The organism is Bradyrhizobium sp. McL0615, from assembly GCF_049993905.1.
Lineage (GTDB): Bacteria > Pseudomonadota > Alphaproteobacteria > Rhizobiales > Xanthobacteraceae > Bradyrhizobium.
Map to the genome: position 1 here is coordinate 8,070,001 of NZ_CP188254.1, position 448,163 is coordinate 8,518,163.

Genomic DNA, 448,163 nt, shown 5'->3' on the forward strand with positions numbered 1-448,163 from the left:
ACGGCTACCTTGTTACGACTTCACCCCAGTCGCTGACCCTACCGTGGCCGGCTGCCCCCTTTCGGTTAGCGCACCGTCTTCAGGTAAAACCAACTCCCATGGTGTGACGGGCGGTGTGTACAAGGCCCGGGAACGTATTCACCGTGGCGTGCTGATCCACGATTACTAGCGATTCCAACTTCATGGGCTCGAGTTGCAGAGCCCAATCCGAACTGAGACGGCTTTTTGAGATTTGCGAAGGGTCGCCCCTTAGCATCCCATTGTCACCGCCATTGTAGCACGTGTGTAGCCCAGCCCGTAAGGGCCATGAGGACTTGACGTCATCCCCACCTTCCTCGCGGCTTATCACCGGCAGTCTCCTTAGAGTGCTCAACTAAATGGTAGCAACTAAGGACGGGGGTTGCGCTCGTTGCGGGACTTAACCCAACATCTCACGACACGAGCTGACGACAGCCATGCAGCACCTGTCTCCGGTCCAGCCGAACTGAAGAACTCCATCTCTGGAGTCCGCGACCGGGATGTCAAGGGCTGGTAAGGTTCTGCGCGTTGCGTCGAATTAAACCACATGCTCCACCGCTTGTGCGGGCCCCCGTCAATTCCTTTGAGTTTTAATCTTGCGACCGTACTCCCCAGGCGGAATGCTTAAAGCGTTAGCTGCGCCACTAGTGAGTAAACCCACTAACGGCTGGCATTCATCGTTTACGGCGTGGACTACCAGGGTATCTAATCCTGTTTGCTCCCCACGCTTTCGTGCCTCAGCGTCAGTATCGGGCCAGTGAGCCGCCTTCGCCACTGGTGTTCTTGCGAATATCTACGAATTTCACCTCTACACTCGCAGTTCCACTCACCTCTCCCGAACTCAAGATCTTCAGTATCAAAGGCAGTTCTGGAGTTGAGCTCCAGGATTTCACCCCTGACTTAAAGACCCGCCTACGCACCCTTTACGCCCAGTGATTCCGAGCAACGCTAGCCCCCTTCGTATTACCGCGGCTGCTGGCACGAAGTTAGCCGGGGCTTATTCTTGCGGTACCGTCATTATCTTCCCGCACAAAAGAGCTTTACAACCCTAGGGCCTTCATCACTCACGCGGCATGGCTGGATCAGGCTTGCGCCCATTGTCCAATATTCCCCACTGCTGCCTCCCGTAGGAGTTTGGGCCGTGTCTCAGTCCCAATGTGGCTGATCATCCTCTCAGACCAGCTACTGATCGTCGCCTTGGTGAGCCGTTACCTCACCAACTAGCTAATCAGACGCGGGCCAATCTTTCGGCGATAAATCTTTCCCCGTAAGGGCTTATCCGGTATTAGCACAAGTTTCCCTGTGTTGTTCCGAACCAAAAGGTATGTTCCCACGCGTTACTCACCCGTCTGCCGCTGACGTATTGCTACGCCCGCTCGACTTGCATGTGTTAAGCCTGCCGCCAGCGTTCGCTCTGAGCCAGGATCAAACTCTCAAGTTGGACTTGAAACTTTAAACCGGCTGATCACAACGTTTGACGAGGTCCCACCATATTTATCGCCCGCGATTCACATCGCTGACGACGATGGTGTAACCTATGTAAACGTGTACCGCCGAAGTCTTTCGTCCAGCCTCGAAAGATGAAAACCGAGGTTTTCAAATATTCGAGACTACGCAAGGACTCCGCCGTCCACGTTTCTCTTTCTTCATCTTCACTTGTCAAACAGCCCGGGATCACTGGGACCCCATCCTTCCACTGCTGGAAGGTTCCCGCACACCTCATCCGACGACAAATAACAACCGACTGTTATCGGCTGTTGAGTCACTCATCGTAATGAGGAGCTTACGGGGCGCGAAAAGATGCGTTGGCCTCGGGGGCCAATGCATCGCCGCGCTCAGTGGCCGGGTTATAGGCCCGCCCGATCGGGGTTGTCAACGCCCATCGTCAAGAAATTGTCGCATCACGTCGAAGAAATTTGCGACGCAGAGAAGTCCCTATATTTGGGGGCTTTGGCCGCACTAGAGCCACAATCCTGCGACGTTCTGGCTATTAGGTATGCATTGAATCATCGGATGCCAGTGGGGGCTGCCGGTGGACAACTACCCGGGACAGGCAATCTCAATGAACCCGTTGCCTTTCCCATGCGGCCGAGCAACTTCGAGAGATCTGCACACCATTGACGTTCGAGACTCCGGCCGATCTTCTTCTGGCCTCTGATTCACGAATCAATATGCGTGCGGCACGCCATGCTCCGGACTAGCGCCCTTTAAAGGGCGGAAACGTGGGATCGGATCGGGCGAGGGGTTTTATCGGATGTTGTTGGAATTCGGGGGGACACAGGGTTGAGCCAGAAGGCGCCACGCGGGAGCGGCTATGGACGCGAGACCGGGATCATTGATCTCGGTCACGAGCCGCCACTTTCCGTTGATGGTTCCGAGGCTGCGGTGATCGATCGCCGCCGTGTCTCCGTACAATGGTTTAGCGGCACTATCCTGACCGGTCTGTGCGGCGCGGCTCTCATCGGCGGCGCCGTTTTTGCGTCGCTCGACGGCGAAATGACCTTTGCCAAGGTGCCGGAGCGGGTCGAAGGCGCCTTGCGCGGGGCGTTCGGCGCCAACGATCGCACCGCCACCCTGCACAAGAGCGACCGCCTGCCGCCACCCGGCGAATCCACCGCCTCGCGCAACGTGATGCAGGTATCGACCGTCACCCGCGTCGGCAACCGCGACGTCATGCGGGTGCGCCCCTTCGTCCGCATCTCCGGCAATCTGTCGATGACGACGAGCGATCTCAGCTCAAAAATCCCGCCGTTCAATGCCCAGCGCATGCTGACCGATGTCGGCACCACGACCCAGGCGGCGTCCGAGGACCCGAACAACCCCGAAGCCGTCGAACCCGACGCCGAGGTTTCTTTCGTTACCAAGGATTTGGCGACGGTGCTGCCGAAGGCAAAACTGGCCGCTGTGGTCGCGCTCGACGAAGTTTTGATGCGGGTCCGCGATGCCGCGAACTGGCGCGGCTCGGGCGGCGTCCGCTACACCTCGCTAGCCAATGCCGCCGCCGACGCCAGCGGCGCCCAGTCCGATCTCAAGCTCGCCTATGCCACCGAAGGCAACGTTTCCGACCCCTATGCCGGCTTCGAGACCCGCGTGGTGCCGGAAAACGTCACCTTGCTGCCGAAGACCAAGGACCAGATCACCGGCGGCAATCCGTCCGGCGAACGCGTTCACACTGTGAAAAAGGGCGACAGTATCGCCTCGATCCTGCGCGACCAGGGCGCTACGCCCGATGAGGCCAGGGCGGTTGCGCTGACCCTTGGCCCCCGTGGCCGCGACGGCGGCCTGAAGGAGGGCCAGAAGGTCCGCATCCTGATGGCGCCCTCGGGGCTCGGCCCCACCGCCCGCCTGCAGCCCTATCGCGTGATCGTCGCCAACGACACCACTGTCGAAGCCGTGGCCGCGCTGTCGGACGTCGGCAAATACGTCGCCGTCGACGTGCAAAGCATGAATACCGTCGCCGAGGCCGCTACCGGCAAGGACGACGACGACGATGATGATGACGGCAGCGGCGTCCGGCTCTACCAGAGCATCTACGAGACCGCCCTGCGCAACAAGGTGCCGGCCGCCGTGATCGAGGACATGGTCCGCATCTACTCCTACGACGTCGACTTCCAGCGCAAGGTGCAGCCCGGCGACTCCTTCGACGTGTTCTTCGCCGGCGAGGGTGAAGGCACTGCCAACAACGAAAAGACCGAGGTGCTGTTCGCTTCCCTCACCGTCGGCGGCGAGACCAAGAAATATTATCGCTTCGTGACCCCCGACGATTCCGTCGTCGACTTTTACGACGAGACCGGCAAGAGCGCGAAGAAGTTCCTGGTGCGCAAGCCCGTCAACAACGCGATCATGCGCTCGGGCTTCGGCGGCCGCCGCCATCCGATCCTGGGCTATACCAAGATGCACACCGGCGTGGACTGGGCGACCCCCTACGGCACGCCGATTTTCGCCTCCGGTAACGGCGTGGTCGAGAAGGTCGGCTGGGAAGGCGGCTACGGCAAATATGTCCGCCTGAAACACAATAACGGCTACGAGACCGCCTACGGCCATATGTCGGCGTTTGCCAAGGGCATGGAGCCGGGCAAGCGCGTGCGCCAGGGCCAGGTGATCGGCTTCGTCGGATCGACGGGCATGTCGACCGGCGCCCACGTCCACTATGAAATCCTGGTCAATGGCCGCTTCGTCGATCCGATGCGCGTCAAGCTGCCGCGCGGCCGCTCGCTCGAAGGCGCCGTCATGGCGGGCTTCGAAAAAGAGCGTGACCGCCTCGATGTCCAGATGAACAACCGCGGCAGCGCAGCCCGTGTTTCCGAAGCCACCGGCGCCGGGCCACAGACGCGCCAAGTGAGCCGCTGAATCTGAGCCGCTGAACCTTCGATAAAATCTCGAGCCTCGGACACGGCGTCTCGCGCCGCGCGTGTCGGATTTATGGCGGCGACCACGCCGGTGCCCGACAGTTTCGTTTGCCAAACCGCCCGCCGCGACAAATACTGCCCCCATAAAAATTCGTGGGAGGAAGCGTCATGACGAGCAGGCTTGCACTCGCAACGACGGTTGCGGCGATCGTTCTTGGAAACACGGCCGCCGCATCGGCGCAGACCTACGAGGTCACCAAGCTGGTTCCGGGCTCGGCGTTCCATGGCGTGCACGGGCTCGGGATCGACAAGTCCGGCCGCCTGTTCGCCGGCAGCGTCGCCGGCGCCGCGCTCTACGAGGTCGATCGTGCGAACGGAACGGCAAAGATCGCGATCCCCTCCCCCGAAGGCATGGCCGACGACATCGCGTTTGCGCCCGACGGCACGATGGCGTGGACAGGCTTCCTCACCGGCGATCTCTACGCGCGCAAGGGCGACGGCCCGGTGAAGAAACTCGCCTCCGGCCTGCCCGGCATCAACTCGCTCGCCTTCCGCAAGGATGGCCGGCTGTACGCGACCCAGGTGTTTTTGGGCGACGCGCTCTATGAGATCGACGTCGAGGGCGTAAAACCGCCGCGCAAGATCATGGAGAAGATGGGCGGCCTCAACGGCTTCGAATTCGGACCCGACGACATGCTGTATGGCCCGTTGTGGTTCAAGGGCCAGGTCGCCAAAGTCGACGTCGACAAGGCCGAGCTTTCCGTGGTCGCCGACGGCTTCAAGATTCCGGCCGCGGTCAATTTCGATTCCAGGGGCAATCTCTTTGTAGTCGATACCGCGCTCGGCCAGTTGGTGCGGGTCGATCCGAAGACCGGCGCGAAGAAGATGGTCGCCCAGCTCAAGCCCTCGCTCGACAATCTCGCGATCGACGACAAGGACCGCATCTTCGTCTCCAACATGGCCGACAACGGCATCCAGGAGGTCGATCCGGAGACCGGCACTGCCAAGCAGGTCATCATCGGCAAGCTGTCGCTGCCCGGCGGCATCGGCGTGGTCTCCGATGGGGGCAAAGACACCATCTATATCGCCGATGTCTTCGCCTACCGCACCGTGGATGGCGCAACCGGCGAGGTCTCCGAGCCGGCCCGCATGCATGCCGATGGCGTGACGCTGGAATATCCGATGAGCGCCACCGCCAGCGGCGACGATGTGCTGCTGTCGAGCTGGTTCACCGGCACGGTGCAACTGATCGACCGCAAGACCGGCAAGACCAAGGAGATGCTGCACGACTTCAAGGCGCCGCACGACGCGGTCAAGCTCGGCGACGGCAGCATTCTGGTCAACGAACTCGGCAGCAAATCGCTGGTCCGTGCCTCAGGAGAGCACGGCAAGGACCGCACCGTCGTGCTGGGCGGCCTCGAGGGGCCGGTCGGGCTCGTCGCCGGATCGGGCGGCACGGTCTATCTGACGGAAGCCTTCGCCGGCCAGGTGTCGAAGGTCGAAGCCAACGGCGAAAAGACGGTGGTGGCGAAGGATCTCAAGGGCCCCGAGGGCATCGCGCTGGCGCCCGACGGCAAGCTGATCGTGGCCGAGGTCGGCGCCAAGCGGATCATCCAGATCGACCCGGCGAATGGCACCATCACCGAGATCGCCTCCAACCTGCCGATCGGACTACCGGCTGCACCCGGCGGACTGCCGAGCAACATCCCGACGGGCGTCGGCGTGGGGGCGACGGGGGTGATCTACTTCTCGTCGGATGTGGAGAATGCGATTTACAAGGTGGTGAGGAAGTAGCGGGCGTAAGGAGCGGCGAAGCAGGGCGCGAGAAGGACCTTACTCTGACTCCCGCGCAGTCTTCCAACCAACAAGCGCCGTCGGTCGCTTTCACGCGTGCCGTGAACTGGCCTCAAGGCAAGTCCGGTTCACGGCTCCCCGCGTATCACCAACGTCGCATCCGGAATCCTGACATTGTTCGAACTGGGGAATTTCGCGCCGAGATGCAATTTCATGTTCTGGATAAGTCCGATAACGCGCGATCGACTGTCGAAAAACTCGAGATCGTCCTTACCGAGCTTTAGTGCCTTGCCGGTCAGATTGATGCACCCGATGCTCATGAGAAATCCGGCGGCACAATGAATGAGGATACCGCTTCGCGAGCCAGTGCCTCCTACCCGGATCGAAGGCCAAGCTCTGGATTTCAATCCGCCCGGGTTCGCAAATCCAAATGTCCGATATCGATTTCGATCTCCCGCATGCGTGAATAGCGGGTAGGTCCCCTCTTCTAGACGCGCATGTCTCGAAACCCCGGTATTCGAATTGTCGCCGGGGCCCTGCCGCTCGACGGCGTTGCCATTTATCCCCTCGATTGGCTGCCGATCGAAAAATGCCTGATATTCACTGACGGTTCTCTTGAACCTTTGGCCGACTCGGCCCTGGACCCGCCTGCGCTCGATGCAAATGACATAGCCGCCGATATCGGGTGCCTTAATCGCCGCGTCACCAGCAGGTGGCGGAGGCGGCGGCGGCGGATTGTCCGGGTCGGCGACCGCGCGTTGGTAGGTGACGATCAGCGTAATGAGATCATTCTCTTCCGGAACTTCAACCACCTCCGCGCCGCTGTCGCGATAGTCCGCCGCCTGAGCAAGCGCCTCCGGCCTAGTCAGCCCGTTAACCGCGAAATCCTCCCTTGCGTCATCATCAGGATCGATTGCCGCCGGCGGGTCGATAACATCATTTGCATTGAGCTTTTGTCCCTGCCGCAACTGCGCCAGCACAAAGCAGGCGTCGCCGAACCATGCGGCAGCGCGATTGAGATGATCTAGGGTAGTCACAAGCCCCCAGGGATTATTTGGATTGATTGCGCCACGTTGCAAACTGCCGCGATTGTATCTCGCCGCAACCAGAATCGGGTCCAGCCCGGTCTTGTCTCTGTGGCGATTGATATCGTCGACACCCAACATGATATTGGTGTCGCCGTCATAGAGCGGGTTGTTGGAAGGCGCTATGTTGGGCTTGCTGTTAAAATGCGGCGGAATGTCCTGCGGCTCGAAAACCAGGTGGAGCGTCGAAATCACGTCTCGCGCGGTAGTCTCCAGAATCTGCATCGGTCCTGCGCTGTAGGACATTACCCCCTGCTCCCAGCGGAAGGTTTTCGGACCCGTAAAATTCACATTGCGAAACATCGCCGTCTCAACCCCGATCGTCATCACGATCAATTCGGGCGGAATCTGACGCGTCAGCGATGCGCTGAAGATTTCGGTACCGTAGATGGCGAGGATCGCCTCGACGGTGACGGGATTGCCGTCCGTCCGAAGCGGCTGCGGATTATTTTTTAGAAATACGCCGGTCGCGTCGTATCGCCAAGCCTGTCCGCCTTGGTCGTGAAAATCCGCACTGTCCATGCTCGGGGCGACGGCCCAATTCAGGGGCGCGCCCTGATTTCCCGAGAGACTATCGACCATAATGTCATTCTCCGAGTATCAGTTGGCTGGAACCAGGCGCCCGGTGCTCCTTGCATCATTCAGGACGGTCGAAAGCTTCCTGCGTATTGTGGCGTCGAGGCTATTCCTGCTGATGATGATGACCTCGGGACTCGCCGCCATAGCTATGGCTCTTGCTGCCAGTTTGTCCCTCATCGCCTGCGGACCAAGCTCCGCATCCGACTTCAGCGCGTCCACGAGCACCGCGTTCAAACCAACGAGTTGATCCTTTCGCGATTTGCGAAGCAAATTGGCCGGGCACAGGAAATCGACAAGCGTCTCGGCCGAATCGTCGACCACGGGCATGCAAGTTTTCGCTACGGGTGCGTCGTCCCGGCCGCCGGAAGCAGGAGGTGGCGTGACCGCGACGCCGCGTCTGCCGCCTCCGCCGACGCGGGCCGGCTCCGCTGGTATCGTTGCATCACGGATGATCGCGGCACGCACCGCGGGCGGCGCCTGCGTGACCTCCTGTTTCAGTTCCCTAGTGTTAGTTTCCTTGATGCCGACGGTGGTCGAAGCGTCGGTCACGCCAGTCGTCAGCGTTCCTGCGCTATAATAATCCTCCACGTCGGACAGGGCGGCGGAAAGCGGGTAGTCGGACACGCTCTTGATCAATTTCGCGGAAATATCCGCGGCAATCAGATTCCGGCTTGCCCGCATCTGCTTCTGGATCGTCCTGATGGACTGGGCCAAAAGGATGTCATTGTTGTAATGGCCGTTCGCCGCGAGGGTCGCGGTGGAGAGACCGCTCAGAACCGACTTGGTCACGACCGGCGTAAACAATGTAGAGGCCGTGCCCAGCGTGCCTGCCGCCACCAGCGTCCCGAAATTGACCTCCTGCCCTTCCCGCGTCAGCGCATTCTCATACTGCGTGTACTGAACATCGACCGCGTACATCCGCTGCGCGATTATTTCGTTCCTGATCAGGCGTGCCTGGGCTGGGGCCGAGAAAACATTGATACCGTACAGTCGGACCAGTTCTTCCTGCGTAGTTCTCACCACCTCCATTTCGGTGGCGACGGGATAAAGTCGCACAGGCGTTCCGGTCGACGGGAGACAGCCCGACAGCGCGAACGCCGCCGCAACAGCGGCGGCCAGCTTCGAGTAAAGGAAAAAACCGTGCTTTTGAGCGGTCTTCATGTCCGGTCCGATCAGGCCGCAGGGGGCAACAGCTTTAGTGCTATTGCGAGGCGCTTGGTCGTTTCCCCCTCTTTATCGCCGGGCTGCTCAATCTTGTGGACAAAGATCGATACGGCCGTTGAGAGCGAGTCAGACGCCTTGAACGCCGACACCTTGTTCGCCTCCTGAATGATAAGCGCAATATTTGTCGCCGGATCCTTCAATGCTTCGACCGACTTGCCATCACCCACGCCGCCGCCCAGCCTATTCAATTGAAACAGACCGACACTGTCCTCTTTGGGCGGATTGTTATTTCGCGAATTGGGGTTCAGCCCCGACTCGGCGATGGCATTCGCCAAAGCCGCCGCTTGCTGAAACGTATTGTAATCAGCCGCCTTGAATGCGGTGATGATTTGAAGCGCTATCGGTTTCTTGGCCGCGCTAATCGAGTCGAGCTTGATATCGCCAGCAAGGACACCGAGATCCAGGCCGTCAAGAATGGCGTCCTCAGCCGGTTCAATCAAGTCTTTCGTATTGTCGAGTGCGCCCTGGAGCGTCTTGCCGGCAGGTGGGGTATCTTTCGGCCAAAGCGCATAGAGTTCGTCCGGACTGGGAAACCGGCCCCTGTGCGTCTTCAAGAATTGGGCTTGGGCGCGAAACGTCTGCAGCGCAGCGAAAGTGCATTGCATTCTCGTGCTGTTGATGTCGTCCGGCTGCAACGCAATCAAAAACTGCGGTTCTGTTCCATTCTGATTCCAGTCGGCCTGGGTTCGCCGGAAGCACCCGACGCGATCGCCGTCCTTGTCGTCCGAGATTCCCGAAAGCAGATCTGCAACCGCAACCAAATAGTGCGGATTGACGCCGACCATCAAGGCTTGCTCCACGCACATTTGGGCAAAATTATCGCGAACAATCGCCATCTGTAACCTCGCTGCAGTCGCGCAAAAACTACGAACAGTCTCGTACCTTATTGTCGTTTTCGTCCTGCATAATGTTGACGTCCCGCCTGGAAAGCATATTGGCCGGGACTGAAGGGTCTTTTCTGTTTATCTTGTTGAGATGATTGATTACCCGTGTGCGAAACTGAGCTGAGAATTTTCCATCTTCGTCGAGGCAGACGACGCGTTGCAACTGCTTGATCACGCTCGGCAAGAGGCGCTGCTCGACGAAGCCGGTGCCCTGCGGAACGATCACTGGCAGTTGAGGAGGCGGAGATATGGGGGTTGTCACATCGCGCAGAACTTCAGCGCGCTGACTGAGCGGCGCTTGGTTGACCGCTCGCTTTACGAATTTGGAATCGTCTTCCTTGATGCCAACAGTTGTTGACGTATCGATAACGCCGGTCGTCAGCGTCCCCGCGTTGTAATAGTCCTCGACATCCGACAGGGCAGCCGAGAGCGGATATTCGGTCACGCTCTGGATCAGTTTCGCGGAAATATTGGAAGCGATCAGATTGCGGCTGGCCCGCATCTGCTTTTGAATTGTCCTAATGGTTTGGGCCATCAGTATTTCGCTGTCGTAATGCCCCTTTCCCGCAAGAGTGACCGTCGACAAGCCGCTCAGAACGGACTTGGTGACCACGGGCGTAAACAGCGTGGATGCTGTGCCGAGCGCCCCGGCCGCGGTAAGCGTTCCAAAGTTGACCTCCTGACCTTCCCTGGTCAGAGCATTTTCATACTCGGTATATTGAACGTCGACCGCGTACATACGCTGCGCGATGATCTCGTTTCTGATCAGCCGCGCTTGAGAAGGCACGGAAAAAACCGACATATTATATCGATTGACCAGGTCTTCCTGCGTCGCTCGAACGACGTCCATTTCCGCAACGACGGGGTAAAGCCGCTCAGGCGTCCTCGTCGATGGAAGGCAGCCGGCCATCGCTAGCGATACCGCAAGCACCGAAAAAAGCTTTGCACAAAGCAAAACGCCACGCGGCGGCAAAAGCAAAAAAGCCGCCGTGTGCACGATCGCAGCCGGCCCATCGCGGCGAGCACGAGCGAAGTCGCGGCCCCGCGAAGCTTTCGCTCGCGGCGGTTGGCTTTTGTTAGTTGGGTGGGCTCCACGCACGCGATATCTCTCAATGCTCAGGTTTTGATGGTTCAATGTCCAAACGCTCCGGCCGGTCATGCTCGCCGGCTGCTGCATCCAAATTGGAGGCGACAATCGCGAAGGCGCGCTGCACATCGTCGACCACGTCGCGCCGGCTGGTGTTGATGTTGCGAACCAGGACCCGCCAACGCGCCTGTTCCCTGGCATCGGCGCTTTCACGCCAAAAGCGCAGAATGAAAACCTGATCGAGCAATGGTCGTTGTGAATCCATGCGGCGACGGTCGCATGGCCCGAACTCGGGACCATCCTGCGATCGTTCGGGAATTGTCGTCGTTCGCTCACGGCCGGTCCACGATCCGCTGCCCGGCGGATCGGCTGCGGATCACGGCGAAGTCACGGTGCGCCCAGGGAAAGCCACGGGCTTCGCCCTGGCGGGGTTTTGTCGAGGGTGTGAGTGTGGAGTTGCCGGGTGACGCTGCCGTCCGAGGCCGGGACGGCCAGACCAGCGCTCAAACTGCAAAAATCTGCTTCTCGTCGCGGCCGATCAGACGCGCGCGCAGATGCTGGGCGTTTTCGGCATTATGCAGGTCCCTGATCTCTTCGATGATCGCGCGTGTCGCCGGAAGCGGCGAAATGCCGAGTTCTTTCCGGATCAGGCCGATCCAATGATCGTAGTACCTGATGGCATCGATTCGTCTTTCATCGAGCGCGAGCAGGGTCAGGAGGTGCCGAACCAGCTCTTCGCGGTAAGGATCGAAGCGCAGCGCATGACGGGCGAGCCGGATCGCATCGTGGTAGTAGTTGCAAAGCCCGAGATGACGAACCATGATCAGGGCCGACTGGATGAAAAGGGAGTGAAGCCGCTCGCGTTCTTCCAAAATCCATTCGGCATCCTCGCCGTCCAGAAACGGCCCCTCGTACCGATACAGAACCGCGAGAATCTCCTTCATTCTCGATGGCTCCGGATGGGCCTCGGAGCCACCGAGCGTGGTCCGCGCGGCGTGAAGCAAGGCCCAGGTGTCAACGTCCAGCCACGGCGTCTTCTCAAGAATGGTCTCCGGGCCAACAGTCCTCAAACTGTGGCCTTCCTGGTATTCGGGAGATGATGCAAGCAACTTCCGCAGCCGCCAGACCGCGGAGTTCATGGCTCGGCGACCCTTCTCGGTATCAAGCTCCGGCCAAAACAAGTCGATAAGCCGCTCACGGCGATGCGGGCGATCCGGAAACGTGAACAGGAAGCCAGCCAATCGCCGCCCCGCTGGGCCGAGATCCGACCAAATCTGTTCGTTACTACTGGTAACTCGACTGGCGCCGAACAAACTAACGGTCAACACGGCCGCCCCCTTCCGCGCGAACACAACTAAAGAGCACCACCTAAAAATGTCGTTCTGGCTTTCAGCCAGCTCAGCTCAAATTGCAGCCTCAACTTAAAATTGTCGATCTTAAAGAAAGCGCGCGAAGTCAGGTTTCCCCAACAGTCCAAACCAACGCCGGCTCCGACGATACCCGCACGCATCGCACGCTGCCCGCAAGGCCTTCGGGATTGTGGCGACGAGGTGCGAAGTTGTTCAAGAAGAATCTTACACTCAAGGCGAGATGACGCGATGCGTGCGGCTTTTCCACAACACCCTTTTCCCGTGCGGCAACCTCACACACAGCGGGATTGCGGTATCGGGGGATGCCCTGTCCGAGCATCAACGCATCGCGTTTTCCATTCCCACCGCCTCCAACTTTCACGAGCGGCGGCGGAACGGAATGGGGGTGGACTGTTTGAAGTGATTGGCAAGCCCTCGATGGAGGAGTGTCATGGCAAGCCTGTCAGGATCTCTGCGCATTACCCGCGACGACGTCATCAAGGCGATCGGTGCTGTCGACGATGTGACCATCGCCCAGATCATCGCTACCGGTGCGACCGCTGAGGAGTTGGCCGAGGCCCGGGCCTGGATGACCAATGATGAGCCGATGGTGAATTCAGGCAGGCCGCTGGCGACGGGGCGGGCTCGCGAGCTCGTCGATATTCTCGCCGAACTCGAGCCGGATGATGACGATGACCACGAGGCCGGGTTTTCCACAGGGCCTTCCATCATCCAAGGGTAAGATGCTCCGGCGCGGCGCGCGCCGGAGCGAATCATTTAGGTCAGTTCAGCTTACGCTTCGGCACCGGCGTTTCGAACTGCGCGATCTCGGCGGTCTGCGGCGCTTGGCCGTTGAAGGTCAGCACGTTGCCTTCGCTCGAGATCACGACATGATCGCCGTCGGCGATTTCGCCGGCGAGGATCATCTCGGCCATCGGATCCTGCAGATGGCGCTGGATCACCCGCTTCAAAGGCCTCGCGCCATAGGCGGGGTCCCAGCCCTTTGCGGCGAGCCAGTCACGCGCCGCGGCATCCAGCGTCAGCGTGATCTTGCGATCCTCCAGCAGCTTCTGCAGGCGCGTGAACTGGATCTCGACGATCCGGCCCATCTCGCTCTTCTGCAGGCGGTGGAACAGGATGATCTCGTCGACGCGGTTGAGGAATTCGGGCCGGAAATGCGCCCGCACCATCCCCATCACCTGCTCGCGCACCGCTGAGGTATCCTCGCCCTCCGGCTGGTTCACCAAGAATTCCGAACCGAGGTTCGAAGTCATGATGATCAGCGTGTTGCGGAAGTCGACGGTACGGCCCTGGCCGTCGGTCAGGCGGCCGTCGTCGAGCACCTGCAGCAGTACGTTGAAGACGTCGGGATGCGCCTTTTCGATCTCGTCGAACAGCACGACCTGATAGGGCCTGCGCCGCACCGCTTCGGTGAGCGCCCCGCCCTCGTCATAGCCGACATAGCCGGGAGGCGCGCCGATCAGCCGCGACACCGAATGCTTCTCCATGTATTCGGACATGTCGAGGCGGACCATCGCGGTCTCGTCGTTGAACAGATACTCCGCCAGCGCTTTTGTCAGCTCAGTCTTTCCGACGCCGGTCGGACCCAAGAACATGAACGAGCCCATCGGGCGGTTCGGGTCCTGCAGGCCGGCGCGCGAACGGCGCACGGCGGTCGCCACGGCACGCACGGCTTCGGCCTGGCCGACCACGCGCCGGCCGAGCTGGTCCTCCATCTTCAGCAACTTGTCCTTTTCGCCTTCCAGCATCTTGTCGACGGGAACGCCGGTCCAGCGCGACACCACCTGCGCGATGTGGTTGGCGGTCACCGCCTCCTCCATCATCTCGCCGGGGTTTTCGTTGGCCTCGATGGATTCGAGCTTCTTCTCCAGTTCCGGAATCTTGCCATAGGCGAGTTCGCCCGCGCGCTGGAATTCACCGCGGCGTTGCGCGTTCGCCAGCTCGATGCGCAAGGCATCAAGCTCGCTTTTCAACTTCTGCGCATCGGAGAGCTTGTTCTTCTCCGCGCTCCAGCGCGCCGTCAGCGCCGCCGACTTCTCCTCGAGGTCGGCCAGTTCCTTTTCCAGCGCCTGCAGGCGGCTTTTGGAGCCGATATCGGTTTCCTTCTTCAGCGCCTCCTGCTCGATCTTCAGCCGGATGATTTCCCGATCCATCAAATCGAGCTCTTCGGGCTTGGAATCGACCTGCATCTTCAGCCGCGCCGAAGCCTCGTCCATCAGGTCGATCGCCTTGTCGGGCAGGAAACGGTCGGTGATGTAGCGGTTCGACAGCGTGGTCGCGGCCACCAGCGCGGAATCGGTGATCCGAACGCCGTGATGCTGCTCGTATTTATCCTTCAGGCCGCGCAGGATCGAGATCGTGTCCTCGACCGTCGGCTCGGAGACGAACACCGGCTGGAAGCGCCGCGCCAGCGCGGCGTCCTTTTCGACATGCTTGCGGTATTCGTCGAGCGTGGTGGCGCCGATGCAATGCAGTTCGCCCCGGGCCAATGCGGGCTTCAGCAGGTTGGACGCGTCCATCGCGCCGTCGGCCTTGCCGGCGCCGACCAGCGTGTGCATCTCGTCGATGAACAGGATGATCGAGCCTTCGGCGGTGGTGACTTCCTGCAGCACGGCCTTCAGCCGCTCCTCGAACTCGCCGCGGTATTTGGCGCCCGCAATCAGGGCGCCCATGTCGAGCGAGAGGAGCTTCTTGTCTTTCAGGCTTTCCGGCACGTCGCCATTGAGGATGCGCAGCGCCAGGCCCTCGACGATGGCGGTCTTGCCGACGCCGGGCTCGCCGATCAGCACGGGGTTGTTCTTGGTGCGGCGGGAGAGCACCTGGATGGTGCGGCGGATTTCCTCGTCGCGGCCGATCACGGGGTCGAGCTTGCCGTCGCGCGCGGCCTGCGTCAGGTCGCGGGCATATTTCTTCAGCGCGTCATAGGCATTTTCGGCCGTCGCGTTATCGGCGGTCCGGCCCTTGCGCAGCGCTTCGATCGCCGAATTGAGGTTTTGCGGCGTGACGCCACCCTTAGCCAGAATGCTGCCGGCCTCATTGCCCTTCTCGAGCGTCAGCCCAAGCAGCAATCGCTCAACCGTGACAAAGCTGTCGCCGGCCTTCTCGGCTGCCTTTTCCGCGGCATCGAAGGCGCGCGCCATATCGGGGGCGAGATAGATCTGCCCGGCGCCGCTTCCCGAGACCTTTGGCAACTTCTTGAGCGCGTCCTCGGTCGCCTTGAGAATGGCGCGGGAATTACCGCCGGCGCGGTCGATCAGGCCGCCGGCCAGCCCCTCGCTGTCATCCAGCAGAACTTTAAGCATATGCAGCGACGAAAACTGCTGATGTCCGTCGCGCACGGCAAGCGATTGCCCAGACTGGATGAAGCCGCGCGCCCGCTCGGTGTATTTTTCAATATTCATATCGTTTGCTTTCCCTCGGCCTGCCGTCCCCACCCCTGAGGCATGATTACGGCATCTTCATTGGGGTATCCGCGGACCCATTGATATTTCTCAATCGGCCGCGGGTCGTCGCCCTGTTTGCAGGCTTGACGCAAATGTGGGCATCGCCGCGCAAAACGGAAGAGGTGCGGTCACAAATTCGCGAGCAGTGGCGTGGCTCGCCGGAATCCCTTACTAAGCCGCATGCCTGACACAGCCCCGCCTGCCCGAATTACCGGAATCTATCGCTACCCCGTCAAGGGCCTGACCCCGGAGCAGCTCAGCCGCGCCGAACTCAGGCCCGGCCAGACGCTCCTCGCCGACCGCCGCTACGCGATCGAAAACGGCCCGTCGGGCTTAGACCCGGCGGAACCAAAATGGCTGCCGAAACCGCACTTCCTGATGCTGATGCGGGACGAATGGCTGGCCGGCCTGCGCAGCCAATTCAACGATGCGACCAGCGTTCTCTCGATTAACCACAACGGCCAGATCGTGGCCCAGGGCAATCTCGCAACGCCCGAGGGCCGGCGGACAATTGAGACCTTCTTCGCCTCGACGTTTCCCGACTTGATCAAGGGACCGCCGAAGGTGCTCGAAAGCCCCGGCCACAGTTTTTCGGATGTCGCCCGCAAGGTCGTCTCCATCATCAATCTCGCCAGCGTCCGCGCCATCGAGAACATGGTGGGAGCGCCGGTCCATCCGCTTCGCTTCCGCGCCAACCTCTATGTCGAGGGCTGGCCGGCCTGGCACGAATTCGACCTCCTCGACCAGACGCTTTCGATCGGCGATATCAGGCTGAAGGTGGTGAAACGCATCGTCCGCTGCGCCGCCGTCAATGTCGATCCGGATACCGCCCAGCGCGACCTCGCGATTCCCCAGGCGCTGCAGCGCCGGCTCGGGCATGGCGATTGCGGGATCTATGCCGAGGTGATCGAGGGCGGCACGATCAGCGCCGGCGACACGATCGCGGCGGAGCAGCCGGACTTGTTGTAGTTCGACTCGGGGGCCTTTCCCCGTCATTGCGAGCGAAGCGAAGCAATCCATTTTCCCGCTTGCTGAGACATGGGTTGCTTCGCTTCGCTCGCAATAACGGTGAAATACAGTAGCCACAACGACCGTCATGCCCCGCGAAGGCGGGGCATCCAGTACGCTGCGGCCTATCGGTTCAATCATTGAGGTCTCTGGGATACTGGGTCACCCGCCCCAGTGCGCAAGCGCGCACAAGGCGGGTGACGACAACTGAGTATGCGTCTGCGTTCTCGCGACGCATTGCGCCCGAGGCTTGCTGAAATTCCTTATCCCTCAAACGAGAGGGAGCAGGGAATGCCGGGTGCTTGCTGCACCCGCGGTCTCGCGCAAAAATCGATTAACTTATTGAATTTATTGTGATTTCAGGCAATTGTCTGCAGCTTGACCTTACCGCAGACCTATACTTTTTCATTTGCTGGGGCGAGAGATACTTTTGGAGGCGGTGGCTACGACAACCTCAGAGCTTCCTATTCGATTTTGTGTGAGACCTTTACGCTGCCGCCAACGAGAATTTCCCTGATGCCTGTAGGTGCGTCGGTCCAGTATGATTTCGCGGTAGCGACGTTTGTGTCGATCGACGCACCTTGTGAGCCGTCAGTCAGTGCGTCGTAGTTGCCGGTGTGCATGCTCACGGCATCCTCGACCTCCACTTGGTAGATGCTTCCGCTGTTTGCAAACCGATCGCGAAACGTCTTCGCGCTTGCAATGTCCTCGGTGCAGAAAACGCACTCCATTCGGCTTGGTGCATCAGGAGCGGTCAACTGTCTCGTTGCTTCGAGCGCGATTTCCCAACCTATGTTTACGGCGTCGCTGACATTGCCATAGCCGCGAAAACCTACCCCTTTGCCGAATTCCCGGGTTCGCTTTCCCCAATTCCCGGGCACGATGCTGTCGCCAGGTTTTCAGTCACCGTTGCTGACGTGATACAACTTTCTCATTCCTGCCCCTTCGTTCGTGCGCCATCCAACTGCGGCGGCACGAACGACCGTTTACGATGCGGGCGGTCGCAGAGATATCCTTTGGCAGACGACGTGACGACCTATCCTCAGAAAATCACTTTCGGCGAAATGCGCCTCCGGCGTCCGCGACGTGCTGGATCATCGATGCAGCCACCACGTCGAGATCAACGCGGACCAATGGGTGGACGATGTGCGGCTGTCCGACATCGAACCAGGGTTCACCTGCGAGGCGTGCGGAAAGCGCGGCGAGGAGGTGCGGCTGAACTTCAAGCCGGCGCGGATGGGGGCCGGCTAGCGGGCCGCGCGCCTAGGAGAGACCCAGCCCTTGGGAGTCGCAAGACCGCGTGCCACAAGCGAGTGTCAGGTGAAATCACCAGACACTCCTGCCATAATTCAAGCCAATGGCACTCCTGATTTCAGGAGTGACTTTGCCAGTCACGGCTGCCTCGCTAAGCGCGACCGATTTTCAACGGAGTTTAATGTTGGTAACTTCACATCCCGCCTTGTCGAAAAGGTATCGTGCGCGGTCGAATGCTACCCGGTCAATAGGAGACGAATCCGGGAAAGCGAGTGCAAGCGAAGCCTTTAGGCAGATTTCGTCGCGCTTGCTGCTATCGCTCAAGATATCGAGCATCAACCAAATGCTCACGAGCGCGGCGAGGATCGGCACCCAAAACCAAAAGCGTTGTTGCCGCAGGCTTACTCGTGGCTCCCCCTTCTTCCAAGCGTTTTTGCCCATTTCTTCGATGCGTGGCCAATATTCCAATCCAAGCTGCCGTAAGAAGTCGAGTCGTTGGACAAAATTGTTACCAACCCCTTTCAATCCTAGAGCGGTGCCAACTGAGAGCACAATGTGAAGCGCAAGGATGCTGAGCAGCGTAGTGGTGCTGGCCCCAATTGTATTGGACGAGACCACGGCCCAGGCGCCCCCAGTAATCGTGACATAGACAACCACGGTTTGCGTGATCTGCGTCAAAAAGGCAGTTACCTGCGCAAAAACCGGAGCATGCGCGGCGTATTTGGTTAGTTCGGTCCCGTCGACGCCAACTCTCAGCGCCCAAGAGCCATCGGGGCGCTCAATCCATGTCCTCTCCTCTGCGTTCTTGACACCGATAAGCTCGGGGCGCGTTGTCGCCGACGGCGGCCCATTAAAGATGATGTCGATTTGTTGTGGCATGGACCTACTCCTGACCAAGAAAACCAAGGCCGCCACGGTCAGCGAAGAACTTGCAAGAAGGCCAGTCGCGCTTCCGATTTGGCGGCTTATTGGCGCTCGCCGCACCGGCATTCGAATGCCGATCGGTGCCGGAGTAGTCTAACATAAGATGCGTCGCGGAATGGCATCCACCTATAGCGCTGACTGCTTAGGTCTCTACTGCCTTGTGTATTTGCGCTCATCGGGGGTGCCCCTGACGCTTCACAAGTGCATCCTTCACCCGATCCATGGCGGGATGCGCCCGGTTCTTCACCTTGATCCAGCGATCGAAGCGGCCGGCGCGATAGCGGCTGTCGCGATTGAATCCGAATCTGGCGGGAGAGGAAAATGCTTCGAGGCTGGCCGTCCTGTGAATATCCGGGACAAGCATCCCGATCCTCGTATTGCTACCCTGCATTGTGCCATCGTGTAGGCTCCCGATTCGCAAGAAGAGGGAGGGCCACCATGGGGGAAGACCTTGAAACTTAGCAATTTTTCCGTTGAGAACTTTCGGTCGGTTGCATCAAGCGGAAACATTCCGGTCGAAGAGCTTACAGCTCTCGTTGGCCGAAACGAGAGCGGCAAATCAAACCTGTTGCTCGCACTTGAGACCGTCAATCCCATTGGTGGGCAAAAAGACCTCGATCCGGTCAAGAATTTCCCCCGCGGGCGACATCTTAATGAGTGCCTTCCAGAAACCGTCGTCGTCAACACAATCTGGCAGCTTGACGCGGCGCAGACACAAGAACTTTCTAAGGTTCTTCCGGATCATAGCCCTGTCAAACAGGTCCACATCATCCGCAAGTACAACGCGAAACAAAGCTCGGTGGATTTAGTAGGCGTCAAACCGCCAATGCTTGACCCGAAGAAAGTAGCGAGCCTTGTTCGCCGTGTAACGCCTGTCATCGATGGGGTCGTCTCGAATATTCCAGAGCCTCATCTTGGGCCAGCTAAGGCCGCTATCAACGCGGTCACCGACGCCGTCAACAAACAAGACGATACGCGTGCGTGGGGTCAAGCGGTTGTGCAGGCGTGCAATGCCCTTCGCGGCGCGATTGGCATTGGCGGGGTCACTCTTGACGAAGCACCCGATGCATTGCTCGCTGAACTCGAAGAGCTGGCAACGAAGCTCTCCACATTCGAAGAGGCGCAAGGAAAAGCAAAGGCGCTTGTTCTTGGGTGGGTCCCAACCTTCATCTACATAGCAGATTTTCCCGAGCTATCGGGGCACCAGAACCTTGCTGAGTATGTGAAGCGACGCGACGACAACCAGCCAATGACCGAAGCGGAGAAAAATTTTGCGAGGCTCGCAAAGGTGGCGGGATTTGACGCAAAAGAGATCAACTCTCTTCAGAATGACCACGAGAAGCGCCAGACACTTCTGAGCAGGGCCAGCGCGCTCATCACACAAGAAATGCGTAGGTTATGGAAAGACCGAAAACTTACCGTCCGTTTTTCCGCTGACGGACCGCACCTCGATACGTTGGTTTACGATGAAAATGCCGACTACCCCGTTGAGGTAAATCTCGATGAGCGCAGTCGTGGATTCCGGTGGTTCTTTTCCTTCTATGTCACTTTCTCGGCCGATACTCAGGGAGGCGCAGCGAGCAACGCGGTCCTACTGCTCGATGAGCCTGGTCTTTATCTTCACGCGCGTTCGCAGGAGGATTTGCTCAGCCACTTCCGTTCTGACTACAAGAATCAGATCATCTACACGACGCACTCGCCGTTCATGATCCCTCCGGACACGATTGAAATCGTCCGCACTGTCAACATTTCGGACAAAGGCACCGAAGTCACTAAAGACCCAAGCGGCGACGCACGTACCCTTTTCCCGCTCCAGGCGGCGTTGGGTTACAACCTCTCGCAGACACTATTCGTCGGTACGGCTAATTTGGTCGTCGAAGGCGTCACGGACTTTTGGATTCTCTCTTCTGTCAATGATTACCTTCGCGAATCCGGAAAGGCTCCTTTAGTTGAGCAGATGGTACTGACGCCTGCCGGAGGTGCTGGCAAGGTGAGCTACATGACATCTCTGTTGGCCTCGCAAGAGTTAGACGTGATCGTTCTCTTAGATGATGACAAGGCAGGGCACGATCAACGGGATGAACTCGTAAAATCTAAGATCTTGCGCGGGACCTCGGTGTTGTTTACCTCCGCCGCGTTCGCTACCCCTCCCGCTGAAGCCGATATTGAGGATATAATCGCGCCGACGGTCTACGCGGAGCTGGTCAAGAGAACATTTGCAGAAGAGCTAAAAGGAAAGACCCTCAACCTAAACGTCAAGATTCCGCGCATCGTGAAGCGATATGAGGAAGCATTTTCGACAGTGGGAATTAATTTCTTCAAATCCCGCCCGGCACGTGAGTTCATGGTTCAGATGGGAAAAGACCCATCTAAGGTTTTGACTGCGCCGAGCATTGAGCGGTTCGAGCGACTCATCAAGGAGGTGAATTCCCGCTATGAGAAACACAAAGCAGCGGGCCGCAAACCATTCCAGTAGAAGCTGGCGCAGGAGCCTGCCGCCAGCGACCGTGATACGCCTCGTCGCAGTCGAGCGCTCGCCGTCTTTCGGTGTGTCGGTAGCGCATGTGCGCACACCTGACTATCCACACCCACAATCTACCGTACTTCGCGCATCGGCCGACTACCAGCCATTGAGCGATTTGCGCCAGGCCCGGCGACCGGCTTTGATAGGCGATGGGCACCAAGTCGCGGGAAAGCATTTACGGCGCGTCGATCCGGGCGGCTGCGGCGCGCGCGGCGGAAGCCCGCAAGGAAGCCGACCGTCTGGCCGTCGAAGCATGGAACAAGCGCATGCTCGGCTTTCAGGGGCCGGCGCAGCCATCTCCGGCGCTGGGCGATGCGATCAACGCCGGCTATGGCTATCTCGAAGTGAAATGCCTTGGCTGCAACACGCACCAGACTGTCGCGCTCGACATCGTGCGGCGACGGAAGGCGACGCCAATTCATGAACTGGAGCGTTACATGCGGTGCAAGGATTGCTCCCGGCTTCAAGGACGGCCCTTCAAGCGTAGCCATTTGACAGCGCTACGACGGGCGAGGATTGCAGCCGATGATCCTCCATCAACGTGGTGGCCTGGACGTGACTGAAAGTCCGAGAAGACTCGTGACATGCAATGACGGCGTCACTGATCACCCTAGGGCGCGCCTTACGGTCGGGCTTCGTCGAACGCCGGCCTTCTGTCGGGCCAGTTTCACGAGATCGGCGACCTCTTTCAAATACTCAAGCGCATCACCATGCGTCCTGAGTGACTTGACCCTCTCGCGGATGGCTGGATGTTCAGACGGAGGCGTCACTTCGATATGCTGGACAAGGCCTGACTGAACAACCTCATCAATCATTCCTGTTGGATCGTCCTCCAAGGGAGCATTGGGTTTGTCGGCTACCGTATCCGCAACAGTCAGCTTGATGCTTCTTGTCATCATTCCGGCCATCGGGTCGGGCAACGTCAAGGGAGCGTCGTCGCGCGGGACACTCAGACTTACCAAATGCCTAAAATTCGAACTCGACGAGGTCCTCGGAGTCAGAGGCTCGAGATTGAAGAGGTTGATCAGGGTGGCAATTACGGATGAGTGTTCGTAAACGCGATGGTCGATCAGGTTCTTGGGGATCAGCGGAGAGACGATCACCGCTGGAACCCGCGGGCCGAGTTGATCGAACATGAACCCGCTGGCGCGACCCTTCGATCCGGTTGCACGCGCGGGAGGCGGAGCGACGTGATCGTAGAACCCGCCATGTTCGTCATACGTAACTACGAGCATGCTACTCGCCCAGATCGGCGACTTCCTGAGTGCCTCGTAGGTGCGCATTATAAGCAGTTCACCTGCCTTTGCACTTGCAAGCGGGTGCTGCGAATTGCCACCCTTGTACTTCCGGAAGACATCATAACTGGGTTCGATGAATGTATATGCCGCATCGTAGGATGCTGACGCTACATCCTCCGCGAAGTCATCAAAATCGTCGATATCGAACGTCCGGCTTACGCCGTCAAGTAACGCAACATTCGGGAATTCATCGCATGCATAGATGCGATATTTGACCCCCGCCTTTTTTAGATGGCTGAAGATTGACCCGTTCTCGAATTCAACCCCTCCCCACGGAAGCGCCATGCCATCAGCGTATTCCCGTTTTGAAAGGTTGTCGTCACGGTTCCCCGCCGTCCCGGCGTGAACGAACCAACGATTCGGCTCCGTTGGGCCGGGCATTGAGCAGAACCAGCGGTCGCACACGACAAACTCCCGCGCGAGGGCGGTGATGACAGGAACCTGCTCAGGGGTGAAGCATTTCATTGCCTCGTCTGGAGTATCTGGGTGCTGCCGAGCGTAGTCGAATACAAATCCTGAGTTGTTGATGGCGGGATATGTGTTGCCGCTCTCATAGCGGGCGCCCTCTCCACAGAGTTGTATAAGCACAGATGTGAATCCATGCCCCGGATCATGTAACGCCACGTCAGGAGCGCCTCGGGAGACTGTGAAAGTTCTTCCGTTGTAAGAGTTGGACTCCGTCCCACTAAGGCCATCGATCGCGGTTTGCGCTCCCGTTTGCGCATCCGGACCCGTGATACCTGAGAGTCCGAGCATGTGGTCAAAGGACCGGTTCTCCAGCATCAGGACGAAGAGGTGCTCAACGGTCCCGGTGACCGAGACGCCTCCTCCTCCACCTCCTCCGCCTGTGTGAACTCGAATTTCAATTGAGTCGGTGTGCGACTCAAGCACGGTAGGAGGCGGGAGTGAGGGCCCAACAACGGCGACAGCGCCGACCGCAGGTACAAGCGATCCATCGGCGCGCTTTCTTTCCCAATGCCCGGCAACGTAGGTCCCGCTGCTCATGCTGCCGCGCACATACACAAAGCTGCCTTGCCGTTCGGTCCGGAAGACCCGAATGTACGAAACCATCTTGTCAAAGCCGTAAACCGTAAGGTCCGGGCAATCTTCAAGCAGGTCCACTGACAACCCATAGCCCCCGAATTCATTTGCATGCTCATAGAGTACGGCAGCATAGCCAGGCGCTACACGAACCGATGAGGCACGATCATTGAACTGGGGAGCGGTGGGGAAACGGGTGCTACCTTCGCCAATGCCTACAGGCTGTCCGGCGAAGTTAACGCCTTCATACAGCGTCACAGGTTCCATGTGGCACTCCCCAAGCAAGCATGAGGAATGAAAGTACCATATACCCTGAATTGAGGATGAGCAACCTACCAACCGAAAGTACCGCGCGACAGACTAGTAGCCCGTTCGTCGCCGCCTTGTGAGAACATCGCGACCCATGTGCAACTTGTATTCAATCACCACCAACCAAGCCGCCATCGCCGCCCTGTTCCGCGTCGTCAACCGCTATGTCGGCAACCTCGCGCCGATGCCGGGCGTGTTTCCGGACTACCCAGCGCCGATCGTGCGCAACGGCGCCGAAGGCCGCGAACTCGCCACCGCGCGATGGGGCATGCCGTCCTCCCAGCACGCGTTGATGGACGCGACCAAGAGGCGTGCGACGAAACTCGAGGCCAAAGGCAAATCCATCGATTTCAAGCAACTCCTGCGGATGGAACCGGACGGCGGCACGACCAATATCCGCAACGTGAAGAGTAAGCACTGGACGAGATGGCTCGGTCCAGAGCATCGCTGCGTGGTGCCATTCAACTCGTTCAGCGAGTTCAACAAGGCCGAGGGTGGCGACATCTGGTTCGCGCTGGACGAAACCCGCCCCCTCGCGTGCTTCGCCGGCATCTGGACCAACTGGACCTCGGTCCGGAAGGTCAAGGAGGGTGAGACCACCAACGACATCTTTGCGTTCCTCACGACGGAGCCGAACTCCGAGGTCGGCGCCGTCCATCCGAAGGCAATGCCGGTGATCCTGACGACCCCGGAAGAGGTCGAGGCCTGGATGACGGCACCTCCGGACGAGGCCCTCAAGCTGCAGCGACCCCTCCCGGACGGTTCGCTCCGGATCGTCGCTCGCGGCGTGAAGGAAGATCCGGCCGGACCGGCGGCGTGACCAGCGACGACAACGACCAGGCGGCCGACCCACCCCGCCAGCGGAAGATCATCCACGTCGACATGGATGCCTTCTACGCCTCCGTCGAGCAGCGCGACAATCCGCAGCTCCGCGGCAAGCCTGTCGCCGTCGGCGGATCCCGCGAACGCGGCGTCGTGGCGGCCGCGAGCTACGAAGCTCGCAAGTTCGGCGTGCGATCTGCGATGCCGTCGGTGACAGCAAGGCGACAGTGTCCGAATCTGATATTCGTGAAGCCGCGCTTCGAGGTCTACAGGGCGGTTTCGCAGCAGATCCGTGAGATCTTCGCCGAGCACACGCCAATCATCGAACCGCTGTCGCTGGACGAGGCCTATCTCGACGTGACCGAAAACCTGCAGAACATCCCCTTCGCGCGCGACGTCGCGCTCGCGATCCGCGCCAAGATCAAGGAGGTGACCGGTCTCAACGCCTCAGCCGGCATCTCCTATAACAAGTTTCTGGCGAAGCTCGCCTCCGACCACCGCAAGCCGAACGGACAGTACGTCATAACGCCCGAGATGGGACCGGCGTTCGTTGAAGCGCTGCCTGTCGGAAAATTCCATGGCATTGGACCGGCGACCAGCGCGAAGATGAACTCGCTCGGAATCCGCACCGGCCTCGACATGCGCAACCAGGCGCTCGAGTTCATGCAGGCGAACTTCGGCAAAGCGGGCGGGTACTACTATTGGATATCGAGAGGCGTCGATAACCGCGAGGTTCGCGCCAACCGCGTCCGAAAATCCATCGGTGCCGAAAACACGTTCTCCAGCGATCTGACCGAGTTCGACGCGATGGCCGCCGAATTGCAGCCTCTGATCGACAAAGTCTGGCGGAATTGTGAGGACAAGGAGTCTCGCGGCCGGACCGTGACGCTGAAGATCAAGTTTGCCGACTTCGAACTGATCTCGCGCAGCAGAACCGTCGCCGGCGCCGTCGGCAGCCGTGGCGAACTCGAGACGGCTTCGGTCGAACTGCTGAAGGCCCTCTTCCCAATCGAGAAGGCGGTGAGGCTGTTGGGCGTATCGATTTCCGGCTTCGGTACCGAGGCGTTCGACCCTCCGGTGCAAATAGCGCTGGAGCTATAGGGTCTCGAGGTTATTTGGTCCGGAGCGGGAGCCGGACGCGCTGGCGCCGAGAGATCGCGGTTAGGCTCCTGTGCGTATCGATTTCAAGCTTCCGCAGCTCAGTTTCGCCCCTCCATCCAAGTGCTGTCACTCACCTTAACGCCACTTACTTGGAGAGCACTCTCCAAACCATGTATTTCGAATAACGACTGTCCTGCCTCGATAGCCTTGACCGCTGCGGCTTCTTCTTTTGCGCGAGCTTCGGCTGCAAAAATTGTCGCCTCCAAAAGGCGTTGCGGAATGACAAGAACCCCATCGCCGTCAGCGCATACCAGGTCGCCTGGCTGTACCCGAACGCCGCCGCATTGCACCGGTACGTTTACCGTGCCAGGCCCCTTTTTTGTGGGATGGGAGGGCGAGATTTCCTTGAACCATACCGGGGAGCGGCAGGCAACGAGTTCGTCGGCGTCGCGTATGCAGCCGTCGATCACCACACCGGCGAGTTCCTTTTTATTCGCGTACACCGCAGCCAAATACCCCCATTGCGCGCCTGACGGTTCCCCACCATCGACGACCAAAACATCTCCTCGTTGTGCGAGTAGCAGCGCTTTATGCATCATCAAATTATCATTTGGCGCGCATCGCGCGGTGACCGCCGGACCTGCGATACGGATTCCCGGCAGCAATGGACGTATCCGTGAATTCATGACAGCCCCGTCGCGCTCGTCCGCGGGCAGCGCTTCGTAGAGATCGGAGACGGCTATCCGGGAGACCCGCGCAACCATATCCGGGTGCGGTCTCGAAAGCTTGAGATACACAGCGTCATCCATGGTGACCTCCGGAAATAGAGTGGTCTTTCAGTTCAAATGGATATCTGCGGCCTTGATGACCTTCGCCCAGTTCGCCACATCCCTCTTGAGCATCTCCGAAAATTGTTCTGGCGAGGTGATCAGCGGCTCCGCTCCTTGTGCCGCAAGGAAGCTTTTCATCGAATCAGAGCTGAGAAGATCGTTTACATCCGCATTGATCTTCTTCGCGATCGCGGGGTCGATCTCGGAGGGAGCGAGAATGCCCCACCAAGGGTTCACGTCAAATCCGGAATACCCGCTCTCCGCGATAGCAGGTATTTCGGGCGCGACGTTGACACGGGTGGCACTGCTTACGGCAAGGGCTCGCACCTGCCCTTCCTTGATCAGCCCGAGCACGGAAGGAGTGCTGCTGAATGCCGTGTCGACGTGCCCTGCAATCACGTCGGTCAGTGCCGGCGCAACTCCTCGATAGGGTACGTGGAGAATATCGATGCCGGCTTCCAGCTTGAGCATTTCCCCCAGCAACTGATTGATGGAGCCGTTGCCCGAAGACGCAAAGGTCAGCGCCCCAGGCTTTTGCCGGGCAAGCGCGACGAAGTCCTGCAATGTTTTGACCGGCAGCTTCGCGTTTGCGATGAAGATGAAAGGCGTGCTGGCAATGGTCGCTACGGTTTGAAAATCCTTGACGGAGTCGAATGTGAGGTTTGGATACAAGCTCGGATTCACCGCTTGGGAGCCTGCATAGGTCACTAGCAACGTGTAGCCGTCCGGCGCCGCTCTCGCCACGGCTTCCGTCCCAACGACGCCGGCAGCACCTGCTCGATTTTCAACGATGATAGGTTGGCCCCATCGCTCGCTCAGGAGTTGGGCCATCTTGCGTGCGAACACGTCCGTGGCGCCTCCCGGCGCCTGGGGCACAAGAAATTTGACAAGCCGGGATGGATACACGTCGGCCGCGCCTGCGGAGGCGCAGCATCCAATGAGCAGCGCGCTAGATAGGAAGAGACCCGCGATCGATTTCATATTTTGTCCCCTGGATCTTGTGCCTTCAAAACTGAATGATGGGATCGGGGCTCCGCGCAATTATCCTACCGCGCGTGCCTGCCCAACCCAAAAAGTCGAGCGGATCTCCCGCTTCAAGATTTTTCCATTTGGGCTGCGAGGGAGTTCCGGCCAGAATTCAACAGATTTCGGCGCATGCACGCCACCCAGCCTTTCCCTGACCACCTCGATGATCTCTTTTTCGATTTCGTCTCGGGGAGCATTTTGGAGGTCCTTCAGTTCTACAACAGCCTTGATAGCCTCACCCCATTTCGGGTCCGGGACGCCAACAACGGCACAATCCCGAACGGCGTGATGCGACAGGACCACTTGTTCAACTTCGGCGCTGTAGACGTTGAAGCCGCCGGTTATGATCATGTCCTTCTTGCGATCGACGATGTAGAAAAATCCGTCGTCGTCGCGATAGCCGACGTCGCCGGTGTGCAGCCACCCTTCCTTCAGCGTTTCCTCAGTTTGCCGAAGATTGTTGTAATAGCCGGCAAACAGCAGCCCACCTCGGACGACGATTTCGCCTCGTTGTCCTTCGGACAGTATGCGGCCATCATCGTCCATTACCTCCACACGAACACCAAGGGTTGCGCGACCGCAGCTGCTCAAACGATTCGAGTGACCGTCCGGATCGGCGGACTGGACTTCCTTGGGGGAGAGAAAGGTGCATAGCTGCGGTGCTTCGGTCTGCCCAAAGGACTGACACATTGCCGGACCAAACACACGCAACGCCTCGCGAAGTTTTTGCGGCGCGACAGGGGCAGCGGCAAGACTGAAATATCTGAGTGATGAGTAGTCGAATTTCTCGACGTCCGGGTGCGCGAGCATCATGTAGAGCACCGTCGGCGGAAGGTACATGTGAGTGACGCGGTGCGTTTCGATCGCCCGGATGATCGACAGCGGATCGGCCTTGCGCAGCACCACCGTGGTCGCCCCGCCGCCGAGCATCATGAGGGCGAGTGCGCCGGCTCCATGACTGAGCGGCGCGGCAGCCAGGTGGATGATGGGGTCCTCAGTTCCCATGGTTGTCCAGAACGCGAATGTCGCATGCTCCCAGGTGCGCTGTGTGTGCTGCACTCCTTTGGGAACCCCCGTCGTCCCGCCCGTCGACACGATCGTGACGATTCGATCGGGATCGTCCGGCACTTCCGGCTCATTACCCGTCCCCCGACCGAGAAATTCGGTTAGGGATAGCCGACCGCCGCGTCCCTCCGCATCGATGCACACGAACACCCTCAATGAGGGAACGGCCGCCGCCAGCCCCTCAACCTCATCCTCAAGAGAGCTATGATAGAAGAGGCAATCGCACTCTATGAAGGCCAAGAAGGCCGAGTTGACATCAAAGCCATTGCGAACATTCAGGGGAGCCCAGGTTGCTCCTGCTCGGACAATTCCGAGCAGTGAAACGAACGCGAGCGGATCATTCGGGGTAAACACCGCAGCCTTGTGTCCATCACCGATCCCAGACGCCGCCAATGCCACCGCAATACCCGAAGACAGGTCGTCTACCTGTCGGTGGGTATAGCTCCGCTCCTCTCCGATCAGCATGAGTCGGTCCGGACCGCGCATCAGACCTTTACGGAAGTAGTCGACGAACCTCATTGCACGATCCTCCCTCGGCCACCTGACATGGCCTCGATTCAGATGAAAAGCATTCCGGAATCGATGACGATTGACTGTCCCGTCATGCCGTCGGATTCTGACGAAGCGAGATAAACGGCAAGCGCCGCGATCTCAGACGGGTCGAGTATCCGTTTCATCGCGGTACGCGCAAGAATCGGAGCCAAAATCTCGTCCAGCGATTTATCATTCGCGGCGGCTAACTGTCCGAATGCGTTTGTGAGCATTTCGGTTTGAACAAGGCCTGGGCAGATTGCGTTGACGTTGATGCGGAAGGGTGCCGCTTCGAGCGCGATACAGCGCGTTAGTCCAACAAGCGCATGTTTGGAGGCGTTGTAGGCCGACTGGTTGGGGGACGCCCACTTTCCGGCCGTCGAGGCGATATTGACGATCTTGCCGCTCTGCCGCCGCTGCATATGGGGCAGCACCGCTTGCATCAAATGTATCGGGCCGTAGACGTTCACATCGAAGACGGCACGGAAGTCTGCCTCCGCATAATCCACGAAACTTGAAGTTCGCGCTATCCCAGCCGCATTCACAAGGATGTCGAGGCCGCCAAGCTCGCTTCTAACCTTCTCAACGGCGTTGAAACAGTCCGAGCGCATGGTAACATCAAGATTTTGCACGCTCGCCTTGACGCCTATTTGCCTGGCAAGTTCGGCAACCTCCTCCAGAGGAGTTACGGAAGTTGCCGCAACGGCAACATGGCAGCCCTCTTCAGCAAACCGAAGGGCAATCGCGCGCCCAATCCCCCGGCTTGCTCCTGTGATCAAGGCTGTTTTTCCTGCCAGCCGACCCTGCGGCTTCGAGCTGACCGAGCTAGTTGACAGCATGAGATGAATCCCTCTCAAGAAAGGTGCCGAAATGTTAGGACGAGGTTCGATCAGGAACGTTCGTAAACGATCACGGCAGCCAGCGCTTCTTCGAGCCCGATGACCCCACCCCCGTTTTCCTGTACAGCAATGCGCGCATCCTCAACCTGGCGTTGCCCAGCTTCTCCACGCAGTTGCCTCGTTAACTCGAAGCACATCGAGAGGCCGGTGGCGCCGATCGGATGACCTTTCGAGACCAAGCCGCCGGAGGTATTGATCGGCACTGTCCCGCCGAGCCTTGTCGCGCCGCTCGCCACAAATTCTCCGCCCTCGCCGTCGGCGCATAACCGCAACATCTCGCATTGGTAGATCTCGCAGAACGAGGTCGCATCGTGTACTTCAGCCACGTCGATTTCGGAGGGCCCGATGCCCGCCATCCGATAGGCACGCTCTGCGGCGGTCCGCGTGAGGCTAGGCTCGTCGTAGGCGCGATACTTGCCGCCAGTGACCGCAATTCCGCGGATCAATACTGCCCGACGTTGCACTTCCGCGGGCTGACGCCGCAAATAGTCTTCTGAGCAAAGCAGGACCGCAGCCGCGCCATCTCCGATGGGCGCGCACATGGATCGCGTCAGTGGGTCGGAAATCGTCCTGTCCGCGAGTACCTGCGCAGGCGTCATTTCAAAACGATATTGCGCGTTCTCGTTAAGTGCTCCATTGCAGTGATTCTTCGCAGCACCAAACGCGATCTGCTCGACGGTCGTGCCATAACGCTTCATGTGGAGACGAGCCTGCATGGCGTAGGTGTCCATCGGAACCGTGCGGTCCGGGGATTGAACAAACGGTTTGTTGACCTCGCGACCTACTTCGCTGTAGTGCTCGATCCATTCGTGCGGGTCGAACATGTCCATCCCACGAACGAATTCCGCGAGCATCGCCGGTTGATTGTGCGGGTCGAACAGCTTTTCGACACCCAGCGCCAGCGTCAATTCCGCATCGCCTGCCTTGATCTCCTTATAGGCGCCGGCGAGTGCCAGGCTCCCAGTCGCGCAACCGCCTTCGACGTTGATGATCGGCGCGCGTTCAGGAAAAAGCCCTTCGCGCACCAGCGGGATGAAGCAAATGTTTCCGCGTGCGCCGGCCTGACCCCAATAGTGCATGAGGCAGTTGCCGAACCAGGCAGCGTCGATTTCGTTCCCCGACGCCATGCCGGCATCCTTCAGCGCGCCAAGAAAAGCTTCGCGCGTCAGTTCCTTGAAGGATTTATCGGGCCACCGCCTAAATTGTGTAGTGAAGGCACCGACGACGTAAACGTTACGGGCCATCCAGATCTCCTCCCGAAAAATTATTTCAACATTTTATTATAGTACAACATACTTGCACTATTTTGGCAGTCAATGGTAGCTTCTGGCGATGAAGAAGCCGAACAAGATGCCCAAACCCCTGCCCTTGGTCAGTCTCCGGGCGGAGGCGATTGAAGGTTTCTTGCTGCACTTCTTCGCGAACGTGAACCTAGCAGCTGATGCGCTCGAAGCGATGGAGCCGCATGGACTCGCCAAAACTCACAATCGCATCCTGAGCTTCGTCGCTTTTTCTCCCGGCGTGACGGTCGGAGAAATGGTCAGCGCACTGCGGGTATCGCATCAAAACCTCAATGGTCCGATGCGGCTACTTCAGAAATCGGGTCTCCTGATCGCCAAGATCGGCAACGAGGATCGAAGGCAAAGGCAGCTTTTTGTTTCTGCGAAAGGACGCCGGCTGGTTGAGCAGGCACTGGCGAGGCAAATGACTCGGGTGGAAGCAGCGTACAGAGAATGCGGACCGGATGCGGTTGCCGGCTTCCTCAAGGTGCAACGCCATCTGGTGGAGCAGCAAGATCGAGACTGGGTCGAAAGACTAAAGCTGGACCCGGCGGAGGTCACGCGAGCCTAAGCGACGATGGCGTCGGTGTAGCGCTGTAGCCACGCCTTATAAAAGTGGGTAGACGTGACGTCAGACAGCGGCACGCCCGGAAGGCGCGCGATGTCTGACGTACGCCTTTCATCAGGGGCAGTTTGCGGCGAGCCGTTTGTCGCTCACTTTCTCCTGAGCTCCCAACTTGCTGGCAGGTCCTCAGCGAGATGAGTAAGTAGGCGCGGCCTTGTCGCGCGCCAGGCGCGCTGTCAAGAGAGCCCCGACGATCTCTGTAGTGCGCTGGATGTGCCCGCGCGACAAATCAACTGCAAGGTCAGCGTCGCGCGCCAATACAGCGTCGCGGATTGCCTTGTGCTCAGCCGCTGCATCCCGTGGCCAACGCGACGTCGCGCCAATGCCGAGATACATATAGCGGTCGAAGCGGTCGAAAACGGTGGCGAAGAAATCATTGATGCGGCGCAGCCCGCTCGCGGCGATCAGGCTCATGTGAAATTCACGATGCCGACGCTCCCATTCCGGGTCCACACCGGTTTCCTCCGCAGGATTGTCGAGCCGTTGCAGGCGGTGCGCCGCCAGAACGACTGCTTCCTCCCATGCCTCGTCGCCCTGCGCAATCGACTGGCGGAGCGCCACGTCGACGGCCCAGGCTAGGCTGTTACCGATGTCGATGAGATCGGAGTTGCTCACCGGCGCGACGCGAAATCCTCGTTTGCCTTCACGCAAAACCAGTTCTTCGGCGGAGAGCCGGTTGAGCGCCTCGCGCAAAGGCGTAAGCCCGACGTCGTAACGCTCCCCAAGCGTGTCGAGCGGCAGGCGCTCTCCGGGTTCGAAAAGGCCTGTGAGGATGTCGCGCCTCAGCCGGCCATAGATCGACATGGCGAGGGTGCCTGCGCCTTGGATCGCTGTCTCATCAGATTTTTCCATCAAGGCACCATATAGGACTGAGCATGTGCGGAATGATAATATATTTTGGTTCTAGACGCATCTTATAAAATATGATCTGATTTTAGCTAACCAACAAAAAGGCGATCGACCAAGCCTCCACGAGGGGCTGGAGGTCACCAGGGAGCGAAGCATGACGGAGACGCTGCTCACGCGCGCCGATCGGCTGAACATTCGCGATGTCGAACTTGAGGTCGTGCAGCGCGGCACCGGCCGAACACTCCTTTTCCTTCACGGGTTCCACCCGCTCGGGACGGACGCCCGGTTCCTTGAACTTCTGTCGCGGAGGTTCAATGTTCTGGCACCATCCCATCCGGGTTTTGGCGCCTCGTCGCGGCCGCCGGATTTCGAGAACATCTACGACCTCATTCACCTATACCGCGAGCTCATCGATGGTCTTCCCGACGAGAAGATCACACTCGTCGGCACCTCGTTTGGCGCCTGGCTCGCGGCCGAGATCGCGATCAACTGCCAGCATCGGCTCGACCGTCTCGTTCTTGTCGACGCGCTGGGGCTCAAGCTCGGCGACCGCGAGACCCAGGATATTCTCGACATCTTCAACACCCATCCTGACGTCGTCCGCCAACGCAGCTGGCACGATGCGAGCCGAGCCCCGGATTTCAACGAAATGTCGGACGAGGCGCTCACACGGCACGCGCGCGACTGGGACGCGCTCAGTCTCTACGGCTGGGAGCCCTATATGTACAACCCACGTCTCAAGCGCTGGCTCGGACGAATTGCGGTGCCGACCCTGGTGCTGTGGGGCACATCGGACGGCCTCGTGACACCGGACTATGGCCGTCGCTACGCGGCACTGATCCCCGGTGCGCGCTTCGCCCTCGTCGAAGGCGCTGGCCATCATCCGGACCTTGAGCAGCCGGAAGCCCTTGCCGGCCAAATCCTCGAATTCCTCAGACACTAACTCTTGGGAGATCCCGCCATGGACCTTTGGTGGATGTGCGAAGTGCCTTACCCCAATGTGCCGAAAGCGGTGCTGGACGAGGCGGATTCAGTGCGCGCGAGCCTGCCAAACCGGTGGTGCGATCCGCGAGTTGCCGCGAATCTCTTCGAGGAAGTCATCGACGAGTATCTGCTCTGTGACGATGTGGGTCTCAATATCGCCGCGACCGAACACCACGCCGGCATCAATTCCCTCATTGGCTCAAATCCGATGCTTGTCAGCATCCTCGCGCGGCAGACGCGGAAGGTGCGTATCCTGAGCCTAGGGACGCTCATCTCGCTGCGCCGGGAACCAGTGCGCATCGCAGAGGAATATGCAACAGCTGACGTGATCTCGCGCGGCCGGCTCGAACTCGGCTTTGTCAAGTCCGGCGGCAGCGAAATGGCATCCGCCAACGCCAACCCGGTCAACAACATCGAGCGCTACTGGGAGTCCATCGCCTGGTTGCCGCAGAAAATTGGCCGAAAGCGGGTCGGCGAAATCCAGGGTTATGTCGGGGCGGCCGGGCTTGTGGTAGCCGGCCTGTGCTACCCGCTGAGCATCGGCGGATTTCCCGTGTTCATCCTGGCTCTCATCGCGACCGTCATCGTCATCGAGGGTGGCGCCGCAAACCTCGCGCCCTACGTCGTAGAGGTCTACGGCGTGCGGCTGGGCGCGCGAGCGGCTGGGCTCTCGCAAGCAGCCAATGGCGTTGGCAAGATCCTTGGACCGCTGTGTCTCGCGTTGATCGCCGGCGCCGACAATCCGCTCTCGCCACAAGCAACCGCCGATGCCGTCCTGCCCGCCTTTGTGTTCCTCGGAGCCTGCTCGCTGGCGATTGGGCTCGCCGTCACTTTTCTGGGGCCCGAGACGCACGGCCGGCCGATCGGCCAGAGCTTTGACGAACGGGACGTGCCTTCGGGCGCGCTCAAGCCGGCAGAAGGCCATTCCTGACGGCAGATGCCTGAAGCGGTGCCGGTGCGGCTTCGCGCTGTCCGGCACCGCAACAAGACCGATTGGACGCGCGAAAAATAAGGTACTTCCAATGACCTCAATCGCTGTTTTTTCAGGAAGCCCGTCGCTCACATCGAAGACAGCCATCCTTGGAGATTTTGTCGTCTCGTCGTTGAGGCAGCGTGGCCTCTCGGCGAATCATGTGAAGGTGCGGGAGCTACCTGGCGAAGCTCTATTAGCGGGTAATGCGGACCATCCGGCGATTGCTCGCGAGGTCGGTCGTATTGCCGATGCGGACGGCGCAGTGTTTGTAACTCCAATATACAAGGCGTCTTTTTCTGGGCTGACAAAATTGTTTATCGACTTGCTTCCACAGTTCGCGCTTCGCGGAAAAGTGGTGATGCCACTCGCAACGGGAGGCTCGCTGGCACATGTCCTTGCGCTGGACTACGGACTGCGCCCGGTCCTGCAATCACTCGGAGCACGACATATTGTACAGAGCTACTTTGTGCTCCAGTCGGAGATCGAATCGGAAGTCAGCAAAGCGATCTCGACCGCTCCGCTATTTCGCCAAACTATCGACGAGTTCTGTGAGTCTGTGACGTTCGATCGGTCGTACACGGCGCAAAGTAGGGTCGCCGCATGCTAGAGCAGGCCAGTTCATGTCCACCGGTCCGGAGATAGCGAGAGGGAAGCCACCAATGTCCTTGGATCACATTCAACACGTCCTGGTGCAATCAAACGACATCGAAGCCACGAAGGATTGGGAGGTCAAGCGAAAAAGGCAAACATGGATCGCCGATTGCTCCATGCTTGCCTTTGACGCAACCTGGCGCTAATCAAGCGTGCGGCGGAAGCGGGATACCGCGATCACCATGACGACGATCATCAGGCCGGTCAGAGCCAGCGCATCGTATTTCAGTTCGAGCAGCGTCGAGCCCTTCAGCATGATTGCACGCACGATCCGGAGATAATGGGTGAGCGGCAGGCATTCGCCGACCCACTGCGCCCAGGCCGGCATTCCGGCGAATGGAAACATGAAGCCGGACAGCAGCATGCTCGGCATCAGAAAGGTCATCGCCATCTGCATGGCCTGCAGTTGCGTCTGCGCGATCGTCGAGAACGTGTAACCGACCGCAAGATTGGTCGCAATGAACAACGTGCTCAGCAGCGCCAGCAGCCACAGGCTGCCTAAAATAGGCACGCCGAACAGAAGCGTACCGGTGCCAATGACGAGCGTGGCCTGGATGAAACCAACGATGACATAGGGTGCAATCTTGCCCAGCATCACCTCGATCGGGGTGATCGGCATCGACAGCAGATTTTCCATGGTGCCGCGCTCGATCTCCTTGGTGACGGACAGTGCCGTGAAGATCAGCATGGTCATGGTGAGGATGATGCCGACCAGCCCCGGCACGATATTGAGCGCGGTGTTCGCCGCCGGATTGTAGCGCGCATGGGTACGGAATTCGAACAGCGGCGTTCCGCTCTCGGGCAGGCCTCTCTCATGTACCAGCGCGTTTTGCACCAACCCGCCGAGCGCGCCGAGGGCCGCGCCCGAAGCGACAGGATCGGTGGCGTCCGCTGCGACGAGGATCGCCGGCTTGTCACCACGTCGCAGCGCACGCTCGAAATCGCGCGGGATTTCGATGGCGAACAGCACCTGTCCCGAAGCCAGCACCCGGTCGAATTCGTCGTCATCATGCAGGATGCGCGTAACCTTGAAATACCGGGTATTCTCCAGCGCCTTGAGGATCCGTCGCCCGATGTCGCTGTTCTCCTGAAGCAGCACGGCCGTCGGCAAATCGCGGGGTGTGGTGTTGATGGCGTACCCGAACAGCAGGAGCTGCATCAGCGGCATCAGCACGATCATGCCAAACGTGCCGCGGTCTCGCGTGAGCTGAATGAACTCCTTGATGACCATCGCCAAGATACGGCGCCAACTGATGCCTGCGCCCGGCCGCGCGCTCATTGGTAGTTGTCCTTGGCACGACCCACCAGGTCGATGAACACATCCTCGAGCGACGGCGTGGAGGGCGACCACTGGTGGGAGCCATCCCGATAGGGCGCGATCGCCGCCTCCAGTGCAGCAGCATCGCGGCCCGAAACATGGAGGCTCTCGCCGAACGGTGCGATCGAGTCGACGCCCGGCTTTCCCGTCAGATCGTTCGAAAGCCGCAGCAGATCTCCGCCTCTCACGGTGAAGGTCGTCAACCCCGAATGGCTGACGACTTCGTCCACCGTGCCATGGGTCAGCAGCGTCCCGTACGCGATGTAGGCAATCTCGTGGCAGCGCTCGGCTTCGTCCATGTAATGGGTCGAGACCAGCACCGTGAGCCCTTCCGCCGCGAGCGCGTGGATCTCGTTCCAGAAGTCACGCCGCGCCTTCGGATCGACGCCTGCGGTCGGCTCGTCCAGCAGCAGCAGGTCCGGGCCCGGCAGGGTGCAGGCGCCGAGCGCCAGGCGCTGCTTCCAGCCGCCGGAAAGTTCGCCGGCGAGCTGTTCCTCGCGGCCGGTGAGGCCGAGCCGCGAGATCATCTCGCGCGCGGCCCGCTGCGGATCCGCAACCTCATAGAGCCGGGCGACGAACTCCAAGTTCTCCCGGACCGACAGGTCCTGATACAGCGAGAATCGCTGGGTCATGTAACCGACCCGGCGCTTGATCTTGTCGGCTTCGGTGCGGATGTCGTAGCCGAGGCAGGTGCCGGTGCCGCCGTCCGGCGTCAACAGCCCGCACAGCATGCGGATGGTCGTCGTCTTGCCGCTGCCATTGGGGCCGAGAAAGCCGTAGATGGCGCCGCGCTTGACCTGCATCGACAGGTCACGGACGACGGTGCGTTGGCCGAATTTCTTGGTCAGGCCGTTCACGTCGATGACGATCTCGGAGGCGCCATTCATCTCAGCCGCTCCGGAAACCGCACGTCGACAGGCTGACCGACCCGCAGCTCGCCTGGCTCTCCGGTGCGGGCCTCGACCAGGTAGACCAGCTTCGAACGCTCCTCGAGGCTGTAGATCACAGGTGGCGTGAATTCCGACGTGCGCGAGATATACGTCACGCGGGCCGGCACATTCGCCTTGCAGCCATCGCAGTGGATTTCCACCGGTTGGCCCAGCGAGACCTTCGGCAGCAGGGTCTCCGGCACGAAGAAGCGGATCTTGATGTTGTTCGGCGGCAGCAGGGAGAGCACCGGGCGGCCGGCGGAGACGTATTCACCAGGCCTGAAATAGATTTCCTGGACCGAGCCGTTGACGGTGCTGACCAGCTTCCTGCGGTTCAGGCGGGTTTCGGCGGCACTGACCTTAGCCATATCGGTGCGGATGACCGCTTCCGCGTCGTCGACGGCCTTCTGGGTGCCCGACGAGCTCTTCAGCAAGGACGTGGCTCGATCATACGTGACCTTGGCGTTCGTCAAGGAGGCCTGCGCCATGTCGACGTCGGCTTGCTGCATCTCCGGATCGACCGCAAACAGGGGCGCTCCCGTCTCGACCTTATCGCCCTCGCGCACCTTGAGCCACTCCAGGCGGCCGGCTTCATCCGGACCGACAAAAATCAGATCCGCTTCGACCCATCCTTGAAAGCCGGGATCATCCTTCTTTGCACAGGCGGCGAGAAGCATTCCGGCCGTCAGAACAACAACGTGAATTAGCCTCATACTTTGCCCCCGAAGCCCAAGCACATGGAGACGTGTCTAGGGCTATCGCTGTTTGATCTTGATCAAGAGGTCGGCTGATGAGCGAGCCCCTTGGCGAAGTAGCTTACGCGGTCACCGACCCGACAATGTCGGCACATGCCTCAAGCGCGCCCTCCAAACAGGGCGGTCCTGACGGTTCTCAAGAAATCCATGTACTTCATGCCGCTCCCTCTGATGACGATCTGCTGCGCGATGGCCAGGCCGAACAGCATGTAGAGGAACGCGAACAGCCATGAGACTGGCGACAGCAGGTTCTCGCGGATCACGTAGACGAAGGCATAGAGCGAGATGGGGAAGAGCACGAGCACGGCGGTAACGAGGCCGGGCGAGTAGTATCTCAGCCTGAACATTCTGATCATCGCGGTGTGCATGATGGCCTCCATGATGCCCAGCATCATCGCGGACATGGTCAGGAACGGCACGCGCGGAAAGAACAGCGGCACGAAGGCCAGGATCAGCACGTAGGCGGCCGTGACAATCTCGCCGAACTCTCGGCTGCTGGCCGTGAAGTGCAAATGTTCGGTGATCATCTCGACGAAGCCGCCGGGAAAACGACCTTCCTCCCACAGGTGCATCACCAGGCCGATGAAGAAAAGGCAGCCCAGGCGCTGAAGAACGGGCATCGATGCCCAATTCAGGGCGAGAAAGATCGCCACGGCGACGCCGAGGGCGGCCATCACATAGAGGTTGTGCTTGACGATGGATCTGATCATGGCGTTCTCTTTCGTTTCGCCGGCGACATCAACAAGCCGTGCAGGACGGTCTCCGCATGCTGAGCGGCGAGACGGTCGATATCCGGCAGTTCGGCGGATGTCCCGCCCAAAACTTCGGCGAACAGCACCGCGCTGACCATGGGGCCTAGGATCGAAAACGCGTACAGCTTGGGATCGCCCGACTTGACCTCGCCGCGCGCCTGCGCCTTCGCGATCAGGTCGGCGACTAGCCCGAGCATCCGCGAGACCAATTGGTCGTGCCAGATCACCGCCAGATCCGGAAAGGTCCGGCTCTCCGCAATTACCATCCGCGCTATCGCCGGGAAGCGACGGTCGCCCATTCTGTTCGCCGCCCGCTTGAGCAGCATGTGAACCAGATCGGAGATCGAGCCTTGCAAGGCCGCCGCGCCCGTTTCGGTCTCTTCCAAACTGGCGGCAATGGCCTGCTGGACCACGGCCCGAAACATGTCGTCCTTGGTCTCGAAATAGCGATAGAGCGTGCCCTTCGCGATGCCAGCCCGCTTGGCAACATCGTCGAGCTTGGCGGCGGCGAAGCCTTTTTCCGCGAAGATGTCGATCGCGGCGCTGATGATCTCGGCGGGGCGGTCGTCTTTCCGCCGCCGCCACTTCGGTACGGTCTGGCTCATTTTTGCCACGAAATGAGTAAATGACTCATAGGTCATTTATGTCAAGAAGGGCCGGTCGGTCAAGCCGGCGCCTCTGCTCCAAACCAAAAGGGAGAACCTCATGACTGCTCCGCCGTTCGTCATTCCAGATCCCACACCGTTCGATCGCCTGCTTTCGCTCAAGGGCCGCTGCGCCATCGTGACCGGCGGCACCCGTGGCATCGGCGAGGCCGTGGTGCTGCGGCTGGCCCAGGCCGGTGCATCCGTCATCATGACGGCGCGTGGTCAGGAAGGTCTCACCAGGGTCGAAGCCGCGGTCGCTGCCCAAGGCGGCCAGGCGGCCGGAATTCAGGCGGACGCCGCCAAGATCGAGGATGCGCAACGCGTCATCGCGTTCGCGGTCGAGCGGTTCGGAAGCGTGGACATCCTGGTCAACAACGCCGCCGTGTTTCCCCCGCGGCTGTCGATCGAGATGACCGAAGCGATCTGGGACCAGACCGTCGATACCGACCTCAAGGGGCCGTTCTTCCTCTCGAAGCTGGCCGCTCTCGAAATGATCAAGACCGGGCGCAGCGGCCGCATCGTCAACGTGCTGTCCACCGAGATCATCCGGCCGACCGGCATGCTCGCCCCCTACGGCGCCGCGAAGGCTGGTTTGATGGCCGTCACGCATTCATTGGCCGTGGAATTGGGCCAATACGGCATCGTCGTCAACGCGGTGATCCCCGGCGCCACGATGACCGCAGAACGCATCGCGATGATGCAGGCGAGCGCGGCGAAGGCTCCGTTCGAATCGGCTCCCACCGACGCACCCCTCACGCTCGCCAAGCAACGCGAGATGCTTCAGAAGGGCAGCTTGGCCGAACATCTCGGCAACATGCCCTTGGGGCGAACCGGCTACCCAGACGATCTCGCCAAGGCCGTCTTGTTCATGGCTTCCGACATGGCCAGCTATGTGAGCGGAACTGCCCTGCTCGTCGACGGTGCCCAATCATTGCGGTGAGATCAGCGCTGCTACGCACCGCAGCGCTCACAATGAGGCTTTAGCAGGTCGCACTGATCACCAACGGTCGCGGTGGCATGAGCGGCACGACCGCCCGACTGGTTGCGAAAGGGAGCCCTACCGAGGCTGGGTCCAAGGAGGAGCGCGGCCAGGCCTCGGCCACGGCTGAGGGTTAAGCTTACTTCGTGGTGTCGCGAAGCAGGATCAGTCGGTCGCGGCTGTAGTCCACGCTAAAGAGCCAGCAGAAGCGCTGCTAAATCGATGAGCGCTCGACAAAATCTCGATCCTCTTCGCTCAACATGCTCTCCATGACCTTCAGAAACCCTTTGACGGCAGTAGCACCCGCTAGATCGAATGCTTCTTCGAGGCGGCCATGCTGGCGGCTGGATAGTCGAGCGACGAGCGCCTCCCCTTTCGGCGTGATGAACAGACGCCGTTTCCGCCGATCGACACTCGAGTATCGTTGTTCGACATAACCTTTATCGTTCAATTGTCTCATGGGTGACTGCACTGCCTGCGGTGTCAGGCGGAGCGTGTTGATGAGGTCACCCACGCTTGCGCCAGGGTGTCCCGCCACAAGATACAAAATCCTGTGATGGGTTCGATGAAACCCGAGCGAAGCCAGCTCCGCCTCGGCGTCGGCCGCGAGATTGAGGTGGGCAAAAAGAAACAGCTCCAGCGCCCTTTGGACTTCTTGGATGTCGCCGGTCTTCAATGTTGTTCTTTTGAGACGCTTTGGCTCGATGTTGCCTTTCCGCGTGTTGACCATGCGGAGTTTGCGATCGGCGACTTCAGATCCCATTGTAATTCCTAACCTACGCCGCTAGTCACATCTGCGGCCAGAATTCATCCAGCGCGCGGTGTTGTCGAAGTTGCAACATCGGGTATGATCTCGACCTGCAGTTTCCCCAGACCCTGAATCTCAGCCTCGATCCTGTCTCCTGTACGCAGGTACGTGTCAGAAGCCAGGCCAACGCCTGCGGGCGTGCCCGTGAGCAGGATATCTCCCGGCTCCAGCGTGACGTGTTCGGAGAGAAGAGAAACCAACTCCGTTACCGACCAGATCATATCCCCGGTATTGCAATGCTGCTTTATCACGCCGTTGACCGATAGTTGAAGTTCCAGGTTAGTAGGATCGACGAATCGCGCCGGAACGAGCTTAGGTCCCAACGGACAGCTATCGTCGAATCCTTTCCCGGTGAAGAGATCGAACTTCCAGGGATGTTTTGGGTTCATTTGCCAGTCTCGCGCTGAAAGGTCGATGCCTGTTGCATACCCGGCGATCGCATCGGATGCCTGCTGTTCCGACCCTCGTCGAAGCCTCGTTCCAATAACCACCGCCAGTTCGATTTCCCAGTCGAACTTACTCGACTGAACCGGGTAGCGAACGGTTTTTCCGCAGCCAACCAAACTTGTCGTTGGCGGTTTAAGAAAGAACACTGGCGTGCCGTCTTCCTTGTTGAAGTTCGGTATCTTGGCTTCCTTGATCATATGCTCGTAGTAATTTGCGCCTCCGAGGATCAGCTTGGAAGGAAACTGCAGCGGAGTCATAAAATCGTCTGTACCCGGCTGCGGCGACAGCAGACCTGCATCGGATTTGGCGATCTGATCGGACAATTCAGCGAGACGCCCCTCGGCACGTTTCCAGTCGTCGAACAGCCCCATCAATCCGGGTCGGCTGGCATGTTCGAGCAGATCGGGCGCAACCTGCTTCAGGGAGTAGTGCCTGTTCGCGATTTCGATGGCCGGCGTCGGCTCGCCTTGATGTCGGATGGTCGCCAAGGAGTATTGCATGTGATCGTTCCGGTTTGCGGTGATGGTCGGTTCAGCTGGGGTGACGTCTGGGGCTAACGCCTCAGCGATTTCAGCATCATGCTGTCGTAGCCATATTCCGCAACCTGCCACCACTGATAGGCATTTGCGGTAAAGTCTCGGTAGTGCGTGTAGATCTTCTTGAAGTCCTCGCTCCTGGCTGAAAGTTCATCATACAATGCCAGTGCTTCTATTCTCGCCGCGTCCGTTATGTCGCTCGGCACCTGCCTGAGCTGAGTGCCGTTCGCGAGCAGCCGGCGGAGCGGTTCGGTTTGCTCGCCGTCATATCCGGCAAGCGCTTCGTCGGCTGCGAAGCTGCAGGCCGCCCTTATGGCGCTCTGATATTGCTTTGGCAGACCGTTCCACTTGCTCAGCGAAATGAAGAAGCCGAGTTCGACATTTCCCTCGCTGAAGCTCGGATAGTAGTAGAACGGTGCCACCTTCTGAAATCCGAAGCGCTCGTCGTCGAACGGACCCGTGACTTCCACGGCGTCGATCGTTCCCCGTTCCAGCGCCGCGTAGGTGTCGCCGGTGGGGAGCTGCTGCGGGACGACGCCCAGGCGGGAAAGAATAGTGCCTCCCAGGCCCCCGACGCGCATCTTCAGTCCCTGCAGGCTTTCCTTGCTTTTCAGTTCCTTGCGAAACCAGCCGAACATCTGGGCGCCGGTATTGCCGCCCGGAAACATGATCGTGTCCTGCTTCCTGTAGAATTCGTTGAGAAGATCGAGGCCGCCGGCCCTGAACCAGGCGTGCTGCAAGCGCGCGTTGGGACCGAAGGGGAGCGAGCTGCCCAAAGCGAACGTAGGATCTCTGCCGATCGAGAAGTACGAAGCCGTATATCCCATCTCGATGGTCTGGTTCTGGACCGCGTCGAAGATCGCGAGCGCAGGGACGATTTCACCGGGCCCGAAGACCTGAATCTTGAATTTGCCGTCGGTAAGGTCTGCGACCATTTTCGAGAAGGTCACGCAAGCGTTGTAAAAAAGGGCCTGAGTTTTCGGCGCCACGGATGTGATGCGCCAGTTGATCTCAGGCTGTTGCTGCGCGATGGCCGGCGCACTCAGCATCCCCGCCGCAGCGGCCGTTCCGATCCCCGTGATGAGTTCGCGACGCTTCATGTGGTTCCTCCCTGCTTCGGACGTTTTTTTGAGTTCCCCAAAACTATACCAAGCGGCTTGCTATAATCAATCAGATTGGCATATATGGGCCCCGCCCCGAACAAGAGCCAAGCAAAGAATGATGGGGCTTAGCGGGAGGAAATTATGTTGTGGCAGCGCATCATTTCAGTCGCGGTCCTGGCTGCGTCGATCGTCATTCCGGGTGCGGTCGAGGCGGACCCAGCCGGCAAGCCGGTGAAAATCGGTGTTTTGAACGACCAGTCGGGCCCCTATGCCGACATCACCGGGCAGGGATCGGTTGTTGCAGCGCAAATGGCGATCGACGACTTCGGCGGCAAAGTTCTTGGTCAGCCGATCCAGCTCATATTCGCCGACCATCAGAACAAGCCGGACGTTGGGGTCGCAATCGCAGGCCGCTGGCTGGACAACGAAGGTGTCGACGCCATTGTTGATCTTCCGAATTCCGGCGTGATGCTGGCGGTTCAGGAACTGGTCAAGAACAAGGCCGGCATCGTACTGGCCGCAGGCGGGGCGGCGGCAAAATTCAATCAATCTTCCTGCACCCCCTACAGCTTCCAATGGGTGTACGACACCTATGCGCTCGCCAACGGGACCGCGACGGCGCTAACGAAGTCGGGTGGCAAGACCTGGTACTTCGTGCAGGTGGACAACGCGTTCGGTAGCGCCATGGCTGCCGACATGAAGAGCTTCATCGAAGGGGCGGGCGGCAGCGTCGTAGGATCGGTGAAACATCCGCTCAACACGTCGGACTTCAGCAGCTTCATCCTGCAGGGACAGGCCTCCAAGTCCGACGTGCTTCTCATGATCAACGCCGGCGCCGACACGATCAATTCCCTGAAGCAGGGCGCCGACTTTAATGTCGTCGGCGGCGGACAGAAACTCGCGACGTCGCTGTTCTATCTGATGGATGCGAAATCGCTGGGATTGGCGGCAGGTCAGGGCCTCACCGTGACGGACGGCTATTACTGGGCGCTGAACGATGCCACCCGTGCCTTCGGGGACCGGTTTGCGAAGCTCCATCAGGGACGCAAGCCCACATCTGTCCAGATCGGCGTCTACTCCGCGGTCACGCATTACCTGAAAGCGGTCGCCGCCGCCGGCAGCCACGACCGGACGGCGATCGCGGACAAGATGCGGGAACTGCCGGTCAACGATGTCTTCGTGAAAGACGGCAAGGCGCGTAAGGACGGCGTGATGCAGCATGACATCTACCTGCTGCAACTCAAGAAGCCGAGCGAGGCGACGGGGGATTCCTGGGACATGTTCAACGTGCTGCGCACGATCCCGGCCGAAACCGCCTTTCGTCCCATCGAAAAAAGCGAATGCCCTTTGCTGAAGCAATAGAAGGACGCGTCGTGAGGTTGATCGACTATTTCGACAACAGTGCTGCGGGCCATCCGTCGAAGGTTGCCTTCGTTCAGCCTGACGGGTCTTCCCTGACCTATGCGCAGGCGCAGCAGCAGTCGCTGCGCATCGCGTCCGCGATCGAGGGGGCCGGCATTTCCAGGGAGGGAAAGATCGCCGTCTACAGCCCGAACGACGCCCGGGCGTTCATTGCGATGCTCGGCATCTTCCGTTCCGGACGCATCTGGGTGCCGCTGAACGCCCGCAACACGGTCGAGGATAACTCGGCCTTCATGAACTACACCGATGTGGAGTGCATCTTCTACCACAGCAGTTTCGAAGCAGAAGTCCGGCAACTCAAGGCCAGTGCACCGCAATTGAAGCTAATGATCGGCCTGGACGACCGCAGCGGGCCAGGACCGTCATTGTCCGAGTTCTGCGAAAGCGCGACGGCGGCTATTCCTGACCTTCCCGATGATCCACTGCGACCCTGCAACATCCTTGCGACGGGCGGCACAACCGGCCGCTCCAAAGGCGCGGTGTGGACCGACCAGACTTGGGAGACGCTGATCGCGAACTTCTGGACGTGCAACGACGCGACCGGGCCTGCTCCCGTGCATCTGTGCGTCGCGCCGATGACACACGGCGCCGGCGTGCTGGCGCTGATGCTGATGCCCAAGGCACCCACCAATGTGATCCTCGACAAGGTCGATCCCGCGGTGATCCTCGGCGCGATCGACACGCATGGCGTCACGCACCTCTATCTGCCGCCGACCGTTCTCTACGCCCTGCTGTCGAGTCCGGAACTGCGGACGAAGAACCTGTCGTCGCTGCGGTTCTTCCTGATCTCGGCCGCTCCGGTGGCGCCCGAAAGGCTACGCTCCGCGGTGGAAGTCTTTGGTCCTGTGATGGCTCAAGCCTTCGGTCAGGCGGAAGCGCCATTCTTCCTGACGTTTCTGTCGCCCGATGACCACAAGCGGGGCCTCGCCGCCGGTTCCGACCTACTGCGAAGCTGCGGGCGACCGACCATGTTCAGCCGCGTCGAGATCATGGACGAACATGGAAGTCTGCTCCCGCCGCGCTCCGTCGGCGAGATCGTCGCCCGGGGCTGCCTGGTGATGAAGGAATACTACAAGGATCCCGAGGCGACGCGAGCAGTTTCCGGTTTTGGCTGGCACCACACCGGTGATATCGGATTCAAGGATGAGGACGGCTACGTCTTCATCGTCGACCGCAAGCGCGACATGATCATCTCCGGCGGTTTCAACGTGTTTTCGACCGAGGTCGAAGCGCGGCTGCTGGCGCATCAATCCGTGCAGGACTGCGCAGTCATCGGCATACCCGACGAGAAATGGGGCGAGGCGGTCACCGCGGTCGTCGAACTCAAGGCCGGCGCGAACGCCACGGCGGATGAACTGATCGCGTTCTGCCGGTCGACACTTGGTGGCGTCAAGACGCCGAAGGCGATCGAGATCTGGCCGACCTTGCCCCGCAGTCCGGTCGGCAAGGTGCTCAAGCGCGCAATTCGTGATCGCTATTGGGAAGGCCGCTCGCGCGCCGTCTAGAATTGACCGAGGTAAGTCATGGGTGACGTATTCATCATCGGCTCGTTCTCGACCGAGTTTGGCCGATGGATCAGCAAGGACCATCGGGCACTCGCCCGGGAAGCCATTCACGGCGTCCTCGGCGACGCCGGCCTTGGCGACGGGCTGGCCATAGGGCAGGCCTATTTCGGCAACTGCCTGCTGCACGTCTCTGGCCAGACCATGATCCGCGGCCAGGCCTGCCTCTCGCCGCTGATGGATGAAGGTGTCCTGCCGGAGCGGTTGCCGATCGCCAATGTCGAGGGCGCCTGCGCTACCGGTTCGCTGGCGCTGCATCTGGCATGGAAGGACGTTTTATCCGGCCAGACCGACATCGCGCTCGCGATCGGCGTCGAGAAGCTCTACGACCCCTCGGCTCCCGGCCAGATGCTCAAGGAGATTGGCGGCGGCTTCGACCGGTTCGATCAGGAGCGGTGGCTGAACGAGTACCGAGATCTCGCTGAGCGTTCGGGGGCGGTCTGGGCGCCGTCATCCGAGCGGTCGATTGCGATGGATACTTATGGTGTCCAGGCCAGCTATCACATGCATCGCTATGGCACGACCCGCAAGCAGATCGCGATCGCTGCCGCGAAGAATCATGTTCACGGCTCGCTTAATCCGAAGGCCCAGTATCGCTTCCGGATGACCGCGGACGAGGTTTTGGCCGATCGGCCGGTCAGCGGCCCCCTGACGCGCGCAATGTGCGCTCCGATCGGCGACGGAGCTGCGGCAACTATCGTCTGTTCGGAGGAACGGCTCAGGACATTGCCCTCGGAGGTCGCGGCCCGCGCAGTCCGGATCAGGGCGAGCGCCATCTCCGGTGGAAAGCATCGCGCACCGGACGAGCCAAGTCTGAGCCGAATTGCCGGCGATCGCGCATACGACATGGCAGGGGTTGGTCCCGAAGACATCGACCTCGCCGAGGTGCACGACGCAACGTCATTTTGCGAGGTCTACCAGATGGAAATGCTTCGCTTCTGCGCCGAGGGCGAAGGCGGGCGTTTCGTCGAATCCGGCGCGACGACGCTGGGCGGCAGGCTTCCGGTCAACGCGTCCGGCGGTCTGGTCTCAAAGGGGCATCCCATCGCCGCCACGGGGCTGTCGATGGTGTCGGAAATCGTTGGACAGCTTCGCCGGGAGGCGGGAACCCGCCAGGTCGAGGATGCGAACATCGGCCTGATCGAGAACGGCGGCGGCGTGATTGGCCTGGAAGAGGCGGTTTGCGCCGTGACGATTCTGGAAGGTCCCGCATCCAGGCATGCGAGCAGGTAAAAATCATGAGCGCCACCGGGAATGAGACGACTGGGACGTTTCCGCTTGTCGATGCCGACACGGCCGACCCGCGCTTGAAACCCATTTTTGATCGCATGAGAGCTGGCGGTGCCGGGCCGCTGCACATCCATCGCACCATTGCCCACGCGCCGCAGGTGTATGAGGGTTTTGCGGCGCTCGCGACGGCGTTGCGGCAGCCGGGCGCCACCAGCCGAGGCGACCGCGAACTGGCGATCTTGCGAACGGTATATGCGAGGCAGGCACGCTACGAATACACCGAGCACCGGCGGATTGCCTTGGGTTGCGGCCTGACCCAGGCGCAGGTCGATGGCGTTGAAGACTGGCGGGGCCAATCCTGCTTCAGCCCCCGTCAACGCCTGATCCTGCAATTCACCGAAGAGACGCTGGACAACGGCAACGTCGACGATGCGACGTGGCGGATCGTTCGCGATCAATTCTCGTCGCAGGAGATCATCGAGCTTGCGATGGTGACCGCGTTTTACACCGCCGTCTCGCAGTTCACGCACACCGTAAGAGTCCAACCGGAGATCGCTGCCAGCAACTACGGCGTCGGTGACGGCTAGTTTGGGCGAAGTTTGCAATCACACGAACCCAAATCGAGGAGACGTTCGAATGAGGCGGTTTGCCTTTTTGCTGTTTGCGGGTGCGGCCTTGCTAGCGTCTCCGGCGCACGCCACCTGGCCGGAGCGGACCGTGACATTCATTGTCCCTGCCTCGGCAGGCACCGCTCTTGATGCGGCAGCGCGGATCGTCGCGGAAAGGCTTACGAGGATCTGGGGGCAACCTGTGATCATCGAAAACAAGGTTGGCGCCGGCGGGACCCTTGGCACCGAATACACGCGACGACTGCCGCCGGATGGTTACAGTCTGCTTTTTGCGGCGCCGACGCATTACATCAGCAAGTATTTGTACGCGAGCGCTACGTTCGATCCGGTGGCGGATTTCGAGCCTGTCGCGCGAACAGGCGTCGCGCACATGGTGTTACTCGTCAAGGCAGACTCCAAGTATCGATCGCTGGGAGACATCATTGATGCTGCAAAGGCCCATCCGGACCAGTTGACCTATTCTTCCGCGGGCGTTGGCACGTTTTCGCATCTGGCCGCTGTCATGCTCGAGAACCTGGCGGGCATCAAGCTGCGGCATATTCCATACAAGGATGCAGGCCTCGCTGTTACCGACGTCCTCGGGGGCCGGATTGATCTCACTTTCACGGCGGTTACAACCGCTGCCGGACAAGTTGGCCCTGATATGGCTCGCCCGATTGCGACGAGCGGCGAAAAGCGATCCAGGACCATGCCGGATGTCCCGACATTAGCCGAAAGCGGTATCCCGAAGTATGCCATCCTTTCCTGGAATGAGATCGTTGCAGCGAAAGGCGTTCCGGACACGATCCTCGAAAAGGTATCCAAGGACGTCGGCGAGGTATTGTCGAACGATGATACGATTACGCGTCTGGAGAAGGCCGGCGTCGAAGTCAATTACATTCCCTGGCAAGAACTCAGGAAGTCTGCACCTGCCGAAAACGAGAAGTGGCATCAGCTCGTCATCGATAGCGGGGCGCAGCAGCAGTAGCGCATAACAGGAAGCAACAATGAATCGGCTGGAAGCGAAGACCGCTGTTGTGACCGGTGCCGGGACACAGGGGGCGGGGATAGGCAACGGCAAGGCCTGCGCGATCGTCTATGCGAGAGAAGGCGCAAAGGTACTGGCCGTCGATATCGATTTCGAAGCCGCGCAGGAAACTGCCCGTCTCATTCGTTCGGAGGGCGGCGTTTGCGAGGCGTTCGCGGCTGATGTTTCGAAGTCAGCCGACTGCCAGAACGCCATCGAGGCCTGCGTCGAAAAGTTTGGCCGTGTCGACGTGCTTCACAACAACGTCGGCATCACCAATTCGGGCAACCCAGTCGAATACGGCGAAGATGATTGGGACCGGATGATGAATATCAATGTGAAGAGCATGTTTCTGACCGCAAAGCATGCCCTGCCTTACATGGAGCGACAGGGCTCCGGGTCCATCGTCAACATCGGCTCGATCAACGGGGTGCGGGCCATTCCGTTCCCGAAGACGGCCTATGCGGCATCCAAGGCCGCAGTGATCGGCCTGTCGCGCGAGATCGCGATTCAGTATGCGGCGAAGGGCATTCGCTGCAACGTCGTCCTGGTCGGGCTCGTCAGGACCCCGATCGTCGAAAACAACAATGTGAAGCTGTATGGCGGCAACATTGAGGAAATGTGGAGGATGCGCGACAGGATGTCGCCGACCGGGAAGCAGGGCGAGGCTTGGGACGTCGCGCATGCCTGCCTTTTTCTAGCTTCAGATGACTCCAAATACGTCAATGGAGTGGTGCTGCCCGTTGATGGCGGTTTAATCAACATGGTCAAGCTGTGACGCCGCTGTTACAGGTGTGGACCGGCTTCGAGTACGGCCAACTTTGCGGACCGCGCTTTCGCGAATAAGCATGCTTTCCGACGAATTTTTCCCTCCCCCGGTGGGGTTAGACCGAAATTCGTGGGCGGCCACGATCACCATCATCACTGCGGCAAACGCTCCAGTACGCGCGCGACCTGCGTCGCGCTCCAGACACCAGCGTCGCGGGCTGTCGGGATACCCTGCTCGTTCAATGCGGCTGCGATGGCCCTCAGGCTCGTTGCGCCAGCCGCTTGGATGCTGGCGATGGTTGGTGCCAGGTCAGCAGCCCTCGCCGCCGCGCGCGCCTCAATGGCCGCTACGGCCTTGGCGCGCGTCCTCGCCGTCGGGATGGTGCCGCGCCAGCCACCGAGTTTCACCTTTCTGCGCTTCGCCGCCGCCAGCGCGTCCTTGGTGCGCCTTGAGATCATCCCGGCCTCGAGTTCGGCGACCGCAACCATCTGCTGCAACAGGAAACGGCCCGTCGCGCCCTCGATTTGCGATGCACACCAGGGCATCGCGCGAGGTTCAAAGCAGAAAATTTTGGCGAGGGACTATGCGTCCGCTGGCACCCGCACGATTGGGGGGTACCAGGGGGCGACTCAGGACTAGCGGGTTCTCCGGATGTCGAGCCGACGATCCCAAGATCTGCCCAGGCGCACTTCGGCTCTTCTGAAGAAGCACGGCTACGGGCAGTGAACGGCCCTCGCAGTAGACAGGCACACGATCCATCGCAAGTTTCAAAACCTCTACGTTCTGAAATATTTCGATTGCCCTTGTGCCATCTCAGCTTTTAGATTCCAAAACTCAAGCTTTCATAATCGGGGCACGCAATGAAATTCGGATACGCCAGGGTCAGTTCGAACAGCCAGGACCACGCGGCCCAAGTCGAGGCACTACATGCCGCCGGATGCGACCGGATCTTCAGCGAGAAGGCCTCGGGCAAATCAACCAGCGGAAGGCCCGAGTTCGCCAAGCTGATGAAGGCGCTCAATCACGGTGATGTGGTGGCCGTCGTTAAATTGGACCGCCTGGCGCGCTCCAGCCGCGATCTGCAGAACATCCTGCATGACCTGCAGGAGATCGGCTGCGGCTTTGTCTCGCTCGGCGAGACCTGGTGCGATACCACGACCGACGTCGGCCGACTGGTCATGACCATCATGGGCGGCATTGCAGAGTTCGAACGCAGCCTGATTCGCAGGCGGTGTGAAGAAGGTATCCAGCGGGCAAAGCGGAAGGGCACCAAGTTCGGCCGCCCCAACGCGCTCGATCACAGTCAGCGCAGGCGAGTGGCTGAGCGGTACGCTGCCGGCGAGTCCATGGTCGAGCTGGCGCGCGATTACGAGTGCGGCGAGACCACGATTTGGCGGGCACTCCAATAGGACCTTTGGGGACGGTAGCTTCTGCGAGCCCCTGCGGCGGTCATGGAGCGGCCTGCTTTCTCAGCGCTCCGGGGGGAGACTCGGAGCCACCAAGAACGCCTCAGTGAGCCGCGTAGAGTCATCGCGACCCATTTCACCGGTAATCAGTCCATGATGCCGGCGGTTTGCGAAACTGTTTTGCGCGCTATTTACGCCGCGCTGGCTGAACAAGAGCGGCGGATGATTTCGGAACGTACCCGCCAGGCGCTCGCAGCGGCTCGTGAGCGCGGTGTTGTATTGGGGAACGCCAAGAGGCCTTGGTAAATAAAAACGAGTCAGTAGTCCGCGCTGAGTCATTGCGCCCCCTTCTCGAAGGCATGCCCGGCCTTTCCGCCCGTGCGATCGCCACCGAATTGACTTTGCGGTGCGTTCCTGCCGCCCGGGGCGCGGCATGGTCAGCCAAGACAGTGCTTAGAGTCTTGGGTCGGCTGCGGATGGGCACCCGGTAGCCCGTCCAGGGACTGATCGATCTTAGTCTACGATTCCCGCAGCGATCAGCCGCCGGTAAAGCTCGTTGCGGGCCTCGAATTGATCGCGGGATGATAGCTGATCGTCTGACATCACCTGCAGAACTTGCTTCACGAACCTACGGGTCATGAAAGCTTCACCAGGACGGACCTCGTCGAGCCAGCGCTGGACGGCCGCCCACGAGATGCCGGTCGCCTCCAGCACGGCGATGCCCTGACGATCCAGCGCATTCAACCACTCCGTCGTCGCAAGCCTCGCCTTCCGTTGTTTCCGAGCGAGCGCGATGCGGTCTGTCCGGTCACGGCTCCGCGTCACCGAAGCCGCCTGCCAAAGCTTCGGCCGCACCACCGGTACAAAGCGCCCACGTTCATCCCGGGTGATCGAATGCATAGCTCGCCTCCCTGATCCGGATACGCAATCGCGCAATCTTAGCGGTCAATTCGTCGTCGCTCATCAGACCGCGCGACGTCCGCACCCAAATCCACCGGCACGCATCGGAGATCGCCGGAAGTTCGCGGTCGAGGAGATCGAGCTGGAAGCCTCGCCGGGCTGCCCAGCCCCGACAAGTTGCCTCGTCGCTGGCGACCAGCATGATCGTCCTGCCAGGCTCGCGCGGATCGCGCCGCCAGAGAGCGCGCAGCCGGTTGCGTTCTGATCGGATCTCGGCGCGCTGGATGCGATCCATGTCTCCGGAAAGGTGTGCAGCCGCCAGCCGCGCCCGTTTAGCTACAGCGCTACCGCTGTGGCGGAAGCAGGTCGATCTGCCGCGCATCCTCGCCGCCTTGCAGGGCTCGCCCAATCGATTGAGAGCTATACAGCGCGGCATCTCGCGGTTCGGCCCATTGCAGAACCGAGCCCGACCGATCATGAAGTTGTGGCGCTGCGTTTCGGACTGAAATCCGAAGACGCGACCGGTTCGTGGATCTCGCAAACTCAAACTCATTACGCGCAACCTTTTTGCAGCGGTTAGTGAGCCAATTGTATCATGAGACGGCAGAACTGCAGGCGGCGCGGTGACCATTGTGGCTTTCCATATTTCCTGCCGCGAGGTGGCCTGCCCTCCCCGTCACTGAATAAAGCTGAACGACTGCGCAATCACTCTCGACGGACTCGCGCTCCTCGCAAGCGCAACACGATTCTTGTTACCTCACATGCTGTGACCTATTGAAGCCGATGCCGATATCGCCTGTGGCAACTATTCCCGGTGGCGCGACGCTCCGATGATCCAGCTCGGGGACGCGTGCCCAGTAGCAAGTCTAGTTCCCATCACATCGCCGCCAAGGGGCCTTACAATGGCCTGCACCCAATGCAGGAAGTTGCATTCGTCGAGATCGCTGAGAGTACGCGCGTTGACCCAGACCGCTGGTCCATTATCGTCTATCCAGTCGTCAAGATATTCCACGTCGAAATCGCGTTCCATGAGTTCGGCGGTCCCGCGGTTCAAATCGTTCGGGTCAATAAAAATCACTTGGGCGAGCATTTGTCTGAGCATGTTCTTGGCATCCTCGCCCGCGAGTCCGGCGGTTTCGATCGGCGCGTCGAGCGCCAGCCCAGCTCGTTCGACATGATTCCTCTAGTTTGCGGGGTTGCCCCGCTTTCAATCATCATTCTTCGGGTGGTCGTCGGCGCATCGGACCTAGAGGATGCCGGCGAGGACGACCTGGCTGCGCGCGTCGACAAACAGGGTGTGGGGAGGCGGCGGCTCATGCGGCCTGCTTCAGCGGTCATGGCCGTTCCCCTCTGCCAAATCGCCGGGCCGGGCCGGTGAGGGTGTCACCGTTGTCGCGGTCGCGCTTGGCGCGCGGCAGACGGTCATGGTTGCCCATCTGAATCCGGGCGTGGCGCTCGACCGTCTCGATTGGCACTAGCTTCCAGTAAAACCACATGAAGCCAGATGGCGGTGCCGGTGGCGACGGCGGAAGGCGGCGGCCCATGCTCAGCGCTCCCCCGCCACGAAGCCTCTCCAGAAACGCTCGCATGTCTCGTGGAGCCAGACGGTATGACCGCTGACCGAGACCATGCGCTCGGTGCCGTCGATCTCGCCCCCGCACTGGGCGCAGGTTCGATCGGCGGGAATGTCGTCGGGCTGGTCGTCCAAAGGGGCTTCGGCGGAATTGGGCTGCTGTTTTGCTCCGGCCCCCGAAAACCTCTCTTCAAACCCGGCACAGTCGGCACAACCAATGTTTTCAATGGGTTGGCTCGATTTTGAACCCGGCACAGACGGGTCTTGTGCCGGGTTGGATTCCAGCGAAAATTCTTTTGTTTTCAACGTTGTGCCGGGTGTGCCGGGTTCAGAAGCCGGATTCCGGGCTCCGGAAATATCGGACACGGTCTCGCTCTCGCTCGCGAGTGGGAGATAGCGCGTGAAGGCGTCCTCGAACCAAGATCGCAAGTAGCCCTTGCAGGTCTTTTCGGCCTCTTTCGGAATCCGGGCGTTCCCCGACCTGATGCCGTAGGGCTTGAGCAGCCGGGTCACCTGCGCGGCGGTGATCGGCTTGTCGTTGCGTCCGTAGGTGCCCCAATGGCTGTCCGGGATGTCGATCAGTTCCTTCACCAGTTGAGCGGTGGTGATCCGGTCCTTGTCGACCTGGGCGAGAACCAGCCGGCCATCCCTCATCTCGTCGAAGATGAAGCGGATCGCCGTGAGGAGCTGGATCCCGGTCGACGGATCGGCGGCGATCTGCTTCCGCTCGATCTCGGTCGCGGCGTCCCAGCCGGCCTGCTTCATGTCCATCGCTTCCGCGATCGCCAGCAGCGGCCGCCAGTTGGCCCGGCGGCGATTGTGGAAGTCCTGCGGCATCTCGGGCTGCCGCACCGTCAGACCCTCGGCGTTGTCCATCACCCAGCGCAAGACTTGCCGCCGCAGGCGCTTGAATGTCTCATGGTCGAGATGGTCGAAGTCCGCGATCCATTCGCCGGCGAGCTTCGGCTTCATATCGATCGCAAGCGAGCGGCTCAGCGTCGTGTCGGGCAGCTTGTCGCCCTTCATCCCAAGCACCTTGGGAGCGAAGGTCGAGAACGATTCCGGCTCGTGGGTGTCGTGATGGCAACGAATGACCGTCTGGCCGCGCGTCCATCCCGAATTGACGACGCTGCGCAGATCGGCGTTGTCAGTCAGGACGTCGTCACCCTCGTCGATCACGAACGTCGGCGCCCATTTGGCGATCGAACGGAACAGCGCGGCTCCTGAGATCTCCACGCTGTTGAGCGCCCGGCGGACCAGGAAGGTGATGATGCCGAGCAGCGTTGTCTTGCCGGAATCCTTTTCGGCCGAGCGCGCCAGCAGGATCGGGCTATGGGTGGCGAACCGCTCGTACTCGTGCAGCCACGAATAGACCACCCACAACGTCACGCAGGTCACCTGCGACTCGCTCAGGATCACATAACGGCGGATGCATTCGGACAGCGCGCGAAACAGGGTCTTGCCGTCAACAGCCTCGTCCCACGGCAGCACCTGCCAATGGTCATGAAGCATCTCCATCTCGTCGACCTTCTTTTCGGCGCGCGCGTCTTTGACGAAGCGGTCGAGGTCGCCCGTGCTGATGCCGAGCCTCACGGCCGCGCGCTTGCGGCGCTTGGCGTAGTCGAGTGCTGACAGGCCTGCGAGCTCGACCAGCAGCGCCTCGTCCTCGGGCGTCGCGGCTGCGATCGGCTTGTCATCGTCCGGCTGCCATTCCGGCGCGGCCTTGATGGCCTCGAACAATTTGGCCCCGACGACGTCGTGCTTCAGCCAGTTGGTGACGTCGTATCCGTCGCCGCGGCCTGGGTATAAATCGACGATCTTTATCGATGCCGCCACGCCATAAAGCGCCTTCGCGACCTTGCGGCCATGCTTGCGGCCAACCTCGTCGGCATCAGGCAGGACGACGACATGCCGGCCCTTGAAGTAATCGGTCAGCTCTGGCGGCCACTTGGCGCCGGCACCTTCGCTCGCGGTAGTCGCCACCACGGCACATTGCTTGACGAGATTATCGACGTCCTGCTCGCCCTCGCAAAAATACACCCTGGCCGTTGCTGGCGATGCGAGCAGCTCCGGCAGCCGGTACGGGATCTTCGGCCCGGCCGGCTTGCCCAATATCCACTGGCCGCCCTCCAGGTGAAGTTGCGGAAACTGCTTCTTGCCGGCGCCGTCGAGATGTTTCCTGACAAGCAAATACGGCTCGCTATTCGCGTCGCGGTAGAGGTATTCGGCGAGCGGCGGCGACCATTTGCCATTTGCATTGCAGTTGGCCTTTTTCTTCTTCGCCTCGAACGGCGGCAGCCCCAGCCTGTCGCGGACATAGTCCCGACACGCGATCGCGTCGTCGCCGGCGAAGCTGTTGACCACGAAACCATGCGGCGCGTTCGCATCGAGCAGCACGCTCAGAGACCGGTCGGTGACGCCATGGTGTGGTCCCGGCGCACAAACCTGGTTGCCGCGAACCTCGCCGCCGAGCAATTCGGCGATCCTGGCGATGGAGGGCAAACCGGTGGTGGTCGTGGTCATCGGCGATCCTGATTAAAAGACGAATAGGATCTTGAGGGCGTCGGGAGCACGAAGCCCCCGCGCCGCTGTCTTGCAGAAAGTTAGAACGCGGCGGCATCGTCGTTCATGTCATTCTTTGGCGGCGGCGGCTTCGGCACCGGCGTGCGCGCCGCGAGCGGCTTTGGCGGGCTGATCGGCTTCACCACGACGCTTTCGATCTGATCGCCGTCGTACTTGGTGGGGCCGATTGAAAGCTCGATGCTGCAGCCGACCCAGTCCCGGCTGTCCTCCCCGTAGGCCTTGATGAGCGTGCGAACGTTTGTCTTGTTGAGCGTAAGTTGATCGCCGCTTTTGAAGGTCGCGACCGGTTTGTCGTACTTGCCGGGCGCCACCGAAACGACGACTTCCTCTCGCGGTCCGGCGCGCAGGCTTTCGACGGTGATGAACGAAGATCCTGCAAACTCTCTCATATCCATTTGTCTTCTCCTTGATCTTGTCGGCACGTTTCGATTGAGATCCCGCGCGCCCGGTGCCGACGAGCACGCGGGATCTGGTTGCGTTTAAAGTGCGGGCTCGATCGCAGCCTCGAACAGCTCGGTCGGGCCGATTGCGCGGGCGAACGCGATGCGATCGTCCGGCGTGGCGCTCTTGAAGGCCTCGACGAGCTTGACGTGGCCGCGGACCTTGTCGGCGGCACGCGACAGTGACTCCCGGCCCTGCAGCACATCGGCCGCCAGGTTCTCATCGCCGTTCTGCAGGAGGATCAGCGCGGCGCGGACTGCGTCGCGGGAGGTGCCGGTCGCGGCGGCCGCCTTGACGGCCGTGTCGATGCCGAGCACGCCCTCAAGCAGGAGGTACGCGGCGACGAAGACCTGCAAGGAGGGGTTACGTTTGGGGGACCGCCCGCAATGGAGATGGACGCGGTCATTGACATAGGTCGATATCGTATTCATCTTTCTTTCGCTTTCTGCCCTTGGCCGGGCGGTTAGGTTCGTCTTGCTGAGACAAAGAAAAACGGCGCGGCCATTGGCTGCGCCGTTTTCCTTTAGGCGGCCGTTGGGGGCTCCGTGGCGCGCTGGGCCGCCAAAGTCAGCACGCTGGTTCTGGTGATGCGGGCGGTTTTGGTGCCGAGCTTGACCTTCTCGAGAAGGTTCTGGTCGACGAGGTTGTAGATCTGGCGCTCGCAAACGCCGAGTTCACGAGCGGCTTCGCGGTATCGAAGCAGGGTCGGAAGGGGTTCGTTGCTGCTGTGCACGACGCTCTCCTGTGTTCTTTCACGAACACGGATGCATGGCACAGCAAGGAAGTCGACCATCCAATCGTTACACTAAGGCCTGACTTTTGAATTCGTGCCACCCGCTTCGAGTGCAACGAATTACCCCGAGCCGGCTCGGGAAAAAGTCAAAAACGTCCTGCAGCAGAGCGACAATTGAATTCGTGACACCCGCGATGGTCGCAGCGAATGGATGTCACGAACAGATGTCACAAATTATTTTTTTGATTTCTTCGCACCGGGCTTTGCGCGCTTTGTCAGGCCCGCCAACTGGCGCGCGGCAGGCCATACACGGAACTGATAGCTGCGCCCGCTGATTCCGAATCGGGAGATAAATTCACCTTTGCAGTCGTCGCGCTTCATTGTCGTCAGGTCCGGCATTTCCGCGAGCGATGTAGTCGCCAGGGCTTCGCTAATCGCCATGGCTTCGCCAGTCTCCAGGGCTTCGTAATCCGCAATGCGTGCCACCAGCCAGTCGCCTAGGGGCATGTTGCGGTTGGATTCCCAAGCGTCGCTCAGGGCGCGAAGTAAAAACGGCTTTGAGGTGTACGATAATAGGGTCATTGTCGGCACCCCTTACGTGTCGATGATGATCAGGCTCCGCCCGGGTGATGACCGGGCGGAGCCATCCTGCTTTCAAGCGGCGGATTTTATCACTTCAGCGCCGTGCACGATAGTGCGACCACCGCAGAAGTCGGCCCAGGCAGCCATCAGGCGCCGGCGCTTGTCGAGATAGGACCCCCGGTGGTAGGCCGCGTCCTGTTCGTCCTGCGCGTGAGCCAGGCATGAATCGATAATTTTTTCTTCGTAGTCGGTGGTTTCCAACGCCCATGTATTGAAAGTGGCGCGCATGCCATGCGTCGTTGCGATCCCGGCATAGCCCATGTTCTGCAACAGATATCGAAGTGTTGAGGCGTTGATCACGGTGCCGCGCTTGGAGCCGGGGAAAACGAAATCCGTTTTCGGGTCGCGGAAGCGCCGCATTTCTGCGAGCAGCAGCACGGCCGGATCGGAGAGAGGAACAACATGCGGCTTACCCATCTTAGTGTCCGGGATGGTCCAAAACTGGCCGCACATATCAACGTGCGACCATTGCATCGGCACCGAGTGGTCCTTGCCGCCGCCGCAGATGTCGGCAATTCGCACGGCCGTCAGCATCACGAACTCGAGCGCCTTGGCATTGACGCCGTTCTCGGTGCGCAAGGTTGTGAGGAAGTCGGGAGCCTGGTCGTACGGCAATGAGGGATAGTGTTTGACGTCGCGTTTTTTGAAAGACAGCGAGAATTTCAGCCGTTTGACTTCAGCCGGATTGTTTTCGTCTCTACGCACCCCCTCGGCGATGGACCAGTTGATCGTGTCCTCAAGATGCTTACGAATACGGTTCGCGGTCGGCCGCATGCCCGTCCAGATCGGAACGAGGACTTGCTTGATCTCGGCAAGTCCGATGTCGGCGATCGGCAGATTGCCGATGATTGGCTCGACGTAGGTTTTGAGCCGCGCCCTGATCTGCTTGCCGTACCTTTTGGTTTTGAATTCTTTCTCCTGCACGGCGACGCAGGCTTCGGCTGCTTCCATCACCGTCAACGATGAAGCTGCGATCTGCCGCATCGAGCCCCGCGCGATGATCGGGTCGATGTTGTTGTCCCGGAGTTTGCGCGCGTCGTCGCGCTTGATGCGGGCTTCCTTGAGGCTCACCTTCGGATAAGAGCCGAGCCCCATGGTGCGGAGCTTGCCGCGAATGCGGAAGCGATACTCCCACGATTTATATCCGAGCTTCGTGATGTGCAGGTATAGACCACCGCTGTCGCTATAGCGGCCGCGTTTCCTTTTGGCCTTGATCGCCTTGTCGCTCAGTCTGTCCTTTCCTCGCATCACTGTTGCTCCATCGGGCGAGGCAGGATGAGACCTTACCTGTCGTTTTACCCACCAAAATACGATTGCTGGGAGATACATCGCCCTTGGGTGTGTTTCAAGACCATGCAGAACAACAGTCTGACGTATCAGCATTTTTCTCGCTTGATTGCAGCGTCTTTCCGAACCCTGCATCATTCGCGCGCGTTACCCGCGGTCTCGTGTGCAAGATAGTGATAGATGCGCACACGAGCATACAGGTACAGCCGGAGCACGCCGGCATTCCCTGCGCAATGGTTTGACGGCTTATGCCGAGCTCTCCCTGGAGACGAATTCCTTTTGCCTCCATCACTGCCGGCTTGATGGCGGATCGATCCGGTCGGATCCGATTCGCCACCGACAGCTTGACATCAGCCACGGATGCCAGAACCACACGGTTTTGCCGTACGCTTCAGCGCCGGTCATCTTGCGCGCCGTGTTCGCTCACGGATAACCGCCCTGCGAACACGCTTCGCGCCTGACGCTGCCTGCGTCCACTGCATCCCGTCCCGCGTTCGTGACGACGCGCGATCCGCCCCTCTTGTCGAGACGGGACGGCACGGCACGGCACGGCACGGCACGGCACGGAAATAACCGCTGATTTGGGTCGGTTGGAAAGTGGAATATTTTTGCGCGAGGGGCTGGACAGGTTTTAGGTGATTTGCCCGTCAGGTTGATTTGTCGCAGGCTGCCGCCTGAGATTGTGCTTGCGCGAGCAGCAAATCAGTTCGCAGAGAACCAAATCGTAGCCCGCATGAGCGCGAGCGATATGCGGGTCTTCTCTCAATACTGAACGGCGATCAGGCCTGCCGAGGCCAGCAATCATTCTTAGTTTCCCGAAACCAGCTTTAATCCGATCACGCCTGCCAAGATGAGACCAATGCAGAGCATCCTCATCGGCGCGGCAGAGTCGCCCAGCACCACAATTCCCAGAATCGCGGTGCCCGCCGCGCCGATACCCGTCCAGACGGCGTAGCCCGTCCCTACTGGCAGTGTGCGCAGTGAGAGTGAGAGAAGGAAGACACTCGATAGGCCACTGACGAATGTAAACAGTCCGGGTATCAAGCGTGTGAAGCCTTCAGACCACTTCATGCAGAAGGCGAATGCGATTTCGAGAATGCCGGCGATGCCGAGTAGTGCCCATGCCATGTGACAGATCCATTCGTTGGCCAAGCCTGACGGCCGGGCGAGGTTTGTTGGTAGCTCTATTGTCGGGCAGAAGAACCGCGTCGGAGACGATCCGCTCACGAACGTGCAGGCCGGAAAAGCTTGAAAGCCGGCCACGCTTCAAAGCGAGCGCTCACAATGGAAATTTCCATGCGCGAAGCGCTCGCTTATGGGTATTTCAAGCTTTGGCCGCAGCAGCGGGTGTCGAACGGAACGTGATTCCAAATCGATTGAAGGCGTTCATCAAGCCGATCGCATAGGTGAGATCGGTGAGTTCCTTATCGGAGAACTCGGCAGCAGCGGCTTCATAGTCGGCATCGGGAACGCCGGTTTCAGCAACGCGCGTTACGGTTTCGGCCCAAGCGAGCGCGATGCCTTCGCGGGCACTGAATACTTCACCCGCTTCGCGCCACACCGGTACCAGTACGAGCTTGTCGACCGCAACGCCGAGCTTGAGCAGATCGCGGGAATGCATGTCGATGCAGTATGCGCAGCCGTTTATTTGCGAAACCCGCAAATACACCAGATAGATCAGTTCTTTTGAAAGGCCGGATTTCAGGAGATAGACGTACACTCCTCCGAAAGCCTTGTAACCTTCAGGCGAAATCTTGGCGTAGTCGATGCGATGGCTCATGACGAATCCTTATGTTTGCTGGTTGACGGATTCCATCGTGCTGCATCTTGGCCTATCCTAGAAGGTCCATGGTTGGTCTTGCGTACTAGACCATGATCTTTCCTTTTCCGCTAAAAGTGCGCGCCGCCCAACGAGGTGTCGCGACGACGGTCATATCAGCCTCAAGATACGCCTTCCGAGATTCTCGGCGGTGCGCTGGGAGCTAACATTCGTGAAACTGAGAAGCAGGGCCGGTGCCCCATCAGTGCCCTTCGTCCAATCCGTCAATGCTTCCGCGTACAGGCCCTCTTGTCGCATGCGCGCAACAAGCCGACGATCGGACCGTCGGCCTTGCAGCCGCAAGATCAGGTGCATTCCGCCCGGCTGTGAATCAATTCGCAGCTGTTTCCCCAGCACGGCTTCCAGGCCTGCCGCTGTCGCTTCCCGACGCTCGGCGTAGAGCTTCCGCATCCGCTGGATATGCCGTGCGAAGTGCCCTTCGGTAATGAAGGCCGTGACGATGGCTTGCGTAAGCTCGGGACTGCCGCCCGCAAGCGCTTGAGTGACCTCCTCAAACCGCTCGACCTGCGATTCCGGCACGACAAGATATGCAAGCCGAAGGCTCGGAAACAGTACCTTGCTGAAGGTGCCGGCGTAGAGCACCCGCCCGTCACGATCCAGACTCTTCAACGCAGGCAAGGGGCGGCTGACATAACGGTACTCGCCGTCGTAATCATCCTCAACAATCCAGGCATTATTTCGCGCAGCCCAGTCCAGCAGCGCCAGACGGCGGGGCAATGAAAGGGACACGCACAGCGGACTCTGATGCGCGGGCGTGACTACAGCCGCGCGCGCCCGCGGCGCCAGCCCGACTCCGTCAGAAACGACCATACCCTCCCGGTCCACCGGCACCGAGACGGCTGTAATCTTCATATGCTCCCACACTTCTCGCGTCGGCGGATAGCCGGGGTTTTCGAGCCAAACGCGGTCTCCTGCCTTCAACAAGGCATGACCAATCAACTCGATGGTGTGGCGATATCCCGAGGTCACGAATATCTGGGATGAGGAGCAGTCAATCCCACGCGAAACCTGCAGATAAGCGGCGATCTCGGCACGCAATGCCGGCAAGCCATATACAGAGGGATGAATCATGTCCGACGGCTGCATGGCCCGCACGCACCGCGCGCCCAGGCGTGCCCAGATCTTTCGGGGAAACATATCCAGGGCAGGCAACCCCATCTGGAACGGCAAAATCGAGTCCGGGCGAAAACTGGGCACAGCAATGCTGCTGTTGGACTTCGGCACCGGGATCGCAACCGGCATTCGCGGCTCGAGGTCCGGCGTCACGACGGTCCCGGCCTGACCGCGGGCTTGAATGTATCCCTCAGCAGACAACAAGGAATAGGCCGCTTCGATCGTGCCCCTCGCCAAACCTAATTCCTTGGTCAGCGCACGCGCCGAGGGAATGCGGTCACCTGGCTTCAATAATCCGCTGGCAATGGCGCCGCGAAACCGACGGTAGATCTGGCGATAGAAAGGTTCGGCCGCAGTTGGATCCAACGGCGAAATCTTGCTGGCCTTTGTCGTGACGGTCATGGACTAGCCAACTCTGCAGGGGAACGGGAAATGATTATACCATAACGCCCCACAGCGGCGCCTGCATGAAAATCATGGACCAGTTTGAATTTCCAATCATGGATCTTGGGTGCAGGTCATGAGGCTTCTAGATGATTGCTTGTCGTGACGTTCAGACTTCGGGCGTCGGGAGCAGCATTTTGGAACGGACCTGAAAATGAGTGGGATGATGAAAATTCTGCATGTTGCCTGCAGCCCTCGCGGGCAAGCCTCCGAGAGTGACAGGCTCTCTCAAAAAATCCTCGGCCTTTTGCTGAAGCGCGAACCGGCGGCAGTATTGGTAAATCGGGTGATTGGCGGAAGCGCGCTATCGCATATCGATGAAAGCTACGCGACCGCCCTTGGAGCGACACAACAGTCGCTCGCGGAAATATTTCCGGAGGGCTCCATGTCCCGATCCGAAGAGCTCATTGAGGAGCTGGAGAGTTCGGATTTCGTCGTCATTGGAACTCCGATGCATAACTTCACCGTGCCCTCTGCGCTGAAGGCGTGGATAGATCATGTCGTTCGAGTCCGCCGAACGTTCAATGTGACCGCCGACGGAAAAGTAGGCGCATTGCGCGATCGTCCAGTCTTTGTCGCCGTGTCTTCGGGCGGAAGATATTCCGGAAAGCACGCGCGTCAGCCGGATTTTCTTACTCCGTATCTAAAAGCCATCCTGGGTACCATCGGATTGCATGATCTGACTTTCTTCTCCGTTGAAGGATCAGCCCTTGGTCAGGATGCATTGGCTGAAGCCAGAGCCAAAACAGATCGAGCGCTGCAGGAGCATTTTTCCGCGTTTCGCCCCTCATCCCGGAGTGCTGATGAATGGGCCTGCGCGTGAAGCGCCAACGGCGTCACCGTGTCGATCCAAAGGAGAATATCATGACTATCGTCAAAGCGGCAGCAGTACAGATTAGTCCCGTGCTCTACAGCCGGGAAGGAACGGTGCGGAAAGTCGTCCAGAAAATCCTGGAGCTCGGCAAGTTGGGAGTCCAATTCGCGACCTTCCCGGAGACGGTGGTGCCGTACTATCCATATTTTTCCTTCGTGCAGACCCCTTTTGAGATCCGAACCGGCAAGGAGCACCTCAGGTTGCTCGATCAAGCCGTAACCGTACCCTCGCCTGCCACACAAGCCATCGGCGAAGCCGCGAGGCAGGCAAAAATGGTGGTGTCCATCGGCGTCAACGAGCGCGACGGCAGCACACTCTATAACACGCAATTGTTGTTCGACGCAGATGGCGCCTTGATCCAGCGTCGCCGCAAGATCAGCCCGACTTTTCACGAGCGTATGATCTGGGGCCAGGGCGACGCCTCCGGGCTGCGAGCGGTCGACAGCGCGGTCGGCCGCATCGGCCAGCTGGCATGCTGGGAACACTACAATCCGCTGGCCCGCTACGCGCTGATGGCCGACGGCGAACAGATCCATTCGGCGATGTATCCCGGCTCGTTTGCAGGTGACCGTTTCGCCGAGCAAACGCAGGTCAATATTCGCCAGCACGCCCTTGAGGCCGGCTGCTTCGTCGTCAACGCGACGGCATGGCTGGATGCTGAACAGCAAGCTCAGATCATGAAAGACACCGGGTGCAGCATTGGACCGATCTCCGGCGGTTGCTTCACCGCAATCGTCTCTCCCGAAGGTGAATTGATCGGCGAGCCGATTCGTTTCGGCGAAGGCACAGTGATCGCCGATCTCGATTTCGCAGCGATCGACCGGCGCAAGCAATTGATGGATTCGCGGGGCCACTACAGCCGGCCGGAACTGCTCAGCCTGGCCATCGACCGCAGGCCGGCGGCCCATCTCCACGAGCGGGCTGCGCATATCTTGCCGACGATCGCCGAACCCGTCAGCGAAGACAGCTCGTCTGGCATTGCAGCGTATCGAGCGAATGCTCGCACTTCGACGCAACGCGGCGCCGGTAGACGATGATGTCTTGGCATCGTCTTCCATCAGCGATCTAAAGAACAAAACGCTTGACGAACTTCCCGTCATTCAGAGATTTTCGCAAGATCACTGAAGCGGTACGAACAGGCTCTGCGCACGGCAACGCCCGCGCTCAGTGAACAGAAGCAATGATCCATCCAGATGTCATCACCAGGTCCGGACAGTTGCGCTCTCCCGGCGCATAAGTCTGAGCTTTGAGCGAGCGGCTCACGATGCTGCTTTTGTGGGCAGAACGGGCGGTCCGTTGAGCCACCGACATCAGCTTTGCGCCATCACGGAACCTCGATACGGATGTGACCAAGTTCACATGGAACGCTCGAGTTCTGGCGCAGTGTAATGGCGTTTTGGATGTCCGTTGAGGTCCGGATGCACTGCACGAATTGCGCAGCCGAAGTCCCGGAGCAAAGGAAATTCTGTGGGCAATGCGGAGCGGCGGTCGTGCGGCTCTGTGTGGCCTGCGGCTCGGCAAACCCTGCTCTGAACAGATTTTGCGGCGACTGTGGAATCAAATTGCGCGTTGATTTTCCCGCGGTGGCGCCGGCGGCACCGGACACGCGCCCGATCGAGCGCCGGCAGCTTACGGTGCTGTTTTGCGACCTGGTCGGATCGACGGCGCTTTCCGCGCGGCTCGATCCCGAAGACTTCAGCGCAATCATCGCCGGCTACCGGCGCTGCATAACTGAAACCGTCGCCGGCTTCGACGGCTTTGTCGCACGGCATCATGGCGACGGCGCGGTGATCTATTTTGGCTATCCTCACGCGCACGAAGACGACGCGGAGCGCGCCGTTCAAGCCAGCCTCGCATTGGTGCAGGCGGTCGCCGCCCTGCCCACGAAAGAAAAATTGAGCGCGCGTGTCGGTGTTGCGACGGGCGTAGCACTTGTCGGCGACATGTCGGACAGCGCGATTTCCGAGGAGCACGGCATCCTCGGCGATACCCCGAATCTTGCCGCCCGGCTGCAATCGCTCGCACAGCCCGGCGGCGTCATCATCTCGGGTCGCACAAAGGCGATCGCGGGACCGCAATTCGAGTATCTCGATCTCGGTAAAGTCGAGATCAACGGATTCGCAAAACCGGTCGCCGCCTGGCAAGTCGCAGGCAAGACAGCCGTGAGCAGCCGATCGCACGCTCTCCAAAGCAGCGATTTGCTGCCGCTGATCGGTCGTGACCAGGAAATGGAGTTGCTGCTGCGCCAATGGGAGCGGGCCAGGAGCGGCGAAGGTCAGGTCGTGCTGCTTTCCGGTGAAGCGGGAATCGGCAAATCACGACTCACCGTCGCGCTGCTGGAACAGCTTGCGCGTGAGCCGCACATACGCCTGCGTTGCTTCTGCTCGCCACAGCATACCGACAGCATGCTCTATCCGGTCATCGGCGAAATGCTGCGCGCCGCCCGCTTTGCTCACAATGACAGCCAGCAAGTGAAAATGGACAAGCTTGACGCGCTGCTGGCGCAAAGCTTGACGCCGCCCCAGGACGCGGCGCTGTTTGCCGAAATGCTGTCGCTGCCAAACGACGGACGCTACCCTCCGGTTGAAGTCGAGCCGCAACTCCGTCGTCAGAAAACCCTGAAAGCGCTTGGTTCGCAAATCGAGGCGCTGGCGCGGATCAATCCCGTGCTGGTGATTTTCGAAGATGCGCATTGGGCCGATCCGACCAGCCTCGAATTGTTCGCCCAGACGGTGGACCTGGCCGCGAGCCACCGGCTCTTGATACTGGTTACTTTCAGGCCGGAATTCAGCCCGCCCTCGATTGGACGGCCGCATGTGACGGAGCTGCCCCTGCATCGGCTGGCGCCGTGCGACGTCGATTTCCTGATCGAGCGGGTCGTCGGCAACCGGTCGTTGCCGGCGGGCATCCGCCAGGACATCATCGAGCGCACCGACGGCATTCCGCTGTTCGCCGAGGAGATGACCAAGGCGGTGCTGGACGCGGAGGGGGAGAGTGACGCGCAGCGCGTCTGCGCAGGGGCGCCGATGCCCGCCGTGGCGGTTCCGGCAAGCCTGCAGGCTTCGCTGATGTCGCGGCTCGATCGGCTCGGGCCGGCAAAGAACGTGGCGCAGATCGGCGCGGCGATCGGCCGGCAATTTCCTCACATGTTGCTGGCAGCCCTCGTGCGAAAGCCGAAGGAAGAGTTGAACGCCGACCTCGACCGGCTCATCGCGGCGGGCTTGCTGTTTCGACACGGTACTCCACCGCATACGAACTACCTGTTCAAGCATGCACTGGTGCAGGACGTAGCCTACAGTACGCTGCTGCGCGAGCCCAGGCGCGCACTGCATGCGCGCATCGCCAAAACCCTCGAAAGCCAGTTCCCGGAAATCGCCGAGAGCCAGCCCGAGCTGCTGGCGCGTCACTACACAAAGGCCGACCTGATCGAGAAGTCGGCGCGCCTGTGGGGAAAGGCAGGGCAGCGTTCACAGGAGCGTTCGGCGCTGGCCGAAGCCGCGGAACAACTCAGCCAGGCCCTGGCGCAAATCGCAACCTTGCCCTCGACCGCCGACCTGCGGCGCGAGCAGATCATTTTGCACGTCGCGCTCCTGAACACGCTGATGCATGTCAAAGGATACGGCGCGCCCGAAACCAAGGCCGCCGTCGCTCAGGTGAGAGCCTTGATCGAGCAGGCGGAACGGCTCGGAGAAACTCCGGATGACCCTTCGTTGCTGCTGTCGGCTCTTTTTGGCCAGTGGATCGTCAATTTCATAAACTTCAATGGCGACGTTGCGCGAGAGCTCGCAGCGCGATTTCTGGCGCTTGGCGAAAAGGGGGGAGCGGCGGTACCGCTCATGATTGGACACCGCACCATGGCGAGTACGCTCGCGTTTACCGGGGACCTCGTCGACGCCAAGGCGCACTACAATGAAGCCCTCGCCCTTTACCGCCCGGCCGAGCACCGGCGATTGATGACGCGATTTGGCCAGGACCTCCGGGTAACGTGCCTGGCCTTTCGTTCGATGGCCTCGTGGCTGCTCGGTTATCCTGACGCCGCGCTCAACGACGCCGAGTGCGCACTGACGGAAGCGCGCCAGATCGACCATGCTGCGACGTTGATGTTTACGCTGAATTTCCCGATTCTCATCAATACCTATTGCGGGAATTACCACGCGGCCAGCGAGCGCATCAAAGAGCTGGTCGTGCTGGCCGAGGAGAAGGGTGCCCCGTTCCGAAAAGCGGAAGGCGTGTTACGGCGAGGCTATATCCTGACCCTCACCGGAGCCGCGAACGCCGTTGAGATCGTCACGGCGGGTATCGATTTATGGCGGTCCGCCGGATCGACGATATTTACACCGGAGCACGCGTTCATGCTGGCCACCGCCCATGCAGATTCGGGCCAGTTCGAGGCTGCCTGGCGCTGCATCGGCGAGGCAATGACGGTGATGCAAGCAACCAGGGAAAGGTGGTGCGAAGCCGAGGCCCATCGCGTTGCCGGAGAAATCGCGCTGCAGTCGCCGCAGCGGGACGAGGCGAAAGCGCAGGCGCATTTCCAGCACTCCCTGACCATTGCGCGAGCACAGCAGGCAAAGTCGTGGGAATTGCGCGCGGCCATGAGCCTGGCGCGGCTGTTCAGCGATCAGGGCAAACGGCAAGCCGCACGGGACCTTCTCGCCCCGGTCTACGATTGGTTCACCGAAGGTTTTGACACCAGCGATCTTCGAAAGGCCAAGGCGTTGCTCGGCGAGCTTCGTTGACAATGCCATCCGACGACGGGGTTCCGGTCCTCGGCGGAGAGCGGAGGCGCGGACGTAAGAAACGGGCTTTCCGAACTCCGCTCATGATTCTGAACGGACAACGCGGGTGCTTATGCTGTATGGTTCGGCATTCACATCAGCGGGATGTCTGCCTTGAAGGTTGAGGTCATGCACAAGACTGGATCGTTATTCCGATCATTACTCCTCCCGGCTATCGCTGCCGTTCTTTTCATTTCGCAGGTACGGGCGCAACCGGTTGCGGCCGAAACGCCGCAGACCATTTTGTCGGCTCAGATTCGCACGCAGGGGTTCACCTGTGACAAGGCGCTCAGTGCCAGCAGGGACAACAAGCGCTCCCGGCCGGACCGCCCTGTCTGGGTCCTCAAATGCAGCAACGCGACATACCGCGTTAGTCGCATTCCCGACATGGCGGCGAAGGTCGAACCGCTGCCGTGAGCGAATGACCTTCGCGCCAAGCAGGCGTCGTCGGATATCCGCCGCTTGCGGCCACCTCTGCCCGCAAGCGGCGCAGGGTAGGCAAAGCGCAGCGTGCCTCAACACCGCGCCGCCGGTTTAGATTTGATTCATCGTAATTGTTAGAATTCGATTCAAATTTTCCGTTCATGGTTGCCGCGCAGCGGCACGTTTGATCGGAAATCATTGGCATGGCGATCCCGGGTGGAGCGCTTCGTTTTCAGGAATGCGAACAAGCTGGCGGGCGGCCGCATGCCGCCGGCCTGAAATCGTTCGGCCCGAAACTTCTGACCGTCTGCGTCATTTTGTGTTCGCTGTCATTTGCCGGATGCGCGCGCGATCCGGCGCAACGTGAAGTCAGTCCGGCGCTGCACGAGGGCAAGGCACCTCCGACCCGGGCTCGCGTGCGCGCCCGTCGATACAGCGAACCAGTTCGATATGCCGAACCCAAAATCCGGCGGCCGGACCTGGCGCTGCTATCGCCGCAACCCGTTCCCGATTGCGAGTTCAAACGATCCGACCTCAAGACCGTCGATCCGGATGAATGGGCCCGCCTGAAGGTCGAGTACGAACGACAGTGCTACCTGGATGCGGAGAAAATCGCACGCGATCGCCTCGCTTTGCTGCAGGCATCCAGCACATGCGAAATCGAGCCGGTTCGGCAACGAAAGCCGGCCCGTTAGCATTCTAGGCCATCGCCGCAAGCCAAAGTATTCTCGGGGGCACGTGCCGGTGGCACGCCTATTCGCCCACGACTTCGGCGCGCATTTCGGGAACTTTGTGTAATACTGGTTGATAGACACCCACCAAGACTTGTGTTTTCTTGATGGAACCGGCCGGGAAACCCCCTCGATTTAGTCGTTGTTTTGCCATTCTGCCGGTATCCTATTCCTTTCAAGCTTTTTTCAGGTGGCGTTTTAACGCGACAGCGTGTGTTTTGACCGCTGATTAATTTCCCAAGAAGTACCAGTGCGGGGGGACTGGTGGGAAATATCGGTATTTGAGTGGGCTGCCATGAAAACTCTCTACGATTTGCTCGAGGCACTCCCGGACGATGACGCCGATGGCCTGCGGGCTGCGTTCCGCAAGGCAGCCAAGGCGAACCATCCCGATTTCAATCCCGGCAACCCGGAAGCTTCGGAAAGATTCAGGCGTATTGTTCGCGCCAACGCCATCCTGAGCGATGAGCAGCAGCGCGCGGCCTATGACCGGCTGCTCGAAATCGCCAAGCGGCAGCAAGGCCCGCAGCCCAAGCGCGGCTCCCCCAGCATAATCCGCCGTTTGGCTGCTGACGCCATCGCAAGCGCCGCTGTCTCCGTCGTGCTCGTCGGGGGTTATTTCGCATACATATCTGCCGACAGGCTGCCGCTCGCTTCGGCGCAGGTCCTTGAAATAGCCAAGGGCGAACCAGCGCAGGCTATCGCCGCCAAACCGGCCGAAATCTCCGACACACACAGTCATGCCGGGCAAAGCGTCAGGCCTGAAAGTATCGAAGCGAGCAATGCACAGTCCGACGTCAACCCGAGGGCCGAGCCGGCAAAGCCGGACAATATTGCTGCTGCGGTGACCACAGGCGTCGCCCCTGCGAGCACATATGCTCCCCCGGCCGGCGACTACGGGACCAGGGACGTCAAGTTCTATCGCGAACGTGGCATGCAGGCGTATCGCAACGGCGATCTCTACCTCGCGCTCGCGAACTTCGACCTGGCGATCGACCTCGATCCCGGTTTGCCGGAATCCTACATCGATCGCGGCATTGTCTTCCGTCGCCTGGGCGACCTGAAGCGCGCCTTTTCCGACGTTGCGGAAGCCAAGCGAATTGAAGCCGTGAATCGAAACAAGACCCCTTCGATTGCAAGCGCGCCCTGACGCTGTACCGAGCGGCGTAGGGTGGGCAAAGCCACCGGGTCGCGCGAACGCGCGCCCGATGACAGGCTCCGCGTGCCCACCACCACGACCTCCGTGTAAATGGTGGGCTCGCTTGCGCTTTGCCCACCCTACAGGTTCTGTCGATCAGCTCGTCGGCATGACGTAGGCGTAGATCCGGCCGCGCGAGACCGGGGCTTCGCGGACGCGGTTGCCGTTATTGCCGGAGATCATGATCGGATTTCCGGATGCATCGATGCCGGTGATGATGCCGACATGACCGCCGCGGCGGCCGCGCGACATCACCGCAATGGCGCCGACCTGCGGGCCGGAAACGCGCTGGCCGTATTTCGCGAACGAACTCGCCATGTCCGAGCCGGTGCCGCGATAGCCGGAGTGCTGCAGAACCATGTTCGCAAAGCGCGCGCACCACAGGCTGCCGCGTCCCGTCGGGTTGCCGCCGAGATATTTGCGCGCTTCGGCGACGACGTTCGATGAGGTGAAGCCGGAGCCCATCGTGCCGCCAGCCGGCGTCACGCCTGCATTCGGCCCGACGCTGGCATTGGCGTCGGCAAGACCGCGCGCCTGCATCTGCGCGACACCACGTTCCCAGCGTGAGGTCTGGTCGATCTGTCGGAGCCGGGCACGATGGCCGCGGCCGGCGCGCGCCTCTGTGGCGACGTTGGACGAGCCGCCACCGGACGCACCCATCTGGGGGCTGCTTTCCATGAAGCTCGGATTGGTCTCGGCAAAGCTGCCGGCCTGCATCTGCGCGGCGCCGCGTTCCGAGCGCGACATCCGACCTGCATGGCGATGGTGGCGATAGGCGTAATGATGCTTAGCATGATGGCCGGCGTGATAGGCGCGAGCGTGCCTCCCTGCGCCGTGGTGAGGCCGTGCCGAAGCCGGAGAGACGAATGCCACGATGGACACCGAACACAATGCCAGCGCGATGAAACGAAACGACCGGCGAAACGCAAACAACTGACGCATACTTGATCCTCTGTTGCACCCCCGCACCCCAAGCTTCCCCTGTGCGTTCGCGTACGAACGAACGCGGACGGCCGTTTTGCGTCCGGCTGTGGCCGGAGCAAGATTTCATGTGGCGGCAGGGAAACGATTCCGGGGCGATTCCGCGTGCATTCGATGGCGAAAATGAAGCCAGACTGCCGTATTGCAGCCGCGAGAATTAACTGCAATTTTGTTGCCCGGCCGCGCAAGGATGTTGCGTGAAAACAAGAATATGGAGAAGAATCCAAAATGCCCCATGCTGTCGCCAAGGATGGCGTTCGTCTGCATTATGAAGAGGCGGGAAGCGGGACGCCGATCATCTTCCTGCACGAGTTCGCGGCCGACCACACCAACTGGGAGCCGCAGATGCGCTACTTCTCGCGCGGCCACCGCTGCATCGCCTATTCGGCGCGCGGCTATACGCCATCCGACGTGCCGCCCGACGCCGTCTACACCTATAAGCATTTCTATACCGACGCGCTCGCCGTGCTCGATCATCTCGGCATCGCGCAGGCGCATTTCGTCGGCCTGTCGATGGGCTCCTACTCCTCGCTGCAGGTTGGCCTCAACGCACCGGAGCGCGCGCTGTCGATGACGCTGGCCGCCGTCGGCTCCGGCTCTGCCATCGAGAATCTCGACGCCTTCCGCGCGCAGTGCCGGGCCAATGCCGAACAGTATGAAGCGATCGGCTCGGTCGAAGTTGCAAAAGTGACGCGCGAGGCGCCGAGCCGGATTCCATTCCTGCTGAAGGACCCGCGCGGCCATGCCGATTTCTACGCCGCGCTGGCGCGGCATGACGCGAAGGGATCGGCCAACACCATGCGCAGCTTTCAGGGCGGACGCCCCTCGATCTACACCATGACGGACGCGATCCGGAAGGTGCCGACGCCGGCGCTGATCCTGTGCGGCGACGAGGACGACAATTGCGTCGGGCCGAGCCTGTTCCTGAAGCAGCATCTGCCGGCGGCGGGGCTCTCGTTCTTTCCCAAGTCGGGCCACGTACTCAATCTGGAAGAGCCGGCGCTGTTCAACGAAATGGTGGAGCGGTTTATCGCGCTGGTGGAAGCCGGGAGATGGCCGGTGCGGGATGCGCGGTCGCTGGTGGCGGTGCCGGTCTAAGCACCTAGTTGGCCGGCGCGCGGAAGGCAGCCCGGTAATGCGCCGGGCTGGTGCCGAGCCGCAGCCTGAAATGATGCCGCATGGCATCGGCGGAGCCAAAACCGGTCTCTGTCGCGACGCCTTCGATCGGGATCTGTGTGGCTTCCAGCAACTCGCGTGCCTTTGCGACGCGCGTTTGCACCACCCATTCACCGGGCGACATCCCGGTTGCGTCCTCAAAGCGGCGGATGAAGGTGCGCCGGCTCATCCGTGCCTTGGCGGCAAGGCTCGAGATCGTCAGTTCGCGATCGAGATGGCGCTGCGCCCAGGCAAATACGGCGGCGAGCGCATCGCCTTCGATCGGAGGAACCGGTTGCCGAATATATTGCGCCTGACCACCTTCGCGATGCGGCGCGATGATCAGGCGCCGCGCCACATGGTTGGCGATCTCCGTGCCGTGGTCGCTCCGCACGATGTGCAGGCAGAGGTCGAGCCCCGCCGCGCGGCCGGCCGAGGTCATGATATCGCCGTCGTCGACATAGAGCACGTTCGCATCGACCTGCACCCACGGATAGCGGCGTGAAAGCTCCTCGGTTTGCGCCCAGTGTGCGGTGGCGCGCCGGCCGTCGAGCAGGCCGGCGGCAGCGAGGATGAAGGCGCCAGTACAGATCGAGGCCACGCGCGCGCCGCGCCGATGTGCACGCCGCAGCGCGTCGAGCATCGCGACCGACGGCGACTCCACGATATCACGCGATCCCGGCACGATGATCGTGTCGGCGCGGGCCAACGCGCCCATTCCGGCGTCGGCTATGATCTTGAGGCCGTTATTGGCGGCGAGCGGCTGTCCCGGCCGTTCTGAGCACACGACGACGCGATACCAGTCCGGGCCCATGTTCGAAAGACCGAACACCTCCAACGTCAGGCCGAGCTCGAAAGCGCTGACCCCATCATAGGCCAGCACCGCAAGGATGCGTTGCGTGCCTTCACGGCGGGATTTCCTGCAATTTGGCCGGATCGGCAGATTTGGCATGATATTCACGCTATACGGCATTCGTGCCACTGGCAAGATGGCGTCGCGCGGTTCACGTTCGCTCACCAAGGAGGCGAGCATGACTTTTCTGATTGCGACCTGCGAATTCCCCGACCGGGCCGACCTCGCCGCCGGGATGTGGCAGCGGCTTGCCGGCGAGTTCGACAAAAGGCCGGTCGATTTGCTTGTCCTTCCCGAGCTCGCCGGCGTCGACAGTTTTTGGAGCAGCCCCACGTTCGATGAAGCGGTCTGGCGTCAGGCCGCGGCGACGCATGACACGCTCGAAGAGCACCTGCGACCGATCGCTGCGAGGCGCATCGTGGGGACGCGCGCCGTCGCGGACGGCGCAAAGCGATGGAACGAGACCTTTCTGTGGACGCCGGAGCGCGGCATGGTTCGCGGCCGCGCCAAGGCGCTGCTGCCGCAGCAAGAGGGCGGTTGGGAAGAAACCTGGTTCGACCGCGGGTCGCGGTACGCCGAAGCCGTGCGGGACGGCGAGCTCTGCTTCAGCGAACTGGTATGCACCGAACTCATGGTGAGCACGGCCGCGCGCGGTCTGGGGCAATCGGGGGTTCAGGTGATCGCCGCACCGCGCGCAACCGGTGGCCACCCGCGCTGGGAAGTGGCCGCGCGAATGACGGCGATCGCCGCGGGCGCCTTCGTGGCGACGGCCAACCGCCGTGGCGCGAGGCTTGCGGGCGGCAGCTGGATCGTGGCGCCCGACGGCGACATCCTCGCGCGAACCAACGTGAGTGCCCCGATCGTCAGTCACGAAATCGATCTTGCGCTGGTCGACAGCGCGAGGCTGACCTATCCGCGCAATGTCAGGGATTGAGCGGCCTCAGATTTCGAGGCCGCCCGCGCGGGAATAATTTCATTGCGAATAATCTTTATTGAGAGGCCAGGATGATGAAACTGCAGCTATTGCGCAACGCTACGCTGAAGCTGGAGATCCAGGACCGGATAGTCCTGATCGATCCATTCTTTGCTCCGAAGGGATCGCGCCCGTCCTTTACCGGCCGCGCACCCAATCCGTTGGCCGAACTGCCGGCAAGCCCGGAAGAAATCCTCGAGGGCGTCGAACTCGTCATCGTCTCGCATCTGCATGCCGACCATTTCGATCCGGTGGCGCAATCCCTGGTGCCAAAACATCTTCCGCTGATCTGCCGGCCGGGGGACGAGGACAAGATCCTGTCGCATGGGTTCAGCGACGTCATGCCGCTTGCCAAGATCATCGACTGGAACGGCATCCGCCTGCAGCGCCGCGAGGGCAGTCATGGCCTCGGACCGGTCGTGAAGAAGATGGGATCGGTGATGGGTTTCAGCATCACGGCCAGGAACGAACCGGCGGTCTACTGGGCCGGCGACACCGTGCTCTATCCGGCCGTCGAAACCATCATCGCGGACACGAAGCCCGAGATCATCATCATCCACGCTTGCGGGGCGCGATGGGACGGCGATCTCATCACAATGGATGCCGCAGAAGCCGTCGCGACCTGCCGGCTGGCGCCTGACGCCGTGGTGATCGCCACCCACATGGATTCGCTCGACCACGCCACCGTCTCACGCGACGAACTGAGGCGGCATTCGACCGAGCATGGCATCTCGCCGCAGCAACTGCTGATACCGCTGGATGGAGAGACCCTGCAGCTGAAGTCGCGACAGGCATGAGCCGCGCACGTTGCTCGCCGTGGCCGGGGAAAGCGTTACTTCCCCGCCCCGCCGCGGCTGAGCAAAAACACGCCCTGCTCGCCGAACATGTTCCAGACCCACCACGGCAGGGTCAGCGGCACCGGGCGGCCGTAGAGATCGAGGGCGACCGCGCGCTCCATCTTGACGTTGATTTCGTCGCAGAGCTGCACGAAATCCTTGATGGTGCAAAAGTGGATGTTCGGCGTGTCGTACCAGGTGGCGGGGAGATTTTCGGTACGCGGCATGTGGCCGCCGACCAATAGCTGCAGCCGCATCTTCCAGAAGCCGAAATTTGGGAACGACACGATGGCGCGCCGGCCGATCCGCAGCAGGTTTTCCAGCACGACCTTCGGCTGCCGCGTCGCCTGCAGCGTCTGCGACAGGATTACGTAGTCGAATGCATCATCGGGATAATTGACGAGGTCGGTGTCGGCATCGCCCTGCACCACGGCGAGCCCCTTGGCGACGCAGCGGTTGACGCCCTCGCGCGACAGCTCGATGCCGCGGCCGTCGATGCCGCGGCTCTCCAATAGCTGCAGCAACTCGCCATCGCCGCAGCCGACGTCGAGCACTTTTGAGCCGTGTGGAATCATTTCGGCAACGAGCAGATGATCGGTACGATATTTCCCGGTGCGATCGGGCGCGACACCGCCGAGCGGCAAAGTCTGTTCCTGCACCGCCATGTCAACCACCGGTATTGTTGCCGAGCCCGCGCGCCTTGCCTGCCGATTGCAGGAAGGCGCGCGCGATGTCGAAGAACTCGGGCACGTCGAGCAGGAAGGCATCATGGCCGCGATCGGTTTCGATTTCGGCGAACGACACCCGCGCGCTGGACGCGTTCAGCGCATGCACCAGCGCGCGCGATTCCGAGGTCGGGAACAGCCAGTCCGAAGTGAAAGACACCACGCAGAACCGGGTCTTGATGCCGCGAAACGCCTGCGCCAGCACGCCGTCGTGATCGGCGGCGATATCGAAATAGTCCATCGCCCGCGTCAGATAGAGATAGCTGTTGGCATCAAAACGCTCGACAAAGGACGAGCCTTGATAGCGCAGATAGCTTTCGACCTGGAAATCCGCGTCGAACGAGAAGGTCGGCAGTTCCCGATCCTGCATCCGGCGCCCGAACTTGCGATGCAGCGCGGCGTCGGAGAGATAGGTGATGTGTCCGGCCATCCGCGCCACGGCCAGCCCGCGATGCGGATGGGTGTTGAGTTCGAAATAGCGCCCGTGATGCCAGTCGGGATCGGCCATCACGGCCTGTCGGCCGAGTTCATGAAACGCAATGTTTTGCGCTGAATGGCGTGTCGAGCAGGCGACCGGCAGCGCCGAGAACACGCGCTGCGGATAGGCGGCGGTCCATTGCAGCACCTGCATGCCGCCCATCGATCCGCCGATCACGCAAAACAGGGTTTCGATCCCGAGCCGGTCGAGCAGCATGGCCTGCGCACGGACCATGTCGGGGATGGTGATCACGGGAAAATCCAGCCCCCAGGCCTTGCCGGTGGCCGGATTGGTCGAGGCCGGACCGGTTGATCCCATGCAGCCGCCGATCACATTCGCACAGATGATGAAATACCTGTCGGTATCGAGCGGACGGCCGGGACCGACCATGATTTCCCACCAGCCGGCCTTGCCGGTCAGGGGATGCAGATTGGCGACGTGCTGATCGAGGGTCAGCGCGTGGCAGATCAGAATCGCATTGGAGCGATCGGCGTTCAGTTCGCCATAGGTCTGATAGGCGATCTGGAACGGCGCGAGATCGATGCCGCAATCAAGCTTCAGCGGCTGGTCCATGCCGAACTTCGCCACCGTCGAGGTCGGATGATCGGCCTCGTGGGCGCGATCCTCACTGTGAATCGACGGACTGGATATCGACTGCACGTTTGTCATTTCGGCGACCTTCCTCCTTGCGGAGGCTCTACAGACAGAAATCAGGCCATAAAAAAACCCGGCCTGAACTAAAGGTTCGGCCGGGATCACTTCTGTCCCCGGCCTGTTTAGCGAGTTGTTTAACGTGGCTGCAAGCCGGCCGGCTCAAATGACCACGGAATGGAACAAAGCTAGTCCCGCCCAGGCATTTCGTCAAGGCAGGCCGGGGCCCAGATGCCATGGTTAACCCGATCGTGCAGGGCTCCCCCGCGACGTTTCTCTTTGCTTTCAGCGCCCGTCTTTCCTAATCAATGCGACTGTCTGCCGGCTGCATCGGGCTGTTCCGGCACCAAGGTTTTTTCGGATGTCCAAGGCACCCCCGGCCCCGCCCTCGCTGCAGGAACTGCGCAAGGAGATCGATGCGATCGACGAGCAGGTTCATCGCCTGCTGATGGCGCGCGGCGACATCATCGACCGGCTGATCCAGGTGAAGCAGACCCAGGAAGTCGGCTCGGCGTTCCGCCCGGCGCGCGAGGCCAGCATGATGCGCGAACTGGTCCGGCGCCATCGCGGCATCCTGCCGCTCGACACCATCGAGAGCATCTGGCGCGTCATCATCTCGACCTTCACCTATGTCCAGGCGCCGTTCTCGGTGCATGCGGACGTCTCGGTTGGCGAACCCGCGATGCGGGATTCGGCGCGGTTTCATTTCGGCTTCGTGGTGCCGTATGTGGGCCATTTCAGCGCGCAGGCCGCGGTGGAAGCGGTGGCGAAATCAAAGGGCGACCTGGCGCTGGTCTCGGCGATCTCGAGCCGCACGCCGTGGTGGCTCGCGCTGGAGGCGGACGGCGCACCGAAGATCATTGCCCGGCTGCCGTTCCTCGAACGCGCCGATCATCCGGCCGCGCTCCCGGTGTTCGTGATCTCGCGCGTCGCCGACGACGCCATGGCGACGGAAGTCGAGATGTGGAGCGTGCGCGTCGCCGGCTGGAATGCCGATATCGCGCGCGCCGTGGCGCCGCTTGCCGATATCGTCGCCGTGCCCGATACCGCCTTCGACGGCGCAGCGCTTTTGGTATCGGATGCCGGCACCGGCTTCGAAAAGATCAAAAAAGCCCTGATCCAGGCCGGCGCCTCGGTGCGCTCGTCGGCCCTCGTCGGCAGCCACGCAACGCGCTATACGGTGCCCCCGAACGGGGCAGCCAAGTCTTAGGCTGCCAAGTCTTAAGCTGCCAAGTCTTAAAGCCGCCCTGAATATCCGGAGCCAGAAGATGAACCGCCCCGTGCCGAATCCCGGCATTCTCGATATTGCGCCCTACACGCCCGGCAAGACCCCGGTGCCGGAGCCGGGCCGCAAGGTGTACAAGCTGTCGGCCAACGAGACCCCGTTCGGGCCGTCGCCGAAGGCCAGGGAAGTCTACCAGCAGGCGGCTTCGCATCTCGAAGACTATCCAGAAGGCACCTCGCGGGTACTGCGCGAGGCGATCGGCCGCGCCTACGGGCTCGATCCCAACCGCATCATCTGCGGCGCCGGCTCGGACGAAATTCTCAACTTGCTGGCGCACACCTATCTCTGCCAGGGCGACGAGGCGATCTCCACAGCGCACGGTTTTCTGGTGTACCCGATCGCTACGATGGCGAACGGCGCCAAGAACGTCGTCGCGCCCGAGACCAACTTCACCGCCGACGTCGATGCGATCCTGGTGCGCGTGACGCCGAAGACCAAGCTGGTATGGCTCGCCAACCCGAACAACCCGACCGGGACCTATGTGCCGTTCGACGAGGTCAAGCGGCTGCGCGCAGGTCTGCCGCCGCACGTGCTGCTGGTGCTGGATGCCGCCTATGCCGACTATGTGTCGCGCAACGACTATGAGCTCGGCCTCGAACTGGTGGCGACCACCGAAAATACCGTGATGACGCACACCTTCTCCAAGATTCACGGGCTGGCGGCTCTGCGGATCGGCTGGATGTTCGGCCCTGCCAACATCATCGACGCCGTCAACCGGATCCGCGGACCGTTCAACGTCTCGACGCCGGCGATGCTGGCAGCGGTCGCAGCCATCGAGGACACCGCGCATATCCAGATGTCGAAGGCGTTCACTGAGACGTGGCGCAACTGGCTGACCGAGGAGATCGGCAAGCTCGGGCTCAAGGTGACGCCGAGCGTGGCAAATTTTGTGCTGATCCACTTCCCGGAGAAGGGCAAGACCTCGGCTGAGGCGGATGCGTTCCTGACCAGACGCGGCCTGGTGCTGCGCGCGCTGAACAACTACGGCCTCCCCCATTCGCTACGCATGACCATCGGCACCGAGGAGGCCAATCGCCTCGTCGTCGACGGCCTGCGCGACTTCATGGCCGCCAAATGAACGGGACGCCGATCTTCCGACGCGTCGCGCTGATCGGCTTCGGCCTGATCGGCGGCTCGATCGCGCGCGCCGCGCGTGCGCAAGGGCTCGCGAGCGAAATCGTCACCACCGCGCGCTCGGAAAAAACCCGCGCGCGGGTGCTGGAGCTCGGCATCGTCGACCACGTGCTGGAGACCAACGCGGAAGCCGTCAAAGACGCCGACCTCGTGATCCTCTGCATCCCGGTCGGCGCCTGCGGGCCGGTGGCGCAGGAAATCGCGCCGTTCCTCAAGCCGGGCGCGATCGTCTCCGACGTCGGCTCGGTCAAGGGCGCCATCGTCCGCGAGATGGCGCCGCATCTGCCGGCGAATGTTCATTTCGTTCCGGCCCATCCGGTCGCGGGCACCGAGCATTCCGGTCCCGATTCCGGCTTCGCCGAGCTCTTCATCAACCGCTGGTGCATCCTCACGCCACCCGACAGCACCGACCCCATGGCGGTCGAAACCCTGCGTGCGTTCTGGGCCGGCATGGGCGCCAAGGTCGAGATCATGACGCCCGATCATCACGATCTGGTACTGGCGATCACCAGCCATCTGCCGCATCTGATTGCCTACACCATCGTCGGCACGGCCGATGAGCTGGCGCAGGTGACGTCGTCGGAAGTGATAAAATTCTCCGCCGGCGGCTTTCGCGATTTCACCCGCATCGCAGCGTCCGACCCCACGATGTGGCGCGACGTGTTTTTGAACAACAAGGAAGCCGTGCTGGAAATGCTCGGCACCTTCAACGAGGACCTGTCAAAACTCACCCGCGCGATCCGCCGCAACGACGGCGAAGCGCTGTTCGAGCATTTCACCCGCACCCGCGCCATCCGCCGCGGCATCGTCGAGATCGGCCAGGATTCGGCGGCGCCGGATTTCGGAAGGCCGCATCCGTCGCTGGCGAAGAAGGCGGAGTGAGGCACGGCTCTCGCCGCTTAGGCTCCGCTCGGCACGCCGTCATTGCGAGCGCAGCGAAGCAATCCATCTCGCGGCATAACGGATGGATGGATTGCTTCGTCGCTTCGCTCCCTTGCGCAAACGCTTCACGTTTGTCGTAGGTGGTGACGTGAAGAGTTTCGGGTTTCGCAACAGCGTGTAGGATGGGCGGTTTGATACCGAACGACAGGGTTGAGCAGGCATCATGGCTCTGGAAATCTTCACATTGCGGGAGCGACCCGATCTTCGGCCATTGATCTTCTGTTCTGAGCTGCAATCGGTCTGGCCGGAATTCATGCAACATGACGCGACGGCGCAGCTCTACTTTGCGCCATCGATGTTCGACCGGTACCTCGACTATGCGTTCGCCGGCGTCGCCGGGGGCACGGTTGTCGCCCGGGCATTCAGCGTGCCGTTCGCTTTCAACATCGACGGCCGCACCGAGCTCCCCGATGGCGGCTGGGACGAGGTGATCCGTTGGGCCCACGATGATCAGTTGACAGGGCGCGCTCCGAATGCGCTGAGCGCGCTGGAAATCAGCCTGCTTCCCGAAGCGCGAGGGGGCGGCAATGCGCTGGCGTTTCTGGACGCCATGAAAGCCAGCGCGAAAGCCCATGGGCTTGCAGAAATGTTCGCGCCAGTGCGGCCGAACCAGAAGCATCTTCAGCCGTTCGTGCCGATGCGCGATTACGTCGCCACGGTGGGTGCCGACGGCTTCCCGACCGACTCCTGGCTGCGTACCCACCTTCGGGCCGGGGCAAGACTGGTGAAGATTGCGCCTTACTCGATGACGGTTGTTGGCAGCATCGCCGACTGGTCACGCTGGACCGGAATGTCGTTCGATCGATCGGGCGAAGTTTCGATCGCGGGCGCGCTCGCGCCGGTCACGATTTCACTTGAACAGGATTATGCGGTTTACGTCGAACCCAACGTATGGGTTCGGCATGCATTGTGACGACCGTCCTTCGTCGTTGTTTCGCGCGGTGTAGCCACCAACGGCGATTGATGGGTTTCGCTACGCGCATTCGCGTGACCCGGCGGCGGACGATGACGGCCGGACTTGCGTCACCGCCCGCGCCGATGCTGCAAGAAGCTATTTCCGTGATTTCACAGGCCGCGCGAGGATCGGGTGTCGCATCACAAGCCGCGGCGCCATCGCCTGAGCATCGATCGGCGATCGCGCCGATCCGATGCCGAGATCGCCATTGGGATGGTAGAACGCATACATCCCCGGCTCGTCGATCATGTGCTGCGCCGAGGCCGGCGATCCGATCAGCACGGACAGTAACGTAGCAGCGCCGAAAAATCGGGTCTTGGTCATCTTGCTTCTCCTCATCATCGACCCACCAACATGGGCCGTCGGAGAGCAGGACCGGCATTTCGGCGACAACATTCCCGGCAAGGATCAGAGCGCCGATCACGGTTCGGCGATCCCGATGGAGGCGAGTACACGGACGCTTGATCGGAATGGCGACGGCGGTGCACCGCAGGCCCAGACACAAAATATCGAAAACAACCCCATGCAAAGTAACCCGCAGGACGAGTGGGGCGCAGCGCGTAGGATGGGTGGAGCGCAGCGATACTCATCACGGCCGGGGATGCGGTGATGGTTTCGCTGCCCTCTACCCATCCTACGGTCTCAAAACAGCGGCGACACCAGCCCCACTTTCAGCGGGCCGAGAAACACCGCGCCGTCGACGAAGCGGGAAAGCGACATGGCCCCGCGCCCTGAGTTTTCCTGAAGCGTTCCCGGGAAACGAAGCGTCGGACTTCGCTCTGGATCAGAGAGGCTGAGCGTAGGGCACAGCATCCATCAACAGCACACCAAATAGAAGGACCAGATAGAGCATGGAAAACACGAACAGGCGACGCGCTGGCTGCCTTTCCTTGTCATTGCTCCGACGTACTTGCCACGAGAGAAAAATCATGATGGCTCCAAGCATTGCCGCAGCGACGCCATAGATCGCCCCCGCGAACCCCAATGCCCACGGCAGCAGCGAGACAAGAGCCAGAAGAACGCTATAGAGAAGTATCTGGCGCGTTGTTTCGGCCCGGCCGGCTACGACCGGCAACATCGGCACCCCGGCGCGAGCATATTCTCCGGCAAGATTGAGCGACAGCGCCCAGAAATGAGGTGGCGTCCAAAGAAAAATTATCAGGAACAGGGTGAACGGTTCGAGCCCGACATCTCCGGCGGCCGCGGCCCAGCCGATGACAGGAGGGAGTGCGCCAGCCGCACCGCCAATGACGATATTCTGCGGTGTTCGGCGCTTGAGCCACATCGTGTAGACGACGACATAGAAGAAAATCGTGAAAGCAAGCAGCGCCGCCGCGGCCATGTTCAGGAAGGTGCCGAGGGTTAGAACGGCGCACGTGCCTAGCATCAGTCCGAAAATCAACGCTTCCGCGCGCGATACACGGCCGCTCGGAATGGGACGCATGGCGGTGCGCGCCATCAACGCATCGATGTCGGCGTCGTACCACATATTGAGCGCACCTGCGGCGCCAGCTCCGGCAGCTATGCAAAGAAGAGCAACGACACCGGCGAAGGGATCGATGCCGCCAGGTGCGACCATGAAACCGACGAGTGCGGTAAAGACGACCAGCGACATAACGCGCGGTTTCGTCAGCGCGACATAGTCACCGATGCTGGCATAGCTCGAGCGAACGAGAATTGAACGATTGATTTGCATGAGATCAACGCCTCCTCTTGCCCGCGACGGGCGGCATCTACTGGACCTTTGCGAGCTTGCTTCTGGATCCCTGGTCGGTCCAATTTGCGAGCATGACGTACATGGTCATGACCTCCTCCTTCGGATGCGAGGCGGCAGTATCTAGGTCGGCGCCGCGAAGAACAGGACCCGGACGAGGTGCGTGTACTCGGATTCGAACACCATGATGGCGACGAAGATCAACACCGCCACAGGAGGCAGCAGGATGGCATAGGCCAGAGCCAGCCGCTCCCAGGCCATGTGCATGAAGACGGCGACGATCAAGCCGGCCTTCAGCACCATGAACAGCAGGATCAGCGACCATCTGAGGTAGCCGTGCAAGCCGAAGTAGTCCACGAGATAGGAGCAGGTGCTGAGGACGAACAACCATCCCCAGACCACGAGATATAGCTTGATGGGGTGCTGCTGCCCCTTTGCGTGCGCGGTTCCAACCGCGACTGTGTCATGCGCATGCGTGCGTAGCGAAGGTTGTTGTCCGTCTATCACTGCTGTGCTTGTCATGCGCCGACCTCACCAAAGATAAAAGAAGGCAAAGATGAACACCCACACGAGATCGACGAAGTGCCAGTACAGGCCCATGATTTCGACGACCTCGTAATTCCCCTTCCGGCTCGTGAAAAAGCCACGTCTTTCGACGTCGAAGTCGCCCCGCCAGACCTTTCGCGCGATTACGATCAGGAAAATCACGCCGATCGTCACGTGGGTGCCGTGGAAGCCGGTGATCATGAAGAAGCTGGAGCCGAACTGCGCCGCGCCCCACGGATTTTCCCAGGGCCGCACGCCCTCCCTGATCAGCTTGGTCCATTCGAAGGCCTGCATCCCGACGAACGTTGCGCCAAGCGCCGCTGTGATCAGCATCAGTATCGCGGTCTTGGTGCGATCACGGCGGTAGCCGAAATTGACGGCCATCGCCATGGTCCCGCTGCTGCTGATCAGGATGAAGGTCATGATGGCGATCAGGATGAGGGGGATATGGTGCCCCGCAATCTCGAGAGCGAACACCTGACTCGGATTCGGCCACGGCACGGTCGTGGACATTCGCGCGGTCATGTAGGACAGCAGAAAACAGCTGAAGATAAAGGTGTCGCTCAGGAGGAAGATCCACATCATGGCCTTCCCCCAGGAAACATTCTTGAAGGCGCGCTGATCCGAGGACCAATCGTCAGCAATGCCTTGCCAGCCGGCAGCCCGCGCAGGCGATTCTCCAGGGTTGGTCAGCGCAGTCTCTGCCATCTGGTCTCTCCTAGAGCGTTTTCCGGCGAAGTGGACACCGGTTCGCGCGAAGAAAACGCGTCAATTCAAAAATCTAGAGCCCCGTTCCGATTCCATCGGAACGGAAAAGGCTCTAGGTGAGCAACCGCCGACAGATGTCGACGAAATCGTCCGTCCAGCCCGTCAACAGACCAAGCAAGACCAGCCAGACCAACAGCAGGAAGTGCCAGTAGATCGTGCAGAGCTCCACACTCAGGCGTACCTGGGCCATCTCGGCGCCACGCCACACCTTGGCAGTCGTTCTGCCCAGGGCCACCATACCGCCAATCAGATGCAACCCGTGCGCCGCGGTGATCATGTAGAAGAAGGAATTGGCTGGATTGGACGTCACGAAATAGCCCGCGGCCCTCAGCTGTTGCCACGCCAGCAGTTGCCCCACCAGGAATGTAATGGCGGAGGCTCCCCCTGCGCACAGGCCGACGATTACACCGTCCATATTGTTCCGGTGCGCTGCCACGTATGCCCATTGCAGCGCGACACTGCTCAGGACCAGGACGCCGGTGTTGAGCCACAGCAGCCCCGGCACGGGCAGCGTCCGCCAGTCCACCATGTTCATGCGCATGGAGTAGGCGCTGATGAAGAGTGCGAACAACGAGGTGGCGACGGCGAGAAACACTCCCAGTCCGATCTTCGCTGCCGGCAGGGTCATTGCTCCCGTGCCCGGGAAGTCATCGATCGAACCTTCTTCCAGCCAGGGTTTGGCTGTCAGCCGCTGATGCGAGAGCCACCATCCGACGATGACCGCTATCACAGCCATGAACAGAACGATGGCGCTCACGGCGCAGCTCCCTGAACGGCCCGCGTCGCCGGTGGCTGGTTCTGCGGAATGAAGTCCTGGGCGGCACCTGGCACGCTGTAGTCATACGCCCATCGATAGACCACCGGGAGCTCCTTGCCCCAGTTGCCGTGCCCCGGCGGGGTCTCCGGCGTCTGCCACTCCAGTGTTGTCGCCCGCCATGGATTGCCACCCGAAGGTCTGCCCTTGAACAGGCTCCAGACAAGATTGAACAGGAACACCATCTGGGCGAAACCCACGGTCAAAGCCACCACGGTGATAAAGGCATTGAGCGTATGGGCCGATGGCGGGATGAACGCCACTTCGCCGATGTCGTGATACCGGCGCGGAATTCCGAGCAACCCGAGATAATGCATGGGGAAGAAGATCAGATAGGCACCGAGGAACGTAACCCAGAAATGAAACTTGCCCAGCACGTCGTTGAGCATCCGTCCCGTTACCTTGGGGTACCAATGATAGATCGCGCCCAGCACAACCATGATTGGCGCCACGCCCATCACCATATGGAAATGCGCGACCACGAACATGGTATCCGAGAGGGGTACGTCCACGACGACGTTGCCGAGGAAGAGGCCGGTGAGCCCGCCGTTCACGAATGTGATGATAAAGCCGAGGGCGAACAGCATCGGGACCGTGAGATGAATGTCGCCGCGCCACAGGGTTAGCACCCAGTTGTAGACCTTGATGGCGGTCGGGATGGCAATGATGAGCGTCGTCGTGGCGAAGAAGAACCCGAAATGCGGGTGCATGCCGCTCACATACATGTGGTGCGCCCATACGACGAAACTGAGCGCGCCGATTCCCACGATAGCCCAGACCATCATGCGATAGCCGAAGATGTTCTTTCGCGCATGCGTGCTGATCAGATCGGAAACGATGCCGAAGGCCGGAAGTGCGACGATATAGACCTCAGGATGGCCGAAGAACCAGAACAGGTGCTGGAACAGGATCGGGCTGCCGCCGCCATACTTCATCTGCTGGCCCATCTCGACGAGTGCGGGCATGAAGAAGCTGGTTCCCAGCAAGCGGTCGAACAGCATCATGACGGAGGCGACGAACAGCGCCGGGAAAGCCAGCAGCGCCATCACGGTAGCGGTGAAAATGCCCCACACCGTCAAGGGCAAACGCATCAACGTCATGCCGCGCGTGCGCGCCTGCAGCACGGTCACGACGTAGTTCAGCCCGCCCATGGTGAAGCCGATGATGAACAGGATCAGCGACGCCAGCATCAGAACGATGCCCCAATCCTGCCCGGGGGTGCCGGAGAGAATCGCCTGCGGCGGGTACAGCGTCCAGCCGGCGCCGGTTGGTCCGCCAGGCACCAGGAAGGTCGACGCCAGCACCACGACTGCGAGCAGGTAGATCCAGTAGCTCAGCATGTTCACATAAGGAAAGACCATGTCCCGAGCGCCGACCATCAGCGGAATAAGGTAGTTGCCGAAGCCTCCCAGAAACAATGCCGTGAGCAGGTAGATCACCATGATCATGCCGTGCATGGTGATGAACTGGAGATATTGATTTGCATCGATAAAGGAGAACGTGCCGGGAAATCCCAATTGCAGCCGCATCAGCCACGACAGCACCAGCGCGACCAGCCCGATTGCCGACGCCGTCAGCGAGTACTGGATGGCAATGACTTTGGCGTCCTGCGAAAAGACGTACTGCGTCCACCAGCTCCTGGGGTGATAGAGATCAACCTCCGGCACTTCTGCAGGCGGAGCGTCCGTGATTGCGTCATACGGGACATCGACCATCGACTTACCTCCCGGTTGCGTCTTCCATCAGGGCGCGATGAGAGGGTCTTGCGCGCCCAACCTGTCTTCGCAGCAGCATTTCTTACTTGCCGCCGGATTCGTACGTCGCCCTCGTAACGGCGCTTCGGCCTGACAATTCCGCAAACGTCTTCTGCTTCTCCAGCCAGGCCCGATAGTCGCTCTCTTCGTCGACGAAAACCTTGGCGCGCATCTGCGCATGCGCAGCGCCGCACAACTCGGCGCAGAGAACATCAAACGTTCCGGTTCGGATCGGGGTTATCCAGAAATAGGTGACCATGCCCGGGACCATGTCCATCTTGGCGCGGAACTCGGGCACATAGAAATCGTGCAAGACATCGAGGGAGCGGAGCAAAACCTTGACCGGCTTCCCGACGGGGAGGTGCAAGTCGTCGCTTGCGATGACAACGTCGTCTTGCCCGTGCTGATCGTTGGGATTCAAGCCCATGGGGTTGTCGGAGCTGACGAAGCGAACATCGGTTGTGCCCATCCGGCCGTCCTTGCCGGGGAGGCGGAAGCTCCATTGCCACTGCTGGCCCATGACCTCGATCTCGGTCGCGTCCGCCGGAACCGTGACGAATTGGTGCCAGACGAACAGGCCAGGCGCCAACATGGCTCCCACGCCGATCGCGGTCCCTATGGTGAGCCACCATTCGAGCTTTTTGTTTTCGGGATTGTAGGCTGCCTGCCTTCCCTCCTTGTGATGGAAGCGGAAGACGCAATAGGCCATGAACGCAATGACCGCGAAGAAAACCGCCCCGGTGATCCAGAACGTGATGCTGATGGTGTGGTCAATGTAGCTCCAGTTGGTGGCGATCGGCGTCCACCACCACGGGCTGTAGATGTGAAACAGCACCGAGCCGACTGCGACCAAAAGCAGGATGAGTGCGACAACCATCCTTCATCCCTCCCTGCCACTCAAGGCAACGGAGACGAACTAAAGGGCGGAGCTCGCATCTGTCTCGATGGCCGACTTCACATGCGCCATCGCAGTGCGTCTTGCCTCGCCCACTTTGACCGGTCGCGAAATCCAAACGTGGCACCGGGCACACGTTACGACCGCTTCCATCGGATCTTGGGCGTCAGGAACGAGGATGGTACGCGTCGGCGCTGGCGTCAATAGATCACTTGAGCGTCGGGATGCTGCGCCGATGCCGCAAGCTGGCGAGCGTCAGCCAGCACAATCGTTTGACGATGACGCAACGCACCAAATGACCATGAACGTGCACGGTTCACCGAACCGTGAGCGCTGTCTGGGTCCCATAGCGCTAAGCTTGTGCGGCAGGTCGCGACAAGTTTCGTCCGGCTAAGCTCCTTTTCGATGAACTTGGGTTTGCCGTACCCGGCTCGACCGCGACTCTCGCACATCAATGCGGAGACACGCGGATTGCGGCGCGTCGTTTTGACCGCCGCTACTGCGAGCACGGGAGGATGCGTCCATGGCCACCACGTATTCTGACAGCATCGCAAAGTTTGGACGGCACATTTTCGGCGAGGCCTCCACATATTCCATTCGCAAAATCGAACTGTCCGACCTGGGCGAGGCGCTGCGCCTGGGCTGGGAAGATTTCAAGGCCATGCCAAGTCACGCGGTAGTCGTGTGCGTGATTTATCCCGTTCTCGGTATTGCGCTGTTCAGGATGGTGCTTGGCTATTCGGTGCTGCCGCTGCTGTTTCCGTTGGCGGCCGGGTTTGCCTTGCTTGGACCTTTTGCCGCGATTGGGCTCTATGAGCTCAGCCGCCGCCGCGAGCGCGGCGAGGAAGTCGACGTATCGAAAGCACTTCAGGTGCTGCGCGCTCCGGCTTTCGGCGCCATGGTCGAGCTCGGCGTGTTCCTGCTCGTTCTGTTCGGAGTCTGGATCGGCGTAGCGAACGCTATCTACGTTGAAATCTTTGGCCACGCTCCGGCCGCGAGTATACCTGACTTCGCAACGCGCGTGCTGACGACGCCGGAGGGATGGTCGCTCATCATCGTCGGTTGCGGCGTTGGTTTTCTGTTCGCGGTCGTGGCGCTGTGCGTCAGTGTCGTGTCGTTTCCGTTGATGCTCGACCGGCATGCGACTGCGATCGACGCTATCCGGACGTCGCTGCGGGCTGTGATGAAGAATCCGGTTGCCATGGCCGGGTGGGGGCTGATTGTCGCGGCGCTGCTGGTGATCGGTTCGATACCGCTCTTCGTCGGTCTCGCCGTCGTTCTGCCGGTGCTCGGTCATGCGACCTGGCATCTGTACCGGAAGGTAGTGGAGCCGGATCCCAACCCTCCACAGGAAGAACCCCGCCTGCGGAAAGGACACCGCTACGCGGCGGATTTCCCGGCCAATCTCTTCCCGTGGAGCCGCGAGCGCTAGCTCGTAATGATTGAACGGATTCCGGAGTCGCGCCGCCGATTCGTATCTACCCGTCTACCCGGCAATCGGTGGACCCAGTTACGTGCTCGTGGCCCCAGCAACTGGGACGGCGCAGTGCGGCTTGACATGTGCGAGGCGTCCGTCACTGATCCGGCAGCGTCCGCCGATGCCCTCTCGGACTGTCTGCTGCCGTCTGCACCATCGGCCCTTATCGAATGCCGCCGCCTGACGAATTGCATATAGCTTGGCTGGTCGAGGCTAGAAACCGCCCCCCGATACCAACAGAACTGCACCGAGCGCCATAAGAAAAAGGCCCGGCCAATTCGTTCCGAGCCCCAAGAATCGCAAGCTGCGCCGTGGCGGCTCCAAAGTATCGCGAGCGGGCCGGGAGGAATCCCGGCCACTAAGCGGTCCCCGCCAAATAGCGGTGCCTGCCATGTACAGGATTCCGCCGATAACGAGGAGCGCGCCAAGTCCCATCAGGAACATTCTCGCCTCTCTATTTGTCGCTGCCCCGCACAATACAACCGGCTTCAAGCATCCAGGCTCGAAAACGTTCCGGCCAAGCGCTGTAATTCAGCAGGTCGCTGTCCGACTTGAGTCCGGAATGCAAACGAAAGCGGACGTCCATCGACCACTCTGAATTGGGCTGACGTCCTAGAACAGCGGCGGCACCTGACCGACTTTCAACGGGCCGAGAAACACCGCGCCGTCGACGAAGCGCAGCGGGAAGGCGCGGGCCTTCTTGCCTTCCAGCTCCGCCTCCTTGCCGAGCGCATTGATGCCCGCGGCGACGCCGGTATTGGCGTTCTGCTTGACGACCTTGCCCAGCCCCGGAATCGCCCGGTCGAGCGCGCCGAACAGATTGTTGAGGTCCTGCGTCTTGACGCCGGGCGCGACGCGATCGAGCGTTGCCTGCGGCACGCCCTCCTCCAGCATCTTCTCGATGCCCAGCGCCGGAATCACTTTCTCGATGCCCGCCACCGTCATCTGCAATTCGCCGTCAATCCGACCCTGGGCGTTGAGGCTCAACGTGCCTGCGGCCACCGAGACCAGATCGCCCTGCTGAACCCGCGACCGCACGATCTCGACATGGCCGCCGGCCGCCTGCAACTCCCTGAACCGTTCGGGCCACGGCTTGGGCGAAAAATCCTTCAGGCCGGTCAGCTTGGTCTCGATGTCGGCGTCGAACGGCTGAGCGAGCAGCGGGTGCACCTCCTGCACGTTGCCGCCGGCTATCCGCAGCACGGTTTGGATCACCGGATTGTCCTGTGCCGAGCCTTCGGCAATGCGGCCGTGCAGTTCGACATGGCTGGCCTTCGCGAGCGGCGTCGCGACCGGTCCGTTGACGCGGTCGATGGAGGGATTGTTGAACTCGATCGAAGCGCGCTGCGGAACATCAGGCAGCCCATACACGCTGCTCTGGCCCAAGCTCCAGTTCACCTTCAGCGACGGCGGCTGGCCGCGATCGGAAAGCGTGGCCGGCGCCTTGAATTCGGCGATCAGGAGTTTCGGCTGGTAGATCTGCGCGATCACCATGATTTCACTGAGTCGCGCGGTGAACGGCGCTTTCGCGTCCGCCGTCTGCGAGAACAGCGACACACTGGCGTCGTTGCAGCTGACTTCGAAGCGGAACGGGAAACCCGCAACCTCGCGCTTGCCGCAGGCATAGACCCGGCCGGCTTTCGCCTCCTGCGTCGCCCAGGCGTCGGCGCGAACGCCGACCTCGGACGCGGCATAGAACCAGAACGCGCTCCATGCCGCGGCGGCGACGACGACGAGGGCGGGCATGATGAAAAGGCGCCACAGCGGGCGCCGGCGCGGCGCGGGGGTCATGTCAGGCATGCGGCGTCCTTTGGCTTGCGATTTTGTCGAATATAAGCATCTGCCTCCGCAACAAAAGACATTGATTTCACTTCGCTTTCTGGTAGCGGTGCAAGGGCATGTCCGCCACTACGCTGAACGAAACGGAATTCCCGACAGGCGACCTCTGGGTGTTCGGCTACGGCTCCCTGATGTGGCGCCCCGGCTTCGAATTCATCGAACGGGTTCCGGCGCGGTTGATCGGCGAACACCGCGCGCTCTGCGTCTATTCCTTCGTTCATCGCGGCACGCCGGAAAAGCCGGGCCTGGTGCTCGGGCTCGACCGCGGCGGCGCCTGCCGCGGCGTCGCGTTCCGGGTCGCGGAGAAGAACAGCACAGCTACCATCGCCTATTTGCGCGAGCGCGAGCAGGTCACGTCGGTCTATCGCGAGGTAAAACGATCGGTGTGGCTCGAGAACGAGGCGCGCCAGCGCGTCAGCGCCCTGGTCTACGTAGTCGACCGCGGTCATGTGCAATATGCCGGACGGCTGTCGCCGGCAGAACAGTTGCGCCACGTGCTGCAAGGGCACGGCCAGTCCGGTGTCAACCGCGATTATGTGCTCGCCACCGTGAAAGCGATCGAGGCGGAAGGTTTTCGCGATCAGCAATTGCACCGGCTTGCAATGATGCTGCACGATGCGCATCATCCGGTTCATCCCGTAGAGAACAGCGACCGTTGAGTTGGGGACAGCGCGGGAGTGGTGGCGATGAAACCGCGCATTCGCATTGGAGGAGAGAAGCAATGGACCTGAAGGGCGCGGTTGCACTCGTGACGGGCGGTAATGGCGGACTCGGGCAGCGCATATGCCACGCGCTCGCGCAGGAGGGCGCAGACGTCGCTGTGGTGTACGCTCGCAGCCGCGAACAGGCGGAAAGCGTCGCGAGCGAACTAACGTCGCGTTATCAAATCAAGGCTCAAGCTTTCGCCTGTGACATATCCGACGACACGGCTGTGGATCGGCTGGTAGCGGACGTCACCCGGGCCTTCGGCCGCCTGGATGTTCTGATCAATGACGCCGCTTACAACGTCTCGATCCCGTTCGGCGATCTCGACAATCTGACGGTGGAGGTATGGGACAAGATCATGGCCGTCAACCTGACGGGGCCGATGCGCCTGACCAAGGCGGTGGCCCCTGTTATGAAGGCGCAGGGGCGTGGCCGCATCGTCAACATTGCTTCGGTGGCAGGGCTCAGCCCAACCGGCTCTTCCATCGCCTATGCCGTGTCGAAGGCGGGGCTCATCCATCTGACGCGTTGCATGGCGGTGGCGCTGGCGCCCGAGACGCTGGTCAACTGCGTGGCACCGGGCCTGCTGGAGGGCACTCGCGCGACAGCCAATCTCCGGTCCGAGCAGATCGAGCGCTCCGCTTCGGGCTCGCTCCTGAAGAAGGCCGCCGACAAGGACGATTGTGCCGACATGGTGGTCGCCATGTGCCGCACCGAGACCATGACCGGCCAGACCGTCGTCATCGACTCTGGACGCATCTTCCATTGACGCCCGGGTAGTGTCTCAGTTTGAAATCTCTGAAACCAAATCGATCTGCCTAAGCGCCACATCCACTGGAGTAATGCGGCCATAGACCTGAACGTCCACTTTGACGGTCTGTTCGCCTACTTCCTTCACCTCGCCCCTAAAACCGGTAAACGGGCCATCGATGACTTGTACGATGCGGCCTTCGAGTCCCGCCAACAAAAAAGAGTTCATCTGAATGCCTCCCTCAACTTGCGAAGCTTACCATTAAGCCTAGCTTTTTTCCATCGGGCAGAAGCGGCAGCCCTAGCTATCTCTGATCGCTCTTGGGGAGATAATACCTTGCGCGGGCTTTCCACCCCTCCTACCGCCTTTGGCACGGTTTGGGGCTTTTCCTGTAGGCTCTTATGCGTTGAGGTTTGATCGATGGTTGTTTGGTCTCCACTCAGGTTCAACTGCGGACGAGAGATCGCAAATCGGTTTGCGATTGCTCCGCTGACCACCGATTCTTCCCATGAAGACGGGACGGCTCCCGGCAACGAACTCGAGTTTGTCCGGCGGCGTGCTGCCAGCGGCTTCGGAGCCACCATTTCTTCCGCCGCTTACGTCGAACAGGACGGACGCTCCTGGCAGGGAATAGGTGCGGCGCATGATGGGCACTTGCCCAGTCTCAATCGGCTCGCCGAAGCCATGCGTGCGGCGGGAGGTCTCGCGATCCTTCAGATCTATGACGGTGGCCGCATCGCAAAGCCCGAGTTGATCGGCGAGCAACGCCTGCGTGCGCCTTCTGCCGTTACATCGTTGCGCCCTGGAGCGAAGACGCCAAGGGCAATGACGGCCGACGAGGTTGAAAGCCTGGTTGCAAGCTTTCGGGAAGCTGCTTCGCTGGCCCGAAAAGCCGGTTTTGACGGCGTTGAGGTTCACGGAGCCAACCACTACGCGGTTCATCAGTTTTTTTCACCTCGGGCCAATCATCGCGTCGACAAGTGGGGAGGTACGCTTTCAAAACGCATGAACTTTCCTCTCGCTGTCGCGCAGGCCGTTCGCGACGCAATCGGTCCAAAGCTGATCGCAGGGTTTCGCATTACACCGTTTGAGGCCGAGTTGGACGGTTACACGCTCGAAGACGCCAAACTGCTTTGCGGTGAGCTTGCGAAGTTGAATCTCGACTACATCTCCGTTTCGCTCGATGATTATCGGAAGAGCCGACCTGTGGGAGAGACCCGTGTTTACAATGGTCCGGTCGCGAAGATTGATACCCCGGCAGAGAACCCCATCACGGCATTCGCCCGCGTCATAGCGGGCCGCAGCGCGGTCATGGCCAGCGGCGGGATAAAAACGTGCGACGATGCCGAGGGCGCGATCAAAATGGGAGCCGATCTCGTTGCGGTAGGACGCGCCGTGGTGGTTGACCCAGAATGGCTTTCCAAAGTCCGAAGTAAGAGTGAAGCATCGATCCTTGCGGGACTGCCGAAGGATGAACGCGAGATCGCGGGAGCTTTGAGCATTCCGCCGCGAATGGTCGAGTACCTGTTGAGCCGTCCAGGTTGGATCCCTCGTCTATAGTCCTCGGCCTTCTCGGGCGGCCCTTTGATTGACACGGCCAGTCTGGCGTCAACCGCGACTACGTTCTCGCTACCGTGAAAGCGATTGAGGCGGAAGATTTTCGGGATACGCAACTGCATCAATTGGGGATGAAGCTGCACGACCAGCAATCGCTTCATCCACCCGAGCAGGGTACGCAAGACGCATCCTAGGCCGATCAGCATGACGGTCGATCGAGGGGTTTGAGGCGAAGTATTCGATTTCGCCGCGCGTAATGCCGATATCCCGAAGCTCCAGGTCGCTCAAGTCGTAGAGTTCGGTTCGTAACCTGGCACGCTTGCGCCGTTCCTGAAATGCTGCCCAACATGCCTTGAAGAAGCGAAAAACGTGCGATGTCAGCGCTACGGCGTGCTGCAACTCGATCGTGCTCATTGCTGCGCCTCCTCAGCCGTTGTTTTCAGCTCGAAGAGACTGCCAAGGTAAAGGCTGATGCGCTTGACGACCGGCTTACATTTTCCTAACCGCGGGCTTATTCTTTGCATTTCCATCGACACTAGAGCGCCTTTCGACGATCGGGACGGCTGCTCAGGGAATGGCAGATTGCGCTATCTCTTCGAGGATTTTGCATTCGATACGGACCGGCGCGAGCTACATCGCGGAACGGAAATGGTCTCTATCGCACCCCAGGTGTTCGATCTGCTCGATTACCTGATCCGGAACAGGGAGCGCGTCGTCAGCAAGGACGACCTCATCAGCGCCGTTTGGAACGGACGCGTGGTCTCGGATGCCGCGTTGACAACCCGCCTGAATGCCGCTCGCAGCGCAATCGGCGACACGGGCGAGAAGCAGCGCCTGATCAAGACGCTGCCGCGCAAAGGTTTCCGCTTCGTCGGTACGGTGGAAGAAGCGGAGAGGTCCACAGTCGAGCCGGCTGGCTCGGCTGCGCATAGCGGCGACACGAAGCACGTTCCAGCTTCAGCACCACGGCTTTCGATCGTTGTGTTGCCTTTCGCGAATCTTGGCGGTGATATCGAACAGGATTATTTTGTCGATGGCGTGACGGAGAACCTCACGACGGACCTGTCCCGCATCGGTGGCTCGTTCGTGATCGGACGGCACACCGCATTTACCTACAAAAACAAAGCGGTTGATCTCAAACAGATCGGCCGCGAGCTGAACGTTCGCTACGTACTCGAAGGCTCGGTGCAGCGCGGCAGTAATCAGCTTCGAGTAAATGTGCAGCTGATCGATGCTGAAACCGGGTCGCTTCTATGGGCCGAACGCTTCGAAAAGCCGGTTGCCGACCTGTTCGATATGCAGGACGAAATCGTATCGCGGCTCGCCAGCACATTAAATGCCCAGCTTATCGCGGCCGAGGCGCGCCGAGCCGAGCGTTCCCTGCATCCAGATGCGATGGATTTGTATTTTCAGGGAATGGCTCGTTGGAACAAGCGCTGGACCCCCGAACACATGGCGCAAGCGCGGAGCTTCTTCGACCGTGCCTTGGCTCTCGATTCAGAAAATGTTGAGGCGCTGGTTGGCATCGCGGCTGTCGATGCGGCAAGCGCCACTCTCCTCCTCGTAGATGACCCGCGCGTGCGCCTTCTGGCGGCCGAAAAGGCTTTGACCAAGGCGCTATCCTTGGCTCCGCAACACGCCTTGGCTCACATGTTCTTGGGTGTCGTCCAATTTGCAACGAACCGTGCAGCGCAAGGTATTGCTGAATGTGAGCACGCCTTGGCTTTGAACCGAAATTTAGCCGATGCGCATGGTTCCCTTGGTGCCGCCAAGATATTCGCGGGTCGCGCCGCGGAAACCGAGGCCTGTATTCTGGAGGCCTTGCGGTTGTCTCCTCGCGACGAAGGTGTTCATCGGTGGCTGAGCTATGTCGGTGGTGCCAAGTTTCAGCTCGGCGCCGACACCGAAGCGGTTGTGTGGCTACGCCGAAGTCTGAAGGCCAACCCAAATTATCCAGTCGCGCATTTTCAGCTGGCTGCTGGGCTAGCGCTTCTCGGTGAACTGGACGAGGCGCGAGCGGCAGTGAAGGCGGGACTTGCGCTTGATCCAACTTTTACTATTCGTCGCACGAGAGGCATTTCATGGAGCGACAATCCGACGTTCCGAGCCGGAGCCAAGCGCGTGAGCAAAGGAATGCGCATGGCTGGAGTGCCTGAGGGGTAATCTCTACTTCGCCGATCAGTTCGCCTGCGCCGTCGCCGGCCGGCGCGGCGCCGGCACGAGCTGATCGGAGGTTTCGGGCATCACTTCGATGCCGATGTCGGCCAGCCGCACGCGCACTTCGACGGCGACATATTTCGCGTATTCCGACAGCAGCAGACGCAACGTCGCACCGCTGGTCCACCACGGCTCGTCGCGCCATCGGTCACCGACCACCGCGAACGGAATCAGCGTGACGTCAGGCATCGCATGCGACAGCTCCACGATCGCCCGCGGCATGTGGTAGTTCGACGTCACCACGATCAGCGATTTGAAGCCGCGCTCGCGGGCCCAGCGCCGCGTCTCCGCAGCATTGCTGCGCGTGTTGACGGCGGAACGGTCGAGATCGACGCAACAGCGCAACAGCAGCGACTGGTTGTCGGGCAGCGAGCGTGAAATGTCGCTCGCGGCGCTGGTCGGATGCACACCCGAAATCAACAGCCGCTTGCCGTAGCCACCGGCCAGCAATTCCATCGCGTCCGACACCCGCGATGAGCCGCCGGTCAACACCACGATCCCGTCGGCGTTGCGCGCCGGCTTGATTTCGACCCCGCGCAATTGCGAAAGAAAGGCGACGAAGCCCACCGCCGCGCCGACGAACAGGATCGCCATGCCGCCGACGACGGCCGCGCGCAGGCGTCCACGCGACCGCGCGGCCGGCGCCCTTGGCGTGCTGTCGTCGTGCTGCAAACCCATGTGGTCCGGCGATCCTCGTCCTGCGCAATTCTAGAACGTTTTGACGCGAAGTGGAGTCAGGTCCGTGATTTGCTTCACTGCAAAACGCCGTCGGCCCCCTCAATCGATGTCGTCCAGCGTGGCGAACAGCGTTCTCCGCGACGCCCAGGCGGTAATGGCGGCGATCGCCACAGCCTGCACCGCGAGCGCCAGATAGCCGGAGGGCGGCAGCGAAAACGTCCCCAGCAGTGCGGCGAACTGATCGCCGACGGGGGTGCCCGAGAACCAGGCCGCGATCGATTCGGAGAAGCCGAAACCCAGCATGGCGGCGCCGCCGCCGATCAACCCGCCCTCCAGGCCGAGCCTGAGAAAATGCCGCAGAAAATGGTTGGCGATATAGCGATCGCCGGCGCCGACGAAGTGCAGCACCTCGACGATCGGGCGGTTCGCCGCCATCGCGCCGCGGGTCGCGAACGATACCGAAATGATCGTCGCCGCGATCACCAGCACGAGAATGCCGATGCCGGCGAATACGGTCGCCCCGGTCATCGAGCGCATGCGCTCGATCCAGGCGCGGTGATCGTCGACGCTCGCCGACGGCGCCACCTGCGTCACCGCCTTGCGCAGGCCTGCAAGGTCGAGCGTGGTGCCGGGCTGCACGCGCGCAACGACGACGCGCGGCACCGGCAACTGGTCGATCGACAACCCGGTGCCAAGCCACGGCTCCAGCAGCCTCGCCGATTCGTCCTTGCTGAACGGCTTGACCTGCACGATGCCGGGCTGCGTCCGCATCGCCTCCGCGGCCGCGGTCACGTCGCGATCGAGATCACGCCCCGCCTGCGGACGCACCTGCATGGTGATTTCGCTGGCGACTTCCGACTGCCATTCCGCGGCCGATGCGCTGACCAGCAGCACGGTGCCGGTGGTGATGGAAGCGAGGAACGTCATGATGGCGACGACGGCGACCAGCGCGCGGCCGGAGATCGACGCCCGCGGCACGATCGGCGACATGTTGCGCGCGCGTGCCGGAACCTGCGGGCGCTCCGTCCCGAGGTCCACCAGCGGCCCGTGCTCGTCACCCATCCTACTCATAGATATGCAACCGTCCCTGGTGCAGCACCATTCGCCGCGCCTCGTACTGGTCCATCAGCGTGATGTCGTGGGTCGCGATGATGACCGCGGTGCCCAGCCGGTTCAATTCGATGAACAGCCGCAGCAGGCGCCGGCCGAGCGTCGGGTCGACGCTGCCGGTCGGCTCGTCCGCCAGCAGCAATTGCGGCCGCGAGATCACCGCGCGCGCGATCGCCGCGCGCTGCTTCTCGCCGCCCGACAGGATCGGCGGCAGCGCATCCATGCGCTCGCCGAGGCCGACCCATTTCAAGAGGTCGATCACCTCGCGGCGATAGCTGGATTCCTCCCGGCCCATCACGCGGAACGGCAGCGCCACGTTCTCATAGGTCGTCATGTGGTCGAGCAGGCGAAAATCCTGCAGCACGATGCCGATCTTCTGGCGCATGTTCGCGACCTGATCCTTGCCGAGCAGCGAGACGTCCTGGCCGAACAGGTTGACGAGGCCGCGCGTCGGCCGGATCGACAGAAACAGCAGCCGCAGCAGCGAGGTCTTGCCGGCGCCCGAGGGGCCGGTGAGAAACTGGAAGGAATGCGCCGGAATCAGGAAAGTAAGGTCGCGCAGAATCTCCGGGCCGAGCCCGTACCGCAAACCGACATTTTCGAACCGAACCAAGCTCAGCTCCGCTCGACATGAGCCGTGGCCAAAAACCCCGGACTAGAACCTAGATCTGGACCCGAACCCGGACTTTGGGCGTGCGGCCCGCTGGTTTGGGAACCAACCGGACAAAACGGTTTTGCGACCGTTATGGTTTCCGATTCGTTAACGGTCGCTATGTAGCATCCCGGCAAGGACACGGTAGAGACGGGCTCCATGCACATCATTTGCCCTCATTGTACAACATCTTACGCCATCAATCCGGCCACCCTGGGGGCCGCCGGACGCACCGTCCGCTGCTCGCGCTGCAAGGAGACCTGGCTGGCGCGGCCCGAAGACGCGATCGAAATGGCGGACGCCATGCCGGCCACCATGGCAAATTCGGCGCAACCGGCCCCGCCGGCCGAAAACGATCCCGCCTCCGAATGGGAGGCGATGGCGCGCGAGGAAGAGGGGCAGGACGCCCCGGTGGTCGACAGTCCCTCGATTTCGGCCGGCTGGCCGGCCGAGGGCGAAGGTTCGCGACCAGGCGGCGACACCGACTGGCCGTCGGCCGCCCGGCAGGATGCGGACGACCATGCGGAGCCGGTTACCACGCACGGCCAGCGGCTGGCCCGCCTTTTCCGGCTGCCCTCCCCGCCCCGCATCCCCTTCATGCCCTCCGTCGGCCTGCCGACCGCCTGCGCCGCGATGGGCGCGCTGATCCTGGCGCTGATGATCTGGCGCGCCGACGTCGTGCGGCTGTTGCCGCAAACCGCGACGTTTTACAAGATGGTCGGGCTGGAAGTGAACCTGCGCGGGCTGGCGTTCAAGGACATCAAGGTCTCCAACGAGACGGTGGACGGCAAGCCGGTCCTGGTCATCGAAGGCACGATCATCGGCGAGAGCAGGAAACCGGTCGAATTGCCGCGGCTGCGCTTTTCCGTCCGCGACGCGCAAGGCGCGGAGATCTACGCCTGGAACGCGGTGCTCGAGCATCCGGTGCTCAATCCCGGCGAGCGGGCCTATTTCAAGTCGCGGCTGGCTTCGCCGCCGCCCGAAGGTCGCAATATTGACGTACGCTTTTTCAACAAGCGGGATCTGGCCGGCCGCGCCTGAATCGGCCGCCGATTCCGTCGGGGTGAGAGAGACGACTTCATGCCACGCGTGCTGATTGCCGATGACGAGGATTCCATGCGCTCGCTGGTGGCGCGCGCCATCGCCATGGACGGCCACGAGACCGTCACCGCCGAGGACGGCGCCGAAGCGCTCGATATCCTGACCCGCGAACACGGCACGTTCGATCTGCTGCTGACCGACATCCAGATGCCCGTGATGGACGGCATCGCCTTGGCGCTGGCGGCGGCGCGCGATTTTCCCAAGCTGAAAATCCTGCTGATGACCGGATTTGCCGCCCAGCGCGAACGCGCCTCCGGCCTCAACGCCATCGTGCACGACGTGGTGACGAAGCCGTTTTCGGTGCACGACATCCGCACGGCTGTGGCCGATGCGCTGGCGGCGGGGAAGAAGGGGTAAACCACGTCGACGGCCGTCGTCCCCGCGAAGGCGGGGACCCAGTACGCCGCGGCTTCTCGATTCGATTGCTGACGTCTCTGGAATACTGGGTCACCCGCCTGCGCGGGTGACGACAGCGGTATGGATGATGACAGTTCGCGCGTGTGGACAGCAGCGCGCTCCGCAAAGACCTCAATAATCCTTCAGCAGCCGCTCGATGTAATCGAGTTCGATCTGCGGACGGGACGGATCGGCGAGACGGCGGCGCAGTTCTTCGAGGATCCGGCGCACCCGCTGCACGTCGATCTCGCCGGGGATCTTCACGGTATAATCGTCGGTGAATTCGTTGTGGCGCATCGGCCGTCCGAGCGGATCGGTCGAGTTCTGCGCACCCTGCTGGCGGCCTCTCGGATTGCCGGGGCCATCGCCCGGCTGGTCGCCGTCGCCCTGCTGCATGGCTTCGGCCAGGCTCTGGGCGCCCTTGCGCAGCGCGTCCAGCGCGCGGCCTTGCGAATCCACCGCGCCGTCGGCGTTGCCCTCGCCGAGCCGGCCGGTGGCATCGCCCATCGCCGAATCGGCCTGATCGAGCCCGTCCTCGCCGTCGCCCTGATCGCCGCCTTGACCCTGCTGGCCTTGACCCTGTTCGCCGCGCTGGCCCTGCTGCCCCTGTTGGCCACGCTGGCCCGGCCCCATGCCGCGCTTGGCGAGTTCTTCCTGCAATTTCTTCAGCCGGTCGCGCAGGCCCTGCTGGTCCTGCTGCAGGTCGCCCATGCTCTGGTCGCCCTGCTTGCCGCGCTGCTGGCGGTCGCGCCTGGAATCCTGGCCCTGCTTGTAGGTCTTGTCGCGCAATTGCTGCTGCTTGCGGATCATGTCGCCGAGCTCATTCAGCGCCTGCTCCATGTCGTCGCCGCCCTGGCCGGGCTGCGCCATCTGCAGGTTTTCCAGCATCTGCTGCAGCTGTTCGAGCAACTGCTTGGCGGCTTCCTTGTCGCCGGAACGCGACATCCGCTCCAGCCGGTCGAGCATGCTCTTAAGATCCTGCTGGCTCAGCATCTTGGTGTTGGGATCGAGCGGACGCGCCAGTTGCTGTGGATTGTTGCGGAACTGCTCGGCGAGCTGGCGCAGGAAATTATCCAGCGCGGCGCGCAGATTGTCGGTGAGCTTCTTGATCTCCTCGTCGGTGGCGCCGCGTTCCAGTGCCTGCTTGAGCGCCTCCTGCGCCGCGCGCAGCGCCTTGTCGACATCTGAGATATTGCCGTCCTCGATGGTGACGGCCAACGCCCACAGGCTGGCGACGACCTCGCGCAGCGCATCGTCGGTGCGCGCCGCCTCCAGCTGCCGCGACACGCTGAAGAGGCCGAGATAGTGGCCGGTCTCCGGCGTGAACAATTCCGGCGCGATCATCAGCGCATCGAGCGCAGTAAAGACCTGCGCATTCTGGTTGGCGTCGAGCGCGAGCACACGGCGCTGCTCGATCAGGGCACGCGCCAGCGGTTTGGTGAACAGCCGCTCCGGCAGCCGCATGTTGAAGGGTTCGCTCTTGCCCTCGTTGCCGGCCTCGTCCTTGGCCGTGAGCGTCAACGTCACGTCGGCACCGGCATACGGATCTTCGCTGAGGTCCTTGACGGTCTGGCCGACGCCGTTGCGGGTGCGGGCGTTCGGCAGCACCAGCGGAAACTGCGGCGGCTCGAACAGCGGCCGCGGCTCGGCCTTGTCGGCCTCCTTGCTCTTGCCGTCCTTGCTGGTGTCCTTGCTGGTGTCCTTGCTGGTTTCCTTACTGCTTTCCTTGGCTGCATCCGCATTGCGGGCGGCGAATTGCGCGCGCGCTTCGGTGACGCCGTAATCGTCCTCCAGCTTGTAGGACATCTGCAGCGAACCGCGGGCCTGGCGCTCCGGATCCTTGGCAAGGGAAATGCTCGGCGCGCGGTCGGGCGTGGCGGCAAACTTCCACAGCGGCTGGCCGGCCGGCGCGCGGACATGCGCGGTGCCGTCGCCCGCGATCTTGAAATGCCGCTCGTTGGTGCCCTTTGGCGCCTGTTCGCTCGGCGCAACCTCGGTCACGCCGCCGCCGACCACGACATCGATGGCGCCGCCGCTGGAGCGCACCAGCAGCGTGCTGCCCGACGGCACCGGCAACGGTGCTCCGCTATCGGGCGAAGCCGCATCCCTGTTGGCGGCGGACAAAATCACCGGCGGCTTGCCGGTGTAGACCGGCGGGGTCACCCAGGCATCGACCCGGACATTGGCCGGCGCCAGCACGCCGTTCCAGTCGAACGCCGCCGCAATCCGCAGCATGCGCTCGTCGCCGGCCGCGAAATAGGCAGCCACCAGCATCACCATGACCAGCGCGCGCAGCGCCCAGGGATCGTGGATCGGAAGCCGCGGCGACGGCAGCCCGGCGCGAATCCGCTTGATCGAGGCCAGCGTGCGCTCGCGCTGCTCCCGCCACAGCGCCTGCGCGATCGGATCCTTGTTCGAGAGTGTATCGGTCAGCGCTGTCGCTGGGCGATGGCGAATGCCGGTGCCGCGGTCGAGCCGGCTCAACGCCTCTTCGCGGGTCGGCCAGCGAAACCGCACAAGCGGGACCAATGCCGCCAGCGCCGCGAGGACGAACAGGCCGATGCCGATCGCGCGTGCAAGGAACGGCAGCGCCAGCCACAATCCGGCCCAGGACGCCACCAGAAACAGCCCGACGACGCTCAAAATCCGGGCCAGGACGGGCCAGCCGCGCTCCCACGCGATCGCATATTGCGCCCGTTGCAGGGCCTGCGTCAGCTGAAGCCGCGCGACAGCATCCGGCTCGCGCGCGGGCTGTGAGGGGTCGGGTGAGGCGCCGCTCAATAAACTCTCCGGGTTGCCGACAAATCAGCCTAGCACAGCGGCGGCATTGAGGCACCCCGCTACAAGCGGGTTCCCACACCTGGAATTACGCATAACACGAAGGCGTGACTGCGGGGCTCCCACCCCCTAACGTCCGCGCCGAACCGTAAAACTACGAGGAATGTGATGGACCAAAAGACATACGACAAGGGACTGGAAGTGCGCAAAGCCGTGCTCGGCGACGCCTACGTCACCAACGCCTTGAAGAACGTCGACGATTTCAACAGGCCGTTTCAGGAGCTGCTCACCGAATACTGCTGGGGCGCGGTGTGGGGCCGCGACGAACTGCCGCGCAAGACGCGCAGCATGCTGAACCTCGCGATGATTTCGATTCTGAATCGACCACACGAGCTGCGAACGCACATCAAGGGCGCGCTGACCAACGGCGTAACCAGGGACGAGATTCGCGAAATCTTCATGCAGGTCGCCATCTATGCTGGCGCACCGGCGGGCGTCGACAGTTTCCGAATCGCGCGCGAAGTGTTCGCGGAACTGGACAAGGGTTGAAGTCAGCCGAAGCTCTATCCGTCATTGCGAGCGAAGCGAAGCAATCCACCTCGCCGCGCAAAGAAAGAATGGATTGCTTCGCTTCGCTCGCAATGACGAAGTAAAGGGAATAACACCATGGAAATCGGATTCATCGGCCTCGGGAAGATGGGCTTCCCGATGGCGCGCCGCCTGATCGAGGCCAAGCACCAGCTCACTGTATTCGATACGCGGAAGGAAGCGGTCGACCAATTGCTTGCGCTCGGCGCCCAAGCGGCATCGTCGCCGAAAGACATCGCCGACCGTTGCGAGACCGTGCTGGCGAGCCTGCCGTCGCTGCAGGCCTCGCTCGACGTCGCGACCGGCGCTGGCGGCGTGATCGAGGGCAAGCGGGTCAAACGCTTCGTCGATCTTTCCACCGTCGGCTCGCAGATGGCGACCAAAATTCACGGCCTGCTGGCGAAGAACAACATCGTGCAGATCGACAGCCCCGTCAGCGGCGGCGTCGGCGGCGCCGAGAAGGGAACGCTGGCCGTGATGGTCTCCGGCCCGCGCGCCGACTGCGAGACGGTAAAGCCCGCGCTGGACGTGATCGGAAAAGTGTTCCTGATCGGCGAAAAACCGGGCGCGGCGCAGACGATGAAACTTGCCAACAATTTCCTGTCGGCGACCGCGATGGTGGCGACGTCGGAAGCGGTGGTGATGGGCGTCAAGGCAGGGCTCGATCCGGCCGTGATGATCGACGTCATCAACTCCGGTTCCGGCCTTAACACGGCCAGCCGCGACAAGTTTCCGCGCGCGGTGCTGCCGCGCAGCTTCGATTTCGGCTTTGCCACCGGCTTGATGGTGAAGGACGTGCGGCTGGCGCTGGAGGAGATGAAGTCGCTGGGGCTGTCGATGGAAGTCGCTGAAGCGGTCGGGCGGTTGTGGGAAGTCATCATCCGCGACCAGGGCGCGGAATCGGATTTCACCGCGGCCATCAAGCCGATCGAAAAGGCGGCGGGTGTGGTGGTCGGCGGCGCGAAGGGCGGCCACGCAGCGAAGTAGCGCTGGCGGTCGGTTTGCGCTGACGCGTGGCGGACAATGGGGCGGCGCACGCGGATCCATGCGTGTTTGCGTAGTTCCAGGTTGGCAAGTCCGGCCGAATGGCGTTACGTTCCGAATGTACGTGAGTACAGGCTGGCGTTGACTCGATCGAGTTGGGACGTGCATGACGTCTCGTTGCGTAAATCCGGAATACAGGCAGAGGCGGCCGCGTCCCGCCTGTCTTGCCGTTGCGGCTCTCACCGCGTTGATCGCGGCGGGAGGCGATGCGCACGCGAGAGGCGGCCGGAGCGAACGCCCGATCGAGTCCATTCAGTCGCGCAGCGCCGGCGAACCCACCATGGCCATCGTTTCGCTCCGCAGCCAGCGGATCACCGTCTACGACGCCAACGGGTGGATCCTGCGGGCGCCGGTGTCCAGCGGCACCAAGGGACGCGAGACACCCGCCGGCATCTTCAGTGTCATCCAGAAAGTCGAGGAACACTACTCGAACCTGTATGACGACGCCTTCATGCCGCACATGCAGCGCATCACATGGTCAGGCATCGCGCTCCATGGCGGTGTCCTGCCGGGGCGTCCGGCGTCCCATGGCTGTATCCGCCTGCCCTTCGACTTCGCCGCACAACTGTTCGACGCGACCACGATGGGCATCCGGGTGATCGTGGCGCCCGGCGATGCGGCGCCCGTTGAGTTCGCTCATCCGCTGCTGTTCCAACCGAAGCCCGGCGTCGCCGCCCTGGCCGCCGCGCGCGCGACGGAAGCGCAACAGGCGACGAAGAAAGCAGCCGAGGCGCGGCTGGCCGCCGGGACGGCGTTGCGGGAGGCCACGCAGGCCAAGGTGCCGGTTCGCGCGGCGGATAACCTGAAACGCAGAGCCGAGGCCCAATTGGCAGCCGTCGAGACCAAGCTTGGCTCCGGCATCTCGGCAGAGGCAAAGGAGCAGGCGGAGGACACCAAGGTACAGGCCGTCGCCAAAATTGCCGAGTTGCAGCTGCAATGGGACGTCGCCAACGTGGATTTGCAATTGAGGCTCGATGCCGCCACATCTGCGCGTGAAGCCGCCGCCGCCGCGGAGACTGCGCGCGTCGCGGCAGCCGAGGCGGCCCGCCAGGTCGCGAGCGAACTTCAGCCGGCATCGGTGTTGATCAGCCGCAAGACCCAGCGGCTTTATGTCCGTCAGGCATTCAAGCCCGTCCTTGAAAGTCCAGTGGCGATCGCAGATCCCGATCGTCCCATTGGCACGCATGTCTTCACCGCCGTCGAGCGCACGACCGACGACGCCAAGTTGCGATGGAACGTCGTCTCGTTGGGCGGCGGGCGTGCGCCGAGTGGCACGGTTGAGCCAAAAGACCGGGCGCACGGCAGTAGCGGTCGTGACGTTGAACCGGCGCCGACGGTCCCGGAAAGTGCAAAGGCCGCGCTCGACCGCATCACCATTCCGCCGGACGTATTGGATCGCATCGCCGGAATTACGCCGCGATCCTCCCTGATCGTCACCGACGAGGGGGTAAGTTCGGAAACCGGCAAGGGAACGGAATTCGTGGTGCTGTTGAGCGGCGAGCCGCAAGGCGGCATCAAGCGGCGGCGGCACAGTCCGGGCAGCGAATTCCGCTACGCGCACCGCCGCAGCCAGCCTTTTTGGCGCTCGCCTTTCGGGAGTCCCTTCACCTGGTGAGCCCGTTCTTCGCGCGGCCAATGACCTGAAACCGACGTCACCGCCCCCTTCCGGTATCGCGACCTGAAATGCTATAGTGGCCTTCGGGAGGGCAGGCATGAAGCGACGCGAATTCATTTGTGTTCTCGGCAGTATTGCTTCGGGATATTGGCCCCGCCGCCGCACCATCATCGTCGCCATGGCCGCAATGGTGCTCCTGCCGATCGAAGTCAGCGACGCCGGCTGGCTGTCGGATGTCTTCAAAAGCTCATCAAAACAAGGCAAATCGTCAAAACAGGCCAAGCCGCTAAAACGCGTCACGTCACCCAAGCCAGCCGCTCTTGCTAAACGTGCTGTCTCGCCAAAGCGCCACAACGTAAAACTCGCCGCGCTGGGTCCGGTGCACGTGAACCCTGCTGCCTTGAAGCCGGTCGCCACCCGATGCGATCCCGCAAAATTCCGGATCGTGCTGGATGTCGGACATACCGCCGAATCGGAAGGCGCGATCAGCGCCCGCAACGTTTCCGAGTTTGTCTTCAATCTGCGCCTTGCGAAGCGGATCGAGCAGAAGCTGAAGGCCGAAGGCTTTGCCGAGACCAGATTGCTGCTGACCGAGGGCAAGGCCAGGCGCAGCCTCGTCAAACGCGTCGCCGCCGCCAACAATCTGCCCGCGGATCTCCTGCTGTCGATCCACCATGACTCCGTGCCCAACAAATTCCTCGAGGACTGGGAGTTCGAGGGAAAGAAAAGCCGTTTCAGCGACCGCTTCAGCGGCTATTCCGTGTTCGTCTCCCGCAACAATCCGGACTTCAAGACCAGCCTCTCGTTTGCCGAACTGATCGGCAAGGAGATGAAGGCCCAGGGCCTTGATTATGCGCAGCAGTATTCCCAACCCATCATGGGCCGATATCAGCGTCCGTTGCTGAACAAGGAAACCGGCGTCTACCGCTACGATGAGCTGATCGTGCTGAGAAAGACCCGGATGGCTGCCGTGCTACTGGAGGCGGGCTCGATCATCAACCGGGACGAAGAACTCAAGATGAGTTCGCCGGAGCGCCGCGATATCATCAGCAGCGGGGTTGCGACGGCCGTGAAGGAATTCTGCGAGCCGCGATGGGCCATGCTCGGCCCGCTATGATGGCGGGGTAACCTCGCATCCGAACCCGGCCCGCCGGCTTCACCCTTTTGACGGCTTCTTGATCTCGTCGAACCTGGAAAGCGCGCGTTCAAACTTTTCGTTGAACAGCCACATCGCATCGAGAATTTCGCGGAAGGTCGCGGACGTCTTGGCCCTGTCGGCCTGTCCGAAGGTGAACATGCTATTGTTGCGCAGATAGAACATGATCTTCGGGTCGGAGATCCGGTAACCTGTGAGGTCGCGCGAGGCCATCGCCGACCGGGTCGGGCTCGGGATGATCTGGATCAGTTCGAACAGCTTCATCTGGTCGATCGGATCGGGCAGCGTTTTCACGATGGCCGGCACCTGCGGGAAAATATCCGCATGCGCGTTCATGAGGCCGTCCCGCACGGCGGTCCAGTGATTGTAGCGGCGATCGATATTGCCGGCTCGCGCCTCTTCCCGGTCGTCGCGGGCGATCAGCGCGGGATCGAAGGCTGCGATGGACTTCCTAATCGCGGCCCACTTCCTCCGCCCGTTCTGGTCCTCGGGCACGCCGGTCTGCAAACTGCCCTTGTATTTGTTCGAGCGCGCATTGCCGATGTTCTGATTGCCATTGGTCTCGGCAAAGAACAGCCCGAGGCTGATGCGGCCGGCTGCCTCGGCACTGGCGGCATCGAGGCCCTTTGCGCGCGCGATGGCCGTGCCGAGATCGACGACGTCCTTGAACGGCGTCTCCGAGTTTTGCGCGTCGGCGGGCGGCGCTTGCATCTGGTCGAAAAGCTGCCGGTATTGATCGAGCAGCAGTTCATTGGCGACGCTGAAATAGGCAGGAGGGATGCCGTATTTGTTGGGGCCGCCTATTCTGGACGGAAGCGCGTCGGTGAGATCCTTGTACGCGCTCATCATGTTGTTGCGGGCAAGGTAAAGTGCTTGTCCCGGAAGGTTAGGTAACCCCTGTTTCGAATCGATCTGCGCCCGTCGCTGCCCCAGTACCTGCTCGAAATGTCTTCGTGAGTTGTTGTAGGCGTCGAGCGCGTCAAATTGGCTTTTCGTCAGCGGCTCGGCCATGGCCGGCGATATGACGCCGAAATTACCGATCGGAGCCGCGACGAACGGCGCGCACAGGAGCCCGAGGATAAGGGCTGCCGTGGGTGCAGCAATACGACCGACAGTGCCCATGGCGATTTTCCAAAGCTTCATCAAATTCGGCTCGGTCACCGTAGACGACGAACGCGCGTCTTGGCGAGACGAAAGCTCCGGTTTCGACGCCTATCATGCCCGCCGCTTCGGTTCGCAACCATGCAGAAACAACGTCACGCATTTCCGCACGCGCGTTTTGACCTGCGCGCGCGAGGGCAGCGGGACGCCGCCAAAGAGCGCCGCGCGTTGCGGTGCGCCTGCGACCATCCCGATCAGGATGCCGGCGGCCTCCTCGACATTGTCGAGCTCGATGAGCCCACGCTTGACCTGAAGGCGCAACCAGTTCGACAGCGCCGCGGCGGTGCGGACAATGCCGTTCCTGTAGAACGCCGCCGCCAGATCGGGGAATTGGCCGGCCTCCTGCAGGATGATGCGCTGAAGCGCGACGACGTCAGGATCGAGCGTAAGGTCGGCGCACGCCATCAGCGCGGCGTTCATCCCGGTTTCGATGTTGGCATCCTCGGCGACGTGCAGGCTGAAGTCGGACAGGAATCGATCGAGCCGGTCGGAGACCATGCCCTCGAACAGCGCCGCCTTGTTCGGCACCAGGCGATACAGCGTCTTGGTCGAGACGCCGGCGCGGCGCGCCACGGTTTCGGTGCTGGTCGCAGCGTATCCGGCGGCGGCAAATTCGTGCCGCGCGGCCTCGTAGATGATTTGACGCGTCTCATCGTCGGGCCGGAGTTGCGGACGCCCGCGATCGCGGCGATCGGCGGAAGATTCTGCTCGAGCCATGCTGCTACATGATGCCTGTCATTCCATTGACAGTTTCAATAATGGTCCTATTTTGGAAATTGTCAAGTTTCCTAATTCTTCCCGAGCGGAGAACCGCCATGACCGTCCACTCGACCACCTTCCCGACCAATCAGCCGGTCCTTCCGGCCGGCGCCGCCGAGGCGTTCCTGCCCGCGGCCGCCGCAGCGGCACCACAGGTGCTCGCTGCAAAAAAATTCAATCTGCGCAAGCTGTTGCTCACCGGAGCCGCGCTTGCCGCGCTGGCGGGCGCGGCCTGGTATGGCTGGGATTACTGGACCGTCGGCCGATACCTGGTGTCGACCGACGACGCCTATGTGAGGGCCGACAGCACCACGATCGCGCCGAAGGTCACCGGTTACCTGCAACAGGTGCTGGTGAAGGACAACGAGCGCGTCACCACCGGCCAGGTGCTGGCGCGCATCGACGACCGTGACTTCAAGGTCGCGCTCGATCAGGCCAAAGCCGATGTCGCCGCGGCGCACGCCACGATCACCAGCAAGCAGGCCCAGATCGAAGTGCAGCGGGCGGTCGTCAACGCGGCCGAGGCAACCATCAACGTCGACCAGGCGGCGCTGACCTTCGCGGCCCAGGAAAACAAACGCTATTCCGATCTTGCCACCACCGGATATGGCAGCGTGCAGAATGCGCAGCAGGCGCAATCGCGTAACGGCGGCGCGCAAGCGGCCCTGGCGCGCGATACGGCCAATCTGACGTCGGCGCAAAAACAGGTCGATTTGCTCAACGCCGAGATCGTTCAAGCCACCGCTGCGCTGGCGCGCGCCAACGCGATCCAGAACCAGGCCGAACTCAATCTCGGCTACACCACCATTACAGCTCCGATCGACGGTGTCGTCGGCAACCGCACGCTGCGCGTCGGCCAGTATGTGCAGGTCGGGACGCAATTGATGTCGGTGGTGCCGGTCGATGGCGCCTATGTGGTGGCGAACTACAAGGAAACGCAGCTCACCGACGTGCATGAAGGCCAGGCGGTCGATATCGAGGTGGACATGTTCCCGGGCCAAATCGTGCACGGCCATGTCGACAGCATCGCCCCCGCCAGCGGCCAGGAATTCGCGCTGCTGCCGCCGGACAACGCCACCGGCAATTTCACCAAGGTCGTGCAGCGCATCCCGGTACGGATCGCGCTCGATAGCGGCAAGAACCCGCGCATCGCGCTGCGGCCCGGCATGTCGGTGATTCCCACCATCGAGACGCGTTCGTCGAACACGAACCGCGCGGCGGCTGCCGCCGCCAACATCCACAAGACGGTTTCTGGAGCGTCGTGCCATGTCAAAGCAGAGCCCTTCCGCCTCGATATCCGCGCTGCCGATCTCGCGCGCAGCATCTAGTCTGACTGCCGATCCGAACCGCGCCAGCGTCACGACCTGGATTGCTGTCCTCGCCGCCATGATCGGCTCGTTCATGGCGATCCTGAACATCCAGATCACCAATGCTTCGCTGCTCAACATCGAGGGCGGCATCGGCACCGGCGTCGACAACGGCTCCTGGATCTCGACCTCCTATCTGATCGGCGAGATCGTGGTGATCCCGCTGACCGACTTTCTCAGCCGCGTGTTCTCGTTCCGCCGCTACATGATCGCGAGCGCCGCGCTGTTCGCACTATTCTCGGTCGCCTGTGCCTTCACCCACGACCTGCCTTCGATGATCGCGATGCGCGGAGTGCAGGGCTTTGCCGGCGGCGTGCTGATCCCGATGGCGTTCACGCTGGTTCTGACCAAGCTGCCCAAGTCGCAGCAGCCGGTCGGGCTTGCGATCTTCGCGCTGTCCGTCACCTTCGCGCCGGCGATCGGGCCGACCATCGGCGGCTATCTCACCGAGAATTACGGCTGGCGTACCATCTTCTTCGTCAACGTGATCCCGACGGCCGTGATGGTGAGCGCGCTTTATTTGACGCTGGAGCGGCAGCCGATGCAGTTGAAGCTTCTGAAAGAGGGCGACTGGGCCGGCATATTGACGATGGCGATCGGCCTGTCGGCGCTGCAGACCGTGCTCGAGGAAGGCAACAAGGATGACTGGTTCGCCTCCCCCTTCATCCAGCGTCTGGCCGTGATCGCATTCGTCAGCCTCGCGCTGTTCGTCTGGATCGAGCTGACGACAGAGAAGCCGCTGATCCGGCTGCGGCTGCTCAAGCGACGCAATTTCGGCTTCGGCACCGTTGCGCTGACGCTGGTCGGCTTCGCGCTGTTCGGATCGGTCTACATCCTGCCGGCCTATCTTGGGCAGGCGCAGGGCTACAATGCCCAGCAGATCGGCGAGGTGCTGGCCTGGACAGGCTTGCCGCAGCTCCTCCTGATCCCACTGGTGCCGATCATGATGCGGCGTTTCGATGCGCGCTACGTCGCCTTCACCGGCCTGATGATCTTCGCCTATAGCTGCTTCATGAACATTGCGATGTCGCCGGACTATGCCGGCGACCAGCTCTTCATTCCCAACATCGTGCGCGCCATCGGCCAGGCCATGGTGCTGACGCCACTGACCTCAGTGTCGACGGCCGACACTGCGCCCCAGGACGTCGCCGCCGCCTCGGGCATCAGCAACATGCTGCGCAATCTCGGCGGCGCGATCGGCACAGCGGTGCTGGCGACCGTGATCACCAAGCGCGAGCAGTTCCACTCCAACATCATCGGCCAGTCGGTCAACCTCGGCCGCGAGGAGGTGCGCAACCGGATCGCCCAGACCTCAGATTATTTCCTGGCCCACGGCGTCTCGGACCCCGCCACCGCGCACCAGCAGGCGATCGTAGCCCTCGGCAAGGCCGTGAAGCATCAGGCCCTGGTGATGGGATTCAGCGATACCTTTGCGGTAATCGGCATCGTGCTGGTGCTGGCCGCGCTGGCGGTTCTGCTGACGCGCAAGGTGAAGGGCGCGGCGGCCGGTGGCGCGCATTGAAGGATGGGTCTGGGGCAGCGCACGACGACAGATCGCCTGTCGATCACAGCCAGGGCGCTGGCTTGTCCATCGCGATCAGTTCCTCGACCTCGATGCGCGGGCGCACCACGGCGTACTGGTCGTCCTTGACGAGAACTTCCGGCACCAGCGCGCGGGTATTGTAGAAGCCGGACTGCACCGCGCCGTAGGCGCCGGCGGTCATGATCGCGATGAGATCGCCGGCCTTGGGCTCAGGCAAATTGCGATCGAGCGCGAGATAGTCGCCGGTCTCGCAGACCGGACCGACGACGTCGGCGGTGATGGTTCGCGCGCCCCTGGCCGCCTCGCGCACGGGGAGGATGTCGTGGTGGGCTTCGTACAGCGTCGGGCGGATCAAGTCGTTCATCGCGGCGTCGATGATGACGAAATTCTTGGCCTCGCCGGGCTTCACATAGATGACGCGGGACACGAGGATGCCGGCATTGCCGACGATCATCCGCCCGGGCTCGAACATCAGCGTGCAGCCGAGATTATGCGTCACCCGCTTGACCATCGCGGCATAGGCCGACGGCAGCGGCGGCGCTTCGCGGTCGGCGTGATAGGGGATGCCGAGCCCGCCGCCGAAATCGATATGCTCGATGTTGTGGCCGTCGGCGCGCAGTGTCTGCACGAAATCGGAAAGGATCCGGAACGCGGTCTCCATCTTGGAGAGATCGGTGATCTGGCTGCCGATATGCATGTCGGTGCCGGTCACCTCGATGCCCGGCAGTTTCGCCGCGCGGGCATAGACCTCGCGTGCGCGCGCAATCGGAACGCCGAACTTGTTCTCGGACTTGCCGGTGGCGATCTTGGCATGCGTCCCGGCATCGACGTCGGGATTGACCCGCACCGAGATCCGCGCGGTCTTGCCGGCCTCGACCGCGAGTTTCGACAGCAATTCGAGTTCGGGCTCGGATTCGACGTTGATGCAGAGAATGTCCGCCGCCAGCGCTGCGCGCAGTTCAGCCTCTGTCTTGCCGACGCCGGAAAACAGAATCTTGCTGGGCGGAATCCCCGCCGCCAGTGCGCGCTTGAGTTCGCCGCCGGAGACGACATCGGCACCGGCGCCGAGCTTGGCGAGCGTGCGCAGCACCGACTGGTTTGAATTGGCCTTCATGGCGTAGCAGACCAGCGTCTTCTCGCCGGCAAAGGCCTCGGTGAAGACGCGGTAGTGGCGCTCCAGCGTCGCCGTCGAATAGCAATAGAACGGCGTGCCCACGGCATCCGCGAGTTCGGACAGGTTGACGGCTTCGGCGTGCAGCACGCCGTTGCGGTAGTCGAAATGATTCATGGCGCGCGCCTATAGCGTTTTCAAGCGAAGTGGGCACCGGTTCGCGTCAGGAAAACGCGTCAAGACAAAGTCTCAGTCGAGCAGCGGATCGAGAACGAATTTCTTCTTGCCGCCCTTGGGGGCGGTGGGGCCTGCCTCGGATCCGTAGGTCGAGTTGAAGACGCCGGGCTGGGCCGCGCGCTCGGCGTCGGTGTCCGTGGACGTGGCCTGCGGCACCGACGCGGTCGGCGGCAAATCGAGCCCGGCCTTGCGTCCGCAGCCGCCTAGCGCGAGCGCGGTCACGCTCAGCAGGATGATGGCCCATCCCGACGATGACGGGCGGTAGTTACTGATCACGACGAAATCCCCAATGCGCGGCGCACCATACAAAGATTGCCTTGGTCTGGCGAGTGCCGATAGGCCACGGACAACCATGAAATTGCAGCGAAATTTTTCTCTTCGCGGCTATTTTTGGTCTTTTTCCAACCGTTTCAGCCAGGCTTTGGCCTGCGACAGCACGTTCTTCGGCGCGGTGCCGCCATAGCTGGTCCGGCTCTTGACGGAGGCGTCCACCGACAGCACACGCAACGCCTCGGCCGTAATCTTCGGCTCGACCTCCTGCATCGCCTTGAGCGGCAGTTCGTGCAGCGCCACGCCCTGCTTTGACGCCAGACCGACGATTCGCCCGGTGACGTGGTGGGCATCGCGGAACGGCATTTTCAGCGTCCGCACCAGCCAGTCGGCCAGATCGGTGGCGGTGGCGTAGCCCTCGCCGGCCGCGGCCTTCATCCTGTTCTCGTCGGGGACGAGATCCAGGACCATGCCGGTCATCGCCCGAATCGCGAGCGACAGCGCGGAAAATGCCTCCATCGCGCCCTGCTTGTCCTCCTGCATGTCCTTTTGATAGGCGAGCGGCAGGCCCTTCATCACGATCAGGAGACCGTTGAGCGCGCCGATCACCCGGCCGGTCTTGGCGCGCACCAGTTCGGCCGCGTCCGGGTTGCGCTTCTGCGGCATGATCGAGGAGCCGCTGGTGAACTTGTCGGAAAGCCGCACCAGGCCCACCAGCGGCGAGGTCCAGATCACGATTTCCTCGGCAAAGCGCGACATGTGCACGGCCGCGATCGAGGCCGCCGACAGCGTCTCCAGCACAAAATCGCGATCCGATACCGCATCCAGCGAATTGGCCATCGGCCGGTCGAAGCCGAGCGCCTTGGCGGTGGCATGGCGGTCGATCGGAAACGAGGTTCCGGCCAGCGCGGCGGCGCCCAGCGGCGATTCGTTCAGCCGCTTGCGCGCATCGGCAAAGCGGCCCCGGTCACGCGCGGCCATCTCGACATAGGCGAGCAGATGATGCCCGAACGTCACCGGCTGCGCGGTCTGCAGATGGGTAAATCCCGGCATCACGGTCGCGGCATGTTCCAGCGCGCGGCTGGCCAGCGCATGCTGGAACGCGGCGAGCGCCGCGTCGGTGTCGTCGATGGTGTCGCGGACATAGAGCCGGAAATCGGTCGCGACCTGGTCGTTGCGGGAGCGCGCGGTGTGCAACCGCCCGGCGGCCGGCCCGATCAGTTCGGAAAGCCGGCTCTCGACATTCATATGGATGTCTTCGAGCGCGCGCTTGAAATCAAACGCGCCGCTGCCGATTTCTGACAAAATCGTGTCTAGACCCTTGCCGATATTTTTCGCATCAGTCGCGGTGATAATGCCTTGCGCGGCCAGCATTGCCGCGTGGGCCTTGGACGCAGCGATGTCCTGGGCATAGAGGTGACGGTCAACGTCGATGGAGACGTTGATTTCCTCCATGATCGCATCGGGACGCTCGGTGAACCGGCCGCCCCACATCTTGTTGCTCATGACTTCTCTAGCCCTGCCATCTATATCGTCGAAGGTGCGCGAAACGCCGTGCCGGGTTTGGCCGTAACTCGACCGTAATCTTCGGCCCTGCATAGCCGTATCTGATACAGGATGACAAACGATATGCCCGAAATGCCCCCCTCCCGCCCGGCCGCGACGCGCCGGATCCCGATCGCCATCGGTGCCGTGGTGGCCGTCGGCGTGATCGGATTGGGCGCGGTCTACGGGCTCGGCGGCTTCAGGCGCGGCTCAGGGGGGGATCCCTCCTGCACGGGCGCGGTCGAATTGGCCCGCAGGATCGCCCCGCTGGCCAATGGCGAGGTGGCGGCGCTGACCATGGCGACGAGCCCGCTGCGGCTCCCCGACCTTGCCTTCGAGGACGCCGACGGCAAACCCCGAAAGCTGTCGGAATGGCGCGGCAAGACCGTGCTGGTGAACCTGTGGGCCACCTGGTGCGTGCCCTGCCGCAAGGAAATGCCGGCGCTCGACAATTTGCAGGCCAAGCTCGGGGGCAAGGATTTCGAGGTGGTCGCCGTCAACATCGACACCCGCGACCCCGAGAAGCCCCGAAACTTCCTGAAAGAAGCCAATCTGACCAGGCTCGGCTATTTCACCGACCCAAAAGCCAAGGTTTTTCAGGACCTTAAGAGCATAGGTAAGGCCTTGGGCATGCCGACCTCGATACTCGTGGATGGCAAGGGCTGCGAGATCGCCAACCTGGCCGGGCCCGCCGAATGGGCCAGCGACGACGCCATCAAGCTGATCAAGGCCGCGATGGAGCCGGCAAAGGCGGGGTTTTAGCCGGGAAGGCTCGGTTGGACCGCACTGGCGTGTCCAATCTCAGGTGGTCGACCTCATCCAGAGGAGCCGCGCAGCGGCGTCTCGAAGGATGAAAGCCCGGCTGCCGCACCAGCCGGGCCACATGGTTCGAGACGGCGCTTCGCGCCTCCTCACCATGAGGGTCGGGCAGTATCTGCGGGCTTTCTGTCAGGCCGCGATATTGAGATTGCCGCCAACGCCGGGTGCGAGATTGGCCGTGCCCAGCAGGGTCTGAACGGCGGTCTTCTCGGCGTCCATGTTCTGTTTGATGATCGAAGTCTGGATCTGCTGCTGCGTGCCGGCCGACTGCATCGCCAGCATGCTCGAAACCATTGCCATCATGTCCATACGCAGCACTCCTTAGAACGTGCGGGCACCCTACCTCGGCGCTGGTTAACGAATTCTGGAGATGGCGAAAAAGTAGGGTGGGTTAGTGCCCGCTGCGATGGTGCGGTGGGTACGCTGCGCCAACCCACCGTACGGCATCGAGATTGGAGGCCTACCGCGTCGGAACCGGCTTGTCGCCGCGGTAGTCGTAGAAACCGCGCTGCGTCTTGCGGCCGAGCCAGCCGGCCTCGACGTATTTCACCAAAAGCGGGCACGGCCGGTACTTCGAATCCGCCAGCCCCTCGTGCAGCACCTGCATGATCGACAGACAGGTATCGAGACCGATGAAATCGGCGAGTTCCAACGGCCCCATCGGGTGATGCGCGCCGAGCTTCATGGCGGCGTCGATCGCCTCGACGTTCCCGACGCCCTCATAGAGCGTGTAGATCGCCTCGTTGATCATCGGCAGCAGGATGCGGTTGACGATGAAGGCCGGGAAATCTTCCGAAACCGCGATCTGCTTGCCGAGTTTGCCGACAAATTCCTTCGAAGTTTCGAAGGTGGAATCGTCGGTGGCGATGCCGCGGATCAGCTCGACCAGTTCCATCGCCGGCACCGGATTCATGAAATGAATGCCGATGAAGCGCTCGGGACGATCGGTCGAAGCGGCGAGCCGTGTGATAGAAATCGAGGATGAGTTGGTCGCGACGATCGCTTCCGGTCTCAGCGCCGCGCAGAGTTCGTGAAAGATCTTGCGCTTGACTTCTTCCTTTTCGACCGCGGTCTCGATCACGAGATCGCAGTCCGCCAGGCCGTCCAGCGTCTCGGTGGTGGTGATCCGAGCGAGCGCCTTTTTGCGGGCGTCCTCGGTGATGGCCTGCTTGGCAACCTGACGCGACAGATGGCCATTGATGGTCGCCATCGCCGATTTCAGCCGTTCATCGGAGACGTCGTTGAGCACGACGTCGAAACCGGCGAGCGCCGCCACATGCGCGATGCCGTTGCCCATCTGGCCCGAGCCGATCACGCCGACCTTCTTGATTGTCACCGCCATCTTGTCATCCACCGGAACGGCGCGCACATCGCGCCTGTTCATCTCTAAACCTCGGTTTGAGGTTTCAGCCCCATCTTTGGCACGTTTTCTTCACGCAAGGCTGGAAACCTCGCTTGAAACCGCTTTTAAAGTAAACATCGGCCGGACGTTGGGCGTCCGGCCGGCGTACAATTTTTACTTTCCGAGCTTGCCTAGCGCTTCGGTCAGTTCAGGAACCGCCTGATAGAGGTCCGCCACCAGGCCGTAATCGGCAACCTGGAAGATCGGCGCGTCTTCATCCTTGTTGATCGCAACGATCACCTTGGAATCCTTCATGCCGGCGAGATGCTGGATCGCGCCGGAGATACCGATCGCGACATATAGTTCGGGAGCGACCACCTTGCCGGTCTGGCCGACCTGCCAGTCGTTGGGCGCATAGCCGGCATCGACCGCGGCGCGCGACGCGCCGACGCCGGCGCCGAGCTTGTCGGCGAGCGGCTCGATATATTTGGCAAAGTTCTCTCGGCTCTGCATGGCGCGGCCGCCGGAGACGATGATTTTTGCCGACGTCAATTCCGGACGGTCGCTCTTGGCAACTTCCTCGCCGACGAAGCTGGAGAGGCCAGGATCGGCCGCCGCAGCGGCGTTCTCGACCGACGCGCTGCCGCCCTCGCCGGCTGCGGCGAAGGTCGAGGTCCGCACCGTGATGACCTTCTTGGCGTCCTTTGATTTCACCGTCTGGATGGCGTTGCCGGCATAGATCGGCCGTTCGAAGGTGTCAGGCGAAACCACCTTGATGATTTCGGATACCTGCATCACGTCGAGCAGAGCAGCGACGCGCGGCATCACGTTCTTGAAACGCGAGGTCGCGGGCGCGACGAAGGCGTCATAGGAAGGCGCCAGCGACACGATCAGCGCGGCCAGCGGCTCGGCGAGATCGTGGGCGTAGGCGGCGTTGTCGGCGAGCAGCACCTTGGTGACGCCGGCAAGCTTAGCCGCGGCATCGGCCGCCGCCTTGGCGTTTTCACCGGCGACCAGAACGTGCACGTCGGCGCCGAGCGCGGCTGCCGCGGTCAGCGCCTTGTTGGTGGCGTCCTTGGTCGAGGCGTTGTCGTGTTCGGCAATCAGCAGCGTCGTCATCAGAGAACCCCGGCTTCGGTCTTGAGTTTCGCGATCAGTTCGGCGACGTCCTTGACCTTGACGCCTCCCTTGCGGCCGGGCGGCTCAGTGGTCTTGAGCACTTCGAGATGCGGCGTGAGATCGACGCCGTAGTCTGCCGCACTCTTGTCGTCGATCGGCTTCTTCTTCGCCTTCATGATGTTGGGCAGCGAGGCATAGCGCGGCTCGTTGAGACGCAAGTCAGTCGTGACGATCGCCGGTCCCTTCAGCTTCACGGTCTGCAGGCCGCCATCGACCTCGCGCGTGACCTTGAAGTCGCTTCCGTCGACTTCGAGCTTGGAGGCAAAGGTCGCCTGCGACCATCCGAGCAGGGCGGCCAGCATCTGGCCGGTCTGGTTCGAATCGTCGTCAATCGCCTGCTTGCCGAGAATGATCAGGCCGGGCTTCTCCGCATCGGCAATCGCCTTGAGAATCTTGGCGACCGCCAGCGGCTCCACATTGCCTTCTGCCTTGACGAGGATGCCGCGGTCGGCGCCCATGGCGAGACCGGTCCGGATCGTCTCCGAGGCCTGCGCCGGGCCGATCGACACCACCACCACTTCGGTCGCCTTGCCGGCTTCCTTCAGGCGCAGTGCTTCCTCGACGGCGATTTCGTCGAACGGATTCATCGACATCTTCACGTTGGCCAGTTCGACGCCCGTTCCGTCGCTCTTGACGCGGACCTTGACGTTGTAATCGACCACCCGCTTTACCGGCACAAGAACCTTCATCGATCCTCTTTCGCTTGAATTCTGGGGTTTAATTGGCTGTTATCAGCTTGGGCGCGGAACCTAAAGGTCCCTCTATCAGCGGTCAACGCGCGAAAGCCAAAAATCAGCCCCGACAAGGCTACCTTAGCGGTTCTGCCCGGGTACCCACAACACGTCTCCGGCCCCATTATCGTTCAGGTGGCGGCTGGCGACGAACAGGAAATCCGACAGGCGGTTCATATACTGAATGGCGGCCTCGCTGACCGGCTCCTCAGGGTTGGCGGCGAGTTCCACCATGATCCTTTCCGCCCTGCGGCATATGGTGCGGGCCAGATGCAGGTATGCCGCGGCCGGGGTACCGCCGGGCAGGACGAACGAGGTCAGGGGCGCCAGCCGCTCGTTCAGCCCATCGATGTCGCGCTCGAGCCGTTCGACCTGGCTCGCCAGCATCCTTAAGCGTTCGGCCTTGCCGTCGCGCTGGGGCACCGCGAGATCGGCGCCGAGATCGAACAAATCGTTCTGGATCCGGCCCAGCATCGCATCGAGTTCGCGGGCCTCGCCGAGATGCAGCCGCACCACGCCGAGCGCGGCGTTGGTCTCGTCGACGGTGCCGTAGGCCGCGATGCGCAGATCGTATTTCGGGCGACGTTCGCCACTGCCGAGCGCCGTGGTGCCGTCATCGCCGGTCCTGGTATAGATGCGGTTGAGTACGACCATTGGCGCGTCCCTTTGTCTTGCCGTTATTTGCCCATCGCCCAGACTACGACCATGGTGATGACGATGGCGATGAATTGCAGCAGCACCCGAAGCCGCATCAGGTTCTGCGAGCGGCTCGGCGAGCCACCCCGCATCATGTTGACGAGGCCGAGCAGCAGCACGATGGCCACGGCCGCAACCGCGATCGGGAGGACGATCGAACTTAAAATGGATGTCATCGGCGCTACATAACACCGGCAAGCGCCGACTTCCACACGTTCACAATTCCTCGCACAATCCCTCGTACAACCCCTTGCGCAACCAATCGACGATCTGGCCTTTAATCCAGTAATATCAGATTCTGGCCCAATTTCGGGACCGGATCGCCGCACCCTGATCGAGGTGAGATGTGAGGCTCATTCGCTACGTCTACCTCGTCGTGATGGAGGCGTTCTATACGTTCCTCGCCGATGACGGCTGGGCGATTGCGAGCCATATCGCGCTGTCGACATTGATGGCGCTGTTCCCGTTCCTGATCGTGCTGACGTCGCTGGCCGGCTTTTTCGGCTCCAAGGAACTCGCCGACGGGGCCGTGGGGCTGTTGCTGCAGGTCTGGCCGCAACAGGTCGCCGATGCGCTGTCAGGCGAAATCCACGATGTGCTGACCACGACGCGCGGCGGCATCCTCACGGTCGGCGCGGTGCTGGCGGTTTATTTCGCCTCCAACGGCGTCGAGGCGCTCCGGGTCGCGCTGAACCGCGCCTATTCGGTGGTCGAGCCGCGGGCCTGGTACTGGCTGCGGCTGGAATCGATCGGCTATACGCTGATGGCTGCCTTCACCTCGCTCGCGATGGCGTTCCTGATCGTGCTCGGCCCGCTGATCCTGGAAACGGCCCGCCGCCATATTCCGTTCTTCATCGAGAACAACGAAAGCTTCCTGTTTTTCGCCCGCTACGGCATCACGATCACCGCGATGACGGTGGCACTGTTCGTCCTGCATGCCTTGCTGCCCTGCGGCCGGCGAAGCTTTCTGCAGATCCTTCCCGGCATCGTTTTTACGATGGTGGCATCCCTGATCTCGGGCATCGTTTTCGGCCAGTATCTGGCGCGCTTCGCCAGCAATTACGTGACGATGTATGCGGGGCTGGCCTCGGTCATCATCGCGCTGGTGTTTCTGTATTTCATTGCCGCGATCTTCGTTTACGGCGGCGAACTGAACGCGGCCATCATGAAGTCGCATTTGCCGAAGGGGATGTCGCTTCATGCAGCGCAGTCGCGAGCGCGCGCGGGGACACAGGCTTGACCAGAAAGATATCGGCGCCGGCGGCGCGCGAGGCCGCCTCGTCCTCGCTGCGGCCGGATATGCCTATGATCGGAATGCGCCCGAGCGGCGCGGAAAGCGCGCGAATGCGCGTGATCGCCTCGATGCCGTTGATCCCCGGCAGCACCATGTCCATCAGAACCGCATCGAATGTGCCGAGCGCGAGCCGCTCGGGCGCCGCCTCGCCCTGGCCGATGAACTCGGCCTGATGACCGAGTTCGGTCAGGATCGCGTTGAGGACGACGCGGCCGAACGGATTGTCCTCCACGCTGAGCAGGCGCAACGGCCGCAGCGAACCGATCGATATCTCGCCATCGACGCCGGACGCCGCCGTCACCGCATCCGTTGCCGGTGACATCACGACATTGAAGGTAAAGGTGGTGCCGCCGCCACGGCGTTGCGTCACGGTGACATCGCCGCCCATGGCGCGCGCCAGCTGCTTGACCGACGACAATCCGAGCCCGGCGCCGCCGAAGCGCGATGCAATGGTGACATTGGCCTGCGAAAACGGCCGGAACAGGCGTTTGACCTCGGCAAGCGTGAGGCCGATCCCGCTGTCGGAGACCTCGAATGCAACGGCGACCTTGCCTTTCGAGCTGCGCAGGGACGCGACCTCAAGGGCGACACTGCCCTGTTCGGTGAATTTCACAGCATTGTCGATCAGGTTTTCGACCGCGGCGCGCAGGCGGACGGGATCGCCGATCGCAAATGCCGGCAGCTTTTCAGAAATGACGACGGACGATTGCAGGCCCTTGGCCAGCGCGCGGCCGGTCAGCGAATCCCCGGCATTGCGGACCAGCGTGCGCAGGTCGAAGAAGTCCTGCCGCACCTCGAGCCCGGGACCGCCGCTGCGCGCCGCATCGACGAACAGGGTCGCAAGGCTCGCCAAATGTTCGGCGCCCGCCTTGATGGTGTCGACCCAGCGCCGTTCGCGCTCGTCGAGATCGGAGGTCGCGAGCAGATTGCTGATCGCCAGAATGCCTGTGAGCGGCGTACGGACCTCGTGCGCAAAGGCCGCCAGCGCAGTCTCGACCATGCCAGAGCCGGTGACAGCGGATTTGCGGGCATCGCGCGCGTTTGCCGCGGCGCTGGATACACGCTTTTTCGCTGGCCGCTTCTTTGCTGGCCGTGTGATGCGCCGTGAGCGCCGCTTCGCCGCCATGATCCCCCTTCCTCTGCCGCGACCAGCATGACACGCGATGGCAGCCGATGTCACGGAGACGTTTTCAGCAACCCCCAGTAGTACTACGGGCGTCCTCGGGCAGGCCGACGAGGCTGCGAATCTCCGCGGGCGTGACACCTTGCCCGCGCAATTCGCGCAAGGCGGTCGCTTGCGTCGATTTCGAAAGCTTATGACCCGATGAATCCTCGATGAGCCGGTGATGCCGATAGGCGGGCTGTGGGATACCAAGCAATTGCTGCAGCAGCAGATGCACGCTGGTCGACCAGAACAGGTCCCTGCCCCGCACCACGTCGGTGACGCCCTGCAGGGCGTCGTCGATCACAACGGACAAATGATAGCTCGTGGGCGTCTCCTTGCGCGCCAGGATGACGTCGCCCCAGGCCTCAGGTCGTGCGGTGACGACGCCGCTTTCGCCGCCCGGGCCCTCGCCAAATTCTTTCCAGCTCAGTCCCCCGGCACGTGCGCGGGCCGCCGCCATGTCGAGCCGCAGCGCGTAAGGGATACCTTGCGCGATCAACTTCCGGCGCCGGTCCGGCGACAGCGATTTCGCGGCGCCCGGATAAAGCGGCGCCCCGTCAGGATCGCGCGGCCAGGGCGCGCCGGCTTCGCGCTGCGCGACCAGACGGGCGATTTCCGCGCGGCTCTCGAAGCTCGGATAGATCAGGCCTTGGCCTGCCAGTCCTTCGACCGCCTCCCGATAGCGCGCAAAATGCTCCGATTGCCGCCGCACCGGCGTTTCCCAGGATATCCCGAGCCACGTGAGGTCTTCATAGATCGCCGCCTCGAATTCCGGCCGGCATCTGGTGGCGTCGATGTCCTCGATCCGCAGCAGGAATCTGCCCCCGGTGTGGCGCGCGAGGTCGAAATTCAGCAGCGCCGAATAGGCATGGCCGAGATGGAGGTAGCCGTTCGGGCTGGGAGCAAATCGGAAAACGGGTGGCATGATCCTCCAAACAACAGTCATTGCCGCTCGACCAGGCAATCCATCGTGCAAGAGCCTTTTACGATATAAGATCGGTGCGTGGGTCAACCCCGCGCATGATGATCCCGCGAGTCGATAGCATTCCGTAATGACCATCCACCTCAGCAGCCAGTCCGACCTCGAAGACGCCGTCCACGCCCTGGTCAAGCAGGACGTGCGGCTAAAGCCGATTTTTGAGCTGACGGGCATGCCGGCGCTGCGGCAGCGCGAGCCGGGCTTTGCCGGCCTTGCCGCGATCGTCACCGGCCAGCAGCTCTCCACCGCGAGCGCCTCAGCGATCTGGGGACGCCTCACGGCCGCGTTCGATCCGTTCGACCCCGAGCCGATCCGCAAAGCGCGGGCCCAGCGCCTCGGACGGCTCGGCCTTTCGGCCGCCAAGATCAAGACGCTGAAAAACATCGCGCGCGAACTGGCCGCCGAGCGGTTGAACCTCGAGGTGCTGGCGGAAGAGGACGCCGATGCCGCGCACCATACGCTGACGGCGTTGCATGGCATCGGCCCGTGGACCGCCGACGTCTATCTGCTGTTCTGCCTCGGCCATGGCGACGCCTGGCCGGCCGGCGATATCGCGATACAGGAAGCGGTCAAGGTTGGCCTTGGCCTGCAGGCGCGCCCGACCGTCAAGCAGATGGCGCCACTGGCGGAGCCGTGGCGTCCGTTGCGCGGCGCGGCGGCGCATCTGTGGTGGAGTTATTATCGTGTGCTGAAGAAGCGCGAGGGCGTGCTGGCCGACAAGGTCACCCCCGCAGCCGCACCCGGTCCTCGCGCGCGGAAGCCGTGACGAAATCGATCACGGCGCGCACCGCGGGGAGTTCGACCAGATCGGGGTGCGCGAGCAGCCAGAGGTCGGCCACGCTGGCGAGCTTCTGCGGCGCAACGCGGATGAGATCCGGATAGGCGGCCGCGACAAAGCAGGACAGCGTTGAAATGCCGAGGCCCGCACGCGCCGCGGCGAGCATGTCGCCCTGCGAGGAACACCGCATCACCATCGAGCCCTGCCGCGTGATCGCATCGCTCCAGCGCGCCAGACGCTCGTTCGACAACCGGTCGGCAAAGCCGATCACGCTGTGGTCTTTCCACTCGTCGCGCCGTTCGGGGAGCCGCCGCCGCGCGGCGTAATCCCGCGAGGCATAGAAGCCGGTGCCGAGCCGGCCGACCTTGCGGCCGATCAAATTCTCTTCGCCGCTGTCTACCGGCCGCAGCACGACATCGGCCTCGCGGCGGCGCACGCTGGCCGGATAGGGATGGGTAATGATCTCGAGCTGGATATGGTCATGCGCGCGCAGGAACGCACCGAGCTTCGGCATCAGCCAGTGCGAAGCGAGCGTCGAGCCGATCGACAGCTTGACGACGCCGCGCGCCTGCGCCCCGGTCGCCGAGACCGCTGCTTCCGCACGCAGCGCCGCCGCCGCCATTGCCTCGACATGCTCGCGAAACTTGCGGCCCTGCGCGGTCAGCGAAAGGCCGTCATTGGAGCGCGCGAACAGGGGAATGCCGAGTTGGCCTTCCAGTTCGGCGATCTTGCGGCCGACCGTCGGATGGCTGGAGCGCAACCGCCGCGCGGCCGCGGCAAAGCTGCCAGTCTCGGCCACCGCGACAAACGTCTTGCACAGGTCCCAGTCCATTGATCCTCGCGGCCGCCCTGTTCATTCCTGATTGATTACCTGTTCAATATTGAACGGATGGAGTGTGCCGTCCAGCCCTATAATGGACGGCAACAAGCGCGAGGCCAGCGGCTCCACCCCGGCCTGATGCGCTCAAATCAACATCAATGGATGCGCGCCTGGCCTGGCCGGCCTTACGCAACAAAGGAGGAACCGAATGTCGCTGCCCGCTTCGCTTGCCAATTCACTCGAACTGCCCGTGGTCGGCTCGCCGCTGTTCATCGTATCCGGGCCCGAGCTCGTGATCGCGCAGTGCAAGGCCGGCATCGTCGGCTCCTTTCCGGCGTTGAACGCCCGCCCCGTCGAGAAGCTCGACGAGTGGCTGAGCCGGGTCGAGAACGAACTCGGCGAATACAAGGCGCTGCATCCGGAGAAGAAGGTCGCGCCCTACGCGGTCAACCAGATCTGCCACGCCTCCAACGACCGGCTGATGAAAGACATGGAGACCTGCGTAAAGCACAAGGTTCCGATCATCATCACGTCGCTGCGCCCGCCGATCGAAATCGTCGAGGCCGCGCATTCCTATGGCGGCGTGGTGTTCCATGATGTGATCAACGTCAAGCACGCGCGCAAAGCCGCCGACCACGGCGTCGACGGCCTGATTCTGGTCTGCGCCGGCGCCGGTGGCCATGCCGGCACGCTGTCGCCGTTTGCGCTGCTGCGCGAGGTCAAGCAGTGGTTCAAGGGCACCGTCCTGTTGTCGGGCGCGATCTCCGATGGCTGGGGCATCGCGTCGGCGCTCGCGCTCGGCGCCGACATGGCCTACATGGGCACGCGCTTCATCGCCACCGCGGAAGCCAACGCCGATCCGGCCTACAAGGCGGCGCTGGTCGAGCACGCCGCGCACGACATCGTCTATTCCAACCTGTTCACCGGCGTGCACGGCAACTATCTCGGGCCCTCGATCGTGGCCGCGGGCCTCGATCCCGACAACCTGCCGCAAAGCGATAAGACGAAGATGAATTTCGGCTCCGGCGGCAACACCAAGGCCAAGGCGTGGCGCGACATCTGGGGTTCGGGCCAGGGCATCGGCCAGATCGCGGATGCGCCGCCGGTGGCCGAACTGGTGGAACGGTTGAAGGCCGAATTCGCCGACGCCAGCAGCGACTTTCTCAACCGAGCGCGCGCCTAAGACGCACCGGTTTTCAAAGCGGCCAATCAAACAAAACAGAGGGACGGAAACCATGAGAGTCTCGCGACGATTATTGACTATTGGATTCGCGTTGTTGGGAACTACGGCCGCTCTCGCCGACGACGCCAGGGACGAGATCCGCATCGGACAGACGCTGCCCTATAGCGGCCCGGCTTCCGGCTTCGGCATCATCGGCCGGGCGCAGGAGGCCTATTTCGAGAAGATCAACGCGGAAGGCGGCATCAACGGCCGCAAGATCAAGTTCATCAGCCTCGACGATGCGTACTCGCCGCCCAAGACGGTCGAACAGACGCGAAAACTCGTCGAACAGGAGGAAGTGCTGCTGATGTTCGGCTCGCTCGGGACCGCCACCAACAACGCGGTGCATCGCTATCTCAACGGCAAGAAGGTGCCGCAACTGTTCGTGCTGAGCGGCGCGACCAAATGGGCCGACCCGAAGAATTTCCGCTGGACGATGCCGGGAATGGCGGCCTACCAGTCCGAAGGCATCGTCTATGCCAAGCATATCCTGCGGACCAAGCCTGACGCCAAAATCGCCATCCTTGCGCAGAACGACGATTTCGGCCGCGATTACGTCGCCGGCTTCAAGCGCGGCCTTGGAGACAAGGCCGCGACCATGATCATCTCGGAAGCAACCTACGAGACATCAGCGCCGACCATCAGCTCGCAGATTGCGACGCTGAAGGCCTCCGGGGCCAACGTGATATTCGGCGTCGTGCTCGGCAAATTCACCTCGCAGATGATCAAGGGCGTCGCCGAGATCAACTGGAAGCCGGACCTGTTCTTCGTGCCGACCTCGGCGTCATCGATCTCGTTCCTCGAACCAGCCGGCCTGGACAACGCCGTCGGCCTGATCTCATCCAGCAACGTAAAGGACACGCTGGACGCGCAGTGGGCCAATGACCCCGGCGTGAAGGAATATTTCGCCTTCATGAAGCAGTATCTGCCGAATGCGGATTTGACCAATTCGAACTATGCTGCCGGCTATCATTACGCCAGCCTCATGGTGAAGGTGCTACAGGCCTGCAAGGACGATCTCAGCCGCGAGAACATCATGAAACAGGCGGCCTCGCTGCGCGAGGTGCCGCTGCCGCTGCTACTGCCGGGCATCGCGGTATCGACCGATGCCGACGACTATCTGCCGTTCCAGCAATTGCGGCTGCGCCGCTTCGACGGCAAAAGCTGGATCGGCTTCGACGACATTCTGGATGACGGCTAGAGCGTGATCCGGAAAAGTGGACGCCGGTTTTCCGAAGAGATCATGCTCAAATAAAAAGAGTGGGCTTGCGGGCCCGGCCGGCCAAGGAGGACAATTTGACATCGATCATCAGCGGCGAACGCCAGATCAACTATCCCGAGATCCATGCCCGCATCGCGCGGGCGGCGGCGGGTTTCAGGGCGTTCGGCCTCAGTGGCGGCGTGCCTGTCGGCATGATGCTGCGCAACGATTTTGCGTTCTTCGAAGTCTCGGCCGCGGCGGCGGCGCTGGGCAGCCCGGTGGTGCCGATCAACTGGCATCTGAAGGCCGAGGAAGTCGCCTATATCCTGGCCGACAGCGGCGCGAAAATCCTGGTCTGCCATGCTGATTTGCTGCCGCAGATCGAAGACGGCCTGCCCGGCGATATCAAACTGCTGGTGGTCAGCACGCCGCCGGAAATCGCTGCCGCGTTCAATGTAGCACCCGCGCTGACGCAGGTCCCCGACGGCATGACGGATTGGGACCGCTGGCGCGACACGCATGCGGCGTCGCAGGACGCGCCGATCGGCAGCGCGCCGATGTTCTATACGTCGGGCACCACCGGCCTGCCCAAGGGCGTGCGCCGCAAACCGATGACGCCGGAACAGGCCACGGCCTCGGCGCGGGTCGGCGGCATCGCCTATGGCGTCAAGCCGAACGAGAATCAGGTTATCCTGATGAACGGCCCGATGTACCATTCGGCGCCGAACTCCTATGGCATGCTGGCGTTCCGCAGCGGCTGCACTATCGTGCTCGAACCGCGCTTCGATCCGGAAGACATGCTGCAACTGATCGAACGCCACCGCATCACACACCAGCACATGGTGCCGACGATGTTCGTGCGCCTGCTGCGGCTGCCGGATGAAATCAAGCGCCGCTACGATCTGTCGTCGCTGCGCTTCATCGTGCATGGGGCCGCGCCCTGCCCGCCGCAGGTCAAGCGCGCCATGATCGCGTGGTGGGGCCCGGTCATCAACGAATATTTTGGCTCCACCGAAACCGGCATTCCGGTGTGGCATTCCGCCGAAGAGGCGCTGGCAAAACCCGGCACAGTCGGCCGCGCCATCGTTGGCGGTATCGTCAAAATTTTCCGCCCGGACGGTTCGCTGTGCGACGTCGACGAGCCCGGTGAAATCTTCATGCGGCAGATGTCGGTGCCGGATTTCGACTACCACGGCAAGGCCGAGGCGCGCGCCGAGGCCGGCCGCGACGGCCTCGTCAGCGTCGGCGACGTCGGCTATCTCGACGAAGACGGCTATCTCTTCCTGTGCGACCGCAAGCGCGACATGGTGATCTCCGGCGGCGTCAACATCTATCCGGCGGAGATCGAGAACGCGCTGATCGGCATGGACGGCGTGCGCGACTGCGCGGTATTCGGCGTGCCCGACGACGAATTCGGCGAACGGCTGTTCGCCTGCATCGAGCAGGAAGCGGATGCGGCGCTTTCTCCGGCCGCCGTGCAGGAATTCCTGCGCGGACGCCTCGCCAATTTCAAGGTGCCAAAGGACATCCAGTTCATGGACGCGATGCCGCGCGAAGCGACGGGAAAGATTTTTAAGCGCAAGCTGCGCGATCTGTATACCGAAGGACGACTGCGCGCGTTGGCGTGAGCCGTTGCCCTCTCCGCGTCATTGCGAGGAGCGAAGCGACGTAGCAATCCATCTATCCCCGCGCAGAGAGGTGGATTGCTTCGCTTCGCTCGCAATGACGGAGAGGCAGTTCGAAACATCCAATACAATCCGAACACCGTTTTAAACATCATTGCTGTTGCAAAACGGTCATCGGACGGCGCAAAGATTGCTGCATGTGATCAGCAGGGGATCGAAGCCATGCCATCCACCGAATTCGTCGTCGCCCGCAACGATCTGCAGCAATGCAAGGTGATCGAGACGCAACTGCCTGACGCGGCTGCGCTACCCGATGACGCGTTGCTGGTGAAGGTCACGCGCTTCGCCTTCACCGCCAACAACATTACCTACGCCGTGCTCGGCGATCGCCTGAAGTATTGGCAACTGTTTCCGGCGCCCGAGGGTTTCGGCAACGTTCCGGTATGGGGGCTTGGCGAGGTGATTGCCTCGAAGCATCCAGCCATCGCCGCAGGCGAAACGCTGTTTGGTTATTTCCCGATGGCGACGCATCTCGTCATCGAAGCCGCCGACGTCAGCAAACGCGGGCTGCGCGATGCCGCCGCGCACCGGCAGGGTGTGGCGCCGGTTTATAATGCCTATACGCGGGTCAGCGGCGATCCGGCGTTTGCCGGGAAGCAGGGCGACTATCAGGCGCTGCTGCGGCCGCTGTTCATGCTGTCGTTCCTGGTCGATGACTTTCTCGCCGAGAACGAATTTTATGACGTGAAAAGCGTGATGCTCTCCTCGGCTTCCAGCAAGACCGCCTACGGGCTGGCGCATCTCCTGCATGCGAGAGGCAACGGCATCAAGGTGATCGGCTTGACCTCGGCGGGCAACACGTCCTTCGTCAAATCGCTCGGCTGCTACGACGAGGTCGTGACCTATGACAACGTCACCTCGCTGCCGGCGAATTCCGCGGTCGCCTATGTCGATATGGCCGGCAACAGCCCATTGCGCGCAACGTTGCACGGGCACTTCGGCGAGCAAATGAAATACAGTGGAATCATCGGGCTCACGCATCGAAAATCGTCGCCCGATGAACAGGCGCAGGTACTGCCGGGCGCCAAGCCACAATTTTTCTTCGCGCCGGACCAGATCCGCAAGCGCACCAAGGAATGGGGACCGGCCGGCTTCGGCGAGCGGTTTGGCGCCGCGTGGGCCGGCTTCGCGCCAAACCTCGATCAATGGATGAAGGTGAGCGAGCATCGCGGGCCTGCGGCCGTGCAACGCGCCTATCTCGACACCCTCAACGGCCGCGTGCCGCCGGATCAGGGGCTTATCCTGTCGCTATCGGAATAGGCGGCATCTCGTCACGCCCTTTCTGCGCCGTCCCGAATGGGTATAGGCTTCGCAGACAGGGAAACGCCGCAACAGACGGCACGTGAATGAGAAACGCCCATGCTCGACAGGACGGACGACAGTTCGGTAGCCGCCGACAACTGGCTTGCGCAATTCGAGGAAGCGCTCGGAAAGCCCGATGAAGCGCTGCTGTATCAGCTGTTCCATCCCGACAGCTACTGGCGCGACGTGCTGGCGCTGAGCTGGAATATCCAGACGCTGAACGGCAGAGACGCGATCCTGGAGGCGCTGCCGCCGCTGGCCCGCAACATGGCGCCGGGCGGCTTTGCGATCGCCCCCGATCGCGCCGCGCCGCGCAAGGTGATGCGCGCGGGCACCAACGCGATCGAGGCGATCTTCAAGTTCGAGACCCGGGTGGGACGCGGCAGCGGCATCATCCGCCTGATCCCGGACGAGCACGACGGCAACCGCCTCAAGGCCTGGACGCTGCTGACCGAGCTCGGCGAGCTCAAGGGTTTTGAGGAACAACTCGGCGTCAATCGGCCGCGTGGCAATGCCTACTCGCGCGATTTTCGCGGCCCCAACTGGCTCGACCTGCGCAAAGCCTCGGTTGCATACGCCGACCGCGACCCGACCGTCCTTGTCATCGGCGGCGGACAATCCGGGCTTTCCATCGCCGCGCGGCTGAAACAGTTGAACGTCGATACGCTGATCGTCGACCGCGAAAAGCGCATCGGCGACAACTGGCGCAAACGCTATCATGCACTGACGCTGCATAATCAGGTGCAGGTCAATCACCTGCCCTATTTGCATTTCCCGCCGAACTGGCCGACCTACATTCCAAAGGACAAGCTCGCCAACTGGTTCGAGGCCTATGTCGAGGCCCTGGAGCTGAATTTCTGGACCGAGACCGAGTTCGAGGGCGGCAGCTATGACGAGAAGGCTGGCCGCTGGACTGTGACGCTGCGCCGCGCCGACGGTGCCAGGCGCACCATGCATCCGCGCCATGTCGTGCTGGCGACCGGCGTCAGCGGCATTCCGAGCGTGCCTGAGATCGCCGGCCTGAAGGACTTTGCCGGCGAGGTGATGCATTCCAGCCAGTATGACGACGGTGAGAACTGGAAGGGCAAGCGCGCCATCGTGATCGGTACCGGCAACAGCGGCCACGACATCGCGCAGGATTTGCATTCGAGTGGCACCAACGTCACGCTGTTTCAGCGCTCTTCCACGCTGGTGGTCAGTATCGAGCCCTCGGCGCAACTGGTCTATGCGCCTTACAACGAAGGCACGCTGGAGGATAACGACCTGATCGCGACCTCGATGCCGCTCAAGCTGGCGCGCAAGAGCCACGCGTTGACGGCGGAAAAATCCAAAGTGCTCGACCAGGAATTGCTCGATGGCCTGGAGCGCGCCGGCTTCAAGATCGATTTCGGCGAAGACAATACCGGCTGGCAGTTCAAATACCTCACCCGCGGCGGCGGCTATTATTTCAACGTCGGCTGCTCCGACCTGATCGTAAAGGGCGATATCGCGCTCCGGCAGTTCGCCGATCTCGACGCGTTCACGGCCGCCGGTGCCAGGATGAAGAGCGGCGAGACTATTCCCACCGACCTCATCGTGCTCGCGACCGGCTACAAGCGGCAGGAGGAGCTGGTGCGAAAACTGTTCGGCGAAGCCGTCGAAAAGCGCGTCGGCACGATCTGGGGCTTCGGCGAGGAGCAGGAACTGCGCAACATGTACACCCGCACCGGCCAGCCCGGCCTCTGGCTGATCGCCGGCGGGCTGGCGCAATGCCGCATCGGCTCAAAACACCTCGCGTTGCAGATCAAGGCGATCGAGGAAGGCCTGCTGCCGCGCTGACGCCTGCGCTGCCGCTCACCATTCGCCGTGATCGAGGATTTGCCCGGCAAGGAAGGATTCCGCCCGGCGCCAGGCCGCGTCGTTGTCGCCGCGGAAGCTGATATAGCGATCGAACACGACTTTCCGCGCTTTCACGTCGATGACGTCGAATTTCGCCTGCTGTATCAGCGTGCTCATCTTGTGAAAGCGACCAATCAACAGATGGGTGGCGCCGGCCTCCTTCGCCTTGCCCAGCAGTTGACTGTCATGGATGTCACCCACCGAGCAGGCGTTTGGCGGACATTCAAGCGCTGCATTCGCTATCTTTCCGCTCGCTACCAGATCGCTGCGCAAGGCGGCTTCGAATTCACGCAGCCGCCGGCGGTGGTCGGCGCTTTGATCGATCGCCTCACCCGAGGTGTCGACATAGTGGATTTCAGCGACGGCGAGCACGAGCGTCGGCGCCTCCGCCCGGCCTGGCCGGACAGAACAGGTGCAAACAACAGCGGCGGCGGTCAAAGCGAGGCTCAACATCCGTAACTTCATCAGATTTTCCATCGCAAACGGTTCCTTTTCATTGCGTAGCGTGCGTTTCGTTCCGGCAACTATTTCGCCTGCTCCAGCAGACGGTTCTGGATCAGCCAACGCGCCCCGCGGCTCCAGGCCACATTGGCGCCCATACGCAGATCCGTCTGCTCGACCGCGACGATCGTCCCGGATCGGGCGTCGCGAATCCTGTAGGTGACCGCGTATTCAGTTCGGGAGACGCGCGTGACGATCCCGATCATCGACTGATCTGCGTCAAGGCCGGCGGCGATCCTGGCTTCGCAGCCGTCGCAATCCCGCAACTTGCCTGCTTTCGCCGCCTGGTCGTTCACGGCGCTGACGTCGACCAGTTGGTAGCGCCCGGATCCGGCGATCAGCCGCCGGGCTTCTTCCGCCGAAAGCCGCAATTGCTCGCGGTCGATGTCATCAGGGGGGACGTAGCCGGCCGCGCCGCTGAAATCCTCCAGTTCGAACGGAAAGACCGCAATTTTGATCGGAGATGGCGCGACCGTCGCGGCAGCCCCAGCCGTCACGAGCGACGCAAGCATGATTGCCGGAGCAAGGATAAGGGCGATGTCGCGCATGGGTCACCTCGAACTGCCTCGGAACTGCTTGCTCGTCGCGACATCGCCCGATCTGCCGGCTTTCCGAAACGGCAGCTTTCCCTGGATCGACCGGGTGAAATACCCGATCTTGTCCTGCCGCTCTTGCCCCGCTTTCTTCCCGGCGTAATTTGCCTCACTATTCGAAGCCATTGCGAGGAATCTCGGCGAGGAACCCTGGCGAGAAATCCTGGCGAGAAATCCTGGGGAGGAAGCTTGCGACAGGCATCCAACTCCGTGGCGAACCGGCCGCCCGCCATCGATCTGAAGCTGCGGCTGGCGTTACGCGTCGCGGCGCTTGCGGCCGTCTGCTTTGTCGCCGTCGCGGCCTACACCTTGTTTGACAGCGACCGTGTCGCCAGGGCCAAAGCGAGCCGTATCGCCGAGATTGTGGCGAGGGATCTCTCGTTGCAGCAATCGCAGGCGCAGTGGCTCTCCGTGTCCATCAACGCAACGCCGGATTTGCAGGGGATCGCCGCTTTGATGGAGCCGGGGCTCTGCATCGCTTACCGCGACAACGCCGGCGCGTTTCGCCAGGGCGTCTGCAGCGGGGCGCCCGCCGAGGAAACGGCCGCGCCCGAAATCTTCGCCTCGCTCTACCGCGCCATCTTTCGCCCGGGTGAACCGGTCTCGATGCCGGTCCTCGTGGCCGGCAGTGCCCGCGGCATGGCCGTCGCCACCTTCGATCCCGCCACGCAGATCGGCCAGAGCTGGCGCGAGGCGAGCCGGCTGCTCTCCATCATGGCGTTCGCGCTGTTGGGGCTGTGTGTTGCGGTCTATGCCACGCTGGCGCGCGCGCTGCGGCCGACCCAGGCCATTGGCGCCGGGCTCCGGCAACTGGCGGCGAACGATCTTTCCGCGCGCCTCCCCCGTTTCGATCTCGCCGAATTGTCTGTCATCTCCGGCGTCTTCAACACCCTTGCGGAACGGCTGCAGACCACGCTTGCCGAACGCAATGCCTTGACGCGAAAGCTGATCGAAGTGCAGGACGAGGAGCGACGCCATCTTGCACGCGAGTTGCACGACGAATTCGGCCAGTCGCTTTCCGCCATCGCGGCACAGGCCGCCGCCGCCACCCACACCGCGGAGCGCGAATGTCCGCCGCTCTACGAGGAATGCCGGGGCATCTCGCGCACGACGGCGCATATGATGGAAACCCTGCGCGGCGCGTTGGTGCGCCTGCGTCCGCCCGATGTCGAAGAACTCGGCCTCACAATCAGCCTCGAAAGCCTGGTGGCGAGCTGGAACGGTTTTGAGAAGGGCCGCACCCGGTTTGAGATTGCCGTCATTGGCGCGGCCGACGATTTGCCGCCCGGTGTCAGCGCCAGCCTTTATCGTATCGCGCAGGAGGCGATCACCAATGCGGCAAAGCACGCGCACGCCAGGCGCGTGCAGCTGCGTCTCGAGGCCGGAGATGCCGAAATCGCCCTGACCGTCGAGGACGACGGCGAGGCGAATGGCGCTAATGCTGCGCCGAAGGCCGGCATGGGACTGCTTGGCATGCAGGAGCGCGTGGTCTCGCTCGGCGGGACCTTGCAATTCGAGCGGCGCGAGGCCGGCGGCGCCCGGCTTGTCGCGCGCATTCCCACCATGCGGGCGGAGTTTTAGACATGGCAGCCGTAGGGATGGCTGACGCCGCAGGCCGCACGCGCGTAATGCTGGCGGACGACCATGCCATCGTGCGCGAGGGCTATCGCTCGTTGTTGCAGAAGCAGGATCGCCTTGAGGTCGTCGCCGAAGCCGACAACGGCGCCGACGCCTATCGCGTCTACAAGGAAGCCAGGCCGGATCTCGTCATCATGGACCTGTCGATGCCGGGAATTGGCGGGGTCGAGGCCATCAGGCGCATCCGGCAATGGGACAAGTCCGCGCGCATCCTCGTCTTTACGATGCACCAGAGCGCCGCCTATGCGGTGCAGGCGATCAAGGCGGGTGCACGTGGCTTCGTCACAAAAAGCAATCCGCCCGAGGCGCTGCTGCGCGCCATCGCCGAGGTGATGGCCGGACGCATCGCACTCAGCCCCGACATCGACCACGAACTCGCCATCAGCAGCCTTGCTGACGAGCCCTCGGCGATCGACGCGCTGAGCCCGCGGGAATTCGAAATCCTGCGCATGCTGCTGGCGGAGAAATCCGTGGATGAGATCGCAAACACGCTGCATATCAGCGTCAAGACCGCAGCCAACACCCGCTATCAGATCCGCGCCAAGCTCGGCGTCGCCTCCGACATCGAATTGGTGCGCCTGGCGCTGCGCCAGCGGATCATCGCGGCGGAGGATATGGGAAGCTAGCCTAGCGTGTACTCATAAAATCGGGACAGTCAAAATCGGGACAGTCGGCTTAAACACCGTTGATGTCCGCTTGTCCCTCAGAAGCGACGCAAATGCAGACAAGCCGCGACGCTCGCGAAGGGCCAACAGGCGATTCGCCGGTTGGAACCGAGATCGGTCCTGTGCGCAGCCCCAGAGCCGAAAGGAACGGCTCGCGGCTTCGTACTCAAGCCTTCGAAATTCCCATTTCGACCCGACCGATACCGGAAAATTCCGCAAAGGCCACGTCACCGGGTGTGAGTGGGAACTGGCGGACAAACGATCCGGTCATGACGATGTCATTTCGGCGGAGACAACGACCGTACTCGCCGAGCTTCCGGGCAAGCCACAAGACCGAGTTAAGGGGATTGTCGAGTACGGCACTTCCCAATCCGCTCGCCATTTCTTGCCCGTTGATATTGATATACGCTGAAACCTTATCAAGCGCCAACTCCGGCGTTAGGCGCACCGGCGCTCCAGCAACAACAGAGCGTGCCTGCCCGTTGTCCGCCATCAGCAGCATCACCTGACGTGGATCGCCACGCGTCTCGATAATCTCGAACGATGGCTGGACTACATCAATCGCCTCGCGCACCTGCGCCATAGAAACGGTACCATCGAGCCCATGGGTAAGGCGGACGCAGAGTTCAGTTTCGATGCCGGGATTAATCAATTCGGTGCTTCCGAACACGTGCCCGGACGGCTGTGTTTCCAATAGGCAGGCGAATATTGGTTCGTGAAACCCAAACTGCTCTTGAATGGCCTTGGCAGTGAGACCGACCTTCCAACCTATTTGACGCTCTCCGGCGGCGACACGTCGGTCGATCAAGGCAAGTTGGATACGATAGGCATCATCCAATGTAAGCTTGTCATAGTAGGCGCGAGGGAAGAATTCGCCGCGTTTGCGCGCGATCCAAAAATCTTCAATGGCAGCGGCCAAGTCAATTGCCATGCGCATCTCCCTTACTCATTCGCAATCGCCGAGAACGGGATGGTCACAATCAGGCCAGCAAGACGCTAAATCCGCTAAAGCCAGTAGAACACATTTGGCGGAAGACAGCTAGGTTTGCGGGAGACAAACTATGTGCACGAGGTCCGATCAGGGTCATCAGGCGACATCGCAAAGAATGTGGCCGCCAGCTCGGGTCTTACTTTTTGTGAAGCCGAGATTTGCACCAGGCTCCGTGGTACGGTGATGGCGTATGGAGCAACTGAGGCGACCTTACTTACTCATGCGATCGCATGAATGACCACCGCTGGCAGGCCGCGCGGTCCGACCGAGCGTCTGCTTTGGGTTAAAATCCGAAGAACTCACCTTGAGCACAACTGGTCTGCTGCGCTCCCCGACGCGGAGGTCTCGTCTGGCCGTCTGTGAGTACACGCCCTAGTCTAGTCTGGCGGAAATGTGCCATGCGCAAATCCCCCTCGTGCTTCGGGCAGTTCTCTGAAACACTCACCGGCCAAACAAATAACAGATGGGGAGAAACGCATGCCGGCTATTCTCGGCTCGGGCGAGCACCGTTACCGCGTGGTGGAAAACTGGGCGAAGTTGCCGGACGGCTGGAGCCTGACCGACGCGGCGTCCGTCGCGGTCGACAGCAAGGACCGCATCTATGTGTTTAACCGCGGCGACCATCCGATGGTGGTGCTGGACCGCGAGGGGAATTTCCTCAGGAGCTGGGGCGAAGGCCTGTTCAATCGCGCCCACGGCCTGCACATCGATGCCGACGACAACCTCTATTGCACCGACGACGGCGACCACACCGTGCGCAAGTGCACGACCGACGGCAAGGTGCTGCTGACCATCGGCATCCCGAACAAGCCGGCGCCGTTCATGAGCGGCGAGCCGTTTCACCGCTGCACCCATACCGCGCTGTCGCCGAAGGGCGAGATCTATGTCTCCGACGGCTATGGCAATGCCTGCGTCCACAAATATTCGCCCGACGGAAAGCTGCTGAAAACCTGGGGCGAACCGGGCACCGATCCCGGCCAGTTCAACATCGTCCACAACATCGCGACCGACGCCGACGGCTGGGTCTATGTCGCCGATCGCGAGAACCACCGCGTCCAGGTGTTCGACGGCAACGGCAAATACGAGACGCAGTGGAACAATCTGCACCGGCCCTGCGCGCTGTGCCGCTGCGGCGGCAAGCAGGCGAATTTCATTATCGGCGAACTCGGTCCCGGCCTGGCGGTCAATCGCAAGGTGCCCAATCTCGGCCCAAGGCTCTCGATCGTCGACGCCAAGGGTAACCGCATCGCCCGGCTCGGCGGCGAGAACGGCCCCGGGCTGGAGGCCGGCAAATTCCTCGCGCCCCACGGCATCGCGATGGATTCCAGGGGCGACATCTATGTCGGCGAAGTCGGCGTTACCGACTGGAAGACCAGCTTTCCGGAAACGCCGATGCCGCCGGAGGTTCGGGTGAGCCGCTGCCTGCAGAAGCTGGAGAAGATCTAGGCTGCGGCACCGGCCAATTGCCGGCGCGCCAGCCGCGCCGCCGCCTGCGGATCATGGGTCGGCAGATAGACGGTCGGACGTGACTGGACGAAATGACGGATCGCGTCGAGCGTGGCGGTGGTGACCCGCTCGTCGGCGCTGACACCGTCGAGCTTGCCCGCCAGCATCAGTTTCTCGTCGTAGGAAGCGTCGCCCGCGAGAAAATAGGTGATATCGCCATCGTCGGCCACGATCGATAGATGATCGGCCGTGTGGCCGGGCGTGGCGACAGCGACAACGTCTCCTGCCTCCGTCAATCGCCGGCTTTGCGCAAAGGGTCCGAACGACTTGGCTTCAAGCTGCAATGGCGCCGGATCGAACCAGGACGGCCAGCGCTGCGGAAGGTAACCGCGCATCCGGCCCGCAAATCCGCTGGCGATTTTCAGTTCACCCGGCGACACCAGAATTTCGCTGTTCGGGAAATGCACCAGCCCGCCGTCGTGATCCATGTGCAGATGCGTGAGAACGACCCGTTTGACATCGCGCGGGCCCACGCCAAGGGCACGCAGTTGCGGACCGATCTCCTGCTCCGGCTCGATCCGGAACGCAACTTCCCAACGGACATAGGGATGCAACGACTTGCCGGATTGGAGCAGATGCGCGCCCTGCCCGCTATCGACCACGATCACGCCTTCGCTGCAGTCGATGGCCCATGCGTAGGTCGGGAGCCAATCGGTCCAGCTGGCGTCGGCAAAAATAGCGAGCCGCCGCGACAATCCATGTCCGCGTCCCTCGACCTGCGCGGTCTTGATCCGGACAAAGCCGGTCTGAATCGCGTGAACTTTCATGGCAACCTCTGCGATGACTGGGCACCCGAGGTTAAGCGCCCTGATGATCGGCGGCCAGCGCGCCAGGGTACGAAGGACCCGCGCGATCACGATGGATTGACCGGCGGACGCCTTAACTTTGCCATCCAGGAACCGCGCCGGCCCTGTCGAGGCCAGCGCCACCAAGCCGTGGACGCCGGCGCTCAAACCTCGCCGATCGCCTCCCGCCTGCGTTTGTCGGATTCTTCCGCGTAGCGCCGCATGGCATGGGCTTCGGTGAGAATTCCGACCGGCCGGTGCTCGCCATCGGCTTCGACGACCGCCAGCGATTCCGCTTCGGCGGCGTCAAAGACTGCGATGGCTTCCTGAATATTCATGGCCGGATGCAGCACGACGTCGCGATGATGCAGCATGCCGATGAGGCCGCGCGCCGCATCGATGTCAGGTGCGTGCGCTTCGGCCACCACCGCGAGCCCGACATAGCACCCCGTGGCATCGACCGCGACGACCTGTGTCTTCGACCCCAGCGGAAATTTCACCCGGAACTCCTCGATTCCGATACCGGCATCGACCGTGGCGACATCCGGCCGCATCAGGCGGCGGACTGTGAGATCGCGGATCCAGCCGACATCGGCGGCGCTGCGGATGGTTTCGCCGCGCAGATGCAGGCGCCAGGTCGCAAACGAGTAGCCGAACAATTCGCGCGTGATCTGGGTGGAGATCATGACCGCGACCAGCACCACCGTGGTGAGCCAGAGATTGCCGGTCGATTCCAGCGCGATGAACGACATCGTCAGCGGGCCGCCGATCACCGACGCCGACAGCGCGCTCATCCCGATCACCGCATAGACATTGGGATCCAGCGCAAGGCCTGGCCAGACCAGATCGACGCCGGCGGCGTACAGGCGGCCGCCAAGCGCGCCCATGAACAGCGTGGCGAAGAACAATCCGCCGCGAAAGCCGGAGCCGAGCGAGACGATCGAGGCCAACGCCTTCAGAACGAAGACGCCAGCGATGATCTGCAACGGCATCGAGACGAGACCGGAAAAATGCAGTGCGCCATGCCCCGACGACATCACCTGTGGTGTCAGCAGCGCGAGCAGACCGACCCCGAGGCCGCCGAGCGCCGGGCGAAGCGGCGGCCAGAGAGGGGTCTTCGCAAGCCCCATCTCGCACAACGCCACGCCGCGCATGATGAGGATGCCGAACAGCGCCGCCAGAACTCCGAGCAGCGCGGCAACCGCAAGATCGCGGCCGACCACGTCGCCGACCGGGCCAACGCTGATCCCGAGCGACAGCTCCGCAAATCCGTGGGTGATAAAATAGCCCGCCACGGCGGCGACGCCGACCGGCGTCAGGCTGGCCGACGTATAGCCTCCGATCACCAGCTCAAACGCATAGAAGGCGCCGGCGAGCGGGGCGCCGAACGCGCCCGAGATCGCAGCCGCCGCTCCGCAGCCGACCATGATGCGCTGATCGGCGCGGCGGAGGTGAAATCCACGGCCGAGCGAAGCGGCAAGCCCGCTCGCAAGCTGGGTATATCCCGCTTCAAGGCCGACCGACGCGCCGACCCCGCTGGACCAGGTGGTCTGCAGCGCCACGATGACGCTGCCGCGGAACGACATCCGGCCGCCATGCAGGGCGTTGGCCTCGATCGGGTCGATCTCGCGCGCAGGCCGCCAGCGCAGCAACAGCAGCAGGGCTACCCCCAGCAGCAAGCCGCCGAGGCTTGGAACCAGCACGGCCCGTAGTGTCTCGATACTCGGCTGGCTGGAAAGCCGCTCCGTAATGCTGATGTTGAACAGCAGCGCGTGCAGGGCCGCCACCGCCACACTCATCGCCAGCACCACCAGGCCGCCAATGGTTCCGATCATCGCCGCCAGGACCACCAGGCTGGTTTCATGGGCGCGAACGAACGCCCGTAACCGGCGCGGTGCCTCAAGATAACGTGAAGGGGTGCCCATTTTCGAGGTCCGCCAGCGGCTGAACGACGCCTGTTCGTCCGATTTAGCGGTCTTGGCGGCCACGATGCAAATCCGGGGGAACGGCGGCATCAGCGGGATAAGCCCCGGAACGCTCTTCACAATCCCGTCACGCTGCCTGTAGTATGCAAGGCGCATGCTGCTTCGCAGCTAACATGGGGGTCAGGAGCGTTACTTGAACGCACATGTCTCGCAAGGCGGTTGGCCGGTACTGGTGCTGAACGCGGATTTCCGGCCGCTGAGTTACTACCCGCTGTCTCTCTGGTCGTGGCAGGACGCGATCAAGGCGGTGTTTCTCGATCGCGTCAACATCGTCGAGCACTACGACCGCGCGGTGCACAGCCCGAGCTTTGAGATCCAGCTTCCGAGCGTGGTGTCGCTGAAGTCGTTCGTCAAGCCGACCACGCACCCCGCCTTCACCCGGTTCAACGTCTTCCTGCGCGACCGCTTCGTCTGCCAATACTGTCACGCGCATGACGACCTGACCTTCGATCACATCATCCCGCGCAGCAAGGGCGGCCAGACCACCTGGGAAAATGTCGTCGCGGCCTGCTCGCCGTGCAATCTGCGCAAGGGCAATCTGACGCCGCAGCAGGCGCGGATGTTTCCGAGGCAACATCCGTTCGCGCCGACGGTGCATCAACTGCATCGCAACGGGCGATTGTTTCCGCCGAACTATCTGCACGATAGCTGGCTGGATTATTTATACTGGGATACGGAGCTCGATCCGTAAGGCGCGGCTCGGTCCGCACGATCCACGTCGACCGTTGCCATCCACTGTTAATGACTTCTTAAACGCAGCCGGCAAGTATGCACGCCAAGGTGGTGTCATGCCTGCGGGGCCCGGAATGATGTTTCTGTTCGCTTATATCGGCTCCCTCGGCTCGCCCACCGGCTGGCCGATCCGGCTGATGCATCTGACGGAGGCAGCATTCGTCGCTACGGCTTTTGTCTGCTTCGTGCTGGCCGTTAACTGGAAAGGCACCCGATCGCAACTCAAGCGCGATACGGTAGCCGCCATCGGTGGTATCGCCACGGGTTTCGGCATCATCATGCCGCTTGAACTCGCACCGTTTTTCTTCGGCACGCGCGGCGAAATCATGCTGGCAACGATTGGGCTGATCCTGGTCTATCCGCTCGCGGCGGCTCTGTTCATATTCTTGTTCCTGAGATTGATGAGCGCCAAACCGCCGCCATTGCCGGAGTCAACGCGAACAAACGCTCGACGATCAAGCGCACGACCGGATAGCCTTCGCATTCGGGATGATTGGCGGTGACGGAATGCGCGATGTTCCGCTGCAGCGATAGGCAGCCAAAGCGAAGCGTGCGGAGCATTTTTTGAACTCGGAATGCAGATTGAATGGTGGGCACGGCGCAAGTGCGCCTTTGCCCACCCTGCGCACCGGGCTGCTTCAACGCCGACCGTAAAGCATGCCATCAAGCCCATGCGAGGCCGTAAGCCACCGCGGGTTCGTCGTCGTTGCCGGTTCGGCTGGCAGCCTTCTTTTGACGCCTCGCGCCACCTTCACGGCGGTGGCGGAAATCCAGCCGCTGCAAGCCCGCAAACAGGTTGCTCGCGAGTCCAGCAATAACCGCTGCGGCCTGTTTCAGGGCGAATAGGACAGTTGTGACGCGGCTCATGAGGCCGACCAGCAGGATTGCCGAATAGATATCGATGTAGGCCAGCACGTCGCCAACCAGCATCAATTCGGGAGGAATCGGGATGCTGTGAGAGTAAGCCAGAACAAGAATGACGACAGGAATGAACGCAATGACCTGTCTCAGCGTCAGCCGGTCCAGGAATGCGGCCAGTTGGACAACAAAGACTTCCCACAGCAAATCGCCGAAAGCCGCAGGCTTATCGAGGGTCCATTTCTTCCAGAGCTGTTTCCACATAGGTGTCCCTGCGTCCTCTTTGGGAGCCTGCTTTATACCACAGTGCGGAGGACGGGAGGCAAGCTGCGCCCTTCACCCAGCAATCTAATTCTGTCACCATACTTCTGAGGCGCCCGCCTCGTCCGAAACACAAGAGCGGCATCAACGCCCCAACGGAAACGCCCCATGCTCATTCCCATCGCCGACGTGCCACGCTGGTTTGCCGAACGGAAGCCAAAGGACACCATCGCGGTCAGTCACGGCGCCGATGCCATCACCTGGGAGCAGCTCGAGCGCAACGCCAACGCCCGTGCCCGCGCCTTTGCCGCCAAGGGCGTCAAGCCCGGCGATTTCGTCGCCATCGGGCTGCCCAACAGCAATGTGTTTTTCGAGACCACTTTTGCGGTGTGGAAATGCGGTGCGACGCCGACATCGCTGACCTGGCGGCTGCCGCGCGGCGAGGCCGCCGCCGTGCTCGATATCCTCAAGCCGTCGCTGGTGGTCGGCGGCCAGCCGGACTGGAATGCGCCGAATTCGCTGCCGGCCGATTTCGTGCCTGAGGGCGTGTCAGACGAACCCGTCAACAATCCCGTGGCGCGCTACTGGAAGGCCATGACCAGCGGCGGCTCGACCGGTCGGCCGAAAGTGATCCTTGATCACCGGCCGGCGGTAGCGGATACGACAGCCCCATCCGGGCTCGGCATTCCGCAGAACGGCTCGCTGCTCAATCCCGGGCCGCTCTATCACAACGCACCCTTCATCGTATCGCATAGCGCGCTATTCAACGGCGGGCGCGTCACCGGCCTTGTCAAATTCGACGCCGAGGAATGCTTGCGGCTGATCGAGGCCAGCCGGGTACAGTGGGTCAATTTCGTGCCCACCATGATGCACCGGATCTGGGCGCTGCCCGATGCGGTGCGCAACCGCTACGACCTGTCGAGCCTGCAGATCGTGTTTCATATGGCAGCTCCCATGCCGCCATGGCTGAAGGAAAAATGGATCGAGTGGCTGGGGCCCGAGCGCATCTACGAACTCTATGGCGGCACTGAAGCCCAGGGCGCCACGATCATCTCGGGCGTTGAGTGGCTCGAACACCGCGGCTCGGTCGGCAAGATCGGCGAGACCGCACGCCTGCGCATCATCGGCGAAGACGGCAACGACGTCCCAACCGGCGAGACCGGCGAAATCTATTTCCTGCCCAATGACGGCGCCGGCTGTACCTATCACTATCTCGGCGCCGAGCCGAAGCGCCGCGCGGATGGCTGGGAGTCGCTCGGCGACATCGGAAGGCTGGATGCCGAAGGCTATCTTTATCTTGGCGACCGCCTCGCCGACATGATCTTGCGCGGTGGCGCCAACATCTATCCGGCGGAGGTCGAGGCCGCGGTGACGGAACATCCCGACGTGCGCTCCTGTGTCGTCGTAGGCCTGCCCGATCCGGAATTCGGGCAGCGCGTGCACGCCATCCTCGAACTCGACGGCAGCACGGATACGCAGGCCGTTACCGACGGTATGGCCGCTTTCCTGGCCGACCGGCTCAGCCGCTACAAGCACCCGGAAAGTTTTGAGGCCGTTACCGTCGGCCTGCGCGACGATTCCGGCAAGGTTCGCCGGACGCTATTGCGCGACGAACGCGCGGGATGGCTGAAGGAAAACCGCGACTTCCGGATCATGCCGAGCCGGCCACGCGTGAAGGTGGAATGATCCTAAAATCCTGCGGAACATTTGTGAATCTGTCCTCTTATTGGTCGCGTGGCGGCCCATTTTGAGGGACACTTTCAAGACGGCCGTTTGCAGCATAGATTGTCATCAATTTCCCGCGCTTTCGCCTTGCCGAAACGTGCGCCGGTTCGTCAGGAGACCATCCATGCCTTCTTTGACCGAATGGAGAGTGCCGCCCGCAAACCAGCCGCGCGCGGGCGATTATGCTTTCGACCTCGACAAGGCCCTGTCGTCGGTGGTCGGGCTGCATTCGATCATTCCATCCGATGCCCATAGCGCGGAAACGCTCGGTACCGAACGCGCCGGCAATGGCGTCGTGATCGATCATGGGCTGGTGCTGACCATCGGCTATCTCATCACCGAGGCTGATACGGTCTGGCTGCATCGCGGCGATGGCAGCGTGGTCGAGGGCCATGCGCTCGGCTTCGATTTCGAGTCCGGCTTCGGCCTGGTGCAGGCGCTCGGCGACCTCGATCTCGAACCACTGCCGCTCGGCTCGTCCGCGGCTGCGCAAATCGGCGACCGCGTGGTGGTCGGCGGTGCCGGCGGGCGCACGCGTTCGGTCGCAAGCCAGATCGCGGCCAAGCAGGAATTTGCCGGCTATTGGGAATATCTGCTGGATGAGGCGATCTTCACCCATCCCGCCCATCCGAATTGGGGCGGCACCGGGCTGATCTCGAACCGCGGCGAACTGATCGGCATCGGCTCGCTGCAGCTCGACCGCGAGCGCGAGGGCAAGGCCGAGCACGTCAACATGATCGTGCCGATCGATCTGTTGAAGCCGGTGCTCGACGACATCAGGAAATTCGGCCGCGTCAACAAGCCGTCGCGGCCGTGGCTCGGCATGCACACCACCGAAATCGACAACCGCGTCGTGGTGGTCGGCATCGCCAGCAAGGGACCGGCGGCCCGCGCCGAACTCAAGACCGGCGACGTCATCCTCGCGGTCGACGGCGACAAGATCACCAGCCAGACCGGCTTCTACCGAAAACTCTGGTCGCTGGGCACAGCAGGCGTCGATGTGCCGCTCACCGTCTACCACGAGGGCGTCACCTTCGACATGGTGCTGAGCTCGACCGATCGCGCCAAGCTGTTGAAGGCGCCAAGGCTGCATTAAGTCAGGGCTACGTTAGCCAAGGTTGAAGGCTTCACCGAACCAGGCCCTCCATTGAAAGCAGAGTACGCCCGATGAGTGAGGCTGTGGTGGACGACATCGTGGCGGTGCTGCCGCCGCTGCTGCAGTCGCTCGAAGCGCTCAGCTTCATCGCGCGCTACCTGAATCCGCCGGATTTCGACCGCGTGATGGCAGCGGCAGGCGAGCCGGACGCAGCCTTGCGCGCGGTTCGGCCGCGGCTGGAGCAATGGCCGGCGGATTTCGCTCACATCAGGACGCCGCTCGGAGCGGCAAGCGATGCGGCACTCGCGGCGTTCGAAGCCTTGCGCGTCGTACAAAACGGCCATGGCGATTTCGTCAGCCTGTTTCGTGCGCTGCGTTACGTCCCGCGCGCGCAGGAAGCGCTCTATGCGCTGTCGGCAAGACTGCCGCCGGTGAACCAGTTTTTTATCGATCCTGCGCTGCACGGCGACACCGATCTCGCGGCGCGGCTGGCGGCGCCGGCCAACGAAAACACCGGCATCTTCCACAATCATAACGAGCCCGGCAGCCGCGGCGGCTTCTCGCTCTACGTACCGGAATATTACATGCCCGACCGCGCTCTTCCGCTGGTGATGGCGCTGCACGGCGGCAGCGGTAATGGCCGCGGCTTCCTCTGGAACTGGCTGCGCGACGCCCGCAGCCGCGGCGCGATCCTGGTCGCACCGACCGCCACCGGTAACACCTGGGCATTGATGGGCGACGACACCGACACGCCGAACCTGATGCGCATCCTGGAATCGGTGCGGGCGCGCTGGAATGTCGATGCAGAGCGGATGCTGCTGACCGGAATGAGCGACGGCGGCACGTTCTGCTACGTGACGGGTTTTGACGGCGCTTCGCCTTTCACGCACCTCGCACCGGTGTCGGCGACGTTTCATCCGCTGATGGCGGAAATGGCCGATGCCGACCGGCTGCGCGGCCTGCCCGTTCATATCGTGCACGGCCGGCTCGACTGGATGTTTCCGGTGCAGGTGGCGCGGCAGACCAGCCAGGCGCTGTCGGCCGCGGGTGCCAAGGTCACCTATCGCGAGCTCGACGATCTCAGCCACACCTATCCGCGCGAAATGAACGGGGAAATCCTGCAATGGCTGACAGCCGATAGATCATGATGCGATTTGACAAAATCGCATCATGATCCCGACTCTATGTTTGAGCATGATCTTTTCGGAAAACCGGCTTCCACTTTTCCGGATCATGCTCGCGGCCCGGGAACCATCCTCCGGGCACGGCGTTATCAGCCGCAACGGAGGGATTGACTGCCATGCAGACGTTTGTCGGAATGATTTTGGGTGCGCTGCTGCTGGTTTGCGGCGTCTATGTCTACGATTCCATGCAGACGTCGAGCGTCGCAAACGGCCAGGTCGCGCAGGCCAATCGCACCATCGTCAACTGGGACGTGGCAGCCGCCGACTGGGCCAAGCTGAAGACCCGCGCGCATGACGACTGGGTCAAGATTTCGTCGAAGTAATTTCGGCGGTAGCAGCTTAAGGATTCTCGCCGTCGTGATTCACGACGGCGTTTTTCTGATTCTAGAGCCCCGGTTCTGATTGAATCAGAACCGGGGCTTTAGCTTGCTATTTTGACGCGTTTTCTTGACGCGACCCGGTATCCACTTCGCTCGAAAACGCTCTAGTTGGTTTTCTTCGCCTTTCGCGCGTCGGCGATCACCATCTCGAATTCCGCCATGGTCAGGATTCCCGGCACGCGGAACTTGCCGACGATGAAGGACGGCGTTCCCTTGAATCCGAACGCCATCGCCTGATCGTGGTTGCGGGCGAGGATGCCGTCGATCGCCTTGGCGTTGGTGGTAGCGTCGCGGGTGAGGCGATCCATATCGATGCCGGCGCCGGCCAGTAATTCGCGGACGCGCGGTTCGGTCAGTTTCGAACTGACGCCGATCATCGCCTCATGCGCGGCCATGTACTTGCCCTGATACTGCGCCGCCAGCGCCATCCGTGCCCCGAATTTCGAAACCTCGCCCAGGATCGGCCAGTCCTTCAGCACCAGGCGAACCTTGCCGTCGTCCTGCACCACCTGCTGAATCTCCGGCGCGATCTTGCGGCAATACGGGCAATTGTAGTCAAACCATTCGACGATGTTGATGTCGCCGTCGGGATTGCCGGTGGACGGCACCTCAGGGTCGCGCAGCACCAGCGCTTCAGTCAGCACGTCGTCGCTGCCTTGTGCGAATGCCGATCGCGACGCAGCGCCGAGCAGCGCGACACCGCCGCCCAGCAAGCCAAGCGCTTCGCGCCGTGTGCGTCCCGGGTTGGTCCCGGCGGAATTATTCGATCGCTTCATCTGGGTCTCGCGAAGGGCTGCATCCCCTGTCTACGACGGAGACAGGGATATGTTACGCGCCAGCATATAGAGCGCCACCGCAATAATGACCACGGCGAACACGATATTGAGCGCACCGCGGCGCTCGGCCAGGTGCCGCGCCGAACGGGTTCCGGCCAATCCGCCGGCGATACCGCCCGCCACGAACAGTCCCGCCAATGCCCACGACACCAGCCCGGACCAGGCATAGCTGGCGGCGGTGGTCAGGCCGAACGCGGTCACCGCGACCAGCGAAGAGGAGACCGCGTTCATGATCGGCATGCCGGTCGCCAGCATCAAGGCCGGCACGATCAGGAAGCCGCCGCCGATGCCGAAGAATCCCGAAATCGTCCCGGTGGCGAGGCCAAGGCCGGCGATCGCCGGCATGTTCGACATCGAGACCTTGACGTCAGGCAGGCCGATCCGCGAACGCGTCTTCAGCATCAATAGCGCGATCACGATCATCACCAGCGCAAACAGCGCCAGCAGTTTTTGGCCGTCGACCATCTTGCCGAGGATCGAGCCGCCGAAGGCACCAGCGATGCCGGCGGCAGCGAAGATCAGCGCGCAGGACCAGATCACGGTGCCGCCGCGCGCATGGTTGGACAGGTTGATGGCGGCGTTCGCAGCCACCGCGATCGCGCTGGTGCCGATCGCGACATGCGGCTCCGCCACGCCGACCACATAGACCATCAGCGGCACCGCCAGGATCGAGCCGCCGCCGCCGACCAGGCCGAGCGAAAACCCGACCAGCGCCCCCGACGCCAGCCCCAGCACGCCTTGCGCGGCCGATATGATCAAGTTGGAAGACTCAGTTGCACGGCGGGACCATAGAAGGATTTTTCACGTCCTGCTATGCCGACAGCATAAGTATGCACTGCAGCAGGGTCAGGCCGGTGCGTGCGTGCTGTCCTTCGCGACACCCTCGCGGGCCGCCAGGGCCATCAGCGTGCCGCTCATGGTCGCGATCAGGGTCTCGCCCCCCTCATGCGTTGCGTAGGCGCGGGCCTCGCACACCGTCAGCGTGCGGCCGGGTTTTATCACCGTGGCGCGGAACGCAAAACGCTCGCCGCGCGCGGGTGCCAGCAGGTTGGTCTTGAATTCCACGGTCAGAATTCCGGTTGCCGCCGGCATCAGCGTGAACGCGGCGATGCCGCATGCACTGTCGAGACCTGCGGTGATGATCCCGGCATGGACAAAGCCGTGCTGCTGGGTGAGATCAGGCGAGTAATCCATCGTGAGATCGACCTCGCCCGGCTCCAGCCGCGCGATCGAAATGCCGAGCGTCTTCATCGCCCGCTGCTGCTCGAACGTGCGAATCGCGATTACGCGGTAATCCGGGTTCTTTGGCTCGAAGCGCGGCATCGCTCACGCCATCGCCGGTTCGAGATGCTTTTCAGCCGCGTCACGGATCGCGGGCGCGAACGGCACAGATTTTCGCGCCTGCCGGTCCAGGTGCACGCCGACGAATTCGCAGGTCGCGGCGATCTCACCGGTTTCGCCGTTACGCATCTCGTGCAGGAAGCGGATCGACTTGTCGCGGATTTCCAGGAGCCGGCTCCGGACCTCGACGATGTCCCCGGCCAGCAGCTCGCGCTTGTAGGTGACGGTCTGCTGCACGGCGGCCATGCCCCGGCCGGATTCGCGCAAATAGGACGGCGTCAGGCCGAGCCTTGCGAACAGATTCCAGTTCGCCTCGTCGAACTTACCGACATACCACATGATGTTCATGTGTCCGACATGGTCGCATTGCCAGGGATAGACCGTGCCGCGATAGGTCGCGTCCGTCTCCATTGTTCGCTCCCGCCTCGTTCTGATACGGTAGCGTATCAGGCCGCATTTGGGTTAGCAATACGGTACCGTATCAATACTCGGTGAGGCCGGACCATGAGCGATCCCAAAAGCGACGCCAAGGCAGACGCGCGGACCGGCGAGGAGAGCTGGATCGAGGCCGGGCTCGAGGAAATCGCCCGCACCGGCGTCGAGGGGGTGCGGGTGGAGGTTTTGGCCAAGAACCTCGGCGTCACCAAGGGCGGCTTCTACCGTCGCTTCCGCGACCGCGCGGCCCTGCTCGAGGCCATGCTGCAGCACTGGAGCGCGAACCGGATCGCCACGATCGAAAAGCACACCAGCCTCGACGGCACCACCGCGCGCGAGCGGTTGAAGGCGCTGATTCCGCAGTATGCCGCGCGCGTGAATACCGAAGGCATGGCGGTCGAACTGGCTATCCGGCAATGGGCCCGATCCGATGAGCTTGCTGCCGGCGCGGCAACCCATGTCGATGCGGCGCGGTTGAAGAATGTCGCGAATCTGTTTCGCGCAACCGGCCTGCCGGCGGAGGAAGCCGACGCACAGGCGTTCCTGTTCTACTGCTTCATATTCGGCCAGGGCCTCATGTTTCTCGAACAGAGCCCGCGCAAGCGCGCGCAACTGGTGGCGAAATCAGCCGAAACCTTGCTCCGCCACCTTTAGGCGCGGCCGAAACGTCTGGCCGCGCCCAATTCAGTGTCACGCCGCGCCCTTCAGCTTCTTGGTGCATTCGCTGTAATAGCCGCCGCCCTTCTGGATCCACTTCAGCCCGCCATTGGCGTTGGTGGCCTTGTTGGCATTGTACTGGTCCACGCAAGTGTGCATGCGCGCGCTGCCGTCTTTCTCCTTGGAATATTTGGGATCGACGGCGCTCGGATAGACCGCGGGGCCTGACGGAGCAGCCGGCGCCGCGGCTTCCTTCGCAGTTTCCTTGGCCTCCTTCTTGGATTCTTTCTTGGCGGCTTCCTTTGGCGCGGCGGCCGGAGCCGCAGCGGCGGGAGCGGCAGCGGGTGCAGCCGCCGGAGCGGCGGCAGCGTCGGCGCCGCACTGGGCTTTCCGGAAGTCGTTCCATTTCTGGGTACCGAGCGTGCCGGCGGTTTTCGCAGCCTGGTATTTGGCGCTGCATTCCTGCGGCGTCAGGGCGTTGGCCTGCGATGTCATGGCAAACGCAGCCAAACCCGACATCGCAATCGCGCCCAGTATTTTTGCTTGAATAGTCATCCCTGGTCTCCTTGGGGCAGTCGTCTGCACCTGCCATCCTAGCGCAACTACAGCTTGCGACAACGCGCGGGGCGGTCGTCCCATCAAAATATTGTGGCGGCCCGTTCAGCTTCATTCACCTGCGGTTCAGCATCGCAGCGCGACGGTTGCGCCCTTGTTTTCAATCCGAGGTGCCCCATGACCAAGATCTCCGCCCTTGCCACCGCGACCGCCGTGGCTTCCCTTCTGCTGATGGGCGCCGCGTCGGCACAGACCACGGCTCCGGCCAAGACCGAGGCGACCAAGACCGAAACCAAGGCGCCGGCGGAAAAGAAGGCCGAGAAACCACGCACCGCCGCCTCGCTCGAATGTTCGAAGGAAGCCGACGCCAAGGGACTTCACGGCAAGGAACGCAAGAAATTCCGCTCCGAGTGCAGGAAGACCGCCGCCGACAAGGCGAAGTAAGCACTTAACCCTCCTGCGCGAGGGTCCTATCGGGACCTTCCGAATTTTATGACGCCGGCGGGAAAGCGCCGGCGTCACCCCGCATTGCTGCAATCGCGTGGCGCATTTGTGCAGCGCATGCGGATTTGCCATAAGGCGGCGTGAGCCTGATCCCCGCCTCGATGTCCTCCGCTATTGCCGACCGCGCCAAAATTCTGGGCACGCTCGAGACGCTCGTCATCGGCGCCGCCGGTGGCCTGCTGTTTCTGTGGCTTAACCTGCCGGGCGGGCTGATTTCCGGCGCGATGGTCACCGTCGGCATCGCCGCGCTGGCCGGGCGCCCGGTCGCCATGCCGCCGATCCTGACGCAGAGCGTGCTGGTGCTGCTCGGCATCACGCTGGGCTCGCTGGTGTCGCGGCAACTGATCCAGCATGTCAGTGCCTATCCGTTGACCATCGGGCTGCTGGCGCTCGCCACTTTCTTCTCGACGTTCGGCTCCAGTTTCTATCTGCAGCGCTTCCACGGCTGGGATCAGACCTCGGCACTGCTCGCCGGCAGCCCCGGCGCGCTGTCGCAAATTGTCGTCCTTGCCGCCGAGAAGGGCGCAGACGTCGCGGGCATTGCCGTGGTGCAGACCGTCCGCGTGATCATTCTCACGGCCGCACTGCCGCTGCTGCTGGCGTTGACCGGAATAGCGCCCTCAGCGTCGCCGACCTTCACGACGGCGATCGCCTCGCCGGCCGGACTGGCCGGGCTGATCGCAGCGTCGGTCGCCGTCGCGCTGGCGCTGCGGCTGGTGAGTTTTCCGGCGGGCTGGATGTTCGGCGCGATGATCGCTTCCAGCGTGCTGCATGGCACCGGAATGATCGAGGGCGGCCTGCCGCCGTGGATGCGCGGCGTGGCGCTGGTCGGCATCGGCGCCCTGATCGGCACGCGGTTCGCGCGGGTGAAGAAGTCGACGCTGCTCAGCCACATCAATGCGTCGCTGGGCTCGTTCGCCGTTGCCATCATCATTTCCGCCATCTTTGTCGCGGTGATCGTGCTGACCACCCATGTGCGCTTTGCCGACGTCGTGGTGGCGTTCGCGCCGGGCGCGATGGACGCCATGCTGGCGCTGGCGCTCACGCTGCATATCGATCCGATTTTCGTCGGCGCCCATCATCTGTCACGCTTCGTGTTCGTCTCGATCACGACGCCGGGGATCGTGCATTTGTTCGGCCGGCCGCAGGAAGACGTGGACGATTAGACTTCCATCATTGCGGGTTCGCAGGGTGGGCAAAGCGCAGCGTGCCCACCCTTCAGCAGCGATCGGTGATAGATGGTGGGCACGTCGCTAACGCTCCTTTGCCCACCCTACGAAGCTACGCCCGCTTCGCCGCCACGATGCCCCACACGGCCATCACCGCCATCAACAGCGAGATCAGCACGTTGTAGCCGGCGAGCGAGAGGCCGAGGAAGCGCCACTGCACCTCGTCGCAGCGGATCACCTTGACGCTGTCGAGCCGCTGCAACAGCGTGCCGGCGCTGCCGAGATCGACCACCGGCCCGGAGCAATCGGTCGGACCCTCCCAGAACTTCCATTCGACGCCGGCGTGATAACCGCCGAGCCAGGCATTGGCGAGGGCTGCGAGCAGCAGCACCGCAAAGCCGGCCAGCACGACCTGCCGCGGCGCCCCGCGCGCGGCGGCAAATGCCACCACCAGCGCGAGCGGCACGGCCAGATAATAGGCGTAGCGCTGTTCGAGGCAGAGCGGACAGGGCCGGATATCCAGCACCAGCTGAAAAAACCAGGCCCCCGCCAGCGTCGCGGCGGCCACGGCCGCAATCGCCAGCGCCGCAACGGCCGCCGGATCGGCGGCAAGGCGCGACGGCGGGGAATGGGCGGCGGTCGATGTCACGGGCATTCTCCGGAGCACAATTCATGCTCAAACAGGCCATAGCGTCCTATCCCGCCGCCACGGCACTGTCGAGACACGCCACAATCACATCCGCGCGGGTTGACCCGGAAGCGCTGCCCGCTATATTCCGCCCGCTTCGCCGCACCGGCCCTTCAGGCCCGCGACCGAAGGCCCCTGTGGCGGAACTGGTAGACGCGCTCGACTCAAAATCGAGTTCCGCAAGGAGTGCTGGTTCGATTCCGGCCAGGGGCACCATCTACGATGCTTCGCAGCTTCGGCCGGCAAATCAACCCCGACCTATTCGGACGAAGCAGCCGTGGCTGTCGGGCACAGTTTCAGCGACGCCAGGCAATGCAGAACCAGCCTTCGCCACTCGTTGACGGCCTTGCTGATCTCGACGCGCTTTCTTTGCCTCATCAAGAAACCTTTGCGCCGCTCGTCTGTTGGTGTGCAGCGGTGGAACCGAAAATCGGCAGCCGTTTGTGAAGCCGCGCGGAGTCATGCCCGAGCGGCTTTTTTTATTCAAGTCGCCCAGCATCCTTATTGGCATTGGAAAGTCTGGGACGACCCGGCTCACGGAAAGCAGATGATGCCTCTATTAAGGCAGCCATTCAAAGCACGCTCCACCGACGAACTTATGGCGCTCCTTAGCGCAGTTGCGACTGCGATTCTGGCTGTCATCATTATCTCGATGCTCTATTTCGGTCGGGATATCTTCGTGCCTATCGCATTGGCTATTCTTCTCAGCTTCGTGCTGGCACCGCTGGTCGAAATATTGCAGCGCGTTCGTATTCCCCGCGGATTAGCCGTCGTGAGCGTGGTCATACTTGCCTTTTCGATGATCTTCGCGATGGGAAGTCTTCTCGCCACGCAATTGACGCAACTCGCCGGAGACCTCCCCCGTTACCAATCGACGATAAGTGAAAAGATCCAGTCCTTTCGGGACACAAAAGCCGGCAGGGGCACGCTGGAGCGCGCGTCCGACATGCTGAAGGACCTCAGCAAAGAACTGGATAAGCCAAAAGACGTCGCTTCTCCGCGCACGCCAAACTCGATCGTTGGTCCCAACGCTTCGGGACCGCCGACGCCGGTTCCGGTGGAAGTACGCCAACCCGATCCTGGCGCGCTGGAAAGCCTGCGGACCTTGATCTCCCCGCTGATTCACCCTCTCGCGACCACCGGCATCATCATTATTTTCGTCATCTTCATTCTGCTTCAACGCGAAGATCTCCGTAACCGCCTCATTCGACTGGCAGGCTCATACGATCTGCAACGCACCACAGCGGCGCTCGACGACGCGGCGGGACGCCTTAGCCGGCTGTTCCTGACGCAGCTCATTGTGAACGGCGCGTTTGGCGCGGTCATTGGGATAGGCCTGTGGCTTATAGGGATTCCAAGTGCGATCCTTTGGGGCATCCTGGCGGCAGCTCTCCGCTTCGTTCCCTACATAGGCGCGGTCATCGCGGCCGCGTTCCCCCTTGCCTTGGCCGTGGCCATCGATCCTGGCTGGTCGATGCTGCTGTGGACGCTCGCGGTGTTTCTTGTTGTGGAGCCAGTCGTGGGCCACGTCATCGAGCCGATGGTCTACGGTCGCAGTACAGGGCTTTCGCCGGTTGCTGTAGTTGCGTCGGCGACGTTCTGGACTGCGCTATGGGGGCCTATTGGGCTCGTACTTGCCACACCACTGACGGTTTGCCTTGTGGTACTCGGGCGTCATGTCGAGCGTTTGGAATTCCTTGACGTCATGTTTGGAGACCGGCCCGCTCTTTCTCCTCCGGAAATCTTCTACCAGCGAATGCTGGCTGGTGATCCGACGGAAGCAGCCGAGAAGGCCGAAGAATTTCTGAAAGAACGTTCTCTGGCTTCGTACTATGACGAGGTTGCTTTAAAGGGCTTGCAGTTGGCGCAAGCCGATGCTGAACGCGGTGCACTTGATCAGGAACGTCTCACAAAGATTCGAGATGCCGTCAGCGAATTTGTAAGCGACGTTTCCGATCAGGATGACCGACCGCCAGCGAAAGGCAATTCAACTACCGATGTAGAAGCATTCTCTGCGGTAGAAAGCGTTGCTGAAAATGCAGCGAATGAACATTTGCCCGTTCTCGATAAAGAAGCGCTGCCGCCGGAATGGCAGGGTGAACACCCCATCCTCTGCGTGGCCGGACGTAATCTGATCGACGAGGCGGCTGCGATCATGATGGCTCAACTCTCGACGGCGCACGGTCTAGCCGCGCGCGCCGAAGGGGCAGAAGCACTCTCGACGGCGAACGTCTTTCGTCTTGACACCACCGGCGTTGCGATCGTCTGCCTGGTCTATCTCGATGGGAGCGGACCGGCGCACATGCGATACTCCGTTCGGCGCCTAAGGCGGAAGTTGCCCAAGGCGACGATTATCCTGGGCTGCTGGGTCAAGGAAATCGGGCCGGATGCGTTGGAATCGTTGCGGGAAGGCGCCAAGGCCGACCTGGTCGCCGCGACCCTCGGAGAGGCGGTCAAGCTGTGTATCGACGCTGCGAAGAGCCAGTCTCAAGCCATCTCCGGGCCGGAAAAGTCTACAATCGTTGCAGCGTGAGATCCTTCGATAAACCCGGCCGGGATCTGATCGGATACTGCAGGGGCAATTCTCAATACTCGAATGCGGTTGCCTTTCCCGTCCCTCACCCCTCCCGATACCAGCTCCCGAGCTGCCACAGATCGTTGTCCCAGCCCGAGATGTGCGCGGTCAGCTTGCCGCCGAGGGCTGCGACCCGGGTGCGGGAGATGATGGGCTGGATGTAATTGTCCGACACCACGAGGTCGTTGAGCTTGATGAACAGCGCCGCGCGCTTCACTGCGTCGAGCTCCTGTTCGACCTGCTTGTAGATCTCGTCGTATTCCTTGCTTTGCCAGCGCGAGACATTGCGCCCCTGCCACTTGTTGTCCTTGTTCGCCACCTGCGACGACACATACTGGTTCATGAAGAACTGTGGATCGGCCTGTGGCATGGTGGTGTTGTACATCTGCGCGTCGCAATAGAAATGCGGGTAGGTGTCGGGATTGGCGGTGTCGGAGGAGAAGAACACCGATCCCACCACCGACTTCAGTTCGACGTCGATGCCCGCCTTCTGGCACGCCTGCTTGACGATGGCTTGCGTCTTCTGCCGGGGCGCATTGATCGAGGTCTGGAATATGAACTTCAGCGGCTTGCCGTCCTTGGCACGAATGCCGTCGCCGCCCTTTTTCCACCCCGCAGCCTCGAGGATCTGGTTGGCCTTGTCGATGTTGAATTCGAATTTGGTGTTCTTCGAGCGGAAGCGCGGCGGATTGTTGAGGAAGTTCGCGGTGGCCAGCGCCGTGCGGCCATAGATGAATTTCTCGATCGAGGTGCGATCGATCAGCAGATTGATGGCCTGGCGTACGGCCGGATCGCTGAACAGCGGATGTTTGGTCTTGATGCTGGCGCGCTCGCCGTCGACCTCGACGGTGGGATCGGTCGAATTGAGCGACATGAATTCGACATTGCCCGACGGCGTGATGTTGATCCTTCCCTTTCCGAGGGCCTCCATCTTCAGCAGGATCTCGTCTTCGACCTGCATGTTCCAGGCATAATCATATTCGCCGCTTTGCAGCACCGCGCGCGCCGCCGACACCGCGTCGCCGCCGCCCTTGACCTCCACCTCGTCGAAATGCGGCCGGTTGGCGATATGGTAGTTGGGATTGATTTTGGCGCGAAGCATGTCGCCCGGCTTGAAATCCACGAACATATAGGGCCCGGTGCCGACCGGCTTCAGATTGTTCGGCGCCTCGCGCGATTTGGCGCCGACGTAATCCTTGAACAGGTGCTTTGGAATGATCATGCCGTAGGCGCTGACAAAGGCATCGGCCCAGAATGGCGTCGGCTTGGCAAAAGCGAGGCGGACGGTGAAGTCGTCGATCTTCTCGACCGTGATGTCCTTGTAGCTGCCGATCGAGACCGCCGCGGTTTCCGGAGTTCTGGCATATTCCCAGTTGAAGACGACATCGTTTGCCGTGAACGGCATGCCGTCATGCCATTTGACGCCGCGTTTCAGCTTCCAGATCACCGAACGGCCGTCCTCAGCCAGCCCGTCATTCTCCTTGCTCGGAATTTCGGCCGCGAGGACCGGCACCAGATTGCCGTCATTGTCCCATCCCGCCAGCGGCTCGTAAAAGATCCGGGAGCCTTCCTGGTCCTTGGTGCCGACGGCGAAATGCGGATTGAGCAGGGTCACGGCCTGCCAATACATCAGTTTCAAGACGCCGCCGCCGCCGGCCTTGGTCGGCTTGTAGGGAAACGCGGTCGCAGCCATCGCGACCCCGGACTGGCTCAGCATCATCCCGGCGATCGGCGCCGAAAGGCCTATCGCGATCATTCGCTGGACAAAGGCCCGCCGCGACAGGTGGCCGGTCTTGACGTCTGCAATCAGGTTTCGAAGTTCCCGTTCTTCCATGGGGCCTGCTCCTCAACTGGTGCTGAATGCCTCGTCGCGCTTGATCAAGGAAATGGATCAGGTCAGCGCAAACCTGTCAAAGCAGGATCCGGGCCATCCGGTCATACCAGGGCCAACCGAGACAAGGTGACGCGGTGTCAGCCAGTGATGGGAATGACGGTGGTAGTGCACCTGATTTACACGTGGCGCCTTCGCGAGCATCGTTTGCGGACATGCGGTGGCGTGGCGCCCTACGCCCAGCTCAGCCTGTTGGGGCGACGATCCTCTCGCCGCCAATCGCGCGGTCCAAAGCGTCGATCAGGATCTGAATCTCGATGAACTTGTTGCGGGCCCGTTCGGCCTTGTCGCGGTCAAAGGGCGCGGCCAGCACCTTCGCATGCATGTCCCTGTCCTCGAGCATGCGCGCACGGGCCTTGTTCAGCGTTTCAAGTCGCTCGCTCATTTTGGGCTTCTTTCAATGGAGGGATCGGCGCCACGCTGTCGGCGCGAGCGTCATGCGTACACCGATCCTGCTACTGGCGCCATCGATCAATGGCGCGCCTCCATTGCCAGAGTAAACAAAAAGCCCGCATCGCTGCGGGCTTCTCGCTTTCGTTCAACCTCTGTTACCAGCCGCGATAGCCGCCGCTGCCGAAGCTGAAGGTAACGCCGGGGCCGCCGCCGTAGTAACGGGGACCGCCGTAATAGCCGTGCGAACGCGGCGCGTAGTAGCCATAGCTGTTGTGGTACGGCCGGTAATGACGGTGGCCCCAGTGGCGATGGTGGTGATGATGGCCGCGCCAATGACCATGGCGGTGGCGCGAACTGATGTCGGTCGAGGATTGCGTGGCAGTCCGCGATTGCGTCGCATCAGTCGAAGATCTCGCCTTCGCCGAAGTGTCAGCGGCGTTGGCGACGGAACTACCCATCAGCGCCGCTGCACCGACCGCCAGGATGATTGCTAGCTTCTTCATTATCGAACTCCAGTTTACGTGTAGACGCTAATCGCTGGACTGGCGTCACGTTCCGGAGTGCGACATTAAGCGCCGCCTGCGCCTAAACGAACGTTCACGAACATGAACGGCGTTCGCCGTAGGCCGGCAAAAACAAAATATCGAAAACAACCCCATGCAAAGTAGAACGGCCTCGGACTGTGTGCGTCCGGGGCACGAGATGGCTCGCCGCCACGGCCCCAATCCCATCCTGCCTATTGCACTGAACCGATCGTAACCGTGATCGTATCCCCCGCCACGCCACTCACTTGCAGCACAACCGGGCTTGCATCGAGATCGAGGCGCACGCTTTTGCGTACGCCCGGACAATCGCCGCGGCCGGTGCTGCCGACCGAGCGGGCGTAGCGGCCGTTCTGGATCACGTCGATCCAGGCCTCGTCGGACAGCGTGATCTGGTAGATGCCGGGCTTTCCCAGCGCGGGCAGTCGCACCATGCCGCCGTGCCACTGCTCGGTTCGCGGCTTGCGCTCCGGCGGCATTTCGAAGGCGGCCTGCGCCGCCGGCTGCAGGCGGATGACCAGCGCGCCCGCCGGCAGCGCCGGCAGCGTCTCGCCTGCTGCAACCGTCGTCTTGTCCGGCGCGCCAAATGCCGCGCGGTCGCGCGCGAGCGACCATGCAAATTTTTCGCAGCCGTCGTCGGCGCCCGCCGGCCCGAGCGAGGTGATCAAGGCTGCGACGAGGAGGCTCAGACGAAGCATCGCAAAACTCCTATTGCGGCAGACCCGGCGCGGCAAAACCGCTTTTTGCGAGCGTGCGCTGGCCTTCCGCCGAGAGAATGAACATTGCGAATCTGTACGCCGGCGCCGAAGCGCCGTTCATCACGGTCAGACCGTAATCGGCGCCGACGGCAAGCGTGTCAGGCAGCGGCACGATCCGTTGCACCGGATTCTCCCGCTGCGCGGCGAGCGCATTGGTGCAATAGGTCAGGAAGATATCGGCGGCGCCTTGCGCGAGGAGCTCGCCATAGATCGAGCGGCCCTGCGGGGCGGGCGGGCTCGTGGGCCCGCCGGTGAGCTGCAGCGTTTTCTTCTCAAGCGCGGCTGAGGCGCCCGGCTTGAGCTTCTCGGCTTTCTGAAACACTTCCCAGGCGTAATCGCCCGACGGATCGGCCTTCGGCGTCGAGGTGCCGAGCTTCAGTTGCGGGTCGAGCATACGGTCCAGCAACGAGGCCGGCGTGAGCTCGAGGCCGGGCCGCGCCAGCGCGCATAGCCGGTTGCGCGCGAACAGCACCACAGGGCCGCTGCGCTTCTCTGCGGCCAGCGCCTGCGGGTGCTCCATGTTAGCGGAGGCAAACACCTCCGCCTTCGCACCGGCGACGATCTCATCCTTCAACAGGCCGGATGCGCCGAACTTCGCCTGCACCTTGCCGAAACTTGCGGCTTCGAACGCTTTTGCCACTTCGGTCAGCGCGGCGCGCAGGCTGCCGGCGGCGTGGAGCAGGACGGTTTCCTCTGCCATCGCGGGCGCCGTCATGATCGCGAGAACCGCCAGCGTTACGGAAATCCGTGTGGCCATCACGCGCCGGAATCGTTGGCGTTGGGATAGAACAGCTGCTCGCCGTTGATCTTGTAGTCGGCGATGGCCTTCTGGCCCTCCGACGACACCAGCCAATCAATGAGTTGCTGGCCGAGATCCTTCTTCACGCTCGGATGTTTTTCCGGGTTCACCAGCATGACGCCATACTGGTTGAACAGCCGCTTGTCGCCTTCGACGGCAATGACGAGGTCGCCGCGGTTCTTGAACGACAGCCAGGTGCCGCGATCGGCGAGCACATAGGCATTCGAAGCCGAGGCGGTGTTGAGCGCCGCGCCCATGCCCTGCCCGATCTCCTTGTACCAGGCGCCCTTGTCCTTGCCGATGTCGACGCCGGCAACCTTCCAGAGGTTGAGCTCAGCCTGATGCGTACCGGACTTGTCGCCGCGCGAAATGAAGTCGGCGCCCTTGGCCTTGATGGCGCCGAGCGCTGCAACGATGTCCTTTGAGCCCTTGATGCCGGCCGGATCGGCCTTCGGGCCGATCAGGACGAAGTCGTTGTACATCACCGGGTAGCGCTTGACGCCAAAGCCTTCGGACAGGAATTTTTCTTCCGCAGGCTTGGCGTGGACGAACACGACGTCGGCATCGCCCCGGCGTGCGGTATCGAGCGCCTGTCCGGTGCCTTGCGCTACCACCTTCACGTCGATGCCGGTCTTGGCCTTGAACATCGGCAGGATGTGGCCGAACAGGCCGGAATCCTGCGTCGAGGTGGTCGAGGCCACCACGATCGATTTGTCTTGCGCGGAGGCGTGGCCTGCGAATACCGCACTGGCAGCGATCGCAATCAGCATACGGCGGGATAGCATCTTCATTGGTTGTCCCTTTCAATCAAACCAGTAATTCGCCCGCGAGGAATGTCCTGGCCTCGGCGGTTTGCGGCCTGTCGAAGAACGACGCGGCAGCGGCGGTCTCCACGATGCGGCCGCGGTGAAGCATGACGACGTCGCCGGCGAGCCGGCGCGCCTCGCCGAGATCATGGGTCGCCATCACGACCTTGATATTGCGTTCGCTCACAGTGCGGATGATGTCTTCCACCGCCTTGGTGGCGGTGGGATCGAGGCTGGCGGTCGGCTCGTCCAGGAACAGGACGGCCGGATCGCGCGCCAGCGCCCGCGCCAGCGCCAGCCGCTGCTGCTCGCCACCGGACAATTTTCGCGCGGGACGGTCGGCGAGATGGCCGAGACCGACCAGTTCGAGCAGATCATCGATGCGGCGCGCGTGTTCCGCGCGCGCAATGCCGGCGGCGCGCAGCGCAAAGCGGATATTGGCGGCGGCGCTGCGGCGGAGCATCGCCGGGCGCTGAAACACGATCGCGCGTTTGAGCGGCGGGACATTTTCGAGACCGCCCCAGGTGATCCGCCCGCGCGAAGGCGCCAGCAGCCCCATCGCCACGCGCAGCAGCGTGGATTTGCCCGAGCCGTTGGGGCCGATCAGCACCGTGGGCGCGCCCGGCAGCAGGCTGAGCGCGATATCGTCGAGGATCGTGACGGGGCCTGCCGTCACCGTGACGCCATCGAATTCAATCGGCAGTTCGCTCGACGGCGCGCGCATGGTCATCCCGCCAGTCGTTCGCCGGCGCGGCGGGCGGTCCAGGCCAGCGCGTTGACGGCGATCACGATCGCGATCAGCACGAGGCCGAGGCCGACCGCGAGCGGCAGGTCACCCTTGGAAGTCTCCAGCGCAATCGCCGTCGTCATCGTGCGGGTAAAGCCTTCAATATTGCCACCGACAATGATGATGGCGCCGACCTCCGCCGCCGCGCGGCCAAAGCCGGCGAGCAGCGCGGTGACCAGGCTGAAGCGCGCATCCCAGATCAGCGCCGTGACGCGGCTGACGGGCCCGAGATTCATCGCGGTGAGTTCGTCGCGGTATTCGATCCAGAGATCCTCGATGGTCTGCCGCGCGAGCGCGGCGATGATCGGCGCGACCAGCACGGTCTGCGCGACGATCATGGCGCCCGGCGTGAACAGCAGGCCGAACGCGCCGAGCGGCCCGGAGCGCGACAGCATCAGATAGACCGCGAGGCCGACGACGACCGGCGGCAGGCCCATCAGGGCGTTGAGCAGGACGATGACGCCTTGGCGGCCCGGGAATTTCGTCAGCGCGATGAAGGCACCCAGCGGGATCCCGATCAGCGCGGCCAGAACCACCGCGGACAGGCTCACATAGAGCGACAGCCGCACGATGGCGAACAGCGCGGGATCGCCGCTGAGGACCAATTGGAGGGCTGTTGCATCGGTTGGCATGGGAAATTCCGTTCGCCAGATATCTTGCGCAGACGGTACTAGCATGGTCAATTTGCGGAAATGCTGCATCCAGGTGCATATTAATGCCTATGCGTGAACTCCTTACGACGGACGAGGCTGCCGACTATCTGCGGCTTTCGGAACGCAAGCTTTACGAGCTGGTAGCGGACCGCGCCGTCCCCTGCAGCAAGGTGACCGGACGCTGGCTGTTTTCGCGCGCTGCGCTCGACCGCTGGGTTTCCGCCGGACTGATCGCGCCCGCCGGCCTGGCGCAGGTGCCGGCGCCGCCGATCGTCGGCGGTAGTCACGATCCGCTGCTGGAGTGGGCGTTGCGCGAAAGCAATTCCGGCCTCGCCAGCCTGCCCGAAGGCAGTGAGGAAGGCCTTCGGCGGCTGACCCGAGGCGAGGTGATGGTCGCGGCCATCCATCTGCATCGATTGGACGGCGATGATGAAACCGCCAATCTCGAAACCGTTGCCAACGCGGCGGGATTGCACGATGCCGTCGTCATTACATTTGCGCGGCGCGAGCAAGGCATTCTGGTCGCGCCCAACAATCCGCTCAGCCTGAGCGACATGGCCTCGATCGCGGCATCGCGCGCCCGCATGGCACAACGCCCGGCCGGGGCCGGCGCGCAATTGCTGCTGCTCGCGCTACTGGCGCGCGCCGGCATCGCGCTCGACGATTTGAAACTGGCAAAGCCCGCCTTTCCGACCGGCCCCGACATCGCCCAGGCGATCCGCGCCGGCCGCATCGATTGCGGGATCGCGACGCGGTCGGTCGCGCGGTCGGCCGGGCTCGATTTCCTGCCGCTCTCCTGGGAGCGCTTCGACCTCGTGATGCGGCAGCGCGACTATTTCATGAAGGGGCCGCAGGCGCTGTTCGACTTTATGCGCCAGCAGGTATTGCGTGACCGCGCGGTCGAACTCGGCGGCTATGATGCAAGCGATGCCGGCGTCGTGCGGCTCGTGAATTAGGGATACCGATCGCCAGCGATCGCCCGATTTTCCTGCCGGTCCAACCCAAAATGAATAGTGGCAACAGTCAAAGTTAAATCGGGGTAATCGGGAACCTCGGAGCCTGCCCTGGATCGCCACCGCCGCGCCACCAAATCGCCTAACGACTCACCGACGCCTATTGCAGCGGGCTGGGCACCAAGGGAGGAACCGATGGACACCCCAACGTCTGCCCCACTTGACGATAAAATCCCTTCGTCCGAGCAGGCTGTGGCGACACAACCCAGCAAGGAGAAATCGGGTCCCTCTGGCCCGCTGGAGATCAGCGCCGAACGATTCAACTCGTCCGTCGCCCGGTTGACCACAAATTCGATAGACGAACTTCACAAGTTGGCTTTTGAACTTCAAAAGATGCAAGAATTCCTGAAGACCGAGGTCGAAAGCGTGCAGCGCCAAATCGACAGCGCGGTGGCCGGAATAAATATTATCGTCGAAACTATTGGCCCGTGGAAAAGCATGGCGGGCTCACAAACAACTCCATCAGGCACTCGCAGCGCCCGCGCGGGGGGACCGGCGGCGAACATTGAGCAACGCATTCGCGTCGGGTCGTAACGACCGAAACGCCGCTCGGCGATATTTGCTGGCTGCGGTGGACCCTGGATGCATTCACAATGCAGGCGCTGATGGCGCCGCTTGCGAAGCATCGGCAGGTGAATGGAACTCGTCGTTGATAGTTTGTTCAAAGTCTGCACCTGCGTCGCGGTTGATGGCACCAAGTGGCCGGGCCGAGCAGCGGGAAAATGTTCGCTGTCGATGTGAACGCGGACATCGTTCAAAGGCGCATCGACATCCGCTGATGACCCAGAGCGGACTTCGCTGACGAGTTCGGAATAGTGCTCCGATACAGCTTTTTGTTCGCTATCTCCTTAAGGTTGAGGCAATCAATCCACGCTATTTTCTGGCCTGTGTCCTTCAAGATGGTAACGGTCGGTACCAAGGGTAATGTCTGGTTACATCCTCACTGCCTGTCTGTTCGTGGTAGCCTTGGGTTACGAGGTGTCGTTTCGCCGATCCTGGAATCTATCACGGAACTCTGATCTGCTTGGCCCGGCCCAGCGGCTCGCGGTTCGGCGGCGTGCGTTTTGGCCGGCAGGCTGCGGGCTAATCTGCATGCTGCTGGGGTGGATGGTCTTTCATTTTGTTCAAGACAAGCTTGTTCTCTCCGTGACGGCCAGTCTAATGATGCTTAGTGCTTCTTTTTTCACCGGATCGTTTATTGGCGCTATGGCCGGGACATTGAATCGGGTTTGAAGCGCCGCAATCAACGCATAGCGAAAAAGTGCATCAGGCTATGGCCGCCGACAAGCTGCATGACTCTGGCATCGTCCTGATGATGTCCGGCATTGGCCCCATTGCGGAAATCACTGAGGTTTGGTTCTGCGTCGGGATGATGAACGGCTGAACCTCTGCTTCGGTCCGCGCGAACAATGCGAGGGCGTGCTGACCGGAGCGCCAGTCCGTGCCTGCGATAGTCTCAACCCCGGGATCACGGCACCCGCGCCTTTGCAGCGCCCAAGAATCCGGACGTCCTGAGCAAATAAGCCATCGTCGAGAGCTTGCCGCTAACGTCCCTCGTAAACGGGCGGACGCTTTTCTGCCTCGGCATCGCGGCCTTCCCGGAAATCCCGGGTCGCGTACAGCGCACGATATTGGTCGTCGAGCTTGCCCAGCGCCGTTTCGGAGCCGTCGAGCGCCATATGCGAGGAGGCCAGCGACGTCTTGATGCCGAGAGGGCCGCATGCGGCGATCTTGCTGGCGATCTCGACAGCCTTCGCGAGAGCCGCATCCCGGTCCGGGGCCACTTCCTGAACCATTCCCATCCGGAGAGCTTCCTTCGCTCCCCAATGATCGCCTGTTAGAATGAAGCGCATCGCATTGCCCCATCCGGCCTCTCTGGGGAAACGTACCGTTGAACCGCCGCCGGGAAAACGGCCGTGCGTGTTCTCGTCCTGACCGAACTCCGTGTCTTCCGACGCCACGCGTATGTCGGCGACAAGAAAAAGCTCGTGCGCCATATTCCAGGTGTCGCCATGCACCGCGACAACCAGGGGCTTCGTGAGCGCCGGCTTGGTGCGCCCGAGAGGGTCGATAAAGCCGGGTCCATCCATCATCTTTTTTCCGGACTGAGCGAAGGCCTTGTAGGCATCGACATCGATACCTCTGGAGAAGCGATCGCCATAGCCGAACAGAACAGCGGCACGGAGGGCGGGATCGCGGTCGTAATTGTAGTAGGCTCGCGCCAGGCTCTCTGTCGCGTCCGGGTCCAGCCGGTTGTCGATGTAGGGCCGGTTGATGCCAATCAACACGGTCTGGCCTTTGCGCTCGATGGTGATCTTGGCCCGCTGATCGTACGGAATATTCGCCATGCGCGTGGACTGCGCGGTCTCGTCGGCCTGTGATGTCATCGACGTGTCTCCCGGTTTTTGGGCCTGCAACGCGATCGCCTTCCGGATACGGAGATGGGCAAACAAGGAGGACCCGCAAGAGGGCGTCGATCACGATGCAGGAAATCGGATCAGGAATGACGCGGGCAATCGTGCGAATTTAAAATGCTGTCGCCGCTAACGGGCCGACATTCGAAATAATCTGCCCCCTTCGGCAGTTCCGTTAATGATAGCTCGACTATTGCACGGCCCTCCATGGGCCAGCGTATTCGCGATCTTTGAGACTGACAGTCTGCTCGTGTGCAGGCCGCTGGCCCTGGTGGTCCAAAAGTATTCTGAAGCCTCAAGTTGGCCGTACGGCACGAACAATCCAAATTAGTGAGACCCGCCAATGAAGCCGGAAATCAGGTAGCGGACCCATCCATCCAAGTTGATACCGAGGCGCTCAAGAATGCACTGGCAATCCCTGCGCCGGCAATGCCGAGTACAATGTGCATATTCAGCCCGGGAAATGACCATGGCTACGGAAAAAGATGGTCGCGAGCGACTTCCGGTGTTGGCACTTTTCGGACGTGCTGCGGCAGTCTTCCGATGTCCGCTGTTGGGGGTTGAACAGACCTAAATCAGCCGCGCCCGAAGGTCGCCTTTTGACCCAACTGAGACATTAGTTCGCCGCCAGAACTGACATCGGCCCCTTCAAGTATGTTAGTCTGAGCCAGTACGATGCGCGGTATTCAGTCGTGTGGATCCATCTATCAAAAGGGTCACGTCATGAGCAAACGCGAAAATGAAGCAAGCAAGTTCCGTCCATCAGATAGGCCCCTGAACGATTACGAGCAGGAGCAAAAAGCTATGCACAAAAACCTAGAACGGCTGAAGGCTGAACGACTGGCGAGAGAGGTTGCCAAGTCGAAGGACGGTTAGAAATCGGAACTCCGTAGCGGCGGGCCCGGCGGCCTCGGTAATTCCCCTATCCCCGGTCGGGGCCGCTTTCGGTTTCTTGCCTTTAAAGTCGCATTTTCGTTCCCACATCATTTGATAGGGCATTGGAGGTCGAGATGAAATCAGAGTTCTTCAGCATGTTCGGAATACCACCAACCGAATGCGAAATCGAAGCCCGCAAAGATGAATTGGGTGTGCCGCGACTGTGGTTTCGATCAACGGGAAATCCGCTGGTCGGCTTGGATTTAACTGGTGCTACCCAGCTTCAGCATTTGTTGACTGATGCCGGCGAAGCCAATCAGGCGAACGAAATTGGTCAACACATCGCCAAAGCGCAGCACCTTCGATAATTGTTTTTCAGGGGTGATCCTGCAGATAGCAGTCAGCCCGAGGGGGCGAATTGCCTTTAGGGCCTCGGGGCATTACGCAACTTCTCCTGGGCCGCCTTATATTCGTCTTCGAGGGGCAGTTTGTCGAAATCGGGCTTGTAGCCGTTCTTCTCGTATGTCGACCTAGGTATCGGGATGGAAATGCCGTCGTAGTCAACCTGAACCGACTGATCTGGTGTTTTAAATAATCCGGTGGGCATGATGCCAGCCCTCCTTGCTTTGGCTTTAAGCATATCACGAGGACCTTGATCGCCCCGGCTCACCCAAACAAAAAGACCGCCGGTCCGGCGGTCCTTTCGTTTACAGTTGGGGTTGATGCGCTCGACTTTGCTCTAGCCTTAGACAGTGGCCGCTATGGGTCTCTTATGTCTCTTGTTGGTGCTAGCCGGTGCGAGAACCTATCGATCAAACCTAACCTTTCTTAAAGCTGGGCGCGGCTCAAGGAAGATCAAGTGAGGGATGCTGACCTAGCCCCTTGCCGTCCGCGCGGCCAAACACCTATGTCTGCCTTGGCTGATCTGCGCGGTTTTACCCCCAATCGTCGCGCAGCGCCGGACTTTGAGCCCAATCTGGAGCGTCTGAAGTCGACGCGAGACGCCACCGGGCCGCTGGGGTTGATGCTGTCCCGGCCGAAGCACGCGGACTGGACGCACTTGAACAAGCGTTCGCGACGATGATAGGGGATCGTGCGCAAGCACTCATCGTTCTAAGTGATTGTGTGCTGTTCAACTGTCTTCTCACTCGGGCCGATGAAGTGATCGAATAGTGCCGTTGTTTGCTGCGGTGCATGAGTCCGCTGTTGGCAGATATTGTTGCAAAAGTCGAAAATCGAGCGACCCGGAAAATCTCGCGAAAGTTGATCTTTGGACTTCTCCGCAGCTGCGTCGCTTTTCAACGCCACTGCGGAGGTTCGTGATCGATTTTGGATGAAACAATATGGTCCCTCACGTTGCCGCGCATAAAGCGCATCAGCGGCTCTAAGAATTTTCGTTCGCCACCCCAAAAAGACTTTCGCAACAAAATCGGCACTTAGCGGACGTCACAACCGCACACAGGAATGTCAGTTGTTGGGAGGAGAGCGGAAGTCGCGATTGCGTCGCCTTACTTCTGAGTCTGACCCAATACGGAAGTCCTAGCGGTCGTCGTTAGGAACCCGCAGTGGCCACAGCGGACACGGAGCCGACGAATAATTCAATAAGCGGGTGCGCGGACTCATCGTTCGCGCCCAGGCTGGCTTGCTTTCGGTGGCACGACGATGGCGCCAGCGTTGGGGTGATGATCGTCGCTGACCGCTCCCCGCCGGACGCCATCACCTGGCATTCGTCCATCAAATAGGAACGGCCGTGCTCCATTCGCGCGGGCAACAGCCGGAGTATCCGATTGGCCAGACTTATCTTGCGCGTTGGCTCCGGTCGCGGCCAGTGCCACAACAAACGCGATTGCTAGTCTCGACATGACAGACTTCTCCTCTTGCGGGCGGGACCATGCGAGGAACTCAGCAAGCGCCCGCATTTTATCGGAATTGCGGACGAGCCGATACCCAGTGGCCCGGAATGTCGCATGTTGGCACGTTTGAGACATGTGACCGCCGCCGAAAACGACCGTTTGTCGAGGCAGACCGGAAGTGACTGGCACACGTCCAAAGCGGTGCTTTTGACCCATTGCGGACATCGATAGCTCCTTCGAGTATGCTAGTTTGAGCCGGAACGATGGGATGAGCCCTACACCCAAGGGATAGATCATCATGCGGGATGGACAACTTAGTCAGACCGCCCGAGGAGCGGCCGCCTATCGCGCCATTCACCAAGATCTAGAAGGCGGAGTGATCTTCAAAGATCCGTTTGCGTCGAGGATCTTAGACCAAGATACAGCCGCCGCCTTAGATGAACTGGCCGCTAACGACTCGCTACGGCCGTGGCGTTTATTCATCGCAGCGCGCAGCCGATTTTCCGAGGACACGATGGCGGGTTGCATCGCGCGCGGCGGGCGCCAGGTCGTCGTGCTGGGTGCGGGCCTCGACACCTTCTCGCTGAGAAACCCTTATGCTGATCTCGGCGTTCGCACATTCGAGGTCGACTACCCACCGACACAAATATGGAAACGTGAGCGGATAAGAGCCGCAGGTCTCGCCGAACCGCCGTCGCTTGTTTTCGCGCCGGTAGATTTTGAACGGGAAAGCCTTGCAGAAGGGTTGATAAGAGCGGGGTTCAAACTGAATGAGCCGGCGTTTTTCCAATGGCTTGGCGTGGTGCCTTATCTGACAAAGGATGCAGTCTACTCCACATTGAGATTTATCTCCGAGGTGCCGCAAGCCGCCGTCGTTTTCGACTATGCCGAACCATTCCAGAACTATCCCGCTGAGCGGCGCGTCAGCGTCACGGCAACGGCCGAAAGGGCGGCGTCGCGGGGTGAGCCCTGGCTCAGCTTTTTCGACCCCATCGAGTTGCTGCAGCTGTTGCGAGGCATGGGCTTTAATGTGATTGAAGATTTGGGGCTTCCTGAAATAGCGCAGCGGTTCTACGGTGCGCTGAACCGAGATATCGTGCTCGGACCTGGTCCTCACATCGTGCGGGCACATCAATAGCCCGTTGCCAATACCAAGCTGGAAGATCGTTCGAACCAATTTCGACTTCCGGTTCTGGCCCTTGGCGGACTACCCGATGCCCGCCGGAAGGTCGGTTTTTGACCCGAAGCCGACACTGCGCAGCCGCGTCGACGGCCACGCGCGCGCGATGAAGGATTCAGTCCTGCAGGCGCAGGGCCGCTTCGGCGCTCTGCATCATCCGCTGCCATCGCTCGCTTGTCGGCCCGCCCATAAGCAGGAAGTAGCGGACGATCGCGATCGGCAGCCAGGTTTCCATCGCTTGCTTCAGCGCCGTTACCGGCATGCCGGACAGCCGCGCGTATTCGGATTGCGCGGCCGCATGGACCGCAAGCGGCCGCTGCGGATTGTCGGTGACGTCGAGGGCGAGTTCGGTCAGGTTGATGTGAAAGTGCCCATGATCGAAGGCCGCAGGCGCGCGGATCGAAAAGGTCCAGTCGATCAGCCGCGGACCATCCGCCGTCATGATCACGTTTTCAGGATGGAGATCGCCATGGCACAGCCCGTCCCCCGGCTGCTGCAGCCGGTCAATCAGCGCGAGGATGCCGGAGGCGACGTGCTTCGGCACGATGTCGCCCGAGAGCCTGAAGGCGGTGTCCATCCAGCCGCGCAGATAGAAGGCCCCCGGCGGCGGCGACATCCTGTGAACGGACAGGCTGAGGGACGCCAGTATCGCGCCCGCCTGGGCGAACGTCACGCCGCCGCTGCGCGTGAGTTGCAGCAGTGTCGGTCCGTCGAGGCGGCCGAGCACGATGCCGAAGCGTCCATCGAGCGTCACCTCGCCGAACACCTCCGGCGCCGGCGCGCCGGCGGCGAAGACCGCCCGGGTCATCCGCGCCTCTTGCTGGCCGAGCTGCGCCGGGAAACCTTCCTTGAACAGTTTTACGACCTGACCTGGCGCCCAGGCGTGGATGTCCGCCGTGCCGCCCTGGTTGATCTTCTCCCCGAGGGATCCCCGCATCGCCCGTCCTCCCGCCGGTCGCGACCAAACACCGACGGCGGGCAAAAGAGAACGCTCCCGCGATCTTGGCTGCCAGCCATGATCGTGGCTTGTCCCCCGCCGCAGCATTTGGCAGAATCGCGAAGCGACGCGCGGTTTGAGACAAGTACGGTTCTGGCCCGCGGACCCGAGTCGATGCCCTCCGGAAGATCGGCTTTTTGACCCTGGGCGGACGCGGCAATTGATGAGGTCGGCTTAGCGCCGGTCATCTGATTGGGACCGGGCAATCGACCCCAAACCTCTCCGCGCGGAGAGCTGGATCCGCAATCCGTGCGATGCGCCCGCACGCTTTCGTCGCGATCGCGTAAGTCTCCGGCGGCGCGTTTCGCTGCGGCAGCTTGTTGAGCTCGTAGCTCCAGATCCGTGTCATGTATTCCTTGAGATGCTGGTCGCGCACCAGGTCGAATTTCGCCCCCAGCTTTGCGCCTGCGCTGCTCGGCCGGAAGTTGCTTCCGCGCAGGAATGCGATGGCCTTGTCGGAATAGGCCGGCGTGTCGTCGATCAAAATCAGCTGGAGGACGGCTCCCTGGATGTAGTTGCCGATCGCCGGATAGGCTTGAGGCCCAAGGCTCGTAATGAACCTGAGGTTCCCCTCGTATTGCCATGTCGCGAGATCGTGGCGCTCCACGAAGGTCCGGATCACACGCTCATGGACCGAATCGGCATTCGACAGCCGCTCCCTGAGCTTCCAGTCCGACAAGGAGGGATAGGCGAGAGAACTACTTACGACGCAGTGTTCGCAGATATTTGGCGTCTCCAGCCGCGTCAGCACCTTTTCGACCAGCAACTCAGTCTGGGCGTTGGTGAGTTTCTTCACAAAGTCCGTGACCGCAGCCCAGCCCCCGCGGTCATGTCCGATCAGTGACGCCGCGACGTCGAGCGAGCGCTCGTCGACGATCCCGTTGTCGCGCGCCGCGATAAGTAAGGCCGCGACGCTTTTCGGGCTGACATTTGGCTGCTTGGCGAATGTCTCCGCCTGATCCAGCGTTTCCGTCAGACTCGGCACCGGGCGTGGCAGAGGCGCGCCAGTGTCCGGTTGGTAAGCGGGCGTCACGCCGTAAATTGCGCTGATCATCGTTATCGGGTCGACGTCGTCGAGCCCGTAGCGCACGGGATGGGAGAGCCCGGAGCCGGCTTCCCAAAGGCGGGTCGAAGGAACAAGGAAGCCGAAGACCGGGAAATAGGACAGGACATAGGCCTGCCCCTGGTACCACGAGAACAGTAGCCGCTCTTTGCCGCCGCTCCGCATTCTGGCTTGCGTCTCGTTGCAACAGCCTGCGCCGCCGTTAGCAATGCCGATCCGGAAGAGCTGCTCGACCACGAGACCGTCAGGAATCTCGGCAAGGCTGCGCCACTTGAAGCAGGCGTCGGAACGTCCGGCATTCTGCAATTGCGGCGAAGCCCTTCTGTCTTCGGCCGAGCACGCTTCGCCCCTGGCGAGCGAAATCTCCTCGATGCCGGAGATTCTCTGGTTTGAATCGTCGAGCTGGAGCTTGATCAAGCGATCGACATGACCATCGGCGACGATTTTACGGTCGATGCTGCCAAACGCCTGCACGATCAGCGTGCGCTGCGCGCTCGCTTCCGGGCTCGTCGGTCGATCCCATACTTTCGGGTCGATGCTCTCCTGCAGCCGCCACTGGCTCACGACAGCCACGCAGGCCCAAACGACAAGGAAAAGCACCGGGGCGAGCGCCAGTCCCGGTTTCGACCATCTCAGCCCGCAGATCACCAGTCCGATGATGACCGCGAACCACACGAGATTGAGCGCGCCGGAGATCGGTGGCGCGATAAAGGCCAGCATCAGGACCGGGAACTTCAATAGGCCGATCAAGCCGAACGTGACGGCCAGAATGACGATGCCAACGACGGTTTGCGTCAGGATGCGCACGTAAGGCAAAAGTCCGGAAACGACCGGGGGCTTGAGCATGAGGTTGTGATCCCGTTACATCTCTACCTCTAGCGTGAGACGGTTCGCGGTCCGTGTCCGGACACTCCGAACAACGACTTGGCGTAAATAAAGGGTTAAACACGCGGCTTCAGTTCAACCGCCAAATCGCAAGATTGGAAGCGCGAGCGGGCGCGGTGCCGGGGGGAAACATGCCCACGTTCCGGACTCTCATCATCGCGGCTTTCACCATTCTGCTCCCAGCAACCACCTCTCCCGCCCGCGCCGAGGAACGCCGCCTCATGCATGCCGCACCGTATGGATGGGAAGATATCCCGCACGAGTACGGCCGGAAAATGCAAACTCACTTCGATTGATGCCTATGGGCTAGCCCGGCGAACGCGCGACGGCGTGCTGTCTACAGCGATCGGCCGAGGCCCACGTTCGATGTCAGCTCGTGGGCCTTTTCGGACCCAACACGCGGCGCTGACGACGTCGGCTCATCGAGGCGAGGTGAAGCGGACATTCCGATTATTCGCTCTCAATTTCGAAAATGACCCAAAGCAGATCCGGTAGATATGCCCAAGGCCGACCCCTCATTTGGTCGAAATTTGCGCTCAACGTTTCGGTTTGTGCCCGCGGATGTTGTCAAAGCTTTGCTTGATTGCGGCGAAGCGCGCTTCGATCATCGGCTCAAATTCGAGGTCGGTGAAGATATATGGCCAGTCCTTTTCGACGCCTTCACGGACGAGTTCACCGGCATAGATGGGATCTATGCCCTGAGAGATGCGTTCCCGGATCATATTGATCTGCTCGGCGCGTGGACCCGACGTCGGCAAGGCACCGACCTCCCCCTCGAAGCGCATGGGGAGATTGCGTCTTGAGTTCATGATTTGAGTGCGGATGTACCCTGGGCACAGCACCGATACGCCAATCCCGCGGGGCGCGAGTTCACGCCGCAGGCCCTCTGACAGCGCGACAACGCCATACTTGGAAACGTTGTATGCATTGCTCTGCCCTGAAATGAGGCCAGCGATCGAGGCTGTGGAGACGATGTGCCCACCCTCGCCGTGCTGCTCGATCAACGGCCCGAAAATCTCGATCCCCCAAATGGTCGCCATCAGGTTGACGCCCATGGTCCAGTCCCACGACGCCTCGGTCCAGGTGCCATAAGGCCCACCGCCGCCGACGCCCGCGTTGTTGACGAGGATATGCACCTTGCCGTAGCGGGCAGTCGTGGCTTCGGCGGCCGCCACGAGTTCGGCTTTGAGCGAAACGTCTGCTTTCACGCCGTCGACATCGACGTTGGTGAGCCTCAGCTGCTTGAGCGCTGCGGACAGAGCCGCTTCTTCGATGTCGCAAAGCATGACTTTCGCCCCCGCTTGGGCGAAGGCGGTCGCGATCCCCAGTCCAATGCCTGACGCTGCGCCGGTCACGAACGCGGTCTTTCCAGCGAGTTCCTTCACGCGCATTCTCCCCCGTGCAAGTGGACACCCTCGCCCCGGAACGCCAAGTGTCCCCGGACGCATATGATCGCACTTTCGAGCGATTTGGAAGCGTGCCGCATGTCCGCTGTCGGCACTTGGCGAACATTGAGGAGCGATCGGCTAATATCTGCTTCTGGCTCCCTAGCTGACGTGGCGCGAGCCATAGGCAAGAGTCGCCTTTTGACCCTTATCGAAAGTCGGTAGGCCCAATCTCGCCGTCTACCGTTGGCAGGTATCGGAGCCATTCGCCGGATCGGATGCCTCGCGGGTCAATACCTCGGTGCGAAGCGACGTAGTCGATCTCTCCGCGCGTGGTGCCGATGTCCATCAGCTCCGCGTCGCTTAACTTGGACAGGGTGGCGCACAATTTTTGGCGTTCGCGGCGCTCCCGAAAGGCATCCCAATATTTCCAGATGAAGCTGGAGACGTACCGGGTCGATACGGATGTCCGTTCCAGCCACGTTGTGCCGTGCGTTGTGCTCATTGCAAAGTCCCCCTGGGACGGTGTTTTCTTCCACGACCTTAGCGTTCCCCTGTTGCCACCATGGTGTCAGGAGCCGTCACAGCCGGCGCGAAGGTACCGCGAGAGCGGCGGCCATGCTTGACCGGCATCTTACATTTTCCTCACCTGCAGCTTATTGTTGCGACTTACAGTCAGGCCAAAGCGATACCCGGTTATCGGGGGCTCTCATCCAAGGGGATTCGCGTCTTGCGCTATCTCTTCGAGGACTACGCATTCGACCCTGACCGGCGCGAGCTGCATCGCGGCGCGGACGTCGTCTCCATCGCACCACAGGTGTTCGATCTGCTTGATTACCTGATCCGCAACAGGGAGCGCGTCGTCAGTAAAGACGACCTCATCAATGCCGTTTGGAATGGGCGTAGCGTTTCGGATGCGGCACTGACGACCCGCCTGAACGCCGCCCGTTGCGCCATCGGCGATTCCGGCGCAGAGCAACGCCTGATCAAAACGTCACCGCGCAAGGGATTCCGTTTCGTCGGACAGGTGCGGGAGACTCGAGAAGTTGCGGGCCCAAATCCGGGCGATGCGCCCGAGAGCGCTCCTGCAGTTCCCGACAAGCCCTCCATCGCCGTACTGCCGTTCGCGAACATGTCTGGCGATCCCGAGCAGGAGTACTTCGCGGACGGGATGGTTGAGGAGATCACTACCGCGCTTTCGCGGTTCAAATCGTTGTTCGTGATCGCTCGAAATTCGAGCTTTACCTTCAAAGGCAAAGCGATCGAGATCAAGGAAGTCGGGCACAGGCTTGGCGTACGCTATGTCCTTCAGGGGGCGGTGCGCAAGGCGTCGGGGAAAGTTCGCATCACGGGCCAGTTGATTGAAGCGGCTACGGGCTCGCACATTTGGGCGGACAAGTTCGAGCGTGACATGACAGATATTTTCGCGTTGCAGGATGAAGTCACGCTCGCCGTTGTCTCAGCTATTCAGCCAAAGTTGTTTCAAGCACGAATTGCACTGGCGACGCGGCGGCGACCGGAAGACCTCACCGCGTATGATCTTTTTCTCCGGGCTTTACAGCAAGCCATCCGATCGACCCGCGAAAGTTTGGCCGAGGCACTCCGACTGGTCCAGCGCGCCTTGGAGCTTGACCCTGGGTTTGCTGCTGCGGCAGCTTTGGCATGTGACTGTCATATGGAAAACGTGCTTAGGAGCTATGCGATCGACCCACAATTCGAACGCAAGGAAGCCGCTCGGCTTATGCGCCTGGCATTGAGCCTCGACGATCATGATCCAGACACGTTAGCGACCGCTGCATTAAACTCGGCCTTGTTGATCGGCGATTGTGAGGCTGAGATTGCGATGGCCGATCGGGCGGTCGCGCTCAACCCAAATTCATTTCACACATGGAACCGCAGAGGCTGGGTCTATGAGATTGCGGGGCAGCCGGAGGAAGCGATCCGGAGCTTTGAACGTGCCATGCGCATGAGTCCGGTAGACCCGCAACTATATTCAACGTTTCTCGGGATGGGATTTGCCTTTATTGAGCTTCGTCGCTTTGACGAGGCCATCGTTGCAGGGAAGAAATCCCTGCGTCAGAACCCTTCCATTCCAGGACCATACCGCTGCCTCGCGTCTGCTTTCGCCCATCTCGGACGGCACACTCAAGCCCGTGAGGCGGCGGCTCGCATGTTTGAGATCGATCCCGATTTCACGATATCGGCGTGGATCGCCCGGAGCCAGGTATCAAAAACTGCGAAGCTGATGATTGAGGGTTTTCGGAAAGCGGGATTGCCCGAATGAGCCGTGTTCGTCGGCATCGACAGGCTGATCCATAGGGCGCGATTTGCCGCGGCGCATGCATGAAGCATCAGGCTCCGGAATCCGTCTTCCGCTATGGCCGCCAACCCGGCCCTCGCATCAATCGCGCAACAGCACGGCCTCCCGAAGGGTCGGGCTCGAACCCAAGACGGAAACGAACCCCAGCGCCATCAGCAGCACGCCAAGCAAGGTTGCCATCCAGCCCCGCCCGTCATCGGCTGCCTCGGCGACAGGAAGGGCAACGGGCGCCGAAGGCACGGAGGCGGCAACCGCGTCGCTGGGGGCCGGTGCGGCCGACAGAAGCGTCTCCACGTCGCCTTGGCGCGGCGTGGCGTGGTCGGGCGCGAGCTGATCGGTCGCGAGCTTTTCGACGGGGACCAGTGGCACGAAGGCCGCGGACCCCGTCGTCAGGACGGAAGCGGCATCGACCACCTTGAACTCGGGTGCGAGCTGTGTCGGCTGAGACGCTTCCGCCGGTGTGGAGCGCGGCAGCTCCGCACGCGCATCCACGACCACCTTCTGCTTGCGCGGTGCAGCCTCGTTCTCCTCAGGAACGGCGACAAGGGGTCTGGCGGCGCTATGACGAACCTGTTTCTTCACCGTCGCGATCCCCTGAGCGGTTTGGAACCAGCATTTGCGGTGGCCGTCAAAACGATAGACCCAGCGCTGGCCGGCCGCCGTCGACTGGCTAGGCCGCGGCAAGCACTCCCCTTCAGCAGCAGCGGGCGCAGTGGCTTGCGCGGGAGCGGGAGCCGCGTTGAAGACGTCGGAAAAAGGATTCGAAGACGCAGGTGAAGTCGGGAAAGCCGCGAGAAGGAAAAAAGCGGCGAAGCAAAATCGCAAATGACCGGACATGAAAACCCCCGGTGTTGCGCCCCCTGCGGAACGACCTTTAGCCGCGAAGTGGGTCATAATGCGGCTCAAATTCGGCAAGGCAGTGGATTCATTCGGGCCCGGAAACGAGATCGGGGCCCGGTGCTTCACGAGGAGGGAATCCAATACTGCGACCGCGCTCTGCGTTCATCATCGAGCCGGTGCCGACCAAAATCTCCGAACATCGAGTAGCGGAAGATTCTGAGTATGCCGATCAACACGAAAAGAGCAGCTCAGCAGCAGGCGTTCGCCGGTCACCGTGATATGCAGCGGGTTTGCGCCCAGCACGTCGCCTTGACGCCGGTTTCCTTTATGCGAAGCAGTATCTGCTGCGCTCGAAAACGCTTCGTTACCGCCGCCCCGGCAACCACGCCGTAAACCCCGCCTCGCCGAGCCGCTTCATCACGTCCTCCAGATGCGCGCGATCCCGCGTTTCGATCACGACTTCGAGCAGCGTGCCCTTGGCGGGCAGGTCGGAGAAGGTGCGCTGGTGCGAGACCTCGATGATGTTGGCGCCGGCTTCGGCGAGTAGCGCCGAGACCGCGGCCAGTTGCCCCGGCCTGTCAACGATGTCGATCGCGATCTGCGTCAGCCGGCCCTCGCGCGCGAGCTCGCGGGTCAGCACCGAGGCAATCAGCCGCGTATCGATGTTGCCGCCGGTCAGCACGAGGCCGACATTGCGGCCGGCAAAACGCTCCGGCGCTGCCAGCACCGCGGCAAGACCCGCCGCGCCGGCGCCTTCGACCACGGTTTTTTCGATCGCGATCAGCATCGCCACCGCACGCTCGATCTGGTCTTCGGTGACGAGAACGATGTCGTCGACGAGACGGCGGATGATGTCGGTGGTGATCCGGGCCGGCGCCTTGACGGCGATGCCTTCGGCCAGCGTGTCGCCGCGCATCGGCAGGCTCTCGCCCTTGATGGCGTTGTACATCGAGGGATAGAGCTGCGCCTGCACGCCAATGATCTGCAACGCCGGCTTCAACGATTTGGCCGCGACCGCAATGCCGGAGATCAGCCCACCGCCGCCGATCGGAACCACCAGCGTATCGAGCTGCGGCACCGAAGCGAGCATTTCGAGCGCGATGGTGCCCTGCCCTGCGATGATCAAGGGATCATCGTAAGGATGGATCATGGTGAGATTCTCTGCCTTGCCATGCGCGCGCGCGAATTCGGCGGCCTCCTCCAGCGTCTTGCCGGAAATGATCGTCTCGGCACCGTGACGCCTGGTATTCTCGATCTTCACCATCGGCGTGCCCACCGGCATCACGATGCTGGCGGGAATGCCGAGCCGGTTGGCATGATAGGCCACGCCCTGCGCATGATTGCCGGCCGACATCGCGATCACGCCGCGCTGTCGCTCGTCCGGCGACAGCGCCAGCAACCGGTTGAGCGCGCCGCGCTCCTTGAAGGTCGAGGTGAACTGCAGGTTCTCGAATTTGAGCCAGAGGTTGCAGCCGCAGATCTCGCTCAGCGTCCGGCTCTGGTCGCATTCGGTGACGATGACCGAACTGGAAATCGCAGCGGCCGCGGCTTTGACATCATCGGGCGTGACGGCAAGGCGGCCTGCTACGGAAGCGTGCTGGTCCGGCGGGGCGTTCTTGGGGGCTTTCGGCATTTCGGGGGCCTCGTTGGGAGGCCATCGTATAAGCCTTTTCTATTCGATCCGCCTCCTCCGAATCTCGTAAAAACCCCGCCCCATGAACATGGGTGTCGCAAAAGGCCGTTGTGGCGTTACACTTGGGCCAGGTTCGCGGGGGACAGCGGCCGGAGTTTTTCAGATGAATTCATTGAACGATGAGCCGAAGGTGGAGGCCATCACGGTCGTGCTGGTCGAAGACGACGCGCCGACGCTTTGGCGGCTGCAGGACGCGCTGACCAAGGCCGGATATCAGGTCAGGGCGGCCGGCACGCTCGCCGAGGCCCGCGCCTGCCTGGCGCAGGGCGCGCCAAAAGTGCTGCTGACCGACCTTCAGCTGCCCGATGGCCATGGCGTCGATCTGATCCGCGAAACACGGCAGCGCTTTCCCGATACCGAGATCATGGTGATCTCGATCCTCGGCGATGAGGAGAGCGTAATCTCGGCGATTACCGTCGGCGCCACCGGCTATCTGCTCAAGGACGCCTTCCCGACCGACATCGCCGCCACCGTGCGCGATCTCGTCGCCGGGCACTCGCCGATCTCGGCCTCGATCGCGCGCTTCATCGTGCGGCGGACCCAGAACACGCCCGAGCCGCCGCCGGGCCCCGCGCTCAACACCGCCAAACTGACGCCACGCGAGATCGACATCCTCTGGGGGATCGCCAAGGGTTTCAGCTATGCCGAGATCGCCAGCCATCTCAGCTTGTCGCGCCAGACCGTGCCCGGCCATATCAAGAACATCTATCGCAAGCTCGAGGTTCATACCCGGGGCGAAGCGGTGTTCGAGGCGGTCCAGCAAGGCTTGATCAAGTTGTGAACGACCACGACGAGGATGCGACGGCGGAACAACTGCCCGCCCGGGAACGGCGGCGGCTGCAGACGTCCCGCCTGATCCAATACCTGTTGCTGCAAGCGCTGATCGTGGCCGCATGCATCTTCGCGCTGCGCCAATCGCTACCGGAGCCTCCCGCCGAATATCAAGTCACGGCGTTCAGGCTCACGGAAAGCGGCACTGAGCGCGCGGTGACGCTGCCGTATTTCTCACCGCTGCGCCAAGCGATGGATGACCCGCCATGCTTCGCCGGACAGTTCATACGGCCGGCCAGTGAGGCCACGCGGGCCTGGTCGGTGTTTCTGCCGCGGTTCACCAACGGCGTCGAAGTCACCGTCAACGGCGTCGTGATCCTCGACAGCCGGCGCGACCCTGCCGCCAACCGTCCCGACCGCAACACGCCGGCGATTGCGGTGATCCCGGCGTCGGTGCTGCGCGATGGCGACAACGCGATTGCGATCCGGCTGTTCATCTGGGGCCCGATCACAGGCTTCCTCGATCGCATCTGGGTCGGCCCGGACGAATTGCTGCGCCCGACCTATGATCTGAGAACGCTGGTCTTCGTCACCCTGCCGGTAGTGTTCTCGTCCTGGCAAGCGATCCTCGCGGTCATTCTCGGCATCATGTGGGTGATGCGCCGCCATGAACCGGCCTACGGGGTTCTGGCGGCGGCGATGGCGGTCGGCGTCGCGCAGGCCTTTCTGCAAACGCCGATGGGCGAGACGCCGCTCTCACGCCTCAACGTGGTTCTGATTTCCTCCGCGCCGCTGGAAAGCGCGCTGGTGCTGACATTCGCGCTGCTGTTCTCGGGGTGGAAATGGCAGCGCTATGGCTGGATCCTTTTCATTCCGGGCATCGCGCTGGCGCTCGGCGGCCTGTTCGGCAATCAGGCGCTGTCCCGCACGCTGTTCCTCGTTCTTGCGGTGCCGATGGTTGGCATCTCGCTGGTCATCATGGCTGCTGTCACCGCCCGCTCGGCGCTGAAACGGCCGAACGTCGCAGGCTTGCTGCTCGGCTGCGCCGTCACGATCATGCTGACCTGCTGGATCGCCGACCTGCTTTCGGTGTTCCAGATGACGCCGAACCGCATCTTCACCGCGCGGCTATCCTATTCGGTGATGCTGGTGGCAATCGGCGCGGGGCTGACCTGGCGGTTCGCCCGCGCGCTGAACCAGGTCGACGGCTTTGCCGGCCGCCTCGTCACCCAGGTGCGCGAAGCGGAGGAGAAGCTGAAGGCCAGCTTCGCCCGCGAGGATGAGCGCGCCCGCGCCGCGGCGCTGGCGCGGGAGCGCACGCGGCTGATGCGCGACCTGCATGACGGGCTCGGCGGCCAGCTCGTCAGCATCGTGGCCTTGAGCGAACGTGGCAATGGCAGCGCGGGAATCGGCGATGCGGCGCGCGCGGCGCTGAAGGATCTGCGCCTCGTCATCGACTCCATGGACGACATCGGCGGCGATCTGATGCTGGCGCTGGGCTCTTGGCGCGAACGCGCCATGGCGCAGCTGCGTCCGCACGATATCGCGCTCGACTGGCGCGCGGGCACGGCGCAGGGCGTGCCGGTGCATCCCGAACTGCGGCCGTGGCATGTGATCCAGATCGTGCGGCTGCTGGATGAGGCCGTGACCAATGCGGTCAAGCATGCCAATGCGCGGCGTATCACGGTGAGGATCGAGACGCTCGCCGGCGCCGACGGCCTCGACCGTGGCTGCATCACCGTCGAGGACGACGGCCAGGGTTTTGAGATCACGTCGGACGGTGCGGCGGCAGGCGCGATAAAAGCGGCGCGCGGCTTGCGCAACATGCGAAGCCGTGCTGCGCGCTGTGGCGCGGAGCTGGAACTGAGCTCCTGCGCCCAAGGCACTGATCGAGAGAGCCATCAAGGCACGCGCGTGAGACTGACATTACCTCACCGCTTTCCCGACAGCGACGGCGCTGCCGGTTAGCTTTTACCTTGTCTCTTCGCCTTCACGCGTCTTCCTGACGCGAACCGGAATCCGCTCGAAAACGCCTTGGCTCAGCGACGGCCAACGCGATTGACCGGACCGCCGCGGTTCATCGGCGTGCCGGGACGAACACCGACGCCGCGGGCACCGACACCGACGCGAACGACGCCGACACGGGCAACACCGACGGCCGGTGTAGCGACCACCGCTGCCGCCACTGGCGTAGGCCGCACCACGCAACCCTGCGGTACGCCGGCCGTCTTGCAGTAAACCACCGCGGCCTGCGCCGAACCCACGCTGCCCAGCGCAAACGACGCCACAGCGGAAAACGCCGCCAAGGTCAGACCCGCGCTCAGCCATCCTGCTTTCTTCAACATGTCATCTCTCCGATTTGGCGTGCAGCCTTGCGATGTGCCGATCGGTCACCGCAGCCGACGTGAGACGTACATGGTGCAGAGGGGCGCACGACAACATCCCATGAAGATGGCGTGACGACGCCGCGCGACGCTTGCAGGCAATTTTCCGACGCCATGAACATGGCATGGACCCCTGACGCGACCTCGACGAGTTTCCGCGCGCTTTCACCCCTCCTACTCCCGTCGAAAGGTGATCCATGAAAAACTCAGTGAAAAAATCAATCCACGTGCCTGCCGCTGCGTCCGCCGCGCTGATCCTGACGCTCACCGCCGGCTCGCTGGCGCACGCGCAATCCGGTCCCACCTCGCAGGAGCAGATGACCTGCCGTTCGGATGCCGGAAAATTCTGCTCCGAACACATCGGCAAGCCGCCGCAGATGAATGCCTGCCTGCGCGCGAACAAGGAGAAGCTGTCGGAGGGCTGCCGCAAGGTGGTGGAATCGCACGGCGGGTGAGCGCCTCATCCGGGAAATGATCTTTCCCGACTTTCTTGCGGGACACCGCGAGACATTGTTCGAAGATTAGGCTCAATAAAAGCTGGAGCGCGATGACGTTTCAAAGTCATCACGCTCCAAGACGTAGCGGCGATCGCACGAAAAGGAATCAGTTGTCCTGATCGAACAGCCTGATGCGGGGCGTTTCATTTCTCGCCGGCTCCGCGAACATCTCCCTCGGCTCGCCTTCCTGTCGGATCCTGATCCGGCGCGGCTCGGTCACTTCCCGGACGCTCTCTTCAACCGCCTCGAGCTCCTGCTCGCGCGGCTGCTGGACACGGCGCTTGTCGGCCCAGCGCTGGCGCCGCTCGGTCCGGCGCTTTTCCGCGTCCGCGCGTTTGACGTCGGCGTCACGGGCTCTCGCGAAGGCATCCCGAGGCGCAGCGATCTTTTCTTCGGCCTGCTCGGCGGATTTTACCGGTTGCAACGGCTGCACGGGCCGCGTTGCCGCGACATTAGTGGCGGTCTTGTCTTCAGACGCGGCCCTCTCTTCGGCTCGGACATTAAGGGTGGACGGAGCAGCATTGGTGGACGACGCTGCCGCCTCCGTTTGCGGCTGCGGTTGCTGCTGTGGCTGAGGTTGCTCCTGTGCCGGCGCGGAGGCAGGGCTCGTCACAGCCACATGCCGCACCCGCTCCGCTGGTGCCGCCGAGACGGTTATCGGTTCCGCCGACATCCTGCGTTCCAGCTTGGAGACCGCTTGCGTAGGCGGGTTGCTGATGTTCGCGGCCAGATAGCCACCGCCAAGACCAGCGCCCACCGCGGCGATCACGGTTCCCACGCCTGCAAAATAAGCCATCGATGTCCGCATGGTTCGGCTCCCTTATCCACGCGGGCAACGCGTGGCATGGGGCGATGTTCCGGCACGGTTTGGTGAGGAAACTGGAACCGGCAGCGCTGCAAACACAGCGCGCGATCATGATGCGATTTTATGAAATCGCATCATGATCTAATTTACTTGTTTGAGCATGATCTTTTCGGAAAACCGGCTTCCACTTTTCCGGATCATGCTCTCAGATCATCGAGGCGACTTTTTCCAGGCCGATGATGCGGGCGAGCGAACGGACTTCGTTCTTCTGGTCTTCCCGCAACTGGAACAGCAGCGGCATCGCTGCCGATTTCAACTGCTGGACTTCCTCGGATTCGGGATCGATCGGCACGCCCGAAGCCGTCGGGTTGGCCTGCCGGCCCGCATGAATCTTGCGGGCGACGGCGCGCAGCGCGGTCTCCACCGGCGGCCAGTAGGACTCCTGCGACGCCGACAGTTTCAGGCGGTCCCTGATTCCGGCGATCTGGACGTCGCTGAGCAACGCGTAGTTCTTCTGCGGCTGCGGCTTGGCAACGGCCTTGGGCTTCGGCGGCGAGGCCGGCGCGACCACGACCGGCGCAAGTTCCTTCGGCAGCCCGATATCGGCGGGCGCGGTCGAGGCATAGGCCTGGCGCAACGGCTCGCTCAGTGCGGCGGTGGTTTGCGGCGGCTCGTAGGCGGCCAGCGCGTAGCTCACGACGGCCAGCCGGTCCTTCTTGTTTTCCTTGTTCGATACCGGCGTCTGCACGGCAGAAGCGGCAGCCAGCTGGGGCGACGCCGCGGGCACGCTGTCGCGGCCGAGAATGGCAGTGGTGGCAGCGCCGACCACGAGAAAGCAGATCAGCACAACGATGGTCATCGTTTTGGTCAAAAAGGTCTCCATTTCCGCCGACGTCTGGCCCTTTTGTCGAAAACTGGACGACAATTGAGGCGTTACGATGCCGGTCGGCGCCGTAACGCGATCAAAAAGCTGGGGAAATCGTCCCGAAACAGCCCGGAATCAGGCCGCTACGGCCAGTTCGTAGGCTTCCTGGATGTCGGCCACGATATCGGATGCCTCCCACAGGGCGTCGGGCTCGATCGACTGCAGGGTGACGGTCCAGTTGTTCTTGCGGTTACGGGGCATGCGGACGACGTCGAATTCGATGCCGCGGCACAGCGGATGCCGATCGAGCGCAAACATCACCCGCCGCCGGATCTCCTCGAGGGTCGCTGAGGTTTTGCCAAAATACCGGTCCAGATCCATTTCATGCCCCCTCGGTCTGCAGCCCGGCCGGCCGTGGCGGCCGACCATCCTCTGGGGCTATTGTTGGGGCTGATATGGTTAACGGCGCGTTAAGCCTCGTCATGGCACGGGCCGGAACCTGACAGCGGAGCGGAACAGCCCGGCATGGCTGAAGCGGTACCCCAGACGACAACGGCCGCGACCGGGCCGTCAGTTCGCGTTCCGCTGGCGGCGGCCACCCTGGTTTCGGCGGTCACGCTGTCGGTCGCGACCTTTGAACTGGCGATGGCGGACTGGCCTTCCGGCTTCGTCCTGCTCGCGATCGTGCCGCTGATGGCGCTCGTGTTCTGCGGCTGCGCCCTGTGGTCCGCGACGCTGCTGCTGCGTATCCGGAACGGCGGCGCGAAGTTTGCGCTTCCATTGCTGATTTACGCGCTGACGCTCGCCATTCTCATTTATGCGCCGCTGCAGCAAATCGCCCTGCAGCAGAATTTCGACTGGCACCACAAGACCCGCGAGCGGATCGTGGCGCGGATAGAAGCCGGCGAACTGAAACCCAACGTCGCCTCCAACAAGAACCTGATCGCGCTTGGCGACCGCGAGCCGAACGTTTCCGCCGGCGGCAATGATATTGTCGTCGACGAGACCGATGAAGGCACCTACGTGCTGTTTCTGACCTCGCGCGGCCTGAAACACTATTTCACCGGCTTCCTGCGCGTGCCGCCGGGCGGCGATCCCAAAAAGTTCTTCGAGTTCGAGGACAAGTCGCCGAGCCAACTCGTCCGCTACGACAAGGACTGGTATTTCGTGGCGAATTAAGTCGATGGCTTGACGCGTTTTCTTTACGCGAACCTGCATTCACTTCGGATCAAGTCCGAGGGCATGCTCCGCTCGAAAACGCTATGCGCCTCTCAAACCAGCTCCATGCGCAGATGGCGCCCAACTGCCTGCGCTGCGCGCGCCAGCGTCCCAAGCGTTACCGACTCGTTTTCGGGATCGAGCAAGCGATCGAGTTGAGCGCGGCTTGTCTTCATGCGGATGGCGAGCTGGGTCTTGGTAATTTCCTCACGCTGCATCAATTCGTCGAGTTGCCGCACCAGCACACGCTTGATCGCCCGTGCAGTTACGCCCTCGTAGATTCCATCCTCCTTCAGAAAATCATCGAAAGAGGATCCAATTCTGCCCTTTTTGCCATGCGCCTTTTTCATGCGATCTCCTTCCTTCTCTTGATCGCCAATTCCAGATCACCTGCAGGTGTCTTCTGCGTCTTCTTGATAAAGGCGTGCAGCAAAATCATTCTGCCTTCATGTTCACAGAACAGCACGCGGGCGATACGCCCTTGTGTCAATGTGCTGCGAACCTCCCACAACCCCCGACCCAGGGAGCGGCAGAGCGGCATGCCAATCGGCCATGCGAACTCGACATCCTTGATGTCCTCGCCGACGATCTTGCGATCATCGGCCGACAACGCCTTCAGCCATTCCCGAACCGGCTCCCGACCGGAGGAAAGGGCGTAGAAGAAAGCGGGCAGTTGTTTCATCGGCCACAAGACTTGTACCAATTATGGTACGTTTCTGCAAGTGGAATCTATCCGGCTTATCCCTTCGCCTGGGCTACGCGCTGCGGCCATCCGCCCGCGACGGTGCCGAGCGCGATGCCGCCGATGATCAATGTCATCGCCAGAAACAGCGATGGCTCGATCGGCTCGTTCAGCATCACGGTTGCGCTGATGATCCCGAGCAGCGGCGTGGCCAGCAGGCACAGCGACGTGGTGACGGCGGGCAGGCTCCGGTTCACCATCGTCATCGCCCAGTTGGCGAACGCCGTGCAGACGATCCCGCTATAGAGCATCAGGGCGCCGAGACGCGCGGTCCACACGATGCGCGGCGCGCCTTCCGTGATCCAGGCAATGGTCGAGAGCAGCGCGGCTGCCAGCAACACCTGCCAGAACACCAGTTGAAAGGGTGTCGATATCCATTTATGCGCCCGGACATAAACGATGTTGCCGGCCCAGCAGAAGGCCGCGAGCAGAATCATTCCGCTGCCGTATAGCGCGTTGCGGTCGCCCCAGTTCAGCGTCTGCGGATTGAAGATGACCGCGAGGCCCGCCAGGCCGCAGCCGACACCGATCGCCCGCCGCCGCGTGATGGGCTCCGACAGGAACATCGCGGCGCCGATCGCGACCCATAGCGGCGTGGTGTAGCCAAGCACGATCGCCCTGCCCGCCGGCACGAATTGCAGCCCGGCCGCGACCAGCGCCGAAAACGCCACCAGATGCAGGATCGAGGTGCAGAACACGACGGGCAGGTCGCCGCGCTTCGGGACGATGAATTGCCCCTGCACCCACAACATCGGCGCCAGCATCGCGGCGGCGATCATGCAGCGCAGCGCCGTCGCCCACAGCGGCGGCACGTCCTGCACGATCATCTTCGTCACCGGCCAGTTGGTCCCCCACGCCAGCACGACGCCGGCGAGCAGCACCGCCGCGCTGCGGCTTGAAAGTCCACTGGCCATGCCGAATGCGCCCCATCCTGATGCGTTTCCACATTGCCTAGCCCCTGAACTGGCCCTAATGAAAGGACCAGTCTCAGCGATTTGTTGGATCCAGTTATGGATGACCTGCTGCCCGGCATGCTGCATCTGGTGCGCGACGGCGGTGAGACGCTGACGCGCCAGCTCACCGATCAGTTGCGAGGCCTCATCACCAAGGGCCGCCTCGCACCCGGCCAACGCCTGCCGTCGAGCCGCGAGCTTGCGCAATCGCTCGGCCTGTCGCGCAACACCGCCTCGTTTGCGATCGAGCAATTGGCCGCGGAAGGCTATGTCACCCTTTCCGCCGGCCGTCGTCCGGTCGTGGCCGAAGGCCTGTCGCTCGATCGCAGCAAGAGCCCACCGCGAAGCGGTCGTGGCGGAGGCGCGCGGATACGCGTGTCGGCCTGGGCGAGCAGCCTCCAACGGTCGGTCTGGCCGCCGATTCATAAGGAGCGGCCCCGGCCGTTTCAGCCGGGGCTAGCGGATGAGCGCGAGTTTCCGCACGATGAGTGGAGCCGTTGCCTGCGACGCGCAGCGCGGAATGCTCCGTTACGCCGCGACCGCCCCATCAACCATCCGCCGCTGCAGGAAGCCTTGCTCAGGCATCTCGTGGTTCATCGCGGGATCAAGGCGGTGGCCAACCAGATCCTGTTCGTGCCCACAGCGCAAGCCGGCCTGGCTCTGGTCGCCAATGCGCTGCTCGAACCGGGTGATCACGCCTGGGTCGAAAGCCCGGGCTATGCCGGCGCCAACGTCGCATTTGAGGCCGCCGGCGCCATCGTCTCCGCCGTCCCGCTCGACTCACAGGGCATGGTCATTTCCTCGCACAAGGAAACGCCGCGGCTGATCTTCGTGACCCCGTCGCACCAGTATCCGACCGGACGGTTGATGCCGATCGGCCGCCGCCTCGAACTTCTTCGCTTTGCCGAAGCCACGGGCGCTTGCATCATTGAAGACGACTATGACGGTGAATTCCATTATGAGGCACGCCCGGTGGCCGCGCTGCAGGGGCTCGCACCGTCACCGCGCGTATTCTATCTCGGCACCTTCTCGAAGGCGACTTACGCCGACATTCGCATTGGCTATGTCGTCGTGCCGGAAGCTCTGATCGACCTCTTTGAACTCGCGCAACGTCACATGGGAATACTGACCTCGATCACGATTCAGGATGCGCTCGCCGAATTCATCAGTGCGGGCGCCTATCTCGGTCACGTCAGGAGGATGACGCGTCTCTACAGAGGCCGGCGTGATCGTATGCTGCAGGCCCTTGCCACCGAGGCCGGCAACCGGCTCGCGGTCGAAACTCCAGCCGGAGGCATGCAATTGCTGGCAAGGTGCCGTCCCCGAACCAATGACCAGCAACTATCGGCGCGGCTGCTCGAGGCGGGTGTCGTCAGCCGGGCGCTGACGAGAATGCTGTACCACAAGACCGAAGAGCGAGGCTTGTTTCTCGGCTTCGCCGCCTGGAACGACAAGGAGATCGACCAAGCGGCGCGCATCCTGGGACGGATCGTGCGCTAGCCAAGCCTGATGCGCCCGATGGCCTCGCGATATTCCGCAAGCGTGTGCGCGACCATTTCGTCGACCGACAACACCTCCGTGACACCCGAGACGGAGTGTCCCGCGCTCCAGATATCCTTCCAGCGTTTTGGGCGGTTCTCGCGCGCGCCGATGTCGATGTCCTTGCCGATGTCGATCGCGCCGCGCTGCGGCAGATCGTCGGGATCGAGGCCGGCAGCCTCGATCGAGGGCCGCAGCATGTTGGTCTGCAATCCCGTGAACGCCGTGGTCAGCAGGACATCGTCGGCCGTGCTGGCAACCAGCAACTCCTTGTATCTGATATCCGCCATGCTCTCGCGCGTGGCGATGAATTTTGTGCCCATATAGGCGAGATCGCAGCCGAGCGCCTCGGCCGCCCGCAAGGCGTGGCCGTCGGCAATGCCGCCCGCCAGCACCAAAGGTCCATCGAAGAACGCCCGCACGGCGCGCACGAACACGAAGGGATTGAGCCAGCCGGTCTGCCCGCCTGCCCCTGCCGTCAGCAGCACGAGCCCATCGGCGCCGGCGGCGACCGCACGCTCGGCATGGCGGATCGAGGCGACATCGGCCAACACCAGCGCGCCGGCGTCATGCAGCGGCTCGATCACCGGCGCCGGAGATCCGACCGAGGTGATCACCATCTCCGGCCCGCGTCGCAGCAACACCTGCAGATCCTGCTCCAGCCGCGCGTTGGAGCGATGCACGATCAGGTTGGCGCAGACCGGCGCTGACGGTTTGCCGCTTGCATCCGCATGCGCCTTCAACCGGATATCGATATCAGTCAGCCATTGCTCAAGCTGTTCGGGACTGCGGCAGTTCACCGTTGGGAAAGAGCCGATCACACCATTGCGGCACGCGGCTACCACCAGTTCGACGCCTGAGACGAGAAACATCGGTGCTGCGATCAGCGGCAGGCTGAGGCGGTCGCGAAAGCGCGCGAGAAGGTCGATTGTGGGCAAGGTGCTTGTTCCCGGCTTGAGTGGACTTCTCGTTGTGCTAGCGTTCACCGAACATTGGCACGGGCGAAGGCCAATTACAAAACAGGCGGGAGAGAAGAATGGGCAATCCGCTCTACGCGTTTCCGGCGGTATGCGAACAGACGTTGCGGGCGCTGGCGCGCTACCCGGAGCGGACGGCGTTCAGCTGGCCGGGCGGATCGATCACCTACCGTGGCGCGACCGACATGATCGGCCGCATCCAAAGCATTTTCATGCAGCTGGGCTTCGCGCCCGGCACCCGCGTCGCGTTTCTCACCGCCAACCGCGCCGACACCTGGTGCGCCGGCTGCGCCGCGCAATTGTCGCGGTTTGCCATCACCTGGCTGCATCCGCTGGGTTCGCTCGACGATCAATTGTTTCAACTGGAAGATTCCGAAGCGCAGATGCTCGTCGTCGACGGCGTCACCTTCCGCGATCGCGGGCGCGAACTCGCGGCCAAGGCCACGAACCTGAAAACCGTCTTCACGCTCGGGCCGGCCGATTACGGCGCCGATCTGCTGCAGGCAATCGAGGCGGCCGGCAGCGCCACGGCGCGCAGCTTTGCCGGCCCCGACGATATCGCCACGCTCAACTACACCGGCGGCACGACGGGCAAATCCAAGGGCGCACTGCGCCACCACCGCGAATATGGCGGCTTTGCCAATGCGATCCTCGCCGATTTCGAAATTCCCGACACGCCGCGTTACCTGACGGTGGCGCCGATCAGCCACGTCGCGGGCACCAAAGTGCTGCCGACGCTGATGCGCGGCGGCACCGTGCACATGTTGAAGGGCTTTGACCCGGAAGCCGTGTTCAAGACCATCGAACGCGAGAAGATCAATTTTACCCTGTTCGTGCCGACGATGATCTACGTGATGCTGGATCATCCGTCTCTCGACAAGACCGATCTCTCCTCGCTCGAACTGCTGCTGTATGGCGCGTCCGCGATGTCGCCGAGCCGGCTGGTCGAAGGCATCAAGCGGATCGGGCCGGTGTTCTCGCAGCTTTACGGCCAGACCGAATGCTATCCGGTGTCGGTGTTGCGCAAGGCCGACCACGATCCCAAGACGCCGGAGCTGTTCTTGTCCTGCGGATTCCCGATCGCCGCCTGTCAGGTCAAGATTCTCGACAATGACGACCAGGAAGTTGCCACCGGCGAGGCCGGCGAGATCTGCGTTCGCGCCAGCCATGTGATGGCCGAGTACTGGAAGCGGCCGGACACCACCGCAGAGACGCTCAAGAACGGCTGGCTGCACACCGGCGACATCGCGCGATCGGACGAGCGCGGTTACATGTTCATCCTCGACCGCAAGAAGGACATGATCGTCTCCGGCGGCTTCAACATTTTTCCGCGCGAGGTCGAGGATGTGTTGTCGCAGCATGCCGACGTCGCGATGGTCGCCGTGGTCGGCGTGCCCGACGACAAATGGGGCGAGGCCGTCACCGCCGTGATCGTCGCCCGCGAAGGCGCCCGGCCGAACGCAGATGAGCTGATCAACCTGGTGAAGGCGAAGAAGGGCTCGGCGCATGCGCCAAAACACATCAAGTTCGTCACCGAGCTGCCGATGACCGGCGTCGGCAAGGTCGACAAGAAGGTGCTGAAAGCCGGCTTCTGGACCGGCCGCGACCGGATGGTGGGATAGAGCCTTTTGACGTGACGCGTTTTCTTGACGCGAACCGGTCCCCCCACTTCGCTGGAAAACGCTCCGATGCGTCTCACGCCAGCAATTGGTCGAGCTGATCGCGCAACTGGTCCTGATGATAGGGCTTTGCCAGACGCGGCAGGTCGAGCTGCGTCCCTTCCGGCAATTCAGCGTAGCCGGTCGCCAGCAGGACCGGCAGCGACGGGCGCACCTCGCGCGACGCCGCGGCCAGTTCCAGTCCGGTCATCCCGGGCATCATGTGATCCGTCACCATCAGGTCGAGCGGCTGATCGCTCTTGAGAATGTCCAGCGCACGCTGGCCGGAATTGGCGCCGATCACCCGGTGGCCGAGATCTTCCAGCATTTCCACGGTCGACATCGCGATCAGCGGGTCGTCGTCGACAAACAGGATAACCGCCTTGCGCTTGATCTTTTCCGCTGGCGGCGCCGGACTTTCCGTTTCCGGCGCGACGGTCGCGACCGGCAGCACCAGTGTCGCGCAGGTTCCTTTCCCGACGGTGCTCGTCAGTTGCAGCGTGCCGCCCAGCTGAACCGCAAGCCCATGCACCATGGACAATCCCAGTCCGGTACCCTTCCCGACCTGCTTTGTCGAAAAGAACGGTTCGATCGCGCGCTTCAGTATTTCCGGCGGCATTCCGCTCCCGGTATCGGCGACCGAGAGCTTGAGATACCGGCCCGGAACCAGCACCGCATCGCCCTTCGCCTGATACTCCGCCACCCCGATATAGATCCTGCCCCCGTCGGGCATCGCGTCACGCGCGTTAATCGCCAGATTGAGGATCGCAAGCTCGAGCTGGTTGGCATCGATCCGCGCCGGCGGCAGGCCCTGGGGAAGATCGAGCCGCAGCTCCACACGGGGTCCGAGGGATCTTGCGAGCAGATCGACCATCCCCTCGATCAGGACGCGCAGGTCGACCGACACCGCGCGCAAATCCTGCTGGCGGGCGAATGCGAGCAAACGCTGCGTCAGCGAGGCGCCGCGTTCCGCGCCTTGCATGGCGCCTTCGACCAGCCGCTGCAGGCGCGGATCGTCCGGCAGGCGCTTGCGCAGCAGATCGAGATTGCCCATCACGGCCATCAGCAGATTGTTGAAGTCATGCGCGACGCCGCCGGTCAGCTGGCCGATGGTTTCCATCTTCTGGGCCTGGCGCAGTTGCTCCTGTGCTTTCTCCCGGGCCGCCACCGCTTTCATCAGATCGGACGAACGCTCTTCGACGCGCTGCTCGAGGGTTTCGGTCAGTTCCGCCAGCGCCGTGCGCTCGGCCGCCAATTGGGCAACCAGTGTTTCGCGCTCGATTTCAGCCGTCTTGCGTGCGGTGATGTCGGAGCAAACACCGACAAGCGACTTGATGCCGCCGTCGGGGCGATATACCGGCCGGCCGCGCACGTCGATCCAGTGCAGTGAGCCGTCGGGCCAGACATTGCGGAACTCGATGCTATAATCGTGCCCCTGCTCGAGCGTGCGCGTGACGCTTTCATCGCGGCGCGCGCGATCGTCGGGATGGACCGCACGCTCAAGGTCCTGATACGTGAATGGTCTATCCACATCGCGTCCAAACGCCGATTTGCAGGTTGCCGAGACTTCAAAGAGGAGGTCGGGCAGATGCAGCTCCCACGTGCCGAGTTGCCCGGCCGTGAGCGCGGTTTGCAGCAGGTCCCCGCTTTCGGTCAGATCGGCAAGGATCGCGCGCGCCTCGTATTGCCGGCGCCTTCCGCGCACCGCGGAGCCGACGATGCTGACGAGCGTGGTCGGATGAAACGGCCGCTCGAGAAACGTCACGTTACCCAGCGCCTGCCCGATCCGCGCCGCGTCGGGATTACGCTCTGGACCGCCGCCCTGATGCGTCAGCAATATGATCGGAAAATCCGACCATGCAGGTTGATCGTTGAGCCAGTTTTCGAGGCTGCGAAGATCCGCGGTCTTGATCGCCTCGTCGGCGATCACGGCAAGACCAGCGCCTTCCTCGATTTCGCTCAGCAGTGCGGACAGATCACCGCAGGCTTGCGCGTGGTAGCCCGCCTCGCGGATCAAGGCGGCGGCCACCGCTGCGTCGCGGCCATTCGGCGCGAGAATGACGGCCCGCTCGGACGACGAACCGGCCGTCACGAGAACGGATCCTCCAGCAGAGGCCTATCCTCCAGCAGAGGCTTACCCTCGCCGACGTAGACCGGAACGCCTCGCAGCACGCCCTGGAATCCAACAAGCGGCCCACCAACGGTAAGACCGCGATTGTCGATGCGATATTCGCGGATCGTTGCTTCGTGCGCGCCGGTACGCTTTTTGATGATTGACATCGCCCGGCGCACGCTGCCGATCGCCTCGAAATAGCGCAGCAGGATCACGGTATCCGCAAGATACGTCACGTCGACCGGCGCTTTCATGTCGCCGACCAATCCGTGCTGCGCGACCGTCATGAACGTCGCCGCCCCCTGGCGATTGAGATATTGCAGCAATTCATGCATGTGCAGAATCAGCGAATTCTCCTCGGGCATCGCTGCCTGATAACCGTTGAGGCTGTCGATCAGCACGGTCTTGACGCTATTCTCGTCAACCCGCTTGCGGACGCGATGAGCGAATTCGCCGGGCGACAGCTCGGCGGCATCGACCTGCTCGATGAAGAGATTGCCGGTGCGCTGCATGGCTTCGAGGTCGATGCCGAGGCCTTTCATGCGGTCATGTAAAAGCCCCAGCTCTTCATCGAAAACGAAGAAAGCCGCCCTCTCCCCACGCGCGACCGCCGCAGCGATGAAAATAATGGCGAGGAGAGATTTGCCTGTACCCGCCGGCCCCAGGATCAATGTGCTCGATCCGGTCTCGATGCCATTGCCGAGGAGCTTGTCCAGTTCTGCAATGCCGCTGGAGAGCGTGCGTCTGGCGTAATTCGTTCGATGTTCCGACGCCACCAGCCGCGGAAATACGTTCAGCCCGCCGGTGGCGATGGTGACGTCATGGTAGCCGCCGCGAAATTTTATGCCGCGATATTTGATGACGCGCGCGCGGCGCCGCTCGGCGCCATATGCCGGCGCAAGCTCTTCCAGCCGCAGCACGCCGTGCGCCACGCTGTGGATGGTTTTGTCGGCGAGATCAGACGACATATCATCGAGCAGCAGCACGGTGGCGCCGAAATTTGCGAAATAGTGCTTGATTGCCAAAATCTGCCGCCGGTACCGCAGCGAACTCTGCGCCAGCAACCTGATTTCGGAAAGGCTGTCGAGAATCACCCGCTTCGGCTGCGCACGATCGACGGCGGCGAAAATCTGCTTGGTGGTCTCGCCCAGTTCGAGGTCGGAGGAATAAAGCAGGCTCTGCTGTTGCTCGGAATCGAGGAGGCTTTCCGGCGGCAACAGTTCGAACACTTCGATCAGTTCGTCGAGCTTCCAGCCGTGAGAGGCGGCGCCTTGCCGCAATTCACGCTCGGTTTCAGACAGCGTGATGTAGAGGCACTTCTCGCCGGCCCGCGCGCCTTCCATCAGAAATTCGAGCGCGATCGTGGTCTTCCCGGTCCCGGGCGCCCCCTCGATCAGAAACATGTGCTCTCGTGTGAACCCGCCAGCCAGGATGTCGTCGAGGCCCCAAATTCCACTCTTCGCTTTTTCCGTAATCAACTCGACCAAAATAACCTCCCAAACCAACGGTAATGCCCCATACCTTCAGACGGTTCCTTCGTCCTGGAACAATTTTCCAGAGTGAATGACTTTAGCCATTTTGCGCCGTCAGGCCGATTGGATGGTGGGTTGAGAGCCGCCGCTAGTTTGCCGAATCCGCCCAGCGGGCGCGCCATACCGGCAGCAGGCTTCCCCAGCCGTTCGGCTGGGTTTCGAAACACTGCGCGCCGGGTGCTGGCTGTACCCACGGCTGCGCACTGCGCGCGAAGAAATGCGCGACCGGAGCCAGCCATGAGGTGTCATCGAGCGTACCGGCACGAAGGCTGATGGTTTCCGGCCGCCCGTCGCGTTCGCCATAGAGCCGCGTGCCGCAATTGCCGCAGAACCGCGAGATCACCAGCGTGCCGTTGGGCGAGGTGTGATGCCAGCCCTTCGGCTCACCGGGCAGGACACGAAGATCCGCAAACCTCACCGGCATGTTCAGCGCGAACGCACTGCCGGTCTGGCGCTGACAATCGGTGCAGTTGCAGGTGTAGAGCAGCAACGGAAACGACGTGATCTCGTAACGGATCGCGCCGCACTGGCAGCCACCGGTCATCGGGAGCGAAGGTCGCGGCGATTTCATGATCGGGCTCGGACGAAATTGCCCTCGCATCCTACCCGCAGCAAATCGATTGACTATCGATGCGCCGTGTCAGCCGGCCATGCGCCGCTCGCCGGCAGCCTTCTTGTCGAAATTATTGGGCACTTCGATATCGACCTCCAGCGTCGACACGGTCTTGCCGCGCTCCAGCTTGACCATCACCTTGTCGGGGTCGAGCTGTATGTGTTTCGACACCACCGCGAGGATTTCCTCCCGCAGCGTGACGAGCAGGTCGGACTGGCCGAGCAGCCCGCGCTCGTGCTGCAGCAGAATCTGCAGCCGCTCCCGCGCAACCGGGGCAGTCGCTTCGCGGCCGCCGAACAGCCGCAGCAGCCTCATGCTCATGCAGCCCTCCGACCCAGTAGCCGATCCATGAAGCCCTTGCGCTCGGCCGGCACGACCATGGCGACTTCCTCACCCATCAGGCGGCGCGCGGCGTCGATATAGGCGCGCGCCGGCGCGCTCTCGGCATTGTTGAGCGTCACAGGAGTGCCGACGTTGGACGCCTTAAGCACTTCCTGGCTCTCGGGGATGATACCGAGCAGCGGAGTGGCGAGGATTTCGAGAATGTCGTCGATCGTGAGCATCTCGCCGCGCGCAGCGCGCGCCGGATCGTAACGGCTGATCAGCACGTGCTTTTCCACGCGCTCGCCGCGCTCCGCCTTCACCGTCTTGGAATCCAGCATGCCGATGATGCGATCGGAATCGCGCACCGAGGAAACCTCGGGATTGGTGACGATGACGGCTTCGTCGCAATAGCGCATGGCTAGCGTAGCACCGCGTTCGATGCCGGCGGGGCTGTCGCACAGGATCCAGTCGAACCGGCTCCTGAGTTCGGTGATGACGCGGCCAACGCCCTCGTCAGTCAGCGCATCCTTGTCCCTCGTTTGCGAAGCCGGCAGCAGCCAGAGATTTTCCAGCCGCTTGTCGCGGATCAAGGCCTGCGGCAGCTTGGCGACGCCCTGCACCACGTTGATGAGGTCGAACACCACGCGGCGTTCAGCTCCCATCACCAGGTCCAGGTTGCGCAAGCCGACGTCGAAATCGACCACCACGACGTTTTGCCCACTCTGGGCAAGCGCCGCGCCGAGCGCAGCCGTAGAGGTGGTCTTTCCAACGCCTCCCTTGCCTGAGGTAACGACCAGGACCTTGGCCATACGTAATCTCCTTAGCCGGTTAATTCAGCGGGGTAATTTTCATGGTGTCGCCTTCCAGCCGGGCCTGCGCCGGACGGTTGCGAAGCGAGACGTCGATTTCTTCTGCAGTCTGGTAGTAGCCGTCGATCGCGAGCAGCTCCGCCTCGATTCTCTGGCAGTAGATCCGCGCATTGGAATTGCCGTTGACGCCCGCCATCGCGCGGCCGCGCAGCGTGCCGTAGATGTGGATCGATCCGCCGGCGACGATCTCGGCGCCCGACCCAACAGAGCCGAGCACGGTGACATCACCTTCCATGAAGACGATCGACTGCCCCGAACGCACCGGGCTATCGAGCAACAGCGAGGTCGGCTTCGGCTTGGCTTCGGGCTCCGGCTTCTGCACCGGCTCGTTGCGCGTGATCACGCAGGCGCGGCCGCCGGTCAGCAGGGGCGGCATGTTCGCCGCAAGGCGCTCTTCCTCCACGCCCTCGATGCCGAGGACGCGAATGCTGCGCTCGTTGAGGCTGCCGACGAGATGAGCGATGGCGGAGCTGGAGAGGTCGACGGATGCGAGGTCGAGCACGATCGGCTTGCCGACGAAATAGCCCGGCGAGCGCGCCAGCGTGGCGTCAATCTCGGCGAGCCATTCCACGATCGGAACGACGGGGCTGAATACGAACGCGACGTAGGAACGGCCGCGCAGCCGGACCAATTGACGCGTGGGATCAGCTCGGACGTCCATGATGTTTCGACTCGTCTTTCTTATTGATTGGTTAACCATCGGCCAACTTGGTTAACGAGTAATTAATGCGACAACGCGCGCTACGCGCAGAAAACGGCGCAACTGACAGCGAATCCGGCGTATTTGTGGCCAATTCTTGCTGCTGGCCGGAGCGCGCCCGTCAAAGCCTTTGCAAACAAGGATCTCGTGAGTTGTAGTTAACAGGACCTCAACTTACTTTTGTCACGTTTCCGACCTAAATTTGTCCTCGCGCGGCTCCAACAAACTTATGTGTGCTGGCGGGCTCCAGGGGGCCGGGCAGCTCATTCCGTCGGGCAGACGGAACATTTGCCGGCAGGGGACGAGGGCAGTGGAAGCCGTGGGGAAGGTGAGGTCGCGAGACATGATCTCGCGGACAGGTGGCGTCGGACGAGGAGACGGCGCCCCACACTTTGATGCAAATCTTCCGGTTGAACCTAGCAGCGCCTGGGGAGCGGACGTGGATTCTTCCGCGCGCCTCCTCCATGAACTGGAAATTCTGTCCGATGCGCCCGCAGCCGTTTCGCAGCCAACCAATCCACCGGATCGTCCGCCAGGTGCTGATCCGGCCAGTGCTAATCCGCCAAGCGTCATGAGGAGTGCGCGTATGAGTAGTATGAGTGAGCAGGATCATCTCAACCCCCGCGATCCCCTGTACTACGCGCCGCGCTCGCTGCGTGAGCGGTCGGCGACGCGCGGAGCAGGCACTGAGACCCAGTTCTCTCCTGTGTCATTCGACTCCCAGCTCGAGAGCGCGGTATCCGATGCGCTGCGCCATCCGCTCGATCCCGAGCTCATGCACGAACCCGACCAGGAGTCGAAGAAGGCGTTGTGGACCATCGCGGCGCGCTTCGCCGCCGCCGTCGGCGTCGCGGCTCTCGTGGCGCTGTTCTTTGTCGTCGCGGTGCCCGGATCGCGGCAGAGCGATGGTGAACAGTCGTCGACGTTCTCCAACGTCGCACAGTCGATCAAGAGCGCACTGTCTCCATCCGGAGAGGCTTCGCAAAAGCCTGCGATCAACGAATTCCAGGGCCTTCTTGCCGCCACGCCGGCGAGCGCTCCGCCGGCGTCCGAGCAGGACAGCCAATTGCTCAAGCAGTTCATGCAGTGGCGCGAGAAGCCGGATCCGGCCGCACCACAACGCACCAACCCATAATCCAGACGGAGGGCCGACAATGCCCGAGAACCGACTTTCGGTGGACCTGTTCTCAAGGAGTTTGCCATGACATCATTCCGGATCACTGCGCTGGTCGGGGCCATGCTGTTCGGCATCGTGGGCGGCGCCCAAGCCGCCGGCGACATTACGATCGTTCGCGACTTGGCCAGCCGCGTCGGCCCCGTGATCGGCTCGGCACAGGCTTGCCGCGACATTGGGCGTCCCCGCATCCAGACCATTGTCGACAAGTTTTCACAGGTGATCCGGGAGGCCGCGTCGAACGAGGCGGAGCGTTCCGATCTCACCCAGACGTTCGATCGCACCGTGGCCGAAGGACGCGCTGCCGTGAGCTCGGGCAGGATGGATTGCATCCGGGCCGACCGTCAGCTTGCCGATCTCGAACGCTCGATCTCCGGACCGAGCCTCTCCAGCGTGATCGGCCCGTCGCCTGCTGCCGCTGCGACCGCCGCGAATGCGGCAACCGCGCCGACCGCCCCGGTTCCGACCGGGCCGTTGCCGCGCGGCATGGGAGAGAAGGAAATCCGCTTCGGCATCGCAGCGCCCTTCTCCGGCTCGGCCCGCGAACTGGGCCGCCAGATGAAACTCGGAATCGAAACCGCCTTCAACCGGATCAACGATGCCGGCGGCGTGGACGGACGGATGCTCAAACTGTTCGCCGCCGACGATGGCTACGAGCCTGGACGCACGCTCGACGCCATGAAGCAGCTGTATGAAAAGGACCAGGTGTTCGGCGTCATCGGCAATGTCGGCACCCCGACCTCGGCAGTGGCGATCCCCTATGCGCTCGAACGCAGGATGCTGTTCTTCGGGGCCTTCACCGGATCCAACATCCTGCGCAACGACCCGCCGGATCGCTACGTCTTCAACTATCGCGCCAGCTATGTTCAGGAAACCGACGCGGTCGTTCGTTACCTCGTCAAGATACGCCGGCTGCAGCCGCGCCAGATCGCGGTCTTTGCGCAGCAGGATTCGTACGGGGATTCCGGATTTGCAGGGGTCGCCAAGGCGTTCCGCACCATGGGCGTGAACGACAGCGCGATCCTTCGGCTGAACTATGCGCGAAACACCGTCGACGTGGACGACGCGGTCAATCAGTTGAAGCTCGCGAAGCCGCCGGTCAAGGCGATTGTCATGGTCGCGACCTACCGGGCCGCGGCAAGGTTCATCGAGAAGACGCGCGACCTCTATCCCGGGATGATCTACTCCAACGTTTCGTTCGTCGGCTCCACCGCGCTTGCCGAAGAACTGAAGCTGTTGGGACCGCGCTACACCAACGGCGTGATCGTGACGCAGGTGGTGCCGGCAGTGTCGGGCTATTCATCGGCCGTGCTCGAATACAAGAACGCGCTTGCCAAATATTTCCCAGGCGAAGCGGCCGACTACGTTTCGTTCGAGGGCTATGTCGCCGCCAACGTGCTGATCTCGGGCATCAAGCGGACCGGCCCACAGCTCGATACCGAGAAGCTGATCGACACGTTGGAGACGATGCGCAATCTCGACCTCGGTCTGGGGACCCAACTGAGCTTCGGCCGCTCCGAGCACCAGGCCTCGAACAAGGTGTGGGGCACGGCGCTCGATGAGAGCGGCCGCTATCAGCCGCTCGAGCTCGAATGATCAAAATGCTACCGGTGCAGCCGCGTCGTCAGGGCAATTTTTGCGCCCTCGATGCGGCTCGCCGGAATTCCAAGAAATTTGCCGAGAAATTCTCCAAGAAACTTTTCAAGAAACGTCAAACCATAGAGTTGTGTAGTGCGTATTTTAGTGAACCTGCGTTGGACTCCGTTTTTACTTAGTGCCTTTTTCATAGCAGCCGCGGAAGCGGCCCCCGGCGACAAAATAGAGCTCGTACGCGACCTTGCAGGCCGCGTCGGGCCGGTGATCGGTTCGGCGCTGGCCTGCCCCGACATCACGCGGCCTCGAATTCAGTTGGTGATCGAGAAATTTGCGGCGGTGATCCGGGATGCCGCCTCCAACGAGGCCCAGCGCTCCGACCTCGCGCAACTGTTCGACCGCAGCGTTGCGGATGGCCGCAGCGCGGTGGCGTCGGGAAGGACGGATTGCAGGCTGGCGGACCGACGGCTGGCAGATCTGGAGCAGTCACTGACACCATCCGCGCCGGCTCCGGCCGCCGCGGCCCCCGCCCCCGCCGCACCGGCTTTCGCCGCGGCGCCGGCGCCCGCGGTCAGCTTCGGAAATCCGGTCAGTGCGGTCCGCGGCATATCCAACGACGAAATCCGGTTCGGCATCACGGCGGCCTTCACCGGCCCGGTGAGAGAGCGTGGACGCCAGATGAAGCTCGGCATCGAAACCGCCTTCAACCAGGTCAATGATGCCGGCGGCGTCGCGGGACGCAAGCTGCGGATCATCGCCGCCGATGACGGCAACGAGCCGGCGCGCACGCTCCAGGCCGTGCGGCAGCTCTACGAGAAGGACCAGATCTTCGGCCTCGTCGGCAGCATCGGCACCGCGACCGCGGCGGTCGCGGTTCCCTACGCGCTGGAGCGGCGCATGCTGTTCTTCGGGGCTTACACCGGCGGCAACGTCGTGCGCCGTGATCCTCCCGACCGCTATGTCTTCAACTACCGTCCGAGCTATGCCGAGGAAGCCGACGCCGCGGTGCGCTATCTGGTGAAGATGCGCCGCATCCCGGTCCGGCAGATCGCGGTGTTCGCCCAGCAGGACGACCTCGGCGATGCCGGCTTCGCCGGCGTCGCCAAGGCGTATCGCGCACTCGGTATCAACGACAGCGCCATCCTGCGGCTCAACTACCCACGCAATACCATCGAGGTCGACGAAGCCGTCAACCTGCTGCGCGTGCAGAAGTTACCGGTCAGGGCAATCATCATGTCCGCCTCCTATCGGGCCGCCGCCAAATTCATCGAAAAGACGCGCAACCTCTATCCCGAGATGATCTTCACCAGCATTTCGGGCGTCGGCGGCTCGTCGCTTGCCGAAGAGCTGAAGCTCTTGGGGCCGCGCTACACGGCGGGCGTCCTCGTGACGCAGGTCGTGCCGGCGGTTTCCGGCTATTCGAGCGCGGTGCTCGAATACAAGAACGCGCTGGCGAAGTATTTCCCCGGCGAGGCGCCCGACTACGCGTCGCTGGAAGGGTTTGTCGCGGCGAACATCCTCATCGATGCGCTGAAGCGCACCGGCGCGCAGCTCGATACGGAAAAGCTGGTCGATGCGCTGGAGAGCACGCGCAGTCTCGATCTGGGTCTCGGCGTGCCGCTCAATTTCGGCCGTTCCGATCACACCGCCTCGCACAAGATCTGGGGCACGGCGCTCGACGAGAGCGGCCGTTTCCAGCCGGTCGACCTGGAATAGAAGGCGAGCCGGTCAGCGCCTTTCGATGACCAGGCTCTGCACGGCGCGGCCGAAATAGCCACGCTCATCGGCGAGCCGCGCCATGGCGAGCCCCGCGCCATCAGGCCCGATCCAGGATTCGGCATCGAGCAAAATCCAGTCGCCGGAAGGTTCTCGCGAAAAATTCACGGTAAGATCGGCGTTGAGAAACGTCCATTCGCGAAAATCCAACACCGGCGAAGTGCCGTTGCAGAAATCCGCCGCCGCCATCGTCCGCATCGCCTGCGAGACCGGCGCGCCTTCAACGATCGGCCGGTCGACGCGATACCAGATCGCGCCGGGACCGGGCGAGCCGAAGCGGCCACGGGCGGCGCGCAGCGACATGCCGGTGACGAATGGGCTGGACGAAAAATCCACGGGCTCAACCCGCGACTGATTGGGGCCCGGAAGCTCGATCGGCAGGATCGCAGCTTCGGGCGGCAGTTCATTGGCCTGCACCTTGATCTTCAGCACGGTCGCCTCGACCACGACGACGCCGTCGGCGATCAACCAGACCGCACATAGCTGGATCTTGCGCCCATCGCGCAAGACCTCGCTCTCGATTGTCAGCGGCGCCACCGGCACAGGGCGCATCAGGTCGACGGTCACGCGGGCAATCCGCATAGGAACGGGGGTTGGAATGCGCTCCGCCGCCCACACCACCAACGCCGCCGGTGGCGAGCCGTGCTGCATGCTCGGGTGCCACGGCCCCGCCGCATAGGGACTGGTGACGACGTGGCTGCCGTCAACGCGAAAAATGGCTTCCATTAGTGAGGGATCCTGTCGATCAAATGAACGCCATGCCGCCGTTGAGGATGATGGTTTGACCGGTCATGTACTCGTTACCGAGCACCATCGCGACGGCCTGCGCCACTTCCTCCGGCTGGCCCATGCGACCGAGCGGGATGTTGCGGGCAAGGTCAGTGCGGCCCTTCATCATGTCGGTCTCGATCAGCGACGGCGCCACGTTGTTGACGGTGATGCCCTCTTTGACCAGCCGGGCGGCATAGCCTCGGGTAAGCCCCTCCATACCGGCCTTGGAGGCGTTGTAATGCTGGCCGATGGCGCCGGCGCCGCGCGCGGCACCCGACGTGATGTTGACGATGCGGCCCCATTTGCGCACTCGCATCCCTGGCAACACAGCTTGCGTGCAGAGGAATGCCGATTTCAGGTTGACCAACAAGGTTCGATCGAAATCGCTTTCGCTGAGCTCATCGACGCCGCGCACGATCGCGATGCCGGCATTATTGACGAGGATGTCGATCGGGCCGAGTTCGCGTGCGATACGCTCCACCATTCCGGCCACGGCTGCCGACTGCGAAACGTCGGCGGCGACCGCGATGGCGCGGCCGCCTTTGGCCTTGATCCTGGCGACGACGGCGTCGGCATCATCCGCCCGCGCGCGGTAATTGACCGAGACCGCGGCGCCCAGTTCCGCGAGCATCAGCGCCACCGCCGCGCCGATGCCGCGGGATGCGCCCGTCACCAGCGCGACATGCGCGCTCAGATCCTGTCCGGCCATCATCGATCCTCCGTCGCATTCACGACGGCGCGCGCCCCGCCAAACGCCTTACAATGCGGGGTCGACCGCCTCGTCATATTCCTTCTTGAACCGCGCGATCAGTTCAGCGGCCGGCAAGACCTTGGCGACGCTGCCGACACCCTGGCCGGAGCCCCAGATTTCCTTCCAGGCCTTTGGCTTGGCGCGCTCCCCCGACGCGTCGGTACCGAAGCTCATTTTCGATGGATCGGAGGTCGGGAGATTGTCGGGATCCATGCCGGCCGCAACGATCGACGGCTTGAGATAGTTGCCGTGCACGCCAGTGAACAAATTCGAATAGACGATGTCTTCCGCACCCGAGGCCGTGATCATCTGCTTGTAGCCCTCGACCGCATTGGCTTCCGTGGTGGCGATGAAGGCGGAGCCGATATAGGCAAAATCGGCGCCCAATATCCGCGCGGCGCGGATGGCGCGGCCGTTTGCGATCGCGCCCGACAGTGCGATCGGACCGTCGAACCAGGCCCGCGTCTCGGCCACGAAGGCCAGCGGCGAGATCTCGCCGGCATGGCCGCCGGCGCCGGCCGAGACCAGAATCAAACCGTCGGCGCCCTTTTCGACCGCCTTGTGCGCAAACTTCTGGTTGATCACGTCGTGGAAGACGATGCAGCCCCAGCCATGCGCGGCCTGATTGAGTTCCTCGCGAGCGCCGAGCGAGGTGATCATCATCGGCACCTTGTGCTTTTCGCAAAGCGCCAGATCCTGATCGAGCCGGTTGTTCGACTTGTGCACGATCTGGTTCACCGCGAACGGCGCCGACGGCCGCGCGGGATTCGCCTTGTCGTACGCCGCGAGTTCTTCCTTGATCCGCGCCAGCCATTCGTCGAGCAGCGCCGGTGGGCGCGCATTCAGCGCCGGGAACGAGCCGACCACACCCGCCTTGCATTGCGCGATCACCAGATCCGGCACGGAGATGATGAAGAGCGGCGCACCGATCACGGGTAGCGACAGGCGGCCCTTGAACAAGGCAGGCATGGACATTCGAAACGATCCTTCGGTTATGCAGGCGAGCGAGGCGGCTCTAGCGATGCCGGACGTCATACCAACAAGGCAATCTTTCCAGTGTCAAGTATTGCGTTTTGACGCTGGCGACGATGCGTTTGAGCATGACCTTTTCCGGCGTTGGAGATGCGCTATTGGCACAACGCCCGTGTCACGTAATTTTCGGTCTTGCAGTCGCCCGGCTGGCGCTTGTAGCCCGGCAGGTACACTTTCGGCGAGCATTTCTCGGCCGCATCGGTGTCGAGGCTCTTGCCTTCCTTGTAGCCCTTGCCCTGACACAGCCGGTCGGCGCCCGCTTTGCAATCCGGCGCGCCGTTGGCCGCCACCAGACACGCCGCACGCCCGCTCACCATGGTCGAGGGTTTTGCGATGTTCGACAGGCTCTGGCCGGCGTCCTTGGTGCGCGCGTTGAAATCGTCGATGGTCTCGCTCGGGCTCTTCAGCGGCGGCAGCAGCGATTTGGATTTCTCGAACAACTTGCCGATCTCGTTGATCAGGCCTGGATTCTCGTCGCGCGGCAGCGGCGAAGGCTCGATCTGCTGCGGCGCCGGCTGTGCCGGCACCGGTTGCTGGGCCGGCGACTGCAGGCCGAGCGTGGGTGGCGGCGTGGCCTGCGGCCAGCCGGCTTCGGGAGCGCTCATCAGCATGGATGCAACGACGCCCGCGGTCGCAAGTTGCGTGCCGAACGGTTTGAACATGACGCGAACCTAGCCTGAAGCCGGGATGCCGGCAAAGCGCCACATCGGCTTGAACGCGATATGGATCAGCTGGTAAGCGATCTAGATCAGCTTGTAAGCGATCTAGATCAGCTTGAACGCGATGACGAACCCAAGCACCAGCACGACGGCGCCGATCGCGACCCACAGGCCGAGCCGCTTTTCCAGTTCGCTCCGGATCAGGTCGCCGTAGCGGTTGAGCAGGACAGCGACAATGAAGAAGCGCCCGCCGCGCGCCACGATGGAGCACAGGACAAACAGCCAGATGTTGTAGCCCGCGAAGCCCGAGGTGATGGTCACGAGCTTGTAGGGGATCGGCGTCAGCCCCTTCAACAGGATGATCACCGCGCCCCATTCGGCATAGGAAGTCCGGAAGGTCTCGACCTTGTCACTGAGACCGTAAAGGGTGATGAGCCATTGCCCGATCGAATCGTAGAGCAGCGCGCCGATCGCGTATCCGAGCACGCCGCCGGCGACGGAAGCGATCGTGCACACGGTCGCGAACCACCATGCCTTCTTCGGCCGCGCCAGCGACATCGGCAGCAGCATGATATCGGGGGGGATCGGGAAGAACGAGCTTTCCGCGAACGAGACCGCCGCCAGGATCCAGAGCGCGTACGGCTTGTCAGCGGCGTCGATGCACCAGTCGTAGGTCCGTTTCAGCATGGCCGCATGAACCATCATGCGGCGGTTTTGTCCATGCCGGAAAAGGGCTGAATTCGGGAGGAATTAGTGCCGTTTACGCAACGAGCGGCCTTCCAGCGCGACAATTCGCCGCCTGACCGCAGGGGACGCCGTCGCTTTGGGCAACGCCTTGTCGGCTACCGCCCTGCTTGCCAGGATCTTACTTTCAAGCGCCTTGGGCATCTTGACCACCGACTTCGGCAGCTTCTCGGCGATGCCAAGCATTTCCTCACGGCGCTCCATTTCGCGCCAGACGTCTTCCGGCGTCACACCGGCCGACGCCCACAGGACGGTCAGGTTGTAGAGCAGGTCGGCGCTCTCGCGGATCACCGCATCGGTCTTGCCGTTGACGGCGTCGATGACGACTTCGATGGCTTCCTCGGCGAGCTTCTTGGCCATCTTGGAGGGGCCGCGCTGAAACAGCCGGGCCGTTCGCGACGTGGCCGGATCGAGATCCTTGGCCGCGATGACAGCCTGATAAAGCCGTTCGAGCGAATCACTCATCTTCCGAATCTACTCCAAAGCCGCGGCAGGCGTGTTAACGGCCGCCCCGGAAGCCATAAAAAAATCCACCGGCCGGACGGCCGGTGGATTCATCTTTAATGGTTGCGATTTTAACGATCGCGTTTACCAGCTGCGATAGTAGGGCCCGCCGCCATAATAACCGCGGGGCCCGTAATACGGAGCCGGGTCGCCGTAATAGGCCTGTCCGCCATAATACCCATCGTCATAGTAGTGACGGCGGTTCTGGGTGGCTGCGATCGCAATCCCGGTACCGACAATACCGGCAAAAGCCGCCGCTGCCGCGGCTCCGCCACCACCACCGCGATAGTATCTGCGGCGCGCGCTAATATCGGTCGCATCGCTGGTCCCGGCGGACGCCGTGACGCCCTTGCCTGAAGTCGCGGAGCCGGCGAAGGCCATCGACGGCTGGACGGCCGTCAGCGCCACCGCCACAACCGTTGCCACTGCACCGGCGCGGCCAATCGATGAAAACAAACCCTTTCGCGCAAACATACTCGACATCCTCCGTGGGAGCTGGCCTGACGACAGGCCTCGGATAGCTAACCACTGAGAGAATATTAGGTTCCCCAATCCGAACGGCAGATGAACGATCCCTTGGCAAAATCGTGGCAGTCATCGGCCGTTCAGGTTAGATGCTGGAGAATGGCTCGCCCAAGGCTCTTCTGAGGGCGTTTCATGCCGTTGCCGATGTCACGAAACAGTCATCGCCGGCGCGGCAACTTGTCTCACCTCGTGCTGATGTAACCTCGATGCGTGCTGTCAGGACCAACGCTATCCGCTCTCGCCTCAGCGCTCTCTTGAGGGTTCTCTTGGCTTCCCTTGCCGGGTTGTGTGCGATTGCCGGCTTGATGGCGAGCAATGTCCTGGCCGCGGACGAGCCCCGGGCCCCGCTCCAGATCCAGTTTTCGCTCGATCGTCCAATCGATGCCGCAGCCGCCCCGTTCGTGATGGCCGCCGCCGGGGGCCTGTTCGGCGCCGAGGCGCTGGCGGTCACGACCAACATCGCCAGCGGATCGGCGGACGCGATTGCGCGCGTCGCAGCCGGCACCAGCGATTTTGCGCTGGTCGATATCAATGCGCTGATGCGGTTTCGCGATAAGGACAAGCAGGGCGGCCCAAAGATCAAGGCGGTGTTCGTGCTGTTCAACAAGGCGCCCTATGCCATCATCGCCCGCAAGAGCCGCGGCATCCACGCGCTGACCGATCTCGAGGGCAAGACGCTCGGCGTCGCCGAAGGCGACCTGTCGATCCGGCTGTGGCCGGCGGTGGCAAGCCTGAACGGCATCAAGCTCAAGACCGTGAAGCAGAGCAGCATCAGCGCCGCGGTGCGCGAGCCGATGCTGTCGGCGGGCCAGATCGATGCCGTGACCGGATTCTCCTATCTGTCGGCGATCAATCTGAAAGACCGGGGCGTACCGGCCGACGATCTGGCGGTGCTGAAATTCGCCGACTATGGCTGCGAGGCCTATGGTTTCGCTGTGATCGTCAATCCGCAGCTTTCGGCCGCCAAGCCCGAGGCGGTGAAGGCGTTCGTGCGGGCCGCGATCGGTGGCCTGAATCTGACGATCAAAGACCCGGCGACCGCGGCGACCGAAGTCGCCAATCGCATGGACGGCGGTTCAAAGGACCTCGAACTCGAACGCCTGCAAAGCATCCTGCGCGACAACATCCTGACCAGCGAAGTGAAACGCAACGGTATCGGCGCGATCGATCCGGCACGACTCGAACGCTCGATCGATCAGGTCGGGGAGGACTTCAAGTTTCAGAAGCGGCCGCAGGCCTCCGACATCTTCGACGACCAGTTTTTGCCGCCGCTCCATGGGCGACTGATCAATTGAGGAAAAGCCGGTCCTCATGGTGAGGAGGCGCAAAGCGCCGTCTCGAACCATAAAGCCCCAGTGACGCCCGTGGCCCATCCTTCGAGACGGCGCTTCGCGCCTCCTCCAGCGACAACGGCAAAGCCGTTGCGCAGGGATGAGGTCGGTGGGCATATCCACCGCTATCGGAACAAAATTCATCCCGCTCTGGCTCTCCACCGCGATCCCTGATTAGTATAGTGCCGCTGATCGCTTCCTTCCGAGTCCTTATCCGAATGTCCATGCTGCGCCTTTACTCCCGCGTCCTCCAGCTGCTCGGCAAGGAGGCGCGGCTTGGTTGGATTCTCGCCTTCGCCAATCTGCTGCTGGCCGGCGCCCAATTCGCCGAGCCGGTGCTGTTCGGCAAGATCGTCGACGTGCTCTCCGGCAAGCCGCAGACCGGCCCGCTGGCTTCGAACTCGGCCTGGCCGCTGCTGGGGGCCTGGGTGGCGTTCGGCCTGTTCACCATCGCCTGCAGCGCGCTGGTCGCGCTCCATGCCGACAGGCTGGCGCACCGCCAGCGCCAGGCGGTGCTGACCGATTATTTCGAGCACATCATGCAACTGCCGCTGACCTTCCACACCGGCACCCATTCCGGGCGGCTGATGAAGGTGATGCTGAACGGCACCGACGCGCTGTGGCGGCTCTGGCTCGGATTCTTCCGCGAGCATTTTGCAGCGATCCTGTCGCTGGTGGTGCTGCTGCCGCTGGCGTTCTACATCAACTGGCGGCTGGCGGTGCTGTTGTTCGTGCTGTGCGTGGTGTTCACCGTGCTGACCACGTTGGTGGTGCGCAAGACCTACGGCATGCAGAGCGAGGTCGAGGCGCATTACAGCGATCTCTCGGCGCGCGCCTCCGACGCGCTCGGCAACGTCGCGCTGGTGCAGAGTTTCGTGCAGATCGATGCCGAAGTGCAGGGCCTGCGCTTCGTCGCCGACAAGCTGCTCGCGGTGCAGATGCCGGTATTGGGCTGGTGGGCGCTGGTCACCGTCATCACCCGCGCCTCCACCACCATCACCGTGCTCGCGATCTTCACCGTCGGCATCTACCTGCACGGCCGGGGAGAGACCACGGTCGGCGAGATCGTGATGTTCGTGAGTTTTGCGACCATGCTGATCCAGAAGCTCGAACAGGTGGTGAGCTTCATCAACAACGTGTTCATGGAAGCGCCGCGCCTGCAGGAATTCTTCGACGTACTGGACGCGGTGCCCGCGGTGCGCGACCGGCCCAACGCCATGGACACCGGCAGGCTTTCCGGTCTGGTCGAATTCAACGACGTCTCGTTTTCCTATGACGGCAAGCGGCCCGCGGTCGAGGACGTTTCGTTTACCGCTTTGCCCGGCCAGACCATTGCCCTGGTCGGCCCAACCGGCGCCGGCAAATCCACCGCGATCGCGCTGCTGCACCGCGCCTTCGACCCGCAATCCGGCATCATCAAGATCGACGGCATGGATATCCGCGGCCTGAAGCTGACCGCGCTGCGGCGGAACATCGGCGTGGTGTTCCAGGAAGCGCTGCTGTTCAACCGCTCGCTCGCCGACAATCTGCGCGTCGGCAAGCCGGACGCCACCGACGAGGAAATGCGCATCGCGGCCGGCCGCGCACAGGCGCTGGAATTCATCGAGCGCAGCGACAAGAAATTCGAGACCCATGCCGGCGAGCGCGGCCGCATGCTGTCCGGCGGCGAGCGGCAACGCCTGTCGATCGCGCGCGCGCTGTTGAAAGACCCGCCGATCCTGATCCTCGACGAGGCGACCAGCGCGCTCGACGCCGTCACCGAAGCCAAGGTCAACGCCGCCCTCGACGAGGTGATGAAGGGCCGCACCACCTTCGTGATCGCGCACCGGCTTTCGACCATTCGCAACGCCACCCGTATCCTGGTGTTCGACAATGGGCGCGTGATCGAAAGCGGAACTTTCGAAGAACTGGTGGCCAAGGGCGGACGCTTTGCGGAACTCGCGAAGGCCCAGTTCATGGTGCAGGAGAACGCGCGAGCTGGGATCGAAGCCAACTAGGGCTGCGTGAGCGCGATCACGGTTTGGATATCGCTGATTTTGCGGCGATTTCGTCCACGATTTAATCGCCCGGCCTCTGTTCTGGCCCGCCAAGCCGGTATAGGTTTGCGCCTGCCGCAACGCGACGGCGCCGGACACGCTTGAAACCCGAACGTTAGATCGAGAGGACCTCCTTTTTTCAAGGCGGGTCTCAAAGGACCGGAACGGAAAAGTGCACCTTCTTCGCCTGCTGCCTCGCCATTCGTTGAACTGGATTTTCCTGGTGGCGTCGCTTGCCGTCGTGACGCCGGGCGCCGTGCATGCCGAAGCGCTGCTGGTCGTCGAGGCCGATACCGGCAAGGTGCTGCAGGCCGACAACGCCACCATGCCCTGGTATCCCGCCTCGGTGACCAAGATCATGACGGCCTACGTCACGCTGAAGGCCGTGAAGGATGGGCGGCTCACACTCGACACGGTGCTGACGGTGTCGCCGGTCGCCGCCTCGCAGTCGCCGTCCAAGATGGGTTTTCGTCCGGGCATTCAGGTCACCGTCGACAACGCGCTCAAGATGATGATGGTGAAGTCGGCCAACGACATGGCCGTGGTGCTCGCCGAAGGCGTCGGCGGATCGATCGACGGCTTCTCGGCGATGATGAACCAGACCGCCCAAAAGCTCGGCATGACGCAGACGAGCTATGTCAATCCGAACGGCCTGCCGGCGGACGGACAGATCACTTCCGCGCGTGATCTCGCGATCCTGGCGCGCGCGGTCATTCGCGACCTGCCGGAATACGAATACTTCATGCACATCCCATCGATCCGCTACGGGCGCAGGGTGACGCAGAATTTCAACAAGCTGATCGGGCGCTATCCCGGCGCCGACGGTTTCAAGACCGGCTTCATCTGCGCTTCCGGCTACAATCTGGTCGCCTCCGCCACGCGTAACGGCAAGCGGCTGATCGCCGTCGTTCTCGGCTCATCGTCGGGACAGGCGCGCGCGGTTCGCGCGGCGCAATTGCTGGAGCGCGGCTTCGGCGGCAACGGGCTGGGCTGGCTGAAGCCCGCGCTCGGCACCGTCGACAATCTGGTTCCGATCGATGCGACGCCGCCGAACCTGCGCGACGAGATGTGCGGCGGCAAGCGCAAGCGGCCGGCCACCGACGAGGACGCCGATATCGTCGCCGCCAACGGCAGCGCGTCGACCGGTGAGAGCCCGGTGACGTTCTTCACCGCCGGGCTGCAGCCGCCGATGGGCAAGCCGTCGGAAATGATTGCTGCCGCGGCGGAACCGTCCGAGCCCATTCCCGTATATACCGGCCCGACCAAGACCGGCCCTGCCTTGATCGCAGCCGTTGCCGCGGACGTCGAGCAGCAGACGCCGGCAAAGCGCAGCAAGAAATCGAAGGTTGCAGCGAAGAAGCCCGCCGCTGTGGCCGAAGCCGGCGCAAAGGCAGCCAAGCCTGCTGCGGTCCGGCATGCGAGCGCCAGACCCGAGACCGCCGCCAAGCCGGCCGCCTCGGCCGAAAAGAAGCCAGCCGCCAAGCCCGCCGCCGCGGACAAGACCGTGCCAAAGCCGGCCAAGCCGAAGGCTGCCGCTAAACCCAAGGGCGAAAACAAGCCGGCTGGTTAACGGGCCGCGAAGCCGCGTAATTAGGCGATTTTCCTGCCGTTCGGCCAAATTATTCCAGATCGCCGCAATGCGTCGATAGCACGCAGCCGCTTGCCATCGGCGGCGGCATTCACAATACTGCCCCAAAACAAGGCGTGCCCGGCCTGAAAACAGGACCATAGCGTTTTCGCGAAGTGGGTACCGGTTCGCATAGCAATCAAGCTCGCGCAGATTGCGTAGACTTATCTGCGCAGAAAACGCGTCAAAACAAAAATGAGAGCACGGATCTGATGCAATCAGAGCCGGGCTCGGGAACCAGAGGGGAAATACCATGGAGCGGATCTGGCTCAAGCAATATCCGGCCGGCGTGCCAGCCGATATCGACGTCACCCAGTACTCATCGCTGGTCGAGCTACTGGAAGAAAGCTTTGCGAAGTTCGCCGACCGCAAGGCGTTCATCTGCATGGACAAGTCGATCAGCTACCGCGACCTCGACGAAATGTCGGCCGCCCTCGGCGCCTATCTGCAGAGCAAGGGCTTGCAAAAGGGCGCGCGCGTCGCGCTGATGATGCCGAATGTGCTGCAATACCCGGTCTCGACCGCCGCCGTGCTGCGCGCCGGCTATGCGGTAGTAAACGTCAACCCGCTCTACACCCCGCGCGAACTCGAGCATCAGCTCAAGGATTCCGGCGCGGAAGCGGTCGTCGTTCTGGAGAATTTCGCCACCACGGTGCAGCAGGTGATTGCGAGGACCGCGGTCAAGCATGTGATCGTCGGCAGCATGGGCGACCTGCTCGGCTTCAAGGGCGTGATCGTCAATCTGGTGATCCGCAAGGTGAAGAAGATGGTGCCGGCCTGGTCGATCCCGGGCGCGATCTCATTCAACGATGCGCTCGCCGCCGGCCGCGGCCTGAAGCTCAACAAGCCGAAGCTTACGCTCGATGACGTCGCCTTCCTGCAATATACCGGCGGCACCACCGGCGTCTCCAAGGGCGCGACGCTGCTGCACAAGAACATTCTCGCCAACGTGCTGCAAAACGACGCCTGGCTGCAACCGGCGCTGAAGAAGGCGCCGCATGTCGATCAGCTCTTCATCGTCTGCGCACTGCCGCTCTATCACATCTTCGCACTGACCGCGTGCTTCCTGCTGGCGATGCGGGCCGGCGGCGTCAACTTGCTGATCCCGAATCCGCGCGACATGGCGGGCTTCATCAAGGAATTGATGAAATACCAGGTCAACAGTTTCCCGGCGGTCAACACGCTCTACAACGGCCTGTTGAATTCGCCTGGCTTCGACAAGGTCGACTTCTCCAAGCTGAAGACCTCGTTCGGCGGCGGCATGGCGACGCAGAAGCCCGTTGCCGAGAAGTGGCTGAAGGTGACCGGTTGCGCGCTGTCGGAAGGCTACGGCCTGTCCGAGACCTCACCGACGCTGACCTGCAACCCGGCCGATACCGACCAGTTCTCCGGCTCGATCGGCATTCCCGTGCCGTCGACCTATCTCTCGATCCGCGACGACGACGGCAAGGAAGTGCCGCTCGGCGAAGCCGGCGAGATCTGCGCCAAGGGCCCGCAGGTGATGGCCGGCTACTGGAACCGGCCGGAAGAGACCGCGAACGTGATGACCGCGGACGGCTTCTTCCGCACCGGCGACATCGGCGTGATGGACGCGCGCGGCTACACCAAAATCGTCGACCGCAAGAAGGACATGATCCTGGTCTCGGGCTTCAACGTCTATCCCAACGAGATCGAGGAAGTGATCGCGAGCCATGCCGGCGTGCTGGAATGCGCCGTGATCGGCGTGCAGGATTCCAAGTCCGGCGAGGCGGTGAAAGCCTTTATCGTCAAGAAGGATCCGAACCTCACGGCAGAGGAAGTCATCAAGTACTGCGGCACGCAACTGACCGCCTACAAGGTCCCCAAGCAGATCGAGTTCAGGACCGACCTGCCGAAGACCAATGTCGGCAAGATCCTGCGCCGCGAATTGCGCGACGAGAAGAAGGCCGCGGCGTAAAGCGCGTACGGGCGCCCTCAGCGATGGTTGAAGCTCCCGTCACGCCGGCCGCAATTCTGGCGTTCTGGCGTGACGCCGGCCCCGACCGCTGGTACCGGCGCGACGACGTCTTCGACGTCGAGGTGTGCCGGCGCTTTCTCGGCCTGTGGCAGTGCGCGGCAGCCGGCGAATTGGCCTCGTGGGAAACGAGCGATGACGGCGCGCTGGCGCTCGTCATCGTGCTCGACCAGTTTCCCCGCAACCTGTTCCGCGACGACATCAGGACCTACGCCAGCGACGCCCTCGCGCGCGAGGTGGCGCAGCGCGCTGTCGAAAACGGCGTGGACGCACGGATCGATCCCGTTTTACGCGAATTCCTCTATCTGCCGTTCATGCACTCGGAGCATCTGGCCGACCAGTTGCGCTGCATCGAGCTGTCGCGGGAGGCAGGCCTGGCCGAAAGTGCCAAGTGGGCCGAGCACCACGCCGATATTATCCGGCGGTTCGGACGCTTTCCTCACCGCAACCGCCTTTTGGGCCGCGCGACCACGCCGGAGGAGCAGGCCTTCCTGGACGAAGGCGGCTTTTCCCCCTGATGACGGAAGCGTGAATGGCAGCTATCGTTGCCGTTTCAACCCCCGCTAATATTGTGCCGATCACCCACCCGGGCTAGAGCATTCGCTCTAGCTTCTTGTTCGACGCGTTTTCTTCACGCGAACCGGTACCCACTTCGCTCGAAAACGCTATAAGAAACCATCCGCTCATTGAGGGAGAATTGACGATGACGATCCAAGTTGGCGACAAGCTGCCGGAAGCCAAGTTTCGCGTGATGACGGCGGAAGGTCCGCAAGTCAAAACCACCGACGATATTTTCAAGGGCAAGAAGGTGGCGCTGTTTGCGGTGCCCGGCGCCTATACCGGCACCTGCCACAAGATGCATCTGCCGAGCATCTTCCTCAACGCCTACGCCATCAAGGACAAGGGCGTGAACACCATCGCCATCGTCTCCGTCAACGACGCCTTCGTCATGAACGCCTGGAAGCGCGACACCGACCAGCGCGACGAGGCGGTGTTCCTCGCCGACGGCAATGCCGACTTCACCAAGGCGATCGGCATGGAGCTCGATGCCTCCGGCAACGGGCTCGGCATCCGCTCCAAGCGCTACTCGATGCTGATCGAAGACGGCGTCGTGAAGAAGCTCAACCTCGAGCCGGCACCCGGCAAGGTCGAGGTTTCCGGCGGCGATACGCTGCTGGGACAGCTGTAAGGGCAGCCCGTCATTGCGAGAAGCGAAGCGACGAAGCAATCCAGCTTTCTTCGTTGCCGCACGATGGATTGCTTCGCTTCGCTCGCAATGACGATGGTTGGCGACCCGGCCAACCGCAACTGTCGTCGCCCGGCTTGACCGGGCGATCCAGTACGCCGCGCTCTCTCATTTTACCGCGAACGTCTCTGGGATAGTGGATCACCCGCCTTCGCGGGTGATGACGGCCGTGATTACGTCTTCAACCGCGCCATCGCCACGCCTTCGCGCGCCAGCTGATCGGCGCGCTCGTTTTCGGCGTGGCCGGCGTGGCCCTTGATCCAGTGCCAACTCACCTGATGCGGTTTCAGCGCGGCATCGAGCCGCTGCCATAGTTCGACATTCTTGACCGGCTTCTTGTCGGCAGTGCGCCAGCCGTTTTTCTTCCAGCCATGGATCCAGCCGGTGATGCCCTGGCGGACGTACTGGCTGTCGGTGGTGAGGTCGACCACGCACGGCTTCTTCAGCGCTTCCAGCGCCGAGATCGCCGCCATCAGCTCCATGCGGTTGTTGGTGGTGTGCGCCTCGCCGCCCTTCAGTTCTTTCTCCTTGTCGCCGAACCGCAGGATCGCGCCCCAGCCGCCGGGGCCCGGATTGCCCGAGCAGGCGCCGTCGGTAAAAACCGTCACGTGAGGGATTTCGCTCAAGCGACGCATCCTGGCTGGTTCAGGCCGTAATCGCGCACGCTCGCGACGTTCTGGTGGAAGCGCAGCTTGCGGACATATTCGAGCGGGTCCTTCGGCTTCACCAGCGCGCCCGGCGGCACGTTGAGGAAATCGACCAGCCGCGTCAGCAGGAAACGCAGCGCGGAGCCGCGCGCCAACAGCGGCAGCGCCTGCGCTTCGGCCTCCGATAATGGCCGCTCGCGGCCATAGGCATTGAGCAGCGCGCGGGCCTTGGTGACGTTGAAGGAATGATCCGCCTCGAAACACCACGCGTTCAGGCAGATCGCAACGTCGTAGGCCAGCATGTCGTTGCAGGAAAACGGGAAGTCGATCAGCCCCGACAATTTATCGCCGAGGAAGAACACGTTGTCGGGAAACAGGTCCGCATGGATGACGCCGGGCGGCAGATCCTTCGGCCAGCACGCTTCGAGGTGATCGAGCTCGCGCGCGATGAAATCATGCAGGCCGGGCGCGACGCTATCGGCACGCGGCGCCGCGAGGTCGAACAGCGGCCGCCAGCCCTCGACCGACAGCGGGTTCTTGCGGAACATCGGGAAGTCGCGCCCCGCCAGATGCATTTTGGCGAGCGCTTCGCCCACGCCGGTGCAATGCGCCGCGTTGGGCCGCCGCGGCCATACGCCTTCGAGGAAGTTGATGATCGCCGCAGGACGCCCGGCCAGTTCGCTATAGACCTCGCCCTTGCGATTCCGCGCGGGCTGCGGGCAACGCACGCCACGCTCGGCCAGATGCGCCATCAGCGACAGGAAATAGGGCAGATCATCCACCGCCACGCGCTTTTCATAGAGCGTGAGGATGAACGCGCCCTTGCTGGTATGCAGCAGGAAGTTGGAATTTTCGACGCCCTCGGCGATGCCCTTGTAGGAGAGCAACTCGCCGATGTCGTAGCCTTTGAGGAATTCCGCGAGGTCTTCGGCGGCGACGTCGGTGTAAACCGCCATGAGAAACCTCAGGCGGCGTCGGGTCGCAGCGAACGCGGCAGCGGGAAGAACTCGTTCTCTTCCGCGGCCGAGACCGTCTCCACATGCAATTCGAACCGCTCGGCGAAGGCGCCCATGATTTCCTCGACGATCACTTCCGGCGCCGAGGCGCCAGCCGTGATGCCGAGGCTCTTGATGCCTTCGAAGCGTGACCAGTCGAGATCCGAGGCGCGCTGTGCCAGCACCGAGACCGGGCAGCCCTCGCGCTCGGCGACTTCGCGCAGCCGCTGCGAATTGGACGAGTTCGGCGCGCCGACCACGATCAGGGCATCGACCACCGGCGCCACCTTCTTGACCGCGAGCTGGCGGTTGGTGGTGGCGTAGCAGATGTCTTCCTTGTGCGGCCCGTTGATGTTCGGGAAGCGCGCCTTGAGCAATGCGACGATCTCGGCGGTGTCGTCGATCGACAGCGTCGTCTGGGTCACGAAAGCGAGGTTGTCCGGATCCTTCGGCGCGAACGTCTTGGCGTCTTCCGCGGTCTCGATCAGCGTCACCGCGCCGACCGGCAACTGGCCGAGCGTACCGACCACCTCGGGATGGTGGGAGTGCCCGATCAGCAGGATTTCACGGCCGCGCTTGAAATGAATCGCGGCCTCGCGGTGCACTTTCGTGACCAGCGGGCAGGTCGCGTCCAGCGAGAAGAAATTGCGCGCGCGGGCATCCGCCGGAACCGACTTGGGAACCCCATGGGCGGAGAACACCACCGGGGCGTTGGTATTGTCGGGAATTTCGGCGAGTTCCTCGACGAAAATCGCGCCCTTGGTCTTCAGGCTGTCGACCACGTAGCGGTTGTGCACGATCTCGTGACGGACATAGACGGGGGCGCCATAGATGGCGAGCGCCCGTTCGACGGTATCGATGGCCCGCACCACCCCGGCGCAGAAGCCGCGGGGAGAACAAAGCACGATTCTGAGGTCTGGTTTCGCTGGCATCGGGCTATCTCGGGGACCGAATCACCCCTAGCCGGCGGGCTGGGAACGGCCAATTCGGATAAGGACTTGGGACTGCTTTCGGGCTCTGTCAAGGCACTTTAGCAGACCATTGCGCCAATACCCCGGGAAGGCGTATATAGCGCCCTAATTCCCGTCATCACCGATGACCACAGGCTTCGCCCTCCAAAAAGGGGTGGGCGAGGCACAAAGGAGATTTGCCATGAGCAATGCACCGCTGATGCCAAAAGCGACTGCCGTGTGGCTGGTTGACAATACCGCGCTGACCTTCGACCAGGTGGCCGATTTCACCAAAATGCACCCCCTTGAGGTCCGTGCCATCGCCGACGGCGACGCCGCTCAGGGCATCAAGGGCATGGACCCGATTTCGACCGGCCAATTGACCCGCGACGAGATCGAAAGGGGCGAAAAGGACTCGAATTACCGCCTCAAGCTCGGCGAGAGCAAGGTTGTGCTGCCGCCGGCCGCCAAGAAGAAGGGCCCGCGCTACACCCCGGTGTCGCGCCGCCACGAGCGGCCGAGCGCGATCCTGTGGCTGGTTCGCAACCACCCCGAATTGAAGGACGCGCAGATCATGCGCTTGGTCGGCACCACCAAGACCACCATCGCGAGCGTCCGCGACCGCACCCACTGGAATGCTTCGACGCTGACCCCGATGGACCCGGTGACGCTCGGCCTGTGCTCGCAGATCGAGCTCGATTTCGAGGTGCAGCGCGCCGCCAAGGAAAAGCCGGTGCCCGCAGCCTACGGCGGCGCGACGCTGCTGCCGGCCTCCGAGACCACCAAAAAGGAGCCGGAATTCGAGACGAGCGAGAAGACCGAAGACGACCTCAACGTCGACGCCGTGTTCGCCAAGCTGAAGACGATCGGCGGCAAGAAGCAGGACGACGAGGAAGAGTAGGAATTTCCCGGCGGCTTCGACGGCGGGAGCGCTTTCGAACGCGGCGGGGCAACCCGCCGCGTTCTTGTTTGCGGACTGCGCTTCAACCGTACTTCAGCTTCATCGAGAGGATCCCGCCGGCCAGGACGATCGTAATCGCATTCGCAACGATCAGCGGCGCATCTCCGGAAAGCAGGCCGTACACCAGCCAAAGCAGAATGCCGAGCACCATGACGAGGAACATTCCAAGCGAAATGTCTTCGGTGGAGCGGGTTCGCCAGACTTTCACGAACTGCGGTGCATAAGCGAGGGTCGTGCACGTGGCGGCGGCAAACCCCAGCAGCTTGATAGCAAGTTGTTCCATGCCGCTCTTATAGCATCGATTCGAGGATGGATTTGCGAAGGACGACGGTCAAACCCATCACTCTCACGCCTTCTTCAAGAACTCCGTGCGCAGCACCAGGCCCTTGACCTTGTCGGTACGGCCTTCGATCTCGTCGGGATCGTCGGTGAGGTGGATGTTCTTGATGACGGTACCGCGCTTGAGCACGGTGGATGAGCCCTTCAGCTTCAGATCCTTGATCAGCGTGACGCTGTCGCCATCGGAAAGCTGCGCGCCGTTGGAATCCCTGACCTTCACGTCCATGTGATGCTTTCATTTAGAATGATCGCGAGGCCCTCGCTTCTTCCTTCTCCCCTTGTGGGAGAAGGTGCCTTGCCGAAGGCAAGGCGGATGAGGGGTTCTCTCCGCGAAGCATAATGCAAGAGATTCACTCGTGGAGAGGACCCCTCACCCCGTCTCGAATGAGCTGACGCTCATTCGATCCAACCTCTCACACAAGAGGAGAGGGGAAGAGATCGCGCCTAGCCTAGTTCGATCTCGTCAGTGATCTCGTGCGAGAGGCTGACACCGCCGATCGTCAGCACCATTTTCGCCGGCAGCTTCTCATTGCCCTTGAGCTTGCCGGACGCGACGGCGTCGCGCACGGCCTTTTCGATTTCGCGCTGCGAGGTGATGCCGACCTTCTTGAGGAATCCGCGCAGGCTGGCATTGAAGACGTCTTCGTTCATGAGGGCCTCCTGGTTAGGGCCTGACCGGATTGTTCAGCATCTGCTCGGCCATATTGCGTTGGGCACGGTCGGCGCGGGCATTGGAATTGCCGCGCTGCACGTCGCGGTTCTTGCGGCAGTTGACATAATCGTTCGAGCCTACCGCGACATTGTTGGCGCGGCAGAACGCGTCATCGTCGGCGCTGGTGTCGACCATGGTCGGCTGGCCGCGTTCGAGGCAACCGGTGAGCAATGGGGCTGCCAGCAGCAGCGCGATGAAGTGCTTTGCGGGTCCAAATTTCATTGGAGGCCTTCCGTTCTTTCCATCTCGTCATTGCCGGGCGCCTGCCCCCGGCCTGGTCGGGGATGATCCTGCAATCCATCGAAAGGATGGCAGCCTGCTTTGAAGCCGATGGATGCCCGGGTCAAGCCCGCGATGGTCCGGATTAGTCGGCGTTTTGTTCCGGGCTCAATCGAAATAGGTGACGGTATCGGCCACGCTCGCCCGCGAGGTGCGGTAGCTGTTCACCTTGTGGGCGTGGTCGGCATAGCCGAACGAAATCCCGCAAACCACACGGCGATCGTCGGCCAGTTTGAAGTGGCTGCGGATCAGCCCGGAATGCCGCGCCAGAGCAGCCTGCGGAATGGTGCCGAGGCCGAGCGCCTGCGCTGCCAGCATGAAATTGCCGACATAGGCGCCGCAATCGACCGCGCCGTAGATGCCGAGCGGCTCGTCGGTGTGAATGATGGCGACATGCGGGGCGCCGAAGAAATTGTAGTTCTCCAGTGCCTGTTTCGCATAGGCCGTCTTGTCGCCGCGCGCGATGCCGAGCGTGTTGTAGAGCTGAAAGCCGCTCTCGCGGCGGCGGTCGAGATAGACGCCGAGATATTCGCGCGGTGGCGTAAAGTCGTGATTATCCTTGGCGCCGGACGCAGCCTCGGCATAGATCGCCTTGCGAAAGGTTTCCTTGGCCTCGCCGCTTGCGATCAATACCTGCCAGGGCTGGCTGTTGCACCACGACGCCGTGCGTTGAGACACGCTCAGAACGTGCTCGATGGTCTCGCGCGGCACCTCCTGCGGCAGGAACGCGCGCACGGAATAGCGCTCGTTCAGCAGCTCTTCGAGCACGCCGATGCGATCTTCCGACGCGTAACGCGCCTTTGCCGCAACATCCATGATCAGCGCCCCTTGGTCGGGATCTTGTTGAACGGCACGTCCTTGTCGACGCGGATATCGCCGGGCAGGCCGAGCACGCGCTCGGCGATGATGTTGCGCAGGATTTCATCGGTGCCGCCGGCGATGCGCATCGAGGGCGACGACAGCAGCATCTGCTGGAACTGGCCGCGCGCCACTTCCTCATCCGCGCCGGTCAGCGCGCCGGCCGCCCCCTCCAGATCCATCGCGTAGCTCGCGATGTCCTGCAGCATGGTGCCGGAGACCAGCTTGCCGATGGAATTTTCCGGGCCCGGCCGCTCGCCCTTGGAAAGCGACGAGATCGCGCGGTAGCTGGTGTATTTCAGCCCGCTCGCCTTCACCGCCCAGCTCGCAAGTTTTGAGCGCGTCGCGGGATCGTCGATCGCAAGACCGTCATCGGTCATCAGGTTCGAGCAGAACTCGAACATTTCGGGAAAACCGGTGGCGAGCCGCGAGCCGATCGACATGCGCTCGTTCATCAGCGTGGTCAGCGACACGTTCCAGCCGTCGCCGACGGCGCCAAGGCGCTGATGATCGGGGATCACCACGTCGGTGAAATAGACCTCGTTGAATTCCTGCATGCCGTTGGCCTGCTTGATCGGCCGCACCTCGACACCCTTGCTCTTCATGTCGAGGAAGAACATCGTCAGGCCCTTGTGCTTGGGCACATTGGGATCGGTGCGCGTGATCAGAAGGCCGTAATCAGAATAGTGCGCGCCCGAGGTCCAGATCTTCTGGCCGTTGATGATCCAGTCGTCGCCCTTCTTTTCCGCGCGGGTGCGCAGGCCCGCCACGTCTGAACCGCCGGCCGGCTCGGAGAAGAGCTGGCACCAGATGTGTTCGCCAGAGGCAAGCTTCGGCAGATAATGCCGCTTGTGCTCCTCGCTGCCGAACGCCATCACCGTCGGGCCGCACATGCCTTCGCCGATCTGGAACGGCTGCGTCAGCTTGCCGTACACGCCCTCTTCCTGCTGCCAGATCACCTTCTCGATCGGGGTGGCGCCGCGGCCGCCATATTCCTTCGGCCAGTGCAGGCAGGCCCAGCCGCCTTCGGCCTTCTTCTTCTGCCAGGCCTTGCCGACATCGACGATCTCTTCTTTCTCCAGCCGGATGCGGCCGAGCGAGGATTTTGACAGCTCCGCCTCATATTGCTTCGGCGCGTTGGCGGCCACCCATTTGCGGGCGGTGGCGCGGAATTCGGCTTCCTGCGGGGTGTCGTCGAAGTTCATGGCGGACCTCTTTTTTTTCTGCGTAGGGTGAGCTAAGCGAAGCGAGCCCACCTCTGAGTGTGACGCGGTGGGCAACGCTTGCGCGTTGCCCACCCTACGAATCTTTACGCTCTTCCCTTGGTCGGGATCTTGTTGAACGGCACGTCCTTGTCGACCCTGATATCGCCGGGCAAACCAAGCACGCGCTCGGCGATGATGTTGCGCATGATCTCGTCGGTGCCGCCTTCGACGCGGGTGCCCGGCGCCCGCAGCAGCATCGCCTGGAATTTTCCGGCGACTTCGGCATCCTCCGGACCGCTCAACACGCCGGCGGCGCCCTGCAGATCGAGCGCGTACATCGCGACCTCCTGAACCATGGATCCCGCCACCAGCTTGCCGATCGAATTTTCCGGCCCTGGGCGCTCGCCCTTCGACAGTGCCGAGATCGCACGCATGCTGGTGTATCGCAGGCCACTGGCCTTCACCGCATAGTTCGCAAGCCTTGAGCGAACGCTGCGGTCCTCGATCGCCGGACCATCTTCCAGCATCAGGCTGTTGCAGAAGTCGAACAGTTCGGGGAAGCCGGTTGAAACACCTGCGCCAATCGACATGCGCTCATTCATCAGCGTAGTCAGCGACACGTTCCAGCCGTCATTGACCGAGCCGAGCCGCTGCGAGTCCGGGATCTTCACGTCGGTAAAGTAGACCTCGTTGAAGTCGGACTGGCCACTAGCCTGCTTGATCGGCCGCACCTCGACGCCCGGGCTCTTCATGTCCAGGAAGAACATGGTGAGGCCCTTGTGCTTGGCGACGTTCGGATCGGTGCGCGTCAGCAGGATGCCGTAATCCGAATAGTGCGCGCCCGAGGTCCAGATCTTTTGGCCGTTGATGATCCAGTCGTCGCCCTGCTTCTCGGCGCGGGTGCGCAGGCCCGCGACGTCGGAGCCGCCGGCGGGTTCGGAGAACAACTGGCACCAGACTTTTTCGCCCGAGGCCAGCGGCGGCAGATATTGCCGCTTCTGCTCCTCGCCTGCGAACGCCATCATGGTCGGCCCGCACATGCCGTGGCCGATGATGAACATGCCGCTGAGCTTGCCGAACGGGCCCTCTTCCTGCTGCCAGATCACGCGCTCGATCGGCGATGAGCCGCGGCCGCCATATTCTTTCGGCCAGTGCAGGCAGGCCCAGCCGGCGTCAGCCTTCTTCTTCTGCCAGGCTTTTGCGACCTCGAGCATGTTGGCGTTCTTTAGCCCGGTGCGGCCGAGCGAGGTCTCGCGCAGTTCTTCCTCGTACTGCTTCGGCGCGTTGGCTGAAATCCACACCTTGGCCTCGGCGCGAAACGCGGCTTCCTGCGGGGTGTCGTCGAAATTCATGGCGCTTGGTCCTTCAAATTCTACTGGTCGTCCCTGCGAACGCAGGGACCCATAACCACCGGCCTATAAAACTTAACCCGGGCTCTTGCATCGTCATCCAATCGAAACTTCCCGGCGTATGGGTCCCCGCGTTCGCGGGGACGACAAGGATGGTGATGCCTCACGCCGCGTTCTTCTTGCGCATGCGATCGATCAACTGATCTTCCCAGTAGGACAGGCTGCCGAGCGTCAGCGCAGTGGTGTTGGCGCGGCGATAGTACATGTGGCAGTCGAACTCCCAGGTGAAACCCATGCCGCCATGAACCTGGATGTTGTTCTTGGAACAGTGCTGGAATGCCTGCGTCGCGCTGATGCGCGCAGCAGCGGCGGCTTCCGGCAATTCCGAGGCGTTGGTCGAGAGCGCCCAGGCGCCGTAATAGCAATTCGAGCGCGCCAGCGTCGCCGAGACATACATGTCGGCGAGTATGTGCTTCACCGCCTGGAAAGAACCGATCGGGCGGCCGAAGGCGATGCGATCCAGCGCATAGTCGCGGCCCATTTCGAGCGCGCGATCGGAACCGCCGACCTGTTCGAACGCCAGCAAGACGGCGGCGCGATCGAGTACCTGGGTCAAAATGCTCCAGCCGTCACCGGCGGCACCGAGCGGCTCGGCCCTGGCGTTCTTGAACGTGAGTTCCGCCTGCCCCCGGGTCGGATCGACATTGGTCAGCGATTTGGCTTCGACGCCGCCGGCCTTCAGGTCGACCAGAAACAACGAGATATCGGAATCGCGACCGGTGGAGCCGGTGCGCGCGGCGACGACGGCAAAATCGGCAATCGCTCCATCCGGCACCGGTTTCTTGACGCCTGATAGCGTCCCGCCGGAGGCCTGCAGCTTGATCGCCTTCGGCGACGGATTGCCCTTGCCTTCGAACAGCGCCAGCGTGCCGATCGCCTCGCCGCTCGCGATCTTCGGCAGCCACTTTTGCTTCTGCGCATCGGAGCCAGCCAGCAGCAGCGCTTCGGCGGCGAGATAGACGGTGGACGAGAACGGCACCGGCGCATTCGCGCGGCCCATTTCTTCCGCGATCACGCAGAGCTCGAGATGGCCGGCGCCTGCGCCGCCGAACGCCTCGGGAATTGCGACGCCGAGGAAGCCCATTTCCGCAAGCCCCTGCCACAACGCCTTGTCATACGGCGCCTTGCCGTCGAGCACCTCGCGCACGGCCTTCGGCGGGCATTTTTCGGCGAGAAACTTCCTCGCTTCGTCGCGCATTTGTTTTTGTTCGTCGGAGAAATCGAAGTTCATGGCGGGTTACTCGCGTTGGTGCTAGCGTTTTCAGTTCAGGATGATGACGTCTTCGCCGGGTTTGTCGGCGTATAGCTTCTCCACCAGCGCGGCGCGGCGCTCTAGGCCGGCGCGCTGGTTGATGTAGCCCTTGTCGGTGAGTTCGTTGCCGTCGATCGAGGGCGGCTCGGCCATCAGCATGGCGCGCGCAATCCGCATGCTGCTGCCGGTGGCGGACGCGTTGTGCGCTTCCAGCCCGCGCTCGAGGCAGGCGATCACTTCGGGATGCCTGACGACATCTTCGAACGTCGCATCGGGATTGCCGACCATCTGCCGGCAGGCGTGCAGATTGGGCCAGGCCAATAGCCCAATGAATTCCCGGTCCTGCCCAGCCACCAGTGCGTCGTGCACGACCGGCGTCGCGGCCGCGATCGCATCGGTGCGCAGCGAGCCGACATGGACGAAGGTGCCGGTTGTCAGCTTGAAATCCTCGACCACGCGGCCGGCGAAGATGATGCCCTGCAGCGGATCGTTTTCATCGACGTACACGCCGGCATCGCCGATGCAATAAAAGCCTTCATCGTCGAACATCTTCTTGGTCAGATCAGGCTGGCCGAAATAGCCCGGGGTGACGTTGACGCCGCGCAGGCGCAGTTCGTATTTCGAGCCGCACGGCACCAGCTTCAGTTCGACGCCGGGGAACGGCAGGCCGATCAGGCCGACGCGCTCGGTGTCCCAATAGGTGCCGGTCGAGGTCGGCGCGGTCTCGGTCGAACCCCAGCCGGTGTAGAACACGATGCGCTCCCCGGTGGTCCTCACCGCGAGCGCCTGCATGCGGTCGTAGAGATCGTCAGGCAGCCGCGCGCCGCCATAGGCCATGATGCTCAGATTCCTGAAGAAGCTGCGGCACAACGCGTCATCCTTCTCCATCGCAGCCGCCAGCGCCGCGTAACCGGCGGGCACATTGGCATAATAGGTCGGCGACACCTCGCGCAGGTTACGGATGGTCTCTTCGAGCTGACCAGGCATCGGCCGGCCGTCGTCGATATACAGCGTGCCGCCATCGACCAGGATCGGATGGAAGGCGGCATTGCCGCCCATGGTGTGATTCCACGGCATCCAGTCCAGCATGGTCGCGATCGGTCCGTTCGGATCGCGCGGCCGCACCTGCATCATCATCGCCGCATTAGCGCACATCATCTCCTGCGTGTTGATGACGGCCTTGGGCATCCCGGTCGAGCCCGATGTGAACAGCAGCTTGCCGACGGTATCGGGCGTGATCTTCGCAATCGACTCCTCGACCGCTTTCGTCACCGGCGTTGCGGCGAGATCGGCAAAAGATACGCTCTTGATGCCCTCACATGGTCGCGCAACGTGGACGACGGTGACGCCGGTTAGGTCGATCGCCCTGAGTGCCTTCTCGAAGGTCGGCCCGTCCTGCACCATCAGGACCGCAGGCTTGATCAGCTCGAAGAGGTATTTGAGCTTGAGATGATCCTGGCTCATCAGCGAATAGGCCGGCGACACCGGCGCCGCCGGCAGGCGTGCCTGCATCGCCGCCTGCGTCATCAGCGCATGCTCGATCGAATTGCCTGACAGGATCGCAACGGGACGACCCTCAGTGAGGCCGAGATTGAGCAGCCCCTGCGTCAGCCCGTCGACGAGGTGCTTGGCTTCGCGGTAAGAGACTCTCCGCCATTGCCTATCGGCGCCGCCGCGTTGCGCCAGCCAGATGCGTTCAGGCGCCTGCTTCGCCCATTTCGAAAGCGATGCCGGAATATGCTTCTCGTAAGGCTGCAGCGGAATGCGCGACTTCAGAACGACCACGCCATCCGGACGACGCTCGACCGCGATGTCGCGCGCCAGCCATTCGATCTTCCGAAAGGCCGGTTTGGTCAGCACTGCGGCTGCACTCCCACTCATATTGCGTCTCCCGGAATTCAGTCCTTTGCGGATCTTGTCGTCATCGCTTGATATAGACAGGCTTTCGCTTTTCGAGAAAGGCCCTGATGCCTTCGTTGAATTCTTCCGAGCGGCTGCACAGAACTTGATTACGGTCTTCCATCGCGATCACGGCTTCGATCGAGCCGGCGTCGACGCTCATGTTGAGGCATTCCTTGGAGAGCCTTAAGCCCACCGGCGAAGCCGTCATCATCGCATCGACGTAAGGCTCGGCTGCCGCGTCGAGCCCGCCTTCCTCGACGACTTCGGAAACGAGGCCGACCGCGAGCGCGCGTTCGGCGCCGATGAAGCGGCCGGTGAGGATCAGTTCCGAGGCCACAGACACGCCGACAAGGCGCGGCAGGAAATAGGACGTGCCGATATCGCAGCCGCCGAGGCCGAGCTTGATGAAGGCGCAGTTCATCCGCGCAGATTTCGTCGCGATGCGGATGTCGGCGGCGAGCGCCAGCGCAAATCCGCCGCCGGCTGCCGCGCCCTGAACCAGCGCAATGATCGGCTGCGGACAGCGTCGCATCAGCATCACGATGTCGGCAATGCGGCGTTGCGAGTCCAGCGACTCGGTCACGCCGGGCGGCTCCTGCTGGCCGGCGCGGCGCTTCATTGCCTGTTTGAGATCGAGCCCGGCGCAGAACGAGGCGCCGGCGCCCTTCAGCACCACGACGCGGGTGGAACGGTTGCGCTGCAGGCCTTCAAAATAGGTGTTCAGCGCGTCGATCAGCGAGGGATCGAGCGCGTTGAGGGCGTCCGGGCGATTGAGCGTCACCCGGTCGACGCCATCATTGTGTTCGATCAGCAGCGGTTGAGTCACGAAGCGCTCCCTGCATCCGCGGATTGCGGCACTCATTGCTGCGCCCTCTCCCCTTGTGGGAGAGGGCATCACCGGCATTGGCCGCGCATTCGATGCGGTGAGGAGTTGCTAGCCGAGAGAACCCCTCATCCGTCTTCGCTTCGCGAAGCCACCTTCTCCCACAAGGGGAGAAGGGAAGAAGAAGCGTCGCTTTACCGCGGCGCCATGCGGATGGCGCCGTCGAGGCGGATGGTTTCGCCGTTCAGCATCGGGTTCTCGACGATGTGAACCGCGAGGTTGCCGTACTCGCTGGCATCGCCGAGGCGGGCCGGATGCGGCACCTGGGCGCCGAGGCTCTTGCGGGCCTCTTCGTTCAGGCCCATCAGCAGCGGCGTCAGGAACAGGCCGGGCGCGATGGTGTTGACGCGGATCTTGAGGCTGGCGAGATCGCGCGCGGCAGGCAGCGTCATGCCGACGATCCCGCCCTTCGACGCCGAATAGGCGATCTGGCCAATCTGGCCTTCGTAAGCCGCAACCGACGCGGTGTTGATGGCGACGCCGCGCTCCTCGCCGATCGGCGGCGCAGTGGCAAGGCGCTCGGCAAACAGCCGCAGCACGTTGAAGCTGCCGATCAGGTTGACGTTGATGATGCGAACGAACTTTGCCAGCGGATAGACGCCGTCCTTGCCGACGGTGCGCTGCGAACCGCCGATGCCAGCGCAGTTCATCAGCACGCGCGCGATGCCGTGCGCGGCTTCGGCTTTCGCAATCGCCGCCTTGATCGCCTCTTCGTCGGTGACGTCGGCGTGGAGGGCAACGCCCTTCACTTCCGCGGCGACTTTCTCGGCGTTTTCCTTGTTCTGGTCGATGACGCCGATTTTCGCGCCCTTGGCAGCCATGGCGCGGGCGGTGGCGGCGCCGAGGCCGGAGCCACCGCCGGTGATGAGAACGGCTACGTCTTGCAACTGCATGGTAACAACCTTTCCTTGGGAGTTTCTTCTCTGGATTCGTAGACTACTGAGTGTCGCGATCTTTATCCGCCGGCGGCACCTTTTCCGTTCAACATTCCGCCGCAGATCAGCGCTTCCATATGCTTGATGTATTCGCGGCAGACCTCGTCGGTGACGGGGCCGACGCCGGTGGCCCGCGACATCGCGTGTCGGCCGAAGAACAGGTGATCGCAGGCGCCGACCAGGCTGGTGTAGAACATCACAGGATCGATGTTGCGGAACTCGCCCGCCTTGATGCCTTCGGCAAGCAAGCGCCGCTGGAACTCCAAAAGCGGCGCCACGAAAAACTTCGACACCTCGTCGGCCGCTTCCGTGCTGCTTTCATGCAGCAAATAATGGATCAGCCGGTTCATATAGGGGAACTGATAATAGGCACGGATGATGCCGCCGATATGCAGCTTGAGTTTTGCCGTCGGCGAGATCTGCTGGCTGATCAGATATTCAAGCTGTGACATCTCGGTGGCGGCGTCGCGCGCCAGCAGCGCCAGCAACAGCCCGTCCTTGTTACCGAAATGGTATTTTACCAGCGCCGCGTTGACTCCCGACTTCTGCGCGATGTCGGACAGCGACACCTCGATCGAGGCGCGCTCGATCATCAGCTCGCTCGCCGCGACAAGCAGCTTCTCGGCGGTGCTGTTCTTACCGCCCGGAGGCCTGGTCGGTACGCTGGTATTCAACTGCGATGCCATTCCCTCACCTGCCGGAAATCCGGGCCGCACATAAGCGCATGCCGCGCCTGCACTCAAGAGTTAATTGATTGATTGACTAAATCCCGGAGGGCCTCTTAAATCCGGCCAACTTTCCAACACCCACCAACAAACAATCAGGGAGAATAAACATGGCCGAGGCCTATATCGTCGCCGCTGCACGCACCGCGGGCGGCCGCAAGGGGGGACGTCTCGCAGGCTGGCATCCGGCCGACCTCGCCGCTTCCGTGCTGAATTCGCTGGTCGACCGCTCGGGCGTCGATCCCGCCCAGATCGAAGACGTCATCATGGGCTGCGTGATGCAGGCCGGCGAACAGTCCAACAACATCGCCCGCAACGCGGTGATGGCCTCGAAACTTCCCGAAAGCGTGCCCGCCACGTCGGTTGATCGCCAGTGCGGTTCCTCGCAGCAGGCGCTGCACTTCGCGGCGCAGGCCGTGATGGCCGGCTCAATGGACATTGTGATCGCCGCCGGTGTGGAATCGATGACGCGGGTGCCGATGGGCCTTGCCTCGCAGCTCCCCGCCAAGAACGGTTTTGGCCATTACAAGAGCCCGGGCCTCGAGCAGAAATATCCGAACATCGTGTTCAGCCAGTTCACCGGCGCGGAAATGATGGCCGAGAAATACGGGCTCTCCAAGGAACAGCTCGACACCTATTCCTATGAAAGCCACCAGCGCGCGATTGCCGCGACGCAAGCCGGCAAGTTCAAGGACGAGATCGTTTCGCTGCAGATCACCCGCGCCGACAACTCGACCGACACCCATCACATCGACGAGGGCATCCGCTTCGACGCCAGCCTCGATGGCATCAAGGGCGTCAAGCTGATCGCCGAGAACGGCAAGCATACCGCTGCCAGCGCCAGCCAGATCTGCGACGGCGCTTCCGGCGTCATGGTGGTCAATGAACGCGGCCTGAAGTCGCTCGGCGTCAAGCCGCTGGCGCGCATCCATCACATGACCATGATGGGCGGCGATCCCGTCATCATGCTGGATGCGCCGCTGCACGCCACCAAGCGGGCGCTGGAAAAGGCCGGCATGTCGATCAACGACATCGACCTGTTCGAGGTCAACGAGGCCTTTGCAGCCGTGCCGGTGGGTTGGCTGAAGACGACCGGTGCCGATCCGGCGCGGCTCAACGTCAATGGCGGCGCGATCGCGCTCGGCCATCCGCTCGGCGGCTCCGGCACCAAGCTGATGACCACGCTGGTCAACGCGCTGAAGCAGAACAACAAGCGTTACGGCCTGCAGACCATGTGCGAAGGCGGCGGCATGGCCAACGTGACCATCGTCGAACGTCTCTAAAAACAAGAAAAACGAATGACGACTGGCGAGCAGGGAGTGCGCTTCCTGCTCGCCATTTTCATATTGAGGAAACACCCATGACCCATCCGTCCATCCACGCCCGCACCTACCCCAACAAGATCGCCTATCAGATGGCCGGCACCGGCAAGGCGATCACCTATCGCGAGCTCGACGAGCTTTCGAACCAGGGCGCGCAGCTGTTCCGTTCGCTCGGCCTCAAGGCCGGCGACCACATCGCGCTCCTGATGGAAAACCGTCTCGCCTTCATGGAAATCTGCTGGGCGGCGCAGCGCGCAGGCCTCTATTACACCGCGATCAGCCGCTATCTGACGCAGGACGAGATCGCCTACATCGTGAAAGACTGCGGCGCCAAAGTCTTCATCACCACGCCGAAATGCGCCGAACAGGTCAGGGGCCTGGTCGGCCAGATCGGCGGACCGCTGCTCTACATGATGGACGAGCCCGAGCCGGGTTTCCGTTCCTTTGACAAGGAGGCCGCCGAGCAGTCGGCCATGCCGATCCCGGATGAGGTGGCGGGCTACGACATGCTGTATTCGTCCGGTACCACCGGGCGGCCCAAGGGCATCAAGAAGGATTTCGAGGGCAAGGCGATCGACGAGCCGAATGCGTTCCTGAAGATCCTGTGCGCCGACATGTGCGGCATGTCGTCCGACAGCATCTATCTGTCGCCGGCGCCGCTCTATCACGCCGCTCCCCTGCGCTTCAACATGATGGCGATCACGCTCGGCGGCACTTCGATCATCATGGAGCATTTCGACGCCGAGGAATTTCTGAAACTGGTCGAGAAATACAAGGCCACGCAGTCGCAGCTGGTGCCGACCATGTTCGTGCGCATGCTGAAGCTGCCCGATGAAGTGCGCACTCGCTACAACGTCTCGACACTGAAGGGCGCGATCCACGCCGCCGCACCCTGCCCGGTCGACGTGAAGGCAAAAATGATCGAGTGGTGGGGACCGATCCTGATCGAGTATTACGCCGGTTCCGAAGGCAACGGCGTCACGGTCTCGACCTCGCAGCAATGGCTGACCCATCGCGGCACCGTCGGCCGCGCCGTGGTCGGCAAGGTGAAGATCCTGGACGAGAACGACGAGGAGCGTCCCGTCGGAGAGATCGGCACGGTCTATTTCGCCGATGCGCCGGTTTTCACCTATCACAACGATCCCGAGAAGACGAAGAAGGCCTACAACGAAAAAGGCTGGTCGACGCTCGGTGACGTCGGCTATCTCGACGCCGAGGGTTTTCTCTATCTCACCGACCGCAAGAGCTACATGATCATCTCGGGCGGCGTGAACATCTACCCGCAGGAGACCGAGGATGTGCTGATCACCCATCCCGCCGTCTCCGATGTTGCCGTGTTCGGCGTGCCGAACGAGGAAATGGGCGAAGAGGTCAAGGCCGTGGTGCAGCCGCACGACATGTCAAAAGCCGGCAAGGCGCTGGAAGCCGAACTGATCGTGTTCTGCAGAAAACATTTGTCGCCGATCAAGTGCCCGAAGAGCATCGACTTCGAAGCGGAGCTGCCGCGCACACCGACCGGGAAACTGGTGAAGCGGCATTTGCGGGACAAGTACTGGCCGAAGCCGCCGGTGAAGGCGTAGCGCGCGAATCGTAGGGTGGGCAAAGGCGTACTTGCGCCGTGCCCACCAATTCGAATGCACCGCGCGAATGGTGGGCACGCTGCGCTTTGCCCACCCTACGAAATGCTGCAATTGATTTCGTCATGCCCGGGCTTGTCCCGGGCATCCACGTCTTTACAGTCTCGTTTCACAAAAAGACGTGGATGGCCGGGTAGTGTGGTGAGGACGCGCTTCGCGCTTTTGCCCGGCCATGAAAAGGAAAATCTCATGACCACCCTCCCCGAGATCCCGCTCCCGACGTCCATCCGCTCCCGGTATGTCGACAACATCAACGGCCTGCGCATGCACGTGCTCGAAGCCGGCTTCGAGACCAAAGGCCGGCCCTGCGTGCTGCTGCTGCATGGCTTTCCCGAACTCGCCTATTCCTGGCGCAAGGTGATGCCGGTTCTCGCCGCCGCCGGCTATCACGTGATCGCGCCAGACCAGCGCGGTTATGGCCGCACCACCGGATGGGATCCGAGTTACGAAGGCGGCCTCGGCGCGTTCCGGCTCCCCAATCTCGTGCGCGACGCGATCGGACTGGTGGCGGCGTTCGGCTACCGCAGCGTCGATGCCGTGATCGGGCATGATTTCGGCTCGTCCGTTGCCGCCTGGTGTGCGCTGATCCGGCCGGACGTGTTTCAATCGGTCGTCTTGATGAGCGCTCCGTTCGGCGGTCCACCGGCGCTGCCGTTGGATACTGTGGACGCCCCGGTCAGGCCGGCTGCCCCGGACCCTATTCATCGCGAGTTGGCGGCGCTGCCGCGGCCGCGCAAGCATTACCAATGGTATTACTCGACGCGCGAGGCGAACAATGACATGCACCGCGCACCGCAGGGCGTGCATGATTTCCTGCGCGCCTACTACCATCACAAGAGCGCGGACTGGAAAGACAACAAGCCCTATCCGCTGAAGTCATGGACCGCCGACGAAATCGCCAAACTGCCGACCTATTATGTGATGGACCTCGCCAAGAACATGGCAGCGACCGTCGCGGAGGAAATGCCTTCAGCCGCCGAGATCGCCGCCAACCAATGGCTGCCCGACAGCGAGCTTGCGTTCTATAGCGCCGAATATGCCCGCACCGGATTCCAGGGCGGGCTGCAATGGTATCGCTGCGGCACCTCCGGCGCGTTCACGCCGGAATTGCAGACGTGGTCGGGCCGCACCATCGACGTGCCCTCCGCCTTCATCTCCGGCAAACAGGACTGGGGCACCTATCAGCGCCCCGGTGTCTATGAGGCGATGCAGACCAAGGCCTGCACCAACATGATCGGCTGTCACCTCGTCGACAGCGCCGGTCACTGGGTGCAGCAGGAGCAGCCGGTCGAAGTGAGCCGGCTTCTGGTGCAATTCCTGCAAGAGGCGAGGACGAAGACGTAGGCGAACCACGATTGACCACGGCGGCAGCCAACATTAGAATGATTCTAAATTAAGAAAAGGCGCTGTCCCGTGAAGAATTTCGCCGATCTGACCGAGCGCGAAGTGCTGGCTGTAGCGATCTCTTCCGAGGAGGAGGACAGCCGCATCTACATGACCTTCGCCGAAGACCTCGCCGAGCGATATCCGGATTCGGCCAAGGTGTTCGAGGAGATGGCCGAGGAGGAGCGCGGCCATCGGCACCGGCTGCTCGAACTCTATGAAAAACGCTTCGGGGCGCATCTGCCGCCGATCCGCCGCGAGGACGTCAAAGGCTTCCTGAAACGCCGGCCGATCTGGCTGACCAAGAACCTGCCGCTCGACACCATCCGGAAGGAAGTCGAGACCATGGAGCTCGAGGCCGAGCGCTTCTATGCCAAGGCCAGCGAACAGGCCGAGGACGTCGGCGTCCGGCGATTGCTCGGCGATCTCGCCGAGGAGGAAAAGGGCCACGAGCGATTGGCGGTGAAGCTGACGGACGAGATCCTCAGCCCCGATGTTCGCGCCGAAGAGGACAAGACGCGGCGGCGCATGTTCGTGCTGCAATATGTGCAGCCGGGCCTCGCCGGACTGATGGACGGCTCGGTCTCGACGCTGGCGCCGTTGTTCGCCGCCGCCTTTGCCACGCATCAGAACTGGCAGACGTTTCTGGTGGGGCTCGCCGCCTCGATCGGCGCCGGCATCAGCATGGGTTTTGCCGAAGCCTTGTCCGACGACGGCTCGCTGACCGGGCGCGGTTCGCCCTGGCTGCGCGGCGCCGCCAGCGGCGTGATGACCGCGCTCGGCGGCCTCGGCCACACGCTTCCCTATCTGGTGCCGGATTCCTGGGCGAACGCCTTCTGGATCGCGACAGGGATCGCGGGCATCGTCGTGTTCTTCGAACTCTGGGCGATCGCCTATATTCGCGCGCGATACATGGACACGCCGTTCCTGCAGGCGGCGTTCCAGATCGTGCTCGGCGGCGGCATCGTGCTCGCGGTCGGGATATTGATCGGCGGGGCTTAGGGGGTCGCGATCCTCAACTGCCGTTGAGCCCATCGATCTCCGGGAAGAACAAGTCTTTCCACGAGGCGGGCTCGCGCTTGATGGTGCCGACCCGGCGCATGAATTTGGCGAATTTCATCGTGGCCGCCGGCGTCATGGTCCATTCGACTCCGGGGCCGGTCACGACCTTGGTCACCATCTCGAGCGGCAGCTTTGAGCCGGAATCATTGATCCAGCTTTGCGCGGTCCCACTCGGATCGGCATCGATGATCGAAGTCGCTTCCTTTACGGCGTCGAGGAATGCGGCGTAGAGCTCGGGATTGTCCTTGCGAAACCGCGCCGACGTCCATGCCACCGTGAACGTGTGCGGCCCGAGCACGTCGAATGACGACAGCACGGTGCGGATATTCTTCTGCTCCAGTTGCTGGAACTGGAATGGCGGCACGCTGAAGGCCGAACTGACGCCGCCCGCACCGCTCAGAAGCGCAATCGTCGCATCCGGCGGCGACATCGACACCGTCAGCGGATCGAGCCTGGCGTAGTTCTCTTCGCCATAGGCGGCCGCTGCCGCCATCTGCAGCAGCACCGCCTGCACCGATACCTTGATCGAGGGCACCGCGATGCGATCGCGCTCGGTGAAATCCTTGATGGATTTGATATCGGGATTGGCGGTGTTGAGCAGGAACGGCTGCGAGCTCAGCGCGCAGACTCCCTTGACCTCGAACGACGTGCCCTGCGTCTTGTCCCACAGCGTAATCAGGCCGGGCACGCCGCCGCTGACGATGTCGGTCGAATTCGACAGCAGCGCTTCATTCATCGCCACCGGACCGTTGAAGCGCTGCCAGGAAACCTTGAAATCCTTCAGGCCGCGTTGCGTGGCATATTTCTCGATCAGCCTGTCGCGCTTCATGACGTTGAACTGCAGGTAGCCCATCGAGAACTGTTCGGCCAACCTGATTTCCGCGGCATCCGCCACAGCCGTCGCGCTACCGATTGCGACTGATATCACCGCGCCTGCAATCCACGCCGATCTCATCGGAGCCTCCCGCGCCGTTTTCGTTTTTTGTTGGTCGGGAGACTAGCGCGTGACCGGTCGTTTCGCCAAGCGCGTAGCAACGCGGCCGGGCCGCCACTGTACAGCCATTGCTCTTGCGGTGCTGCCGCAAACTGAGCATCATCCGCGGCCAGCATCGAACAACCAGACCGGGAGTACGCCTTGGCCAAGTCGCAATGGAGCTTCAAGACCGCCGTTGAATTGTTAGCAGCCCTCGCTGCCAGAAAAGTATCTGCCGTCGAACTGGCAGAGGACGCGATCGCCCGGATCGAGCGGCACGATGCCAAGATCAATGCAATCTGCGTACGCGATTTCGAGCGTGGACTTGCGGCCGCCCGCGCCGCCGACGCCGAACTTGCGCGCGGCGTGAAGAAGCCGCTGCTCGGCCTGCCCGTGACGGTCAAGGAATCCTATAACGTCGCAGGCCTGCCGACGACCTGGGGCATTCCGGCTCAGAAGGATTTTATCCCCGCCGAAGACGCGCTGGCGATCACCCGCGTCAAGGACGCCGGCGGCGTCATCCTCGGCAAGACCAACGTCCCGCTCGGCCTCGGCGACTGGCAGAGCCATAACGCCATCTACGGCACGACCAATAACCCGTTCGATCTCGGCCGCACGCCGGGCGGCTCGTCCGGCGGATCGTCGGCGGCGCTCGCGGCGGGGTATGGCCCGCTGTCGCTCGGGTCCGACATCGGCGGCTCCTTGCGCGTGCCGGCATTTCATTGCGGCGTCTATGCGCACAAACCGACTTTCGCGCTGGTGCCCGGGCGCGGCCATACGCCGCCGCCGTTCCAGCCGCTGCCGCTCGACCGCGACCTTGCCGTGGTCGGCCCGATGGCGCGCAGCGCCGCCGACCTCTCTTTGCTGCTCGATACGATCGCAGGTCCCGATCCGCTGGAGGCCGGCAAAGGCTATCAGCTTGCGCTGCCGCCGCCGCGTCACGCGGCGCTAAAGGGCTTTCGCGTGCTGGTGGTCGATACCGATCCGCTGATGCCGACCGACAAGGTGGTGCGCGGCACGATTGACACGCTCGCTGCCAATCTCGACAAGGCGGGCGTCACCGTCGAGCGCAACAGCCCGCTGCTGCCGAACTTTGCGGAGACGTCCCGGCTTTATATGCGGATGCTGATGTCGTTCCTGGCCGCGTCCTTTCCGCCGGAAACCTATGCTGGCGCGCAGGCTGCGGCTGCCGCATTGCCGGCAAGCGCAACAGGCCTTGCGGCCGAACGCCTGCGGGGCATGGCGCAGAGCCACCGCGACTGGCTGATGGATGATGGGGCGCGCGGGAGGCTGCGCGCGCAATGGCGCGAACTGTTCAAGACCTATGACGCCGTGATCTGCCCGATCATGCCGACGCCGGCCTATCCGCACGATCATTCCGAGGACCAGGAGAAGCGCCGCATCAAGATCGACGGCAAGGATTACGTCTATCCCGACCAGCTGTCCTGGCCCGGCATCGCCACCCTGCCCGGCCTGCCCTCCACCGCGATCCCGACCGGCTTTTCGCCGGACGGACTGCCGGTCGGCGTGCAGATCGTCGGCCCCTGGCTGGAGGATCGCACGCCCTTGAGGCTGGCTGAGCTCATCGAGCGCGAATTCGGCGGCTTCAAGCCGCCGCCGATGTTTGACGATTGAGGAAGCCGCCTTGGTGCCACGGCGTCATTGCGAGGAGCGAAGCGACGAAGCAATCCATCCTTCCGTTTTGCCGGGCCATGGATTGCTTCGCTTCGCTCGCAATGACGGCAGATAGAGCGGAGTGAAATATCATGAGCAACGACATCGAACAACTCACCGCCCTCAACCGCGACTATGTGGCCTCGGTGCAGAATTGCGACGTCAAACGCTTCACCGAGATTCTGGCGCAGGATTTCTACTGCTCCAATCCCGACAAATCGCTGGTCGACCGCGCGGCGTTTCTGAAGCAAACCGCAGTGCCGGTGACGATCAAGAATCTAACGGCACATGACGTCAAAATTCGCATACTCGGCGACTTCGCCATCATCCACGCCGCCACCAGCTATACGACCGCCGACGGCCAGCAGGCCCATGGGCGATATACCGACTGCTGGGCGAAGCAGAACGGGAAGTGGCTCGCGGTGTCCGCACACGTGTCGCGGTGAGCCACAGGTTCCACGTCGTCCCTGCGAAAGCAGGGACCCATAAACACCGACAGGTGTTGTGAGGAAGGCCGTCTCCGCTTGTGCCCATTACGCGGGCCGTGGCGTATGGGTCCCGGCGTTCGCCGGGACGACAGAGATGGGTAGGTTGGTGCTGTGCCTCAATTATCAAACATGATGACGCTGCGCAGCGTCTTGCCGGCCTTCATGTTCGCAAAACCCTCGTTGATCTCGGAGAGTTTCAGCTTGGCCGAGATCCAGTCCTCCAGGTGCAGCTTGCCGCGCATGTAGAATTCAACGAGGCGGGGCATGTCGACGCGGAAATGGTTGGAGCCCATCGACGAGCCCTGGATCCGGCGCTCGCGCAGGAAGTCGAAACCGTGCAGTTCGATCTTCTGACCGAACGGAATCATGCCGACGATGGTTGCGGTGCCGCCCGGGGCCAGCATTGCAAAGGACTGCTCGGCGGTTTCCTTGCGTCCGAGCACCTCGAACGAGTAGTGCACGCCGCCACCCGTGAGTTCACGCACCTGCTGCACCACGTCGCCCCTGGCGGGATCGACGATGTCGGTGGCCCCTAGCTTGGTGGCGAGTTGCAGTTTCACCGGGTTGGTGTCGATCGCGATGATGCGGCCGGCGCCGGCGATCGCCGCCCCATTGATCGCGGCCATGCCGACGCCGCCGCAGCCGATGACAGCCACGGTTTCGCCGGCCCGAACTTTTGCGGTGTTCACGACAGCGCCATAGCCGGTGATAACGCCGCAGCCGATCAGCGCCGCCAGCTCCAGCGGCATGTCCTTGCGGATTTTGACGATGGCGTTTTCGTGCACCAGCATCTGCTCGGCGAACGACGACAGGTTAAGGAACTGATTGAGCTTCTCCGACCGCGCCCAGGACAGACGGTTGGACGCGCCGGGCAGCATCTTCACGGTGGTATCCGTGCACAGCACGGTGCGGCCAGTGGTGCAATTGTCGCAGGTGCCGCAGAACACCGACAGGCAGGTCACGACGTGATCGCCGGGTTTCACATAGTTGACGTCGGAGCCGACCTTTTCGACCACGCCGGCCGATTCGTGCCCGAGCACGGCGGGCAGCGGGTGCGGATAGAGCCCTTCCATGAAGTGCAGGTCGGAATGACAGAGGCCGGCGACGCGGGTGCGGATCAGGACTTCGCGCGGGCCGGGATTCGGCACGCTGACATCCTCGATCACCAGCGGCTGATTGACTTCATGCAGAACGGCGGCCTTCATCGGTGCTTCCCCTCTTTGTTTTTCGTTATAGTTTTTATCGTTGTAGTACGGCCCCAAATGCGCTCGGGCGATATCCGAGCCTAGGCCACCTTCAGCAGTTCGCCAACCTCGGCCATCCCTACGCTATGTTCGCCAAGCAAATGGTCCGTGATCTTGCGTTGAGTGGCTGTTTCCGCCAGCCGGAACGGGTCGCCCGCCGCGACGCGGTGATCGATCACCATCCGCGACAGCAACACCCGCCTGGCGTCGCCGCGCATCTCGTGGATGCGTCCGCCCTCCCAGGCCAGCGCAACGGCGCTGGCGACATGATAGAGCAGGCTGGTGGCGCGCCGCGCGTCGCCCTCATTGTCGCTCCGGTTGGCGACCTCGCGGGCGAAACCGACGGCGCGGTCGGCCAGTTCGCGCAAACGGTTGCGCCAGGCCTGCGGCACATTGGCGCTGTCGTCGAGGCGGGCGTGCAGGTCGGCGGCGAGCGCGGCATCGGCGCCGTGACGGCCGACCGCGCGCGTTAGCGCATCAATCGCGACGATATTGCCGGTGCCTTCCCAGATCGAGCCGAGATGGGCATCGCGCAACAGCCGCGCGGTCGCGAATTCCTCGATGTAACCGATGCCGCCGCGCATCTCCAACGCATCGCCGCAGACCTTGCGCGCATCGCGCGTCGCGCGGAATTTCAGCGTCGGCGTCAAAATCCGCAGCAACGCCGCGGCGTCCTGGCTGCCGGCTTCCGCACGATCAAGCGCGTCCGCGGTGAGAAAACTCATCGACAGCGCCTGTTCGGTCGGCAGCATGATCTTCATCAATTGCCGACGCGCCAGCGGCAGGTCGATGATGCGGCGGCCGAACACGACACGGTTTCGCGCCACCGTCATCGCATCGTGGTGCGCGCGCCGCATCAGCGCGGTCGACTTGACGCCGTTGGAGAGCCGCGACGAATTGACCATCTCGGCCATCTGTACGAAGCCGCGATCGAGCTTGCCGACCGCATAGGCAATCGCGCCCTCCAGCTTGATTTCGCCCGAGGCCATCGAGCGGGTGCCGAGCTTGTCCTTCAGGCGGACGATCCGGTAGTGGTTCTGCGAGCCGTCGTCGAGATACCGTGGCATCAGGAAGAGGCCAACGCCGCGCGTGCCGGGTCCGGCTCCCTCGGGGCGCGCCAGCAACATCACCACCTTGGCATCGGCATTGGAGCAAAACCATTTTTCGCCATAGAGCCGCCAGTGGTCGCCTTCCTGAACCGCCGTCGTCGTCAGCGTGCCGACGTCGGAGCCGCCCTCCTTCTCGGTCATGAACTGCCCGCCCTGGGTCAGCTTGCTCATGTCGGTCTGGGTCAGGCCGTCGAGATATTTCGCCTTCAACGCCTCGCTGCCGAAATTGTTGAGCAGCTTGGCGCAACCGTCGGTGACGTTGATCGGACAGCCCATGCCGAATTCGGTCTGATTGAACAGGAACGTGAAGGCGTGCTTGGCGACGACAGGGTATTTGTCCGGCCAGCCCATGATGCCCTTGCGGATCGACAGCGCGTGAATGCCGAATTCGCCGAATGCGGCTTTTTCCAGTTCGCGATAGGCCGGATGATATTCGATGTATTGCGTGTCGCGGCCGAACTTGTCGCGCTGGTGCAGCACCGGCGTGTGGCGGTCGGCGAGCCTCGCGCATTCGTCGAGATAGCCGCCGGCCAGCTCGCCGAGGCGATCGAGGTGCGGCTCGATATGGCGGAACAGCGCCTCGGGGAGATGCAGCCGCAGCAGATCGGTCAACGCCGGATCGGCCCGGTAGAAATTCATTCCCGTCGTATCAGGCGCGAGCAATCCCGGCTGATTGGCCGAAGCTGTCGCACGTTCATGCATGTGTGGCTGCATTTTTTAGGCCTTGTTCGTTCCGCCCGATCTTGATCATCTACCGATAACGCAGGCGGTTGCGCCGTCAACAGCCATAATTGGAGGACCACCCTATCGTGGGCGGATATCGTATCATCGGCGACGGCCTATCCCCGCTCCACGCAGGTTGCCTGGTGGGATTGCGTGCCTAGATATCAAGTCCCGGTCTTCTCTGGAGAGCGCTCATGGAAATTCCAAAATACAAGATTGCCCTGATCGTCGGCGCAGGTGAAGGTTTGAGCGCATCGCTGGCGCGGCTGTTCGCGCGCGAAGGCATCAAGGTCGCCCTCGCCGCCCGCAAGATCGAAAAGCTCGGCGCGCTCTGCACCGAGACCGGCGCCCGTGCCTTTGCCTGCAATGCGACCGAGCCCGAGGAAGTTGAGCGTCTGTTCGGCATGGTCGAGCGTGAGATCGGCACGCCCGACATCGTCGTCTACAATGCCAGCGGACGGGCGCGCGGCGCCTTCACCGACCTGGTTCCGGCGGATGTCGCACAGGCGATTGCCGTTTCGGCGTTCGGCGGATTTCTGGTGGCGCAGCAGGCGGCCACGCGGATGTTACCCAGCAAGCAAGGCGCGATCCTGTTCACCGGCGCCTCCGCCAGCGTCAAGGGCTATGCGCAATCCGCCCCGTTCGCGATGGGCAAGTTCGCGCTGCGCGGGCTCGCCCAGAGCATGGCGCGCGAATTGTCGCCACAGGGTATTCATGTCGCGCATTTCGTCATCGACGGCGGCATCCGCAGCGCGGCTCGTGCCGAACCCGCCGACCGGCCGGATTCGATGCTCGATCCGGACGCAATTGCGTTGAGCTACTGGAGTGTGTTGCAACAGCCGCGCAGCGCCTGGACCTGGGAGGTCGAATTGCGGCCGTGGGTGGAGAAGTTTTGACAGAGCCGTAGGGTGGGCAAAGGAGCGAAGCGACGTGCCCACCATCCATCCGCGAGCAAGCCATGAGATGGTGGGCACGCTTCGCTTTGCCCACCCTACGATTCCTCGCAATGACTGAAGAACAACAACAGGGGGAACTATGACCACCGAAACCAAGATCGACACCGGCACCGACGAACTGCTCTGCGTGATCCGCGACCGCGTCGCCATCATCACGCTGAACCGGCCCGAGGCCCGCAACGCGATGTCGGATAATCTGACGCCGGCCTTGCGCAACATGATCAAGGCCTGCGGCGAGAATCCGGGTGTCGGCGCGCTGCTGCTTACCGGCGCGGGCAAGGCGTTCTGCGCCGGCGGCAACGTCAAGGGCATGGGGGCTAATCGCGACAAGACAAAGCTCGCCATGTCGCATGACGAGCGGGTCGCCGACCTGCAGGAGCGACAGCGTCTCCTGACCGGCGCGCTGGTCTCGGTGCGCAAGCCGACCATTGCCGCCCTGCCCGGCCCCGCGGTCGGCGCCGGATTAGCTCTGGCGATGGCCTGCGACATGCGCATATCAGCGCAATCGGCATTCCTTTCCACCGGCTACCTCAAGGTGGGCCTGAGCGGCGATTATGGCATCGCCTGGCTCCTGACACGGCTGGTCGGCACGTCGCGGGCGCGGGAATTGATGTTCACGTGTGAGCGGGTCGATGCCGACAGATGCGAGGCGATCGGTCTGGTGAATCGCGTGGTCCCCGACGACCGGCTACAGGCGGAAGCCTTCGCGCTCGCTAAATCGATCGCCGAAGGACCGACGGTCGCGATCCGCTACATGAAGGACAACCTGGACGAAGCCTTGATGTTCGACTTCGCCACAGCGCGCGACCATGAGGCCGAGCGCATGATCCGAACCCAGGTGACGGCCGATCACAAGGAGGCCGTGCAGGCGTTTATTGAAAAGCGCACGGCGGTCTTCAGGGGCAATTGAGAAAATAGCCCGGTTCTGGTGCGGCCAGAACCGGGCTTAGTTTGTCAAACCGCAAGCGAGGATATTGCGCTGGGAGAGACGGCGGCAAGCCGCCAACTGGCGCATGGGATTTCCTGCGGTTCGACAGGGATCTCTTTCTGGAAGCGCGTCAGCTTCCAGTCATCGGGCGTATTGGTGAAGGCATAACCGGCCTTGCGGGCCAGCGCGATCATCGCGTCGTTGGAGCGCAGCGTATCGCCGAACAGACGCGTGGCACCGAATGAAGCCGCGCGGCATTCGAGGTTTTTCATCAGCGCCTTGCCGATGCCGTGGCCCTGCCAGCGGTCGTCGATCGACAGGCCGAATTCGATGCTCGTCGTCTCGCTGTGAAAGGCATAGCGCGCTTCGCCGACGATGGTCTCGAAGCCCTCGACCAGCTTGGTCGCGACCACGCTGAAGCGGTCGGCTTCGCCAATATGGATGAAATCCTCAAGCAGCGACGGCGGCAATTCGCGGGTCGCGCCCAGGAAACGGTTGTAGCGGGACCGCGTGGTCAGCGAGCGGAAATAGTTCTGCAGCGCCTCGGCGTCGCGCGGCTCGACGAAGCGCACGGTCACCACCTTGCCGTTCCGCGTACGCAGCACATCGGAATATTGCCTGAGATCGTCGAGACGCATCGTGGTCATGGGTCGCTCCCGTGGAGCAAAAAAAGCGGCCGGCGTCCCCGAGATCGGGCGACGCCGGCCTGGCTGCCATTCAAGCCCGCCAGAATGGTTTTTCGGCCTCGTAGGCGACATCACTCCAGGAAATGCCGACGTCATGGAGCTCCCGGTCCGACCACTGAGCCAATTCGCGGCGCGACCGGTAACGCTGGCGCCAGACGTGGAGAGTTTCGCCGATCTGGCGCAAAATCCCCGGCTCATGATGATTTATCATCGATTCATGGGTGTAAGTGGACATTTTCGGCTCCTGTAGTACTCTGCTAAAGGGAATATCTGCTCTATTAGAGCCTTCCACAAACGACACTTTGTACCGCTTCGGATGATATAAACTCATGTATTTGAGGATTCCGGGATGACCGCCAGGCTGCCGTCGCTGAATGGATTGCGCGCCTTCGAGGCCGCGGCCCGGCATCTGAGCTTCACCCAGGCCGCCTCCGAACTGAACGTCACGCAGACCGCGATCAGCCACCAGATCAAGCGGCTGGAGGAAGAGCTCGGCGTTCGCCTGTTCATCCGCCAGAATCGCTCGCTGGCCCTGACGGCGGAAGCGCAGGACTACCTCCCAGGCATCCGCGCCGCCTTCAACGACCTGCGCCTCGCCACCGATCGCCTGCTGCGCAAGGATGACGACCATGTCTTGACGGTATCAACGATTGCCTCGCTGGCGGCCAAGTGGCTGTTGCCGCGGCTCACCTCGTTCCAGGAGGCCAATCCCGGCGTCGACGTGCGCATCACCACCTCGACCAGTCTCGTCGACTTCCAACGCGACAAGGTCGATGCCGCCATCCGCTACGGCCGCGGCCAGTGGGCGGGCGTCCGCGCCGACTGGATGATGGCGGACGAACTCTTCCCGGTGTGCAGCCCGGAACTCCTCAACGGCAACAAGCCGCTGAAGTGTCCCGAAGACCTCAAGGACCACGTGCTCCTTCACACCGGCAGCGGATACGACGATGACTGGCGGCTATGGCTGACGGCTTCGGGACTGCCGGCGAATTTCTCTATGCTGCCCGGCCTGAGCTTCGACCTGATCTTCATGACCGTGCAGGCCGCGATCGACGGGATGGGTGTCGCCATGGGCCGTACCGCCTATGTCGAACAGGACATCGCCAAGGGACGCCTGGTCGTTCCCTTCAAGATGACTTTCCCTGTCGATGCCGGTTTCTACCTTGTCTCGCCCGCGGGCCGGGCGGATTCGCCGAAGCTCGCAGCGTTCCGGAAATGGCTGCTCGCTTCCGTACAGAGTCATCCTGCAGCCCCCGGATATTCCGCAGCGTGACACGATGCGACATCGTCGCATGCAGACCAGCGAATGACGTATGCGGGAGTAGGAGTAGGAGAAGGCGTGACGCGGCCGCTGCATCAGGCTAGAAAATCGTGGAAGCGGATGGATTTGCCTGCCGAGCGCCGGTTTGATTTCCAGGCCAACAACGATAACAAGAGCGCATGGCCGACCTGACCAAGAAATTCGATGTGCTGGTGATCGGCGGCGGCAACGCCGCTTTGTGCGCCGCGATCAGCGCCCGGCGCGCGGGCGCTTCCGTGCTGGTGCTGGAAGGCGCGCCAAAATTCTATCGCGGCGGCAACACCCGCCACACCCGCAACATGCGTTGCGCCCACGATGCCGCGACCGAGATTCTCACCGGCCCCTACACCGAGGAAGAGTTTTGGGACGATCTGTGGCGCCTGACCGGCGGGCAGACCGACGAAGAACTGGCAAAATTCATGATCAGGGAATCCAAGGACATCCTGAACTGGATCGTCGAACAGGGCGTGCGCTGGCAGCCCTCGCTCGGCGGCACGCTGAGCCTTGGCCGCACCAATTCGTTCTTCCTCGGCGGCGGACGGGCGATGCTGAACGCGCTCTATCTCACCGCCGAAAAACTTGGCGTCGAGGTCGCCTACGACGCCGAGGTGACTGACCTCGAGATCGAGGACGGCATGTTTCTCTCCGCCAAGCTGAAGCTGCCAATCGATGGGGCAAGCGAAATCCGCGCCTCGACGCTGGTGGCGGCGGCCGGCGGATTTGAAGCCAACATCGAATGGCTGAAGGAATATTGGGGCGATGCGGCGGATAATTTCCTGATCCGCGGCACGCCGTATAACCGCGGATCGATTCTCAAGCTGTTGCTCGACAAGGGCGTGCAGGACATCGGCGATCCCACTCAATGCCACGCAGTCGCGATCGACGCCCGTGCGCCGAAATTCGACGGCGGCATCATCACCCGTCACGACTCGGTGGTGTTCGGCATCGTCGTCAACAAGCATGCCCAGCGTTTCTATGACGAGGGCGAGGACATCTGGCCGAAGCGCTACGCGATCTGGGGCCGGCTGGTGGCGGCGCAGCCGGACCAGATCGCCTACATCATCTTCGATTCGAGTGTCGTCACCAGCTTCATGCCGACGCTGTTCCCGCCGATCGGCGCGCCGACGATCGCGGAACTCGCGGTCAAGCTCGAACTCGACCCTGCCGCGCTGGAAAAGACCGTCACCGATTTCAACGCCGCGGTGCAGCCCGGCACCTTCGACCACACCATCCTGGATGATTGCCGCACCGAAGGCATCGCACCGGCCAAGACGCACTGGGCGCGGAAGATCGAGCATGCGCCCTATCTTGCGTATCCGGTTCGGCCCGGCATTACCTTCACTTATCTCGGCACCCGCGTGAACAGGCAGTCGCGCATGGTGATGAAAGGCGGCAAGCCGTCCGCCAACATGTTCGCGGCCGGCGAGATCATGGCCGGCAACGTGCTCGGCAAGGGCTATGCGGCCGGCATCGGCATGACCATCGGCAGCGTGTTCGGACGGGTGGCAGGACGGGAAGCGGCCAGAAATGCGAAGAACTAACGGCCGCAAGAATTCATGGGAGATTTTATGTCGCGATTTGCAATTGCTTCTGCTGCGGCCGTTCTGATGAACGCAACGCTGGCTGACGCTGCTGAGCCGATCGAGGTTCGCGACATGGGCTCGTTCCATGTCGACGAGGTCGCGATTGACGGCAATGCGGACAAGCAGAGGACTATCATTGGCTACCAGCGACTTCGGGTCGACCCCAACGGAAGCTACGAGGTCGAGCCAATCTATGCTCTGCCCCAAGCCGAACGCGGCGCTCGCAGCAACATCGTCGGAGTGACGGCCAGCGGCCGAGTAATATTCTGCTTTTGCGGCGAAGCATCCTTTTGAAAAGGCCCTGAGCAGTGCGTACGGAAGACAAATCCTCGAAGAGGCCAGCCGCCTGATAGCGGTCTGCGCAACGACCGGAAACAGAATGAAACAGAATGAGGGAGGAGCCATGTCACGCCTTGCTGCCGCTTCCATCGCGGCGACGCTGATGAGCGCCACGCTGGCCTACGCCGCCGAGCCGATCGCGCTGCGCGATATGGGCTCGTTTCATGTCGGCGGGCGGCTGGTCGAGATTTCCGGCAAGCCGGTCAAGGAAGTGACGTTCACGCCCGGCGGCGTACCCGCAAAGGTCGATCCGAACGGCACCTATCAGGTCGAGCAGATGTATGTGCAGTATTTTCTGCCCGCCAACGAGAAGGGCGCGTATCCGCTGCTGATGTGGCACGGCGGCGGGCTGACCGGCGTGACGTACGAGACGACGCCGGACGGACGCGAGGGCTGGCTGAACTATTTCCTGCGCAAGGGCTGGGCCGTCTATAATTCGGATGCGGTCGAGCGCGGCCGCGCCGGCTGGGCGCAATATCCCGATATCTTCAAGGGCGAGCCGGTGTTCCTCACCACCGCCAATCCGTTCGAACGGTTTCGCATTGGCGATGGCGCGGGCTCCTACGATCCCGATCCGGCCAAGCGGAAGCTGATGCCGGGCAGCCAGTTTCCGAACGAGGGATATGAGGACTTCGTCAAGCAGAACGTGCCGCGCTGGACCACCACCGATGACGCGATCATCGCCGCCTATATCGCCGAGATCGATCGCGTCGGCCCCTCCATCATCCTGTTCCACAGCCAGGCCGGCAGTTTTGGCTTCAAGGTGGCGCAGGCCCGGCCCGACAAGGTGAAGGCGCTGATCGCGATCGAGCCGGCCGGGCTCGGCGATCCCGCCAAGACGGATGCGCTGAAGAACATCCCGACGCTGATCGTCTACGGCGATTACATCGAGAAGGATTCGCGCTGGCCGAAAATCCGCGCCAACGGCATTGCCTTTGCGGACGCCATCAAGGCCGCCGGCGGCAGCGTCGACGTCGTCGACCTGCCGCAGGCCGGCATCAAGGGCAATTCGCACATGGTGATGATGGACAAGAACAATGCCGAGGTCGCCGCCCTGATCCAGAAATGGCTCGAGGGCAAGGGTCTGACGAAGTAAGCGGGTCCGCTCAAGGGCAGGAAGCAACGGATGCACGGAACGCAAATCCTGGAAGAGGCCGACCGGCTGATGACGGTCTGCAATTCCTGCCGCTATTGCGAGGGGCTGTGCGCGGTGTTTCCGGCGATGGAAATGCGCCGTGCGTTTTCCGACGGCGACCTCAACTATCTCGCCAATCTCTGCCACGCCTGCGGCGCCTGCTATACCGACTGCCAGTTCTCGCCGCCGCATGAATTCAACGTCAATGTGCCGCAGACGCTCGCGGTGGCGCGGGCCGAGTCCTACGCGGCCTATGTCTGGCCCCGCGCCTTCGCCGGCGCGTTCGCACGCAACGGGCTCGTCATCAGCCTCGTTGCTGCCCTCAGCGTTGCCGCATTCATCTTCGGCTTCGCGGCGCTGAATGACCGGCAGGTGCTGTTCGGCATCCACACCGGGCCCGGCGCGTTCTACAAATTGATGCCGCATAACGCGATGGCCGCGTTGTTCGGCGCGGCGTTTCTCTATGCGATCGTCGCCCTGATCATGGGCGTGCGCGCATTCTGGCGCGATATCGGCGAGCCGGTCGGCATGAAGATCGATGCAGGTGCCGTGTTTCAGGCGATCCGCGATGCCGGCAAACTGCGCTACCTCGACGGCGGCGGCGTCGGCTGCTTCAACGAGGACGACCGCCCGACCGACCGCCGCAAGCTCTATCACCATCTCACGTTCTACGGCTTTGCGCTGTGCTTCGCCTCGACCTGCGTGGCGACGCTGTATCACTATCTGCTGGCGCGCGAGGCGCCGTATGCGTGGTGGGATCTGCCCGTGGTGCTGGGCGCACTCGGCGGCATCGGGCTGCTGATCGGGCCGATCGGCTTGCTCACCGAGCGATGGAAGCGCGATCCGGTATTGGTCGACGAAGCCCGCTACGGCATGGATATCGCGTTCATCGTGATGCTGTTTCTCACCAGCCTGACCGGCATGGCGCTGTTGATCCTGCGCGAGACGGCGGCGATGGGCCCGCTGCTGGCGCTGCATCTCGGCGTGGTGTTCTCGCTGTTCGTCACCATGCCCTATGGCAAGTTCGTGCACGGCATCTACCGTTTCGTCGCGCTGGTTCGTTATGCGATGGAGCGGAAGGCGATGCATGGGGCGGCGGAATAAGGTGCGCGGTCTCTCCCCGGGCGAAGTCCCGTAGGGTGGGTAGAGCGCAGCGAAACCCATCTACACGGGAGCAGAAGGTGATGGGTTTCGCTGCGCTCTACCCATCCTGCGCTACGCCCCTGAATAGCGATGCCCGCCCCGCTGTCATCCCCGCGCAGGCGGGGATCCAGTACGCCGCGGCCCATTGGTTCAATCACTGCTGTCTCTGGAATGCTGAATCACCCGCCTTTGCTGGTGATCAGGAAAGATGCTTCCGCTCCGGCTTATGAAAAAAGGCCCCACCGGAATGGGGCCTTTCCGTTACCAACGATATCTGGGACTTAGTTGTAGTCCGAATATTTGAACTGCGGCAGCGCCTTGAGCTGGTCCTTGTTGCCGCTCATCACGGCATGATCGGGAGTCCAGTCATTCGCCGTGCTGGTGCGTGCCGTCGTGGTCGCGGTGGAGTTGGCCGGCGCCGTGGCGGTGCCGGTCGTGGTTTCGCGCGTCGTGGTCGTGGTGGAGCTGGTACGGACGGGCTCCTCGACGAATTTCAGCTTGTCCATGGTGACGGCGATGTCGTGCTCGCCCATCCCCAGGAAGCCGCCGACGCCGATAACCACGGCGCTTACCTTTCCGTCCTTGTCCAGGATCAGTTCATTGACGTCGCCGAGCTTTTCATTGGCCTCGTTGTAGACGTTGAGGCCCATGAGTTTGGACGCGCGCCATTTGCCCTTGAGCATCATCTTGTCGGAACTTGCAGCCGGGCTGGTGGTCGCGACTGGTGCCGCGCGATCGGCAGGCTGGGTAGTCTGCGCATAAGCCGCGCCGCTGACGATCGCGGTGCTGAGAAGGGCGACGGCAACGAAATTCTTCATGTTGATCCTCCAGAAAAAGTGAATGTGTTTTCGGAGAACGGGTCAGAATGGTGAATGTTCCACGAGATCGACGCTTTCGTCATTTCGCCCGTCCCGCTCCTGCGGAGCCAATACTTCAGCGGGAAAGCCAGGAAACAAACGCCTGCCCGCGCGTTGAAGCAACAGCTCACGCCGGGTGACAACCGGCCATAACGGAGAACGATGGACGCGGCAATTTTGCCGGCTTCTTGTTGCGACATCAACGCATCGGTACGCGCTGACATCTAACCCGTTCCCGGCGTGAGCGCCGCTCCGCCGAGCGATAATGGCTCCGCGGCATCCCGCGCCGTTCGGCTTTCGCTCGTCAGGCTCCCAGTTCCTTGCGAACGGCAGCGGCCGAGTTTCCGACCTTCTCTACAGCTCTCTGCAGTTGGTCCTTTGAAACGCCGAGTGCCTTCAGCCAATACTTGACCTCGAAATCCTCGCTCATGTTGATCTTGCTGCGATCGGGCTGATCTCGCTTCGTGAGGTTGTCCATCTTGCTGTCTCTCCCTGGCCGAGAGGGAAACGTGATCATGATCGCCCGGTTCCTACGAAGCGCCTGTTCTCACGGCATCAATGTCGGCGCAGAACCTCGGCGGGTCCGGAATGTCGTCCTTCACCATGGCGAGCGCCGGCATGGAAAAACTCGGGAAAAAATGGCATAGAGGGCGCCTTCATAGAGGGCGCCTTTAGGGAAAATGCGGTTTGCCATGAACGATGATTTTTACAAGCAGCGGGCCCGGGAAGTTCGGGATATCGCGGCCAAGGCCGACCCATTCATCAAGAAGCGGCTTCTGGACCTGGCCGACCGCTACGATGGCAAGCGCAAAACAAGTGTCACGCCCTTACACCGGCGCCAGCCACCAATCAGAACCCGCCCGGCGAACACGACAGCAATTCCAGCTAGGAGGCCGGCCCAATCGCTCGCCGCCATTTCGCGTCGCAGCAACGCGTTCGGCAACGGCCCGGTTTTCGCGGTTGCAACCGGAACAGACTGAAAATCAGCCGGTTAGCCCTGAGCGTCTCTGGTCTCAGAGGGCCAAACAGAAGTCCGTTAGCATTGAGGGCGGCCATGGCTAATGCAAAATACGAACGCGCCCTTGCGCGCGCGCGACTGGCGTTGATTGCGCCGGCGGTTGACGACGTCACCGCTGCCTATTTCGACCGGCATGTTGAAAAGGTTTTGCTGGAGGCCAAGCAGCAGGAGGAAAAGTCAGACCAGGAATTGATAGCGACGCTGTTTGATGCCGTCGCCAGAAAATACTTCTCGCTGAGCGTGCGTGACCGCGATCCCGAGCAAAGCCCGAATGACCGTCCGGCGGATCCCATCCCGACGAAGTCGTGAAGCTTGCAGCCTGGCCGACTTCAGTCAGGCTACATCTATTCTTCCGCCGTTGATTCGGGTCACCGGAACGTGACTGCTTCGCGCATCGCGCGGTGCAAATTGATGCAGGAATGCGCGCTATTTGATCTGGCATTGGCGCCCACCAATACCTATTTCACGATCAGGTAGGAAATTCGCCCCAAGGACAACTCCGAAAAGGAGCCATCTATGGCGAACGTACTAACCACTGGAGCCTTGCTTTCTGCTCCGACCAAAAAACCCTCATTCTTCGCACGATTATTGCGCGCATACGCTGAGTCCAATCAGCGGCGGGCGGACCGCGTTGCCGAGGAGTACATCAATACCCACGGACTGCAAAAGCTGTCTGATGATGCGGAGCGTCACATCAGTCACTTGCTGGTCAAGGCGGGGCGATAGCCATGGTCACACTCGTCATCATCCACATAGCAACCAAGCTCGCTCGTTTTGGCAATGAGGTTCGCGAGACGTGGCGCGAAACGCAGCGCCTTCGTCGAACCCTTACCGGCCCGATGGACGAGTAGCAAATGCAGGGTGGGCAAAGCTACTTGTCCGCCGTAGCTCAACGCGCGAAGGCGAAAGCGTGCCCACCATCCCGAGTGATGCGCAAAATGGTGGGCACGGCGCAGATGCGCCTTTGCCCACCCTGCGGCGATCCGTAACCGCTCGCGTTCGCTTCAGTATCGTTCCACGATTTGATCGAGCTTCCTGCTGAGCAGCCAGGACAGGCCGAGGAACGCGACCAGCATCACGATGCCCAGGCCCGAGGAGGCATTGTTGATGGACGTCTCCGAGAATTGACCGAAAGCATAGCCGGCCGAGACGATGGCGCCGGACCAAAGACCTGCCGCAACGAAGTTGAGCGCGAGGAACGTGGACCAGGGCAGCCGCGATATCCCGTAGGCAAATCCCGCGAGCCCGCGGACGCCGTGCGGGAAGCGATGAAGCAGAATCATCCAGACATAGTGGCGGTCCGTCAGGCGGACGACGGTCTGCACCGGGCGCTCGAACCGCGGGAAACGATCGAGCAGGCGGGCGCCATAGCTCCGCCCGATCCAGAAGCGAATGACGTCGCCTGTGAAACTGCCGAACCAGCAGACCACGATGAGCGTGCCAAGATTAAGCGCGCCCGAATGGCCGCGTAGCCCGCGAACAACGCCAGCAGCAGGCTATGCGAGGCCGCATAGGCAAACATGAAGCTGTAAGCCGCATCGCCGTGCTGGCGGATGAGGTCGAGGAACGAGGTCAGGTCCGTCGGAAACAGCAATGTCAGCCCACCCACTCATGGAATGTTCCCCCAGATGAGTGGGTTCGGCATCGACGCTAGCACTGCGCGGAATGCCACGGAAGCCAACACGCAGGCCCACGGCTGCCCGCTTCGCACGCGGAGCCTGTCTGCAGGTGAGGCGAGCCGTACAACGCGCAAGAACACCTACTCATTCATCGAGCTTGATCGGCGCGATTTGATCGATTGCCGCCATGTGCCGATAGCGAGCAGTGGGCCTGCCCTCTTAGGACCGAACCTGCGGTGAGCGCATAAGGGCATTGCACCTATCGTCGATCACATTTGGATCGCGCGAAATCGCGGGAAGTTCATTCCGGTCGCCCGCGTCGATTGGACGCAGGTCGTGTTAATGGGTGATCCGGCAATGACGCCGGATAGCAAAACAAAAAAGGGACGAACAATGCTCAGGAAGTTGCTAGGTGCAGCCGCGATGGCTGCAAGTGCGTTCGCGTTTATGCCCGCACATGCCGCTCACGTCCATCACGCCATGCGCGTCGGTGTCGGATGTAGCGGCGACAATTTCGCCAAAGCGGAAGGCGGGGTCGAGACCATGGCCGACGGCCCCGCCAAGTTCATGGCGGAACGGGAAATTGCTCAGGCGCAAGACGCGATGCTCAGTGGCAAGATGGGTGGATGCGCGATGCATCTAAGCCAGGCGTTGCGCGATGAAAGCATGACGCAAACCCCTTATCCGCAGATGGCCCCGGCGCCGTTTGCAAATACGGCCGAAACCACGCAGGGAGCGCCGCAGCAGCCGCAGTTTAACTGGACTCCCATGAAAGGCGCGTATTGAGTCTCGGCAGAAGCGGTTGAACCATCTTCCGGAGCGGCGCTTTTCGCTGCAAGCTAGCAAGCGTCGCGCGCCGCTCCTTCGCCAGATCGTAACATCGTAGGGTCGGCAAAGCGAAGCGTGCCCACCATTGAGATGGGTGCTCGGTGATGGATGGTGGGCACGTCGCTAGCGCTCCTTTGCCCACCCTACAAATCTACGAATTTCGCCCGACTACAAATCCACCACTACGTAGTCGCTTTCGACCGACACGGCGAGCGTCTCGGCAACGTACGGCCCCTTCACCACGGCCGATCCAGGCTCGACATTGACCGGATAGGCACGGGCGCGAAAGCGCTTGGGGTCGCAATAGGACTGGCCGGTGCGGATGTCGAATTCCCAGCCGTGCCAGGGGCAGCGGATGATCTCGCCGAGTCTTGTATATTCGATCTCGCCGGGATCGGAGGATTGCGCGAGCCCGATCAGGGGGCCCTCGCACAACGCCGCCCCCTGATGCGGGCAGCGGTTCAACAGGCCGAAGAACTCGCCCTTGATGTTGAAGATCGCGATCGGCCGCTCATCGATGGTGAGGAATTTTCGCGTGCCCGGCGGAAGTTCTTCCACCGGGGCAATGACGTGCCGAGTCATATTAAGTCCGCATGATCTTTTTCTAAAAACCGGTTCCCACCCATCGGGTCGTGGCCCGAGGGCATGCTTTTTCGGATCATGCTAAGCAATCCTGTACAGCTTCTTCGCGTTGCCGAGATAGAATGCCTCGCGGTTGGCGTCGCTGACGCCGGCGGGCAGCACGCGCGACGGTTCGTCGAAATCCCAATGCGGGTAGTCGGTTGCGAACAGCAGCTTGTCCCACCCGATCCACTCGATCACCTGGAACAGATGATCGCGGCGCTCCGGATCTTCCATCGGCTGGGTGGTCCACCAGATGTGGTCGCGGATATATTCCGACGGCTTGCGCTTGAGATACGGCACCTCGCTGTGCAGCCGATCGAAATTCTTGTCGAGCCGCCAGCCGAGCGACGGCGCCCAGCCGAAACCGGCCTCGATCATGACCATCTTCAGTTTCGGATAGCGCTCGAACACGCCTTCGAGCACCAGGCTCGCCAGCACGGTCTGCTGGCACTGTGCGTGCCCGACCATCTCCTCGATGTAGAAGCTCGGCCACCCCGACGGGGTGAGCGGATTGCCACCGAAGCCGAAGGCGTGGATGCCGATCGGCAGGCCGATCTCCTGCGCCGCCTCATAGACCGGCCAGTAGCGGCGCTGGCCGAGCGGCTCGACGGTACGGCTGAGCAACAGCACCTGAACGAAGTTCGGATCGCCGGCGCGCTTGCGGATTTCGGCGGCGGCCGAAGGGCCGTCTTCATTGGCGACGACGATCGAGCCCTTCAGGCGGGAATCCTTAGCTGTCCATTTCTCGATCTGCCAGGCGTTGATCGCCGAACAGATCGCGCCGGCCAGATCCTGGTTGCGCAGCCCCTGTCCGCTGTTGAGCGGATTGAGCACGCCGAGCGCCACGTTGTAGGGATCGAGCAGTTGCTTCTGCATGAAGGACAGCGAGGACCCCTGCGGGCCGCCTTCCGGCGGCCAGGCGTCGCGACGCGAGGCGTTCGGCTGCGCCTTCGGATAGGGCGGGCCCTCCATCATGCCGTGATAGGCCTGCTTGCCATAGACCTCGAGGTGCTCATGCCAGCGCTTGGCCATAAATGGAAAAAGTTCGGCGTTGGTGGCGCGCGCCGGATGGATGTCGCAATCGGCGATCGCGGTCTTGACGCTGACGGACGCTGACGGCTCGGGACGGAACTGCACATTCATGGCGTCGTCTCCTTTATTTCTTTCCGGATCATGCCCCGGTTAGTACCGCTTCCTTGATTCGGCCGTAGGTCGCGAGCGGATTTTCGATCATAATCTTGCGCACCAATTCGGGCGACAGCCCCGGCGGCAGCACGTCGTCGCCGTCGAATTGCCAATGCGGATAGTCGGTGGAGAATAGAAGCAATTCGTCCGACTGCATATGGTCAAACAAGCGGTTCAGGGTTGCCGGATCGGGCGGCGCATCGACAGGTTGCAGCGAGAAACGGATGTTGCTGCGCACAATCTCGAGCGGCGCGCGATCGACCCACGGGGTTTCCATCCGTATGCCGCGCCAGAATTTGTGCAGCCGCCACAGATAGGCCGGCAGCCAGGTGAAGCCAGATTCCAGCATCACCATCTTGAGATTCGGGTGGCGGGCGAACACGCCCTCCACGATCAGGCTGGTCAACTGGGTCTGGAACGCGGTGGCCTGCGCCACATAGTCCTCGATGTGGTAGGAGCCCCAGCCGACCGCGGTCGGCGGGTTGTGATAGGCGCTGCCGGCGTGGACGCCGATGGCGAGGCCCAGCCGTTCGGCCGTCGCATAGATCGGCCAGTAGGCGCGTTTGCCGAGCGGCATGTCGCCCATGACAAGCATCAGCACCTGGACGAAACGCTTGTCGGCGGCGCAGCGCTCGATCTCGGCGACGGATTTTTCGACGCTTTGGATGGGGATCACGATCGAGCCGCGCAGCCGCGCATCCTTGTCGAGCCATTCTTTGGCCAGCCAATCGTTCAGCGCGCGGCAGAACGCGTCCTGCATGTCCTCGGAGAACACCATCTGCACGCCGTACAGGGGATTGCAGATGCCGTAGGCCGTGCCGAAGCGGTCGAGCGCCTGCTTCTGCATGTCGGCGAGGTCCGAGCCCGGCTTGCCTTGCCCCGGCCGCCAATCGGGGCGCGAGGAGATCGGCGAATTGGTCGGATAGGATTGCGAGACCAGATCGGTCATGCCGCGCGTCGTCACCTGGTCACGCCAGTAGTCGTTCATGTAGGGCAGCAGGCTGGTCAGATGAGGAACGGCGGGATGCAGATCGCAATCCACGCCGCCGGGAAGCGGCGACGTCATGATGTTTCCTTGCTCGCGAGCGCGGCCTCACGGCATCTTGTAGGCTGCGCCGCTTGGCTCTTCAGACGCATTCAAGCAGGCTGCTCTGCAGCCCGCAACTCGGCAAACGCTGGTCCCCTGTGCTAGGAAAACATGGGTAGGGGCTTTGGGGAGATTTTCGATGAATAGGACTGGACGTACGGCGGTTGTCTTAACTTTGTTGCTGGCCGGCAGCGCTTTCGCGCAGCAACAGCCCCCTGCCCCTGCAGCAGCACCCCCGCCGGTCGATTTCTCCAAGGTCGAGATCAAGACCACCGACCTCGGCGACAACGTCTACATGCTCGAGGGCCAGGGCGGGAACATCACCGTGGCGGTGGGGAAGGCCGGCATTATCATGGTCGACGGCCAGTTCGCGCCGCTGCACGACAAGATCAAGGCCGCGATCTCGACCATCTCCAACCTGCCGATCAAATATCTGATCAACACGCATTATCACGGCGACCACACCGGCGGAAATGAAGGCTTTGCCAAGGACGGCGCCGTCGTCGTTTCCGATATCAACGTCAAGAATCGCCTGGCAGAGGGCACCACCAACGGCCTGACCGGCGTCAAGACGCCACCGGCCGCGGCAGGCGCGCTGCCGACCAAAACCTATGCCGGCAAGATGCTCAAGGTCAGGATTCCCGGCCGCGTCGCCGATCTCCACCACATCGCCAACGCCCATACCGACGGCGACACTTATGTCTGGTTCAAGACCGCCAATGTGCTGGCGACCGGTGACACCTTCACCAACGGCCGCTATCCCAACATCGATTTTGCCAATGGCGGCAACATCAAGGGCATGATCGCGGCGACCGACGCCTATCTCAAGCTGACCAACGCGAAGAGCCGCATCGTGCCGGGCCACGGCCCGATCGCCGACAAGGCGGCGCTGACCGAATATCGCACCATGCTCGTTACCGCGCGCGACCGCATGGCGGCGCTGGTCAAGCAAGGCAAGAGCGAGGACGATGTGGTGGCGGCCAAGCCGTTCGCCGATCTCGACAAGAAATGGGCGCCGACGGAGTTGGCTTCCACGAATTTCATTCGCGTCGTCTATCATTCGCTCGCGGACAAAACCGACAAGCGGACGGTGCTGAAACGAATGTTGCGACGGGGTTGAGAGAACATGGACGAGCTCGTGACGATCGCCGAAAAGATTGCCGCGCAACTGATCGCCCGGAAACAGACGATTGCGGTTGCGGAATCCTCAACCGGCGGCCTGATCTCGGCCGCGCTGCTGTCGGTGCCGGGCGCATCCGCCTATTTCCTCGGCGGCGCCGTGGTTTATACCCGCGACGCGCGGCGGCTATTGATGGATATTCCTGACGAGGCGATGAAGGGCATCCGCTCGGCGTCCGAGCCTTATGCGAAATTACTGGCAGGCCAGGTCCGCCAGCGCTTTGCGACCGATTGGGGACTTTCGGAAACCGGCGCGACGGGCCCGACCGGCAACCGCTATGGCGACGCCGCCGGGCATAGCTGCATGGCGGTGGCGGGGCCGGCGCTATCGGTGTTCACGCTGGAAACTGGAAGCAATGATCGGCCAGCCAATATGCAGGCGTTTGCGAAGACGGCGCTGAACCTGCTGCTGGAGAATTTGTCGAAGTAAAACGACCGTGGAACTGTAGGGTGGGCAAAGCGAAGCGTGCCCACCATCTTGATCCGCCGAATGAATGGTGGGCACGCTACGCTTTGCCCACCCTACGAATGTCGAGGAATCGTCATGCAACAATTCGACCGCGCCGCAGAGGATCTCGGCAACTCGATCCATTTCGAGCATGTCAACGTCACCATCCCAGACCAGCGGCTGGCGACGCTGTTCTACGTCGCCGGCCTCGGGCTGACCCGCGATCCCTATCTGATGGTGTCGGACACCAACATGTGGGTCAATGTCGGCCGGAGCCAGTTTCATCTGCCTGATGGCAGCGCGCAGGTGCTGCGCGGCCATACCGGCCTCGTCATCTCAGGCCGCGAGGCGCTGCTGGGGCGGCTGGCGTCGGTGGCGAAAAAGCTGGAAGGAACGGCCTTCGCGTTCACCGAGCATAACGACCATGTCGAGGCGATCTGCCCCTGGGGCAACCGGATACGCTGCTACGAGCCGGACGCCGCGCGCTTCGGACGCATCACGCTCGGCATTCCCTATGTCGAGTTCGACGTGCCGGTCGGCACCGCGAAAGCGATCTGCGCGTTCTACCCTCAGATCATGGGGATGCAGGCCGAGTTCCTGAACGGCGATGCCGCCGTGGCGCGGGTCAAGGTCGGCAAGGATCAAGTTTTGCAGTTCCGCGAGACCGACCGCGCGCAGCCGGAATTCGACGGGCATCACGTGCAGATCTACATCACGGATTTTTCAGGTCCCTACCATCGCCTGAAAGAGCGCGGCCTGATCTCGCAGGAAGACAACCAGTATCAATACCGCTTTCGCGACATCATCGACCTCGACGGCGGCAGGCATCTGTTCACCGTCGAGCATGAGGTCCGCAGCGCCACGCACCCGATGTTCATGCGGCCGCTGGTCAACCGCAACCCCGCCGAGACCAACCGCACTTACGCGCCGGGCCATGAGCAGTGGGCTTACGCGATGGGGCCGGATGAGTATGACAGGAGGTAGTGGGCAGTTTAGTCCCACACAACGGCCGTCATACCCCGCGAAAGCGGGGTATCCAGTACGCCGCGGCCTTTCGATTCTATAGCCGCCGTCTCTGGAATACTGGATCACCCGCCTTCGCGGGTGATGACAGCGGAGAGTGCTTTCGCAGGGACGACAGTAACTCACCGCTCCCGGAATGAGCGCATCAGCTGGTCGCTGAACGGCTTCATCAGATAAGAGAACATGGTGCGGTCGCCGGTTTGCACGAAAGCTTCCACCGGCATGCCCGGGATGATCTTGACGTTGTCGCCGAGGCGGGCGACTTCGGCAGGCGGCAGCGAGACGCGGATGGTGTAGTAGCTCTGACCGGTGCGCTGGTCGGTGTTGACGTCGGCGGAGACGCGGGTAACGACGCCGTTCAATTCCGGCGTGGTGCGCTGGTTGAAGGCGGATAGCCGCAACAGCGTCTTCTGGCCGATCTGCAGCTTGTCGATGTCCTGCGGATTGACCTTGGCCTCGACCGAGAGATCGTCGGCCCGCGGCACCACCATCATGATGGCGTCGCCGGCGGTGATGACGCCGCCCACGGTGTGCACCGTCGACTGCAGCACGACGCCGTCCTGCGGCGCGCGAATGTCGATGCGGCGCAATTGATCTTCCGCGGTGACCTTGCGCTCGACGAACTCGCCGATCTTGTCGTTGGTCTCGCGCAGGTCCTTGGAGACCTCGCTGACGACGTCCTTGTCGACCTGGATGATCTGCAGTTCGGTTTCGGTGATCTTGCCCTTGGCCTGGGCGCGCGAGGCGATGTACTGCGCGCGCTCGCCCGACAGCCGGGCGAGGTCGCGCTCCAGCACCGTCAGGCGCGAGATCTGGACCAGGCGCTGCTCGTAGAGCTGGCGCACGCCGATCAGTTCCTTCTCGACCAGCGCGACTTCCTTTTCCTTGGCCTGTTCCTGCGCCGTCAGGCCCGCGATTTCCTCGTTGAGCTGCAACACCCGCTCGCGCAATTGCGACTTCTGCCCGGCGCGTCCGAATACGCGAACCTCGAACAGCTTGGTCTCGCTCGCCAGGATATCCCGCACATCGGGATCATCGGCGCGATCGGTCAGCATCGGCGGAAACTTGATCTGGTCGAGGCCGCGCTGCTCGGCCTCCAGCCGCGCCGCGCGCGCCCACAAGCCGTTCAGCGTCTTGACGACGATGGCGAGACTCGCCTTGACCACGGTCTCGTCGAGCCGCACCACGATATCGCCGGCCTTGACGATGTCGCCATCGCGCACCCTGACCTCGCCGACCACGCCGCCGGTCGGATGCTGCACCTTCTTGACGTTGGAATCGACCACCACCGAACCCGGCGCGATCAGCGCGCCGGAGATCTGCGCCGTCGAGGCCCAGCCGCCGAATCCGACGGCCAGCACCAGAATCAGCGTGAGGCCGAAGATCAGATGCCCGCGTATCGAGCGGTGCGCGCCTTTCAGCTCGGCGGTCATGATTTTTTCCCAGCTCCCGCTTCGGATACGATCTTGATCGGCGTCGGCGACGCGACGCGCTGCAGCACCTGGCCGAGCACGGTTTCCTTCGGGCCGAACGCCTGCATGCGGCCGTCCTTCAACACCAGCAACTGGTCGACCGCCTCGATGCCGATCGGCCGGTGCGCCACCACCACCACGATGGCGCCACGCTCTCGCGCGCTGCGCACCGCGCGCGTCAGCGCCTCGTCGCCCTCGCTGTCGAGATTGGAGTTCGGTTCGTCGAGCACGATCAGGAACGGATCGCCGTAGAGCGCGCGGGCCAGTGCCACGCGCTGGGCCTGGCCGGCCGAGAGCGCCGTGCCCTGCTCGCCGATCTGGGTGTCGTAGCCCTCGCGCATCTTGATGATCATCTCATGCACACCGGCTTCCTTGGCGGCGGCGATGATCGCCTCCGACTTCGCTTCGGAATCGAAGCGGCAGATGTTCTGCGCCACGGAGCCGGCGAACAGTTCGACATCCTGCGGCAGATAGCCGATGTGGCGGCCGAGCACGTCCGACGACCATTGGTCGAGCGCCGCGCCGTCGAGCCGCACCTTGCCGCGGGCCGGCATCCAGACGCCGACCAGCGCACGGACCAGCGACGACTTGCCCGAACCGCTCGGGCCGATGACGCCGATGCCGGTACCGGCCTCGGCCGCGAAGTTGACGTCCTGCACGATGACGCGCTGGTCGCCCGGCGGCACGATGCTGACGGCCTCGACCGACAACCGTTTCGACGGCGCCTGCAACAGCGTCTGTTCATTCGCCGCCGGAATTTGCTGCAGCAGCTTGGCCAGGCGATGCCAGCTCTGGCGCGCGGCGACAAAACCCTTCCAGTGGGCGATGGCAAGATCGACCGGCGCCAGCGCGCGGGCGCTCAGGATCGATCCCGCGATGATGATGCCGGCGGTGGCTTCCTGGTGAATCACGAGGTAGGCGCCGACCGCAAGCACCGCCGATTGCAGCATCATGCGCAAGACTTTTGCGACGGCACCGAGACCGCCGGCAATGTCGCTGGCGCGCTGATTGCCCGCCAGATAGATCTCGTTGGCCTCGCCCCAGCGCCTGGTCAGCCGCCCGGACATGCCCATCGCGACCAGCACTTCGGCGTTGCGCCGGCTGGTGGCGGCGAGATCGTTGCGCCGCGCAGCCAGCGTCATCGCCTCCTTTGCCGGCGTGCGCGACAGGAACTCGGTGATCAGCGTCAGCGTCACCAGAATGACGGCGCCGACCAGAGCGGTGACGCCGAGCAGCCAGTGAAACGCAAAGCAGATCGCGAGATAGAACGGCAGCCACGGCAGATCGAAGAACGCGCCCGGCCCCATGCTGCCGAGAAACGACCTGACATTGTCGAGGTCGCGCAGCGGCTGCAGGCCCTCGTTGCGTGCGCCCACCAATAGCGGCAACCGCACCACGGTCTCGAACACGCGCGTGTTGAGGGCTTCGTCGAGCGCGGTTCCAATGCGGCCGAGAATGCGTCCCCGAATCAGATCGAGGCCGCCCTGGGCGGCGTACAGGCCCGCTGCGAGAATCACCAGGCCGACCAGGGTCGGCACGCTGCGACTCGGAAGCACGCGATCGTAGACCTCCAGCATGAAAATCGAGCCGGTCAGGTACAAAAGATTGATCATGCAACTCATGACGCCGACACCAATGAAGGCGTTGCGACAGGCGCGCAGCGCTTCACCGAGCTCGGAACGCCGGACGGGAGCAGCTGCCATTAATGCGTATCTCTTCAAACGGATAAGGTACGTGGCGGTTTTACCGATGTTTTCGGACACCGTCTATTTTAAGTCACGTTAACCTTCATCCAGTTCACCGCCATAAAGCGGTGGAGACCGAAGTCGCGCCTTTGGGCAGTTAATTTGACGCCGACGCCAGCCCAGCGGCGGGTTGGGGCTTCGTTTGGCGCGGGAACGGCACCAGAATCACCGACATCGAGACCCGGCCGATCTCGCCGTGGGTATCGCAGACGATGCCGCTTCCGACGCCCAACCCGCCCGCCGGCCGCCATCTGGCCTCCGCGCGAATGCCGACCCATCGGCCTTCCGGCTGGCGGAACAGCTGAACCGTCAGATTGGGGTTCGGATCCGCCACCACATCCTGCAGCGGCCGGGCGATGCCATGGGTCCAGTCCGCCGATCCCAGCAGCGAGGATAACGGGAGCTTCGACAGGGATCCTTCGCCGTCGATGATCGCATGGTTCATACGAAACCAGGCGACGCCGTCACCCTCGCGGGCTTCCATGGCATCCATGAACCACGGCCGGCCGTGCGCCGCCCGCCTCGTGCGCACCGGAAACCGGGTGGGATCGGCGGCCTCGCCTGCGGGCTCGGTAAAGCCTGATATCTCCACCGCACGCTCGCGCGACAATGTCACCCGCACTGTGGCGCAGGGCTGGTCCTCATTGGCCGGCCACAATGTGTTGTCGATCACACTGACGCGGCCGCCTTCGGTGAGGACGGAAAGTTTTGTCCGCAATTCCGTCATCGGGGTCGGCCGCAGGAACCAGGCCGACGACGCGATCGCCGTGCCCCATTTACGCTTCTCCGCCAGCGCCTCGACTTCGGCGGTCAACAGGCTTGCGACCGCGCCGCCCTGCAGGCCGGCAAAGGGGCCGGCGGCAAGCGGCGTGGGTTGCCAGCGATTGGGTTTGAGGGGCTCGAAGACAGCCAAGGTTGCGATATCCCAAGATGAGAAATGTTGAACGCCGGGCCAATCTGGCGGAAGCTGGTGCATTCAGCAAAAGGGATTTCCTCACCTCAGATGAATATTACTCACCCTTCGGAAGCACCGCCCTCGCCGTTGCGCGCGATCCCGCCCTTGACCGCCTTGCTGGCGTTCGAGCGCGCCGCGTCACAACTGAGCTTTCGCCGCGCGGCGCGTGATCTTTCGCTCAGCCCGTCGGCGATCAGTCATCAGATTCGCGGGCTGGAAGAGCAGTTCGGCACAAAGCTGTTCGTGCGCGGTGCGCGTTCGGTGCGGCTGACGGCCGATGGCGAGCGCTATTTCGCAAAAGTCTCGGCGGCACTGGCGGCGTTGCAGGACGCCAGCCGTGACATGCTGCGGCATCGCCGCGATGCGCACGCCGAACTCTGGATCAGTTCGCTGCCGTTCTTCACCTCAGCCGTGCTGATCCCCGCGCTGCCGGAATTCAAGCGGCGCAATCCCGCGCTTATTCTGCGCATCGAGGCGACGCACCAGTATGCCGACTTCAATGCCTCCCGCGTCGACGTCGCGATCCGCTATGGCCGCGAGCACTCCACGGGACTGAAATTCGAACCGCTGGTCGCGGTGAAGGGTTTGCCGGTCTGCGCGCCCGCGCTGGTTAAGGACGGATTGCGGAAGCCGGAAGATTTGGCGGGCGAGGTGCTGATTCATCTCACGACGCAGCCGCGCGCCTGGCCGGCGTGGCTCCGGGAAGCCGGCCTTTCCCAGCTCACCCCGCGCGGGCACCTGTGGCTCGACAGCGTGCCGGCGATGCTGGAGGCGGCCGAGCAGGGGCTTGGCGTCACGCTCGGCATGTCGCCGCTTATCAGGGCGCGGCCGGGCTTCGGCAAAAAGCTCATCGCGCCCTTTGCGTTCGAGGCCACGCAGAGCGAGACGATCTTCCTCGTCTCGCGCACCGAACAGGCGCGCGACCGCCGGATCGCCGCGGTCCGGCGCTGGATCGTGGAGGCGGTAGCGCGCGCCAAATAGCGCGCTACAACCGCCCGCCGGTCCGCACCAGCCGCACGATCAGCAGCAGAACGACGGCGCCGATGGTGGAATAGACGATCTCGGAGATCAGCCCGGTACCGATACGAATGCCGAGCTTGGGAAACAGCAGGCTTGCAAGCAATGCGCCAGCGATGCCGACGAGGATATCGCCGATGATGCCAAAGCCGGTGCCGCGCACGATCTTGCCGGCGAGCCAACCGGCCACCAGGCCGACGAAGAGAATGACGAGAATGCCTTCGTTGGAAATCTGCATTGGAAGTCCCCCCGGGGTTCGCGGCGCTGGCCGGATCACAGCCTATCCATCCTTGTCCGACGTGACGAGCCGCAATCTGCGCACCGTCCAACGACGCCCGCGAAGTGAAACCTTTTTACGTCACATGCGTTATGTCGGCATGAAACACGGCGATATTTGGTATGTGACTTTTGGTCCGGACAAGACGGACAAGACGGCGGAGAGCATGACCCGCTCGACTCGCACCTTTAAATCGGAAATCGACGCCAAGCTATTTGCGATGCAGATCCTGTCCAAGGGCTGGTCCGCCAGCGCAGGCACACTCAATCCCCATCAGCCCAAGCAGGTCGTGGGACCGGCGCAGATCGAACGCTGGGCCGATCCGGGGCTGGGTGGGTGAAATTCGTCATGGCCGGGCTTGTCCCGGGCGCATCGGAATCTCTCAAGTCGACTCAACGGCCCTAGCCGGCTCCGCCAGCACGCAGCGCGCGGTGCGATCCTCCGACACCTGCACATTGGGCGGCAAGCGTTCGCTGCAGCGCGGTTGCGCGTAACCGCAGCGCGGCGCGAACGAACAACTCGCGGGCGCCTTGTCCAGCGAAGGCGGCGTGCCCGGGATGGTCTCCAGCCGCTGGCCGCGTTTGGCGCCGTGGACGGTTGAGGCCAAAAGCCCCTTGGCATAGGGATGGACCGGCGAGCGTACGATATCGCGCAACCGGCCCTGCTCCACGATCTGGCCGGCATACATGACGGCGACACGGTCGCAGATTTCGATGGCGACGCCGATATCGTGGGTCACGAAAATCACCGACATGCCGAACTCGCGCTGCAATTCGCGCAACAGCAGCAGGATCTGGATCTGCACGGTGGCGTCCAGCGCCGTGGTCGGCTCGTCGGCCAGCAGGATTTTTGGCTTGCAGGCCAGCGCCAGCGCGATCATCGCGCGCTGCCGCATGCCGCCGCTCATTTCGTGCGGATAGGCCTCGAGCCGGCGCTTGGCCGAGGGAATCCGCACCACCTCCAGCATTTCCAGCGCGCGGGCCGTCGCCTCCTTCTGGCTCTTGCCTTCATGGCGCATCACGCTTTCCGCGATCTGGTGGCCGATCGTGTAGACGGGATCAAGCGCCAGCGCGGGCTCCTGGAAGATCATGGAGACGGTCTGGCCGCGAAACGCTGAAAGCTCCTCCTCGTTCATCGCCAGCACGTCGCGGCCCAGAACCTTCACGGTCCCTGAAATCTGCGTCCGCTTCCGCGGCAACAGCCGCATCAGCGCGCGCAGGGTCACGCTCTTGCCGGAGCCGGATTCGCCCAGCAAACCGAGCACCTCGCCCTCGCCCAGCGAGAGCGAGATATCGTTGACGGCATGAACCGTGCGCTCGCCTGTAAAGCGGATGCTAAGGTCGCGGATTTCGACGAGGTTGCTCATACAGCCTTCGGTACCCTTTGGTGATAATCGGTGGCGCGCTGGAACGCCGCGCCGATCCGCACCAGCCCCGCCTCATCGAAGGCGCGGCCGATCAGTTGCATGCCGACGGGCAAGCCATTTTTGGTGAAGCCCGTCGGAATCGAAAGTGACGGCAGGCCGAGATAATTGATCGGGCGGGTGAATTTTGTGATGCGCTGGATCACGGCTTCCGCATCGAGGCTGTTGCCAACATCGCTTTCGGCGATGGTCACGGCGGGCATCGGCGCCACCGGCGCGATCACGGCATCGGTGCCGGTGACCGCCGCGAGATAGGCGGCGAGCGCCGGACCGCGCCAGCGCATCGCCTCGAGATAGGTCACGCCGGGAATGGCGAGCCCGTTCTGCAGTCGCATCAACACCTGCGCGCCGTAATCCTGGGGACGCTCGATCAGCCAGCGCTTGTGGATGGCGGCGGCCTCGGTGGCGAGCACGATCTGGCACGCAGCGGTGAGCTGGCGCTGGTCCGGCAGCTCGACCTTGACGATCTCCGCACCTTCACGTCTCAGCGTTGCGATGGTCTCGTCGAGCACGCGCGCCACTTCGACATCGAGATCGTCGACATAGAAAGCGCTCGGCACACCAATCTTGAGGCCTTTGAGCGAGCCTGTGGTCGCGGCCATGTAGTTCGGCACCGGCAGTGACGAGGTGGTGGGATCTTCGGGATCGGCGCCCGCCATCAGCCCGACCAGCAGGGCGCAGTCTTCGACCGATTGCGCGAGCGGGCCGACCGTATCGAGCGACTGCGACAAGGGCATTGCGCCCGCGCGGCTGATCAGGCCGACGGTGGTCTTGAAGCCGGTGACGCCGCAGAAATGCGCGGGCATCCGGATCGAGCCGCCGGTATCGGAGCCCAGCGCCGCAAAGGTCAGCCGGGCCGCCACGGCCGAGCCGGAGCCGGACGACGATCCGCCGGTGATGTGGTCGACGTTCCAGGGATTGCGCACCGCACCGTAATGCACATTATGGCCGGTCGGGCCGTAGGCGAACTCCACCATCTGCAGCGAGCCAAGCCTGACCGTGCCGGCGTCCTTCAGCCGCTGCAACGCGGTCGAGGTCGTCGTCGCCACGAAATCGCGGCGTATTTTCGAGCCACAGGTCACCACCTTGCCGGCGTCGTAATACATGTCCTTGTGCGCCAGCGGCACGCCATGCAGCGGACCGGAAATCTTGCCCTTGGCGAGCGCAGCGTCGGCGGCGTCAGCCGCGGCGAGCGCTTCCTCCGCCTCGATCGCCATGAAGGCATTGACGCGCGGCTGCCATTGCGCGATCCGGTCGAGACAGGATTGCGTGACCTCGCGTGAGGAAAATTTCTTGTCGGCGATCGCTTTCGCGACCGCGACCAGCGACATTAAAGCCGGTTCGCCGCTCATTTCGACACCTTGGCGCGTTGCACCACGAGAAAGCTCGCCGGTTCGAGATCCATCGGCAGCGTGCCGCTAACGGGCGCAAAACCATCAAAGGCCGGGCCGATTGAATTGGCGATCCGCGCGGAGACTTCCGTATCCTGCGGCACGCCGGCGATTTCGGTCATTGCCCTGACCTGTTTTGGATCGGGTCTTGTCATGCGGCGGTTGTTCCCTTGTCGTGTTGTTTGGCCGGCGCGCGGCTGTGCCCGGAGCCGGCAATGGCCATGTAGCACGCCGCCTGATGACCCATTGTATCGACATCGCTGAGTTTTGGCGTCGCATTTGCGCAGAGCGGCTCCGCAAAACGGCAGCGGGTGTGAAACCGGCAGCCGGGCGGCGGATCGATCGGGTTGGGCGGATCGCCCGAGATCGGCGGCGTCTCGGTGCGGTTATCGGGGTCGGACGACGGCATCGCAGCCAAGAGCGCGCGCGTATAGGGGTGCGCCGGCGCATCCCAGACTTTGTCGACGGGCCCGAGTTCGACCACCTCGCCGAGATACATCACCAGCACGCGGTCGCTGATGTAGCGCACGACGTTGAGGTCGTGGCTGATGAACAGGTAGGTGAGGCCGAATTCGCGCTTGAGATCAGCGAGCAAATTGAGCACCTGCGCTTCGACAGATTTGTCGAGCGCCGAGACGGCCTCGTCGAGGATCACGAGCCGCGGCGACAGCGCAAGCGCACGCGCGATGTTGACGCGCTGGCGCTGGCCACCGGAAATCTCGTGCGGGTAGCGGTTGGCAAAAGTTTCGGGCCGCAATCCCACCTTGCCTAGCAGCTCACGCGCCAGCGCGCGTGCGGCGCCATCCGCCATGCCATGGACCTTGGGTCCAAACGCGATCGATTCCTCGATCGTCAAACGCGGGTTGAGCGAGGCGTAGCTGTCCTGAAACACCATCTGCATGCCGCGGCGCAGTTCGCGCAGCGACAGCGCGCGGCCGACCTGCATACCGTCATAGATGATGTCGCCGGCATCGCGCTTCATCAGGTGCATCAATAGCCGCGCGGTGGTCGACTTGCCGCAGCCGGATTCGCCGACGATTCCAACGGTTTCCCCCTTGGCGATGGAGAAGGAAACATCATCGACCGCGCGCACGGTTTTGCGGGGGCTGAACAGATCGCCGCGCACCGGGAAATGCTTTGTCAGGCCGGCGACCTGCAGCAGCGGCTGCGCCACGCCGCCGACGTCTTCGATCGGTTGCAGCAGTTCGACTGACGGACTTGTCTCACTCATCGCGTCAGTTCCTGATGTCCATGGCGCTGCGCATGCCGTCGCTGAGCAGATTGAAGCAGATCGAGACCGCAAAGATCATCACGCCCGGCAGCGCCGCCACCCACGGATTGACATAGATCGCGGTGCGCAGCGTGTTCAGCATCAAGCCCCATTCCGGCTCCGGCGGTTTTGTGCCGAGGCCGAGAAAGGACAAGCCCGCCGCGAGAATCATCGACACCGAGATCAGCCCCGTCGCGTAGACGAAGATCGGGCCGAGCACATTGCCCAGCATGTGGACGCGCATGATGGTGAAGGGTCCGGCGCCGGAGGCGCGCGCGGCCTCGACGAAATCCATGTTGCGCACACCCGTGGTGACGCTTTCCGCCACGCGGGTGATCTGCGGCACGAACACGATGGTCAGCGAGACGATGGAGTTGACGATGCCCGCCCCCAGCGCGCCGGAGATCGCAATCGCCAGCAGCACCGACGGGAAGGCGTAGAACACGTCGATAGTGCGCATGATCGCGGTGTTGAGCTTGCCGCCGACATAACCGGCGACGAGCCCGAGCGAGGTGCCGATCATGAAGGCTAGGATCACAGGCAAAATGCCGATGATCAGCGACAGCCGGCCGCCATAGATCAGCCGCGCCAGCATGTCGCGACCGAGTTCGTCGGTGCCAAGCGGATAATTTGGCGTACCGATGTGGCGGAGCCTGCGGATCATCGAGCCCTGATAGGGATCGGCGAGGCCGAGCCACGGCGCGAATAACGCCGAGGCGAAGATCAGAAGCAAGACGAAAGCACAGAACATGCTGACCTTGTCGCGCGAGATGCGGCGGCCGACGGTGGCCCAATAGCCACGGGCCTTGGTCGCTGGCGCCGCCTGTAGCGCGGTATCCGACATTACGGTCATGTTCAGCCCCGCTTGATGCGTGGATCGATCGAAGCTTGCGCGATATCGACCAACAAGTTGAGGCCCACGAAGAACAGCGCCAGCACCAAAATCGTGCCCTGCAGCAGCGGCAGGTCGCGCTGGAAGATCGCCGAATTGAGCAGCAGGCCCGAGCCGGGCCAGGAGAACACGGTCTCGATCAGGATCGAGCCGCCGAGCATGTAGCCGAGTTGGAGGCCCATCACGGCGAGCGCCGTCGGCGCGGCGTTCTTGATGACGTGCTTGAACACGTCGAGTTCGCGCAGGCCTTTTGCGCGCAACGCTTCAACAAAATCCTGGCTGAGAATGTCGCCGGTCAGCGCCCGCACCGTGCGGGTGACGATGCCCATCGGAATCACCGAGGTCGTGATCGCCGGCAGGATCAAGTACTTCATGTGCTCCCAATCCCAGCCCCAAGAACCAGAGCCGCCGGGACCGGCGCCGACCGCCGGCAGCCAGTTGAGCTGAACCGAGAAGATGATGACCATCACCATGCCGAGCCAGTAATGCGGCACCGAGACGCCGGCGATCGCGATCGACGTAGCGACCTTGTCGATCCAGGTGTCGCGAAAGTAGCCGGCGATCAGGCCGAACAGCAGCCCAAGCGTGAAGCCGATCAGCGCGGCGGCAATCGCAAGCGTCACGGTATTGCTGACCGCGCGCAGCACTTCCGACAGCACCGGGCGGCCGGTGGCGATGGAATTGCCGAGATCGCCATGCAGCGCCCGCCACATCCAGAGGCCGAACTGGACCGGCAGCGGACGATCAAAACCGTAGGCCGTGCGCAGTTGCGCCGCGAGCTCCTGCGACGCATCCGCCGGCAGCACGGCGACCAGCGGATCGCCGGGCGTGATGTGCACCAGCAGGAAGCACACCAGCGCCACGCTGATCACGATCGGGATGACATAGACGATGCGTCGGGCGATGTAAGCAAACACGAGTCACTTTTTCTTCTTCCCTTCTCCCCTTGTGGAAGAAGGTGGCGCGCATTCATGCGCGCCGGATGAGGAGTTCTATCCGCGGATTCAGACAGTTTCGATGAGAGATGCTCGTCCGCGGAGAGAGCCCCTCACCCGTCTCGAATGAGCTTCGCTCATTCGATCCACCCTCTCCCACAAGGGGAGAGGGGAAGCGAGCGAGCAGAAGCGTCTTTCTTACGGCGCCAGCGACACCGGCGAGAAGTCGACGAACCAGCTCTTCGGCTGCACAAAGCCCTTGACCTTCGAGCTCATCGCGCGCGGCGCGACGTCGTGAGCAACGTAGAGGAATGCCGCGTCGTCCACCGAGGCCGCGTGCAGTTCGGCGAGCGCCGCGTCACGGGCTGCGGGGTCGAAGGTCTGGCGCGCCTTGGTCACCAGTTCGTCGAACTTGGGATTGTTGATGTAACCCCAATTGTTCGACGTCGGCGGCGCCATCGACGACTGCAGGAAGCGCACCAGTGCGAAGAACGGATCCATCGCCGCATAGGTGACATTGGTGGCGTTGGCGCCGTTGGCTGTCGGATCCTTGGCGCCGCGGCGCCAGTTGGTGAACAGCGTATTCCACTCGATGACGTCGAGCTGAACGTCGAAGTAGCATTCGGCCAACGCCTGCTGCAGATATTCGTTCATCGGCAGCGGCAGCATCTGGCCCGATCCGGACGCCGAGGTCTGGGTCTTCACCGTCAGCTTTTTGCTGGGGCCGTAACCGGCTTCCTGCATCAGCTTCTGCGCGCCCTTCAGGTCATACTTGATCTCAAACGTCGGCTTGCCGCGCCAGGGATGGCCGGGCTCGAAGGTGCCGGTCGCCGGCACCATCAGGCCGGCGAGCAGGCCGTCGCGCAGGCCCTCGCGGTCGATGCAGAGATTGGCGGCCTTGCGGACACGAATGTCGTTCCACGGCGAGCCTTCGATCCGCGAAAACTGCCACGGCCAGACATGCGGTTCTTCATTGGAAGTGATCGTGAAGCCGCGCTGCTTGATCTCCTTGACCGCGTCAGGCGCCGGCGCCTCGACCCAGTCGACCTGACCGGAGAGCAAAGCTGCGGTGCGGGCGTTGGCCTCCGGCATCGGCAGCAGCACCATCTTGTCGACCTTGGGGACGCGCGCCTTGTCCCAATAGCTGTCGTTCTTGACCAGTTCGAGCCGCTCGCGCGGCGTGAACTGCGACATCTTCCAGGGGCCAGTGCCCGAAGCGTCCTTGGCGAACGCCGCCCAGGCGGCCTGCGATTTCGCCTTGGCGTCGGCGCCTTCAGCCTTTTCGTAAAACGCCTGCCACTTCGACGGGCTGGCCATGAACAAATTGGTCAGGTTGATCGGCAGAAAACTGTCCGGCTCCTTGGTGGTCAACTCCACCGTCATGTCGTCGATCTTGCTGGCGGAAGCCAATGTCGGCATGCGTGAGGCGGTGACGCCGACCTGGCTGGCGTCGAACTGCGGCGCGTCCTGCTTCAGCACTTTTTCGACGTTCCAGACCACGGCGTCGGCATTGAACGGCGAGCCGTCATGAAATTTGACGCCGGGACGCAGCTTGAAGGTCCATTTCTTCTTGTCGGCGTCATCCACCTTCCATTCGGTCGAAAGCCCGGGGATCATCACGCTCGCCTTGTCGGCCGACGACAGGTCCCACATCGTCAGCGCGTCGTACATCGTCAGCCCGGTGAAGCGGTTGCCCTCAAAGCCCTGATCGGGCTGGCCGAGCGTGCGCGGAATATCGGCGGCGGTCATGCCGATCCGCAGCACCGCTTCGGCGCTGGCGAGCTGCGGCAGTCCGACCACCAGCGCGGTCGCCAGCAGCCACCCGGCGGCCGCCTTGTTCGATTTGTCATTACGCATATGCAGCAATCCCTTCCCGACTTGGATGACTAATTCTTATGCAATGGTATGCAACGCCTGTGCCAAGGAAGGCACCTCGCCAGGGGCCAATAGCCGCACAACTCCCGGTGATTGCGCATGCAACCGCGCCTTTCGTGCTCCATCTGGCATCAAGCTTGCATTTTTTCAGCTCTAAACCCCGCCCGAAGGAGCTTAATTCATGCGCACCCGATATTCGATGCTTCTTGCTGCCGCGGCAATCGCCCTCGGATTGTCTCCTGGCTTGCCCATGATTTCAGCGCAGGCCGAGACCGTTGTGCGCTACGGCATTTCGATGGCGGACATACCGCTGACCACCGGCCAGCCCGACCGCGGTGCCGGTGCCTACCAGTTCTCGGCCTATACGATCTACGATCCCCTCGTCGCCTGGGAGATGGACGTGTCCGACCGGCCGGGCAAGCTGGTGCCAGGCCTGGCCACGGAATGGAAGGTGGACGAGGGCGACAAGAAGAAATGGCGCTTTACCCTGCGCAAGGGCGTCAAGTTTCATGACGGCAGCGACTTCAACGCCGATGCGGTGATCTGGAATCTGGACAAGGTGCTCAACGATAAGGCACCGCAGTTCGACAAGCGGCAGAGCGCGCAGGTGAAAACCCGCCTGCCCTCGGTCGCGAGCTACGCCAAGATCGACGACGGAACGGTCGAGATCACCACCAAAACGGTCGATTCCTTCTTTCCCTACCAGATGCTCTGGTTCCTGGTTTCCAGCCCCGCGCAATATGAAAAGCTCGGCAAGGACTGGGACAAGTTCGCCAGCCAGCCCTCCGGCACCGGGCCGTTCAAACTGACCAAGCTCGTGCCGCGCGAACTCGCCGAGTTGACGAAGAACGCTGATTACTGGGACAAGAAGCGGATTCCGAAGGCCGACAAGATCGTGCTGATCCCGATGCCGGAAGCGCTGACCCGCACCAATGCGCTGCTGGCGGGGCAGGTTGACCTGATCGAGACGCCGGCGCCGGATGCGGTGCCGCAGCTCAAATCCGCCGGCATGAAGATTGTCGACAACGTCACGCCGCATGTCTGGAATTATCATCTGAGCGTGCTGCCGGGTTCGCCCTGGACCGATATCCGGCTGCGCAAGGCACTCAACCTCGCGATCGACCGCGAGGCCGTCGTCGGGCTGATGAACGGTCTGGCAAAACCCGCCAAGGGCCAGGTCGACCCGTCGAGCCCGTGGTTCGGCAAGCCGGACTTCGAACTCAAATATGATGTCGCCGCGGCGAAGAAGCTGGTGCAGGAGGCGGGTTATTCCACGGAGAAGCCGCTGAAGACCACCTTCGTCATCGCGCAAGGCGGCACCGGGCAGATGTTGTCGCTGCCGATGAACGAATTCCTGCAGCAGAGTTTTAAGGAAATCGGCATCGAGATCGACTTCAAGGTGGTCGAACTGGAAACGCTCTATACCGCGTGGCGCAAGGGCGCGGCCGACGAGATGAACGCCGGCATCACTTCCAACAACATCGCCTACGTCACGTCAGATCCGCTGTACGCCATCGTGCGCTTCTTCCACTCCGGCCAGATCGCACCCGTCGGCGTCAACTGGGGCGGCTACAAGAACCCGAAGGTCGACGCGCTGATCGACGAGGCCAAGCAGACGTTTGATGTCGCCAAGCAGGACGAACTGCTGGCGCAGGCGCATGCGCTGATCGTCGACGACGCCACGCTGGTGTGGGTGGTGCACGACACCAACCCGCACGCACTGTCGCCGAAGGTGAAGAAATTCGTGCAGGCGCAGCACTGGTTTCAGGATTTAACGCAGATCGGGCTGGAGTAGCGGGAATATCCCGCTGTCGTCCTGGCGAACGCCGGGACCCATACGCCGCGGCAGTAGTTGTTGCAAAAGGTCTCTGCTGCCGTGACCGAACGATAGGCCGCGGCGTATGGGTCCCCGCGTTCGCGGGGACGACGGGAAACTACTACTTCCTTCGCCTGGTCGGGACGACGATAGATCGCTTCACGGAATCGGATAACCCTTCCACAACCACTCCAGCGCTGATGGCAGGGTTTGCGCGACGGTCGGTCGGTCGACATGCTTGGCGTTGCGCACGAACAAATACTGGTAATGATAGCCCTTCTCGGCGAGCACCTTGGCCATTAGCGCCGCCGACAGCGTCCAGTCGTGCATGCCGTCGGGGATCGTCGGGTTGGGATAGAACAGGTCCTGATCGCCCATCTCGAACCAGTAACGGATCGGCTTGATCGGCGCACTGGGTATTAGCGGCACACCGGGCGGCTCCGACGGCGTGAGCACGCCGGCCTTCACGGTGAGGTTGGGACCGGCCGGGCCCGTCCACGGGCTGTGATATTCCCAGGCGCCACCGCGCAGCGCCGGATTCCACGGCCATTGCTGATTGACCATGGTTGGCGAATAGGCCAGCACCCGATGATAGAGTTCGGGATGGAACCACGCCATGGTGAAGGCCGCCGTACCGCTCGAGCTCAGCCCCATGGTCGCGCGGCCTTCGGGGTCCTTTGTCAGCTTCACGCCGGCATGCTGCTCGACGAGCGGCAATACCTCGCGCTCGACGAACTGCGCATAGGCCCCCGACACCGTGTCGTATTCGCGCCCGCGCTGGGCGCCCTGTGCATCCTGCCCGCCATTGCCGATCTGGATGGAGACCATCGGCGGCACGCGGTGCTGCTGAATCAGGTTGTCGAGCGTGGTGTTCATATCCTTCCACGCCGTCGAGCCGCCGTCACCCAGCACGATGAACGGCATCTCCGTGCCGCGCACATAGTTCGGCGGGACGTAGACCTCGATCGTGCGCGTCCAGGTGCCGGGGTGGCTGGTGGTGACGATCATGTTCGATTTGTCGCCCGGCGCCGTCGTCGTCACCATGATCGAGCTGTTGTTGCAACCCGGCGTGTCGTCGCGGATCAGGCCGGGGTTGTAGATCACGCTGTCCTTTGAGGACAAAGTGAAGGACGTGATCGTGCCGCGCGGCACGCCGTCCTTGGCGACGGTCTCCGGGGCCGGCGCGTGGGTCGGACCGATGATGAAATTCCCCTCGGCGCCGGACGGCGGCAGCGTGCCGTCGGGAAGCTCCGTCGCGCGCGGATAATTCGGGTTCGATGGGTCGCGCGTGGGCGGCGTTGTCTTGAAATCAAGGCCCGTCGTATCGATGAAGAAGGGCGCGGCCTTGTCGCTCGTGTTAGCGCCGGGAGGAACGACCATGTTTTGGGTAACGCAGGCCGGCTGAGCCAGGGCGGCGGGCATGAGCGACACAATAGAGATCAACGCGCCCGCGAGGACGGCCAGCATGTTGCTCATTTTCGTCTCCCTGAACCGGCGAGTCTTGCTGGCTCGCCTTCACGGAAACTATGACGAGCGGCCGGTGAGCGGTCAAGTTGCCACCGCGCATGCCGTCTCCATCGAGAGGTGTTACTTCGTCAGCAGCGCGAAGGCGCCGTTCCAGTCTTGCGGCGGCGGATTTTCAAGATAGCCGCGGATGCGGGCTTCGTAGAGATTGTAGAGCAGCTCCAGCGAGTTTGCCTCATCGGTCTTGCGGCCACGCGCAATGGCCGCCAGTGCGCCGTCCCAGTCGCGGTTGCGATAACAGGACAGCATCTCGATGGTCAGGTTGCGCAGGCGCTGGAAGCGGCCGGACTGCGCTGTTTCCTCGCGACCGGCGATGGCGTAGATCACCTCCGGCTCCTTCTTGCCCTTCACCATGATGAAGTCGAGTTCGAGGATCGCGAAGCTGTCCTTGACCGCCAGCGCGGTCCTGGAGCCGACGATGATGGGAAATCCGTATTCCTTGGATTGGCCTTCGAGGCGCGAGGCCAGGTTGACGCTGTCGCCGAACACCGAATAGTCGAAGCGCTGGTCGGAGCCCATGTTGCCGACCACGCAGATGCCGGTATTGAGGCCGACGCCGATATTGAGCGGAATGAACGGACGGCCCTCCTCCTTTGCCTCCTGCTCGCGCGCCTGGTTGAGCGCGTCGACGCGCTCCAGCATGTCGAGCGCCGCCTCGCAGGCGTTGAGCTCATGATCCTTGTCGTCGAGCGGCGCGTTCCAGAACGCCATGATGGCGTCGCCCATGTATTTGTCGATGGTGCCCTTGCGGTTGAGGATGGCGTTGGTGAGCGGCGTGAGGAAACGGTTCATCAGCGCGGTAAGGCCTTGCGGATCGTTCTTGTAAGTTTCCGAGATCGAGGTGAAGCCGCGCATGTCGGAGAACATGATGGTCATCTCGCGCTCCTCGCCGCCGAGCACCAGCTTCTCGGGCGACTGCGCGAGCTGCTCGACCAGCGCCGGCGACAGATACTGACCAAAGGCGGAACGGATCTGCCGGCGCTGCGCCTGCTCGCGAACGAAACTGGAAAAGATCAGCGTAAGATAGATCGCCGTGGTCGACATCAGGGGATAGGTGAAATCGATCAGCAAACGGTTCTGCGTATAGAAATACACCGACATGCCGACCAGCATGCTTGCGAACGCCGCGCCAAGAGCGACGAGCGTGACCGGCCCGAACAGCGGCGCGAATGCGATCACCAGCAGCCCGAACAGCAGCGCCGTCACGAATTCGACAGCGACGCCGAAGATCGGCTGCGAGATCACGTCGCCGGTCAATGCACTCTCCAGAATCTGGGCGTGGATTTCCACGCCCGGCATGTTTTGCGAAACCGGTGTGGTCTTGATGTCGTTGAGACCGACGGCCGAGGTGCCGATCAGGACCAGCTTGCCCACGATCATTTCGGGCGCAACGGTCTTTTCCAGCACGTTGATGACCGGAACGTAGAGAGAAGGATCCTGGCGGGCGTAGCGAACCCAAAGCTGACCATTGCGGTCGGTCGGAAGCTCAAAGCCCTTGATGCGAAGACTCTTGATGCCGGTCTTTTCGGATTTGATCAGGATCGTGCCCGAGCCGGTGGCGACCCGGAGTATCTCGAAACTCAACGAGGGCATGGTCTGGCCCTGCGCCAGCATGATCATCGGCACGCGCCGCACGATGCCGTCACGCTCGGGCTTAATCGTGAACAGGCCGCGCCCGGCGGCAGCGTGTTCCAGCACCTTGGTGTTGCGCAGCAGGCCCGGGAATTCGAACATGAAGCGTTGCGGCTCCTCGCCCAGCATCGCCAGTCCCGTCACCGGTAGCGTCTTGTCGAGCGCGACGAGCTCTTCCGCGGCCCCCGATTCACCAAGCACCACGCGCGACTTCCGGATCGCTTCGGCGAAGACTTCGTCGTTACTCGGCAGCGCGCGCAATTTGGCGCGGGTGTCCTCATCGAGGTTGCGGAACGTATCGGCCGCGTCGGCGGGATTGAGCCGGTCCGGTTCCGAAAACACCGCGTCGAACGCGATCACGACGGCGCCCAGCCTGGTAAGCTCGGTAATGAGATCGGCGATCCGCGTCCGCGGCCACGGCCACTGGCCGAATTTTTCCAGGCTCTTGTCGTCGATATCGACGATCGTCACTGGCCTTGCGGTCTTCTGGCGGGGATCGATGCGCTGGAAGAAATCGAAGGTCCTGACCCGAATTTCCTCGACGGGAGCCGGGTCGGCGGCGCGTAGCGCGGCGAACCCGACCAGCAGCGCAAGGCACAGCAGCCGGGCATAGCCAATGCGCCGCGCGAACCACCTCCGCAATACCCGCAATCGTTTCATGGCTTCCGAATGTTGACCCGGCCAACGGCGCCGGACAAGTCAGAAGATAGCATCGATATCGCGGAGCTAGTGTGAATTCGCAAGCCGCAACACTAGGTAACGTGATGTGGCGACACGATGAAGTCGCTGACATGCAGGCTGGTGACCGTGACGTTCTTCAGCGTGAGAGCTTCGTTGCCGAGCGTGATCAGGACATCCGCCGGGTTTGTCGAACTCTGCACTGCATGGGTGGCCAGCCAGCCATTGATATTGTCGGAGCCGACTTCGGAAAACAGCCGCAGATCGATGCGGTCCTGGCCTGGCGCGAAATCCGTAATCGTGTCGGCGCTCGGGGTCAGTCCCGGCGCGAAAACGAACTGATCGGCGCTTCCGCCGCCCGTTAGCGTGTCGTTGGAGTCAGTCGCGAAAATAACGTCCTTGCCGGATGTGCCGACCAACGTCACGGGACCCTGTCCGGCCTCGTTGAACACGAAATGGACGGTGTCGGAATGGCCGAGGCCATCTGACACCTTCAGCGTCACCATGTCGGTTTGCGGTGGATTGTTGCCGGGATCGTAATGAATGCCGCTGCTCAGCGTGGCGTTGACGGCCGCGAGCGAGCCGTTAGCGGCCGGCGGAATCACACTGCCGCCAGCACCGTTGACGGTCGCGCCGACCGTGAACGTGTCGTTCGGCGCGGTGGCACCGCCGTCGGAGACATGCAAGCCCGACACCGTGGTCGTCCCGTCGCCATTCTCGGTGAGGCTGACCGCATCGGTGTCTATGACCGGTCCGGTAGCGACGTTGAGCGATGCGTTTGCCGTATTTCCCGCGCCAACGAGGGTAATCGTCAGCGGCTGACTGCCGGCATGGCCATGACCGTCGCTCACCTCTGCGAGGAATTTGATCTTCAGTATGTCGCCCGCATGGAGGAAATCGAGATCGGCGTTGATCGGGTGATAGGTCCAGTTCAGGGCAACTGTTCCGCCGTTGCTCGACGCGGTGTCGAACGTCACGTCCGCGGCGTTCACCAACGCCGATATGTCGATGTTACCTGGCACTGACGACGAGCCGTTGTACTCGATCGTGGCGTTGCCGGTCACGAACGCCGTCAAGGCGTCGCCGATGTCGGCATCGTGGACGCTGAGCGTACCCTTGATCGGCTCTGAAAGTCCGGGCGGAGGAATGTTTCCGGCCGAAATGTTGTCGATCTCGAATGCGTTCCCACTGCTGCCGAGCTCGACCTTGGTGAAGGGGTGCAGTCCGGTGAATTCCACATATCCGTTCGAGGCGAACGAACCCTGGTTACCCGTCGGGAACAGTGGCAAAATATCATTGCCGGTGTAGGAAGCGACAAGCGTCGTTCCATCATAAAACTTGATGGTGTTGTAGGAATCGAGCGACCCCCAGTAAAGGCCGAAGCTATTTTTCTCCGAAGCAAAGGTGATGGTCTCGTGACTATTGCCGCCGATGCTCAAATAGTTGGTCGTGTCCCGCGCTCCAGGTAACGGCCCGACGAACGGCGCCGCCGTCACCGAGGACGAGCCAACCACGATCCCGCTATTGCCGAATGCCGAGAAATGGGCTCCGAGTGCAGCGCTTTCGAAATTGCCCGAACCGGCGCCATTGTCCGAGACCGAGCCCGCCGCTACGCCGTCAAACGTCTCCGTGTTCAAGCCAAGCGAATTTACATTCACGCCCGGCGCAAGGACGATCGGCGCAGACGCGGGCACCACGACTACGGTCTGCACGGGGGGATCTATCTCACCTACGATCGAAGGTGCATCGTTGGTACCGGTGACCGTGACGACAATGTCCTTCGAGGTGACGCCGCCATGGTGGTCGTCGACCTGTACCGTGTAGGTCAGCGTCAGGACTTCGCCCTGCGCCAGATAATCAAAAGCGGACGAGGCCGCCGAGAACGACAGGTCGACCGTCCCCGCGGTGGAGCCGGCGGCTTTGGTCACCAGGCCGGGCGTCACCAGCGCGATCAGCGCGGCCTCGTCGAGCGCAAGGCCCGTGGTGGCGCCGGTCGCGGCCGCGTGGGTAATCGCTGCGCTGTGGCCGACATCGGACAAATCGCGATCGGTGAAAGTGACGGGGATCGTCGTCGTCAGCGGCGCGGTATCGGTCTGCTCGGTGAGGCCCTGCTGCGCGATATTGGCAATCTCGGGCGCGTCGTTGCTGCCATTGACGGTGACGACAATGTCCTGCGAGGTGACGCCGCCGTGGTGGTCGTCGACCTCTACCGTGTAGGTCAGCGTGACCGACTGGCCATCGGCGAGGTAGTCGAAATAACTATCCGGCGCCGAGAACGACCAGTTCTGCGAGCCTTGCGCACCATTGGTGGAATCATGCAACGGCCCCAGCGACAGCCAGCTGAGCTGCACCGTGCCATTGGCGAGGCCCGTCATCTCGCCGGAGGCGTGGACGCCGGTGATATTGACCTCATGCGTATCGGTCAGATCGACATCGCTGAACGCGATCGCACCGCCGGCGGTATCCGGCGTCGCCGAATGATGCGTATCGGCGCGTTCCGCGATGGTCGCGGACTGCGCTCCGCTGGCGATGTCGGGCGTGTCGTTGGTGCCGGTCACGGTGATTGTGATCGGCTTGGTCACCACGCCGCCATGTCCGTCATCGACGGTCGCCGTGTAGGTCAGCGTCAGGGTCTCGCCGTCGGCCAGAAAATCGAACGCGTTGTCGGGGACGCTGTAACTCCAGCTCGCCGAACCGTCATTGGTATTGCCGGGGGCCTGCGCCACCGTCAGGGGTGCTTCCACCGCCGCGATCGCCGCGAGTTGCTTGCCCGTGAGCTGCGAGGTGACGTCGACGCTATAGGCGTTCAGGTAGCTGAACGAGGCGAAAGCTGCGCTCGCCACCGGCCGGTCGGTCAGGTCAGCGTCGGTGAAGCTGATCGTGCCGGATGCGGCATGGAGCGCCTCGGAGCCCGTCGGATTCGGTTGGCCGTCGTTTGAAAACTCGGCAAAGCCGTCGCTCGTCGTGGCGATGGTCGGCACGTCATTGGTGCCGGTGACGACGACATCGGCGCCGTGGATCGAGACCGTGATCGGCGTGGAGACGACGCCGCCATGGCCGTCATCGACCTGGGCGACGTAGTTGAGCGTCAGCGTCTCGCCCTTGGCGATGAAGTCGAACTTGCTGTCTTCAATACTGTAAGTCCAGCTCGCCGAGCCGTTGTGGGTGTTGCCGGCCGCCTGCACCACGGAGAGCGGCACTTCGACGGCCTTGATCGCGGCCAGTTGCGCCGGCGTCAGCGTGGCTGTGACGTCGTTGCCCTCCGCATCGTAATAGCGGAACGGATCGGTCGCCGAGATCGCGGCGCTGACAACGGGACGGTCGGTCAGGTCGACATCGGCGAAAGTGATGGAGCCGGTCACGGTATCGACCGCCGTATTGCCGGTGCCGATCCGCTCCGTGACCGCGCCGCCGGTCGCCGACAGCGTCGGCTTGTCGTTGGTGCCAGTGATGACGATCGTAACTGGCACGAACGTCGTCTCGTTGTGCGGCGCGTAGTTGTTGTCGACCCGCGCCATGTAGGTCAGCGTCAACCTCTCGCCGTCGGCGAGGAAGTCGAACGCGCCATCGGCAGCGTTGTAGGTCCACGTCGCCTGGCCGGTGTTCTGGCCGTTGGGATCCTGCACGACGGAAAGCGGCACTTCGACCGCCTTGATCGCAGCCAGTTGCTCCGCTGTCAGAGTGGACGTGACGTTGGCGCCCTGCGCGTTTTGATAAGCGAAGGAGGAAAACTGCGCACTGACGCTCGGCGTGTCGCCGGCGTTGATGTCGACATAGTTGACCGTGCCGGACGTGCTGTTGACGGCGGCATTGCCGGTGATACCGGCCCGTTCGGTCAACGCGCCGCCAGATGCGGCCGCCTCCGGCGGGCCGGGAATGTGCACGAGCTTGGGTTCGGGGCCCGACGCAGGGGCGACCGTCAGCTTGTCCGGGATTATGAGGAACTGAAGCGTGATCGGGCCGCCATCGTTGCTCGCCAGCTTGAGGAACGACGTTTCCGGAACGATCGAGTCGGTGAAGTTGGACGTGAGCTTGGTGTTCGGGTTGTTCTGGCTGAACTTCAGCGAAAACACCTGGGTGATGATCTGCTGCGCGTCAGGCGACAGTTGCGCGGACGACTGGAAGCTGACCGCGCCCTGACCATTGATGATCGTCTGCGTTCCGGCCTGACTGACGGTCGCGATCGGCGTCAGCGTCGTCTTGTCGAACAGAATGTAGGAGCCGGTGGTGCCGTCGGGCTCGACCAGCACCTGGAATTTCGCCGGCGGCGCACCGCCCTGCACCGGCACATCGAAATCGATCTCGACCAGCACCGCGGTACCGCGGATGCCCATGGTCGCGACCGGGGTGTCGACCTTCATGTCGCCTTTCTTGGCAGTAGCGCCGGCGACGAACGAGATCGTGCCAGCCACCAGGCTGAGCAGCGATTTGTTGTCCGACCCGTTGGGGTCGTAGATCATTTCATTCAGCACCATCTTGGCGTTCGACGCGAGGCCGAACACGGTGCCGTCGATGAAGGTGATGCCGAGCGTCGAATCGGAGCCGGACTGAACGACGTCGCCTTTGTTGACGTTGTCACCCTGGTTCAGGATGATCGAGACACCGTTGCGGATCGCAGTCGCATTGCCCGCCAGCTTGGTGACATGGCCGATCACCGCGGGTGCAACGCTGGCGCTGCCGTCGGCCTGCGCGAACTGGGTGTGCCCGGCCAGCGCGTTGACGATGTCGCCGGTGAGGTGGGCGCCGTCGGGCGAGGCCAGCGCCGCGCGCTTCTCGCCCTTGAAGTACTCGCGCAGCACGAGCTCCTGGTCGGCACTGGAGAGGATCAGGTCGACGCCCGACCGCTTGAAATCCCCGTGGAACAGCAGATGAGCATCAGAAATAATTATGGCGTCGGACGGCGCATGTGTCGAAACCTTGTCGACATGGAACTGGCCGGGAGACGAAAGATGGCCGTGCGGTGACAGCAAAGGCCCGTGGCCAATGTCCCCACCGGAAAAAGGGTCGAGTTCACCCGTTTGGAATTTGCCGGCGTAGTTCAATGGTCACCAACTTAAATGGTTAAGAAGTATAAAATTTCCCTGCGGGGTTTTCATACCACGCAGGTAAGGAACACAACAGTACGCGGCCGTGGAACACCCTCAATATGGGTAAGTCTGCAACAGGACCGAAAAGGTCCGGAAAAACTGTTGGGCGAAAGTGTGGCAACGGAAAGGCCGGGTTTCGCTAGCACTGATTGAGAAATGGGCACCGGCCCGCCAAGGCATAAAGATAAGCAGATACAATACTTTACCCTTTGCTGTAGCGCAGCGGGCAGCTTCCTTGGGGGAGCGGCAGCCGCCTGGAGGCTGAGCACTTCCCCCGGTCTTATTGAACGCGCCATCCCTTCGAGGCATCGGGACAGGCTGCAATTGCCTGCCGACCGATTCTGCGGACAGGGTTAATTCGGCGACGCTGTGACCCTTTCGCAACCATAAAATTCGCGCCGCATCCCGCCGCCCTTGCCGGGTTAACCGAGCGAGCTTCGACGAGCGCCATCTGAATGGATCGATAAAATTAGCTGTAACCGGCAAGGCCACGTTCAGGCTGTTTCGCAAACTCCCGGCTCACCCCCTATCGTTTTAGACGGATCAAAAGATCCCTTGCCCATCCTGCCCATTCCGAAATGATCCGGACACGCGCAGGCAGAGCAAGCCAGCCGATGCCCGGACAAGGGGCGTCAGATGGGGTTATCAGTTTATGCGCGCGCATGGCGTGCGGGCATCATCGCGTGCGGCCTGGCCTGGTTCGGGCCGGTTGACCTGCGGGCTGAGACGGCTGAGCCGTCTGCCCCGGCGGAATTGATCCAGCAATCGGCCGAGCCGTTCGGGCTTGCGGCATCTCCCCTTCAAAGCGGCGGACTGCGCGACAAATGGCTTGGCGTGCAACGCCAGCTCGACGATGAAATGGTGCAGCTTGCACTCTGCGAAGGCGACCGTGACGGCTGCGTGTCTCCGGCCGCGCTGAAATTTCTCGACATCGTCGATGCCGCCCGGTCGCGCGAAGGCCGCGCCCGGCTCGGCGAAATCAACCGCGCCATCAATCTCGCCATCCGGCCGATCAGCGACCTCGCCCAGCACGGCCAGGTCGACGTCTGGACGTCGCCGCTCGCAACGCTCGCGCTTGGCGGTGGCGACTGCGAGGATTATGCGATTGCGAAATTCATAGCCTTGCGCCGCGCTGGCCTCACGCCCGACGATGTCAGGATCGTGGTCCTGCGCGATACCATCCATGGAGGGGACCATGCGGTGGCTGCCGCGCGGCTCGACGGACACTGGCTGACGCTCGACAACCGCCGCATGGCGATGGTCGAGGATGCCGACGTCAGAAATTTCCGGCCGACATTCGTGATCGGTGAACACGGCGTAATGCGATACGCCGACGGCCCCCTGCTCGCCGACATCTCAGGCAGCACCCCTGTTGCGCCGCTCGTCGTAAGTTCTCTGGCCGCCTCCGCGGACCGGTCATCCGAACGCGCCGACTGACGAACGACGCGGTGCAAATATTGCGCAGCGGCGGCCGACAACAATCTGCTTTCCTTGCCTGATCTTCCCTCGCCTCACGGCCATGGTGCGCTGCAGCCGTAATGCTGATCGCATTCCGAAAAAATCACGAGACAGGTTTCTCGTTTTCTCTTCGCAGCGAGCTCGCGCATCATCTTCGACTTTCGTATTGACGCTTTCCCGTTTCAGGAAGATGTTGGTCCACAGTGCCAGAAAATAGGCACGCAGGGAGTTCAACGGGAGGGACCGCATGAAGTGCATTGCGTTTGCCGCAAGCCTAATCATTCTTGCGCCGTTCGGTGCAAGCGCTCAAACCACCGACCAATTGGTCAAGGGAGCGACCGACACAGCGAACGTTCTCAACTACGGTATGGGCTACAATCTGCAGCGGTTCAGTCCGCTTACGCAAATCACCAAGGACAACGTCAAGAATCTTGTTCCGGTGTGGAACTACAGCTTCGCAGATGACCGAAGCGCACAGTCGCAGCCGATTGTATACCAGGGTGTCGTATACATCACCAACCACAACGCGACGATGGCGGTTGACGCCAAAACCGGCAAGCAAATCTGGAAGACCAAGGTCGAGTATCCCGCAGAGACGCCGCGAATCGTGTGTTGTGGCATTATCAACCGCGGCGGCGCGATCCATGAGGGCAAGCTTTTCCGTACCACACTCGACGCCCACGTCATCGCGCTGGACATGAAGACCGGGAAGGAACTGTGGCGTCAGAAAGCGGCCGACATCAAGGAAGGCTATTCGATGACTGTGGCGCCGCTCGTGGCGGACGGCGTTGTCATCACGGGCATTTCCGGCGCGGAGTTCGGGACCCGAGGCTTCATCGATGGTTGGGATCCGCAGACGGGCAAGCGCCTGTGGCGGACCCACACGGTACCGAGCCCCGAGGAGCCCGGCGGCGACACCTGGAAAGGTGACACCTGGAAGCTCGGTGGCGGATCGACATGGATCACCGGCTCCTATGATCCGGAGTTGAATACGGTGTATTGGGGCGTCGGCAACCCCGGGCCGTTCAATGCGGCCGTGCGTCCCGGCGACAATCTGTACACCTGCGCGGTGCTGGCGCTCGAGCCGAAGACCGGCAAGATCAAATGGCACTATCAGTTCTCGCCGAACAATCCGTTCGACTATGACGCGGTCGCCGAGATGGTGCTCGCCGACATGACGATCGAAGGCAAGCCCACCAAAGTGCTGATGGATGCCAATCGCAACGGCTTCTTCTATGTGCTTGACCGGACGAACGGGAAACTGCTCGCGGCCAATCCCTATGTGACAGTGAACTGGGCCTCCGGCATCGACATGAAGACCGGCCGTCCGATCGAGACCGACGTCTCCAAGGACGCCCGCGAAGGCAAGAAAGTCTTGGTTCAGCCGTCGATCCTCGGCGGCAAGAACTGGGAGCCGATGTCGTACAATCCGCAGACCGGGCTTGCCTACGCCAATACGCTCAATATCGGCGGCAACTACAAGGCCGAACCAGCCGTCTTCAAGCAAGGCGAATGGTACCTCGGCATGGACCTGACGGATCCGTGGGCGTGGCCGAACGGACCGCGCGGCTATCTCAAGGCCATCGATCCCATGACCGGAAAGGCCAAATGGGAAGTGCCGAGCGACATACCGCGGTTCTCGGGCGTGCTGTCGACGGCCGGCGGGATCGTGTTCTCCGGGCAGTTGACCGGCGAGTTTGACGCCTTTGACGCCAACGACGGCAAGAAGCTGTGGAGCTTCCAGACCGGTTCGGGCATCGAAGGACAACCGGTGACCTGGCAGCAGGACGGCGTCCAGTACATCGCCGTCACCAGCGGTTATGGCGGCGTCTACTCGATCTTCTCGGGCGATGAGCGGCTTGCCAACGTGCCGACAGGCGGCTCGCTGTGGGTTTTCGCGGTAAAGAACTGATCGCGGAACGCCGATGACTGAGAAGGTGTCGAAGCGGACGGCGGCGACTCTCGCCGCCGTCGCGGTGGCAGCAATGGCGTGGATGGCGATGCCGGCTACCGCGCAGCAACAAGCCGCCGTCAGCGATCAGGCGCTGATCGGTCCCGGCAAGACCACTTATGCGCAGAAGTGCTCGCACTGCCATGGCCCTAATATGGTCACTGCCGGCACAGTCGCACCCGACTTGCGCGCGTTCCCGGATGACAACGCGCGGTTCACGATGACGGTGAAGCACGGCAAGAACAACATGCCGCCGTGGAAGGATATCCTGAACGATCAGGAGATCATCGAGGTCTGGGCCTTTGTATCGAGCCGGAGGAAGCAATGAAGCGCTGGCTCGCAGTCGTTGCCGTGCTGCTTGCGACGGCGGTCGCGGCGCGCGCGGATGACGATCCGCTGAAAGTCTGTCTCGACGAAAACCTGCCTCCGCTTTCGTTGCATCAACGCGGAAAGCCCGACAGCGGGTTCGACGTCGCGCTGGCGCAGGCGGTTGCCGGCCGGCTCGGCCGACCGCTCAGAATCCAGTGGTTCGAAAGCAAACTCGACGAAAGCTCGAGCCCGGCCCTCGAAGCCAATGCGTTGCTGTCCGACGGCCGCTGCGCGCTGGTCGGAAGCTATGCCTTGACCAGGGACTCGCTCAAGGTGCCCGGCGTCAAGACGGCGAAGCTGCCGGATTTCGAGGGCGCTTCCCGCGACGACCGCCGCCGCCGCGTGCCGGTCGGCGTCCTTGCGCCGAGCCAGCCCTATGTCTACTCGCCACTGACCGTCGTGCTCGGCGAGAAGGCGCGCGGCCGCAAGATCTCCGGCGTCGGCGATCTCGCAGGGTTGCGCATCGCGATCGAAAGCGGCACGCTTGGCGACGCGATCCTGATGACTTTCGAAAACGGACGCTTGATCGACCACATCACGCATCTGGTCCCGGGACGGCACGACTTGCTCGGCGCGCTCAATGGCGGTGAATTCGATGCGACGTTGCTCGACCTGAGCCGCTTCGATGCCTACCGCGCCGGCCATCCCGATTCCAGGCTCGCCGCATCCGGTTACTATTATCCCATCGGCGTTAACCGGGGTTATGTCGGCCTCGCCCGCGATCCGACGCTTATCGCCACCGTCAACAAGGCGCTCTCCGATTTGCAGGCGGCGGGAACCATAGCCGATCTCGCGAAGGCCGCAGGCCTCACCTATCTGTCGCCCGTAGAACCCGCCATTCTCGGCGACGAGTTGCTGAAGGTACTGCAGAAATAACAATGCACCGTGCGTGGATCGTACTGGTTCAACGTCATTGCGAGCCAACGGGTCGCGCGAAGGCGCGCCCGATGACAGGCTCCGCGAAGCAATACATAGCGCCACAAGCGGGAGGGATGGAGTGCTTCGTCGCTTCGCTCCTCGCAATGACGGCATTTCCGGTCTGAACTGAAGGTACAAGCAAAAGGGCTGCGCGATCGTCTCGCGCAGCCCTTCTGTCGCTAGCCTTTGCCGTTTGCAGCAAGGCGCCCCCTTAGAACATCAGGCCTTCCTTGATCAGCACCCAGCGGCCGTTCTTGACCTGCTGGACCTGGGTGATCGTGTTGGCGAGATGGTCGGTCTTGGAGAACTTGGTCGGCGGCGAGTTGAAGATGTCGAGGAACTTGTCGCCGGATTCCAACGCGTCCATCATCTTCTGGCCGGTCAGGTCCTTGCCCGCCTTGTTGGCGTAGAACGCAAAAGTCATCATGGCGTTGTAGCCGATGATCGCCTGCGTGTTGGCGTCCGAGCTGAACATCTTCTTGTAGTTGGCGAGCCAATCCTTGACCTTGCCCTTGGCGGTGTCTTCGTACGGGATTTCGAAACCGGAAGCCGCGTAGAGGCCTTCGACCGCGTCCTTGCCGAGTGCCGGCACTTCGAGCACGTTGGTCGGCGTGGCGCCGAGGAAGGTGACGTCCCAGCCGAGCTTCTTGGCCTCGCCCATTGCGCCGATGGTTTCGCGGATGACGGTGCCGAGCACGACCATGTCGCAGCCGTCGGACTTCATCTTGGCGACCTGCGCGCTGAAGTCTGAGGCGCCGCGCTTGTAGCTCGTGACCGAAGCAGGCTGTACCTTCATCGCCGTGAGCTGCTGGGTGAAGCCGTCAAGCACGTTCTTTCCGTACTCGTCGTCCTGATGCATGATGCAGGGCTTCTTGAAGTTTTTCGCCTCCATCATGTATTTGACCGCGGCGCGCGTGCTCTCGACATAGGGCAGTAGATTGTTGAACTTCAACCGCTCCTGCGGCTTCGCCGGATCGAACTTGAAGGTGAATTCGGCGGCCGTCAGCGGAAACAGTTGCAGCACGCCGGCGTCGAACAGGATGTCCTGCGCGGCGAGCACGGTGGGCGAACCCATCGGCCCGATCATCGCGAAGATCTTGTCGCGTTCGACCATCTTCTGCGAGGCCAGCACGGCCTTCTTCGGATCGTAGCCGTTGTCCTCGAGGATCATCTTGATCTTGCGGCCGTTGATGCCGCCGGCGGCGTTGATTTCCTCAACCGCCATCTTCATGCCGTTGGAAACCGGAACGCCCCAGACCTTGATCGGGCCGGACAGATCCTGATGGGTGCCGATGACAATCTCGCTCGCCGAGACGCCCTCATTGGTAACCTTGGTCTGGGCCGCGGCCGGCAGTTGAGTCAGCGCAAGGGCGCTCACCGCAAGGCCCAACGCCCTAAACGATTTCGACATTGCAATATCCTCCTTGTTGGCCCGTGTTGAGCGAAGGGTGGGGCCTTCTCAATCCTTCGCCGTTTTCAAAATTCCGCTCCCGGTGTCCGCAACCGCTCACGCCACCGCCCGCTCGCCATACATGGCGTTGATCTCGACGGCATAACGCTTGTTCACGAAACTACGCTTCAACTTCATGGTCGGCGTCAGTTCCTCATCCTCAGGCGTGAGCTGACGTTCGATCAAATAGAACTTCTTGATGGTTTCGACGCGCGCAAAGTTGACGTTGACCGCCTCGATCTCGCGATGGATCAGGTCCTGGATCTCGGGCGCGCGGCACAGGCTCGCGTAGTTGGTAAAGGGAATGTCGTGGTCCTGGGCGTATTTTTCGACATTCTCCTGATCGATCATGAGCAGGCATGTCAGATACGGCCGCTTGTCGCCGATCACCACCGCGTCCGAGACGTAAGGCGAGAACTTCAACTGGTTCTCGATTTCCGACGGCGTGATGTTCTTGCCGCCCGAGGTGATGATGATGTCCTTCATCCGGTCGGTGATCTTGACGAAGCCTTCATTGTCGATCGAGCCGACGTCACCGGTGTGCAGCCATCCCTTGGCGTCGATTGTTTCCGCGGTCTTTTCCGGCTGGTTCAGGTAACCCATGAACAGGAAATCGCCGCGGATCAGGATTTCGCCCTGCGGCGAGATCGCGACCTCACCCCAGGGCGCGGCCTTGCCGACCGACCCGAGCTTGATGCGCTCGGGCGGCATGATGGTCGCGACGCCGCAATTCTCGGTCTGGCCGTAGACCTCGCGCATGTCGAGGCCGAGCGCGAGATACCAGCGGATCAGATCGGGCGCGATCGGCGCCGCTCCGGTAAAAGCGAGCCGGCAACGGTCCAGCCCAAGCATGCGGCGGATGTTGCGAAACACCAGCCAGTAGGCGGCGCGGTTGGCGAGCCGCAACGACAGCGGCGGCGTATCGCCCTGCAGCCTGTATTCGGTCATGCGATTGCCGACGGCGAGCGCGTTGCGGTACATCCAGTTCTGAAATGTCGTCGCGTCCTTCAACGCGATCGTGATTCCGGAATAGAATTTTTCCCAGATTCGCGGCACCGCGAGGAACGCGGTCGGCTGCACCTCGCGCAGATTGTCCGGCACGGTTTCCGGGCTTTCGGCGAAATTCATCACCGAGCCCAGCGCCAGCGAGACATAATAACCGCCGATCCGCTCGGCGACGTGGCAAAGCGGCAGGAACACCAGCCGCTCTTCTGCGTCGGTGGAGGGAAACAGATCGTTGGCGTGGCGCATCTGATGCGTCACGCTGCGGTTGGAATGCATGGCGCCCTTGGGCGGGCCCGTCGTGCCCGACGTGTAGACGAGGATGGCGAGATCGCCTGCGCTTCGGCTCCCGATCATCTCATCCCAAAGCGCTTCGTTGCCCTGCGCGTGATTGCGCCCGAGCGCCATGAACTCGGCCAGCGACAGCACCATCGGGTCGGCAAAGCCGCTCAGGCCTTCCATGTCGAACACGACGATCTTCTGCAAGGTCGGGCACCGCGAACGGCACGACAGGATCTTGTCGAGTTGCTCCTCGTCCTCGGCGAAGATCACTTTGGTCGAGGAATCGTTGATCAGATATTCGACCTGCACCGACGAGTCGGTCGGATAGATTCCGGAAGCGACGCCGCCGGCGCACAGGATGCCCATGTCGGCGTAGACCCATTCCGGCACCGCGTTGGCGATGATCGAGGCGACGTCGCCGGGCCGGAAGCCGATGGCATGGAGGCCGAACGCGATGTCCTTGGAGATCTGCAGCCACTCGCGCCAACTGGTCGGCTGCCAGATGCCGAACTTCTTTTCGCGAATCGCCGGCCGGTCGCCGCGGGTTTCCACGGACTTCAGAAAGCTCCTCGCGATCGTGTCGGCGACCGTCAGCACTGCCGGTCTGGCCATGCGTCTTCCTCCCTCTGTGGCCCGCGTCTCGTGCCGGCCTTGGCGGCCGGTCTGTTTTCTCGAAGCAGGGCTTGAATTTAGCTCCAACTCGCTCTGAACGCCATGCTCTTTGGCTGCGACCTTTACCGCCAGGTTTTCTTCTTTTTCCAGCGCCGTTCGCCGCGGGCGCCTTCTTCCTTGGCGCCGAGATAGAATTCCTGGATGTCTTTTGAACTCATCAGCCGCTCGCAGGTGTCGTTCATCACGACCCGGCCGATTTCCAGCACATAGCCGTAATGCGCGGTTTCCAGCGCCACCTTGGCGTTCTGCTCGACCAGCAGGATCGACATGCCCTGCTCCTCGTTGACGCGCTTGATGATGGTAAAGATCTCCTTCACCAGGATCGGCGAAAGACCGAGCGACGGCTCATCCAAAAGTAGCAGGGCCGGCCGGTTCATCAGCGCCCGCCCGATCGCCAGCATCTGCTGCTCGCCGCCGGAAAGCTGCCCGGCCGGCTGGTTGATGCGCTCCTTCAGCCGCGGGAAGTAGCCGTAGACGCGATCGAGATCTTCCGCGACACCGTCGCGGTCCTTGCGCGGATAGGCGCCCATCATCAGGTTTTCGCGCACCGAGAGGAACGGAAACACCTCGCGTCCTTCCGGCACGTGGCTCAAGCCCAGCCGCACGATCTTGTCGGCCTCCATGCGCTGGATCGGCTTGCCCAGAAATTCGATCGAACCCTTCTGCGGATCGAGAATGCCGGAGATGGTCTTGAGCACCGTGGTCTTGCCGGCGCCGTTGGCGCCGAGCAGCGTGACGATCTGGCCGCGAGGTACCTCGAGGCTGATGCCTCTGATGGCCTGAATCGGCCCGTAATAGCTCTCGATATTGCTGAGCTTGAGAATGATGTCGGAAGCGCTCATGCCATCATCCTCAAGCGCCGAGATAGGCGGCAACGACGTCGGGATGGCGCTGCACCTCGGAAGGTGACCCCATCGCGATCACGCGGCCGTAGTTGAGCGCGATCACGCGATCGGAGACGCGGTTGACCAGCGACATGTCGTGCTCGACCATCAGCACGGTAATGCCGAGCTCGGTCTTCAGATCGCGGATCCAGAACGACATGTCGCCGGTCTCCTCGACATTCAATCCGGATGACGGCTCGTCCAGCAGGATCAGTTTCGGCTCAGAGCACAGCGCGCGTGCGAGCTCGATCACCTTGCGGACGCCGTATGGCAACCCCGAGATCAGCTTGTCGCGATAGACTTCGAGCTCCAGGAATTCGATCACCTGCTCGACGCGGCGGCGATGCATCTTTTCGCCGGCGCGCACGCTCGGCATGAACAGCAATTCCTGCCAAAGCTGCGTCGTCGAATGGCGGTGACGGCCGACCAGGAGATTGTTCAGCATGGTCGCATTCTCGAACAATTCGATGTTCTGGAAGGTGCGCGCGATGCCGAGGCCGGCGATTTCGTAGGCCGGCTGTTCGGTGATGTCCTGGTCCTCGAAGAAGATCTTACCCGAGGTCGGCGGGTAGATGCGCGAGATCAGGTTGAAGATCGAACTCTTGCCGGCGCCGTTGGGGCCGATGATCGATAGGATCTCACCCTTCTCCACGGCGAAGCTGACGGCATCGACTGCCTTGAGGCCGCCGAAGTGCAGCGAGAGGTTATCCGCTCGGAAATAGCTCATCGGTTCCGCTCCGATTTCACGTAGATCTTCTGACGTTTGAAGGTGGCGCGCTTGTAGAGCGGGAACAGCTGGAAGAAGAGTTTTATCTTCAGCCAGCGCCCGTACAGGCCGAGCGGCTCGAACAGCACGAACAGCACGATGATCACCCCGTAGATCGCGCCCTTCAGGCCGTTGGCGGAGGCAATGGCGGCGACGTTGGTGTTAACTTTCCCCGCCGTCACGCTGTCGGCGCCGAACATCGCGGCCAGCCCCGAGATGATGCCGGGCAGGTCGTCCTTCAGGTAGGTCAGGAACGGATCGATCATGACCAGGAAGATCGCGCCCAGCACCGCGCCATGCAGGCTGAAGGTGCCGCCGATCAGGATCACGATGATGAACTCGATCGAGAGCTGCAGCGTGAACATTTCCGGTGAGATGAAGGAAAGCTTGTGCGCGAACAGCACACCGGCCAATCCGGTGATCGCCGCGCTGATCGCAAACGACTTCACCTTGTAGAGCGAAACGTTGACGCCCATGCTGCGCGCCGCGGTTTCGCTGTCGCGGATCGCGACGAAGGCGCGGCCGGTCGGCGAGCGCAGCAGGTTGAGCGTGCCGACGATGGTGAGGGTCAGGACGCCAAGACAGAGGAAATAGAAGGTCGGCCCGTTCTGCGGCACCGCCTGCCCGAACAGGCTCAGCGTCTTGACGCGCATGCCCTCGTTGCCGTGGGTCACGCTTTCCCAGCGCGCCAGCACTTCCTCGACGATGAAGGCAAAGGAAATCGTCGCGATCACAAGGTAGATGCCCGTCAGTCGCAGCGCGGGAAATCCGACCAGCGCACCGACAACGCCGGTCAACAGCCCGCCAGCCAGGAAGTAGACCGGAAACGGAACGTTGTATTGCTGCAGATAGGCGGCCGTGTAGGCGCCGATCGCCAGAAAGGCGGCGTGGCCGAGCGAGGCCTGCCCGGTGAAGCCCGTGAGGATCATCAGGCCCACGCCCACGGTAGCGTAGATACAGACGAACACCAGCTGGCTGACTAGATAGCTCGACAGCACGAACGGCGCGATCACAAGAAGCGCCAGCAGGATGCCGTAGGAAACGATGTAGCCGCTGTGCGGAAACAGCCTGATGTCGTCTTCATAATCGGTCTTGAAGAGGAACCGCATCAGACTTTCTTCCGCGTATGAACACCGAACAGGCCTTCGGGCTTGAGCAGCAGCACCACCAGAAGAACGAGGTAGGGTGCGACGTCCTTCCAGCCCTGCGGCAGGTAGAAGCCGGCCATGCTTTCGATCACGCCGATCAGCACGCCGCCCACCACGGCGCCGGGAATCGAGCCGAAGCCGCCGAGCACCGCGGCGGGAAACGCCTTCAGGCCCAGCACGAGACCGACATTGGAGTGAATGAAGGTGATCGGCGCCAACAGCACGCCGGCCGCGGTCGCGACCGCCGCAGAGATCGCCCACACAATCGACACCACGCGCTTGACCGGAATGCCCATGTAGTAGGCGGCCAGCATGTTCTCGGAGCTCGCGCGCATCGCAGTGCCGAGCGTGGTGCGGTTGAAGAACAGATAGAGCAGCGCGCAGAGAATGACGGTCGCGGCAATCACCGAGAGCTTGTCGTAGGCAAGGACCAGCGAGCCGATCCGCAACACGCCGTCGCTGAACGGCGTCTCGATCTTGAAATCATCGGTGCCCCAGATCATGCCGACCACGGAGCGCAGGAAATATCCGAGGCCGATCGTCGCCATGATGATCGAAAACTGCGGGTAGCCAAGGATCGGACGCACCACGACGCGTTCGGCTAGCATGCCGAATGCCGCCATGGCGATGACCGCGCCGGCGAATCCGAGCCAGTAATTGAGACCGAGCATGCCGATGAAGGTGAAGGCGAAGAACCCGCCCAGCATCATCAAATCGCCTTGCGCGAAATTGACGACCTCGGTTGCCTTGTAAACGAGCACAAAGCCGAGCGCGATCAAGCCGTAGACGCAGCCGAGCGCGATGCCACTCACCAGCTGCTGAACGAAGTCCAGCATCATATCCCTCCCCGATGCCAGGCGATTCTGTCGACCGCCTTTTCCGCATCTTGTGTCTACACGCTATCGACCATCCGCGATGCCTGTAGGCGCATATGTCCCGCTGCATTGAGCCCAAAGCGCCGACCGGTGTCAACAAAACGCTGGCCGCCCGATCGTTAACAATTGCGGAGAAATGCCGCAGCCCGGGAAGTTGCGTGGTTCGGCACGATTTGGGCCGCACGATTCACCGAGCCGAAAGTGTTTCGGTCCATGTTTCCCCGACGACAAAACGAAACCGGACCGTTCCATCATCATGCAGCCAGATCCATCGGCGCTCGAAGTGCGAGGGTTAACGAAGCGTTTTGACCGTCCGGCGGTCGACGCGCTCGACCTGACCATTCGCGCTGGCGAATTTTACGCCCTGCTCGGCCCCAATGGCGCCGGCAAGACCACGACGCTGCGGATGGTCGCCGGCCTGCTCAGGCCCGACGCCGGCTCGGTATCCATTCTGGGCGTCGATGCGCTCGCCGATCCCGTCGCCGCCAAGCAGATCACGGCATGGGTCTCCGACGAGCCGATGATCTACGACAAGCTGACGCCGCTGGAATATCTCGAGTTCGTTGCCGGCCTCTGGGGTATCGACCCCGCGGTTTCCGGCCCGTCGGCGCAGCAGCTTCTGCTGTCGCTTGGCCTCGAGCCGCATCTGCACGAACGCTGCGAAGGATTCTCCAAGGGCATGCGCCAGAAGGTGGCGCTGGCCGGCGCGCTGGTTCACGATCCCCGGCTGATCATCCTGGACGAGCCATTGACCGGCCTCGATGCGCTGTCGGCGCGTCACGTCAAGGGATTGCTGCAAGACCGCGTCCGTGCCGGCTGCACCGTGATCATGACGACGCATATTCTCGAAGTTGCCGAGCGGATGGCCGACCGGATCGGCGTCATAACCAAGGGCCGGCTGGTGGCCGAAGGCACGCTGACCGAGCTGCGCCAGCAGAACGGCCGCAACGACACCAGCCTCGAAGACATGTTCATCGCCCTCGTCGACACCAACTCGGCCGCCGCATGAGTTCGGCCGCGGCGCTCAGCTGGTTTGCCCGGCACGAGATCCGTCTGGCCTGGCGCGAATGGCTGGCGATGATCGCCGGCAGACGCGGAAAACGAAAGCGCGCGATCATCGCCCTGACCGTCTTCGTCGCCTTCATGCACCTGCCGGCCTATGCCGTGATCGGCCGCTTCGCCGATCTGCAAGCCCCGCTCGGCAAACAGGAATTGATCGTCATCACGTCGAGTATCTTCCTCGCCTGGGCGTTGATGCTGTCGCAGGCCATCGAATCTGTGACGCGGGTGTTCTACGCCCGTGCCGATCTCGATCTCATCATGTCGTCGCCGGCGAACCTCGCCAACGTGTTCTCGGTGCGGATCGCGGCGATCGGACTATCCGTGATCGGGATGGCGCTGTTGCTGTCGACGCCCTTTGTCGACGTGCTCGTGATCGGCGGCGGCATCCGATGGCTTTCGGCGTTCGGCGTCGTCATCGCCGTCGGCCTTTCGGCCGCGGCCGTTGCGATCGCGATCACGCTCGCGCTGTTCAGGTTGATCGGCGCGAGCCGCACCCGCCTCGTCGCGCAAATCGTGGCCGCCATCATCGGCGCCGGCTTCGTCATCGCGCTCCAGATTGCCGCGATCCTTTCCTACGGTACATTGTCGCGCTTTGCGGTGCTGACCTCCGATGCCGCCGCAGCCTACGCCCCTGATCTCAACAGTCCGTTGTGGTGGCCGGCGCGCGCGGCGATCGGCGACGGCAGGGTGCTGTCGTGGCTGATGGCTGGCGGGCTCGTGCTGCTCGGCGTCGTGATGGCACTGTTCTCGCCGCGATTTGCCGATACCGTCGTCAGCGTCGCCGCGACCGCCCGGTCCGTCCGTCGCGGACCGCGCGCAATCGCGTTTCGTGGCGGCACGCGGCAACAGGCGCTGCGCGCCAAGGAATTCCTGCTGCTGCGGCGCGATCCGTGGCTGTTGTCGCAAAGCCTGATGCAACTGCTCTATCTGGTGCCGCCAGCCCTGTTGCTGTGGCGAAGCTTTTCCGAGAGCTCGGCCGCGATCGTCCTGATCACGCCCGTGATCGTGATGGCGGCGGGCCAGCTTGCCGGCGGCCTCGCCTGGCTGACGATTTCGGGCGAAGACGCCGCCGATCTGGTCGCGACCGCGCCGCTGCCGCCGTCAAGCATCATCCGCGCCAAGATCGAGGTGGTGCTTCTCTCGATCGGCGCCATCTTCGCGCCGCTGATCGCGGCGCTTGCGTTTGCCTCCGTGACGCAGGCGATCGTCACCGTGCTCGGCGTCATCGTCGCCACCGTCTCGGCGGGCGCGATCCAGCTCTGGTTCCGCGTGCAGGCCAAACGCAGTCAGTTCCGCCGCCGCCAGACCTCGTCGCGGCTGGCGACATTCGCGGAAGCCTTCTGCTCGATCGGCTGGGCCGCGACCGCGGCGCTTGCGATCTCGATCCCGGTCGCCGCCGTGATCAGCGGCGCGATGACCGCGGCCATTCTCGCCGCGACGTGGAAGATCAGCCCGCGTCGGGAATAGTCCTACTGCTTCTCCAGCCCCGCGCGCTCGATCACGTCGCCCCAGCGCTTGATCTCCTTTTCGATGAACGGGATCATCTCCGCCTTCTGCTGCATCATCGGCCGGGTACCGAACCTTTCGAAATGCGTTCGCACGCGCTCAGACGTCATTGCGGCATGCGCGGCCTCCGCCAGCCGGTCGACGACCGGCGCCGGTGTGCCGGCCGGCACCATGATGGAGGACCAGCTCTGGGTCGTCATATCGGTCAAGCCGAGTTCGGCCATGGTCGGCACAGCGGGATAGGCGCGCAGGCGGTCCGGCGCGGTGGTGGCCAGCACCTTCAGCTTGCCGGCCTCGACATGCGGGCCGACCGAAACCGGGTAATCGAACATGACGTCGACGCGGCCGGCGATCATGTCGTTCAGCGCCGGCGCGCTGCCCCGGTATGGCACGTGCTGCATCTCGATTCCGGTAACTGTCTTGAACAATTCGGCGACCAGATGCGTCGCCGTACCGACGCCGGAAGAGGAGAAAGTCACCTTGCCCGGATTCTGTCTGGCGTAGGCGATGAATTCGGGCACCGAATTGTAGGGCGCTTCGTGATAGGCCACGAACAGGTTCGGGCTTTCGCCGACCAGATGCACGGGGAGGAAACTTTTCAGCGGATCGTAGGACAGGTTTTTGCGCAACGTGACATTGGCCGCCATGGTGCCCTGCGTGCCATAGATCATCATGTAGCCATCGGGCTTGGCGCGGGCCACCTGTTCGGTGCCGACCGTGCCACCACCGCCACCGCGATTATCGATCAGGACCGATTGACCAAGCGTCCGCGACATTTCCTCGGCGACGATGCGCGATGTGGTGTCTGTGATGCCGCCCGGCGCGAAGGGCACGACCCACGTGATCGGGCGGCTGGGAAATTCCTCGGCCGAGGTCGATGCGATCGAGGCAAAGGACGCAAAGACGATTGCAAGCAAGACGTGACGCGCGGTCATGGAATTCCGCCCCGTAAAATTCTGTCCTTCTCGGAGGACTTGCTCGGGAAGCATGATCGTTTTCGCTTCGGCTTGCCATGCGGCAAACTCGACCTAGGCGCGGATCAGCTCCATGACGGCGGCAGCGAAAGCCTCCGGCGCTTCCTGCGGCACATTATGTCCGGCGCCCTGCACCACGCGATGAATACGGCGGCCGGTGAATTTGGACGCGCTGGCGCTGCCGTCACTTGCAGGCAGCACGCCGTCCTTGTCGCCATCCAGTGTGACCGACGGCACGGAGATCGGCGGCAGTGACGCCAGCCGCCGCTGCAAATCGGCATAGCGCGGATCGCCTGCCGCAAGGCCGAAGCGATGGCGATAGCTGTGGATCACGACATCGACATAATCGGGATTGTCGTGCGCCATGGCGGAGCGCTCGAAAACGGCGTCGTCGAAATCCCACGCGGGCGACCACTGCTCCCACAATATCCTGGCGATCTCACGCCGGTTGGCGGCTAATCCGGCGCGCCCGCGCTCGAGCTGAAAATAATACTCGTACCAGAGCGCGACTTCATATTTGGGGCTGATCGGCACCATGGCACGGGAAAGATCCTGGATCAGGTAGCTGTTCACGGTCACCATGCCGCGGCAACGCTCCGACCATAGCGCTGCGGCGACGCAGGCGGCGCGGCCACCCCAATTGTGCCCGGCGAGCACCGCGCGCGGAATGCCGAGCGCATCCATCAGCGCGATGACATCGGCGCCGATCGCCGCCTGCTCGCCCGAGCGTAGCGTCGCCGGATCGCGAAAGCGCGTCGCGCCGAAGCCACGCAGATTAGGGACGATGACACGGCAGCCCTGCGCCGCCAGTTGTGGGGCGACATCTACATACGAGTGAATGTCATAGGGAAAGCCGTGCAGGAGGATCGCGACCGGTCCATCCGCAGGCCCCTCCTCATAATAGGCGACGTTGAGGACACCGGCATCGACATGCTTCAATGGCTCCATCCGCCGCGGCGGCGCGGCTGCCGGACGCACGGGTGCATCAGCCTTGGCAAAGGCCCTGCCGGCTACGCCCGACAAGGCCGCGCCAAGCAGCAGACGGCGCGCGCGGTCGATGGAATCAGGCATTGCTTACGCCTTGACCAGTTCCATCACCGCCGCCGCAAACGCCTCCGGCGCTTCCTGCGGCAGATTGTGCCCGGCGCGCGGCACCACGCGATGAACACGGCGGCCAGTGAATTTCGACGCACTGGCGGTGCCATCGGTTGCCGGCGCAACGCCGTCGCCTGCGCCGTCCAACGTAATCGTTGGCACGGTGATGGCAGGCAGCGCCGCCAGCCTTTGCTGGATATCAGCATAGTGCGGATCGCCGTCGGCCAGACCAAAACGGTGGCGATAGCTGTGGATCACCACATCGACGTAATCGGAATTATCGTGGGCGACCGCTGTGCGCTCAAAACAGGCATCGTCGAACGGCCAGTTCGGCGACCATTGCGTCCACAATATTTTTGCGATCTCACGCCGGTTGGCGGCAAGGCCGGCGCGGCCGCGCTCGAGCTGGAAATAATACTGGTACCACAGCGCCACCTCGCGCTCGGGGCGCTGCGGCGCCGTGGCCTTCGCGATATCCTGGATCAGGTAGGAATTGACGCAGACGAGCCCGATGCAGCGCTCCGGCCACAACGCCGCGCCGACGCATGCCGCGCGGCCGCCCCAGTCGTAGCCGGCGAACACCGCGCGCTTGATCCCAAGCGTATCCATCAGCGCCATCATGTCGGCGCCAACCGCCGCCTGCTCGCCCGAGCGCGGCGTCGTGGAATCGCGAAACCGGGTCGGGCCGTAGCCACGCAGATAGGGAACAATGACACGGCATCCCTGGGCCGCCAGCTGCGGCGCGACGTCGACATAGCTGTGAATGTCATAGGGGAAGCCGTGCATCAGCATCACGGCCGGTCCGTCGGCGGGACCCGCGTCGTAATAGGCGATGCTCAAGACACCGGCATCGACCTGGCGCAACGGCTCCAGACGTTTCGATGACGGGGCATGCAGGGCCGAGGCGGCGGTTTTTTCAGTCACGGCGAACTCCTTAGGTGAATTTTACAATACGGCATTTTGTCCGCCCCCGATGAAGCAATTCCGGCGCGCTGCCGTGCGCGAATGCCATCATGACGTCCACGGAATTCGGCGATACAGTATCGGCAGCGGCCTTTGCCACGGATGGGTCATGCCATGCTGCAATCGTTGAACGTATCCCTTGCGGCAGTGCTTGCCTTGCTCGGTTCGCTGATCGGGCCTGCGGCCGCCCAGCAGCAGCCCTTGCGCAGCGAGTGCCTGGCGATGGCAAACGCCCCGCCCCGCGCGTTGCCGGTCAGCCTTCGTCGCACCGCCGCCAAGGCCGAAGACGTCGCGATCACCTATGTCGGACATTCCACCTACTACATCGACACGCCCGGCGGCGTGCGGATCGCGACCGACTTCAACGGCGCCTACCGGACCGGGCGGCTGCCCGATGTCATCACCATGAACCGTGCCCACTCGACCCACTACACTCTATTCCCCGATCCGAAGATTCCGCACGTCCTGCATGGCTGGGGCGAGAACGGACAGGCGGCGCAGGTCTCAACGCGCGTCGGCGACGTCTATATCCGCAACGTTCCCACCGACATCCGCCGCTACTATGGCGAGGGCACCAGCGGGGCGATGATCAAGGACGGCAACTCGATCTTCATCTTCGAGGTCGCCGGCCTCTGCATCGGCCATCTTGGCCACCTGCATCACAAGCTCGACGACACGCATTTCGCGGCGATTGGCCGGCTCGACATCGTGATGGTGCCGATCGACGGCACCTATACGATGTCGCTCGACGGTGTCTCCGAGATCACCAAACGGCTGCGCGCCTCCGTGGTGCTGCCGATGCACCGCTTCGCCACCCCGCTTGATGAATTCATGCGCCTGATCGGCCAGCAATTCGCCATCGACCAGCGGAGCGAGCGGACGTTGAAAGTTTCGCGGGATACGCTGCCGGCAACGCCGACGGTGATCATTTTGGATGGGGTGTAAGCCGAAAGCGCAAATAGCCACACCGTCATTGCGAGCGCAGCGAAGCAATCCATAGCCCCGCAAGCCGAGAAATGAATTGCTTGGCTGTGCTCGCAATGACGAAAAGAAAACCAATAACACCCAGGGAGAGAAACTCATGGCCGCCAGCACTGCACCCGCCTCCAAGAGCGGACTCTACGCCGATCCACGCGAAGACTGGCTGGCGCAGTACACCGAGGAGATCATCGATCCCGCCCGCCCGATCGTCGATCCGCATCACCATCTCTGGGATCGTGGCGGCCTACACTACATGATCGAGGAGATGGCGGCGGACATCGCCTCCGGCCACAACATCATCGCCACCGTCTATGTCGACTGCCGCTCGATGTACCGCGCGCGCGGCCCCGAGGCGTTCCGGCCAGTCGGCGAGGTCGAGTTCGCCAACGGCGTGGCCGCCATGGCCGCGAGCGGTGGCTACGGCAAGGCCGCGATCTGCGCCGGCATCGTCAGCCACGTCAATCTGCTGCTCGGCGACGGCGCCAAGGCGGTGCTGGAGGCGGAGATCGTTGCCGGCAACGGCCGTTTTCGTGGCATCCGGCACTCGTCGGCGTGGGATGCCGATCCTGACGTCGCCGGCATGTATGCGACGCGACCGAAGGGCCTGTTGCTCGACAGCACGTTTCGCAAAGGCTTTGCTTGCCTCGCCCCATTGGGCCTGAGCTTCGATGCCTGGCTGTTTCATCCGCAGATCGGCGAGCTCGCCGACCTTGCCCGCGCCTTTCCGAACACCAAAATCGTGCTCGATCATTGCGGCGGGCCGATCGGCATCGGCAGCTATGCCGGTCGGCGCGAGGAAATCTTCCCGGTATGGAAAGCATCAATCCAGGAAATCGCCAGATGTGAAAACGTCGTCGTCAAGCTAGGCGGGCTGGCGATGTGCCTGCTCGGCTACGACTTTCATCTGCGGCCCAAGCCGCCGTCTTCCGAGGAAGCCGCAGCCGCGTGGCGTCCCTACATCGAGACCTGCATCGAGGCCTTCGGCCCCAACCGATGCATGTTCGAGAGCAACTTTCCGCCGGACAAGGGCCAGTGCAGCTATCAGGTGATCTTCAACGCCTTCAAGCGGCTGGCCGCGCCCTATAGCGAAGCGGAGAAGACCGCGCTGTTCTCGGGAACGGCGACGGAGTTTTACAAGCTGAAGCTCGATTGATCGCGGGGGAGTAGCGAGGATGCCGCGTCGCCGCGGCATCCGGCCGATGGGCGCCTGTACGGCGCGTCGCTGCAGGCTGCAGCCGATCAGTGCTTGGTGATGTCGGTGTCGATCGCCGTGACATTCAGATGGACAGCCGCGTCCGATTTCGAATCCCGGTTTGCGAGCAGGAAAACGGTAACCTTGGCCTCCGTCGCGTCCGTGGCCTTGTAGTTGAGCTGATGGACGAAGCCCTCCTGCGACTCGCCCGGCAGGTAGGCAACCATCGACTGGTCGTTGACGGTGAATATCAGGTGAGCATTCGCGCCCTTTTGAGCAGTGGCAAAGCCCGAAACGAAGAACGGAATTTCCTGCCCGGGCTTGGTGTCTTTCAGCGGGATGGAGAAGGAAAAGACGCGTGTCACGATCGGCGGCGCGGAGTTGCCGTCGATGATGGCCTCGAGGCCGCCAAACAGGGCCGTGAAGGCTTTCTTGTCCGGGCTAAGCGCAATATCGAAGCCGACATCCGTGTTGAATGTGGGCCCGGGTCCGAATGTTGCGTCACTGGTAAGGGTCTGAAGCATATCAACCTCCTCGCGAATGAATCCGACAACTTGAAATTGCCAGGGAAACATATCGCGAGGGGACGTGGTCGCGTGTGAAACACTTCTCACACAACCGCCTATCTGCCGCTTTCGCCCGCGGCTGAGTGCCGCGCGCACATTCGCGCGATCAGCCGCTATCCGGCGCCACCGGCCTGAGATCGTCTCACGCCCACTCGCCCTTGCGGAATACCGGCACGTGGCTACCGTCGGTGTGAACGCCGTCGATGTCGGTCTCGGCCGAACCAATCATCCAGTCGATGTGAATGAGGCTCTTGTTGCCGCCTTGCGCCGCGATCTGCGCCGGGGTCAGCTTGTCGCCGCCGACGAAGCATTTCGAGTAGCACTGACCGAGCGCAATATGCGAGGCGGCGTTCTCGTCGAACAGGGTGTTGAAGAACAACAGCCCGCTCTTGGAGATCGGCGAGGAATGCGGCACCAGCGCCACTTCGCCGAGACGCGCCGCACCCTCATCGGTGTCGAGCACCTTCTTCAGCACCTCCTCGCCGCGCGAGGCTTTTGCCTCGACGATGCGGCCTTCCTCGAACCTGACCGCGATGTTGTCGATCAGCGTGCCCTGATAGGACAGCGGCTTTGAAGAGACGACGTGGCCGCTGACGCGCCGGCAATGCGGCGTGGTGAAGACTTCCTCGGTCGGGATATTGGCATTGCAGGTGATGCCGTTCCTGGCGGTCGAGGCGCCGCCTTCCCATTCGTGGCCGTCGGCAAGACCAATGGTCAGATCGGTTCCGGGGCCTGAATATTTCAGCGCGTGAAAACGCTGGCCGTTCAGCCAGTCGGTCCGCTCGCGCAGCACGGCATTGTGCTTCTCCCACGCCGCCACCGCGCCATCCTGATCGACGCGCGAGGCTGCAAAGATCGCATCCGCCAGTTTTGCTACCGCGACGTCCTCCGGAACATCAGGAAAAACCTGCTTCGCCCAGGACGGGCTCGGATAGGCGATGATGTTCCAGTTGGTGTCGAAATTGACGATCTTCTCCAGCGCCGGCTGATAGGCGATCGAATTGGCCTTGCTGGCGCGTGCCACCTTGGTTGGGTCCTCGCCCGACAGCAGCATCGGGTTGTCGCCGACGATGGCCAGCCGCGCGGTGTTGGCGGTGAACGCCTTCGCCATCCCCTCACAGAGCCAGCCGGCGGCGCGGTCGAAACTCTCGTTGTGGCCGTGGCGATAGCGCGCCAGCGTGATCTCCTCATCCGACAGGAACGGGGTCACGATTCCCGCGCCGGCCTTATAAGCATGTTCGGCAATCCGGCGCACCAGCGGCAGCGCCACCGAGGGCGCGGTCAAGAGCAGGTCCTGTCCCGGCTGCAGACGCAAGCCGACCTTGACCGCGACTTCGGCGAGGCGGTCAAGTTTTACGGGATCGATCGAGGCGGAAACGTTGCGCTGATGTGCGGTCATGATTCTCTTTGGCCAAATGGATATCGCGGCCCCGAAGCTCGGCCCACCAGAATCAGGCCAAGGCGAGCGAGGCGCCCGAGATCAGCAATAGCACAAGAATCGTTCTTCGAAACCCGACCTCGTTGATGTTCCGGAATGCAACAATGCCGAGCACGGAACCCGCAAGCAGCGCCGGCAGGCTGATGGCGATGTCGATCACGAGCCTGGGAGACAGGCTTTGGCGCTCAAGCAATAGCGCCAGCGCCAGCACCTGCATGATGGCGATGAACGGCTGCACCAGCCCGCGCTGGTCGCTCTTCGGCAGGCCGCGCATGTCGCACCAGATGGTCGGAATGGCGCCGGGCATCGCCGTCAGACCGCCGACCAGGCCGCCGCCGAATCCGACCAGCGCCGTGAGCCGCCGGCTGGTTGTTGCGGTGCCCCGTGCCAGCGTCGGCCGGAACAGCATGTAGCCGGCATAGAAGGCGACGATGATCCCGAAGCCAACCCGAAGGATGTGCGTATCCGCGTTCTGCAGCAGATAGATTGCAATCGGAATGCCAAGCGCGCCGCCAACAACCAGAAGCAGGCTGCCTTCCCACTGAATGTTCCGGCGCAGCGCCCACAAATTCGCGGCCTGCACGCCGATGCTGCAGGCCATCATCAGCGGCACCGCCTCCATCGGCTGAAAAATGCGCAGCAGGATCGCACCCGCGACAGCGGAGAATGCAAAGCCGGCAAGGCTCGAGACAAAGGCACCGGCGAACACGGCAACGCTCAATAGAATATTGGTTGCCAGATCCGGCATATGCTTCGCCCCTCGGAAGTGGGTCAGTCAAACGGCAGTGACGGCGCCGGCGGCGTTGCATCCGCCGGGCACTTCGCTTCTTCGTCCTGCACAACAACCGAAGCATGCGCCTGCGGGTGACCGAGCACGGCGCCGCCTGCGACATGGAGGACCAGTACGAGGATGGCGATGATGGAGAGTGCAGTGATGCTGAGGGGCTTTACGTCACGCGAATTCATTCCTGGCGTTCTGACGCGCTCGGCGGATGGCGCTGGCGAGCGCGTTATTTCCGTGGGCATTTCGGCTGCTCTTTTCGGTTTGTTCGGTTTGTCGGGATTCCGGCACAAGGCTGGCCGGACGGATCTGAGCCTGCCCGGCAATCAAATGCCGGTAACGGCGCAGCACCCGTATCGCGTCGCGACGCCGCGAACGGTGAAGCGATTCGAGCAGGCGCATAAAGAAGCCCTTGCGCTTCGCGCGCGGCCTGGGCTCGCCTTGGGAGGAGGTACGCATCGCTGATGCCCCGCGGGTTGCTGTGTGTTTGCGCGGGCAAAATGTCAGCAGCCGCGAGGAAGCGCTGTGAGATAGTTCACAGGAGCTGTACCGCGCGAAACAAATGGACGTGAGGAGGCTTGACGAACCCTTGAGAAGCGCTTGAGAAGAGACGCGCCGACGTCATCCGCACACAAACCGCGGCTTTTGCCGTGGCTGCGCATATCAACTCAGCGCTTCGACGCGGCCGGCGCGCTGGTCCGCCATCTCAGGCGCTGAACCCTTCCGAAATATCTGGCGGGATTTACCAATTCTCGTGCGAGGTTCGTACGTCGAGCTCGAAGGACCAGGCCCGACGTGGCTGTTTGTAAAGAAAGACGAAGCCGTCGACGATGCCCTCGATGCTGATCAGTCGATCCTCGCGGCTGGCCGCGTCAGGGAAACGCGTTCTTATCTTTTCACCGCCGATCGCACCGTCGACCACCACGTGGCCGACATGGATGCCGTCACCTGCGTACTCCTTTGCCATCGCCTGCGCCAACGTGCGTAGCCCAGCCTTGGACGAATTGAACGCGCCGTAGCCCGAACGTCCCCTGAGCGACGCGCTCGCACCCGTGAACAACAGCGTGCCTGCGCCTTTCGGAACCATGCGGCGGACGGCTTCGCGCCCGAACAGGAAGCCGCCAAAGCATACGACGCGCCAGCTCTGCTCGAAATAGCCGGCCTCCATATCGATGATCTTGCCTGGCGTATTGTTGCCCGCGTTGTAGATCGCCAGTTCGAGGTCGCTGCCTGCCTGGTCGAACAGCGCGACAATATCAGCTTCGCTGGTCGCGTCCGCGACCACGGAAACTGCACGCCCACCCGCGGCGACGATATCGGCCACGACGGCATCGAGCGCCGCCTTGGTCCGGCCGGCGACGAGAACATTGAGACCCTCAGCCGCAAAGCGTTTACAGAGCTGCGCGCCAAGGCCTTGATCCGGCCCAACACCGATGACGATTGCCGTTCCCATAGAAGCCGCTCCCTGCAACGATTAAACCCAGCAGAGCCTTTTATATGGCGACCATCATTGCTACAATGCTCCAGGCCAAACCCGGGCGCAGCTTCGCCCGCAATTCACGGAGATATGAAGTCGTGCCCGCCCGGCTGGTTCAGGAAAGGCCCCTCACCGTGAGCACGATGGCGTCGGCGCCCGCCTTGCGGTCGACGGATATCTCCTGATACTCCGGCGAATTCTGGAATTCTTGCGCCGCGGCGTCATCCGGAAATTCCATGACCACGACCTTGTCGCGCGGCCATTCGCCTTCCAGCACTACCGGATGCGCGTCCGCCACCAGCAGCTTGCCCCTGAACTTCTTGAACACGCCCATGAAGCGCGCCTGGTATCGGTCGTAGAGTTCGCGGCGGGTGAACTTCAGTTGCGCGATAATGTAGACGCTCATGATCGTCCTCGCTTCAATGCATTACTCGGGCTGAATGCCAGCAACGCGCGTATATTCGGTCCAGCGCTCGCGCTCCGCCCGCACCTCAGCGTCACAGGCGGCAAGGTCCGTAATGTCCCAGGACAAGCCGAACTCGTCCATCCGCCTTCGCACCTCAGCCGCGGCCAGAGCCTCGTTGATCAGTCCATTCAATCGCTCGACAATATCGCGAGGCGTGGCCGACGGGACGGCCATGCCGAGGAAGCCGGTGAGCTCGAAGCCCGGAAACGTCTCCGCGATGGCCGGCACATCGGGCGTGGCCGGCGCGCGCTTCAACCGCGTAATCGCCAACGGACGGAGCTGGCCGTTCTGCAGATACTGATTGGAGGCAGTCGTATCCATGAACAGGCAATCAATTTCACCGCCGATCAGATCCGCCACCGCATTTGCGATGGCGCGATAGGGCACGCCCTGCAGCTCGACCCCGGCGAGCTTGCCGAGATACTCCGGCGGCGTGCGCGAGGAGGCATTAAAATAGCCGAAGGTGAGTTTGCCGGGCGCGGCCTTGGCGGCGGCGATGAAGCCGGCAAGGTCGGACCACGACGCCTGCGGCCGCACCATCAGGTAGCTGCCGCTGGAACGGAACATGCCGACCACGGTGAAGTCCGTGGCAGGATCGTAGGACAAATTGCGCACGAGGCTGACATTGGCGGCGTGGGTGCTGGTGGTGATCAGCAGCACCGTATGGCCATCGGGCTCGGCGATCTTCACCGCCATAGTGCCGATGATGCCGTTGGCGCCGGGCCGGTTGTCGATGACGACCGCCTGTTTGGTTTTCTCCTCGATCTGCTTGCCTATCAGGCGCGCCGTGATGTCGCCCGACCCTCCCGGTCCGAACGGCACGATGATCTTGATCGGCCGGGACGGGTACTGGGCGGCGCTGACCAGAGAGGGCATCAGCATAGTTGCAAAAAGCGCGAGAACAGAGCGGCGGTCGATCACGCGGGCGCCGCGTGAACCCGTGTTCCACTTGAAGCTGGCATCCATGACGCGCCTCCGTCAGATCGGCGGCAGCGGCTCTGGATGGAGATCCCGCCGGCTAACCGCGAAACTTCTTCTTTTTCTTCTTGCCGAACGCGGGCTTTGCGGACGCTCCAGTTTCATGGCGCGGCTTTCCCGCGTGCGCCGGCTCGCCCCGATCCCGCCTTTTGGTATCGTAACCTGGCTTCTTGTCAAACGCCGGCTTGTCGGAGGTCCTTGCGTTTTTGCCGTGCGGCTTTGGCGTCCATTCCTTCTCGCGGACCTCCCCGCGCGGCGCATCTTTCATCGCCTCGATGCGGATATTGTCTTCCTTGTCAGGACGGCGGATCTTGACGGCAAAGGATTCCGCGGCACGGGCGGAAATCTCGAATTCGGTGGTGGTGTCCATGATGCGGATGGCACCGATATCGGACTTGTCGATGCCGCCGCGTCGACAGATCATCGGCAACAGCCAGCGCGCCTCCGCGTTCTTCCGGCTGCCGATGGAGGCGCTGAACCAGACGCTGCCTTCGCCCATGCCGTGACGCGCCGGTGACTTCCCCTTCTTCGGTCGTGGCGCAGTGCTGCGATCGTCGCCGCGCGGCGAGCGGCCTTCCCTTTCCCGGCCGCGATCCTCGCGGGACCGGCCACTGCCCTGCCCGGGATCGAGAATGTCCTCCGGCGACGGCAGCCGCGCGCGATAAAGCCGCGCCAGCGCCGCGGCGATGTCCTCCGCCGAGCGCTCGGCGAGCAAGGCCTGCGCCAGCGCCAGATCCTCAGGCGTCGTCTCTTCCGTCAACAGGGCATCTTTCAGCATGCGCTCCTGATCGAGCTTGCGGATTTCGTCAGGCTGGGGCGCCGTGCCCCAGACCGTGTCGATGCCGGCCAGGTTCAGCAGCACCTCGGCGCGCCGCCTGCGCGCCGGCGGCACCAAAATGATGCTGACACCCTTGCGGCCCGCGCGGCCGGTACGGCCGGAGCGATGCTGCATGACTTCCGGATCGTTCGGAATGTCGGCGTGAATGACGAGGTCGAGGTTCGGCAGATCGATGCCGCGCGCGGCGACGTCGGTCGCCACACAGACGCGGGCGCGGCCATCCCGCAACGCCTGCAGTGCCTGGGTTCGTTCGTTCTGGGTCAGTTCGCCCGACAGCGCGACCACGGAGAAGCCGCGCTCCAGCAGCGTCGCCTGCAGATGCCGGACGGCTTCCCGCGTGTTGCAAAACACCAGCGCGCTCGGCGATTCGTAGAATCGCAGAATATTGACGACGGCATGCTCGACATCACCGGCCGCGATCCGGATCGCGCGATACTCGATGTCGGCGTGGCCGCCCTCGTCGCCCGCGACTTCGACACGAAAGGCCTGCTGCTGGTATTCCTTCGCCAGCGCGATGATGCCGCGCGGCAGGGTCGCCGAAAACAATAGTGTGCGGCGATCTTCCGGCGTGGCTTGCAGGATGAATTCCATGTCCTCGCGAAAGCCGAGATCGAGCATCTCGTCGGCCTCGTCGAGCACGATCGCCGTCAGTTCCGAAACGTCGAGCCGGCCGCGCCGCAGATGGTCGCAGAGCCGGCCGGGCGTGCCGACCACGATGTGGGCGCCCGCGGCGAGCTCACGCTGCTCGCGGCGCGGATCCATGCCGCCGACGCAGGAGACCACGCGCGCATCGGCATATTGATAGAGCCAGGCGAGCTCGCGATGCACCTGAAGCGCGAGCTCGCGCGTCGGCGCGACGATCAGCGCAAGCGGAGCCGCGGCGCGCTCGAACCGCTCGGCGCCATCCAGCAGGTTGTTCGCAAGCGCCAGGCCATAGGCGACCGTTTTGCCGGAGCCGGTCTGCGCCGAAACCAGCAGGTCACGGCCGGCGGCATCGTCGGCCAGCACCGCGGTCTGGACCTGCGTCAGCCGATCGAAGTTGCGTTCCGCCAAAGCTCGGGCGAGCGGCGGATGGGTGGGCAATAATGTCACGAGATGTCAGACCTTAGGTTGGCTCTATCAGCCGGAAATGTTGAATACCGCCTCGAACCGAAAATGGCTCGAAGCTGCGCGTTTCACGAAAGCGCAGCCCTACGGCCTGACCGATTTTACTGAGGTTGCAGGTGCTTTAGGCGAAAACCGGCCAATACGCCATCCATTCTTTGCAGATCGGCCGATCACTTCTGCGACGGTTAACCTTTCACGCGGCATGCAGCGACGCTGGGAATCAGGGAATGATCGGCTACACTGCGGTTTTGAGGCGTTTTACGTCTATTTTTCGCATCAGCCGTCGTTCAAGGGGGCCACACACCGTGACCGCGTTCAAAACCATTCGCGCCCGGGCCGAGAAGCGCAAGGGCGGGCCCAAGGCGCTCGCCAGGCTGCTGCCGGCCAAGCCCGACCCGAAAGCACTCGCCCGGCTCGGCGATGACCGGATTCTCGCGGAAATGACCAAGCGGGTGTTTTGCGCAGGCTTTGCCTGGAGCGTGATCGAGAACAAATGGCCGGGCTTTGAGAAGGCGTTTGTCGGCTTCAAACCGGGGCCGCTGTCGCTAAAGCCGGACGAATTCTGGGACGATCTGATGAAGGACACGCGCATCGTCCGCAACGGCGCCAAGATCATGTCGGTGCGCGCCAATGCCAGCTTCGTCCGCGACATCGCCAGGGAGCATGGCAGTTTCGGCAAGTTCCTCGCGAACTGGCCCTCATCAGAGGAGACCGGCCTGCTTGAACTGCTGGCCAAGCGCGGCAGCCGGCTCGGCGGCAACACCGGGCAGATGATGCTTCGCTTCCTCGGCTGGGACGGATTTGTCACCTCCAGGGACGTCGTGCTGTGCCTCCGCGATGCCGGGCTCGACATCGCCGAGACCGTCACCTCCAAGCGCGATCTCGCCAAGGTGCAGGCGCAGTTCAATGCATGGGCGGACGAAAGCGGGCTCGCTTATGTGCAGATTTCGCGGATCTGCGCGATGTCGATCGGCGAAAATTATGCGGCGGAGAAGCTGGCGAGCATGGTGGGCGGCGACGAATAGCGGCGGGTATCGCTTCCGCCCTCTCTCGTCGTCCCTGCGAACGCAGGGACCCATACGCCGCGGCGGCAATTGTTTTGCAAGTTGTCAGCCATCGCGTTTCCACCGAGAGCACGACGCGGTATGGGTCCCTGCGTTCGCAGGGACGACACCTTGTCATGCGGCGACTTCTAGGGTTGGCGCAAGCTCAGATCACGAAGAATCCGTGCGTGGCGTCGCGGCGGAGCTGTTCGACGAGGCCGTATTCCCAGTCGAGATAGGCCTGCATCGCGCTTTCCTTGATGTCGGTGCCCTCATAGGGACGGCGGTAGCGGTGTGACGGATCGGGCTTTGGGATCACAAGCGGCAGGCCGATCTCGAGTGTGCCGTCGTAGCCGCCTCCGAGCACACAGGTTTCCCATCCCATCTGCGCGAGCCAGGACGCGGTCATATCGGCGCGGACTTTCAAATTGTCGGTCAGCACGATGCGCGCGCCGCGCACCGGAGCCGCCATGTCGATCTCCTGCACCAGTTGCCCGCCGGGATAATGGCGGAAGCCTGTGAGATGGCCAGCCGTGTATTCCTCCTCCGAGCGGACGTCGAAGCGGTACAGCGTGCGATCGGCCTGCGCCTGCAGCGCCGCCATCTCCGCAAAGCCAATGTGCCTGACACCGGCGCGATAGGCGACGTCGCGCGCATTCGCTTCGCCGCCTGCGATGGCACCGATCTCGCCGCGCTTGTTGGAGCCATGGTCGAGATTCTGCTTGGCCAAGGTCCAGCCGATGGTGCCGTTGCGCAGCGCCCGCACCTTGTTGGTGACGCCGGCATTGATCAGCGACTGGGTGCCGATGATCGAGCGGGTACGGCCGGCGCAATTGACGATGATGGTGGTCTCGGAATCCGGCGCGGCCCGGCCGGCGCGCAGCACCAGCTCCGCGCCGGGCACGCTGATCGAGCCCGGGATATTCATGGTCGCGTATTCGTCGAACCGGCGAACATCGAGGATTTGAATGTTGGCGCCGTCAGCGATCATGGCGCTGACTTCCTCGGCGGCCAGCGAAGGTGTGTGGCGGCGATGTTCCACCAGTTCGCCAAAGGCCTTCGCATAGGAATTGACGTCCTGGAACAGTTCGTAGCCGGCGGACTTCCAGCCCCGCAGCCCGCCGTCGAGCTGGCGGACGTTGCTGTAGCCCAGCGCCGTGAGCCGGTCCGCGGCCTGTCGCACGAGCCCCTCGCCGTCATCATAGATTACGATCGGCGCATCCTTGCGCGGCAGCCGCGCTTCGGCCTCCAGCTCGATCCGGGCGGCCGCCATGTTGGCGGCGAACAGGGGATGGCCGGTGGCGAACGCGGCCTCGTGCCTGACATCGAGCAGCGCGATTTCCTGGCGCAGCAGCAGCGCGGTGCGGACTTCGGACGGGGTAACGGACGGCAAGGTCATGTATCGGGAATTCCAGGTGTGGATCGTATTTCCATCACTAGCAGCATCGCGCGCGGCCCGTCACGCCCGGCATCGCCATTAACTCTCATGTCATGGGAGCATTGATCTATTGCACGGGCTTGTCCGAAACCGCGTATGATGCTCGCTGCATGAGTATTTAGGCATCCGATGGACCTCAAACAATTGCGCACCTTCCGCGCCGTCGCGGAACTCGGCAGCCTCAGCAAGGCGGCGGACCGGCTGCGTGCCGCCCAGCCGGCGCTGAGCCGGCACATCAAGCTGCTCGAGCACGAGCTTCGCGTCGAGCTTTTCGTGCGCAATGGCCGCGGCATGCTCTTGACCAGCGCCGGCCGGATGCTGCTCGACCGCACCACCGGCCTGATCCGCCAGATTGAGCAGGTCAGCGACGATCTGAAGTCCGCCAACGGCAATCCGTCGGGCCGCGTCATCCTCGGGCTGGTGCCGACAGTCAGCGCGGTGCTGTCCGGACGGTTCGCCCGCCGTGTCATCAACGAATTTCCCGACGTCTCGCTGCGCATCGTGGAGAGCTATGGCGGCCATCTGGTCGAGTGGCTGCACCGCGGCGAAATGGATCTCGCGATCATCTACGGCCCTGCGGTCGATCTGCATCTTCAGGTCCAGTCGATCGGCCGCGAGGATATCGTCGCCGTCGGGCCGCCGGGCTCAGGTCTCAGCAAGCGGAAACAGGTCGATCTCAAATGGCTGGCGAAGCAGAAGCTGATCCTGCCGAGCATCTCGCACGGCCTGCGGGCACTCTTGGAGAAGGCGCTGGCGCGCGAGAAATTGAAGCTCGACGCGATGATCGAGGTCGATTCCTATCGCGCGCAGATCAGCCTGATGGAGGAAGGGCTCGGCTACACGCTGCTGCCACCTTCCGCGATCCGCACCGAAGTGGCAGCGAAACGGCTGGAGATGGCGGCCGTCAGCCCCTCGGTGTCGCGCGAACTGATTCTGGCATCGCCGATCGCCCATCCGCCGTCGATCGCGACGACGACGATTGGGACGCTGATCGTGTCCGAGATCCAGCAGCTCTCCAAGGAAGGGCTGTGGAAGATCAACATGACGGCGTAGCTGCATCCCTTAATTGAACAGCGCCTCGTCTCCCAGCACCGATTGCCGGAAGCGCGTCGTCAGGATGACGCCATCCGCCGGCGGCATCACGAACGCCAGCGCTTCGGGACTGATCTTGATCTGGGCGAAGGCCGTTCCCCGCCCCCCATGCGCGAGGTCGCGCAGTTCGGTGACTTCGGCCATCGTGCGGACGATGCGCGAGGTGCGGATGCCGCAGGCTGTGGCAATCGCGGCAAGGTCGACGCCGGAAGCCGTCGGCGTTTTCTGCATGCCGGTTTCGCCAAAACGCTCATTGTCGAGGACCGCGATCGTCAGATTCTTCGGCGCTTCCACCGCGATGGGCGCCAGCGAGCCGACATTCATCAGCATCTCGCCGTCACCGGTGATGACCATCACCTTGCGCTTCGGCTGCGCCAGCGCCAGCCCGAGCCCGATCATCGAGGCGCCACCCATCGCGCCCCAGAGCGGAAAATTATTGGGATGATCGCCGGCGGCCGAGACATCCCAGTTCGGCGCGCCGAGGCCGGCGATGACCAGGAGATCGGCACGGTCGCGCACGAGTTCGTTGACGACATCGCGGCGATTCAGCAGTGCGTTCGGATTGGTCATTTTCGGGCAAGCTCCTTGAAGTTCTTGGCGCCGAGCACGCGCTGTCCGAGCAGGACCGCGACCGGCTTCCAGGTGTTGAAGGCGAGGTGCGCCGCGCCCTGAACGGTGGCGGCGACCAGATCGGGATCGTCCACCTTGTTCACGATCACGCCCATCGCTTCCAGCGAGGGCCGCGTGCCCTGCCCCATCGGGATCTGCCATGGATTGAACTCGCCCCAATCGCCGCGCATGGTGACGATCATCAACAGCGGCATGTGACAGATCACCGGCAGCGACAGCATGTTGATGCAGTTGCCGACGCCGCTCGACTGCAGCAGCAGCACACCGCGCTCGCCGCCGAGCCAGGCGCCGGCCAACATCGCCACGCCCTCTTCCTCTGTCGTGAGCGTCACGACGCGCGTCTCCGGATCGGCCTCGAAGGAACGGATCAGGCGGCTGTGGCCGGCGTCCGGCACCATCGCGATCTGGCGAATGCCGGCGTCCTTGAGCACGCAGTAGATTTCGTCCGGCCACGTCGGCAGGGCCGGCGCCGCCTCGCTCCGTGATTTTGCTGCTTCCGCCATCGGGCTCCGTTTCCTCTGCAATTTCTGACTTAAGTTGCAGGCAGAATAGATCGCGTCGGGAATTCAAGGAATTTGAATGTGGACATGGCTTCTATCGCAAAATTGAAAGGCTCGAACATCTCGCTGCGGCGATGGTTGTCTGCGCGATGCGGCCGCGCTCGCATTGATTGTATCCCGCTCTTCAGTGGGATCGGATGAGCAGACTGATGCACAGATCGCGCAGCGAAATCTCTCGGTTCGACCCATCAAACAAGAGGTCCTAACCATCGCGAAAGATGGCCGGCCTCCTCGAACAAAACAACCTCGGCGAGCTATCTTGAAATTGTTCTTGATTTGTTCTATTCGATCAGGCAGGCTGCAAACGCTCATTATGGGAGTTTTCGATGGACCGCGTTCAACCCGGCTACGTTCAACTCATTCTTCATGACGACAAAAACACTCCGCAGAATTTTGTAATTGGCTTGCTCCGCTCGGTATTCAGTCAGTCGCCGGCCGACGCCTTTGAGATGATCGTCAGCATCAAAAAGCAAGGAAAGGCGGTTTGCGGCACGTATCCGCGCGCAGTGGCCGAAGCGCTGTTTCATGCTGCGCAGGAGCGCATTCGCGAATCGGGCCATCAACTGCCGATGACGGCCCAGGCCGGTGACGACGTAGACAGCGATCGCTGCAAGCTCTGCGGCAATTTTTCCGCAACTCCACTTCGTTTGATCAATAAGGCTGCGTTGATGTGCGACGACTGTATGTTGGCAACTGCAGAGGAGCTCGGCGCGATCACGGAAACAAAGCGGTTTAACTTTGCCAGCACAGCCATCGATTGGCATTTCGCCGGCACCCCTTACGATCGGCTGGTCTCAACATCGCGACAGTTTCCCGGCCACATGCGCGCCGACGTTCAGGCTGCCGTGGACAAGCTATTTTCCGATCGGCCCATCCGCTTCTTCGGCATTCAGGAGCGCCAACGCTACGAAACACTCACCTTCGCCTTGCTCACGAGTGCTGGACAGGCCGCGCATGCCATTGCGCCGGCGCAATATCATGATGTGGATGTCGGCGAAGCCGAACCGGTCAAATGCCTCGACAATGGATTATGGCTGTGTATCGCCGACGACATGCGCTACACGGTCTTGCTTTCCACGCATCGCGAACATGGCGCGGAAGCAGGCGTTCGCATTGAAATCACGCTGGCCGCCGGAGCGGCAAGCGCGGAGTTTGTCAGACGCAGCTTTGCCGACATCGAGGACGCCGTCAACGCCGCGAATTGCTACCGGGGCAAGATCCTGTCGTTCGACGGCGATACGAATTATCGCGGATGGTCGCGAGGCCTGACGGTTCACAAGCTGCCGCCAGTCGAACGCGCCAACGTAATTCTGCCCGACGCCACACTGAAGCTGCTCGACCGCAACATCCTGAACTTCGTGCAGCATCGCGCAAAGCTGCGCCAGCTCGGTCAATCGACCCGCAAGGGAATCCTGCTCTACGGACCGCCCGGCACCGGAAAGACCCATACCATTCGCTACCTCGCCAGCAACCTGCCCGGGCACACGACGTTGATCATCACGGCCGCGCAGGTTGAGTTGCTCAGAGCCTACACAAACCTCGCTCGCCTGCTGCAGCCGGCGATGGTGGTCATCGAGGACGTCGATCTCATCGCAACCGACCGCGAGATGATGGGGCCTTGCGAAGAGTCCATGCTCAACATGCTTCTCAACGAGATGGACGGATTGAAAGAGGATGCGGACATTCTGTTTGTCCTGACGACCAACCGGCCCGAACAACTCGAGGGCGCACTGGCCGACCGACCTGGCCGGGTCGATCAGGCGATTGAAATTCCGCTGCCGGATGATACCGGCCGAAGGAAGCTGATTAAGCTCTACGGCAAGGGTCTGCGGCTCGACGAATCCCTGATCGACGAGGCCGTCCGGCGGACCAGAGGCGTCAGCGCCGCCTTCATCAAGGAGTTGATGCGGCGCACCGCACAAGCCGGTATCGGCCGCGATGGCGGCGCGACAATCGGGTCAGCCGATCTCGGCGAAGCGCTCGATGACATGCTGTTTGCAAGCGGCAAGCTCAATATCAAGCTGCTCGGAGGTCCCCAGCAAGCCCGGCCTGAGATGGTCAATGGATGAACGAACTGCGGCACCGACATCGTTCGAAACGGCGTCAGGCGTTGGCACCTGAGCTTCACTTCACTTGGGCTTCGAGTCCGGCGGGCAATCGGGAGACACCTTCAGCGGCTTGCCGCCGCTCTGCACCGTCGGCGCGGCGGAATTTGCGCCGCCGGCTTCCGGCAGTATCGCGCTCTTTTCGACGGACATCGAATTCGCGGTCTTCTCCTCGCCGCTTCCCGTTGTTGCCGCCGGTGACGTCGTGCAAGCCGTCTCCGGCTTCGCGTCCGATGTCGCGGTGGACTGGGCGGCTGCGGCGCTCACGCTCAACAGCCCGGCGACGATCGCTGCCGCGACGCGCATCATGGTGATCTCCAAACGTTGAAATGGCTTGCGAGGGGCAAACGTCCCGCCGCAACGATGGTTCCGGGATGGTCATCGCGACATTGCGACAACCGGCGGTCAGGCCGTATGTTGGGACTATGGCAAGCGATCAGATCGACGCAAGATTTGCGTCCTTAACCGGTCGTCAAAGGGAGCTTTCATGACCATCGACCTGACCCGCCGCACGCTGCTTCACCTCGCCGGCGCCTCATCGCTGACGGCAGCAGCCGTCGTCGCAGCGCAGGCAGAAGGTATGGCAGGCAGCGGGCCGACCTTTGCCAACCGGACGCCGATGCGGATCGGCATGGTGAACCTGCGGGTGCGAGACCTCGACAAGGTCGCCGATTACTATCGCGACGCGATTGGCCTGACCGTCATGGCGCGCTCGATGATGGGCGCGCTGCTCGGCACGGGCGGCGTGGCGCTGCTCCATCTGCAACGGCGCGAGGGCGCGGCGCGCGAGGCGCGCAACGCGGCAGGGCTCTATCACACCGCATTCCTGATGCCGACGCGCCAGGACCTCGCGCGCTGGCTGGTGCACGCGGCCGCCAACAAGATCCCGCTGTCCGGCTTCGCCGATCACCTCGTCAGCGAATCCGTTTACCTCGACGACCCCGAAGGCAACGGTATCGAGGTCTATGCCGACCGCGCACCCGAAACCTGGAAATGGGATGGCGGCTCGGTTGCGATGGCAACCGACCAGCTCGACATTGACGGCCTGCTGGCGCTGACGGACACGCATACGACCAACTATGCCAAGGCTCCCGATGATCTGCGCATCGGCCACATGCACCTGCGCGTCGGCGACCTCGAACAGGCCGACCGCTTCTATGGCGGCGCCATCGGCTTCGATCCGACCCGCAAGCGCAGCGGCGCCGCGTTCCTTTCCTCGGGACGCTATCACCATCACCTCGGTCTCAACATCTGGCAGAGCGCCGGCGCCGGCCCGCGGGACGAGGCAGCCACCGGGCTTGCGTGGTTTTCGCTTGAGATCGCGGCGGAGGAGATTCTTCAGGCCCAAACGCTACGCCTGCGGCAGGCGAGCGCGCCGGCCGTGGCGATCGAAAACGGCATCGAGACGTCAGATCCCTGGGGCACCAAGGTGCGCCTCATCAAAGTCTGATGCTGTCAGCGGCCGTCGATCAGCCCAGCTTAGATAGACCATGCAACGTGCGGCCGTCCCAGCCAGCCGGCACCAAACACTATTTCTTCTTGCCGGTGCCCAAGGTCGGCTGCCAGCCGCCGGTCTTCTGACTAGGGGCTGCGGCAATCACCTTGATCTTCTCTTTCTTGGGTTTCTTGGATTCCCGGTTGCTTCGTTGCTCGCCTTTGGCCATGTCGATCTCCCCTAAGTTGATGGTGACGCCAAAACTAACACAGACTCGTCGATTAGAGGCGAGGCGCGTCCAGGTCATATCGGACCTTCAACGTCCTGATCAGATCGAGCGTGCGGGTGCGATAGAAATTGTCCGCCTCCGACATTGGCCGGCTGATGCTCGCGCTCCATCCGTAAGCATCATCGAACACGAACATCGTCATTCCGGAAGGCCAGGGACCATGGAGGACCCTTGCCTGCTCGACAATCATGTCCTGGAGCTCATCGGCGGTCTTGAAGGCCCTGACGCTCACGCCTTGCCTCCCGGGCCTCTTGAGGGCGCCCCGCTATCCTTCAAGTTGCAGGAATGCCACCGCCAGCACCAATAAAGGAGGAAACCGCGGGCCGATCCAGTCCGTCAAGCAAAATTGGGACGTTCCATCCGTCGCGGCGGTGTTCCTGTCACCGTAGACGCCATGGGAAACGCGGTGATAATCGACCCTAAGCTCGCGTGGGGGGAATAGCGAGAGCTAAAACGCCTCGGAGACAGTCGCGAGCGCCCTTCTGGCGGCAATGCTCGAACTTGACCTATCCCAACCTCCGTCGCGACTACGGAAGGATCGCTGACGCAATCCCGCCACCTCCAACCCGAAGCAGATCGAAATGTTCGGTCCGAAAGCGGGTCCGATGCGCGGAAAGTGGCCGGGCCTGTCTCAATCGAAGGCCGATGGCAGCTCTCCCTTGCGGAAGATGACCGTCGGCTCGTCATCATAGTCGCCGATCTCGGGATCGCCGGTGGATGAGAAGGCCACAACTCCAAGCTTGCTCAAGGCCAGCCGCTCCGCGGTGCGAAGCGCGCCGCTTGCCGTCTTGCAGGCGATCGGAGCGCCCGCCTTCAGGTTTCCTCCCCGGCCGGCATCGAAGGCCTGAACAAAGTAGCTTGTTTCGCGAGCCATAGCGCTCTCCTTTGAGGATGCAGGCCGCACAGCGATTTCCGGCTCAGGACATCGATCGCAACAACGCGGAAATCTGAATCGTTGCAAAATTGGAGTACGTATCCGATACGGCGTAGGGCAAAATGAGCTGATCTTTGTGCGCCATCGCCCCGCAGGTATAGACCACGTTGGGAACGTAGCCCTCGCGTTCGGATGGTTCGGGCCGCAACAATGGTTCGCTCGAACGCGCCAGCACCTTCGAGGGATCGCGTTTGTCGAGCAGTGCCGCGCCGATCGAATATTTTCGAACCGGGCCGACACCGTGCGTCAACATCAGCCAGCCCTCCGCCAGTTCGACCGGTGATCCGCAGTTGCCGATCTGCACGAACTCCCAGGGAAATTGCGGCTTCAGAATCGCCTGACCGCCTTCCCATCCGTAGAGATCGTCGGAATAGATCAGATAAAGGTTCTCGTTGTCCTGTCGCGCGATCATGGCGTACCTGCCGTCGATTTTGCGCGGGAACAGCGCCATGCCCTTGTTGCGCGCGGCGGCTCCGTGCAGCGGCGTCATCCGAAACGAAAGGAAGTCGGAGGTCTGGATCAGCTCCGATCGGATCGCAGTGCCCCTGTAGGCGGTATAGGTGGCGTAATAGGTCGTCCGGCCGCCATCGCTGAATTGGACGAAGCGCGCGTCTTCGATGCCGTTCGATTGCGATTCCGTCACCGGAAAGATCACGCGTTCGCTGATGTCCGGCGCCGGCTCGAACGCGACTTCGACTTCGTCGCCGACCGGTCCGGCGGTCCGATGCGTGATGCGGGGACTGGTGGCGAGCCGGGCCGTCGGATCGACCCTGATGCTGCCGTCCGCCGCGATGACGCCGGCACGAAACGTCAGCGACGATACGTGCCCTTCGCCGACGGCGCGCAGGCTCAGAATGAAGCGCAGGCTGCCCTTGGCAATTCCCGACTGGTCGGGGTGCGGCACGATGCTTGGATTGAACAGTGCCGACGCTTCGAAGGAATATTCGTGCAGGAAGTAGGCGCCGATCAGCTGGCGTTGCACTTCGGAAAATGTGCAGTGCGCCAGCAGCGCCTCTTCCATTTCGTCGGCCCGGCGCTCAAACGTCTCCAGCAGGTTGCGGTGCCGGCCCTGGAAATTCTCCAGCACATCGGCCAGTTGGCTGGCCGCGGCCTGGGAATCGAGATTGAGAACGCGCTCGACAATATGATTGGCGCGCGTCTTGTCGGTCGGATTGAGATCGCGTGGCTCAGTCGCAGGCTTGAACGGGCGCACGATCACACGCGCAGGATCGGGCCGCAGATAGAGCGCACGTCGATTGACAAAAGTGGCTTGCAACAAAATGTCCTCTGTTCGTATTTGCGTGAGTGGACGCTTAACTCAAGCGCCGATGGCGCGAAGCGCCACGGGGTTGGTCGGGTTAATATTGGCGCGCGCAAGCTGGCGCATCTCGGCCAGCGCCAGCAGATAGGACACCACCGACTCGCCGCCGCGATTTTCATTGGCGCGATCGGGATGCAATCCATCGCGACAACTGCCGGTCTCGGAATCGACGAGCGGAACCGAGAGGTCGTTGCCGCCGAAGAACCAGAAGAAAACCCCGGCCGCGATGGCCTTCCATTCGGCATCGCCGTCCGCGCGCCACGCGGTCAGGCACGCCGCAATCGTTGCGGTGGCTTCCACCGGTTGCTGATCGAAGGCCCCGGGAGGCTTTCGAAGTTCGCCGAAGCTCATCGTACCCACCGGGCGGAAATGCCCGGTCGACGTCGTTTGCAGCGTCATCAACCAGCGCAAGGATCTCAAGCCGGCATCGACATAGGCGGACGTTTGCGTTGCGAGGCCGGTCGCAATCAGGGCCTGCGGCAGGCGCGCATTGTCGTATGCCAGACCTTCCTCGAACCACACCCAGTCTGGTGTCTCAACCAGAGCGAGGGCGGACACCAGCGTGTCGGCAAGAGAATGCCTGATCTCACGGGCGCGCTGATCATCCGGAACTGCGGCGCAATAGGCGTCCAGACCGAGCAGCGTGAAAGCCATCGCGCGAGGCGAGCGAAAGGCCGCGGCGGTCGACAGGGCTTCGGCAAACAAGGCTGCCGCCCATCGACGCCGTGACCGGCTGGCATCCTTCCGCGCGCATTCACCCAAGGCCCACAGGGTTCGCCCGTGACTGTCCTCGGAGCCTTCATCTTCGAGCCAGGTCCGGTTGAAACCCATGAAGTTGCGAAAGCGTCTGGTATCGGGATTCCACGCATGCTGCACAAAGGCGGCAAAGCGGCCGGTCTGGCTTTCCGAAAGCGGATGCTCGCCCGGTTCATTGAGCGCGCAAGCCAACAACAACGCGCGGGCGTTGTCGTCCACGCAGTAACCGTGCGCGCGATCCGGCACCGAATGCACGGCGTGCTGGAACAGGCCGGTATCGTCGCACATCGACAGGAAATGGCCCAATTGCATATCGGGCACCGCGGGGCCATGCGGCGCGATCGCGTCCGGCGCGGCGCGCGCGATCACCTTCAGCCGGTGGCCATGCCGCGCGTTTTCGAAAGCGGTCATGTAGCGCTCGGCCGTGCGCGCCCATGTCATCGACCGGCTGGCGGCGTAGGCGCGCTCGCGCATCGCCTGACGGCGAGGTCCATCAGTCAGCAATGACGCTATTTCGTTGCCGGTCTCTATCGGGTCGCCAAAGGAAACCAGAACGCCGCGGCCGTCGGCCAGCAGTTCGCGCGCATGCCAGTACGGCGTCGAGACCACCGGCTTACCGAGACCGAAGCTGTAGGCCAGCGTGCCCGACGTCATCTGCGCCTCGTTGAGGTAGGGCGTGACGTAGACGTCGCACATTGAAATGAATTCAAGCAGCGTGGCCTGGTCCACGAACTGGTCCAGGAATACGACGTGATCCTCGACGCCAAGTTTGCGCACGCGCGCCATCAGGCTGCCGCGATAGGCCTCGCCCTGATCGCGAACCAGATTGGGATGTGTCGCACCGAGTACCACATAGACTGCGTCCGGCCGCCTTTGCAGGATCGAGGGCATGGCGTCGATCATGACCTCGATGCCCTTGCTGGGGGACAGCAGGCCGAACGTCAGAATCACCGACCGGTTGCTGAATCCGAGTTTGACCTTTGCCACATCCGGCGCGACAAACGGAAAGTCGGGGATGCCGTGGGCGATGACCTCGATCTTGTCATCCGGCACGCGATAGACGTTGCGCAGCAGTTCACGGCCCTTGCTGGCCATCACGATGACCTTCGAGGACATCTCGACGATGCGCTCCATCACCGCGCGCTGACCCGCCGACGGCGCCGCCAGCACCGTGTGCAGCGTCGTGACGACCGGCATGGTCAGGCGTGACAGCAGTTCCAGGATATGAGCCCCGGCTTCGCCGCCGAAAATTCCGAACTCGTGCTGCAGACAGACGATGTCGAACCGGCCGGCGTTGAGAAACGCCGCGGCGCCGACATACTCCTCGATGCTGCCGTCCTTGATCTGCAAAGCGACCGACGCAGGATAGTCATAGACCTGATCATGGTCGGTCATCGCCACGATGCAGGTTTGCAGGCTTGGCCGGGAATTCGAGATCGCGCGTTGCAGGTCGGTCGAAAATGTTGCGATACCGCAGCGGCGAGGCAACGAATTGCCGATCACCGCGATCTTGCGGAGCGGCGTCATGTGTGTGCCTCGGCGAGGCCAGCGAGTTTCGTAAGCTCGGCGGCGGCGAGCTGAGCAGGTCTGGTCGATTGCCCGGAAAGCCTGTGCAAAAGCGAGCCGATCGGACTGCTTGCCGGATACGCGACCAGGGCGCTCAACCCGTTGGCACCGACTTCGATGCTGACGCGACCGCCGCCAACGAAGACCGCCTGCCCGATGGACAGTGCAGCCAATCCGATCGCCGCATGGCCATCGAGCGCGAGAACCCAGGTTTCCGAATCGGCCGTCAGCGCCCAGCTTGAATTCTCGGGCAGCTCAAGCCGCTCAAGCACGAAATGTTGGCTCGCGACCAGAACCGTCCGCTCAGGCGTGAGGCCGACGGGATCACGTGGCGGCCGAAGCGGCCAGGCGTTTGCAACGGCCACGCCATTGTCGATGTGCAGTTCACGCTGCCTGCCATAGTCGAACAGGCGAAATGTCGTATCACTGCGCTGCTGAATCTCGGCGAGCACGATACCGGCGCCGAGTGCATGGATGGTGCCGGCCGGAATGAAGATGACATCGCCTTTCTCAACCGAACGCCATTGAATCAGATCGACGATCGAGCCATTCGTGATCGCGGCGTACAATTCCTGTGGTGTGACCCGTCGATTTAAACCGACGCCGATCTGCGCGTCCGGCTCAGCCGAGATGATGTACCACGCCTCGCTCTTGCCGTTCGGCATCCCCATCGCGCGCGCAAAGGTATCGTCTGGATGGACCTGGATCGACAATGGCGCGCTGGTGAACAGCAGTTTGAGAAGCAAGGCAGGCGACGGCGCATTGCTGTCGGCGCGTTCGAACCAGAGCTCTCCCACCGCATCTCCAGTACCGTCGATGCTGCTCCAGGGCTGGAGATCGCTGACGCCCCAGGGCTTGCGCACGGCCCGCAGGGACGCGTGTTCGATGGACATAGCGTCTCCTGACCCGTAACGCGCACGCCGAAGCGACATGCCGTTGGTCGATATCGTCTGCAGGATTGTGTGGCTAAGCGTTGCGTCTGCCGGACACGCCTTGTTGCGAAACCGGGTACGCTGTTGCTCATATGGATACTGCCGTACCCAATAGCAACCATCACACTGCTATCGCGATCGGATCAGATGCGGCATGAACGCTGACCCTTGCCTTCGCTTTGGGAATTTCCCTCGACATCGTGACGAAAAGAGCGTCTGCTGCACACATCGCCGCCCTTCTCGGTGACTGAGAGTCGTGTGCTCCCGCCACACGACGGGTGGTTATTATGTCCACCAGCCAACCATTCGCTCTGCGAGCAGTGGCGGGTACCCTCAATCATGGTGCCAGCTCTTCTTGGCCTCCCGATCGATGCAGCAGTTATTGCCCAATGCTAACTCGCAGCGACCGAGACGCGCATCACATTGCGCCAGCGGCTTTTGAAGCGGGCTTCCACACAGATCGAATAATCGCGGTGAACGCGAAAGGAATGACGATGAAAAAACCCCTGCTTTCCATTGAAGAGCCGGAGCCGAAGAAGAAGGCGGTGCGGGCCGACAGGCCCCCGACCGAAGGGTTCGCGACGATCGTCGACGGCCATTTCAAGTCGGAGTTTGACACGGCCGAGGCTGCCGAAGTCTCCGGCCGAAAGCTGAAGACCGCCTATCCGATGCTCCAGGTCCAGGTCTACGATGCCGCCCTGAAGGTGCGCACCTTGTTGAGCTAGCCCGTTATCGACCGGCGGAGCAAGGCCGGCCGGGCGCCTCCGTCTCAGCAACCGCGGCAGATATTCTTCAGCTTGGCGCTGGTCTTGGCGTCTTCTGTGCTGAATGGATCTTTGTCGGCGGCTCGCGATGGATCTTGTTCAGGGACGCCGGACTTTTGCATTTTCGGAGGGTACGCGGCGTCGTAGCACGACAGGCGCGCATTGGCGTTTTCGATCACGCGGCATTCGGGCACTGCGGCAAGAGCACCCGTCGTACACATGCACAGGGCCAGCACGGCGAGCGTCGTTTTCATCCGAGTTCCTTCGCGATTGGTCGCAGTTTCAAATCAAGCAGATCGACGCCGGACGATTCCCTCGTCACGCAACCTCGTCAGTCCAGACCTTGAAGCCAGCCAACGTGTTGGGCCCGAAGGTCTGGGTGATCGGCACATCGGAGGCGTCGCGGCCCTGCGCGATCAGCACACGGCCGATCCTCGGCACATTGTTGCGCGGATCGAAGGTGCGCCAGTGCCCGCCGATATAGGCTTCGAACCAGCCGGCGAAATCGCCCACGGCCCAGGGTTTTGGCGTGCCGATGTCGCTGAGATAGCCGGTGCAATAGCGCGCGGGAATGTTCATGCAGCGGCAGAACGTGATGGCCAGATGGGCATAGTCGCGGCAGACGCCCTTGCCTTCCTCATAAGCCTCCCACGCCGTCTTGCTGGCGCGCGCGTGCTCATATCCGAACGCGATGTGACGGTGCACGAAATCGCAGATCGCCTGGACCCGCGCCCAGCCTGGCGGCGTCTTCCCGAACAATTGCCAGGCGATTTCCGAAAGCCGGTCGGTCTCGCAATAGCGGCTGCCGAGCAGATAGACCAGGGTGTCCGCGGGCAGATCCTCGACCGCATGCTGAAACGCCGAAGCAAACACCGGATCGGGAAGGCCGCTATCGCGCACCACGCCATCGCCGGCAAGGCGCACGCGGCCGGCGGGCGCGACCATGCGGCTGCACCAATTGCCGAACATGTCGCGATAGGGCGTGATCTCGACCGCGGGATCGGTAGTGAGGAAGTCCGGCACGATGACATCGGATGCGCGGGTGAAGTGTGTGCCCAGCACCATGATCATAGGCGTCGGCTGCGGAAAATCGTAGAGCATTTCGAATCCGACGCGAAGCTTCACTCGAAACGCCTTTCCGGCTGCTAAGAGCTCGAAGTGGCTACGGAACCGGCGAATACAAGGCTTTGGCCACCTCATTCGACCAAATACGGCCGGCGGTGGAGAAAACGATAGCTAATTGACGCAAAAGCGCGCAGGTTGCGACGATGTCCGCAAAACATCATGACTTGGTGCGCAGCTTCGTTGGGCTGCCCGCATGACCATGCGCACGCGACGGGAAACGGTTCACTTCAGGCACCCGTTCCGCATCAAAGGTATCGACCGGCAGCTGGCACCGGGGGCTTATGAAATCGTCTCCGACGAGGAGATGATCGAAGGCCTTTCGTTTCCGTGCTTTCGGCGGGTCGCCACCATGATCATGGTGCCCGGCGCGCCGCCGCAACGTTCCGCGATGGAAATGATCTCGATCAGTTCGATCGATCTGTCCGACGCCCAACGCATCGACGCGAGCGCGCCGCGTGACTGATACCCCGATCGAGCTCGACAAGCATCGCGGCATGGCGGCGCAGAAGGCGACCGATATCCGTCGCGTGATCGCCGACGTCGAGGCCAACGCAAAACAGTTGCGTGACAAGCAGGGCGCTGTCGAAATCGAGATCCTCGGCGCGCCGGCTACCTCGTGGCCCGAAGCGGTGGCCAAGGCGCGTTACGTGCTCAACCTGTATTCCGCCGGCCTGCCGGCGACCGACACCCATCACCGCGACCTCGTGGCTGCGGTGCTTGCGGACCTTACCCGACTCTCGAAAGAAGAGACCTGAACAAGCCGATATCCGGCCTGAAAGAACTGCCCCCTTCATCCAGCCGTCCCGACCAAGGTCGAACGGCGCAAATCGAAAGCACTTGATGCAAAATCTCTCGCCACGTCACGTCATGACGGAAGAATCGCTCCGTCTCGGCGTCGAGTCCGGCTGGTACTCGACCAAGGTCAGCGGAACCTTCGTCTCGGGCCCGCATTCTACCGAAGCGGATTGCCTGCGCAGGATCCTGGAAATCAATCCGCCGCCGGTCGTAAAAAAGAGGGTGGCCGGATGAGAGGATCGTTTCGCGCCGGGAGAAATGCCTGATGACGTTCGCGCGCGGCAACATCCGGGGCTATGACGACGACCGGATGGTCCTGCTGTTTTCCATGATGGACGACGGCAGGGAAGTGCCCTGCGCCGTCAGCGCTGCGGCGATGGATGAACTGGAACACGTGCCGCGGACGCCGGCAGCCCGGCGCGAGGAGCAGTTCGCGCGGTTGCGGGACCGGATCGAGGCGTGCGCGTCCCGCAAATTCCAGGCGCGGGAGTTCGAAGGCACTCCCCCCGGCATCATCGTGCGCGGCATCGATTTCCGTTCCTGAAAAACGTCGCCGCTCGACTGATGTCACGATGAACCAGGTCTGCGGACCGGTGAAAAACAGTTCCGCCTGTTCCCCGATCATGTTTTAAGGTCCGAGCTATTTGTCAAAGGGACCGATTGCATGAACTTGCCGATGAGCTGGGATGAATGGGCTGACCACGACGGCGTGGCGCTCGCCACGCGCGTTGCGAAGGGTGAACTGACGGCCGCGGAACTGGCCGCACAGGCGGCCGCCGGCATCGCCAAGGTCGATCCCGCGCTTTCAGCCGTCGTCGAAATCTTCGAGGATGCGGTCACCGACCCCGGCACCGACGGCACCAATCTCGATGGCCCGTTTGCCGGACTTCCATTCCTGATGAAGGACCTCGGCCCGACGCTGAAGGGCCGCCTGCAGGAAATGGGCTCACGCTACATGCGCGGTAACCGCGCCACGGCCGACACGTTCATGACGAAGAAGATGCGCGGCGCCGGGCTCAACCTGATTGGGCGCACCACCACGCCGGAATTCGGCGTCTGCAGCTCGGCGGACAATCCCGCCGTCTATGTCACGCGCAATCCCTGGAATACCGACTACACCACCTGCGGCTCGTCGGCCGGCAGCGCCGCGATGGTCGCCGCCGGCACAGTGCCGATCGCGCATGCCACCGATGGCGGCGGCTCGATCCGAATCCCTGCGGGGGTCAACGGCAATATCGGGCTGAAGGTCTCGCGCGGCGTGTTCTCGCTGTCGCCGCTTCTGTCCGACCTCAGCGGCCTGGTCTCGATCCAGGGCTGCCAGTCGCGCACGGTGCGCGACACTGCGGCCTTCGTCGACGCCTGCCGCGGTCCGGCGCCCGGCGAATTCATGCCGTTCTGGTCGCCGCCAGAGCCCTATACGCGGATGATCGCGCGCGATCCGGCGCGGCTCAAAATCGCGCTGTCGCACCAATGGGGTGAATATAGCGCGACGCCGCATATCGCGGCCGAGTTGCAGAGGGTCGGGCGCTTCCTCGAAGGTCTCGGCCATCACGTCGACTACGCATTGCCGGAGCTGGACTACCGCGAAGCCTTTGCGGCGCAGACCACCTGCTACATCAGCAATTTCGCCGTCGTCATCTCCAACATGCTGGCGGCGCGTGGCCTGGAGAAGCCGCCGGAAGATCTGATCGAGCCCATCAACATCCGGATCTGGGAGCATGGCCGCAACACCAGCTATGCCGACCGAGCACGGATGCAAGCGGCGTTCAACACGACCTCGCGCGGCTTCGGCGCGTTCTTCGAGGAATGGGACATCATCCTGACGCCGATCACGGCATTGCCGACGCCGAAGGTCGGCACCACGGAGTATCTGACGATCAGCGAAAATCCTGACGTGCTGGACTGGTTCGGCAACCTCTGGCGCAATTTCGCCTTTACGCCGCTTGCCAATCTCTGCGGCATCCCCGCGATCTCGTTGCCGCTCGCCACCCATGAGCACGGCCTGCCGCTCGGCATCCAGGCGATTGCGAAACAGGCCAATGACGGGCTGCTGTTGCAACTGGCGGCGCAGATCGAGCGCGCGATCGGCGGCAAGTGGAACGCGGGCGAGAAGCCCGGCGTGCATGTGACGAACGGTTGATCATCTCAACCGTCGGCGGCCCTAGAACCTTCGTGAGGTTGAATCCCTGCGACTTCATTTCCCCTGCCAAGCAGAGCGTCACGGGCTTCCTTCAGACGCTTCAAACTCGCCACATTGGTCTCGCGAATTTCGTCCAGACGATTGAGATAGGACAGTTCAGCCTTGACCTGGGCGAGGTTCAGAACATCGTCCATGCTGTTCAATCCTTGCTCTGCGGGCTGATCGGCTTCTTCGAAGGCCTGTTCTGGGCGGGGTAGACTAATTTTAGCATGCGGATACCGGTCCGATTATGAAATTCACCACACATAGCCCACGATTCCCTTGCCGGCGTGGCTGCGGGTGACATTGGAGAACTCGCCCGCGAAGGTGGCCCCGACCGCAAGCCGTTGCGCCATTTCAAGGCGTGAGGCCCATCCACGGCGCGGCGCGCAGCCCGCTTGCCGCCGACACATCTTCTGTCCCCAGCCCGCAGAGGTCCACGCGCCGGTCCGGCATCGCAGTCCCCATTCGGCACGAATCTCCACAGCAACTTCGCCCTTTCCTCTCATTTCGCGTCAGAAAGGTCCTGAGATTGCGGCTGAGACATTCTGAAATTTTTCTGATATTCGGCGCGCCTGTACGTTTGGGCACATTTTTCCGGTCGATCCGGGGACTAAATGGGGACAGCTGCCGGTGGGAGGGGACGTGCTGCGCTTTGCTGGCTTTGAGCTTGACTCCGAGCGCGCCGAGCTGCGTGCCCCCGATGGCGGGACGATCAGGCTCCGGCCCAAAGCGCTGGAGATACTGCGGCTGCTCGCCGGGAATGCCGGCCGCGTTCTGAGCAAGCAGCAGTTGATGGAAGCCGCCTGGCCGAACGTCCATGTCGGCGAGGACAGCCTGTTCCAGTGCATCCGTGAAATCCGCACCGCGCTCGGCGACGACAAGCGCCAGGTGGTCCGGGTCATCTCCGGCCGCGGCTACCTGTTCCAGGCCGAGGTGACGGGGGTCCCCGTCCCTGCGGCGCCGGAAATTGCGCCCGTCAGCCAGCCGTCGCCTGCAGTATCAGACACGAAGGCGGTCACCGAGACGACCGGTGAGCCCGCGAAACGGGTTCTCGACTTCAGCCGGCGTCGCGTCGCGTTCGCTGCTGTCGCGGGGTTCGCCATCCTGTGTACGGCGGTCGCCGTGTGGATGTTGAGTCCCGGCCTGATCTTTGCGCGCGGGCCGACAAGCATCGCCGTGATGCCGATCGCGGATGCGAACAACGATTCGCACGTCGCCCAGATGGCGGCCGATGTGAGCGGCCGCCTGACCGACGGGCTGGCGAAGATCGAAAACATCCGCGTGCTGGCTCTGGAAACGGGTGCACCGAAGGCCGACTTCGTGGTGAAGGGCGAACTGCAGAAGAGCGAGCAGGCCTGGACGATACGAACGCGCATGACCGACACGGCAACCGGCGAGGTGACGTGGACCGCGTCATACTCCGTCAACCCTGCGGATACGGACCTGCAGATGCAGCAGTCCCGGCTCGCGGCGGGCGTCGGTCACGCCCTGGCGCTGCGCATCAACGAACTGCTGAATGCCGACGCGCGGTCAGCTGCGAAGAGCAAGGTCGTGATTGAGCAGGCCACCGCCCATATCAACCAGACCTCGCCGGAGCGTTTTCAGGCGGCGCAGGCCATGCTGGAGAAGGCGCTGGCCGAAGACCCCGGCAATGTCGAGGTTCAGGTCGCACTGGCCGCGCTGCTGATGCGCGGCGTGCAGATGGTGTGGCTGAGCCCGGCCCAGCGCGAGCCGGCGGAGACTAAGGCCGAGGCGCTGTTGCAGCAGACGCTGCGGGCGAAGCCGAATTATATTCCGGCGCACGAGGCCTATTGCCGCTTCCTCAACGCCACCAACCAGTTCAGCGCCAGCCTCGTGGCCTGCGCGAGGGCCTTGAGCCTCGATCCGTGGAACGGGATCGCGCTGTATCATGTCGGCCTTGCGCAAATCCAGACCGGACGCTTTGAGGACGCACTGGCAACGTTCAAGCAGGCGGACCGCTTCGATACGCCGCAGGTCTCGCGCTGGACGTGGCTGATCGGCGCCGGCTGGGCCAACATGCTGATGGGCCGCGCCGAAGACGCCGTGCCGTGGCTGCAGAAGTCGATCGCGATCACGGCGGCCAGTGGTCGCACGCATATGTTGCTGGCGGCGGCCTATCAGCAACTGGGGAAGACCGACGAAGCCAGGGCGGCGATGGAAAAGGGCCGTGAATTGCGGCCCGGCTCGACCGTGCAAAACGTCCCGACGCCCAAAAAGAATTCCAGCCCGGTCTATCTCGAGGCGGCCGAACGGATCATGCAGTTGATGGCGGCGGCGGGCTTGCCGGCGAGCTGACGTAAGCCCGGACGCAGGGCGAACCGTCGACGAACGTGGGACGCGATGCTCGCTGGGCTAGTCGAATGTGACGCCGACCCTATACTCCCTGCGCCAGACGACACGGCAAAGCAGCTTCAATCCGTCCTCGGGGAGGACCAATGTGAATTCATCGGGGATACGGATCAGGTCCGGAAAATCCAGCGCCGCGCCCGTGGCGGATAGATCGCGAACGGTGCAAGCATATTTGTCGCCGCCATACTCGATTTTGGCGGCCTTCATGACACGGACGCGCGGTGCAATCCGGGTTTCGACCATCGCGAAAAATTCCGGCGGACATTAAAGGAGACAGTATTCAAGTACTGTGCCGCCGAAAGATTAAATATTCGGGAATTTTCGGCATGCCAGGAGAGGCGAGCCCCACAACATTCGTCGCGGGGCCGAAGCCCCGCGCAGCGCACTTGACGAACCACGGCAAGTGAGATCCGGGTTTACTTCCACCGCGCCAGATAGAAGCGTGGCAGTTCGTCCGGGTACGGCGTGAAATCGAGCTGCTTGGCGTAACCGTAGGTCGTCACATAGGTGTGCATCGGCGCCCAGTAGGCCTGCTCGGTGATCTTCTTGATCACCGCCGAATAGGCCTCCTTGCGCACCTCCGGGTTAATGGTCGACCCGCCCTGGACCAGCCCCTTCTGCACGTCGGGATCGCGCGCATAGTCGTCGGCGCCGCCATCGAAGAAGTTCGGCAGAAACGCCGAGACGTCGTTGATCGAAAAGCTACCCCAGCTTCCGAGATACATGCGCAGCTCACCCGCCTTGGCGCGCTGGATCAGGGCCGCGGTCTGGAGCTGGTTGAGCTTAGCGCGGATGCCGACCGCAAGCAGGTAGTTCTGGACTGCCGAGCCCCATTGCGGCAGCACGTAGCTGGCTAGCTCGACTTCGAAGCCGTCGGGATAGCCGGCTTCAGTGAGAAGCTGCTTCGCTTTCGCCGGATCGTAGTCGTAAGGCACCGCGACCTCGGCGTCGCAGCCGAACTGCGACGGGAAACACGGCGCTGAAGGCACGCGGCTGCCGCCGGTCACGAGCTTGTCGGCGATCGCCTTGCGATCGATCGCATGCCAGATCGCCTGACGCACCTTCTGCTTGGTCAGGGGATTGTCGGCGCCGGTGCGGCCGGCCGCATCGAGCGAAAGATAGCCGACCCGCATCGATTCCTTCCGAACCGCCTGCAGATGCGGCATCTTGTTCACGGGATCGAGCTGGTCAGGGTTCATGTTCCAGATCCAGTCGGCGCGGCCGGCGAGCAATTCCGTCATCTCGGTCGTGGCATCAGGCACGAAGCGCACGCTCAGCTTCTTGATCGCAGGCTTGCCCTTCGGGCTGCCGGCCCAGTAATCCTCGAACCGTTCGAAGTCGATGGAGACGCCGGGCTCGACCTTGGTCATCTTGTAGGGACCCGCACCGACCGGCGCCTTGGCGTAGCCTTCAGCGCCGACCTTCTCGCGATAAGCCTTGGGATAGATCGGGATCACGAGCGCGAAATATTCCAGCGCTGCGGGGGTCGGCCGCTTCAGCGTGACGCGCACCGAGAGATCGCCGGTCTTCTCGGCCTTGTCGAGCCAGTTGTAGTTCGCCGGCGTCGACAGCCGGCTCGCCGGATCGGCGATCAGGTTGATGGTGTAGACGACGTCATCGGCGGTGAACGGGCTGCCGTCGTGGAACTTGACGCCCGGTCGCAGCGTGAACTCGATGGTGGTCGGATCCGGCTGCTTCCACTCGGTGGCGAGCAGCGGCTCGAGCTTGAAGGTATCGGGATTGCGGTAGACCAGCGCGTCCCAGCCCTGATGGTGCATCACCACGCCGGTGCGCAGATTGTTGTAATAGGGATCGATGTTGGGAAGCGCGTCGCGCATTACGATCCGCAGCGTATCGGCGGATTTTTGTGCTGTCGCGGGCGCCGCGGCGGCGCCGAGCAGCGCCATCGCCAGAATGGCCGCGCCGAGCTTGTTTTGCATACGCATATCGCCCTCCATTACCTGTGTTTTGCAAAGCGGCGTGAAGCACGCTCTATGCCAGATGACATTCTACCATTCCCTGGGGCGGCCGGACCATGCGCGTTGGTGCCTCATGGCGGCAGCGCTCGACCGCGATACGGCAGCGCGGGTTGAAGCGGCAGCCCGGCGGAATATTGGCCGGATCCGGCATGATGTCGCCGAGGCCGATGTCGGGTACGCCCTTGCCCGGCTCCGGCGTCAGCACGCTTTCCAGCAGCGCCTTGGTATAGGGGTGGCCGGGCTCGCGAAACAGCGCGTCGGTTTCGTTGCGCTCGACAAAACGGCCGAGATACATCACCGCGACCTCGCTCGCGACATGTTCCACGACGGCGAGGTTATGGCTGATGAAGAGATAGGTCAGCCCGAGGTCGCGGCGCAAATCGGCGAGCAGATTGAGGATTTGTGCCTGCACCGAGACGTCGAGCGCGCTGGTCGGCTCGTCGCAGATCACGATCCTGGGCTCCAGCACCAGGGCGCGAGCAATCGCCGCGCGCTGGCGTTGCCCACCGGAGAGTTGCGCCGGCATGCGCTCGCCCATCGCGGCCGACAGCCCGACACGCTCGAGAATGCCGCCAACGCGGCGCTCGATCTCGCCGCGCGAGAAGGTGCCCTGCGCTGCCAGCGGCAGGGCGACGATGTCCTTGATGCGCCGGCGCGGATTGAGCGAGGCGAACGGGTCCTGGAACACGGGCTGGATCAGCCGGGCGCGTGCCTTGCGATCGAGGTCGAACAGGCGCTTGCCGTCGACCAGCACGGTGCCCGCCGTCGGCTTGAGCAGTCCGAGGATCATGCGCGCGAGCGTGGATTTGCCGCAGCCGGATTCACCGACAATGCCGAGCACGCTGCCGGCCGGCACGCTGAAGGTGACATCGTCGACCGCGACAACGCGCTTTTCCGCCGACATCAAACCGGTGTGCACGCGAAATTCGCACCGCAGATTCTCGACCTCGATCGCGGCGGTCATGCGGGTTGCAGCTCCGCACTATCAGGCGCGAGCCGGCACAGATAATCGTGCGCGTCGCCGGCCTGCCGCCGCGGAATCGCGCGCGCGCATGTCTCGTCGGCGTGGGCGCAGCGCGAGCGGAAGGCGCAACCGGCAAAGCCGGGGCCGATGGCCGGCACCACACCGGGGATCGATCCGAGCGGCCGATCGCGCTGCACCCGGCCGGGCACCGGCACGCAGGACAGGAGACCGCGCGTGTAGGGGTGCTGCGGCGAACGGAACAGTTCCGCGGTCGTCGCGCGCTCGACCACCTCGCCGGCATACATGACCGACACATGATCGGCGACGCGTGCGACGATGCCGAGGTCGTGGGTGATCAGGAGGATCGAGAGCCCGAGCTCACGCTTGAGGTTCGCGAGCAGCCGCAGGATCTGCGCCTGCACGGTGACGTCGAGCGCGGTGGTCGGCTCGTCGGCGATCAATAGTTCGGGGTCGCACATTAGCGCCATCGCGATCATCACGCGCTGGCGCAGGCCGCCCGAGAGCTGGTGCGGGAACTGGCCGAGCCGCATGCCGGGAGCGGTGATGCCGACGCGGCCCATCAGTTCGGCGGCGCGGTCCAGCGCCGCGGCGCGCGAGCCGCCCTTGTGGCGCGTCAGCACTTCCGCCATCTGCGAGCCGATGGTGAAGGCGGGATTGAGGCTGGTCATCGGCTCCTGAAAGATCATCGCCATGCGGTTGCCGCGCAGCCGCGCCATTTCGCGGTCCGACAACGCGGTGAGATCGGTGCCGGCAAAGCTCATCCGTTTCGCCGTACGCTGGCCGCCGCGCGCGAGCAGGCTCATGACCGCCAGCGCGGTGACGGATTTGCCGCAACCGGATTCGCCGACCAGGCAGTGGGTCTCACCCTTCTCGACCCGGAACGAGGCGCCGCGCACCGCCGCGGTGCGGCCGCCGAAACTCACCTGAAGCTCCTCGACCTCCAACAGCGCGCTCATCGCAGCCGCTCCGCGCCGAGCAGATTGCGCAATCCGTCGCCGACCAGATTGATGCCGAGCACCAGAACAGCCAGCGCGACGCCGGGGATCATGATCACCCAGGGCGAAAAGAACATGTAATCCTTACCCTCGGCGATCATCAGCCCCCACGACGGCAGCGGCGGCGGCACGCCAAGACCAAGGAACGACAGAGCGGCTTCGAGCAGGATCGCCAGCGCCATCTCCAGCGTGGCCACCACCGCAAGATGGCTCGCGATATTCGGCAAAATCTCCTTGATCAGGATATGCGGCATCGAGGCGCCGGCGCACCAGGCGGCGCTGACATAGTCATGGTTGCGGACCTGCATGGTAGTCGCGCGCGCGACAACTGCAAAACGATCCCACAACAATAGCCCCAGCGTTGCCACCACGAGCCCGAGGCCCGACCCCATCAGCCCGACCACCGCGAGCGCGACCAGCACCACGGGGATAGACAATCGCGTCGTGATGGCGAACAGCACGACATCATCGACGCGGCCGCCGAAGAATCCGCCGAGCACGCCGAGCGTGATGCCGATCAGGCCCGAGGTGATCACCGTCATGATTCCGATCAGCAGCGAAATGCGCGCGCCATAGACCAGCCGCGCCAGATAGTCCCGCCCGAGCTGGTCGGTGCCGAGCAGATGCCCCGCCTGGGTGCCTTCCATCCAGAACGGCGGCTTCAATCGATTCCCGAGATCCTGAATAAACGGATCCTGCGGCACCAGCGCATTGCCGATGACGGCGGCGGCGACGACCAGCGCGACGATAGCGATTCCGATCGCAAAGCCGGCGGTGCCGATGCGCGACGCACTCGAAGGCTGGGGCGCCTGAATGGCAATCGGTTCGCTCATCCCGTGCGCAGCCTCGGATCGAGCAGTGCATTGAGGATGTCGGCCAGCAAAGTGAGGCCGATATAGAACACGGCCAGCACCAGCACCACCGCCTGCACGACCGGGAAATCATTCTTGGCGATGCTTTCCCAACCGAGATAGCCGACGCCATGCAGCGCGAACACGGTCTCGATGACGATGGAGCCGCCCAGCATGAAGCCGAGCTGGACCGCGGCAATCGAGACGACGGGAATGGCGGCGTTGCGCAGCGCGTGCTTGAAGATGATCCGCGCCCGCGACAGGCCCTTGGCGCGCGCGGTGCGGATGTAGTCTGACGCCATCGCCTCGATCATGCCGGAGCGCGTCAGCCGCGTCAGCGCCGGGATCGCCGTAAAGGCGAGCACGATGCCCGGCATCACGAAATGCTGCCAGGTGCCGGTGCCCGAGATCGGCAGGATACCGAGCTGCAGGCCGAGCACGATCATCAGGATCAGCGCCAGCCAGAAGCTCGGCACCGCCTGCCCCACCATCGTGAACAGGGTGACGCCGCGGTCGACCCAGGTGTTTTCGCGCAGCGCCGCCAAAATGCCGAGGGGAATCGAGATGACCAACGCAAGGGTAAGCCCGACCAGCCCGAGCGTGACCGTGATCGGCAGGCGCTTCAGGATCAGGTTCGCCACGCTGTCCTTGAAGAAATAGCTCTGGCCGAAATCGCCGACCAAAGCGCGGCCGGTCCAGGCGAAGAACTGAACATAGAGCGGGCGGTCGAGGCCATAAGCCTTGCGCACGATTTCGACGTCGGCCTGCGTCGCCGAGGGGCCTGCGATCGAAACCGCAAGGTCGCCCGACAGCCGCGTCAGCAGGAATGCGAGCGTCATCACGGTGAACGCGACCAGCACACCGATGGCAAGACGCCGGGCAATCAGACGCAACATCTACAAAACCCCAGGGACCGACGAGCGCGTCCCCACGTTCTCAGGCCAGCCAAGCAACTGCAACGGTGTCACCAAACTGTCGTCCCATGCAAGAGCGAGTTGACGATTGCCACGATTGCCCGTGGCGGCAATCCCCATCGCGATTGAGTGCAATGTGCGTGCCACGCCCGCCAAGTCTCACGACAGAAGCCAAGCCCAGGCAGGGAGTTAACCGCCGCAAAAAGTTCGAGCGAATTCAATGTCTATGGTTCCGGAATCCGGGCCACGTGCAGACCGCGCCTGACACCGAGGTCCGCCGCCTCAAGCCTGCGCCCATTTTTCGAGCGATCTGAGCCGAGATGAGCTCCACGCGGGTGCCGGTTGCGCGGCGTCAAGGCTCATCGGCAGCGAACTGGTCCGGGCTGGTCTCTTGCTTGCGGTGCTCGCGATGCTCCCCGGCGGCCTGCTCCGCATTCATGCGGAATCGTTGGCGCGCGTGCGGCAGCGGCGTCAGGAAATGTAGCGGCCTGGCGCAAACGGCGTAACGTCGTATGGCGGTGCCGCGCCGTCGATCATGGCGGCAATCGCGGCGCCGGTCGCAGGCCCCGTCGTGAAGCCGATGTGCTGGTTTCCGAAGGCAAGCCACAGCCCGGCATGCCGGGGCGCGGGACCGATCATCGGCAGGCTGTCGGGCAGCGTCGGTCGCGAGCCGCGCCACGTTTCGCCGACGGCATCGCCGAATTCGGCCACGCCGCGCGCGAGCGGAACGACCTGATCGAGCTGGGCAAACGAGGAAGGCGCATCGCGGCCGGTCAACTCGACGCCCGAGGTGACGCGGATGCCCTGCTCCATCGGCGTCATGATGAAACCGCCGTCGATGTCATAGATCGGACGCCGCAACGAACGCGACGGGTTCGGCTTGAATTCGCGATGGTAGCCACGCTCAAAGGCGAGCGGAACGCGGTAACCGAGCGGCTGCAAAATATCGGCGGACCACGGTCCCAGCGCGACCACGACATGGCGCGCCAAAATCTCGCCACCAGCCAGCGCCACACGCCAACGATCGCCATCGGGAACGATCGCCTTGACATCCGCCTGCCTGATGTCGCCGCCCGCACTGGCGAACATGCGCGCATAGGCCTTGACCACGGCCCCCGGTGAATCGACCGAGGCGGTCTCCGTGTGCAGCAGGCCCACCTTGTAAACAGGCACGATACCCGGCTCGAGCGCGGAGATCGCCTGACGATCGAGCAATTCGCTGGCGATGCCGTATTCGGCGAGCAGAGCCTGTTCCTGCTCCGCCGACGCGACCGCACCCCCGCGCCATGCCTTGAGCCAGCCGGTCTCGCGGATGCGATGCCCTGCTCCCGCTTTCACGATCCATTCCCGGTGCAGTTTTGCCGATGCGCCGATCAACCCATGCAGGGCGGTCGCCCGCGGCTTGAAACGCGACGCGGCCGCGTCGGCCAGAAAGCGTGCGACCCATCCCGCGTTTTGAATGGCCCAGACCGGATTCCAGCGCAACGCGGCGTGGCGGTTGGTCAAATATTTCGGCAGCGCCTTCCACAGCGACGGATTGTTGAGCGGCGATATCGAGCCGCTGCTGATGATACCGGCATTGCCATAGGAGGTCTCGCTACCGGGCTCGCGCCGATCAACGAGCACGACCGACATCCCGCGCTCCCGCGCGGCATAGGCTGTTGATACGCCGACGATGCCGGCACCGAGGACTACGACGTCAACTGTTTCTTCCGGCATCGGCTTTCCACACACTTGCACGGCAGGATTTCACATCACGGCCCGCCCGCCAATAGCTGGCATTCCGCCCGAAATTTTTTTCGCGCTCAGACTTGGCACAGCCAAATCGACTTGGCATCAAACGCGTCACTGCGGACGGCGACACGTGTCGCTCAATTGCAAGAACCAACTTGAAAGCGCCGTGCCTAAGCGGCAATTTGGAAAGTCAGTCTTCGATCTTGGGTCTCCACCAGCAACCTGGCGGCCCCTCTTCACGGCACCGATAAATTCCATCTCCACAGAGGGCCATCTTCAATGAGTCAGCCATCAGGTCCGCTCGCTGGTATCACGGTTCTGGATTTGACCAGCGTGCTGTACGGTCCGTACGCTAGCCAAACCTTGGGTGACTGGGGCGCGGAAGTCATTAAGATCGAGCCGCTGACGGGAGACACGTGGCGCTACAGCGGTCAGTTCCGCAATCGCGGCATGACCGGGCAATTCATGGCGGTGAATCGAAACAAGCGCAGCCTGGCGCTGGATCTCAAGCAGCCGGACGGCAAATCCGTATTGCAGCGCCTGATCGCCAAGGCGGATGTCCTGCTCACCAATATCCGTCCGGCGGCATTGGCAAGACTGGGCTTCGGCTATGAGTCCTGCCAACAGATCAATTCCCGACTGATCTATGCCGCCGCCACCGGTTTCGGCCAGGACGGACCGTGGGCCGCCCGCCCCGCCTTCGACGAGGTGATACAGGCCAGTTCCGGCTTCGCCTCCGCGATGGGCAGCGACGATGAGCCGGCCTTCGTGCCGAGCCTGGTCGCGGACAAGATCTGCGGCTTGACGATCGTGGGCGCGGTATCGGCGGCGCTGGTACATCGCGAGCGCACTGGCAAAGGACAGATGGTCGAAGTCCCCATGCTTGAAACCATTACTGCCTTCAACAGCATCGAGATGCTTGGTGGCCACGCCTTCGATCCGCCGATCGGACCGGCCGGCTACAAGCGCATGAAAGAGCGGCGGCCGGTGCGCACCAAGGATGGCTGGCTGACCATGCTGCCTTACTCGGGCGACAACTGGTGCGTCTTCTTCGAAGCCGTCGGCCATCCCGAATGCATTGAACAATTCGCGGTCAGGGATGCGGTCTCACGCGCGAAAAATATCGATCGGATCTACAACAAGATGGCCGAGATCGCCATCACGCGAACCACGGCCGAATGGGAGGAGTTGCTGCTTCGCATCGACGTTCCTCACGCCGCGTTCGCGAAGATTACCGAGATTGCCGAACAACCGCATTTGAAAGCCGTCGGCATGATCGCCACGCTCGATCACCCCAGCGAGGGCAAGATCAGGCAGGCACGTCCCTCCGCCCGCTTTTCGGATACCCCGGCGGAAATCCGCAGCATGCCGCCCCGGCTTGGTGAGCATTCGCAAGCGATTCTGCGAGAGGCCGGTTTCACCGACGAAGACGTGGCTTCCATGATCGAAAAGAAAGTGGTCGGGATTTCCGACTGAACCGAGCGCTCAGTCGTTGCCGCAACGGGGGCAATGGTCAGGCACCTGAAATCGAACTGCCGCGCGCCATCACAAAAAGATATCGTAGGGCTCTTTGGCTCGACCACGAGGCGTCACAGCTTGTGGTCGGGGAGAATGCGAAGTGGCGTGGTCCAGCTTAACCCCATTGTCGTCGAAGACCCTTGGCGCGAGGCGACAGGGAACGGGTGCTTTTATGTGGAGTCGAACAGGAGAGATTCGCCCTCCAAATGCATTCAGAACATTGGAAACAATGGCGCGCCACTCAGAATAAAACTGCGAACTCATACATTATTGAAATCGCAATATAATTCTATATTTTACACGCTCGACCTGACTTCGGCTCGGCCGCCCGGCTTCTTGTTCCGGGCGGCATCGCTGTCTTCGGGGCACGAGGGTTTCGAGATGTCGGCAATTGCCGGGAACCGGATTAACAGACTGCGGGCAAGCTCACTCCGCTTGTCCAGGCCTCGCCGTCCAAACCGCATGCGTCTTGTCGCCAGCCTCGGCCAACACCTCGTTCACGTCTACGGGACAGAAATGTTTGGTGATGGACGTTATGGGATGAAAATGCGGCGTGTGGCTCGTGACTTGGCCCGTCTCATCGCAGAAATAGTGAGCCGCGCCCGGGAACATCTCCATCGGCAGAGGGATTTCGGCATTGGGATTGTGATAAACATTCAGCCCTTCGATCCAGTCCTCTTCGTAACCAGCCGAATTGACGATCACTCGAAAGATCTTAGGCTGGAGCGCATCGGGATTGTGATCGAACATCAGGCCTTCACGTATGATCAGCACCTGCTTTGATCCGAATTTTCCCAGAACGCCCATGCGGTTGAATTTGGCGATCGTGCCACCATTGCTCGAAATCACAGCACTCACATGCGCGGCCTCCGGCAAACGGAAAAAGCCTGAAGGGATCGGCGCCTTATCCCCCCATTGATGCGTTTCGATCCGCACCGGCGAAACTACCACCTTGCCTTGATCATCGAGCGCGCCGGTGTGCTCGTAACCGAATAGGTAACGCGGCAACGCCGGTTGCGAATGCACCATCGACATCGGCGCCGAGAAGTCGGCAATTGCAAAGACGAACGGCTTCCCGGCTACGTGCGGCTGCTTCCAGTATTCCTTTTTTAGCTTGGAGAAGAGCGCGCTGCCGAACTTGATTGGCATATACTCCTTCACATAGCGCTCCATATCCTCCGGTGTATCCATCGGTGGGGACGGCACGACCTTGCCGTCCTTAAGGGTTGGTCCAACCGTCACGGCCTCGATATAGAGCTCTCCCAGCATGCCTGAACAGCAGAAGTCAGGTACCGCATGTACACGCGAGAGGGAGTAGTTCGCCTCAATCAGTGTGGCGAACAGATAAAGCTCCCAGATCCGCTGGTCGAAGCCGGTAGTCTGGAATTGCTCGACGAAATTGCCATCGGCATCCTCGTGCCAGCGCATCATCGGCCCGATGATCTGTCGGGCCGGTGAGTATCCTTCATTGGTCGTCAGTTGCACGAAGGCCCGATTCAGCCGACTCTCCTCATGCAGATGGGTGAAAAAATCGACCGGAGCGCCCTTTTCGTCGCCCTGATGGTGCTCCTCCGCATTTGCCTGGGCAGCCTTGACCATCCCCGCGAACAGCGCTTCCCGTGCCTCGTCGGCGGTCGCGCAAAATTCGCTGACATCGACGCTGCGGAAGCAGAGCTTGCTGTCTCGAGCCAGCACGATTCCGCCAAAATCGTGATCCGTGATGTCGAGGGTCGCTATACCCAGTACATCACCGTTTCCAGTCTCGAAATATTCAAGCTCGTCCATGATTAGGAACGATCTGGGATGGCGCGCATACCCGCCCAAGGCATTGAAGCGGGTCAGTGAAATGGGCGTTATCGCGAAGTCGTCCATCGCCCCCTCGTCATTTTTCTGCAACAAGCGGCATTCTGCCGATTTTCGCGCGCAAACGGGAATGTTCTATAAGTACTAGTACCAAATATTTCAGCAGCCGCCGGAGGTGCCTATCATGCCGCCGATAAAGAAAGCGTCAGGCCTCACGCCCACCGAAAGGCATCTAGCCAAACTGGCTAATGATACGTTTCTTGATCTCTGGTCTTGGCCCAACGTGTTCAAGAAGCCGGGCAAGGAACTGTGTGACCTTCTCGTGGTCTGCGGTGACGACGTGCTGATATTTAGCGACAAGCATATCGCTTGGTCGGATGCGCCCTTCGAAATCGCTTGGAAACGCTGGTACAGTCGGGCGATCGGCGAATCCGCCGAGCAGATCCGCAAAGCGGATCTCTGGCTGAAACAGAGCCCGAAAGCGATATTCGCGGATGGCAAATGCGAGCAACCCATCCCGCTGACTTTGCCGCCAGTCGGGCAAAGGCGCGTCCATGGCATCTGCGTCGCCTCCGGCGGAGAGCAGGCCGCTTCATCCTACTTCGATGACCCGGACGGTACATTCATGATTCTTCCGAATCTTCGCAGGAAGGATCATGTTGACTTCACCCTACCCGATCATCGGGCCTTCTGCATTGGCGACGTCGACCCCGATGGCCCCTTTGTCCATGTTTTCAACATGGCAACTCTTGATGTCGTCATGCAAGAATTCGACACGATTACCGACTTCACGAAGTACCTAAACGCGCGGGCAGATCTGATCCGATTAGGAAAGTTGTCATTCTCACCGAGTGAAGCGGAGCTGGTAGCCAACTATCTATTGATGGTGGATCCGAATGGGGAGCATCGGTTCCCCACGACTTCGGATGTCATGGGCGCTAACGCGGATGCTGATGCGGCGATAGCGTTCGTGCAGGGCGAGTACGCCTATCTTATCCGGTCTCCGGAGTATGAACGGCGATCGACGGCGAACCGTATCTCTTATGAGTGGGATAAGTTGATAGGCCTTTTTAGCGACGGAGTCCTAAACGACAACCAATTCCGAATCTTGGATACCGATCCCACCGTCGAACACGCGGAACGAGCGTTGCGCATAATGGCGCGAGAAGATCGCGTGCGGCGCCGAGTGCTCTCTGAGGCGATCATAGGTGCGCGGGAAGCGCTAGAGGCGCAGAAGATGGGACGGCTTGCCCGCATTGCTGTGACACACGATCGGTCCACGGGTGACAAGGTTGCCTATGTCTTTCTTATTCTCGCCGGCGCCGATGAGATGGCGCAGGAAGACTATCGCCGAGTCAGAGCAACTATGCTCCAAACGTACTGCCTTTCTGTCTTGCACGACGACCGTGATCTGCAACTCTGCGTTGGAATCGCCCTGATGGCAATCTCCGACATGGGTGACTCGGAGGATCTCGTTGCCTATCCGCAGCAAGATTGGACACTGGAAATGGTCCAGGACTTGCGCACGGATAGGGAGAACTTCGAAGTTCTGCAGAAGCCTCTTGAGCTGAAGACAAGGTCCATCCGGGCAATAAGCTTTCCTGCCGATCCCGCGCCTAAAGGCATGACCCGGCAGCAGCGTCGCGCGATGGAACGTCAACGAGCGAAGCAGCAACGATCAGCGCGTCGATCACGAAGAGATGCGCAGCGATAGCCCGGCGCCCGAACGTTACTAATAGGGCGCCGCGACCCGCACTGGCGTAAAAATACAGCGAGATCGCCTTTGTTGTGACCGTCGCGGACGGCAGCGCAATCGGGCATTGGTGCGAGCGCTGTGGTAGCGAAACGGATATTGTTATCGTCCGACTAACGCATTGAAAAGAATGGCGCGCCATTCAGAATAAAACTACGAACTCGTATATTATTGAAATCACTATATGATTTTCTTGGGTTTGCTACCAGCGGCCATGCCGCTGGCCCTTTGGGAGTGCACGCCCCCCTTTGCGGACCTACCAATAACTTTAGGTTGCCTACGGCTCGCGACGTTTACGGCGCTCACCTCGCTGCTGACCAACAGACCGTATGGAAAGACGCCGCCATGACCGGCGAGATTTCCCTGCATGGCCTGGTGCTACCGGTCGGCGGCATCAAGGAGAAGGTGGTCGCGGCGGCCGCGGCGAGCCTGATGCGCGTCATGCTCCGGCGCGCAACGAGAGCGACTTCGACGACATTCCGAAGGGCACCCGCGACGCGCTGGAGTTCATCTGGCTCGAACGCGTCGATCAGGCCGGCGTTTCCGTTATGAAATCGGTCGCCGGCACTAGGCAGCGAACCGCATCGGCCGCGCCGCCCAGTTTCTTTTCGGCATCGAACAGATCGACCGCCATCTGCAGGTTCATCCACAATTTCGCCGACGTGCCGAGCGCCTTGCTCAGCAGGATCGCTGTCTCGGCGGTGATCGCCCGCTTGCCGTTGACGATTTCGTTGACGCGAAAGCGCGACACGCCCATGGCCTCCGCGAGTTGGTCTTGGGTGATTTCGCTCGGGGTGAGGAAGTCCTCGCGGAGCACCTCACCCGGATTGGTCGGTCGTCGTTCAGTCATGTCGGCCTCGGTGGTCTTAGCCAGTGTCTTCGAGCGCGATGTCGACAGCCTTCTCATGCTGCCAATGGAACGTCACCCACCACCGGCCTTCGGTGTTGCAGCAGAAGGTGGGCGGCGTCGTGTTGCGACGCTTCGCGATGCGTCCGTGTCCCGCAATTCGACAGTCCTCGAGCTTGGCGGCTGCAAGCAGGATATCGATTTGCCTGGCGGCTCTGTGTGCGACGCTTGAGGGCACATCCGTCCGGTGTCGGCCGCGGTAAACGTCTTCGGTTCGCTGGTCTGCGAACGTATTCATGGTAGTTCTCCTCGGAAATTGAGATCGATTCTGGACTGGACGAACACGTCGTCCGGTTCGGCTCGATTCCGGGAGGAGAAATTCCGGTTCTGACGCGGTAACGATGTATCGCGACGCGCATTGCGTCGTCGTCGCGCAGGTATGCGCGGGTCCATTTGAAGACGAACCTCTGAATGAGGCGGACGCGCTTTTCGATGGCCTGCTTGACCGCCAGTTCGATGCGCTGGACATCCGTCTCGGACAGATGCACGTGCGCGATCTCGTGACAGAGACGGAAGAGCAGTTCCGGATCTGGCTCCGCGTAAGCATATTCCGGGACATCGTGATGTCCCGCGACAATCGCTGGACTCGGTAGGATGTTCTTCCAGAGGTCGATGACCTCGTCGCGGATGGCATCGATCTTCTTGCGCGAAAGGTACGCTTCGTCGACTTGAGCGTGCTCGCGCCAGAACGGCGTGGCTGCGGCACGGGCGACGTCGCAGACCTTGACTTTTTCGGACACCAGCAGCGACGACGGCTTGATGTCGGAATGACTAATGGCCGTCCAGAAGCGCTTCTGCCCCGACGTTGTGTCGTCGGTCAGCGCCGCGATGAGCCGCGCCAAGTTGGCGGCGTGCTGGTGGTCTTGGTCATGGTGGCTGAGGAATACGGCAGCCTTCGTCGGCTCGGGGACCATCGTCTCCTCGCCGGATAGGGCTATCTTCAAATCTTGCCGTATCTTGAACGTCATGGTTCCAATATGTATCATATGGTGTGACACTTCAAGACGCGCCGAGAAAATTCTTGGCAGGCTTTACTTTAAGTAATGCGTCGGGAGCGAAAATCGGCCTCTTATAAGCAGTAGTTACAGTGCCTTGTTCCTTTCCGTCCCTAAATTAGCGGAATCGATCGACATAAAAGTAGTGTGTTTACACAACACGAAATTAGTGCTTTTGAACGTCATGAAATTAGTGTAAATAATCGACATGAAATTAGCGCAACCACACAGCATATAGCTAGTGTAATTGAACGACATGAAATTAGTGTGAGCCGATGTCGCCGAATGCATAGCGATGATCGTCATCACCCTGGGAGAAAATCGCATGGCGAGTCTCAACGAAAAACTCGCGGGCTCACTGAGTAACCTGCGAGAACTCAGCAAGAACGGCGATAGGCGGGTCTTCAAACTCGCCGAGCTGGGTCGAGCCGACCGCGAGCGGCTGTTGGAAGCGGGTTTTCTGAGTGAGATCATCCGCGGATGGGTCATGATGGTCCGCCCCGGCGAGACGCCCGGCGACACCACCTCGTGGTATTCGTCGCTCTGGCAGTTCTGCCGGGCGTACCTCGACGACCGGTTCGACAAGAACTGGGTGGTATCTCCTGAAGCTTCGATCGTCCTCCATGCCGAGAATCTGAACGTCCCGCCTCAGGTCATCGTGCATTCGCCGGCTGCGAACAATCAACGACTCGATCTGCTGCATGACAATTCTCTATACATGCTTAGAGTGCCGAAGCTTCCGACCTCGGCCGTCGAAGTCGCGGGTATGCGCGCCTTTTCGCAGGCTGACGCCCTATGCTCGGCTTCGCCCACGTTCTGGCAGAACAACAAAGACGACGTCATCGCCCTGCTCGGTTCGATCAGAGGCACTACCACGATCCTAAATGCCCTGCTGGCCGGAGGCTACGTGCTCGCGGCGGGCCGGTTGGCGGGTGCCTACAGGCTTCTGGGAAATGCGCGCGCAGCGGACGAAATCGTCTCCACCATGAAGCGCGCCGGACACGAAGTCCGGGAGGACGCCGATCCTTTCAAGAGCCCCGTAAACATGCAGCTATCCGTCACTCGCCCGGTGTCTCCCATCGCGACCCGCGTGAAGCTAATGTGGGCGGAGATGCGCGACAAGGTGCTGCAGAACTTCGACGTCGAGCCCCGGAGGATTAACGATCGCGACGGATACCTGGCTTCCATCGACGATCGGTACACCTCGGACGCATACCACTCGTTGTCAATCGAGGGCTACACGGTGACCGAGCAGCTCATCGAGAAGGTCCGCCAGGGATCCTGGAATCCGGACGGCGACGCGGACGACCGGCAGCAGCGCGACGCGCTCGCCGCCAAGGGATATTGGGACGCATTCCAAGAAGTACGCGCCGCGGTCGCCCGCATTCTCGACGGCGAACCTGCGGAGGAAGTCGTCGAGCTCGAACACCTCAATTGGTATCGCGCTCTCTTCCAGCCGTCTCTAGCGGCCGGCATCGTCAAGCCGGAGAACATGGCGGGGTACCGCCAGCACTTTCTGCATATCCGCGGCTCCCGACACACGCCCGTGAATTGGGAGACCGTGCCGGACGCGATGGAATCGTTCTTCGAATGTCTGAAAGCCGAACAGGATCCGCGCGTGCGCGCGATCCTGGGGCACTTCGTCTTTACGTTCATCCATCCGCTGCCCGACGGCAACGGGCGGACCGGTCGTTTCATCATGAACTCGATGCTGGCGTCGGCAGGAATTCCCTGGACCATCGTTCCCGTCGACCGGCGCGACGAATACATGAGGGCGCTCGAGGATGCGAGCGGCGGCCTCGACATCGTGCCCTTCACGAAATTGGTGGTCGATTGCACCAAGCACGAGCCACCGCCTCCCAGGCGGAGCAAGCCTGGCGAGACGTTGGCCGAAGTTGACCTCAATGCGGTCGACTCGAAATAATGATGCGTCGAGCGGGAGCATGGACTGCAAGACGCGGGCGATAGCGAAGTCCTTTCAGCTCATGATCAACTCGCTCGGGCTCAAAATGGCAGTTCTCGCCTTGAGGTCTGCAATTAGAGCGAATGCCATGCCCCTTCGCGCCGTAAGCGCTGCACGCGGCGCGCCGTTAGTTCGCGGTTTTATCCTGACTGGTATCGATTTGGCGCGCCCGAAGAGATTCGAACTCCTGACCCCTAGATTCGTAGTCTAGTGCTCTATCCAGCTGAGCTACGGGCGCGTTTTCGCTTGTGCATTTGGGCCTTAAGGGGCCCGGATGCGTCCGAATAGGGTCCGGACGGCCGCGAAAGAGCGCTTTAGCTACCCGCTCCGGCCCCGCTTTGCAAGGTGGAGAAAGCGGGTTCTGACGACGGATCCGAGGCGGTTAATCCGATGTCATTCCTGGACATACGGCGGCGCGAAGCTGGAATCTCTCTGTAATTACACCGAGATTCCGGGTTCGATGCTTTGCATCGCCCCGGAATGACGGGCGGATCGCGCCTTACGCCCGCGCCCGCTCGTTGCGGACGCTCTGCAGTTCCACCGGGCGGTCGGGGATCGAGACCCGGAAGGTGGCGCCGATGGTGCCCTCGATCAGATGGATGTCGCCGCCATGGGCGCGGATCAGTTCGGCGGCGATCGCAAGACCAAGCCCGCTGCCGCCGGGGCGACCTGAGCTCTGGAACGCCTCGAACAAATGCTCGCGCGCCTTCGCCGGCACGCCGGGGCCGGTGTCGGAGACCTCGATGATCGCAACCGAGCCTTCGCGGCGGCCGGTGATGCGGATCTGCAAGGCTGCGGCATCGCCCTTGGCGCTTTCCAGCGCCTGCGCGGCATTACGCACCAAATTGAGCAGCACACGAAACAGCTGATCAGGATCGGCGTCGATCGACAGCGAGCGCTCGATCGCGCTGATCCAGGTGATCGAGGCGTCGGCGGCAAGGCCGGCGGATTCGCGCACCTCGGTCACCACGGGTTCGACCAGGATCATGCGACGGTCGGGCTCGGCTTCCTGCGCCCGGCCATAGGAAAGCGTCGACTGGCAGAAATCGATGGCGCGCTCCAGCGAGCGCATCAGTTTCGGCGCAAAGCGCTGCACCCGTGGATCCGGCACGCTGGCGAGCTGATCCGACAGCAATTGCGAGGACGCCAGAAGGTTGCGCAGATCATGGTTGATCTTCGACACCGCAAGCCCGAGCGCGGCGAGCCGGCTCTTCTGCGAGAGCATCGAAACGAGATCACGCTGCATGTCGGACAATTCGCGTTCCGCCACGCCGATCTCGTCACCGCGCTGACTCGGCACGATGATGCGCGCAGCACTTTCCGGATTTTCGTGGAAGCCGACGAGATTGGCGGTCAACCGCCGCATCGGCCGGACGAACAGAAAATGCAGCGCCAGATAGACCAGCCCCGCGGCGAGCATCGCGATCCCCAGCGAGACCACCAGCAAATTGCGGGAAAAGCGGTACATCGCCTGCCGCAACGGCTTTTCGTCGACCACCACCTCGATGAATTGCGCGGCCCCGGGCGCGGGCCCCACCACGCGGATGGTCTGGTTGCCGGTCTCCAGCATGGTCTCAAAGGATTCGACGATCGCAGACCACACCGTCAGGGTCCGCATGTCGATGTCGCGGTCGATCGCCGCCGGCAGGTCGGCGCTGGCGAGCATCCGGCGCTGCTGTCCCATCTTGATGGCAACCGCGCGCGCCCCGACGCTGGTCAGGATCTGCCGCGACAGCGAATCCGGCACCATGCCAAGCGGCGCGGCATCCAGCACCAGCGCGGCGGTGTTGGCCGCCGCGAGACGATCGTTCAGCCGGTTGGTCCAGAAATTCGCGATCGAGGGCACGTAGATCATCAGGAGCGCGAACATCACCAGGGGGATGGTCAGCAGCAAAAGCTTGCCGGACAAGCCAAGCCGACGCGGGCCACATGGCCGCGGTGCTTGAGGGGTCGACTGGTCGTCGGTCGCTGACACGAATATCCGCCTTGATAATCGTTGTATTTGGAGCCCGCCGGACAAAAGACCAGCGTGGTCCTTACCCGTGCACTGATTCCGAGGATGCGTTTCGGCCCCCGGCGGGTCAAATTACCGATCGCTAATGTCCGGGCGTTCCCGGGACCCGGGCACGTCGGCTTCTCGCCCTTAAAAACCCCGGGAAAACAGATATATTCGCCCCAATTACGACGTTTCAAAGAACGGCGTCTGCGACAACCCCCGACATTGACGGAAACAGGTCGCTCCCGTATAAGCCGCCCAACTGTCCGCGATGGCCCGGTTCCACCGGGGGCGGCTCGTTTGGGCCGTAAATGGCCCGTTTTCGGGCCGGCCCGCATCACTGGACTTGATCTCAATCCAACAGGCAAATTGCCCGGTCAGCGGAGAACTACCCGTGAAGCGGACTTATCAACCCAGCAAACTGGTGCGCAAGCGCCGTCACGGCTTCCGCGCCCGCCTCGCCACCGCCGGCGGCCGCAAGGTTCTCGCCGCCCGCCGTGCGCGTGGCCGCAAGCGTCTGAGCGCCTGAGCCGGATCTTCCGGAGATTTCATTCATGGATCGGCTGAGGCAGCGGGCGGACTTTCTCGCCGTTGCCAATGGCACGCGGGCGAACAGTGCTGCCTTCGTGGTGCAGGGCCGCCCCCGCGACGATGATGGCCCGATCCGGATCGGTTTCACCGTTACCAAAAAGAACGGTACCGCCACCGAACGCAATCGCATCCGGCGCCGGCTTCGCGAACTCGTGAAGCGGCTGGACGTCATATCCATGCGACCACACCATGACTATGTGCTGGTAGGCCGCCGGACCGCGCTCTCCCGCGACTTCGCAACCATGCTCGACGATCTCCGTTCGGCGCTGCATCGCCTCGACCGGCAGCCGAAACCACAGCGGCGCGAGCCGCAGTCCGAATTGAATGGCGAGACCCCAACACGATGACCGACAATCGCAACACCATCCTCGCCGTTATTCTGTCCGGCCTTGTGCTGATCGCGTGGCAATATTTCTACAACATGCCGCAGATGGAGCGGCAGCGCGCGCAAACCCAGATCCAGACCGAGCTCAACAAGCAGTCGCCGCAGACCGCGCCGGGATCGACGGCGCCGGGATCTAGCACCCCGCAACCGGGCGCGGCGCCATCCGCCACCACGCCCGCCGGCCAGCCGGGCGCAGCCCAGCCGGTCGTCAGCCGCGACACTGCGATCGCGGCCTCCCCCCGCATCAAGATCGAGACGCCGCGGGTTTCCGGCAGCATCGCGCTGCGGGGCGCGCGCATCGACGACCTGTCGCTGGAGAAATTCCGCGATACCGTCGACCCCAAGTCGCCCGCGATCGTGCTGTTTTCGCCTTCGAACACGGCGCAGCCCTATTACGCGGAGTTCGGTTGGGTTCCGGCCGCCGGCTCGACCGCGCGCATTCCCGACCGAAACACGATGTGGGAACAGGAAGGCTCCGGCGCGCTGTCGCCGACCAATCCGGTGATCCTGAAATACGACAATGGCGAGGGCCTCACCTTCCGCCGCACCATTGCGGTTGACGACCGCTACCTCTTCACCATCCGGGACGATGTCAGCAATGTCGGCACCGCGCCGGTGACGCTGTATCCGTTCGCGCTGATCTCGCGCCACGGCACGCCCGAGGTCTCGGGCTATTACATCCTGCATGAAGGCCTGATCGGCTATCTTGGCGACCAGGGCCTGCAGGAGTTCGGCTACAAGAAAATCGACGACGCCAAACTGGTCACCTTCAACGTCACCAATGGCTGGCTCGGCATAACAGACAAATACTGGGCATCGGCGCTGCTGCCGGACACCACCGCCAAGCTGCAGGTGCGCTTCTCTTCCGAACTCGTCGGCACCAAGCACTTCTACCAGACCGACTATCTTCAGGATGCGCAGACGATCCCGATCGGCGGCACCGCGAGCGCCAATGCGCGGCTGTTTGCGGGAGCCAAGGAAGCCAGCGTCGTCGGCATCAATTTCCCGCTGGCCGGCCACGGCGGCTACAACAAGCAGCTCGATCTGAACCATTTCGACCTGTTGATCGACTGGGGCTGGTTCTACTTCATCACCAAGCCGATGTTCCTGGCGCTCGACTATTTCTTCCATCTGTTCGGCAATTTCGGCGTCGCCATCCTGCTGGTGACGGTGCTGGTCAAGCTGCTGTTCTTCCCGCTCGCCAACAAATCCTATGCCTCGATGGCGAAGATGAAGTCGGTGCAGCCGCAACTCGCCGCGCTGAAGGAGCGCTATCCGGACGACCGCCAGAAACAGCAGCAGGAGATGATGGAGATCTACCGCAAGGAGAAGATCAACCCGATCGCCGGTTGTCTTCCCGTGGCGCTGCAGATCCCGGTGTTCTTCTCGCTCTACAAGGTGCTGTTCGTCACCATCGAAATGCGCCACGCGCCGTTCTACGGCTGGATCAAGGACCTTTCGGCGCCTGACCCGACCAATCTGTTCAACCTGTTCGGCCTGCTCAGCTTCGACCCGACGCATCTGCCGGTGTTCGGGCATTATCTCGCGCTCGGCATCTGGCCGATCATCATGGGCATCACGATGTGGTTCCAGATGAAGCTGAACCCGACCCCGCCGGATCCGACCCAGAAGATGATCTTCGACTGGATGCCGCTGATCTTCACCTTCATGCTGGCGGGCTTCCCGGCGGGTCTGGTGATCTACTGGGCCTGGAACAACCTGCTGTCGGTGCTGCAGCAGAGCTACATCATGCGCAAGAACGGCGTGAAGGTGGAGCTGTTCGACAACATCAAATCCACGTTTCAAAAAAAAAGCCTGAAGACAGAGACTAAGAACTCGACCGTTTAGTCACACTTCCATCCAGGACGTCATGCCCGGGCAAAAGCGCGAAGCACGTCTTCGCGCCAGATGTTCCGGGCATCCACGTTTTAGGACACCGAAAGAAAGACGTGGATGGCCGGGACAAGCCCGGCCATGACGCAGAGTGGGATCTTCGCATGACCGCCGAAACCGATGCGAAGCTGACCGAAGAGGGGCGAAAGCTCTTCGCCGGCGACTGGAAATTCGTCTGGGCCTCGCCCTCGATCGAAACGCTGCCGCCGATGGCGGGCATGGAAGTAGCGTTTGCCGGCCGCTCCAATGTCGGCAAATCGAGCCTGATCAATGCGCTCACCGGCCGCAACGCGCTGGCGCGCACCTCGCATACGCCGGGCCGCACCCAGGAACTGATCTTCTTCGACGGGCCTGATAATGCAGGACTGCGGCTGGTCGACATGCCCGGCTATGGCTACGCCTCGGCACCCAAGACCCAGGTCGCCTCGTGGACCAAGCTGATCCATCAATTCCTGCAGGGGCGCGCCACGCTGGCGCGGGTCTATGTGCTGATCGACGCGCGCCACGGCATCAAGGATGTCGACCAGGACGTGCTGAAAACGCTGGATAAGTCCGCCGTGAGCTATCAGGTGGTGCTGACCAAGGCGGACCAGGTGAAGAAGGCCGAACTCGAAAAGACCATCGCCGAGACCGCCGCCGCGCTCGCCAAGCACCCGGCCGCGTTTCCGGAAGTGCTGGTGACATCTTCGCGCGCCGGCGACGGCATGCCGGAATTGCGCGCCGCGATGGTGCGCCTGTTGCACGAGCGCGCCTGATGAACCGCACGGCTCGCATCCTGATCGTGCTGGCCGCTATCATGGGCGCCGACGGCGTCACGCTGGCGGCGGCCTCCGCCCATGGCGCTGATGCATCGCGGCTGGTATCCGCCTCGTCGATGCTGCTGTTTCACGCCAGCGCGGTACTGGGTGCCGTCGCGTTGGCGGAGCGCGGGATCGTGCACACGAAAATCGGCATTACAGCTGCTTTCGGCTTCGTCATCGCGGCAGGCCTGTTCGCCGGCGACCTGACGCTGCGGCATTATGCCGGCCACGGGCTGTTTCCGATGGCCGCGCCGACCGGTGGGACGCTGCTGATCGCAAGTTGGCTGGCACTGGCGGTAGCAGCAGCCTGGCCGAGGCGGGGGTAAATTCCGTAGCCCGGATGGGGCAAAGCGCAATCCGGGAAAACTTGCTCAACTGGCGAGATTGTCCCCGGATTTCGCTTCGCTCCATCCGGGCTACAAACTCCACAAACCCCTACTTTGCGCCCTGCCCGCCAATCAGATAGAACCCGGCCCGACATCTGGAATGGCGAGACCCGCTTCATGACATCACCGCCGAATATCAGCCCGCTCGATCAGGCCCGCATCCTGTCGGAAGCGCTGCCGCATATGCAGCAATATGACGAGGAAACCATCGTCATCAAATATGGCGGCCATGCCATGGGCGCCGAGGAAACCGCAAAAGCCTTTGCCCGCGACATCGTGCTGCTGGAGCAGACCGCGATCAATCCGGTGGTCGTACATGGCGGCGGGCCGCAGATCGCGACGATGCTCAAACGGCTCGGCATCCAGTCGGAATTCGCCGCGGGCCTTCGCATCACCGACGCCGCCACCATCGAGATTGTCGAGATGGTGCTGGCGGGTTCGGTCAACAAGCAGCTGGTCGGCTACATCAACGAAGCCGGCGGCAAGGCGGTCGGCTTGAGCGGCAAGGACGGCAACATGGTGAAGGCGTCGAAGACGACGCGCACCATGGTCGATCCGGATTCCAACATCGAGAAGGCGATTGATCTCGGCTTCGTCGGCGATCCCGACAAGGTGGACCTGACGCTGCTGAACCAGTTGATCGGCTATGAGCTGATCCCGGTGCTGGCGCCGCTGGCGACTTCGCACGACGGCCAGACGCTGAACGTCAACGCCGACACCTTTGCCGGCGCCGTGGCCGGTGCCCTGAAGGCCAAGCGGCTGTTACTGCTGACCGACGTTCCCGGCGTGCTCGACAAGTCGAAGAAGCTGATTCCGGAACTGTCGGTAAAGGACGCGCGAAAGCTGATCGCCGACGGCACGATTTCCGGCGGCATGATCCCGAAGGTCGAGACCTGCATCTACGCGCTGGAACAGGGCGTGCAGGGCGTCGTCATTATCGATGGCAAGACGCAGCACGCGGTGCTGCTGGAATTGTTCACCAACCAGGGCACCGGCACGCTGATTCACAAGTGATGCACCAAGCGGCGACGCGAGAAAAGGTTCGTCATGGCCGGTCATAGCCGTCCAAAGGACGGCGTCGCTTTCGCTCGCCTCCGCCCGGCCATCCACGCCTTTGTCGGTCGCGCGAAGAACGTGGATGCCCGGGTCACGCCCGGGCAGGACGAGCGAGGAATGCGGCCGCGACCTCGCTCTGCGTTAGTTCGGATTCTCATGTCACTACCGGCCGCGGCGATCTCGCTGTTCGTTTCCTCGCTGCCCGCCTTCGCCGATCTAAAACTCTGCAACCGCATGAGCTATGTGGTCGAGGCCGCGATCGGCATCGATGAAAAATCCGCGACCGCCACGCGCGGCTGGTTCCGGATCGATCCCGCCGCCTGCCGCGTGGTACTGCAGGGCGCGCTGACCGCCGACCGCATCCTCTTGAATGCGCGCGCGCTCGGCGTCTACGGCGCTTCACCGATCCCGCAGAACGGCAGCGACACGCTGTGCATCGCGCCGGACAATTTCGTCATCGCCGCCGCCCGCCAGTGCCGCGGCAACCAGACCCCCGCCGCCTTCACCCAGATCACGCCGACGCGGACCGACGACGGCAATCTGGTCGCCTATCTGGCCGAGGATTCCGAATATGACGACGAGCAGGCCCGGCTCGCGGGCATCCAGCGGCTGCTTGTGATCGCAGGCTACGACGCCGCCCCGATCGACGGCGTCGATGGGCCGAAGACGCAAAGCGCGCTGAGCGCGTTCCTGAAGAGCCGCGGACTCGGCGCCGACATCGTGCAGTCGCAGACTTTCTTCACCACCATGATTGAGGCCGTGCAGAAGCCATCGTCTAGCGGGCTGACCTGGTGCAACGACACGCCGCACAAGATCATGGCGGCAGTCGCAACCGACGACGGCAAGGCGGTGACCAGCCGCGGCTGGTATCGCATCGATCCTGGCAAGTGCCTGCATCCCGACGTGACCGGCCAGCCGAAGCAAGTCTACAGTTTTGCCGAGGCTGTCGACGGCGAGAACCGCGCCATCAAGCTCAAAGACAAGCCGCTGAGCTGGGGCGGGGCGAAAGAGCTGTGCACGCGCGAGAGCAAGTTCGAAGTTTCCGAACAGGGCGATTGCGGCAGCCGCGGGCTTGCGCCGATCGGCTTCGCGCCGGTCGACATGTCGAGCGGCGGCAAGACGCTGCGGTTTGCGATGCCGTGATGGGACAAACACTCTATCGTCGTCCCCGCGAACGCGGGGACCCATAACCACAGGATTGAGTTTTTGATCGCGATGCTAACCACAGCCAAAGGCAACACACACCGTGCTCACCGATAGCCGCCGCGGCGTATGGGGCCCCGCGTTCGCGGGGACGACGAGTTGAGAGAGCAGTGAAATGAAAGCAGCCCGCCCCTTCAGCCATATCGACACCTGGGTGTTCGATCTCGACAACACCCTCTACCCGCACCACGTCAATCTGTGGCAGCAGGTCGACGCGCGGATCGGCGAGTTCATCAGCGCATTCCTGAAAATCTCCGCGGAAGAAGCCCGCGTGATCCAGAAGGACTATTACCGTCGCTACGGCACCAGCATGCGCGGCATGATGACCGAGCATGGCGTACACGCCGACGACTATCTGGCTTACGTCCACAAGATCGATCATTCGCCGCTGGACCCGAATCCCACGATGGGTGCAGCGATCGCAAAGCTTCCAGGCCGCAAGCTGATCCTGACCAACGGCTCGACCGACCATGCCGGCGCGGTGCTGGAACGGCTCGGCATAACCCAGCATTTCGAGGCGGTGTTCGACATCATCGCCGCCGAACTGGAACCGAAGCCGGCGCCGCAGACCTACGACAAATTTTTGCGCGTCCATGGCGTCGACCCCGCGAAATCAGCGATGTTCGAGGATCTCGCCCGCAACCTCGTGGTGCCGCACCGGCTCGGCATGACCACGGTGCTTGTGGTGCCCGACGGCGCGAGGGAAGTGGTGCGCGAGGATTGGGAGCTGGAAGGCCGGGATGCGGCCTATGTGGATCACGTGACGGATGATCTGACCGGGTTTTTGCAGAAGTTGGCTACCTGATCGTCGTCGTCCCTGCGAACGCAGGGACCCATACCGCGTGATCTATCGATTCAAGAACAGTGTTCGATGACCCATCGTAACCACGAGTATTTGTGGTTATGGGTCCCCGCGTTCGCGGGGACGACGAGAGAGCCTTGACTCTCACCTCCCAAATCCCGAAAAAGCCGGTCAACTTCGCCAGAAATCCCGAGGAAATCCCGATGTCCGAGACCTTGCTTGAATCAACGATCAACACCGCGTTCGATGCCCGCGACGGCATCTCGACCGCGACCAAGGGTGAAGTTCGCGACGCCGTGGATCATGCGCTGGAACGGCTCGACAAGGGCGAGGTCCGCGTTGCCGAGCGCGGGGCTGACGGCAAGTGGAAGGTCAATCAGTGGCTGAAGAAGGCGGTGCTGCTGTCGTTCCGCCTCAACGACATGAGTGCTATTCCCGGCGGCCCGGGCAAGGCCGCGTGGTGGGACAAGGTGCCGTCCAAGTTCGAGGGCTGGGGCGAGAACCGTTTTCGCGATGCGGGCTTCCGCGCCGTCCCCGGCGCGATCGTGCGCCGCTCCGCCTTCATCGCCCGCAACGTCGTGCTGATGCCGTCGTTCGTCAATCTCGGTGCCTATGTCGATGAAGCAACCATGATCGACACCTGGTCCACCGTCGGCTCCTGCGCGCAGATCGGCAAGCGCGTGCATATTTCCGGCGGCGTCGGTATCGGCGGGGTGCTGGAGCCGCTGCAGGCCGAGCCCGTGATCATCGAGGACGATTGCTTCATCGGCGCGCGCTCGGAAGTCGCCGAAGGCGTGATCGTGCGCAAGGGTGCAGTGCTGGCGATGGGTGTGTTCCTCGGCGCCTCCACCAAGATCGTCGACCGCGTCACCGGCGAGATTTTTATCGGCGAGGTCCCGGAATATTCGGTGGTGGTTCCCGGCGCGCTGCCCGGCAAGCCGCTGCCAAACGGCCAGCCCGGCCCGTCCACCGCCTGCGCCGTGATCATGAAGCGCGTCGACGAACGCACCCGCTCCAAGACCAGCATCAACGAACTGCTGCGGGATTAGAGCGCGGCCACATGGTTCGAGACGCGCGGCGTTGCCGCGCTCCTCACCATGAGGGTCCAAGACCTCATCCCGAGGCGCATCGCAAAGCGATGCGTCTCGAAGGATGAAGCCCCGAACGGAGAAAAAAGCCCCGTTCGAACCTGAGATCACGTACCTGCGACCAATCTACCGGATGGGCGGTATTCCGCCGCCGTCCGGAGCTTCTGTCGCATGGACTGGACCTGGTACCTGTTCCGCTTTGACGGCCGCATCAACCGCGCCGAATTGTGGCTTGCGGGGTTCATTATGCTGTCGGGAATGATTTTCCTGGTCGCGCTAACGATTGGCATCATCGCTCTCCTCAGCGGCAAGCCGCCGGCGCAATTCAACATCGGCCTCGGCGATGTTTTCAAGCTCTTCGATCCCGCTACCTATCGCTCGTTTTCATGGGCCGATCTGCCGGCTCTCGCCTCCAAGACCGTCGGATCCACGCTGTGCCTGTGGGTCTATCTCGCAACCTCGATCAAGCGCCTGCACGACCGCGACAAGCGCGGCTGGTGGATCATCCCGTTTGTTGTGCTGCCAGGCAGCTACAACACGCTCAGCGGATGGTGGCCCGAAGACTCCTACCTGGACATGGTGTACGGCCCCATCGCCTTCATTGCCTACGTCTGGGGCTTCATCGAAATGTATTGCCTGAGGGGTTCGCGCAAGACCAACCGGTTCGGCGCCGACCCGCTGACGCCGCCTCCGCCACGTGACACGCGCCCGCCCTGGGACCAGCAGAGCGAGATCGAAATGGTGCCGCACAAGGCTGGCCCGCCGCCGGTTTGGCGTGTTAAGCCGGGGTATGAATGACGCCGTTTCCATTACCCGCGACCTCGTCCGCTGCGCCTCTGTCACCCCTGCCGATGCCGGCGCGCTCGGCGTCCTCGAACGGCTCCTGAAAGACGCCGGCTTCGAGGTGCATCGCGTCACTTTCGGCGAGCCCGGCACATCAGATATCGACAACCTCTACGCCCGCATCGGAACTGAAGCGCCACACATCACCTTTGCCGGACATACCGACGTGGTGCCGGCCGGCGACGAGGCCGCATGGACCCTCGGCGCGTTCTCTGGCGAGGTGAAGGACGGCTTCCTCTATGGCCGCGGCGCGGTCGACATGAAGGGCGGCATCGCCTGCAGCGTCGCCGCGGTGCTGCAATATCTCGCCGACCATGACGGCAAGCCGCAAAACGACGGCAAGGGCTCGATTTCGTTTCTGATCACCGGCGACGAGGAAGACATTTCCGTCAACGGCACCATCAAGCTTTTGAAATGGTGCGCCGAGCGCGGCGAGAAATTCGACCATTGCGTGCTCGGCGAGCCCTCCAACGTCGAGGTGCTCGGCGACTGCATCAAGATCGGCCGCCGCGGCTCGCAATCGGGCACGCTTTATGTCGACGGCGTGCAGGGCCATGTCGCCTATCCGCATCGCGCCGCCAACCCGGTACCGGATATTTCGCGGCTGATCGTGGCGCTTTCCGACGAGCCGCTCGATCACGGCAGCGCGCAGTTCCAGGCGTCCAATCTCGAATTCACCTCCGTCGATGTCGGCAACACCGCCAGCAACGTGATCCCGGGCCAGGCGCGCGCAAAATTCAACGTCCGCTTCAACGACAATCACACCCAGGAGACGTTGCGCGCGCTAGTCGAGGAACGGCTGGTAAAAGCTTGCGGCAATCGCATCCGCGCCCGCATCGTATGGGAATATTCCAACTCGAACGTGTTCGTCACAAAGCCCGGTGCCTTCACCGACCTCGCCGTCAGCGCGATCGAGGAGGTGACGGGACGCAAGCCGGAACTCTCCACCTCCGGCGGCACCTCGGATGCGCGTTTTATCTCGAGCTATTGCCCGGTGATCGAGTTCGGCCTGGTCGGCCAAACCATGCACCAGATCGACGAGCGCACGCCGGTGTCCGATCTGGAGAAGCTGACGAAGGTGTATCGGGGGATCCTCGATCGGTATTTTGCGTGAGCCACCGGCGTCATCGTCCGCGAAGGCGGACGATCCAGTACGCCGTGACGTCTCGATTCAATCACAGCGCGGCAGCGTACTGGATACCTCGCCTTCGCGGGGTATGACGGCTTTTATGGAGGCCCAGCAATCCCGGGATAGAGATCTTCCCAATTCGGATTGTTCTCCTCAATCAGCCGGATTTTCCAGCTTGATAGCATTTTCGGCATCGTCAAATTGCTCGTAGTACACCAGCCTAGCGACGTCGTACTTCTCGGTGAAGCTCTCAACCAATTTCAACCTATGCTCGGCAACCCGACGGATAAGATCGTTGGTCACCCCGATGTAGAGTGTTCCGCCGATCTTGCTTGCGAGGATGTAGACGTAGAAGTGTCTCGGGCGCATGCCGGAATTTTCGGAGCACCGGGTCGCCCGGTCAAGCCGTGATATTTACTCGGCGTCATCGTCCGCGAAGGCGGGCGATCCAGTACGCCGGGACGTCCCGATCGATCACTGCGGCCGCAACGTACTGGATACCCCGCCTTCGCGGGGTATGACGATGGTGCTCAATACTCCACCCGCACCAGATACAATCCGTCGGGCGGCGCGACCGGGCCGCAGGCGGCGCGGTTGCGGGCGGCTAATGCGGCGGCGAGATCGTCGGCGGTCCAGCGGCCTTCGCCGACCCAGACCAGCGAGCCCACCATCGAGCGCACCTGGCTGTGCAGGAACGAACGCGCCGAAGTGAGGATCGACACCTCGTCGCCTTCCCTGATCACATCGAGCTGATCGAGCGTCTTTTCCGGCGATTTCGCCTGGCATTCGGTGTCGCGAAAGGTCGTGAAATCGTGCTTGCCGAGCAGGCGTTGCGCGGCGATGTGCATCGCGTCCGTATCCATATGGCGCGGCACGCGCCAGCTTCGCTTGATATCGAGCGCGAGGTTGGCGCGGTGGTTGGTGATGCGGTAGCGGTAATGGCGTTTCCTGGCCGAGAAGCGCGCTTCGAAATCGTCGGCGACGATTTCTGCCGAGAGCACACCGATCGGATGCGGGCGCAAATGCGCGTTCAGCCCGTCGCGCAGCCGCCCCGCCGGAAACGGCTTTTCGATATCGCAATGTGCGACCTGCGCCAGCGCGTGCACGCCGGCGTCGGTGCGGCCCGAGCCGTGGACGCGCACGTCCTCGCCGCAGATCGCCTTCACGGCCGTTTCCAGCGCGCCCTGCACGGTCGGCGCGTTGTCCTGGATCTGCCAGCCGGAAAACGGCGTGCCGTCATATTCGATGATGAGCTTGTAGCGGGGCATCAGCCGAGCCGCGTCGACGGCTTGAGCGGCGTCCCGCGCAAGAAATCCGCGGCCTTCATCGGCGCCTTGCCGGCGCGCTGCAGTTCGAGAATCCGGATCGCGCCGTCGCCGCAGGCAATCGTCAGGCGATCGTCGAGCACTTCGCCCGGCGCGCCCGCGCCTTTGGCCGGTTCACAGCGCAAAATCTTGATCCGCGCCGGCTCGCCATCGGGGGCGATCTCGCACCAGGCGCCGGGAAACGGCGACAGGCCGTGAATATGCCGCAGCACTTCGCGCGCCGGCCTGCTCCAGTCGATCCGCGCCTCGGCCTTCTCGATCTTGGCGGCATAGGTCACGCCGTCCTCGCTCTGTTTGCTGAGCCGCAGCCCGCCGCGCTCAAGCCCGCCCATCGCACGCACCATCAGATCGGCGCCGAGCGGCGCCAGTGCATCATGCAGGTCGGCGGCGGTCATGGTGTCCGTGATCGCGAGCCGCTCCGCCATCGCGACGTCGCCGGTGTCGAGGCCTATATCCATCTTCATCACCATCACGCCGCTCTCGGCGTCGCCGGCCATGATCGCGCGGTTGATGGGCGCGGCGCCGCGCCAGCGCGGCAGCAGCGAGGCGTGCAGGTTGAAGCAGCCGAGCGGCGGCGCATCCAGAATAGCCTGCGGCAGGATCATGCCGTAGGCGACGACGACGGCCGCATCGGCATGGTGTCCACGAAATTCCTCGAGCGCCTCCGGCGTCTTCAGCGTCGTCGGCGTCAGCACCGGAATCCCGAGCCGCCGCGCCTCCTGCTCGATCGGCGTCGGCTGCAGCTTCATGCCACGCCCGGCCGGCTTTGGCGCACGGGTGTAGACGGCTACGACCGTATGGCCGTGGGCCACGAGTTCAAGCAGCGTCGGCACCGCGAAATCGGGCGTGCCCATGAAGATCAAGCGGAGCGGCATGAGGCGGACGAACCCATTGTGAGCTAGGTCTATCCGTCATGCCCGGGCTTGTCCCGGGCATGACGGTCTTCCTTCTGGCACGAAGAACGTGGATGGCCGGGACATCTAGCGCGAAGACGCGCTTCTGCCCGGCCATGACGGCTGCGAGAATCGCAAATTACTCCGCCGCGCGCTTGGCGGCCTTGGTAAACTTCTTCATCACCCGGTCGCGCTTCAGCTTCGACAGATAGTCCACGAACAGCACGCCGTTGAGGTGGTCGATCTCGTGCTGGATGCAGGTGGCGAACAGCCCGTCGGCGTCCTCCTCGTGCACCTTGCCGTCGAGATCGGTGAAGCGGATGCGGACCTGCGCCGGGCGCTCGACCTCCTCGTAATATTCCGGGATCGAGAGGCAGCCCTCCTCATAGACCGACAATTCCTCCGACGACGAGATGATTTCCGGATTGATGAAGACCCGCGGCCTCGGCTTGGTTTCGCCGTCCTCGTCCTTCTTGGCGAGGTCCATGGTGATCAGCCGCAAGGGTTGCGCGACCTGGATCGCCGCCAGCCCGATGCCGGGCGCGTCGTACATGGTCTCGAACATGTCGTCGGCGAGCTTGCGGATCTCCGTCGTCACCTTCTCGACGGGTTTGGAGACCAGCCGGAGCTGCTTGTCCGGCAGGATGATGATTTCTCTAAGGGCCATAGCGCGCGATTTAAGCTGCTGATTTGTCGCGGTCAATGCGCCGGGGTGCCCGTTAAGGCGGCCTTAACCATGATTTTTAAGGCGGTGTTAACCATGAAAATTAACCCGGCATTTACCATAAATGTTCCCTCTTCGTTCGCGAAAGCCGGCGAATCGGGCTACAAGGCCGCATGAACGAAATTCTTTTGATTGTCGGCGACCTTCCGATTCACGTGGGCGAGGCGCTGATCGGGTTCGGCGCGCTGGCTCTGGTGCTGCTGCTGGTAATCGCCATCATCATCGCCCGCTCCGGCCGCCGGGGCGCGGAATTGGCGATGGCCCAGGCGATTCGCGCCGACGAGCTGGAGGAGCGCCTGAGCGAGATGCTGCGGGCGCAGAGCGAGTCCACCGGCCGGGTCGATGCCATGGCGCAGGCGCTGGTGGGCCGCCAGTCCGAGATGACGCGCGCGGTCAATGAGCGGCTGGATTCGGTGACGCACCGCGTCGGGCAGTCGATGGAAGCGACCACGCGCCACACCATGGATAGCCTGCGCGTGCTGCACGAGCGGCTCGGCATCATCGACAATGCGCACAAGAACCTGACCGAACTGACGTCGCAGGTAACGACGCTGCGCGACGTCCTTGCCAACAAGCAGTCACGCGGCGCCTTCGGCCAGGCGCGGATGGAAGCGATCGTGCAGGACGGCATGCCGCAAGGCTCGTACGAATTCCAGTACACGCTCTCGACGGGGAAGCGCCCCGATTGCGTGGTGTTCCTGCCCGACCAGCGCCCGCTCTGTATCGATGCGAAATTTCCGCTGGAGGCGATGACCGCGCTGCACGACGCGCGCAGTGATGAGGAAAAGAAATTCGCTACCCAACGCCTGCGCAACGACGTGATGAAGCATGTCAGCGACATCTCGGAAAAATATCTGATCACCGGCGAGACCCAGGACACCGCCCTGATGTTCGTGCCGTCGGAATCGGTTTACGCCGAAATCCATGACGGCTTTGACGACGTGATCCAGAAGGCCTACCGCGCCCGCGTCGTGCTGGTGTCACCCTCGCTGCTCATGCTGGCGATCCAGGTGATGCAGCAGATCCTCAAAGACGCGCGGATGCGCGACGCCGCCGACCAGATCCGCACCGAGGTGCTCAACCTCGGCGACGACCTCGGCCGCCTGCGCGAGCGCGTGCTGAAGCTGCAGAAGCATTTTGGCGACGTCAACGAGGACGTGCGTCAAATCCTGATCTCCGCCGACAAGATCGAAAAGCGCGCCGGTCGGATCGAGGAACTCGATTTCAGCAAGACCGACGCGCCGGTGGAAGTGCCCCGCTTCGTCAAGAGCGAAACGCCCGAACTGTTCCCCGTGCCGCGCAAGCTGCAGGCGGGGGAGTAGTAGGGCGCCTGCAGCCACACATCAAACTGTCATCGCCCGGCTTGACCGGGCGACCCAGTATTCCAGAGACATGGGAGCACGCAGCTACTACGTCTACATTCTCTCCAGCCGTATCGGCGGCACGCTCTACATCGGCGTGACGAACGATCTGGTCCGGCGCGTCGGTGAGCACAAGTTGAAGATGGCGGAGGGGTTCGCCAAGAAGCACGAGGTCACTAGGCTGGTCTATTTCGAAGCCTTCGACCATATTGAGCATGCGATCCAACGCGAGAAGAGACTTAAGAAATGGACGCGAGCATGGAAAATCGCACTAATCGAGAAACAAAATCCGGATTGGATCGATCTTTACCCTGAGATAGCCGGGGGTGGCGGATAGGCCTCTGGGATACTGGGTCGCCCGGTCAAGCCGGGCGATGACAGTCTTTTTGTTGCAGAATCTGCTAACACCCCTCCATGACCGCTCCAGAATCCGCCTCCGCTTCACTCGAAAAAACCGCCACCACCGCCCCCTCCTGGCGCGAGAGCCTCGCCGTGTATCTCCAGCCGCGCGTGCTGATCGTGTTGATGCTCGGGTTCTCCTCGGGGCTGCCGCTCGCCCTTTCCGGATCGACCCTGCTGGTGTGGATGCGCGAGTCCGGCGTCGATCTCGGCACCATTGGGCTGTTTGCGCTGGTCGGCACACCCTACACGCTGAAATTCCTGTGGGCGCCGTTGGTCGATGCGCTGCATGTGCCGCTCTTCACCCGAGCGCTCGGCCGCCGCCGCGGCTGGCTGGTGTTTTCGCAGTTGCTCCTGATCGGAGCGATCCTGTTGCTGGCGCTGACGGACCCGGCGCGCTCGCCGCTGTTCGTGGCGCTCGGCGCGCTGCTGGTCGCGACGATGTCGTCCACCCAGGACATCGTAGTCGATGCGTTTCGCGTCGAGAGCCTGCCCGAAAGTGAGCAGGCCGCCGGCATGGCGTCCTATGTCGCTGCCTATCGCATCGGTATGCTGATCTCTACCGCGGGCGCGCTGTTCATCGTCAGCGGGTTCGAGAGCACCGGCATCACGCGCAGCGCGGCATGGACGTGGGGCTATGTGGTGATGGCTGCGCTGGTGCTGATCGGCACGATGACGGCCCTCGTCGCGACCGAGCCCGAGCAATCCGCGCGCGCAGAGGAGGCGACGCGCAGCGAAAGCGCGTTCACCCGCGTGCTGCATGCCGCGATCGGTGCGTTCTCCGAATTCCTGACCCGCCGCGACGCCTTCGCGGTCCTCACCTTCGTGGTGCTGTTCAAGTTCACCGATGCGTTCTCCGGCACCATGACCGCGCCGTTCGTGATCGACCTCGGCTTCACCCGCAACGACTATGCGGCCATCGTCAAGGGCGTCGGGCTCGCCGCGACCCTGATCGGCGGCTTCGCCGGCGGATACGTGGCGCGGCGCTATTCGCTGACGACGAGCCTGTGGATCGGCGGCGTGCTGCAGGCGGTCGCGAATTTATCGTTCTCGTGGCTCGCGTTTGTCGGCGTCAATCAATGGGCGCTGGCGTTCGCGATCACCGCGGAAAATTTCACCAGCGCCATCGGCACCGTGATCTTCGTCGCCTATCTCTCGGCGCTGTGCCGCAATCCACTGCATACCGCCACGCAATATGCGCTGTTGACCGCGCTGGCGGCCGTAGGGCGGACTTACCTGTCGTCGGGCGCAGGCTATGTGGCGAAGGCAGTGGGTTGGCCGATGTTCTTTGCGATCTGCGTTCTGGTCGCAATCCCGAGCCTGATCCTGCTCGCCTGGCTGCACCGCCGCGGGCATTTTGACGAATTAGGACCGGTGAAGGTTTAGACTCTGTCGTCGTCCCCGCGAAGGCGGGGATCCAGTATTCCAGAGCAGTTGCGATAGAGCCGATAGGCCGCGGCGTACTGGCGCGCCCGGTCCCGGCTACGCCAAGGCTTCCGTCCTGGCCCGCCGTAGCTTTAGCGGAGGCGGCAAGCCGGGCGATGACAGCCGCGCTTGGGGCCGACGGCACTGACTCAGTGCTTGGTCACCACGCTCCATTTGGTGATGACGGCTTCGCTCATCTGCCCGGCGTCCTGCGCGCAGGCGATTTCGTCGACCTTGACGGAAATTGCCTTGCCGATGAAATTTTTCAGCTGCGCCGCCTGGGCGTCGCTTGAGGTGACCAGTTGGAATGTCTCAGGTCCGGTTTCGAGATTGCACAGCCCGCTCGGCGGTGGCAGCCGGCGCGGCTCGCTGGTGATCTGGTAGGTCTGGGGGCGCTTGCTCCGCTTGCTGCCCTTCATGGCGTTCAGTTCGCCTGATAGCACGTCGCCGGCATTGATCTGCTTGCCGGGCTTTGGCGCCGGCTCGGCCTGCTGCGCCCATGCGGAAGGCGCCGCCAGAGCCGCAGCCATGATGATGACCGCAAAGCGGGAGCGTCTGCCGAATCGTCGTTTCGTCATGTCGATCAGTTCCGTCGATGTGGGTTAGAACAACGTTCGCTGCCGCATGGCAGCCGATAGCGTACCTTCGTCGAGATAATCAAGCTCGCCGCCGACAGGCACGCCATGCGCGAGCCGGGTCACCTTGACGTTGGCGTCCTGGAGGAGATCGGTGATGTAATGGGCGGTGGTTTGGCCATCAACGGTTGCGTTCAGCGCCAGAACGATCTCGCTGACTTGTGATTCATGGGCGCGGGCCACCAGCGCGTCGATGGTCAGATCCTGCGGACCGACGCCGTCGAGTGGCGACAAGGTGGCGCCGAGCACGTGATAGCGGCCGCTGGTCGCATTCGCCCGTTCCAGCGCCCAGAGATCGGCCACATCCGCGACCACGACGATGGTCGATGGATCGCGCCTTGGATCGGTGCACACCGTGCAGGGATTTTGCGTGTCGATATTGCCGCAGGTCTTGCAGACCTGAATTTTGTCGATCGCGACCTGCAGCGCGCCGGCGAGCGGCGTCATCAGCGCCTCGCGCTTCTTGATCAGATGCAGCGCCGCACGCCGCGCCGAGCGCGGACCGAGCCCCGGCAGGCGCGCCAGGAGCTGGATCAGACGTTCGATTTCGGGGCCGGCAACGCTGGCGGCCATTTCAGGTGAGGCCAAGTCCGGGCGGCAGGCCGAGCCCGCCGGTCAGCGCCTGCATCTTTTCCTGCATCGCCAGTTCCGCCTTGCGCCGCGCGTCGTTGTGCGCGGTCACCAGCAGATCCTCGAGGACCTCGCGCTCCTCGGCCTTCATCAGCGAAGGATCGATCTTGACGCCCTTCACTTCCATTTTCGCAGTCATGCGCACGGCCACCAGCCCGCCGCCGGAAATGCCCTCGACCTCGACATTGCCGAGTTCGTCCTGCATCGCCTGCATCTTGGATTGCAGCTGCGCTGCCTGCTTCATCATGCCGAGAAAATCAGCCATTCGTTCGTCCTCTTGAGAGTTCGATCAGTCGTCGTCGCCGTCGGAACTCTCGTTCAGGTCTTCAGCGTTAATATTGGATTCCGGCGGCTCGGCGGCAAGCCGGCGCACTTCGACCACTTTGGCGCCGGGAAATCGCGCCAGCACCTCCTGGACGCGCGGATCGGCCTCTGCGGCGCGGGCATGCTCGTTCCTCGCCTGCTCATTCTGCGAGCGCAGCGTCGGCTGACCGGCCTCGTTGGAGACGATCACGGTCCAGCGCCGCCCGGTCCATTGCTCCAGCTTGCGGGAGAGGTCGTTGACCAGTCCCCGCGCCGCGTTGCGTTCCAGCGCCACTTCCAACCGCCCGTCCTCAAAACGGACGAGGCGCATGTCGGATTCCAGCGCTGCCTTGGTCAGGATATCGCGCTTTTCGGCGGCGAGAGCCACGAGCTGCGGAAAAGTGCTCAGCCGCAGGACCGGCGCGGATTCGGTTTGGACCGACGGCGCCATTTGCGGCCGCGCGGACGCTTCGGCGCCGGAACGGGGCGAAGCCGGTGTCCGCATCGGCGACGGAGCAGACATTGAAGATACCGGTGCGGAGGGTGCAGCCCGTGACGGCGCCGCGCCACCGGAGGGAATTTGCGATCCGCCGCCGTTCTGATCGAGCATCCGGATCGCCTCGTCGGGCGTCGGCAGGTCCGCGACATAGGCGATGCGGACCAGCACCATTTCCGCGGCGGCCGCCGGCCGGGTCGCGGTCTGCACTTCTGCAATGCCCTTGAGCAGCATCTGCCACATCCGCGACAGCACCCGCATCGACAATTTTGCGGCGAATTCGCGCGCTCGAACGCGCTCGGTCTCGCCAAACGCGACATTGTCGGCGGTGGCGGGGACTATCTTCACCCGGGTGACGAAATTGACGAACTCGGCGAGGTCGGACAGCACCACGACCGGATCGGCGCCGACGTCATATTGCGCGCGGAATTCGCCAAAGGCACTCGCAAGGTCGCCGCGCGCGAGATGCTCGAACAGATCGATCACCCGGGTGCGGTCGGCAAGGCCCAGCATCTGTCGCACGGCGTCGGCACGGACAAGACCCGCGGCATGCGCGATCGCCTGATCGAACAAAGAGAGCGAATCGCGCACCGAGCCTTCCGCGGCGCGCGCGATGATGCCGAGCGCTTCGGGCTCGACCTCGACGCCTTCCTTTTTCGCGATGTTGGAAAGGTGCCCCATCAGCACATCCGCCTCGACCCGGCGGAGATCAAAACGCTGGCAGCGCGACAGTACCGTGACCGGAACCTTGCGGATTTCCGTGGTGGCGAACACGAATTTGGCGTGCTCGGGCGGCTCCTCCAGCGTCTTCAGGAAGGCGTTGAAGGCCGCCGTCGACAGCATGTGGACTTCGTCGATGATGTAGACCTTGTAGCGGGCGCTGGCCGGCGCATAGCGCACGCTGTCATTGATCTGGCGGACGTCGTCGACGCCGGTATGGGACGCGGCGTCCATTTCCAGCACGTCCATGTGCCGGCTTTCCATGATCGCCTGGCAGTGCACGCCGAGATCAGGCATGTGGATGGTCGGCCCCTTCACCGAACCATCAGGCTTTTCGTAGTTCAGCGCGCGGGCAAGAATTCGCGCCGTGGTGGTTTTGCCGACGCCGCGGACGCCGGTCAGGATCCAGGCCTGCGGAATCCGGCCCGTCTCGAACGCGTTCGAGACGGTGCGCACCATGGCCTCCTGGCCGATCAGGTCGTCAAAACTGGAGGGGCGGTATTTGCGTGCCAGCACCCGGTAGGGCTTGGCAGCCTCACCCGGGCTGCCAAGGCCGGCACCGTCTGATTTGTCGGGGGGAGCGCCAGCATCACTCATCGGTCGATCCGCAATTGATTGTCTCTCGGGGCCGGCTTGCGGAAAGGAGCGAAATCGGGCGCAAGGCGCGTACTTTGCCGCCACCTCGCGCGATTCGCTCGAAAAACAGGTAGGAGACTGACGAGCGACCCGATCCGGACCTCGTTAGGGCTGCTTCCTTCCGGACCTGACCCGGTTGGCGAGTGGCTCGTCCACCGCCAATCTCCCGGTCCTTATTTGGGGCCAAAAGAGCCGGAAAGCAAGCGGGGTCGGGTGGATGCCATGCGCCGGAACTACCCCATTTTCGGCATGGTCGGACTTGACCCGGCCAGCCACGTCTTGCTTTTTCAGCTGCGCACAAAAAAGGCGTGGATACCCGGATCACCTTGGCGCGAAAACGCGCGTCTGCCCGGGCATGACGGGGAGTTGTTTGCGGGGCTACTCTCTGCAAGGCTGCTCCAAAATAGAGAAACCATTAATGCCCGCTGACGCCTCCGCCTGGTCGCTGCACTCCCAGCTCAAAAAAGACACCATCGACATCGGCGACCTGCCGCTGTGCAAGGTGCTGGTCATCAAGGACGCGCATTACCCGTGGCTGCTGCTGGTGCCGCGCCGGGAAGGTGCAGTGGAAATCATCGACCTCGACGAGGTCGCGCAGGGGCAGTTGATGACGGAAATCTCACGCGTTTCGCGCGCCCTCAAAGAGATCACCCAATGCGACAAGCTGAATGTCGCGGCCTTGGGCAATCTGGTGCCGCAGTTGCATCTCCACGTCATCGCGCGGCGCACCAGCGACGTGGCCTGGCCGCGCCCGGTCTGGGGCGTGATGCCGCCGCTGGCGCATGACGCCGAGGAAGTACAGAATTTCATCAACGCGCTTCGCCGCAAGATCTGGTTGGGTTGAACAGATGTCCGCATTCGACAAATATCCGCTGGGGAAGCCCGCTTTCGTCACCCACATTCTGGATCGCGCCGCGCATCTGCGCACCAATGACGAAAAACTGTTCGCGCTGGAGGGCCAGCGCAACGCCGGCGCCTATGTGATCTATCGCGACTCGCTTCTGGTGAAGCAGGAAGCCGATGGGCCGCGCGTGCTGCTCGGCCTCGACGAGGCGGTGAAACTCGGCGCCAATCCCGGTACGGTCTTTCTGGGGCTGCGTGACGGCGCGCCGGTTTTCGGCATGGGCATTTCGGCCACCGCGGTCGAGAAGCTGATCACGCGCGCCGACGTCGCCGTGACCGAGCTGCGCGGCATGGCGATGCAGGGCACGGTGCCGCCGGAACAGCTCTCCGCCATCGCGATGGCGAAATCGATGGTGACCTGGCATCAGCGCCACGGCTTCTGCGCCAATTGCGGCACCCGCACCGCGATGAAGGAAGGCGGCTGGAAGCGCGAGTGCCCGAGCTGCAAGGCCGAGCATTTTCCGCGCACCGACCCGGTCGTGATCATGCTGGTCACATCGGGCGAGAAATGCCTGCTCGGCCGGCAGAAGCAGTTCATGCCCGGGATGTGGTCGTGCCTGGCCGGCTTCGTCGAAGCGGCCGAGACCATCGAGGACGCGGTCCGCCGCGAGATTTTCGAGGAATCCGGCATCCGCTGCACGGACGTCAGCTATTACATGACGCAGCCATGGCCCTATCCGTCATCGCTGATGATCGGATGCGCGGCGCGCGCCCTCAACGAGGATATCGTAGTGGATCGCGCCGAACTCGAGGACGCCCGCTGGTTCGATCGCGACGAAGTCGCGCTGATGCACCGGCGCGAACATCCTGACGGCTTATTTGCGGCGCATCCGTTTGCGATTGCGCACCATCTGATCGGACGCTGGGTGCATGGAGGAAACGAAACGGGCGCATAGCGGGAACCGTCCATGGACCAGTCGATTAACTCCGGACGGTGGTTCCGGCTATAGGCGGAACCAACATGACGGATTCCCGGATGAACTTTCAAGACAAAGCACCCAAAATCGCGCCGCGCATTCTCTGCATCGGCATGCCGGTGCGCGACCTCACCTTTCATACGCCGGGTGTTCCCGGGCGCGGTTCAAAGGAGAACGCCACCGCCTTCGACGAAATCTGCGGCGGCAACGCGCTCAATGGCGCGATCGGCATTGTTCGGCTCGGTGGCCGCGCCTCGATCTGCGGGCCGATGGGCGATGCCAAGGAAACATCGAGCCGCTTCATCTTCGATCAGATGGCGCATGAGGGCATCGAGACGAAACATCTCATTCACATGCCGGGGCTGGTGACGCCGATCTCGGCGGTGATGATTGATCCTTCCGGCGAGCGCACCATCGTGACCTTCCGCGATCCGGAACTGTGGCACGTGAAATTGCCCGACTTCGACACGCTGCTGGACGACTGCGCCGCCATTCTCACCGAGAGCCGCTGCGCCGAATTCTGCACCGAGCTTTGCGCCGAGGCTATCAAGCGCGGTATTCCCGTGATCGTCGACGTCGATCGCGCGATGTCGCTGCGCGAGGGTCTGCTGAACGCTTCCTCCCACCTGATATTCTCAAGCGAGCCGCTGCAGGAGACCGCTGATGTCACCGACGACGCCCAGGCGCTGAAGAAGATCGCCAAACTGACCCCGTCGTTCGTGGCGGGGACCCGGGGTCCAAGGGGCACGATCTGGCTCGACCAGAACGGGCAGATCCAGGAAACCCCGGCCTTCCCGGTGCATACGGTGGACACCCTCGGCGCCGGAGACGTCTTCCACGGCGCGTTTGCGCTGGCCATCACCGAGAAGCAGGAATTGCGGCAGGCGCTGCGATTCGCCTCCGCTGCTGCAGCGCTGAAATGCACGCGCTTCGGGGGTGCCTTCGCTGCTCCGCAACGTGCTGAAGTTGAAGAGCTTTTGAGCCACGGCCAGGTTGCGGACCGGGCCTCGACTGGCCAATAGATGGGCTTGCTATAGAAGAATTTTCTATATATGAGGGTATCAAACCTCCTGTATGGAACTTTCTTCTCATGACCGACCTAGCCATTCAGCTCCCTGAAGCCAACCGCCGCCTGGACGCCATCGACCGCAAGATCCTGACCGTGCTGCAGGAGGACGCCTCCCTGTCGGTTGCCGAGATCGGCGACCGGGTCGGGCTGTCGTCGACGCCGTGCTGGAAGCGGATCCAGCGGCTGGAAGCCGACGGCGTGATTCTGCGCCGGGTCGCGCTGGTCGACCAGAACAAGATCGGGCTCGGCATTTCCGTGTTCGTCTCGGTTGAGAGCTCCGACCATTCGGAAGCCTGGCTGAAGACCTTCGCCAGCGCGGTCAGCGCCATGCCCGAGGTGATGGAGTTCTACCGAATGGCCGGCGACGTCGATTACATGCTGCGCGTCGTGGTCGCCAACATGGCGAGCTATGACGTGTTCTACAAGAAGCTGATCAGCGCCGTGCCGTTGAAGAACGTGACCTCGCGCTTTGCGATGGAGAAGATCAAGTCGGTGACCGCACTGCCGGTGCCGGCGGCGTAAGTAACCTCCGTAATTCTACGGAGCCGGTCCGTTCACCGAACATTAGCCCTGTGTCCATAGACACGGGGGATGGGTCGGAATGTCACACTCAGCTACCAATGGCCCGCATGGCTCAACGCCGTGCTGTTGCTGATCGCCAGCTTCATCGGCGTCGCAGCGCTGTCTTTTCAGGCCCGTCCAGGTACCGAAGTCGTGGCCGTCGCATTTCCCGTTTGGTGGGATTCTCAGCAGGCCTTCTCGGCCGCCGCTTCAGCCAATGCTGCCATCGTCCGCGTGACCGCCGTTCCATCGCTGCTGGTGGTGCGGCCCGACGGCGCTGAGGGATTGTCACGGCTGCACGAGGCCGGGGCTTGGTTCGCGATCGATCCGCAAGCGGTCGCGGCCTGTTTCACGAATAGACCGGCCATTTGATGAATGCATATTGGGGAATACGGAAATGACCATTGAAAGCGATGATCTCGCGGCTTTGCGCGAAACCACCAGCAAGGCCTTGCTCGGACTGCTTTGGCTTCATGTCCCTATCGCGCTCGCCATCGGCTTGATGCGCGATAATGGCTGGCTGGCGCCAACTGCATTCATGGCTGCGATGGCGATTGCGGCGACCGTATCATGGGCCAGCTCGGGCAACGGTCTCTCGACCCGCCTGACCTTCGCGATCGCGCTGATGGGTGGCGCTTCGGTGTTCACCTACCAACTGGCCGGACATCCCTGGCAGCCCGATACGCATATGTACTTCTTCGCCGCCCTGGCTTGTCTGGCCGCCTATTGCGACTACCGCCCGATCCTCGCCGGCGCGGCCGCGGTCGCGCTGCATCACTGGTGCTGAACTTCCTGCTTCCGGCAGCGGTCTATCCCGGCGGCGCCGATCTCGGCCGCGTCGTTCTTCACGCCGTCATTCTTCTGATCGAAGCCGGCGTGCTGAGCTGGCTGGCGGTGAAGCTGTCCGGCCTGTTCGAGACGACCGCTCAGAAGACCGCCGAGGCGGAAGCGGCAAATGCCGCCGAAGCCCGAGCCAATATCGACCGGATGACCGCCGAGCGGCAGGCCAAGCAGGACGGCGACGCGGCGCGCCGCGAACTCGCCGCGGGCTTCGAGCGCAAGATCGGTGGCATCGTCGAGGCGGTCACGATTGCCGCAACGAAAATACAGGGCCTGTCATCGACCATGAGCGGCAGCAATGCGGAAACGACACGCCAGACGGCTGCCGCTGCGACCGCCTCGAACCAGGCTTCTACCAATGTCGAGACGGTCGCATCCGCTACGGAAGAACTCACCGCGTCGATCAACAGCATCGCTCAGCAAGTGACCCGTTCGGCGGAAATCGCGGCCAAGGCCGCGGATGAAGCGCGCCGCACCAATACCGTGGTCGAGGGACTTGCGTCGGGCACGCAAAAGATCGGTGAGGTGGTGACGCTGATCCAGAATATCGCCAGCCAGACCAACCTGCTCGCCCTGAACGCCACGATCGAGGCGGCCCGTGCGGGCGAGCATGGCAGGGGATTCGCCGTGGTGGCGAGTGAAGTAAAGGCGCTGGCCAATCAGACCGCCAAGGCGACGGAGGAAATTTCCGCGCAGGTACAGGATATTCAGAACGCCACGGGCGAAGCCGTCAACGCCATCCAGGTCATCGGCGGCACGATCGCCGAGATCGACGAAATATCGAGCCAGATCGCCGCCGCTGTCGAGCAGCAAGGCGCCGCGACGCAGGAGATCGCCGGCAACGTGCTGCAGGCAGCGAATGGCACCAAGGAAGTCAACGCCAACATCCACAGCGTCTCGCAAGCCTCCGAGCAATCCGGCAGGGCGGCGTCGACCCTGCAGGAAGCCGCGAACGGATTGTCGTCGCAGTCCGAGCGCCTGAAAGCCGAGGTCGGCAGTTTCCTCAACTCGCTGCGCGTTGCATAAGAATTAGAAGACGCTGTCATCGCCCGCGAAAGCGGGCGATCCAGTATTCCAGAGACGTCAGCGATCTAATCGAGAAGCTGCTGGATCCCCGCCTGCGCGGGAATGACGGCACCTTGTACGAACGTCGCCTGCGTCAAATCTTCTGATTATACGCGCCGACTTCCGGATGCGTGCGCAGCACCGAATCCATCGCCTCGAACATGTCGCGCATCCGCTGCTCGCTCACCGGACTCTCGACTACCACGACCAGTTCCGGCTTGTTGGATGAGGCCCGCACCAGGCCCCAGCTTCCGTCTTCGACGGTGACGCGCACGCCGTTGACGGTAACGAGGTCGCGGATCTTCTGGCCCGCGACGATGCCGCCCTTGTTCTGCAGCGCCTCAAAATGCTTCACCACGGCGTCGGCGACGCCGTATTTGGTTTCGTCCGCACAATGCGGCGACATCGTCGGCGACGACCAGGTTTTCGGCAGCGCGTCCTTCAGGTCGGCCATCGACTTGCCGGATGCGCGGTCGAGCATCTCGCAGATCGCGATCGCCGAAACCAGCCCGTCGTCATAGCCGCGGCCGAACGGCTTGTTGAAGAAGAAGTGGCCGGATTTCTCGAACCCCGCCAACGCGCCCATCTCGTTGGTACGGCGCTTCATGTAGGAATGGCCGGTCTTCCAATAGGCGACCCTGGCGCCCTGCTTCTGCAGCACCGGGTCGGTCACGAACAATCCGGTGGATTTCACGTCGACCACGAATTGCGCATCCTTGTGGATCGCCGACATGTCGCGCGCCAGCATCACGCCAACCTTGTCGGCGAAGATTTCCTCACCGGTGTTGTCGACCACGCCACAGCGGTCACCATCGCCGTCGAAGCCCAGGCCGACATCGGCCTTGTGCGCGAGCACCGCGTCGCGGATCGCGTGCAGCATCTCCATGTCTTCGGGGTTCGGATTGTATTTCGGAAACGTATGGTCGAGCTCGGTGTCGAGCGGGATCACTTCGCAGCCGATCGCCTCCATCACCTGCGGCGCGAACGCGCCCGCCGTGCCGTTGCCACAGGCGACCACGACTTTCAGCTTGCGCTTGAGCTTCGGGCGTTTGGTGAGATCGGCGATATAGCGCGCTGGGAAATTCTCGTGGAATTGATAGGAGCCGCCGGCCTTGTTGTCGAACTCGGCGTTGAGCACGATCTGCTTCAGCCGCGTCATCTCGTCGGGACCGAAGGTGAGCGGGCGGTTGGCGCCCATCTTGACGCCGGTCCAGCCATTGTCGTTATGCGACGCCGTCACCATCGCGACGCAGGGCACGTCGAGATCGAACTGCGCGAAATAGGCCATCGGCGTTACTGCAAGCCCGATGTCGTGCACCTTGCAGCCCGCCGCCATCAGCCCGGAAATCAGCGCGTATTTGATCGAGGCCGAATAGCCGCGAAAATCGTGGCCGGTGACGATCTCCTGCTTGACGCCGAGTTCCTTGATCAGCGCGCCGAGGCCCATGCCCAGCGCCTGGATGCCCATCAGGTTGATTTCCTTCTCGAACAGCCAGCGCGCGTCGTATTCGCGAAAGCCGGTAGCCTTCACCATGGGTCCGGATTCGAACTCATAGGTATTTGGAACCAGCACGGATTTGGGCTTGGGGAACATGGGCTGCCTTGTCGTGAAAATGCTTACGGGAACACCGCAGCCTTAGCGAATACGCGGGCCGGGCGATAGGCGGGAATGGCGCCTCGTAGCAGCTAATTGAGGCAGCTTGGTAACTGGTAAACCTTACTGTTCCAGCACCATCTTGCCGTTGGCGTATTCGAACCGCTTCAGCTTCGACAGGAACGACAGGCCGAGCAGGTTCTCCGACAGCGCCTCGTCGGGCAGCACCACCGCGTCAACGTCACGCACCACGAGACCGCCGAGTTCGATCATCGGAAGCCGCGTGCGCGCGGCCTTGATGGTGCCGTTGGCGGTGGTGACGGTGGAATTGTAATCGCTGCGCGAGGGACGCAGGCCGAATTGCGCCGCGGACTTTTCGTTCAGCGCCACCAGCGAGGCGCCGGTGTCGATCATGAAATTGACGCGCTGACCGTCGATGCGGCCATCGGTCTGGAAATGACCGCGGGCGTCGCTGGGAATATCGAGGCTGCGGCCGGAGGCCTGCGCCACCGTTTCGGTGGAGGCTTTTTTCGGCGAAGTGCTGGCGGAGGCAGGTGCCAGCGACATCTTGTCCGCCATCTGCCCCATAAAGGTGCCAAGACCGACCAGGACGGCGGCAAGAATCATCAGGTTACGCATTACGCCACACTCGATTGCCAGACCGCCGATAACACCACGCCAGGGCCCAAGCCGCGACTTAGCGGTGGCGGCCGAGGCTGTCATTTTGACGAAAAGGATGAGTGAAGCGTTAACGACGGCGTCGTGAACCTCGCCCCGCTTGCGGGGAGAGGTCGGATTGCGAAGCAATCCGGGTGAGGGGGTACAGGTCTATCGAAAGAAATCAGCTCGTGGAGGGAGCCCCTCACCCCGACCCTCTCCCCGCAAGAGCGGGGCGAGGGAGCAAAGCCGTCACGTCCCGCGCGGCTTGACCCGCCGCGTCGGCAGCGCGTTGGCCGGGTCTTCCGGCCAGGGGTGGCGGGGATAGCGACCACGCAGGTCGGAGCGCACGGCCGCATAGCTGCCGCGCCAAAATCCTGGAAGGTCGCGGGTCACCTGCACCGGCCGTTGCGCCGGCGACAGCAATTCCAGCACCAGCGGCACAGCGCCTTTTGCAATGGAGGGGTGGACATTGAGCCCGAACAATTCCTGCAGGCGAACCGCAATGGTCGGGCCCTGCTCGGCCTCGTAATCGATCGCGAGCATGGTGCCGGTCGGCGCTTCGAAATGTGTCGGCGCTTCGCGCTCCAGCCGCGCGCGCAACTCCCACGGCAATAGCCCGATCAGCGCGTCGGAGAGATCACCGGGTGAAAGCTCCTTCAGCGAGGTCTTGTCGTAGAGAACCGGCACCAGCCAGTTCTCGCCGTCGGCGGCGAGCGCCGCGTCGGACAGATCGGGCCAGCTATCGCCTTCCGCCTTGCGCAGGAACATCACGCGGTCGCGCCATTGCTTCAGGGATTTCGACCATGGCAGCTTGTCGAGCCCTGCGGCGACCAATCCCGCGGCGAAGATGCGCGCGGTCTCTGCTGACGGCGACAGCGCGACCGGCGCTTCCGACAGCGTGATCGCGTGCAGCGTCCGCTTGCGGCGCCCGCGCAGCGCCATCGCGCCGCGATCGAACGAAATCTCTTCCCTGTCCTCGATCTGGTCGGCGAAGCGCGTTTCGATATCTTCCTGCGCGATCGGCGCCGCCAGCAGAATGCGCCCCTGGGCTGCCGTGCCGGTCAACTCGGCGACGGCGATATAGGGCGCGCGGGCCAGCGACGAGGTCTGCTCAACGGCGGCGCCACGGCCGTTGGCGAGCACAAAGCTGCCGTTGCCGCGATTGCGCGCGACCCGGTCAGGGAAGGCGAGTGCCAGCATGATGCCCGTGGTGGGTGAGATATCCTCGCTCGGCGGCCCCTCCGTCGAGGCCACCTGCTGTGCCCAGCGCTGTGCCAGACTGCGGGCGCTGGAAGCGCGCGGCGAGCGGTCGCGGCGGAACTGGTCGAGCCGGTGGTCGAGATCGACGCTGTCGCCACCGAGGCCGCGCTCGGTCAGGATCGCCGCGATGTCGGCCGCCTCCTCGCCCGCCCCCAGCCGATGCGAATCCACGATCATGCGCGCCAGCCGTGGCGGCAGCGCCAGCGCACGGAGACTCTGGCCTTCGGCGGTGATGCGGCCGTCGGAATCCAGCGCGCCGAGTTCACCAAGCAGGCTGTTGGCTTCCTTCAGCGCCGGCGCCGGCGGCGGGTCGAGAAACGCCAGCGTGGCAGGATCGCGGACGCCCCATTGCGCGAGATCAAGCACCAGCGACGAAAGATCGGCGGAAAGGATTTCAGGCTGGGTGTAGGCGGCGAGCGAGGCGGTCTGCGGCTCGTCCCATAACCGGTAGCACACGCCGGGCTCGGTACGGCCGGCACGCCCCCGGCGCTGGTCGACCGCGGCGCGCGAGGCGCGCACGGTCTCCAGCCGTGTCAGGCCGATGTCAGGCTCGTATCGCGGCACCCGCGCCAGACCGGAATCGACCACAATGCGGACGCCCTCGATGGTGAGCGAGGTCTCGGCAATCGAGGTCGCCAGCACGACCTTGCGTTGGCCCTTTGGCGCCGGCGCAATGGCGCGATCCTGCACGGCAGCATCGAGCGCGCCGAACAGCGGCACGATCTCGACGCTCGCATCATGCACTCGCTCGCCAAGAAAATTCTGCGTGCGGCGGATTTCGGCAGCGCCCGGCAGAAACGCCAGCACCGAGCCGGGATCGGTGCGCAGCGCGACAGCGATCGCATCCGCCATCTGCCGCTCGATCGGCGCATCCACCTTGCGGCCGAGATAGCGCGTCTCCACCGGAAAGGCGCGGCCTTCGCTCGCAACCACCGGCGCGTCGCCCAGCAATCTGCCGACCCGCGCGCCGTCAAGCGTCGCCGACATCACCAGGATGCGCAGATCCTCGCGCAAGCCGGTCTGCGCATCGCGCGCCAGCGCCAAGCCCAGATCGGCATCGAGCGAACGTTCGTGAAATTCGTCGAACAGCACGGCGGCGACGCCGTTCAGTTCGGGATCGTCCAGAATCTGCCGCGAGAAAATACCTTCGGTAACGACCTCGATGCGCGTCGCGCGCGATATCTTTGAACCGAAGCGAACGCGATAGCCGACCGTCTCCCCTGCCCGCTCGCCGAGCGTCCGCGCCATCCGTTCGGCGCTGGCGCGGGCCGCGATCCGCCGCGGCTCCAGCATGATGATCTTTTTGCCGTTCAGCCAGGGCGCGTCGAGCAGCGCCAACGGCACCCGTGTGGTCTTTCCGGCGCCGGGAGGCGCCACCAGCACGGCGGCATTGTTTGCTGTCAGCGTGTCCGCGAGCTGGTCCAGCACGACGTCGATCGGCAGGGGTGTGTCGAACGTAAGAGGCAATATCTCTGATCCGTCATCACCCGCGAAGGCGGGTGATCCAGTAAACGCAGACGTTTCTGATTACTAAGACCGCGCGTACTGGATACCCCGCCTGCGCGGGGTATGACAACAATAGTTACTTCTGCAGCTCAGACGTCCGGCCAATGCTCTCATACGTGAAACCTTGGGCCGCCATGTCCTCTGGACGATAGATGTTGCGCAAATCCACCACGACAGGCTGCGCCATCTCGCTCCTGATCCGATCCAGATCGAGCGCCCGGTACTGCACCCACTCGGTGACGATCACCATGGCGTCTGCCCCCTTCACGCAGTCGTAAGGGTCGTCGCAATATTCGATGTCCGGCAATTCCTTGCGCGCCTGCTCCATGCCGACCGGATCATGCGCGCGCACTTTCGCGCCCATGTCGAGCAGGCCCGTCACCAGCGGGATCGACGGCGCCTCGCGCATGTCGTCGGTGTCCGGCTTGAAGGTGAGGCCGAGCACCGCCACCGTCTTGCCGCGCAGGCTGCCGCCCGCCGCGTTGGAGACTTTCCGCGCCATCGCGCGCTTGCGGTTGTCGTTGACGCCGAGCACGGCCTCCACGATCCGCAACTGCACGTCATAGTCCTGTGCGACCTTGACCAGCGCGCGGATGTCCTTGGGAAAACAGGAACCGCCAAAACCCGGGCCGGCGTGCAGGAATTTCGTGCCGATGCGGTTGTCGAGCCCGATGCCGCGCGCGACTTCCTGGACGTCGGCGCCGACCTTTTCGGCAAGATCCGCCATCTCGTTGATGAAGGTGATCTTGGTGGCGAGGAACGCGTTCGCGGCGTATTTGATCAGCTCCGCCGTGCGCCGCGCCGTGAACATCAGCGGCGCCTGGTTGAGCGACAGCGGCCGGTAGACGTCGCCGAGCACCTTGCGCCCGCGCTCGTCCGACGTGCCGACCACGACACGGTCAGGGAATTTGAAGTCGCGGATCGCGGCGCCCTCGCGCAGGAACTCCGGATTGGAGGCGACCACCACGTCGGCCGACGGATTGGCTTCGCGGATCAGCCGCTCGACCTCGTCGCCGGTGCCGACCGGCACCGTGGATTTGGTGATGACGACCGTGAAGCCCGACAGCGCAGCTGCGATCTCGCGCGCGGCAGCGTACACGTAACTCAGGTCGGCATGGCCGTCGCCGCGCCGCGACGGGGTGCCGACCGCGATGAAGACGGCGTCGGCTTCCGCGACCGGCGCGGTCAGGTCGGTGGTGAAGTCCAGCCGCTTGGCCTTGACGTTGGAGGCGACCAGCGCGTCGAGCCCGGGTTCGAAGATCGGGATTTCGCCTCGGTGCAGGGCTTCGATCTTGCCGGCATCCTTGTCCACGCAGGTGACCTGGTGGCCGAAATCCGCAAAGCAGGCGCCGGATACCAGCCCCACATAGCCCGTGCCAATCATGGCGATTCGCATGAAAACAGTCCGTATCTAGCTATCTGGTCAAGACCAGATAGCCAGCCTTTCGTTTTGACGCATTTTCTTCACGCGAACCGGCATCCACTTCGCTCGAAAACGCTCTGTTGATGGTTAACGACAATCGCGATTTTGCGGGCGTCTTAGAGCATTTTTCAGCAAAGGGGAAACTGGAAAAAGCGAAGTAACCCGGCATGTCGTTTGTATGGATAAAGGAGAAAGCAACGGATCGGGCCGAAGATGCGGCCGCGTCGCGCCGAAAAGGGACACCGATGACTTTAAACGGTACAGCCGCCGGACCTGAGCGTTCCACCCGCATCGACTGGGTGGACTACGCCAAGGGCATCTGCATCATCATGGTGGTGATGATGCATTCGGTGCTCGGCGTGGAAAAGGCGGCCGGCGACACCGGTTTCATGCATGCGTTCGTCATGTTCGCGCAGCCGTTCCGGATGCCGGATTTCTTCCTGATTTCAGGCCTGTTTCTCGCCGTCGTGATCGACCGCGACTGGCGCACCTATCTCGACCGCAAGGTCGTCCACTTCGCTTACTTCTACGTGCTTTGGATGACGATCCAGTTCGGCTTCAAGGCACCTGGCTTCGCCGCCGAGAGCGGCTGGAGCCACGTCGGCTTCCTGTATCTGGAATCCTTCGTCGAGCCGTTCGGCACGCTATGGTTCATTTATCTGCTGCCGATGTTCTTCGTCGTCACAAAACTGTCACGCGGCACCCCCGCCATGGCGGTCTGGCTTGTCGCCGCGGCGCTGGAGACGGCGCATGTCGCGACCGGCTGGACGGTCATCGACGAGTTCTGCGCGCGCTTCGTCTATTTCTATTCCGGCTATCTGTTCGCTTCCTACGTGTTCGCGCTGGCGGATCGTTCGCGAGAGAAGCCCGCATTGGCATTGGCCGGGCTGGCGCTATGGACGCTCGTCAATGGCGGCCTCGTAATGGGCGACTTCAGCCATTGGCCGCTTGTCTCACTCGCGCTTGGGTTTGCGGGCGCGTGCGCCATCATCGTGATGGGCACGCTGCTGGCGCGCATGCAGTGGCTCAACTTCCTGCGCTATTGCGGCGAACATTCCATCGTCATCTATCTCGCCTTCTTCCTGCCGATGGCGGTCACCCGAACGCTCCTGCTGAAGACCGGCGTGATCACCGATATCGGGACGATTTCCCTGATCGTCACCGTCGCGGGCGTTGTGGGCGCTGTGGTGATCTGGCGACTGGCGCTGGCGCTACGCGCCGACTTCCTGTTCGAGCGCCCCGCCGCCTTCTGGATCGCACCGAAAAAGGCCGCCCCGGCGTTGCAGCCCGCGGAATAGAATTGCTTCGTAGCCCGGATGGAGCGCAGCGCAATCCGGGAAGTCTAGCAGCCGGCGAGAATCCCGGATTGCGCTGCGCTCCATCCGGGCTACGGGACCGACAATTTGGCTGTGCGGTAGCGGCCAAAATCCGCCTCCCAAGGCTGTCAATCCCGCTCAAAAATCCCTAAATTTCGGCCATGCCGAAATCAGCCCCCAAAGCCGCCGCAAAACCCGTTCCCGCCAAACCCCCTGCCAAGGCTGACGCGAAGCCGCCAGCCAAGCAAACAGGCAAGGGCGACCATGTGTTCCTGGTCGACGGTTCCGGCTACATCTTCCGCGCCTATCACGCGCTGCCGCCCTTGAACCGCAAATCCGACGGGCTGCAGGTCAATGCGGTGCTCGGCTTCTGCAACATGCTGTGGAAGCTGCTCCGCGACATGCCCCAGGATGACCGGCCGACGCATCTGGCGATCATCTTCGACAAATCCGAGATCACGTTCCGCAACAAGCTCTATCCTGATTACAAGGCGCACCGGCCGCCGGCGCCCGACGACCTGATCCCGCAATTCGCGCTGATCCGCGAGGCGGTGCGCGCGTTCGACCTGCCCTGCCTCGAACAGGTCGGCTTCGAGGCCGACGATCTGATCGCGACCTATGCGCGACTGGCCGGCGAGCGCGGCGCGACCACCACCATCGTCTCCTCCGACAAGGATCTGATGCAGCTCGTGACCGACAAGGTCACGATGTACGACACCATGAAGGACCGCCGTATCGGCATTCCCGAAGTGATCGAGAAATTCGGCGTGCCGCCGGAGAAGGTGGTCGAGGTGCAGGCGCTGGCCGGCGATTCCACCGACAATGTGCCGGGCGTGCCCGGCATCGGCGTCAAGACCGCGGCGCAGTTGATCGTGGAATATGGCGACCTCGAACAGTTGCTGTTCCGCGCCGGCGAGATCAAGCAGCCGAAACGGCGCGAGTCCCTGCTCGAGAACGCCGAGAAGGCGCGGATCTCGCGGCAGCTCGTGCTGCTCGACGACAAGGTCGATCTCGAAGTGCCGCTCGACGAGCTCGCCGTGCACGAGCCCGATGCGCGCAAGCTGATCGCCTTCCTCAAGGCGATGGAGTTCTCCACCCTCACCCGCCGCGTCGCCGAATATTCGCAAGTAGATCCGGCCGACGTGGAGGCCGATGCGGGCAACAAGAGCGGCGCCAGCGTTTTCGCGGTGCCACCCTCCGGCGAGAGGCCGGAAGGCTATGCCGAGGGCGCGACACTGTTCGATGCCCCGCCCGCGCCCTCGAGCAAGGGTAAAGCGGCACCCGGCAAAGATGCCGACAAGCAGGACAAGGCCGCGAGCCCCAAGGGAACGCCGATCTCGCTTGCTGCAGCACGCGAGGAAGCCGCGCGAAAACTGCCGGTCGACCGCAGCAAGTATCAGACCATCCGCAACGCCGCCGAACTCAAGGCCTGGATCGCGCGCGCCTGGGACGCCGGTACTTTCGCGATCGACGCCATGGCGAACTCCGACGATCCGATGCAGGCCGACATCTGCGGCATTGCGCTGGCGCTGGCGCCGAACGACGCCTGCTACGTGCCGCTTGCCCACCGGCAGTCCGGCGACGGCGCGGGCCTGTTCGACGCCGGCCTTGCACCCGACCAGATCAAGGCAAGCGACGCGCTCGCCGCCTTGAAGCCGCTGCTGGAATCGCGGGGCATTCTCAAGATCGGCTTCAACATCAAGTTCAACGCCGTGATGCTGGCGCAGCACGGCATCACCGTGCGCAACATCGACGACGCACAGTTGATGTCGTATGCGCTCGACGCCGGGCGCAACTCGCATGCGTTGGAGTCGCTCGCCGAGCGCTGGTTCGCCCATGCCATGGTCAACTATGGCGAGCTGATCGGCAGCGGCAAGAACAAGCTCACCTTCGATCAGGTCGCGATCGACAGGGCAACCGCCTATTCGGCCGAAAGCGCCGACGTGATCCTAAGGCTGCAGCGCGTGCTGAAGCCGCGGCTCGCCGCCGAACACATGACGACGGTCTATGAAACCCTGGAACGGCCGCTGGTCAGCGTGCTGGCGCGGATGGAACGGCGCGGCATTTCGATCGACCGGCAGGTGCTGTCGCGGCTATCGGGCGATTTCGCCCAGACCGCAGCCCGCGTCGAGGCCGAGTTGCAGGAGATCGCGGGCGAACCGATCAATGTCGGTAGCCCCAAGCAAATCGGCGACATCATCTTCGGCAAGATGGGAATAACCGGCGGCACCAAGACCAAAACCGGCGCGTGGTCGACTTCGGCGCAGATCCTCGACGAACTCGCCGAGCAGGGCCATGAATTTCCAAAGAAAATTTTGGAATGGCGGCAGGTGTCGAAACTGAAATCGACCTACACCGACGCGCTGCCGAATTACGTGCATCCGCAGACCCACCGCGTCCACACCACCTACGCGCTGGCCGCGACCACCACGGGGCGGCTGTCGTCGAACGAGCCGAACCTGCAGAACATTCCTGTTCGTACCGAGGACGGTCGAAAAATCCGTCGCGCCTTTATCGCGACGCCCGGCCACAAGCTGGTGTCGGCGGACTACTCGCAGATCGAATTGCGGCTCCTGGCCGAGATCGCCGACATCCCCGTGCTGAAGCAGGCCTTCCGCGACGGCCTCGACATTCACGCCATGACGGCTTCCGAAATGTTCGGCGTGCCGATCAAGGACATGCCGGGCGAGGTGCGCCGCCGCGCCAAGGCGATCAATTTTGGCATCATCTACGGCATCTCGGCGTTCGGCCTCGCCAACCAGCTCGGCATCGCCCGCGAGGAAGCCTCGGCCTACATCAAGAAGTACTTTGAGCGCTTCCCGGGCATCCGCGCCTATATGGACGAGACTAGGGAATCATGCCGCAAGAACGGCTATGTCACCACGCTGTTTGGCCGCAAGATGTACTACCCCGAGATCAAGGCCTCGAACGCATCGGTTCGCGCCTTCAACGAGCGGGCGTCGATCAATGCGCGCCTGCAAGGCACCGCCGCCGACATCATCCGCCGCGCCATGATCCGGATGGAAGACGCGCTGGCGGAGAAGAAGCTCTCGGCGCAGATGCTGTTGCAGGTGCATGACGAATTGATCTTCGAGGTGCCCGACAACGAGGTGGCGGCGACGCTGCCGGTGGTGCAGCACGTCATGCAGGACGCGCCGTTCCCGGCGGTGCTGCTGTCGCTACCGCTGCAGGTCGACGCGCGGGCGGCGAATAATTGGGACGAGGCGCATTAGTTTTCCAGGCGCAGTTGCTCCTTAACCTCGCCCCGCTTGCGGGGAGAGGTCGGATCGCCCTTGCGATCCGGGTGAGGGGGTACAGGTCTCTCTGCTTGCAGAGCTCGCGGATAGAGCCCCTCACCCCAACCCTCTCCCCGCAAGAGCGGGGCGAGGGAGCACTTCCGACGCGGCTCCAACGAAATGTCCTCCGAGCAATATACCAAATGACATCGCGGCCTGATGCGAGTTAGAAAAACGCGCATCCTCCCGCGAGTCTCCCATGCCTCACATTGCAACGCTGCTCGGTTTCGCGCTGGTCTCGCTCGGCATCGTGCTGACGCCGGGGCCGAACATGATCTATTTGATCTCCCGCTCGATCACGCAAGGCCCGGCGGCCGGGATCGTGTCGCTCGGCGGGGTCGCGCTCGGCTTTGTGTTCTACATGCTGTGCGCGGCGTTCGGCATCACCGCATTGTTGTTTGCGGTGCCTTACGCCTATGACGCGCTGCGCTTTGCCGGTGCCGCCTATCTGCTCTGGCTGGCGTGGCAGGCCGTCAAGCCGAACGGACGCTCGCCGTTTCAGGTGAAGAAGCTGCAGGTTGACGGCCCGCGCAAATTGTTCGCGATGGGGTTCGTCACCAATCTCCTCAATCCGAAGATCGCGATGCTTTATCTGGCGCTGCTGCCGCAGTTCATCGATCCGACTGTCGGTAGCGTACTGACGCAGTCGCTGGTGCTGGGCTCGATCCAGACCGTCATCAGTGTCGGCGTCAACGCGATGATCGCGCTTGCCGCAGGCTCCCTCGCACTCTTCCTCGGCACGCGGCCGACATGGCTGTTGCTGCAGCGCTGGCTGATGGGAACGGTGCTGGCGGGGCTTGCGGTGAAATTGGCGTTCGAGGCCAAGCGAGCGTGAGACCGGGCTCGTCATGCCCCGCGAAGGCGGGGCATCCAGTACGCCGCGGGCTCTCGGCTGATTACGAATTTCCCGGAGTACTGGATCACCCGCCTTCGCGGGTGATGACAGCAACGCCCTTCAATCCAGCTTCGCTTCCATGCCGCGCTTGGTGGCCGGGCGGGCCATCAGCGTGTTGTACCAGCGCTCGACGTTCGGAAAGTCTTTCAGCTCGACCTTGTGGCGCGGGTGGCGCCAGGCCCAGCCGAGGATGGCGAAGTCGGCAACCGACAGGGCACCGGCGACGAATTCGCGGTCTGCAAGCCGCCGGTCCAGCACGCCATAGAGCCGGCGCGTCTCGGCCATGTAGCGCTTGACGCCGTAGGCGCGGTCGGTTTCGTTCTCCAGCGCGATGAAATGGTGCACCTGGCCCGGCATCGGCCCGAAACCGCCCATCTGCCACATCAGCCATTCATAGACCGGGATACGCTCCGCCAGCGGTTTCGGCAGGAACTTGCCGGTTTTCTCGCCGAGATAGAGCAGGATCGCGCCGGACTCGAAGATGCTGACCGGCTTGCCGCCGGGGCCGTCGGGATCGACGATCGCGGGAATCTTGTTGTTCGGACTGATCTTGAGGAAGCCGGGCGCCATCTGCTCGCCCTTGGTGATGTTCACCGGGATCACCTTGTAGGCCAGCCCCATTTCCTCCAGCGCGACCGAGATCTTGCGGCCGTTCGGCGTGTTCCAGGTGTGCAGTTCGATCGTCATTTTTACGGTTTCCCCCACAAAGGCTTGGGTCTCCGTACCCCGGAACCTCCGGGCCTTACAACCCGCGCTTTCGACGGGGCGCCCCTGCGAAAGCAGGACGCATGCGCCGCTGTTGACGGCATGAGATCGGCGCTGGAATGTCCGGGGAAGCGCCGATAGATTGCGCCCCGCTCGAACCCCCGGGGAAACCGCCTTGTCCAAATCCGCCTCCCGCGCCCGCCTCGCCGAGATCATCCGCAAGCGTTCGTTCGGCCGCGGCGAGATCACACTGGCCTCGGGCCGCAAGAGCGACTTCTACTTCAACCTCAAGCCGACCATGCTCGACCCTGAAGGCGCGGCGCTGCTTGCCGAACTGACCTATGAGGCGCTGAAGGACGACAATCTCGATTTCGTCGGCGGGCTGGAAATGGGCGCAGTCCCGCTGGCGGGCGCGATCGCGCAGCTTTCCTGGATCAAGGGTCACCCGATCGCCGCGTTCTTCGTGCGCAAGAAGCCGAAGGAGCACGGCGCCCGCCTCGCGGTGGAGGGGCTCGCCAAGGGTGAGACCTTGCAGGGCAAGCGCATCGTCATCGTCGAGGACGTCACCACCACCGGCGGCTCGGCGCTGAAGGCGGCCGAGGCCGTGCGCGACGCCGGCGGCGAGATCGTGCTGGTGCTGACCATGGTCGACCGCGAGGAAGGCGCGACCGAGGCCTTTGCCGAGGTGGGCCTGGAGTTTCGGTCTCTCTACAAGGCGGGTGAGTTTTTGGAGGCGTAGTTGCTTTGTGCTCCCTCGCCCCGCTCTTGCGGGGAGAGGGTTGGGGTGAGGGGCCGCCTCCGCGAAGCAAGTGCGAGTTGACAGACCTGTACCCCCTCACCCGGATCGCAAGTGCGATCCGACCTCTCCCCGCAAGCGGGGCGAGGTAAGAAGAAAGCTGAAGCCCGCATTTCTTTTCCGCCTTCTCGCCCCCAGTAAAAGCTCATTTACCATCGCCCGTTAAGGTTACCCGAACTGAGGCCTTGGCGCTTCAGCGCGTTCGTTGCGTTGGGTGGAGTTAGCGTTGCGTACAGAGTTGGCTTTTTCGCGCGTGCGGCGCCGCACGACGTTTGTGGCCGCCGTGACCCTTGCGGGCTCGCTTGTGCTTGTACCCGGCAGCGTTTCCGCCGAGGGCCTGTTCGACTTCCTGTTCGGCGGCGTCCAGAAGCAGGCGCGGCAAGCGCCTGCGCAGGCGAACTTCTTCGCCGATCCGTTCGGCACCAATCAGGCAGCCCATCCGGCGCCCGCGCAGCGCGTCGCGGGCTCCGGACCTGCCTTCTGTGTGCGAAGCTGCGACGGCAAATATTTTCCGCTGACCATGCGCGGCAACGTCTCGCCGGTTCAGACCTGCCAGGCGTTCTGCCCGGCAAGCGTCACCAAAGTCTTCTACGGCAGCAACATCGACAGCGCGGCCGCGGGTAACGGCGAGCGCTATGCCGATAGCGAAAACGCTTACGCCTATCGCAAGACTTTGCGCGCCGACTGCACCTGCAACGGCCGAAGTCCGTCCGGGCTGGCGCCCGTCGATCTCGCGCTCGACACCTCGCTGCGCTCCGGCGACGTCGTCGCCACCACCGACGGCCTGGTGGCCTATACCGGCGTTCGCTTAGGCACCGAACAGACGGCGGAGTTCACCCCCGTCGCCTCCTATCCCGGCCTTACAGCCGATGTCCGCGCCCGGCTTGGCGAAATGAAGGTGGCCCCGGTCAGCGCAGAGATGGTCGCGGCCAACGCGCCGCTTCCCGAGACGGGCCGCGACGTCGAACTGCCGACCGCTTCGATACCGAAGACTGCGCCGAAGCCCGCGAAGCGGGCGGAAGTACGCTAGGGCTGACGTCTCTATCGCAGCAGGCCGCCGCTGTAGCGCAAGCCATAAACTTTGACTCCGCCGCGATGAATCTGCTCCTCGCCATGAAACTCGGCGACGTCTCCCGATGACGTGTTGACGTAACGGAAGCTTTCATTCTCGAACTGCGGCGGACCGCGAAACGGACGGTCATCGCCAACAGCCAGCAGCGCCTGGCGCAGGAAGGCGTAGATCGCAAGAAACTCATTGCGGTCGACGACGGTGGGAGCGACGCCACCGGCATAGCTCATCGACCAGATGACACCCTCGCTGGCCTGCATCGTCTCCTGACCGACGAAGAACTTCATTCCGAAATAGATATCCCGGTAGCTCAGATCGCCGGCCCGATATCCAAGTTGCTTGGAGCCTGGAAGCAGCGGTGCCGAAACCGTCGCATCGTCGTCAAGCCCGGCATAGGTCTGGCGCTTGGCGTCGACCAGGAATTCGGAAAGACGAGCAAGCGACGGGTGCATGACCTGAGCCCAGCATCATAGGCGGAGGACCTCGACGGTACACGACAGGGCCCAGACACAAAATATCGAAAACAACCCCATGCAAAGTAGAATGGGCTTGGGGCTTGGGGCTTGGGGCTCGCAGTCTCGCAGCCCGGATGAACGCAGGCGACATCCGGGGCCAATCTCGCACCTTTCCCGGATATCGCCTGCGCTCAACCGGGCTACGGCTACGCGACTGACGTCGGCACTACCGCCCGACGATGACGCCGATCACGTTTGGCGCCGACAGATATTTGTCCTCGATCGCCGCACGCGCCGCGGCGCGGTTTTCCGGCGTCAGCAGGCCGCGCTTCTCGGCCAGGATCATCCAGCAATAGCCCCACCAGTCGGTCAGCATGCCCTGATCGTCGACGAGGTCGTAGCCCTGCTCGGCGGCGAAGATCCGCGCCTGCGCTTCGTCGAGCGCGTCGAGAAAGGCGTGGTCCTCGACCGAAAACAGCTCGTCGCTGAAATCATCCGTGGTGTAACCCCACACCGACATGCAAACCGCGTTGAACTCGCGGTCGATGGCGTCGTCGTCGACGAGCTGGCGGCGCGAGGCCAGGTGCAGGCGCGATAGCGAACGCGCGAAGTCAGCGATGCGGGTGAGAGCGAACTGATCGAGGGCGATAGTGGACATGTAGTCCTCACAAACTCGGATAGACCCTAAATGTTGTGTCGGCGGAGCGCCGAATCACTATGATATATCAAACACTTGCTAAAGTGTTCTTAATTCGTTCCAGTCGCACAGAACAAAAAGACCGAGACTCTCGCCCTTCTGGTAGAGGGCAATTCCGGAGGACCGAGGAATGAGACGGCAAGACATGATCCGACTGGCGATAGAGCTCGGGCGGCCGACGGGGATCATCACTTTCGATCAGCTCAACGAACTGTTGCCGTCAACCACAACCGAGCCCGAAGACATCGAAGCGGTCATGCAAGCGCTAAGCGACCAAGGAATAATCCTCGTCGAGGGTGACCAGTCGAAGCCCGGATGACGTGCAGCAAAACCCGGAGATGGAGATGTGGGCTACCGAAGCGACATTACATCGCCGACAACAGCCTGTCGCCGCAGGTGTTGGCGTAGAACTTTCCACCGCACTGCTGCTTGATCGCCGCACAGCGTGCGGCCGGTGAAGCGCCTTGTGCGACACTGAAGGAGCAGCTCAGGCCGTCGGCGCTCCTGGCGGCCTTGCCGGCGGCGGCGCTGGTCGCGCTGATGCAGACGACCAGCAACGCCGCTGCGGCGATCTCGATTGTCAATCTCATGGCAGGCCTCCGTCCTGGCGGCACGCATTTCGTTGGCGCACACTGGCGCCCCGTCACCAAACCCCGGCGATCGAGCTTTCGTAGCCTGATTATATCACCAAAAGCCGGCCCCCCGTGCCGCGAAATCGGCCCGGTCCTTGCATAAAATAACACCAGCGCAGTGCACAACATAGTCAGGCGTTTGGATTGTCGGGCAAGGCGCGTATCTTTGGTGTGAGTCTCAATCGCAGGGATCGCCGTGTTGCAGGAACAAATCCCAGGAAACCATCCGGCAAACTATCCGGCGCTGGGCCAGCCAATCGACGAGCTGGCGCTGGCCGAGATCAAGGGTGCGATCCTCGCCAAGCTCAGGCTTGCGATCGGCAAGGACGCCGGCATGGCGACCAGGCGGGACTGGTACAAGGCCGCCGCGCTGGCGCTGCGCGACCGTATCGTGCACCGCTGGCTGACGGCCGAGAAGGAGAGCTACGACGCCGGCAGCAAGCGGGTCTATTACCTCTCGCTCGAATTCCTGATCGGCCGGCTGTTCACCGACGCGCTGAACAATATGGGCCTGCTGCCGGTGTTCGAGGCGGCGCTCGGCGATCTCGGCGTCGGCCTTTCCGATTTGCGCAAATGCGAGCCGGATGCGGCGCTCGGCAATGGCGGCCTCGGGCGGCTCGCAGCGTGCTTCATGGAGAGCATGGCGACGCTGGCCATTCCCGCCATCGGCTACGGCATCCGCTACGATTTCGGCCTGTTCCGCCAGATCATTTCGCAGGGCTGGCAGCACGAATATCCGGACGAATGGCTGAGTTTTGGCAACCCCTGGGAATTCCAGCGGGCCGAGGTGGTTTATCACATTCATTTCGGCGGCCATGTCGATCATGTCGACGACCGCGGCCGTGACCGCGCGACGTGGCGGCCGGCGGAAACCGTGCAGGCGCTCGCCTACGACACGCCGATCGTCGGCTGGCGCGGCCAGCACGTCAACGCGCTGCGGCTGTGGTCGGCGCGCTCGCCCGATCCGTTGCGGCTCGACGTCTTCAACACCGGCGATTACCTCGGCGCCGTCGCCGAGGAGGCGCGCGCGGAATCGATCTGCAAATTCCTCTATCCGAACGACGAGAGCCCGGCAGGGCGCGAGCTGCGGCTGCGGCAGGAATATTTCTTCGTCTCGGCTTCGCTGCAGGACCTGATCAAGCGGCACCTCGCTTCCGACGGGCAGTTGCGGAACCTCCCCTCCAAGGTCGCGGTGCAGCTCAACGACACCCATCCGAGTCTTGCCGTCACCGAGCTGATGCGCATCCTGGTCGACCTGCACAATTTCCGCTGGGACGAAGCGTGGAAGCTCACGGTGGAGACGCTGTCCTACACCAATCACACGCTGCTGCCGGAAGCGCTGGAAACCTGGCCGGTCGAACTGTTCGAGCGGCTGTTGCCGCGGCATCTCGAAATCATCTACCGCATCAACGCCGCGCATCTCGCGATGGCCGACGCGCGCTGCCCGGGCGATGTCGATTTCCGCGCCTCGGTCTCGCTGATCGACGAGAAGAGCGGCCGCCGGGTGCGGATGGGCCAGCTTGCCTTCGTCGGCTCGCATCGCATCAACGGCGTCTCGGCGATGCATTCCGACCTGATGAAGGAGACCGTATTCCACGATCTCAACCATCTCTATCCTGGCCGCATCACCAACAAGACCAACGGCATCACCTTCCGCCGCTGGCTGATGCTTGCCAACCCGAAGCTGACCGACCTGATACGCGAGGCCTGCGGTGAGGCCGTGCTCGACGATTTCTCGCTGTTCGAGCGGCTCGAGGCCCGCGCCAGCGACAACGCATTCCAGCAGCGCTTTCGCGAGGTCAAGCATCACAACAAGCTGGCGCTGGCGCGGCTGATCGGCGAACGCCTCAGCATCAAGGTCGATCCGTCGGCGCTGTTCGATATCCAGATCAAGCGCATCCACGAATACAAGCGGCAATTGCTCAACGTCGTCGAGACCGTCGCGCTGTATCAGGCGATCAAGGACGAACCGCAGCGCGACTGGGTGCCGCGGGTAAAAATCTTCGCCGGCAAGGCGGCGGCGAGCTATCGCTACGCCAAGCTGATCATAAAGCTGATCAACGATGTCGCCGAAGCCGTCAACAACGATCCTGATGTCGCCGGACGGCTGAAGGTCGTCTTCCTCGCCGACTACAATGTCAGCCTTGCCGAAGTGATCATTCCGGCCGCCGATCTCTCCGAGCAGATCTCCACCGCCGGCATGGAGGCCTCCGGCACCGGCAATATGAAGCTGGCGCTCAATGGCGCGCTCACCATCGGCACGCTTGACGGCGCCAATATCGAAATCCGCGACCAGGTCGGCGCGGAGAACATCGCGATCTTCGGCATGGAAGCCGGCGACGTCATGGTCCGGCGCAAGCAGGGTCTGGACGCAACGGATGTGATCAGCCGCTCGCCGCGTCTGGCGCGGGCGATTACCGCCATCGAAAGCGGTGCGTTCTCACCCGACGATCCTGCCCGCTTTGCCTCGATCGGCCATTCATTGCGCTATCTCGACCACTACATGGTCTCGGCCGATTTCGATTCTTACTATGAGGCCCAGCGCGGCATCGACGCCCGCTGGCAGGTGGTGCCGGCCTGGACCCGCGCCTCGATCCTCAACGTCGCGCGGATGCCGTGGTTCTCCTCCGACCGCACCATCCGGGAGTATGCCGCGGATATCTGGCACGTCCCGGTGCGTGCAGCCGCGCCGGTGCCGGAGGCCGGCGCCCAGCGCGGGGCCAAGGGCTAGGTCGCGCCCGCATGGGCACGCCCGAAGCCACGCCGATTATCATTCTACCGGGCATGGACGGAACCGGAGAGCTCCTGAGAGCTCTGGCAGATCAAATGGCTTTGCATCGCCCGGTTCAACTGCTCGCGTACCCACGCGACAAACCGCTAAGCTATGCTCAATTGACGACCTACGTCGTTGAACGCGCGCCGAACCGTCCCTTCGTTGTCCTCGGCGAATCTTTTTCCGGACCCATCGCGATAGAGGTTGCGGCCACGGACCCACGCGCCGTTGGACTGGTTCTGGCATCGAGCTTTGCGCGGCACCCGCTACCAGCCCAGTTCGGTGCGTTCACTCGGCTCCTTGACCTCAGGTGGCTACCCAAGCGCATCATTGCGAAAGCCCTGATGGGATCGACAGCGACGCCTGAGCTCACGGCCCGCCTTCAGCAGGTATTGGCGGCCTTGCCTCATGAGATCCTTCAATTTCGTGCCCGCGAAGTGCTTCGCGTAGACAAGCGCAAGCGACTGCGCGAGATCACATGCCCCGTGCTGTGTCTGCATGGGCGTTTTGACTACCTGGTGAACAGGAGACAGGCGAACGAGATCATAACGGCGCAGCCGCGCTGCCAGGTGGATTGGTTCGATTCCTCGCACATGCTCCTGGCAACCCATCCCGAAGCTGCGGTCAAAGCGATCAATCAATTTTGCGAGCACATGGATAAATGAGCGCCTCCAATCCCGCCGTGCGGGAATCCATTACCTCTGACGTCATTGAATTCACGAGATCGACAATGCTACTGCATGTACGCAGTACAAGGGCTGAGATGGACGTGCCGATCGGTGAGTATGTCAGTCCGGATGGGCAGCTGAAATTCCTGGTCACCTGCCCCGATGGTGACTGGACGATCGGCTTCGACGGATTTCCATGGCATACGCATGGAAGCATTCTTGCGGAGTTGTCGGGACAGGATGAGGTCCCTGCCGTCGAACGCTTCCTCGCCGGGTTGATCGGCAACGTCAGTGTGATTGCTTTGACGCGGATTTCAGGCGAACTGACAAGTGTTTGGGTCACGGACGATCCTGAGGAAGCCCTCCGGGATTGCAGAAGATACGGTCAGGCCGACGAGACAATTGAATTTCGGCTCTGGGACGGGACGCCCATAAAGATTTGATGGATCATTATGCTGACAAAAGCCCCTCATCTTTTCGACGACGCCACGCGGGTCACCGCCGGCGATAGCTGCTGGCAGGGCAAGACCAGTCCGGACTACTGGGCCTTTGTCGGCCCGTTCGGCGGTTGCACGGCCGCGACCATCCTGCGCGCGCTGATTGACCATCCGCAGCGAGCGGGCGATCCGCTGTCGCTGACCGTGAATTTCTGCGCGCCGGTCGCCGAAGGTGGCTTCGATCTGGACGTTCGCCTGGTCAAGGCCAACCGTTCGAGCCAGCATTGGTGCGTGGAGATGACGCAAGGCGGCGGTGACGTCGCGACGCTGGCGACTGCCGTGTTCGCCGAGCGCCGCCCGTCCTGGTCGCACCAGCAGGCAGCCTTTCCCGGTGCTGCGCCGTTCGAACAGGCGCGCCGGTTTCCAAACACGCCGATGACGTGGACCCACCAGTATGATTTCCGCTTCGTCGAGGGCGAGCCGAGTTTCTACGGCTCGCCGGCATCGTCGCCGCTCGACGCATACTCCAAGCAGTGGATCGGCGACCATGTGCCGCGAAAGATCGACATGCTGTCGCTGATGTCGATGTCGGATGCGTTCTTCGGCCGGGTGTTTCTGGCGCGCCGGGAATTGATCCCGTTCGGCACGGTGTCGATCACGACGTATTTTCATACGGAGTCCGAGGAACTCGCCGCCGAGGACATCACCCACCTGCTGGCGGTAGCCGACGCCCGGATTTTCCACAGGAGTTACGGCGACCAGCACGGTGAATTGTGGTCGCCGTCGGGGCGGCTGCTGGCGACCACGACGCAGATCGCGTATTTCAAGGCGTAGCGAAATCATCGCGGCGACGGTCTTGTAGGGTGGGCAAAGCGTAGCGTGCCCACCACCGCGAGCACGGCAAGAAATGGTGGGCACGCTTCGCTCTGCCCACCCTACGGAATCGAGAGCTACGCTCATGCCTGACGCCAACGCACCCCGCATCGCCCTGCTCGGCGTCCCCATCGAGATCGGGGCCTCGCAACTTGGAACCTTGATGGGACCGGACGCGCTGCGCACCGCGGGCATTGGCCGCATCCTCGATCAGCTCGGCTTTGCCGTCGAGGACCACGGCAACATGGCCAAGCCTGAAATTGCTCCCGATGAGGGACCACCGCCGGCGAACGCCAAATATTACGACACCATCAAAAACTGGATCCGCGCTCTCAGCGAGCGTTCCTATTCACTGGCAAGCTCCGGCGCCGTTCCGATCTTCATGGGCGGCGACCACTCGCTGTCGATGGGATCGGTGAATGGCGTTGCGCGCTATTGGCAGGAGCAGGGCCGGCCGCTGTTCGTATTGTGGCTCGACGCCCATGCCGATTACAACACGCCGCAGACGACGGAGACCGGCAACATGCACGGCATGTCGGCGGCGTTTCTGTGCGGCGAAGGCGGCCTCGACGGACTGCTCGGCAACCATCCGCGCGCCTCGATCGGCCCCGACCAGCTCGATCTGTTCGGCATCCGCTCGATCGATCCGCTGGAGAAGCAATTGGTGTTCCAGCGACGCGTTTCGATCGCCGACATGCGCGTCATCGACGAATTTGGCGTCGGCGTATTGATACGAAAGATCATCGAGCGCGTGCGGGCGCGGAATGGCGTGCTGCATGTCAGCTTCGATGTCGATTTTCTCGATCCCACCGTCGCGCCCGGCGTCGGCACCACGGTGCCGGGCGGCGCGACCTATCGGGAGGCGCATCTCATCATGGAGTTGCTGCACGACTCGGATCTGGTGCGGTCGGTCGATATCGTCGAGCTCAACCCGTTTCTCGACGAACGCGGCCGCACGGCGCGCGTTGCCGTCGAACTGGTCAGCAGCCTGTTCGGCCTGCAGATCACCGACCGCCGCACGCCGAGCAACGCGGTGTTGCCGGGCAATCCCTGGAGCCGAGACTAGAACGGCGCATTCAGAAGGATGTGTTTCCGCCAACGCGCTCCACCAGATGCGCGCGCGAAGGTGCAGGCTCGAACCGATCGGCAAAATATTGTGTTTCGTTGGCCACCAGTCCGTCGCGGAATTCCATGATGCTCACCGCGTAAGACGGTATGCCGTCATAGCTGAGTACGAATTCGGTGACCCAGAGATCGCCGCCGCCGATAATCCGCCGGACTGTAAAACGCTTCTTGTTCGGCTGGAGAAAGCGGCTCTGTTGAATGTTGTGCCGGCCACGAATTCGCTCGCCCGATTGCGGATAATCGAGCACCGCGTCCTCGCGGTAGATCTCATGTTCGGCGTCGAAATCGTTGGCGTCCGAAGCATCCCAGTGGCGCTGCAACGCCGCCCGCACGGCTCGATCGTCCATCTCAATCTCCGGCTGGCACCCTCGTGAGATCACATCCTACCGCTGATCGAGGGTCATGACGATACGCACAAGGCGACCATTCACGGTCCGCCTTGGCGGATTTCACGATTTTCCTAGACCGTCCTGGGCAAACGCAGCGACACCAGCAGGCCACCGAGTTCTGAGGCTCCGAACTCGACGGTGCCGCCATAGAGCTCGGCAAGCTCGCGCGTAATCGACAGGCCGAAGCCAAAGCCCGGCGCGCTTTCGTCCAGGCGCTCGCCGGGCCGCAAGACTTTTTCGATCTGTTCCGGCCGCAGCCCGGAACCGTCGTCCTCGATAACCAGCCGCGTCATGGCCAGATCCGACATCGCGCGAATGGCGACCTGTCCGCGCGCCCATTTGAACGCGTTCTCCATCAGATTGCCCGCCATCTCGTCGAAATCCTGCGGCTCGCAGGCCACGACCACGTCATCCGATAGCGCGATCATCAGTGCGATCTTCCGTTCGGCATGAACCTTGGTGAGGACGTCGCCGAGATCGCGAATCCGGGGCGCGATCATGGTTTGTGTGCGCACCGGACCGCTCAACACCGCGGCGCGGGCGCGGCCGAGGTGATGCCGGATGCGGCGCTCCATCAGATCGATCATCGGGACAAATTGGTCCGGCTTGGTCCGGTCCGGATTGGAGAGCGAGATCGCCAGTGTCGCCAAGGGGGTTTTCAGACCATGGGCGAGATTGGCGACATGGCGTCGCGCGCGTTCGAGGTTGGCCGCGTTCTGGTCGAGCAGGCCATTGAGTTCGTTCACCAGCGGCTGCACTTCGAGCGGCTGGCGCGACGGCACCCGCTCGCGGCGCCCGGCGCGCACGTCAGCCACCGACTGCCGCAAGCGTTCCAGCGGCCGCAGGCCGAGCCTCACCTGCAACATCATCGCCAGCACCAGCGCGATCCCGAGCGCACCGAGGGAAATCGCGAGCGTCGTCATCGCCTCGCGCAGCGGCCCCCACACCGCGCCGCGCGGTGCCGAGACGACGATAGTGGCCGGCGTCCCCGATACGGTGATCTGCTGGATGCGGTAATGCAGCTGATCGTCGTCCGGTCCCGGGCCGTCGGCCGCCTTCGGGCGATCCTTCGGACGACCGTCCTTCGGCGGGCGATCGCCGCGTGGCGGTGGCGGCGGCCGGGCGGCCATCTCCGCCGCATCGGGTACGTCGAGATCGGCGCCATCCAGCGACTGCGAGCGCAGCGTATTTTTTGGACCCGTCACCTGCCAATACCAGCCGCGCCGCCGACGCTCGAACGGCGGCCCGTCCGCACTGCCCGTCAACGACAATCTGCCGTCATCGCCGGCGCGCAACAGCGACGACAGGAACGTCACCTGGGTATCGAGCCGTTGGTCGATCTGGCCCTGCACGAAGCGATGCAGCGCAAAGCCGACGGCAACGGCGGCGACCACAATCGCCACTGCGATGAACGCCATCGCCGCCAGCAGCAGCCGCCGGCTGAGGGAAGCATGGCGAAACATCAGCCGCCGCCTGACGCCAGGCGATAGCCACGGCCACGCACCGTCTCGATCAGATCATGGCCGATCTTGCGGCGCAGCCGGGCCACGATCACTTCCAGCGAGTTGGAGTCGGTGCCGGCATCGCCTTCGTATACTTTTTCCATCAGTTCGAGGCGATCGACCACCACGTCCTTGCGAAGGATCAGGCATTGCAGCACGCGCCATTCCAGCGCGGTGAGCTTGAGCGGCAATCCGTCCAGCTCAAACACGCCGGTCGGCGCGTCGAGCGATAGCGGTCCACATGTGACGCTCGGCGCGGCGTAGCCGGCCGCGCGCCGCACCAGCGCGCGCAGGCGCATGATCAGTTCCTCGATCCGGAACGGCTTGGTCAGGTAATCGTCGGCCCCGGCCTTGAAGCCATCGACTTTCTCGGTCCAGCCGTCGCGCGCGGTCAGGATCAGTACAGGCAACTGACGCCCGCTCTTGCGCCAGGCCCGCAGCACCGCTGCGCCCGGCATCTTCGGCAGCCCGAGATCGAGCACGGCCACATCGTAAGCCTCGGTATCGCCGAGGTGATGGCCATTCTCGCCGTCAGCCGCGATATCGACGGCAAAATTCTCGCGCCGCAATGCGCCCGCGATCTCCTGCGCGAGCGGTCCGTCGTCCTCCACCAGCAGGACTTTCATGGCGCTTTCCCGGGATTTCCCATGTGCCGTGAGTAAGGAACCTAGCTTAACTCAGCCTGAACGGATCGGTTCAGCGTGGGGACGGGTGGCATCGCTAGATTGCAGGCATCGACTGAAAAGGGAGACCAACGATGTCCGAAACCATCGACAACAACCAACCCAACGCACTGCCGCCGCCCGAGCGCCGGCGTATATCCACCCGGGCGCTAGGCATCGGCGGGGCGATCGCGATTCTGGCCGCGGGCGCAGCGCTGGGCGCCGGCGGCACCAGGCTGGCGCAGAACTGGGATCCGCAGCGCGTGATGTTGCTGCAGCCGGCTGCGATCGGTGACATGCGCGACGACACCCCTGTCGCGGTCAAAGGCGAAGTCACCGACGTCTTCGGCAACAAGTTCGTCATCCAGGACGGTTCCGGCCGCGCGCTGGTCGATACCGGTCCGCGCGGCGAAGACCGCAGGATCGTGACCAAAGGTGAAGCGGTGACCGTTCAGGGCCGATTCGACGGCGGCATCATCCGCGCGCAACTGATCGCGCATCCCGACGGCCGTAACGAGGCGTTTGGGCACGGCCCTAAAGGCGGACCCAAGGAAGGACCCAAGGACGGACCGAAGGGGCCCAAGGGACCGAAGGATGGACCGCGCGCCGATCGCGACGGACCGCCGCCGCCCCCGCCGCGGGACCGCGCTGATCGCGGCCCGCCGCCACCACCGCCCCCGGCCGATCGCGTCGGCCCGGACGGCGACGCCCCTCCGCCGCCGCCCGCGCGATAACGAATCCAATCTCTGAAATCACTCTCGAAAGGACAGCATTCCATGCCAGATCATCAGACCGTCACGGTCGCAGGCAAGGTTACACACATTTTCGGCCATCGTTTCGTCGTGCAGACGGATCGCGAGCCGGTACTCGCCGACATCACGCCGAGAGGACTGGAACAGATTGAGCTGCATCTCGGCGACTACGTCGAACTGTCGGGTGAACAGAAACCGTCGGAGCTGAAGGTCGCGATCTTCACCCGCGACGGTCGCACGGTGACTATCACGCACAAGGAAAAGCACCACGACCATCTCGGCAACGCCGATCCAAAGGTGGCGTTGAACGCTGCCAGAGCCGCTGGCTTCGCAACGCTCGGCGAGCCGCGCCGCAAGCCGAAACACTTTGAGGTGCTGGGCAAACGCGATGCGGCCTTCACCGAACTGCACATCGAACTCGACGGCCATATCCGCAAGATGAAGCCGGTCGATCGCCACGATCCGAAATGGATGCATGCGATCGGAGCGTGAGCAGCTTCACGTAAACGAAAAGGGCGGCTCATGGAGCCGCCCTTTTGATTTGGGTTGTGCTGCGCACGCCCCGGAATGACGCTGACGCGTTACTCCGCCGCGAGCTTGAGGTCCGGCGCGGCGGCGCGGACTTCGGCGTCGACCTGGGCTTCGAACTTGGCAAAGTTCTTCTGGAACATGCCGACCAGCGCGCGCGCGGTCTTGTCGAACTCGGCCTTGTCCTTCCAGGTGTTGACGGGATCGAGGATTTCGCTCGGCACGCCCGGCAGCGCGGTCGGCACGGAGAAGCCGAAATATTTGTCGGTGCGGAATTCGACGTTGCGCAACGAACCGTCGAGTGCCGCGGTGAGCAGCGCGCGCGTCACCTTGATCGGCATCCGGCTGCCGGTGCCGAATTTGCCGCCGGTCCAGCCGGTGTTGACCAGCCAGCAATCGACATTGTGCTTGGCGATCAGCTCACGCAGCATGTTGCCGTAGACGGACGGATCGAGCGGCAGGAACGGCGAGCCGAAGCAGGTGGAGAATTCCGGCTGCGGCTCGTTGCCGAGACCGCGCTCGGTGCCGGCAACCTTGGCGGTGTAGCCGGACAGGAAGTGATACATCGCCTGCGCCGGCGAGAGCTTTGCGATCGGCGGCAGCACGCCGAAGGCGTCGGCGGCCAGCATCACGACGTTCTTCGGTTGACCGGCGCGGCCGGTGCGCGAAGCGTTCGGGATGAACTCGAGCGGATAGGCCGAACGGGTGTTTTCGGTCTTCGAGCCGTCGTCGAAGTCGGGAACGCGAGTGTCTTCATCGAGCACCACGTTTTCCAGCACGGCGCCGAAGCGGTTGCTGGCGGCAAAGATCTGCGGCTCGGCTTCCTTCGACAGCTTGATGCACTTGGCGTAGCAGCCGCCCTCGAAATTGAAGACGCCGTCATTGCCCCAGCCGTGTTCGTCGTCGCCGATCAGCGTACGGTTCGGATCGGCCGACAGCGTGGTCTTGCCGGTGCCTGATAGCCCGAAGAAGATCGCGGTGTCGCCCTTAGGTCCCACATTGGCCGAGCAGTGCATCGGCATTACGCCCTTGGCGGGCAGATAATAGTTCAGCGTGGTGAAGACCGACTTCTTCATCTCGCCGGCATAATAAGACCCGCCGATCAGGACGATCTTGCGGGCGAAATCGATCGCGACGACGTTTTCGGATTTGCAGCCGTGACGTTTCGGATCGGCGCGGAAGCTCGGCAGATCGATGATGGTCAATTCCGGCGCGAAATCGCGCAGGGCCGACGCCTCGGGGCGGATCAGCAGCGTGCGGATGAACAGCGAGTGCCAGGCGAGTTCGGTGAAGACGCGGGTCTTGATCTGGAAGGTCGGATCAGCGCCGCCGTAGAGATCCTGCGCGAACAGCGTCATGCCTTCGGCATGCTTGAGGAAATCGGCATAGAGCGCGGAGAACTGGTCCGCCGTGATCGACTGGTTGCCGGCCCACCACATGTTCTTTTCGGTGGTCGCATCACGAACCGTGAACTTGTCCTTCGGGCTGCGGCCGGTGAACTCACCGGTGTCTGCGCACAACGCGCCGTCGGCCGACAACACAGCCTCGCCCGCCGCAAGTGAATATTGATAAAGCTGCGGCGCACCGAGATTCCAGTGCACCGTTTTGAGATTTTTTAAACCGAATTTATCGGCACCGAAGGCACCGTTGCGTAGACCCGTTTCTTGCACGAAGACTCCTCCTCGAACCCGCGTTACTCAAATCGCGCGCCTGTCGCTTGACGCGCTCTGTCGCGGTGACCCCTGAATATAGCCTTCCGGCCCCGGTCCGGCGACCTAATACTGATGAACGCCCTGCTTGCCAAGCCGATCCATGCGATTTGGTTTATTCGAGCACGGGCGGTTGATCTGCATCAATCGCTTGGTGCAGCGCTTTTCGCTGGTTTGCCGTCGTGGTTGCGCGACCATCCGCCGCTGCCTGGCTTGGGCGAAATTGTTGCGGTGCACAATTGGAAATTTATAACGCGCAGCACACTGATCAGCGCAAACGGCATCCACAACTCCAGATGAGCGTTGCGCAGCGAAGGATAGATCAGGATGGCCTGACGCATCGTGATGACAACGGACGTAACTGTCCACCCGTCGGCAACTACAACGTTAACCGTCGTGGGCGCTGGTCAGTTCTTGGCCCGCGCCTCGCCCGCCAGCCGCACCAGCATCTTGCGCAACGCCATGGCGCTGGCGACCCGCTCCGGGAAATCGAGCCGCAGCGTCGCGCTCCCGGCCTGCATGTCCATACCGTCGGGGTCGCAGCCGGTGCAGCGCCAATCGGCGGGCTCGGCCCCCAGCAGTTGGGTCGCATAGAGATTCATCGCGTCGCGGTGATCCTCGTTCATATGCTCGACCGCGCCCTGCTCCGCTTCCAGCAATTCGGCGGCATCGCCGATATCGGTCAGAAACTGCTCGGGCTTGAGGTCGATGATGCGGCCAAAACCGGCGACCAGATGCAGGCCCGACGGGGCGATTCGAAAGAACGAAAAGTCCTTGAAATTCACAAAGGCTTCGGCGGATCGATGGGCGTTGAGGTAGCGCCGGCGCAGGATTTTCGCGGCCTCCCCGATGGCCTCCTCGGCCCGGCCCGCCAGCATGATTCGCGCACCTTCCAGGGGATCGCCGGCGGCGCGCTCGTCCAGCATCAGCGATACGCGGCCGTCACCGAGAATATTTTTTGTATGCAGCGCGAGCCGCGAAATCAGCAGGATCGGGGAGCCGTCGGCATGGCTGGCGACGTTAACCAGCGAGCAGTAGGGATCGCCGCTTTCGGGCATCAGGGTGGCCAGCGCGCCTTGCCGGCTGCGCCGGAGCAGCGAACGGGCGAGTTTGGAAGCATCAAAATTAGCGTTCGGCTGCATGGTTATTTTCCGGGCCATCTTATTGCAAAAAAGGCCTTTTCTCGGCCAGAGGGGGTGCTATACGGGATGCGGTGCATCTCCGCAGGAGCGTTTTGCGGAACTCGGTCACACTTCAGCCCAGCTTGCATTGCTCGTTGACCGTGTACGAAGCCCATTTATACGGCGTTTGGCTCGATTGCCCGCCGTTTAAGCCACTCTCTTATTCGAAAGCAGGCTCATGCCCACAATCGCCCTGGTCGATGATGACCGCAACATTCTCACTTCCGTGTCGATCGCGCTCGAAGCCGAAGGCTATCGCATCATGACCTACACGGATGGTGCCTCGGCGCTGGATGGCTTCCGCACCTCGCCGCCAGATCTCGCGATCCTCGACATCAAGATGCCGCGCATGGACGGCATGGAAACGCTACGCCGGCTGCGGCAGAAGTCCGATCTGCCGGTGATCTTCCTGACCTCCAAGGATGAAGAGATCGACGAATTGTTCGGCCTCAAGATGGGCGCCGACGATTTCATCCGCAAGCCGTTCTCGCAACGCCTGCTGGTCGAACGCGTCAAGGCCGTGCTCCGCCGCGGCCAGCCCAAGGATCCGACCGCCGTGCCGAAGGAGCCGGACGCGCGCGCGCTCGACCGCGGCCTGTTGCGGATGGATCCGGAACGTCACACCTGCACCTGGAAGAACGAGCCGGTGACGCTGACGGTGACGGAATTCCTGATCCTGCAGGCGCTCGCGACCCGGCCCGGGGTGGTGAAAAGCCGCAACGCGCTGATGGACGCCGCCTATGACGATCAGGTCTATGTCGACGACCGCACCATCGACAGCCACATCAAGCGGCTGCGCAAGAAGTTCAAGGTGGTCGACGACGACTTCGAGATGATCGAGACGCTGTACGGCGTCGGCTATCGCTTCAAGGAAGCCTGATCTGCGTTTTCCGGGCGGAAGTGCCGACCGACACATCCGCCCGTTCGGCGCAGAAGCGTTAAGAATTACAAAACGGCGCATCACAACCGGCAGCTCGACCATTGCTAGATCGAACGCAGTCCGATCCCAGCCTGAACCACGAGGATGCTTCGGAGCTCCCCGAGCGGGATCGCGTTGCCGACGATAATGCGGGCGGGAAGGGTTGGCGGCGACCGCTCGGCTGGTTGCGCCGGGCCGGCCAATTCTTCTTCGCGCTCTCCTTCTCCAGCCTCACGCGCCGGATCGTCTCGCTCAATCTGGCGGGCCTGGTCGCGCTGGTGGCGAGCATTCTCTATCTCTCGCAGTTCCGCGCCGGCCTGATCGACGCGCGCGCGCAGAGCCTGCTGGTGCAGGCGGAAATCATCGCCGGCGCGATTGCCGCCTCCGCCACCGTTGAAACCAACACCATCACCATCGATCCGGACCGCCTGCTCGATCTGAAGCCCGGCGAAAGCTACGGCGCGCCGGACGAATCCTCAGGGCTGGATTTTCCGATCAATCCGGAGCGTGTCGCGCCGGTGCTGCGGCGGCTGATCTCGCCAACCAAAACGCGTGCGCGCATCTATGGCGGCGACGGCGGCATGATCCTCGACAGCCGCAGTCTTTACGGCCGCGGCGACGTGCTGCGTTTCGAACTGCCGCCGCCGTCGACGGAGAAGCCCGGCTTTGTCGAGCGCGCCACGATCTCGATTCGCACCTGGCTCAATCGCGGCGACCTGCCGCTCTACCGCGAACTCGGCCCCGAGAACGGCAAGGGCTATCAGGAAATCGTGCAGGCGCTCGACGGCGTCAAAAGCAGCATGGTGCGGGTCAACGACCGCGGCGAGGTGATCGTCTCGGTCGCGGTTCCCGTGCAGCGGTTCCGCGCCGTGCACGGCGCGCTGATGCTTTCGACGCAGGGCGACGACATCGACCAGATGGTGACCGCCGAACGGCTGGCGATCCTGAAGGTCGGCGGCGTCGCCTCCGCGGTCATGATCGTGCTGTCGCTCCTGCTGGCCAGCACGATCGCGGGTCCGGTGCGGCGGCTGGCCGACGGCGCCGAGCGCGTCCGCCGGCGCATCCAGACCCGCGTCGAGATTCCGGATTTCACCCGCCGCCGCGACGAGATCGGCCATCTCTCCGGCGCGCTGCGCGACATGACGAATGCGCTCTATAGCCGCATCGAGGCGATCGAGATGTTCGCCGCCGACGTCGCCCATGAATTGAAGAATCCGCTGACCTCGCTGCGGTCGGCGGTGGAAACGCTGCCGCTGGCGCGCAACGACACCAGCCGCGCGCGCCTGCTCGAGGTGATCGAGCACGACGTCAAGCGGCTCGACCGGCTGATCTCGGACATTTCCGACGCCAGCCGCCTCGATGCCGAATTGCAGCGCCAGGACATGGCGCCGGTCGATATGCGCCGGCTGCTGACGACGCTGACCTCCGTCGCCAACGAGACCCGGCTGGGTCATGACGTCGCCGTCGAGACGCGCTTCGAGGGGCGCGACACATTCTCGGTGCCGGGCCATGATTCCCGGCTGGGGCAGGTGATCTCCAATTTGCTGTCCAACGCGCAATCGTTCTCGACGTCCGGCGGGAAGGTGCGCGTGACCTGCCGTCGCGTGCGCTCGGAAATCGAAATCGTCGTCGATGACGACGGGCCGGGCATCGGCGAGGATGCGCTGGAACGCATCTTCGAGCGCTTCTACACCGACCGGCCGCATCAGGGCTTTGGCCAGAACTCCGGACTGGGCCTGTCGATCTCAAAACAAATCATCGAAGCGCATAACGGACGGATCTGGGCGGAAAATCGCCACGGCGCGGCCGATGCCGACGGCAGGCCGACGGTGGTCGGCGCGCGCTTCGTGGTTCGGCTGCCAGCGCCATGATGACGCAGGGCGGGAGCGTGCACGCCTCCGCCGTGCTGGTGGGCGACCGCGCCGTGCTGATCCGCGGGCCATCGGGCGCCGGCAAGTCGCGGCTGGCCTTCGATCTGATTCTCGCCGGACGCGCCGGACAGCTTCCGCAGGCCGTTCTGGTGGGCGATGACCGTGTCCATCTCGACACAGTGGCCGAACAATTGTGGGTCCGCCCGGCGCCGGAACTGGCCGGCCTGATCGAGATCCGGGGCCTCGGAATCCGCCGCTGCGACTTCGCCATTAAGGCTATTGTCGGCATTGTGGTCGATCTGGCGGCCAACGATGCGGATCGGCTGCCGCCGCCGGAAGCACTCTCGATTCGCTTAAACGGTGTTTTTTTACCGCGAATCCCTATTGGAATCGGTTATGAACCCCTTCCCCTGATTGCAGCCGCGCTGACGACAACCGTCGGTTCAGGTTCCGTCCAACCTTTGGATGATTGCTCGAAGGGAATTGGTAACCATATAAGCCCCAATATCGCCACTGATTAAACCGGCACAGGCCTCACTGTTTACCGCCAAGTACTGGAACAATAGCCAAGATGCCCTCTTGCGCGGGGCCTCTGGATGGTGAAAGTGGCGCGTTCGTGCGGTGCACCAAAAAGCACCCGCGAGGAGTTTCCGATGATTGGTCTAGTGCTTGTGACCCATGGGCGCCTTGCCGACGAGTTCAAGGCGGCGCTCGAACATGTCATGGGTCCGCAAAAACAAATTGAAGCCATCACGATTGGAGCCGAGGACGACTCGGATCTGTGTCGAAGCGATATCATCGAAGCGGTGAATCGCGTCGACAGTGGTGACGGTGTCGCCATCCTCACCGACATGTTCGGCGGCACGCCTTCCAACCTCGCGATTTCGTGTATGAGCCGTCCCAAGGTGGAAGTGCTCGCAGGCATCAATCTTCCCATGCTGGTGAAGTTGGCCAAGGTGCGGGAAGAGCGTTCGCTTCCCGATGCCATCGCCATGGCCCAGGAAGCCGGTCGCAAATACGTGACCATCGCCAGCCGCGTGCTCGCCGGCAAATGAGCGACGAGGCCGCGCCCGAAAAGGAACTCGGGCCGAGCGTGCCTTCAGGCGCCATTTCGCGGGAACTTCTCATCATCAACAAACGCGGCCTGCACGCGCGGGCCTCGGCGAAATTCGTGCAGATGGTCGAAAAGTTCAACGCCGAGGTCTGGGTGACGCGCGGCAACGAGACCGTCGGCGGCACCTCGATCATGGGTCTGATGATGCTGGCGGCGGGACCGGGAACCTCGGTTACGGTCTCCGCGGTCGGCCCCGAGGCGCAGGCCGCCGTCGATGCCATCGCAGCCCTGGTCGCCGACAAGTTCAACGAAGAAGGCGTGTGATACTGTTCAGCTCCCTCGCCCCGCTCTTGCGGGGAGAGGGTCGGGGTGAGGGGCTCTCTCCGCGAAGTTGGTGCGAGTTGATAGACCTGTACCCCCTCACCCGGATTGCTTCGCAATCCGACCTCTCCCCGCAAGCGGGGCGAGGTTAAGACCAGAGCCACCTCACATCTGTCAAAACGGGTTCGTGACAATCCCGCCGTCGACGCGAAGCGCGGCGCCGTTGGTGGCGCTGGAGGCTTTTGAGCAGACGTAGCAGATCAGGTTGGCGATCTCTTCCGGCTTGGCGTAGCGCTGCAGCAGCGACGCCGGGCGGCGCTCGGTGAAGGTGCGCTGGACGAGATCGTCGACGGTGGTGCCGGCAGCCTCGGCGCGCGCGGCCAGACGGACCGGCGCCATCTCGACCCAGGTCGGACCGGGCATTACCGAATTGACGGTCACGTTGGTGCCTTTGGTCGTCTCCGCCGCGCCGCGCGCGATGACGAGCTGCGCCGACTTCGAGAAGCCGTAATGCACCATCTCCTTCGGGATATAGACGCCGGACTCGCTGGAGACGAACACGACGCGGCCCCAGTCCTTGTTATCCAGCATCCGCTTCAAATAATGCCGCGTCAGCCGGACCCCGCTCATCACATTGACTTCGAACATCCTGGTCCAATCGGTGTCCTCGATGTCGAAAAAACCCTTCGGCTCGTAGATGCCGAGGTTGTTGACGAGGATGTCGACGTCGGGGAACTGCTTCACCAGCGCAGCGCAGCCCGCGGCAGCGCCGAGATCGAACACAGCGGCATGCACCTTGGCCGACGGCGCGGCCCCTTGAACTTTCGCCACAGCCTCGCTGACCGCCGCCTTGTCGCGCCCGTTGACGATCACCTCTGCGCCCATTTGCGCAAGCCCGATGGCGGTCGCGAGCCCGATGCCGCGGGTCGAACCGGTGACGAGCGCCGTCTTGTCTGTCAGATCGATATCCATGCGTTACCCCCTTCGAGTTTCTTGTTGGCTGCTTCTATTTGGCCGGCGGCACGATGAAGATATTCCAGGCCGTCGCGGGGCCGGGGTGACCCAGGAAGAATCGCCGGGTGGTCATCACCATGCGCTCGCCATTGGCGGCATGGGCTTTCATCCACGCCTCGCATTCTTCGAACTTCCAGTGGCCGGGTTCACAGATGCCGATGAAGCCCGAGCGCTTCGCCTCATCGAGCGAGGTCAGACCCGACGACCATGGCTCGTTCGGCGTGAGCGGCGCCGGATGATCAGGGCTATAGAAGGTCATGGGCTGGCCGGTATCCATATAGGCCACGACCACCGGCCAGCGTGAATAAAAGCGCGTGTGCCAGGCTTCCGTCAGCCCGCGGGCGAGTTCGGAACGCGCCCGGTAGGTTGCGCCAGCCGTGCGCTTTTCACCCAGTTCATAGGCGACGATCCTTGGCGAGGCCGCCAGCACGACAAGTGAAATCACCAGCCAGGTCGCCGTCAGGTTCAACAGCGCGATTTTCCGGACCCGCACCGCTGGAATCGCGATCAGCGCGAGCGGCACCAGGAAGAACAGCGGAATGCCCCAGTCGGTCTTGATGTAGACGTGGAATATCAGGGCGCCGAGCGGCGGTCCGACGGCGACGATCGCCTGGACGATCCAGACATTGAGCGCCTGGGACATGTTCACGCTCGCATTGGCGCCGCGCGCCAGGAACGGAAACGGCGTCAAACGGAACGGCCGCCAGAACAGCGCGATCGCGCCAAGCACCACCGGCAACGCCAGCAGCGCCAGATTATGCAGGACATAGCCGAGCGCGAGATCGTCGATCTGCGCGCGGTCGGTGAGGGAGTAGGTATCGCCGGCATAGGTGAGCGGGACGAAGTCGACCTGCTTCAACCACATCAAATGCGGCAGCATCGCCACCACGAGCGTGGCAATCGCGACCCACGGCGCCGGCGAACGCAGGAATTGCAACCGCTGCGGATGGATCAGCGCGGCCAGGCCGACGGCGCCGATCATGGTCAGCACCCAGTATTTGGTCATCAGCGCCAGCGCACCGGCCAGCCCGAGCCACACCCCGGATTTGATGCTGCGTTTCTCGAACGCGTCGAGATAGGCCAGCACGACAAGCGGCAGCGTCACGAGCTGCAGCAGGTCCGGATTGTATTTGAATCCCTTGAAGTTGAAGATCGGATAGAGCGCGAGCATCACCACGACGAAAAACGCGCGGCGGCGGTCGACCACGCGCAACGCCAACAGCCAGCAGATCACGAGGGCGCAACCGAGCGTCGCCATCGCCAGCGCATAGGTCGCCCAGTCGGTAACCGGAAAGAGCATGAACCAGACGCCGGCGACCCATCCGGACAGCGGCGGGTGCTTGCCATAGCCGAGCAGGAACTTCTGCCCCCAGGCGTAGGCCTCCGCAACGTCCATATGGACGTCCTGCCCGGTCTTCAGATTGACCAGAATCAGTGTCCACAGCGCGGCGTGGACCACGGCAAAGCCGGTGACCAGCCACAGGCCGGCCTTGGGATCGCTGGCGAGCGAGGCCAGCCACGCGGCCAGCCGCCGGACGGAGGGAATGCGCTTTGAGCGCGCAGATGCTGACGAAACGGAGGTACTCGACATGCCCCCGTGCGTAGCGCGTTTTCAGCGCAAGTGAAATCGGCTTGGCGTGAAGAATCCCCCTTAGAATACAGCAATATGGTTGCCGCACGGGGATGTGAATGCTATCCCGCGCCCCATGACAACTGCCCCCATTTCCAACATCCGCAACTTCTCCATCGTCGCCCATATCGACCATGGCAAATCGACGCTGGCCGACCGCCTGATCCAGATGACCGGGGGCCTGACCGATCGCGAAATGGCGGGCAAGGAACAAGTGCTCGATTCCATGGATATCGAGCGCGAGCGCGGCATCACCATCAAGGCACAGACGGTGCGGCTGAACTACCGCGCCAAGGACGGCAAGGATTACATCTTCAACCTGATGGACACGCCCGGCCATGTCGACTTCGCCTACGAAGTCTCGCGGTCGCTGGCGGCCTGCGAGGGATCGCTGCTGGTGGTCGACGCCAGCCAGGGCGTCGAAGCGCAGACGCTCGCCAACGTCTACCACGCGCTCGATGCGGGCCATGAGATCGTACCCGTTCTCAACAAGGTCGATCTGCCCGCGGCCGAGCCCGAGAAGATCAGGCAGCAGATCGAGGACGTGATCGGCATCGACGCCTCCGACGCCGTGATGATCTCGGCCAAGACCGGCCTCGGCGTGCCCGACGTGCTGGAAGCCATCGTCACGCGGCTGCCGCCGCCGAAGGGAGACCGCACCGCGACGCTCAAGGCACTGCTGGTGGATAGCTGGTACGACGTCTATCTCGGCGTCGTCGTGCTCATTCGCGTGGTCGACGGCGTGATGAAGAAGGGTGGCCGTATCCGCATGATGGGCACCAGCGCGGCCTATGATGTCGAGCGCGTCGGCTTCTTCACGCCGAAGATGACGCAGGTCGACAAACTCGGCCCCGGCGAGATCGGCTTCATCACCGCGGCGATCAAGGAAGTCGCCGACACCCGCGTCGGCGACACCATCACCGACGACCGCAAGCCGGTCACGGAGATGCTGCCGGGCTTCAAGCCGGCGATCCCGGTGGTGTTCTGCGGCCTGTTCCCGGTGGATGCCGACGACTTCGAGACGCTGCGCGCGGCGATGGGCAAATTGCGCCTCAACGACGCCAGCTTCTCGTTCGAGATGGAAACCTCCGCCGCTTTGGGCTTTGGCTTCCGCTGCGGCTTCCTCGGGCTGTTGCACCTGGAAATCATCCAGGAGCGGCTGTCGCGCGAGTTCGACCTCAATCTGATCGCGACGGCGCCTAGCGTGATCTACAGGATGCACCTGACCGACGGCCAGGAGATCGAGATCCACAATCCCGTCGACATGCCGGACGTGGTCAAGATCGCCGAAATCCATGAGCCGTGGATCGAAGCCACGATCCTCACACCCGACGAATATCTCGGCAGTGTCCTGAAGCTGTGCCAGGACCGGCGCGGCTCGCAGAAGGAGCTGACCTACATCGGCGCCCGCGCGATGGTGAAATACGATCTGCCGCTCAACGAAGTGGTGTTCGATTTCTACGATCGCCTGAAATCAGTCTCGAAGGGCTACGCCTCGTTCGACTATCACCTGACCGACTACAAGCCGGCAGATCTCGTCAAGATGCAGATCCTCGTCAACAACGAGCCGGTCGATGCGCTGTCGATGCTGGTGCACCGGACCCGCGCAGAAGGGCGCGGCCGCGCCATGGTCGAGAAGATGAGGGAACTGATCCCGCCGCACATGTTCCAGATCCCGATTCAGGCCGCGATCGGCGGCAAGATCATCGCCCGCGAAACCGTCCGAGCGCTGCGCAAGGACGTCACGGCGAAGTGCTACGGCGGCGACATCACGCGCAAACGAAAACTTCTGGAGAAGCAGAAGGAAGGCAAGAAGAAGATGCGGCAGTTCGGCAAGGTCGACATCCCGCAGGAAGCGTTCATTGCCGCGCTGAAGGTGGATAGCTGAGGGCGCCTCGCTAACAACCAAGATTTGTAGGGTGGGCAAAGCGAAGCGTGCCCACCGTCTTGCGGCGAGGTCGGTGATGGATGGTGGGCACGCTTCGCTCTGCCCACCCTACGCCTTGCCCTGTGGCGCCGGATCGGTCACCATCTCCCCTGCTCAATCATAACTACAAAAAGAGCAGAGGAAACGCATGAGCAAGTCCTCCGGATTTTCCTACGGCTGGGTCGTGGTCGCCGTCGGCGCGTTGATGACCTGCGTCGCGTTCGGGTCGATGCTGTCGCTGGCGGTGTTTCTGCAACCGATTTCGCAAGACATGGGCTGGTCGCGCAGTGGCGTGTCGGGGGCGGCGACGATCGACTTTCTTGCGATGGGGCTGGCGGCGTTTTTCTGGGGCGCGCTGTCCGACCGGTTCGGCACCCGCATCGTCGTATTGTCAGGGTCGCTGCTGCTCGGCGCCGGGCTGATCGGGGCCAGCCAAGCCACCAGCCTGTGGCAGTTCCAGTTGACGTTCGGCGTCTTGATTGGCGTCGCGGCCGGCAGTTTCTATGCGCCGATGGTCGCGGCAGCGAGCGCATGGATCGAACACCACCGCAGCCTCGCCGTTGCGCTGGTGTCGGCCGGCATGGGGGTTTCGCCGCTCACGGTCGCCCCGTTCGCAAGCTGGCTGATCACGACCTATGACTGGCGCACGGCGATGCTGGTGATCGGCATCGTCGCGTTGGCGCTGTTGATACCGGCCTCGTTCCTGGTGCGCCCCGCGCCGGCGCCCTCGACCGCTGCGGCCGCAAATGGAACCGGTGCGCCTGACGGGCAATGGACCGTCGCGCAGGCGCTCAAAACCCCGCAATTCATCACGCTGGCGCTGGCCCATTTCGCCTGCTGCGCGGCGCATTCCGGCCCGATCTTCCACATGGTGAGCTACGCCATGGTCTGCGGCATTGCGCCGTTGACCGCCGTCACCGTCTACAGCCTTGCCGGGTTCTCCGGCCTCGGCGGCCGGCTGCTGCTCGGCGTGCTGGCCGATCGTCTCGGCGCCAAGCACGTTCTGGTCGGCGGCCTGTTCGTGCAGGCGCTGGCGATCGCGACCTTTCTCGCGGTCGGTCACCTCGGCGAGTTCTACGCCCTGTCGGTGGTCTTCGGTCTCGCCTATGGCGGCGTGATGCCGCTCTACGCCGTGCTGGTGCGTGAATATTTCGGCGTGCGCATCATGGGCAGCATGTTCGGCGCCGTCTCCGCCTTCGCCAGCCTCGGCATGGCGCTGGGCCCGCTGGCCGGCGGATGGGTGTTCGACACCTACCAAACCTACAGCTGGCTCTATGTCGGCTCGTTCGCCATCGGCATCGCCGCCGTCGCCGTGGCGCTGAGCTTCCCGTCGGCCAAGCAGCCGTCGCAGCCGTCGCTGGATCTGGGGCGCGCGACGGCGTGAAACCACAAGGCGGCCCCCTCGCCGCCTTGATCGACGGCCATGGATGGGCCACCATCCCGCTCGCGCAAAAAAACAAGAGAATGCGAGGAAGCGCATGAACATACATCCCGGCATCGACCTGGTGGAGCGCGCGAAAGCGCTGGCGCCCCTGATCGTGCGCGAAGCCGACGAGATCGAGCGGACGCGGCGGCTGACGCCTGCGGTGACACAGGCGCTGATCGAGAACGGGCTTTACCGCGCGTTGCTGCCGAAGAGCTTTGGCGGCGCGGAGGCTCCGCTGGAAGCGTTCATGCAGATGCAGGAGGAAGTCGCCAAGGCAGACGCCTCGACCGCGTGGTGCCTTGGCCAGTGCAGCGTCTGCGCCATGACCGCGGCCTATCTCGATCCCGATGCCGCCAACGAGATCTTCAATGTCGCGCCCGGCATTCTGGCCTGGGGCGCGATCAACCATGAGGTGCAGGCGGTTCCGGGCGGTTACAAGGCCACCGCGCGCTGGGATTTTGCCTCCGGTTCGCGGCAGGCGAGCTGGCTCGGCGCCCATGTCCGCGTCGTCGAGGCCGATGGGACGCCGCGGCGCAAGCCGGATGGTTCGCCGGAGATCCGCACCATCCTGTTTCCGGTGGCCAGCGCCACGATGTACGACGTCTGGGACGTGATCGGACTGCGCGGCACCGGCACCGATTCCTATTCGGTCGATAATCTGTTCATCCCCGAAAAATTCGCAGCACTTCGCGACGAACCGCAGGCGCGGCGCGAAAACGGGCCGCTGTACAAGCTCTCCACCAACATGGTGTTCGGCATGGGCTTTGCGGCCACCTCGCTCGGTGTCGCCCGCGCCACGCTCGACGCGGCGATCGACCTCGCCCGCGCCAAGACGCCGCAGGCGCAGAAGGCGATGCGCGACAACAATGCCGTGCAGGGCGTGATCGGCCGCACCGAGGCGAGCCTGCGTGCCGCGCGGGCCTATCTTTATGCGACCGCGGCCGAAGTCTGGCGCGATCTGGCGAGCGGCGGGGCCCTCACGGAAGCGCATCGCATCGCGCTTCGCATCGCCACCACCTGGACCATCCATCAATCGGCCGCCGTCGTCGACACCGCCTATCACATGGCCGGCGCCACGGCCGTGTTCAACGCCAACGGGTTCGAGCGCCGGTTTCGCGACATGCATGCGATCGCGCAGCAAATCCAGGGCCGCGATGCGCATTATGAAGACGCCGGCAAGGTGATCCTGTCAGGCCATCTCGATACGCCCCCGACGATGCGGTAATGAATTGTTAATCCGTAATTCCACGGATCGGCCGGCGATCCCCGTTTGTTAAACAATTCATGAAATGCCTGAGGGAGCCTCGCCCCTGGAGCTCCCGTACGCCTCATGTTCAAGATTCGCTCGATCGCCGTTCGGCTGATCCTCGCCATTTCGCTGACCGTGGCCGCCGCCTGCGGCATCCTTGGAACCTTCTCGATCGCCCAGCAACGCGCGCTGACGCAGCTCGCGCTCGATCAGCAACTCAAGCTGCAATATGACAGCGTAATCGCCGCGATTGACTATGAAGGCCGCGCCGCACTGGCGGTCTCTTCCCTTATCGCCGCCATGCCGCCGGTGGCCGAGGCCCTTGCAAAGAATGATCGCGACGGATTGGGCAAGCTGCTTGGCGAGGCACTGGAGTCCTTGAAAGCACAGGGCATTCCCCTGATTTCGTTCTGGCGGGCGCCTGCGACTTCGATTTACCGTGTCCATGCACCGAAGGTGTTCGACGACGATGCTTCGGCGCGGCGCACCACCGTGGTGGAAGCAATCAAGACCGGCAAGTCCATCGTCGGCGTCGAGCCCGGTCGCGAGGCGCTGTCGATCTTCGGCATGACGCCGATCATGCGAGACGGGAAGACGCTAGCCAATGTCGACGTCGGCGCCGCCTTCGGCAAGGAATTCGTCGATCGCGCCAAAAAACGCTTCGGCATCGACCTTGCGGTCTATTCGTACGACGGCAAGGATTTCAAGAAGCTGTCCTCGACCTTCGGCGACAGCATGGTCACCACCGCCGACGAGCTCAAGGGCGTGTTCGGCGGCCAGCCCCTGCGCCGCGACGCGACGCTCGCAGGCCGGCCGGCGGCGCTCTATCTCGGGCAGATCAAGAATTACGCCGGCCAGCCGGTCGGCATTCTCGAAATCATCAAGGACACGACCGAGTACGAGGCGGCAGCGGCGAGTTCGCAGCGCAGCCTGATCCTCGGCACGGTCGCCATCCTGATCGGCGCGATCCTGCTGGCGTTGCTGCTCGGCCGGGGGCTGTCGCGGCCATTGGCTGCCATCACCGCGGTCATGAACCGGCTTTCCGGCGGCGAAATCGACGTCACGATTCCCGGCAGCGAGCGCCGCGATGAACTCGGCACCATGGCCAGCGCGGTCGACGTGTTCCGCCGCAGCATGATCGAGGCGCGCGGCATGCGCGAGGCGCAGGAGGCCTCCAAGCATCAGACCGAACTCGAGAAGAAGGCCTTGCAACGCCAGATGGCCGACCGCTTCGAGGCGGACGTCAAGAGCGTCGTCGCCGCGGTCGCACATGCCACAACCGACATGCAGCGCGTGGCCGGCGAGATCGCGACCAGCGTGAACGGTACTTCGCAGCGGGCCGCCGCGGCGGCGGCCGCCTCCGACGAGGCGTCTGGCAGCGTCAACGCGGTCGCCGCAGCGACCGAACAGCTGGCGTCCTCGGTGGCCGAGATCGGCCGTCAGGTCACCCATTCCAGCCAGGTCGCCGAGAACGCCGTGGTCAAGGCCGGACAGACCACCGAGATGGTGGGCAGCCTGGCCTCGGCAGCGGAAAAGATCGGCGACGTGCTTCGCCTGATCGGGGCGATCGCAAGCCAGACCAATTTGCTGGCGCTGAACGCGACGATTGAGGCGGCGCGTGCCGGCGAGGCCGGCCGCGGCTTCGCCGTCGTCGCATCCGAAGTCAAAGGGCTTGCCAGCCAGACCGCGAAGGCCACGGAAGAAATCGCCGGACAAGTGGCCGCGATTCAGTCCGCCACCGGTGACTGTGTGACCGCGATCGGCGGCATCAGCGACACCATTCGCGAAATCAGCGGTATCGCCACCACCATCGCCGCAGCCGTCGAAGAGCAGGATTCGGCGACGCGGGAAATCGCCCGCAGCGTCCAGCAGGCGGCCGCCGGCACCAGCGAAGTCTCGGTCAACGTGACCGGCGCCAGCCAGTCCGCCGACCAGTCGCGCACGCTGGCCACCAACGTGGCGGCAGCCTCCAGCCAACTCGGCCAGCAGGCCGACGCGCTGTACAAGAGCGTCGACACGTTCCTGGCGGGCCTGCGCGACGCCGCGTAGTCATTCGGAACGGCCGGTCACTCCCGGTCGTCCTCGGCCCCCTTGCCAAGGGTCGTTGCGCCTTTGTGTGCCTATTCCCAGTCCGATTAAAACCAGTCTGGCTGGCGTTGCTGCAAAGCGAGGGCGATCGGACTAACGCGCCTTCCGGGCGCCGAATAATTTGCCCTTCCAGCCCCGCGCGATGATCAGTGCCACCAGCAGGAGAACAAGAACCGCTGCTGCAGCGTCGAAGAGCCGTTCGCCTGTCGAGCAACGGCTGGCGTTACGAACACACGCATCGGATATCAGCCCGGCTTCGGTGAGGCCTGTCAATACGACCACATGCCCAACGAAGATCAACACAACATATCCGCAAATCACGGCAACACGTCGCCATCGCGACGGCAGGTTCGTGTCTGCCGGGTCATTCCTCTCGCTGACATATTGGCCGGGCGACGCTTTTGTCAGATCGCGGATTTGCACGGTGGACTTCGTCAGGAGATCGTGAACCGCCTGATTGCGGCGTGTCGCCGCCAGAATTACGAAGGAGTACAGGCCGAGCGCGCCCTTGATCGCGACGCGGGCACAGGCCTTGAGGAAACTCACGTTACCACCGCTGCGCTCGTCGACGACGCGCAGATTGGTGAAGTAATGCCCGAGCGTGCTGCCCGTAAACGACACCAGAACCGGCTCGTACAGCAGAAGCGCGGCTATCACCAGAACACCGAGTGCGCGGGAGAAATTGTCGTTTTGCACCACGCTCGCCAGCATCACCGCGCCGAAGAGGATAGCCATGGCGATCATCCAGTCGAGCACGATTCCGCGAAAGCGGCGCGAAAAACGAGCGTACCTCGGCACAGTCGCCGCAGGCCTATCGGAATGAGCACTCATTTGAGATAGCGGATTTCGAACATGGCAATCATCTATGCACTTTCGCGGATTCTGCGCTAGTCTGTTCGGCAGATGACACGGGCAGGTTGCGATGGCGAAAACACCGGGGACAGCAACTTCCTCGCGCAGGAAGCGCGCGGACGCGCCAGCGTCCGCAGTCGATGCGATCTTCAACGCCTATCCCAATCCGGTCAGATCGAAGCTCAAGGCGCTGCGCCGGCTGATCTTCGACACGGCGAAGGCCACCAAGGGCGTCGGAGCCCTGGAGGAAGCCGTGAAATGGGGGCAGCCGAGCTATCTCACGGCCGAGAGCAAGAGCGGCAGCACCGTTCGCATCGACCAGGTGAAGGCGGAAGCCGGGCAGTATGCGGTCTATTTCCACTGCCAGACCGATCTGGTCGAAACCTTTCGCGAGCTCTATCCGGAGCTGCGCTATGGCGGCAATCGCAGCATCCTGCTCGACGCCGGCGAGAAGCTGCCCGAGGCGGCGCTGCGCCACTGCGTGGCGCTGGCGTTGACGTATCATTTAAGGAAGCGGAAGGCGATATGAGCGTCATTGCGGCCGTGTTGGATGGGTAGAGCGCAGCGAAACCCATCATGCTTCTGCACACGCAATTGATGGGTTTCGCTTCGCTCTACCCATCCTACGTGCTCATCCGATTCACGCCACCAGCGCAGCACCTGCGGGCGAGCTCCAGTTGCCCTGCGTCTTCAACAGGCCCACGATCTCCGCATTGGGCCGCGCACGGCTGAACAGAAAGCCCTGCCCCTCGTGGCATCCCTCGTTGCGCAGGCAGTTCACTTCGGCTTCGGTCTCGACGCCCTCCGCCGTGATGGTGACGCCCAGGCCCTTGCCGAGGCTGATGATCGAACGCACGATCGCCTGGGCGTCGGGATTGGCGGCGAGGTCGCGCACAAAGGACTGGTCGATCTTGATCTTGTCGAACGGAAAGCTGCGCAGGTAGCTCAGGCTGGAATAGCCGGTGCCGAAATCATCCATCGAGATGCGCACGCCGAGCGCGCGCAGCGCATGCAGCGTCGCCAGCACCTCGCTGCTCTTCTCCAGAAGCAGCGTCTCGGTGATCTCGAGCTCCAGGCGCCGCGCCGGCAGGCCGGACTGCTTCAGCGTATCCGTCACCAACGACAGCAGATTGCCGAGGCGGAACTGCAGCGGTGACAGGTTGACCGCGACGTGGACGTCGTCGGGCCATTGCGCCGCATCCGTGCAGGCGCGGCGCAGCATCAGACCGCCGACAGCGTTGATCAGTCCGGTTTCCTCCGCAACAGGAATGAATTCGGCCGGCGAGATCATGCCGCGCTCGGGATGTGGCCAGCGCACCAGCGCTTCGAAGCCGGTGATGCGCCCGCTCGAAAGATCGACCAGCGGCTGGTAATACGGCCGCAGCGTATCGCCCTGGACCGCTTCGCGCAGCTCGGTTTCGATCTTCCGGCGGCTCTGGGCGCGCGCGTCCATTCCGGCCTCGAAGAACGAGAAGGTGCCGCGCGAATCGTTCTTGGCGCGCGACAATGCAAGGTCGGCGTTCTTCAAAAGTTTCTCGGATTCATCGCCGTCGCCGGGCGACATGGCGATGCCGATGCTGGCGCCGATCACGACGGAATGCCCGTCCAGAAGGAAGGGATCGCCGATGGCGTCGAGGAGGCGGCGTGCCAGGAACGCCGCATCCTCAGGCCGCGTCACCCCGCTCTGGACGATTGCGAATTCGTCGGAATTGAGCCGGGCCAGCAGATCGTCGTCGCGCAGCATTGAGCGCAATCGCTTGCCGACGCCGCGCAGGAGCTTGTCGCCGATGCCATGGCCGAGCGTATCGTTGACCGCCTTGAAATGGTCGAGGCCGAGCACCAGCACCGCCACCTGCTCGGCGTTGCGGCGGGTGCGCAGCAGGATGTCGTCCATCTGCTGGCGCAGCAAATTGCGGTTCGGCAGCCCGGTCAGCCCGTCATGCTGGGCCATGAATGTCAGCCGCGCTTCTGCGCGCTTGCGTTCGGTGGTGTCGATCAGCGCCAGCAGGACCGCAGGCCGGTCGCCGTAAACGAGCTCGCGCGAATAGATCGCCAGATCGATCAGCGTGCCGTCGGCGCGGACATGCCTCCAGGCGCGTGCCGCGCGGTCGTCACCGGACCATGGCAGTTCGGCGTCGAAGGCCTGCAGGCTGCGGATCGTCAGCTTCTCGAATTCGCCGCGGCTGTAGCCATAGTGCTGGATCGCAGCATCGTTGACGGCGAGAATACGCTCATTGCCGAGCGCGCAGACGATCATCGGAACCGGATTACTGTCGAACAGCAGCCGGAACGAGGCCTCCCGCTGCTTCAACTCGGTGATATCGACGCGCAGGCCGATGATGCCGCCGTCCTCGGTCAGACGTTCATCGATCAGGATGACGCGGCCGTCGGCCAGCGTCTGCTCATGCCGCTCGCCGGGCTGGAACAGCTTCTGGAGCCGCGCGGCGATCCATTCTTCCTCGCGGCCGATGGCCTCCGGATAGTCGCCGCGCGCGACGCCGACGCGAATCGTATCTTCCAGCCGCGCGCCCGGCTTGAACAGGTCCGAACTGGGGGCGTACATCTCCGTATATTTCTTGTTCCAGAGAATGTAGCGGCCTTCGGCATCGAGAAACACGACGCCCTGCGGCAGGATATCGATCGCCTCCCGCAAGCGATCATGCGATTTGCGCGCCTCGGCAAGCGCGGCATCAACCTCGGCGCGCTTGCGCACGACCTCGCCGGCCGCAGCGGGCGGGCTCCGCCCGCGTTTGGCGGGAGGCTTAAGCCCGGATTTTATCGGCCGGCCGCGAAAGCGGACAATCGCCGCCAGCTTGGGCTTCCCTGCCGTTGTTCGCTTCTTAGTCGACATCGCAACGCCTACCCCGCGCATTTTGTGCGGGCAATGTTTGCAGATAAGTATCTGAAAAAAAGGTATCTCTTGCCGCATAAAGGGCACGCACGCCGTCACATTCACTGCCCGCCGGAAAAACGGGCACACGCTTTGCGTGCATCGCTTTTGACACAAATCGCAACTTAACAGGGCAAAATCGCCACACGGTGTGGCAGACAGGCGACGCCCGTCCCGGATGCACAAGGAATGCGCGAAACGCCGCGCGTGCGCACCAGCATCCGTCAACGACCGACAGGGTTATCGCGCGGTTAAGGACGGTAGCGACATAACGCTCGATCAACCCAAGGCAGCCGCCACGGCTTGCGCTTCCGGCACGACGTCGTGATCGTAAAGCCGCCTGCGGAACGCCGCATGCGCCGTAATCTCGGCATCGCGAACGCCAAGATCCGCATAGGAGGAGTCGTAGCGCATGCCGTTCTCACGCGCACCGCGCTGAACCGCCGCCACCCGCTCCCGCCGCAGTCGCTCATACGCCAGCAGCGCCGCCGGTGCGCTGGCGCGTGACGCCTGCGCCAGAATGGTCGCCAGCGCCATGCCATCCTCGATCGACTGGTTGGCGCCCTGGCCGAGATGCGGCAGCATCGGGTGCGCGGCATCGCCGAGCAGTGTCAAGCGGCCACGCGTCCAGGCCGGCAGCGGCTCGCGGTCGTACAGCGCCCATCGAAATGTCTTTTCCACCTGGCCCAACAGGGTCCCGATGCGCGGGTCCCAGCCTTCGAACTCGCGGCGCAGCACATCGGGATCTCCAGGCGCCGACCATGATTCCTTCATTTCCGCATCGGCCGGCACGAAGCCGACATAGTTGATGAGCTCGCCCGATCGCACCGGAAAGCTGAGGAAATGCTTTCCCTTGCCGAGCCACATCTGCCAGCAATCGGTCGGCCAGTGCGGAATGCGCGCATGCGGCAGCACGCCGCGATAGGCAACGGACCCGTGAAACACCGGCCGCAACGGCGGCGCCGCATAGGGCCGGAGCTCCGAGTGAATGCCATCCGCCGCAATGACGACGTCGCCTTCGGCCACCGCGCCGTTGGCGAATGAAACACGCGCGACCTCGCTCGTCTGCTCAAAGCCGGTGCCGCGATGTCCCGTGCGCACCACACCTGTTGGCAATGCGCTCGCCAGCATCTCGACCAGGTCGGCGCGATGCATGCCGAAGGTGGCGTTCCAGCCCGCGGAGTCCGTTACCTGGACTGGGGCGATCGGCGCGCCGTCGTGACGAAAATAGTGCGAACCGTGGCCTACCCTGGCGCCCCATTGTTCCACCTGATGTCCAAGGCCCACCCGCTGCAATTGCCGCACGCTGTTCGGCGTAAGAAACACCCCTGCCCCGACCTCGCCGAGCGCGGGGGCCTGCTCATAAACGGAAACATTGAGGCCGCGGGCGATCAGTGCGTTGGCAGCGAACAGCCCGCCAATTCCGCCTCCAATGATCACGACAGTGAGCTGCGGCTGCGTCATTGTCCCACGCAAAAAATGCTTCGGAAGCTTGCGCGTTCAAGCTATCCTTCCTTGCTGCAAACACCAAGCGCCGACAGCTCAGTCTGGACGGAGCAATGGCAGCGGGAGGAGTTTGAATGCCCGGCTCTGCACGAGCTCCGCTTCCCGTACGCCGCAAGTTGGCCGTCCTGACGCTGCTTCTGATTTTCTTCGCGCATGGTCACGCGCCGGCGCTGGCCGGTGATTACCCGGACCGTCCCGTCAAAATCGTCGTTCCATTTCCGGCCGGAGGAACGGCCGATGCGATTCCGCGGATTGTCGCCGACTGGCTGTCGCGTAAATGGAGCCAGCCCGTTGTCATCGAGAACCGCACCGGCGCTGCCGGAAACATCGGCGCCGAACAGGTCTACCATTCAGCGCCCGACGGCTACACGCTGCTCTCGTCAGCGCCGCCGCCGCTTGTGATCAATCACAATCTGTATCCCAGATTAGGCTTCGATCCGACGAAGTTCGAGCCTGTCATCGTCATGGCCCATGTGCCGAACGCGCTGATCGTCAATCCGGATAACATCAAGGCATCGAGCGTGCCCGAGTTGATCCAATACCTGAAAGGCAATTCCGACAAAACCATCTGCGCCACGCAAGGCAACGGCACGACCTCGCACCTGACCTCGGAGCTGTTTCAACTGATGGCAAAGGTGAAGCTGCGGCACATTCCGTATCGCGGCTCGGCGCCTGCGCTGCAGGGCCTCGTCGCCGGCGACGTCGACGTCATGTTCGACAATCTCGGCGTCTCGCTGGCGCTGGTCCAAGCCGGCAAGCTGAAACTGCTCGCGGTGGCCTCGTCTGAACGTCTGCCTGCGCTGCCGAATGTACCGACGATCGCCGAAACGCTTCCGGGCTTTGAAGCGGCCGCCTGGTACGGCATCGTGGCCCCGCCCAAAACTCCGAAAAACATCATCGACAAGATCAATGCCGATGTGAACGAGGTATTGCGTCAGCCCGAGGTGCAGGACCAGCTCAAGAAATTATCCGCCGGGATTTTCGGCGGTCCGGTCGACAAGACATCAGCCTACATGCGCGAGGAAGTCGACCGGTGGGCCGCGGTGATCAAGTCGGCCAATATCGAGCTGCAATAGTTTCAATGCAGTAGGCCTCAATTGATTCGATCGGCGTGCGGCGTGGCCCGGTCCCGACGAGAGCAGCGGCTGCGGCGAGATCAATCAATTGCGAGGGCCTCCCTTGCCCCCGTGTTCCCGGTTTCATGCTATGCTCATTCGAATAGAGTGATCCGATGAATCCCCGCCTGATTCTGATTCCGCTCATCACCGTAATGGCCGCCGTCTATGCCACCAGCGCATGGGCGCAGGACAAGGGCACGGTCAATCCAAAACCGCTGCCGCCGCTCGCCAATCCCAACGATCCCAAGATCGGCGCCAAGGAGCTGTTCGGCCGCAAGGTGCTGCCGGCGGCGATGCCGACGCGCGTGCACGGCTTCTATGCCCATGGCTGCATCGCGGGCGCGGAAGGGCTGCCGATCAACGGCGACAATTGGCAGGTGATGCGGCTGTCGCGCAATCGTTACTGGGGACATCCCGACCTGGTCGCGCTGGTCAAGCGGCTTGCCGCCAAAGCGCGCAAGGATGCGGGCTGGCCGGGTATATTGGTCGGCGACATGTCGCAGCCGCGCGGCGGGCCGATGTTCACCGGACACGCCAGCCATCAGGTTGGGCTCGACGCCGACATCTGGCTGACGCCGATGCCGAACCGGCAACTATCGCGCAACGAGCGCGAGGAGACGTCGGCCGTGATGATGGTGCGCAGCGACCGGCTCGACATCGATCCGCACGCCTGGACGCCTTCCCATCTCGCGGTGATCCGCGCCGCCGCGCTGGAGCCCACCGTGCAGCGCATCTTCGTCAATGCCGCGATCAAGAAGGCGCTCTGTCGTGAGGCCAAAGGCGACCGCTACTGGCTGCACAAGGTGCGGCCGATGTACGGCCACGACTATCACTTCCACATCCGCATCAAATGCCCGCCCGGCGCCGGCGAATGCGAGAGCCAGCCCGACCCAACCGAAGGCGAAGGCTGCAGCACCAGCGATCTCGCCTACTGGTTCAGCGATGCGGTGCTGCACCCGAAGCCACCCAAGGTGCCGCCGAAGCCGAAACCGCCGATGACGATGGCCGCGCTGCCGCCGGCCTGCAAAACCGTATTGCATGCGCCGGATGCCAAGCCATAGGCGCCGTCGACGGGCTATCCTCGCAGCCGCAAATTGCGCTATTATCGGATGTCGCTGCGCCGTAAGCGCGCGTCACCAAGCGGACGACGGTCCGGAATTTCCATTGAATCAGAAGCCAGCAGCGCACGGCAGGTCCGTGTGCGCCTGACATTGTGAGGACTGCCATGCGGATCAGTGCACGCAACCAGGTCAAGGGTACCGTCGTCGAAGTGAAGAAGGGCGCAACCACGTCCCATGTCCGCGTCGATATCGGCGGCGGCCAGATCATTACCTCCTCCATCACCAACGAGGCGGTCGACGACCTCGGCATCAAGGCCGGCGGCAAGGCGATCGTCGTGGTGAAAGCTTCCGACGTCATGATTGCGGTCGACTGACATGCGCACTTCAGTTCTCGTTGCGCTGGCGCTGCTCGGCGCCGCGCCCGCCTGGGCGGCAGAAGAACCGAGCGGCTGCGACAAGTTCAAATGGGGAATCGAGCGCGAACGCGCGGCGCTGACGGCGCCGGGTCGCCTCAAACTTGCTTCGGGCGCAGAACTCGCGGTCTTACCCGCGCAGGCCGTGATCCTCGCCCTGCGCAGCCCGGCGGAGGCCAAACTGCCGATGCCGCCCGAGCGTGCGCCCAAGGACGGCACGTTTGCCGGCTTCGCCAGCATCAAGACGGCGCCCAAGGCCGGTCTCTACTCGATCAGCCTGTCGTCGGGCGGCTGGGTCGATGTGGTGCAGGACGGGCATTTCCTCAAACCGAAGGCCTTCAGCGGCGCCACCGACTGCGACGGCATCCGCAAGACCATGAAATACGAGCTCTCGGCGAGCCCGTTCGCGCTGCAGGTCAGCGGAACGAAAGAGGATTCAGTTTCGATTGCCGTCCTGCCGGCGGAATAACGGCTGGCCCAGGATACGAAGGGCCACTTTGACCCCGACCGCCAGCCTGCTATTGTCAGCCCATTGGCGATATTCCGACTGGCCGTAAGCCGCCGGAATTGCCGGAACAGCGCTTCCGCCATCGCTTCCATCAATTCAACCACGCCTGACTGCGGCGCGCGTAAAGCGCGCCTGCAAGCATGCACGGAGCGCTATTATGTCTCGCCTTACCGGAATTTTTGCGGCATTCGTCATTCTACTGGGAGCCGTAAATTCGCCTGCCGCCGCGCAGGACAAAACCCTGACCGTCTTTGCCGCCGCCTCGATGAAGAACGCGCTCGATGAGATCGATGCCGCCTACACCGCGAAGACCGGGGTCAAGATCACGGTGAGCTACGCCGCCAGTTCGGCATTGGCAAAACAGATCGAACAGGGCGCCCCGGCCGACGTGTTCATATCCGCGGACACCGACTGGATGGATTACGCGATCGGCAAGAAGACCATCAATGAGCCGACCCGGGTCAATCTGCTCGGCAACAGCATCGTGCTGATCGCGCCGAAAGATTCCAAGATCGACAATGTGAACATCGGCGCCGGTTTCGACCTTGCGAAGCTTGCCGGCGACGGCAGGATCGCCACCGGCGACGTCAAATCGGTGCCGGTCGGCAAATACGCCAAGGCGGCGCTGGAGAAACTCGGCGCTTGGCAGGCCGCCGAGCCGAAATTCGCGATGGCCGAGAGCGTGCGCGCCGCGCTGACGCTGGTGGCGCGTGGTGAAGCGGCACTCGGCATCGTCTATTCGACCGACGCCAAGGTCGAACCGGGCGTCAAGGTCGTCGGCACCTTCCCTGCCGATTCCCATCCGGCGATCATCTATCCGGTGGCAGCGACGACCACCGCGAAGCCGGAGACGGCGGACTATCTCACCTTCCTGCGCTCGACCGCGGCGAAGACCATCCTCGAGAAGTACGGTTTCAAGTTTCTCGTCAGCCCCTCTACCTGATGTTCGATATCTCGCCCGCCGAATGGACGGCCATTCTGCTTTCGCTGCGGGTGGCCGTCGTTGCTACGCTGGTGGCGACACCGTTCGGCATCGCGCTGGCGTGGCTGCTGGCGCGGCGTGAATTCTGGGGCAAGTCTATCCTCGACGCGGCCGTGCATCTGCCACTGGTGCTGCCGCCGGTCGTCACCGGGTATCTGCTGCTGCTGACCTTCGGCCGCCGGGGTCTGGTCGGCGCGTGGCTCGCCGACCATCTCGGCATCGTGTTCGCGTTTCGCTGGACCGGGGCGGCGCTGGCCTGCGGCATCATGTCGTTCCCGCTGCTGGTGCGGCCGATCCGGCTGTCGATCGAGGCGATCGACCGCCGGCTGGAACAGGCGTCAAGCACGCTTGGCGCCGCGCCGTGGCAGGTGTTTGCGACGGTAACCCTGCCGCTGGCGCTGCCGGGCGTGCTGGCCGGCATGGTGCTCGGTTTTGCCAAGGCGATCGGCGAGTTCGGCGCCACGATTACTTTCGTCTCCAACATTCCCGGCGAGACCCAGACGATTTCCTCCGCGATCTATTCGCTGATCCAGACGCCCGACGGCGACACTGCGGCAGCGCGGCTGGTGTTGATTTCCATCGTGATCGCGATGGGCGCCCTGATCGCCTCCGAATGGTTCGCGCGGCGCGCCACCAAACGCCTGCACGGGAACTGAGCATGCTGCGCGTCGATATTACAAAGCAGCTCGGCGAATTCTCGCTGGAAGCCGCGTTCGAAAGCCAAGGCCGCGTCACCGGCCTGTTCGGCGCATCCGGCGCCGGCAAGACCTCGCTGATCAACATGATCGCAGGCCTGCTGCGGCCCGACCGCGGCGTCATCGCGCTCGACGACGAAACGCTGGACGACACGATGAAGGGCATTCATTTGCCGCCGCATCGTCGGCGGATCGGCTACGTATTCCAGGACGCGCGGCTGTTTCCGCATCTCGACGTGCGGCAGAATCTCGACTACGGCCGGCGCATGAACGGCCTTGCTGTCGATCCAGCGCATCACGCGCGCATCACCCAGCTGCTCGACATCGGCCAGCTGCTCGACCGCCGGCCCGGAAAACTCTCCGGCGGCGAACGCCAGCGCGTCGCCCTCGGCCGCGCGCTGCTGTCAAAGCCGCGCCTGCTGCTGCTTGACGAGCCGCTGGGCTCGCTCGACGAAGGCCGCAAGGAGGAAATTCTGCCTTATCTGATACGGCTGCGCGACGAAGGTATTCCCATGGTCTATGTTAGCCACGACGCCGCCGAACTGCGTCAGCTCGCGACGCAGATCGTGATGCTCAAGCGCGGCCGGGTGACCGCGCTCGGCGGCGTCAAGGTACTGACATAACCGCTGACTTCAACCGCAGCGCAATATAAGGCTTTTGGCAGCGGCATCGGGAACAGCCACCGAGGCATTGCGTTTAGCTACGCCACGGGTGCGATGTAAAAACCCGGGCAAACTTTCCGGGAAATGCCAAACGGTACAAGACCGAGAGGAGCCTGCCATGGAAGACGTCGAACGGCGTGCAATCGGCAAGGTGATGCGGCGGCTGATACCGTTTCTGATCTTGTGCTATTTCGTTGCATATCTGGATCGCGTCAATGTCAGCTTCGCCAAGCTGCATATGAACCAGGCGCTTGGCTTCAGCGAGGCGGCCTTCGGACTGGGCGCCGGACTTTTCTTCATTGCGTACTTCTTGTTTGAGGTCCCTTCAAACCTGTTTCTGGAGCGGGTTGGCGCACGGGTCTGGATTGCCCGGATCATGATCTCCTGGGGGATCGTCTCGGCCGCATTCGCCTTTATCCCGTCGATTTCAGCAGCGACCGGATTTTCGAACGAAACGGTTTTCTATACCCTTCGGTTGTTGCTCGGCGCATGCGAGGCGGGCTTCTTTCCCGGCATCATCTTTTACCTGACCCTGTGGTTCCCGGCAGTGTATCGCGCGCGGGTCGTCAGCTACTTCATGCTGGCAATCCCGATTTCGTCCATTGTCGGGTCGCCGATCTCCGGAATGTTGCTGAACCTGACTGGCTTGGGGTTGGAAGGCTGGCAATGGCTGTTCGTTCTTGAAGCGCTACCATCGATCGTGGTGGGGGTTTGCGTGTTGTTCTATCTCACCGATTTTCCCCGGCAGGCCAAGTGGCTGCAAAAGGATGAGATTGCGTGGCTGGAGAACGTGCAGGCAACCGAGAAGAGCAACAAGGAGAAAGTCGAACACCTTTCTCTGTTTCAATCACTCACCGATCTCCGCATCCTGCTGTGCGCACTGGTCTACTTCTGCTTGAATGCGGCGAGCTACGGAGTTGCGTTCTTCCTGCCGACCATCATCAAAGGCTTTGGGGTGAGCGATACCCAGACCGGATTGCTGGCTGCGCTGCCCTTTATTTTCGGTGGCATCGGCATGGTATTGCTCGGTCGACATTCAGACCGCACCATGGAACGCAAGGGTCACGTCGCCGTGGCGCTGCTGATGGCGGCGATCGGGATCGGGTTGTCCGGGCTGGTTTCGAATCCCATCATCGTCATGGCTTTGCTCTGCTTCGCGCAGATCGGCGTTTCTTCGGTGCCGCCGATGTTCTGGCCGCTGCCGGCGAGCATGCTTACCGGGGCCTCGGCCGCGGCGGGCATCGCGGCCATCAACTCGCTCGGCAACCTCTCGGGCTTCGCCGGTCCCTTTGCGATGGGCTATCTAAAGGATCTAACGGGCAACTTCACGGTCGGCCTGCTCCTGCTCGCCGGATGCGCCGTTGTTGGCGCCGCCGTCGTCATGAGCTTGCGCATTGACGTACGGCGAGAGCAGTCGTCCGGGGACGTCGCATTGGCGCATTAGCCTGTAGCCCGGATGAAGCGAAGCGCAATCCGGGACAGTTTCAAACGCAGATCAACCTTCCCCGGGTTTCGCTGCGCTTCTCCCGGGCTACGAGGCTACCCTCACGTCAGAAGCTTACTCCGGAACGACCCGCACCGCGCCGCGCGCCGCGCTCGTCGTCAGCGCCGCGTAGGCCTTCAGCGCCATCGTCACCTTGCGGCTCCGCTTCTTGGCGGGCTTCCATGCCTCCGCGCCACGGGCCAGCATGGCTTCGCGCCGCTTCGCCAGCGTGGCGTCATCGACCGCGAGGCTGATGGAGCGCGCGGGGATGTCGATCTTGATCAGGTCGCCCTCTTCCACCAGGCCGATCAACCCGCCTTCGGCGGCTTCCGGCGAAAGATGCCCGATCGACAGGCCTGATGAACCACCGGAGAAGCGGCCATCGGTGACCAGCGCGCAGACTTTGCCGAGGCCCTTCGATTTGAGGTAGCTGGTCGGATACAGCATCTCCTGCATGCCGGGACCACCACGCGGGCCTTCATAGCGGACCACGACGACGTCGCCGGCCTTGATCTTGTTGCCCAAAATGCCTTCGACGGCGGCGTCCTGGCTTTCGAACACCCTCGCCGGCCCCTCGAACTTCAAAATGCTCTCATCGACGCCGGCCGTCTTCACGATGCAGCCCTCGAGCGCGATGTTACCGGACAGCACGGCAAGGCCGCCGTCCTTCGAATAGGCGTGCTCGGCGTCGCGAACGCAGCCCGTGGCGCGATCGGTGTCGAGCTCCTCGAACCGACGCTCCTGGCTGAATGCTGTTTGCGTCGGCACGTTGCCCGGGGCGGCCATGAAAAATTTGCGGACGCTCTCGCTCCTGGTCTGCTTGATATCCCAGCGGCTGAGCGCATCCTCCAGCGTCTTGCTGTGAACCATCGGCAGGCCGCGGTTGAGCAGGCCGGCGCGGTCGAGCTCGCCGAGGATCGCCATCACGCCGCCGGCGCGATGAACGTCTTCCAGATGCACGTCCGCCACTGACGGCGCCACCTTGCAGAGCACCGGGACCCGCCGCGACAGGCGGTCGATATCCTGCATCGTGAACGGCACCTGGCCTTCATAGGCCGCCGCCAGCAGATGCAGCACGGTGTTGGTCGAACCGCCCATGGCGATATCGAGCGTCATGGCGTTCTCGAATGCCTTGAAGTTGGCGATGTTGCGCGGCAACGCGGTTTCGTCGTCCTGCTCGTAATAGCGCCGCGCCAGATCGACGATCAGGTGACCGGCCTCGACGAACAATCCCTTGCGGTCTGCATGCGTCGCCAGCACCGAGCCGTTGCCCGGCAGCGCCAGCCCCAGCGCTTCGGTGAGGCAGTTCATGGAATTGGCGGTGAACATGCCCGAGCACGAGCCGCAGGTCGGGCAGGCCGAGCGCTCGATCACTTCGACGTCGGCGTCGCTGACATTGCTGTCGGCGGCGGCGACCATGGCGTCGATCAGGTCGACCGCGCGGAGCTTGCCCTTGATGTTGACCTTGCCCGATTCCATCGGCCCGCCCGAAACGAACACGGTCGGGATGTTGATCCGCAGCGCTGCCATCAGCATGCCGGGCGTGATCTTGTCGCAGTTGGAGATGCAGACCATGGCGTCGGCGCAATGCGCGTTGACCATGTACTCGACGCTGTCGGCGATGATCTCGCGCGATGGCAGGCTGTACAACATGCCGTCATGGCCCATGGCGATGCCGTCATCGACCGCGATGGTGTTGAACTCCTTGGCGACGCCGCCCGCCTTTTCGATTTCGCGCGCGACCAGCTGGCCGAGATCCTTCAGGTGGACGTGTCCGGGCACGAACTGGGTGAATGAATTGACCACGGCAATGATCGGCTTGCCAAAGTCCTCGTTCTTCATGCCGGTGGCACGCCAGAGGCCGCGGGCGCCCGCCATGTTGCGGCCGTGGGTCGTGGTTCGGGAGCGATAGGCGGGCATGATCTATCCTTTGCGGGATCGGGAATGGCGTCTTTTAGACGGTGAGCTCTGTCGATTAAAGCGGCGATTACAGTACCTTGGCGCAGGGTCGCCATGCGCTGGCCCACCCAAAACGGGACAGGGTGCAGGCGCCCTGCCCCGGCTACCGCTAGACGATTTCGCGGGCGCGCAGTTCCGCGATCGCCTTCGCATCATAGCCGAGCGAGGCCAGCACCTCGTCGGTGTGGGCGCTGAGCGCGGGCGCCATGCGGTCGAGCCGGCCGCCGCCATGGGCGAGCTGGAACCCGCCGCCGGCAAAGCGCAGGCGGCCATAGGGCGTATCGATCTCCTGAATGGCGCCGCGGGCGGCGATCTGCGGATGATCGATCACTTCCTCAACCTTCCAGATGCTGGCGCAGGGGGCACCCGCGGCATCCAGGAGCTTTTCCCACTCGCGCGGGTCTTTCTTCGACAGCGCCTCCTCGATAATGGCCCGCAATGCCGGCTCGTTTTCCTGCCGGGCGAACCAGTCGACGAAGCGCGGGTCTTCCAGCGCATCGGCGCGGCCGAGCGCGGTCATCAGCGCGATGTATTGTTTCTCGCTGTTGACGGCGAGCAGCAGATAGCCCTCGCCGGCCTTGAACAGATTGGCGGTCGGCCGGCGGCTTACCGCCTGGTTGCCGGAGAGCTGCTGGCGATGGCCAGCCACCGAGTAGTCCGCGACCTGCCCGGACAAGAACGCCAGCGTCGCCTCCAGCATGGAGACGTCGACCAACTGACCCTTGCCGGTATGGGTGCGCTGGAACAGCGCGCTCGATACGCCGAACGCGGCGGTGGCCCCGGACAGGACGTCGCAGACCGCAAAGCCCGCCCGCGTCGGGCCGGTCTCGGCATGGCCGGTGATCGACATGATGCCCGACAACGCCTGGATCTTGCCGTCATAGCCGGCGCCCGATCGTTCCGGGCCGGTCTGGCCGAAGCCTGAAATCGCGCAATAGATCAACCGGGGATTGATCGCCGACAATGCCGCGTAGCCGATGCCGAGCTTGTCCATCACGCCGGGACGAAAGTTCTCCATCACCACGTCGGCTTGCGCGGCAAGCTGCTTGACGATGGCGATCGCCTCCAGCTTCGAGAGGTCGAGCGTGAGGCTGCGCTTGTTGCCGTTGATGGCTTGCCAGCCGGGGGCAAGGCCGCGCTCGGCCCATTCGCGGCTCAGCGGCGTGCGCCGCATGTCCTCGCCTTCGCGACGCTCCACCTTGATGACGTCAGCGCCGAGCAGCGCGAGCTGGTAGCTCGCATAGGGGCCAGCCAGTACCTGCGTGAAGTCGAGAATCTTCACGCCTTCGAACGGTCGGGTCACGTTAGTTTCTCCTGGGGTCCCTGCGCAGTTTATATTTCTTCTACACGCAACGGAATGATCATTGCATTCTCATTGGTCTCACGTCCGGGCCAGTTACCCCAAACCACTCTCGCCTCAAACTTCCGCCCGCGACACGTCACTGTCATCTTGTCACCCACGACCGGCGCCGGGCCTTCAAATAGATTCTCGTCATGTCTTAGCTCGCGTTCGGTGACTATCTCTCCGTCCCGCAGCATGATCCGCTTCACCCAGTAGGTCATCGGTCCACATCGGAAAATCTGATGTCCGTGAACGATCACGCCGCACGGTTGCCGCGCGCGATCTCTTTCTGCTTGTCGAACTCGGCGCGGCGCCGCGCCAGTTCTTCCGGGCTCATCTGCGCGACGTTGTTGTAGTCGAGCTTCCAGGAGGCATCATCGCTCCAGCGCAGCGGCGACTGCATCGTGGTGCGTGCGCCGGAAGCGGACTCCAGCAACCGCAACGCCAGTTCGAGCGTCAGCGCCTGTGAGGCGACATCCTGCGGCTTGCCGGCGGAATTGCCGAGCGGGAAATCCGAAAACAGGAAGCGCGGCGCGGCGGCGTGCTCGACGATGTCCTTGGCGCAACCCATCACGACGGTGGGGATGCCGTTGGCTTCGAGATGACGCGCCACCAGAGCGGAGGTCTGGTGGCAGACCGGACAGTTCGGAACGATCACGGCGACATCGACCTTGTCGGCCTGGCAGCGGGCGAGAATATCCGGCGCGTCGACATCGATGGTGACGCGATGGCTGCGGTTGGTCGGCGCGCCGAAGAAGCGCGGCGCGACCTCGCCGATCCGCCCCGCGGCGGCGGCTTTCAGCAGCAAGGCTAACGGAAACCAGGTGCCGCTGTCGGTGGCCGTCGTATGCTTGCGGTCGTAGCCGATATGCGAGATCCGCAAATCGTGCTGCTTGGCGGTGTCGCCGTCATAGACCTGATAGAACTTGGCGCTGCCATTATACGCAGCGCCCGGGCCCTGATCACCCTTGGTCGGATCATGCTGGGCAGCTGTCGTCACGATGGTCACGCGCGACTTCGCCAGCGGCTTTTTCAGCGGCTGGAACGGCGCATCGACATAATGCGCCCAGCGATAAGGCGTCGTGTAGCCGATCGCGGCGTAGTAGTCGCGAGTCCGCTGCATATAGGGGACCGGGGAATCGTAGTCGGGCGCGAAGCCGAGCTGGTCGTCGAGGGGGGCGGACATTGTTGTGTCTCCTGCGTTTCCACCGGGCGGCCGTTAGACGGCCTTTGCCTCAGGCTAGTGATACTCCGCCGTTTCCTCAACTGCGGATATTGCATCAGACCTGCGCAGGATCGCGCCTCCTGGAGCGTTGCCTGGTCAATAAATCGCGCAGCGCCTGCACTTTCGGTGAATCGGCGCCCTTCCGCCAGATCAGGTAGGTATCGGCACGGTTCTCGCCCGGTGGTAGGCGATGGACCTTCAGCCGCCGGCTTTCCGGAAATGTCGTAAGTACGCTTCTTGGCAGCAGCGCCACGCCCATGCCCGCCACGACACATCCGAGCATGGCGTGATAGGAGCCCAGCTCGATGGTGCGCTCCGGCATTTGATCGCGCAGCGCATACCAATCCTCCAATCGCTTGCGGTGCGGGCAGCCATGCTCGAACGCGATGATGGTGCGCGAGTTATGGTGACAGCATCACCGCAACTTGTATGTTCTTTAGTTCGCCAAAGCACATCGCTCAAGCTTGTTTGAAATCGAGGGGGACAATTCTGTTTTTTCGTCGACGCAAGCTCCTGTAAAGATTGCCCTGTCTACATTGATTGCTTTCAAGAAGCGCGCCTTCGCTAGATTTGTTTTCTCAAAATTGACTTCGGCAACATCAACACCAGAAAAATCTGCGTCGATCAATTTGGCCTTGTAGAAGTGGGCCTTCTTGCCTTTGAAATCACAGCTCGCCGTGTTGCCCAGGTTAGCGTTCTGGAAATGCGCCCGAGACAGATCGGTGTTGTAGAAGCGAGCTCCGGCTAAGCAGGCTCCTTTAAGCGAAGCACCTCCCATGCGTACATTATCAAATCCCGCGTCATTGAGGATAGCACCCGTAAAGTCAATGGTGTAGTCCTGCCGAGTGTTTTCATAATCTTCGAGGTCAGAAAGCTTCGCGTCCCACTCGGCGCCATATGCCTCCCAGTCGGCCATGTATGAGCCGTCAAACTTCGCACTCGTAAGATCTAAACCGCTCATATTCGCGCCATAGAGCCTCGCCCCTTGAAAGTTTGCCACGACGAAAGCTTTGGTATTCGCTCGCCTGAAGTCTCCCCCTACCAAGTAGGATTTTCGCAAATCAACGTCTAACTGACGGCTCATATTAAGACTAGCGAGGATACTGATCGCCGATTGAACGTCTGCTGGAATCTTGCGGTCGATTGGATTTCCACTTTGGCCGACGTCCCCAGAGCTCATGATGAATCCAATTGCAGCGCGGATAGCAGGAATCAAATATCTATTTCTTCCGTCGCTAGCCTGCTTTGTTTCCGCAATCTGCTCTATCGCGTACAAGCCGGCTATGCGGGTGCCTACCGATTTCTCTTTTAACAGCCCAGACGCCGCGATGAATTGCTGATTAACAAACTGATCACGCGTCTGTAGCTGCTGCTCAAAGAACTGGTCTGCCTGTGCCTTAAGCTGAGCCCGAGAAAGGTCGATTGTTTCTCTGTCTTTGTAGAAAGTCCAAGCGAAGGTGACTATCAATACAATTGCGCCGAGTGCTTGACCTATGGTCTTACGATAGTTGTCCGTAACATCGGCTCTGTCTTTGGTGTTAGTGATATCGAGGCGACCAACTACACGCGGTGGCACAAACCACCAGACGAGATAAGCTCCGAACAAGATGACGAGTATTGTGGCAACCCCACTGGCTAGCTCCATTTGGCGCTCCCATATCGATTGAACAGCGATGAAGAGATTTGCCGCAATCCCTTAGATAACGCTCGCTCCTTCAAGTTATCTGTTACGGCGAACGAGGCGCAGTTTCACAGAATGAATGGTGACTAGCTTGTCGACCAATGTCGCTCTCAATTGCGCTTTTCAAGCAATATGCGCGCAGGAGCGACGAGCTATGCTAAATCAAATTATATAACTAGCCAGCAATCAAAGAGAGAACAATCTCTGGTAGTCGTGCTGTTATGCGCCGCTTGGCCTCAGAAAGCAACCCAGAATGCCTCGCTTGAGCGCCTCGCGCTAAACAGAAAGGTTCTGTGACGAGCTCTACCCGTCGTGTCCCAGAACGCGTAACAGCATTGCATCAGGCCTGCGCAAGATCGCGCCGCCTCGCGCGCGGCCTGGTCAAGATATCCCGCAGCGCCTGCACCTTGGGTGAATCGGCGCCCTTGCGCCAGATCAGGTAGGTATCGGCACGGTTCTCGCCCGGTGGCAGACGATGGACCTTCAGCCGCCGGCTTTCCGGAAATGTCGTAAGTACGCTTCTTGGCAGCAGCGCCACGCCCATGCCCGCCACGACACATCCCAGCATGGCGTGATAGGAGCCCAGCTCGATGGTGCGCTCCGGCATTTGATCGCGCAGCGCATACCAATCCTCCAATCGCTTGCGGTGCGGGCAGCCATGCTCGAACGCGATGATGGTGCGCGGGAAGTAGGCGTTCTTGCCCTTGCCGATCGGTGGCGTGCCGGCAGCGGAAACGATGACGGGCTCTTCCTTGAACACCGCCACCTTCTCGAACAGCGCTTCGGCAATCGGCAAGGTCACCAGCGCCGCATCGAGCTCATGGGCCAGCAGCGCCTTTGAAAGCATCGGTGGATTCCCGGTGCGAAGTTCGAAGGCCACGTCCGGATAAAGCCGATGATACTCGTTCACCGGTCCCGGCAGGCGGACGGCGGCGGTGCTCTCCATGGCTCCCAGGCGGAAAACACCGCGCGGCCGCGGATCCTGCACCGCATTGCGCGCCTCCTCGGCGAGCGCGAGGAGCCGGTCGGCGTAATCGAGCAATACCTGTCCGGCCGGCGACAGATGCAGGCGCTTTCCTTCGCGAATGAAGAGTGCAACGCCGATATCTTCCTCGAGCTGGCGGACACGCGTCGTCACGTTGGACTGAACGCGATACAGCCGCTGCGCGGCCCGGGTCACGCTGCCTTCGCGGACCACGGCGCTGAATATCTTCAAATCGGATAAGTCCATGATATCTCTCTGAGAGATCATATTTATCACTATAATTCATTTTATGTGATTATGTCTCCGTCGTAAAGCCATCGCATCCCAGCGCTTCGAGGAGCGCGTGTACGAACGATGGACGCCATGATGCAGATGACAAACCGGATCGAGGCCGGCGTCACCGAAATCCGGCTGAGGTCGCCCGCTGACTATTCCGCAATGAAAGAAAAGCTCATTCGGGAAGCGCGGGTCGCACAGGCGACCGCCATTCGGGCCGCGTTTGCCCGGTTGATCGCAGCGTTTGCCGCCTTCGCAACGCGGCTGAACCATCCACCATGCCTGCCGTCGATCAAACCTGAACACGGAGATTGATCATGCCCAAAGCCTACTGGATCGTGCGCGTCAGCGTTCGGCAGCCCGAACGCTACCCGGACTACCTCGCCGCGGCGCGACCGGCGTTCGAGAAATTCGGGGCCAGGTTCATCGTACGCGGCGGCCCATTCGAGCTGATGGAAGGCCAGGCGCGCGAGCGCAATGTCGTCGTTGAGTTCGCCGATCGCGAAACCGCAATGGCCTGCTACCGGAGCGCCGAGTATCAGGAAGCGAAAGCGATCCGCCAGCAATGTGCTGAGGCGGACTTCATCATCGTCGAAGGCGCTTGAGAAAGACCGGCGGCGCTGTGCGACCGCGCGCTCAGACCCCCGCCACCGACGACCAGATATCGGAAAGCTTACGCTTGAACTTCTGCCGGCGCGTCAGTGGCACGGCCGCTTCCTCGTCCTCGGGCAGCCGCAGGCCGACCACGCTGACCCGCCCGCCGCTGATGCTGCGCGCGACCAGCACGATCGGATCCAGCACGAGCTCCGCGCCTTCCTTGGGCGCATGGTCGAGGTGAATGTCGAAATAATCCGCCAGCGTCAGCTTCGCCTGCTCTTCTTCGGCCGCTACGCCGTAGATCGCGGCCAGTTCGCCGAGGGTGTGCTCGCCCGATACCATGAAATCGCCGAGCAGATGCGGATCGGGCGCCGAGCTCGGCGGCATGTCGACAAAGAAACGATCCAGTGCCTCGGCCTTTTCCGGCGGCGCCAGCAGATAGACGTAATCACCCGGCACGACCGGATCGGCCTCGATGGGCGACAGAATGCGCTCCTCGCGGATCACCAGCGTCGGCTTTGACCAGGATGGAAGCAGGCCACGCCGGAAATAAAGGCTTTTCGACCGAACCGGATAGCCGACCAGTTGCTGTTCGAGCTGGCCCGGCAGATCCAGCTCGACGCGCCGCGGACCGCGGTCGACGCGCGGCAGCGCCACGTGCAGCCACCGCGCTGCCGGGCCCAACGTCCAGCCCTGCAGCAGCAGCGAGATGACGACCACGACCAAAGCGACATCGAAATAGAGATAGGCTTTCGACAACCCGACCAGCATCGGGATCGAGGCCAGAAAGATCGCGACCGCCCCGCGCAGGCCGGTCCAGGCGATAAAGACCTTTTCCCGCCAGTTGAACCGGAACGGCATGAGGCACACCAGCACCGCGAGCGGCCGCGCCACCAGCATCAGCACCAGCGCCACGATCACGGAAGCACCAGCGCTGTCCAGCAGGCGCTGCGGCGACGCCAGCAGGCCCAGCAGAACGAACATCACGATCTGCGCCAGCCAGGTCGCGGCGTCGAGAAACGTCACCACCGAATTATGCGCGCGCGTCGGCCGGTTGCCGACGACGATGCCGGCGAGATAGACCGCGAGAAATCCGGAGGCGTGCGAGATCTGCGCCACGCCGAAGATCACCAGCGCCGCGGTGGTGACAAAGGGCGCGTGCAGGCCCTGCGGCAGCGCCATGCGATTGAGCGCCAGCACGACCAGGCGGCCGCCGATCACGCCGAGGAAGGCGCCGAGCAGGCCTTCGCGCGCGAGCTCCATCACGACATGCCACGGCGAGCTTTCGCCTGATGAAATGAACTCGACCAGCATGAGCGTGAGAAAGATTGCGAACGGGTCGTTGGTGCCGGATTCGGCCTCCAGGGTTGCGCCGACCCTGGGGCGCAGGCGCAGGCCCTGCGTGTGGACGAGCAGGAACACGGCTGCGGCATCGGTCGAGGCCACCACGGCACCAACCAGCAGCGCCTCGGTCCAGCTCAGATCGAGCGCATATTTTGCGGCCGGCGCTGCGACCACCGCGGTCAGCAACACGCCGATGGTCGCCAGCACCATCGATGGCGCCAGCACGGCACGGATACTTTGAAACTTGGTCCGCAGGCCGCCGTCGAACAGGATCAGCGCCAGCGCCACCGACCCCACCAGATAGGTGGTGCGGACGTCATTGAAGCTGAGCTGGCCCGGCCCGGCGTCGCCCGCCAGCATGCCGATCAGGAGGAACACCAGCAGCAGCGGCGCCCCGAAGCGCAGCGCGAGCAGGCTCGACAGGATGCCCGCCATGACAAGAACGGCGCCCAGAAAGATGGCGATGCTGACCGAGTCGAGAGAAGCCATGAACCTCCGCGATAACCCCTACAATCCTCGCAAATACTTGCAATTGCATCCTTATCGTTGCCACAGTTGAACGCCAACCCATTTCTGCGTTAGCGGCAATCTGCCCCGTTTTAAGGGCTTAATTGGCTTCGCCGGCCCATGTATCGATGGTCCGTCCGCCCTGTTTGTGGAAATCTGCCCACGTCGAATCACATTTGACTGCGCCGCGCCTGACGAGATTTTGCCGATGGACATGGCCCCGAAAGAGATCATCGAGTTTCTGCAATCGACCGCGCGATCGGTCGGCGCAGAGATCGCCTCGCCATGGTTTTATCTGCAGTTCGGGCTGATCCTGACCGCCGCCGGCATCGCCTATGTGGCGGATACCGCCATCCGCGCACGGGTCGACATGACCTCGCTGGCGATGCGCTGGCCGTTGCCGCTGCGGCATTTCGTCCGCGTGCTGGTCGCCAGCGCGTCGACCGCGATATTCGCGATCCTGGTGATCGCCGAACGCATCACGATGTACCACCTGACATGGCCGAGCCGCAGCTATCTGCTGATGGTCGCCGCCAAGCTGGCGCTGGCCTGGCTCGTGATCCGGCTCATCACCTCGGTGATGCGTAACGCCTTTATCGTCAAGCTGGTGTCGATAACGGCATGGTTCGTAGCGGCGCTGAGCATCCTCGGCCAGCTCGATCCGGCGGCGGACACGCTCGACTCGTTTGCGGTCGATATCGGGGGCCTGCGGCTGACGCCGCTGCTGCTGATCAAGGCCGGCGCGCTGCTGATCGCGGCGCTGTGGTTGACCAATATCGCCAGCAACTTCATCGAAAGCCGGATTACCCGCGCCACCGACCTGACGCCCTCGATCCAGGTGCTGCTGGTCAAGATCATCCGCATCGGCCTGATGGTGGTGGCGATCGCGATCGCGCTCGGCGCCGTCGGCATCAACCTTTCGGCGCTGGCGGTCTTCACCGGCGCGGCCGGCGTCGGCATCGGTCTCGGCCTGCAAAAGATCGTCGCCAACTTCATCTCGGGCATCATCCTGCTGGCGGACAAATCCGTTAAGCCCGGCGATCTCGTCACCATCGGCGACAGCTCGGGCCGGATCAGCGCGATGAAGACGCGCTACATCTCGGTCGCCGCCGGCGACGGCCGCGAGTTCCTGATCCCGAACGAGGATCTGGTGACGCAGAAGGTCGTGAACTGGACCTATACCGACAAGAACACGCTGGTGAAGGTGCTGTTCAGCACCAATTACGACGCCGATCCCCGCCTCGTCTGCAAGCTGGCGATCGAGATCGCTGCGGCCGCCCCGCGCGCCATCAAGAACAAGCCGCCGAACTGCATCCTGACCGAATTCGCCGAGGCCGGCATGAAGTTTTCGCTGACCTTCTGGATCGCCGATCCCGACGGCATGGACAATGTGAAGAGCGATGTGATGCTGGCGCTGTGGGACGCCTTCAAGCGCGAGGGCATCCGTGTTCCCTATCCGGTCCGCGAAATCCGCGTCCGCGGCGGGGCGCTGCCGGTCGAGCCCGTGGTGGAAGTTTCCGGCTAGGATGCAAGCCTTTTATAATCTCGCCGTGGCAAACCCTTGGCTTGCACTGAGCGTTCCGATCATTAAATTAGGCTATCAAATCAGCCCAGTACCGTTCCTTCGAAGCATGACCGCCCATGAGCTATATTGAAGCGTCAGACACCTCCTTGCGGAAAACCGGCCAGATCAAACTGCATGGCGCGAGCGGCTTCGCCGGCATGCGCAAGGCGGGGGCGCTGGTCGCCGAGTGCCTCGACGAGCTCACCGACATCGTCAAGGCGGGCGTTCCGACCTCGCGGATCGACGAATTCGTCCGCGACTTCGCCTTCAGCCACGGCGCCTATCCGGCGACGCTGATGTATCGCGGCTACCGCTACTCGACCTGCACCTCGATCAATCACGTGGTCTGCCACGGCATGCCCGGCGACCGCGCGCTGAAGGAAGGCGACATCGTCAATATCGACGTCACCTTCATCGTCGATGGCTGGTACGGCGATTCCAGCCGCATGTACGTGATCGGGCCGATCGCCCGCAAAGCCGAGCGGCTGATCGAGGTTACCTATGAGGCCATGATGCGCGGCATCGCCGCGGTGAAGCCCGGCGCCACCACCGGCGATATCGGCCACGCCATCCAGAGTTTTGTCGAGCCGCAGGGCATGAGCGTGGTGCGCGATTTCTGCGGCCACGGGCTCGGACGCATGTTCCACGACGAGCCGAACATCATCCATATCGGCCGGCCCGGCGAAGGCGTGGCGCTGAAGCCCGGCATGTTCTTCACCATCGAGCCGATGATCAATCTCGGCAAGCCGCATGTAAAAATCCTGTCCGACGGCTGGACCGCGGTGACGCGCGACCGCTCGCTGTCGGCGCAGTTCGAGCATTCGGTCGGCGTGACCGCGACCGGCGTCGAAATCTTCACGCTGTCGCAGCGCCATGGCGAGAAGCCACTGACGGCAGCGTAGGCACGGACGTCTGCTCCCAGACGCCGTAGGGTGGGCAGAGGAGCGCAAGCGACGTGCCCACCATCTCTCTCACCGAGCACGCTGCAAAGTGGTGGGCTCGCTTCGCTCAGCCCACCCTACGAGGGCTGAGTGATTTGCAGCAGTCGCTCATGCGACTGATCCCAGCCTTTCTCATCGCGTTTACGGCTTTCTTCGCAAGCCGGAGCGGTGTGGCCGACGAGGCCCTCTTCGTTAGCAAGCGTATCACGCCGCCGGGCGAGTACACGTCCGGCATCGAAGGGCCTGCGGTCGACGCATCCGGCAACCTCTACGTTGTCAATTTTCAACAGAGCGGCACGATCGGCAAGCTGGCGGCCGGCGCCTCGCAGTCCCAGCTCTTCACGTCGCTTCCCGCAGGCAGCATCGGTAACGGCATTCGTTTCGATCGGCAGGGGCGGATGTATGTGGCTGATTTCAAGAAGCACACGATCTGGGTCATCGCATCAGGCGAAACCGCGCCGCGCCTCTACTTTCATTCTGATCGCTTCAATCAGCCAAACGACCTGGCGATCGCGGCGGACGGCACGCTCTATGCCAGCGACCCGCGCTTTGCGACGCCAGCGGGCGGCCAGATCTGGCGCATTACCCGCGGCGCCGACGGCAAGGGCCAAGGCGAAGTGATGTCCAGCACGAGGCGCCTCGGCGTGACCAACGGGATCGACCTGAGCCCGAACGGTGCGACGCTCTATGTCAGCGAGTCGAATTCGCGGCAGGTATGGGCCTATCGCCTCGACGGCAATAAGCTGCTCGACCCGCGGCTGGTCAGGGGCTTTGCGGATTTCGAGGTCGACGGCCTGCGCACCGACCTCGACGGCCGAATTTATCTCGCGCGGCTGTCGGCCGGTAAAATCGCCATCATCGGCGCCGATGGATCGCTCCAGCGCGAGGTGCCCCTGATCGGAAAGCAGCCGACCAACCTCACCTTTGGCGGTCCCGACGGCAGAACCGTCTTCGTGACCCAGAAGGAAGGCCGCTTCATAGAGGCGTTCCGCGCCGACCGTCCCGGCCGCGAGCCATGCCTGCAAGTGCCCGGCATGTGCTGAGCGGCCTGAACGCGAAGCAGCCGCTGAACGGTCTTGATGCCATCATGAGGAGAAGGACGAAGAGTGGGCCAGCGCAGCATGTATATCTGGAAGCTTCGTGACGTCGTGGCCGCGGAAGGCAGCCCGGCAGAGATGATCGTCAAAGCCAAACGAGCCAGTCTTTCAGCGCTGTGGGTGAAAGTTGCCGACGGAACTTCACATTATGCGAATGTGAGAGATGATGTTGCGCGCGACTTCAAGGAACTGATCCGCCTGGCGCACGATAACGGTATCGAGATTTGGGGCTGGCAGGTGCCCCATTGCGCGACGGCTGCCATTGCGAAGAAGGAGGCGAAGCTGCTGGGCGATCTCGCCGAGGCGTTCGAACTCGACGGCATGATCATGGATGCAGAGGGAACGAGCGCCTACTTTCATGGCGACCTGGCGGCAGCGAAGGCTTACGGCGCGGCGATGCGGGAAATTGCCGACGGGCTGGAAAAACCGCTTGGAATATCCAGCAACGACATTCCGCAAAATATCGCCGGTTGGCTCCCCAAGTTCAACGAGATCGCCAGGAAGGCGCATTTCAACTTCCCGCAAACCTATTATGGCGCCAGTCCCAGCGTCACCAACCGCGTCGACCGCGCGGTGACGGGCAATGCCCATTTGACGATTCCGTTCGTCCCCGTCGGCGCGGGCTTCATCGGCACCGCCGAAGGCGGCTGTGCTTCGGCATCGGCCTGCGCCGAGCGCGCCCGGGAATTCATCCGGCTGTGCAACGCCCGGAATTACCAAGGCTACTCATTCTGGCACTGGGGCGGAGCCCCGATGAAATTGTGGGAGGTGTTGAACACCGTTCCAGCCTGACCTCCTCAGCGGAGCATCGACCCGCCGGGACGCCATTTCTGACCGGACACTTGGGACCGGCGCATTATCTCCCGTCTTCCTGAGGCTCCCGCCGCCCAGCGGCAACACGCCCTGTCGTTGCACCGGAATATCCGGGGTCATGTGGTGTAGCACGTAGCGTGAGCTCCTCGGAACCGAGGGGCCTGGCGGGCTAGGGTTCAACCAAAGGGAGCAAGGGCATGTTCGAGATTTCACGTCGCGATCTGGTCCTCGGGAGCACGGGGGCGGCGCTCGTTTTCGGCCTCAAGGGGCCGGTTTCGTTCATCGGTGCCGCGCATGCGCAGAAGGCGGCCGACAGCCTCAAATACAAGGTCGGCGACATCGAGGTCTTCAGCCTCCATGAGGGCAGCGTCGAGCGTGCGGTCACCGAGGCTATGGTGAAGAACGTCTCCCTCGATGAGGTCAAGAAGGCGCTGACTGCGGCCGGCATCGGTCCCGACAAGATCGACAACCCCTTTACCGTCACCGCGATCCGCACGGGCGGCAAGGTCGTGCTGTTCGACACCGGTTTTGGCGGCAACGGCCCGGCAACCGTCGGCAAGCTCGCCGACAACATGAAGGCGGCCGGCCTCGATCCGGCGACGGTCTCCACCGTCGTGATCTCGCATTTCCATCCCGATCACATCTCGGGCCTCTGGGTGAAGGAGACCGACGCGCAGGTGTTTCCGAATGCGGAAATCCTGATGCCGGAGGTGGAGTTCAAGTTCGCGACCGATCCGGCGCTGGTCGAGAAGGTGCCGGAAGCCAACCGTCCCTTCATCAAGCGGATTCAAGCGACCTTCCCGGCCTGGAAGAACGTCAAGCAGTACAGTGACGGCGCCGATATCGCCCCTGGCGTGAAGGCGATTGCCACTCCCGGACATACCGTCGGGCATATGGCGTTCCTCGTGGCATCGGGAGGACAGCAACTGTTCATCCAGAGCGACGTCACCGGCATCCACCAGCTGTTCGTCAGAAATCCCGGCTGGTTCTCGGGCTTCGATGCCGACGGCCCGAAGGCCGAGGCCACGCGGCGCGCGTTCTTCGATCGCGTCATCGCCGAAAAGGGCATGATCGCCGGCTATCATTTCGGCTTCCCGAACGTCGGCACGTTGTCAAAGGACGGCAACGGCTATGCGTTCGCGGCCGTGAAGGCCTGATAGCCGGCAACATTGCGAGTCCAAAAGGCGCCGATTTTCGGCGCCTTTTTTGTCGACATGCGCACGCACCGCACGGATCAAGCTTCCCAAACAGATTTCATCAAGGAGCGTCAGCTTCTGTACGCCGCTTATCTGTAATTTCGGATGTCGACCAGTCTTTCGCACGACACCGCTCAACAAATGGTTGTGCGTGTGAACGAGTTCACATGCCGTGTATCCGAATGGTGGTTCGATTTTCGAGCGCCAACCGTAGATCGCACATCTGAAGCGATTACGCTCAGACTCTCGCAAGAGGTCAAATATGAACGACAAACCTCCGACTCCCAAGCGAGGCGCTTTCCCGACGCCAAAGAAGGTTATCGACAAGGCGCCTCGATACGTCCCTGAGCGTTCCAGCTCCACCGGCGATGGAGGAAGAGAACAGACAGGCTCTTCACCTGACCGCCGACAGAATGACGACACCACGGATGACGCGAAGCAGTCAAAGCCGAAATAATCGAACTTCATTTTAGCAACGGAGAACGAACATGGCTATTGAGCTCGGTGGAAGTGGACAAGGTAGAACCCTCAAACGTGGAGCGATGCCCTCCCCCCGAAGCGTGCTGGCCGCCGCTATTCCCCACAGCGAGATCGGCCTCGCGGCGGCGCCTCCAAATTTCATCACGATGCCCAAGAAGCTCTCTTCGTGGGGCAACTTCGACCACGGCGATTGCGTCACCGCCGAGGAAGCGTTTGCAAAAGCGTGTCACCATCCGGAAATCTTCGTTTCGGACAACGAGGTGATCAGATGGGCCAAAAGCCACAACGTGCTGGAAGGGGCCTATCTCCACGAAGTGATGCAGGGGATGCAAAAGAGCGGCTTTCATCAAAGCGAACATCTCTACGATGACGGCCCAAGAATCCTGTCTGTGGATTGGACCAATTTGTCCACGCTGAACAGCGCGATCTATCAAGGCCCGGTCAAGATTGGAGTCGCCGCCGGTCAGCTGGAAACCGCCTGGCATTCAACGAACGGCAAGACCGGATGGTTCGCTCTCGGCTTCAACAAGGATACCAATGAGGATCATTGCGTCAGCCTCTGCGGCTACGGTTCGCTCAGTTGGCTTGCAAAGCAGCTCCAAACCGCTGTACCGGCTGGGGTCGATGGCACCAAACCGGGCTACGCCCTGTTTACCTGGGACACGATCGGAATCATTGATCAGCCTTCCATGGTCGCCATCACCCAGGAGGCATGGCTCCGAGTGCCGACGACGGTCATCAAACCAGCGAAGACGAGGGAGCAAGAAAAGGCAACGGCATAGCAGGTAGATTCCTGCGGCAGTGGCCGGCGCGAAGTTCCGTTGCCGGGGCTTCGCGTCGACCCTCGACCCGGAGACGGATTATTGATCACCCCCTTTGAAAGACATCGAACACCGCGATGTGGCGTGGGCTTGTGGCACTCGGCTCGGGGGTCTTTTTTCCGATATGCGCACGCACTTTA

At 62.5% G+C, this 448,163-nt stretch carries 431 protein-coding genes, 2 tRNA genes, 1 rRNA gene, 1 other RNA gene, 6 pseudogenes and 1 riboswitch (1 of these 442 running past the window's edge); of the genes and pseudogenes, 204 read left to right on the top strand and 237 right to left on the bottom strand.

The genetic code is table 11. The features are described 5' to 3' along the window. Nucleotides 1-1,459: ribosomal RNA gene (locus ACPPVP_RS38870) — 16S ribosomal RNA — on the bottom strand; it reaches 30 nt to the left of the window's first position. Between the two features lie 842 nt (nt 1,460-2,301). On the opposite strand from ACPPVP_RS38870, the gene ACPPVP_RS38875 reads away from it, so the two are divergent. Both ACPPVP_RS38875 and ACPPVP_RS38880 read left to right on the top strand, forming a co-directional pair. Next, nucleotides 2,302-4,368 carry a peptidoglycan DD-metalloendopeptidase family protein gene (locus tag ACPPVP_RS38875; protein WP_426528812.1) on the top strand — a complete coding sequence of 689 codons (2,067 nt, stop codon included), beginning with the start codon at nt 2,302-2,304 and terminating at the stop codon, nt 4,366-4,368. Nucleotides 4,369-4,535: 167 nt separating this feature from the next. Then, on the top strand, nt 4,536-6,161 hold the full coding sequence (locus tag ACPPVP_RS38880; RefSeq protein WP_426528813.1) for a hypothetical protein: 1,626 nt from the start codon (nt 4,536-4,538) through the stop codon (nt 6,159-6,161). A gap of 128 nt (nt 6,162-6,289) precedes the next feature. Here the strand turns inward: ACPPVP_RS38880 and ACPPVP_RS38885 are convergent, their stop codons facing one another. The 6 genes from ACPPVP_RS38885 to ACPPVP_RS38910 all read right to left on the bottom strand — a co-directional run bounded on the left by ACPPVP_RS38885 (nt 6,290) and on the right by ACPPVP_RS38910 (nt 12,348). After that, on the bottom strand, nt 6,290-7,828 hold the full coding sequence (locus ACPPVP_RS38885) for a hypothetical protein (RefSeq protein WP_426528814.1): 1,539 nt from the start codon (nt 7,826-7,828) through the stop codon (nt 6,290-6,292). Between the two features lie 18 nt (nt 7,829-7,846). Further along, the gene (locus tag ACPPVP_RS38890) at nt 7,847-8,986 is read right to left on the bottom strand and encodes a hypothetical protein (RefSeq protein WP_426528815.1); all 1,140 of its coding nucleotides are present in this window, start codon (nt 8,984-8,986) and stop codon (nt 7,847-7,849) included. 11 nt (nt 8,987-8,997) lie between these two features. Beyond that, nucleotides 8,998-9,885: a phage tail tip lysozyme gene (locus ACPPVP_RS38895; protein WP_426528816.1), complete on the bottom strand. Its 888-nt coding sequence runs from the start codon at nt 9,883-9,885 to the stop codon at nt 8,998-9,000. 28 nt (nt 9,886-9,913) lie between these two features. Next, the gene (locus ACPPVP_RS38900) at nt 9,914-11,068 is read right to left on the bottom strand and encodes a hypothetical protein (protein WP_426528817.1); all 1,155 of its coding nucleotides are present in this window, start codon (nt 11,066-11,068) and stop codon (nt 9,914-9,916) included. Then, entirely contained in the window at nt 11,043-11,267 is a 225-nt protein-coding gene (locus tag ACPPVP_RS38905) for a hypothetical protein (protein ID WP_426528818.1), read from the bottom strand. The genes ACPPVP_RS38900 and ACPPVP_RS38905 overlap by 26 nt, the downstream gene beginning before the upstream one ends. Before the next feature lie 256 nt (nt 11,268-11,523). Then, entirely contained in the window at nt 11,524-12,348 is an 825-nt protein-coding gene (locus ACPPVP_RS38910) for an AfsR/SARP family transcriptional regulator (RefSeq protein ID WP_426528819.1), read from the bottom strand. A gap of 472 nt (nt 12,349-12,820) precedes the next feature. On the opposite strand from ACPPVP_RS38910, the gene ACPPVP_RS38915 reads away from it, so the two are divergent. Further along, nucleotides 12,821-13,111, top strand: a complete 291-nt coding sequence (locus tag ACPPVP_RS38915) for a hypothetical protein (RefSeq protein WP_426528820.1) — start codon at nt 12,821-12,823, stop codon at nt 13,109-13,111. Nucleotides 13,112-13,151: 40 nt separating this feature from the next. Here ACPPVP_RS38915 and clpB read toward each other — a convergent pair whose 3' ends face one another. Further along, the gene (clpB, locus tag ACPPVP_RS38920) at nt 13,152-15,791 is read right to left on the bottom strand and encodes an ATP-dependent chaperone ClpB (RefSeq protein ID WP_426528821.1); all 2,640 of its coding nucleotides are present in this window, start codon (nt 15,789-15,791) and stop codon (nt 13,152-13,154) included. A 222-nt stretch (nt 15,792-16,013) separates the two neighbouring features. Between clpB and ACPPVP_RS38925 the strand changes: the two genes are divergently transcribed. Next, nucleotides 16,014-16,802, top strand: coding sequence for an MOSC domain-containing protein (locus ACPPVP_RS38925; protein ID WP_426528822.1), 789 nt, complete (start codon nt 16,014-16,016; stop codon nt 16,800-16,802). Between the two features lie 503 nt (nt 16,803-17,305). Here ACPPVP_RS38925 and ACPPVP_RS38930 read toward each other — a convergent pair. Continuing rightward, on the bottom strand, nt 17,306-17,722 hold the full coding sequence (locus ACPPVP_RS38930; protein WP_426528823.1) for a DUF2441 domain-containing protein: 417 nt from the start codon (nt 17,720-17,722) through the stop codon (nt 17,306-17,308). A gap of 205 nt (nt 17,723-17,927) precedes the next feature. Here ACPPVP_RS38930 and ACPPVP_RS38935 point away from each other — a divergent pair, with 205 nt between their 5' ends. Continuing rightward, complete coding sequence (locus tag ACPPVP_RS38935; protein WP_426528824.1) at nt 17,928-18,092, top strand: hypothetical protein; 165 nt, start codon at nt 17,928-17,930, stop codon at nt 18,090-18,092. A gap of 171 nt (nt 18,093-18,263) precedes the next feature. Here ACPPVP_RS38935 and ACPPVP_RS38940 read toward each other — a convergent pair whose 3' ends face one another. Next, nucleotides 18,264-18,974 (bottom strand): hypothetical protein, encoded by a 711-nt coding sequence (locus ACPPVP_RS38940; protein ID WP_426528825.1) that lies wholly within the window; start codon nt 18,972-18,974, stop codon nt 18,264-18,266. 496 nt (nt 18,975-19,470) lie between these two features. On the opposite strand from ACPPVP_RS38940, the gene ACPPVP_RS38945 reads away from it, so the two are divergent. Continuing rightward, a complete protein-coding gene (locus ACPPVP_RS38945) occupies nt 19,471-21,495 on the top strand; it encodes an AAA family ATPase (protein WP_426528826.1) in 2,025 nt (674 codons plus the stop codon). Nucleotides 21,496-21,692: 197 nt separating this feature from the next. After that, entirely contained in the window at nt 21,693-22,106 is a 414-nt protein-coding gene (locus ACPPVP_RS38950) for a hypothetical protein (protein WP_426528827.1), read from the top strand. 42 nt (nt 22,107-22,148) lie between these two features. Here ACPPVP_RS38950 and ACPPVP_RS38955 read toward each other — a convergent pair whose 3' ends face one another. Further along, nucleotides 22,149-24,149: an alkaline phosphatase family protein gene (locus ACPPVP_RS38955; RefSeq protein ID WP_426528828.1), complete on the bottom strand. Its 2,001-nt coding sequence runs from the start codon at nt 24,147-24,149 to the stop codon at nt 22,149-22,151. A 136-nt stretch (nt 24,150-24,285) separates the two neighbouring features. Here ACPPVP_RS38955 and ACPPVP_RS38960 point away from each other — a divergent pair, with 136 nt between their 5' ends. Together ACPPVP_RS38960 and dinB are read left to right on the top strand one after the other, a co-directional pair. Further along, nucleotides 24,286-25,011: an SOS response-associated peptidase gene (locus ACPPVP_RS38960; protein WP_426528829.1), complete on the top strand. Its 726-nt coding sequence runs from the start codon at nt 24,286-24,288 to the stop codon at nt 25,009-25,011. A 62-nt stretch (nt 25,012-25,073) separates the two neighbouring features. Further along, on the top strand, nt 25,074-26,114 hold the full coding sequence (gene dinB / locus ACPPVP_RS38965) for a DNA polymerase IV (protein ID WP_426538287.1): 1,041 nt from the start codon (nt 25,074-25,076) through the stop codon (nt 26,112-26,114). Between the two features lie 98 nt (nt 26,115-26,212). On the opposite strand, the gene ACPPVP_RS38970 is transcribed toward dinB, so the two are convergent. From ACPPVP_RS38970 to ACPPVP_RS38990, 5 genes are all read right to left on the bottom strand, one after another. Further along, the gene (locus tag ACPPVP_RS38970) at nt 26,213-26,923 is read right to left on the bottom strand and encodes an RraA family protein (RefSeq protein WP_426528830.1); all 711 of its coding nucleotides are present in this window, start codon (nt 26,921-26,923) and stop codon (nt 26,213-26,215) included. A gap of 27 nt (nt 26,924-26,950) precedes the next feature. Beyond that, nucleotides 26,951-27,925, bottom strand: coding sequence for a Bug family tripartite tricarboxylate transporter substrate binding protein (locus tag ACPPVP_RS38975; RefSeq protein ID WP_426528831.1), 975 nt, complete (start codon nt 27,923-27,925; stop codon nt 26,951-26,953). 60 nt (nt 27,926-27,985) lie between these two features. After that, nucleotides 27,986-29,554, bottom strand: a complete 1,569-nt coding sequence (locus tag ACPPVP_RS38980; RefSeq protein ID WP_426528832.1) for a class I adenylate-forming enzyme family protein — start codon at nt 29,552-29,554, stop codon at nt 27,986-27,988. 38 nt (nt 29,555-29,592) lie between these two features. Next, complete coding sequence (locus tag ACPPVP_RS38985) at nt 29,593-30,345, bottom strand: SDR family NAD(P)-dependent oxidoreductase (RefSeq protein ID WP_426528833.1); 753 nt, start codon at nt 30,343-30,345, stop codon at nt 29,593-29,595. 110 nt (nt 30,346-30,455) lie between these two features. Next, complete coding sequence (locus tag ACPPVP_RS38990; protein ID WP_426528834.1) at nt 30,456-31,709, bottom strand: thiolase family protein; 1,254 nt, start codon at nt 31,707-31,709, stop codon at nt 30,456-30,458. Nucleotides 31,710-31,797: 88 nt separating this feature from the next. Here ACPPVP_RS38990 and ACPPVP_RS38995 point away from each other — a divergent pair, with 88 nt between their 5' ends. Further along, nucleotides 31,798-32,316: a MarR family winged helix-turn-helix transcriptional regulator gene (locus ACPPVP_RS38995; protein WP_426528835.1), complete on the top strand. Its 519-nt coding sequence runs from the start codon at nt 31,798-31,800 to the stop codon at nt 32,314-32,316. Between the two features lie 180 nt (nt 32,317-32,496). Here the strand turns inward: ACPPVP_RS38995 and ACPPVP_RS39000 are convergent, their stop codons facing one another. After that, a complete protein-coding gene (locus ACPPVP_RS39000; RefSeq protein WP_426528836.1) occupies nt 32,497-33,222 on the bottom strand; it encodes a GntR family transcriptional regulator in 726 nt (241 codons plus the stop codon). Between the two features lie 151 nt (nt 33,223-33,373). On the opposite strand from ACPPVP_RS39000, the gene ACPPVP_RS39005 reads away from it, so the two are divergent. From ACPPVP_RS39005 to ssuE, 3 genes are all read left to right on the top strand, one after another. Continuing rightward, nucleotides 33,374-34,162: an alpha/beta fold hydrolase gene (locus ACPPVP_RS39005; RefSeq protein WP_426528837.1), complete on the top strand. Its 789-nt coding sequence runs from the start codon at nt 33,374-33,376 to the stop codon at nt 34,160-34,162. A gap of 18 nt (nt 34,163-34,180) precedes the next feature. Then, nucleotides 34,181-35,134 (top strand): LLM class flavin-dependent oxidoreductase, encoded by a 954-nt coding sequence (locus ACPPVP_RS39010; protein WP_426528838.1) that lies wholly within the window; start codon nt 34,181-34,183, stop codon nt 35,132-35,134. Nucleotides 35,135-35,225: 91 nt separating this feature from the next. Beyond that, on the top strand, nt 35,226-35,783 hold the full coding sequence (gene ssuE, locus ACPPVP_RS39015; protein WP_426528839.1) for an NADPH-dependent FMN reductase: 558 nt from the start codon (nt 35,226-35,228) through the stop codon (nt 35,781-35,783). Nucleotides 35,784-35,969: 186 nt separating this feature from the next. Here the strand turns inward: ssuE and ACPPVP_RS39020 are convergent, their stop codons facing one another. From ACPPVP_RS39020 to ACPPVP_RS39040, 5 genes are all read right to left on the bottom strand, one after another. Continuing rightward, nucleotides 35,970-37,106, bottom strand: a complete 1,137-nt coding sequence (locus ACPPVP_RS39020; RefSeq protein WP_426528840.1) for an ABC transporter permease — start codon at nt 37,104-37,106, stop codon at nt 35,970-35,972. Then, a complete protein-coding gene (locus tag ACPPVP_RS39025; protein ID WP_426528841.1) occupies nt 37,103-38,032 on the bottom strand; it encodes an ABC transporter ATP-binding protein in 930 nt (309 codons plus the stop codon). Before ACPPVP_RS39025 ends, ACPPVP_RS39020 begins: the two co-directional genes overlap by 4 nt. Then, complete coding sequence (locus tag ACPPVP_RS39030) at nt 38,029-38,787, bottom strand: HlyD family secretion protein (protein WP_426528842.1); 759 nt, start codon at nt 38,785-38,787, stop codon at nt 38,029-38,031. The genes ACPPVP_RS39025 and ACPPVP_RS39030 overlap by 4 nt, the downstream gene beginning before the upstream one ends. A 140-nt stretch (nt 38,788-38,927) precedes the next feature. Next, nucleotides 38,928-39,539, bottom strand: a complete 612-nt coding sequence (locus ACPPVP_RS39035; protein WP_426528843.1) for an HXXEE domain-containing protein — start codon at nt 39,537-39,539, stop codon at nt 38,928-38,930. Beyond that, nucleotides 39,536-40,186 (bottom strand): TetR/AcrR family transcriptional regulator, encoded by a 651-nt coding sequence (locus tag ACPPVP_RS39040; protein ID WP_426528844.1) that lies wholly within the window; start codon nt 40,184-40,186, stop codon nt 39,536-39,538. Before ACPPVP_RS39040 ends, ACPPVP_RS39035 begins: the two co-directional genes overlap by 4 nt. Nucleotides 40,187-40,286: 100 nt before the next feature. Here ACPPVP_RS39040 and ACPPVP_RS39045 point away from each other — a divergent pair, with 100 nt between their 5' ends. Next, nucleotides 40,287-41,168 (top strand): SDR family NAD(P)-dependent oxidoreductase, encoded by an 882-nt coding sequence (locus ACPPVP_RS39045; protein WP_426528845.1) that lies wholly within the window; start codon nt 40,287-40,289, stop codon nt 41,166-41,168. 253 nt (nt 41,169-41,421) lie between these two features. On the opposite strand, the gene ACPPVP_RS39050 is transcribed toward ACPPVP_RS39045, so the two are convergent. The 3 genes from ACPPVP_RS39050 to ACPPVP_RS39060 are packed head-to-tail and all read right to left on the bottom strand — an operon-like array spanning nt 41,422 to nt 44,098. Continuing rightward, nucleotides 41,422-41,970, bottom strand: a complete 549-nt coding sequence (locus ACPPVP_RS39050; protein ID WP_426528846.1) for a MarR family winged helix-turn-helix transcriptional regulator — start codon at nt 41,968-41,970, stop codon at nt 41,422-41,424. A gap of 44 nt (nt 41,971-42,014) precedes the next feature. Further along, nucleotides 42,015-42,962 (bottom strand): fumarylacetoacetate hydrolase family protein, encoded by a 948-nt coding sequence (locus ACPPVP_RS39055; RefSeq protein WP_426528847.1) that lies wholly within the window; start codon nt 42,960-42,962, stop codon nt 42,015-42,017. A gap of 53 nt (nt 42,963-43,015) precedes the next feature. Next, complete coding sequence (locus ACPPVP_RS39060) at nt 43,016-44,098, bottom strand: TRAP transporter substrate-binding protein (protein WP_426528848.1); 1,083 nt, start codon at nt 44,096-44,098, stop codon at nt 43,016-43,018. A gap of 144 nt (nt 44,099-44,242) precedes the next feature. On the opposite strand from ACPPVP_RS39060, the gene ACPPVP_RS39065 reads away from it, so the two are divergent. From ACPPVP_RS39065 to ACPPVP_RS39090, 6 genes are read left to right on the top strand one after another with little or no spacing between them, the layout of a single operon-like run. Beyond that, a complete protein-coding gene (locus tag ACPPVP_RS39065; protein ID WP_426528849.1) occupies nt 44,243-45,463 on the top strand; it encodes an ABC transporter substrate-binding protein in 1,221 nt (406 codons plus the stop codon). An 11-nt stretch (nt 45,464-45,474) separates the two neighbouring features. Next, complete coding sequence (locus ACPPVP_RS39070) at nt 45,475-47,028, top strand: AMP-binding protein (protein WP_426528850.1); 1,554 nt, start codon at nt 45,475-45,477, stop codon at nt 47,026-47,028. A gap of 18 nt (nt 47,029-47,046) precedes the next feature. After that, the gene (locus tag ACPPVP_RS39075) at nt 47,047-48,318 is read left to right on the top strand and encodes a thiolase family protein (RefSeq protein ID WP_426528851.1); all 1,272 of its coding nucleotides are present in this window, start codon (nt 47,047-47,049) and stop codon (nt 48,316-48,318) included. Beyond that, nucleotides 48,267-48,902: a carboxymuconolactone decarboxylase family protein gene (locus tag ACPPVP_RS39080; RefSeq protein ID WP_426528852.1), complete on the top strand. Its 636-nt coding sequence runs from the start codon at nt 48,267-48,269 to the stop codon at nt 48,900-48,902. Before ACPPVP_RS39075 ends, ACPPVP_RS39080 begins: the two co-directional genes overlap by 52 nt. Nucleotides 48,903-48,951: 49 nt before the next feature. Then, on the top strand, nt 48,952-49,911 hold the full coding sequence (locus ACPPVP_RS39085; RefSeq protein ID WP_426528853.1) for a Bug family tripartite tricarboxylate transporter substrate binding protein: 960 nt from the start codon (nt 48,952-48,954) through the stop codon (nt 49,909-49,911). A gap of 19 nt (nt 49,912-49,930) precedes the next feature. Further along, entirely contained in the window at nt 49,931-50,728 is a 798-nt protein-coding gene (locus ACPPVP_RS39090; protein WP_426528854.1) for an SDR family NAD(P)-dependent oxidoreductase, read from the top strand. Nucleotides 50,729-50,871: 143 nt separating this feature from the next. Here ACPPVP_RS39090 and ACPPVP_RS39095 read toward each other — a convergent pair whose 3' ends face one another. Next, entirely contained in the window at nt 50,872-51,264 is a 393-nt protein-coding gene (locus ACPPVP_RS39095; RefSeq protein WP_426528855.1) for a recombinase family protein, read from the bottom strand. Between the two features lie 315 nt (nt 51,265-51,579). On the opposite strand from ACPPVP_RS39095, the gene ACPPVP_RS39100 reads away from it, so the two are divergent. After that, nucleotides 51,580-52,128 (top strand): recombinase family protein, encoded by a 549-nt coding sequence (locus tag ACPPVP_RS39100; RefSeq protein WP_426528856.1) that lies wholly within the window; start codon nt 51,580-51,582, stop codon nt 52,126-52,128. A gap of 219 nt (nt 52,129-52,347) precedes the next feature. Further along, nucleotides 52,348-52,431, top strand: coding sequence for a hypothetical protein (locus tag ACPPVP_RS39105; RefSeq protein ID WP_426538289.1), 84 nt, complete (start codon nt 52,348-52,350; stop codon nt 52,429-52,431). Between the two features lie 207 nt (nt 52,432-52,638). Here the strand turns inward: ACPPVP_RS39105 and ACPPVP_RS39110 are convergent, their stop codons facing one another. Together ACPPVP_RS39110 and ACPPVP_RS39115 are read right to left on the bottom strand one after the other, a co-directional pair. After that, nucleotides 52,639-53,025 carry a hypothetical protein gene (locus ACPPVP_RS39110; protein ID WP_426528857.1) on the bottom strand — a complete coding sequence of 129 codons (387 nt, stop codon included), beginning with the start codon at nt 53,023-53,025 and terminating at the stop codon, nt 52,639-52,641. Beyond that, nucleotides 53,003-53,320 carry a hypothetical protein gene (locus tag ACPPVP_RS39115; protein WP_426528858.1) on the bottom strand — a complete coding sequence of 106 codons (318 nt, stop codon included), beginning with the start codon at nt 53,318-53,320 and terminating at the stop codon, nt 53,003-53,005. The genes ACPPVP_RS39110 and ACPPVP_RS39115 overlap by 23 nt, the downstream gene beginning before the upstream one ends. Nucleotides 53,321-53,941: 621 nt before the next feature. On the opposite strand from ACPPVP_RS39115, the gene ACPPVP_RS39120 reads away from it, so the two are divergent. Then, nucleotides 53,942-54,403: a hypothetical protein gene (locus ACPPVP_RS39120; protein WP_426528859.1), complete on the top strand. Its 462-nt coding sequence runs from the start codon at nt 53,942-53,944 to the stop codon at nt 54,401-54,403. 168 nt (nt 54,404-54,571) lie between these two features. Here ACPPVP_RS39120 and ACPPVP_RS39125 read toward each other — a convergent pair whose 3' ends face one another. The 9 genes from ACPPVP_RS39125 to ACPPVP_RS39165 all read right to left on the bottom strand — a co-directional run bounded on the left by ACPPVP_RS39125 (nt 54,572) and on the right by ACPPVP_RS39165 (nt 63,639). Continuing rightward, nucleotides 54,572-57,121, bottom strand: coding sequence for a DUF3631 domain-containing protein (locus ACPPVP_RS39125; RefSeq protein WP_426528860.1), 2,550 nt, complete (start codon nt 57,119-57,121; stop codon nt 54,572-54,574). 80 nt (nt 57,122-57,201) lie between these two features. Then, nucleotides 57,202-57,576 carry a hypothetical protein gene (locus ACPPVP_RS39130; protein ID WP_426528861.1) on the bottom strand — a complete coding sequence of 125 codons (375 nt, stop codon included), beginning with the start codon at nt 57,574-57,576 and terminating at the stop codon, nt 57,202-57,204. 84 nt (nt 57,577-57,660) lie between these two features. After that, entirely contained in the window at nt 57,661-58,053 is a 393-nt protein-coding gene (locus ACPPVP_RS39135) for a hypothetical protein (protein WP_426528862.1), read from the bottom strand. A 92-nt stretch (nt 58,054-58,145) separates the two neighbouring features. Continuing rightward, nucleotides 58,146-58,355, bottom strand: coding sequence for a helix-turn-helix domain-containing protein (locus ACPPVP_RS39140; protein WP_426528863.1), 210 nt, complete (start codon nt 58,353-58,355; stop codon nt 58,146-58,148). A 234-nt stretch (nt 58,356-58,589) separates the two neighbouring features. Beyond that, nucleotides 58,590-58,937 carry a hypothetical protein gene (locus ACPPVP_RS39145; protein WP_426528864.1) on the bottom strand — a complete coding sequence of 116 codons (348 nt, stop codon included), beginning with the start codon at nt 58,935-58,937 and terminating at the stop codon, nt 58,590-58,592. 72 nt (nt 58,938-59,009) lie between these two features. After that, nucleotides 59,010-60,245 carry a tyrosine-type recombinase/integrase gene (locus ACPPVP_RS39150; RefSeq protein ID WP_426528865.1) on the bottom strand — a complete coding sequence of 412 codons (1,236 nt, stop codon included), beginning with the start codon at nt 60,243-60,245 and terminating at the stop codon, nt 59,010-59,012. Between the two features lie 846 nt (nt 60,246-61,091). Then, nucleotides 61,092-61,412 carry a DMT family transporter gene (locus ACPPVP_RS39155; RefSeq protein WP_426528866.1) on the bottom strand — a complete coding sequence of 107 codons (321 nt, stop codon included), beginning with the start codon at nt 61,410-61,412 and terminating at the stop codon, nt 61,092-61,094. A gap of 196 nt (nt 61,413-61,608) precedes the next feature. Continuing rightward, a complete protein-coding gene (locus ACPPVP_RS39160) occupies nt 61,609-62,064 on the bottom strand; it encodes a carboxymuconolactone decarboxylase family protein (protein ID WP_426528867.1) in 456 nt (151 codons plus the stop codon). A gap of 150 nt (nt 62,065-62,214) precedes the next feature. Next, on the bottom strand, nt 62,215-63,639 hold the full coding sequence (locus tag ACPPVP_RS39165; RefSeq protein ID WP_426528868.1) for a PLP-dependent aminotransferase family protein: 1,425 nt from the start codon (nt 63,637-63,639) through the stop codon (nt 62,215-62,217). Between the two features lie 208 nt (nt 63,640-63,847). On the opposite strand from ACPPVP_RS39165, the gene ACPPVP_RS39170 reads away from it, so the two are divergent. From ACPPVP_RS39170 to ACPPVP_RS39200, 7 genes and pseudogenes are all read left to right on the top strand, one after another. Next, on the top strand, nt 63,848-64,504 hold the full coding sequence (locus ACPPVP_RS39170; protein ID WP_426528869.1) for an FMN-dependent NADH-azoreductase: 657 nt from the start codon (nt 63,848-63,850) through the stop codon (nt 64,502-64,504). 41 nt (nt 64,505-64,545) lie between these two features. Beyond that, nucleotides 64,546-65,592, top strand: a complete 1,047-nt coding sequence (locus ACPPVP_RS39175; protein WP_426538291.1) for a nitrilase-related carbon-nitrogen hydrolase — start codon at nt 64,546-64,548, stop codon at nt 65,590-65,592. Between the two features lie 381 nt (nt 65,593-65,973). Beyond that, a pseudogene (locus ACPPVP_RS39180) lies at nt 65,974-66,636 on the top strand (adenylate/guanylate cyclase domain-containing protein); the annotation flags it as partial. Between the two features lie 117 nt (nt 66,637-66,753). After that, complete coding sequence (locus ACPPVP_RS39185) at nt 66,754-69,294, top strand: AAA family ATPase (protein ID WP_426538293.1); 2,541 nt, start codon at nt 66,754-66,756, stop codon at nt 69,292-69,294. 153 nt (nt 69,295-69,447) lie between these two features. After that, entirely contained in the window at nt 69,448-69,750 is a 303-nt protein-coding gene (locus ACPPVP_RS39190; RefSeq protein ID WP_426528870.1) for a hypothetical protein, read from the top strand. A gap of 209 nt (nt 69,751-69,959) precedes the next feature. Continuing rightward, a complete protein-coding gene (locus ACPPVP_RS39195; protein WP_426528871.1) occupies nt 69,960-70,451 on the top strand; it encodes a hypothetical protein in 492 nt (163 codons plus the stop codon). 331 nt (nt 70,452-70,782) lie between these two features. Further along, entirely contained in the window at nt 70,783-71,637 is an 855-nt protein-coding gene (locus ACPPVP_RS39200) for a DnaJ domain-containing protein (protein ID WP_426528872.1), read from the top strand. A gap of 144 nt (nt 71,638-71,781) precedes the next feature. On the opposite strand, the gene ACPPVP_RS39205 is transcribed toward ACPPVP_RS39200, so the two are convergent. Further along, on the bottom strand, nt 71,782-72,627 hold the full coding sequence (locus tag ACPPVP_RS39205) for a TIGR02594 family protein (RefSeq protein WP_426528873.1): 846 nt from the start codon (nt 72,625-72,627) through the stop codon (nt 71,782-71,784). A gap of 267 nt (nt 72,628-72,894) precedes the next feature. Here ACPPVP_RS39205 and ACPPVP_RS39210 point away from each other — a divergent pair, with 267 nt between their 5' ends. After that, nucleotides 72,895-73,764 (top strand): alpha/beta fold hydrolase, encoded by an 870-nt coding sequence (locus tag ACPPVP_RS39210; protein ID WP_426528874.1) that lies wholly within the window; start codon nt 72,895-72,897, stop codon nt 73,762-73,764. 4 nt (nt 73,765-73,768) lie between these two features. On the opposite strand, the gene ACPPVP_RS39215 is transcribed toward ACPPVP_RS39210, so the two are convergent. Next, entirely contained in the window at nt 73,769-74,794 is a 1,026-nt protein-coding gene (locus ACPPVP_RS39215) for a helix-turn-helix domain-containing protein (RefSeq protein WP_426528875.1), read from the bottom strand. Between the two features lie 58 nt (nt 74,795-74,852). Between ACPPVP_RS39215 and ACPPVP_RS39220 the strand changes: the two genes are divergently transcribed. Both ACPPVP_RS39220 and ACPPVP_RS39225 read left to right on the top strand, forming a co-directional pair. Beyond that, on the top strand, nt 74,853-75,608 hold the full coding sequence (locus tag ACPPVP_RS39220) for a carbon-nitrogen hydrolase family protein (protein WP_426528876.1): 756 nt from the start codon (nt 74,853-74,855) through the stop codon (nt 75,606-75,608). A gap of 71 nt (nt 75,609-75,679) precedes the next feature. Further along, nucleotides 75,680-76,444 (top strand): MBL fold metallo-hydrolase, encoded by a 765-nt coding sequence (locus ACPPVP_RS39225; RefSeq protein WP_426528877.1) that lies wholly within the window; start codon nt 75,680-75,682, stop codon nt 76,442-76,444. 35 nt (nt 76,445-76,479) lie between these two features. On the opposite strand, the gene metW is transcribed toward ACPPVP_RS39225, so the two are convergent. Together metW and metX are read right to left on the bottom strand one after the other, a co-directional pair. Further along, the gene (metW, locus tag ACPPVP_RS39230) at nt 76,480-77,148 is read right to left on the bottom strand and encodes a methionine biosynthesis protein MetW (protein ID WP_426528878.1); all 669 of its coding nucleotides are present in this window, start codon (nt 77,146-77,148) and stop codon (nt 76,480-76,482) included. A gap of 1 nt (nt 77,149) precedes the next feature. Next, the gene (gene metX, locus ACPPVP_RS39235; RefSeq protein ID WP_426528879.1) at nt 77,150-78,355 is read right to left on the bottom strand and encodes a homoserine O-acetyltransferase MetX; all 1,206 of its coding nucleotides are present in this window, start codon (nt 78,353-78,355) and stop codon (nt 77,150-77,152) included. 86 nt (nt 78,356-78,441) lie between these two features. Beyond that, nucleotides 78,442-78,521: riboswitch (SAM riboswitch) on the bottom strand. Between the two features lie 177 nt (nt 78,522-78,698). On the opposite strand from metX, the gene ACPPVP_RS39240 reads away from it, so the two are divergent. The 4 genes from ACPPVP_RS39240 (at nt 78,699) to ACPPVP_RS39255 (ending at nt 82,611) form a co-directional block, all read left to right on the top strand. Further along, the gene (locus ACPPVP_RS39240) at nt 78,699-79,547 is read left to right on the top strand and encodes a chorismate mutase (protein ID WP_426528880.1); all 849 of its coding nucleotides are present in this window, start codon (nt 78,699-78,701) and stop codon (nt 79,545-79,547) included. 58 nt (nt 79,548-79,605) lie between these two features. Then, the gene (gene hisC / locus ACPPVP_RS39245) at nt 79,606-80,700 is read left to right on the top strand and encodes a histidinol-phosphate transaminase (RefSeq protein ID WP_426528881.1); all 1,095 of its coding nucleotides are present in this window, start codon (nt 79,606-79,608) and stop codon (nt 80,698-80,700) included. Continuing rightward, on the top strand, nt 80,697-81,638 hold the full coding sequence (locus tag ACPPVP_RS39250) for a prephenate/arogenate dehydrogenase family protein (RefSeq protein ID WP_426528882.1): 942 nt from the start codon (nt 80,697-80,699) through the stop codon (nt 81,636-81,638). The genes hisC and ACPPVP_RS39250 overlap by 4 nt, the downstream gene beginning before the upstream one ends. 223 nt (nt 81,639-81,861) lie before the next feature. Further along, nucleotides 81,862-82,611: a hypothetical protein gene (locus tag ACPPVP_RS39255; RefSeq protein ID WP_426528883.1), complete on the top strand. Its 750-nt coding sequence runs from the start codon at nt 81,862-81,864 to the stop codon at nt 82,609-82,611. Nucleotides 82,612-82,749: 138 nt separating this feature from the next. Here the strand turns inward: ACPPVP_RS39255 and ACPPVP_RS39260 are convergent, their stop codons facing one another. Continuing rightward, nucleotides 82,750-82,977 (bottom strand): hypothetical protein, encoded by a 228-nt coding sequence (locus ACPPVP_RS39260; RefSeq protein ID WP_426528884.1) that lies wholly within the window; start codon nt 82,975-82,977, stop codon nt 82,750-82,752. On the opposite strand from ACPPVP_RS39260, the gene ACPPVP_RS39265 reads away from it, so the two are divergent. After that, entirely contained in the window at nt 82,970-83,263 is a 294-nt protein-coding gene (locus ACPPVP_RS39265) for a hypothetical protein (protein WP_426528885.1), read from the top strand. The two genes, ACPPVP_RS39260 and ACPPVP_RS39265, sit on opposite strands and share 8 nt — an antisense overlap. Before the next feature lie 174 nt (nt 83,264-83,437). On the opposite strand, the gene ACPPVP_RS39270 is transcribed toward ACPPVP_RS39265, so the two are convergent. The 6 genes from ACPPVP_RS39270 to ACPPVP_RS39295 all read right to left on the bottom strand — a co-directional run bounded on the left by ACPPVP_RS39270 (nt 83,438) and on the right by ACPPVP_RS39295 (nt 89,126). Continuing rightward, nucleotides 83,438-84,349 (bottom strand): heme o synthase, encoded by a 912-nt coding sequence (locus ACPPVP_RS39270; protein ID WP_426528886.1) that lies wholly within the window; start codon nt 84,347-84,349, stop codon nt 83,438-83,440. A gap of 141 nt (nt 84,350-84,490) precedes the next feature. After that, nucleotides 84,491-84,889 carry a cytochrome C oxidase subunit IV family protein gene (locus ACPPVP_RS39275; RefSeq protein ID WP_426528887.1) on the bottom strand — a complete coding sequence of 133 codons (399 nt, stop codon included), beginning with the start codon at nt 84,887-84,889 and terminating at the stop codon, nt 84,491-84,493. A gap of 9 nt (nt 84,890-84,898) precedes the next feature. Further along, nucleotides 84,899-85,621, bottom strand: a complete 723-nt coding sequence (locus ACPPVP_RS39280; protein WP_426528888.1) for a heme-copper oxidase subunit III family protein — start codon at nt 85,619-85,621, stop codon at nt 84,899-84,901. Nucleotides 85,622-85,733: 112 nt separating this feature from the next. Then, a complete protein-coding gene (locus ACPPVP_RS39285; RefSeq protein WP_426528889.1) occupies nt 85,734-86,438 on the bottom strand; it encodes a cytochrome c oxidase subunit 3 in 705 nt (234 codons plus the stop codon). Beyond that, on the bottom strand, nt 86,435-88,210 hold the full coding sequence (locus ACPPVP_RS39290) for a cbb3-type cytochrome c oxidase subunit I (RefSeq protein ID WP_426528890.1): 1,776 nt from the start codon (nt 88,208-88,210) through the stop codon (nt 86,435-86,437). The genes ACPPVP_RS39285 and ACPPVP_RS39290 overlap by 4 nt, the downstream gene beginning before the upstream one ends. 82 nt (nt 88,211-88,292) lie before the next feature. Beyond that, a complete protein-coding gene (locus ACPPVP_RS39295; RefSeq protein WP_426528891.1) occupies nt 88,293-89,126 on the bottom strand; it encodes a cytochrome c oxidase subunit II in 834 nt (277 codons plus the stop codon). Nucleotides 89,127-89,667: 541 nt separating this feature from the next. Between ACPPVP_RS39295 and ACPPVP_RS39300 the strand changes: the two genes are divergently transcribed. Next, a complete protein-coding gene (locus ACPPVP_RS39300) occupies nt 89,668-90,576 on the top strand; it encodes a DUF2189 domain-containing protein (RefSeq protein WP_426528892.1) in 909 nt (302 codons plus the stop codon). A gap of 657 nt (nt 90,577-91,233) precedes the next feature. On the opposite strand, the gene ACPPVP_RS39305 is transcribed toward ACPPVP_RS39300, so the two are convergent. Next, the gene (locus ACPPVP_RS39305; RefSeq protein ID WP_426528893.1) at nt 91,234-92,421 is read right to left on the bottom strand and encodes a DUF2125 domain-containing protein; all 1,188 of its coding nucleotides are present in this window, start codon (nt 92,419-92,421) and stop codon (nt 91,234-91,236) included. Between the two features lie 98 nt (nt 92,422-92,519). Between ACPPVP_RS39305 and ACPPVP_RS39310 the strand changes: the two genes are divergently transcribed. Both ACPPVP_RS39310 and ACPPVP_RS39315 read left to right on the top strand, forming a co-directional pair. Next, entirely contained in the window at nt 92,520-93,119 is a 600-nt protein-coding gene (locus ACPPVP_RS39310; protein ID WP_426528894.1) for a gamma-glutamylcyclotransferase, read from the top strand. Between the two features lie 62 nt (nt 93,120-93,181). Further along, entirely contained in the window at nt 93,182-93,934 is a 753-nt protein-coding gene (locus tag ACPPVP_RS39315; protein WP_426528895.1) for an SDR family NAD(P)-dependent oxidoreductase, read from the top strand. Between the two features lie 15 nt (nt 93,935-93,949). Here ACPPVP_RS39315 and ACPPVP_RS39320 read toward each other — a convergent pair whose 3' ends face one another. Further along, nucleotides 93,950-94,144, bottom strand: coding sequence for a KOW motif-containing protein (locus tag ACPPVP_RS39320; RefSeq protein ID WP_426528896.1), 195 nt, complete (start codon nt 94,142-94,144; stop codon nt 93,950-93,952). Nucleotides 94,145-94,336: 192 nt separating this feature from the next. Here ACPPVP_RS39320 and ACPPVP_RS39325 point away from each other — a divergent pair, with 192 nt between their 5' ends. Together ACPPVP_RS39325 and ACPPVP_RS39330 are read left to right on the top strand one after the other, a co-directional pair. Next, entirely contained in the window at nt 94,337-95,476 is a 1,140-nt protein-coding gene (locus tag ACPPVP_RS39325; RefSeq protein WP_426528897.1) for a hypothetical protein, read from the top strand. 32 nt (nt 95,477-95,508) lie between these two features. Next, nucleotides 95,509-95,667 (top strand): annotated as a pseudogene (locus ACPPVP_RS39330) (gamma-glutamylcyclotransferase); the annotation flags it as partial. A 94-nt stretch (nt 95,668-95,761) separates the two neighbouring features. Here ACPPVP_RS39330 and ACPPVP_RS39335 read toward each other — a convergent pair. Continuing rightward, nucleotides 95,762-95,887: pseudogene (locus tag ACPPVP_RS39335) on the bottom strand (hypothetical protein); the annotation flags it as partial. 168 nt (nt 95,888-96,055) lie between these two features. Between ACPPVP_RS39335 and ACPPVP_RS39340 the strand changes: the two are divergent. Continuing rightward, nucleotides 96,056-97,636 (top strand): winged helix-turn-helix domain-containing tetratricopeptide repeat protein, encoded by a 1,581-nt coding sequence (locus ACPPVP_RS39340; protein ID WP_426528898.1) that lies wholly within the window; start codon nt 96,056-96,058, stop codon nt 97,634-97,636. Between the two features lie 15 nt (nt 97,637-97,651). Here ACPPVP_RS39340 and ACPPVP_RS39345 read toward each other — a convergent pair whose 3' ends face one another. The 3 genes from ACPPVP_RS39345 to ftsE form a co-directional block, all read right to left on the bottom strand. Next, a complete protein-coding gene (locus tag ACPPVP_RS39345; RefSeq protein ID WP_426528899.1) occupies nt 97,652-98,368 on the bottom strand; it encodes a YdcF family protein in 717 nt (238 codons plus the stop codon). Nucleotides 98,369-98,467: 99 nt separating this feature from the next. Then, nucleotides 98,468-99,439, bottom strand: a complete 972-nt coding sequence (locus ACPPVP_RS39350) for a cell division protein FtsX (RefSeq protein WP_426528900.1) — start codon at nt 99,437-99,439, stop codon at nt 98,468-98,470. Continuing rightward, nucleotides 99,432-100,091, bottom strand: coding sequence for a cell division ATP-binding protein FtsE (gene ftsE, locus ACPPVP_RS39355; RefSeq protein WP_426528901.1), 660 nt, complete (start codon nt 100,089-100,091; stop codon nt 99,432-99,434). Before ftsE ends, ACPPVP_RS39350 begins: the two co-directional genes overlap by 8 nt. Before the next feature lie 198 nt (nt 100,092-100,289). On the opposite strand from ftsE, the gene ACPPVP_RS39360 reads away from it, so the two are divergent. Both ACPPVP_RS39360 and ACPPVP_RS39365 read left to right on the top strand, forming a co-directional pair. Further along, a complete protein-coding gene (locus ACPPVP_RS39360) occupies nt 100,290-101,171 on the top strand; it encodes an MJ0042-type zinc finger domain-containing protein (protein WP_426528902.1) in 882 nt (293 codons plus the stop codon). A 39-nt stretch (nt 101,172-101,210) separates the two neighbouring features. Beyond that, on the top strand, nt 101,211-101,588 hold the full coding sequence (locus ACPPVP_RS39365; protein WP_426528903.1) for a response regulator: 378 nt from the start codon (nt 101,211-101,213) through the stop codon (nt 101,586-101,588). A gap of 171 nt (nt 101,589-101,759) precedes the next feature. On the opposite strand, the gene ACPPVP_RS39370 is transcribed toward ACPPVP_RS39365, so the two are convergent. After that, the gene (locus ACPPVP_RS39370) at nt 101,760-104,408 is read right to left on the bottom strand and encodes a TIGR02302 family protein (RefSeq protein WP_426528904.1); all 2,649 of its coding nucleotides are present in this window, start codon (nt 104,406-104,408) and stop codon (nt 101,760-101,762) included. A 165-nt stretch (nt 104,409-104,573) separates the two neighbouring features. Here ACPPVP_RS39370 and ACPPVP_RS39375 point away from each other — a divergent pair, with 165 nt between their 5' ends. The 4 genes from ACPPVP_RS39375 to ACPPVP_RS39390 all read left to right on the top strand — a co-directional run bounded on the left by ACPPVP_RS39375 (nt 104,574) and on the right by ACPPVP_RS39390 (nt 108,769). Next, complete coding sequence (locus ACPPVP_RS39375; protein ID WP_426528905.1) at nt 104,574-104,954, top strand: carboxymuconolactone decarboxylase family protein; 381 nt, start codon at nt 104,574-104,576, stop codon at nt 104,952-104,954. 117 nt (nt 104,955-105,071) lie between these two features. Continuing rightward, nucleotides 105,072-105,980, top strand: a complete 909-nt coding sequence (locus ACPPVP_RS39380; RefSeq protein WP_426528906.1) for an NAD(P)-dependent oxidoreductase — start codon at nt 105,072-105,074, stop codon at nt 105,978-105,980. A 163-nt stretch (nt 105,981-106,143) separates the two neighbouring features. Continuing rightward, on the top strand, nt 106,144-107,652 hold the full coding sequence (locus tag ACPPVP_RS39385; RefSeq protein WP_426528907.1) for a L,D-transpeptidase family protein: 1,509 nt from the start codon (nt 106,144-106,146) through the stop codon (nt 107,650-107,652). Nucleotides 107,653-107,749: 97 nt separating this feature from the next. Continuing rightward, the gene (locus tag ACPPVP_RS39390) at nt 107,750-108,769 is read left to right on the top strand and encodes an N-acetylmuramoyl-L-alanine amidase family protein (protein WP_426528908.1); all 1,020 of its coding nucleotides are present in this window, start codon (nt 107,750-107,752) and stop codon (nt 108,767-108,769) included. A gap of 39 nt (nt 108,770-108,808) precedes the next feature. On the opposite strand, the gene ACPPVP_RS39395 is transcribed toward ACPPVP_RS39390, so the two are convergent. Together ACPPVP_RS39395 and ACPPVP_RS39400 are read right to left on the bottom strand one after the other, a co-directional pair. Next, the gene (locus tag ACPPVP_RS39395) at nt 108,809-109,951 is read right to left on the bottom strand and encodes a hypothetical protein (RefSeq protein WP_426528909.1); all 1,143 of its coding nucleotides are present in this window, start codon (nt 109,949-109,951) and stop codon (nt 108,809-108,811) included. Between the two features lie 72 nt (nt 109,952-110,023). Then, nucleotides 110,024-110,686: a TetR/AcrR family transcriptional regulator gene (locus ACPPVP_RS39400; protein ID WP_426528910.1), complete on the bottom strand. Its 663-nt coding sequence runs from the start codon at nt 110,684-110,686 to the stop codon at nt 110,024-110,026. A gap of 98 nt (nt 110,687-110,784) precedes the next feature. Here ACPPVP_RS39400 and ACPPVP_RS39405 point away from each other — a divergent pair, with 98 nt between their 5' ends. Together ACPPVP_RS39405 and ACPPVP_RS39410 are read left to right on the top strand one after the other, a co-directional pair. After that, nucleotides 110,785-112,056, top strand: a complete 1,272-nt coding sequence (locus ACPPVP_RS39405) for an HlyD family secretion protein (RefSeq protein WP_426528911.1) — start codon at nt 110,785-110,787, stop codon at nt 112,054-112,056. Next, on the top strand, nt 111,995-113,617 hold the full coding sequence (locus ACPPVP_RS39410; protein WP_426528912.1) for a DHA2 family efflux MFS transporter permease subunit: 1,623 nt from the start codon (nt 111,995-111,997) through the stop codon (nt 113,615-113,617). Before ACPPVP_RS39405 ends, ACPPVP_RS39410 begins: the two co-directional genes overlap by 62 nt. Nucleotides 113,618-113,660: 43 nt before the next feature. Here the strand turns inward: ACPPVP_RS39410 and lysA are convergent, their stop codons facing one another. The 3 genes from lysA to argH all read right to left on the bottom strand — a co-directional run bounded on the left by lysA (nt 113,661) and on the right by argH (nt 116,762). Further along, nucleotides 113,661-114,926 carry a diaminopimelate decarboxylase gene (lysA, locus tag ACPPVP_RS39415; protein ID WP_426528913.1) on the bottom strand — a complete coding sequence of 422 codons (1,266 nt, stop codon included), beginning with the start codon at nt 114,924-114,926 and terminating at the stop codon, nt 113,661-113,663. Between the two features lie 72 nt (nt 114,927-114,998). Then, the gene (gene lptM / locus ACPPVP_RS39420) at nt 114,999-115,262 is read right to left on the bottom strand and encodes an LPS translocon maturation chaperone LptM (RefSeq protein WP_426528914.1); all 264 of its coding nucleotides are present in this window, start codon (nt 115,260-115,262) and stop codon (nt 114,999-115,001) included. A 108-nt stretch (nt 115,263-115,370) separates the two neighbouring features. After that, nucleotides 115,371-116,762, bottom strand: coding sequence for an argininosuccinate lyase (gene argH / locus ACPPVP_RS39425; protein ID WP_426528916.1), 1,392 nt, complete (start codon nt 116,760-116,762; stop codon nt 115,371-115,373). Between the two features lie 111 nt (nt 116,763-116,873). Between argH and tlpA the strand changes: the two genes are divergently transcribed. Continuing rightward, a complete protein-coding gene (gene tlpA, locus ACPPVP_RS39430) occupies nt 116,874-117,563 on the top strand; it encodes a thiol:disulfide interchange protein TlpA (protein ID WP_426528918.1) in 690 nt (229 codons plus the stop codon). 186 nt (nt 117,564-117,749) lie between these two features. Here tlpA and ACPPVP_RS39435 read toward each other — a convergent pair whose 3' ends face one another. From ACPPVP_RS39435 to ACPPVP_RS39460, 6 genes are all read right to left on the bottom strand, one after another. Then, the gene (locus ACPPVP_RS39435; protein ID WP_426528920.1) at nt 117,750-117,929 is read right to left on the bottom strand and encodes a putative motility protein; all 180 of its coding nucleotides are present in this window, start codon (nt 117,927-117,929) and stop codon (nt 117,750-117,752) included. Between the two features lie 151 nt (nt 117,930-118,080). Continuing rightward, nucleotides 118,081-118,962, bottom strand: coding sequence for a 3-hydroxybutyryl-CoA dehydrogenase (locus ACPPVP_RS39440; protein ID WP_426538295.1), 882 nt, complete (start codon nt 118,960-118,962; stop codon nt 118,081-118,083). A 174-nt stretch (nt 118,963-119,136) separates the two neighbouring features. Next, nucleotides 119,137-120,081 (bottom strand): electron transfer flavoprotein subunit alpha/FixB family protein, encoded by a 945-nt coding sequence (locus tag ACPPVP_RS39445; protein WP_426528922.1) that lies wholly within the window; start codon nt 120,079-120,081, stop codon nt 119,137-119,139. Then, nucleotides 120,081-120,830 carry an electron transfer flavoprotein subunit beta/FixA family protein gene (locus ACPPVP_RS39450; protein ID WP_426528924.1) on the bottom strand — a complete coding sequence of 250 codons (750 nt, stop codon included), beginning with the start codon at nt 120,828-120,830 and terminating at the stop codon, nt 120,081-120,083. The genes ACPPVP_RS39445 and ACPPVP_RS39450 overlap by 1 nt, the downstream gene beginning before the upstream one ends. Nucleotides 120,831-120,953: 123 nt before the next feature. After that, nucleotides 120,954-121,526 carry a cob(I)yrinic acid a,c-diamide adenosyltransferase gene (locus ACPPVP_RS39455; RefSeq protein WP_426528926.1) on the bottom strand — a complete coding sequence of 191 codons (573 nt, stop codon included), beginning with the start codon at nt 121,524-121,526 and terminating at the stop codon, nt 120,954-120,956. Nucleotides 121,527-121,549: 23 nt separating this feature from the next. Beyond that, nucleotides 121,550-121,744, bottom strand: a complete 195-nt coding sequence (locus tag ACPPVP_RS39460) for a twin transmembrane helix small protein (RefSeq protein WP_426528928.1) — start codon at nt 121,742-121,744, stop codon at nt 121,550-121,552. A 203-nt stretch (nt 121,745-121,947) separates the two neighbouring features. On the opposite strand from ACPPVP_RS39460, the gene ACPPVP_RS39465 reads away from it, so the two are divergent. Then, nucleotides 121,948-122,808 carry a YihY/virulence factor BrkB family protein gene (locus ACPPVP_RS39465; RefSeq protein ID WP_426538297.1) on the top strand — a complete coding sequence of 287 codons (861 nt, stop codon included), beginning with the start codon at nt 121,948-121,950 and terminating at the stop codon, nt 122,806-122,808. Here ACPPVP_RS39465 and ACPPVP_RS39470 read toward each other — a convergent pair. Both ACPPVP_RS39470 and gluQRS read right to left on the bottom strand, forming a co-directional pair. After that, complete coding sequence (locus ACPPVP_RS39470) at nt 122,732-123,988, bottom strand: ATP-binding protein (protein WP_426528930.1); 1,257 nt, start codon at nt 123,986-123,988, stop codon at nt 122,732-122,734. The genes ACPPVP_RS39465 and ACPPVP_RS39470 overlap by 77 nt on opposite strands. Before the next feature lie 64 nt (nt 123,989-124,052). Continuing rightward, nucleotides 124,053-124,952, bottom strand: coding sequence for a tRNA glutamyl-Q(34) synthetase GluQRS (gene gluQRS / locus ACPPVP_RS39475; RefSeq protein WP_426528932.1), 900 nt, complete (start codon nt 124,950-124,952; stop codon nt 124,053-124,055). A 127-nt stretch (nt 124,953-125,079) separates the two neighbouring features. Here gluQRS and ACPPVP_RS39480 point away from each other — a divergent pair, with 127 nt between their 5' ends. Next, the gene (locus ACPPVP_RS39480; RefSeq protein ID WP_426528934.1) at nt 125,080-125,772 is read left to right on the top strand and encodes a DNA-3-methyladenine glycosylase family protein; all 693 of its coding nucleotides are present in this window, start codon (nt 125,080-125,082) and stop codon (nt 125,770-125,772) included. Here the strand turns inward: ACPPVP_RS39480 and ACPPVP_RS39485 are convergent. Further along, the gene (locus ACPPVP_RS39485; protein ID WP_426528936.1) at nt 125,729-126,616 is read right to left on the bottom strand and encodes a LysR family transcriptional regulator; all 888 of its coding nucleotides are present in this window, start codon (nt 126,614-126,616) and stop codon (nt 125,729-125,731) included. The genes ACPPVP_RS39480 and ACPPVP_RS39485 overlap by 44 nt on opposite strands. A gap of 196 nt (nt 126,617-126,812) precedes the next feature. Here ACPPVP_RS39485 and ACPPVP_RS39490 point away from each other — a divergent pair, with 196 nt between their 5' ends. From ACPPVP_RS39490 to ACPPVP_RS39510, 5 genes are all read left to right on the top strand, one after another. Further along, nucleotides 126,813-127,787: an NAD(P)H-dependent flavin oxidoreductase gene (locus tag ACPPVP_RS39490; RefSeq protein ID WP_426528938.1), complete on the top strand. Its 975-nt coding sequence runs from the start codon at nt 126,813-126,815 to the stop codon at nt 127,785-127,787. A gap of 52 nt (nt 127,788-127,839) precedes the next feature. Then, nucleotides 127,840-129,027 (top strand): ABC transporter substrate-binding protein, encoded by a 1,188-nt coding sequence (locus tag ACPPVP_RS39495; RefSeq protein WP_426528940.1) that lies wholly within the window; start codon nt 127,840-127,842, stop codon nt 129,025-129,027. A 95-nt stretch (nt 129,028-129,122) separates the two neighbouring features. Continuing rightward, a complete protein-coding gene (locus ACPPVP_RS39500) occupies nt 129,123-130,655 on the top strand; it encodes an acyl-CoA synthetase (protein ID WP_426528942.1) in 1,533 nt (510 codons plus the stop codon). A 219-nt stretch (nt 130,656-130,874) separates the two neighbouring features. Then, nucleotides 130,875-131,972 carry a DUF2855 family protein gene (locus tag ACPPVP_RS39505; RefSeq protein WP_426528944.1) on the top strand — a complete coding sequence of 366 codons (1,098 nt, stop codon included), beginning with the start codon at nt 130,875-130,877 and terminating at the stop codon, nt 131,970-131,972. Between the two features lie 99 nt (nt 131,973-132,071). Further along, the gene (locus ACPPVP_RS39510; RefSeq protein WP_426528946.1) at nt 132,072-133,832 is read left to right on the top strand and encodes a flavin-containing monooxygenase; all 1,761 of its coding nucleotides are present in this window, start codon (nt 132,072-132,074) and stop codon (nt 133,830-133,832) included. 15 nt (nt 133,833-133,847) lie between these two features. Here the strand turns inward: ACPPVP_RS39510 and ACPPVP_RS39515 are convergent, their stop codons facing one another. Both ACPPVP_RS39515 and ACPPVP_RS39520 read right to left on the bottom strand, forming a co-directional pair. Next, the gene (locus tag ACPPVP_RS39515; protein WP_426528948.1) at nt 133,848-134,357 is read right to left on the bottom strand and encodes a DUF2380 domain-containing protein; all 510 of its coding nucleotides are present in this window, start codon (nt 134,355-134,357) and stop codon (nt 133,848-133,850) included. 59 nt (nt 134,358-134,416) lie between these two features. Beyond that, nucleotides 134,417-134,941, bottom strand: a complete 525-nt coding sequence (locus ACPPVP_RS39520; protein ID WP_426528950.1) for a DUF3280 domain-containing protein — start codon at nt 134,939-134,941, stop codon at nt 134,417-134,419. Between the two features lie 255 nt (nt 134,942-135,196). On the opposite strand from ACPPVP_RS39520, the gene ACPPVP_RS39525 reads away from it, so the two are divergent. Both ACPPVP_RS39525 and ACPPVP_RS39530 read left to right on the top strand, forming a co-directional pair. Further along, entirely contained in the window at nt 135,197-136,567 is a 1,371-nt protein-coding gene (locus ACPPVP_RS39525) for a histidine kinase (RefSeq protein WP_426538299.1), read from the top strand. A 2-nt stretch (nt 136,568-136,569) separates the two neighbouring features. Next, on the top strand, nt 136,570-137,250 hold the full coding sequence (locus ACPPVP_RS39530) for a response regulator (protein ID WP_426528952.1): 681 nt from the start codon (nt 136,570-136,572) through the stop codon (nt 137,248-137,250). A gap of 205 nt (nt 137,251-137,455) precedes the next feature. Here the strand turns inward: ACPPVP_RS39530 and ACPPVP_RS39535 are convergent, their stop codons facing one another. Then, nucleotides 137,456-138,220 (bottom strand): 2-keto-4-pentenoate hydratase, encoded by a 765-nt coding sequence (locus ACPPVP_RS39535; RefSeq protein WP_426528954.1) that lies wholly within the window; start codon nt 138,218-138,220, stop codon nt 137,456-137,458. Nucleotides 138,221-138,757: 537 nt separating this feature from the next. Here ACPPVP_RS39535 and ACPPVP_RS39540 point away from each other — a divergent pair. After that, a complete protein-coding gene (locus ACPPVP_RS39540) occupies nt 138,758-139,726 on the top strand; it encodes a peptidyl-alpha-hydroxyglycine alpha-amidating lyase family protein (RefSeq protein WP_426528956.1) in 969 nt (322 codons plus the stop codon). Here the strand turns inward: ACPPVP_RS39540 and ACPPVP_RS39545 are convergent. Further along, on the bottom strand, nt 139,723-140,553 hold the full coding sequence (locus ACPPVP_RS39545) for an N-acyl homoserine lactonase family protein (protein WP_426528958.1): 831 nt from the start codon (nt 140,551-140,553) through the stop codon (nt 139,723-139,725). The two genes, ACPPVP_RS39540 and ACPPVP_RS39545, sit on opposite strands and share 4 nt — an antisense overlap. 182 nt (nt 140,554-140,735) lie before the next feature. After that, the gene (locus tag ACPPVP_RS39550; protein WP_426538301.1) at nt 140,736-142,496 is read right to left on the bottom strand and encodes a chloride channel protein; all 1,761 of its coding nucleotides are present in this window, start codon (nt 142,494-142,496) and stop codon (nt 140,736-140,738) included. A 193-nt stretch (nt 142,497-142,689) separates the two neighbouring features. Between ACPPVP_RS39550 and ACPPVP_RS39555 the strand changes: the two genes are divergently transcribed. Beyond that, complete coding sequence (locus tag ACPPVP_RS39555) at nt 142,690-143,247, top strand: HNH endonuclease (protein WP_214493640.1); 558 nt, start codon at nt 142,690-142,692, stop codon at nt 143,245-143,247. Nucleotides 143,248-143,362: 115 nt separating this feature from the next. Continuing rightward, nucleotides 143,363-143,791 (top strand): hypothetical protein, encoded by a 429-nt coding sequence (locus ACPPVP_RS39560; RefSeq protein WP_426528961.1) that lies wholly within the window; start codon nt 143,363-143,365, stop codon nt 143,789-143,791. 160 nt (nt 143,792-143,951) lie between these two features. Here ACPPVP_RS39560 and ACPPVP_RS39565 read toward each other — a convergent pair whose 3' ends face one another. Then, nucleotides 143,952-144,410, bottom strand: a complete 459-nt coding sequence (locus tag ACPPVP_RS39565) for a hypothetical protein (protein WP_426528963.1) — start codon at nt 144,408-144,410, stop codon at nt 143,952-143,954. Between the two features lie 165 nt (nt 144,411-144,575). On the opposite strand from ACPPVP_RS39565, the gene ACPPVP_RS39570 reads away from it, so the two are divergent. The 4 genes from ACPPVP_RS39570 to ACPPVP_RS39585 all read left to right on the top strand — a co-directional run bounded on the left by ACPPVP_RS39570 (nt 144,576) and on the right by ACPPVP_RS39585 (nt 148,735). Beyond that, nucleotides 144,576-146,093, top strand: coding sequence for an AMP-binding protein (locus ACPPVP_RS39570; RefSeq protein WP_426528965.1), 1,518 nt, complete (start codon nt 144,576-144,578; stop codon nt 146,091-146,093). 163 nt (nt 146,094-146,256) lie between these two features. Continuing rightward, nucleotides 146,257-147,228 carry a S1C family serine protease gene (locus tag ACPPVP_RS39575; protein ID WP_426528967.1) on the top strand — a complete coding sequence of 324 codons (972 nt, stop codon included), beginning with the start codon at nt 146,257-146,259 and terminating at the stop codon, nt 147,226-147,228. A gap of 71 nt (nt 147,229-147,299) precedes the next feature. Next, on the top strand, nt 147,300-148,376 hold the full coding sequence (locus ACPPVP_RS39580) for a phospholipase (protein ID WP_426528969.1): 1,077 nt from the start codon (nt 147,300-147,302) through the stop codon (nt 148,374-148,376). A 152-nt stretch (nt 148,377-148,528) separates the two neighbouring features. Then, the gene (locus tag ACPPVP_RS39585; protein WP_426528971.1) at nt 148,529-148,735 is read left to right on the top strand and encodes a hypothetical protein; all 207 of its coding nucleotides are present in this window, start codon (nt 148,529-148,531) and stop codon (nt 148,733-148,735) included. Nucleotides 148,736-148,896: 161 nt separating this feature from the next. Here ACPPVP_RS39585 and ACPPVP_RS39590 read toward each other — a convergent pair whose 3' ends face one another. The 4 genes from ACPPVP_RS39590 to ACPPVP_RS39605 all read right to left on the bottom strand — a co-directional run bounded on the left by ACPPVP_RS39590 (nt 148,897) and on the right by ACPPVP_RS39605 (nt 151,380). Further along, on the bottom strand, nt 148,897-149,568 hold the full coding sequence (locus tag ACPPVP_RS39590; protein ID WP_426528973.1) for a DsbA family protein: 672 nt from the start codon (nt 149,566-149,568) through the stop codon (nt 148,897-148,899). Between the two features lie 30 nt (nt 149,569-149,598). Continuing rightward, on the bottom strand, nt 149,599-150,384 hold the full coding sequence (locus tag ACPPVP_RS39595; protein ID WP_426538303.1) for a sulfite exporter TauE/SafE family protein: 786 nt from the start codon (nt 150,382-150,384) through the stop codon (nt 149,599-149,601). A gap of 90 nt (nt 150,385-150,474) precedes the next feature. Then, nucleotides 150,475-150,951, bottom strand: coding sequence for a PaaI family thioesterase (locus ACPPVP_RS39600; RefSeq protein WP_426528975.1), 477 nt, complete (start codon nt 150,949-150,951; stop codon nt 150,475-150,477). Between the two features lie 3 nt (nt 150,952-150,954). Then, nucleotides 150,955-151,380, bottom strand: coding sequence for an acyl-CoA thioesterase (locus ACPPVP_RS39605; RefSeq protein ID WP_426528977.1), 426 nt, complete (start codon nt 151,378-151,380; stop codon nt 150,955-150,957). 93 nt (nt 151,381-151,473) lie between these two features. On the opposite strand from ACPPVP_RS39605, the gene ACPPVP_RS39610 reads away from it, so the two are divergent. After that, nucleotides 151,474-152,058, top strand: coding sequence for a TetR/AcrR family transcriptional regulator (locus tag ACPPVP_RS39610; protein WP_426528979.1), 585 nt, complete (start codon nt 151,474-151,476; stop codon nt 152,056-152,058). Nucleotides 152,059-152,094: 36 nt separating this feature from the next. On the opposite strand, the gene ACPPVP_RS39615 is transcribed toward ACPPVP_RS39610, so the two are convergent. After that, complete coding sequence (locus ACPPVP_RS39615; protein ID WP_426528981.1) at nt 152,095-152,616, bottom strand: hypothetical protein; 522 nt, start codon at nt 152,614-152,616, stop codon at nt 152,095-152,097. Nucleotides 152,617-152,793: 177 nt separating this feature from the next. On the opposite strand from ACPPVP_RS39615, the gene ACPPVP_RS39620 reads away from it, so the two are divergent. Together ACPPVP_RS39620 and ACPPVP_RS39625 are read left to right on the top strand one after the other, a co-directional pair. Further along, nucleotides 152,794-153,060 (top strand): PsiF family protein, encoded by a 267-nt coding sequence (locus tag ACPPVP_RS39620; protein WP_426528983.1) that lies wholly within the window; start codon nt 152,794-152,796, stop codon nt 153,058-153,060. Between the two features lie 140 nt (nt 153,061-153,200). Then, nucleotides 153,201-154,286, top strand: a complete 1,086-nt coding sequence (locus tag ACPPVP_RS39625; RefSeq protein WP_426528985.1) for an AbrB family transcriptional regulator — start codon at nt 153,201-153,203, stop codon at nt 154,284-154,286. 115 nt (nt 154,287-154,401) lie between these two features. On the opposite strand, the gene ACPPVP_RS39630 is transcribed toward ACPPVP_RS39625, so the two are convergent. Then, nucleotides 154,402-154,944 (bottom strand): disulfide bond formation protein B, encoded by a 543-nt coding sequence (locus ACPPVP_RS39630; RefSeq protein ID WP_426528987.1) that lies wholly within the window; start codon nt 154,942-154,944, stop codon nt 154,402-154,404. Nucleotides 154,945-155,108: 164 nt separating this feature from the next. Here ACPPVP_RS39630 and ACPPVP_RS39635 point away from each other — a divergent pair. Continuing rightward, nucleotides 155,109-155,193 (top strand) — tRNA-Leu (locus ACPPVP_RS39635). Nucleotides 155,194-155,575: 382 nt separating this feature from the next. Continuing rightward, entirely contained in the window at nt 155,576-157,510 is a 1,935-nt protein-coding gene (locus ACPPVP_RS39640; RefSeq protein WP_426538305.1) for an AI-2E family transporter, read from the top strand. 85 nt (nt 157,511-157,595) lie between these two features. On the opposite strand, the gene ACPPVP_RS39645 is transcribed toward ACPPVP_RS39640, so the two are convergent. The 8 genes from ACPPVP_RS39645 to ACPPVP_RS39680 all read right to left on the bottom strand — a co-directional run bounded on the left by ACPPVP_RS39645 (nt 157,596) and on the right by ACPPVP_RS39680 (nt 164,160). Next, on the bottom strand, nt 157,596-159,386 hold the full coding sequence (locus ACPPVP_RS39645; RefSeq protein WP_426528989.1) for a peptide ABC transporter substrate-binding protein: 1,791 nt from the start codon (nt 159,384-159,386) through the stop codon (nt 157,596-157,598). Nucleotides 159,387-159,627: 241 nt separating this feature from the next. Then, complete coding sequence (locus tag ACPPVP_RS39650) at nt 159,628-159,828, bottom strand: hypothetical protein (protein ID WP_426528991.1); 201 nt, start codon at nt 159,826-159,828, stop codon at nt 159,628-159,630. Nucleotides 159,829-159,991: 163 nt separating this feature from the next. After that, nucleotides 159,992-160,339, bottom strand: a complete 348-nt coding sequence (locus ACPPVP_RS39655) for a hypothetical protein (protein WP_426528993.1) — start codon at nt 160,337-160,339, stop codon at nt 159,992-159,994. A gap of 233 nt (nt 160,340-160,572) precedes the next feature. After that, nucleotides 160,573-161,076 (bottom strand): hypothetical protein, encoded by a 504-nt coding sequence (locus ACPPVP_RS39660; RefSeq protein WP_426528995.1) that lies wholly within the window; start codon nt 161,074-161,076, stop codon nt 160,573-160,575. 10 nt (nt 161,077-161,086) lie between these two features. Then, nucleotides 161,087-161,893: a molybdate ABC transporter substrate-binding protein gene (locus tag ACPPVP_RS39665; protein ID WP_426528997.1), complete on the bottom strand. Its 807-nt coding sequence runs from the start codon at nt 161,891-161,893 to the stop codon at nt 161,087-161,089. Beyond that, entirely contained in the window at nt 161,893-162,720 is an 828-nt protein-coding gene (locus tag ACPPVP_RS39670; protein ID WP_426538307.1) for a substrate-binding domain-containing protein, read from the bottom strand. Before ACPPVP_RS39670 ends, ACPPVP_RS39665 begins: the two co-directional genes overlap by 1 nt. Nucleotides 162,721-162,742: 22 nt before the next feature. After that, entirely contained in the window at nt 162,743-163,465 is a 723-nt protein-coding gene (locus ACPPVP_RS39675; protein ID WP_426538309.1) for an energy-coupling factor ABC transporter ATP-binding protein, read from the bottom strand. Between the two features lie 2 nt (nt 163,466-163,467). Then, complete coding sequence (locus tag ACPPVP_RS39680; protein WP_426528999.1) at nt 163,468-164,160, bottom strand: ABC transporter permease; 693 nt, start codon at nt 164,158-164,160, stop codon at nt 163,468-163,470. A gap of 83 nt (nt 164,161-164,243) precedes the next feature. Here ACPPVP_RS39680 and ACPPVP_RS39685 point away from each other — a divergent pair, with 83 nt between their 5' ends. Together ACPPVP_RS39685 and ACPPVP_RS39690 are read left to right on the top strand one after the other, a co-directional pair. Then, entirely contained in the window at nt 164,244-165,137 is an 894-nt protein-coding gene (locus ACPPVP_RS39685) for a substrate-binding domain-containing protein (protein WP_426529001.1), read from the top strand. 192 nt (nt 165,138-165,329) lie between these two features. After that, nucleotides 165,330-165,728 (top strand): hypothetical protein, encoded by a 399-nt coding sequence (locus ACPPVP_RS39690; RefSeq protein ID WP_426529003.1) that lies wholly within the window; start codon nt 165,330-165,332, stop codon nt 165,726-165,728. Between the two features lie 1,010 nt (nt 165,729-166,738). On the opposite strand, the gene ACPPVP_RS39695 is transcribed toward ACPPVP_RS39690, so the two are convergent. After that, a complete protein-coding gene (locus tag ACPPVP_RS39695) occupies nt 166,739-167,611 on the bottom strand; it encodes an enoyl-CoA hydratase-related protein (RefSeq protein ID WP_426529005.1) in 873 nt (290 codons plus the stop codon). Between the two features lie 720 nt (nt 167,612-168,331). Here ACPPVP_RS39695 and ACPPVP_RS39700 point away from each other — a divergent pair. The 3 genes from ACPPVP_RS39700 to ACPPVP_RS39710 all read left to right on the top strand — a co-directional run bounded on the left by ACPPVP_RS39700 (nt 168,332) and on the right by ACPPVP_RS39710 (nt 171,475). Continuing rightward, nucleotides 168,332-168,484, top strand: coding sequence for a hypothetical protein (locus tag ACPPVP_RS39700; RefSeq protein ID WP_426529007.1), 153 nt, complete (start codon nt 168,332-168,334; stop codon nt 168,482-168,484). A gap of 134 nt (nt 168,485-168,618) precedes the next feature. After that, on the top strand, nt 168,619-168,852 hold the full coding sequence (locus tag ACPPVP_RS39705) for a hypothetical protein (protein WP_108522855.1): 234 nt from the start codon (nt 168,619-168,621) through the stop codon (nt 168,850-168,852). 1,783 nt (nt 168,853-170,635) lie between these two features. Then, nucleotides 170,636-171,475 carry a class I SAM-dependent methyltransferase gene (locus tag ACPPVP_RS39710; RefSeq protein WP_426529009.1) on the top strand — a complete coding sequence of 280 codons (840 nt, stop codon included), beginning with the start codon at nt 170,636-170,638 and terminating at the stop codon, nt 171,473-171,475. 157 nt (nt 171,476-171,632) lie between these two features. Here the strand turns inward: ACPPVP_RS39710 and ACPPVP_RS39715 are convergent, their stop codons facing one another. From ACPPVP_RS39715 to ACPPVP_RS39730, 4 genes are all read right to left on the bottom strand, one after another. After that, complete coding sequence (locus tag ACPPVP_RS39715; RefSeq protein ID WP_426529011.1) at nt 171,633-172,454, bottom strand: phosphotransferase; 822 nt, start codon at nt 172,452-172,454, stop codon at nt 171,633-171,635. Between the two features lie 244 nt (nt 172,455-172,698). Then, nucleotides 172,699-174,423 carry a hypothetical protein gene (locus ACPPVP_RS39720; protein ID WP_426529013.1) on the bottom strand — a complete coding sequence of 575 codons (1,725 nt, stop codon included), beginning with the start codon at nt 174,421-174,423 and terminating at the stop codon, nt 172,699-172,701. Between the two features lie 575 nt (nt 174,424-174,998). Beyond that, nucleotides 174,999-175,847 (bottom strand): SDR family NAD(P)-dependent oxidoreductase, encoded by an 849-nt coding sequence (locus ACPPVP_RS39725; RefSeq protein ID WP_426529015.1) that lies wholly within the window; start codon nt 175,845-175,847, stop codon nt 174,999-175,001. A gap of 208 nt (nt 175,848-176,055) precedes the next feature. Continuing rightward, nucleotides 176,056-176,352, bottom strand: coding sequence for a DUF1127 domain-containing protein (locus tag ACPPVP_RS39730; protein WP_426529017.1), 297 nt, complete (start codon nt 176,350-176,352; stop codon nt 176,056-176,058). Between the two features lie 225 nt (nt 176,353-176,577). Here ACPPVP_RS39730 and ACPPVP_RS39735 point away from each other — a divergent pair, with 225 nt between their 5' ends. After that, nucleotides 176,578-178,131, top strand: a complete 1,554-nt coding sequence (locus ACPPVP_RS39735) for a tetratricopeptide repeat protein (protein ID WP_426529019.1) — start codon at nt 176,578-176,580, stop codon at nt 178,129-178,131. A gap of 117 nt (nt 178,132-178,248) precedes the next feature. On the opposite strand, the gene ACPPVP_RS39740 is transcribed toward ACPPVP_RS39735, so the two are convergent. Continuing rightward, the gene (locus tag ACPPVP_RS39740) at nt 178,249-179,004 is read right to left on the bottom strand and encodes a hypothetical protein (protein ID WP_426529021.1); all 756 of its coding nucleotides are present in this window, start codon (nt 179,002-179,004) and stop codon (nt 178,249-178,251) included. Between the two features lie 367 nt (nt 179,005-179,371). Continuing rightward, nucleotides 179,372-180,640: a threonine ammonia-lyase gene (locus ACPPVP_RS39745; RefSeq protein ID WP_426529023.1), complete on the bottom strand. Its 1,269-nt coding sequence runs from the start codon at nt 180,638-180,640 to the stop codon at nt 179,372-179,374. Between the two features lie 163 nt (nt 180,641-180,803). On the opposite strand from ACPPVP_RS39745, the gene ACPPVP_RS39750 reads away from it, so the two are divergent. Together ACPPVP_RS39750 and ACPPVP_RS39755 are read left to right on the top strand one after the other, a co-directional pair. Further along, entirely contained in the window at nt 180,804-181,481 is a 678-nt protein-coding gene (locus ACPPVP_RS39750) for a response regulator (RefSeq protein WP_426529025.1), read from the top strand. After that, nucleotides 181,478-183,439 carry an ATP-binding protein gene (locus ACPPVP_RS39755; protein WP_426529027.1) on the top strand — a complete coding sequence of 654 codons (1,962 nt, stop codon included), beginning with the start codon at nt 181,478-181,480 and terminating at the stop codon, nt 183,437-183,439. The genes ACPPVP_RS39750 and ACPPVP_RS39755 overlap by 4 nt, the downstream gene beginning before the upstream one ends. Nucleotides 183,440-183,510: 71 nt before the next feature. Here the strand turns inward: ACPPVP_RS39755 and ACPPVP_RS39760 are convergent, their stop codons facing one another. Next, the gene (locus ACPPVP_RS39760) at nt 183,511-183,816 is read right to left on the bottom strand and encodes a hypothetical protein (RefSeq protein WP_426529029.1); all 306 of its coding nucleotides are present in this window, start codon (nt 183,814-183,816) and stop codon (nt 183,511-183,513) included. 248 nt (nt 183,817-184,064) lie between these two features. Here ACPPVP_RS39760 and ACPPVP_RS39765 point away from each other — a divergent pair, with 248 nt between their 5' ends. Further along, on the top strand, nt 184,065-184,310 hold the full coding sequence (locus tag ACPPVP_RS39765) for a hypothetical protein (RefSeq protein WP_426529031.1): 246 nt from the start codon (nt 184,065-184,067) through the stop codon (nt 184,308-184,310). A gap of 148 nt (nt 184,311-184,458) precedes the next feature. Here ACPPVP_RS39765 and ACPPVP_RS39770 read toward each other — a convergent pair whose 3' ends face one another. The 3 genes from ACPPVP_RS39770 to ACPPVP_RS39780 form a co-directional block, all read right to left on the bottom strand. Next, a complete protein-coding gene (locus ACPPVP_RS39770) occupies nt 184,459-185,160 on the bottom strand; it encodes a hypothetical protein (RefSeq protein WP_426529033.1) in 702 nt (233 codons plus the stop codon). Nucleotides 185,161-185,362: 202 nt separating this feature from the next. Beyond that, the gene (locus tag ACPPVP_RS39775) at nt 185,363-186,028 is read right to left on the bottom strand and encodes a hypothetical protein (RefSeq protein WP_426529035.1); all 666 of its coding nucleotides are present in this window, start codon (nt 186,026-186,028) and stop codon (nt 185,363-185,365) included. A gap of 129 nt (nt 186,029-186,157) precedes the next feature. Then, nucleotides 186,158-186,403 (bottom strand): hypothetical protein, encoded by a 246-nt coding sequence (locus ACPPVP_RS39780; RefSeq protein WP_426529037.1) that lies wholly within the window; start codon nt 186,401-186,403, stop codon nt 186,158-186,160. Between the two features lie 144 nt (nt 186,404-186,547). Here ACPPVP_RS39780 and ACPPVP_RS39785 point away from each other — a divergent pair, with 144 nt between their 5' ends. Beyond that, nucleotides 186,548-187,201, top strand: a complete 654-nt coding sequence (locus ACPPVP_RS39785) for a hypothetical protein (protein ID WP_426529039.1) — start codon at nt 186,548-186,550, stop codon at nt 187,199-187,201. 92 nt (nt 187,202-187,293) lie between these two features. Here ACPPVP_RS39785 and ACPPVP_RS39790 read toward each other — a convergent pair whose 3' ends face one another. From ACPPVP_RS39790 to ACPPVP_RS39800, 3 genes are read right to left on the bottom strand one after another with little or no spacing between them, the layout of a single operon-like run. Then, nucleotides 187,294-187,590 (bottom strand): helix-turn-helix domain-containing protein, encoded by a 297-nt coding sequence (locus tag ACPPVP_RS39790; protein WP_426529041.1) that lies wholly within the window; start codon nt 187,588-187,590, stop codon nt 187,294-187,296. Continuing rightward, nucleotides 187,587-187,922, bottom strand: coding sequence for a type II toxin-antitoxin system RelE/ParE family toxin (locus ACPPVP_RS39795; RefSeq protein ID WP_426529043.1), 336 nt, complete (start codon nt 187,920-187,922; stop codon nt 187,587-187,589). The genes ACPPVP_RS39790 and ACPPVP_RS39795 overlap by 4 nt, the downstream gene beginning before the upstream one ends. Nucleotides 187,923-187,978: 56 nt before the next feature. After that, on the bottom strand, nt 187,979-188,896 hold the full coding sequence (locus ACPPVP_RS39800; protein WP_426529045.1) for a DMT family transporter: 918 nt from the start codon (nt 188,894-188,896) through the stop codon (nt 187,979-187,981). 96 nt (nt 188,897-188,992) lie between these two features. Here ACPPVP_RS39800 and ACPPVP_RS39805 point away from each other — a divergent pair, with 96 nt between their 5' ends. After that, nucleotides 188,993-190,435 carry a PLP-dependent aminotransferase family protein gene (locus ACPPVP_RS39805; protein WP_426529047.1) on the top strand — a complete coding sequence of 481 codons (1,443 nt, stop codon included), beginning with the start codon at nt 188,993-188,995 and terminating at the stop codon, nt 190,433-190,435. Here the strand turns inward: ACPPVP_RS39805 and ACPPVP_RS39810 are convergent. Continuing rightward, nucleotides 190,432-191,412, bottom strand: coding sequence for an NAD(P)H-dependent flavin oxidoreductase (locus ACPPVP_RS39810; protein ID WP_426529049.1), 981 nt, complete (start codon nt 191,410-191,412; stop codon nt 190,432-190,434). The genes ACPPVP_RS39805 and ACPPVP_RS39810 overlap by 4 nt on opposite strands. Before the next feature lie 98 nt (nt 191,413-191,510). On the opposite strand from ACPPVP_RS39810, the gene ACPPVP_RS39815 reads away from it, so the two are divergent. After that, nucleotides 191,511-193,073, top strand: coding sequence for an AMP-binding protein (locus ACPPVP_RS39815; protein ID WP_426529051.1), 1,563 nt, complete (start codon nt 191,511-191,513; stop codon nt 193,071-193,073). A gap of 73 nt (nt 193,074-193,146) precedes the next feature. Here the strand turns inward: ACPPVP_RS39815 and ACPPVP_RS39820 are convergent, their stop codons facing one another. From ACPPVP_RS39820 to minC, 6 genes are all read right to left on the bottom strand, one after another. Beyond that, nucleotides 193,147-195,201 carry an ATP-binding protein gene (locus ACPPVP_RS39820; protein ID WP_426529053.1) on the bottom strand — a complete coding sequence of 685 codons (2,055 nt, stop codon included), beginning with the start codon at nt 195,199-195,201 and terminating at the stop codon, nt 193,147-193,149. Further along, nucleotides 195,198-196,709: an ATPase domain-containing protein gene (locus ACPPVP_RS39825; protein WP_426529055.1), complete on the bottom strand. Its 1,512-nt coding sequence runs from the start codon at nt 196,707-196,709 to the stop codon at nt 195,198-195,200. The genes ACPPVP_RS39820 and ACPPVP_RS39825 overlap by 4 nt, the downstream gene beginning before the upstream one ends. Before the next feature lie 133 nt (nt 196,710-196,842). Next, nucleotides 196,843-197,325, bottom strand: coding sequence for a GFA family protein (locus ACPPVP_RS39830; RefSeq protein ID WP_426529057.1), 483 nt, complete (start codon nt 197,323-197,325; stop codon nt 196,843-196,845). 69 nt (nt 197,326-197,394) lie between these two features. After that, a complete protein-coding gene (gene minE / locus ACPPVP_RS39835; protein WP_426529059.1) occupies nt 197,395-197,688 on the bottom strand; it encodes a cell division topological specificity factor MinE in 294 nt (97 codons plus the stop codon). After that, nucleotides 197,685-198,500: a septum site-determining protein MinD gene (gene minD / locus ACPPVP_RS39840; protein WP_426529061.1), complete on the bottom strand. Its 816-nt coding sequence runs from the start codon at nt 198,498-198,500 to the stop codon at nt 197,685-197,687. The genes minE and minD overlap by 4 nt, the downstream gene beginning before the upstream one ends. Nucleotides 198,501-198,519: 19 nt before the next feature. Then, on the bottom strand, nt 198,520-199,221 hold the full coding sequence (gene minC / locus ACPPVP_RS39845; RefSeq protein ID WP_426529063.1) for a septum site-determining protein MinC: 702 nt from the start codon (nt 199,219-199,221) through the stop codon (nt 198,520-198,522). A gap of 625 nt (nt 199,222-199,846) precedes the next feature. On the opposite strand from minC, the gene ACPPVP_RS39850 reads away from it, so the two are divergent. Then, on the top strand, nt 199,847-200,395 hold the full coding sequence (locus ACPPVP_RS39850; protein WP_426529065.1) for a hypothetical protein: 549 nt from the start codon (nt 199,847-199,849) through the stop codon (nt 200,393-200,395). 66 nt (nt 200,396-200,461) lie between these two features. Then, nucleotides 200,462-202,030: an ABC transporter substrate-binding protein gene (locus ACPPVP_RS39855; protein ID WP_426529067.1), complete on the top strand. Its 1,569-nt coding sequence runs from the start codon at nt 200,462-200,464 to the stop codon at nt 202,028-202,030. Nucleotides 202,031-202,038: 8 nt separating this feature from the next. On the opposite strand, the gene ACPPVP_RS39860 is transcribed toward ACPPVP_RS39855, so the two are convergent. After that, a complete protein-coding gene (locus tag ACPPVP_RS39860) occupies nt 202,039-202,323 on the bottom strand; it encodes a hypothetical protein (protein ID WP_426538443.1) in 285 nt (94 codons plus the stop codon). Here ACPPVP_RS39860 and ACPPVP_RS39865 point away from each other — a divergent pair. Next, a complete protein-coding gene (locus tag ACPPVP_RS39865) occupies nt 202,220-203,743 on the top strand; it encodes an ABC transporter substrate-binding protein (protein ID WP_426538310.1) in 1,524 nt (507 codons plus the stop codon). The two genes, ACPPVP_RS39860 and ACPPVP_RS39865, sit on opposite strands and share 104 nt — an antisense overlap. A gap of 12 nt (nt 203,744-203,755) precedes the next feature. Here the strand turns inward: ACPPVP_RS39865 and ACPPVP_RS39870 are convergent, their stop codons facing one another. From ACPPVP_RS39870 to ACPPVP_RS39900, 7 genes are all read right to left on the bottom strand, one after another. Further along, nucleotides 203,756-204,529 carry a thioesterase family protein gene (locus ACPPVP_RS39870; protein ID WP_426529069.1) on the bottom strand — a complete coding sequence of 258 codons (774 nt, stop codon included), beginning with the start codon at nt 204,527-204,529 and terminating at the stop codon, nt 203,756-203,758. Between the two features lie 19 nt (nt 204,530-204,548). After that, nucleotides 204,549-205,283, bottom strand: a complete 735-nt coding sequence (locus tag ACPPVP_RS39875) for an SDR family NAD(P)-dependent oxidoreductase (RefSeq protein WP_426529071.1) — start codon at nt 205,281-205,283, stop codon at nt 204,549-204,551. Between the two features lie 48 nt (nt 205,284-205,331). Beyond that, nucleotides 205,332-206,300 (bottom strand): NAD(P)H-dependent flavin oxidoreductase, encoded by a 969-nt coding sequence (locus ACPPVP_RS39880; protein ID WP_426529073.1) that lies wholly within the window; start codon nt 206,298-206,300, stop codon nt 205,332-205,334. Between the two features lie 152 nt (nt 206,301-206,452). Next, a complete protein-coding gene (locus ACPPVP_RS39885) occupies nt 206,453-207,019 on the bottom strand; it encodes a hypothetical protein (protein WP_426529075.1) in 567 nt (188 codons plus the stop codon). A 102-nt stretch (nt 207,020-207,121) separates the two neighbouring features. Further along, complete coding sequence (locus tag ACPPVP_RS39890) at nt 207,122-207,703, bottom strand: YqaA family protein (RefSeq protein WP_426538312.1); 582 nt, start codon at nt 207,701-207,703, stop codon at nt 207,122-207,124. Nucleotides 207,704-207,766: 63 nt separating this feature from the next. Beyond that, complete coding sequence (hisE, locus tag ACPPVP_RS39895) at nt 207,767-208,225, bottom strand: phosphoribosyl-ATP diphosphatase (RefSeq protein ID WP_426529077.1); 459 nt, start codon at nt 208,223-208,225, stop codon at nt 207,767-207,769. 123 nt (nt 208,226-208,348) lie between these two features. Then, a complete protein-coding gene (locus tag ACPPVP_RS39900) occupies nt 208,349-208,738 on the bottom strand; it encodes a hypothetical protein (protein WP_426529079.1) in 390 nt (129 codons plus the stop codon). 356 nt (nt 208,739-209,094) lie between these two features. Here ACPPVP_RS39900 and ACPPVP_RS39905 point away from each other — a divergent pair, with 356 nt between their 5' ends. The 6 genes from ACPPVP_RS39905 to ACPPVP_RS39930 all read left to right on the top strand — a co-directional run bounded on the left by ACPPVP_RS39905 (nt 209,095) and on the right by ACPPVP_RS39930 (nt 216,965). Next, nucleotides 209,095-210,084 (top strand): ABC transporter substrate-binding protein, encoded by a 990-nt coding sequence (locus ACPPVP_RS39905; RefSeq protein WP_426538314.1) that lies wholly within the window; start codon nt 209,095-209,097, stop codon nt 210,082-210,084. 254 nt (nt 210,085-210,338) lie between these two features. Next, entirely contained in the window at nt 210,339-212,117 is a 1,779-nt protein-coding gene (locus ACPPVP_RS39910) for a glucan ABC transporter ATP-binding protein/ permease (protein ID WP_426529081.1), read from the top strand. 211 nt (nt 212,118-212,328) lie between these two features. Continuing rightward, on the top strand, nt 212,329-213,726 hold the full coding sequence (locus ACPPVP_RS39915) for a D-alanyl-D-alanine carboxypeptidase family protein (protein ID WP_426529083.1): 1,398 nt from the start codon (nt 212,329-212,331) through the stop codon (nt 213,724-213,726). Between the two features lie 310 nt (nt 213,727-214,036). After that, on the top strand, nt 214,037-215,719 hold the full coding sequence (locus ACPPVP_RS39920) for a long-chain fatty acid--CoA ligase (RefSeq protein WP_426529085.1): 1,683 nt from the start codon (nt 214,037-214,039) through the stop codon (nt 215,717-215,719). A gap of 23 nt (nt 215,720-215,742) precedes the next feature. Further along, nucleotides 215,743-216,294, top strand: coding sequence for a DUF924 family protein (locus ACPPVP_RS39925; RefSeq protein ID WP_426529087.1), 552 nt, complete (start codon nt 215,743-215,745; stop codon nt 216,292-216,294). Nucleotides 216,295-216,479: 185 nt separating this feature from the next. Continuing rightward, on the top strand, nt 216,480-216,965 hold the full coding sequence (locus ACPPVP_RS39930) for a peroxiredoxin (protein ID WP_426529089.1): 486 nt from the start codon (nt 216,480-216,482) through the stop codon (nt 216,963-216,965). Nucleotides 216,966-217,195: 230 nt separating this feature from the next. Here the strand turns inward: ACPPVP_RS39930 and rnhA are convergent, their stop codons facing one another. The 3 genes from rnhA to ispH are packed head-to-tail and all read right to left on the bottom strand — an operon-like array spanning nt 217,196 to nt 219,596. Next, the gene (gene rnhA / locus ACPPVP_RS39935) at nt 217,196-217,657 is read right to left on the bottom strand and encodes a ribonuclease HI (protein WP_426529091.1); all 462 of its coding nucleotides are present in this window, start codon (nt 217,655-217,657) and stop codon (nt 217,196-217,198) included. Beyond that, a complete protein-coding gene (locus ACPPVP_RS39940; protein ID WP_426529093.1) occupies nt 217,645-218,625 on the bottom strand; it encodes a homoserine kinase in 981 nt (326 codons plus the stop codon). The genes rnhA and ACPPVP_RS39940 overlap by 13 nt, the downstream gene beginning before the upstream one ends. Before the next feature lie 8 nt (nt 218,626-218,633). After that, a complete protein-coding gene (gene ispH, locus ACPPVP_RS39945; RefSeq protein WP_426529095.1) occupies nt 218,634-219,596 on the bottom strand; it encodes a 4-hydroxy-3-methylbut-2-enyl diphosphate reductase in 963 nt (320 codons plus the stop codon). Between the two features lie 220 nt (nt 219,597-219,816). On the opposite strand from ispH, the gene ACPPVP_RS39950 reads away from it, so the two are divergent. Further along, on the top strand, nt 219,817-220,515 hold the full coding sequence (locus tag ACPPVP_RS39950; protein WP_426529097.1) for a DUF1013 domain-containing protein: 699 nt from the start codon (nt 219,817-219,819) through the stop codon (nt 220,513-220,515). An 82-nt stretch (nt 220,516-220,597) separates the two neighbouring features. On the opposite strand, the gene ACPPVP_RS39955 is transcribed toward ACPPVP_RS39950, so the two are convergent. From ACPPVP_RS39955 to ACPPVP_RS40010, 12 genes are all read right to left on the bottom strand, one after another. Continuing rightward, complete coding sequence (locus ACPPVP_RS39955; protein ID WP_426529099.1) at nt 220,598-220,858, bottom strand: SemiSWEET transporter; 261 nt, start codon at nt 220,856-220,858, stop codon at nt 220,598-220,600. 63 nt (nt 220,859-220,921) lie between these two features. Continuing rightward, nucleotides 220,922-221,140: an alkylphosphonate utilization protein gene (locus ACPPVP_RS39960; protein WP_426529101.1), complete on the bottom strand. Its 219-nt coding sequence runs from the start codon at nt 221,138-221,140 to the stop codon at nt 220,922-220,924. A gap of 218 nt (nt 221,141-221,358) precedes the next feature. After that, nucleotides 221,359-221,565 (bottom strand): DUF6494 family protein, encoded by a 207-nt coding sequence (locus ACPPVP_RS39965; protein WP_426529103.1) that lies wholly within the window; start codon nt 221,563-221,565, stop codon nt 221,359-221,361. A 13-nt stretch (nt 221,566-221,578) separates the two neighbouring features. Continuing rightward, complete coding sequence (locus tag ACPPVP_RS39970) at nt 221,579-221,848, bottom strand: hypothetical protein (protein ID WP_426529105.1); 270 nt, start codon at nt 221,846-221,848, stop codon at nt 221,579-221,581. Nucleotides 221,849-222,013: 165 nt separating this feature from the next. After that, nucleotides 222,014-222,721, bottom strand: coding sequence for a nitroreductase (locus ACPPVP_RS39975; protein ID WP_426529107.1), 708 nt, complete (start codon nt 222,719-222,721; stop codon nt 222,014-222,016). A 2-nt stretch (nt 222,722-222,723) separates the two neighbouring features. Then, a complete protein-coding gene (locus ACPPVP_RS39980) occupies nt 222,724-223,968 on the bottom strand; it encodes an acyl-CoA dehydrogenase (protein WP_426529109.1) in 1,245 nt (414 codons plus the stop codon). A 104-nt stretch (nt 223,969-224,072) separates the two neighbouring features. Next, nucleotides 224,073-225,320: an acyl-CoA dehydrogenase gene (locus tag ACPPVP_RS39985; RefSeq protein WP_426529111.1), complete on the bottom strand. Its 1,248-nt coding sequence runs from the start codon at nt 225,318-225,320 to the stop codon at nt 224,073-224,075. 160 nt (nt 225,321-225,480) lie between these two features. Continuing rightward, nucleotides 225,481-226,608, bottom strand: a complete 1,128-nt coding sequence (locus tag ACPPVP_RS39990) for an acyl-CoA dehydrogenase family protein (protein WP_426529113.1) — start codon at nt 226,606-226,608, stop codon at nt 225,481-225,483. Nucleotides 226,609-226,638: 30 nt separating this feature from the next. After that, nucleotides 226,639-228,510 (bottom strand): AMP-binding protein, encoded by a 1,872-nt coding sequence (locus tag ACPPVP_RS39995; RefSeq protein WP_426529115.1) that lies wholly within the window; start codon nt 228,508-228,510, stop codon nt 226,639-226,641. A 40-nt stretch (nt 228,511-228,550) separates the two neighbouring features. After that, nucleotides 228,551-229,357, bottom strand: coding sequence for an enoyl-CoA hydratase/isomerase family protein (locus ACPPVP_RS40000; protein WP_426529117.1), 807 nt, complete (start codon nt 229,355-229,357; stop codon nt 228,551-228,553). A 191-nt stretch (nt 229,358-229,548) separates the two neighbouring features. Then, complete coding sequence (locus ACPPVP_RS40005; protein ID WP_426529119.1) at nt 229,549-230,307, bottom strand: SDR family NAD(P)-dependent oxidoreductase; 759 nt, start codon at nt 230,305-230,307, stop codon at nt 229,549-229,551. Between the two features lie 62 nt (nt 230,308-230,369). After that, entirely contained in the window at nt 230,370-231,035 is a 666-nt protein-coding gene (locus ACPPVP_RS40010) for a TetR family transcriptional regulator (protein ID WP_426529121.1), read from the bottom strand. Between the two features lie 149 nt (nt 231,036-231,184). Here ACPPVP_RS40010 and ACPPVP_RS40015 point away from each other — a divergent pair, with 149 nt between their 5' ends. The 4 genes from ACPPVP_RS40015 (at nt 231,185) to mbfA (ending at nt 236,418) form a co-directional block, all read left to right on the top strand. Further along, nucleotides 231,185-232,357 (top strand): acetyl-CoA C-acetyltransferase, encoded by a 1,173-nt coding sequence (locus ACPPVP_RS40015; RefSeq protein ID WP_426529123.1) that lies wholly within the window; start codon nt 231,185-231,187, stop codon nt 232,355-232,357. Between the two features lie 77 nt (nt 232,358-232,434). Further along, entirely contained in the window at nt 232,435-233,976 is a 1,542-nt protein-coding gene (locus ACPPVP_RS40020) for an acyl-CoA synthetase (RefSeq protein WP_426529125.1), read from the top strand. 246 nt (nt 233,977-234,222) lie between these two features. Then, nucleotides 234,223-235,377 (top strand): alpha/beta fold hydrolase, encoded by a 1,155-nt coding sequence (locus tag ACPPVP_RS40025; protein WP_426529127.1) that lies wholly within the window; start codon nt 234,223-234,225, stop codon nt 235,375-235,377. Between the two features lie 69 nt (nt 235,378-235,446). Continuing rightward, a complete protein-coding gene (gene mbfA, locus ACPPVP_RS40030; protein WP_426529129.1) occupies nt 235,447-236,418 on the top strand; it encodes an iron exporter MbfA in 972 nt (323 codons plus the stop codon). Between the two features lie 13 nt (nt 236,419-236,431). Here mbfA and ACPPVP_RS40035 read toward each other — a convergent pair whose 3' ends face one another. Further along, nucleotides 236,432-237,433, bottom strand: a complete 1,002-nt coding sequence (locus tag ACPPVP_RS40035) for an ABC transporter substrate-binding protein (protein WP_426529131.1) — start codon at nt 237,431-237,433, stop codon at nt 236,432-236,434. 180 nt (nt 237,434-237,613) lie between these two features. Between ACPPVP_RS40035 and ACPPVP_RS40040 the strand changes: the two genes are divergently transcribed. Further along, nucleotides 237,614-239,086, top strand: a complete 1,473-nt coding sequence (locus ACPPVP_RS40040; protein ID WP_426529133.1) for an amidase — start codon at nt 237,614-237,616, stop codon at nt 239,084-239,086. 131 nt (nt 239,087-239,217) lie between these two features. Next, nucleotides 239,218-239,571 (top strand): nuclear transport factor 2 family protein, encoded by a 354-nt coding sequence (locus ACPPVP_RS40045; RefSeq protein WP_426529135.1) that lies wholly within the window; start codon nt 239,218-239,220, stop codon nt 239,569-239,571. Between the two features lie 158 nt (nt 239,572-239,729). On the opposite strand, the gene ACPPVP_RS40050 is transcribed toward ACPPVP_RS40045, so the two are convergent. Then, a complete protein-coding gene (locus ACPPVP_RS40050; RefSeq protein ID WP_426529137.1) occupies nt 239,730-240,818 on the bottom strand; it encodes a Zn-dependent alcohol dehydrogenase in 1,089 nt (362 codons plus the stop codon). Between the two features lie 80 nt (nt 240,819-240,898). Continuing rightward, entirely contained in the window at nt 240,899-242,668 is a 1,770-nt protein-coding gene (locus ACPPVP_RS40055; RefSeq protein WP_426529139.1) for an acyl-CoA dehydrogenase family protein, read from the bottom strand. 215 nt (nt 242,669-242,883) lie between these two features. Between ACPPVP_RS40055 and ACPPVP_RS40060 the strand changes: the two genes are divergently transcribed. Beyond that, the gene (locus tag ACPPVP_RS40060; RefSeq protein WP_426529141.1) at nt 242,884-243,585 is read left to right on the top strand and encodes an SDR family NAD(P)-dependent oxidoreductase; all 702 of its coding nucleotides are present in this window, start codon (nt 242,884-242,886) and stop codon (nt 243,583-243,585) included. A 139-nt stretch (nt 243,586-243,724) separates the two neighbouring features. Further along, nucleotides 243,725-244,555 (top strand): enoyl-CoA hydratase, encoded by an 831-nt coding sequence (locus tag ACPPVP_RS40065; protein WP_426529143.1) that lies wholly within the window; start codon nt 243,725-243,727, stop codon nt 244,553-244,555. Nucleotides 244,556-244,599: 44 nt separating this feature from the next. Here ACPPVP_RS40065 and ACPPVP_RS40070 read toward each other — a convergent pair whose 3' ends face one another. After that, nucleotides 244,600-245,220, bottom strand: coding sequence for an N-acetyltransferase family protein (locus ACPPVP_RS40070; RefSeq protein ID WP_426529145.1), 621 nt, complete (start codon nt 245,218-245,220; stop codon nt 244,600-244,602). A 70-nt stretch (nt 245,221-245,290) separates the two neighbouring features. After that, entirely contained in the window at nt 245,291-245,494 is a 204-nt protein-coding gene (locus ACPPVP_RS40075) for a DUF1127 domain-containing protein (protein ID WP_426529147.1), read from the bottom strand. 114 nt (nt 245,495-245,608) lie between these two features. Between ACPPVP_RS40075 and ACPPVP_RS40080 the strand changes: the two genes are divergently transcribed. From ACPPVP_RS40080 to tcuB, 5 genes are all read left to right on the top strand, one after another. Continuing rightward, entirely contained in the window at nt 245,609-246,532 is a 924-nt protein-coding gene (locus ACPPVP_RS40080) for a transcriptional regulator GcvA (RefSeq protein ID WP_426529149.1), read from the top strand. Between the two features lie 176 nt (nt 246,533-246,708). Further along, nucleotides 246,709-248,100, top strand: a complete 1,392-nt coding sequence (tcuA, locus tag ACPPVP_RS40085; protein ID WP_426538316.1) for an FAD-dependent tricarballylate dehydrogenase TcuA — start codon at nt 246,709-246,711, stop codon at nt 248,098-248,100. Nucleotides 248,101-248,127: 27 nt separating this feature from the next. Then, the gene (locus tag ACPPVP_RS40090; RefSeq protein WP_426529151.1) at nt 248,128-248,436 is read left to right on the top strand and encodes a hypothetical protein; all 309 of its coding nucleotides are present in this window, start codon (nt 248,128-248,130) and stop codon (nt 248,434-248,436) included. Nucleotides 248,437-248,545: 109 nt separating this feature from the next. After that, nucleotides 248,546-249,577, top strand: coding sequence for an esterase (locus ACPPVP_RS40095; protein WP_426529153.1), 1,032 nt, complete (start codon nt 248,546-248,548; stop codon nt 249,575-249,577). Nucleotides 249,578-249,607: 30 nt separating this feature from the next. After that, a complete protein-coding gene (tcuB, locus tag ACPPVP_RS40100) occupies nt 249,608-250,720 on the top strand; it encodes a tricarballylate utilization 4Fe-4S protein TcuB (protein WP_426529155.1) in 1,113 nt (370 codons plus the stop codon). A gap of 320 nt (nt 250,721-251,040) precedes the next feature. Here the strand turns inward: tcuB and ACPPVP_RS40105 are convergent, their stop codons facing one another. The 3 genes from ACPPVP_RS40105 to ACPPVP_RS40115 all read right to left on the bottom strand — a co-directional run bounded on the left by ACPPVP_RS40105 (nt 251,041) and on the right by ACPPVP_RS40115 (nt 252,094). Then, entirely contained in the window at nt 251,041-251,577 is a 537-nt protein-coding gene (locus ACPPVP_RS40105) for a PRC-barrel domain-containing protein (protein ID WP_426529157.1), read from the bottom strand. Further along, nucleotides 251,574-251,840 carry a hypothetical protein gene (locus ACPPVP_RS40110; RefSeq protein WP_426529159.1) on the bottom strand — a complete coding sequence of 89 codons (267 nt, stop codon included), beginning with the start codon at nt 251,838-251,840 and terminating at the stop codon, nt 251,574-251,576. The genes ACPPVP_RS40105 and ACPPVP_RS40110 overlap by 4 nt, the downstream gene beginning before the upstream one ends. Before the next feature lie 80 nt (nt 251,841-251,920). After that, nucleotides 251,921-252,094 (bottom strand): DUF3606 domain-containing protein, encoded by a 174-nt coding sequence (locus ACPPVP_RS40115; protein ID WP_426529161.1) that lies wholly within the window; start codon nt 252,092-252,094, stop codon nt 251,921-251,923. A 214-nt stretch (nt 252,095-252,308) separates the two neighbouring features. Here ACPPVP_RS40115 and ACPPVP_RS40120 point away from each other — a divergent pair, with 214 nt between their 5' ends. The 3 genes from ACPPVP_RS40120 (at nt 252,309) to ACPPVP_RS40130 (ending at nt 253,360) form a co-directional block, all read left to right on the top strand. Then, nucleotides 252,309-252,596, top strand: a complete 288-nt coding sequence (locus tag ACPPVP_RS40120) for a hypothetical protein (RefSeq protein ID WP_426529163.1) — start codon at nt 252,309-252,311, stop codon at nt 252,594-252,596. Nucleotides 252,597-252,658: 62 nt separating this feature from the next. Continuing rightward, a complete protein-coding gene (locus ACPPVP_RS40125; protein WP_426529165.1) occupies nt 252,659-252,943 on the top strand; it encodes a hypothetical protein in 285 nt (94 codons plus the stop codon). A 207-nt stretch (nt 252,944-253,150) separates the two neighbouring features. Next, complete coding sequence (locus ACPPVP_RS40130) at nt 253,151-253,360, top strand: hypothetical protein (protein WP_426529167.1); 210 nt, start codon at nt 253,151-253,153, stop codon at nt 253,358-253,360. 278 nt (nt 253,361-253,638) lie between these two features. Here the strand turns inward: ACPPVP_RS40130 and ACPPVP_RS40135 are convergent, their stop codons facing one another. Further along, nucleotides 253,639-254,064 (bottom strand): DedA family protein, encoded by a 426-nt coding sequence (locus ACPPVP_RS40135; protein WP_426529169.1) that lies wholly within the window; start codon nt 254,062-254,064, stop codon nt 253,639-253,641. Nucleotides 254,065-254,595: 531 nt separating this feature from the next. Between ACPPVP_RS40135 and ACPPVP_RS40140 the strand changes: the two genes are divergently transcribed. Beyond that, complete coding sequence (locus ACPPVP_RS40140) at nt 254,596-255,039, top strand: hypothetical protein (protein WP_426529171.1); 444 nt, start codon at nt 254,596-254,598, stop codon at nt 255,037-255,039. A 210-nt stretch (nt 255,040-255,249) separates the two neighbouring features. Here the strand turns inward: ACPPVP_RS40140 and ACPPVP_RS40145 are convergent, their stop codons facing one another. The 3 genes from ACPPVP_RS40145 to ACPPVP_RS40155 form a co-directional block, all read right to left on the bottom strand. Next, the gene (locus tag ACPPVP_RS40145) at nt 255,250-255,663 is read right to left on the bottom strand and encodes a Rieske (2Fe-2S) protein (protein WP_426529173.1); all 414 of its coding nucleotides are present in this window, start codon (nt 255,661-255,663) and stop codon (nt 255,250-255,252) included. 81 nt (nt 255,664-255,744) lie between these two features. Continuing rightward, nucleotides 255,745-256,848 carry an amidohydrolase family protein gene (locus tag ACPPVP_RS40150; RefSeq protein WP_426529175.1) on the bottom strand — a complete coding sequence of 368 codons (1,104 nt, stop codon included), beginning with the start codon at nt 256,846-256,848 and terminating at the stop codon, nt 255,745-255,747. A gap of 28 nt (nt 256,849-256,876) precedes the next feature. Next, nucleotides 256,877-257,956, bottom strand: a complete 1,080-nt coding sequence (locus ACPPVP_RS40155) for an amidohydrolase family protein (protein ID WP_426529177.1) — start codon at nt 257,954-257,956, stop codon at nt 256,877-256,879. Nucleotides 257,957-258,116: 160 nt separating this feature from the next. On the opposite strand from ACPPVP_RS40155, the gene ACPPVP_RS40160 reads away from it, so the two are divergent. The 3 genes from ACPPVP_RS40160 to ACPPVP_RS40170 all read left to right on the top strand — a co-directional run bounded on the left by ACPPVP_RS40160 (nt 258,117) and on the right by ACPPVP_RS40170 (nt 260,588). Beyond that, nucleotides 258,117-259,097 (top strand): MBL fold metallo-hydrolase, encoded by a 981-nt coding sequence (locus ACPPVP_RS40160; protein WP_426529179.1) that lies wholly within the window; start codon nt 258,117-258,119, stop codon nt 259,095-259,097. 6 nt (nt 259,098-259,103) lie between these two features. Continuing rightward, nucleotides 259,104-259,586 carry a CinA family protein gene (locus ACPPVP_RS40165; protein ID WP_426529181.1) on the top strand — a complete coding sequence of 161 codons (483 nt, stop codon included), beginning with the start codon at nt 259,104-259,106 and terminating at the stop codon, nt 259,584-259,586. Between the two features lie 114 nt (nt 259,587-259,700). After that, nucleotides 259,701-260,588, top strand: a complete 888-nt coding sequence (locus tag ACPPVP_RS40170) for a hypothetical protein (protein ID WP_426529183.1) — start codon at nt 259,701-259,703, stop codon at nt 260,586-260,588. A 161-nt stretch (nt 260,589-260,749) separates the two neighbouring features. On the opposite strand, the gene ACPPVP_RS40175 is transcribed toward ACPPVP_RS40170, so the two are convergent. The 3 genes from ACPPVP_RS40175 to ACPPVP_RS40185 form a co-directional block, all read right to left on the bottom strand. Then, nucleotides 260,750-262,060: an HlyD family type I secretion periplasmic adaptor subunit gene (locus tag ACPPVP_RS40175; protein ID WP_426529185.1), complete on the bottom strand. Its 1,311-nt coding sequence runs from the start codon at nt 262,058-262,060 to the stop codon at nt 260,750-260,752. Continuing rightward, the gene (locus ACPPVP_RS40180; protein WP_426529187.1) at nt 262,057-263,802 is read right to left on the bottom strand and encodes a type I secretion system permease/ATPase; all 1,746 of its coding nucleotides are present in this window, start codon (nt 263,800-263,802) and stop codon (nt 262,057-262,059) included. Before ACPPVP_RS40180 ends, ACPPVP_RS40175 begins: the two co-directional genes overlap by 4 nt. Nucleotides 263,803-263,941: 139 nt before the next feature. Beyond that, nucleotides 263,942-264,757, bottom strand: a complete 816-nt coding sequence (locus ACPPVP_RS40185) for an acyl-CoA thioesterase domain-containing protein (RefSeq protein WP_426529189.1) — start codon at nt 264,755-264,757, stop codon at nt 263,942-263,944. Between the two features lie 90 nt (nt 264,758-264,847). On the opposite strand from ACPPVP_RS40185, the gene ACPPVP_RS40190 reads away from it, so the two are divergent. Beyond that, nucleotides 264,848-265,780 carry a LysR substrate-binding domain-containing protein gene (locus ACPPVP_RS40190; protein ID WP_426529191.1) on the top strand — a complete coding sequence of 311 codons (933 nt, stop codon included), beginning with the start codon at nt 264,848-264,850 and terminating at the stop codon, nt 265,778-265,780. Nucleotides 265,781-265,784: 4 nt separating this feature from the next. On the opposite strand, the gene ACPPVP_RS40195 is transcribed toward ACPPVP_RS40190, so the two are convergent. Beyond that, a complete protein-coding gene (locus ACPPVP_RS40195; RefSeq protein ID WP_426529193.1) occupies nt 265,785-266,054 on the bottom strand; it encodes a GlsB/YeaQ/YmgE family stress response membrane protein in 270 nt (89 codons plus the stop codon). 52 nt (nt 266,055-266,106) lie between these two features. On the opposite strand from ACPPVP_RS40195, the gene ACPPVP_RS40200 reads away from it, so the two are divergent. Then, on the top strand, nt 266,107-266,433 hold the full coding sequence (locus ACPPVP_RS40200) for a hypothetical protein (protein WP_426529194.1): 327 nt from the start codon (nt 266,107-266,109) through the stop codon (nt 266,431-266,433). A 42-nt stretch (nt 266,434-266,475) separates the two neighbouring features. Here the strand turns inward: ACPPVP_RS40200 and ACPPVP_RS40205 are convergent, their stop codons facing one another. From ACPPVP_RS40205 to ACPPVP_RS40235, 7 genes are all read right to left on the bottom strand, one after another. Then, nucleotides 266,476-267,459 carry an ABC transporter ATP-binding protein gene (locus ACPPVP_RS40205; RefSeq protein ID WP_426529196.1) on the bottom strand — a complete coding sequence of 328 codons (984 nt, stop codon included), beginning with the start codon at nt 267,457-267,459 and terminating at the stop codon, nt 266,476-266,478. Further along, nucleotides 267,456-268,868 (bottom strand): amidase, encoded by a 1,413-nt coding sequence (locus tag ACPPVP_RS40210; protein WP_426529198.1) that lies wholly within the window; start codon nt 268,866-268,868, stop codon nt 267,456-267,458. Before ACPPVP_RS40210 ends, ACPPVP_RS40205 begins: the two co-directional genes overlap by 4 nt. Next, nucleotides 268,865-269,062, bottom strand: a complete 198-nt coding sequence (locus tag ACPPVP_RS40215; protein WP_426529200.1) for a hypothetical protein — start codon at nt 269,060-269,062, stop codon at nt 268,865-268,867. Before ACPPVP_RS40215 ends, ACPPVP_RS40210 begins: the two co-directional genes overlap by 4 nt. Continuing rightward, a complete protein-coding gene (locus ACPPVP_RS40220; RefSeq protein WP_426529202.1) occupies nt 269,059-270,138 on the bottom strand; it encodes an ABC transporter ATP-binding protein in 1,080 nt (359 codons plus the stop codon). Before ACPPVP_RS40220 ends, ACPPVP_RS40215 begins: the two co-directional genes overlap by 4 nt. Before the next feature lie 4 nt (nt 270,139-270,142). Continuing rightward, entirely contained in the window at nt 270,143-271,021 is an 879-nt protein-coding gene (locus ACPPVP_RS40225; protein ID WP_426538318.1) for an ABC transporter permease, read from the bottom strand. A gap of 11 nt (nt 271,022-271,032) precedes the next feature. Next, nucleotides 271,033-271,986 carry an ABC transporter permease gene (locus ACPPVP_RS40230; RefSeq protein WP_426529204.1) on the bottom strand — a complete coding sequence of 318 codons (954 nt, stop codon included), beginning with the start codon at nt 271,984-271,986 and terminating at the stop codon, nt 271,033-271,035. A gap of 216 nt (nt 271,987-272,202) precedes the next feature. Then, the gene (locus ACPPVP_RS40235; RefSeq protein ID WP_426529206.1) at nt 272,203-273,861 is read right to left on the bottom strand and encodes an ABC transporter substrate-binding protein; all 1,659 of its coding nucleotides are present in this window, start codon (nt 273,859-273,861) and stop codon (nt 272,203-272,205) included. Nucleotides 273,862-274,060: 199 nt separating this feature from the next. Between ACPPVP_RS40235 and ACPPVP_RS40240 the strand changes: the two genes are divergently transcribed. After that, a complete protein-coding gene (locus tag ACPPVP_RS40240; protein WP_426529208.1) occupies nt 274,061-275,674 on the top strand; it encodes an ABC transporter substrate-binding protein in 1,614 nt (537 codons plus the stop codon). A gap of 180 nt (nt 275,675-275,854) precedes the next feature. Here ACPPVP_RS40240 and ACPPVP_RS40245 read toward each other — a convergent pair whose 3' ends face one another. The 3 genes from ACPPVP_RS40245 to ACPPVP_RS40255 all read right to left on the bottom strand — a co-directional run bounded on the left by ACPPVP_RS40245 (nt 275,855) and on the right by ACPPVP_RS40255 (nt 284,499). Then, complete coding sequence (locus ACPPVP_RS40245; RefSeq protein WP_426529210.1) at nt 275,855-277,171, bottom strand: alpha/beta hydrolase; 1,317 nt, start codon at nt 277,169-277,171, stop codon at nt 275,855-275,857. A 111-nt stretch (nt 277,172-277,282) separates the two neighbouring features. Beyond that, complete coding sequence (locus ACPPVP_RS40250) at nt 277,283-279,511, bottom strand: CHASE2 domain-containing protein (protein WP_426529212.1); 2,229 nt, start codon at nt 279,509-279,511, stop codon at nt 277,283-277,285. 92 nt (nt 279,512-279,603) lie between these two features. Continuing rightward, nucleotides 279,604-284,499, bottom strand: coding sequence for a VCBS domain-containing protein (locus tag ACPPVP_RS40255; protein ID WP_426529214.1), 4,896 nt, complete (start codon nt 284,497-284,499; stop codon nt 279,604-279,606). Between the two features lie 753 nt (nt 284,500-285,252). Between ACPPVP_RS40255 and ACPPVP_RS40260 the strand changes: the two genes are divergently transcribed. From ACPPVP_RS40260 to ACPPVP_RS40275, 4 genes are all read left to right on the top strand, one after another. Further along, nucleotides 285,253-286,053 (top strand): transglutaminase-like cysteine peptidase, encoded by an 801-nt coding sequence (locus ACPPVP_RS40260; RefSeq protein ID WP_426529216.1) that lies wholly within the window; start codon nt 285,253-285,255, stop codon nt 286,051-286,053. Nucleotides 286,054-286,321: 268 nt separating this feature from the next. Then, entirely contained in the window at nt 286,322-287,986 is a 1,665-nt protein-coding gene (locus tag ACPPVP_RS40265) for a methanol/ethanol family PQQ-dependent dehydrogenase (protein ID WP_426529218.1), read from the top strand. A gap of 13 nt (nt 287,987-287,999) precedes the next feature. Next, nucleotides 288,000-288,353 carry a c-type cytochrome gene (locus ACPPVP_RS40270; RefSeq protein WP_426529220.1) on the top strand — a complete coding sequence of 118 codons (354 nt, stop codon included), beginning with the start codon at nt 288,000-288,002 and terminating at the stop codon, nt 288,351-288,353. Further along, nucleotides 288,350-289,270, top strand: coding sequence for a substrate-binding periplasmic protein (locus ACPPVP_RS40275; protein WP_426529222.1), 921 nt, complete (start codon nt 288,350-288,352; stop codon nt 289,268-289,270). Before ACPPVP_RS40270 ends, ACPPVP_RS40275 begins: the two co-directional genes overlap by 4 nt. A 253-nt stretch (nt 289,271-289,523) precedes the next feature. Here ACPPVP_RS40275 and ACPPVP_RS40280 read toward each other — a convergent pair whose 3' ends face one another. The 6 genes from ACPPVP_RS40280 to ACPPVP_RS40305 all read right to left on the bottom strand — a co-directional run bounded on the left by ACPPVP_RS40280 (nt 289,524) and on the right by ACPPVP_RS40305 (nt 296,352). After that, on the bottom strand, nt 289,524-290,723 hold the full coding sequence (locus tag ACPPVP_RS40280) for an ABC transporter substrate-binding protein (RefSeq protein WP_426529224.1): 1,200 nt from the start codon (nt 290,721-290,723) through the stop codon (nt 289,524-289,526). A 96-nt stretch (nt 290,724-290,819) separates the two neighbouring features. After that, nucleotides 290,820-292,658: an AMP-dependent synthetase/ligase gene (locus tag ACPPVP_RS40285; RefSeq protein WP_426529226.1), complete on the bottom strand. Its 1,839-nt coding sequence runs from the start codon at nt 292,656-292,658 to the stop codon at nt 290,820-290,822. A gap of 122 nt (nt 292,659-292,780) precedes the next feature. Further along, on the bottom strand, nt 292,781-293,560 hold the full coding sequence (locus tag ACPPVP_RS40290) for an ABC transporter ATP-binding protein (RefSeq protein WP_426529228.1): 780 nt from the start codon (nt 293,558-293,560) through the stop codon (nt 292,781-292,783). A 10-nt stretch (nt 293,561-293,570) separates the two neighbouring features. Beyond that, nucleotides 293,571-294,329, bottom strand: a complete 759-nt coding sequence (locus ACPPVP_RS40295) for an ABC transporter ATP-binding protein (RefSeq protein ID WP_426529230.1) — start codon at nt 294,327-294,329, stop codon at nt 293,571-293,573. Beyond that, a complete protein-coding gene (locus ACPPVP_RS40300; RefSeq protein WP_426529232.1) occupies nt 294,326-295,477 on the bottom strand; it encodes a branched-chain amino acid ABC transporter permease in 1,152 nt (383 codons plus the stop codon). Before ACPPVP_RS40300 ends, ACPPVP_RS40295 begins: the two co-directional genes overlap by 4 nt. Beyond that, nucleotides 295,477-296,352, bottom strand: coding sequence for a branched-chain amino acid ABC transporter permease (locus ACPPVP_RS40305; RefSeq protein WP_426529234.1), 876 nt, complete (start codon nt 296,350-296,352; stop codon nt 295,477-295,479). The genes ACPPVP_RS40300 and ACPPVP_RS40305 overlap by 1 nt, the downstream gene beginning before the upstream one ends. A 295-nt stretch (nt 296,353-296,647) precedes the next feature. On the opposite strand from ACPPVP_RS40305, the gene ACPPVP_RS40310 reads away from it, so the two are divergent. Then, nucleotides 296,648-297,400 (top strand): ABC transporter ATP-binding protein, encoded by a 753-nt coding sequence (locus ACPPVP_RS40310; RefSeq protein WP_426529236.1) that lies wholly within the window; start codon nt 296,648-296,650, stop codon nt 297,398-297,400. After that, nucleotides 297,397-298,920: a permease gene (locus ACPPVP_RS40315; RefSeq protein ID WP_426529237.1), complete on the top strand. Its 1,524-nt coding sequence runs from the start codon at nt 297,397-297,399 to the stop codon at nt 298,918-298,920. The genes ACPPVP_RS40310 and ACPPVP_RS40315 overlap by 4 nt, the downstream gene beginning before the upstream one ends. 2 nt (nt 298,921-298,922) lie before the next feature. Here the strand turns inward: ACPPVP_RS40315 and ACPPVP_RS40320 are convergent, their stop codons facing one another. The 3 genes from ACPPVP_RS40320 to ACPPVP_RS40330 form a co-directional block, all read right to left on the bottom strand. Then, nucleotides 298,923-299,894 carry a Bug family tripartite tricarboxylate transporter substrate binding protein gene (locus ACPPVP_RS40320; protein WP_426529239.1) on the bottom strand — a complete coding sequence of 324 codons (972 nt, stop codon included), beginning with the start codon at nt 299,892-299,894 and terminating at the stop codon, nt 298,923-298,925. A gap of 93 nt (nt 299,895-299,987) precedes the next feature. Continuing rightward, nucleotides 299,988-301,004 (bottom strand): alpha/beta fold hydrolase, encoded by a 1,017-nt coding sequence (locus tag ACPPVP_RS40325; protein WP_426529241.1) that lies wholly within the window; start codon nt 301,002-301,004, stop codon nt 299,988-299,990. 3 nt (nt 301,005-301,007) lie between these two features. Then, nucleotides 301,008-301,892 (bottom strand): alpha/beta fold hydrolase, encoded by an 885-nt coding sequence (locus ACPPVP_RS40330; RefSeq protein ID WP_426538320.1) that lies wholly within the window; start codon nt 301,890-301,892, stop codon nt 301,008-301,010. A gap of 213 nt (nt 301,893-302,105) precedes the next feature. On the opposite strand from ACPPVP_RS40330, the gene ACPPVP_RS40335 reads away from it, so the two are divergent. Both ACPPVP_RS40335 and ACPPVP_RS40340 read left to right on the top strand, forming a co-directional pair. Then, nucleotides 302,106-302,936, top strand: a complete 831-nt coding sequence (locus tag ACPPVP_RS40335) for an MBL fold metallo-hydrolase (protein ID WP_426529243.1) — start codon at nt 302,106-302,108, stop codon at nt 302,934-302,936. 136 nt (nt 302,937-303,072) lie between these two features. After that, nucleotides 303,073-304,125: an amidohydrolase family protein gene (locus ACPPVP_RS40340; protein ID WP_426529245.1), complete on the top strand. Its 1,053-nt coding sequence runs from the start codon at nt 303,073-303,075 to the stop codon at nt 304,123-304,125. Nucleotides 304,126-304,211: 86 nt separating this feature from the next. On the opposite strand, the gene ACPPVP_RS40345 is transcribed toward ACPPVP_RS40340, so the two are convergent. The 9 genes from ACPPVP_RS40345 to ACPPVP_RS40385 all read right to left on the bottom strand — a co-directional run bounded on the left by ACPPVP_RS40345 (nt 304,212) and on the right by ACPPVP_RS40385 (nt 311,800). After that, complete coding sequence (locus ACPPVP_RS40345; RefSeq protein WP_426529247.1) at nt 304,212-304,688, bottom strand: hypothetical protein; 477 nt, start codon at nt 304,686-304,688, stop codon at nt 304,212-304,214. A 184-nt stretch (nt 304,689-304,872) separates the two neighbouring features. After that, entirely contained in the window at nt 304,873-306,129 is a 1,257-nt protein-coding gene (locus tag ACPPVP_RS40350; protein WP_426529249.1) for an aminopeptidase, read from the bottom strand. A 52-nt stretch (nt 306,130-306,181) separates the two neighbouring features. After that, nucleotides 306,182-306,916, bottom strand: a complete 735-nt coding sequence (locus ACPPVP_RS40355) for a sulfite exporter TauE/SafE family protein (RefSeq protein WP_426529251.1) — start codon at nt 306,914-306,916, stop codon at nt 306,182-306,184. Nucleotides 306,917-306,939: 23 nt separating this feature from the next. After that, nucleotides 306,940-307,134, bottom strand: a complete 195-nt coding sequence (locus ACPPVP_RS40360) for a hypothetical protein (RefSeq protein ID WP_426529253.1) — start codon at nt 307,132-307,134, stop codon at nt 306,940-306,942. Then, entirely contained in the window at nt 307,121-307,408 is a 288-nt protein-coding gene (locus ACPPVP_RS40365) for a hypothetical protein (protein WP_426529255.1), read from the bottom strand. The genes ACPPVP_RS40360 and ACPPVP_RS40365 overlap by 14 nt, the downstream gene beginning before the upstream one ends. A gap of 283 nt (nt 307,409-307,691) precedes the next feature. Then, nucleotides 307,692-308,402 carry an SDR family NAD(P)-dependent oxidoreductase gene (locus ACPPVP_RS40370; RefSeq protein WP_426529257.1) on the bottom strand — a complete coding sequence of 237 codons (711 nt, stop codon included), beginning with the start codon at nt 308,400-308,402 and terminating at the stop codon, nt 307,692-307,694. A 139-nt stretch (nt 308,403-308,541) separates the two neighbouring features. Beyond that, nucleotides 308,542-308,832, bottom strand: a complete 291-nt coding sequence (locus tag ACPPVP_RS40375) for a DUF1330 domain-containing protein (RefSeq protein WP_426529259.1) — start codon at nt 308,830-308,832, stop codon at nt 308,542-308,544. A gap of 21 nt (nt 308,833-308,853) precedes the next feature. Then, complete coding sequence (locus ACPPVP_RS40380) at nt 308,854-309,858, bottom strand: Bug family tripartite tricarboxylate transporter substrate binding protein (protein ID WP_426529261.1); 1,005 nt, start codon at nt 309,856-309,858, stop codon at nt 308,854-308,856. A 52-nt stretch (nt 309,859-309,910) separates the two neighbouring features. After that, the gene (locus tag ACPPVP_RS40385) at nt 309,911-311,800 is read right to left on the bottom strand and encodes a DEAD/DEAH box helicase (protein ID WP_426529263.1); all 1,890 of its coding nucleotides are present in this window, start codon (nt 311,798-311,800) and stop codon (nt 309,911-309,913) included. 320 nt (nt 311,801-312,120) lie between these two features. Here ACPPVP_RS40385 and ACPPVP_RS40390 point away from each other — a divergent pair, with 320 nt between their 5' ends. After that, the gene (locus ACPPVP_RS40390) at nt 312,121-312,840 is read left to right on the top strand and encodes a DNA-3-methyladenine glycosylase I (RefSeq protein ID WP_426529265.1); all 720 of its coding nucleotides are present in this window, start codon (nt 312,121-312,123) and stop codon (nt 312,838-312,840) included. A 184-nt stretch (nt 312,841-313,024) separates the two neighbouring features. Here ACPPVP_RS40390 and ACPPVP_RS40395 read toward each other — a convergent pair whose 3' ends face one another. Beyond that, on the bottom strand, nt 313,025-314,257 hold the full coding sequence (locus ACPPVP_RS40395; RefSeq protein WP_426529267.1) for a rhodanese-like domain-containing protein: 1,233 nt from the start codon (nt 314,255-314,257) through the stop codon (nt 313,025-313,027). A 168-nt stretch (nt 314,258-314,425) separates the two neighbouring features. Here ACPPVP_RS40395 and ACPPVP_RS40400 point away from each other — a divergent pair, with 168 nt between their 5' ends. After that, complete coding sequence (locus tag ACPPVP_RS40400; RefSeq protein WP_426529269.1) at nt 314,426-315,349, top strand: LysR family transcriptional regulator; 924 nt, start codon at nt 314,426-314,428, stop codon at nt 315,347-315,349. Nucleotides 315,350-315,358: 9 nt separating this feature from the next. Here the strand turns inward: ACPPVP_RS40400 and ACPPVP_RS40405 are convergent, their stop codons facing one another. Together ACPPVP_RS40405 and ACPPVP_RS40410 are read right to left on the bottom strand one after the other, a co-directional pair. After that, complete coding sequence (locus ACPPVP_RS40405; RefSeq protein WP_426529271.1) at nt 315,359-315,958, bottom strand: thiamine pyrophosphate-dependent enzyme; 600 nt, start codon at nt 315,956-315,958, stop codon at nt 315,359-315,361. Beyond that, nucleotides 315,955-316,521, bottom strand: coding sequence for a thiamine pyrophosphate-binding protein (locus ACPPVP_RS40410; RefSeq protein ID WP_426529273.1), 567 nt, complete (start codon nt 316,519-316,521; stop codon nt 315,955-315,957). Before ACPPVP_RS40410 ends, ACPPVP_RS40405 begins: the two co-directional genes overlap by 4 nt. Nucleotides 316,522-316,904: 383 nt before the next feature. Between ACPPVP_RS40410 and ACPPVP_RS40415 the strand changes: the two are divergent. Further along, nucleotides 316,905-317,090 (top strand): annotated as a pseudogene (locus tag ACPPVP_RS40415) (ATP-dependent Clp protease adaptor ClpS); the annotation flags it as partial. A gap of 309 nt (nt 317,091-317,399) precedes the next feature. Continuing rightward, nucleotides 317,400-318,647, top strand: a complete 1,248-nt coding sequence (locus ACPPVP_RS40420) for an AAA family ATPase (RefSeq protein WP_426538322.1) — start codon at nt 317,400-317,402, stop codon at nt 318,645-318,647. 60 nt (nt 318,648-318,707) lie between these two features. On the opposite strand, the gene ACPPVP_RS40425 is transcribed toward ACPPVP_RS40420, so the two are convergent. Further along, entirely contained in the window at nt 318,708-318,992 is a 285-nt protein-coding gene (locus ACPPVP_RS40425) for a hypothetical protein (protein WP_426529275.1), read from the bottom strand. Nucleotides 318,993-319,170: 178 nt separating this feature from the next. Here ACPPVP_RS40425 and ACPPVP_RS40430 point away from each other — a divergent pair, with 178 nt between their 5' ends. Next, a complete protein-coding gene (locus ACPPVP_RS40430; protein WP_426529277.1) occupies nt 319,171-320,133 on the top strand; it encodes a VOC family protein in 963 nt (320 codons plus the stop codon). A 79-nt stretch (nt 320,134-320,212) separates the two neighbouring features. Here ACPPVP_RS40430 and ACPPVP_RS40435 read toward each other — a convergent pair whose 3' ends face one another. From ACPPVP_RS40435 to ACPPVP_RS40460, 6 genes are all read right to left on the bottom strand, one after another. After that, nucleotides 320,213-320,347, bottom strand: a complete 135-nt coding sequence (locus ACPPVP_RS40435) for a hypothetical protein (RefSeq protein WP_426529279.1) — start codon at nt 320,345-320,347, stop codon at nt 320,213-320,215. Nucleotides 320,348-320,399: 52 nt separating this feature from the next. Then, nucleotides 320,400-320,639: a hypothetical protein gene (locus tag ACPPVP_RS40440; RefSeq protein WP_426529281.1), complete on the bottom strand. Its 240-nt coding sequence runs from the start codon at nt 320,637-320,639 to the stop codon at nt 320,400-320,402. A 399-nt stretch (nt 320,640-321,038) separates the two neighbouring features. Further along, nucleotides 321,039-321,281, bottom strand: coding sequence for a hypothetical protein (locus ACPPVP_RS40445; protein WP_426529282.1), 243 nt, complete (start codon nt 321,279-321,281; stop codon nt 321,039-321,041). A gap of 43 nt (nt 321,282-321,324) precedes the next feature. Beyond that, nucleotides 321,325-322,620 (bottom strand): glycoside hydrolase family 130 protein, encoded by a 1,296-nt coding sequence (locus ACPPVP_RS40450; protein WP_426529284.1) that lies wholly within the window; start codon nt 322,618-322,620, stop codon nt 321,325-321,327. Between the two features lie 39 nt (nt 322,621-322,659). Continuing rightward, complete coding sequence (locus ACPPVP_RS40455) at nt 322,660-324,945, bottom strand: glycosyltransferase family 4 protein (RefSeq protein ID WP_426529286.1); 2,286 nt, start codon at nt 324,943-324,945, stop codon at nt 322,660-322,662. After that, on the bottom strand, nt 324,942-325,877 hold the full coding sequence (locus tag ACPPVP_RS40460; protein WP_426529288.1) for a class I mannose-6-phosphate isomerase: 936 nt from the start codon (nt 325,875-325,877) through the stop codon (nt 324,942-324,944). Before ACPPVP_RS40460 ends, ACPPVP_RS40455 begins: the two co-directional genes overlap by 4 nt. Nucleotides 325,878-326,410: 533 nt before the next feature. On the opposite strand from ACPPVP_RS40460, the gene ACPPVP_RS40465 reads away from it, so the two are divergent. Further along, complete coding sequence (locus ACPPVP_RS40465; RefSeq protein WP_426529290.1) at nt 326,411-326,641, top strand: hypothetical protein; 231 nt, start codon at nt 326,411-326,413, stop codon at nt 326,639-326,641. A 44-nt stretch (nt 326,642-326,685) separates the two neighbouring features. Here the strand turns inward: ACPPVP_RS40465 and ACPPVP_RS40470 are convergent, their stop codons facing one another. Together ACPPVP_RS40470 and ACPPVP_RS40475 are read right to left on the bottom strand one after the other, a co-directional pair. Further along, the gene (locus tag ACPPVP_RS40470; RefSeq protein ID WP_426529292.1) at nt 326,686-326,934 is read right to left on the bottom strand and encodes a hypothetical protein; all 249 of its coding nucleotides are present in this window, start codon (nt 326,932-326,934) and stop codon (nt 326,686-326,688) included. Between the two features lie 64 nt (nt 326,935-326,998). Beyond that, nucleotides 326,999-327,805 carry a transglutaminase-like domain-containing protein gene (locus tag ACPPVP_RS40475; RefSeq protein WP_426529294.1) on the bottom strand — a complete coding sequence of 269 codons (807 nt, stop codon included), beginning with the start codon at nt 327,803-327,805 and terminating at the stop codon, nt 326,999-327,001. A gap of 193 nt (nt 327,806-327,998) precedes the next feature. Between ACPPVP_RS40475 and ACPPVP_RS40480 the strand changes: the two genes are divergently transcribed. From ACPPVP_RS40480 to ACPPVP_RS40500, 5 genes are all read left to right on the top strand, one after another. After that, the gene (locus tag ACPPVP_RS40480) at nt 327,999-328,268 is read left to right on the top strand and encodes a hypothetical protein (protein WP_426529296.1); all 270 of its coding nucleotides are present in this window, start codon (nt 327,999-328,001) and stop codon (nt 328,266-328,268) included. Further along, complete coding sequence (locus ACPPVP_RS40485; protein WP_426529298.1) at nt 328,261-328,560, top strand: hypothetical protein; 300 nt, start codon at nt 328,261-328,263, stop codon at nt 328,558-328,560. Before ACPPVP_RS40480 ends, ACPPVP_RS40485 begins: the two co-directional genes overlap by 8 nt. A gap of 85 nt (nt 328,561-328,645) precedes the next feature. Further along, nucleotides 328,646-328,834: a hypothetical protein gene (locus tag ACPPVP_RS40490; RefSeq protein WP_426529300.1), complete on the top strand. Its 189-nt coding sequence runs from the start codon at nt 328,646-328,648 to the stop codon at nt 328,832-328,834. A 31-nt stretch (nt 328,835-328,865) separates the two neighbouring features. Beyond that, nucleotides 328,866-329,144, top strand: a complete 279-nt coding sequence (locus ACPPVP_RS40495) for a DUF1488 domain-containing protein (protein ID WP_426529302.1) — start codon at nt 328,866-328,868, stop codon at nt 329,142-329,144. A 120-nt stretch (nt 329,145-329,264) separates the two neighbouring features. Beyond that, nucleotides 329,265-330,740: an amidase gene (locus ACPPVP_RS40500; RefSeq protein ID WP_426529304.1), complete on the top strand. Its 1,476-nt coding sequence runs from the start codon at nt 329,265-329,267 to the stop codon at nt 330,738-330,740. 5 nt (nt 330,741-330,745) lie between these two features. On the opposite strand, the gene ACPPVP_RS40505 is transcribed toward ACPPVP_RS40500, so the two are convergent. After that, the gene (locus ACPPVP_RS40505) at nt 330,746-330,934 is read right to left on the bottom strand and encodes a hypothetical protein (RefSeq protein WP_426529306.1); all 189 of its coding nucleotides are present in this window, start codon (nt 330,932-330,934) and stop codon (nt 330,746-330,748) included. 102 nt (nt 330,935-331,036) lie between these two features. After that, nucleotides 331,037-331,192: a hypothetical protein gene (locus ACPPVP_RS40510; protein ID WP_426529308.1), complete on the bottom strand. Its 156-nt coding sequence runs from the start codon at nt 331,190-331,192 to the stop codon at nt 331,037-331,039. A gap of 232 nt (nt 331,193-331,424) precedes the next feature. Between ACPPVP_RS40510 and ACPPVP_RS40515 the strand changes: the two genes are divergently transcribed. Beyond that, nucleotides 331,425-333,098 carry a tetratricopeptide repeat protein gene (locus ACPPVP_RS40515; protein ID WP_426529310.1) on the top strand — a complete coding sequence of 558 codons (1,674 nt, stop codon included), beginning with the start codon at nt 331,425-331,427 and terminating at the stop codon, nt 333,096-333,098. Nucleotides 333,099-333,155: 57 nt separating this feature from the next. On the opposite strand, the gene ACPPVP_RS40520 is transcribed toward ACPPVP_RS40515, so the two are convergent. From ACPPVP_RS40520 to ACPPVP_RS40550, 7 genes are all read right to left on the bottom strand, one after another. Next, complete coding sequence (locus ACPPVP_RS40520; protein ID WP_426529312.1) at nt 333,156-333,395, bottom strand: PilZ domain-containing protein; 240 nt, start codon at nt 333,393-333,395, stop codon at nt 333,156-333,158. A 173-nt stretch (nt 333,396-333,568) separates the two neighbouring features. After that, on the bottom strand, nt 333,569-335,098 hold the full coding sequence (locus tag ACPPVP_RS40525) for an ABC transporter substrate-binding protein (RefSeq protein ID WP_426529314.1): 1,530 nt from the start codon (nt 335,096-335,098) through the stop codon (nt 333,569-333,571). Nucleotides 335,099-335,144: 46 nt separating this feature from the next. After that, nucleotides 335,145-336,095 (bottom strand): ABC transporter ATP-binding protein, encoded by a 951-nt coding sequence (locus ACPPVP_RS40530; RefSeq protein WP_426529316.1) that lies wholly within the window; start codon nt 336,093-336,095, stop codon nt 335,145-335,147. Next, a complete protein-coding gene (locus ACPPVP_RS40535) occupies nt 336,092-337,072 on the bottom strand; it encodes an ABC transporter ATP-binding protein (RefSeq protein ID WP_426529318.1) in 981 nt (326 codons plus the stop codon). Before ACPPVP_RS40535 ends, ACPPVP_RS40530 begins: the two co-directional genes overlap by 4 nt. Further along, the gene (locus ACPPVP_RS40540; protein WP_426529320.1) at nt 337,069-337,944 is read right to left on the bottom strand and encodes an ABC transporter permease; all 876 of its coding nucleotides are present in this window, start codon (nt 337,942-337,944) and stop codon (nt 337,069-337,071) included. The genes ACPPVP_RS40535 and ACPPVP_RS40540 overlap by 4 nt, the downstream gene beginning before the upstream one ends. Further along, nucleotides 337,941-338,858, bottom strand: coding sequence for an ABC transporter permease (locus tag ACPPVP_RS40545; RefSeq protein WP_426529322.1), 918 nt, complete (start codon nt 338,856-338,858; stop codon nt 337,941-337,943). Before ACPPVP_RS40545 ends, ACPPVP_RS40540 begins: the two co-directional genes overlap by 4 nt. A 489-nt stretch (nt 338,859-339,347) precedes the next feature. Further along, nucleotides 339,348-340,595 (bottom strand): NAD(P)/FAD-dependent oxidoreductase, encoded by a 1,248-nt coding sequence (locus ACPPVP_RS40550; protein ID WP_426529324.1) that lies wholly within the window; start codon nt 340,593-340,595, stop codon nt 339,348-339,350. A gap of 294 nt (nt 340,596-340,889) precedes the next feature. On the opposite strand from ACPPVP_RS40550, the gene ACPPVP_RS40555 reads away from it, so the two are divergent. Then, the gene (locus ACPPVP_RS40555; protein WP_426529326.1) at nt 340,890-342,086 is read left to right on the top strand and encodes a CaiB/BaiF CoA transferase family protein; all 1,197 of its coding nucleotides are present in this window, start codon (nt 340,890-340,892) and stop codon (nt 342,084-342,086) included. A gap of 468 nt (nt 342,087-342,554) precedes the next feature. On the opposite strand, the gene ACPPVP_RS40560 is transcribed toward ACPPVP_RS40555, so the two are convergent. Continuing rightward, nucleotides 342,555-344,000, bottom strand: a complete 1,446-nt coding sequence (locus tag ACPPVP_RS40560; RefSeq protein ID WP_426529328.1) for a hypothetical protein — start codon at nt 343,998-344,000, stop codon at nt 342,555-342,557. Between the two features lie 115 nt (nt 344,001-344,115). Here ACPPVP_RS40560 and ACPPVP_RS40565 point away from each other — a divergent pair, with 115 nt between their 5' ends. Then, a complete protein-coding gene (locus tag ACPPVP_RS40565; RefSeq protein WP_426529330.1) occupies nt 344,116-345,645 on the top strand; it encodes a hypothetical protein in 1,530 nt (509 codons plus the stop codon). A gap of 322 nt (nt 345,646-345,967) precedes the next feature. Beyond that, nucleotides 345,968-346,253: pseudogene (locus tag ACPPVP_RS40570) on the top strand (S16 family serine protease); the annotation flags it as partial. On the opposite strand, the gene ACPPVP_RS40575 reads toward ACPPVP_RS40570, so the two are convergent. Together ACPPVP_RS40575 and ACPPVP_RS40580 are read right to left on the bottom strand one after the other, a co-directional pair. After that, a complete protein-coding gene (locus ACPPVP_RS40575) occupies nt 346,214-346,534 on the bottom strand; it encodes a HigA family addiction module antitoxin (RefSeq protein WP_426529332.1) in 321 nt (106 codons plus the stop codon). The pseudogene ACPPVP_RS40570 and the gene ACPPVP_RS40575 sit on opposite strands and share 40 nt — an antisense overlap. A gap of 53 nt (nt 346,535-346,587) precedes the next feature. Next, on the bottom strand, nt 346,588-347,559 hold the full coding sequence (locus tag ACPPVP_RS40580) for a hypothetical protein (RefSeq protein WP_426529334.1): 972 nt from the start codon (nt 347,557-347,559) through the stop codon (nt 346,588-346,590). A 352-nt stretch (nt 347,560-347,911) separates the two neighbouring features. Between ACPPVP_RS40580 and ACPPVP_RS40585 the strand changes: the two genes are divergently transcribed. Beyond that, nucleotides 347,912-349,510: a Fic family protein gene (locus ACPPVP_RS40585; protein ID WP_426529336.1), complete on the top strand. Its 1,599-nt coding sequence runs from the start codon at nt 347,912-347,914 to the stop codon at nt 349,508-349,510. 200 nt (nt 349,511-349,710) lie between these two features. Here the strand turns inward: ACPPVP_RS40585 and ACPPVP_RS40590 are convergent. Both ACPPVP_RS40590 and ACPPVP_RS40595 read right to left on the bottom strand, forming a co-directional pair. Further along, nucleotides 349,711-349,787: transfer RNA gene (locus ACPPVP_RS40590), tRNA-Arg, on the bottom strand. A gap of 261 nt (nt 349,788-350,048) precedes the next feature. After that, entirely contained in the window at nt 350,049-351,524 is a 1,476-nt protein-coding gene (locus ACPPVP_RS40595) for an ATP-binding protein (protein ID WP_426529338.1), read from the bottom strand. 415 nt (nt 351,525-351,939) lie between these two features. Between ACPPVP_RS40595 and rpmH the strand changes: the two genes are divergently transcribed. The 11 genes from rpmH (at nt 351,940) to dapE (ending at nt 361,706) form a co-directional block, all read left to right on the top strand. Beyond that, on the top strand, nt 351,940-352,074 hold the full coding sequence (gene rpmH / locus ACPPVP_RS40600; protein WP_008542748.1) for a 50S ribosomal protein L34: 135 nt from the start codon (nt 351,940-351,942) through the stop codon (nt 352,072-352,074). Nucleotides 352,075-352,099: 25 nt separating this feature from the next. Further along, on the top strand, nt 352,100-352,483 hold the full coding sequence (gene rnpA, locus ACPPVP_RS40605; RefSeq protein ID WP_426529340.1) for a ribonuclease P protein component: 384 nt from the start codon (nt 352,100-352,102) through the stop codon (nt 352,481-352,483). Continuing rightward, nucleotides 352,480-354,369 (top strand): membrane protein insertase YidC, encoded by a 1,890-nt coding sequence (gene yidC, locus ACPPVP_RS40610; protein ID WP_426529342.1) that lies wholly within the window; start codon nt 352,480-352,482, stop codon nt 354,367-354,369. The genes rnpA and yidC overlap by 4 nt, the downstream gene beginning before the upstream one ends. A gap of 149 nt (nt 354,370-354,518) precedes the next feature. Next, entirely contained in the window at nt 354,519-355,169 is a 651-nt protein-coding gene (yihA, locus tag ACPPVP_RS40615; protein ID WP_426529344.1) for a ribosome biogenesis GTP-binding protein YihA/YsxC, read from the top strand. Beyond that, the gene (locus ACPPVP_RS40620; protein WP_426529346.1) at nt 355,169-355,540 is read left to right on the top strand and encodes a DUF423 domain-containing protein; all 372 of its coding nucleotides are present in this window, start codon (nt 355,169-355,171) and stop codon (nt 355,538-355,540) included. The genes yihA and ACPPVP_RS40620 overlap by 1 nt, the downstream gene beginning before the upstream one ends. A gap of 177 nt (nt 355,541-355,717) precedes the next feature. Next, on the top strand, nt 355,718-356,614 hold the full coding sequence (gene argB, locus ACPPVP_RS40625) for an acetylglutamate kinase (RefSeq protein ID WP_426529348.1): 897 nt from the start codon (nt 355,718-355,720) through the stop codon (nt 356,612-356,614). A 198-nt stretch (nt 356,615-356,812) separates the two neighbouring features. Further along, a complete protein-coding gene (locus ACPPVP_RS40630; RefSeq protein ID WP_426529350.1) occupies nt 356,813-357,799 on the top strand; it encodes a DUF1036 domain-containing protein in 987 nt (328 codons plus the stop codon). A 175-nt stretch (nt 357,800-357,974) separates the two neighbouring features. Next, nucleotides 357,975-358,664, top strand: coding sequence for a pyrimidine 5'-nucleotidase (locus tag ACPPVP_RS40635; RefSeq protein WP_426529352.1), 690 nt, complete (start codon nt 357,975-357,977; stop codon nt 358,662-358,664). 200 nt (nt 358,665-358,864) lie between these two features. Next, nucleotides 358,865-359,710: a 2,3,4,5-tetrahydropyridine-2,6-dicarboxylate N-succinyltransferase gene (gene dapD / locus ACPPVP_RS40640; RefSeq protein WP_426538324.1), complete on the top strand. Its 846-nt coding sequence runs from the start codon at nt 358,865-358,867 to the stop codon at nt 359,708-359,710. A 210-nt stretch (nt 359,711-359,920) separates the two neighbouring features. After that, nucleotides 359,921-360,547 (top strand): DUF805 domain-containing protein, encoded by a 627-nt coding sequence (locus tag ACPPVP_RS40645; RefSeq protein ID WP_426529354.1) that lies wholly within the window; start codon nt 359,921-359,923, stop codon nt 360,545-360,547. Beyond that, the gene (gene dapE / locus ACPPVP_RS40650) at nt 360,540-361,706 is read left to right on the top strand and encodes a succinyl-diaminopimelate desuccinylase (RefSeq protein WP_426529356.1); all 1,167 of its coding nucleotides are present in this window, start codon (nt 360,540-360,542) and stop codon (nt 361,704-361,706) included. The genes ACPPVP_RS40645 and dapE overlap by 8 nt, the downstream gene beginning before the upstream one ends. Before the next feature lie 113 nt (nt 361,707-361,819). Here dapE and ACPPVP_RS40655 read toward each other — a convergent pair. From ACPPVP_RS40655 to def, 4 genes and pseudogenes are all read right to left on the bottom strand, one after another. Beyond that, nucleotides 361,820-362,090, bottom strand: a pseudogene (locus ACPPVP_RS40655) (GIY-YIG nuclease family protein). 161 nt (nt 362,091-362,251) lie between these two features. Next, nucleotides 362,252-362,989 (bottom strand): tRNA pseudouridine(38-40) synthase TruA, encoded by a 738-nt coding sequence (gene truA / locus ACPPVP_RS40660; protein WP_426529358.1) that lies wholly within the window; start codon nt 362,987-362,989, stop codon nt 362,252-362,254. Beyond that, nucleotides 362,989-363,921, bottom strand: coding sequence for a methionyl-tRNA formyltransferase (gene fmt, locus ACPPVP_RS40665; protein WP_426529360.1), 933 nt, complete (start codon nt 363,919-363,921; stop codon nt 362,989-362,991). Before fmt ends, truA begins: the two co-directional genes overlap by 1 nt. Before the next feature lie 157 nt (nt 363,922-364,078). Further along, nucleotides 364,079-364,606 carry a peptide deformylase gene (gene def, locus ACPPVP_RS40670; protein ID WP_426529362.1) on the bottom strand — a complete coding sequence of 176 codons (528 nt, stop codon included), beginning with the start codon at nt 364,604-364,606 and terminating at the stop codon, nt 364,079-364,081. 170 nt (nt 364,607-364,776) lie between these two features. On the opposite strand from def, the gene ACPPVP_RS40675 reads away from it, so the two are divergent. From ACPPVP_RS40675 to ACPPVP_RS40685, 3 genes are all read left to right on the top strand, one after another. After that, nucleotides 364,777-365,985 carry a DNA recombination protein RmuC gene (locus ACPPVP_RS40675; RefSeq protein ID WP_426529364.1) on the top strand — a complete coding sequence of 403 codons (1,209 nt, stop codon included), beginning with the start codon at nt 364,777-364,779 and terminating at the stop codon, nt 365,983-365,985. Between the two features lie 70 nt (nt 365,986-366,055). Beyond that, the gene (locus ACPPVP_RS40680; RefSeq protein WP_426529366.1) at nt 366,056-366,361 is read left to right on the top strand and encodes a GIY-YIG nuclease family protein; all 306 of its coding nucleotides are present in this window, start codon (nt 366,056-366,058) and stop codon (nt 366,359-366,361) included. A 77-nt stretch (nt 366,362-366,438) separates the two neighbouring features. Further along, nucleotides 366,439-367,809 (top strand): AmpG family muropeptide MFS transporter, encoded by a 1,371-nt coding sequence (locus ACPPVP_RS40685; RefSeq protein ID WP_426529368.1) that lies wholly within the window; start codon nt 366,439-366,441, stop codon nt 367,807-367,809. Between the two features lie 188 nt (nt 367,810-367,997). Here ACPPVP_RS40685 and ACPPVP_RS40690 read toward each other — a convergent pair whose 3' ends face one another. The 5 genes from ACPPVP_RS40690 to ffs all read right to left on the bottom strand — a co-directional run bounded on the left by ACPPVP_RS40690 (nt 367,998) and on the right by ffs (nt 371,435). Beyond that, the gene (locus ACPPVP_RS40690) at nt 367,998-368,426 is read right to left on the bottom strand and encodes a hypothetical protein (protein WP_426529370.1); all 429 of its coding nucleotides are present in this window, start codon (nt 368,424-368,426) and stop codon (nt 367,998-368,000) included. Between the two features lie 24 nt (nt 368,427-368,450). Then, a complete protein-coding gene (gene recR / locus ACPPVP_RS40695; protein ID WP_247834175.1) occupies nt 368,451-369,056 on the bottom strand; it encodes a recombination mediator RecR in 606 nt (201 codons plus the stop codon). Between the two features lies 1 nt (nt 369,057). Next, nucleotides 369,058-369,378: a YbaB/EbfC family nucleoid-associated protein gene (locus ACPPVP_RS40700; protein ID WP_426529372.1), complete on the bottom strand. Its 321-nt coding sequence runs from the start codon at nt 369,376-369,378 to the stop codon at nt 369,058-369,060. A gap of 24 nt (nt 369,379-369,402) precedes the next feature. Then, complete coding sequence (locus ACPPVP_RS40705; RefSeq protein ID WP_426529374.1) at nt 369,403-371,229, bottom strand: DNA polymerase III subunit gamma/tau; 1,827 nt, start codon at nt 371,227-371,229, stop codon at nt 369,403-369,405. A 109-nt stretch (nt 371,230-371,338) separates the two neighbouring features. After that, nucleotides 371,339-371,435: signal recognition particle sRNA small type (gene ffs / locus ACPPVP_RS40710), an RNA gene on the bottom strand. A 251-nt stretch (nt 371,436-371,686) separates the two neighbouring features. Here ffs and ACPPVP_RS40715 point away from each other — a divergent pair. The 7 genes from ACPPVP_RS40715 (at nt 371,687) to ACPPVP_RS40745 (ending at nt 376,584) form a co-directional block, all read left to right on the top strand. Continuing rightward, on the top strand, nt 371,687-372,112 hold the full coding sequence (locus ACPPVP_RS40715) for an HIT domain-containing protein (protein WP_426529376.1): 426 nt from the start codon (nt 371,687-371,689) through the stop codon (nt 372,110-372,112). Between the two features lie 4 nt (nt 372,113-372,116). Further along, entirely contained in the window at nt 372,117-373,067 is a 951-nt protein-coding gene (gene nudC / locus ACPPVP_RS40720; protein ID WP_426529378.1) for an NAD(+) diphosphatase, read from the top strand. Between the two features lie 80 nt (nt 373,068-373,147). Then, a complete protein-coding gene (locus tag ACPPVP_RS40725) occupies nt 373,148-374,110 on the top strand; it encodes a sugar kinase (RefSeq protein ID WP_426529380.1) in 963 nt (320 codons plus the stop codon). Between the two features lie 68 nt (nt 374,111-374,178). Next, nucleotides 374,179-374,679 (top strand): Lrp/AsnC family transcriptional regulator, encoded by a 501-nt coding sequence (locus ACPPVP_RS40730; RefSeq protein WP_426529382.1) that lies wholly within the window; start codon nt 374,179-374,181, stop codon nt 374,677-374,679. A 120-nt stretch (nt 374,680-374,799) separates the two neighbouring features. Next, a complete protein-coding gene (locus tag ACPPVP_RS40735) occupies nt 374,800-375,090 on the top strand; it encodes a hypothetical protein (protein ID WP_426529384.1) in 291 nt (96 codons plus the stop codon). Nucleotides 375,091-375,115: 25 nt separating this feature from the next. Beyond that, a complete protein-coding gene (locus ACPPVP_RS40740; RefSeq protein ID WP_426529389.1) occupies nt 375,116-375,505 on the top strand; it encodes a hypothetical protein in 390 nt (129 codons plus the stop codon). Next, nucleotides 375,499-376,584, top strand: a complete 1,086-nt coding sequence (locus tag ACPPVP_RS40745; RefSeq protein WP_426529394.1) for a methyl-accepting chemotaxis protein — start codon at nt 375,499-375,501, stop codon at nt 376,582-376,584. Before ACPPVP_RS40740 ends, ACPPVP_RS40745 begins: the two co-directional genes overlap by 7 nt. Before the next feature lie 133 nt (nt 376,585-376,717). Here the strand turns inward: ACPPVP_RS40745 and ACPPVP_RS40750 are convergent, their stop codons facing one another. The 4 genes from ACPPVP_RS40750 to ACPPVP_RS40765 form a co-directional block, all read right to left on the bottom strand. Further along, on the bottom strand, nt 376,718-378,217 hold the full coding sequence (locus tag ACPPVP_RS40750; protein ID WP_426529396.1) for a phosphomannomutase/phosphoglucomutase: 1,500 nt from the start codon (nt 378,215-378,217) through the stop codon (nt 376,718-376,720). A 123-nt stretch (nt 378,218-378,340) separates the two neighbouring features. Further along, on the bottom strand, nt 378,341-378,844 hold the full coding sequence (locus tag ACPPVP_RS40755; protein WP_426538326.1) for a TIGR02281 family clan AA aspartic protease: 504 nt from the start codon (nt 378,842-378,844) through the stop codon (nt 378,341-378,343). A 282-nt stretch (nt 378,845-379,126) separates the two neighbouring features. After that, on the bottom strand, nt 379,127-381,604 hold the full coding sequence (hrpB, locus tag ACPPVP_RS40760) for an ATP-dependent helicase HrpB (RefSeq protein WP_426529398.1): 2,478 nt from the start codon (nt 381,602-381,604) through the stop codon (nt 379,127-379,129). A 115-nt stretch (nt 381,605-381,719) separates the two neighbouring features. Next, on the bottom strand, nt 381,720-383,039 hold the full coding sequence (locus ACPPVP_RS40765) for a UDP-glucose dehydrogenase family protein (protein WP_426529400.1): 1,320 nt from the start codon (nt 383,037-383,039) through the stop codon (nt 381,720-381,722). A 272-nt stretch (nt 383,040-383,311) separates the two neighbouring features. Here ACPPVP_RS40765 and ACPPVP_RS40770 point away from each other — a divergent pair, with 272 nt between their 5' ends. The 3 genes from ACPPVP_RS40770 to ACPPVP_RS40780 all read left to right on the top strand — a co-directional run bounded on the left by ACPPVP_RS40770 (nt 383,312) and on the right by ACPPVP_RS40780 (nt 388,513). After that, nucleotides 383,312-384,364: an acyltransferase family protein gene (locus ACPPVP_RS40770; protein ID WP_426529402.1), complete on the top strand. Its 1,053-nt coding sequence runs from the start codon at nt 383,312-383,314 to the stop codon at nt 384,362-384,364. 179 nt (nt 384,365-384,543) lie between these two features. Beyond that, nucleotides 384,544-387,615, top strand: coding sequence for a DNA polymerase I (gene polA / locus ACPPVP_RS40775; protein WP_426529404.1), 3,072 nt, complete (start codon nt 384,544-384,546; stop codon nt 387,613-387,615). A gap of 262 nt (nt 387,616-387,877) precedes the next feature. Next, nucleotides 387,878-388,513, top strand: coding sequence for a LysE family translocator (locus ACPPVP_RS40780; RefSeq protein ID WP_426529406.1), 636 nt, complete (start codon nt 387,878-387,880; stop codon nt 388,511-388,513). A 120-nt stretch (nt 388,514-388,633) separates the two neighbouring features. Here ACPPVP_RS40780 and ACPPVP_RS40785 read toward each other — a convergent pair whose 3' ends face one another. After that, the gene (locus ACPPVP_RS40785; protein WP_426529408.1) at nt 388,634-389,260 is read right to left on the bottom strand and encodes a glutathione S-transferase family protein; all 627 of its coding nucleotides are present in this window, start codon (nt 389,258-389,260) and stop codon (nt 388,634-388,636) included. Nucleotides 389,261-389,453: 193 nt separating this feature from the next. Here ACPPVP_RS40785 and pyrE point away from each other — a divergent pair, with 193 nt between their 5' ends. After that, the gene (pyrE, locus tag ACPPVP_RS40790; protein ID WP_426529410.1) at nt 389,454-390,017 is read left to right on the top strand and encodes an orotate phosphoribosyltransferase; all 564 of its coding nucleotides are present in this window, start codon (nt 389,454-389,456) and stop codon (nt 390,015-390,017) included. A 283-nt stretch (nt 390,018-390,300) separates the two neighbouring features. Beyond that, a complete protein-coding gene (locus tag ACPPVP_RS40795; RefSeq protein WP_426529412.1) occupies nt 390,301-391,104 on the top strand; it encodes a DUF2865 domain-containing protein in 804 nt (267 codons plus the stop codon). Between the two features lie 11 nt (nt 391,105-391,115). On the opposite strand, the gene ACPPVP_RS40800 is transcribed toward ACPPVP_RS40795, so the two are convergent. After that, nucleotides 391,116-391,595 carry a DUF5680 domain-containing protein gene (locus tag ACPPVP_RS40800; protein ID WP_426529414.1) on the bottom strand — a complete coding sequence of 160 codons (480 nt, stop codon included), beginning with the start codon at nt 391,593-391,595 and terminating at the stop codon, nt 391,116-391,118. Between the two features lie 229 nt (nt 391,596-391,824). Continuing rightward, the gene (locus tag ACPPVP_RS40805; RefSeq protein WP_426529416.1) at nt 391,825-392,256 is read right to left on the bottom strand and encodes a hypothetical protein; all 432 of its coding nucleotides are present in this window, start codon (nt 392,254-392,256) and stop codon (nt 391,825-391,827) included. 169 nt (nt 392,257-392,425) lie between these two features. Between ACPPVP_RS40805 and ACPPVP_RS40810 the strand changes: the two genes are divergently transcribed. Then, nucleotides 392,426-392,614, top strand: a complete 189-nt coding sequence (locus ACPPVP_RS40810; protein WP_426529418.1) for an RNA polymerase sigma factor region1.1 domain-containing protein — start codon at nt 392,426-392,428, stop codon at nt 392,612-392,614. 46 nt (nt 392,615-392,660) lie between these two features. On the opposite strand, the gene ACPPVP_RS40815 is transcribed toward ACPPVP_RS40810, so the two are convergent. Next, nucleotides 392,661-392,885 carry a hypothetical protein gene (locus ACPPVP_RS40815; protein ID WP_426529420.1) on the bottom strand — a complete coding sequence of 75 codons (225 nt, stop codon included), beginning with the start codon at nt 392,883-392,885 and terminating at the stop codon, nt 392,661-392,663. 232 nt (nt 392,886-393,117) lie between these two features. On the opposite strand from ACPPVP_RS40815, the gene ACPPVP_RS40820 reads away from it, so the two are divergent. From ACPPVP_RS40820 to rocF, 5 genes are all read left to right on the top strand, one after another. Further along, entirely contained in the window at nt 393,118-395,658 is a 2,541-nt protein-coding gene (locus tag ACPPVP_RS40820) for a glycogen/starch/alpha-glucan phosphorylase (protein ID WP_426538328.1), read from the top strand. Between the two features lie 11 nt (nt 395,659-395,669). Then, on the top strand, nt 395,670-396,365 hold the full coding sequence (locus tag ACPPVP_RS40825) for an alpha/beta fold hydrolase (protein WP_426529422.1): 696 nt from the start codon (nt 395,670-395,672) through the stop codon (nt 396,363-396,365). Between the two features lie 98 nt (nt 396,366-396,463). Beyond that, on the top strand, nt 396,464-396,811 hold the full coding sequence (locus tag ACPPVP_RS40830) for a hypothetical protein (protein ID WP_426529424.1): 348 nt from the start codon (nt 396,464-396,466) through the stop codon (nt 396,809-396,811). A 9-nt stretch (nt 396,812-396,820) separates the two neighbouring features. Beyond that, nucleotides 396,821-397,639, top strand: coding sequence for an acyl-CoA thioesterase (locus tag ACPPVP_RS40835; RefSeq protein ID WP_426529426.1), 819 nt, complete (start codon nt 396,821-396,823; stop codon nt 397,637-397,639). A gap of 124 nt (nt 397,640-397,763) precedes the next feature. After that, complete coding sequence (gene rocF, locus ACPPVP_RS40840) at nt 397,764-398,744, top strand: arginase (RefSeq protein ID WP_426529428.1); 981 nt, start codon at nt 397,764-397,766, stop codon at nt 398,742-398,744. Nucleotides 398,745-398,754: 10 nt separating this feature from the next. On the opposite strand, the gene ACPPVP_RS40845 is transcribed toward rocF, so the two are convergent. The 3 genes from ACPPVP_RS40845 to ACPPVP_RS40855 all read right to left on the bottom strand — a co-directional run bounded on the left by ACPPVP_RS40845 (nt 398,755) and on the right by ACPPVP_RS40855 (nt 401,320). Continuing rightward, nucleotides 398,755-399,150 (bottom strand): nuclear transport factor 2 family protein, encoded by a 396-nt coding sequence (locus ACPPVP_RS40845; protein WP_426529430.1) that lies wholly within the window; start codon nt 399,148-399,150, stop codon nt 398,755-398,757. A 113-nt stretch (nt 399,151-399,263) separates the two neighbouring features. Then, nucleotides 399,264-400,655, bottom strand: coding sequence for a sensor histidine kinase (locus ACPPVP_RS40850; protein ID WP_426529432.1), 1,392 nt, complete (start codon nt 400,653-400,655; stop codon nt 399,264-399,266). After that, complete coding sequence (locus tag ACPPVP_RS40855) at nt 400,655-401,320, bottom strand: response regulator (protein WP_426529434.1); 666 nt, start codon at nt 401,318-401,320, stop codon at nt 400,655-400,657. The genes ACPPVP_RS40850 and ACPPVP_RS40855 overlap by 1 nt, the downstream gene beginning before the upstream one ends. A gap of 131 nt (nt 401,321-401,451) precedes the next feature. Here ACPPVP_RS40855 and ACPPVP_RS40860 point away from each other — a divergent pair, with 131 nt between their 5' ends. Next, complete coding sequence (locus ACPPVP_RS40860; RefSeq protein ID WP_426529436.1) at nt 401,452-402,090, top strand: hypothetical protein; 639 nt, start codon at nt 401,452-401,454, stop codon at nt 402,088-402,090. 42 nt (nt 402,091-402,132) lie between these two features. Further along, a complete protein-coding gene (locus ACPPVP_RS40865) occupies nt 402,133-402,600 on the top strand; it encodes a hypothetical protein (protein WP_426529438.1) in 468 nt (155 codons plus the stop codon). A gap of 89 nt (nt 402,601-402,689) precedes the next feature. Here ACPPVP_RS40865 and ACPPVP_RS40870 read toward each other — a convergent pair whose 3' ends face one another. Further along, complete coding sequence (locus ACPPVP_RS40870; protein ID WP_426529440.1) at nt 402,690-404,306, bottom strand: phosphoenolpyruvate carboxykinase; 1,617 nt, start codon at nt 404,304-404,306, stop codon at nt 402,690-402,692. A gap of 114 nt (nt 404,307-404,420) precedes the next feature. Between ACPPVP_RS40870 and ACPPVP_RS40875 the strand changes: the two genes are divergently transcribed. Then, nucleotides 404,421-404,645 (top strand): hypothetical protein, encoded by a 225-nt coding sequence (locus ACPPVP_RS40875; protein WP_426529442.1) that lies wholly within the window; start codon nt 404,421-404,423, stop codon nt 404,643-404,645. Between the two features lie 107 nt (nt 404,646-404,752). On the opposite strand, the gene ACPPVP_RS40880 is transcribed toward ACPPVP_RS40875, so the two are convergent. Then, nucleotides 404,753-405,487, bottom strand: coding sequence for a HugZ family protein (locus tag ACPPVP_RS40880; protein ID WP_426529444.1), 735 nt, complete (start codon nt 405,485-405,487; stop codon nt 404,753-404,755). Between the two features lie 217 nt (nt 405,488-405,704). On the opposite strand from ACPPVP_RS40880, the gene ACPPVP_RS40885 reads away from it, so the two are divergent. From ACPPVP_RS40885 to ACPPVP_RS40905, 5 genes are all read left to right on the top strand, one after another. After that, entirely contained in the window at nt 405,705-406,406 is a 702-nt protein-coding gene (locus tag ACPPVP_RS40885) for a response regulator transcription factor (protein WP_027541437.1), read from the top strand. 101 nt (nt 406,407-406,507) lie between these two features. Beyond that, a complete protein-coding gene (locus ACPPVP_RS40890) occupies nt 406,508-408,316 on the top strand; it encodes a stimulus-sensing domain-containing protein (RefSeq protein WP_426529446.1) in 1,809 nt (602 codons plus the stop codon). Beyond that, complete coding sequence (locus ACPPVP_RS40895; RefSeq protein ID WP_426538330.1) at nt 408,316-408,837, top strand: HPr kinase/phosphorylase; 522 nt, start codon at nt 408,316-408,318, stop codon at nt 408,835-408,837. The genes ACPPVP_RS40890 and ACPPVP_RS40895 overlap by 1 nt, the downstream gene beginning before the upstream one ends. A 132-nt stretch (nt 408,838-408,969) precedes the next feature. After that, nucleotides 408,970-409,371 carry a PTS sugar transporter subunit IIA gene (locus ACPPVP_RS40900; protein WP_024339151.1) on the top strand — a complete coding sequence of 134 codons (402 nt, stop codon included), beginning with the start codon at nt 408,970-408,972 and terminating at the stop codon, nt 409,369-409,371. Next, nucleotides 409,368-409,694: an HPr family phosphocarrier protein gene (locus tag ACPPVP_RS40905; RefSeq protein ID WP_426529448.1), complete on the top strand. Its 327-nt coding sequence runs from the start codon at nt 409,368-409,370 to the stop codon at nt 409,692-409,694. The genes ACPPVP_RS40900 and ACPPVP_RS40905 overlap by 4 nt, the downstream gene beginning before the upstream one ends. Nucleotides 409,695-409,865: 171 nt before the next feature. Here the strand turns inward: ACPPVP_RS40905 and ACPPVP_RS40910 are convergent, their stop codons facing one another. Next, complete coding sequence (locus ACPPVP_RS40910; protein WP_426529450.1) at nt 409,866-410,663, bottom strand: SDR family NAD(P)-dependent oxidoreductase; 798 nt, start codon at nt 410,661-410,663, stop codon at nt 409,866-409,868. Between the two features lie 34 nt (nt 410,664-410,697). Then, complete coding sequence (locus ACPPVP_RS40915) at nt 410,698-412,296, bottom strand: glycosyltransferase family 39 protein (RefSeq protein WP_426529452.1); 1,599 nt, start codon at nt 412,294-412,296, stop codon at nt 410,698-410,700. Between the two features lie 115 nt (nt 412,297-412,411). Between ACPPVP_RS40915 and lepA the strand changes: the two genes are divergently transcribed. The 4 genes from lepA to ACPPVP_RS40935 all read left to right on the top strand — a co-directional run bounded on the left by lepA (nt 412,412) and on the right by ACPPVP_RS40935 (nt 418,986). After that, a complete protein-coding gene (lepA, locus tag ACPPVP_RS40920; RefSeq protein WP_426529454.1) occupies nt 412,412-414,223 on the top strand; it encodes a translation elongation factor 4 in 1,812 nt (603 codons plus the stop codon). 187 nt (nt 414,224-414,410) lie between these two features. Continuing rightward, a complete protein-coding gene (locus ACPPVP_RS40925; protein ID WP_426529456.1) occupies nt 414,411-415,646 on the top strand; it encodes an MFS transporter in 1,236 nt (411 codons plus the stop codon). A gap of 94 nt (nt 415,647-415,740) precedes the next feature. Continuing rightward, the gene (locus ACPPVP_RS40930) at nt 415,741-416,913 is read left to right on the top strand and encodes an acyl-CoA dehydrogenase family protein (protein WP_426529458.1); all 1,173 of its coding nucleotides are present in this window, start codon (nt 415,741-415,743) and stop codon (nt 416,911-416,913) included. 105 nt (nt 416,914-417,018) lie between these two features. Further along, a complete protein-coding gene (locus tag ACPPVP_RS40935) occupies nt 417,019-418,986 on the top strand; it encodes a methyl-accepting chemotaxis protein (protein WP_426529460.1) in 1,968 nt (655 codons plus the stop codon). A 132-nt stretch (nt 418,987-419,118) separates the two neighbouring features. On the opposite strand, the gene ACPPVP_RS40940 is transcribed toward ACPPVP_RS40935, so the two are convergent. After that, nucleotides 419,119-419,760, bottom strand: a complete 642-nt coding sequence (locus tag ACPPVP_RS40940) for an RDD family protein (protein WP_426529462.1) — start codon at nt 419,758-419,760, stop codon at nt 419,119-419,121. A 187-nt stretch (nt 419,761-419,947) separates the two neighbouring features. Here ACPPVP_RS40940 and ACPPVP_RS40945 point away from each other — a divergent pair, with 187 nt between their 5' ends. Continuing rightward, nucleotides 419,948-420,406 carry a DUF1801 domain-containing protein gene (locus tag ACPPVP_RS40945; RefSeq protein WP_426529464.1) on the top strand — a complete coding sequence of 153 codons (459 nt, stop codon included), beginning with the start codon at nt 419,948-419,950 and terminating at the stop codon, nt 420,404-420,406. A gap of 111 nt (nt 420,407-420,517) precedes the next feature. Here the strand turns inward: ACPPVP_RS40945 and ACPPVP_RS40950 are convergent, their stop codons facing one another. Both ACPPVP_RS40950 and ACPPVP_RS40955 read right to left on the bottom strand, forming a co-directional pair. After that, complete coding sequence (locus ACPPVP_RS40950) at nt 420,518-422,728, bottom strand: putative bifunctional diguanylate cyclase/phosphodiesterase (RefSeq protein ID WP_426529466.1); 2,211 nt, start codon at nt 422,726-422,728, stop codon at nt 420,518-420,520. A 318-nt stretch (nt 422,729-423,046) separates the two neighbouring features. Next, nucleotides 423,047-424,231, bottom strand: a complete 1,185-nt coding sequence (locus ACPPVP_RS40955) for an FAD-dependent monooxygenase (RefSeq protein WP_426529468.1) — start codon at nt 424,229-424,231, stop codon at nt 423,047-423,049. A gap of 116 nt (nt 424,232-424,347) precedes the next feature. Here ACPPVP_RS40955 and ACPPVP_RS40960 point away from each other — a divergent pair, with 116 nt between their 5' ends. The 8 genes from ACPPVP_RS40960 (at nt 424,348) to ACPPVP_RS40995 (ending at nt 431,156) form a co-directional block, all read left to right on the top strand. Beyond that, nucleotides 424,348-425,349, top strand: a complete 1,002-nt coding sequence (locus ACPPVP_RS40960) for a Bug family tripartite tricarboxylate transporter substrate binding protein (protein WP_426529470.1) — start codon at nt 424,348-424,350, stop codon at nt 425,347-425,349. A 155-nt stretch (nt 425,350-425,504) separates the two neighbouring features. Next, nucleotides 425,505-426,452, top strand: coding sequence for a penicillin-insensitive murein endopeptidase (gene mepA / locus ACPPVP_RS40965; RefSeq protein WP_426529472.1), 948 nt, complete (start codon nt 425,505-425,507; stop codon nt 426,450-426,452). A gap of 164 nt (nt 426,453-426,616) precedes the next feature. Next, nucleotides 426,617-426,826, top strand: coding sequence for a TOBE domain-containing protein (locus tag ACPPVP_RS40970; RefSeq protein ID WP_426529474.1), 210 nt, complete (start codon nt 426,617-426,619; stop codon nt 426,824-426,826). Between the two features lies 1 nt (nt 426,827). Beyond that, nucleotides 426,828-427,334, top strand: a complete 507-nt coding sequence (locus ACPPVP_RS40975) for a hypothetical protein (RefSeq protein ID WP_426529476.1) — start codon at nt 426,828-426,830, stop codon at nt 427,332-427,334. A gap of 196 nt (nt 427,335-427,530) precedes the next feature. Beyond that, the gene (gene modA / locus ACPPVP_RS40980) at nt 427,531-428,316 is read left to right on the top strand and encodes a molybdate ABC transporter substrate-binding protein (protein WP_426529478.1); all 786 of its coding nucleotides are present in this window, start codon (nt 427,531-427,533) and stop codon (nt 428,314-428,316) included. Beyond that, the gene (gene modB, locus ACPPVP_RS40985; RefSeq protein ID WP_426529480.1) at nt 428,316-429,011 is read left to right on the top strand and encodes a molybdate ABC transporter permease subunit; all 696 of its coding nucleotides are present in this window, start codon (nt 428,316-428,318) and stop codon (nt 429,009-429,011) included. Before modA ends, modB begins: the two co-directional genes overlap by 1 nt. Before the next feature lie 2 nt (nt 429,012-429,013). After that, complete coding sequence (gene modC / locus ACPPVP_RS40990) at nt 429,014-429,673, top strand: molybdenum ABC transporter ATP-binding protein (RefSeq protein WP_426529482.1); 660 nt, start codon at nt 429,014-429,016, stop codon at nt 429,671-429,673. A 157-nt stretch (nt 429,674-429,830) separates the two neighbouring features. Continuing rightward, the gene (locus ACPPVP_RS40995; RefSeq protein ID WP_426529484.1) at nt 429,831-431,156 is read left to right on the top strand and encodes an MFS transporter; all 1,326 of its coding nucleotides are present in this window, start codon (nt 429,831-429,833) and stop codon (nt 431,154-431,156) included. Nucleotides 431,157-431,270: 114 nt separating this feature from the next. Here ACPPVP_RS40995 and ilvD read toward each other — a convergent pair whose 3' ends face one another. From ilvD to ACPPVP_RS41025, 6 genes are all read right to left on the bottom strand, one after another. Next, a complete protein-coding gene (ilvD, locus tag ACPPVP_RS41000; RefSeq protein WP_426529486.1) occupies nt 431,271-433,115 on the bottom strand; it encodes a dihydroxy-acid dehydratase in 1,845 nt (614 codons plus the stop codon). 148 nt (nt 433,116-433,263) lie between these two features. Continuing rightward, on the bottom strand, nt 433,264-434,457 hold the full coding sequence (locus ACPPVP_RS41005; RefSeq protein WP_426529488.1) for a CaiB/BaiF CoA transferase family protein: 1,194 nt from the start codon (nt 434,455-434,457) through the stop codon (nt 433,264-433,266). Nucleotides 434,458-434,752: 295 nt separating this feature from the next. Continuing rightward, nucleotides 434,753-435,682 (bottom strand): glycine reductase, encoded by a 930-nt coding sequence (locus tag ACPPVP_RS41010; RefSeq protein WP_426529490.1) that lies wholly within the window; start codon nt 435,680-435,682, stop codon nt 434,753-434,755. A gap of 94 nt (nt 435,683-435,776) precedes the next feature. After that, complete coding sequence (locus tag ACPPVP_RS41015; protein ID WP_426529492.1) at nt 435,777-436,073, bottom strand: LysR substrate-binding domain-containing protein; 297 nt, start codon at nt 436,071-436,073, stop codon at nt 435,777-435,779. Nucleotides 436,074-436,157: 84 nt separating this feature from the next. Continuing rightward, entirely contained in the window at nt 436,158-437,366 is a 1,209-nt protein-coding gene (locus ACPPVP_RS41020) for a pentapeptide repeat-containing protein (protein ID WP_426529494.1), read from the bottom strand. Nucleotides 437,367-437,742: 376 nt separating this feature from the next. Further along, entirely contained in the window at nt 437,743-438,633 is an 891-nt protein-coding gene (locus ACPPVP_RS41025; RefSeq protein WP_426529496.1) for a LysR substrate-binding domain-containing protein, read from the bottom strand. A 117-nt stretch (nt 438,634-438,750) separates the two neighbouring features. On the opposite strand from ACPPVP_RS41025, the gene ACPPVP_RS41030 reads away from it, so the two are divergent. Then, a complete protein-coding gene (locus ACPPVP_RS41030) occupies nt 438,751-438,978 on the top strand; it encodes a hypothetical protein (RefSeq protein WP_426529498.1) in 228 nt (75 codons plus the stop codon). Between the two features lie 2 nt (nt 438,979-438,980). After that, on the top strand, nt 438,981-439,268 hold the full coding sequence (locus ACPPVP_RS41035; protein WP_426529500.1) for a DUF1330 domain-containing protein: 288 nt from the start codon (nt 438,981-438,983) through the stop codon (nt 439,266-439,268). Between the two features lie 31 nt (nt 439,269-439,299). On the opposite strand, the gene ACPPVP_RS41040 is transcribed toward ACPPVP_RS41035, so the two are convergent. Next, on the bottom strand, nt 439,300-441,093 hold the full coding sequence (locus ACPPVP_RS41040) for a potassium/proton antiporter (RefSeq protein WP_426529502.1): 1,794 nt from the start codon (nt 441,091-441,093) through the stop codon (nt 439,300-439,302). A gap of 226 nt (nt 441,094-441,319) precedes the next feature. Between ACPPVP_RS41040 and ACPPVP_RS41045 the strand changes: the two genes are divergently transcribed. From ACPPVP_RS41045 to ACPPVP_RS41070, 6 genes are all read left to right on the top strand, one after another. Then, nucleotides 441,320-442,636, top strand: a complete 1,317-nt coding sequence (locus tag ACPPVP_RS41045) for a mechanosensitive ion channel family protein (protein ID WP_426529504.1) — start codon at nt 441,320-441,322, stop codon at nt 442,634-442,636. A 116-nt stretch (nt 442,637-442,752) separates the two neighbouring features. Next, on the top strand, nt 442,753-443,577 hold the full coding sequence (gene map / locus ACPPVP_RS41050; RefSeq protein WP_426529506.1) for a type I methionyl aminopeptidase: 825 nt from the start codon (nt 442,753-442,755) through the stop codon (nt 443,575-443,577). 149 nt (nt 443,578-443,726) lie between these two features. Beyond that, nucleotides 443,727-444,659: an SMP-30/gluconolactonase/LRE family protein gene (locus ACPPVP_RS41055; RefSeq protein ID WP_426529508.1), complete on the top strand. Its 933-nt coding sequence runs from the start codon at nt 443,727-443,729 to the stop codon at nt 444,657-444,659. 63 nt (nt 444,660-444,722) lie between these two features. Further along, a complete protein-coding gene (locus tag ACPPVP_RS41060) occupies nt 444,723-445,505 on the top strand; it encodes a hypothetical protein (protein WP_426529510.1) in 783 nt (260 codons plus the stop codon). Nucleotides 445,506-445,723: 218 nt separating this feature from the next. Next, entirely contained in the window at nt 445,724-446,683 is a 960-nt protein-coding gene (locus tag ACPPVP_RS41065) for an MBL fold metallo-hydrolase (protein WP_426529512.1), read from the top strand. A 527-nt stretch (nt 446,684-447,210) separates the two neighbouring features. Further along, nucleotides 447,211-447,984: a hypothetical protein gene (locus ACPPVP_RS41070; RefSeq protein ID WP_426529514.1), complete on the top strand. Its 774-nt coding sequence runs from the start codon at nt 447,211-447,213 to the stop codon at nt 447,982-447,984. The last annotated feature ends 179 nt before the right edge of the window (nt 447,985-448,163 follow it).

Excerpts from the sequence above, each read along its gene's own strand:
- ACPPVP_RS40170 (WP_426529183.1), top strand. The coding sequence starts at position 259,701 with ATGCAACAATTCGACCGCGCCGCAGAGGATCTCGGCAACTCGATCCAT.
- ACPPVP_RS39630 (WP_426528987.1), bottom strand. The coding sequence starts at position 154,944 with ATGCCCGTGACATCGACCGCCGCCCATTCCCCGCCGTCGCGCCTTGCC.
- ACPPVP_RS40830 (WP_426529424.1), top strand. The coding sequence starts at position 396,464 with ATGGACGTGCCGATCGGTGAGTATGTCAGTCCGGATGGGCAGCTGAAA.
- ACPPVP_RS40070 (WP_426529145.1), bottom strand. The coding sequence starts at position 245,220 with ATGACCACGATGCGTCTCGACGATCTCAGGCAATATTCCGATGTGCTG.
- ACPPVP_RS39670 (WP_426538307.1), bottom strand. The coding sequence starts at position 162,720 with ATGCTATCCCGCCGTATGCTGATTGCGATCGCTGCCAGTGCGGTATTC.
- ACPPVP_RS40810 (WP_426529418.1), top strand. The coding sequence starts at position 392,426 with ATGAGACGGCAAGACATGATCCGACTGGCGATAGAGCTCGGGCGGCCG.
- ACPPVP_RS39030 (WP_426528842.1), bottom strand. The coding sequence starts at position 38,787 with ATGAGGCTAATTCACGTTGTTGTTCTGACGGCCGGAATGCTTCTCGCC.
- ACPPVP_RS39085 (WP_426528853.1), top strand. The coding sequence starts at position 48,952 with ATGAGGCGGTTTGCCTTTTTGCTGTTTGCGGGTGCGGCCTTGCTAGCG.
- argH (WP_426528916.1), bottom strand. The coding sequence starts at position 116,762 with ATGAGCAACAAGATGTGGGGCGGCCGGTTCACCGAGCGTCCCGATGCG.
- ACPPVP_RS39660 (WP_426528995.1), bottom strand. The coding sequence starts at position 161,076 with ATGCTTCGTCTGAGCCTCCTCGTCGCAGCCTTGATCACCTCGCTCGGG.
- ACPPVP_RS39060 (WP_426528848.1), bottom strand. The coding sequence starts at position 44,098 with ATGAAGCGTCGCGAACTCATCACGGGGATCGGAACGGCCGCTGCGGCG.
- ACPPVP_RS39000 (WP_426528836.1), bottom strand. The coding sequence starts at position 33,222 with ATGGAAAAATCTGATGAGACAGCGATCCAAGGCGCAGGCACCCTCGCC.
- ACPPVP_RS40105 (WP_426529157.1), bottom strand. The coding sequence starts at position 251,577 with ATGAAGAATTTCGTTGCCGTCGCCCTTCTCAGCACCGCGATCGTCAGC.
- ACPPVP_RS39640 (WP_426538305.1), top strand. The coding sequence starts at position 155,576 with ATGGCGCTCCTTAGCGCAGTTGCGACTGCGATTCTGGCTGTCATCATT.
- ACPPVP_RS40880 (WP_426529444.1), bottom strand. The coding sequence starts at position 405,487 with ATGCAGCCGAACGCTAATTTTGATGCTTCCAAACTCGCCCGTTCGCTG.
- ACPPVP_RS39675 (WP_426538309.1), bottom strand. The coding sequence starts at position 163,465 with ATGCGCGCGCCGTCGAGCGAACTGCCGATTGAATTCGATGGCGTCACG.
- ACPPVP_RS40535 (WP_426529318.1), bottom strand. The coding sequence starts at position 337,072 with ATGAGCGCGCTGTTGGAGGTCGAGGAGCTTCAGGTGAGTTTCGGCGGC.
- ACPPVP_RS39980 (WP_426529109.1), bottom strand. The coding sequence starts at position 223,968 with ATGAACTTCGACGACACCCCGCAGGAAGCCGAATTCCGCGCCACCGCC.
- ACPPVP_RS41070 (WP_426529514.1), top strand. The coding sequence starts at position 447,211 with ATGGCTATTGAGCTCGGTGGAAGTGGACAAGGTAGAACCCTCAAACGT.
- ACPPVP_RS40045 (WP_426529135.1), top strand. The coding sequence starts at position 239,218 with ATGAGCAACGACATCGAACAACTCACCGCCCTCAACCGCGACTATGTG.
- ACPPVP_RS41030 (WP_426529498.1), top strand. The coding sequence starts at position 438,751 with ATGATGCAGATGACAAACCGGATCGAGGCCGGCGTCACCGAAATCCGG.
- ACPPVP_RS39045 (WP_426528845.1), top strand. The coding sequence starts at position 40,287 with ATGACTGCTCCGCCGTTCGTCATTCCAGATCCCACACCGTTCGATCGC.
- ACPPVP_RS39200 (WP_426528872.1), top strand. The coding sequence starts at position 70,783 with ATGAAAACTCTCTACGATTTGCTCGAGGCACTCCCGGACGATGACGCC.
- ACPPVP_RS40210 (WP_426529198.1), bottom strand. The coding sequence starts at position 268,868 with ATGAGCGGCGAACCGGCTTTAATGTCGCTGGTCGCGGTCGCGAAAGCG.
- ACPPVP_RS40055 (WP_426529139.1), bottom strand. The coding sequence starts at position 242,668 with ATGCATGAACGTGCGACAGCTTCGGCCAATCAGCCGGGATTGCTCGCG.
- ACPPVP_RS39445 (WP_426528922.1), bottom strand. The coding sequence starts at position 120,081 with ATGACGACGCTGCTGATTGCCGAACACGACAACGCCTCGACCAAGGAC.
- ACPPVP_RS40765 (WP_426529400.1), bottom strand. The coding sequence starts at position 383,039 with ATGCGAATCGCCATGATTGGCACGGGCTATGTGGGGCTGGTATCCGGC.
- ACPPVP_RS40740 (WP_426529389.1), top strand. The coding sequence starts at position 375,116 with ATGACCATTGAAAGCGATGATCTCGCGGCTTTGCGCGAAACCACCAGC.
- polA (WP_426529404.1), top strand. The coding sequence starts at position 384,544 with ATGCCGAAATCAGCCCCCAAAGCCGCCGCAAAACCCGTTCCCGCCAAA.
- ACPPVP_RS39770 (WP_426529033.1), bottom strand. The coding sequence starts at position 185,160 with ATGCGGACATCGATGGCTTATTTTGCAGGCGTGGGAACCGTGATCGCC.
- ACPPVP_RS40280 (WP_426529224.1), bottom strand. The coding sequence starts at position 290,723 with ATGTCGAAATCGTTTAGGGCGTTGGGCCTTGCGGTGAGCGCCCTTGCG.
- ACPPVP_RS39205 (WP_426528873.1), bottom strand. The coding sequence starts at position 72,627 with ATGCGTCAGTTGTTTGCGTTTCGCCGGTCGTTTCGTTTCATCGCGCTG.
- ACPPVP_RS40580 (WP_426529334.1), bottom strand. The coding sequence starts at position 347,559 with ATGACGTTCAAGATACGGCAAGATTTGAAGATAGCCCTATCCGGCGAG.
- ACPPVP_RS39020 (WP_426528840.1), bottom strand. The coding sequence starts at position 37,106 with ATGAGCGCGCGGCCGGGCGCAGGCATCAGTTGGCGCCGTATCTTGGCG.
- ACPPVP_RS40140 (WP_426529171.1), top strand. The coding sequence starts at position 254,596 with ATGGGTGATCCGGCAATGACGCCGGATAGCAAAACAAAAAAGGGACGA.
- ACPPVP_RS40585 (WP_426529336.1), top strand. The coding sequence starts at position 347,912 with ATGGCGAGTCTCAACGAAAAACTCGCGGGCTCACTGAGTAACCTGCGA.
- ACPPVP_RS40975 (WP_426529476.1), top strand. The coding sequence starts at position 426,828 with ATGCGCACTTCAGTTCTCGTTGCGCTGGCGCTGCTCGGCGCCGCGCCC.
- ACPPVP_RS39965 (WP_426529103.1), bottom strand. The coding sequence starts at position 221,565 with ATGAACGAAGACGTCTTCAATGCCAGCCTGCGCGGATTCCTCAAGAAG.
- ACPPVP_RS40850 (WP_426529432.1), bottom strand. The coding sequence starts at position 400,655 with ATGTTTCGCCATGCTTCCCTCAGCCGGCGGCTGCTGCTGGCGGCGATG.
- ACPPVP_RS39950 (WP_426529097.1), top strand. The coding sequence starts at position 219,817 with ATGAGCAATGCACCGCTGATGCCAAAAGCGACTGCCGTGTGGCTGGTT.
- ACPPVP_RS39380 (WP_426528906.1), top strand. The coding sequence starts at position 105,072 with ATGGAAATCGGATTCATCGGCCTCGGGAAGATGGGCTTCCCGATGGCG.
- ACPPVP_RS39615 (WP_426528981.1), bottom strand. The coding sequence starts at position 152,616 with ATGACTATTCAAGCAAAAATACTGGGCGCGATTGCGATGTCGGGTTTG.
- ACPPVP_RS39975 (WP_426529107.1), bottom strand. The coding sequence starts at position 222,721 with ATGGATGTTGCGGCAAAGGCGCGTTACGCGTCGGAAGATCGCATCGGC.
- ACPPVP_RS40680 (WP_426529366.1), top strand. The coding sequence starts at position 366,056 with ATGGGAGCACGCAGCTACTACGTCTACATTCTCTCCAGCCGTATCGGC.
- ACPPVP_RS39035 (WP_426528843.1), bottom strand. The coding sequence starts at position 39,539 with ATGATCAGATCCATCGTCAAGCACAACCTCTATGTGATGGCCGCCCTC.
- ACPPVP_RS40270 (WP_426529220.1), top strand. The coding sequence starts at position 288,000 with ATGACTGAGAAGGTGTCGAAGCGGACGGCGGCGACTCTCGCCGCCGTC.
- ACPPVP_RS40825 (WP_426529422.1), top strand. The coding sequence starts at position 395,670 with ATGGGCACGCCCGAAGCCACGCCGATTATCATTCTACCGGGCATGGAC.
- ACPPVP_RS39550 (WP_426538301.1), bottom strand. The coding sequence starts at position 142,496 with ATGGGCACCCCTTCACGTTATCTTGAGGCACCGCGCCGGTTACGGGCG.
- ACPPVP_RS40800 (WP_426529414.1), bottom strand. The coding sequence starts at position 391,595 with ATGCACCCGTCGCTTGCTCGTCTTTCCGAATTCCTGGTCGACGCCAAG.
- ispH (WP_426529095.1), bottom strand. The coding sequence starts at position 219,596 with ATGCCAGCGAAACCAGACCTCAGAATCGTGCTTTGTTCTCCCCGCGGC.
- ACPPVP_RS40900 (WP_024339151.1), top strand. The coding sequence starts at position 408,970 with ATGATTGGTCTAGTGCTTGTGACCCATGGGCGCCTTGCCGACGAGTTC.
- ACPPVP_RS39855 (WP_426529067.1), top strand. The coding sequence starts at position 200,462 with ATGACATCATTCCGGATCACTGCGCTGGTCGGGGCCATGCTGTTCGGC.
- ACPPVP_RS40960 (WP_426529470.1), top strand. The coding sequence starts at position 424,348 with ATGCCCGGCTCTGCACGAGCTCCGCTTCCCGTACGCCGCAAGTTGGCC.
- ACPPVP_RS39720 (WP_426529013.1), bottom strand. The coding sequence starts at position 174,423 with ATGCTCAAGCCCCCGGTCGTTTCCGGACTTTTGCCTTACGTGCGCATC.
- ACPPVP_RS39345 (WP_426528899.1), bottom strand. The coding sequence starts at position 98,368 with ATGGGTTTGCAGCACGACGACAGCACGCCAAGGGCGCCGGCCGCGCGG.
- ACPPVP_RS39515 (WP_426528948.1), bottom strand. The coding sequence starts at position 134,357 with ATGAAGTTACGGATGTTGAGCCTCGCTTTGACCGCCGCCGCTGTTGTT.
- ACPPVP_RS40630 (WP_426529350.1), top strand. The coding sequence starts at position 356,813 with ATGTCACTACCGGCCGCGGCGATCTCGCTGTTCGTTTCCTCGCTGCCC.
- ACPPVP_RS39465 (WP_426538297.1), top strand. The coding sequence starts at position 121,948 with ATGGAGGCGTTCTATACGTTCCTCGCCGATGACGGCTGGGCGATTGCG.
- ACPPVP_RS39580 (WP_426528969.1), top strand. The coding sequence starts at position 147,300 with ATGAGTGAGGCTGTGGTGGACGACATCGTGGCGGTGCTGCCGCCGCTG.
- argB (WP_426529348.1), top strand. The coding sequence starts at position 355,718 with ATGACATCACCGCCGAATATCAGCCCGCTCGATCAGGCCCGCATCCTG.
- ACPPVP_RS40930 (WP_426529458.1), top strand. The coding sequence starts at position 415,741 with ATGAACATACATCCCGGCATCGACCTGGTGGAGCGCGCGAAAGCGCTG.
- ACPPVP_RS39240 (WP_426528880.1), top strand. The coding sequence starts at position 78,699 with ATGTCCAAGGCACCCCCGGCCCCGCCCTCGCTGCAGGAACTGCGCAAG.
- ACPPVP_RS40505 (WP_426529306.1), bottom strand. The coding sequence starts at position 330,934 with ATGGACGATGTTCTGAACCTCGCCCAGGTCAAGGCTGAACTGTCCTAT.
- ACPPVP_RS39150 (WP_426528865.1), bottom strand. The coding sequence starts at position 60,245 with ATGCGAGGAAAGGACAGACTGAGCGACAAGGCGATCAAGGCCAAAAGG.
- ACPPVP_RS41025 (WP_426529496.1), bottom strand. The coding sequence starts at position 438,633 with ATGGACTTATCCGATTTGAAGATATTCAGCGCCGTGGTCCGCGAAGGC.
- ACPPVP_RS40010 (WP_426529121.1), bottom strand. The coding sequence starts at position 231,035 with ATGGCATCGCAGTTGAATACCAGCGTACCGACCAGGCCTCCGGGCGGT.
- ACPPVP_RS40225 (WP_426538318.1), bottom strand. The coding sequence starts at position 271,021 with ATGTCGGATACCGCGCTACAGGCGGCGCCAGCGACCAAGGCCCGTGGC.
- ACPPVP_RS39685 (WP_426529001.1), top strand. The coding sequence starts at position 164,244 with ATGCCTATGCGTGAACTCCTTACGACGGACGAGGCTGCCGACTATCTG.
- yihA (WP_426529344.1), top strand. The coding sequence starts at position 354,519 with ATGACCGCCGAAACCGATGCGAAGCTGACCGAAGAGGGGCGAAAGCTC.
- ACPPVP_RS40905 (WP_426529448.1), top strand. The coding sequence starts at position 409,368 with ATGAGCGACGAGGCCGCGCCCGAAAAGGAACTCGGGCCGAGCGTGCCT.
- ACPPVP_RS39320 (WP_426528896.1), bottom strand. The coding sequence starts at position 94,144 with ATGAACTCTTTTTTGTTGGCGGGACTCGAAGGCCGCATCGTACAAGTC.
- ACPPVP_RS39985 (WP_426529111.1), bottom strand. The coding sequence starts at position 225,320 with ATGAATTTCGACGACACCCCGCAGGAAGCCGCGTTTCGCGCCGAGGCC.
- ACPPVP_RS41055 (WP_426529508.1), top strand. The coding sequence starts at position 443,727 with ATGCGACTGATCCCAGCCTTTCTCATCGCGTTTACGGCTTTCTTCGCA.
- ACPPVP_RS40090 (WP_426529151.1), top strand. The coding sequence starts at position 248,128 with ATGTCGCGATTTGCAATTGCTTCTGCTGCGGCCGTTCTGATGAACGCA.
- ACPPVP_RS40565 (WP_426529330.1), top strand. The coding sequence starts at position 344,116 with ATGCCGCCGATAAAGAAAGCGTCAGGCCTCACGCCCACCGAAAGGCAT.
- ACPPVP_RS40935 (WP_426529460.1), top strand. The coding sequence starts at position 417,019 with ATGTTCAAGATTCGCTCGATCGCCGTTCGGCTGATCCTCGCCATTTCG.
- lysA (WP_426528913.1), bottom strand. The coding sequence starts at position 114,926 with ATGAATCATTTCGACTACCGCAACGGCGTGCTGCACGCCGAAGCCGTC.
- ACPPVP_RS40730 (WP_426529382.1), top strand. The coding sequence starts at position 374,179 with ATGACCGACCTAGCCATTCAGCTCCCTGAAGCCAACCGCCGCCTGGAC.
- ACPPVP_RS39925 (WP_426529087.1), top strand. The coding sequence starts at position 215,743 with ATGGTTGAAGCTCCCGTCACGCCGGCCGCAATTCTGGCGTTCTGGCGT.
- map (WP_426529506.1), top strand. The coding sequence starts at position 442,753 with ATGAGCTATATTGAAGCGTCAGACACCTCCTTGCGGAAAACCGGCCAG.
- ACPPVP_RS40165 (WP_426529181.1), top strand. The coding sequence starts at position 259,104 with ATGGACGAGCTCGTGACGATCGCCGAAAAGATTGCCGCGCAACTGATC.
- ACPPVP_RS39700 (WP_426529007.1), top strand. The coding sequence starts at position 168,332 with ATGAGCAAACGCGAAAATGAAGCAAGCAAGTTCCGTCCATCAGATAGG.
- ACPPVP_RS39995 (WP_426529115.1), bottom strand. The coding sequence starts at position 228,510 with ATGAGTGGGAGTGCAGCCGCAGTGCTGACCAAACCGGCCTTTCGGAAG.
- ACPPVP_RS40115 (WP_426529161.1), bottom strand. The coding sequence starts at position 252,094 with ATGGACAACCTCACGAAGCGAGATCAGCCCGATCGCAGCAAGATCAAC.
- ACPPVP_RS40815 (WP_426529420.1), bottom strand. The coding sequence starts at position 392,885 with ATGAGATTGACAATCGAGATCGCCGCAGCGGCGTTGCTGGTCGTCTGC.
- ACPPVP_RS38980 (WP_426528832.1), bottom strand. The coding sequence starts at position 29,554 with ATGAGGTTCGTCGACTACTTCCGTAAAGGTCTGATGCGCGGTCCGGAC.
- ssuE (WP_426528839.1), top strand. The coding sequence starts at position 35,226 with ATGACCTCAATCGCTGTTTTTTCAGGAAGCCCGTCGCTCACATCGAAG.
- ACPPVP_RS38960 (WP_426528829.1), top strand. The coding sequence starts at position 24,286 with ATGTGCAACTTGTATTCAATCACCACCAACCAAGCCGCCATCGCCGCC.
- ACPPVP_RS40785 (WP_426529408.1), bottom strand. The coding sequence starts at position 389,260 with ATGACGATCGAACTGCACACCTGGAACACGCCGAACGGCCGCAAGATC.
- ACPPVP_RS40675 (WP_426529364.1), top strand. The coding sequence starts at position 364,777 with ATGAACGAAATTCTTTTGATTGTCGGCGACCTTCCGATTCACGTGGGC.
- ACPPVP_RS40705 (WP_426529374.1), bottom strand. The coding sequence starts at position 371,229 with ATGAGTGATGCTGGCGCTCCCCCCGACAAATCAGACGGTGCCGGCCTT.
- ACPPVP_RS39880 (WP_426529073.1), bottom strand. The coding sequence starts at position 206,300 with ATGTCCATGCCTGCCTTGTTCAAGGGCCGCCTGTCGCTACCCGTGATC.
- ACPPVP_RS39495 (WP_426528940.1), top strand. The coding sequence starts at position 127,840 with ATGAGAGTCTCGCGACGATTATTGACTATTGGATTCGCGTTGTTGGGA.
- ACPPVP_RS40955 (WP_426529468.1), bottom strand. The coding sequence starts at position 424,231 with ATGACGCAGCCGCAGCTCACTGTCGTGATCATTGGAGGCGGAATTGGC.
- ACPPVP_RS39545 (WP_426528958.1), bottom strand. The coding sequence starts at position 140,553 with ATGAAAGTTCACGCGATTCAGACCGGCTTTGTCCGGATCAAGACCGCG.
- ACPPVP_RS39885 (WP_426529075.1), bottom strand. The coding sequence starts at position 207,019 with ATGTTCAAACCGTTCGGCACGCAACTTGCGACCGCGGGCGTCGTTGCA.
- ACPPVP_RS40370 (WP_426529257.1), bottom strand. The coding sequence starts at position 308,402 with ATGGGAACGGCAATCGTCATCGGTGTTGGGCCGGATCAAGGCCTTGGC.
- ACPPVP_RS40725 (WP_426529380.1), top strand. The coding sequence starts at position 373,148 with ATGAACTTTCAAGACAAAGCACCCAAAATCGCGCCGCGCATTCTCTGC.
- nudC (WP_426529378.1), top strand. The coding sequence starts at position 372,117 with ATGTCCGCATTCGACAAATATCCGCTGGGGAAGCCCGCTTTCGTCACC.
- ACPPVP_RS39315 (WP_426528895.1), top strand. The coding sequence starts at position 93,182 with ATGGACCTGAAGGGCGCGGTTGCACTCGTGACGGGCGGTAATGGCGGA.
- ACPPVP_RS39130 (WP_426528861.1), bottom strand. The coding sequence starts at position 57,576 with ATGGATATGAGAGAGTTTGCAGGATCTTCGTTCATCACCGTCGAAAGC.
- modC (WP_426529482.1), top strand. The coding sequence starts at position 429,014 with ATGCTGCGCGTCGATATTACAAAGCAGCTCGGCGAATTCTCGCTGGAA.
- ACPPVP_RS38975 (WP_426528831.1), bottom strand. The coding sequence starts at position 27,925 with ATGAAATCGATCGCGGGTCTCTTCCTATCTAGCGCGCTGCTCATTGGA.
- ACPPVP_RS40305 (WP_426529234.1), bottom strand. The coding sequence starts at position 296,352 with ATGCTGGACTTCGTTCAGCAGCTGGTGAGTGGCATCGCGCTCGGCTGC.
- gluQRS (WP_426528932.1), bottom strand. The coding sequence starts at position 124,952 with ATGCCACCCGTTTTCCGATTTGCTCCCAGCCCGAACGGCTACCTCCAT.
- ACPPVP_RS39195 (WP_426528871.1), top strand. The coding sequence starts at position 69,960 with ATGGCGATCCCGGGTGGAGCGCTTCGTTTTCAGGAATGCGAACAAGCT.
- ACPPVP_RS40555 (WP_426529326.1), top strand. The coding sequence starts at position 340,890 with ATGAGTCAGCCATCAGGTCCGCTCGCTGGTATCACGGTTCTGGATTTG.
- ACPPVP_RS40865 (WP_426529438.1), top strand. The coding sequence starts at position 402,133 with ATGCCAGATCATCAGACCGTCACGGTCGCAGGCAAGGTTACACACATT.
- ACPPVP_RS41035 (WP_426529500.1), top strand. The coding sequence starts at position 438,981 with ATGCCCAAAGCCTACTGGATCGTGCGCGTCAGCGTTCGGCAGCCCGAA.
- ACPPVP_RS39215 (WP_426528875.1), bottom strand. The coding sequence starts at position 74,794 with ATGCCGTATAGCGTGAATATCATGCCAAATCTGCCGATCCGGCCAAAT.
- ACPPVP_RS39540 (WP_426528956.1), top strand. The coding sequence starts at position 138,758 with ATGCCGGCTATTCTCGGCTCGGGCGAGCACCGTTACCGCGTGGTGGAA.
- ACPPVP_RS40235 (WP_426529206.1), bottom strand. The coding sequence starts at position 273,861 with ATGCGTAATGACAAATCGAACAAGGCGGCCGCCGGGTGGCTGCTGGCG.
- ACPPVP_RS40915 (WP_426529452.1), bottom strand. The coding sequence starts at position 412,296 with ATGTCGAGTACCTCCGTTTCGTCAGCATCTGCGCGCTCAAAGCGCATT.
- ACPPVP_RS39655 (WP_426528993.1), bottom strand. The coding sequence starts at position 160,339 with ATGAAGAAGCTAGCAATCATCCTGGCGGTCGGTGCAGCGGCGCTGATG.
- ACPPVP_RS39480 (WP_426528934.1), top strand. The coding sequence starts at position 125,080 with ATGACCATCCACCTCAGCAGCCAGTCCGACCTCGAAGACGCCGTCCAC.
- ACPPVP_RS39860 (WP_426538443.1), bottom strand. The coding sequence starts at position 202,323 with ATGTCGGGGCAGGCCAGCGCCGAACCGATCACCGGCCCGACGCGGCCT.
- ACPPVP_RS40375 (WP_426529259.1), bottom strand. The coding sequence starts at position 308,832 with ATGAGCGTCTACATTATCGCGCAACTGAAGTTCACCCGCCGCGAACTC.
- ACPPVP_RS40945 (WP_426529464.1), top strand. The coding sequence starts at position 419,948 with ATGGCGAAAACACCGGGGACAGCAACTTCCTCGCGCAGGAAGCGCGCG.
- ACPPVP_RS40495 (WP_426529302.1), top strand. The coding sequence starts at position 328,866 with ATGACGTTCGCGCGCGGCAACATCCGGGGCTATGACGACGACCGGATG.
- ACPPVP_RS40445 (WP_426529282.1), bottom strand. The coding sequence starts at position 321,281 with ATGGCTCGCGAAACAAGCTACTTTGTTCAGGCCTTCGATGCCGGCCGG.
- ACPPVP_RS40015 (WP_426529123.1), top strand. The coding sequence starts at position 231,185 with ATGGCCGAGGCCTATATCGTCGCCGCTGCACGCACCGCGGGCGGCCGC.
- ACPPVP_RS40145 (WP_426529173.1), bottom strand. The coding sequence starts at position 255,663 with ATGACTCGGCACGTCATTGCCCCGGTGGAAGAACTTCCGCCGGGCACG.
- ACPPVP_RS40025 (WP_426529127.1), top strand. The coding sequence starts at position 234,223 with ATGACCACCCTCCCCGAGATCCCGCTCCCGACGTCCATCCGCTCCCGG.
- ACPPVP_RS40425 (WP_426529275.1), bottom strand. The coding sequence starts at position 318,992 with ATGATGCGCGTCGCGGCAGCGATCGTCGCCGGGCTGTTGAGCGTGAGC.
- ACPPVP_RS39365 (WP_426528903.1), top strand. The coding sequence starts at position 101,211 with ATGCCACGCGTGCTGATTGCCGATGACGAGGATTCCATGCGCTCGCTG.
- modA (WP_426529478.1), top strand. The coding sequence starts at position 427,531 with ATGTCTCGCCTTACCGGAATTTTTGCGGCATTCGTCATTCTACTGGGA.
- ACPPVP_RS39740 (WP_426529021.1), bottom strand. The coding sequence starts at position 179,004 with ATGTCCGGTCATTTGCGATTTTGCTTCGCCGCTTTTTTCCTTCTCGCG.
- ACPPVP_RS39815 (WP_426529051.1), top strand. The coding sequence starts at position 191,511 with ATGGGCAATCCGCTCTACGCGTTTCCGGCGGTATGCGAACAGACGTTG.
- ACPPVP_RS40645 (WP_426529354.1), top strand. The coding sequence starts at position 359,921 with ATGGACTGGACCTGGTACCTGTTCCGCTTTGACGGCCGCATCAACCGC.
- ACPPVP_RS40065 (WP_426529143.1), top strand. The coding sequence starts at position 243,725 with ATGACCACCGAAACCAAGATCGACACCGGCACCGACGAACTGCTCTGC.
- ACPPVP_RS39300 (WP_426528892.1), top strand. The coding sequence starts at position 89,668 with ATGGCCACCACGTATTCTGACAGCATCGCAAAGTTTGGACGGCACATT.
- ACPPVP_RS40845 (WP_426529430.1), bottom strand. The coding sequence starts at position 399,150 with ATGGACGATCGAGCCGTGCGGGCGGCGTTGCAGCGCCACTGGGATGCT.
- ACPPVP_RS40325 (WP_426529241.1), bottom strand. The coding sequence starts at position 301,004 with ATGCCTGATTCCATCGACCGCGCGCGCCGTCTGCTGCTTGGCGCGGCC.
- ACPPVP_RS40300 (WP_426529232.1), bottom strand. The coding sequence starts at position 295,477 with ATGCGGTTCCTCTTCAAGACCGATTATGAAGACGACATCAGGCTGTTT.
- ACPPVP_RS38995 (WP_426528835.1), top strand. The coding sequence starts at position 31,798 with ATGAAGAAGCCGAACAAGATGCCCAAACCCCTGCCCTTGGTCAGTCTC.
- ACPPVP_RS39900 (WP_426529079.1), bottom strand. The coding sequence starts at position 208,738 with ATGTTTGCGCGAAAGGGTTTGTTTTCATCGATTGGCCGCGCCGGTGCA.
- ACPPVP_RS40950 (WP_426529466.1), bottom strand. The coding sequence starts at position 422,728 with ATGTCGACTAAGAAGCGAACAACGGCAGGGAAGCCCAAGCTGGCGGCG.
- ACPPVP_RS40345 (WP_426529247.1), bottom strand. The coding sequence starts at position 304,688 with ATGCTTCAGACCCTTACCAGTGACGCAACATTCGGACCCGGGCCCACA.
- ACPPVP_RS40020 (WP_426529125.1), top strand. The coding sequence starts at position 232,435 with ATGACCCATCCGTCCATCCACGCCCGCACCTACCCCAACAAGATCGCC.
- ACPPVP_RS39620 (WP_426528983.1), top strand. The coding sequence starts at position 152,794 with ATGACCAAGATCTCCGCCCTTGCCACCGCGACCGCCGTGGCTTCCCTT.
- ACPPVP_RS40480 (WP_426529296.1), top strand. The coding sequence starts at position 327,999 with ATGACCATGCGCACGCGACGGGAAACGGTTCACTTCAGGCACCCGTTC.
- ACPPVP_RS40380 (WP_426529261.1), bottom strand. The coding sequence starts at position 309,858 with ATGGATGCCAGCTTCAAGTGGAACACGGGTTCACGCGGCGCCCGCGTG.
- ACPPVP_RS40160 (WP_426529179.1), top strand. The coding sequence starts at position 258,117 with ATGAATAGGACTGGACGTACGGCGGTTGTCTTAACTTTGTTGCTGGCC.
- ACPPVP_RS40970 (WP_426529474.1), top strand. The coding sequence starts at position 426,617 with ATGCGGATCAGTGCACGCAACCAGGTCAAGGGTACCGTCGTCGAAGTG.
- ACPPVP_RS40130 (WP_426529167.1), top strand. The coding sequence starts at position 253,151 with ATGGCGAACGTACTAACCACTGGAGCCTTGCTTTCTGCTCCGACCAAA.
- ACPPVP_RS38990 (WP_426528834.1), bottom strand. The coding sequence starts at position 31,709 with ATGGCCCGTAACGTTTACGTCGTCGGTGCCTTCACTACACAATTTAGG.
- mepA (WP_426529472.1), top strand. The coding sequence starts at position 425,505 with ATGAATCCCCGCCTGATTCTGATTCCGCTCATCACCGTAATGGCCGCC.
- ACPPVP_RS39360 (WP_426528902.1), top strand. The coding sequence starts at position 100,290 with ATGCACATCATTTGCCCTCATTGTACAACATCTTACGCCATCAATCCG.
- ACPPVP_RS39210 (WP_426528874.1), top strand. The coding sequence starts at position 72,895 with ATGCCCCATGCTGTCGCCAAGGATGGCGTTCGTCTGCATTATGAAGAG.
- ACPPVP_RS41065 (WP_426529512.1), top strand. The coding sequence starts at position 445,724 with ATGTTCGAGATTTCACGTCGCGATCTGGTCCTCGGGAGCACGGGGGCG.
- ACPPVP_RS40420 (WP_426538322.1), top strand. The coding sequence starts at position 317,400 with ATGCGCGCCGACGTTCAGGCTGCCGTGGACAAGCTATTTTCCGATCGG.
- ACPPVP_RS39270 (WP_426528886.1), bottom strand. The coding sequence starts at position 84,349 with ATGCAAATCAATCGTTCAATTCTCGTTCGCTCGAGCTATGCCAGCATC.
- ACPPVP_RS40875 (WP_426529442.1), top strand. The coding sequence starts at position 404,421 with ATGAACGCCCTGCTTGCCAAGCCGATCCATGCGATTTGGTTTATTCGA.
- ACPPVP_RS40780 (WP_426529406.1), top strand. The coding sequence starts at position 387,878 with ATGCCTCACATTGCAACGCTGCTCGGTTTCGCGCTGGTCTCGCTCGGC.
- ACPPVP_RS40395 (WP_426529267.1), bottom strand. The coding sequence starts at position 314,257 with ATGACCTTGCCGTCCGTTACCCCGTCCGAAGTCCGCACCGCGCTGCTG.
- def (WP_426529362.1), bottom strand. The coding sequence starts at position 364,606 with ATGGCCCTTAGAGAAATCATCATCCTGCCGGACAAGCAGCTCCGGCTG.
- ACPPVP_RS38915 (WP_426528820.1), top strand. The coding sequence starts at position 12,821 with ATGGCAAGCCTGTCAGGATCTCTGCGCATTACCCGCGACGACGTCATC.
- ACPPVP_RS40690 (WP_426529370.1), bottom strand. The coding sequence starts at position 368,426 with ATGACGAAACGACGATTCGGCAGACGCTCCCGCTTTGCGGTCATCATC.
- ACPPVP_RS39155 (WP_426528866.1), bottom strand. The coding sequence starts at position 61,412 with ATGGCATGGGCACTACTCGGCATCGCCGGCATTCTCGAAATCGCATTC.
- ACPPVP_RS40080 (WP_426529149.1), top strand. The coding sequence starts at position 245,609 with ATGACCGCCAGGCTGCCGTCGCTGAATGGATTGCGCGCCTTCGAGGCC.
- ACPPVP_RS40635 (WP_426529352.1), top strand. The coding sequence starts at position 357,975 with ATGAAAGCAGCCCGCCCCTTCAGCCATATCGACACCTGGGTGTTCGAT.
- ACPPVP_RS39715 (WP_426529011.1), bottom strand. The coding sequence starts at position 172,454 with ATGCGGGGATCCCTCGGGGAGAAGATCAACCAGGGCGGCACGGCGGAC.
- ACPPVP_RS40240 (WP_426529208.1), top strand. The coding sequence starts at position 274,061 with ATGCGCACCCGATATTCGATGCTTCTTGCTGCCGCGGCAATCGCCCTC.
- ACPPVP_RS39850 (WP_426529065.1), top strand. The coding sequence starts at position 199,847 with ATGAGTAGTATGAGTGAGCAGGATCATCTCAACCCCCGCGATCCCCTG.
- ACPPVP_RS40205 (WP_426529196.1), bottom strand. The coding sequence starts at position 267,459 with ATGAGCAACCTCGTCGAAATCCGCGACCTTAGCATCCGCTTTACAGGC.
- ACPPVP_RS39095 (WP_426528855.1), bottom strand. The coding sequence starts at position 51,264 with ATGCCCTGGTGTGCATCGCAAATCGAGGGCGCGACGGGCCGTTTCCTG.
- ACPPVP_RS40860 (WP_426529436.1), top strand. The coding sequence starts at position 401,452 with ATGTCCGAAACCATCGACAACAACCAACCCAACGCACTGCCGCCGCCC.
- ACPPVP_RS39955 (WP_426529099.1), bottom strand. The coding sequence starts at position 220,858 with ATGGAACAACTTGCTATCAAGCTGCTGGGGTTTGCCGCCGCCACGTGC.
- recR (WP_247834175.1), bottom strand. The coding sequence starts at position 369,056 with ATGGCCGCCAGCGTTGCCGGCCCCGAAATCGAACGTCTGATCCAGCTC.
- ACPPVP_RS40885 (WP_027541437.1), top strand. The coding sequence starts at position 405,705 with ATGCCCACAATCGCCCTGGTCGATGATGACCGCAACATTCTCACTTCC.
- ACPPVP_RS40540 (WP_426529320.1), bottom strand. The coding sequence starts at position 337,944 with ATGAGCGAACCGATTGCCATTCAGGCGCCCCAGCCTTCGAGTGCGTCG.
- ACPPVP_RS40290 (WP_426529228.1), bottom strand. The coding sequence starts at position 293,560 with ATGAGCGCTTCCGACATCATTCTCAAGCTCAGCAATATCGAGAGCTAT.
- metX (WP_426528879.1), bottom strand. The coding sequence starts at position 78,355 with ATGACAAACGTGCAGTCGATATCCAGTCCGTCGATTCACAGTGAGGAT.
- ACPPVP_RS39570 (WP_426528965.1), top strand. The coding sequence starts at position 144,576 with ATGCTCATTCCCATCGCCGACGTGCCACGCTGGTTTGCCGAACGGAAG.
- ACPPVP_RS39305 (WP_426528893.1), bottom strand. The coding sequence starts at position 92,421 with ATGCCTGACATGACCCCCGCGCCGCGCCGGCGCCCGCTGTGGCGCCTT.
- yidC (WP_426529342.1), top strand. The coding sequence starts at position 352,480 with ATGACCGACAATCGCAACACCATCCTCGCCGTTATTCTGTCCGGCCTT.
- ACPPVP_RS39795 (WP_426529043.1), bottom strand. The coding sequence starts at position 187,922 with ATGAAACAACTGCCCGCTTTCTTCTACGCCCTTTCCTCCGGTCGGGAG.
- ACPPVP_RS39505 (WP_426528944.1), top strand. The coding sequence starts at position 130,875 with ATGCCATCCACCGAATTCGTCGTCGCCCGCAACGATCTGCAGCAATGC.
- ACPPVP_RS39295 (WP_426528891.1), bottom strand. The coding sequence starts at position 89,126 with ATGGTTGTCGCACTCATCCTGCTTTTGGTCGCAGTCGGCTCGGTGCTG.
- ACPPVP_RS39930 (WP_426529089.1), top strand. The coding sequence starts at position 216,480 with ATGACGATCCAAGTTGGCGACAAGCTGCCGGAAGCCAAGTTTCGCGTG.
- ACPPVP_RS40005 (WP_426529119.1), bottom strand. The coding sequence starts at position 230,307 with ATGCAGTTGCAAGACGTAGCCGTTCTCATCACCGGCGGTGGCTCCGGC.
- ACPPVP_RS39585 (WP_426528971.1), top strand. The coding sequence starts at position 148,529 with ATGCAGACGTTTGTCGGAATGATTTTGGGTGCGCTGCTGCTGGTTTGC.
- ACPPVP_RS40155 (WP_426529177.1), bottom strand. The coding sequence starts at position 257,956 with ATGACGTCGCCGCTTCCCGGCGGCGTGGATTGCGATCTGCATCCCGCC.
- ACPPVP_RS39830 (WP_426529057.1), bottom strand. The coding sequence starts at position 197,325 with ATGAAATCGCCGCGACCTTCGCTCCCGATGACCGGTGGCTGCCAGTGC.
- ACPPVP_RS39395 (WP_426528909.1), bottom strand. The coding sequence starts at position 109,951 with ATGAAGCTTTGGAAAATCGCCATGGGCACTGTCGGTCGTATTGCTGCA.
- ACPPVP_RS39075 (WP_426528851.1), top strand. The coding sequence starts at position 47,047 with ATGGGTGACGTATTCATCATCGGCTCGTTCTCGACCGAGTTTGGCCGA.
- ACPPVP_RS39110 (WP_426528857.1), bottom strand. The coding sequence starts at position 53,025 with ATGCATTCGATCACCCGGGATGAACGTGGGCGCTTTGTACCGGTGGTG.
- ACPPVP_RS40355 (WP_426529251.1), bottom strand. The coding sequence starts at position 306,916 with ATGCCGGATCTGGCAACCAATATTCTATTGAGCGTTGCCGTGTTCGCC.
- ACPPVP_RS40175 (WP_426529185.1), bottom strand. The coding sequence starts at position 262,060 with ATGACCGCCGAGCTGAAAGGCGCGCACCGCTCGATACGCGGGCATCTG.
- ACPPVP_RS40035 (WP_426529131.1), bottom strand. The coding sequence starts at position 237,433 with ATGAGATCGGCGTGGATTGCAGGCGCGGTGATATCAGTCGCAATCGGT.
- ACPPVP_RS39990 (WP_426529113.1), bottom strand. The coding sequence starts at position 226,608 with ATGAACTTCGATTTCTCCGACGAACAAAAACAAATGCGCGACGAAGCG.
- ACPPVP_RS39375 (WP_426528905.1), top strand. The coding sequence starts at position 104,574 with ATGGACCAAAAGACATACGACAAGGGACTGGAAGTGCGCAAAGCCGTG.
- ACPPVP_RS40110 (WP_426529159.1), bottom strand. The coding sequence starts at position 251,840 with ATGTCAGCGCGTACCGATGCGTTGATGTCGCAACAAGAAGCCGGCAAA.
- ACPPVP_RS39115 (WP_426528858.1), bottom strand. The coding sequence starts at position 53,320 with ATGGATCGCATCCAGCGCGCCGAGATCCGATCAGAACGCAACCGGCTG.
- ACPPVP_RS39690 (WP_426529003.1), top strand. The coding sequence starts at position 165,330 with ATGGACACCCCAACGTCTGCCCCACTTGACGATAAAATCCCTTCGTCC.
- ACPPVP_RS38950 (WP_426528827.1), top strand. The coding sequence starts at position 21,693 with ATGGGCACCAAGTCGCGGGAAAGCATTTACGGCGCGTCGATCCGGGCG.
- ACPPVP_RS39760 (WP_426529029.1), bottom strand. The coding sequence starts at position 183,816 with ATGTTGAAGAAAGCAGGATGGCTGAGCGCGGGTCTGACCTTGGCGGCG.
- ACPPVP_RS41010 (WP_426529490.1), bottom strand. The coding sequence starts at position 435,682 with ATGTCCGCCCCCCTCGACGACCAGCTCGGCTTCGCGCCCGACTACGAT.
- ACPPVP_RS40530 (WP_426529316.1), bottom strand. The coding sequence starts at position 336,095 with ATGACCGCCGCGATCGAGGTCGAGAATCTGCGGTGCGAATTTCGCGTG.
- ACPPVP_RS39920 (WP_426529085.1), top strand. The coding sequence starts at position 214,037 with ATGGAGCGGATCTGGCTCAAGCAATATCCGGCCGGCGTGCCAGCCGAT.
- ACPPVP_RS40220 (WP_426529202.1), bottom strand. The coding sequence starts at position 270,138 with ATGAGTGAGACAAGTCCGTCAGTCGAACTGCTGCAACCGATCGAAGAC.
- ACPPVP_RS40910 (WP_426529450.1), bottom strand. The coding sequence starts at position 410,663 with ATGGATATCGATCTGACAGACAAGACGGCGCTCGTCACCGGTTCGACC.
- ACPPVP_RS39890 (WP_426538312.1), bottom strand. The coding sequence starts at position 207,703 with ATGCTGAAACGGACCTACGACTGGTGCATCGACGCCGCTGACAAGCCG.
- ACPPVP_RS39470 (WP_426528930.1), bottom strand. The coding sequence starts at position 123,988 with ATGGCGGCGAAGCGGCGCTCACGGCGCATCACACGGCCAGCAAAGAAG.
- fmt (WP_426529360.1), bottom strand. The coding sequence starts at position 363,921 with ATGCCGCTCCGCTTGATCTTCATGGGCACGCCCGATTTCGCGGTGCCG.
- ACPPVP_RS40460 (WP_426529288.1), bottom strand. The coding sequence starts at position 325,877 with ATGTCCATCGAACACGCGTCCCTGCGGGCCGTGCGCAAGCCCTGGGGC.
- ACPPVP_RS39255 (WP_426528883.1), top strand. The coding sequence starts at position 81,862 with ATGGCTCTGGAAATCTTCACATTGCGGGAGCGACCCGATCTTCGGCCA.
- ACPPVP_RS40350 (WP_426529249.1), bottom strand. The coding sequence starts at position 306,129 with ATGACCGCACATCAGCGCAACGTTTCCGCCTCGATCGATCCCGTAAAA.
- ACPPVP_RS38890 (WP_426528815.1), bottom strand. The coding sequence starts at position 8,986 with ATGAAGACCGCTCAAAAGCACGGTTTTTTCCTTTACTCGAAGCTGGCC.
- ACPPVP_RS40490 (WP_426529300.1), top strand. The coding sequence starts at position 328,646 with ATGCAAAATCTCTCGCCACGTCACGTCATGACGGAAGAATCGCTCCGT.
- ACPPVP_RS40715 (WP_426529376.1), top strand. The coding sequence starts at position 371,687 with ATGCCCGCTGACGCCTCCGCCTGGTCGCTGCACTCCCAGCTCAAAAAA.
- ACPPVP_RS39435 (WP_426528920.1), bottom strand. The coding sequence starts at position 117,929 with ATGGACATGATGGCAATGGTTTCGAGCATGCTGGCGATGCAGTCGGCC.
- ACPPVP_RS40430 (WP_426529277.1), top strand. The coding sequence starts at position 319,171 with ATGACCATCGACCTGACCCGCCGCACGCTGCTTCACCTCGCCGGCGCC.
- ACPPVP_RS40560 (WP_426529328.1), bottom strand. The coding sequence starts at position 344,000 with ATGGACGACTTCGCGATAACGCCCATTTCACTGACCCGCTTCAATGCC.
- ACPPVP_RS39520 (WP_426528950.1), bottom strand. The coding sequence starts at position 134,941 with ATGCGCGACATCGCCCTTATCCTTGCTCCGGCAATCATGCTTGCGTCG.
- ACPPVP_RS38885 (WP_426528814.1), bottom strand. The coding sequence starts at position 7,828 with ATGGTCGATAGTCTCTCGGGAAATCAGGGCGCGCCCCTGAATTGGGCC.
- ACPPVP_RS39705 (WP_108522855.1), top strand. The coding sequence starts at position 168,619 with ATGAAATCAGAGTTCTTCAGCATGTTCGGAATACCACCAACCGAATGC.
- ACPPVP_RS39405 (WP_426528911.1), top strand. The coding sequence starts at position 110,785 with ATGACCGTCCACTCGACCACCTTCCCGACCAATCAGCCGGTCCTTCCG.
- ACPPVP_RS40365 (WP_426529255.1), bottom strand. The coding sequence starts at position 307,408 with ATGCGTACCTCCTCCCAAGGCGAGCCCAGGCCGCGCGCGAAGCGCAAG.
- ACPPVP_RS40340 (WP_426529245.1), top strand. The coding sequence starts at position 303,073 with ATGGCCGCCAGCACTGCACCCGCCTCCAAGAGCGGACTCTACGCCGAT.
- ACPPVP_RS40835 (WP_426529426.1), top strand. The coding sequence starts at position 396,821 with ATGCTGACAAAAGCCCCTCATCTTTTCGACGACGCCACGCGGGTCACC.
- ACPPVP_RS39460 (WP_426528928.1), bottom strand. The coding sequence starts at position 121,744 with ATGACATCCATTTTAAGTTCGATCGTCCTCCCGATCGCGGTTGCGGCC.
- ACPPVP_RS40620 (WP_426529346.1), top strand. The coding sequence starts at position 355,169 with ATGAACCGCACGGCTCGCATCCTGATCGTGCTGGCCGCTATCATGGGC.
- ACPPVP_RS40500 (WP_426529304.1), top strand. The coding sequence starts at position 329,265 with ATGAACTTGCCGATGAGCTGGGATGAATGGGCTGACCACGACGGCGTG.
- clpB (WP_426528821.1), bottom strand. The coding sequence starts at position 15,791 with ATGAATATTGAAAAATACACCGAGCGGGCGCGCGGCTTCATCCAGTCT.
- modB (WP_426529480.1), top strand. The coding sequence starts at position 428,316 with ATGTTCGATATCTCGCCCGCCGAATGGACGGCCATTCTGCTTTCGCTG.
- ACPPVP_RS40260 (WP_426529216.1), top strand. The coding sequence starts at position 285,253 with ATGGGGTTATCAGTTTATGCGCGCGCATGGCGTGCGGGCATCATCGCG.
- dapD (WP_426538324.1), top strand. The coding sequence starts at position 358,865 with ATGTCCGAGACCTTGCTTGAATCAACGATCAACACCGCGTTCGATGCC.
- ACPPVP_RS39510 (WP_426528946.1), top strand. The coding sequence starts at position 132,072 with ATGCTCGACAGGACGGACGACAGTTCGGTAGCCGCCGACAACTGGCTT.
- ACPPVP_RS39220 (WP_426528876.1), top strand. The coding sequence starts at position 74,853 with ATGACTTTTCTGATTGCGACCTGCGAATTCCCCGACCGGGCCGACCTC.
- ACPPVP_RS40750 (WP_426529396.1), bottom strand. The coding sequence starts at position 378,217 with ATGTTCCCCAAGCCCAAATCCGTGCTGGTTCCAAATACCTATGAGTTC.
- ACPPVP_RS40180 (WP_426529187.1), bottom strand. The coding sequence starts at position 263,802 with ATGGCAGCTGCTCCCGTCCGGCGTTCCGAGCTCGGTGAAGCGCTGCGC.
- ACPPVP_RS39040 (WP_426528844.1), bottom strand. The coding sequence starts at position 40,186 with ATGAGCCAGACCGTACCGAAGTGGCGGCGGCGGAAAGACGACCGCCCC.
- ACPPVP_RS40435 (WP_426529279.1), bottom strand. The coding sequence starts at position 320,347 with ATGGCCAAAGGCGAGCAACGAAGCAACCGGGAATCCAAGAAACCCAAG.
- ACPPVP_RS39665 (WP_426528997.1), bottom strand. The coding sequence starts at position 161,893 with ATGGCCACACGGATTTCCGTAACGCTGGCGGTTCTCGCGATCATGACG.
- ACPPVP_RS40455 (WP_426529286.1), bottom strand. The coding sequence starts at position 324,945 with ATGACGCCGCTCCGCAAGATCGCGGTGATCGGCAATTCGTTGCCTCGC.
- ilvD (WP_426529486.1), bottom strand. The coding sequence starts at position 433,115 with ATGCCCGCCTATCGCTCCCGAACCACGACCCACGGCCGCAACATGGCG.
- ACPPVP_RS39175 (WP_426538291.1), top strand. The coding sequence starts at position 64,546 with ATGACTATCGTCAAAGCGGCAGCAGTACAGATTAGTCCCGTGCTCTAC.
- ACPPVP_RS39105 (WP_426538289.1), top strand. The coding sequence starts at position 52,348 with ATGATTTCGGAACGTACCCGCCAGGCGCTCGCAGCGGCTCGTGAGCGC.
- ACPPVP_RS39350 (WP_426528900.1), bottom strand. The coding sequence starts at position 99,439 with ATGAGTAGGATGGGTGACGAGCACGGGCCGCTGGTGGACCTCGGGACG.
- ACPPVP_RS39530 (WP_426528952.1), top strand. The coding sequence starts at position 136,570 with ATGGCAGCCGTAGGGATGGCTGACGCCGCAGGCCGCACGCGCGTAATG.
- ACPPVP_RS40265 (WP_426529218.1), top strand. The coding sequence starts at position 286,322 with ATGAAGTGCATTGCGTTTGCCGCAAGCCTAATCATTCTTGCGCCGTTC.
- ACPPVP_RS40755 (WP_426538326.1), bottom strand. The coding sequence starts at position 378,844 with ATGATTCTTGCCGCCGTCCTGGTCGGTCTTGGCACCTTTATGGGGCAG.
- metW (WP_426528878.1), bottom strand. The coding sequence starts at position 77,148 with ATGGCGGTGCAGGAACAGACTTTGCCGCTCGGCGGTGTCGCGCCCGAT.
- ACPPVP_RS39165 (WP_426528868.1), bottom strand. The coding sequence starts at position 63,639 with ATGACCGTCACGACAAAGGCCAGCAAGATTTCGCCGTTGGATCCAACT.
- ACPPVP_RS39065 (WP_426528849.1), top strand. The coding sequence starts at position 44,243 with ATGTTGTGGCAGCGCATCATTTCAGTCGCGGTCCTGGCTGCGTCGATC.
- ACPPVP_RS39385 (WP_426528907.1), top strand. The coding sequence starts at position 106,144 with ATGACGTCTCGTTGCGTAAATCCGGAATACAGGCAGAGGCGGCCGCGT.
- ACPPVP_RS39575 (WP_426528967.1), top strand. The coding sequence starts at position 146,257 with ATGCCTTCTTTGACCGAATGGAGAGTGCCGCCCGCAAACCAGCCGCGC.
- ACPPVP_RS40400 (WP_426529269.1), top strand. The coding sequence starts at position 314,426 with ATGGACCTCAAACAATTGCGCACCTTCCGCGCCGTCGCGGAACTCGGC.
- ACPPVP_RS39090 (WP_426528854.1), top strand. The coding sequence starts at position 49,931 with ATGAATCGGCTGGAAGCGAAGACCGCTGTTGTGACCGGTGCCGGGACA.
- ACPPVP_RS39250 (WP_426528882.1), top strand. The coding sequence starts at position 80,697 with ATGAACGGGACGCCGATCTTCCGACGCGTCGCGCTGATCGGCTTCGGC.
- ACPPVP_RS40050 (WP_426529137.1), bottom strand. The coding sequence starts at position 240,818 with ATGAAGGCCGCCGTTCTGCATGAAGTCAATCAGCCGCTGGTGATCGAG.
- ACPPVP_RS39440 (WP_426538295.1), bottom strand. The coding sequence starts at position 118,962 with ATGGCGGTGACAATCAAGAAGGTCGGCGTGATCGGCTCGGGCCAGATG.
- ACPPVP_RS39010 (WP_426528838.1), top strand. The coding sequence starts at position 34,181 with ATGGACCTTTGGTGGATGTGCGAAGTGCCTTACCCCAATGTGCCGAAA.
- ACPPVP_RS38940 (WP_426528825.1), bottom strand. The coding sequence starts at position 18,974 with ATGCCACAACAAATCGACATCATCTTTAATGGGCCGCCGTCGGCGACA.
- ACPPVP_RS39730 (WP_426529017.1), bottom strand. The coding sequence starts at position 176,352 with ATGAGCACAACGCACGGCACAACGTGGCTGGAACGGACATCCGTATCG.
- ACPPVP_RS39290 (WP_426528890.1), bottom strand. The coding sequence starts at position 88,210 with ATGGTCGATGTCCCGTATGACGCAATCACGGACGCTCCGCCTGCAGAA.
- ACPPVP_RS39535 (WP_426528954.1), bottom strand. The coding sequence starts at position 138,220 with ATGGCAATTGACTTGGCCGCTGCCATTGAAGATTTTTGGATCGCGCGC.
- rocF (WP_426529428.1), top strand. The coding sequence starts at position 397,764 with ATGCCTGACGCCAACGCACCCCGCATCGCCCTGCTCGGCGTCCCCATC.
- ACPPVP_RS40310 (WP_426529236.1), top strand. The coding sequence starts at position 296,648 with ATGCAGCCAGATCCATCGGCGCTCGAAGTGCGAGGGTTAACGAAGCGT.
- ACPPVP_RS39025 (WP_426528841.1), bottom strand. The coding sequence starts at position 38,032 with ATGAATGGCGCCTCCGAGATCGTCATCGACGTGAACGGCCTGACCAAG.
- ACPPVP_RS40250 (WP_426529212.1), bottom strand. The coding sequence starts at position 279,511 with ATGAAACGATTGCGGGTATTGCGGAGGTGGTTCGCGCGGCGCATTGGC.
- ACPPVP_RS39750 (WP_426529025.1), top strand. The coding sequence starts at position 180,804 with ATGAATTCATTGAACGATGAGCCGAAGGTGGAGGCCATCACGGTCGTG.
- ACPPVP_RS39805 (WP_426529047.1), top strand. The coding sequence starts at position 188,993 with ATGGATGACCTGCTGCCCGGCATGCTGCATCTGGTGCGCGACGGCGGT.
- ACPPVP_RS40940 (WP_426529462.1), bottom strand. The coding sequence starts at position 419,760 with ATGGCTATCCTCTTCGGCGCGGTGATGCTGGCGAGCGTGGTGCAAAAC.
- ACPPVP_RS40545 (WP_426529322.1), bottom strand. The coding sequence starts at position 338,858 with ATGTTGCGTCTGATTGCCCGGCGTCTTGCCATCGGTGTGCTGGTCGCG.
- truA (WP_426529358.1), bottom strand. The coding sequence starts at position 362,989 with ATGCCCCGCTACAAGCTCATCATCGAATATGACGGCACGCCGTTTTCC.
- ACPPVP_RS41045 (WP_426529504.1), top strand. The coding sequence starts at position 441,320 with ATGGACATGGCCCCGAAAGAGATCATCGAGTTTCTGCAATCGACCGCG.
- ACPPVP_RS39875 (WP_426529071.1), bottom strand. The coding sequence starts at position 205,283 with ATGGCCGGACAGGATCTGAGCGCGCATGTCGCGCTGGTGACGGGCGCA.
- ACPPVP_RS39940 (WP_426529093.1), bottom strand. The coding sequence starts at position 218,625 with ATGGCGGTTTACACCGACGTCGCCGCCGAAGACCTCGCGGAATTCCTC.
- ACPPVP_RS39260 (WP_426528884.1), bottom strand. The coding sequence starts at position 82,977 with ATGACCAAGACCCGATTTTTCGGCGCTGCTACGTTACTGTCCGTGCTG.
- ACPPVP_RS39005 (WP_426528837.1), top strand. The coding sequence starts at position 33,374 with ATGACGGAGACGCTGCTCACGCGCGCCGATCGGCTGAACATTCGCGAT.
- ACPPVP_RS39100 (WP_426528856.1), top strand. The coding sequence starts at position 51,580 with ATGAAATTCGGATACGCCAGGGTCAGTTCGAACAGCCAGGACCACGCG.
- ACPPVP_RS40700 (WP_426529372.1), bottom strand. The coding sequence starts at position 369,378 with ATGGCTGATTTTCTCGGCATGATGAAGCAGGCAGCGCAGCTGCAATCC.
- ACPPVP_RS40195 (WP_426529193.1), bottom strand. The coding sequence starts at position 266,054 with ATGCAGATTTCCAACGAAGGCATTCTCGTCATTCTCTTCGTCGGCCTG.
- ACPPVP_RS40405 (WP_426529271.1), bottom strand. The coding sequence starts at position 315,958 with ATGACCAATCCGAACGCACTGCTGAATCGCCGCGATGTCGTCAACGAA.
- ACPPVP_RS39170 (WP_426528869.1), top strand. The coding sequence starts at position 63,848 with ATGAAAATTCTGCATGTTGCCTGCAGCCCTCGCGGGCAAGCCTCCGAG.
- ACPPVP_RS40320 (WP_426529239.1), bottom strand. The coding sequence starts at position 299,894 with ATGACCGCGCGTCACGTCTTGCTTGCAATCGTCTTTGCGTCCTTTGCC.
- ACPPVP_RS39485 (WP_426528936.1), bottom strand. The coding sequence starts at position 126,616 with ATGGACTGGGACCTGTGCAAGACGTTTGTCGCGGTGGCCGAGACTGGC.
- tlpA (WP_426528918.1), top strand. The coding sequence starts at position 116,874 with ATGACAAACGATATGCCCGAAATGCCCCCCTCCCGCCCGGCCGCGACG.
- hisE (WP_426529077.1), bottom strand. The coding sequence starts at position 208,225 with ATGAGTGATTCGCTCGAACGGCTTTATCAGGCTGTCATCGCGGCCAAG.
- ACPPVP_RS38955 (WP_426528828.1), bottom strand. The coding sequence starts at position 24,149 with ATGGAACCTGTGACGCTGTATGAAGGCGTTAACTTCGCCGGACAGCCT.
- ACPPVP_RS40190 (WP_426529191.1), top strand. The coding sequence starts at position 264,848 with ATGAATATTACTCACCCTTCGGAAGCACCGCCCTCGCCGTTGCGCGCG.
- dapE (WP_426529356.1), top strand. The coding sequence starts at position 360,540 with ATGAATGACGCCGTTTCCATTACCCGCGACCTCGTCCGCTGCGCCTCT.
- ACPPVP_RS39645 (WP_426528989.1), bottom strand. The coding sequence starts at position 159,386 with ATGGAAGAACGGGAACTTCGAAACCTGATTGCAGACGTCAAGACCGGC.
- ACPPVP_RS40465 (WP_426529290.1), top strand. The coding sequence starts at position 326,411 with ATGAAAAAACCCCTGCTTTCCATTGAAGAGCCGGAGCCGAAGAAGAAG.
- minC (WP_426529063.1), bottom strand. The coding sequence starts at position 199,221 with ATGGACGTCCGAGCTGATCCCACGCGTCAATTGGTCCGGCTGCGCGGC.
- ACPPVP_RS39310 (WP_426528894.1), top strand. The coding sequence starts at position 92,520 with ATGTCCGCCACTACGCTGAACGAAACGGAATTCCCGACAGGCGACCTC.
- ACPPVP_RS40770 (WP_426529402.1), top strand. The coding sequence starts at position 383,312 with ATGACTTTAAACGGTACAGCCGCCGGACCTGAGCGTTCCACCCGCATC.
- ACPPVP_RS39120 (WP_426528859.1), top strand. The coding sequence starts at position 53,942 with ATGCAGGAAGTTGCATTCGTCGAGATCGCTGAGAGTACGCGCGTTGAC.
- ACPPVP_RS39050 (WP_426528846.1), bottom strand. The coding sequence starts at position 41,970 with ATGGGATCTGAAGTCGCCGATCGCAAACTCCGCATGGTCAACACGCGG.
- lepA (WP_426529454.1), top strand. The coding sequence starts at position 412,412 with ATGACAACTGCCCCCATTTCCAACATCCGCAACTTCTCCATCGTCGCC.
- ACPPVP_RS40525 (WP_426529314.1), bottom strand. The coding sequence starts at position 335,098 with ATGCGTATGCAAAACAAGCTCGGCGCGGCCATTCTGGCGATGGCGCTG.
- rnhA (WP_426529091.1), bottom strand. The coding sequence starts at position 217,657 with ATGCGTCGCTTGAGCGAAATCCCTCACGTGACGGTTTTTACCGACGGC.
- ACPPVP_RS39650 (WP_426528991.1), bottom strand. The coding sequence starts at position 159,828 with ATGAGCGAGCGACTTGAAACGCTGAACAAGGCCCGTGCGCGCATGCTC.
- ACPPVP_RS39605 (WP_426528977.1), bottom strand. The coding sequence starts at position 151,380 with ATGGAGACGGACGCGACCTATCGCGGCACGGTCTATCCCTGGCAATGC.
- ACPPVP_RS39275 (WP_426528887.1), bottom strand. The coding sequence starts at position 84,889 with ATGACAAGCACAGCAGTGATAGACGGACAACAACCTTCGCTACGCACG.
- ACPPVP_RS39145 (WP_426528864.1), bottom strand. The coding sequence starts at position 58,937 with ATGACCCTATTATCGTACACCTCAAAGCCGTTTTTACTTCGCGCCCTG.
- ACPPVP_RS40895 (WP_426538330.1), top strand. The coding sequence starts at position 408,316 with ATGACGCAGGGCGGGAGCGTGCACGCCTCCGCCGTGCTGGTGGGCGAC.
- ACPPVP_RS40925 (WP_426529456.1), top strand. The coding sequence starts at position 414,411 with ATGAGCAAGTCCTCCGGATTTTCCTACGGCTGGGTCGTGGTCGCCGTC.
- hisC (WP_426528881.1), top strand. The coding sequence starts at position 79,606 with ATGAACCGCCCCGTGCCGAATCCCGGCATTCTCGATATTGCGCCCTAC.
- ACPPVP_RS40510 (WP_426529308.1), bottom strand. The coding sequence starts at position 331,192 with ATGTGTCGGCGGCAAGCGGGCTGCGCGCCGCGCCGTGGATGGGCCTCA.
- minD (WP_426529061.1), bottom strand. The coding sequence starts at position 198,500 with ATGGCCAAGGTCCTGGTCGTTACCTCAGGCAAGGGAGGCGTTGGAAAG.
- ACPPVP_RS40060 (WP_426529141.1), top strand. The coding sequence starts at position 242,884 with ATGGAAATTCCAAAATACAAGATTGCCCTGATCGTCGGCGCAGGTGAA.
- rnpA (WP_426529340.1), top strand. The coding sequence starts at position 352,100 with ATGGATCGGCTGAGGCAGCGGGCGGACTTTCTCGCCGTTGCCAATGGC.
- ACPPVP_RS39790 (WP_426529041.1), bottom strand. The coding sequence starts at position 187,590 with ATGAAAAAGGCGCATGGCAAAAAGGGCAGAATTGGATCCTCTTTCGAT.
- ACPPVP_RS40575 (WP_426529332.1), bottom strand. The coding sequence starts at position 346,534 with ATGACTGAACGACGACCGACCAATCCGGGTGAGGTGCTCCGCGAGGAC.
- ACPPVP_RS40685 (WP_426529368.1), top strand. The coding sequence starts at position 366,439 with ATGACCGCTCCAGAATCCGCCTCCGCTTCACTCGAAAAAACCGCCACC.
- ACPPVP_RS39410 (WP_426528912.1), top strand. The coding sequence starts at position 111,995 with ATGTCAAAGCAGAGCCCTTCCGCCTCGATATCCGCGCTGCCGATCTCG.
- ACPPVP_RS40285 (WP_426529226.1), bottom strand. The coding sequence starts at position 292,658 with ATGGCCAGACCGGCAGTGCTGACGGTCGCCGACACGATCGCGAGGAGC.
- ACPPVP_RS40805 (WP_426529416.1), bottom strand. The coding sequence starts at position 392,256 with ATGTCCACTATCGCCCTCGATCAGTTCGCTCTCACCCGCATCGCTGAC.
- ACPPVP_RS40360 (WP_426529253.1), bottom strand. The coding sequence starts at position 307,134 with ATGAATTCGCGTGACGTAAAGCCCCTCAGCATCACTGCACTCTCCATC.
- ACPPVP_RS40295 (WP_426529230.1), bottom strand. The coding sequence starts at position 294,329 with ATGAGCTATTTCCGAGCGGATAACCTCTCGCTGCACTTCGGCGGCCTC.
- ACPPVP_RS41020 (WP_426529494.1), bottom strand. The coding sequence starts at position 437,366 with ATGGAGCTAGCCAGTGGGGTTGCCACAATACTCGTCATCTTGTTCGGA.
- ACPPVP_RS39970 (WP_426529105.1), bottom strand. The coding sequence starts at position 221,848 with ATGAAATTTGGACCCGCAAAGCACTTCATCGCGCTGCTGCTGGCAGCC.
- ACPPVP_RS39225 (WP_426528877.1), top strand. The coding sequence starts at position 75,680 with ATGATGAAACTGCAGCTATTGCGCAACGCTACGCTGAAGCTGGAGATC.
- ACPPVP_RS39910 (WP_426529081.1), top strand. The coding sequence starts at position 210,339 with ATGTCCATGCTGCGCCTTTACTCCCGCGTCCTCCAGCTGCTCGGCAAG.
- ACPPVP_RS38925 (WP_426528822.1), top strand. The coding sequence starts at position 16,014 with ATGCCTGACACAGCCCCGCCTGCCCGAATTACCGGAATCTATCGCTAC.
- ACPPVP_RS39390 (WP_426528908.1), top strand. The coding sequence starts at position 107,750 with ATGAAGCGACGCGAATTCATTTGTGTTCTCGGCAGTATTGCTTCGGGA.
- ACPPVP_RS39780 (WP_426529037.1), bottom strand. The coding sequence starts at position 186,403 with ATGGATCTGGACCGGTATTTTGGCAAAACCTCAGCGACCCTCGAGGAG.
- ACPPVP_RS40470 (WP_426529292.1), bottom strand. The coding sequence starts at position 326,934 with ATGAAAACGACGCTCGCCGTGCTGGCCCTGTGCATGTGTACGACGGGT.
- ACPPVP_RS38970 (WP_426528830.1), bottom strand. The coding sequence starts at position 26,923 with ATGGATGACGCTGTGTATCTCAAGCTTTCGAGACCGCACCCGGATATG.
- ACPPVP_RS39450 (WP_426528924.1), bottom strand. The coding sequence starts at position 120,830 with ATGAAGGTTCTTGTGCCGGTAAAGCGGGTGGTCGATTACAACGTCAAG.
- ACPPVP_RS40855 (WP_426529434.1), bottom strand. The coding sequence starts at position 401,320 with ATGAAAGTCCTGCTGGTGGAGGACGACGGACCGCTCGCGCAGGAGATC.
- ACPPVP_RS40410 (WP_426529273.1), bottom strand. The coding sequence starts at position 316,521 with ATGGCGGAAGCAGCAAAATCACGGAGCGAGGCGGCGCCGGCCCTGCCG.
- ACPPVP_RS39280 (WP_426528888.1), bottom strand. The coding sequence starts at position 85,621 with ATGGCAGAGACTGCGCTGACCAACCCTGGAGAATCGCCTGCGCGGGCT.
- ACPPVP_RS40095 (WP_426529153.1), top strand. The coding sequence starts at position 248,546 with ATGTCACGCCTTGCTGCCGCTTCCATCGCGGCGACGCTGATGAGCGCC.
- ACPPVP_RS40150 (WP_426529175.1), bottom strand. The coding sequence starts at position 256,848 with ATGAATGTGCAGTTCCGTCCCGAGCCGTCAGCGTCCGTCAGCGTCAAG.
- ACPPVP_RS40075 (WP_426529147.1), bottom strand. The coding sequence starts at position 245,494 with ATGTCCACTTACACCCATGAATCGATGATAAATCATCATGAGCCGGGG.
- minE (WP_426529059.1), bottom strand. The coding sequence starts at position 197,688 with ATGAGCATGAGGCTGCTGCGGCTGTTCGGCGGCCGCGAAGCGACTGCC.
- ACPPVP_RS41040 (WP_426529502.1), bottom strand. The coding sequence starts at position 441,093 with ATGGCTTCTCTCGACTCGGTCAGCATCGCCATCTTTCTGGGCGCCGTT.
- ACPPVP_RS39135 (WP_426528862.1), bottom strand. The coding sequence starts at position 58,053 with ATGAATACGATATCGACCTATGTCAATGACCGCGTCCATCTCCATTGC.
- ACPPVP_RS39160 (WP_426528867.1), bottom strand. The coding sequence starts at position 62,064 with ATGAGCCATCGCATCGACTACGCCAAGATTTCGCCTGAAGGTTACAAG.
- ACPPVP_RS39610 (WP_426528979.1), top strand. The coding sequence starts at position 151,474 with ATGAGCGATCCCAAAAGCGACGCCAAGGCAGACGCGCGGACCGGCGAG.
- ACPPVP_RS39960 (WP_426529101.1), bottom strand. The coding sequence starts at position 221,140 with ATGGACGTGAAGGTCAGGGATTCCAACGGCGCGCAGCTTTCCGATGGC.
- ACPPVP_RS40245 (WP_426529210.1), bottom strand. The coding sequence starts at position 277,171 with ATGAGCAACATGCTGGCCGTCCTCGCGGGCGCGTTGATCTCTATTGTG.
- ACPPVP_RS40215 (WP_426529200.1), bottom strand. The coding sequence starts at position 269,062 with ATGACAAGACCCGATCCAAAACAGGTCAGGGCAATGACCGAAATCGCC.
- ACPPVP_RS39490 (WP_426528938.1), top strand. The coding sequence starts at position 126,813 with ATGTCGCTGCCCGCTTCGCTTGCCAATTCACTCGAACTGCCCGTGGTC.
- ACPPVP_RS39590 (WP_426528973.1), bottom strand. The coding sequence starts at position 149,568 with ATGAAGCGATCGAATAATTCCGCCGGGACCAACCCGGGACGCACACGG.
- ACPPVP_RS38880 (WP_426528813.1), top strand. The coding sequence starts at position 4,536 with ATGACGAGCAGGCTTGCACTCGCAACGACGGTTGCGGCGATCGTTCTT.
- ACPPVP_RS39800 (WP_426529045.1), bottom strand. The coding sequence starts at position 188,896 with ATGGCCAGTGGACTTTCAAGCCGCAGCGCGGCGGTGCTGCTCGCCGGC.
- ACPPVP_RS39325 (WP_426528897.1), top strand. The coding sequence starts at position 94,337 with ATGGTTGTTTGGTCTCCACTCAGGTTCAACTGCGGACGAGAGATCGCA.
- ACPPVP_RS39565 (WP_426528963.1), bottom strand. The coding sequence starts at position 144,410 with ATGTGGAAACAGCTCTGGAAGAAATGGACCCTCGATAAGCCTGCGGCT.
- ACPPVP_RS39785 (WP_426529039.1), top strand. The coding sequence starts at position 186,548 with ATGGCTGAAGCGGTACCCCAGACGACAACGGCCGCGACCGGGCCGTCA.
- ACPPVP_RS39125 (WP_426528860.1), bottom strand. The coding sequence starts at position 57,121 with ATGACCACGACCACCACCGGTTTGCCCTCCATCGCCAGGATCGCCGAA.
- ACPPVP_RS40995 (WP_426529484.1), top strand. The coding sequence starts at position 429,831 with ATGGAAGACGTCGAACGGCGTGCAATCGGCAAGGTGATGCGGCGGCTG.
- ACPPVP_RS39745 (WP_426529023.1), bottom strand. The coding sequence starts at position 180,640 with ATGCCGAAAGCCCCCAAGAACGCCCCGCCGGACCAGCACGCTTCCGTA.
- ACPPVP_RS39455 (WP_426528926.1), bottom strand. The coding sequence starts at position 121,526 with ATGGTCGTACTCAACCGCATCTATACCAGGACCGGCGATGACGGCACC.
- ACPPVP_RS39560 (WP_426528961.1), top strand. The coding sequence starts at position 143,363 with ATGATGTTTCTGTTCGCTTATATCGGCTCCCTCGGCTCGCCCACCGGC.
- ACPPVP_RS40315 (WP_426529237.1), top strand. The coding sequence starts at position 297,397 with ATGAGTTCGGCCGCGGCGCTCAGCTGGTTTGCCCGGCACGAGATCCGT.
- ACPPVP_RS39680 (WP_426528999.1), bottom strand. The coding sequence starts at position 164,160 with ATGCCAACCGATGCAACAGCCCTCCAATTGGTCCTCAGCGGCGATCCC.
- ACPPVP_RS39055 (WP_426528847.1), bottom strand. The coding sequence starts at position 42,962 with ATGCAATACTCCTTGGCGACCATCCGACATCAAGGCGAGCCGACGCCG.
- dinB (WP_426538287.1), top strand. The coding sequence starts at position 25,074 with ATGGATGCCTTCTACGCCTCCGTCGAGCAGCGCGACAATCCGCAGCTC.
- tcuB (WP_426529155.1), top strand. The coding sequence starts at position 249,608 with ATGCACGGAACGCAAATCCTGGAAGAGGCCGACCGGCTGATGACGGTC.
- ACPPVP_RS40520 (WP_426529312.1), bottom strand. The coding sequence starts at position 333,395 with ATGGTCGAAACCCGGATTGCACCGCGCGTCCGTGTCATGAAGGCCGCC.
- ACPPVP_RS39400 (WP_426528910.1), bottom strand. The coding sequence starts at position 110,686 with ATGGCTCGAGCAGAATCTTCCGCCGATCGCCGCGATCGCGGGCGTCCG.
- ACPPVP_RS40550 (WP_426529324.1), bottom strand. The coding sequence starts at position 340,595 with ATGCCGGAAGAAACAGTTGACGTCGTAGTCCTCGGTGCCGGCATCGTC.
- ACPPVP_RS40120 (WP_426529163.1), top strand. The coding sequence starts at position 252,309 with ATGAACGATGATTTTTACAAGCAGCGGGCCCGGGAAGTTCGGGATATC.
- ACPPVP_RS38895 (WP_426528816.1), bottom strand. The coding sequence starts at position 9,885 with ATGGCGATTGTTCGCGATAATTTTGCCCAAATGTGCGTGGAGCAAGCC.
- ACPPVP_RS39600 (WP_426528975.1), bottom strand. The coding sequence starts at position 150,951 with ATGCCGCGCTTCGAGCCAAAGAACCCGGATTACCGCGTAATCGCGATT.
- ACPPVP_RS39710 (WP_426529009.1), top strand. The coding sequence starts at position 170,636 with ATGCGGGATGGACAACTTAGTCAGACCGCCCGAGGAGCGGCCGCCTAT.
- ACPPVP_RS40275 (WP_426529222.1), top strand. The coding sequence starts at position 288,350 with ATGAAGCGCTGGCTCGCAGTCGTTGCCGTGCTGCTTGCGACGGCGGTC.
- ACPPVP_RS40335 (WP_426529243.1), top strand. The coding sequence starts at position 302,106 with ATGCTGCAATCGTTGAACGTATCCCTTGCGGCAGTGCTTGCCTTGCTC.
- ACPPVP_RS39905 (WP_426538314.1), top strand. The coding sequence starts at position 209,095 with ATGGCGAGCAATGTCCTGGCCGCGGACGAGCCCCGGGCCCCGCTCCAG.
- ACPPVP_RS39870 (WP_426529069.1), bottom strand. The coding sequence starts at position 204,529 with ATGGAAGCCATTTTTCGCGTTGACGGCAGCCACGTCGTCACCAGTCCC.